Annotated in this window: 391 protein-coding genes and 21 pseudogenes (1 of these 412 cut by a window edge); 205 read left to right on the plus strand and 207 right to left on the minus strand. The window is 71.6% G+C overall.

The window, feature by feature from the left end:
* The first annotated feature begins 4 nt into the window (after window positions 1-4).
* Together ACWG52_RS03645 and ACWG52_RS03650 are read left to right on the plus strand one after the other, a co-directional pair.
* Window positions 5-379 (plus strand): SsgA family sporulation/cell division regulator, encoded by a 375-nt coding sequence (locus ACWG52_RS03645; RefSeq protein WP_390165740.1) that lies wholly within the window; start codon window positions 5-7, stop codon window positions 377-379.
* Between the two features lie 97 nt (window positions 380-476).
* On the plus strand, window positions 477-701 hold the full coding sequence (locus tag ACWG52_RS03650) for a hypothetical protein (RefSeq protein WP_390138373.1): 225 nt from the start codon (window positions 477-479) through the stop codon (window positions 699-701).
* 51 nt (window positions 702-752) lie between these two features.
* Here the strand turns inward: ACWG52_RS03650 and ACWG52_RS03655 are convergent, their stop codons facing one another.
* From ACWG52_RS03655 to ACWG52_RS03670, 4 genes are read right to left on the minus strand one after another with little or no spacing between them, the layout of a single operon-like run.
* A complete protein-coding gene (locus ACWG52_RS03655) occupies window positions 753-1019 on the minus strand; it encodes a DUF4235 domain-containing protein (RefSeq protein WP_389801549.1) in 267 nt (88 codons plus the stop codon).
* A complete protein-coding gene (locus ACWG52_RS03660) occupies window positions 1016-1369 on the minus strand; it encodes a DUF3618 domain-containing protein (protein WP_389801547.1) in 354 nt (117 codons plus the stop codon). The genes ACWG52_RS03655 and ACWG52_RS03660 overlap by 4 nt, the downstream gene beginning before the upstream one ends.
* Window positions 1366-1779 (minus strand): phage holin family protein, encoded by a 414-nt coding sequence (locus tag ACWG52_RS03665; protein ID WP_161291202.1) that lies wholly within the window; start codon window positions 1777-1779, stop codon window positions 1366-1368. The genes ACWG52_RS03660 and ACWG52_RS03665 overlap by 4 nt, the downstream gene beginning before the upstream one ends.
* On the minus strand, window positions 1742-2785 hold the full coding sequence (locus tag ACWG52_RS03670) for a YihY/virulence factor BrkB family protein (RefSeq protein ID WP_390138371.1): 1044 nt from the start codon (window positions 2783-2785) through the stop codon (window positions 1742-1744). Before ACWG52_RS03670 ends, ACWG52_RS03665 begins: the two co-directional genes overlap by 38 nt.
* A 284-nt stretch (window positions 2786-3069) precedes the next feature.
* On the opposite strand from ACWG52_RS03670, the gene ACWG52_RS03675 reads away from it, so the two are divergent.
* Window positions 3070-5199 carry a SpoIIE family protein phosphatase gene (locus ACWG52_RS03675; protein WP_389801537.1) on the plus strand — a complete coding sequence of 710 codons (2130 nt, stop codon included), beginning with the start codon at window positions 3070-3072 and terminating at the stop codon, window positions 5197-5199.
* Between the two features lie 34 nt (window positions 5200-5233).
* On the opposite strand, the pseudogene eno reads toward ACWG52_RS03675, so the two are convergent.
* Window positions 5234-6103: pseudogene (eno, locus tag ACWG52_RS03680) on the minus strand (phosphopyruvate hydratase); the annotation flags it as partial.
* Here eno and ACWG52_RS03685 point away from each other — a divergent pair.
* The 3 genes and pseudogenes from ACWG52_RS03685 to ACWG52_RS03695 all read left to right on the plus strand — a co-directional run.
* Window positions 6091-6399: pseudogene (locus ACWG52_RS03685) on the plus strand (MarR family winged helix-turn-helix transcriptional regulator); the annotation flags it as partial. The pseudogenes eno and ACWG52_RS03685 sit on opposite strands and share 13 nt — an antisense overlap.
* A gap of 231 nt (window positions 6400-6630) precedes the next feature.
* Entirely contained in the window at window positions 6631-7290 is a 660-nt protein-coding gene (locus ACWG52_RS03690; RefSeq protein WP_389801534.1) for a glyoxalase, read from the plus strand.
* Window positions 7291-8351: 1061 nt separating this feature from the next.
* Complete coding sequence (locus ACWG52_RS03695) at window positions 8352-8840, plus strand: hypothetical protein (protein ID WP_453127781.1); 489 nt, start codon at window positions 8352-8354, stop codon at window positions 8838-8840.
* A 68-nt stretch (window positions 8841-8908) separates the two neighbouring features.
* On the opposite strand, the gene ACWG52_RS03700 is transcribed toward ACWG52_RS03695, so the two are convergent.
* The 6 genes from ACWG52_RS03700 to ACWG52_RS03725 all read right to left on the minus strand — a co-directional run bounded on the left by ACWG52_RS03700 (window position 8909) and on the right by ACWG52_RS03725 (window position 13369).
* Window positions 8909-9379: a hypothetical protein gene (locus ACWG52_RS03700; protein WP_453127782.1), complete on the minus strand. Its 471-nt coding sequence runs from the start codon at window positions 9377-9379 to the stop codon at window positions 8909-8911.
* A gap of 362 nt (window positions 9380-9741) precedes the next feature.
* Window positions 9742-9936, minus strand: coding sequence for a ferredoxin (locus ACWG52_RS03705; protein ID WP_033215998.1), 195 nt, complete (start codon window positions 9934-9936; stop codon window positions 9742-9744).
* A 5-nt stretch (window positions 9937-9941) separates the two neighbouring features.
* Window positions 9942-11153: a cytochrome P450 gene (locus tag ACWG52_RS03710; protein WP_389801521.1), complete on the minus strand. Its 1212-nt coding sequence runs from the start codon at window positions 11151-11153 to the stop codon at window positions 9942-9944.
* A 228-nt stretch (window positions 11154-11381) separates the two neighbouring features.
* Window positions 11382-11960, minus strand: coding sequence for a hypothetical protein (locus ACWG52_RS03715; RefSeq protein WP_389801518.1), 579 nt, complete (start codon window positions 11958-11960; stop codon window positions 11382-11384).
* Window positions 11961-12197: 237 nt separating this feature from the next.
* Window positions 12198-12701 (minus strand): hypothetical protein, encoded by a 504-nt coding sequence (locus ACWG52_RS03720; protein ID WP_389801515.1) that lies wholly within the window; start codon window positions 12699-12701, stop codon window positions 12198-12200.
* A gap of 236 nt (window positions 12702-12937) precedes the next feature.
* Window positions 12938-13369 carry a DUF4259 domain-containing protein gene (locus tag ACWG52_RS03725; RefSeq protein WP_389801512.1) on the minus strand — a complete coding sequence of 144 codons (432 nt, stop codon included), beginning with the start codon at window positions 13367-13369 and terminating at the stop codon, window positions 12938-12940.
* Between the two features lie 192 nt (window positions 13370-13561).
* On the opposite strand from ACWG52_RS03725, the gene ACWG52_RS03730 reads away from it, so the two are divergent.
* Together ACWG52_RS03730 and ACWG52_RS03735 are read left to right on the plus strand one after the other, a co-directional pair.
* On the plus strand, window positions 13562-14209 hold the full coding sequence (locus tag ACWG52_RS03730) for a hypothetical protein (RefSeq protein WP_389801510.1): 648 nt from the start codon (window positions 13562-13564) through the stop codon (window positions 14207-14209).
* A gap of 197 nt (window positions 14210-14406) precedes the next feature.
* Window positions 14407-14898: a hypothetical protein gene (locus tag ACWG52_RS03735; protein WP_389801507.1), complete on the plus strand. Its 492-nt coding sequence runs from the start codon at window positions 14407-14409 to the stop codon at window positions 14896-14898.
* A gap of 103 nt (window positions 14899-15001) precedes the next feature.
* Here ACWG52_RS03735 and ACWG52_RS03740 read toward each other — a convergent pair whose 3' ends face one another.
* The 3 genes from ACWG52_RS03740 to ACWG52_RS03750 all read right to left on the minus strand — a co-directional run bounded on the left by ACWG52_RS03740 (window position 15002) and on the right by ACWG52_RS03750 (window position 16411).
* Window positions 15002-15406, minus strand: coding sequence for a type II toxin-antitoxin system PemK/MazF family toxin (locus ACWG52_RS03740; RefSeq protein WP_390138357.1), 405 nt, complete (start codon window positions 15404-15406; stop codon window positions 15002-15004).
* 376 nt (window positions 15407-15782) lie between these two features.
* Entirely contained in the window at window positions 15783-16049 is a 267-nt protein-coding gene (locus ACWG52_RS03745) for a hypothetical protein (protein WP_390165733.1), read from the minus strand.
* 11 nt (window positions 16050-16060) lie between these two features.
* Window positions 16061-16411 carry a hypothetical protein gene (locus tag ACWG52_RS03750; RefSeq protein ID WP_453129115.1) on the minus strand — a complete coding sequence of 117 codons (351 nt, stop codon included), beginning with the start codon at window positions 16409-16411 and terminating at the stop codon, window positions 16061-16063.
* On the opposite strand from ACWG52_RS03750, the pseudogene ACWG52_RS03755 reads away from it, so the two are divergent.
* Window positions 16314-16897, plus strand: a pseudogene (locus ACWG52_RS03755) (transposase). The gene ACWG52_RS03750 and the pseudogene ACWG52_RS03755 sit on opposite strands and share 98 nt — an antisense overlap.
* A gap of 26 nt (window positions 16898-16923) precedes the next feature.
* On the plus strand, window positions 16924-17475 hold the full coding sequence (locus tag ACWG52_RS03760) for a hypothetical protein (RefSeq protein WP_389801496.1): 552 nt from the start codon (window positions 16924-16926) through the stop codon (window positions 17473-17475).
* Between the two features lie 25 nt (window positions 17476-17500).
* Here ACWG52_RS03760 and ACWG52_RS03765 read toward each other — a convergent pair whose 3' ends face one another.
* The 6 genes from ACWG52_RS03765 to ACWG52_RS03790 all read right to left on the minus strand — a co-directional run bounded on the left by ACWG52_RS03765 (window position 17501) and on the right by ACWG52_RS03790 (window position 25610).
* Window positions 17501-18091 carry a GNAT family N-acetyltransferase gene (locus ACWG52_RS03765; RefSeq protein WP_389801493.1) on the minus strand — a complete coding sequence of 197 codons (591 nt, stop codon included), beginning with the start codon at window positions 18089-18091 and terminating at the stop codon, window positions 17501-17503.
* Window positions 18079-19812 carry an ABC transporter ATP-binding protein gene (locus tag ACWG52_RS03770; protein WP_453127788.1) on the minus strand — a complete coding sequence of 578 codons (1734 nt, stop codon included), beginning with the start codon at window positions 19810-19812 and terminating at the stop codon, window positions 18079-18081. The genes ACWG52_RS03765 and ACWG52_RS03770 overlap by 13 nt, the downstream gene beginning before the upstream one ends.
* Before the next feature lie 101 nt (window positions 19813-19913).
* Window positions 19914-20891, minus strand: a complete 978-nt coding sequence (locus ACWG52_RS03775; protein ID WP_389801487.1) for a thiopeptide-type bacteriocin biosynthesis protein — start codon at window positions 20889-20891, stop codon at window positions 19914-19916.
* A 17-nt stretch (window positions 20892-20908) separates the two neighbouring features.
* On the minus strand, window positions 20909-22231 hold the full coding sequence (locus tag ACWG52_RS03780) for a lanthionine synthetase C family protein (protein ID WP_389801484.1): 1323 nt from the start codon (window positions 22229-22231) through the stop codon (window positions 20909-20911).
* Entirely contained in the window at window positions 22228-25308 is a 3081-nt protein-coding gene (locus tag ACWG52_RS03785) for a lantibiotic dehydratase (RefSeq protein WP_453127791.1), read from the minus strand. Before ACWG52_RS03785 ends, ACWG52_RS03780 begins: the two co-directional genes overlap by 4 nt.
* A 101-nt stretch (window positions 25309-25409) precedes the next feature.
* Window positions 25410-25610, minus strand: a complete 201-nt coding sequence (locus ACWG52_RS03790) for a hypothetical protein (protein WP_389801479.1) — start codon at window positions 25608-25610, stop codon at window positions 25410-25412.
* Window positions 25611-26095: 485 nt separating this feature from the next.
* On the opposite strand from ACWG52_RS03790, the gene ACWG52_RS03795 reads away from it, so the two are divergent.
* The 10 genes from ACWG52_RS03795 (at window position 26096) to ACWG52_RS03840 (ending at window position 33059) form a co-directional block, all read left to right on the plus strand.
* Window positions 26096-26281: a hypothetical protein gene (locus tag ACWG52_RS03795; RefSeq protein WP_389801477.1), complete on the plus strand. Its 186-nt coding sequence runs from the start codon at window positions 26096-26098 to the stop codon at window positions 26279-26281.
* A gap of 91 nt (window positions 26282-26372) precedes the next feature.
* On the plus strand, window positions 26373-27236 hold the full coding sequence (locus ACWG52_RS03800; protein ID WP_389801474.1) for a hypothetical protein: 864 nt from the start codon (window positions 26373-26375) through the stop codon (window positions 27234-27236).
* Window positions 27226-28164 carry an alpha/beta hydrolase gene (locus ACWG52_RS03805; RefSeq protein ID WP_389801471.1) on the plus strand — a complete coding sequence of 313 codons (939 nt, stop codon included), beginning with the start codon at window positions 27226-27228 and terminating at the stop codon, window positions 28162-28164. The genes ACWG52_RS03800 and ACWG52_RS03805 overlap by 11 nt, the downstream gene beginning before the upstream one ends.
* Window positions 28161-28709 carry a hypothetical protein gene (locus ACWG52_RS03810; RefSeq protein ID WP_390138347.1) on the plus strand — a complete coding sequence of 183 codons (549 nt, stop codon included), beginning with the start codon at window positions 28161-28163 and terminating at the stop codon, window positions 28707-28709. Before ACWG52_RS03805 ends, ACWG52_RS03810 begins: the two co-directional genes overlap by 4 nt.
* Window positions 28706-29233, plus strand: coding sequence for a MauE/DoxX family redox-associated membrane protein (locus tag ACWG52_RS03815; RefSeq protein ID WP_390138345.1), 528 nt, complete (start codon window positions 28706-28708; stop codon window positions 29231-29233). The genes ACWG52_RS03810 and ACWG52_RS03815 overlap by 4 nt, the downstream gene beginning before the upstream one ends.
* Before the next feature lie 5 nt (window positions 29234-29238).
* The gene (locus ACWG52_RS03820; protein WP_389801463.1) at window positions 29239-29778 is read left to right on the plus strand and encodes a TlpA family protein disulfide reductase; all 540 of its coding nucleotides are present in this window, start codon (window positions 29239-29241) and stop codon (window positions 29776-29778) included.
* 48 nt (window positions 29779-29826) lie between these two features.
* Window positions 29827-30054 (plus strand): hypothetical protein, encoded by a 228-nt coding sequence (locus ACWG52_RS03825; protein WP_389801460.1) that lies wholly within the window; start codon window positions 29827-29829, stop codon window positions 30052-30054.
* Window positions 30055-30096: 42 nt separating this feature from the next.
* Window positions 30097-30306: a hypothetical protein gene (locus ACWG52_RS03830; RefSeq protein ID WP_389801457.1), complete on the plus strand. Its 210-nt coding sequence runs from the start codon at window positions 30097-30099 to the stop codon at window positions 30304-30306.
* A 420-nt stretch (window positions 30307-30726) separates the two neighbouring features.
* Window positions 30727-32589 (plus strand): ABC transporter ATP-binding protein, encoded by a 1863-nt coding sequence (locus ACWG52_RS03835; protein WP_389801454.1) that lies wholly within the window; start codon window positions 30727-30729, stop codon window positions 32587-32589.
* A complete protein-coding gene (locus tag ACWG52_RS03840; RefSeq protein WP_389801451.1) occupies window positions 32586-33059 on the plus strand; it encodes a S26 family signal peptidase in 474 nt (157 codons plus the stop codon). Before ACWG52_RS03835 ends, ACWG52_RS03840 begins: the two co-directional genes overlap by 4 nt.
* A gap of 305 nt (window positions 33060-33364) precedes the next feature.
* Here ACWG52_RS03840 and ACWG52_RS03845 read toward each other — a convergent pair.
* Window positions 33365-33788, minus strand: a pseudogene (locus ACWG52_RS03845) (IS5 family transposase); the annotation flags it as partial.
* A 210-nt stretch (window positions 33789-33998) separates the two neighbouring features.
* Here ACWG52_RS03845 and ACWG52_RS03850 point away from each other — a divergent pair.
* Both ACWG52_RS03850 and ACWG52_RS03855 read left to right on the plus strand, forming a co-directional pair.
* Window positions 33999-34343, plus strand: coding sequence for a hypothetical protein (locus ACWG52_RS03850; protein WP_390165726.1), 345 nt, complete (start codon window positions 33999-34001; stop codon window positions 34341-34343).
* A 207-nt stretch (window positions 34344-34550) separates the two neighbouring features.
* Complete coding sequence (locus ACWG52_RS03855) at window positions 34551-35282, plus strand: hypothetical protein (RefSeq protein ID WP_389801447.1); 732 nt, start codon at window positions 34551-34553, stop codon at window positions 35280-35282.
* Between the two features lie 45 nt (window positions 35283-35327).
* Here the strand turns inward: ACWG52_RS03855 and ACWG52_RS03860 are convergent, their stop codons facing one another.
* A complete protein-coding gene (locus ACWG52_RS03860) occupies window positions 35328-36749 on the minus strand; it encodes an amidohydrolase family protein (RefSeq protein WP_390138341.1) in 1422 nt (473 codons plus the stop codon).
* Window positions 36750-37050: 301 nt separating this feature from the next.
* Here ACWG52_RS03860 and ACWG52_RS03865 point away from each other — a divergent pair, with 301 nt between their 5' ends.
* A complete protein-coding gene (locus ACWG52_RS03865) occupies window positions 37051-37494 on the plus strand; it encodes an SRPBCC family protein (protein WP_390165722.1) in 444 nt (147 codons plus the stop codon).
* Here ACWG52_RS03865 and ACWG52_RS03870 read toward each other — a convergent pair.
* Window positions 37491-37868 carry a UBP-type zinc finger domain-containing protein gene (locus tag ACWG52_RS03870; RefSeq protein WP_390138337.1) on the minus strand — a complete coding sequence of 126 codons (378 nt, stop codon included), beginning with the start codon at window positions 37866-37868 and terminating at the stop codon, window positions 37491-37493. The genes ACWG52_RS03865 and ACWG52_RS03870 overlap by 4 nt on opposite strands.
* A 421-nt stretch (window positions 37869-38289) precedes the next feature.
* On the opposite strand from ACWG52_RS03870, the gene ACWG52_RS03875 reads away from it, so the two are divergent.
* The 4 genes from ACWG52_RS03875 (at window position 38290) to ACWG52_RS03890 (ending at window position 41527) form a co-directional block, all read left to right on the plus strand.
* Window positions 38290-38592 carry a polyprenyl synthetase gene (locus ACWG52_RS03875; protein ID WP_453127799.1) on the plus strand — a complete coding sequence of 101 codons (303 nt, stop codon included), beginning with the start codon at window positions 38290-38292 and terminating at the stop codon, window positions 38590-38592.
* A complete protein-coding gene (locus ACWG52_RS03880; RefSeq protein WP_453127801.1) occupies window positions 38582-39637 on the plus strand; it encodes a polyprenyl synthetase family protein in 1056 nt (351 codons plus the stop codon). The genes ACWG52_RS03875 and ACWG52_RS03880 overlap by 11 nt, the downstream gene beginning before the upstream one ends.
* A 118-nt stretch (window positions 39638-39755) precedes the next feature.
* Entirely contained in the window at window positions 39756-40916 is a 1161-nt protein-coding gene (locus ACWG52_RS03885; protein WP_389801427.1) for an oxygenase MpaB family protein, read from the plus strand.
* A 377-nt stretch (window positions 40917-41293) separates the two neighbouring features.
* Window positions 41294-41527 (plus strand): hypothetical protein, encoded by a 234-nt coding sequence (locus ACWG52_RS03890; RefSeq protein ID WP_033215969.1) that lies wholly within the window; start codon window positions 41294-41296, stop codon window positions 41525-41527.
* A 6-nt stretch (window positions 41528-41533) separates the two neighbouring features.
* Here ACWG52_RS03890 and ACWG52_RS03895 read toward each other — a convergent pair whose 3' ends face one another.
* The 4 genes from ACWG52_RS03895 to ACWG52_RS03910 all read right to left on the minus strand — a co-directional run bounded on the left by ACWG52_RS03895 (window position 41534) and on the right by ACWG52_RS03910 (window position 44675).
* Window positions 41534-41926, minus strand: a complete 393-nt coding sequence (locus ACWG52_RS03895) for a YciI family protein (RefSeq protein ID WP_389801424.1) — start codon at window positions 41924-41926, stop codon at window positions 41534-41536.
* Between the two features lie 168 nt (window positions 41927-42094).
* Window positions 42095-42616, minus strand: coding sequence for a protease inhibitor I42 family protein (locus ACWG52_RS03900; protein ID WP_453127804.1), 522 nt, complete (start codon window positions 42614-42616; stop codon window positions 42095-42097).
* A gap of 149 nt (window positions 42617-42765) precedes the next feature.
* Window positions 42766-43665 carry an NAD(+)/NADH kinase gene (locus ACWG52_RS03905; protein ID WP_389801418.1) on the minus strand — a complete coding sequence of 300 codons (900 nt, stop codon included), beginning with the start codon at window positions 43663-43665 and terminating at the stop codon, window positions 42766-42768.
* Complete coding sequence (locus ACWG52_RS03910; protein WP_030718274.1) at window positions 43662-44675, minus strand: SPFH domain-containing protein; 1014 nt, start codon at window positions 44673-44675, stop codon at window positions 43662-43664. Before ACWG52_RS03910 ends, ACWG52_RS03905 begins: the two co-directional genes overlap by 4 nt.
* A 134-nt stretch (window positions 44676-44809) precedes the next feature.
* Here ACWG52_RS03910 and ACWG52_RS03915 point away from each other — a divergent pair, with 134 nt between their 5' ends.
* Complete coding sequence (locus ACWG52_RS03915) at window positions 44810-45343, plus strand: ALF repeat-containing protein (RefSeq protein ID WP_389801415.1); 534 nt, start codon at window positions 44810-44812, stop codon at window positions 45341-45343.
* 160 nt (window positions 45344-45503) lie between these two features.
* On the opposite strand, the gene ACWG52_RS03920 is transcribed toward ACWG52_RS03915, so the two are convergent.
* Entirely contained in the window at window positions 45504-47012 is a 1509-nt protein-coding gene (locus tag ACWG52_RS03920; RefSeq protein WP_453127807.1) for a DUF4246 domain-containing protein, read from the minus strand.
* Window positions 47013-47248: 236 nt separating this feature from the next.
* Here ACWG52_RS03920 and ACWG52_RS03925 point away from each other — a divergent pair, with 236 nt between their 5' ends.
* The gene (locus tag ACWG52_RS03925; protein WP_390138331.1) at window positions 47249-48700 is read left to right on the plus strand and encodes an SDR family NAD(P)-dependent oxidoreductase; all 1452 of its coding nucleotides are present in this window, start codon (window positions 47249-47251) and stop codon (window positions 48698-48700) included.
* On the opposite strand, the gene ACWG52_RS03930 is transcribed toward ACWG52_RS03925, so the two are convergent.
* Window positions 48672-51170, minus strand: a complete 2499-nt coding sequence (locus ACWG52_RS03930) for a SpoIIE family protein phosphatase (RefSeq protein ID WP_389801409.1) — start codon at window positions 51168-51170, stop codon at window positions 48672-48674. The two genes, ACWG52_RS03925 and ACWG52_RS03930, sit on opposite strands and share 29 nt — an antisense overlap.
* 214 nt (window positions 51171-51384) lie before the next feature.
* On the opposite strand from ACWG52_RS03930, the gene ACWG52_RS03935 reads away from it, so the two are divergent.
* Window positions 51385-51693, plus strand: coding sequence for a hypothetical protein (locus ACWG52_RS03935; protein WP_033215950.1), 309 nt, complete (start codon window positions 51385-51387; stop codon window positions 51691-51693).
* Window positions 51694-51762: 69 nt separating this feature from the next.
* On the opposite strand, the gene ACWG52_RS03940 is transcribed toward ACWG52_RS03935, so the two are convergent.
* Window positions 51763-53127, minus strand: a complete 1365-nt coding sequence (locus ACWG52_RS03940) for an NAD(P)/FAD-dependent oxidoreductase (RefSeq protein WP_389801405.1) — start codon at window positions 53125-53127, stop codon at window positions 51763-51765.
* A 193-nt stretch (window positions 53128-53320) separates the two neighbouring features.
* On the opposite strand from ACWG52_RS03940, the gene ACWG52_RS03945 reads away from it, so the two are divergent.
* The 3 genes from ACWG52_RS03945 to ACWG52_RS03955 all read left to right on the plus strand — a co-directional run bounded on the left by ACWG52_RS03945 (window position 53321) and on the right by ACWG52_RS03955 (window position 55176).
* Complete coding sequence (locus tag ACWG52_RS03945) at window positions 53321-53863, plus strand: hypothetical protein (RefSeq protein WP_390165710.1); 543 nt, start codon at window positions 53321-53323, stop codon at window positions 53861-53863.
* Window positions 53864-53923: 60 nt separating this feature from the next.
* The gene (locus ACWG52_RS03950) at window positions 53924-54766 is read left to right on the plus strand and encodes a restriction endonuclease (protein ID WP_389801400.1); all 843 of its coding nucleotides are present in this window, start codon (window positions 53924-53926) and stop codon (window positions 54764-54766) included.
* Between the two features lie 146 nt (window positions 54767-54912).
* On the plus strand, window positions 54913-55176 hold the full coding sequence (locus ACWG52_RS03955) for a hypothetical protein (protein WP_389801398.1): 264 nt from the start codon (window positions 54913-54915) through the stop codon (window positions 55174-55176).
* Between the two features lie 31 nt (window positions 55177-55207).
* On the opposite strand, the gene ACWG52_RS03960 is transcribed toward ACWG52_RS03955, so the two are convergent.
* Window positions 55208-57040: a glycoside hydrolase family 15 protein gene (locus ACWG52_RS03960; RefSeq protein ID WP_389801395.1), complete on the minus strand. Its 1833-nt coding sequence runs from the start codon at window positions 57038-57040 to the stop codon at window positions 55208-55210.
* A gap of 496 nt (window positions 57041-57536) precedes the next feature.
* On the opposite strand from ACWG52_RS03960, the gene ACWG52_RS03965 reads away from it, so the two are divergent.
* Together ACWG52_RS03965 and ACWG52_RS03970 are read left to right on the plus strand one after the other, a co-directional pair.
* Window positions 57537-57803, plus strand: a complete 267-nt coding sequence (locus ACWG52_RS03965) for a protealysin inhibitor emfourin (RefSeq protein WP_389801393.1) — start codon at window positions 57537-57539, stop codon at window positions 57801-57803.
* A 259-nt stretch (window positions 57804-58062) separates the two neighbouring features.
* Window positions 58063-58341 carry a GlsB/YeaQ/YmgE family stress response membrane protein gene (locus ACWG52_RS03970; protein ID WP_390138327.1) on the plus strand — a complete coding sequence of 93 codons (279 nt, stop codon included), beginning with the start codon at window positions 58063-58065 and terminating at the stop codon, window positions 58339-58341.
* A gap of 201 nt (window positions 58342-58542) precedes the next feature.
* Here the strand turns inward: ACWG52_RS03970 and ACWG52_RS03975 are convergent.
* Together ACWG52_RS03975 and ACWG52_RS03980 are read right to left on the minus strand one after the other, a co-directional pair.
* A pseudogene (locus ACWG52_RS03975) lies at window positions 58543-58679 on the minus strand (short-chain dehydrogenase); the annotation flags it as partial.
* Between the two features lie 179 nt (window positions 58680-58858).
* Window positions 58859-59269: pseudogene (locus ACWG52_RS03980) on the minus strand (MSMEG_6728 family protein); the annotation flags it as partial.
* A gap of 247 nt (window positions 59270-59516) precedes the next feature.
* Here ACWG52_RS03980 and ACWG52_RS03985 point away from each other — a divergent pair.
* Both ACWG52_RS03985 and ACWG52_RS03990 read left to right on the plus strand, forming a co-directional pair.
* Window positions 59517-59969 (plus strand): SRPBCC family protein, encoded by a 453-nt coding sequence (locus ACWG52_RS03985; RefSeq protein ID WP_453127812.1) that lies wholly within the window; start codon window positions 59517-59519, stop codon window positions 59967-59969.
* Entirely contained in the window at window positions 59962-61551 is a 1590-nt protein-coding gene (locus tag ACWG52_RS03990) for a phytoene desaturase family protein (RefSeq protein WP_453127814.1), read from the plus strand. The genes ACWG52_RS03985 and ACWG52_RS03990 overlap by 8 nt, the downstream gene beginning before the upstream one ends.
* 14 nt (window positions 61552-61565) lie before the next feature.
* Here ACWG52_RS03990 and ACWG52_RS03995 read toward each other — a convergent pair whose 3' ends face one another.
* Together ACWG52_RS03995 and ACWG52_RS04000 are read right to left on the minus strand one after the other, a co-directional pair.
* A complete protein-coding gene (locus ACWG52_RS03995) occupies window positions 61566-62681 on the minus strand; it encodes a glutamate--cysteine ligase (protein WP_389801386.1) in 1116 nt (371 codons plus the stop codon).
* Window positions 62682-62980: 299 nt separating this feature from the next.
* Entirely contained in the window at window positions 62981-63295 is a 315-nt protein-coding gene (locus ACWG52_RS04000) for a hypothetical protein (RefSeq protein WP_389801383.1), read from the minus strand.
* Window positions 63296-63415: 120 nt separating this feature from the next.
* Between ACWG52_RS04000 and ACWG52_RS04005 the strand changes: the two are divergent.
* From ACWG52_RS04005 to ACWG52_RS04015, 3 genes and pseudogenes are all read left to right on the plus strand, one after another.
* A pseudogene (locus tag ACWG52_RS04005) lies at window positions 63416-63685 on the plus strand (PRC-barrel domain containing protein); the annotation flags it as partial.
* A gap of 231 nt (window positions 63686-63916) precedes the next feature.
* Entirely contained in the window at window positions 63917-65185 is a 1269-nt protein-coding gene (locus ACWG52_RS04010; RefSeq protein WP_453127817.1) for a serine/threonine-protein kinase, read from the plus strand.
* A gap of 80 nt (window positions 65186-65265) precedes the next feature.
* A complete protein-coding gene (locus ACWG52_RS04015) occupies window positions 65266-65994 on the plus strand; it encodes a TolB family protein (protein ID WP_453127819.1) in 729 nt (242 codons plus the stop codon).
* 48 nt (window positions 65995-66042) lie between these two features.
* Here the strand turns inward: ACWG52_RS04015 and ACWG52_RS04020 are convergent, their stop codons facing one another.
* Window positions 66043-67893, minus strand: a complete 1851-nt coding sequence (locus ACWG52_RS04020) for an FAD/NAD(P)-binding protein (RefSeq protein ID WP_453127821.1) — start codon at window positions 67891-67893, stop codon at window positions 66043-66045.
* 6 nt (window positions 67894-67899) lie between these two features.
* Window positions 67900-69201: an aminotransferase class I/II-fold pyridoxal phosphate-dependent enzyme gene (locus tag ACWG52_RS04025; RefSeq protein ID WP_389803272.1), complete on the minus strand. Its 1302-nt coding sequence runs from the start codon at window positions 69199-69201 to the stop codon at window positions 67900-67902.
* Between the two features lie 43 nt (window positions 69202-69244).
* Between ACWG52_RS04025 and ACWG52_RS04030 the strand changes: the two genes are divergently transcribed.
* On the plus strand, window positions 69245-70243 hold the full coding sequence (locus ACWG52_RS04030) for a phosphotransferase family protein (RefSeq protein WP_390138318.1): 999 nt from the start codon (window positions 69245-69247) through the stop codon (window positions 70241-70243).
* Window positions 70244-70260: 17 nt separating this feature from the next.
* On the opposite strand, the gene ACWG52_RS04035 is transcribed toward ACWG52_RS04030, so the two are convergent.
* Window positions 70261-70935, minus strand: a complete 675-nt coding sequence (locus tag ACWG52_RS04035) for an MOSC domain-containing protein (protein ID WP_390138316.1) — start codon at window positions 70933-70935, stop codon at window positions 70261-70263.
* Window positions 70936-71144: 209 nt separating this feature from the next.
* On the opposite strand from ACWG52_RS04035, the gene ACWG52_RS04040 reads away from it, so the two are divergent.
* The 3 genes from ACWG52_RS04040 to ACWG52_RS04050 all read left to right on the plus strand — a co-directional run bounded on the left by ACWG52_RS04040 (window position 71145) and on the right by ACWG52_RS04050 (window position 73549).
* Window positions 71145-71498, plus strand: coding sequence for a PCC domain-containing protein (locus ACWG52_RS04040; RefSeq protein WP_389801369.1), 354 nt, complete (start codon window positions 71145-71147; stop codon window positions 71496-71498).
* A 78-nt stretch (window positions 71499-71576) separates the two neighbouring features.
* Window positions 71577-72359 carry an aldo/keto reductase gene (locus tag ACWG52_RS04045; RefSeq protein WP_389801366.1) on the plus strand — a complete coding sequence of 261 codons (783 nt, stop codon included), beginning with the start codon at window positions 71577-71579 and terminating at the stop codon, window positions 72357-72359.
* A gap of 98 nt (window positions 72360-72457) precedes the next feature.
* Window positions 72458-73549 carry a hypothetical protein gene (locus ACWG52_RS04050; protein WP_389801363.1) on the plus strand — a complete coding sequence of 364 codons (1092 nt, stop codon included), beginning with the start codon at window positions 72458-72460 and terminating at the stop codon, window positions 73547-73549.
* 3 nt (window positions 73550-73552) lie between these two features.
* Here the strand turns inward: ACWG52_RS04050 and ACWG52_RS04055 are convergent, their stop codons facing one another.
* Window positions 73553-74785, minus strand: coding sequence for an MFS transporter (locus ACWG52_RS04055; RefSeq protein WP_389801360.1), 1233 nt, complete (start codon window positions 74783-74785; stop codon window positions 73553-73555).
* Between the two features lies 1 nt (window position 74786).
* Window positions 74787-76157, minus strand: coding sequence for an NAD(P)-binding domain-containing protein (locus ACWG52_RS04060; protein WP_389801357.1), 1371 nt, complete (start codon window positions 76155-76157; stop codon window positions 74787-74789).
* A gap of 191 nt (window positions 76158-76348) precedes the next feature.
* Between ACWG52_RS04060 and ACWG52_RS04065 the strand changes: the two genes are divergently transcribed.
* Both ACWG52_RS04065 and ACWG52_RS04070 read left to right on the plus strand, forming a co-directional pair.
* Entirely contained in the window at window positions 76349-76717 is a 369-nt protein-coding gene (locus ACWG52_RS04065) for an ArsR/SmtB family transcription factor (protein ID WP_389801355.1), read from the plus strand.
* Window positions 76714-77208 carry a GNAT family N-acetyltransferase gene (locus tag ACWG52_RS04070; protein ID WP_390138314.1) on the plus strand — a complete coding sequence of 165 codons (495 nt, stop codon included), beginning with the start codon at window positions 76714-76716 and terminating at the stop codon, window positions 77206-77208. The genes ACWG52_RS04065 and ACWG52_RS04070 overlap by 4 nt, the downstream gene beginning before the upstream one ends.
* A 142-nt stretch (window positions 77209-77350) precedes the next feature.
* On the opposite strand, the gene ACWG52_RS04075 is transcribed toward ACWG52_RS04070, so the two are convergent.
* The 4 genes and pseudogenes from ACWG52_RS04075 to ACWG52_RS04090 all read right to left on the minus strand — a co-directional run bounded on the left by ACWG52_RS04075 (window position 77351) and on the right by ACWG52_RS04090 (window position 79833).
* On the minus strand, window positions 77351-78337 hold the full coding sequence (locus tag ACWG52_RS04075) for a bile acid:sodium symporter (RefSeq protein WP_390165700.1): 987 nt from the start codon (window positions 78335-78337) through the stop codon (window positions 77351-77353).
* 149 nt (window positions 78338-78486) lie between these two features.
* Window positions 78487-78621 (minus strand): annotated as a pseudogene (locus ACWG52_RS04080) (pyridine nucleotide-disulfide oxidoreductase); the annotation flags it as partial.
* A gap of 70 nt (window positions 78622-78691) precedes the next feature.
* Window positions 78692-79477 (minus strand): aquaporin, encoded by a 786-nt coding sequence (locus ACWG52_RS04085; protein ID WP_453127827.1) that lies wholly within the window; start codon window positions 79475-79477, stop codon window positions 78692-78694.
* Between the two features lie 41 nt (window positions 79478-79518).
* The gene (locus ACWG52_RS04090; protein WP_375944350.1) at window positions 79519-79833 is read right to left on the minus strand and encodes an ArsR/SmtB family transcription factor; all 315 of its coding nucleotides are present in this window, start codon (window positions 79831-79833) and stop codon (window positions 79519-79521) included.
* Between the two features lie 182 nt (window positions 79834-80015).
* On the opposite strand from ACWG52_RS04090, the gene ACWG52_RS04095 reads away from it, so the two are divergent.
* A complete protein-coding gene (locus ACWG52_RS04095; RefSeq protein ID WP_389801343.1) occupies window positions 80016-80435 on the plus strand; it encodes an arsenate reductase ArsC in 420 nt (139 codons plus the stop codon).
* 127 nt (window positions 80436-80562) lie between these two features.
* Here the strand turns inward: ACWG52_RS04095 and ACWG52_RS04100 are convergent, their stop codons facing one another.
* The gene (locus ACWG52_RS04100) at window positions 80563-81618 is read right to left on the minus strand and encodes a magnesium and cobalt transport protein CorA (RefSeq protein WP_389801340.1); all 1056 of its coding nucleotides are present in this window, start codon (window positions 81616-81618) and stop codon (window positions 80563-80565) included.
* Window positions 81619-82078: 460 nt separating this feature from the next.
* On the opposite strand from ACWG52_RS04100, the gene ACWG52_RS04105 reads away from it, so the two are divergent.
* Together ACWG52_RS04105 and lysA are read left to right on the plus strand one after the other, a co-directional pair.
* Window positions 82079-82438 (plus strand): SAV_915 family protein, encoded by a 360-nt coding sequence (locus tag ACWG52_RS04105; RefSeq protein WP_453127829.1) that lies wholly within the window; start codon window positions 82079-82081, stop codon window positions 82436-82438.
* Window positions 82439-82451: 13 nt separating this feature from the next.
* Window positions 82452-83786, plus strand: a complete 1335-nt coding sequence (gene lysA, locus ACWG52_RS04110) for a diaminopimelate decarboxylase (protein ID WP_390138310.1) — start codon at window positions 82452-82454, stop codon at window positions 83784-83786.
* 9 nt (window positions 83787-83795) lie between these two features.
* Here lysA and ACWG52_RS04115 read toward each other — a convergent pair whose 3' ends face one another.
* From ACWG52_RS04115 to ACWG52_RS04125, 3 genes are all read right to left on the minus strand, one after another.
* Window positions 83796-83969, minus strand: a complete 174-nt coding sequence (locus ACWG52_RS04115; protein ID WP_158711746.1) for a hypothetical protein — start codon at window positions 83967-83969, stop codon at window positions 83796-83798.
* A gap of 76 nt (window positions 83970-84045) precedes the next feature.
* The gene (locus tag ACWG52_RS04120) at window positions 84046-85983 is read right to left on the minus strand and encodes an APC family permease (protein WP_390138308.1); all 1938 of its coding nucleotides are present in this window, start codon (window positions 85981-85983) and stop codon (window positions 84046-84048) included.
* A gap of 223 nt (window positions 85984-86206) precedes the next feature.
* Entirely contained in the window at window positions 86207-88117 is a 1911-nt protein-coding gene (locus ACWG52_RS04125) for an APC family permease (RefSeq protein ID WP_453127832.1), read from the minus strand.
* Between the two features lie 439 nt (window positions 88118-88556).
* Between ACWG52_RS04125 and kdpF the strand changes: the two genes are divergently transcribed.
* The 4 genes from kdpF to ACWG52_RS04145 are packed head-to-tail and all read left to right on the plus strand — an operon-like array spanning window position 88557 to window position 93160.
* Window positions 88557-88646 (plus strand): K(+)-transporting ATPase subunit F, encoded by a 90-nt coding sequence (gene kdpF / locus ACWG52_RS04130; protein ID WP_037860493.1) that lies wholly within the window; start codon window positions 88557-88559, stop codon window positions 88644-88646.
* An 8-nt stretch (window positions 88647-88654) separates the two neighbouring features.
* A complete protein-coding gene (gene kdpA / locus ACWG52_RS04135) occupies window positions 88655-90319 on the plus strand; it encodes a potassium-transporting ATPase subunit KdpA (RefSeq protein WP_453127834.1) in 1665 nt (554 codons plus the stop codon).
* Complete coding sequence (gene kdpB, locus ACWG52_RS04140) at window positions 90316-92421, plus strand: potassium-transporting ATPase subunit KdpB (protein WP_389801324.1); 2106 nt, start codon at window positions 90316-90318, stop codon at window positions 92419-92421. Before kdpA ends, kdpB begins: the two co-directional genes overlap by 4 nt.
* A 22-nt stretch (window positions 92422-92443) precedes the next feature.
* Window positions 92444-93160: a potassium-transporting ATPase subunit C gene (locus tag ACWG52_RS04145; protein WP_390138303.1), complete on the plus strand. Its 717-nt coding sequence runs from the start codon at window positions 92444-92446 to the stop codon at window positions 93158-93160.
* A gap of 180 nt (window positions 93161-93340) precedes the next feature.
* Here the strand turns inward: ACWG52_RS04145 and ACWG52_RS04150 are convergent, their stop codons facing one another.
* Both ACWG52_RS04150 and ACWG52_RS04155 read right to left on the minus strand, forming a co-directional pair.
* Window positions 93341-94471, minus strand: a complete 1131-nt coding sequence (locus ACWG52_RS04150) for a serine hydrolase domain-containing protein (RefSeq protein WP_389801318.1) — start codon at window positions 94469-94471, stop codon at window positions 93341-93343.
* Window positions 94472-94525: 54 nt separating this feature from the next.
* On the minus strand, window positions 94526-95536 hold the full coding sequence (locus tag ACWG52_RS04155; RefSeq protein WP_389801315.1) for a hypothetical protein: 1011 nt from the start codon (window positions 95534-95536) through the stop codon (window positions 94526-94528).
* A 265-nt stretch (window positions 95537-95801) separates the two neighbouring features.
* On the opposite strand from ACWG52_RS04155, the gene ACWG52_RS04160 reads away from it, so the two are divergent.
* Both ACWG52_RS04160 and ACWG52_RS04165 read left to right on the plus strand, forming a co-directional pair.
* Window positions 95802-96530 (plus strand): GbsR/MarR family transcriptional regulator, encoded by a 729-nt coding sequence (locus ACWG52_RS04160; protein ID WP_389801312.1) that lies wholly within the window; start codon window positions 95802-95804, stop codon window positions 96528-96530.
* Between the two features lie 47 nt (window positions 96531-96577).
* A complete protein-coding gene (locus ACWG52_RS04165) occupies window positions 96578-97042 on the plus strand; it encodes a DUF5990 family protein (protein ID WP_389801309.1) in 465 nt (154 codons plus the stop codon).
* A gap of 122 nt (window positions 97043-97164) precedes the next feature.
* On the opposite strand, the gene ACWG52_RS04170 is transcribed toward ACWG52_RS04165, so the two are convergent.
* Window positions 97165-97770, minus strand: coding sequence for a hypothetical protein (locus tag ACWG52_RS04170; RefSeq protein WP_389801306.1), 606 nt, complete (start codon window positions 97768-97770; stop codon window positions 97165-97167).
* A gap of 364 nt (window positions 97771-98134) precedes the next feature.
* Window positions 98135-98797, minus strand: coding sequence for a hypothetical protein (locus ACWG52_RS04175; RefSeq protein WP_389801302.1), 663 nt, complete (start codon window positions 98795-98797; stop codon window positions 98135-98137).
* Window positions 98798-99180: 383 nt separating this feature from the next.
* Between ACWG52_RS04175 and ACWG52_RS04180 the strand changes: the two genes are divergently transcribed.
* Window positions 99181-100449, plus strand: coding sequence for an ATP-binding protein (locus ACWG52_RS04180; RefSeq protein ID WP_389801300.1), 1269 nt, complete (start codon window positions 99181-99183; stop codon window positions 100447-100449).
* 282 nt (window positions 100450-100731) lie between these two features.
* On the opposite strand, the gene ACWG52_RS04185 is transcribed toward ACWG52_RS04180, so the two are convergent.
* The 5 genes from ACWG52_RS04185 to ACWG52_RS04205 form a co-directional block, all read right to left on the minus strand.
* Window positions 100732-101940: an IS701 family transposase gene (locus tag ACWG52_RS04185; protein ID WP_389818454.1), complete on the minus strand. Its 1209-nt coding sequence runs from the start codon at window positions 101938-101940 to the stop codon at window positions 100732-100734.
* A 74-nt stretch (window positions 101941-102014) separates the two neighbouring features.
* Window positions 102015-102299 carry a hypothetical protein gene (locus ACWG52_RS04190; protein WP_389801298.1) on the minus strand — a complete coding sequence of 95 codons (285 nt, stop codon included), beginning with the start codon at window positions 102297-102299 and terminating at the stop codon, window positions 102015-102017.
* A gap of 55 nt (window positions 102300-102354) precedes the next feature.
* Window positions 102355-102621, minus strand: coding sequence for a hypothetical protein (locus tag ACWG52_RS04195; RefSeq protein WP_266354436.1), 267 nt, complete (start codon window positions 102619-102621; stop codon window positions 102355-102357).
* A gap of 96 nt (window positions 102622-102717) precedes the next feature.
* The gene (locus tag ACWG52_RS04200) at window positions 102718-102906 is read right to left on the minus strand and encodes a hypothetical protein (RefSeq protein WP_158711887.1); all 189 of its coding nucleotides are present in this window, start codon (window positions 102904-102906) and stop codon (window positions 102718-102720) included.
* 5 nt (window positions 102907-102911) lie between these two features.
* Window positions 102912-103484, minus strand: a complete 573-nt coding sequence (locus tag ACWG52_RS04205) for a DUF5994 family protein (protein WP_390138297.1) — start codon at window positions 103482-103484, stop codon at window positions 102912-102914.
* Window positions 103485-103802: 318 nt separating this feature from the next.
* Here ACWG52_RS04205 and ACWG52_RS04210 point away from each other — a divergent pair, with 318 nt between their 5' ends.
* Window positions 103803-104300: a DUF5994 family protein gene (locus ACWG52_RS04210; protein WP_033215898.1), complete on the plus strand. Its 498-nt coding sequence runs from the start codon at window positions 103803-103805 to the stop codon at window positions 104298-104300.
* 34 nt (window positions 104301-104334) lie between these two features.
* On the opposite strand, the gene ACWG52_RS04215 is transcribed toward ACWG52_RS04210, so the two are convergent.
* Window positions 104335-104535 (minus strand): hypothetical protein, encoded by a 201-nt coding sequence (locus ACWG52_RS04215; protein ID WP_389801295.1) that lies wholly within the window; start codon window positions 104533-104535, stop codon window positions 104335-104337.
* Window positions 104536-104997: 462 nt separating this feature from the next.
* On the opposite strand from ACWG52_RS04215, the gene ACWG52_RS04220 reads away from it, so the two are divergent.
* The 3 genes from ACWG52_RS04220 (at window position 104998) to ACWG52_RS04230 (ending at window position 109644) form a co-directional block, all read left to right on the plus strand.
* A complete protein-coding gene (locus tag ACWG52_RS04220; protein WP_453127841.1) occupies window positions 104998-106497 on the plus strand; it encodes a YVTN family beta-propeller repeat protein in 1500 nt (499 codons plus the stop codon).
* Between the two features lie 707 nt (window positions 106498-107204).
* Window positions 107205-108965 carry a SpoIIE family protein phosphatase gene (locus tag ACWG52_RS04225; RefSeq protein ID WP_453127842.1) on the plus strand — a complete coding sequence of 587 codons (1761 nt, stop codon included), beginning with the start codon at window positions 107205-107207 and terminating at the stop codon, window positions 108963-108965.
* A gap of 70 nt (window positions 108966-109035) precedes the next feature.
* Window positions 109036-109644 (plus strand): hypothetical protein, encoded by a 609-nt coding sequence (locus tag ACWG52_RS04230; RefSeq protein WP_389801288.1) that lies wholly within the window; start codon window positions 109036-109038, stop codon window positions 109642-109644.
* A 27-nt stretch (window positions 109645-109671) separates the two neighbouring features.
* Here ACWG52_RS04230 and ACWG52_RS04235 read toward each other — a convergent pair whose 3' ends face one another.
* From ACWG52_RS04235 to ACWG52_RS04245, 3 genes are all read right to left on the minus strand, one after another.
* Window positions 109672-110025 carry a hypothetical protein gene (locus ACWG52_RS04235; RefSeq protein WP_389801285.1) on the minus strand — a complete coding sequence of 118 codons (354 nt, stop codon included), beginning with the start codon at window positions 110023-110025 and terminating at the stop codon, window positions 109672-109674.
* A gap of 99 nt (window positions 110026-110124) precedes the next feature.
* The gene (locus ACWG52_RS04240; protein WP_389801284.1) at window positions 110125-110385 is read right to left on the minus strand and encodes a CDGSH iron-sulfur domain-containing protein; all 261 of its coding nucleotides are present in this window, start codon (window positions 110383-110385) and stop codon (window positions 110125-110127) included.
* A gap of 213 nt (window positions 110386-110598) precedes the next feature.
* Window positions 110599-110829, minus strand: coding sequence for a DUF6479 family protein (locus tag ACWG52_RS04245; RefSeq protein WP_389801281.1), 231 nt, complete (start codon window positions 110827-110829; stop codon window positions 110599-110601).
* 255 nt (window positions 110830-111084) lie between these two features.
* Between ACWG52_RS04245 and ACWG52_RS04250 the strand changes: the two genes are divergently transcribed.
* Window positions 111085-111708 carry a flavodoxin family protein gene (locus tag ACWG52_RS04250; RefSeq protein ID WP_390169168.1) on the plus strand — a complete coding sequence of 208 codons (624 nt, stop codon included), beginning with the start codon at window positions 111085-111087 and terminating at the stop codon, window positions 111706-111708.
* 106 nt (window positions 111709-111814) lie between these two features.
* Window positions 111815-114055, plus strand: a complete 2241-nt coding sequence (locus ACWG52_RS04255; RefSeq protein WP_389801279.1) for a catalase — start codon at window positions 111815-111817, stop codon at window positions 114053-114055.
* 123 nt (window positions 114056-114178) lie between these two features.
* Here the strand turns inward: ACWG52_RS04255 and ACWG52_RS04260 are convergent, their stop codons facing one another.
* The 4 genes and pseudogenes from ACWG52_RS04260 to ACWG52_RS04275 all read right to left on the minus strand — a co-directional run bounded on the left by ACWG52_RS04260 (window position 114179) and on the right by ACWG52_RS04275 (window position 118024).
* A complete protein-coding gene (locus ACWG52_RS04260; RefSeq protein WP_266354443.1) occupies window positions 114179-114622 on the minus strand; it encodes a hypothetical protein in 444 nt (147 codons plus the stop codon).
* A 167-nt stretch (window positions 114623-114789) separates the two neighbouring features.
* The gene (locus ACWG52_RS04265; protein ID WP_389801274.1) at window positions 114790-115668 is read right to left on the minus strand and encodes a helix-turn-helix domain-containing protein; all 879 of its coding nucleotides are present in this window, start codon (window positions 115666-115668) and stop codon (window positions 114790-114792) included.
* A gap of 276 nt (window positions 115669-115944) precedes the next feature.
* A pseudogene (locus ACWG52_RS04270) lies at window positions 115945-116853 on the minus strand (transposase); the annotation flags it as partial.
* Between the two features lie 136 nt (window positions 116854-116989).
* The gene (locus ACWG52_RS04275) at window positions 116990-118024 is read right to left on the minus strand and encodes a hypothetical protein (RefSeq protein ID WP_390138289.1); all 1035 of its coding nucleotides are present in this window, start codon (window positions 118022-118024) and stop codon (window positions 116990-116992) included.
* 463 nt (window positions 118025-118487) lie between these two features.
* Here ACWG52_RS04275 and ACWG52_RS04280 point away from each other — a divergent pair, with 463 nt between their 5' ends.
* Together ACWG52_RS04280 and ACWG52_RS04285 are read left to right on the plus strand one after the other, a co-directional pair.
* Window positions 118488-118652 carry a hypothetical protein gene (locus tag ACWG52_RS04280; protein ID WP_167745526.1) on the plus strand — a complete coding sequence of 55 codons (165 nt, stop codon included), beginning with the start codon at window positions 118488-118490 and terminating at the stop codon, window positions 118650-118652.
* Between the two features lie 28 nt (window positions 118653-118680).
* A complete protein-coding gene (locus ACWG52_RS04285) occupies window positions 118681-118854 on the plus strand; it encodes a hypothetical protein (RefSeq protein WP_167745525.1) in 174 nt (57 codons plus the stop codon).
* 35 nt (window positions 118855-118889) lie between these two features.
* Here ACWG52_RS04285 and ACWG52_RS04290 read toward each other — a convergent pair whose 3' ends face one another.
* Together ACWG52_RS04290 and ACWG52_RS04295 are read right to left on the minus strand one after the other, a co-directional pair.
* The gene (locus tag ACWG52_RS04290) at window positions 118890-119426 is read right to left on the minus strand and encodes a transposase family protein (protein ID WP_453127847.1); all 537 of its coding nucleotides are present in this window, start codon (window positions 119424-119426) and stop codon (window positions 118890-118892) included.
* 73 nt (window positions 119427-119499) lie between these two features.
* Window positions 119500-119979 carry a GNAT family N-acetyltransferase gene (locus tag ACWG52_RS04295; protein WP_390138285.1) on the minus strand — a complete coding sequence of 160 codons (480 nt, stop codon included), beginning with the start codon at window positions 119977-119979 and terminating at the stop codon, window positions 119500-119502.
* Window positions 119980-120551: 572 nt separating this feature from the next.
* On the opposite strand from ACWG52_RS04295, the gene ACWG52_RS04300 reads away from it, so the two are divergent.
* The 3 genes from ACWG52_RS04300 (at window position 120552) to ACWG52_RS04310 (ending at window position 123912) form a co-directional block, all read left to right on the plus strand.
* On the plus strand, window positions 120552-121850 hold the full coding sequence (locus tag ACWG52_RS04300) for an ice-binding family protein (RefSeq protein ID WP_390169220.1): 1299 nt from the start codon (window positions 120552-120554) through the stop codon (window positions 121848-121850).
* A gap of 135 nt (window positions 121851-121985) precedes the next feature.
* On the plus strand, window positions 121986-122726 hold the full coding sequence (locus ACWG52_RS04305) for a DUF5819 family protein (protein WP_390138281.1): 741 nt from the start codon (window positions 121986-121988) through the stop codon (window positions 122724-122726).
* The gene (locus tag ACWG52_RS04310; RefSeq protein WP_390138279.1) at window positions 122716-123912 is read left to right on the plus strand and encodes an HTTM domain-containing protein; all 1197 of its coding nucleotides are present in this window, start codon (window positions 122716-122718) and stop codon (window positions 123910-123912) included. Before ACWG52_RS04305 ends, ACWG52_RS04310 begins: the two co-directional genes overlap by 11 nt.
* A 37-nt stretch (window positions 123913-123949) precedes the next feature.
* On the opposite strand, the gene ACWG52_RS04315 is transcribed toward ACWG52_RS04310, so the two are convergent.
* From ACWG52_RS04315 to ACWG52_RS04335, 5 genes and pseudogenes are all read right to left on the minus strand, one after another.
* The gene (locus tag ACWG52_RS04315; protein ID WP_389801269.1) at window positions 123950-124654 is read right to left on the minus strand and encodes a hypothetical protein; all 705 of its coding nucleotides are present in this window, start codon (window positions 124652-124654) and stop codon (window positions 123950-123952) included.
* On the minus strand, window positions 124651-125178 hold the full coding sequence (locus tag ACWG52_RS04320; protein WP_033215872.1) for a SigE family RNA polymerase sigma factor: 528 nt from the start codon (window positions 125176-125178) through the stop codon (window positions 124651-124653). The genes ACWG52_RS04315 and ACWG52_RS04320 overlap by 4 nt, the downstream gene beginning before the upstream one ends.
* A 125-nt stretch (window positions 125179-125303) precedes the next feature.
* Entirely contained in the window at window positions 125304-126365 is a 1062-nt protein-coding gene (locus ACWG52_RS04325) for a pectinesterase family protein (protein ID WP_453129036.1), read from the minus strand.
* Window positions 126348-127673: pseudogene (locus ACWG52_RS04330) on the minus strand (pectate lyase family protein); the annotation flags it as partial. The gene ACWG52_RS04325 and the pseudogene ACWG52_RS04330, both read right to left, overlap by 18 nt.
* 152 nt (window positions 127674-127825) lie before the next feature.
* A complete protein-coding gene (locus ACWG52_RS04335) occupies window positions 127826-128893 on the minus strand; it encodes an alpha/beta fold hydrolase (protein ID WP_453127849.1) in 1068 nt (355 codons plus the stop codon).
* A gap of 144 nt (window positions 128894-129037) precedes the next feature.
* On the opposite strand from ACWG52_RS04335, the gene ACWG52_RS04340 reads away from it, so the two are divergent.
* Window positions 129038-130639, plus strand: coding sequence for an ISL3 family transposase (locus ACWG52_RS04340; protein ID WP_389801258.1), 1602 nt, complete (start codon window positions 129038-129040; stop codon window positions 130637-130639).
* A gap of 58 nt (window positions 130640-130697) precedes the next feature.
* Complete coding sequence (locus ACWG52_RS04345) at window positions 130698-131132, plus strand: hypothetical protein (protein ID WP_389801256.1); 435 nt, start codon at window positions 130698-130700, stop codon at window positions 131130-131132.
* A 234-nt stretch (window positions 131133-131366) separates the two neighbouring features.
* Here ACWG52_RS04345 and ACWG52_RS04350 read toward each other — a convergent pair whose 3' ends face one another.
* The 4 genes from ACWG52_RS04350 to ACWG52_RS04365 form a co-directional block, all read right to left on the minus strand.
* On the minus strand, window positions 131367-131771 hold the full coding sequence (locus ACWG52_RS04350) for a CBS domain-containing protein (protein WP_161288793.1): 405 nt from the start codon (window positions 131769-131771) through the stop codon (window positions 131367-131369).
* 46 nt (window positions 131772-131817) lie between these two features.
* Window positions 131818-133353: a DEAD/DEAH box helicase gene (locus tag ACWG52_RS04355; protein ID WP_390169176.1), complete on the minus strand. Its 1536-nt coding sequence runs from the start codon at window positions 133351-133353 to the stop codon at window positions 131818-131820.
* A gap of 322 nt (window positions 133354-133675) precedes the next feature.
* Window positions 133676-133879, minus strand: a complete 204-nt coding sequence (locus ACWG52_RS04360; protein ID WP_030722003.1) for a cold-shock protein — start codon at window positions 133877-133879, stop codon at window positions 133676-133678.
* A 383-nt stretch (window positions 133880-134262) separates the two neighbouring features.
* Window positions 134263-134613 carry a MerR family transcriptional regulator gene (locus tag ACWG52_RS04365; protein WP_326749697.1) on the minus strand — a complete coding sequence of 117 codons (351 nt, stop codon included), beginning with the start codon at window positions 134611-134613 and terminating at the stop codon, window positions 134263-134265.
* A 712-nt stretch (window positions 134614-135325) separates the two neighbouring features.
* Between ACWG52_RS04365 and ACWG52_RS04370 the strand changes: the two genes are divergently transcribed.
* Window positions 135326-136306 carry a GlxA family transcriptional regulator gene (locus ACWG52_RS04370; protein WP_390169178.1) on the plus strand — a complete coding sequence of 327 codons (981 nt, stop codon included), beginning with the start codon at window positions 135326-135328 and terminating at the stop codon, window positions 136304-136306.
* A gap of 104 nt (window positions 136307-136410) precedes the next feature.
* Window positions 136411-137160: an MBL fold metallo-hydrolase gene (locus ACWG52_RS04375; protein ID WP_161293756.1), complete on the plus strand. Its 750-nt coding sequence runs from the start codon at window positions 136411-136413 to the stop codon at window positions 137158-137160.
* Window positions 137161-137253: 93 nt separating this feature from the next.
* On the opposite strand, the gene ACWG52_RS04380 is transcribed toward ACWG52_RS04375, so the two are convergent.
* Window positions 137254-137622, minus strand: coding sequence for a PRC-barrel domain-containing protein (locus tag ACWG52_RS04380; RefSeq protein ID WP_390138263.1), 369 nt, complete (start codon window positions 137620-137622; stop codon window positions 137254-137256).
* 136 nt (window positions 137623-137758) lie between these two features.
* Entirely contained in the window at window positions 137759-139486 is a 1728-nt protein-coding gene (locus tag ACWG52_RS04385; RefSeq protein ID WP_453127853.1) for a thiamine pyrophosphate-dependent enzyme, read from the minus strand.
* Between the two features lie 239 nt (window positions 139487-139725).
* On the opposite strand from ACWG52_RS04385, the gene ACWG52_RS04390 reads away from it, so the two are divergent.
* Window positions 139726-139914: a hypothetical protein gene (locus tag ACWG52_RS04390; protein ID WP_033226770.1), complete on the plus strand. Its 189-nt coding sequence runs from the start codon at window positions 139726-139728 to the stop codon at window positions 139912-139914.
* A gap of 150 nt (window positions 139915-140064) precedes the next feature.
* Here the strand turns inward: ACWG52_RS04390 and ACWG52_RS04395 are convergent, their stop codons facing one another.
* Window positions 140065-141432, minus strand: coding sequence for a mycothione reductase (locus ACWG52_RS04395; RefSeq protein WP_389817802.1), 1368 nt, complete (start codon window positions 141430-141432; stop codon window positions 140065-140067).
* Between the two features lie 64 nt (window positions 141433-141496).
* Window positions 141497-141745: a hypothetical protein gene (locus tag ACWG52_RS04400; protein WP_266448737.1), complete on the minus strand. Its 249-nt coding sequence runs from the start codon at window positions 141743-141745 to the stop codon at window positions 141497-141499.
* Between the two features lie 166 nt (window positions 141746-141911).
* Between ACWG52_RS04400 and ACWG52_RS04405 the strand changes: the two genes are divergently transcribed.
* Window positions 141912-142067: a DUF6131 family protein gene (locus tag ACWG52_RS04405; protein WP_244291040.1), complete on the plus strand. Its 156-nt coding sequence runs from the start codon at window positions 141912-141914 to the stop codon at window positions 142065-142067.
* 407 nt (window positions 142068-142474) lie between these two features.
* On the plus strand, window positions 142475-144835 hold the full coding sequence (locus tag ACWG52_RS04410) for an arylsulfatase (protein ID WP_453127855.1): 2361 nt from the start codon (window positions 142475-142477) through the stop codon (window positions 144833-144835).
* A 58-nt stretch (window positions 144836-144893) separates the two neighbouring features.
* Here the strand turns inward: ACWG52_RS04410 and ACWG52_RS04415 are convergent, their stop codons facing one another.
* The gene (locus ACWG52_RS04415; RefSeq protein WP_453127856.1) at window positions 144894-145982 is read right to left on the minus strand and encodes a hypothetical protein; all 1089 of its coding nucleotides are present in this window, start codon (window positions 145980-145982) and stop codon (window positions 144894-144896) included.
* A gap of 244 nt (window positions 145983-146226) precedes the next feature.
* Window positions 146227-146658: a cupin domain-containing protein gene (locus ACWG52_RS04420; RefSeq protein WP_033226747.1), complete on the minus strand. Its 432-nt coding sequence runs from the start codon at window positions 146656-146658 to the stop codon at window positions 146227-146229.
* Window positions 146659-146821: 163 nt separating this feature from the next.
* On the opposite strand from ACWG52_RS04420, the gene ACWG52_RS04425 reads away from it, so the two are divergent.
* Window positions 146822-148096 carry a cation:proton antiporter gene (locus tag ACWG52_RS04425; protein ID WP_453127859.1) on the plus strand — a complete coding sequence of 425 codons (1275 nt, stop codon included), beginning with the start codon at window positions 146822-146824 and terminating at the stop codon, window positions 148094-148096.
* 198 nt (window positions 148097-148294) lie between these two features.
* Here the strand turns inward: ACWG52_RS04425 and ACWG52_RS04430 are convergent, their stop codons facing one another.
* The 4 genes and pseudogenes from ACWG52_RS04430 to ACWG52_RS04445 form a co-directional block, all read right to left on the minus strand.
* Window positions 148295-148561 carry a DUF4235 domain-containing protein gene (locus tag ACWG52_RS04430; RefSeq protein ID WP_389817789.1) on the minus strand — a complete coding sequence of 89 codons (267 nt, stop codon included), beginning with the start codon at window positions 148559-148561 and terminating at the stop codon, window positions 148295-148297.
* Window positions 148558-148923: a DUF3618 domain-containing protein gene (locus tag ACWG52_RS04435; protein WP_453129037.1), complete on the minus strand. Its 366-nt coding sequence runs from the start codon at window positions 148921-148923 to the stop codon at window positions 148558-148560. Before ACWG52_RS04435 ends, ACWG52_RS04430 begins: the two co-directional genes overlap by 4 nt.
* A gap of 15 nt (window positions 148924-148938) precedes the next feature.
* Window positions 148939-149016 (minus strand): annotated as a pseudogene (locus tag ACWG52_RS04440) (phage holin family protein); the annotation flags it as partial.
* Window positions 149017-149365: 349 nt separating this feature from the next.
* Window positions 149366-150364 (minus strand): magnesium and cobalt transport protein CorA, encoded by a 999-nt coding sequence (locus ACWG52_RS04445; protein WP_389817786.1) that lies wholly within the window; start codon window positions 150362-150364, stop codon window positions 149366-149368.
* A gap of 200 nt (window positions 150365-150564) precedes the next feature.
* Here ACWG52_RS04445 and ACWG52_RS04450 point away from each other — a divergent pair, with 200 nt between their 5' ends.
* The 3 genes from ACWG52_RS04450 (at window position 150565) to ACWG52_RS04460 (ending at window position 152862) form a co-directional block, all read left to right on the plus strand.
* Complete coding sequence (locus ACWG52_RS04450; protein WP_453127861.1) at window positions 150565-151068, plus strand: hypothetical protein; 504 nt, start codon at window positions 150565-150567, stop codon at window positions 151066-151068.
* Between the two features lie 128 nt (window positions 151069-151196).
* Window positions 151197-152111: a SigB/SigF/SigG family RNA polymerase sigma factor gene (locus ACWG52_RS04455; protein ID WP_389817780.1), complete on the plus strand. Its 915-nt coding sequence runs from the start codon at window positions 151197-151199 to the stop codon at window positions 152109-152111.
* A gap of 316 nt (window positions 152112-152427) precedes the next feature.
* On the plus strand, window positions 152428-152862 hold the full coding sequence (locus ACWG52_RS04460; RefSeq protein WP_389817777.1) for an ATP-binding protein: 435 nt from the start codon (window positions 152428-152430) through the stop codon (window positions 152860-152862).
* Between the two features lie 81 nt (window positions 152863-152943).
* On the opposite strand, the gene ACWG52_RS04465 is transcribed toward ACWG52_RS04460, so the two are convergent.
* The 3 genes and pseudogenes from ACWG52_RS04465 to ACWG52_RS04475 form a co-directional block, all read right to left on the minus strand.
* Window positions 152944-153300, minus strand: a complete 357-nt coding sequence (locus ACWG52_RS04465; protein ID WP_389817774.1) for an SsgA family sporulation/cell division regulator — start codon at window positions 153298-153300, stop codon at window positions 152944-152946.
* A gap of 219 nt (window positions 153301-153519) precedes the next feature.
* A pseudogene (locus ACWG52_RS04470) lies at window positions 153520-153887 on the minus strand (NAD(P)/FAD-dependent oxidoreductase); the annotation flags it as partial.
* Window positions 153888-153900: 13 nt separating this feature from the next.
* Window positions 153901-154353 carry an SRPBCC family protein gene (locus ACWG52_RS04475; RefSeq protein ID WP_389817770.1) on the minus strand — a complete coding sequence of 151 codons (453 nt, stop codon included), beginning with the start codon at window positions 154351-154353 and terminating at the stop codon, window positions 153901-153903.
* Between ACWG52_RS04475 and ACWG52_RS04480 the strand changes: the two genes are divergently transcribed.
* Window positions 154327-154716, plus strand: coding sequence for a SpoIIE family protein phosphatase (locus ACWG52_RS04480; RefSeq protein WP_389817767.1), 390 nt, complete (start codon window positions 154327-154329; stop codon window positions 154714-154716). The genes ACWG52_RS04475 and ACWG52_RS04480 overlap by 27 nt on opposite strands.
* 16 nt (window positions 154717-154732) lie before the next feature.
* Here ACWG52_RS04480 and ACWG52_RS04485 read toward each other — a convergent pair whose 3' ends face one another.
* Genes ACWG52_RS04485 through ACWG52_RS04495 form a run of 3 tightly spaced genes read right to left on the minus strand, consistent with a single transcriptional unit; the run spans window position 154733 to window position 156682 of the window.
* Window positions 154733-155749 (minus strand): iron-containing redox enzyme family protein, encoded by a 1017-nt coding sequence (locus ACWG52_RS04485; protein ID WP_453127864.1) that lies wholly within the window; start codon window positions 155747-155749, stop codon window positions 154733-154735.
* Window positions 155746-156012 carry a CDGSH iron-sulfur domain-containing protein gene (locus tag ACWG52_RS04490; protein ID WP_390138251.1) on the minus strand — a complete coding sequence of 89 codons (267 nt, stop codon included), beginning with the start codon at window positions 156010-156012 and terminating at the stop codon, window positions 155746-155748. Before ACWG52_RS04490 ends, ACWG52_RS04485 begins: the two co-directional genes overlap by 4 nt.
* The gene (locus ACWG52_RS04495; protein ID WP_390138249.1) at window positions 155996-156682 is read right to left on the minus strand and encodes a HemK2/MTQ2 family protein methyltransferase; all 687 of its coding nucleotides are present in this window, start codon (window positions 156680-156682) and stop codon (window positions 155996-155998) included. Before ACWG52_RS04495 ends, ACWG52_RS04490 begins: the two co-directional genes overlap by 17 nt.
* Before the next feature lie 646 nt (window positions 156683-157328).
* On the opposite strand from ACWG52_RS04495, the gene ACWG52_RS04500 reads away from it, so the two are divergent.
* The 4 genes from ACWG52_RS04500 to ACWG52_RS04515 all read left to right on the plus strand — a co-directional run bounded on the left by ACWG52_RS04500 (window position 157329) and on the right by ACWG52_RS04515 (window position 160187).
* Window positions 157329-158579, plus strand: coding sequence for a PP2C family protein-serine/threonine phosphatase (locus ACWG52_RS04500; RefSeq protein ID WP_389817755.1), 1251 nt, complete (start codon window positions 157329-157331; stop codon window positions 158577-158579).
* A 132-nt stretch (window positions 158580-158711) separates the two neighbouring features.
* Window positions 158712-159107 carry an ATP-binding protein gene (locus tag ACWG52_RS04505; protein ID WP_389817752.1) on the plus strand — a complete coding sequence of 132 codons (396 nt, stop codon included), beginning with the start codon at window positions 158712-158714 and terminating at the stop codon, window positions 159105-159107.
* Between the two features lie 324 nt (window positions 159108-159431).
* The gene (locus ACWG52_RS04510; protein WP_326749677.1) at window positions 159432-159617 is read left to right on the plus strand and encodes a hydrophobic protein; all 186 of its coding nucleotides are present in this window, start codon (window positions 159432-159434) and stop codon (window positions 159615-159617) included.
* A 201-nt stretch (window positions 159618-159818) separates the two neighbouring features.
* Window positions 159819-160187, plus strand: a complete 369-nt coding sequence (locus ACWG52_RS04515) for a PRC-barrel domain-containing protein (protein WP_352164624.1) — start codon at window positions 159819-159821, stop codon at window positions 160185-160187.
* Window positions 160188-160252: 65 nt separating this feature from the next.
* Here ACWG52_RS04515 and ACWG52_RS04520 read toward each other — a convergent pair whose 3' ends face one another.
* From ACWG52_RS04520 to ACWG52_RS04535, 4 genes are all read right to left on the minus strand, one after another.
* Window positions 160253-161533 (minus strand): preATP grasp domain-containing protein, encoded by a 1281-nt coding sequence (locus ACWG52_RS04520; RefSeq protein WP_390138247.1) that lies wholly within the window; start codon window positions 161531-161533, stop codon window positions 160253-160255.
* Window positions 161534-161660: 127 nt separating this feature from the next.
* Window positions 161661-162707, minus strand: coding sequence for a fatty acid desaturase family protein (locus ACWG52_RS04525; RefSeq protein WP_389817746.1), 1047 nt, complete (start codon window positions 162705-162707; stop codon window positions 161661-161663).
* Between the two features lie 246 nt (window positions 162708-162953).
* The gene (locus ACWG52_RS04530) at window positions 162954-164219 is read right to left on the minus strand and encodes a DUF6357 family protein (protein ID WP_389817743.1); all 1266 of its coding nucleotides are present in this window, start codon (window positions 164217-164219) and stop codon (window positions 162954-162956) included.
* A gap of 72 nt (window positions 164220-164291) precedes the next feature.
* Window positions 164292-164948, minus strand: a complete 657-nt coding sequence (locus tag ACWG52_RS04535) for a hypothetical protein (protein WP_453127869.1) — start codon at window positions 164946-164948, stop codon at window positions 164292-164294.
* Between the two features lie 717 nt (window positions 164949-165665).
* On the opposite strand from ACWG52_RS04535, the gene ACWG52_RS04540 reads away from it, so the two are divergent.
* From ACWG52_RS04540 to metX, 3 genes are all read left to right on the plus strand, one after another.
* On the plus strand, window positions 165666-166307 hold the full coding sequence (locus tag ACWG52_RS04540) for a hypothetical protein (protein WP_453127870.1): 642 nt from the start codon (window positions 165666-165668) through the stop codon (window positions 166305-166307).
* 397 nt (window positions 166308-166704) lie between these two features.
* The gene (locus ACWG52_RS04545; RefSeq protein WP_389817734.1) at window positions 166705-168066 is read left to right on the plus strand and encodes a bifunctional o-acetylhomoserine/o-acetylserine sulfhydrylase; all 1362 of its coding nucleotides are present in this window, start codon (window positions 166705-166707) and stop codon (window positions 168064-168066) included.
* Window positions 168063-169250, plus strand: a complete 1188-nt coding sequence (gene metX, locus ACWG52_RS04550; protein WP_453129038.1) for a homoserine O-acetyltransferase MetX — start codon at window positions 168063-168065, stop codon at window positions 169248-169250. Before ACWG52_RS04545 ends, metX begins: the two co-directional genes overlap by 4 nt.
* 42 nt (window positions 169251-169292) lie before the next feature.
* Here metX and ACWG52_RS04555 read toward each other — a convergent pair whose 3' ends face one another.
* Window positions 169293-169832 (minus strand): winged helix-turn-helix domain-containing protein, encoded by a 540-nt coding sequence (locus ACWG52_RS04555; RefSeq protein ID WP_390138241.1) that lies wholly within the window; start codon window positions 169830-169832, stop codon window positions 169293-169295.
* A gap of 689 nt (window positions 169833-170521) precedes the next feature.
* Here ACWG52_RS04555 and ACWG52_RS04560 point away from each other — a divergent pair.
* The 4 genes and pseudogenes from ACWG52_RS04560 to ACWG52_RS04575 all read left to right on the plus strand — a co-directional run bounded on the left by ACWG52_RS04560 (window position 170522) and on the right by ACWG52_RS04575 (window position 173849).
* Window positions 170522-171700: an acyl-CoA dehydrogenase family protein gene (locus ACWG52_RS04560; protein ID WP_389817728.1), complete on the plus strand. Its 1179-nt coding sequence runs from the start codon at window positions 170522-170524 to the stop codon at window positions 171698-171700.
* A 68-nt stretch (window positions 171701-171768) separates the two neighbouring features.
* Window positions 171769-172227, plus strand: coding sequence for an RrF2 family transcriptional regulator (locus ACWG52_RS04565; RefSeq protein ID WP_389817725.1), 459 nt, complete (start codon window positions 171769-171771; stop codon window positions 172225-172227).
* Window positions 172228-172389: 162 nt separating this feature from the next.
* A complete protein-coding gene (locus tag ACWG52_RS04570) occupies window positions 172390-172488 on the plus strand; it encodes a putative leader peptide (protein WP_389817722.1) in 99 nt (32 codons plus the stop codon).
* 253 nt (window positions 172489-172741) lie between these two features.
* Window positions 172742-173849, plus strand: a pseudogene (locus tag ACWG52_RS04575) (aliphatic sulfonate ABC transporter substrate-binding protein).
* A gap of 133 nt (window positions 173850-173982) precedes the next feature.
* On the opposite strand, the gene ACWG52_RS04580 reads toward ACWG52_RS04575, so the two are convergent.
* Window positions 173983-174198 (minus strand): hypothetical protein, encoded by a 216-nt coding sequence (locus tag ACWG52_RS04580; RefSeq protein ID WP_389811330.1) that lies wholly within the window; start codon window positions 174196-174198, stop codon window positions 173983-173985.
* A complete protein-coding gene (locus tag ACWG52_RS04585) occupies window positions 174185-174775 on the minus strand; it encodes a TetR/AcrR family transcriptional regulator (protein WP_453127874.1) in 591 nt (196 codons plus the stop codon). Before ACWG52_RS04585 ends, ACWG52_RS04580 begins: the two co-directional genes overlap by 14 nt.
* 89 nt (window positions 174776-174864) lie before the next feature.
* Between ACWG52_RS04585 and ACWG52_RS04590 the strand changes: the two genes are divergently transcribed.
* Window positions 174865-175809 carry an alpha/beta fold hydrolase gene (locus ACWG52_RS04590; protein WP_453127876.1) on the plus strand — a complete coding sequence of 315 codons (945 nt, stop codon included), beginning with the start codon at window positions 174865-174867 and terminating at the stop codon, window positions 175807-175809.
* Between the two features lie 55 nt (window positions 175810-175864).
* Here the strand turns inward: ACWG52_RS04590 and ACWG52_RS04595 are convergent, their stop codons facing one another.
* Window positions 175865-177292 (minus strand): MFS transporter, encoded by a 1428-nt coding sequence (locus ACWG52_RS04595; protein WP_453127878.1) that lies wholly within the window; start codon window positions 177290-177292, stop codon window positions 175865-175867.
* 487 nt (window positions 177293-177779) lie between these two features.
* Here ACWG52_RS04595 and ACWG52_RS04600 point away from each other — a divergent pair, with 487 nt between their 5' ends.
* Together ACWG52_RS04600 and ACWG52_RS04605 are read left to right on the plus strand one after the other, a co-directional pair.
* On the plus strand, window positions 177780-178199 hold the full coding sequence (locus ACWG52_RS04600; protein WP_389811319.1) for a hypothetical protein: 420 nt from the start codon (window positions 177780-177782) through the stop codon (window positions 178197-178199).
* 89 nt (window positions 178200-178288) lie between these two features.
* The gene (locus ACWG52_RS04605) at window positions 178289-179062 is read left to right on the plus strand and encodes a 4'-phosphopantetheinyl transferase superfamily protein (RefSeq protein ID WP_453127879.1); all 774 of its coding nucleotides are present in this window, start codon (window positions 178289-178291) and stop codon (window positions 179060-179062) included.
* 162 nt (window positions 179063-179224) lie between these two features.
* Here the strand turns inward: ACWG52_RS04605 and ACWG52_RS04610 are convergent, their stop codons facing one another.
* Complete coding sequence (locus ACWG52_RS04610) at window positions 179225-180100, minus strand: SDR family oxidoreductase (RefSeq protein WP_453127881.1); 876 nt, start codon at window positions 180098-180100, stop codon at window positions 179225-179227.
* A gap of 15 nt (window positions 180101-180115) precedes the next feature.
* A complete protein-coding gene (locus ACWG52_RS04615; protein WP_453127883.1) occupies window positions 180116-180691 on the minus strand; it encodes a TetR/AcrR family transcriptional regulator in 576 nt (191 codons plus the stop codon).
* Between the two features lie 189 nt (window positions 180692-180880).
* Between ACWG52_RS04615 and ACWG52_RS04620 the strand changes: the two genes are divergently transcribed.
* Window positions 180881-182605, plus strand: coding sequence for an ABC transporter ATP-binding protein (locus ACWG52_RS04620; protein WP_453127884.1), 1725 nt, complete (start codon window positions 180881-180883; stop codon window positions 182603-182605).
* On the opposite strand, the gene ACWG52_RS04625 is transcribed toward ACWG52_RS04620, so the two are convergent.
* Window positions 182589-183140 (minus strand): beta-ketoacyl synthase N-terminal-like domain-containing protein, encoded by a 552-nt coding sequence (locus ACWG52_RS04625; RefSeq protein ID WP_453127885.1) that lies wholly within the window; start codon window positions 183138-183140, stop codon window positions 182589-182591. The two genes, ACWG52_RS04620 and ACWG52_RS04625, sit on opposite strands and share 17 nt — an antisense overlap.
* A pseudogene (locus ACWG52_RS04630) lies at window positions 183137-184317 on the minus strand (beta-ketoacyl-[acyl-carrier-protein] synthase family protein). Before ACWG52_RS04630 ends, ACWG52_RS04625 begins: the two are co-directional and overlap by 4 nt.
* A 572-nt stretch (window positions 184318-184889) precedes the next feature.
* Between ACWG52_RS04630 and ACWG52_RS04635 the strand changes: the two are divergent.
* A complete protein-coding gene (locus ACWG52_RS04635; RefSeq protein ID WP_453127887.1) occupies window positions 184890-185399 on the plus strand; it encodes a cupin domain-containing protein in 510 nt (169 codons plus the stop codon).
* Window positions 185400-185444: 45 nt separating this feature from the next.
* Here the strand turns inward: ACWG52_RS04635 and ACWG52_RS04640 are convergent, their stop codons facing one another.
* Entirely contained in the window at window positions 185445-185825 is a 381-nt protein-coding gene (locus ACWG52_RS04640) for an ArsR/SmtB family transcription factor (protein ID WP_389811300.1), read from the minus strand.
* Between the two features lie 97 nt (window positions 185826-185922).
* Here ACWG52_RS04640 and ACWG52_RS04645 point away from each other — a divergent pair, with 97 nt between their 5' ends.
* Complete coding sequence (locus tag ACWG52_RS04645) at window positions 185923-187203, plus strand: MFS transporter (protein WP_390140842.1); 1281 nt, start codon at window positions 185923-185925, stop codon at window positions 187201-187203.
* A 386-nt stretch (window positions 187204-187589) separates the two neighbouring features.
* On the opposite strand, the gene ACWG52_RS04650 is transcribed toward ACWG52_RS04645, so the two are convergent.
* Window positions 187590-188234 (minus strand): TetR/AcrR family transcriptional regulator, encoded by a 645-nt coding sequence (locus ACWG52_RS04650; RefSeq protein ID WP_389811294.1) that lies wholly within the window; start codon window positions 188232-188234, stop codon window positions 187590-187592.
* Between the two features lie 190 nt (window positions 188235-188424).
* The gene (locus ACWG52_RS04655; protein WP_453127890.1) at window positions 188425-192381 is read right to left on the minus strand and encodes a type I polyketide synthase; all 3957 of its coding nucleotides are present in this window, start codon (window positions 192379-192381) and stop codon (window positions 188425-188427) included.
* A 398-nt stretch (window positions 192382-192779) separates the two neighbouring features.
* Between ACWG52_RS04655 and ACWG52_RS04660 the strand changes: the two genes are divergently transcribed.
* From ACWG52_RS04660 to ACWG52_RS04700, 9 genes are all read left to right on the plus strand, one after another.
* Window positions 192780-193805 carry a LysR family transcriptional regulator gene (locus ACWG52_RS04660; protein WP_390140838.1) on the plus strand — a complete coding sequence of 342 codons (1026 nt, stop codon included), beginning with the start codon at window positions 192780-192782 and terminating at the stop codon, window positions 193803-193805.
* A gap of 356 nt (window positions 193806-194161) precedes the next feature.
* The gene (locus ACWG52_RS04665; RefSeq protein WP_390169212.1) at window positions 194162-195142 is read left to right on the plus strand and encodes an NAD(P)H-dependent flavin oxidoreductase; all 981 of its coding nucleotides are present in this window, start codon (window positions 194162-194164) and stop codon (window positions 195140-195142) included.
* A 69-nt stretch (window positions 195143-195211) separates the two neighbouring features.
* Complete coding sequence (locus ACWG52_RS04670) at window positions 195212-195802, plus strand: antibiotic biosynthesis monooxygenase (protein ID WP_328961261.1); 591 nt, start codon at window positions 195212-195214, stop codon at window positions 195800-195802.
* A 49-nt stretch (window positions 195803-195851) separates the two neighbouring features.
* Window positions 195852-197285, plus strand: coding sequence for an FAD-binding protein (locus tag ACWG52_RS04675; protein ID WP_389811282.1), 1434 nt, complete (start codon window positions 195852-195854; stop codon window positions 197283-197285).
* A gap of 31 nt (window positions 197286-197316) precedes the next feature.
* Window positions 197317-198249: a beta/alpha barrel domain-containing protein gene (locus tag ACWG52_RS04680; protein ID WP_389811280.1), complete on the plus strand. Its 933-nt coding sequence runs from the start codon at window positions 197317-197319 to the stop codon at window positions 198247-198249.
* Window positions 198246-199019, plus strand: a complete 774-nt coding sequence (locus ACWG52_RS04685; protein WP_453127894.1) for an alpha/beta fold hydrolase — start codon at window positions 198246-198248, stop codon at window positions 199017-199019. The genes ACWG52_RS04680 and ACWG52_RS04685 overlap by 4 nt, the downstream gene beginning before the upstream one ends.
* Window positions 199016-200839 (plus strand): isocitrate/isopropylmalate family dehydrogenase, encoded by a 1824-nt coding sequence (locus tag ACWG52_RS04690; RefSeq protein WP_390140832.1) that lies wholly within the window; start codon window positions 199016-199018, stop codon window positions 200837-200839. The genes ACWG52_RS04685 and ACWG52_RS04690 overlap by 4 nt, the downstream gene beginning before the upstream one ends.
* Window positions 200832-201689 carry a DUF6282 family protein gene (locus ACWG52_RS04695; RefSeq protein WP_389811274.1) on the plus strand — a complete coding sequence of 286 codons (858 nt, stop codon included), beginning with the start codon at window positions 200832-200834 and terminating at the stop codon, window positions 201687-201689. The genes ACWG52_RS04690 and ACWG52_RS04695 overlap by 8 nt, the downstream gene beginning before the upstream one ends.
* A gap of 166 nt (window positions 201690-201855) precedes the next feature.
* Entirely contained in the window at window positions 201856-202920 is a 1065-nt protein-coding gene (locus ACWG52_RS04700) for an MBL fold metallo-hydrolase (protein WP_389811272.1), read from the plus strand.
* A gap of 821 nt (window positions 202921-203741) precedes the next feature.
* On the opposite strand, the gene ACWG52_RS04705 is transcribed toward ACWG52_RS04700, so the two are convergent.
* Window positions 203742-205010: a beta-propeller fold lactonase family protein gene (locus ACWG52_RS04705; RefSeq protein WP_389811269.1), complete on the minus strand. Its 1269-nt coding sequence runs from the start codon at window positions 205008-205010 to the stop codon at window positions 203742-203744.
* A 277-nt stretch (window positions 205011-205287) separates the two neighbouring features.
* Here ACWG52_RS04705 and ACWG52_RS04710 point away from each other — a divergent pair.
* Window positions 205288-205691 (plus strand): annotated as a pseudogene (locus tag ACWG52_RS04710) (IS481 family transposase); the annotation flags it as partial.
* A 237-nt stretch (window positions 205692-205928) separates the two neighbouring features.
* Here ACWG52_RS04710 and ACWG52_RS04715 read toward each other — a convergent pair.
* Window positions 205929-206108, minus strand: a complete 180-nt coding sequence (locus ACWG52_RS04715) for a pirin (RefSeq protein ID WP_390140826.1) — start codon at window positions 206106-206108, stop codon at window positions 205929-205931.
* Between the two features lie 268 nt (window positions 206109-206376).
* Window positions 206377-207009 (minus strand): hypothetical protein, encoded by a 633-nt coding sequence (locus ACWG52_RS04720; RefSeq protein WP_389811266.1) that lies wholly within the window; start codon window positions 207007-207009, stop codon window positions 206377-206379.
* Between the two features lie 315 nt (window positions 207010-207324).
* Between ACWG52_RS04720 and ACWG52_RS04725 the strand changes: the two genes are divergently transcribed.
* The 4 genes from ACWG52_RS04725 to ACWG52_RS04740 all read left to right on the plus strand — a co-directional run bounded on the left by ACWG52_RS04725 (window position 207325) and on the right by ACWG52_RS04740 (window position 211578).
* Window positions 207325-207525: a hypothetical protein gene (locus ACWG52_RS04725; RefSeq protein WP_030648435.1), complete on the plus strand. Its 201-nt coding sequence runs from the start codon at window positions 207325-207327 to the stop codon at window positions 207523-207525.
* Between the two features lie 319 nt (window positions 207526-207844).
* Entirely contained in the window at window positions 207845-209437 is a 1593-nt protein-coding gene (locus ACWG52_RS04730; RefSeq protein ID WP_453127899.1) for an oleate hydratase, read from the plus strand.
* A gap of 69 nt (window positions 209438-209506) precedes the next feature.
* Window positions 209507-210397, plus strand: coding sequence for a universal stress protein (locus ACWG52_RS04735; RefSeq protein WP_453127901.1), 891 nt, complete (start codon window positions 209507-209509; stop codon window positions 210395-210397).
* 269 nt (window positions 210398-210666) lie between these two features.
* On the plus strand, window positions 210667-211578 hold the full coding sequence (locus tag ACWG52_RS04740) for a universal stress protein (protein WP_389811259.1): 912 nt from the start codon (window positions 210667-210669) through the stop codon (window positions 211576-211578).
* A 121-nt stretch (window positions 211579-211699) separates the two neighbouring features.
* Here ACWG52_RS04740 and ACWG52_RS04745 read toward each other — a convergent pair whose 3' ends face one another.
* The 3 genes from ACWG52_RS04745 to ACWG52_RS04755 all read right to left on the minus strand — a co-directional run bounded on the left by ACWG52_RS04745 (window position 211700) and on the right by ACWG52_RS04755 (window position 213605).
* Entirely contained in the window at window positions 211700-211975 is a 276-nt protein-coding gene (locus tag ACWG52_RS04745; RefSeq protein WP_266607101.1) for a hypothetical protein, read from the minus strand.
* Window positions 211972-212877 (minus strand): universal stress protein, encoded by a 906-nt coding sequence (locus ACWG52_RS04750; protein WP_390169218.1) that lies wholly within the window; start codon window positions 212875-212877, stop codon window positions 211972-211974. The genes ACWG52_RS04745 and ACWG52_RS04750 overlap by 4 nt, the downstream gene beginning before the upstream one ends.
* 176 nt (window positions 212878-213053) lie before the next feature.
* Window positions 213054-213605, minus strand: coding sequence for an EF-hand domain-containing protein (locus ACWG52_RS04755; RefSeq protein ID WP_329096461.1), 552 nt, complete (start codon window positions 213603-213605; stop codon window positions 213054-213056).
* Between the two features lie 325 nt (window positions 213606-213930).
* Between ACWG52_RS04755 and ACWG52_RS04760 the strand changes: the two genes are divergently transcribed.
* The 3 genes from ACWG52_RS04760 to ACWG52_RS04770 all read left to right on the plus strand — a co-directional run bounded on the left by ACWG52_RS04760 (window position 213931) and on the right by ACWG52_RS04770 (window position 217187).
* Window positions 213931-215787: a ThiF family adenylyltransferase gene (locus ACWG52_RS04760; RefSeq protein WP_453127905.1), complete on the plus strand. Its 1857-nt coding sequence runs from the start codon at window positions 213931-213933 to the stop codon at window positions 215785-215787.
* A 123-nt stretch (window positions 215788-215910) separates the two neighbouring features.
* Window positions 215911-216186 carry an acyl carrier protein gene (locus ACWG52_RS04765; RefSeq protein WP_329096465.1) on the plus strand — a complete coding sequence of 92 codons (276 nt, stop codon included), beginning with the start codon at window positions 215911-215913 and terminating at the stop codon, window positions 216184-216186.
* On the plus strand, window positions 216183-217187 hold the full coding sequence (locus ACWG52_RS04770) for a 3-oxoacyl-ACP synthase III family protein (RefSeq protein ID WP_389811248.1): 1005 nt from the start codon (window positions 216183-216185) through the stop codon (window positions 217185-217187). The genes ACWG52_RS04765 and ACWG52_RS04770 overlap by 4 nt, the downstream gene beginning before the upstream one ends.
* Before the next feature lie 74 nt (window positions 217188-217261).
* Here the strand turns inward: ACWG52_RS04770 and pflA are convergent, their stop codons facing one another.
* The 7 genes from pflA to gap all read right to left on the minus strand — a co-directional run bounded on the left by pflA (window position 217262) and on the right by gap (window position 229362).
* Window positions 217262-217990, minus strand: a complete 729-nt coding sequence (gene pflA / locus ACWG52_RS04775; RefSeq protein WP_389811244.1) for a pyruvate formate-lyase-activating protein — start codon at window positions 217988-217990, stop codon at window positions 217262-217264.
* On the minus strand, window positions 217987-220257 hold the full coding sequence (gene pflB, locus ACWG52_RS04780; RefSeq protein WP_453127907.1) for a formate C-acetyltransferase: 2271 nt from the start codon (window positions 220255-220257) through the stop codon (window positions 217987-217989). The genes pflA and pflB overlap by 4 nt, the downstream gene beginning before the upstream one ends.
* 277 nt (window positions 220258-220534) lie before the next feature.
* Window positions 220535-223237, minus strand: a complete 2703-nt coding sequence (ppdK, locus tag ACWG52_RS04785) for a pyruvate, phosphate dikinase (RefSeq protein WP_390140816.1) — start codon at window positions 223235-223237, stop codon at window positions 220535-220537.
* A gap of 82 nt (window positions 223238-223319) precedes the next feature.
* Window positions 223320-224192 carry a universal stress protein gene (locus ACWG52_RS04790; protein ID WP_389811235.1) on the minus strand — a complete coding sequence of 291 codons (873 nt, stop codon included), beginning with the start codon at window positions 224190-224192 and terminating at the stop codon, window positions 223320-223322.
* Between the two features lie 346 nt (window positions 224193-224538).
* Window positions 224539-225249 carry a response regulator gene (locus tag ACWG52_RS04795; protein WP_389811232.1) on the minus strand — a complete coding sequence of 237 codons (711 nt, stop codon included), beginning with the start codon at window positions 225247-225249 and terminating at the stop codon, window positions 224539-224541.
* 188 nt (window positions 225250-225437) lie between these two features.
* Window positions 225438-228095, minus strand: coding sequence for a bifunctional acetaldehyde-CoA/alcohol dehydrogenase (gene adhE, locus ACWG52_RS04800; RefSeq protein ID WP_389811229.1), 2658 nt, complete (start codon window positions 228093-228095; stop codon window positions 225438-225440).
* A gap of 238 nt (window positions 228096-228333) precedes the next feature.
* Complete coding sequence (gene gap, locus ACWG52_RS04805) at window positions 228334-229362, minus strand: type I glyceraldehyde-3-phosphate dehydrogenase (protein WP_453127910.1); 1029 nt, start codon at window positions 229360-229362, stop codon at window positions 228334-228336.
* Between the two features lie 346 nt (window positions 229363-229708).
* On the opposite strand from gap, the gene ACWG52_RS04810 reads away from it, so the two are divergent.
* The 3 genes from ACWG52_RS04810 to ACWG52_RS04820 all read left to right on the plus strand — a co-directional run bounded on the left by ACWG52_RS04810 (window position 229709) and on the right by ACWG52_RS04820 (window position 232517).
* Window positions 229709-230395, plus strand: coding sequence for a CBS domain-containing protein (locus ACWG52_RS04810; protein ID WP_326746959.1), 687 nt, complete (start codon window positions 229709-229711; stop codon window positions 230393-230395).
* A gap of 305 nt (window positions 230396-230700) precedes the next feature.
* Window positions 230701-231498: a sigma 54 modulation/S30EA ribosomal C-terminal domain-containing protein gene (locus ACWG52_RS04815; RefSeq protein WP_329096486.1), complete on the plus strand. Its 798-nt coding sequence runs from the start codon at window positions 230701-230703 to the stop codon at window positions 231496-231498.
* 86 nt (window positions 231499-231584) lie between these two features.
* The gene (locus ACWG52_RS04820; protein WP_453127913.1) at window positions 231585-232517 is read left to right on the plus strand and encodes a universal stress protein; all 933 of its coding nucleotides are present in this window, start codon (window positions 231585-231587) and stop codon (window positions 232515-232517) included.
* A 701-nt stretch (window positions 232518-233218) separates the two neighbouring features.
* Here ACWG52_RS04820 and ACWG52_RS04825 read toward each other — a convergent pair.
* The 5 genes and pseudogenes from ACWG52_RS04825 to ACWG52_RS04845 form a co-directional block, all read right to left on the minus strand.
* Window positions 233219-234751 carry a YfcC family protein gene (locus ACWG52_RS04825; protein ID WP_390140810.1) on the minus strand — a complete coding sequence of 511 codons (1533 nt, stop codon included), beginning with the start codon at window positions 234749-234751 and terminating at the stop codon, window positions 233219-233221.
* Window positions 234748-235701, minus strand: coding sequence for a carbamate kinase (gene arcC, locus ACWG52_RS04830; protein WP_389811215.1), 954 nt, complete (start codon window positions 235699-235701; stop codon window positions 234748-234750). The genes ACWG52_RS04825 and arcC overlap by 4 nt, the downstream gene beginning before the upstream one ends.
* A gap of 33 nt (window positions 235702-235734) precedes the next feature.
* Window positions 235735-236736, minus strand: coding sequence for an ornithine carbamoyltransferase (gene argF / locus ACWG52_RS04835; protein WP_329096493.1), 1002 nt, complete (start codon window positions 236734-236736; stop codon window positions 235735-235737).
* Window positions 236737-236809: 73 nt separating this feature from the next.
* Window positions 236810-238033, minus strand: coding sequence for an arginine deiminase (locus ACWG52_RS04840; protein ID WP_326746965.1), 1224 nt, complete (start codon window positions 238031-238033; stop codon window positions 236810-236812).
* Window positions 238034-238782: 749 nt separating this feature from the next.
* Window positions 238783-238959, minus strand: a pseudogene (locus tag ACWG52_RS04845) (polyphosphate kinase 2); the annotation flags it as partial.
* A gap of 180 nt (window positions 238960-239139) precedes the next feature.
* Between ACWG52_RS04845 and ACWG52_RS04850 the strand changes: the two are divergent.
* On the plus strand, window positions 239140-240822 hold the full coding sequence (locus ACWG52_RS04850; protein WP_389811363.1) for a sensor histidine kinase: 1683 nt from the start codon (window positions 239140-239142) through the stop codon (window positions 240820-240822).
* Window positions 240823-240838: 16 nt separating this feature from the next.
* Here ACWG52_RS04850 and ACWG52_RS04855 read toward each other — a convergent pair whose 3' ends face one another.
* Both ACWG52_RS04855 and ACWG52_RS04860 read right to left on the minus strand, forming a co-directional pair.
* The gene (locus ACWG52_RS04855; RefSeq protein WP_327733484.1) at window positions 240839-241333 is read right to left on the minus strand and encodes a pyridoxamine 5'-phosphate oxidase family protein; all 495 of its coding nucleotides are present in this window, start codon (window positions 241331-241333) and stop codon (window positions 240839-240841) included.
* A 126-nt stretch (window positions 241334-241459) separates the two neighbouring features.
* Window positions 241460-241786, minus strand: coding sequence for an STAS domain-containing protein (locus ACWG52_RS04860; protein WP_389811208.1), 327 nt, complete (start codon window positions 241784-241786; stop codon window positions 241460-241462).
* 261 nt (window positions 241787-242047) lie between these two features.
* Here ACWG52_RS04860 and ACWG52_RS04865 point away from each other — a divergent pair.
* Window positions 242048-242774: pseudogene (locus ACWG52_RS04865) on the plus strand (response regulator).
* A gap of 68 nt (window positions 242775-242842) precedes the next feature.
* Here ACWG52_RS04865 and ACWG52_RS04870 read toward each other — a convergent pair.
* Window positions 242843-243718 carry a universal stress protein gene (locus tag ACWG52_RS04870; protein WP_453127916.1) on the minus strand — a complete coding sequence of 292 codons (876 nt, stop codon included), beginning with the start codon at window positions 243716-243718 and terminating at the stop codon, window positions 242843-242845.
* 244 nt (window positions 243719-243962) lie between these two features.
* Between ACWG52_RS04870 and ACWG52_RS04875 the strand changes: the two genes are divergently transcribed.
* The 3 genes and pseudogenes from ACWG52_RS04875 (at window position 243963) to ACWG52_RS04885 (ending at window position 247884) form a co-directional block, all read left to right on the plus strand.
* Window positions 243963-246332 carry a phosphoketolase family protein gene (locus tag ACWG52_RS04875; protein WP_389811202.1) on the plus strand — a complete coding sequence of 790 codons (2370 nt, stop codon included), beginning with the start codon at window positions 243963-243965 and terminating at the stop codon, window positions 246330-246332.
* 147 nt (window positions 246333-246479) lie between these two features.
* A complete protein-coding gene (locus ACWG52_RS04880; RefSeq protein ID WP_389811200.1) occupies window positions 246480-247121 on the plus strand; it encodes a CBS domain-containing protein in 642 nt (213 codons plus the stop codon).
* Window positions 247122-247195: 74 nt separating this feature from the next.
* Window positions 247196-247884: pseudogene (locus ACWG52_RS04885) on the plus strand (response regulator).
* A 671-nt stretch (window positions 247885-248555) separates the two neighbouring features.
* Here ACWG52_RS04885 and ACWG52_RS04890 read toward each other — a convergent pair.
* A pseudogene (locus ACWG52_RS04890) lies at window positions 248556-248852 on the minus strand (GAF domain-containing protein); the annotation flags it as partial.
* Between the two features lie 269 nt (window positions 248853-249121).
* On the opposite strand from ACWG52_RS04890, the gene ACWG52_RS04895 reads away from it, so the two are divergent.
* The 5 genes from ACWG52_RS04895 (at window position 249122) to ACWG52_RS04915 (ending at window position 251374) form a co-directional block, all read left to right on the plus strand.
* The gene (locus ACWG52_RS04895; RefSeq protein ID WP_389811197.1) at window positions 249122-249307 is read left to right on the plus strand and encodes a hypothetical protein; all 186 of its coding nucleotides are present in this window, start codon (window positions 249122-249124) and stop codon (window positions 249305-249307) included.
* 64 nt (window positions 249308-249371) lie between these two features.
* On the plus strand, window positions 249372-249617 hold the full coding sequence (locus ACWG52_RS04900) for a hypothetical protein (RefSeq protein WP_329108299.1): 246 nt from the start codon (window positions 249372-249374) through the stop codon (window positions 249615-249617).
* A 112-nt stretch (window positions 249618-249729) separates the two neighbouring features.
* Complete coding sequence (locus ACWG52_RS04905; protein WP_453127920.1) at window positions 249730-250290, plus strand: hypothetical protein; 561 nt, start codon at window positions 249730-249732, stop codon at window positions 250288-250290.
* Window positions 250291-250688: 398 nt separating this feature from the next.
* Window positions 250689-250964 (plus strand): isoamylase early set domain-containing protein, encoded by a 276-nt coding sequence (locus ACWG52_RS04910; RefSeq protein ID WP_390167705.1) that lies wholly within the window; start codon window positions 250689-250691, stop codon window positions 250962-250964.
* Window positions 250965-251017: 53 nt separating this feature from the next.
* A complete protein-coding gene (locus ACWG52_RS04915) occupies window positions 251018-251374 on the plus strand; it encodes a hypothetical protein (protein ID WP_389811186.1) in 357 nt (118 codons plus the stop codon).
* 266 nt (window positions 251375-251640) lie between these two features.
* On the opposite strand, the gene ACWG52_RS04920 is transcribed toward ACWG52_RS04915, so the two are convergent.
* Window positions 251641-253179, minus strand: coding sequence for a pyridoxal phosphate-dependent decarboxylase family protein (locus tag ACWG52_RS04920; RefSeq protein WP_453127922.1), 1539 nt, complete (start codon window positions 253177-253179; stop codon window positions 251641-251643).
* A gap of 892 nt (window positions 253180-254071) precedes the next feature.
* On the opposite strand from ACWG52_RS04920, the gene ACWG52_RS04925 reads away from it, so the two are divergent.
* Window positions 254072-254377, plus strand: a complete 306-nt coding sequence (locus ACWG52_RS04925) for a hypothetical protein (protein WP_389811181.1) — start codon at window positions 254072-254074, stop codon at window positions 254375-254377.
* 27 nt (window positions 254378-254404) lie between these two features.
* Here the strand turns inward: ACWG52_RS04925 and ACWG52_RS04930 are convergent, their stop codons facing one another.
* Together ACWG52_RS04930 and ACWG52_RS04935 are read right to left on the minus strand one after the other, a co-directional pair.
* Window positions 254405-255037 (minus strand): hypothetical protein, encoded by a 633-nt coding sequence (locus ACWG52_RS04930; protein ID WP_453127925.1) that lies wholly within the window; start codon window positions 255035-255037, stop codon window positions 254405-254407.
* A gap of 1309 nt (window positions 255038-256346) precedes the next feature.
* Window positions 256347-258224, minus strand: coding sequence for a PAS domain S-box protein (locus ACWG52_RS04935; protein ID WP_389811172.1), 1878 nt, complete (start codon window positions 258222-258224; stop codon window positions 256347-256349).
* Between the two features lie 570 nt (window positions 258225-258794).
* Here ACWG52_RS04935 and ACWG52_RS04940 point away from each other — a divergent pair.
* The gene (locus tag ACWG52_RS04940) at window positions 258795-258980 is read left to right on the plus strand and encodes a hypothetical protein (protein ID WP_389811169.1); all 186 of its coding nucleotides are present in this window, start codon (window positions 258795-258797) and stop codon (window positions 258978-258980) included.
* Window positions 258981-259850: 870 nt separating this feature from the next.
* On the opposite strand, the gene ACWG52_RS04945 is transcribed toward ACWG52_RS04940, so the two are convergent.
* Window positions 259851-260816: a pirin family protein gene (locus tag ACWG52_RS04945; RefSeq protein ID WP_390167699.1), complete on the minus strand. Its 966-nt coding sequence runs from the start codon at window positions 260814-260816 to the stop codon at window positions 259851-259853.
* Window positions 260817-260921: 105 nt separating this feature from the next.
* On the opposite strand from ACWG52_RS04945, the gene ACWG52_RS04950 reads away from it, so the two are divergent.
* The 7 genes from ACWG52_RS04950 (at window position 260922) to ACWG52_RS04980 (ending at window position 265701) form a co-directional block, all read left to right on the plus strand.
* Complete coding sequence (locus ACWG52_RS04950) at window positions 260922-261272, plus strand: tetratricopeptide repeat protein (protein ID WP_389810047.1); 351 nt, start codon at window positions 260922-260924, stop codon at window positions 261270-261272.
* A 61-nt stretch (window positions 261273-261333) separates the two neighbouring features.
* Window positions 261334-262539: a methyltransferase gene (locus ACWG52_RS04955; RefSeq protein WP_266354564.1), complete on the plus strand. Its 1206-nt coding sequence runs from the start codon at window positions 261334-261336 to the stop codon at window positions 262537-262539.
* A gap of 28 nt (window positions 262540-262567) precedes the next feature.
* On the plus strand, window positions 262568-263380 hold the full coding sequence (locus ACWG52_RS04960; protein ID WP_453127929.1) for a MerR family transcriptional regulator: 813 nt from the start codon (window positions 262568-262570) through the stop codon (window positions 263378-263380).
* A gap of 107 nt (window positions 263381-263487) precedes the next feature.
* Entirely contained in the window at window positions 263488-264120 is a 633-nt protein-coding gene (locus tag ACWG52_RS04965; protein ID WP_389810053.1) for a DUF6230 family protein, read from the plus strand.
* Complete coding sequence (locus ACWG52_RS04970) at window positions 264111-264545, plus strand: DUF6114 domain-containing protein (RefSeq protein WP_389810056.1); 435 nt, start codon at window positions 264111-264113, stop codon at window positions 264543-264545. Before ACWG52_RS04965 ends, ACWG52_RS04970 begins: the two co-directional genes overlap by 10 nt.
* Complete coding sequence (locus ACWG52_RS04975) at window positions 264542-265192, plus strand: hypothetical protein (RefSeq protein WP_389810059.1); 651 nt, start codon at window positions 264542-264544, stop codon at window positions 265190-265192. The genes ACWG52_RS04970 and ACWG52_RS04975 overlap by 4 nt, the downstream gene beginning before the upstream one ends.
* A 194-nt stretch (window positions 265193-265386) precedes the next feature.
* Window positions 265387-265701 carry a DUF2087 domain-containing protein gene (locus tag ACWG52_RS04980; protein WP_389810062.1) on the plus strand — a complete coding sequence of 105 codons (315 nt, stop codon included), beginning with the start codon at window positions 265387-265389 and terminating at the stop codon, window positions 265699-265701.
* Here the strand turns inward: ACWG52_RS04980 and ACWG52_RS04985 are convergent.
* The 7 genes from ACWG52_RS04985 to ACWG52_RS05015 all read right to left on the minus strand — a co-directional run bounded on the left by ACWG52_RS04985 (window position 265674) and on the right by ACWG52_RS05015 (window position 273598).
* On the minus strand, window positions 265674-266438 hold the full coding sequence (locus ACWG52_RS04985; RefSeq protein ID WP_389810064.1) for a metallophosphoesterase: 765 nt from the start codon (window positions 266436-266438) through the stop codon (window positions 265674-265676). The genes ACWG52_RS04980 and ACWG52_RS04985 overlap by 28 nt on opposite strands.
* 58 nt (window positions 266439-266496) lie before the next feature.
* The gene (locus ACWG52_RS04990) at window positions 266497-267783 is read right to left on the minus strand and encodes an outer membrane protein assembly factor BamB family protein (protein ID WP_390167695.1); all 1287 of its coding nucleotides are present in this window, start codon (window positions 267781-267783) and stop codon (window positions 266497-266499) included.
* A gap of 162 nt (window positions 267784-267945) precedes the next feature.
* Window positions 267946-268752 (minus strand): hypothetical protein, encoded by an 807-nt coding sequence (locus tag ACWG52_RS04995; protein ID WP_390136601.1) that lies wholly within the window; start codon window positions 268750-268752, stop codon window positions 267946-267948.
* Window positions 268753-268833: 81 nt separating this feature from the next.
* The gene (locus tag ACWG52_RS05000) at window positions 268834-270576 is read right to left on the minus strand and encodes a hypothetical protein (protein ID WP_453127934.1); all 1743 of its coding nucleotides are present in this window, start codon (window positions 270574-270576) and stop codon (window positions 268834-268836) included.
* Window positions 270577-270625: 49 nt separating this feature from the next.
* Complete coding sequence (locus ACWG52_RS05005) at window positions 270626-271165, minus strand: hypothetical protein (protein ID WP_390167691.1); 540 nt, start codon at window positions 271163-271165, stop codon at window positions 270626-270628.
* A 242-nt stretch (window positions 271166-271407) separates the two neighbouring features.
* The gene (locus tag ACWG52_RS05010) at window positions 271408-272835 is read right to left on the minus strand and encodes a dihydrolipoyl dehydrogenase family protein (protein WP_389810705.1); all 1428 of its coding nucleotides are present in this window, start codon (window positions 272833-272835) and stop codon (window positions 271408-271410) included.
* 175 nt (window positions 272836-273010) lie between these two features.
* Window positions 273011-273598 carry a TetR/AcrR family transcriptional regulator gene (locus ACWG52_RS05015; protein ID WP_389810079.1) on the minus strand — a complete coding sequence of 196 codons (588 nt, stop codon included), beginning with the start codon at window positions 273596-273598 and terminating at the stop codon, window positions 273011-273013.
* 196 nt (window positions 273599-273794) lie between these two features.
* Here ACWG52_RS05015 and ACWG52_RS05020 point away from each other — a divergent pair, with 196 nt between their 5' ends.
* Together ACWG52_RS05020 and ACWG52_RS05025 are read left to right on the plus strand one after the other, a co-directional pair.
* Complete coding sequence (locus tag ACWG52_RS05020; RefSeq protein ID WP_453127937.1) at window positions 273795-274211, plus strand: CU044_2847 family protein; 417 nt, start codon at window positions 273795-273797, stop codon at window positions 274209-274211.
* Window positions 274212-274694: 483 nt separating this feature from the next.
* Window positions 274695-277493 carry an nSTAND1 domain-containing NTPase gene (locus ACWG52_RS05025; RefSeq protein WP_453127939.1) on the plus strand — a complete coding sequence of 933 codons (2799 nt, stop codon included), beginning with the start codon at window positions 274695-274697 and terminating at the stop codon, window positions 277491-277493.
* Window positions 277494-277567: 74 nt separating this feature from the next.
* On the opposite strand, the gene ACWG52_RS05030 is transcribed toward ACWG52_RS05025, so the two are convergent.
* From ACWG52_RS05030 to ACWG52_RS05045, 4 genes are all read right to left on the minus strand, one after another.
* Window positions 277568-277966 (minus strand): thioredoxin family protein, encoded by a 399-nt coding sequence (locus ACWG52_RS05030; protein WP_390136611.1) that lies wholly within the window; start codon window positions 277964-277966, stop codon window positions 277568-277570.
* 105 nt (window positions 277967-278071) lie between these two features.
* The gene (locus ACWG52_RS05035) at window positions 278072-279511 is read right to left on the minus strand and encodes an aldehyde dehydrogenase family protein (protein WP_453127941.1); all 1440 of its coding nucleotides are present in this window, start codon (window positions 279509-279511) and stop codon (window positions 278072-278074) included.
* A gap of 152 nt (window positions 279512-279663) precedes the next feature.
* The gene (locus tag ACWG52_RS05040) at window positions 279664-280863 is read right to left on the minus strand and encodes a thiolase family protein (RefSeq protein WP_389810090.1); all 1200 of its coding nucleotides are present in this window, start codon (window positions 280861-280863) and stop codon (window positions 279664-279666) included.
* A gap of 184 nt (window positions 280864-281047) precedes the next feature.
* Window positions 281048-282094, minus strand: coding sequence for a LacI family DNA-binding transcriptional regulator (locus tag ACWG52_RS05045; RefSeq protein WP_389810093.1), 1047 nt, complete (start codon window positions 282092-282094; stop codon window positions 281048-281050).
* Window positions 282095-282374: 280 nt separating this feature from the next.
* Between ACWG52_RS05045 and ACWG52_RS05050 the strand changes: the two genes are divergently transcribed.
* From ACWG52_RS05050 to ACWG52_RS05075, 6 genes are all read left to right on the plus strand, one after another.
* The gene (locus tag ACWG52_RS05050) at window positions 282375-283649 is read left to right on the plus strand and encodes an MFS transporter (RefSeq protein ID WP_389810096.1); all 1275 of its coding nucleotides are present in this window, start codon (window positions 282375-282377) and stop codon (window positions 283647-283649) included.
* A gap of 78 nt (window positions 283650-283727) precedes the next feature.
* Complete coding sequence (locus tag ACWG52_RS05055) at window positions 283728-284423, plus strand: alpha/beta fold hydrolase (RefSeq protein WP_453127944.1); 696 nt, start codon at window positions 283728-283730, stop codon at window positions 284421-284423.
* Window positions 284424-284483: 60 nt separating this feature from the next.
* On the plus strand, window positions 284484-285890 hold the full coding sequence (locus ACWG52_RS05060) for an amidase (protein WP_389810102.1): 1407 nt from the start codon (window positions 284484-284486) through the stop codon (window positions 285888-285890).
* Between the two features lie 77 nt (window positions 285891-285967).
* Window positions 285968-286630, plus strand: a complete 663-nt coding sequence (locus tag ACWG52_RS05065; protein ID WP_453127946.1) for an O-methyltransferase — start codon at window positions 285968-285970, stop codon at window positions 286628-286630.
* A 66-nt stretch (window positions 286631-286696) separates the two neighbouring features.
* Entirely contained in the window at window positions 286697-287161 is a 465-nt protein-coding gene (locus tag ACWG52_RS05070) for a type II toxin-antitoxin system PemK/MazF family toxin (RefSeq protein ID WP_453127948.1), read from the plus strand.
* Window positions 287162-287356: 195 nt separating this feature from the next.
* Entirely contained in the window at window positions 287357-288949 is a 1593-nt protein-coding gene (locus ACWG52_RS05075) for an immunity 49 family protein (RefSeq protein ID WP_389810112.1), read from the plus strand.
* A gap of 37 nt (window positions 288950-288986) precedes the next feature.
* Here ACWG52_RS05075 and ACWG52_RS05080 read toward each other — a convergent pair whose 3' ends face one another.
* Window positions 288987-289820, minus strand: a complete 834-nt coding sequence (locus ACWG52_RS05080) for a TIGR02452 family protein (protein ID WP_389810115.1) — start codon at window positions 289818-289820, stop codon at window positions 288987-288989.
* Window positions 289821-289926: 106 nt separating this feature from the next.
* Here ACWG52_RS05080 and egtA point away from each other — a divergent pair, with 106 nt between their 5' ends.
* The 4 genes from egtA to egtD are packed head-to-tail and all read left to right on the plus strand — an operon-like array spanning window position 289927 to window position 294306.
* The gene (egtA, locus tag ACWG52_RS05085) at window positions 289927-291240 is read left to right on the plus strand and encodes an ergothioneine biosynthesis glutamate--cysteine ligase EgtA (protein WP_453127951.1); all 1314 of its coding nucleotides are present in this window, start codon (window positions 289927-289929) and stop codon (window positions 291238-291240) included.
* A complete protein-coding gene (gene egtB, locus ACWG52_RS05090; RefSeq protein WP_390136622.1) occupies window positions 291237-292577 on the plus strand; it encodes an ergothioneine biosynthesis protein EgtB in 1341 nt (446 codons plus the stop codon). The genes egtA and egtB overlap by 4 nt, the downstream gene beginning before the upstream one ends.
* Complete coding sequence (gene egtC / locus ACWG52_RS05095) at window positions 292577-293335, plus strand: ergothioneine biosynthesis protein EgtC (protein WP_390136624.1); 759 nt, start codon at window positions 292577-292579, stop codon at window positions 293333-293335. The genes egtB and egtC overlap by 1 nt, the downstream gene beginning before the upstream one ends.
* The gene (gene egtD / locus ACWG52_RS05100) at window positions 293332-294306 is read left to right on the plus strand and encodes an L-histidine N(alpha)-methyltransferase (RefSeq protein WP_266445053.1); all 975 of its coding nucleotides are present in this window, start codon (window positions 293332-293334) and stop codon (window positions 294304-294306) included. Before egtC ends, egtD begins: the two co-directional genes overlap by 4 nt.
* On the opposite strand, the gene ACWG52_RS05105 is transcribed toward egtD, so the two are convergent.
* The 3 genes from ACWG52_RS05105 to ACWG52_RS05115 all read right to left on the minus strand — a co-directional run bounded on the left by ACWG52_RS05105 (window position 294189) and on the right by ACWG52_RS05115 (window position 297447).
* Window positions 294189-295148, minus strand: a complete 960-nt coding sequence (locus ACWG52_RS05105; RefSeq protein ID WP_453127955.1) for a lysophospholipid acyltransferase family protein — start codon at window positions 295146-295148, stop codon at window positions 294189-294191. The genes egtD and ACWG52_RS05105 overlap by 118 nt on opposite strands.
* Window positions 295145-296020: a GNAT family N-acetyltransferase gene (locus tag ACWG52_RS05110; RefSeq protein WP_390167677.1), complete on the minus strand. Its 876-nt coding sequence runs from the start codon at window positions 296018-296020 to the stop codon at window positions 295145-295147. Before ACWG52_RS05110 ends, ACWG52_RS05105 begins: the two co-directional genes overlap by 4 nt.
* 164 nt (window positions 296021-296184) lie before the next feature.
* Window positions 296185-297447, minus strand: a complete 1263-nt coding sequence (locus ACWG52_RS05115; protein WP_389810130.1) for an extracellular solute-binding protein — start codon at window positions 297445-297447, stop codon at window positions 296185-296187.
* Window positions 297448-297611: 164 nt separating this feature from the next.
* Between ACWG52_RS05115 and ACWG52_RS05120 the strand changes: the two genes are divergently transcribed.
* Entirely contained in the window at window positions 297612-297827 is a 216-nt protein-coding gene (locus tag ACWG52_RS05120) for a dodecin (protein ID WP_030012846.1), read from the plus strand.
* A 109-nt stretch (window positions 297828-297936) separates the two neighbouring features.
* Here ACWG52_RS05120 and ACWG52_RS05125 read toward each other — a convergent pair whose 3' ends face one another.
* Window positions 297937-298428: a phosphatase domain-containing protein gene (locus tag ACWG52_RS05125; protein ID WP_389810133.1), complete on the minus strand. Its 492-nt coding sequence runs from the start codon at window positions 298426-298428 to the stop codon at window positions 297937-297939.
* Between the two features lie 60 nt (window positions 298429-298488).
* Between ACWG52_RS05125 and ACWG52_RS05130 the strand changes: the two genes are divergently transcribed.
* The 4 genes from ACWG52_RS05130 to ACWG52_RS05145 all read left to right on the plus strand — a co-directional run bounded on the left by ACWG52_RS05130 (window position 298489) and on the right by ACWG52_RS05145 (window position 304868).
* Window positions 298489-299478 (plus strand): LLM class flavin-dependent oxidoreductase, encoded by a 990-nt coding sequence (locus ACWG52_RS05130; protein WP_390167675.1) that lies wholly within the window; start codon window positions 298489-298491, stop codon window positions 299476-299478.
* A gap of 24 nt (window positions 299479-299502) precedes the next feature.
* Entirely contained in the window at window positions 299503-301920 is a 2418-nt protein-coding gene (locus ACWG52_RS05135; protein ID WP_453127960.1) for an ABC transporter, read from the plus strand.
* Between the two features lie 138 nt (window positions 301921-302058).
* On the plus strand, window positions 302059-303564 hold the full coding sequence (locus tag ACWG52_RS05140; protein ID WP_389810140.1) for a cryptochrome/photolyase family protein: 1506 nt from the start codon (window positions 302059-302061) through the stop codon (window positions 303562-303564).
* A gap of 110 nt (window positions 303565-303674) precedes the next feature.
* Entirely contained in the window at window positions 303675-304868 is a 1194-nt protein-coding gene (locus ACWG52_RS05145) for a spore photoproduct lyase family protein (RefSeq protein WP_389810143.1), read from the plus strand.
* Window positions 304869-304871: 3 nt separating this feature from the next.
* Here ACWG52_RS05145 and ACWG52_RS05150 read toward each other — a convergent pair whose 3' ends face one another.
* From ACWG52_RS05150 to ACWG52_RS05165, 4 genes are all read right to left on the minus strand, one after another.
* On the minus strand, window positions 304872-305555 hold the full coding sequence (locus ACWG52_RS05150; RefSeq protein WP_453127963.1) for a hypothetical protein: 684 nt from the start codon (window positions 305553-305555) through the stop codon (window positions 304872-304874).
* 94 nt (window positions 305556-305649) lie between these two features.
* Window positions 305650-306396, minus strand: a complete 747-nt coding sequence (locus ACWG52_RS05155; protein WP_030716411.1) for a succinate dehydrogenase/fumarate reductase iron-sulfur subunit — start codon at window positions 306394-306396, stop codon at window positions 305650-305652.
* Complete coding sequence (locus ACWG52_RS05160; protein WP_389810148.1) at window positions 306393-308345, minus strand: fumarate reductase/succinate dehydrogenase flavoprotein subunit; 1953 nt, start codon at window positions 308343-308345, stop codon at window positions 306393-306395. Before ACWG52_RS05160 ends, ACWG52_RS05155 begins: the two co-directional genes overlap by 4 nt.
* 1 nt (window position 308346) lies before the next feature.
* A complete protein-coding gene (locus ACWG52_RS05165) occupies window positions 308347-309051 on the minus strand; it encodes a succinate dehydrogenase (protein WP_453127965.1) in 705 nt (234 codons plus the stop codon).
* A gap of 95 nt (window positions 309052-309146) precedes the next feature.
* On the opposite strand from ACWG52_RS05165, the gene ACWG52_RS05170 reads away from it, so the two are divergent.
* The gene (locus tag ACWG52_RS05170) at window positions 309147-310025 is read left to right on the plus strand and encodes a LysR family transcriptional regulator (RefSeq protein ID WP_389810152.1); all 879 of its coding nucleotides are present in this window, start codon (window positions 309147-309149) and stop codon (window positions 310023-310025) included.
* A gap of 37 nt (window positions 310026-310062) precedes the next feature.
* Here the strand turns inward: ACWG52_RS05170 and ACWG52_RS05175 are convergent, their stop codons facing one another.
* Complete coding sequence (locus ACWG52_RS05175; protein ID WP_389810155.1) at window positions 310063-310731, minus strand: TetR/AcrR family transcriptional regulator; 669 nt, start codon at window positions 310729-310731, stop codon at window positions 310063-310065.
* Between the two features lie 106 nt (window positions 310732-310837).
* On the opposite strand from ACWG52_RS05175, the gene ACWG52_RS05180 reads away from it, so the two are divergent.
* Complete coding sequence (locus tag ACWG52_RS05180; protein ID WP_389810158.1) at window positions 310838-311929, plus strand: FAD-dependent monooxygenase; 1092 nt, start codon at window positions 310838-310840, stop codon at window positions 311927-311929.
* A 35-nt stretch (window positions 311930-311964) separates the two neighbouring features.
* Here the strand turns inward: ACWG52_RS05180 and ACWG52_RS05185 are convergent, their stop codons facing one another.
* Both ACWG52_RS05185 and ACWG52_RS05190 read right to left on the minus strand, forming a co-directional pair.
* Window positions 311965-314202 (minus strand): putative bifunctional diguanylate cyclase/phosphodiesterase, encoded by a 2238-nt coding sequence (locus ACWG52_RS05185; RefSeq protein ID WP_389810161.1) that lies wholly within the window; start codon window positions 314200-314202, stop codon window positions 311965-311967.
* Complete coding sequence (locus ACWG52_RS05190; RefSeq protein WP_453129039.1) at window positions 314199-315029, minus strand: SAM-dependent methyltransferase; 831 nt, start codon at window positions 315027-315029, stop codon at window positions 314199-314201. Before ACWG52_RS05190 ends, ACWG52_RS05185 begins: the two co-directional genes overlap by 4 nt.
* 1081 nt (window positions 315030-316110) lie before the next feature.
* Here ACWG52_RS05190 and ACWG52_RS05195 point away from each other — a divergent pair.
* Window positions 316111-316881, plus strand: a complete 771-nt coding sequence (locus ACWG52_RS05195; RefSeq protein ID WP_389810163.1) for a bestrophin-like domain — start codon at window positions 316111-316113, stop codon at window positions 316879-316881.
* A gap of 241 nt (window positions 316882-317122) precedes the next feature.
* Window positions 317123-317701 carry a hypothetical protein gene (locus ACWG52_RS05200; RefSeq protein WP_375940059.1) on the plus strand — a complete coding sequence of 193 codons (579 nt, stop codon included), beginning with the start codon at window positions 317123-317125 and terminating at the stop codon, window positions 317699-317701.
* Between the two features lie 98 nt (window positions 317702-317799).
* Here ACWG52_RS05200 and ACWG52_RS05205 read toward each other — a convergent pair whose 3' ends face one another.
* A complete protein-coding gene (locus tag ACWG52_RS05205; protein WP_030716442.1) occupies window positions 317800-318318 on the minus strand; it encodes a hypothetical protein in 519 nt (172 codons plus the stop codon).
* A 364-nt stretch (window positions 318319-318682) separates the two neighbouring features.
* On the opposite strand from ACWG52_RS05205, the gene ACWG52_RS05210 reads away from it, so the two are divergent.
* Window positions 318683-319345: a class F sortase gene (locus ACWG52_RS05210; RefSeq protein WP_033224048.1), complete on the plus strand. Its 663-nt coding sequence runs from the start codon at window positions 318683-318685 to the stop codon at window positions 319343-319345.
* A 48-nt stretch (window positions 319346-319393) separates the two neighbouring features.
* Here the strand turns inward: ACWG52_RS05210 and ACWG52_RS05215 are convergent, their stop codons facing one another.
* Complete coding sequence (locus ACWG52_RS05215; RefSeq protein ID WP_389810166.1) at window positions 319394-320287, minus strand: polysaccharide deacetylase family protein; 894 nt, start codon at window positions 320285-320287, stop codon at window positions 319394-319396.
* Between the two features lie 141 nt (window positions 320288-320428).
* Here ACWG52_RS05215 and ACWG52_RS05220 point away from each other — a divergent pair, with 141 nt between their 5' ends.
* Entirely contained in the window at window positions 320429-320866 is a 438-nt protein-coding gene (locus ACWG52_RS05220) for a DUF6086 family protein (protein ID WP_389810168.1), read from the plus strand.
* A gap of 43 nt (window positions 320867-320909) precedes the next feature.
* Here ACWG52_RS05220 and lysX read toward each other — a convergent pair whose 3' ends face one another.
* The gene (gene lysX / locus ACWG52_RS05225; RefSeq protein ID WP_453127971.1) at window positions 320910-324221 is read right to left on the minus strand and encodes a bifunctional lysylphosphatidylglycerol synthetase/lysine--tRNA ligase LysX; all 3312 of its coding nucleotides are present in this window, start codon (window positions 324219-324221) and stop codon (window positions 320910-320912) included.
* A 126-nt stretch (window positions 324222-324347) separates the two neighbouring features.
* On the opposite strand from lysX, the gene ACWG52_RS05230 reads away from it, so the two are divergent.
* On the plus strand, window positions 324348-324809 hold the full coding sequence (locus tag ACWG52_RS05230) for a universal stress protein (RefSeq protein ID WP_030716454.1): 462 nt from the start codon (window positions 324348-324350) through the stop codon (window positions 324807-324809).
* 87 nt (window positions 324810-324896) lie between these two features.
* On the opposite strand, the gene ACWG52_RS05235 is transcribed toward ACWG52_RS05230, so the two are convergent.
* Entirely contained in the window at window positions 324897-326096 is a 1200-nt protein-coding gene (locus tag ACWG52_RS05235; protein WP_389810174.1) for a CapA family protein, read from the minus strand.
* 389 nt (window positions 326097-326485) lie between these two features.
* Here ACWG52_RS05235 and ACWG52_RS05240 point away from each other — a divergent pair, with 389 nt between their 5' ends.
* The 3 genes from ACWG52_RS05240 to ACWG52_RS05250 all read left to right on the plus strand — a co-directional run bounded on the left by ACWG52_RS05240 (window position 326486) and on the right by ACWG52_RS05250 (window position 328507).
* A complete protein-coding gene (locus ACWG52_RS05240) occupies window positions 326486-327025 on the plus strand; it encodes a sigma-70 family RNA polymerase sigma factor (RefSeq protein WP_033224053.1) in 540 nt (179 codons plus the stop codon).
* Window positions 327026-327253: 228 nt separating this feature from the next.
* On the plus strand, window positions 327254-327718 hold the full coding sequence (locus ACWG52_RS05245) for a hypothetical protein (RefSeq protein ID WP_051763604.1): 465 nt from the start codon (window positions 327254-327256) through the stop codon (window positions 327716-327718).
* Window positions 327719-327802: 84 nt separating this feature from the next.
* Window positions 327803-328507 carry a DUF4913 domain-containing protein gene (locus tag ACWG52_RS05250; protein ID WP_389810177.1) on the plus strand — a complete coding sequence of 235 codons (705 nt, stop codon included), beginning with the start codon at window positions 327803-327805 and terminating at the stop codon, window positions 328505-328507.
* On the opposite strand, the gene ACWG52_RS05255 is transcribed toward ACWG52_RS05250, so the two are convergent.
* The 7 genes from ACWG52_RS05255 to ACWG52_RS05285 all read right to left on the minus strand — a co-directional run bounded on the left by ACWG52_RS05255 (window position 328504) and on the right by ACWG52_RS05285 (window position 335893).
* Window positions 328504-328956, minus strand: coding sequence for a hypothetical protein (locus ACWG52_RS05255; protein WP_389810179.1), 453 nt, complete (start codon window positions 328954-328956; stop codon window positions 328504-328506). The two genes, ACWG52_RS05250 and ACWG52_RS05255, sit on opposite strands and share 4 nt — an antisense overlap.
* A gap of 66 nt (window positions 328957-329022) precedes the next feature.
* Complete coding sequence (locus ACWG52_RS05260) at window positions 329023-329409, minus strand: DUF485 domain-containing protein (RefSeq protein WP_389810183.1); 387 nt, start codon at window positions 329407-329409, stop codon at window positions 329023-329025.
* A 26-nt stretch (window positions 329410-329435) separates the two neighbouring features.
* A complete protein-coding gene (locus ACWG52_RS05265) occupies window positions 329436-330296 on the minus strand; it encodes an Fpg/Nei family DNA glycosylase (protein ID WP_389810185.1) in 861 nt (286 codons plus the stop codon).
* A gap of 20 nt (window positions 330297-330316) precedes the next feature.
* Window positions 330317-331570 carry a hypothetical protein gene (locus ACWG52_RS05270; protein WP_389810188.1) on the minus strand — a complete coding sequence of 418 codons (1254 nt, stop codon included), beginning with the start codon at window positions 331568-331570 and terminating at the stop codon, window positions 330317-330319.
* A gap of 147 nt (window positions 331571-331717) precedes the next feature.
* On the minus strand, window positions 331718-332389 hold the full coding sequence (locus ACWG52_RS05275) for a class I SAM-dependent methyltransferase (protein WP_389810191.1): 672 nt from the start codon (window positions 332387-332389) through the stop codon (window positions 331718-331720).
* A gap of 107 nt (window positions 332390-332496) precedes the next feature.
* Window positions 332497-334560 (minus strand): SpoIIE family protein phosphatase, encoded by a 2064-nt coding sequence (locus ACWG52_RS05280; protein WP_389810193.1) that lies wholly within the window; start codon window positions 334558-334560, stop codon window positions 332497-332499.
* A gap of 7 nt (window positions 334561-334567) precedes the next feature.
* Window positions 334568-335893, minus strand: coding sequence for a DUF6777 domain-containing protein (locus ACWG52_RS05285; RefSeq protein ID WP_389810195.1), 1326 nt, complete (start codon window positions 335891-335893; stop codon window positions 334568-334570).
* Between the two features lie 162 nt (window positions 335894-336055).
* On the opposite strand from ACWG52_RS05285, the gene ACWG52_RS05290 reads away from it, so the two are divergent.
* The 3 genes from ACWG52_RS05290 to ACWG52_RS05300 are packed head-to-tail and all read left to right on the plus strand — an operon-like array spanning window position 336056 to window position 339038.
* Window positions 336056-337048, plus strand: a complete 993-nt coding sequence (locus ACWG52_RS05290; RefSeq protein ID WP_389810198.1) for a YndJ family protein — start codon at window positions 336056-336058, stop codon at window positions 337046-337048.
* Window positions 337045-337578 carry a DUF1990 family protein gene (locus tag ACWG52_RS05295; RefSeq protein ID WP_390167665.1) on the plus strand — a complete coding sequence of 178 codons (534 nt, stop codon included), beginning with the start codon at window positions 337045-337047 and terminating at the stop codon, window positions 337576-337578. The genes ACWG52_RS05290 and ACWG52_RS05295 overlap by 4 nt, the downstream gene beginning before the upstream one ends.
* A gap of 20 nt (window positions 337579-337598) precedes the next feature.
* Entirely contained in the window at window positions 337599-339038 is a 1440-nt protein-coding gene (locus tag ACWG52_RS05300; RefSeq protein ID WP_389810204.1) for a lipase maturation factor family protein, read from the plus strand.
* On the opposite strand, the gene ACWG52_RS05305 is transcribed toward ACWG52_RS05300, so the two are convergent.
* The gene (locus ACWG52_RS05305; protein WP_390136644.1) at window positions 339024-340007 is read right to left on the minus strand and encodes an NAD-dependent epimerase/dehydratase family protein; all 984 of its coding nucleotides are present in this window, start codon (window positions 340005-340007) and stop codon (window positions 339024-339026) included. The two genes, ACWG52_RS05300 and ACWG52_RS05305, sit on opposite strands and share 15 nt — an antisense overlap.
* A gap of 179 nt (window positions 340008-340186) precedes the next feature.
* Window positions 340187-340360 carry a hypothetical protein gene (locus ACWG52_RS05310; RefSeq protein WP_158711909.1) on the minus strand — a complete coding sequence of 58 codons (174 nt, stop codon included), beginning with the start codon at window positions 340358-340360 and terminating at the stop codon, window positions 340187-340189.
* Window positions 340361-340689: 329 nt separating this feature from the next.
* Between ACWG52_RS05310 and ACWG52_RS05315 the strand changes: the two genes are divergently transcribed.
* A complete protein-coding gene (locus ACWG52_RS05315; RefSeq protein WP_389810210.1) occupies window positions 340690-341166 on the plus strand; it encodes a hypothetical protein in 477 nt (158 codons plus the stop codon).
* Between the two features lie 19 nt (window positions 341167-341185).
* Here ACWG52_RS05315 and ACWG52_RS05320 read toward each other — a convergent pair whose 3' ends face one another.
* Window positions 341186-342673, minus strand: coding sequence for an SDR family NAD(P)-dependent oxidoreductase (locus ACWG52_RS05320; protein WP_389810213.1), 1488 nt, complete (start codon window positions 342671-342673; stop codon window positions 341186-341188).
* Between the two features lie 291 nt (window positions 342674-342964).
* On the opposite strand from ACWG52_RS05320, the pseudogene ACWG52_RS05325 reads away from it, so the two are divergent.
* Window positions 342965-343696 (plus strand): annotated as a pseudogene (locus ACWG52_RS05325) (DMT family transporter); the annotation flags it as partial.
* A gap of 105 nt (window positions 343697-343801) precedes the next feature.
* On the opposite strand, the gene ACWG52_RS05330 reads toward ACWG52_RS05325, so the two are convergent.
* On the minus strand, window positions 343802-345088 hold the full coding sequence (locus tag ACWG52_RS05330; RefSeq protein ID WP_389810216.1) for a transglycosylase family protein: 1287 nt from the start codon (window positions 345086-345088) through the stop codon (window positions 343802-343804).
* Between the two features lie 196 nt (window positions 345089-345284).
* Here ACWG52_RS05330 and gndA point away from each other — a divergent pair, with 196 nt between their 5' ends.
* A complete protein-coding gene (gene gndA / locus ACWG52_RS05335; protein ID WP_389810219.1) occupies window positions 345285-346730 on the plus strand; it encodes an NADP-dependent phosphogluconate dehydrogenase in 1446 nt (481 codons plus the stop codon).
* Window positions 346731-346960: 230 nt separating this feature from the next.
* On the opposite strand, the gene ACWG52_RS05340 is transcribed toward gndA, so the two are convergent.
* The 4 genes from ACWG52_RS05340 to ACWG52_RS05355 form a co-directional block, all read right to left on the minus strand.
* Window positions 346961-347590: an aspartate/glutamate racemase family protein gene (locus tag ACWG52_RS05340; protein WP_453127979.1), complete on the minus strand. Its 630-nt coding sequence runs from the start codon at window positions 347588-347590 to the stop codon at window positions 346961-346963.
* The gene (locus ACWG52_RS05345) at window positions 347587-347928 is read right to left on the minus strand and encodes a GNAT family N-acetyltransferase (protein ID WP_390136650.1); all 342 of its coding nucleotides are present in this window, start codon (window positions 347926-347928) and stop codon (window positions 347587-347589) included. Before ACWG52_RS05345 ends, ACWG52_RS05340 begins: the two co-directional genes overlap by 4 nt.
* A 14-nt stretch (window positions 347929-347942) precedes the next feature.
* Window positions 347943-348362 carry an aspartate 1-decarboxylase gene (gene panD, locus ACWG52_RS05350; RefSeq protein WP_161288140.1) on the minus strand — a complete coding sequence of 140 codons (420 nt, stop codon included), beginning with the start codon at window positions 348360-348362 and terminating at the stop codon, window positions 347943-347945.
* A 116-nt stretch (window positions 348363-348478) separates the two neighbouring features.
* Window positions 348479-350044, minus strand: a complete 1566-nt coding sequence (locus ACWG52_RS05355) for an alpha/beta fold hydrolase (protein ID WP_453127981.1) — start codon at window positions 350042-350044, stop codon at window positions 348479-348481.
* Window positions 350045-350290: 246 nt separating this feature from the next.
* Here ACWG52_RS05355 and ACWG52_RS05360 point away from each other — a divergent pair, with 246 nt between their 5' ends.
* Window positions 350291-353080: a SpoIIE family protein phosphatase gene (locus tag ACWG52_RS05360; RefSeq protein WP_389810232.1), complete on the plus strand. Its 2790-nt coding sequence runs from the start codon at window positions 350291-350293 to the stop codon at window positions 353078-353080.
* A gap of 122 nt (window positions 353081-353202) precedes the next feature.
* The gene (locus tag ACWG52_RS05365; protein WP_389810234.1) at window positions 353203-354348 is read left to right on the plus strand and encodes an ABC transporter substrate-binding protein; all 1146 of its coding nucleotides are present in this window, start codon (window positions 353203-353205) and stop codon (window positions 354346-354348) included.
* A gap of 88 nt (window positions 354349-354436) precedes the next feature.
* On the opposite strand, the gene ACWG52_RS05370 is transcribed toward ACWG52_RS05365, so the two are convergent.
* From ACWG52_RS05370 to ACWG52_RS05395, 6 genes are all read right to left on the minus strand, one after another.
* Window positions 354437-356383 (minus strand): beta-galactosidase, encoded by a 1947-nt coding sequence (locus ACWG52_RS05370; protein ID WP_390136654.1) that lies wholly within the window; start codon window positions 356381-356383, stop codon window positions 354437-354439.
* Entirely contained in the window at window positions 356380-357417 is a 1038-nt protein-coding gene (locus ACWG52_RS05375) for a zinc-dependent alcohol dehydrogenase (RefSeq protein WP_386147661.1), read from the minus strand. The genes ACWG52_RS05370 and ACWG52_RS05375 overlap by 4 nt, the downstream gene beginning before the upstream one ends.
* Window positions 357414-358403, minus strand: coding sequence for an inositol monophosphatase family protein (locus ACWG52_RS05380; RefSeq protein WP_389810241.1), 990 nt, complete (start codon window positions 358401-358403; stop codon window positions 357414-357416). Before ACWG52_RS05380 ends, ACWG52_RS05375 begins: the two co-directional genes overlap by 4 nt.
* On the minus strand, window positions 358400-359668 hold the full coding sequence (locus tag ACWG52_RS05385) for an aspartate aminotransferase family protein (RefSeq protein ID WP_326749557.1): 1269 nt from the start codon (window positions 359666-359668) through the stop codon (window positions 358400-358402). The genes ACWG52_RS05380 and ACWG52_RS05385 overlap by 4 nt, the downstream gene beginning before the upstream one ends.
* A 222-nt stretch (window positions 359669-359890) precedes the next feature.
* Window positions 359891-360517 carry an HAD family hydrolase gene (locus tag ACWG52_RS05390; RefSeq protein ID WP_389810243.1) on the minus strand — a complete coding sequence of 209 codons (627 nt, stop codon included), beginning with the start codon at window positions 360515-360517 and terminating at the stop codon, window positions 359891-359893.
* A gap of 26 nt (window positions 360518-360543) precedes the next feature.
* On the minus strand, window positions 360544-361770 hold the full coding sequence (locus tag ACWG52_RS05395) for an MFS transporter (RefSeq protein ID WP_389810246.1): 1227 nt from the start codon (window positions 361768-361770) through the stop codon (window positions 360544-360546).
* Between the two features lie 170 nt (window positions 361771-361940).
* On the opposite strand from ACWG52_RS05395, the gene ACWG52_RS05400 reads away from it, so the two are divergent.
* The 7 genes from ACWG52_RS05400 to ACWG52_RS05430 all read left to right on the plus strand — a co-directional run bounded on the left by ACWG52_RS05400 (window position 361941) and on the right by ACWG52_RS05430 (window position 384999).
* Entirely contained in the window at window positions 361941-362708 is a 768-nt protein-coding gene (locus ACWG52_RS05400) for a DeoR/GlpR family DNA-binding transcription regulator (protein ID WP_389810249.1), read from the plus strand.
* Window positions 362709-363239: 531 nt separating this feature from the next.
* Window positions 363240-364460 carry a helix-turn-helix transcriptional regulator gene (locus ACWG52_RS05405; protein ID WP_390167645.1) on the plus strand — a complete coding sequence of 407 codons (1221 nt, stop codon included), beginning with the start codon at window positions 363240-363242 and terminating at the stop codon, window positions 364458-364460.
* Window positions 364461-364548: 88 nt separating this feature from the next.
* The gene (locus ACWG52_RS05410; RefSeq protein WP_453127986.1) at window positions 364549-372402 is read left to right on the plus strand and encodes an amino acid adenylation domain-containing protein; all 7854 of its coding nucleotides are present in this window, start codon (window positions 364549-364551) and stop codon (window positions 372400-372402) included.
* Window positions 372399-382910 (plus strand): amino acid adenylation domain-containing protein, encoded by a 10512-nt coding sequence (locus ACWG52_RS05415; protein ID WP_453127988.1) that lies wholly within the window; start codon window positions 372399-372401, stop codon window positions 382908-382910. Before ACWG52_RS05410 ends, ACWG52_RS05415 begins: the two co-directional genes overlap by 4 nt.
* 51 nt (window positions 382911-382961) lie before the next feature.
* Window positions 382962-383162 (plus strand): MbtH family protein, encoded by a 201-nt coding sequence (locus ACWG52_RS05420; RefSeq protein WP_030756641.1) that lies wholly within the window; start codon window positions 382962-382964, stop codon window positions 383160-383162.
* Between the two features lie 84 nt (window positions 383163-383246).
* Entirely contained in the window at window positions 383247-384578 is a 1332-nt protein-coding gene (locus ACWG52_RS05425) for an MFS transporter (protein ID WP_389810260.1), read from the plus strand.
* Window positions 384579-384753: 175 nt separating this feature from the next.
* On the plus strand, window positions 384754-384999 hold the full coding sequence (locus ACWG52_RS05430; protein WP_389810263.1) for a hypothetical protein: 246 nt from the start codon (window positions 384754-384756) through the stop codon (window positions 384997-384999).
* 87 nt (window positions 385000-385086) lie between these two features.
* Here the strand turns inward: ACWG52_RS05430 and ACWG52_RS05435 are convergent, their stop codons facing one another.
* On the minus strand, window positions 385087-385644 hold the full coding sequence (locus ACWG52_RS05435) for a hypothetical protein (RefSeq protein ID WP_389810266.1): 558 nt from the start codon (window positions 385642-385644) through the stop codon (window positions 385087-385089).
* A gap of 97 nt (window positions 385645-385741) precedes the next feature.
* Window positions 385742-386803 carry a LuxR C-terminal-related transcriptional regulator gene (locus ACWG52_RS05440; RefSeq protein ID WP_389810269.1) on the minus strand — a complete coding sequence of 354 codons (1062 nt, stop codon included), beginning with the start codon at window positions 386801-386803 and terminating at the stop codon, window positions 385742-385744.
* Between the two features lie 245 nt (window positions 386804-387048).
* Here ACWG52_RS05440 and ACWG52_RS05445 point away from each other — a divergent pair, with 245 nt between their 5' ends.
* Window positions 387049-387276: a response regulator transcription factor gene (locus ACWG52_RS05445; protein WP_030716619.1), complete on the plus strand. Its 228-nt coding sequence runs from the start codon at window positions 387049-387051 to the stop codon at window positions 387274-387276.
* Here ACWG52_RS05445 and ACWG52_RS05450 read toward each other — a convergent pair.
* From ACWG52_RS05450 to ACWG52_RS05495, 10 genes are all read right to left on the minus strand, one after another.
* Window positions 387270-388583, minus strand: coding sequence for an MFS transporter (locus tag ACWG52_RS05450; protein WP_389810273.1), 1314 nt, complete (start codon window positions 388581-388583; stop codon window positions 387270-387272). The two genes, ACWG52_RS05445 and ACWG52_RS05450, sit on opposite strands and share 7 nt — an antisense overlap.
* Before the next feature lie 47 nt (window positions 388584-388630).
* A complete protein-coding gene (locus ACWG52_RS05455; RefSeq protein WP_453127992.1) occupies window positions 388631-390172 on the minus strand; it encodes an amino acid adenylation domain-containing protein in 1542 nt (513 codons plus the stop codon).
* Between the two features lie 76 nt (window positions 390173-390248).
* The gene (locus tag ACWG52_RS05460) at window positions 390249-393515 is read right to left on the minus strand and encodes a non-ribosomal peptide synthetase (RefSeq protein WP_453127994.1); all 3267 of its coding nucleotides are present in this window, start codon (window positions 393513-393515) and stop codon (window positions 390249-390251) included.
* A gap of 19 nt (window positions 393516-393534) precedes the next feature.
* Complete coding sequence (locus tag ACWG52_RS05465) at window positions 393535-396744, minus strand: non-ribosomal peptide synthetase (protein ID WP_453127996.1); 3210 nt, start codon at window positions 396742-396744, stop codon at window positions 393535-393537.
* Window positions 396741-398534 (minus strand): condensation domain-containing protein, encoded by a 1794-nt coding sequence (locus ACWG52_RS05470; RefSeq protein WP_390136672.1) that lies wholly within the window; start codon window positions 398532-398534, stop codon window positions 396741-396743. The genes ACWG52_RS05465 and ACWG52_RS05470 overlap by 4 nt, the downstream gene beginning before the upstream one ends.
* Entirely contained in the window at window positions 398527-398751 is a 225-nt protein-coding gene (locus ACWG52_RS05475; RefSeq protein WP_266444920.1) for an MbtH family protein, read from the minus strand. The genes ACWG52_RS05470 and ACWG52_RS05475 overlap by 8 nt, the downstream gene beginning before the upstream one ends.
* 74 nt (window positions 398752-398825) lie before the next feature.
* Entirely contained in the window at window positions 398826-401093 is a 2268-nt protein-coding gene (locus ACWG52_RS05480) for a pyridoxal-phosphate dependent enzyme (protein ID WP_389810288.1), read from the minus strand.
* Window positions 401094-401095: 2 nt separating this feature from the next.
* Window positions 401096-402091 carry a GHMP family kinase ATP-binding protein gene (locus tag ACWG52_RS05485; protein ID WP_453127999.1) on the minus strand — a complete coding sequence of 332 codons (996 nt, stop codon included), beginning with the start codon at window positions 402089-402091 and terminating at the stop codon, window positions 401096-401098.
* Window positions 402057-403628 (minus strand): argininosuccinate lyase, encoded by a 1572-nt coding sequence (locus ACWG52_RS05490; RefSeq protein ID WP_389810294.1) that lies wholly within the window; start codon window positions 403626-403628, stop codon window positions 402057-402059. Before ACWG52_RS05490 ends, ACWG52_RS05485 begins: the two co-directional genes overlap by 35 nt.
* A 136-nt stretch (window positions 403629-403764) precedes the next feature.
* Window positions 403765-411117: an amino acid adenylation domain-containing protein gene (locus ACWG52_RS05495; protein ID WP_453128001.1), complete on the minus strand. Its 7353-nt coding sequence runs from the start codon at window positions 411115-411117 to the stop codon at window positions 403765-403767.
* Window positions 411118-411361: 244 nt separating this feature from the next.
* On the opposite strand from ACWG52_RS05495, the gene ACWG52_RS05500 reads away from it, so the two are divergent.
* The 3 genes from ACWG52_RS05500 to ACWG52_RS05510 all read left to right on the plus strand — a co-directional run bounded on the left by ACWG52_RS05500 (window position 411362) and on the right by ACWG52_RS05510 (window position 413487).
* The gene (locus ACWG52_RS05500) at window positions 411362-412195 is read left to right on the plus strand and encodes an alpha/beta fold hydrolase (RefSeq protein WP_389810301.1); all 834 of its coding nucleotides are present in this window, start codon (window positions 411362-411364) and stop codon (window positions 412193-412195) included.
* A gap of 155 nt (window positions 412196-412350) precedes the next feature.
* Window positions 412351-412800 carry a hypothetical protein gene (locus tag ACWG52_RS05505; protein ID WP_389810304.1) on the plus strand — a complete coding sequence of 150 codons (450 nt, stop codon included), beginning with the start codon at window positions 412351-412353 and terminating at the stop codon, window positions 412798-412800.
* A 114-nt stretch (window positions 412801-412914) separates the two neighbouring features.
* Window positions 412915-413487, plus strand: a complete 573-nt coding sequence (locus ACWG52_RS05510) for a TetR/AcrR family transcriptional regulator (protein WP_389810306.1) — start codon at window positions 412915-412917, stop codon at window positions 413485-413487.
* Between the two features lie 28 nt (window positions 413488-413515).
* Here ACWG52_RS05510 and ACWG52_RS05515 read toward each other — a convergent pair whose 3' ends face one another.
* Window positions 413516-414451, minus strand: coding sequence for an MBL fold metallo-hydrolase (locus tag ACWG52_RS05515; protein WP_453128004.1), 936 nt, complete (start codon window positions 414449-414451; stop codon window positions 413516-413518).
* Between the two features lie 150 nt (window positions 414452-414601).
* Here ACWG52_RS05515 and ACWG52_RS05520 point away from each other — a divergent pair, with 150 nt between their 5' ends.
* The 5 genes from ACWG52_RS05520 to ACWG52_RS05540 all read left to right on the plus strand — a co-directional run bounded on the left by ACWG52_RS05520 (window position 414602) and on the right by ACWG52_RS05540 (window position 419924).
* The gene (locus tag ACWG52_RS05520) at window positions 414602-414811 is read left to right on the plus strand and encodes a hypothetical protein (RefSeq protein ID WP_389810311.1); all 210 of its coding nucleotides are present in this window, start codon (window positions 414602-414604) and stop codon (window positions 414809-414811) included.
* The gene (locus ACWG52_RS05525) at window positions 414798-416234 is read left to right on the plus strand and encodes an amidase (protein WP_453128006.1); all 1437 of its coding nucleotides are present in this window, start codon (window positions 414798-414800) and stop codon (window positions 416232-416234) included. The genes ACWG52_RS05520 and ACWG52_RS05525 overlap by 14 nt, the downstream gene beginning before the upstream one ends.
* Window positions 416235-416370: 136 nt before the next feature.
* The gene (locus tag ACWG52_RS05530) at window positions 416371-417645 is read left to right on the plus strand and encodes a pyroglutamyl peptidase (protein WP_389810317.1); all 1275 of its coding nucleotides are present in this window, start codon (window positions 416371-416373) and stop codon (window positions 417643-417645) included.
* 200 nt (window positions 417646-417845) lie between these two features.
* A complete protein-coding gene (locus ACWG52_RS05535) occupies window positions 417846-418964 on the plus strand; it encodes a mechanosensitive ion channel family protein (RefSeq protein ID WP_389810320.1) in 1119 nt (372 codons plus the stop codon).
* A gap of 204 nt (window positions 418965-419168) precedes the next feature.
* Window positions 419169-419924 carry a DUF4118 domain-containing protein gene (locus ACWG52_RS05540; protein ID WP_389810323.1) on the plus strand — a complete coding sequence of 252 codons (756 nt, stop codon included), beginning with the start codon at window positions 419169-419171 and terminating at the stop codon, window positions 419922-419924.
* 43 nt (window positions 419925-419967) lie between these two features.
* Here the strand turns inward: ACWG52_RS05540 and ACWG52_RS05545 are convergent, their stop codons facing one another.
* Window positions 419968-422031, minus strand: a complete 2064-nt coding sequence (locus ACWG52_RS05545; protein ID WP_389810326.1) for a SpoIIE family protein phosphatase — start codon at window positions 422029-422031, stop codon at window positions 419968-419970.
* Between the two features lie 567 nt (window positions 422032-422598).
* On the opposite strand from ACWG52_RS05545, the gene ACWG52_RS05550 reads away from it, so the two are divergent.
* Window positions 422599-423048 carry a GNAT family N-acetyltransferase gene (locus tag ACWG52_RS05550; RefSeq protein ID WP_390167623.1) on the plus strand — a complete coding sequence of 150 codons (450 nt, stop codon included), beginning with the start codon at window positions 422599-422601 and terminating at the stop codon, window positions 423046-423048.
* 29 nt (window positions 423049-423077) lie between these two features.
* On the opposite strand, the gene ACWG52_RS05555 is transcribed toward ACWG52_RS05550, so the two are convergent.
* The 5 genes from ACWG52_RS05555 to ACWG52_RS05575 all read right to left on the minus strand — a co-directional run bounded on the left by ACWG52_RS05555 (window position 423078) and on the right by ACWG52_RS05575 (window position 427192).
* Window positions 423078-424448, minus strand: coding sequence for a hypothetical protein (locus ACWG52_RS05555; protein ID WP_390167621.1), 1371 nt, complete (start codon window positions 424446-424448; stop codon window positions 423078-423080).
* Between the two features lie 211 nt (window positions 424449-424659).
* Window positions 424660-425412, minus strand: coding sequence for an anti-sigma factor (locus ACWG52_RS05560; protein WP_389810335.1), 753 nt, complete (start codon window positions 425410-425412; stop codon window positions 424660-424662).
* Window positions 425409-426077, minus strand: a complete 669-nt coding sequence (gene sigK, locus ACWG52_RS05565) for an ECF RNA polymerase sigma factor SigK (protein WP_161292389.1) — start codon at window positions 426075-426077, stop codon at window positions 425409-425411. Before sigK ends, ACWG52_RS05560 begins: the two co-directional genes overlap by 4 nt.
* Before the next feature lie 175 nt (window positions 426078-426252).
* Window positions 426253-426672, minus strand: a complete 420-nt coding sequence (locus tag ACWG52_RS05570) for an ATP-binding protein (RefSeq protein WP_453128010.1) — start codon at window positions 426670-426672, stop codon at window positions 426253-426255.
* A gap of 145 nt (window positions 426673-426817) precedes the next feature.
* On the minus strand, window positions 426818-427192 hold the full coding sequence (locus tag ACWG52_RS05575; protein ID WP_389810339.1) for a hypothetical protein: 375 nt from the start codon (window positions 427190-427192) through the stop codon (window positions 426818-426820).
* Between the two features lie 181 nt (window positions 427193-427373).
* On the opposite strand from ACWG52_RS05575, the gene ACWG52_RS05580 reads away from it, so the two are divergent.
* The gene (locus ACWG52_RS05580) at window positions 427374-427772 is read left to right on the plus strand and encodes a TOBE domain-containing protein (protein ID WP_389810342.1); all 399 of its coding nucleotides are present in this window, start codon (window positions 427374-427376) and stop codon (window positions 427770-427772) included.
* Window positions 427773-427817: 45 nt separating this feature from the next.
* Here the strand turns inward: ACWG52_RS05580 and ACWG52_RS05585 are convergent, their stop codons facing one another.
* Complete coding sequence (locus ACWG52_RS05585; protein ID WP_389810345.1) at window positions 427818-429293, minus strand: PucR family transcriptional regulator; 1476 nt, start codon at window positions 429291-429293, stop codon at window positions 427818-427820.
* Between the two features lie 226 nt (window positions 429294-429519).
* Here ACWG52_RS05585 and ACWG52_RS05590 point away from each other — a divergent pair, with 226 nt between their 5' ends.
* Both ACWG52_RS05590 and ACWG52_RS05595 read left to right on the plus strand, forming a co-directional pair.
* Window positions 429520-430341, plus strand: a complete 822-nt coding sequence (locus ACWG52_RS05590) for an FAD binding domain-containing protein (protein WP_390167619.1) — start codon at window positions 429520-429522, stop codon at window positions 430339-430341.
* A pseudogene (locus ACWG52_RS05595) lies at window positions 430338-432302 on the plus strand (molybdopterin-dependent oxidoreductase); the annotation flags it as partial. The gene ACWG52_RS05590 and the pseudogene ACWG52_RS05595, both read left to right, overlap by 4 nt.
* A gap of 79 nt (window positions 432303-432381) precedes the next feature.
* Here ACWG52_RS05595 and ACWG52_RS05600 read toward each other — a convergent pair.
* Complete coding sequence (locus tag ACWG52_RS05600; RefSeq protein ID WP_389810351.1) at window positions 432382-432801, minus strand: TOBE domain-containing protein; 420 nt, start codon at window positions 432799-432801, stop codon at window positions 432382-432384.
* A 149-nt stretch (window positions 432802-432950) separates the two neighbouring features.
* Here ACWG52_RS05600 and ACWG52_RS05605 point away from each other — a divergent pair, with 149 nt between their 5' ends.
* The 5 genes from ACWG52_RS05605 (at window position 432951) to ACWG52_RS05625 (ending at window position 436532) form a co-directional block, all read left to right on the plus strand.
* A complete protein-coding gene (locus ACWG52_RS05605; protein ID WP_389810354.1) occupies window positions 432951-433607 on the plus strand; it encodes a DUF2278 family protein in 657 nt (218 codons plus the stop codon).
* Window positions 433608-433745: 138 nt separating this feature from the next.
* Entirely contained in the window at window positions 433746-434381 is a 636-nt protein-coding gene (locus tag ACWG52_RS05610; protein ID WP_390136686.1) for an ATP-binding cassette domain-containing protein, read from the plus strand.
* Window positions 434378-435244, plus strand: coding sequence for a metal ABC transporter permease (locus ACWG52_RS05615; protein ID WP_390167617.1), 867 nt, complete (start codon window positions 434378-434380; stop codon window positions 435242-435244). Before ACWG52_RS05610 ends, ACWG52_RS05615 begins: the two co-directional genes overlap by 4 nt.
* Entirely contained in the window at window positions 435202-436014 is an 813-nt protein-coding gene (locus ACWG52_RS05620) for a metal ABC transporter solute-binding protein, Zn/Mn family (protein ID WP_389810362.1), read from the plus strand. The genes ACWG52_RS05615 and ACWG52_RS05620 overlap by 43 nt, the downstream gene beginning before the upstream one ends.
* A 305-nt stretch (window positions 436015-436319) precedes the next feature.
* Window positions 436320-436532 carry a ferrous iron transport protein A gene (locus ACWG52_RS05625; protein ID WP_389810365.1) on the plus strand — a complete coding sequence of 71 codons (213 nt, stop codon included), beginning with the start codon at window positions 436320-436322 and terminating at the stop codon, window positions 436530-436532.
* A 64-nt stretch (window positions 436533-436596) separates the two neighbouring features.
* On the opposite strand, the gene ACWG52_RS05630 is transcribed toward ACWG52_RS05625, so the two are convergent.
* Complete coding sequence (locus ACWG52_RS05630; protein ID WP_453128017.1) at window positions 436597-438270, minus strand: class I adenylate-forming enzyme family protein; 1674 nt, start codon at window positions 438268-438270, stop codon at window positions 436597-436599.
* Window positions 438267-440090: a CoA transferase gene (locus ACWG52_RS05635; RefSeq protein ID WP_453128019.1), complete on the minus strand. Its 1824-nt coding sequence runs from the start codon at window positions 440088-440090 to the stop codon at window positions 438267-438269. Before ACWG52_RS05635 ends, ACWG52_RS05630 begins: the two co-directional genes overlap by 4 nt.
* Before the next feature lie 204 nt (window positions 440091-440294).
* Here ACWG52_RS05635 and ACWG52_RS05640 point away from each other — a divergent pair, with 204 nt between their 5' ends.
* Window positions 440295-441479: an acyl-CoA dehydrogenase family protein gene (locus ACWG52_RS05640; protein WP_390136695.1), complete on the plus strand. Its 1185-nt coding sequence runs from the start codon at window positions 440295-440297 to the stop codon at window positions 441477-441479.
* Window positions 441480-441483: 4 nt separating this feature from the next.
* On the opposite strand, the gene ACWG52_RS05645 is transcribed toward ACWG52_RS05640, so the two are convergent.
* Both ACWG52_RS05645 and ACWG52_RS05650 read right to left on the minus strand, forming a co-directional pair.
* On the minus strand, window positions 441484-442587 hold the full coding sequence (locus ACWG52_RS05645; RefSeq protein WP_453128021.1) for a sugar ABC transporter permease: 1104 nt from the start codon (window positions 442585-442587) through the stop codon (window positions 441484-441486).
* A complete protein-coding gene (locus ACWG52_RS05650; RefSeq protein WP_453129040.1) occupies window positions 442584-443702 on the minus strand; it encodes an MFS transporter in 1119 nt (372 codons plus the stop codon). The genes ACWG52_RS05645 and ACWG52_RS05650 overlap by 4 nt, the downstream gene beginning before the upstream one ends.
* Before the next feature lie 378 nt (window positions 443703-444080).
* Between ACWG52_RS05650 and ACWG52_RS05655 the strand changes: the two genes are divergently transcribed.
* The 4 genes from ACWG52_RS05655 to ACWG52_RS05670 all read left to right on the plus strand — a co-directional run bounded on the left by ACWG52_RS05655 (window position 444081) and on the right by ACWG52_RS05670 (window position 448199).
* A complete protein-coding gene (locus ACWG52_RS05655; protein ID WP_390136700.1) occupies window positions 444081-444779 on the plus strand; it encodes a hypothetical protein in 699 nt (232 codons plus the stop codon).
* A gap of 178 nt (window positions 444780-444957) precedes the next feature.
* Window positions 444958-445659, plus strand: coding sequence for a sigma-70 family RNA polymerase sigma factor (locus tag ACWG52_RS05660; RefSeq protein ID WP_390136702.1), 702 nt, complete (start codon window positions 444958-444960; stop codon window positions 445657-445659).
* A 518-nt stretch (window positions 445660-446177) separates the two neighbouring features.
* Window positions 446178-446816 carry a DUF4142 domain-containing protein gene (locus ACWG52_RS05665; protein ID WP_326749522.1) on the plus strand — a complete coding sequence of 213 codons (639 nt, stop codon included), beginning with the start codon at window positions 446178-446180 and terminating at the stop codon, window positions 446814-446816.
* A 9-nt stretch (window positions 446817-446825) separates the two neighbouring features.
* Window positions 446826-448199 (plus strand): DUF1996 domain-containing protein, encoded by a 1374-nt coding sequence (locus ACWG52_RS05670; protein ID WP_161292417.1) that lies wholly within the window; start codon window positions 446826-446828, stop codon window positions 448197-448199.
* A 459-nt stretch (window positions 448200-448658) separates the two neighbouring features.
* Here the strand turns inward: ACWG52_RS05670 and ACWG52_RS05675 are convergent, their stop codons facing one another.
* Window positions 448659-449822 carry a PucR family transcriptional regulator gene (locus ACWG52_RS05675; RefSeq protein WP_390136704.1) on the minus strand — a complete coding sequence of 388 codons (1164 nt, stop codon included), beginning with the start codon at window positions 449820-449822 and terminating at the stop codon, window positions 448659-448661.
* A 634-nt stretch (window positions 449823-450456) separates the two neighbouring features.
* Here ACWG52_RS05675 and ACWG52_RS05680 point away from each other — a divergent pair.
* The 5 genes from ACWG52_RS05680 to ACWG52_RS05700 all read left to right on the plus strand — a co-directional run.
* Entirely contained in the window at window positions 450457-451458 is a 1002-nt protein-coding gene (locus ACWG52_RS05680) for a hypothetical protein (protein WP_389810387.1), read from the plus strand.
* Window positions 451455-452906 carry an NADH-ubiquinone oxidoreductase-F iron-sulfur binding region domain-containing protein gene (locus ACWG52_RS05685; protein WP_389810390.1) on the plus strand — a complete coding sequence of 484 codons (1452 nt, stop codon included), beginning with the start codon at window positions 451455-451457 and terminating at the stop codon, window positions 452904-452906. Before ACWG52_RS05680 ends, ACWG52_RS05685 begins: the two co-directional genes overlap by 4 nt.
* A gap of 133 nt (window positions 452907-453039) precedes the next feature.
* Window positions 453040-454026 (plus strand): SCO0930 family lipoprotein, encoded by a 987-nt coding sequence (locus ACWG52_RS05690; RefSeq protein WP_389810713.1) that lies wholly within the window; start codon window positions 453040-453042, stop codon window positions 454024-454026.
* Window positions 454027-454128: 102 nt separating this feature from the next.
* Entirely contained in the window at window positions 454129-454740 is a 612-nt protein-coding gene (locus ACWG52_RS05695) for a hypothetical protein (protein WP_390136707.1), read from the plus strand.
* A gap of 198 nt (window positions 454741-454938) precedes the next feature.
* Window positions 454939-456330, plus strand: the 5' portion of a protein-coding gene (locus tag ACWG52_RS05700; protein ID WP_453128024.1) for an alpha/beta hydrolase. The gene runs 177 nt beyond the window's last position; only the first 1392 of its 1569 coding nucleotides appear in the window; it begins with the start codon at window positions 454939-454941; its stop codon lies beyond the right edge, outside the window.

A 456330-nucleotide genomic window follows, 5' to 3' on the forward strand; every position in this document is an offset into this window, starting at 1 on the left:
CGCCGTGGCCGACAGCCTCCTGCCGGTACCGACGCGGGCCGTCTACGACACCTCCGACCCCTACGCGGTCCGGTTCGACTTCATGCTGGACGCCGGGCGTCCCGTCCCGTGGCATTTCGAGCGGGACATGCTGGCCGAAGGGGTGCGCCGGCCCGTGGGAGAGGGCGACATCAGCCTCCGCCCCCGGTGGGCGGACGGCCATGGCACGCTGGTCATGCAGCTGTGGGGGGACACACCGGCCGGGTACGAGTCCGCGGTGCTGATCGCCGACTCGGCGCAGGTGAGCTGCTTTCTCGAACAGTCCTACGAGTTGGTGGCCCGTGGGTCCGAGTCCTGGGACATCGACGGGTTCCTGCACAGCATCCGATGCCCGGACTGAGGACCGCGGAGGCCGGCCGGGTGTGCGGGTTTCCTGTGGCAGGGTTCGGGCAGCAGCCGCTCGGGGGACCCGACGCACAGCACAGGAGGTTTCCGCCATGGAAGACCAAGGCGGCGCCGGCGGCGCCCCGCTCCACCACGATCACGACCACGACGAGCAGCGACGTCGCGGGACACCGCGCAGCGCGCCCGGCACGAAGGCGGCCCCCGAGGACGAACCGCCCGTACGGGCGGCGGACACGGACGAGGCGAGCCGCCTGGACCGGCCGGGTGCCGACGGCGAGCCCGCACGGGAACGGCGCCGCCCCGGCCGGGAGCACTGACGCCACGGCCTCACGAGGACCGCTGCCGGGCCGGTCGGCCTGGCAGCGGCGTCAGCCGGGCCAGGTGCCCGTGACGCGCCGTGTCGCCACCGCGCCGGAGCGGTCGACGGCGGCCTTGACGGCCGCGAAGATCGCGCCTTGCAGGGCCGCGGCGATCAGGATCTCCCGCCAGGTGCGGTCCTCGTCGGTCGCCGCGGGAGCCTCGTCCGCCCCTTCGATCAGCTTCCAGACCTGCTTGAACACGAGTCCGGCGAGTGCGCCGCTGACGGCGCCCAACGCCAACCCGACCGGCTTGTACGCGATCGCGGATGCCTTCACCTGTTCCTCCTCCGGTTGCCCCGCACCAGCAGGAAGACGATCAGCGCGGCGCCGACCGTGAGCAGTGCGGCCCGGCCCGCCTTGTCGAGGACGGGGTCGGGTGTCTTCTCCGCCGCCAGGTGCGCCACGTGTTCGACCCTGTCCCGGACCTGTCCTGTGACCTGGGCGACCTTCTCCGTGGCCTGCGCCTTGACGTCGGCCTTGGCGGCCAACGCTTCGACGGTACGACCGAGTTGGTCTCGGGTGTGCTCGATCCGTGCCCGCAGTTCCTCGGGAGAGGGTTCGTCGGCGGCGGGTTGTCGGGTGGCGGGTCGGCGGGGAACGGGTCCGTCGTGGGACTGGCCGGTCATCGGTGTGCCTTCTCCCTGATCGCGGCGACGTCGGCCTTGAGGCTCTCCATCGTCTGCTCGGGCGCCGGTGTGCCGGCCTTCGTGATCTGCTTCTTGCCCACCATCGCCACCACGGCGGCGCTCGCGGCCAGTACGGCGGTGACGATCAGGGCCGAGGCCCAGACGGGAAGCACCAGGGCCAGCGCGGCGATCCCCGCCACCACCAGGGCCTGGGCCGCCAGGAAGCCGAGGAGTCCGGCTCCGCCGAACAGGCCTCCGCCCGTCCCGTACCGCTTCGACTTCCGCGTCATCTCCACGCGCGCGAGCTGCATCTCCTGGTGCACCAGCTCCGAGATCTGCTGGGATGCCCGCGAGATCAGCACGCCCACCGAATCATCGGCGGGGCGACTCCTCTGTTCGATCGTGGTCACTGTTCTCCACCTCGTTCTCAGGTCGATCGGATGTCTCTTGTTCCCGGCAGCCGGAGGGGAGGGAGGACGCCTCCATCCGGCGACGGTCCTCGTCGCTCCATGCCTTGGTGTCGCGGGGCCGCACGTACGGCTCCTCGTGCGCGGGCAGCCCTTCCGCGATCGCCCGTTGGCGGGTCAGTTCCGCGTCGAACTCCAGCCCGAGGAGGATGGCGAGGTTGGTGATCCACAGCCACACCAGGAAGACGATCACGCCCGCGACCGTGCCGTACGTCTTGTTGTAGGACGCGAAGTTCGCGACGTAGACGGCGAAGCCGGCCGAGGCGATCATCCAGATCGCCAGGGCCAGGAAGCTGCCGGGGGTGACCCAGGCGAAGCCGCGTCCCTTGGCGTTCGGGGCGGCCCAGTACAACAACGCGATCATGACCGTGACGAGGAGGACCAGGACCGGCCACTTCGCGACGGACCACACGGTGAGCCCGATGTCGCCGACGCCGAGCACCTCGCCGGCCCGCCGGGCCAGGCCCCCGCTGAAGACCACGATCAGTGCGCTCGCACACGCCAGGAGCATGAGCGTGACGGTCAGCACCAGGCGAAGCGGAAGGATCTTCCACAACGACCGGCCCTCGGGCACGTCGTAGACGGCGTTCGAGGCACGGATGAACGCGGCGACGAAGCCGGACGCGGACCACAGGGCGACGACCAGGCCGACGACGGCGACCAGCGAGCCGATACCGCTGCGGCCCTGCAGTTGCGTCACGGCGTCACTGAGGACGTCCCGGACCGAGCCGGGCGCCAGTCTCCGCAGGCTGTCCAGCACCCGAGCCGTCGTCGACTCACCGGCGATGCCCAGCAGGGACACGAGGACGAGGAGGGCGGGGAAGAGCGCCAACACCCCGTAGTAGGTCAGGGCCGCCGCGCGATCGGCCAGCTCGTCGTTCTGGAACTCCCTCGCCGTGCCGCGCAGCACTGCGCGCCAGGATCGTTTCGGCAGATCGGTGGGCTTCATACCCTGCGGCTATCCGCCCTGGCGGAATGCATGCCCGTACGTCAGGTCCGATCCGCCGGTGGCCGCTCGCGGGTCGACGTCACGCATGCGCGGGAAGAAGTCGGCACATCGCATAGCAAATCGTTGTTTCATCGACTAAAGACGCCCCAGATGCGATTCTGGGTGATACGCGCCCCACCCGACGGGAGGACGGGGGAGGAGGATGAGATGAGCGCACCGGGGGACGCGTGAGGCACTGGATCGTCGGCTCCCAGGCCTGCGGCAATCGGTGAAGGAGGCCGGTCGTGGTCACATCCGAGGCGTCCCGGGTCGAGCCCGGCCAGGTGAGAGTCGCTCCCTCCGAGCCCGGCGGCCTGCTGGACGTGCTGAGCGTGGCCGCCGTGGTCCTGGACGCCGAGGGGCGGATCACCCTGTGGAGCCCCCAGGCACAGGACCTGTTCGGCTGGTCGGCCGAGGAGGCGCTCGGCAGCTACGCGGCCGAGCTGCTGGTCACGGACGAGTACGTCGACCTGGTACTCGATCTGTTCGCCAAGGTCATGGCCGGTGGCGGCGCCTGGGCAGGCGTCTTCCCCGTCCGGCACAAGGACGGCTCCGCGCGATTGGTGGAGTTCCGCAACATGCGGCTGCAGGACGAACACGGCGCCGGATACGCCCTGGGGATCGCCTGCGACGAGGCCGTCGTCCGGGGCGTGGAACGCGACCTGGCGCTGTCGGTGCCGCTGGTGGCCCAGTCCCCGCTCGGGCTGGCGGTACTGGACACCGACCTGCGCTACGTCCTGGTCAACCCGATGCTGGAGCGGATCAACGGGATACCCGCCGAGGAACATCTGGGGCGGACCCCCGGGGAGGCGCTGCCGTTCCTGGACACGGAGGTGATCGAGGCTTCCATGCGCCAGGTCCTGGAGACCGGCGCACCGCTGCTGGACCAGTACGGCATCGGGCGGACGCCCTCCGATCCCGGCCGGGAGCGCGCCTGGTCGGGCTCCTACTACCGGCTGGAGGACCCCCGCGGACGGGTGATCGGGATCGCCCTGGTGGTGGTGGACGTCACCGACAGCTACCGGGCGGCCCGGGAGGCCGCCGAGGCCCGGCGCCGCCTGGACCTGATCGCACGGGCGTCGGTGACCGTCGGGACCACCCTGGACGTGGAGCGCACGGCCCGCGAGCTCGCCGACCTCGTCGTGGCCGACCACGCGGGCCTGGCCGATCTCGCCTCGGTCGACGTCCTCGATTCCGTCCTGGAGGGCGGTGTGGCCACGACGCCCGGCCCCCGGACGGGGCGGGCGCTGTTCATGGCCCTGGCCGTGTCGGCCGCCTACGAGACGGCCTCCGTACGCGCCGCGGACCCGGTGGGCGAGCGCACCACGTATCCGGCAGAGCGCCTGGTCACCCGCTGTGTGAGTACGGGGCGTCCCGTCCTGGTGTCGCACGTCACCGGCACCGACCTGGCACACATCGCGCGCGACGGAGCCGCCGCGAACCTCCTCGCCCGGGAGGGCGCGCACTCCTACCTGGCCGTACCACTGACCGCCCGCGGTCAGGTCCTCGGCGCCCTCGGGCTGCTCCGCACCCGTAATCCGCTCCCCTTCGACCACGACGACGTCACCCTGGCCGGCGAGCTGGCCACCCGCGCCGCCATCGCCATCGACAACGCCCGCTGGTACCAGCACGCCACCGACACCGCCCTGACCCTTCAGCGCCACCTGCTCCCCCAGCCCCCGCCCCGGTCCGCCGGCCTGCGGATCGCCTACCGCTACCAGCCCGCGGCGGCGGCCAGCGGGATCGGCGGTGACTGGTTCGACGCGATCCCCCAGCCCGAGGACAAGACCGCGCTCGTGGTCGGCGACGTCATGGGACACGGTGTGCATGCCGCCGCCACCATGGGGCAACTGCGCACGGCCACCCGCACCCTGGCGGACCTCGGTCTCGATCCGGCCCGGGTCCTGCGCCACCTCGACCACATCACCGCCGAACTGGACCAGACCATCGCGACCTGCGTCTACGCCACCTGGGACCCGCACCGCTCGCGCTGCCGCGTCGCCCTCGCGGGCCACCCGCCCCCCGTCCTCATCCGATCGGGGCAGAGCCCCGAGCTGCTGACGCTTCCCGCCGGCGTGCCGCTCGGCACGGGCGGCCTCGGCGGCGCGGACTTCGAGACCACCGTCCTCGACCTCGTTCCCGGCGACCGGCTGGTCCTGTACACCGACGGCCTCGTCGAAACCCGCGACGACGCCTTGGACGACCGTCTCGACCTGCTCCTCGGCCTCCTCACCGGCCCCGGCCTCCCCCTGGAGGCGACCTGCGACCGGCTCCTGTCCGCACTACGGCACCCCGACGCGGCCGATGACGTGGCCCTCGTGATCGCCCACGTACGGCCCCACCCACCTCTCGACGCGGCGGGCGCCCCGACCTGACCGGCCCTTCAGGAGCGGTCCTCAGGGCCTGCCTTCAGGGCCGGTTCAGCGCGGCTCCGCCCGCGTAACGCGCGGACGCGCCCAGCTCCTCCTCGATCCTGATGAGCTGGTTGTACTTCGCCGTCCGGTCGGAGCGGGACAGGGAACCCGTCTTGATCTGGCCGCAGCCCGTCGCCACCGCCAGGTCCGCGATGGTGGTGTCCTCCGTCTCGCCGGAGCGGTGCGACATGACGGCGGTCCAGCCCGCCCGGTGCGCGGTGGCGACCGTGGCGAGGGCCTCGGTCAGGGTGCCGATCTGGTTGACCTTGACCAGGACCGAGTTGCCGACACCGGTACGGATGCCCTCGCGCAGCAGCTTCTCGTCGGTGCAGAACACGTCGTCGCCGGTGAGCTGGCAGCGGTCGCCGACGCGGGCGGTCAGCTCCCGCCAGCCGTCCAGGTCGTCCTCGGCCATGGGGTCCTCGATGGAGACGATCGGGTACGCGTCGATCAGCTCGGCGAGGTGGTCGGCGTGTTCGGTGGGCGTACGGCGCACACCCTCGCCCGCGTACACGTACGTACCGTCGTGGAAGAACTCCGACGAGGCCGGATCCATGACGAGGCCGATGTCCGTGCCGGGCCGGTAACCGGTGCGCTCGACGGCCGCCGTGACGAAGTCGAGCGCCTCCTCGGCGGTGCGCAGTGCGGGCGCGAAGCCGCCTTCGTCGCCGACGGCGGTGGAGTGCCCGGCGGCCAGCAGATCTCGACGGAGCGTGTGGAAGACCTCGGAGCCCATCCGGACGGCTTCCGCGAAGGTCTCCGCGCCGATCGGGGCGATCATGAACTCCTGGAAGTCCAGCGGATTGTCCGCGTGGGCACCGCCGTTGACGATGTTCATCATCGGCAGCGGGAGGGACTCTCGATCGTGACGGGGCCATGACCACCAGCGATCTGGCGGCGGATCAGCGCGTACGCCCCCAGTCCATGGCGCGCTCGGTCGGACTGCTGATGGAACAGGGGCTGGTCGTCCGCCGGGCGCACCCCACCGACGGCCGCAAGTCCCTGGTGGAGCTCTCCCCCGCGGGACGGGCCGCCTTGGAGGCGGAGCGCGGACGCAGGGCGGGCTGGCTCGCCCAGGCCATCGAGCTGGAACTCACCGACGAGGAGCGCGAGGTACGGGCCCGCAGCGCCGCCCTGATGGAACGGCTCGCCGCGCGCTGACGCGCCCGCGAGGGACGCCCGGGCGGCTCGGCCGGCGATGGCGTACCGCGGTCCGCTCAGCGACCGGCTGCCCGTCTCGGGGCACGTCCACCGCCCGACGAACCGAGCCGGTCGACATGCCGCCCCGGGCCTTCGCTGCGCCGAGCGGCCCGCCTCCCCACCGAAGCGAGTCCCAAGACCGGTCAGGAATCGAGAAGCCCCGGCCGCCGCGCGGCGCCTAGCGTGATGGTCATGGCAACCACCGCTTCCACCGCAGCCGACATGTCCCTCGCGTCCGTCACCCTTGAGGTGGCCGACCCCGATTCCGCCCACCGCTTCTACCGCGCTTTCGGGGTGGACGCGTACGTACGCCTGCGGGCGTCCGAGGCGCACTCCACCGGATTCCGCGGCTTCACCCTGGCGCTCACGGTGGCCGGGCCGGCCACCGTCGACGGCTTCGTCGGCGCCGCCGTGGACGCCGGCGCCACGGTGCTCAAGCCCGCCGCGAAGTCGCTGTGGGGCTACAGCGGCGTCGTCCAGGCCCCGGACGGGACGATCTGGAAGATCGCGACCTCGGCGAGGAAGGACACCGGCCCCGCCACCCGTGAGATCGACGAGGTCGTCCTGCTGATCGGCGTCGAGGACGTGAAGGCCACCAAGCAGCTCTACGTCGGCCGGGGCCTGGCCGTGGCCAAGAGCTTCGGCGGCAAGTACGTCGAGTTCGCCCCCGGTCAGGGCAGCCCCGTCAAGCTGGCGCTGTACAAGCGCCGCGCCCTTGCCAAGGACCTCGGCGTCCCCGCCGACGGCACCGGCTCGCACCGCATCGTCCTCGGCGGCGCCGCGGACGCCTTCACCGACCCCGACGGGTTCGTCTGGGAGACCACCGCGCCGCCCGCCCCCACGCCGTCCTGACTCCCGACAGCACGCCAGAACGCCAGGAGGAGGACCATGAGGTTCCGGGCCCACGTCGAGGCGCCCGAGCCCCTGCGGGGCCTGGAGGTTCCGCCCGAGGCGGCAGCTACGATGGGCGTACTCCGCGTAGTTCCTCGGGTGGGGCCACCCGCCCTGGTGACGTTTCGTGCTCGTCGCGCCGCAGCGGCATGCCGGAGGACCTTCGGCGGGCGGGGTTCGGACCGCTGCGGGCGGGCGAGGGCGGCGGCCCGCCCGTTCGGGCGAGTCCGACGATCCCCCGCCCGCCCGCCCTGGAACGACCGCTCCGTACGGCCGACCTAGGCGCCCCACCCCGCTCTCCACAGCTCGCGCGCCACCGGTCGCCGCTCACCGCAACGCCCGCTGTCCGCGACCCCCCGCCCAGGAGAGCCCGTCCGTGCAGAGAACCGCCCTCGTCCCGTACGCCCGTCTGCCCCGCGAGCACCACGACCGTCACGTGTCGGCCAGTACCGTCGACGTCTTCGGCGCCGCCCACTGGCTGCTCACCGAACGGGCTCCGGAGCCCGTCGGCGACGTGCAGCCCTTCGACGCGCTGGTCGTCTCCGTCGACCCCTACGGCGACGTCGAACTGACCGAGCTGAGCGCCGTACGGGCCCGGTGGCCGCGCCTGGACCGGCTGCCCGACGGCGGGTTCGTCGTAGCCGCCGCGCGCGCCCGCCGGTACGAGGACGCGGACCAGGTCCAGGTCTTCGACGCGTTCGGCGGCGAGACCACGACCTTCTCCATCGGTGACGCCGTCGAGCACATGCTCGTGGACGAGACCGGCCACGTCTGGGCCGGGCATTTCGACGAGAACCCGGCGGGAATCCGCCGCTGGAGCGCCGGCGGGTCGTCGGCAGGGGAAGCAGAATCTACGTCCAGGCCGAACCGTTCACCGCATGGGACGTGTTCGACCTCAACGGGTGACACTTCGGAGGCCCTTCACAGCGTACGAGCGGCCCCGTCCGATGTCGGCGCCGGGTCCGGTCGGGCCGTGGGTCGAAGCGGGGCCGCGTGGCCGGGGCCTCGCCCATGGCTGCAGCATGCTCTCAAGGAACCGCCGGAGCCGGTACGAGGATGTGATGAGGAGCAGGGCGTGGGGAAGTCTGTTGAAGAACGTCTCCTCGGTCCACTGGGGAGAGTTGCGCGATGCTACGGGAGCCGCGGCCGGTGGTATTCCCTCTCTGCTGTCGCGGATCGCATACGGGGATGAGGACAGTGCCTGCCTCGCCGTCGATGATCTGGGCGATGCCATCTGTGCGTTGGGGTTCGTCGTCGGCGAGGCGACGGCTCCCACGGTCCCTTTCCTTCTCGAACTGGCCGGGTCCCCACGCGTCACGTGCAAGGCCGAGTTGCTGGACCTGTTGCGAAGTATCTGCCGGACCGACCAGTGGCACTCCGCCGCGGCGGCGGCCCGGGAGAGCAAGCACGGCGCGGGCTACCGGCAGCAATGTGGCTGGGAGGCAGCCGCGAGGACAGCCGTGCACGCAGGCCGGTCGGTCATCGAGGGTGCTGAGTCTGCAGGGATGTGAGCCGGTCCCGCGTAGGGCCGGATCTGTCCACCGATGCTGGAAGCGTAGGTATGGTCCTCGCCGCTACGTCAGCCTGCGGCGCGGTAGAACTTCGATCCCACCACACCGCCGTACCGATCGATCTCGTACGACGCCGCGCCGGCAGCGGTCTGTCGGTCCCGCCCCGTCATGCCGTCCAGGACGATCGGTTCGTCGCCCACCTCCCCGTACACGGCACCGTGCCACAATCCGTTCACCTTCGGCACCTTCCTTCCGGAACCGTCGGGCAGGGCCCACCGCTTCTGAACCGACGCGGCGTCGAACACCGTGATCCCGCGCTCCGCCGTCGCGTACCCGTATCGGGAGCACAGGACCAGGGACCGTGCGTCGTGGCGGCACCGCCAGCCGCTCCCGTCGAGCGCGGCCCGCTGCTCACCGGTGACGGCATCCACGACGAAGGTCTTGTCCTTGAGGGTCGCGTTCAGCAGCCGGGGCGCGGCGGCGGCCCGCCTGCGGCGCCTCCGCCACGGTCCACCGTTGTTCGCCCGTGGCCGCGGCAAGCCCCAGCAGCCTGCCCGCGCCGAATCCCGTCCGCTCGCCGCCCGCAACGACGCCGTCGGTCAGGGTCACCGCACGGAAGTCGGGCTTCTTCCAGCGGACCGTGCCCGCGGAGGGTTCCACGGCGTACGTGGTGTCGGCCGGGGTGACCAGCGCCGCGCCGGCGTCCACTCCGATGACCTGCGGTGCGAGGATCTCGTCGGCCCCGATGGCTGTGGCGGCGAGCCCCCGGGTCCGGGTGCGGATCGCCGCCCGCCAGGGTTGACGGGGCCACGCCCCCGACGTCCGGAAGCCCGGCGTCGGAGGCCGTGGGGCGCCCCGGCCGAAGGTGCGGCGCTGCGAGCCCTGCGGTCCGGGGAGTTGCTCAGCTTTCCGCGACGGTGATGGCCGAGACCGGGCAGGCCCGGGCGGCCTCCCGTGCGAGCGGGCTGCCGTGGCCGTCCTCGCGGCCCGGGAGCACCTCGCTGAGCCCGTCGTCGTCCTGGGTGAACACCTGGGGCGCGGTCAGCGCGCACTGGCCGGCGCCGATGCAGACGTCTTGGTCGACCGAGATCCGCATGCCGCTCACCAGGCCACGGGGAGTTCGAGCATGCCCTGGATGGTGTCCCCGGGCTTGAAGGGGATCTCGTCCGGGTCGGCCGCCAGACGCAGGCCGGGCAGCCGCCGGAAGAGGGTGCCCAGGGCGATCTCCATCTCGGCGCGGGCCAGGTTCTGGCCCAGGCACTGGTGGATGCCGAAGCCGAAGGCCAGGTGGTGGCGGGTGGGCCGGTTCCAGTCGAGTGAGTCCGGCTCCTCGAAGACCGTCTCGTCGCGGTTGATGACGGAGGTGGAGAAGACCACCCCCTCGTCCGGGCGGATGGTCACACCGCCGACCTCGATCTCCTCGGTGGCCACCCGCAGCATGCCGTCGGCGATCGAGAGGAACCGCATCAGCTCCTCCACCGCCTCCGACATCAGCGCGGGATCGTCGCGGAGTTCGGAGAGCTGCTCGGGGTGGCGCAGCAGTGTGTAGGTGCCGAGCGAGATCATGTTCGCCGTGGTCTCGTGGCCCGCGATCAGCAGGATCACCGCCAGGTCGACCAGTTCCTCCACGGTGGTCTCGCCGGTCACCAGCCGGGTGGCGATCAGTTCGTCCAGCAGCCCGTCGCCCGGATCGGTGCGCTTGCGCCGGATCAGGGTCTCCAGGTACGTGTCCAGCCGGCGGCGGGCGTCCTCGACATCGGCGGGCTCGGGGCCGCGCAGCAGCCGCCGCGACTGCCCCTCGAAGAACTCGTGGTCCGCGTACGGGACCCCCAGCAGGGAGCAGATCACCATGGACGGGACGGGCAGGGCGAAGGAACTGACGAGTTCGGTCCGCGTGCCGCGCGCCACCATCGCGTCGATCAGCCGGTCCACGGTCTCCTGGATCTGTGGCCGCATGGCGGCCGTCCGCTTGACCGAGAAGCTCGGGATCAGCATCCGGCGCTGCCGGTTGTGCTCGGGGTCGTCCACTCCGAGCAGGGCGGCGCGCCGGCTCTGGATGCCCTTGAAGCGGCGGGTGGGGGCGGGGAAGGCCTCCTTGGTGCGGTCGCTGGACAGCCGCGCGTCGGCGAGCAGGGCGCGCGCCTCGGCGTGGCCGGTGACCACCCATACGGAGCGGCCGTCGAAGAGGGTGACCCGCGAGAGGGGCCGGCTCTCCCGCAGCGGCTCGTACGCGGTGGGTGGGTGGTAGGGGCAGGTGCGGTCCTGGGGGAAGGCGACGGCATCCGGCAGGGCATGGGACATGGCCTCGGTCATGGAAAACAACACCTCGCAAGCGATGGTTCCGTTCACGCCGGACTCCATTACATGCCTAAGGCACCTATCTCATCCATGCCAGTTTCGGCCAGTCCGCCCGGGTTCACCCGGGCGCGCGTTCCCGGGCCCCCGAGGGGAGCGGGCCGGACCGTCCTGGACGTCGTACGGGGCGGGTGGCGACACCTTGCCCCTCGGCCGCATCAAGCCGGATCGAGCCGAATCGAGGGGTCAGCCGATGCGGACGGTGATCTCGGGGAGGGGGATGTCGGAGAGGTTCAGGTGAAGCCCGGCCAGGGTCAGGTAGGTCTGCGAGTCGGTCAGGGCGGAGGTGGTGGACGGCGCCAGGGTCTTCCCGCGGGTGCTCACCAGCAGGTACCAGCCCCCGCGCTTGTAGCTGCGGGAGGCGTCGGGGCGGTCGCCGTTCGGGTTCGGCGTCCAGCCCTGGCGCTCCAGGTCGGCGCAGATCGCGTTCATCTCCGCCTGTGCGGCGGTCTTCTCGCGGACGGCCGTCCAGCCCGTCATGTTCGAGTTGGGGTCGGCCGCGGCGGTCGGGCGGCCCTGCGCCGGGTCGAGACCGGCCGCGCCGACCGCGGTCCGGATCGCCTCGTCCACGGCGTTCCGTGTGAGGGGTGGTGACGTGGACTCCGGTGTGGGCTCCGTGGACGGGGACGGCATGGGCGCGGGCGCGCCCAGGTGGATGCGCCCGTCGTCGTCCACCTGGATGTGATCCGGCAGGGCCACGGCGGCCAGACTCACGATCAAGGTCGTGGCCAGTCCGATCCACACCCTCTTCAACAGCGCGTTCAATGCGAAACCCCCCGAGTGATCATTCCGAGGGAGTCTCACACATACCGCTCGTGGATGCCGTCCAGTTGTTCTCGTCGGGGGGCGCAACCCGCGAAAGCCGTGGAGCCAGGCGAAGCCTCGCGAAGCCAGGCGCTCGTCCGCCCGACGACCTGCGGTGGGGTTTCGAGTCCGGACCCGCGTGGAAGGCCGTGGCGGGCCATCACGGAGTGGATGCCGGTCCTCGCCCGGACCGGTCGGTCAGCCGCGCGGCCCTCGGGTCTCCTCCTCGCGGCGGAAGGCTTCGTCGCACGGCTCGGTGGAGTGCCTGGCGACCAGGGTGGCGGTGTTCAGGAGGCCTCCGTTGTGCAGCTCCAGCCGCCAGGATCCGCTGATCAGGGCCACTTTGGGGACGGGACGACGGTTGCGGGCCATGACCTGCCAACCGTGTTCCTTCAAGGCAGTCTCCAGGGCGGCCAGCTGGGCTTCGTCAGCGGGGCCGTCGCCGGACCAATCCGCGATGCAGTCGGCCGTTCCGCCACCGTCCGACGGGTGGACGGGGCCCTGTGCGAGCCCGGCCGCCGCTGCGGCAGCGGCGAGTTCCGCCGAGACCACAGCCTGCGAGGGGTCGCCCCCGGCGCGCGGCACGGACTTCGACGCCGCTGGTTCCCGGACCCAGCCGTCGGCGGCGGGGTACTCCTCGGCCGGGGCCGCCATCACCGTTATCCCGCCGGCGACGGCAGCGCTCGCGACGACCGCAACCACAGCCCATCTCGCCCTGCGACCCCAGCCCACGTTTCCGCCCATGTGTCCTCCAGCTCCCGCACCATGCCGGAGCGGTGTCTTCCGGCGCAGGCACCAGGCTAGATGCGGCGTGTGGACGACCCCCGACCGAGGTACGCGAGCGCTCCGTGCGGCGGCTGCCACAGCGAAGTGCGGCCTCCCCTGCCCTGTTCACGTTCGGCGCGAGCGGCTCGGCATCCGTGCCGGGAGACGCTCCGTCATGGCTGGGCATCGAAGAGAGCGATGGAAGGGGGTGGCGGGGCGAGCACGGCGCGCAGGTGGGCGAGTGTGGCCCGCCACCGCTTCCGGTCGTCCTGGGCGACCCAGTTCGAGCCCGCCCTCTCCTCGTCGTCGGCGATGCGGGCGAGGGCCTCGTCAGCGAGCGCCCGAAGCTCGGAAGGGAGCACGGGCATCGGTGTTTCCGGGCCGTAGGGCGTGTCGACGGGGGTGCCTCCCGGACATTGCGCCGCGATCAGTGCGGCGGCGGCCACCGCCTCGTCCGCTTCCGTGAGCCGGCCCGTAGCCTCGATCGTCCGGATGAGAACGCCTCGGATCAGGGATTCGCCTGCCGCGGGCTCGGCGGCGTCGAGCGCGTCGGCGAAGTCCGCGGCCGTGTCGTTGTCGAAGGGGCCGGTGTTCCAGGTGCCCATATGGGTCTCCTCGCGTGCGGTCGCCCCGGATCCTCGCATCAGGTACTGACAGCATGGCCACGAGGACCCGGGCGACCGGAACTCGCCTGCGGCTTCCAGGCGTTGGTACGGCGCTCGCCACGCATCACGGCCGCGCCGCCCGGCGCCGCACATGGTCTTCCCCAACCGGTGAAGCCGCCCTAACGTCGTGTCATGGACAGCGTGCGGATCGACCGTTCCGACCCCGACGTGGTCGACGTGATGCTTCGCGAGGAAGTCGGGCCGCTCGTGTTCGCCGCCAGGCGTTGGCCCGGGGAGGTGGTCGGGTCGCTCGCAGCCGGCGCGCTGTACGGCACCCCGGTCTATGTGGTCATGGCGATGGTCCTCCAGCAGCGGCCCGGTCGGATCTGGGCCGCGGTCGGGATCGCCGCCGCGGTGGGACTCGTCGTCAACACGTTCGTGATCCTGTACGGGGCCTTTCGGAGCGTGACCCGGCTGCGGTTCTCGCCCGCGGCCGCCCCGACCACCCTGACCCTCGTCCGGGGCCCCCGCACGGACCGGCCGAGGCCGCTCACCGACGTACAGCAGATCTGGATCGACCACTCCGTCGTCGAGTCGTACAAGAGGGACCGGAAACCGGTGTCCGCCAAGATCACCCTGCATGTGCTCCTGAAGAACGGCCGCACGATCCGGCCCATGCCGATCCTCCCGTGGACGACCGACGTCGTGCCCCTCCACCAGCTACTGCAACAGACACTCGCCCCCACCGCCGTTCAGGTCGACCTGGTCGTCCAACGCCGCGTGCAGTCCCCTCCGTGGATGGCCATAGGCCACGGCGGCTCGACCGGCGGCGGAGGCTGACCGGAAAGCCCGCGGCTCGGCGCCGATCGCCTTCGGCGGGCGAAGCGACCGCTCCCGTTCCGCCTCGCCCGCGGGGACGGCGGGCCGGCGGCCGGCGATCGGACGCCGTGGTCGATGACCTGTCAGTTGCGAAGTTGTTGCCGGAGTTGTGGGCTCCGCCACAGCCCTCGCTCCCACAACCCTGCTGAAGTCGGGCGATGGCCTTCTTCCTCCTGCTTCTCGTTCCGGCCGGTCTGATCCTCCCGTTCGTCTTCGCGGGACGGGCCCTCGGTGTCCTGGCCCGGGCCGGCGGCCTGCGGCAGGCCGACAGCCACGCCTGGCTGCGCACCGCGGGCTTCGTCCAGGCGGCGATCGCGTTCGGCGTGTACACCTGGGGGCTGCTGCACGTCACCGGCGCGGTCATGTCGGCCGAGGACGGCGGGACGGACTCGGTCCCCATCCGGCCGTGCCGTACCCAGGGCTGGGAGCAGCGGGCGGAGTCGATCTCCGGCTACCGGGTGGAGTACGTGCCGCTGCGGTTCGTGTGCGAGGCCGACGACGTCGGCGACCACCCCGTCTCCGTCCCCGGCTTCGTCAACCCGGTCTTCTTCTTCCTCGGACTCGGGGCCGCCGTCTGCTTCACCGTCGCTGCGCTGGATTCCGACGACAGCCGCGAGCAGGACGACACCCGGACGCAGGGCCTGTCGTAGATCGTGATCTCGGCGGTGAGGGGCGCCGAGGCGGCAGGTGGCCGGCGTCGATCGTCTCGCCCGAGATCGCCCACGCCGTCGCGGGCATCGGCTCCTCCTCCGTCTAACCGAGTTCACCGAGACGGAGGGCATCCCTTGTCTCGCTGAGCTTCGCGGTCGTGGCCGGGGTCCGCTCCTGCGCTTGTTCAGCGAGTCGGAGGGCGTCGTCGATCTCGCTGAGCTTCACGGAGGACAGGACGGCGGCCCGCTCCATCAGGTCGTCCCGGGACACAGTGGTCAGCCACGTGCACGGGGTGAAGCCCGGACGCGGGAACGCGAGCCGCAGCACGCCTTCGAACGGCAGTCCTTCACCGGCGCCGACCGTCACTTCGATGCCCAGACCGCTGATGTCGACGCCGGCCGGAGCGACGACCTGCATCACCCGGATCCCGGACGTGTCGTCTCCCGAGAGCAGTACGACCAACCTCCGCTCGTCGAACTGGACCCACCAGACTTCGCCACGTCGCACAAGTCCTCCAGACACATGACGGCAGGCAGTCGCTGCGCGACCCTGACGTGCTGCGGAGACGGTGCGGCCGCTGTTGATCATCGGTGTGTGAAGACCGAGGATCATGCGGTGGCCGCAGGTCACAGGGTAGGCCCTGCCCGTCGGCAGGGGGCGTTCGAGGGCCTGATGGCCCGGATCGCGGGCCGGTTCGCACGGGTCGGACCCCGACCGCTCCCGGGCCGCCGGACTCGGTGACAAGGACCTGGAGTTCGGCGCGACCGGGCATCGGCCCTACCCTGAGCGCTGATTCCCTGGCCTGTGGCGCGAACCCACGACCGTGGCGGTACCGGCCGTCTACGGGCTCACGGTCCGGTTCGGCTTCCAGGTCCGGGAACGGTCAACAACCGGCGGCCTGCGCGCGTCGCCTGAGGATCCGCCGGTGTACGGGCGGTGTCAGGACGGCGCCCAGGATGAAACCGAGCACGACACTCCGGCTCGCGCACACGATGATCCCGATAACCGCGCACAGAACGATGCCGGTCGCGATCAGACCCGCGACCTTGACATGCGGGGCCCGCTGATTCAGCCATTCCACGGTCGAGAGAGTCGTGAGGTGGACGGTGGAGCCGAAAGCGGCCGATGCCAGAACGGTCAGAGCATTCATTCCGCAACCTTTCAGAATCGGAATCCGGAAAGCTTCTCGTCGGCCCGCCGCTGGAACATCCGCTTCCGGCCAGGGCTGCTGACGGGAAAACTCATGTCCGCCGACCGGCCAAGCGTCGTGTCCGGCGGATCGGACTCAACAGTAACGATCTCCATCAAATGATCAAAGGATTTGAGTACTTCGACGTCGTTTCTTATGGCGTGATCGTTCGTTGAGCCGTGCATGACGGGTCTCGTTGAGCGGCTGGTGCCGGACGAGTTGTGGATGCTGTTCCGGCGGGTGGTGCCGCCGACGGTGGTGAAGCATCCGCAAGGTGGAGGCCCACACCGGGCTGGTGACCGCGAGGCCTTGGCCGCGATCATCTTCGTGGCAACCTCGGGCTGCACCTGGCGGCAGCTCCCACCGGTGTTCGGCCCGAGCTGGCAGACGGTCTACCGGCGCTTCGCCCAGTGGAGCCAGGCCCGCGTCTGGGCTCGCCTCCATCGCGTCGTTCTCGACGAGCTTGGTGCAAGAGGACAACTGGACCGGTGTGCGTGGCATTCCACCGATCCGATCCCGCCGAGGACCTCGTCGACGGCGCCCTGGCAAGCTCCACGCGGACAAGGGCTACGACTACGACCATCTCCGCTGCTGGCTGCGCAAGCGAGGTATTCGGCACCGCATCGCCCGCAAGGGCATCGAGTCTTCACAGCGGTTGGGCCGTCACCGCTGGGTCATCGAGAGGACCGTCTCCTGGCTCGCCCGGCTGCCGTCGACTCCACCGCCGCTACGAACGCAAGGCCGAGCACTTCCTCGCCTTCGCCGGGATCGCGGCGACCCTGATCTGCTGCCGCAGGCTGACCAAGTGAGGTGATACTCACTAGCATCGCCTCTCATGATCACAGTAGTCGTCACCATCGCGCTGGCGTTCGTCGGCTATGTAGCCACCTATCTCAACGGCTTGCGCCTGTCGCAGCGCCAAGAACGCCTCGCTCGCTTGAATCGGCAGCTCAGCGATTTCTACGGACCGCTGTTCGCCCTCACGGAAGCCAACAGCCGCATCTTCGGCGCGTTCATGGAACGCAACGCTCGTCCTGACGGCAGGTCGCCCTTCGTGCATGAGATACCGCCTTCCGACGAGGAACTCGCCGAATGGCGGTTGTGGGTCAGGACCGTCTTCCTCCCGAACATTCAGGCGATGCGCGACCTCGTCATCAAGCACGCTGACCTCTTGAACGAACCAGAGATGCCGCCGATTCTGCTTCAGCTGTGCGCCCACGTTTCCGGCTATGAGATCACAGCCGCCCGGTGGGAGCAGGGGAGCTATGACCAGCACCTGTCCGTGGTGCCCTTCCCCAGTGAGGAGATAGCCGCATACGCGCGGCACCGGTTCGCGGGCCTGAAGCAGGAGCAGGGCCGTTTGCTCGGGCGCCGGCAGGACAGCTGACCAAGAGAAACGATGCCTAATACACCTAGCGCCCCGTGGCGGCCGCATACGGGATCGACGACGGACGGTTCAGGTCCTGGGGCAGCATGGCCGCTATCCAGGCGTCGCGGCGGGTCCCGTTTTGGACCGTGCGGGCACGGTGGGTTCCCTCCAGGACGTAGCCGGCCCGCAGTGCGCAGGCGAGAGAGGCCTCATTGCCCACCTCCACGACCGCCTCCAGCCGGTCGACATCGAGCGCGCCGAATGCCCAGGCGGACATCGTGCGCAGCGCCTCCGACGTGTAGCCCATGCCCCGCTGTCCGGCAGCGGCCCAATAGCCGACCCAGGCCAGCTGCTCCGACAGTGCGGCCCAGCTGAGGCCGAAGACGCCCAGGGAGGCGACGAATTCGCCAGTGCCCTTGACTTCAGCCGCGAAGATCAAGTTGGTGGCGTTCTGCCAGCCTTGGGCGCAGGTCACCTCGATGAAGGACTTGGCCTGACGGAGCGTCGGTGAGGAGGGCACCTCGGTCCACCGGCGTACGGTCTCGTCCTGCCAGCCTGCCAGTACGTGTTCGGCGTCCTCGGGACCCATCGGCCGCAGGACCAGCCGTTCGCTCGTCAGGGTCACGGTGTCCATGAGAGGGCTCCCTTGTCCTGGGCCGTGAGGAGTTCTGCGTAGCGGCCGCCCCGGGCGGCCAGTTCCTCGTGCGTGCCGCGTTCGACGATCCGGCCGTGCGCGAGGACGATGATCTGGTCGGCGTGGCGCACGGTCGACAGACGGTGGGCGATGGTGACGCGGGTGACCCTGTCGGCTGCCTTCTCCAGTCCGGCCAGGACGGCCGCCTCCGTCTCCGTGTCGAGCGCGCTGGTGGCCTCGTCGAGGACCAGCACCGGCGGCCTGCGCAACAGTGTCCTCGCCAGAGCGAGGCGCTGCCGCTCTCCGCCCGACAGCCGGTGTCCCCGCTCGCCTAGAACCGTGTCGTAGCCCTCGGGCAGACCGAGGATCACGTCGTGCACGCGTGCCGCGCGGGCCGCGGCGTACAGTTCTTCCTCGTCCGCGTCCGGTTTGGCGAAGAGCAGGTTGTGCCGTACGGATTCGTTGAAGAAGAACGGCTCCTGCGCGACGACCCCCACCGTGTCGGCGAGTGAGGTGAAGGAGAGGTCGCGTACGTCGACGCCGTCGATGCTGACCGTGCCCTCTCGGACGTCGTACATCCGTGAGACGAGGTGCCCCAGGGTCGTCTTGCCCGAGCCGGTGGCGCCCACGACCGCGAGATGGCTGCCGGCTGGGACCATCAGGTCGATCCGGGACAGGCAGGCGTCATCGGTGCCGTAGCCGAAGCCGACCCCGTCGAAACGGACCTCGCCCCGCGGCTCGTGTAGGACGACCGGCCTCTCGCTCTCGACGATGTCGTTCTCGACGTCGAGGTATTCGAAGATGCGCCGGAAGTAGGACATTGACGCCTGGAGCTGCACCCCCGTCGACAGCAGCTGGGTGGTCGGCCATGCCAGCGCCTGCTGGAGCGCGACGAAAGCCACGAGCGTACCGAGCGAAGGAAGGGAACCCTCGGCCCCCGCCATGACACCCGCACCCCAGTACAGCAGGGGCGGCGCGCTGGCCATGAGGACGCCCAGCGCCGACATGCGCCACTGCCCCGACAGCCCGACGCGCAGCGATACGAGGGCGAGCCGCTCGGACGCCTCCCGGAACGCGGCCGCAGTCGAGCGGCTGCGCCCCGTGCTGCGCCTGAGGAGCACACCGGAGACCGACAGCGATTCCTCGATCATCCCGGTCATCTCCGCGACGCGCTGCTGCCGGTCGTCCGTCAGGTCGCGCTGCTCGGCGCCCACCCACCGGCTCACAGCCACGAACGCCAGCAGGATCGGCAGGACGAACAAAGTCATGCGCCAGTCCAGCAGCAGCATGGCGGCCAGGGTCGCGAGTACGCTCGCACCGTTGGACAGGACCGAGGTCAGCGTCGAGGTGAGGGTGGTCTCCATGCCTGCGATGTCACTCGTCAGACGCGACTGCAGGTCGCCGGAGCGGGCAGCGGTGAAGAAACTCACCGGCAGCCCCTGCACATGCTCGTACGTCTTCGAGCGCAGTTCGTGCATGACCTCGTGGCCCGCCTTGTTCGACAGCATGTTCTGCAACACGCCTGAGGCGTTCGCCACGACCGCGGCCAGGACCATTCCCGCCGCGAGCAGGGTCAGCATGCCTGTGTCACCCTGCGGCAGAGCTGTGTCGAGGATCTCCCGCAGCAGGAACGGCCAACCGGCCGACGCGGCTGTGTCCACGACGACCAGCGCGACGATCAGAAGGATCTTCCTGCTGTGGGGGCGGAACAGCCGTGCCACGCGACGGGCGGGTGTCGCGGCGGCGGATGATGATGTCGCCCCTTCGGGCTTTGCCCGTCCGGTGCCGGCAGTGAGAACCATGTCCCTTTCCTGGCGCGGGCTCACCGGAGCAGCGCCTCGACGATGGCGCACTGCCAACTGAAGGGCAGTGCGGCGCGATTCCAGTGGTAGACGATGAAGAATGCGGCCGCCTCCCGCGGCCCGACATACGCCCCGGGGGAAGCGAAGTACCCGGCGAGCCAGCGCGGGCACTCCTGCCGAGCGGCGACGGCGAAGGCCTCGGGGTACGGCAGGTTCCAGGGCCGCGTGGTGGCTGCCAGGCGGCCGGGCTCGGACCATACGCGGTGGATTTTCGTGACGGTCTCGTCCCATCCCGCCGCCCTGGCGCCGTCGATGCTCCGCCCAGCCTGACGGCGCAGGCGGTCCCAGACGTCCCGGTCTTCCCAGCCGACGATGCCGAGCGCGTCGAGCAGCGCCTCGATCATGACCAGGGACACCGCCCACGCGGGCCTGCGGTCCTCGGGGCGATGTGCCCAGTGTTCGGCCCAGGCGAGCGAGTCCGCGGTGAACAAGCGGTGCACGCTCGCCATGGACACAGGCCCGCCGAAGAGGTGCTGCTCGGGCTCGTAAACAGCACGCGACCACGCCTCGACCAGGCCTTGCTGCTGCCATCCCGTGATGACCGCGCTCAGGCCGTCGACGGTCTCTTCCCGTTGGCCGATGCGGTCGCCGGGGAGCCGGAACCGGACCCTGAGACCCGGGTCTTTGTGCATGAAGAAGAAGTCCTCGGCCTGCCCTGACAGCAGTCGCCGTGCGCAGTTGCCCAGAGCCGCATACAGCTCCGGGCCGCCCATGGCACCGGTCAGCGACAGCCTGTACTCCACCCACTCCGGCGGTGGCGCGGCGTGCACTGCGTCCAGCCCGCCCGCCAGCAGAGCCTCGACCGCCCTGGCGAACTTCTCGTCCCGGCTGCCGAGACCGTCCAGTTCGTCGGCGGCCTTCCTGAGGAATTCCGGCAAGGACTCCCCGCGCGGCCCGGCCGGTACGGCGCAGGGGTCGAAACTCACGTGTGCGTTCATGGCGTGCCCTTGCCGAGTCAGGCGGTCAGGAGGGCCGCGTCCCAGGGGAACGCCGGCCTCTCCTCGTCCGCGTAGGAATCCAGTGCGAGGGCGATCCCGGCCGCTCCGTCCAGCAGCCCCGGGTAGTCCCCGCCGTGCGGGTTGTCCGCGTGGGCCGGGCGGTAGCCGAAGCGGAACGCCTCGTTGAAGCCGGCCGTGATCCGGGCGGCGATCTCATCGCGCGACGTCCTGACGGCCGTGGCGTGAGCGCCGTCCGTGAAGTACCCCAGGAGGTACAGGAGGCCTGCCCAGCCGTGGCACATGCCCATGCCCACCTCGCCCCAGGACTCGGCCGGTACGGCGACGGCCGCGGCGACCGCGTCGTCTGCGAGGGCGGGCCAGTCGTCGCGGCCCACGGCCCGCCCGGCGATCTGCAGGGCCCTCGCCACGCCGGGGGTGTCGTAACACCAGCGGAACTGGCGCGTGCGAGCGGCGGCGAGGCTGCCGGTCAGGTACTCGCTCCGGGACAGGAAGCCGGGCCAGAAGGGCCCGTACGCGTCGTACTGGGCCCAGGTGACCAGCAGGCCGGCCAGCCGCTCGACCGCCTCCAGGAGCCCCGGGCGGCGGATGCCCTGCGTGTGGGCGAGGGACAGCAGGACGAGAGGCCCGGGGACGCCGTGTGCCAGACCCAGGTTGAGGTGGCCGTGGCGCGCCACGTCGGAGTCTGCGTCGAAGAAGGGCGAGGGCGCTTCGTCCACCCAGAAGCCGGGCAGGCCTGCTCCGGCCGCGGCCGAGGCGTCCGTGGCTTCGAGGGCCATGCCGATCAGTGTGTCGAGCACGGTGTCCCTGGCTTCCGCCACCTGCTCGCCGCGCAACAGGAGGTAGCGCCCGATGCCGGCGAGGCCGCCGATGGCATCGAACCGGTCGAGCTCGCGGCGTTGCAAGCCCGCCGCCGGGTTGCACAGCGCCATCGCGGCGCGGGTCACGTGCCGGTCCAACTGCTCGAGCGCGCCGCCGTAGCCGCCGGTGGTAGAGCGGGCGGCGAGCATGGCGAAACCGAGTCCCGTGACATGGGCCTGCAGTCCGATGCCGGAATGCGGCACTGTGCGCATCAGCTGTGAGCAGCGCTGCAGATGGCCGTGGGCGGCCGTTGCGGCTTCGGGATCCCGTACCGCGCGGCTGCTGAAGAGCAGCGAGATGCCCGCATGGCCGCGGGCCAGTGTGCCGGCCTCCAGCTCCGAGATGTTCACGTGGCGGGGCTCGCCGGGACGGTCTCCGATCGGTATCGCCCCGGGGTCGGCAAGACGGCGGGCCAGGGTGTCCGCCACCGTACGCGCTGTGAGGCGTATGTCCCCGTTCATCGGTCCCCCCTGTGGTGCTTGAGCCGGTCGGTGTGTGCCCGTGCGATGTGCGCGAGCAGCGTGAGGGTGCGCAGCTCGGAGCTGCGGTCGACGCCGATGAGCCGGTTGTGCTGCATGTGGAGGAAGCTCAGGACGGTATGGCGCCGTGCGGCCTGGCTTCCGGTCCGCCGAGCGGTGTCGGCCAACGCAGTCGCCAGCGTCTCCAGGGCCGCCGTCGTGCGCCAGGCATCGGCGAGGCCCGGCATTTCCAGGACCTCCGCGAGCCGGGTGGCCGCTTCCCCCGGAACGACGAGCCGCGCGGTGTCGGAGATCAGCTTCCTGGGCAGCGATCCGTCCGTCGAGCGGGGGAACAGCCCACCGATCCACTGCGGCCACTCACCGGGCATGAGGGCGTCGAGCATGAGGCTGTAGTCGGCAACGGCCAGCTGTTCCCGGGACAGCCCCCGCCCGGCCCGCAGCAGCCGTAGCTGCGCTGCCGCCGTCTGACTGTCCAGGCAGAACACGGACTCCGTTTCGGCCATCAGCCCGGGGCCGCCGTACCGGGCGGTTTCCGGCTCGTACGGACAGACGCGGAATGCCCTGATCAGCCTGCGCGCCCGCAACTCATCCAGTTGCGCCTTGAGGCCGGCCGCGACATCCGGGTCGGTGGAGCGGACCCTCAGCCGCACGTGGGGCTCGGGATGGAAGAAGCGCACGAAGTGCCAGCTGTCCATCTGGTCGTGGCGGGGGCGGAGCATGTCGTCGAGGGCGCAGACCAGTTCGTCGTGCGTCTCCGGTACGGACGACAGCTCGGCATAGAACCACTCGCCGCCGGGGGAGTGGTGCACGGCCGGGACCGGGTCCGCGACAAGCACCGGCCGCGGGGCGGTGGCGGCCTCACGTGCCACCAGGGGGACCGTGATCTCGTTGGCCCGTCCCCCCACCCAGCCGTACGAACCGAGCGCCTGCAGGGACTCGGTGATCCTGACATGCGGAGACTTGATGAGGTCCCGACGCAGGAGCTCTTGGTGAAACGGCGCCCGCAGGTCGATCTCGTATCTGCTGTCGGCCTGGGAGACACCGACCCGGTCGGGGACCGAGAACTCCCCGCGCCATTCCTCCAGCGCGGCACCGAACGCCGCCGCGGACCGGGCGCTGTCGCGCATGGCGAGGCTGGGGCGCCAGCGGAGCGGGGATATGACGGTTTTGCCCAGGCGGACGCGGGGCAGCCAAGGTGCGGCACCGAAGCCCGACCAGTCCCAGACCTGGAGGATGGACGGGGCACCCGTGTGTTTCATCTCGGCGAGCAGCCTCACCAGGTTCGGTGATTGCATCTCCAGGTTGAGCATGTGCGGGACGACGGGGTGCACTTCCTCCCTGGTCGGCGCGTGCACCAGGCGCAGCCGCTCGCCGTCCGCGGCCACCAGGAGGTCGCGCCAGTCGAGGGAGAAGGGACTGTCCGGGTCCGGCATCGTTCCCACGGTGATCTCGTGCGGGACGAGTCGGCCCACCTGCGTGACGTTCCCGGCCCTGGAGTTCATGGGCTTGAAGGCCAGTTGCGCCGTGATGCCGTCCGGGGCCGGTGCCCGGAGCAGCGCTCCCATCTGTTCCTCGATACCCGTCATGGCAGCGAAGCGACCCATGGACGCGCCGGCCGTCGCCGATCCGATCATCGGAGCGGCGACCAGCACGAAGTCGCCACGGTCCAGGTCGCCTGTGCGGTCGGCGAGGAGCTGGAAGGTCAGCTCGAGTGCGGGTGGAGGCGTCGCGCGTTCCGTGGTCAGCGCCTCGACGTCGGCGGGGCTCAGGTCGATCTCGCGGTCCGGGCTGAGCATGCCGCGCTGGATCAGCCGGCCAAGCACTTCGAGGCGGCGGCCGTCGCGTGCCTCGTCCTCGTTCCCCTCGTAGGCGGCGAGGCGTGCGTCGCGGGAGACGGGCGGGTTGCCGTACCCGCGGGGAAAGCCGAGCCCGGTATGCGGGTCGATCAGCTCGGGCAGCCGTACGGCGCCGGCTTCGCCGTACTTGTCCGTGAAGGCTTCGCGGTACTCGCGCATGTGACTGTACACATCGGTGTGCGGGGTCATCGCCCACAGCGCGGAGGCGTATCTTTCCACTTCTTCGGTGACGGCGGGAGGGATCGCGACATCCGCGGCCATGGCCAGGTCGACATGGGCCACGGACACGTCGGGGCCGGTCGCTCCGGAGGAGAGGTGGAGCGAGCGCCACAGGCCCGAACCGCCGCCGGCAGGTTCCTTCTCGAACTCGTCCATGACGGCGCGGAGCGCGGTGAGCCGGCGCCCTTCATCGGTGTCCCCGCCGAGGATGTCGAGGATGCGGCCCACGGCCTTCTCGTCCAGGGACTGCGGGGTGAGGGAGGTGATCAGGAACTCTCTGCGCGCCAGCTGGAGCAGGAGCGCGTCGAGGCGGTCGCGGTCCACGGACGGGTGGGCGGCAGCCGCCCTGTCGAGCAGTGCCGTCCAGTTGACCGGGCGGGCGGCCTCGGCCAGTACCCAGCGGACGAATGAGGTGCAGCGGACGGTGACCTCCCGGCTGCGGTACTCGTCACGGCCGCAGGAGAGCACCAGACGGTCGCCGCGTACGAAGCAGAGGTCGTTGACCAGGACATCCGCAGCGTGGCGGAAGTGCGGCTGTTCGAGCCAGTTCCCCGCCTGCTCGGCGAACCAGCCGGCATCGATGCGGACATGCCGGCTCCCGGGACCGTCGATGACTGCGCGGGCACGGTCGGCGGTCCGCAGCGGGGACACGCCGGCGCTCAACCCGAACGGCGTGGGCCTGTCGGTGACGCGCAGCGCGTAGCGGGCCATGGACAAGGAGGCCTTCAGGAGGTGCTTGGCCTCGACCGGTGCATCCGCTTCGACCTTGCCCAGCACGGCGGCGAGGGAGCCGCTGGAGACCTCGACCGTCTCGCGGAACACGGCGTGCCCCGCCAGAGCGCGGAGGTAGGCGGCGAGGTCCCCGCCGGCGAAGGAGCCGTCGGCAGCAGGACGGGGCAACGGGGCCGAGAGGGCGCCGCGTTCCAGCGCGGAGAGCCGCAACAGCATCGGACCCGTAGCGGTGAAGTCCGGTGTCAACGCCATGGCGAGGTGCCTCCAAGGTGTGAGGGGTGGGGAAACGCCGGGGCGCCGCGACCGATTCGAGCGCGGCGCCCCGTGGTGCTGTCCCTGGTGCCGGTCGTGCGTCAGGCGCAGCAGACCGGGCCGAGCTCGTCGACGCAGGTGGTCATCGTGGAGGTCTGGGACTTCGAGGCACAGGTGATCTTGGTGAAGCCCGCCATCGGCTGCAGGGAGGCGTCCAGCTCCGCGGAGACCGCGAAGTCGAGCTCGAGGTCGAAATCGGAAAGGTCGGCAGCGGCAGCGGGGATGAGAGTGGCGACAGCCATGGAAGTTCTCCTCTTGATGATGCGGCCGGGGGTTTTCCTCCGGTCGTTCTGAGTTGGAGTCTTGGTCATCAATACAAGCCGAATCAATCCATTTGAGGAAGAGTTGAGGTGGCGAAAATTTGAATCCTTCATTCCGCACAATGATCACTCTCGGTCAGGTCCCCAGGTGGGTGAAATTGGAATTCACCATTCCCTTAATTCGTTGACCTGCACTTTTGCGGCTAGCTCAAGTAAGTCTCAGATCTAGCTCAACTTACTCTCCGGTCATTAACAACCTCCCCTGCCGACGCGTAGTGTTACTGCCGCGCCGACCCGAAGCTGTCCGAATGTGGCCAGTTTTTCGCCGAACAGGCGGCGGTGTCGGATGTGTGCGGGCCCTCGCGCGGCCAACGAATGTCCGGGTTTTCCGAAAGTGTGCGGGGGATTCTCATCCACCCCCAGTTTGCCTGTTTCTCGACCGGCAAATTCTAGAATGGAGTGCTGAAATGGACCGATCGCGCATTCTTGCCATCGCCAGCGGCGTCCTCACGGTCGGCGTCCTGGCCGCCGGACCCGCTGCGGCGGCCGAAGGGACGCAGCCCGAAGCCGCCTCCTACGCGGCGCAGGCCTCCGGCGAGCGCTCCGCCGCCGACGGCGACCTCGCCGTGAACTACTTCCCCTGCTGCGTCTGACACACCGGCGCAGCGGCTGCCCTCCCGACGCGGGCAGCCGCTGCGCCGTTTCCCAAGCCGTACCGAGGAAGACCCCGAGGACGAGGTGACCATGTTCCGAGAGCTCCGGGCCGCGTGCACCGCGGCCGTCTCCAGCCCCCACGCTGCCCTCCAACTGACGGACCGCCTGGCCGGCGCCGCAGGCGTCATCGCCTCCCTCGAGTGCCTCGCCTCGACACGTTCCTCGTTTCAGGTCGGCTCGGTCCTCAGCCGGGACCTGATGCGGCAGAGGATTCCCGCGAACTCGAAGCTGCTCACGGCGCTTGTCCGAGCCACCTCGGGGCGCCGCAGGGAACAGGCTCTGGAAGCGGTTCGCCTGGCAGCCTCCGCCACACTCCTCGCCGGAAAACCCGGCCGGACCCCGCGTGCCGCGGCGCTGGCCTTCCTCGCCGCGTCGTCGGCGGTCACTCACCGACGCCACACCGTGCAGTCGGACGGGTCGGAACAGCTGCTGTTCCAGGTCCAAGCAGCCTCCGCCCTTGCCAGCGCCGCCGGCGGCGGAAGCGTCGCGGACGCATGCCTCTGGTACATCGCCGCGCAGTCGACCCTCGCATACACCGTTTCCGGTTACTCGAAACTGGCGGGAGCCGAGTGGCGCTCCGGTCAGGCCCTCCCCCACGTGCTGCGCACCGAGACGTACGGCGACCGGAGAGCCTTCAACCTGGTGCGGGCCCACCCCCGTACCGCCCGTGCCGTCGGCGCGGCCGTGGTGCTGGGCGAGTGCGGCTTCGGGCTCCTCTACTTCCTCGGACGGGGCCGACACGCCCCGGCGTTCGTCTCGGCCGGGCTCGTCTTCCACCTGGTCAACGCACGCACCATGGGACTCGGCCGCTTCCTCTTCGCCTTTGCCGCCACTTATCCGGCGATCCTCTACACCGCGGGCCAGATCTCCGGGAGGTCCCGTCATGGGCACTGATGCCAGAGTGATCCGTCTGGCGGCAGTCGGAACGGGAGCCGCTGCGCTGGCCGCGCTCGCCGACCGGGCCGCCCGCCACCGACGGGTCCTCGCGGGGCGCGGTGACGAACGTACGATCACCGTCCGCTCCGGCAACAAACTCGCCTACCGCTTCACCGACGGCGCCTCCCGCGAGGGGGAGCCGGTGTTCGTCTTCGCGACGGGAGCCCTGGCCACCATGGAGCACTGGGCCTGGCTGACCGCCGGCCTCCGGGCCGGCCGCCGGCCGTCGCTGCTTCTCTACGACCGGCCCGGCTACGGCCCCAGCCGTCGTCACCGGGGCAGCGGCCCTCGTGCCGTCACGGCTGTCGAAGACCTCGTCGAACTCGTCGAACGGACCTGCCGCGACCGCCGCCTGGTCCTCATCGGCCACGACCTCGGGGCCGGACTCGTCATCCGTGCCGCGGAACATCTCGCCGCCCGAACGGCGGGAGTCGTCGTCCTCGAACCCTCCCTCACCCACGACGACGCTCCGCCCCCGGGCGACGGCCACGAAAACCTCCCCTCCCTCTTCCTGTGGTCGCTCCGACTGGGATGGGGCGGTCTCCTCGCGACGCCGCGCTGGCTGGCGGACCTACCCGATGACGCCCGACCCCAGTGCGAAGACCAGTACCGGGACCCCCGCATGTGGCAGACGGGGTATCAGGAGAGGACCGGAAAGCCTGCGCTGTCCACCATCACCCCATCCGCGCTGGCGCGGACCCCTGCACCAGTCTGCTTGATCTCCTCGGGCAACGAGCTGCCGCAAGCCCTTCCTGACTCGGTGGACCATCACGTCGTACGAAGCCGGCCGGGGCAACTGCTCGTTTCCCGCGAGAGCGCGCTGCAGGCGGCCTCCCTCATCACCGCGTTCACGGCGGCCCTCCTGGAGGGGAGCCCTGCGACATGACCCTTTCCCCACGCCGCAGACGCGCCATCGACCTGACCGTGGAAGCGGTCCTGGGCGCCGCCCTGGTCGCCACCGCACTGAGCCAGCACCCGCTCCGTGTCTTCGACCGGCTGCGTACGCTGGACCGCACCGGCCTGGTCCTGCCTGACTGGAGGCTGTTCGCACCCGTTCCGGTCATGCACGACCTGCACCTCCTCCACCGCCCGGTTGGCCACGCAGGCGCCTCCGACTGGGAGGTCGTCTCCCGTATCTCGGCACGCACGGCCCTTCAGACGGTCTGGTTCCCCGAACGGCGTGAGCAGAAGGCAGTGCTCGATCTCTGCCGGGAACTGGCCTTCCACTCCGCGCAAGGACTGCCCGACCTGCACGAAACCCCCTCCTACCGCATCCTCCGGGACTGGCTCCGGCACCTGACCTGCGAGCGACAGCCGGACGCGGACGGGTTCCAGTTCATGATCATGAGGACGGGAGGTCACGACTCCGAGGAGCCGCCGACCTGCACGTTCCTTTCGCCCCTTGAGAAGAGGAAGGCGGTCGGACGGTGAACTACCTGATCGCAGGGATCCAGTTGTCCCTCCTCGGCACGTTGCTGGTCTCCGGCATCGGGAAGATCCGCGCCCCGCGGGACTCCCGGTTCATGGTGGAGGCGGTGCTGGGGCGTGCGGCGCCAGGGCTACGGCGGTACGCACCGATCGCCGCGGGCGCCCTGATCGGTGCGGAGCTGGTCACGGCGATCGCCCTGACACCCGGACTCCCTTTCCGCGGGTTCGGGTTCGCCGCCGCGCTGCTCCTCTTCTCCGTCTTCACCGGGGTGGCCGTCCACTCGTCCCGGTCCCGGACGAAGATCGTCTGCGCCTGCTTCGGGCGGGCCGCCTCTCCTCTCGGTGTCCGGCACGTCATCCGAAACGCCCTGCTCACCACGATGGCAGCCGGCGGCCTCGCACTCGTATTCACCACGGGTTCCGGCACGGGAGAGCTCGCCGGCCTGGCTCTGGCCGCGGCCTTCGCCCTCGTCTTCACCGTGGTCATCGCCTTCCTCGATGACCTCGCCTCTCTCATAACGGAGTAGTAGAAATGATCTTTGTCGTCGCAGGCATGGTCCTCGTCGGTGCGCTCGGCCTTCTCAACCTGGCCCTGTCCCTCGCCATCGTGCGCCGGTTGCGGCGCCAGGAAGAGCAGCGCCGAGCCGTCGACCCCCACGCGCCCTCCGGTCCCGAGGTGGGCACGAAGCTGCCGATGTTCTCGGCCCCCGCCATCGGTGGCGAGGTGTTCGCCTCCGAATCGCTCGCGGGCGGTGCGGCGGCTCTTTCCTTCATCACCACCAGCTGCGGCGCGTGCGACGAGTTCGTCGAGGACATGCCGGAGTTCGCCGCCCGGACCGGCCTGGACGATTCCCGCATCGTGGTCGTCATCGCCGGCGAACAGGGCAAGGCCCGGCAGATGGCGGATCGCCTCGACGGCCTCGCCACGGTGGTCTTCGAGGAGGCTCCCGGCGACATCTCCTCCCTCTACTCGATCACAGCGACCCCAACGACCGTGATCGCGGATGCCGACCAGTACGTCACTGCCACGCACACCGGTTCCAAGCCGAACCTCCAAGCACTTCCGGCGTAGTCGACGCCGGATGCGTGAGCACGATACGTACCGGAAGGAAAAGCACTGGTGAAACTCCTGACCAGGATGGGCGACGCCCTCCTCGGCAGACTCGCGCCGGAGGCCACGGCGACGGCCGTTTGCGGCGACTGCTCTGCGATCGAGATGGGCTGCGGATACAAGCAGAACAAGTGCTCCGGGGCCTACCTGTACAAGCGCTGCTGCTGCACCGGCAGCTGCGCGAACTGCTCCGCAGGCGTCTGCGGGCCGTGGCAGCTCTGCGGCGCCTACTGCTGAACAACCCGCCGAAATACCGACCCAGCGAAAGGTGATCTGCCCGTGAACCGCTTCACCCGACTCGGCAACGCGATCCTCGACAGACTCGCACCGGAGGCCACGGCCGTCGCGTGGAACAACTGCTCCCAGGGGTGCCCGTCCTCGTACCCCTTCAAGGAGACGCACTGCTACGGCCCCAAGATGTACGTCCGTTGCTGCACCACCATCGACCATTGCAGCTCGTGGCAGTACTGCGGCCTTCAGTGCGCCTGATCTGAAACAGCCCGTGCTCGCCCGGGCCCGTGGCTCATGCCTGGCCTGATGCGAGGACGACAGCGCTTGCAGATCCCGACCGACCGGCAGCCGCCGTAACTGGCAGCTCGCGGTCCCTCCTGCTGACACGACTACTGAATAGGAGACGAAACCCGAATGAAACTGTTCACTCGGCTCGGCAACGCCATGCTTCACCGGTTGGCACCTGAGACATCGGCAGCGGCGTGGTCGCCGTGCACCTCTGGCTGCCCCGCCCGTCACTACTGGGATTCGAAGTGCGTCGGCGCCACCTTGTACGTCAGCTGCTGCATGTTGGGCCCAGGTTGCACTCCCTGGGTCAGCTGCGGTCCCCAGTGCGCCTGACCTGAAACGGCTCTGCTCCCGCCGATCCGTCGGCGGGAGCAGGGTGGAGGGATTCCTATGACCACCGTCGGAGGCTGGCGGGAGTACCTCTCCCGCACGGTCAGCATCGTCGCTCTCACCTGGTGCGCCAGTCCGGGCGCCTTCCTTGTCTATCTCTTCTCCACTCTCGTCCAGGGACTGATACCCGCCGGCATAGCCCTTCAGCTGAAGTGGCTCCTCAACCAGATCGGCCAGGACCCCGCTCAGTCCGATCCGGGCCGCCCCGGTCCCCTCGGCCTCGTCATCGGCATGGCCGTTCTGGGACTGCTCGCCGGTGTGCTGCCCCTGACGACCCAGTACGTACGCTCACGACTCACTCGCAGGATCGCGATGCGCGTACAAAACGACCTGTTCTCCTCGGTCAACAGGTTCGACGGCATCGAGAGGTTCGAGTCCCCCCGCTTTCTCGACAGCCTCCAGCTCGCCCAGCAGTCGGCGATCGGGGCACCGGAGGCGATCACTCAGTCCCTCTTCGGGCTGATCCAGAACACGCTCTCCGTGTCCAGTCTCCTCACGGTGCTCTACTTCATCTCCCCGACGATGACGGTCCTGACGGTGGCGGCCGCCCTTCCCGCGCTGGCCATTCAGCTCCACCTCAGCAAGCAGCGCGCGAAGATGGTGTGGTCGATCAGCCCACGCAACCGGCGCCAGATCTTCTACCAGAGCCTGATGACCAACGTCTCCGCCATCAAGGAGACCAAGCTCTTCGGGATCGGCCCGTTCCTCCTCGACCGGATGAACCGCGAGACCCACGCCATCAACGCCGCCGAGGAGCGGGTGGACCGCAGGGCGCTCCTCACCCAGGCTCCCCTCGCGGTTCTCGGCGCCGTGATTGCCGGCGCCGGCATGATCTGGATCGTCAGCGCCTCGATGTCAGGCGCCTTCAACGCCGGTGACATCACCGCCTTCATCACCACGATCGGCGGCGTCCAGGCCTCGCTCACCTCCACCGTCTCCCTGGTGACGAGCTACCACCACGCCCTGGTCCTCTACGGGCACTACGTGGAGGTGACCACGACCGCCGACGACCTGCCGGCCGCGCGCACCTCCGGCACCACCCCCGCGCTGGCCCACCGCATCACGTTCGACGACGTCTGGTTCCGCTACAGCGAGGACGGACCGTGGGTGCTGCGCGGCGTCAGCTTCACCATCGAGCGGGGGAGCTCCCTCGCCCTCGTCGGGCTCAACGGAGCCGGGAAGTCGACCCTCGTCAAGCTGCTGCTGCGCCTCTACGACCCGGAGAAGGGCTCCATCCGCTGGGACGGCACGGATCTGCGCGACCTCGACCTCCCGACCCTGCGCGACCGGATCAGCGCCGTCTTCCAGGACTTCGTCCGCTACGACCTCTCCGCCACGGAGAACATCGGCGTCGGAGACGTACAGCGGCTCGGCGACCAGTCCCGTGTCGAGGCCTCGGCGAAGGAGGCCGGCATCCACGAGTACCTCAGGGGCCTCCCTCGCGGCTACCACACCCTGCTCTCCCGGACGTTCCCCGACATGGAGGGCGACCCCGACGCCGACTTCGCGGGCGTCGCGCTCTCCGGCGGACAGTGGCAGCGTCTCGCCATGGCTCGGGCACTCATGCGAGTCGGCCGGGACCTCCTCGTCCTGGACGAACCCAGCTCGGGCATGGACCCGGCGGCGGAACAACAGTTGCACGACCGGCTGAAGGTCTACCGAGAGGGAGCCACGAGCCTTCTCGTCTCGCACCGTCTCGGTGTCCTCCGCGACGCCGACCGCATCATCGTTCTGGAGGACGGCCGCATCACGGAGTCGGGCACGCACGACGAACTCATGGGGATCGGCGGGGAGTACGCGAGGCTCTTCACCATTCAGGCGTCGAACTACACCATGACCAGTGAATCCGGAGCAATCCTGTGAACGCACGCATCCGCCCTTGGCACATCCTCGGGTTCGTCCCCGTGTCGGCGGCCGCCGTCGTGTGGTGGGTCAAGCGCACTTACGTGGCCGTCAACGTCGACGGAAGCAGCATGGAACCCACGCTCCGTCCCGGCGCCCGGGTCATCGTCCGCAGGGGCTCCCGGCATCTGAAGGCCGACGACCTGGTCGTCATCGCCCAGCCCGATCCCGTCTTCGGCTGGCCACGGGACGGTCACCCCGCGCCTCGGGGGCTGAATGAGTCACCGTGGAACATCAAGCGCGCCGTGGCGCTGCCCGGTGACCCCATGCCCGCGGGATCGTCACAGCAGGGCCAGGTGCCTCCCGGGCACATCGCCGTCAAGGGCGACGGCCCGTACAGCAGCGACTCCCGGCACTTCGGGCCGTGCCCCCGGAACCAGGTCCTGGGGCGTGTGGTGCGTGTCCTGCGGACGGGCGCGCCGACCGACTGAGACCCGTACGCGAAGAGGGTGCCCGGCCGCAACGGTCGGACACCCTCTCGCTGTTCATTGCGCCAGTGCACCGGGACGACCTGCTTCTCCCCCAGCTGATCGTCTACCCACCCGACGAACAGGGTCGGCGCCGGGTGCGCTACGTCGGCGTCGCCATCGGGTCACGCACAGACCAGCCGACATCAGGGTCTTCCTCGCGGCCACCGGGCTGGGGAACGCCGAGGAGGGGCCTCACCAACCCCGGATCCGTGGAGTGGCGAGGCGCCGGCCCCGAAGAGTGGGAGCCCTCCCGCTAAGACGTCGTTTCATTTGGTGAGGCGCCGGCGACAGATGAGGGCAGCGGCTATGCCGACGAAGGCGAGAATGTGCTCGGCCTTGCGTTCGTAACGCCGGTGAAGCCGGCGGCCGCCAGCCAGCCAGCCAGGACACGGTCCTCTCGACGACGCATCGGTGGCGGCCGAGCCGCTGTGAGGACTCGATGCCCTTGCGGGCGATGCGGTGGCGGATTCCCTGCTTACGGAGCCATCGGCGCAGGTGGTCGTAGTCGCAGCCCTTGTCGGCGTGCAGTTTCGCCGGCCGTCGCCTGCGGGGGCCGCGTCGGGAGCGGATGGGCGGGATGCCCCGCACGAGCGGTTCTAGGCCCTGGCTGTCGTGCATGTTGGCGCCCGAGATGCCCAGCGAGAGAGGTAGTCCGTTCCGGTCGGTGATCAGGTGAGACCACCCGCCGGGCGAGCGCGAAACGTTGGCGATTTCAAGCCGCAGCGGCGCAATGAGCCCCCTCGCCGGCCGATCTCCCCCACGAGTTCACGGTTCAGCCATTCACCGGATCTCGCCGCTTCAGGACGGGCGCCCGCTCACTCGCTCATGGCCTCGTACTCAGGGGCGACCGAGTAGCAGCGCCCATACGCCGGGCACGCTGTCAGGCCTACGGTGAGCAGCGTGAAGACCATCAGCACCATCAGCACCATGAGCACCGACCCGCTGTCCTGCGATCTCGACCTCGCGCCACGCGGCTCCGAGACGGGCATGACAGCCCTGGCGCTGGGATCCGGCGCGTTCCTGGCTCTCGGCGCCCTGCCGGTGCTGCCTCTCCTCGTCCTCCTCGCCCTGCCCCTCGGCATCGCCGCGATCACCTCGGGTGTCCGCGCGTTGCGCCGCGGCGTCGCGGCGACATCCGCACGGTTCGCCTCCGTCACCGGCATCACGCTCGGCTCCCTGGGGGTGTTGGGCTGGGTGGGCCTGATGGCCCTGTGGTATCTGACGGAGCAAGCCGTCAGCCGCTGATCGAACCCTGATCAGCGGGTACCGGGTGCCCTTCCGTCGGCCGGGGCTCTCGTCGCGGTCGTCGCGCTCGTTGGGCCGAACGGATGCAGTCGTCGGACACCGGGGCATCCGCGGGGATCACGGCGGGCTCATCGCGCGTTGAACGGTACGAGGGTGCGCCGCAGGCCGGCGTACGGTACCGGTGGCCCATGTGATGAGGAGGATCCGATGCACGCCGCCGAGGAGAATCGGCAGGAGCTGGACTCGGTCAGCGTCCTGAACGCCAAGAGGACGCTGCTGCAGCTGCTCGGCCGGGCGGGGGTCTTCGCCGACGACGCGGAGGGCCTGATCGCCCTGGTCGAGGCCGGCGCCCTGGCCGGCGCGTGCGAGGAGCTCGGCACGCTGGGCGGGTCCGTGCCGGGGGACAAGGACGAGCCGTACGAGTCGGGCCGGCTGGCCGGTGCCCGTGCCGTCACCGACGAGCTCGGCAAGATCGCCGAACGGGCGCTGCGGCAGGCCGTCGACCCCGACGGGCCCGGCGCCGCTTCGGCCGCCCGGTCCCCGGTCGGGCGGATCGAGGTGGAGCAGGCGAAGGCTGCCGTCACCCCGCTCCACCTCTCCTTCACCGCCGTCTCCGACCTCGACCCCGAGGTCACCGAGGAGGTACTGCGGGCCGTCCTCGGCACGATGACCCCCTGGCAGAGGGCCCGGTACGCCGGCCGGCTGGCGGACTTCGCCGCGGCGCACCGGGCTCGTCTGGAGCGTTTGTACGTGGAGTACGGGCCCGGCAGTGCCACCGCCGTTCACAGCCGCTACTCCCTGCTGCACTCGGCCACCGGCATCGCCGTGTTGGAACGGCTCGCCACCCGACCGGCCGCGCTGCGGGAGGAGTGGGAGGCCGCAGAGCTGCCACCCGCCTGGCTGGACGGCCCGATGCGGGCCTGGGACGCGGTGGGCTGAACCCGTGGCGCCCGCCGCGGCGCCCGCAAGGGGGGCCGACCGGGACTATCCGGCCGCGCGCAGTCGGTTCGCGGCCGTCTCCGCCTCCCGTACGACGCGCTCCGTGTCGACGCCGACGAGCCGGCCGTCGAACTTCAGCGGCCGCCCGTCCACGAACACGGCCTCGACGTTCTCGGGCCGCCCGTTGAAGACGGTCTGACCGACCCAGTCGAAGCGGGGCGCGAAGTTCAGGGCGGCCGGGTCGACGACCACGACGTCGGCCCGTTTCCCGGGGGTCAGGGAGCCCGTCCGGTCGCCGATCCCCAAGGCTTCGGCGCCGCCGAGGGTGGCCATCCGTAGGACGTCGTGGACCTGCGGGAAGATCGCGGCCTGTGTCGCGCGGGCGCGCTGCAGGCCGATGGCCGTCTTCATCAGCGCGTGGAAGTCCGAGCTGTCGTTGGTGCCGCCGTCCAGACCGAGGCCGACCTTGACGCCCAGCCGCCCGAATTCCCCCAGCCGCATGATGCCGGAGGCCAGCCGCATGTTGCTGAGCGGGCAGTGGGCCGCACGCACGTCGTGCGCGGCGACGGCGGCGATCTCGTCGTCGGTCAGGTGGATCGCGTGGTTGATCAGGAGGCGTGGGCCGAGGGCGCCGATGTCGGTGAGGACTCCGATGGGGTCGTCGGCGCGCTGCTCGGGGCGTTCGAGGACGTGGGAGTTGAGCATGACCCCGAGGTCCTGGGCGGCTTCCCAGTGGGCGTGGTTGAGGTGTTGGACGGCTCGCGCCGCGTGGGTGGCGACCTGGAAGTCGGCGAGCGGAACGGGATCGACGAGTTCCTTCTTCACCTTGGCGACCAGCGTCGGGTCGGCCTCGGAGGGGAACATCGCGTAGGTGAAGCGCACTCCGGTCGCGGCGAGGGCCCGTACGTAGCTCTCGATGAGGTCGTAGGAGAAGATGTCCACCCAGTCCACGAGGGTGGTCACCCCCGATTGCACGGCGTCGAGGGCGGCGAGGCGTACGAAGCTGTGCAGGGCTTCGGGGGTGAGCCGGCCCCGCTGGGGGTCGGTACATCGGGTGAACCAGCCGAACAGGTCCCCGTCGGTACAGCCCCCGCGGATCAGGGCCTGCCAGAGGTGGGTGTGGGTGTCGACGAACCCCGGCATGACCAGCTTGCCGGAAGCGTCGACGATCCGGGTACCGGGCGGGGGCCGCAGGCTCGTGCCGACGGCGGCGATGGTGCCGCCCCGCATCAGGACGTCCGCGTTGTCGAGGGCGCCGAGGGGGCCGCTGCCGAGGGCCGGGTCCATGGTGAGGACGAGGGAGGCGCCGCGCAGCAGGATCGCCGGGCCGACCGGGACGGGTGGGCGTTCGGGGCGGGGGGTGATGCCGAGGACGAGCGGGGTGGCGGCGGCCAGACCGAGGCCGGTGAGGACGTCGCGGCGACTGTGGGGCGGCCGGGCCGGTGAAGGTGTGGGGGTCGACTGCATGGCGTAGTACCTCCCGAGGGCTCAGAACGGAAGGCCCGCCCTGGCGAGCCCGTGTGAGGGGGCGTCGGACGGGGCGGGAGAACACACGCAGCATTCCCGGCGAACTGTCATTCGATAGGCGTTTCGCGGAAAACTTTTTCCGTTCCGGTGGCCCATCGGCCATCCCGTGTCCATCCGGCAGGCGTCGTACCGCCCTGCGCCGACCCGGCCGCCGGACGTGCATCCATCCGCGGCTCCCGCGGGGAAGCGATACGTCTGCGGTACATCGATGCGGCCTCACGGGGCCGGTGAGGGGTCGGCTGTGGCAATCACCGTCCGGAGGGACGTCCTCGTCGGGCTTCCTCTCGAAGATCTGGTCGCCTACCTGAAGGATTTCTCCCGAACCGAGGAGTGGGACCCCGGCACGGTCCGGTGCGTGCGGGTCGATGGAGGGCCGGTACAGGTGGGAACCGTGTGGCGGAACACGTCGCGCTTCCGTGGCCGGACCAGCGATCTGCTCTACCGGCTCGTCTCCGAGGAACCGGATCGACTGTTGTTCGTCGGTGAGAACAAGACCGTCACGGCCACCGATGACCTGAGCTTCCGGACCCGCTCGGCCACGACCACGCTCCTGACGTACACGGCGTCCTTGCGGTTCAAGGGGTGGGCTCGCCTGGCGACGCCCTTCCTGCGCCCCGAGTTCGAGAGGCTGGCCGACGCCGTGGCCGACCGGTTGCCTTCCGCGGCCACCGCCCACCACCGTTAGCGCGGCCGCCGCCGCGCCTGCCCCGATCCTCCGTCGCCGGACCGGACGAGGAAGACCTCGTCGGTGAAGCACCAGGCCCACTCCTCGTCGGCCGCAAGGGAGAGGACGACGGGGTGTCCGCTGCGCACATGGTGGTCGTGGGCGTGCCGGCCCCGCGAGCTGTCACAGCATCCGACGTGGCCACACGTCACGCACCGGCGCAGCCGCACCCAGCTCCAGCCGCGCGACAGACAGTCCGCGCAGCCGACCGGCGGGGCCGGCGACGACGGCGACGGCGACGGTTCGGGCGCCGGCAGGAGCTCGATGTGCGCGCAGGTCCGGCCCTGTGGTCGCCCGCCGTCAGGGCCGACCCGCCACCCGAGACCACCTGCCATCGCCACCACTCCTCACCCGCACCCTCACCCGGACCCGGACCCGCACCCTCACCGGCCCGTGCCCGGCGCAGCCGCGGACACGGAGGCTCTCGTACTCCGTTTCCTCGCGACCCAGGTGCACGGATGCGTCCGGAGCCGGGGAATCCGACGACCCCGGATCCCACCACCCCGGGCCACCACCCCGGTCACGCATGCGTCGGCGTGAACCCCCGTCAGGCGCGTGTACGAGTTCGGCGCCGTCGGTCAGCCGTGTGCGGCCGGTCGCTCCGCGTCCCACCCGGTGGCCGGAATCGGATCCGTACGGTCGAACGGGCCGGTCACCCGATCGCGAGTTCCGCCGTTCCCGGACCCCCGTGGCCGGGATCCTCGCAGGGCGGCGCGTGACCGGCGTCGCCGGGGTACGCGCTGAGCGGGGGATGCGATGACGCAGGACGCGGGACGTTCCGTCGGGTCCGTGGGGCCGGAGGGGCCGGAAGGGTCGGAGGGGCGGGCGGTGCTGCTGGTCGCCGGGCTGGCCGATCTGGCGGTGACCACGCTGGGTTCGGCGCTGGGTGTGGTGAGCGGTCTGTTGCGCAGGTCGGACGCGGCGGAGCTGGCGTCGGAGGCGGAGCAGGACCTGATGGCGCGCGGGCGCCTGGCCCTCGACCGGTACGCGGCCGTGCCTCCGGCCCATCTGGAGGTCCTGGCCCGACATGTGACGGCCCGTGAGAACAATGGCATCTGAGGGGTGGGCGCAGGCCGCCTTCAAGAGCCGTGTCGACGACGTGTTGCACCGGTTCGTGGCGCGGGAGGCCGACGCGTTCGCGGCGGTCGATCCCGTCCTGGAGCCGGTCGCCGAGCAGTTGGAGGCCGCCGTCGCGGACGGCAAACGGCTGCGGGCGGCGTTCTGTTACTGGGGTTGGCGGGCGGTGGGGCAGCCCGACAGTGATGCCCTGCTGCGGGCGGCGACCTCCCTGGAGTTGGTGCACGCCGCCGCCGTCGTCCACGACGACCTGATCGACGACAGTCCGCTCAGGCACGGTCGGCCCACCGCGCACGTCGCCCTGCGCGCCGCGGTCGGCGACCGGTCGGACGTCGACGACTCGGCGAGGTCGCTGGCGATGCTCGTCGGGGACCTGCTGATGGCGCTGGCCGCCCAGTTGTTCGCCACGTGCGGACTGCCCGCCGCCTACCTGGCCCGGGCGCGCCCGCTGTGGGCGGTGATGGCCCGCGAACTGATCGCGGGCGAGTGCCTGGAGATCCTGCGTACCGGAGCCGGGCCGGACACCACGGCGGCGCTGAAGGTGGTCCGCTACAAGACCGCCAAGTACACGGTCGAGCATCCCCTGCTCATCGGTGGTGCCTTGGCCGGTGCCGGGGCGCGGACGTGTGAGGGTTACTCGGCGTACGGGCTGCCGCTGGGCGAGGCGTTCCAGTTGCGGGACGACCTGATCGGCCTGTTCGGCCATCCCGGCCGGACCGGCAAGGCCAACGCCGACGACGTGCACGGCCACCGGCCCACTGCCCTGCTGGCGGAGACGTGGCGCCTGGCCGACGACGGGGAACGCGAGCTGCTGCGCTCCCTGTTGGGGCGGCGTGACCTGGATGCGGAGGGCTTGGACGCGGTGCGCGACACGATGCGCCGCCTCAAGGCTCCCGACCGGGTGGAGGACATGATCTGTGCGCGGGTCGGGGAAGCGCTCGCCGCCCTGGACGAGTTGCCCGTACCCGAGGACGCGGCGACCGCCCTGACCGCCTTGGCGCACGCGGCGTCGGCCCGCCGCTCCTGACTCCTGACCGGCGCACACCCGTCCGCACCCTCCTGCCCCTCCCCCACCCACCCCCCTCTGTCCCCCTGGCCTCTCCTCCCCTTCCCGCCTCTCCGTCCGCACGACAAGGAGCCCCGTCATGATCCACACCGAGGCATCGATGGACGCCCTGCGGCAGACCGGTGACCGGCTTGCCGATGCCACCGTCGCCACGCTCTTCGAACGCGGGGAAGTGGGCAAGTTCAACACCTTGATGCGCTACGTCTCCACCGCCGGCGCGCCGCTGCCCGACGGGCTGCCGGACGTCGCCCGCGAGTACCTCGAAGCGACGAGCGTCCCGCCCTCCTGGGTGGACTGGGGCGAGATGGAGAAGGCTCGGCTGTTCTTCATCGACAACAACGTGCACATCTCCACCGCCCTGTCCTTCGCCTCCATGCCCGCCTGCTACCTCGTGCCGCACGTGGCGAAGCTGCTGTCCACCACCCACGGGCTGGCGTACCCGTCGAAACGGATGGCGGAGACCGGCCAGTTCACCGTCCACCTGATGCGGCCCGACGCGTTCGAGGCCGGCAGCCGTTTCATCCCCGCGGCCCAGAAGGTCCGGCTGCTGCACGCGTCGATCCGCCACCATCTCGTACGCGAGGACCGGTGGGACGTCGCGGCGCTCGGGACGCCGATCTGCCAGGAGGACATGATCGGCGGGCAGATGTTCTTCTCGATGCTCGTCCTCGACAGCCTGCACCGGCTGAACATCCACATGTCGACGGAGGGCGCGGAGGCCTACTACTACGCGTGGCGGGTGGTCGGAGCCATGCTCGGTGTCGACCAGGAAGCCGTCCCCGAAACCCTCGACGAGGCCCGGGGCTTCCTCGACCGGTACATGATCCGACACATGGGACCGTCCGAGGAGGGCGCGCACCTGACCCGTCAGCTCATCGACCTCTACGAGGAGATCGTGCCCGGCACCTTCTTCGACCCCGTGGTCTCCGCGCTCATCCGCCACCTCGTGGGCGACACCTGCGCCGACTGGCTGCGGGTGCCCCGCACCGCCTGGGACACGGTGGTGAAGGCCGCGCCGCACCTTCTCGGCGTCCTGGAGACCATCGAGGACCGCTCCCCGCTCGGCGCGTGGGCCCTGGACCGCCTCGGGCAGCTCACCACCGTGCTGGAGCTGTCCTCCCTCACACGGGGCCGTGTCATGCACTACGCCATCCCCGAGCAGCTGAGGAAGGAGTACGGGGTGTCCGGCGCGGTACCCCGCACCCGCCGCTGGAGCCCACCGGCCCCCTCGATCTCATGAGGTCGGCCGCCGCGGCCCCGCTGCGCCAGGACACGACCGCCGGTACGTCGACAGGCAGGACCGAGCCATGATCAGCGGTGCCCACGTCGTTCTCCACAGCCAGAACGCCGAGGCGGGCCGCGCCTTCCTCCGGGACGTCCTCGACCTTCCCGAGGTCGACGCGGGTGGCGGCCGGCTGATCTTCACGCTGCCCCCGGCGGAGGTGGCCGTGCACCCGACGGACGGACCGCCCCGGCACGAGCTGTACCTGATGTGCGACGACCTCGACTCCCGGCTCGCCGAGTTCCGTGCCCGAGGCGCCGAGAAAACGAATGACCGGTGCACCACGACTGTGCGATTGTGGTGCGGACATGAACCGAACCGGAAGGGATCTCCCCATGGGCCAGGACCAGCTTCCCCCGCACCCCGACACGGAGCGCTACTCCGTGACCATCTGCCCGCCCGCGGTCACGATCGTCTCCGACCTCGTCGCCGCCGGCGGTGTCAGCAAGTCGGACGTCATCAACCGGGCCATCCTCCTGCTCGGCTTCGTCGAGCAGGAGCGCGCCAAGGGGCACGATCTGATGATCCGTGACACCGAAGGCGCGCTCGAACGCATCCACATCATCTGAACGGGCTCAGGCTCCCGTCGGGTCCCCGGGAATCGCGTGCACCTCGACGGGGTCGTTGCCGGGCTTCCCGCCCGGGCCGGGGCACGCCGACGCCCGTGCGGCGATCTCCAGCGCCCGGTCCTCGCTCGTGACGTCGACCAGCCAGTAGCCGGCCAGGATGTGTCCCGGCTGCGCCGGCCCGTCGCTCACCTGCGGCCTTCCGTCGCTCGCGGCCCGCACCGTCTTGACCTGTGAGGGTCCTCCGAGACCCTGCCCGTCCACCCATTCCCCGGCGGCCGTGAGCTCCGCGTTCAGAGCGTTCATGTGGGCGAACATGGCCCGCATGTCGTCCTCGGAGTAGGAGGACATGACGGCGTCCCACTGGTCGGCCGGCACGTTCATCTGGATCATGTACTTCATGGTCGTCACCCTTCCGGGGCGGCTACGAGGATTCTCGGCCTAACGGAAGGTAGACCTCGACCGACCGCGAAACTCATCGGCGCACACCCTCCCCCGCGAACTCCGCCGGTCCGGCCCATCTCCGCCTGGGCCTGCCGGCCGATGCGGGCTCGGAGCGTCCGCTGCGGCTCAGTCGACCGTGACGGTGTAGGTGATGCGCTCGGGCGCCTGGGAAGGGGTGATCACCCCGGCGGTCGGGGTGGCGGAGGGCCCGGTCGTCTCAGGGGGCCGGGTGGCGGTGTTGCCCTGGCAGGTGGTGAAGGTGCAGTGCAACAGCGTGAACCGGGTGGTCCCCTTGCCCTTGGCCTCGAAGGTGAAGGTGAGCCGGCCACCGCCACCGGGCACCGCCTCGGCGCCGGAGTCCGGCGCGTACACCTGACCGCGGCTGACCAGCACGGAGCTGTCGGGCTCGGGGGCGACGAGGTACCAGTACTCGCGGGTGGAGTCGTTCCGGTCGACGGTGAGCGTGAAACGCTCGCCCGACTCCGCGGTGATGTCGGTGTCCTTCACCGCGCGGCTCGTGGAAGCTCCGCCCGGTCCGTCGCCGCCGGAGCCACAGGCCGTGGCGAGAGCGAGCAGCACGACCACCGCGATCGCCGCACCGCCCTTGCCGCCGCGGAAGACGCACGCCGTACGCAGGGAGGAGATCACTGTTGCAAGCCTTGCCCATGGAGATGTTGATGAAGTCACCCTCGCCGACCGACCCGTGCGGCCGAGCCCCGGGAGGCACCCGAAGCATCTCACCCTCCTGGGCTGCGGCGACGGCCGGGTGGGGCGGGGCGGGGCGGGGCGGGTGATGCTCACGTCACCAGGTGCAGTGACGTCGCCGCGATGCCCAGCCGTACGCTCTGACCCCAGGTCAGCTCCAGGGCGTCGCCCTCCATCCCGTCGCCGAACACCACGATCCGGTCCGACTCCACGGTCAGCTGCAGCGCCTGCCCCCGCCCCAACTCGCCCGCGACCTTCGTCGTTCCGGTCACGGGCGAGGGCCAGGCCTCCCGTACGAACCACAGGAGCCGCCGCTCGTCGGGGGCGGGCAGCTGGGCGGGGCTGCCGCGCTCCTGCCACAGGGAGCGCAGCCAGCCGGTGGCACCCGTGCCGGTGCCCACCAGCACCCCGGAGGACGCCTGGGCCTCGTCCGGGCCGTTGTCGCCGTCGGTGCCCAGGCGGTAGCGGGCGGTCTGGTGGCCGGGCGAGCCCAGGTAGATCTCGTTCAGTGCGAGGAGGCGTTGGGTGTCGTCGGCGACGGCCTCGACCATGGTCAGCTCTTCCGCTTGGCTCCCGGCGGCGGTCGCGGCGCGCAGCAGGGCGGCCGCGTCGGCGCAGCGGTGGCGGACGAGGACCCCCGGGTTGTAGCCCGGGTCGGTGTCGATGCCCACCACCGGCTGTCCGCGCAGGTACTTGGCGGTGTTGGCGACCAGGCCGTCCTGGCCGATCACGACCACCACGTCCTCCGGGGCGAACAGGAAACGGTCCAGGTCCGCCCGCTCCACCCGGGAGCTGCGCCAGGTGAGCGGCACCGCCGCCGCCACCTGGCGCAGGGCCTGGTGGGTGCGCTCGTGGCGGCGGTGCACCTCGTCGATCGACCGGCCTCGGCTGGAGAGGAAGAACGCGGCCTGCCCGTGCGTGCCGTGTCGGGCGAGCAGTTCCTCGTACTCGGTCCTGCGGTGCACGAGGACCGCCCGTGGGGCCAGGCTCACGCGTCCGTGCCACCTTCCGGGCGTCCGAGCCTGGTGAGGAGCCCGGTGAGGACGTCGGGCGAGAGCGTGATGCTCTCGATCCGCGGCAGGTTCTCCGCCAGCCGGGTCGCCGCGAGGGCGTGCAGTGTGCCCGGGGCGGTTTCGTCGTGCACGCGGAGCCAGGCGGCCTGGACCTCGGCGCGCGCCGCGCCGGTCTCGCGGGCCGCCTCGGCGTCCGCGCGGGCCAGGCGGACCTTGCGGGCCGCCTCGGTCTCGGTCCGGATGCCGTCCGCCGCGGCCTTCTCCTCGGCCTCGCGGCGGGCGTTGGTGCCGCGCTGGTCGATCAACTGCTCTTCGCGTCGTGCGAGTTCGATCTGGCTGGCCAGTTCGTTCTCGGCGATGGCACGCTCACGTTCGACGGCGACGGCACGCCGTTCGTAGGTGGCCCGGTCGGCCTCCTGCTGGATCTGCTCGCGGGCCGGGGTGCGCAGGGCGCGCTCCACCTCGGCCTCGGGGCGGATGGCCACGACCCGTACGGCCACCACGTCGATGCCGGTGGCCGGGAGTCTGGGCTCGGCCGCGAGGCCCGCGGTGACGCTGGTCCGTACGGAGGTGACGCCGTCGACCAGGGCGACGGCCAGCGGAGTTCGCGCCAGTACGTCCAGCGCGTGCTGCTGTGCGGTCTCGGTGAGGAGCGTGGCGATCTGTTCCAAGGGGGCGCCCCGCCAGCTCCCGGTGTCCGGGTCCACGGAGAAGTCGAGTCGTTCGGCGGCTTCGGCCGGGTCGCTGATCCGGTAGGTGACGGTGGCCTGCACGGCGACGTCCTGGAAGTCGGACGTACGGGCGTGGAACGCCATGGCCAGCTCCCGGTCGTCGACCGGTACTTCGGAGAGCGCCGCCGAGAGCGACCGGTACCAGAAGCTGAGCCCCCGCCCGTCGTGGGCGAGTCGGCCGCGCTTGTGGTGGCGGATGTGCGCGGTGGGCGCGGAGCGCAGATGGCGCCAGCCGAAGCGCCGGGTGATGTCGGCCATGGCAGGACCCCCTTCATTTCGTCAGTACGACGATAAAGGGACGCGCTCATATCGTCAAGAGGACGAGAAGAGGGTGGGGTGAGGGCCTCGGACACCTCCGGGTGGTGTCGGTGCGCGCTGTTAGGGTCGCCGCCATGGCAAACCGTTCATATCTCTACGCCGCGGACTCGAAGCCGACCGAGGTCGACAACCCCCGGGCCGTCCGGTGCATATCCGAGCACAGAGGGGACATCCCGCTCGCCCACAAGCTCATGGTCGGGTACGGGACGACGATCACCCAGTCGATGATCTGGAGCCCGCAGATCGGCATCGCGGCGGACTACGCCAAGGGTGCCGAGCTGCTCGGCGGACTCCTGCGTGCGGTCGGTCAAGGACTGGAGGACGACGCCGAGTTCGCCGTGTGCGTCGACAGGACCGTCGCCCATCTGGACAAGCAGCGGTCGGAGTTCTTCATCCTGGAGACCGGGGAGATGGTCTCCGTCACGGACGACGATCCGGTGGCGGCCGTGCAGCGCCTGGTCTCCCACGAGATCCCCGCCGTCGTCGCCCGGGCCGAGGCCGCGATCGCCGGCCGGGACGACGCCTGGCTCGCCGCGCTCCGCACCGACTGGCAGGCACACTTCGCCTCCTTCTACAGCGACACGCTCTACTTCTCCTTCCCCGGCTAGCGCTCCCCGCCTCCAGGCCCGACGCCGAATCCGGCGGCGCCGAGCGGGCGTTGCCGGCCGGGGCGTCCTTCGGGTCGCCTCGCTCGCCGGACGGAGCCGGCCGGAGCCCCTCGAAAAGGGCCCCGGCCGGCTTCGTCGGTGGGTGCGTGGCTGCGTGGCTTCAGTGCTCGCAGAGGGAGAATTCCCGTTCGTAGAGCTGCTCGTTGTGTTCGTCCACGAAGAACTTGCGTTCCTGCATGAGCTGTTCGCGGTAGGCCTTCGCCTCTTCCAGCGTCATGGTCGACGTGTCGGACCACGGCTGCTGCGGTGGTACGTCGGATGTCGAGACGATCTTTTCCGACGGATCGACCAGGAAGAACGCGAGAATCTTGCGATGTCCCGGGCGGGTGGCGTCCGTGAGACGGAATTCGCCGACGCGGTGTTGCAGGACGTTCGGGAACGCCAGGCAGCGGCCCGCCGGGGTCGCCGTCGATCCCAGTGCTTGGTTCAGCGCGTCCTCGTCCTCCAGGCCGTAGACCTCGCGCAGACCGTTGTCGTCGTTCTGTTCGTAGTTCGGGTCGTCGAGCGCCGCGCGGAAACCGAGCCGGCTTTCGGTGATGTTCTCGCTGTCCCAGTAGTAGATTCCGGTCGAGACGATCCGCTCGTTCAACATCCCCTCGACGTGCCAGGATCCGCCGGGGTACTCGGGCTTGTCCGGGGTGAGGTGGATGGTGGCGAGCTTGACGATGACCTGGAGTCGGCGGCCGCGCAGGTCGACCCGGGCGGATGCGTCGGGCATCTCGGGTGCGGTGAATTCCGGGGCGTCCGGGATGACCGGGCTGCGGTTCTCCCACCAGTCGTCCTGGGCCTGTTCCCATGCGCCGAGCGCGGCCTTGTAGGCCTCGGCATCGCTGTAGGAGGACTTGTTCGGGCACTCCGGCTCCGAGTCGTACCACCCGTAGGGATCGGCCTGGATCCGCACGGGCCGCGGGTGGCGCAGATCGGTGAGGACGTTCTCCCACAGCGGGCGCATGCGCGCGAACATGTCCGGCAGGACAGCGGCCAGTTCGCGGTGATGCTCGGGGTGGACGTTGTTGACGTACGAGCGGAAGGTGACATCGCCGTCGTCGGCGACGTCGACGTCCGTGGGCAGCCACTGGAACCGCTCCGAGAACTCGTACTTCGAATAACGGTCCGTCGGATTCTGCCAAGCCCGCTCCGGTGCGCCGCTCGCCTCCCGCACCAGGCAGAACAGCGAGGGATGAACCAGATCCAACACCTGGCCGTCGGAACCGGGATGCCAGTCCTGTTCGGCTTCGGGGACCTGCTCCAGCACCCGCACCGCCTCGCGGAGCCGGTTCCTGAGCTCGTCCTCGATCAGGGTGTCCGAATGCCACACCCCGTCGGCGGCGGACACCTCTATACCGGTTCGTTCGTCCCGCAGGGCGGCGTAATGCGCGAGTTCGGCGAGGACGTAACGGACCTGCGCCTCGGTGAGGCCCTGGGCGACAGCTTCTTGCGTCCACCTGGCGACGACGGCGGCGTCGTTCATCTTCTCGAACCACCGCGGCTTGGCCCGAATGTGCGCGCTGCACTGCATCATCTGCAGTTCCCGCAGCGTTCTGGGTGTCGCGAACGCCAGGGAACGGGATGTTTGAAAGGGCAGCGGGAAAGCAGACAGGCCAGACAATTCTCTTGGTCCTCCGAGTCGGTGTGCGGTGGCCGGAAGGATACTTCAGCGGACTGACACCGCAGCCGTGATCCCGGTCCGGGCCATGCGGCGCCGCACGCGCGCCGCGCCGTGCAGTGCTGTGCTGTGCTGTGCTGTGCTCGGTCCGGTGCGACCGGACCGAAAAGGGCATTCGATTTTCCTGCCCGCGACCTATTCTGCGAGCCACGAACGACCCATCACACCTAAGGCACCCCATGGACAGCGAGCGCGTGCAGAACTGCCTGGACCTGATCCGCCAGGCACAGCGGCTACCCGTGGACGATGCTCGGCGCAGCCTGCTGGAACAGGCTGCCGGCGAACTCGTCCGCGACGGCCGACTTCGACGCCGTGCCGAGGCACGCGCGGCACGGGCCGCCGCCGACGCGAAGCTGCTCGCCGCCACCGCGATGGGCGCCCCCGACCGTGTCATGGACGCCGCCCTGTCCGCCCCGTCCGCGACGCGCCGGCTGCCGGACCGTACGCCGATGGACGACGGGCCGTCACGGCTGCTGAACCGCCCTCAACGCTGCTACGTCTGCAAGGACCATTACCGGCAGGTCCACGACTTCTACCACCTGCTCTGTCCCGCATGCGCCGACGAGAACCTCGCCCACCGCACGACCCGCACCGACCTCACCGGTCGTCGTGCGCTGCTGACCGGCGGGCGCGTCAAGATCGGCCACCAGGTCGCGCTGATGCTGCTTCGGGACGGCGCCGACCTCACCGTGACCAGCCGCTTCCCCCAGGACACGGTACGTCGGTTCGCCACCGCCCCCGACGCCGAGCAGTGGTGGCACCGGCTGCGGATCGCGGCCCTGGACCTGCGCGATCCCCGGCAGGTGCTCGCGTTCACGGACCACATGCTCTCCGAGGGGCTCCCCCTGGACGTCCTGATCAACAACGCGGCCCAAACCCTACGCCGCTCCCCTCAGGCCTACGCCGCTCTGGCCGCGGCCGAACCCACGCCCCTGCCCGCGCCGCTCACCGCGCCACGGACATGGACCGCTCCCGGCTTCTGCGTACCCGGCCCGCGCACCGCACCGCTGCCGTGGACGGCGGAACTCGCGTCACGGTCGCGCATACCCGAGGCCCTCGCCGGTGGCGCGAACACGCCTGCCGACGCGGTGGCCGTCCCCCTGCCGCGCGAGGCCGTCGACGAGGCGGGCCTGTTGCCCGAGACCGCCGCGACCAACTCATGGACGCTACGTCTGGGACAGATCGACCCGACCGAGCTGCTGGAGGTCCAGCTGGTCAACGCCGTCGCGCCGTTCCTGCTCGCCGACCGCCTGCTGCCACTTCTCGACGCCTCCCCGCACCCCGACCGCTACCTCATCAACGTCTCGGCGGTGGAAGGCCGGTTCACCGTGCGCAACAAGACCGGCGACCACCCGCACACCAACATGGCCAAGGCCGCCCTGAACATGCTCACCCGCACCAGCGCCGCCGACCTCGCCGGCCGCGGCATCCACACCTGCAGTGTCGACACCGGTTGGGTCACCGACGAGAAGCCCCTGCCCGCCCGCGAACGGCACGCCGCCACCGGCTGGCGCCCACCGCTGGACATCGTCGACGGCGCCGCCCGTGTCTACCACCCCATCGTGCGAGGGCGGGCCGGCGCGCCCGTCCACGGCGTCCTCCTCAAGGACTATCGCCAGGTCCCCTGGTGATCGCCCCGTCGGGCGCGGTGGTGGAGTGCCCCTGCGCCGCCACGGGCAGGGGGAACTCCGTCCAGACGGTCTTGCCGTCCCGGGTGTAGCGGGTACCCCATCGTTCGGTGAGTTGGGCCACCAGGAAGAGACCGCGCCCGCCCTCGTCCGTGGTGCGGGCCCGCCGTAGGTGCGGGGCGGTGTTGCTGCTGTCGGAGACCTCGCAGATCAGGCCGCGGTCGCGGATGATGCGCAGGGTCACCGGCGTGCCGCCGCCGTACCGGTAGGCGTTGGTGACCAGTTCGCTCACGACCAGTTCGGCGGTGAACGCCGCCTCCTCCAGGCCCCACCCGGTCAGTGTGGCCTGCGTCAGGTGCCGTGCCCGGGAGGCGGCGGTCGGCTCGGCGGGCAGCTCCCAGGAGGCGATCTGCTCGGGCGCCAACACGCGGGTGCGGGCGAGGAGCAGCGCGACGTCGTCCCGCGGGTGCTCCGGCAGGAGGGCGTTCTGTACCGCCGTGCAGGTCTCCTCCAGTGAGCGGCCGGGCCGGGACAGTGCTTCTCGCAGTCGCTCGATGCCCTCGTCGAGGTCGTGGCCGCGGGCCTCCACCAGGCCGTTCGTGTACAGCGCCAGCAGGCTTCCTTCGGGGAGTTCCATCTCGGCGGACTCGAACGGGAGTCCCCCGAGGCCCAGCGGCGGCCCCTGGGGAAGGTCGGGCAGGCTCACCGTGCCGTCGGCGGTGACCACGGCGGGCGGCAGGTGGCCGGCGCGGGCGAGGGTGCAGCGCCGGGAGGTGGGGTCGTAGACCGCGTAGAGGCAGGTCGCGCCGACGATCTGTCGGCCCTGCGAGCGTCCGTCGGCGGGCTCCTGCTCGTCGGCGAGGCGGTTGACCAGGTCGTCCAGGTGGGAGAGGACCTCGTCCGGGGCGTAGTCGAGGCCCGCCAAGGTGTGCACGGCGGTGCGTAGGCGGCCCATGGTGGCCGCGGCGTGCAGTCCGTGGCCGACGACATCGCCGACGACAAGGGCGACACGAGCTCCGGACAGCGGGATGACGTCGAACCAGTCGCCGCCGACGCCGGTGGCGGGATCGGCCGGCAGATAGCGGTGCGCCACCTCGACGGCGCTGTGTGCGGGCAACTCCTGCGGCAGCAGGCTACGCTGCAGGGTCAGCGCGGCTTGATGCTGCTGGGTGAAGCGGCGGGCGTTGTCGATGCACAGGGCGGCACGTGAGGCGAACTCCTCCGCGAGCGTGAGGTCGTCCTCCTCGAAGGGCTCGGGCCGCTCGGCCCGCCACAGGCTGAGGATGCCGAGGAGCAGGCCGCGGGCCGTCAGCGGGACGACGATCAGCGAGTGGGCGCCGAGGCCGAAGGCGCGCCGGGTGCGCTCCGGATCCTGGAAGTACCAGCCGGGGCTGCTCCGGAGCTCCGGTTCGAGGATGGGCTGCTGTTCGGCGAGGCACCTGGCCTGTGGGGTACGGGGGTCGAAGTGGAAGACGTCGCCGGCGGAGTACATCACTTGCAGTGCCTCCGCCACGACCGAATGGACGGCCATCCTGCGCACCGGTCCGCTCGTCTCCACGGTGGTCTCCTCGCTGCGGGCCACCGCCTCCAGCAGGTCCACCGAGACGGCGTCGGCGAGGTCGGGGACGGCGGCGTCGGCCAGCTCCCAGGTGGTCCGGCCGAGGTCCAGTGTGGTGCCGATACCGGCGCTCGCCCGGTTGAGCAGGGCGAGTCGACGTCGGGCCCGGTAGCGGTCGGTGACGTCCTCGACCAGTTGGGTGACGCCGAGGATCTCGCCGGACGGGTCCTCGATCCGGAACGCCGACACCGACACCCACCGCTCGCGGTCGGGGTCGCTCCTCGTACGACAGGGCTGCTCGGTGAAGATCAGGGGAGCACCCGTGTCCAGCACGCGGCGCAGGCGTCGCTCGATGGGCTCCACGTCCGGGCCGAAGAGGAAGTCGCCGATGCGTCGGCCCCGCATCTGGGCCGTGGGAAGGTGCGCGAAGCGGGCCAGCGCCCGGTTGACCCGCAGGATGCCCAGGTCGGGGGCGTGGACGGCCAGGCCGATCGGGGAGCGCCGGAAGAGGCCGTCCAGGACCGAGCGGTCCGTCTCCCATCGGAGCATCTCCTCCGCCGGGGCGACGACGAGGAGCCATTCCCGGGTCGATCCGGCGCGGACGACGGCGCGGGCGCGGAAGCCCAGCTCCACCCGCCGCCCGTCGCGGTGCAGGACGGGCAGGACCCCGGCCCAGCCCCGCTCGCGGGCGCACGTCGCCGCCGCGTCCAGGACCGCCTCCCGATCGCGCGCGTCGATGAGGAATCCGAGGGCCTGCCGGCCCAGCACCTCCTCGGGCGGGTAGCCGAGGTGGTCCTGTGCGCGCTCGCTCCAGCCGACGACCGTGCCGTGGTCGTCGACGACCGCCGCGGCCGAGTTGTGCAGCGCGAACGGGTCCTCCGGCACCTCGCCCGATCCCGGCGCTGGTGCGTCCATCGCTGCCACCCTTCGACCTGCCGAACGGACCGCACGCGAACATCCCCGCAACGACCACCCAGAGTGACGAGAGACCGGGCTGGGCAGTCGACCTCCCTTCAGTATCGCCGCGTCCGCGCACGTCGGCAGGGCGTCCCTGCCCGGGGAGATTCGAAGCGCGACCTCGGGGCATCCGTACAACGTCTCGGCCCCTACCCACCGACAGGAGGCAGCAGTGACCACCTACGTGATCACGGTGCCCGGCACGTTCCTGAGGGACGTGGGCGATGCAGCACGCTCCGAGCTGGAGAGGAGGCTGATCCCGCACCACACGGACCTGAGCGAGACCCAGGACGTGGAGCTGCTGACGCTCCACGAGGGCGGGACCTTCTCCGTCCGGCTAGAGGTCGAGGCCCCGGACCGGGCCACGGCCGAGGACGACGCCGTCCGCCTGGTGGCCGGCGCCCTCGAAGAGCTGGGGGTCTCCGCGAAGGACGTACCGCTGGGACCTCCGGCCGTCACCGGTGTCGACGGCGAGTCCTAGGCTCCCTCGGCTCCCGCGTCGGAGCGGGGGTGGCCCGGGCGGTCACCGTGGGTGACACCGCCCGGGCCGTCACTCTCCGACGGTCGCGGTGCGGGCCCGTACCTCCTCCGGGGTGAGGTAGTGGTCGGTGTACTCGAAGTCGCGCAGCGTCCCCGGCTTGTACGTCTGGAATCCGGTCCGGACGAAGTCGTCGCCGGCCACCGCGTTCAGGAGCCAGTTCGTCATCACCCGGGTCTTCGCGGCCCCGGTGCGCAGCGCCGCCCAGTGGTAGCCGCGGGCCACGGCCTGGGCGGGCATCCCGCGCAGGTCGATGCCGAGCGGCCGGGAGACGCCGTCGCGTCCGCCGAGGTCCACGACCAGTCCGAGGTCCTTGTGGACGTAACGACGCAGCGGTGTGCCCCGCAGCGTGGCGACGACGTTGTCGGCGGCGACCCTGCCCTGGCGCGCGGCGTGCTGCGCGGTGGGTGGGCACACCGCGTCGTCGCCGCCGGCGGCGAGGTCGGGTACGGCGGCCGCGTCACCGAGCGCGAACGCGCCGTCCGCCCCCGGCACCCGCAGGTCCGGCGTGACGACGAGCCGGCCGCTCTTGGCGGTCTCGGCGCCCAGCGTGGCGATGAGGGGGCTCGCGGCGACGCCGGCGGTCCAGATGAGGGTGCGGCAGGGCAGTACGCGCCCGTCGGTGAGCGTGACGTCCTCGGGGCCCGCCTTGGCGACGGAGGCGCCGAGCGAGACCTCGATGCCGCGGCCGCGCAGCACGTCGAGGGCTGCCCGACCCAGTCGGTCGCCGAGCTCGGGCATCAGTTTCGGGGCGACGTCCACGAGGTGCCAGCTGATCTCGCGCCGGTCCAGCCGGGGGTAGCGGCCGACGGCGTTCGTGGTGAGGCGCTGCAGGGCGGCGGCCGTCTCGGTACCCGCGTAGCCGCCGCCCACCACGACGAAGCCGAGCCGTGAGGCCCGCTCCGCCGAGCCCGGTGCGGCGGCGTCGGCCAGGTCGAGCTGGGCGATCACGTGGTCGCGCAGGTGGGCCGCCTCCGCCAGCGACTTCATGCCGCGGCCGTGTTCCGTCAGGCCGGGGATGTCGAAGGTGCGGGTCACGCTCCCGGGTGCGAGCACCAGGTGGTCGTACGGCTGGTCCACCAGCTCCCCGGTGATCTTGCGGATGACGCAGACCTTGGCCCGGGTGTCGACGCCCACGGCCCCGCCGGGCACGATCCGGGTGCGGTGGCGGCGGCTGCGGCGCAGCGAGACCGCCACGGACTGGGGGGTGAGTACCCCCGAGGCCACCTGCGGCAGCAGCGGCAGGTAGAGCTGGTAGGAGAACGGAGTGACCAGCAGGATCTCCGCCTCCCCCGGTGACAACGTCCGCTCCAGGCGGCGTACGCAGGAGACGCCGGCGAATCCCGCGCCGACGACCACGATCCTCGGTCGTGCCATGGTGTCCGTCCCTTCTCGGGTGTACGGGTCCCCGGCACGCCTTCCCCGGCAGGACGCTCCATGAACGCGAACACGCGAACATCGGTGCGGACGGCTCCACCCCGACGCGCGCGGGTACCCGCCTCGGCGCACGCCGACGGAGCCGAGCGGCGCACCGCGGCATCGTCTCGCCGCGGCCGGGCACACGGGTCGTATGTCCGGAGAGCACGCACGCCCGAGTACGTTGTTCCACTTCGCCCGCGTCTCCGAGGGCTGTCCGGCCCACGCGGCGAGGCGCCGGCACCCTTTCAGAAGGCGGCTGCGCGGCAGGATCCTCGCCTACAGGGACATCGAGTTCCTCGCCTCCGAGACCACGGGCGAGCGTGGCGCGGGCGAGGGGTTCCTGCTGCTGGTGCACGTCCGCAAGGTGGTCGGTGAGATCCGCTACCGCCGCTGCGCCGCCTGCGCGCGGGGCGTGATCACCGGGGTCGACATCGACGCCGTCTTCCGCTCGACCGGCCTGGACACGCGCGCGCTGTCGCACCTGCGGGCACGCCACCCCGGCATCGCATGGCAGAGCACACTGACCCTCCGCACCACGCGTGGCCTCCTGCGCCGCATGCGCATCCCGACGTCCGACGTCGGCGGCGACGTCGGCGCCCCGTGCCGCACGACCGGGTACGCAGCGTGCGGCCGTAGCGGTCGGCGCCCGGGCGTGCGGGAGGACGTGCGGGTGGGCGGGCGTTTGGATTCGTGATTCGTGATCAGACGAGGGACCTACGGGTCCACCGGGGGACCAACGAGGGAGGGGGTCCGGATGGCGACATCGGGAAGCCGCCGGGACGACGCGGGCGACGGCGCCGCGTCCGTGGGGCGGGACGTCGTGCTGGCGGTCGGGCTCCTGGGCATCAGCCTGGGCGGACTGGCCGTGTTCGTGCGGACGACGGTGGGGACGGGGGCCGGTGGCGGCATACCCGTGATGCCGATCGCCACGGTGATCGTCCTGGTGGCCGGAATGGCGCTGGCCCGGTGGGCCCTGGCACCCGTTCGGCGCCGCTCCCCCGCGTCCCCGGGGGAGGCCTACGCGGCGGCCGTGTATCCGAAGGGCCCGGCGTACCCGGTGCCCGCGGATCCGTCGGCCACGACGGCGGTCCTCGTGCCACCGGCCGCTGCCGAGCTCGTGGCGGATCCGGTGGACGTGCCCGAGCTGGGGCCGGACGCCCTGGACCACGCGGCGGTAGACGCCGACGGATTCGAGCACGCGATCGCCGCGCTGTGTGCCCGGGACGGCTGCCTCCAGGTGGAAGTCGTGGGCGGGGCCGGGGACTTGGGTGCCGATGTGATCGCCACGACGGCGGACGGTCTGCGCGTCGTCGTCCAGTGCAAGCACTACGGCGACGGCAACCGGGTCGGCTCGCAGGACCTGCAACGCTTCGGCGGCACCTGCTTCGTCGTCCACGAAGCCGACGTGGCCGTGGTGGTGACCACCAGCTCCTTCACCGCTCCGGCCGAGGACTACGCCGCGACCTGCGGCATCGTCTGCGTCGACGGCGACGCGCTGGCCGCGTGGACGGAGTCGCGGACGCCCCCTCCCTGGGAGACCCCCGCCACGGAACCGCCGCGGCCGGGGGCCCCGGCCGACGCCGAGGTACAGGCCTGAGCGGGTCCTCCCACGGCCGCACCGCCGCAGGGCTCCCGATCGCGGCCCGACCTGGGCGGAGGTGCCCGGCCGCTCCGTCCTCGCGGGCATATGCTTCACCTTGGCCCTGCTCATCGGTGGACGCGCGATCGACGTCAGGAGCGGAAGTGGGAACGACACTCGTCGTCGCCGCGATCGTGATCGCGGCCGTGGTCGTCAGAACCGCCGTCGCCGAGCTCAGGGAGCCCGGAAGCGGCCGCCGGCAGTGGTCGTTCCTCACCGACTCCCGCGCGCTCACGGCGGGAGCGATCACCGCCCTCGTCCTCGGCCTCCTGGCCTGGCGGCAAGCCGGCGGCGAAGGCGTCGTATGGGCGGGACTCGCCGGGATCCTCGTCGCGTTCGCCATGGGCCAGGGCCGCCGGCCCCGGTAACCGCCCCCGTCGGCCAGGGTGGTCCGGGGACTCAGCCGAGGGCGCGGTCGAGGTTGAAGGCCGCGCTGATGAGCGACAGGTGGGTGAACGCCTGCGGGAAATTGCCGAGTTGCTCGCCGCTCCGGCCGATCTCCTCCGCGTAGAGGCCGAGGTGGTTGCCGTAGGTGAGCATCTTCTCGAAGGCCAGGCGGGCATCCTCCAGGCGTCCGGCACGCGTGAGCGCCTCGACGTACCAGAAGGAGCAGATCGAGAACGTGCCCTCGGCGCCGCGCAGGCCGTCCGGGCTGGCCTGCGGGTCGTAGCGGTAGACCAGCGAGTCGGAGACGAGATCCGTGGTGAGCGCGTCCAGGGTCGAGAGCCATTTCGGGTCGGTGGGCGAGATGAATTTGGCCATCGGCATCATCAGCACGGAGGCGTCGAGCACGTCGTCACCCAGACCTTGGACGAAGGCACCACGCTTCGCCGACCAGCCCTCTCGCATGATCTGCCGGTAGATCGCGTCCCGACTCCGCTGCCAGCGCGGAAGATCGGCGGGCAGGCCTCGCCGGTTGGCCATCCGGATGGCCCGTTCGATCGCCACCCAACACATCAGGCGCGAGTAGACGAAGTTCCGCCGGCCGCCCCGGGTCTCCCAGACGCCCTCGTCGGGCTGGTCCCAGTGGTCACAGAGCCAGTCCACCACCGCGCCGACCTCGTCCCAGTGATCACTGCTGATCGGTTGCCCCCACTTGTCGTAGAGGTAGACCGAATCGATCAGCGCGCCGTAGATGTCCAGCTGGAGCTGCTTGGTGGCGGCGTTCCCGACCCGCACCGGAGCGGAGCCCAGGTGCCCTTCGAGGTGGAGCAGCTCGGATTCGGGCAGGTCGGTACGCCCGTCGATGCCGTACATGATCTGCAGCGGCCCGATGGGGCCGACGCCCCGCATGATGCCCCGGTCGGACAGGAAGCCCATGAACGCCTCGGCCTCCGTCGTGAAGCCCAGGCGGAGCATGGCGTAGATGGCGAAGGCGGCGTCGCGGACCCACACGTACCGGTAGTCCCAGTTGCGCTCACCGCCGACCCGTTCGGGCAGGCTGGTCGTGGGGGCGGCCACGATCGCACCGGTCGGCACGTAGGTGAGCAGCTTGAGCACCAGCGCGGAGCGGTGCACCATCTCCCGCCACCGGCCGCGGTAGCGCGAGCGGCCCAACCAATGGCGCCAGAACCGGACCGTCGCCTCGAACTGCTCCTCCGCCTCGGCGTGCGGACAGGCCTGCGGGCGGAGGTCATCGCCGATCTTGTCGAGGGCGAAGACCACGGACTCGCCTTCGAGGAGCTTGAAGTGCGACTCCACGTCCGTTCCGTCGCTTTCGAGCGGCACGGTGGAGGTCAGCGCCAGGGAGATCGACGGGGCCTCGAAGACGGCTTCGTGGACCTGCGTACGTACGGTGTGCGCTTCGGCGCCGTAGCCGAAGCGCGGGGCCACCCGGGTCCTGAAGGGGAGGGTGCCGCGCACGCATATCACCCGACGGATCAGCCGGTGCCGGGCCGCCTCGCGCGACTCGTCGACGACGGGCATGAAGTCCTGGATCTCCGCCACTCCGTCGGCGGCGTAGAACCGTGTGATCAGGACGTTGGTGTCGGGGAAGTAGAACTGCCGGGTACGCGCCGGCACCTCGGCGGCCAGCTCCCACGATCCGCCTTTGTCGGCGTCGAGGATGGACGCGAAGACGCTCGGCGCGTCGAAGCGCGGGCAGCAGTACCAGTCGATCGTTCCGTCGGTCCCGACGAGCGCGGCGGTACGAAGATCCCCGATCAGGCCGTGCTCGGAGATCGGCAGATAGCGCGCGTCGTCCATTCCGCCGGATCCGGTGGCGAACTCCATGCCGGCCTCCCTACCGTCTCGCCGTGAGCGGGTGCGGGTGCGGGAATGCAGAAGACTGTGCCTTTCATGGTAGAACGCCCCTGGATCGCGGCACGGCGACCCGGAGAGCACCGCCGGAGCGACAGGCGCGCATGCGGAACGACCTCCCAGGTCAGCGGCCCGCATCAGGTGCCGACAGCCGGCTCGGCGCCCTCCACACCGGATCCGCGGCCTGGCGAACGACACCGGCGCTACCGGAGACCCCTACCAGGGGGCGCGGGCGCAGACGGTCCTGCCGCCGTCGGGGGTGGGCCGAGGGCCGCGGTGGGCGGCGTGGGCGCGCGGGTGCGGCAGGACCTCTTTCGGACATTCTGCGCTCGAAGTACGCGGGGCGGAGCGCGAGCGGCTTTTGCGGGCAGGCGAAGAGCGACCACAACGATGCACCGCCTCCGAGTGCCCGGCTCCGGCCGAACGACCGCACGACCAGGCGGTGTTCTCTTCAAGGAGGTCCCACACCATGCTGATCACCGTGACCCGCACCGGCGGGTTCGCAGGCGGGGAGAAGACGGCGTCCCTCGAGACGGAGTGCCGTGCCGACGGGCCCGAGCTGGAACGGCTGGCCGAGCTCGCGCTCAGCACCGAGGGCCCCGTGGAGCAGGAACCCGTTCCCGACGGCTTTCGCTACGTCCTGCGCGTCGACGACAAGCTGGTGGAGTTGCAGGATCCGTACCTCACCGAGGAGCAGCGGCAACTGATCGACGCCGTTCTGTCCACGGCCCTCTGACCGCCCCTCAGCCGGCGAGGCTGCGGTCACAGGCGGCCGGCCGGCCCCGACGTGTCGCCTGCCCCGGCCCGTGCGTCGCATGCGCCACGGGCGGCGTCGCGAAACGGTCACCGATGGGGCGGTGACGACCGACGGGTCCCGCACTGTACGACGGCCTGCGCCAGGGCCGATCGGAACGCGCTGCGCACGTTTGAAAGCGCGGCGCGCGTGTAGAAGCGATTTTGACCCCGGTCTCATCTCACGAAGCAGGAGACGCATCATGGGCATCATCGCGTGGATTCTCATCGGTCTGTTCGCCGGCCTCATCGCCAAGGCGATCATGCCGGGGAAGGACCCGGGCGGCCTCCTCATCACGATGCTCATCGGCATCGCCGGAGGCCTCCTCGGCGGCTGGCTCGGCAAGGTCGCCTTCGGCGTCGATTCCATCGACGGCTTCTTCGACATCTCCACCTGGATCGCCGCCATCGTCGGCTCCGTCATACTCCTGGCCCTGTACCGCATGGTCACCGGAGGCCGGCGCTCTCACCGCCATGCCTGATCGCGGCCGCGGCGTGGCGACGTAGAACGCCTTTCGCCTCTTCTGGCACCGTGCGTGCGCATCCGCGCCTGCCCGCCGCCGTCAGGTGGCGGGCAGGCGCGGATGCGCACGCACTGGAGTCGCACCCGGTCTCGGGTGGACATCGCTGGTCCCCGCGACGAGGTTCGGCGGGCGCCGGTACGTCTCCCCGCCGTGTTGCGGCCAGTTGATGTGGGCGATGCCGACCGCCACTCCTCGGTGGGCGAGTTCCGCGCGCAGGGCCTGCGCGAAGGACTCGACGCGCCCGCTTCGGCGGCGCAGTAGGCGCTCACGTGCGGTGACGCCCCCATGGATGCCAGGCGGGTACTCCCGTCTCCGGCATGCGCCTGCTGAGCAGCCGTCCGTAGGCCGAGGCGGAGCCCTGGCCTGCCCGGCCGCGAGCCGCACCGACTCACTCCGTCCCCGACGGCGGGTGCGAGGACGTGGGGGCTCCCGGTGTCGGGCGTACCCCCGCCCCTGCGGCGGCTGGGCCCGGCGCTCACGGCAGCCCGTCCGCCTCCCGGTCGGACCGGGGCCAGACATACGGCAGGTCGTCCGGTACCCCCGGGAAGCGATCCCGGTAGAAGGCCGGGGGCTTGCGCACCAGCGTGGACCGATGGCTTCCATGGAAGTCCGGCGCGCCCAGCCACGGCGGCAGGTCCCCGTCGACGGCCGACTGCGCCTGCGTCCGTGGGGTGGTGCCCTCCGGCCGCCACGCCCCGAAGTCCTCGACCAGGGTGACGGCACAGGTATCGGCGTGCCCCTGCGCGGTCCACGCCCCGCAGATCTCCGGCCCGTACCGGACGAGTGCCTCCTCGTACCCCACCCACATGCGCACCGCCGGATGCCTGCGCCATCCGTAACCCGGAACGATCAGGCCACGCAGTACCTGCACGGCCTCGACCCGCTGCCCTGCGGGCCCAGGGCAAGCCTGGCAGAGGCCCCGGAGCCCGGCCTCGCGACGAGAGCCACCGGAACCAACGGCCCGAATTGCGTGAAATGCGAGGGGATCGGGGTACGCGCACCATGAAAGCTCCCGGCCACTGCCCGCGCGACGCGCCCTCGGGAGCCGCGCCGTCCCTGCCCTCCCCCGCTCGGGTACCGCTCGCACGCCGCATCCCCCGTCCATGCCGTTCCGGTTGTAGGAGGAGTCCCCCATGGCCGTCCGTCATCAGCTCATCCGGCGTCCCCCACGGAGTGTGTGGGCCGTACTCGCCGACCCGAGCCTGTACGGGGAGTGGGTGGTGGGCCCGTCCGAGTCCACACCGCTCGATCAGCTCTGGCCAGAGGTCGGATCCCGGCTCCGCTACACCGTTCGCCTCGGCCCCTGGTCAACCGAAGGTGTGACGACGGTACGTCACAGGGAGCTCGGCAAGGAGTTGGAGCTGGAGGCGTCGTTCAAGTCGCTCGGCACCGCGCGGATCTTCCTCCAGCTCAGGCCGTGGGGCGAGGAAACGCTCGTCGTCTGCGACGAGCACCCCCTGCGCGGCCTGGGAGGTTCCCTGCACAACTCCGTCGTCGAAGCGGCCCTGCAGCTGCGGCACCGGGGCATGCTGCCCCGCCTGGCCAGGGTCGTGAAGCAACAGCCCGGCGAGGTGCTCCGTGCCTGACGCGGTGGTGATCGGCGCCGGCCCCAACGGGTTGGTGGCCGCGAACCTGCTGGCCGACGCCGGGTGGAGCGTGGAGGTCCTGGAGGCGCAGGAGGAGCCCGGAGGGGCCGTACGCAGTGACCGTGGGGTGCACCCGGACTACGTCTCGGACGTCTTCAGCGCCTTCTATCCGCTGGCCGCCGCCTCCCCGGTCCTCGCCCGTCTCGACCTCGCCGCCGAGGGGCTGCGATGGAGCCACGCCCCGTCCGTACTGGCCCACCCGCTGCTGGACGGCCGGTGCGCCGTGTTGGAGCGTCGGCTGCAGGACACCTGCGCGGGCCTGGCCGGCTTCGCCGCCGCCGACGCCGACGCCTGGGAGGACTTGTACCGGACCTGGGCCCGGGTGGGGCCGGACCTCGTGCGGGCCCTGTTCACGCCCTTCCCTCCGGTCCGCTCCGGGCTGCGGCTGGCCGCGCGGCTCCGCGCCGCCGGAGGGCTGCGGATGGCCAGAACGCTGGCCCTGCCGGTGCGCCGGCTGGGCGAGGAGCGGTTCGCCGGGGACGGGGGCCGGCTCCTCCTGGCCGGCAACGCGCTGCACGCCGACCTGGCCCCCGAGGCGGCGGGCAGCGGTGGTTTCGGATGGCTCATGTCGATGCTCGGGCAGAGCCACGGCTTCCCGGTCCCCGTCGGCGGAGCCGCCGCTCTGACCGCGGCGCTCGTGAGCCGTCTGCGGAGCAAGGGAGGTGTGCTGCGCTGCGGGGAGCGCGTCGCGTCCGTCGCCGTGCGCGGGGGCGCCGCGGTCGGGGTCAGGACCGCGGGCGGGGAAACCGTCGGCGCGCGGCGGGCCGTACTGGCGGACACGTCGGCGCCGGCCCTGTACCGGGACCTCGTGGGCGAGGAACACCTCCCGTCCCGCCTCCTGCGGGACCTGGAACGCTTCCAGTGGGATTTCGCGACGTTCAAGGTCGACTGGGCACTGACCGGCCCGGTGCCGTGGACGGCGCCGCAGGCCGCCGTGGCGGGTACGGTCCACGTGGCCGACGGCGTAGACGGCCTGACCCGGTTCGCAGCCCAGATCGCCATGGGGCAGGTACCCGACGAGCCGTTCGCCCTGTTCGGCCAGATGACCACCGCGGACCCGACCCGCTCCCCGGCCGGCACGGAATCGGCGTGGGCCTACACGCACGTCCCACAGCGCGTCACCTCCGACGCCGGTCCCGACGACATCACCGGGCGCTGGGACGCCGGCGACCAGGAAGCCATGGCCGACCGCGTCGAGGCACAGGTGGAACGCTTCGCACCCGGCTTCCGCGGGCTCATCGGCGCCCGCCGCGTCCTGGCCCCCACCACGCTGCAGGCCATGGACGAGAACCTGCACAACGGCGCCATCAACAACGGCACCACCGCCCTGCACCAGCAGGCGATCTTCCGCCCCACCCCCGGCACCGGCCGCCCCGAGACCCCCGTCAAGGGCCTCTACCTCGCCTCCGCGGCCGCCCACCCCGGCGGCGGCGTCCACGGCGCACCGGGCGCGAACGCCGCCCGGGCCGCCCTACGCGCCCAGGGCCTGCACGCCCTCCTCCACCGGGCCCAACGCGTGTGACGCGTGCGCGCCCCTCATGGCTCGATCGTCAGCTCCGCACACCGAGTGACGACCGTCATGAGTTCCCGCGCTTCGGCGTACAGCCGACGCTGCGTGCGGGCGCCGTTCCCCCGTTCGTGCAGGTGCGCGATGCCTTCCCGGACCCGCTCGTCGTCGCCTTGGTCCGTCAATGCCTCGCGCACGTGCCGGTACAAGGCCTCGACCGCGTCCTCGGGAGAGGTCTGCCTCATGGTTTCGGGGTGCAGCAGGGGTCCGTCCAGGCCGGAACGTCCGGCCCGCCAGGACGCCAGTCGCAGCAGACTCGTACCGATCCTGGCCGGAGGCCGCCCGTCCTGCCAGACACGGGCCGCCGTCTCGACCAGGCCGCGGACAAGGGCGGCGAGCAGGACCGGCGTCTCGGCATCCAGGCAGACGTCGGCGACCCGGACCTCGACCGTGGGATAGGTGGCCGACAGACGGGCGTCGAAGTAGATCATTCCCTCGTCGCGCAGCACTCCGGTGTCGATCATCGTGCGGACCTGCTCGTGGTAGCGATCGGCGGAGCCGAAGATGTCGACCGGGCCGGCGGACGGCCATCGGTTCCACACCCGGCTGCGGTAGCTTCCGTACCCGCTGTCCTCGCCCTGCCAGAAGGGCGAGTTCGCGCTCATCGCCGTCAGGACAGCCGTCCAGGGCCTGATGCGGTCCAGGACCGCGACGCCCTCCACGTCCGACGCGACCGACACGTGGACGTGGCATCCACAGGTCAGCTGCTCCTGTGCGGTCAGTCCGAACTGTTCGCCCAGCCACCGGTAGCGTCGTCCGACGCTCAACGACGGCTTGACGGGCAGCGGGGACGTCGCGACCGCCGCCACCACGGCTCCGGCACTCGCCGCGTGGCGGGCCGCCTCGCGGCGGATGCGGACGATCTCCTCCTGGAGCTCGCCCATCTCGGTCACCGGTTTCGTGGCGAACTCCAGCTGTTCCTTCTGCAGTTCCTTCTCGAACTCGTGGTCCCGTCGACCGCTCGTGCCGGGGCGCTGCCAGGCCGAGCGCTCCGCGGCCGCCAGCACCGCTCCCGACACGGCGAGCGGGGCACCGCTGTCGGCGTCCACGAGCAGCAGCTCTTCTTCCACGCCTACGCTTCGCATGCCGCCGCCTGTGGATCGAACGGTCCGATGCCCCGCACCTGCCCGGTCTCCCCTCGACCATGCCACCACCGGAAGCGCGGCATCCTGATCCTTTCGACGCCCGCCTGGCTCGGGCACCCGTCCAGCATCGGGCGCCGGGAGGCGCCGCCCGCCGAACAGAATGCCGTCGCACAGCGCCGTGCGGGCTCCTGGCAGTCAGGGCGGTGCCGCCCCCTGTACGGGGCCGGCACCGCCTGCACGTCAGCCGGGCCGGGTGCCGGCCATGCGGCGTACGACCACGGCGCCCGACCGTGGAGCCTTCATCGCCGACGTCCACGGCTGCGGCGGACCAGTACGAACCCCATGACCGCGGCGCCGGCGAGCAGGAGCGCGGTGCGGTTGCCGCGTGTGACCGTGGCGGCCCGAGCGGCCTTCTCCAGCAGTGGTTCGGGGGTCTTGTCCGCCGCGTACCGGCCGGCGCGTGCCGCACCGTCCCACACCTGTGCGGCAGCCTGAACGGTCTTGTCCAGGACCGGGTCGGGGGTCCTGTCCCGCACCAGTCGGGCGGCGCGTTCCGCCTTCCCACGCATCCGGTCGGCGATCAGCGAGGCCTGCTCTGCGGTGTGCTGCTTCATGGCGGCGGTCTCCTCCTCGGTTCGGGTTCCGGTCGAAACGCGCCTACCCCGGCATCGCCTCAGCACCCGCCCCCGCACCGGTAGATGCGGGTGCGTGCGGCGGTGAAAGCGGGGAAGACGAAGGTCGCCAAGCACTCCGACGAGGTCGGTGACGCCTACCTGGTCGTGGACACCGGCGTATGGATCTTCGGCAAGGAAGTCCTGCCGCCGGCGAGCACGGTCGTCAGGATCGACCCCGACGACAAGAAGATCTTCGTCGCCGGCACGAAGGAACAGATCAAGAACGCACCCGAGTTCCACCGGGACAAGCACCTCGGCGACGCTGGATACCGGGAGGAACTGGGCACCTACTACGGCACCGGCGCCCCCTTCGGCGGCCGACCCGCCTGATCCCTTTCCGTACCACGACGTCGGTCCCGGCACCCCTGAGGGTGCCGGGACCGACGTCGTCGCGGCAGCAACCACCCGCGTGTACGCGGACTTCGGCCCCTGCGGTTTCCTGCTCCTCGACGTCCCCGTCGCTCCCGGCTGGTGGACTCCGCGAGGGCCTCGCTTGACTGGTGGACGGCGCGGCAGGTAGGGAGAGGCTGTTCATCGCGCAAGGTGTGAAACGGGGGACATATGAAGCCGCTCGAATCGGGGGATCCCACCTCGCTGGGCGAGGGCCGCTACCGACTGGTGGGACGGCTCGGTCAGGGAGGCATGGGTGTGGTCTACCTGGGCCGCTCCCGGTCCGGTCGTGCGGTCGCCATCAAGGTCGTACGTCCCGAGCTGAGCACCGAGCCCGGCTTCAAGCGCAGGTTCGCCGACGAGGTCGCCGCGGCGCGCCGGGTCGGCGGTTTCCACACCGCTCCGGTGGTGGACGCGGACCCGGACGGGGAGCCGGCTTGGCTGGTCACGGCGTTCGTGCCCGGCCCCACCCTGCAAGCGGTACTCGCGCGTGTCGGATCGCTGCCCCTGGACACGCTCACCGTCCTCGCGGCCGGCCTGGCCGAGGCGCTCGACGCGATCCACCGGGCGGGGGTCATCCACCGCGATCTGAAGCCCGCGAACATCATCGTGGCCGAGGACGGGCCGCGCGTCATCGATTTCGGCATCGCGCGCGCCCTGGACGGCACCGCGCTGACACAGACCGGCCTGCAGATCGGCACGCCGGGATTCCTGGCACCCGAGCAGCTCACCGGTGGTAGGGCGCTCTCCCCCGCGGTCGACATGTTCGCTCTGGGGGTGGTGCTCACCCAGGCGGCGGGCGGCACGCCCTTCGGCGACGGCCCGTCCGCGGCGAGGCACTACAAGGTGGTCCACGAAGAGCCGGACCTGTCCGCGGTGCCCGCCGAACTCCGCGAAGCCATCGGCGCCTGTCTGTCCAAGGACCCCGCGGCAAGGCCCACGCCGGCCGCTTTCCTCGGCACCCTCACCGTCCGCCACCGCGACGGTGACTCCTGGCTGCCGGAGGCGGCGACGCAGCTGCTCCCGGTGACGGAGCCGATGGTACGGCCCACCACGCCGGACGGCCCGTCGGAGACCCGGCAGGACGCCTCGAACGACGTCCCGGAGGACGCCTCGAAGGACGTCCCGCTCCCGGATGCCCCACCCGTCGTCGCGGAGCCCCGTACCGAACGCTCGCCCACCGTGACGGGGCCCGCGGCGCAGCCCACCCCCGCCCCCTCCCCGACCCCGCGGCCGCGCAGGTGCCGCCCATGGTCGTGGAGAAGCCCCGGCGTCGCCTCGCCGTGGTGGCCGCGGTGCTCGTGGCGTCCCTGGCGGCCGCCGGTCTGTTCGTGTGGCAGCCCTGGAACGACTCGACCAAGGACGGTTCGAAGGGCCTCGGCTCCGCACCCACCGAATCCGCACCGACCCCGGCACCGTTCCCGAGCGAACCGCTGCTGATCCGGCAGGACACCGTCCCGGGCTGGCCCGCGACGTGCCGCAGCGTCATCGCCCGCCGGGACGCCTCGGCGGAGAAGCCCGTGGCGCTCATCCCGGGCGGCGCAGGCACATGCGACGTCCTGCCCCAGTGGTCCCCCGACCGCAGGTCGTTCGCGTTCACCCGCACCACGTCCGAGGGCACGGCCGTCTGGACCGCCAACGCCGACGGTTCCAACGCGCGCCGGATCACCTCCATCGCCGGTGGCAGGGTGTCCTGGTCGCCGGACGGCAGCCGGCTCGCCGTGCTGCGCAAGAAGGACGGCGTACAGCAGCTGTTCGTGGTCGGCGTCGCCGACGGCGCGGCTCGCCAGCTCACCTCGGGCACGAGCCAGGTCGAGGATCCCGCGTGGTCGCCGGACGGCAAGAGCATCGCGGTCTGCCTGGTGACGGATCCCGAGAACTGGCAGATCCACACGGTCGATCCCGACGCCCCGGACCGCGCCCCGCAGCAGGTGACCCGCCTGCCCCACGCGGCACTCGACCCGGTGTGGTCACCCGACGGAGCCACCCTCGCCTACACGGCGGGGACCTACGGCACGGGCACCCAGGGCGACATCCGCCTCGTGAACTCCGACGGAAGCAACGATCGTGAACTGATCTCCACCGCCGCCCACGAGATGGACCCCACCTGGTCCGCCGACGGCACGTGGGTGGCCTTCGTCCGCGGCCCGTACGAGCAGCCCGTCATCTGGGCCGTGCGCGCGGACAAGACCGGCGAGCACGCGCTCACCACCGGTGCCGCCTCCGAGGGGCATCCCTCCTGGCGCTGAGCGTGTGGGACGCCGTGGTTCAGCCCTCCTGGCTCCGGCCAGGTGGGCTCAGTCACCGCCGAGGGTACGCAGCGCGTGCCGGGCCAGCGCGTCGTTCTGCCGGAAGGACAGGCCGTTGGCCCGCGGGCGGCCGAAGGTGGCGAAGTGGCGGACACTCGTGAACGGGCCCAGCGCGTGGCGCCGCGGATGGGGCCGGCCCGAGGCGTCGACCACGCGGAAGTCATCGGGTGAGACGCGCAGCAGGCCGGACCGGTGGGCGAAGCCGTCCTGGTCCGTGACGACGTGTTCGACGGCCTCGCCGCGGTCGAGCAACCCCCTCAGCAGGGTGTCCGGGCAGCGCCTCAGTTCGGATTGCGGCAGTCGTGCCTCCACGAACGACGTCGCCTCCACGGTGTGTGCCGTGTTGGCGCTGCCTGCCCGAAACACGCCGCGGCTCTCATCGGGGACCAGCCACATCCCGGACCCCAGAAAGTTCAGGACGCCGGCTTCCGACAGGGCGACCAGTTGGCGTGCCCGGGGGCCGGGAGGACCGCTGCAGACGTAGTCGTAGAACCCCTTCCACCAGCCGGCCACGTCGTTCGCCTCGGAACGCGCCGAGAGCCGACCGGCACCGAGGAGGGTGGCCAACTGCCCCGAGACCGACTTCAGTCCCCACACCGTGCCGAGGTCGGCGCTGTGCGCACCCTGGCCGCGCCGTGCGACATCGGCGGAGATATGGCCGCGCACATGGGCCTGGAGGTCGGCGAACCTCTCGTACCACACGCCGCGGAGCGGCCTGTCGAGCCGACCGAGGTCGAGCCGGTCCGACGGGTCGGGGACGCACGCCTCGATGTGCGCCTCCGATCGGCGTGAGTTCCAGTCGGAGGCGGCGTAGCGGGTCGAGAAGTCCACCCAGTCGACCGCCACGCGGTCCCGGTGGGCCGTGAACAGCTCGTGGTAGTGGGCCCAGCCGATCTCCTTGGCCATCAGCGGCCACAACTCGGTACGGAAGTCCATCTCCTGGGACGGCAGATGCTGGAGCGCGGCCCCGTCGAAGAACCGGGGCAGCGCCGCGGGAGCGCCGGACGGCCGGTACGAGATCTTGGTCCGGTACGGCACGCCGCGCCTCGAACCCACGTACAGCCGAGGCTCCTCGCCGGAGGCCAGGTAGTGCAGTCGGCCGTCGCCCCCGACGCGGTAGGCGCCGCCCCGGCCCTCGGTCAACAGGACGGCGAGGTCCACGAACGCCAGGCCGAAGCCCCGGACGATGACCTTCTCCCGTGGTCGGAGCACGGACAGGTCCACATCGGCCGAATACGCGCGCGGCACGTACGTCAGCCCGTGCCGGTCCGCGAAGGCCCCCAGCTCGGAGGCTTGTCGGTCCTGTCCGCCGTCGAGGTGCCCCAGAGCCAGGATGACGACGTCCGCCGGGAGGCACTGGTCGCGGTCGGCGAGCCGCACCTGCTGTCTGCCGTCGGGCCCGCCGGTCAACCCGGTGGCGCGGGTCGTGTGCACCGATACGCGGACGTTGTTCGGCCGCTCCGCGACGGTCCGGCCGAACACCCAGGACAGGTAGGCGCCTTGGAGCAGGCGGCCTGCGTAGATCCCCTCCTCGTCCGCGCCGCGCTCGCGGGACGTCCCCGCCCACTCGTCCAGCGACGGCCCGGGTCGGAGCGGACCGTCGCACCGGACCGTCTCGTCGGTGAACATCGTGATGTCCCGGGTCGGAACGTTGACCCACATGAGCGGCGACTGCCCGGCACGCCAGACGCGTCCGGCACCCGGTGGATACGGGTCCACGACATGCACGTGCAGTTCCCGGGCGGGGAGCATCCCGGGGACGTTGGCGAGGAGTCTCTCCAGCACACCGGTCGCCCGTGGTCCTCCCCCGACGATGACGACCTCGGCGGGGCGCGTCACCGGTGCCTACGCATTCTGCTCGATGCGCTGGAAGAGGCTCAGCAGGCCGCTGTCGACGCCCATGGCCGCGAGCTGGTCGTAGTCGTAGCAGTAACGCGGCTTCGCCAACCTCGACTTGACGTCGGCCACCTCCGCCCGGAGATCGTCGCGTCCTGCGCCCAGCAGCTCGGCGAAGATGTCGACCAGGTCGTCCACCTCGCGCTCGGTTCCGCCCCATCGGGTCATCTCGGCCATCGACATACGGAAGACCGGGCGGCTGACGCCCGGAAGGTCCGGGAAGAGATTCACCAGGAGGCCCTGTCCGTAAAGGCGCCGGGAGAGGGCGGCCGCGTCGGTCCCCGGTGGGGGCAGGACCCACACCTGATGACAGCGGGTGAAACCCTGCTCGGTCCTGACCACCGGAATCCCACGGTCGGAGAGTCCCCGCGCGAATCGCTGAGCGTTCTCCAGGACGCGCGACGCGTACTCCTTTCCGCCGCAGTCCCGCATCTCGATCAACGTGATGGCGAGGGAGACGGCCGCCGCGAGATGGTGCTGACTGACGAAGTGGTAAGCGATCGAGGCGATACGATCGCGTAGTTCGGGATCGTTCGTCGCCACGAACCCCTTGTGCGGACCGGGTAGCGTCTTATGGGTGGAACCGCCGAAGGCGTGCGCCCCCCGATCCAGCGGGCTGGGCAACGCCCCGGCCAGTATGAGGCCGTTGGTGTGGCTGGAGTCGACGTAGAGGACCGTCCGGGGCGACCGGCGGTCGATGACTTCGCGGATCGGCCGCGGGTCCGCCGGGAACAGCAGGCTCGACTGGTCGAAGTAGACAAGTGCCGGCCGCTCGGCGGCGATCAGCCGGTCGAGCCGCTCCACGTCGACGAAATGCGTGTCGCGCATGGGGACGGGCAAGGTCCTCACGCCGAGGCGGTCCGCTATGGCCGCCGTACTCGTGTGGCCACCGCCCTCCACGGGTACGGTCAGCATCGTCTGCCCGCTCCGGCACAAGCCGGCGATCGCGATCGTCGCGCAATTCATGCCCGACATCGGGCGCACGTCGACGTACTCGGCCCGGGCCATCTGTCGCAGAATCGGTTCGAGGATCTCCATCTGCACACGTCCGGCGTCGAGGCCGCTGACGAAGGATGTCCGGAAGTAGTCGAAGAAATAGCGTGCGTAGAGGTCGGAGACGAAGGGGACTCGGGCGAGCGGTGACAGGACGTTCTCACTCGGCGTGAAATTGATGGATCGGCGCGCCCTCGTGTCGTGACTGCCGATGAGAGAAAGCACGTCGGTGATACCTGGGATGTCCAACTGCATCATCTCCACTGGCTATTGGTTGCCCACAGGAGCACCATCACCCCTCATGAAGGAAAAGCCTGAGGGCGTGGACGAGGCCGAGGTGATCTCGGCGGTGGCCGATGGGTGGGCGATCGGCATCGGATCGGTGAAGTACCTCCCCCTGGGGGCCGGCAGCTACCACTGGGTCATGGTCGACGAGGCGGAACGGTCATGGTTCGTCACCGTCGACGACCTCGGTTCCGGGAGTGCCGGCGGCGATGTGAGGGAAGGCGCCCGGACCCGGCTGGAAAGCGCCTTCCGGACCGCACTCGTCCTTCGGCGCGACGCGGGTCTGCGCTTCGTGGTGGCCCCCCTCCCGACCCGGGCCGGAACGATGGTGCACCTCGTGACGCCGCGGCAGGCGGTCTCCGTGCGCCCGATGGTGGACGGTGAAGCGGGCCTCTTCGGTGTGCACCGCGCGCAGGACCTGCCGGAGGTGGTCGAACTCCTCGCCGACCTCCACGCGGCCACTGCTTTCGCCGCGGCCGGGGCTCCCCGCACGGATCTGAGCCTGCCTGGCCGAAGCGGCCTCGAAGAGGCGTTGGACGCCCTCGACGGCCCGTGGCCGGGTGGCCCGCTCTCCGAACCGGCTCGCTCGCTGCTCCTCGCGCACGCCGGGTACGTCCGTGAGCTGCTCGCCTCCATGGACGCGCTCGTCGGTCGAGTGCGGAGCACGGCGGCGGCCTGGGTCGTGACCCATGGGGAACCGCATCCGGGCAACCTGGTGCGCAGCCGCGCCGGCCTCCGGCTGATCGACTGGGACACCGTGCAACTCGCGCCGCCGGAGAGGGACCTGTGGATGGTCGCGGCCGGCTCGACCGACGTGCTCCGGAGCTACACCCGCCGGACGGGCCGGACCGTGTCCCCGGACGCGCTCGCCCTGTACGACATCGCGTGGAAGCTCAAGAACATCGCGGCCTACGTCGGCGCGTTCCGCCGGCCGCACCGCGTCACCGGTGACACCCGCAGGTCGTGGCAGTTCCTCAGGCGATATCTGTGCGACCGCGGCGCGGCTCTTCCGTGAGGACGGCCACGGGCCCGTCATATTCGCGCCCCGCCCCGGGCCCGGCGGGCGGCCTTGTCGCGCTGGTGCGCGCTCAGGGCCTCGACCTCCGCGAGCAGGGGAAGCAGTTCGGGCTCGCGCGTCATGGCGCGGAACACCACGCCGCTGGTGACGCCGTGCTCCGGGCGCGAGAGGGTGGAGATGGTGTCCCCGGCGCCGATGTCGCCGGGCACGATCACCCGTAAGTACGCACCGGGCAGAGCCTCCTGGACGAACTGTGTCATCCAGTCCTCGCTCCCGATCCACTCGGTGAAGGTCCGACAGGGGAATCGGGTCGCGCAGACCTCCAGCACCGTCTTCGGGCCGACCTGCCAACGCTCCCCGATCAGCGCGTCGGTGGTCGGCACGTCGAGGGTGGTCAGGTTCTCGCCGAAGATCCCGTTCGGCAGGGCGCGTCGGAGCTTTCTCTCCCAGAAATCCAGCTCCTCGCGGCCGTAGGCATAGAGGGCCTGATCATCGCCTCCATGGTTGCGGAGGTCGCACACCTGGTCGCCGGCCACCGCGCTTCCCGAACTCCCCGCGGTTCCGCGCTTCCCCGGGGCGGCGATGCCGACCCGGCCCTCGACCGGGCGTTTGCCGATGGCGGTCTCCTGCGTGCGTGCGTGTGCCGGTCGGTGAGCCCGGCCGACGTTGAGCGACAGTAGGGTGCCCATTCCCGGAGCATACGAGCTCGGAGCACGCTGGATGATTCTCCTGAGTGGTGATGTTGCGGGAGCGGCAGGAGTGCATCAATTTCCCTCGCACCACTCTCATATGGCCGACTCGGGTACGCCTTTTCGGTCACGGGCTTGCCAACCTATAAGGGAGCGGCAAGGATGGCGAAGCGTCCGCCATTGGAAGGAAGACGCCTCTTGACGACAGCATGGAGAAAGCAGCCGAAGTGCTACTGATACCCATAGCTCCAGGTGAAGAAGTTATCGGGACGATCGCCCGCAAGGCCGCAGAACAGGGAGTGAAGGACGGCGCCGTCGTATCGCTCATCGGGATGGTGCTGAAATGCGCTGTGAGCACCATGGAAAAGGAGGACGCGACCCATGACATCGTCGTCGAATACTCCGAGGCTCTTGAGCTGAGCGGGAACGGCGAGATCAGGGACGGAAAGGTACACATTCACGCGGTACTGGGTGCCGAGGGGAATCGGGCCGTGTCCGGGCATCTGCACTGGGCCACCACCGGAAACGAGACGACCAACGCGTACGTCGTGCCGCTGGGCTGAAGCACGGAGGGAGGGGCGGTTCACGTGACGGCGACCGGGCCGATACTTCGAGAAGCCGTTCTCAACAATGGCGTCCGCATGCCGCGAGTAGGGCTGGGGACATGGCGCTTGAAGGGGCCCGAGGGAGAGGCCGCTGTCCTTTCCGCCCTCTCGGCCGGCTACCGGAGCGTGGACACCGCGTCGCAGTACGACAACGAGGCAGCGGTCGGCCGGGCGATACGCCGATCAGGTGTCGACCGCGAGGAATTGTTCGTCACCACCAAGCTGGGGAACACGGAGCACGCCCACGACAGGGCGCTGCGGGCCTTCGATGCCAGCCTGTCCGAGCTGGGGCTGCAGTACGTCGACCTGTACCTCGTGCACTGGCCCGTATTCCGGCAGGACAGATACGTCGAGGCATGGCGGGCCCTCGAAAAGCTCTGTGCGGATGACCGGGTCCGGGCGATCGGTGTCTCCAACTTCCCGGTGCGGGCCCTGGTCAGACTCATCGACGAGACCGGCGTCGTGCCGGCCGTCAACCAGATCGAGTTGCACCCCGGCTTCCAGCAGGCCGACCTCCGTGCCTTCCACTCCGAGCACGGCATCGCCACGGAGGCGTGGAAGCCTTTGGGGCGGGGTCCGGACCTTCTGGGCGATCCGCGCCTTCGCGCGGTCGCCGACAAGCACGGGCGCACACCGGCGCAGGTCGTCCTCCGGTGGCATGTCCAGTTGGGAAACATCGTGATCCCCAAGTCGGCGACTCCGTCGCGCATCGTCGAGAACGCCGCCGTCTTCGACTTCGCGCTGGACGACGGTGACATGTCGGAACTGGGGCTGCTGAACTCCGGAGAGCGCCTCGGCGAGGATCCGGAGACCGTCTGAGAGAGGCTCGCCGGGGGGTGCGGTTCATCCGGCCGGGGCCGCCCGTGGCCTGCCTCGACAACGCCGTGCACTGATCCCGGAAGGGTGGACATGGAACTGTGAAGAGTCTGTTGCCGCCGATCGTCGTACTGCCTGAACCCTTGACGCCTTGTAAGGGCGGCCCTGCCTTCTCCGAGATCGAGGACGCGGCGGGGCTTGCCGGTCAGGCGGCCGGCGCCCTCGACCGGCTTTCGGCATTCGGCGGTCCGCAGCTGAGAGAGGCGAGCCTCTGCGCGGCGCTGGCCCCACTGGAACGACTGGAATCCCTCCTGGGCGGCCAACCGGGCAGCAGTGGCGAGGAGTTCGCGGCGAAGTCGCTCGTCCAGCAGTACTTCCGGATACGCACCGCCGATCTGGATTCCGCTCAGGCGTCCGTCCAGGCGATCGGCATTCTCGTGCGGTCGCTCGACGATCTGCGTTCGGCGCCACTGGCCGGAGCCAGTACGACGCGGGAGACGGCGGCGATCCGGCAGGTGCTCATCGACCAGGGCGCCCCGGGCGACGCGGCATCGGTGGACGGGTCCGGGTCACCGGGCGGGGAGCTTCCGGAACAGACGTCCCAGCATTGGTTCTCCCGCTGGATCAGCGCCCATCAGCTGCATGCCCTTTTCAATGTGCACGCCGCCTTGGCCATCGGCCGGGCCGTGGAGAACCTGCACGACCACGACGTGGCGACGGCCACGGCGCACATCCGTCGCGCCACTGTCTATGTGAACGGCTTCTCGGCCGCCCGCGCCCATGCCTTGGCGCTCCCCTCGTGGTTCTACAACGACGTGCTCCGACCGTCGATGGCGCCGCCGATGACCTCCGCCCCGCTCAGCGGACGGATGCACCTCGAATACAAGGCGTATCGGTCGCAGATATCGCGTCTGCTGACCGAGGTCCCGCTCGACATCCGGGAGTTGGCCGACGCCGAGCCCGATCTGGCCTTCGCCCGCGAGGCTCTGCTGGAGGCCGATCTCCTCGACTGCGAGAACCACGTCTGCCTGGTCGAACCCGTCGTGGGCCATGCCAAGTCCCTGATCCAGAACGCGAGCAGCCGCGACCACGCCCTGTCCATCCTGCGGGCCATACGGGACCGCCGGGCTGCCGGCATACGCGCCTTCGTCCGTGGCGGGCGGCTCCCCGCGGCGGAGGCCGAGGAACGCTGAAGGTCATCCGCCGCTCGGGCCGATGACCGGACGAGTACGCGTCCCGAGTGCTGTGACAGCGGCGATGATCGACAGCCCCGCGAGCAGTACGAACAGCGCGGGGTACCCGCCGAGGGGCCCGGCCAGGACCGCACCGGCGAACGGGGCGAGGGCGGCTGCGGCATGGGCCGGTGCGCCGAGAAGGCCGGAGAGTCGACCGTAGTGGGTGGCGCCCCAACGGTCGGTGACGGCGGTGGCCTGCAGCAGGGTGAGGTTGCCGCGGATCACGCCGGCGAGGACGGATACGGAGACGAGGAGCGCGTAGGGGCCGGCCACGGTGGCGAGGGCCGCGGTGGTGAGGGCGCCGAGGGCGATCAGGGTGACGGTGCGGGCGGTGACGCCGAGATGGCGGGCGAGGCTCGCGTACAGGGTGCGACCGAGGGTCTGGCCGGCGCCGCCGAGGCCGAGGGCCCACGCGGCCTGGGTGGTGGTGTAGCCGCGTTCCATCAGGAGGGGGACGAGGCCGATGACGACGGCGTACATCGCGAACGCGGACAGGGTGAAGGTGACGGCCGACATCCGGAACGCCCGGCTGCGTACGACCTGCTCGTGGCCGCCGGTGATGTGCGGCGGGCTCGGCGGGGCCGGTGGCCAGGGGGCTTTCAACGCGATCGCGTGGGCGGGGACGGTCAGGACGGCGAGGATGCCGGCGAGCACCACGTAGGTGGCGCGCCAGGACATGTGGCCCGCGAGGATCGCGGTCAGGGGGGCGAAGACGGTGGAGGCGAGTCCGCCGGCGAGGGTGACGACGGTGAGTGCGCGGATGTGGTCGGGTGCCCACCAACGGGTGAGGGCGGCGAAGGCGGGCTGGTAGAAGACGGCGGCCATGGCCGCTCCGGCGAGCAGCCATCCGGTGAAGAAGACGGCCAGGTCGGGGGCCGCGGCAATGACCAGCAGGCTCAGGGATCCGAGGACGGAGCCGGCCGTCATGACGGTGCGGGGGCCGCGGTGGTCCAGGACGCGGCCGACGTAGATCCCGGCGACGGCGGAGACGACGAGGGCGGCGGAGAACGCCGCGGTGGTCGCGCCCGCGCTCCAGCCGGTGTCGGCGGTGATGGCGGGATTGAGGACGGGGAAGGCGTAGTAGACGATGCCCCAGCTGGTGATCTGGGTGAGGCAGAGGGCGGGCAGGACGGCGCGTGGCCGCGACCGGACCTCCGTCCCGGTCGCGGCCACGCCGCTTCGGAGGTCGCTCACCTCAGCAGCCGCCTGAGGAGGCGGGAGCGGGGGCGGCACCGAGGGTGAGGGTGGCAGGTGCCGCGCAGCACCCGCCACCGGTCTCCTCCGCGGCGGCGGGCTCGTCGAAGAGGCCCGCGCCGCCGCACACCCCGGTCTCGGGAAGGGTGAGTTCGACGCGCTCGGCGGCTTCGTGGTCGCCTGCGAGGTGGGCGGCGACGGAGCGGACCTGTTCGTAGCCGGTCATGGCGAGGAAGGTGGGGGCGCGGCCGTAGGACTTCATGCCGACGAGGTAGACGTCCTTCTCGGGGTGGGACAGCTCGTTCACGCCGTGCGGGTAGACCGTGCCGCAGGAGTGCTGGTTCGGGTCGATCAGCGGGGCGAGCGCGGTCGGGGCCTGGAGGCGCTCGTCGAGACCGAGGCGCAGTTCGTCCAGGAAGGACAGGTCGGGGCGGAAGCCGGTGAGGACGATGACCTCGTCGACCGGGTCGAGGCGGCGGCCGTCCTCACCGATGAGGATCACGTGGCCGTCCTCGGTGCGCTCGACGGTGTCGGTGCGGAAGCCGGTGACCGCGTCGGCGTGGCCGCCGTCGACGGCTGCCTTGGCCGCCAGGCCGAGGGCGCCGCGGGCGGGGAGTTGGTCGGCTTCGCCGCCGCCGAAGGTGGAGCCGGAGATCCCGCGGCGCAGGATCCATGTGGCGTGGGTTCCTTGGCCGTCGTCGGACTCGGCGAGATCGGCGAGATAGGCGAGGGCGGTGAACGCGGAGGCGCCGGAGCCGATGACCGCGGTGCGCTTCCCGGCGTAGCGGGCGCGGACGGTGGGGTCCTTCAGGTCCGGGACGCGGTGGGTGATGCGGTCGGCGGCGGCCTTCTCGCCGAGGGCGGCGAGTCCGCTTGCGCCGGCGGGGCTGGGAGTGGACCAGGTTCCGGAGGCGTCGATGACGGCACGGGCGAAGAGGCGGTGCTCGTGGCCGTCAGCACTCTCGTAGTGGACGACGAAGGGCTGGGTGTCGCGGTCCGCGTCGACGATGCGGTCACGGCCGGTGCGGGAGACGCCGGTGACGCGCGCTCCGTAGCGGACCCGCTCACCGAGTACGTCGGCCAGCGGCTGGAGGTAGCGCTCGGCCCAGTCCCCGCCGGTGGGGTAGGTGTCCTCGGCGGGCTCGGTCCAGCCGGTCGGGGCGAGGAGCTTCTCGGCGGCCGGGTCGACGAGCTCGCCCCAGCGGGAGAACAGCCGTACGTGGGCCCACTCGCGCACGGCGGCCCCGGCGAGCGGACCGGCTTCCAGGACGAGGGGAGCGATGTCCCGGTCGAGGAGATGGGCGGCGGCCGCGAGTCCGGCGGGGCCGGCTCCGATGACGACTACGGGCAGCTCGGTGGTGGTCTCGCTCATGGCATGGCTCCGGGTCTTCGCGCAGGTGGGCGGGTGGACGGACAAGGACGTCGGGTCGCGCCGGCAGCAGCCGACGCATATCGAAGTTTGTCTATGCCTTACGCGATCAGCATGGCACTTGTATCGACAGCCGTCAACATAGACATACATCGAACCAACACTCTTGTTTCGACGTGTGTCAACATAGACACATGTCGAATGCGAAGGTTCTGCCGCTGCTGGAGCCCGACGTCGTCGCGGCCTGCTGCCCCCCGCTGAACGAGCGCCCCATGTCGGCCGAGGAGGCCGAGGTCGCGGCGAAGATGTTCAAGGCCCTCGGTGACCCCGTGCGCCTGCGCCTGTTCTCCGCCGTCGCCTCCCACACGGGCGGAGAGGCATGCGTGTGCGACATCTCCGACGTCGGCGTCTCGCAGCCCACCGTCTCCCACCACCTGAAGAAACTGAAAGAGGCCGGCCTGCTGTCCTCCGAGCGCCGGGGCACGTGGGTCTACTACCGGGTCGAGCCGTCCGTGCTCGCCGCCATGGGCGCGCTGCTGGCCGGCCCCGCGAAGACGGCATGACCGTGGTGCGCATCGAGGCGCTGCTTGCCGAGCACGCCGAACAGGTGCTGGGCATCTACCAGGCCGGGATCGACGAGGGCAACGCGACCTTCGAGACGCAGGCCCCGGACTGGGCCGCGTTCGACAAGGCCAAGCTGCCCGGCCACCGCTTCGTCGCCCTCGACGACGGCGCCGTGCTGGGGTGGGTGGCGGCGAGCGCGGTCTCGGACCGGTGCGCGTACGCGGGCGTGGTCGAGCACTCCGTCTACGTCCACCCCGACGCCCGCGGCCGCGGCGTCGCCCGCGCCCTCCTGGACGCGCTGATCGCTTCGACGGAGGCGGCCGGCATCTGGACCATCCAGTCCGGGATCTTCCCCGAGAACACCGCCAGCCTCGCCGTCCACGCACGGGCCGGTTTCCGCGTCATCGGCACCCGAGAGCGGATCGGCCGCCACCACGGGGCCTGGCGGGACGTGGTCCTGCTGGAACGCCGGAGCCCTCTGATCGCCTGAACACGTGCCGAGGCGTCTCGGCGCAGTCGGTCGTGACGGGCGAGGCTCCCGGTGGTCTCGATGTCCTCGCCGAAGAGCAGCACGATCGTCGGGAGCGCCGCCGACCCCGGCACCGGCTCCGAAGGCGCGATCCGGACCGTCCTCACTGCACCGTGACCGGCTCCGGAACCAGACGGGGCACCAAGCGCACGCAGGCGACCATGCCGATGACCTCGACCAGGGTCTGGGTGACCACGACGACCGCCACGACCGCGAGTTCGTCGGGGAGGGCGAGGGCCAGGGGCAGTACGACCAGGGAGTTGCGGGTCGCCCCGGTGAAGACGATCGCGCGGGCAGCGGGCGTCCCGAGGCGGAAGAGGCGCGCGACGAGGCGTCCGGCGAAGGCCATGACCACGAGGAACCCGGCGTAGAAGGGGATGACGGCCGCGACGTCGCCGAGACTTCCGCCGAGCTGGGGGACCTGGGAGGCGACCACGGTGATGAGGGTGGCGGCCATCAACGGCACCATCGTCGTCGTGGCCGCCTCCGACACCTTCTGCCCTGCCACTGCGCGGGCCGCCCACGCCTGGAGGGCCCAGGCCGGCACCAGGGGGATCACGATGAGGAAGAGGAAGGCCTGTAGGAACGGGCCGGCCTGGACGATGTCGCCCAGGTCGGGGCCCATGAACAGGTACAGCAGTCCGGGCAGGAGCAGCATCTGCGTGACGAGCAGGAGCGGGGTGGCCGCCAGGAGCCGGCGGCTGTCGCCGCCGGCCAGGCTGCTGAAGACGATCACGTAGTCCACGCACGGGCAGAGCAGGACCAGCAGGACGCCGATGCGGACGGCCTGGTCGGCGGGCAGGAACGTGAACATCGCGGCGACGACCAGAGGGACGACGACGAAGTTCACGACCAGGGCCGCGGACAGGAACCGGCCGTCGCGCAGGGAGCGGACCAGGTCGCCGGCCGGGACCTGGAGGAAGGTCACGAAGAGGAGTGCCCCGAGGACGGGGTTGATGGCGTGTTCCAGTCCCGGTCCGGCCGAGGGCGCCGCCAGGCCGAGGAGTGCGCCCAAGGCCATGGCGCCGAGGTAGATCGGGACCTGGTGGTGCTCCATGCGCGCGACCGGACCCTGCGGCTCCTGGGACACCCCGGCGGCTCCTTGCTGTACGTGCGTGCTCGATCCTGCGGCGACCCCCTGCCCGGGCCAGGGCCCGTGCCCGGCTCATTGTGGCAAGCGGCCGTGTCCGTCCGCGGGCGACGGGGGGGCAGGCCCACGTCGACGGCCCCGGCTCGGTCGACGGCGCGAGTGCCCACGGTTGCGAGGTAGCCGCGGGTGCCGCGCAGCTTGAGCGGGGCGAAGTGGGCCGGAGCCGGGCGGAATCCGGTGCACCAGATGATCGCGGCGGCCTGCGCGGCCGCACCGTCGGCCCACACCCCGCGCCGGACGGTGAGTCCGTACCGCTTCTCGTGGTCGGTCAGGTACGAGACGACGTGCGCCGTGTCATGCGGCGGGCTGGGCCTGTTCGGTCTTGTCGGTCTTGCCGTGCAGGAAGATGACCGCCACCAGAGCCAGGCCCACCACCGCACCGATGAGCTGCATGCCGATGAAGCCGGGCACCGAGGCCGGTGCGATGCCCGCGAAGGTGTCGGTGAAGGCGCGGCCGATGGTGACCGCCGGGTTGGCGAACGAGGTGGAGGAGGTGAACCAGTAGGCGGCGCCGATGTAGGAGGCGACGGCGACCGGGGCGAAGCGGAGGCGGTCGGTGCGGGCCAGGCCGAAGATCAGCAGGATCAGGCCCGCGGTGGCGACGACCTCGCTGAGGAGGAGGTTCCCGGCGGAGCGGTCGTGGGTGGACCACTTGACCAGCGGCTCGCCGAACATCGCGTCCGCCAGGACCGCGCCCGCGATCGCGCCGACGATCTGCGACGGCACGTGGACGGCGACCTCGCGGGCGGTGACGCCGGCGCCGCCACGGCGGGCGGTCCACCACTCGGCCAGCGTCACGACCGGGTTGAAGTGGGCGCCGGAGACCGGGCCGAGGAGCGCGATGAGGACACCGAGCCCGAAGACGGTGGCGGTGGAGTTGGCCAGCAGCTGCAGGGCCACGTCCTGGGTGAGCTTCGTGGCCTGGATGCCCGAGCCGACGACGACCGCGACGAGGGCCGCGGTGCCGACCAGCTCGGCGGCGGCGCGGGCGATCAGCGGGGTGCGGGTCGGGGTCGCGCCGGGCACCGGCTCGGGCGCGTCGGCAGGTATCGGGGTGCCGACGGGCGTGGTGGCGGTCAAGGCTGGTTCTCCTCGGGCAGGCGGGACTTTGCGGACAGGCCCTAAGGGCAGGACCGCTTGAGGTTCGCCTCCGCGGTGGCTCGCGCGGTGCGGGCGAGGTCGGCGAACTGGCCGGCGAGGGCTTCGATGACGTCGGGACGCAGGCGGTAGTAGACGTACCTGCCGCATGGCTCCGTATCGACGATCCCCGCCTCCCGCAGCACCTTCATGTGGTTGGAGAGGTTGGTCTGCTTGGCGCCCGTCTCTTCCACGAGGTGGGTGGTGCAGAGGGTCTCGCGGGCGAGCAGGGTCACGATCCGGAGCCTGAGTGGGTCGGCCAGAACCCGGATCAGATCAGTGTCGACTGACGTCATCATGGACTGATACTGTCACATCAGTTGAGGCTGACACCACCCTGAGTTGATATCTCATCGGCTTCTTCGGACAGGGTCGCCCTGCCCTCTCTCCGGGCGAGGTGGCCCCCACCATCTCCCCTGCCCTCACCGGGCCCGGCGGAGCCCTGGCCGACGCCTAACCCCAAGGAAGCAAGGAAGAACAGATGCCCACCGCCCCTGCCGCCTCCGTGCTGTTCGTCTGCATCCACAACGCGGGCCGCTCCCAGATGGCGGCCGGCTTCCTGCGCCACCTCGCCGGCGACCGCGTCGAGGTCCGCTCCGCCGGCTCCGTGCCCGGCGAGCGGATCAACCCCTCCGCCGTCGCCGCCATGGCCGAGCTCGGCATCGACATCTCCGACCAGAAGCCCAAGGTCCTCACGCCCGAGGCCGCCCAGGCGTCCGACTACATCATCACGATGGGCTGCGGCGACGCCTGCCCGTACTTCCCGGGGAAGACCTACCTCGACTGGCAGCTCGAGGACCCGGCCGGCCAGGGCGTCGAGGCCGTCCGCCCCATCCGCGACGAGATCAAGGGCCTCGTCGAGGGACTGATCGCCGAGATCGACGCCGCGCCGAAGGCCTGAGGCACACGCCGCACGGCCGCCGAGGCCGCCGGGCTCGGCCGCGCCGTGTTCCCCGGCCTGACCGGAAGTGGGCGCGCGCGACGGCATGGCGCGGGGTGTCACCGCCATGCCGGTCGCCGGGTCGTCCTCACCTCGTGGTGGGCGCCGGGGCGTGCCGGCCGACGTGGCTCGCCTCGGGCAGCGGTGGTGCCGGCCGGTTTCGGCGTCGGCGCAGCCAGACGTACAGCAGCAGGCACGGCAGGAGCACCCCGAGGAGGGTGAGGGTGAGGAACGCCGTGAAGCTGCTGATGTGGGTGACCAGCCAGGCGAAGTTCTGCCCGAAGAAGCCGACGACGAAGGAGAGCGGGAGGAACACGCTCGCGAGGATCGTCAGCCTCTCCATCGTGGCGCTCTGCCGGAGGTTGATCTTGTTCTGCTCGACGGAGATCACCGCGATGTTCGCTTCCAGGACGGTGGTCAGGAGGTCGCGTTGGGCGGCGACCTCCTCGTTGACGAGGAGCAGGTGGTCGTGCACGTCACGGAGGTAGGGCTGGAGCGCGGGCGGTGACTTGCCCGGCTGCAGCCGCCTGGTGACCACGGCGAGCAGCGGGTGTACGGCCCGGTAGAAATCGGTGGCCTCGCGGCGCAGGGAGTAGATCCGTTCGGTCGGGGCGACCGTCCCTGAGAACACCGTGGCCTCGATCTGCTCGATGTCGCGCTCGAGTTCGCCGACGACCGGCGCGTAGCTGTCGACGACCTGGTCGAGGATCGCCCACAGCGTGGAATCACTGCCCGTCTTGAGGAGCTCGGGGCGACTTTCGAGCCGGCTGCGGGCTTCGTGCAGCTCGCTCGCGATGCCCTGCCGGACGGTGATCACGAAGTGGTCGGCGAGGAAGACGCTGATCTCACCGGTGTCGATCTCCTCGCGCTCGTCGTCGTAGCGGGCCGTGCGCAGGATGATCAGCTCGGTGCCGTCCTCGTACAGCTCGGCCTTCGGCCTCAGGTGGTACGCCGCGGCGTCCTCGACGGCGAGCTCGTGCAGTCCGAAGATCTCGCGGACCCGGTCCAGTTCCTCGGGAGACGGTTCGAAGATGCCCAGCCAGACGAACCCGCCTTGCCGGCAGCGCGCGGCCGCCTGCTCCAGCGGCATGGCTCCCTCGTCCTGTCGACGCCCGTCGCGGTAGTGTGCGCAGTCGACGATCATGGCCTTCCTCCTCACGGCCGACCGATGTGCGCCGCCTCGTGCCCGCCGGGACGTGGCGCGCCGTACAGGCCTCACAGCAGTACCTCACAGCAATAGATGCTCCTCCGACTCGGCAGAGATGTCCTCGCAGCCGGCCGGGGTGACTGCCCTCCCAGGTCGAGGTCGCCCTGATGCCGCAGGCTCAGGGCGCCGGCTCACAAGGCGGGATCCCGTGCCGACCACGAGGGCGGGTTTGTGACCGCCTTCTCACGCGGAGGTCCACAACCGATACGGAGTCCTGAGGCCGGCCCGGTCGGGGGCCGTCAGTGATCCGTATGGACTTGGCCCGCCCCCGTAAAGGTCCCGTCATGGGGTGGCCGCAGGTGCGGGCGGGCGGGGATAGCTTCGTTGTCGTGCCCTGGACCGCCTCCCCGCATCCGGGGCCTCAACCGTCACTCGTGGTTCCTCTGGGAGGGCCCCCATGTGTTTGTTCCAGTACGAAGACGACCCGGAGCCCGAAGAACGCGTCCCGGCCGGGCCCCTGTACGTGCCGGTCCTGCCGGGAACGTCGGAGGTGGTGGTACGCCTGTTCCGCACCCCGCTGGGCGCGCGTACGGCTGTGGGCTTCACCAGTGCGGACCGGCTGGCCGCGACGCTCGGCGCCGGCCACCACTGGATCCGGCTCTCCGAATCCGCGCTCCGCGCGATGGCCGAACCGATCGGAGCATCGCCGGTGACCGTCGACCCGATCCTCACCGCTCCCGCGGTCACCGGGACGACCGCCGGGGCGGCCACCGCTCCGGTCGCGCGGGCTCCCGAGACCGTTGCCCGGATCGTCTGAAGGGAATCGCGCCATGACCATCGCTTCCCTCTCGGAGATGCCGGCCCGTGCCGGTGAACTGTCCGTGTGGCCCGCCTCCACGACCCGGCTTCCGCACGGTGACGTGGCCGTCGGCGGGGTGTCCCTGACGGAGATCGCCGACCGGTTCGACACCCCGGCCTACGTCCTGGACGAGGGCGAGGTCCGCGAGCGGTGCCGCACCTATCGCGCGGCCCTGCCCGAGGCCGACGTCCTCTACGCCGCGAAGGCCTTCCTCTCCCGCGCGATGGTGCGCTGGGTGGAGGAGGAGGGTCTGGGCCTGGACGTCTGCTCCGCCGGAGAGCTGGAGTCGGCCGTCACCGCCGGGTTCCCGCCCGAGCGGATCGTGCTGCACGGCAACGCCAAGTCGCCCCGGGACATCGGGGCGGCGCTACGGCTCGGCGTGGGGCGGATCGTCATCGACGGGCCGTCCGAGATCGCCCGGATCGCGGCCGCCGTCGGTCCGGACGGCCACCAGAAGGTGCTGGTGCGGGTGGTGCCCGGCGTCTCGGCCGGGGGCCACGAGAAGATCCGTACCGGTACGGAGGATCAGAAGTTCGGCCTCTCGCTCGCCGACGGCTCGGCGCAGGACGCCATCGCGCGCATACTCGGCCAGCCTCAGCTCGAACTGACGGGCCTGCACTGCCACATCGGCTCCCAGATCACCGAGGTGGAGCCCTACCTCGTCGCCCTGCGCCGCATGGTCGGGCTGATGGCCCGCATCCGTGACGCGCACGGCGTCGTCCTGCCCGAGCTGGACATGGGCGGCGGCCACGGCATCGCCTACCGGCCCGGCGAGTCCGCCCTCGACCTCACCGCGCTCGCCCGGGGCCTGCGTGCCGAGCTCGGCGAAAGCTGCGCCGCCGCGGGCCTGGCCGTGCCCCGGCTCGTCATCGAACCGGGACGTGCCGTCGCCGGTCCGGCAGGGGTCGCCCTGTACCGGGTGCTCGCCGTCAAGCACACCGGCGAGAAGGTGTTCGTCTCCGTGGACGGCGGCATGAGCGACAACCCTCGGCCCGCCCTGTACGGGGTGCGCTACGCGCCCCGCCTGATCGGTCGGCACTCCACCGCCGACGCCCGCACGGCCACGGTCGTAGGCCGGCACTGCGAGGCGGGGGACGTTCTCGCGGCCGATGTGGAACTGCCGGGCGACATCCACCCCGGTGACCTGCTCGCCGTACCGGTGGCGGGCGCGTACCAGCTGTCCATGGCTTCCGGTTACAACATGGTGGGCCGTCCCCCGGTGGTCGCCGTCCACGAGGGCACGTCGCGGGTGCTGGTCCGGCGCGAGACGCTGGAGGACCTGCGCAGCCGGGACATCGGCAGCTGAAGCCTGTCTTCACGGCTGGTACACGAGCTCGATCACGATCGCCGCGATCACTCCCCAGACGCCGATGCCGAGGAGCCACAGGGCGTCGAGGACGGCACCTGTGGCGATGAGGGTCAGACCGGCCGCCGTGAGGGCGAGTACGGTCCGGCGGATGGCCCGGTCGGGGCGCGAACGAGTGGTCACAGCAGTGAGAATCCCGCCCGGCTCTCGTCATGGCGAGGGTCGGGCGGGATTCCTGGCGACCTTTTGACGCGGTGGCTCAGCCGGCGTGGACGTGGGGGCGTCGGCTCCGGTCCGGTTCGGCCTCCCGGATGACCTCGCGGGTGACCGGGGCGACCTCGCCCTGGCCGAAGAGGAAGAAGCGGAAGAAGTTGGCCATCGGATTGCCCTCGGTCCACTCGAAGTAGATGTGCGGGCGCTGACCGGTCTCGTCCCGGACGTGGAGGAGCAGCGCGGCCAGGGCGTTGGGAATGCTGGAGCTCTCCAGGGTCAGGACGCGGTAGCGGTCGTGCAGCACCTCGCCGCGTACGCGCATGCCCGACTCGAACTCGGAGGCGTCCAGGACCGTGACCTCGACGAACATGACGTCATCCCCGGCCGGGATGTCGTTGTCCGCACGGATCTGTTCCTTCTTCTGCCGGTACTCCTCCAGGTCCCGGTTGTCGGGCTCGTTCGCGATGAAACGGATCGTGCGGTTCGCGGTGTCCCGGATGAACCGCTGTGCCATGTCGTCGAACTCGATGTGGGTGACGCGCAGCTCGAAGACGCGGGCGAGACGGGAGAGGAGGGACAGCGCGATGATGCCGGCGATGAAGCAGGCGCCGATCTTGACGCCGTCGGGGCGTTCCACGATGTTGACGGCGGTCGTGTAGATGAAGACGGCCGAGATGACACCGAAGCCGATCGTCCAGCCGCGCTCCCCCGCCCGGCGTGCGGCGATGGTCACGGCGACCGCGGCCGAGGTGATCAGGACGAGGACACCGGTGGCGTACGCGCCGCCCTGCGCGTCCACATCGGCGTTGAAGATCCAGGTCACGAGGAACGCGACGAGGGTGAACACGATGACCATGGGACGCAGGGCGCGGGCCCAGTGCGGGGCCATGCCGTAGCGGGGGAGGTAGCGCGGCATCAGGTTCAGCAGGCCCGCCATCGCGGAGGAGCCGGCGAACCACAGGATGAGGATCGTGGAGATGTCGTAGACCGTGCCGAAGGCGGAGCCCAGGTACTCGTGCGCCAGGTAGGCGAGCGCGCGTCCGTTGGCCTCGCCGCCCGGCTCGAACTGGGCCGCCGGGATCAGCAGGGTCGTGATGAGGCTGGAGCAGATCAGGAAGATGCTCATGATCACGGCGGCCGTGGTCAGCAGCTTCTTCGCACCGCGGATCCGGCCTGCCGGCTTCTCGGGGGTGTCGTCGGGATCGCCCTTGACGTGCGGCATGACCGCCACGCCCGTCTCGAATCCCGACAGACCGAGCGCGAGCTTGGGGAACACGACGAGCGCGATGGCGATCATCATGAAGACGTTGCCGTGCTCGGTGGTCAGTGCCGTCGTCCAGTCGGTGATGACCTGCGGCTGCGTGAAGACGTGCCACAGCCCGACGGCCACGACGACGACGTTCAGGCCGAGGTAGGTGACGACGAGAACGACGGCGACGCCGATGGCCTCGCTGAACCCCTTCAGGAACACCCCGCCCAGGAGCGCGATCAGGATCAGGGTGATCAGCACCTCGTGACCGTGCAGGGTGCTGGTGAGGTGCGGATTCTCCACCATGTGCGCGGTCGCGTCCGCCGCGGAGAGGGTGATGGTGATGAGGAAGTCGGTGGCCGCGAATCCGAGGAGGGTCAGGACGAACAGCTTCCCCTTCCAGAACGTCAGCAGCCGCTCCAGCATGGCGATGGAGCCCTCGCCGTGCGGGCTCTCCTCCGCGACCCGCCGGTAGACGGGCAGCGCGCCGAAGAGGGTGAGCAGGACGAGCACGATGGTCGCCAGCGGCGACAGCAGCCCGGCCGCGAGGAACGCGATGCCGGGCTGGTAGCCGAGGGTGGAGAAGTAGTCGAGACCCGTCAGGCACATGACCCGCCACCAGGGCCGGCCGTGTGGCTGGGCGGCCGCTTCCTTGGCGGCTGGCGAACTGTTCTCGGCGGTCAAGCCTTCCAGCATCCACGCACGCATGCGTGACGTGCGGGCAGGGGTGGCCATCGTGGGGGGCTCCTGTCGTACGGCAAGGAATCAGCCATCGACACCGACGGCTGAGCAAGCGTACGCAAACTGATCCTTTATACACGTGAGCGACCAAACCCTGACGCATCCTTAACGCGATCAGGACCACCTGTGGCGTAGCGGACGTGCTCCCCTGGCCCCGGAGACCCACCTGCCGGGCCGGTATGTGGGTGCCCTCGTGACGACGGGCGGATGGAAGGCGTCAGGACCGTGTGAAGGCGGCGTCAGGGAGCGGCGGCTCGACCTTCGCGACGATGCGGAAGCGGAGGCGGCAGATGACCGCGTCGGTGTCGCGCCGGACCGCGTGGGCGACGACGGAGCCGCGCTGGTTCTGGAGCAACCGCTGCCACAGGCGGGCGGGTTCGGTCTCCGGGATGAGGACGGTGACCTGGGCGTCCGGGTGGGTCCGCGCGAGCGTGCGGACGTACGCCGCTACGGGGCGGCCCAGCGAGCGGGTCTCCGAGGAGAGTTCGATCAGATCCACGCCCGGCTCCCACAACTCCCAGTCCCGGCGCAGGGCTTCGGCGGTCCGTCGGTCTTCGACCGTGGGGTGGGAGACGGTCACGGCGAGGACCTCGTCGCCGAGGGAGCGGGCGGCGGTGAGGGCCTGGCAGGTCAGGCGGGACAGCCCGGAAACGGGAACGACGACGAGCGAGTGGGACCGGTGCGGCGGTTGCGGGACGCGTCCCAGTTCGAGTCGCTCGCCGATCTCGCCGTAGGCCCGGTGGATCTTCTCGAAGGCGAGGACGATCAGCGGCAGGGCGAGGACGATCAGCCAGGCACCTTCGGTGAACTTGGTGGCGGTGACGACCACCGCGGAGACACCGGTCAGGAGCGCGCCGAAGCCGTTGAGGGCGGCCTTGGTCCGCCAGCCCTTGGGGCGCTCGCCGTACCAGTGCCGGACCATGCCGACCTGGCAGATGGTGAAGCCGACGAAGACGCCGATCGCGAAGAGCGGGACGAGGGTGTTGGTGTCGCCGCCGGAGAGGACGAGCAGGGCGGCGGAGACGAACGCCAGCCAGACCACGCCGTGACGGTGGACCTGCCGGTCGGCCTTGAGGGCGAAGACGTGCGGCAGGTGGTTGTCACGGGCCAGCAGGCCCATCAGCACCGGGAGACCGCCGAAGGAGGTGTTCGCAGCGAGCGCCAGCAGCACCATGGTGGCGAACTGCACGACATAGAAGGCCGCGGTGTGCCCGAAAGAGGCGTCGGCGAGCTGGGCGAGGACGGTCACGCCCTCGACCGGCTGGAGGTGGAATCGGCCGATGAGGATGGACAGGCCGATCAGCATGACGCCGAGCAGGGCGCCGAGGGCGACCTCGGTGCGCTGGGCGCGGCGGGCGGCCGGGGCCCGGAAGGACGGCACGGCGTTGGCGACGGCCTCGACGCCCGTCAGCGCCGAGCAGCCGGCGGCGAACGCCTTCAGCAGCAGAAGTGCGCCGACCCCGGTGGCCCCCTCTCCGAGGGCGGAGGCGTGCCCCGCCGCGGAGGCGGTGCTGACCGGGCCGTCGCGGAAGAGACCGACGCTGATCATCGCGAGGATCGACCCGACGAAGAGCGCGGTCGGAAGCAGGAACGCCTTGGCGGAATCGACGACCCCGCGCAGGTTCACGGCGGTGACCAGGAGCAGGACCGCGAGACAGATCCAGACCCGCTCCCCGTGCAGCCCCGGGAAGGCCGAGGTCAGGGCGGCGACTCCCGCGGTGACGGAGACGGCGACGTTCAGCACGTAGTCGAGGATCAGCGAGGCGGCCGCGACCAGGCCGGCCCGCCGGCCCAGATGCCGCTCGGCCACGGCGTAGGATCCACCGCCGTCGGGGAACGCGGCGATCACCTGCCGGTAGGAGGCCACCAGTACCGCCAGCAGGGCGGCGATCGCGAGGGTGACGGGGAGGGTGAACCCGAGGCCGTAGGCGCCCGCGGCGGCCAGGACGAGCACGATGGACTCGGGCCCGTACGCCACGGACGCCATCGCGTCGAGCGACAGCGCGGCGAGGCCCTGGAGAGCGGTCAGCCTGTGGTGGTCCCCGGCTCCGGTGGCGCTGGTGTCCGGGGGCTCCTCCTGGCCCGGTTCCTGAGCGACCGCGGTCGATTTTCCTACGTCTATGGCCATGTCGCCGGTCCCTCCGAATGAGCAAAGTGAGGACAGCGTCGAAGCCGCACGGCGCGGCGCCCAGCACCCTTGGCGCACTCCATACGTCCGGCCCGCCACTCTTCACGCATTCCATACGCGCAGGTGGGACCGCCCGCCTCGCCGAGGACGGCGCGACCGAGCCGCGGGCCGTCGGCGGCGGGCCTGCCTCACCAGGCCCGATGCCCTGCGGGCGGCCTGCACCGTCAGGGCGGCGTCAAGGGTTCCCGCGCCCCCGTATGGACCCCGTCAAAACGTCTTAACACCCGGGTGAGGACGCGGTTGTCTCGTCATCGGCCATCTGGCCGATTCATTTCTTCCACTCAACTCAGGAGCTCGCGATGGCCGATCTGGCCTTCGTCGTCACCACGGTCGCGGTGTTCGCGCTGGTGGCTCTCATCGCCCGGGGGGTGACCAAGCTGTGACTGTCGAAAACGTCGTCGGTCTCGTGGTGGCCGTCTCTCTGCTCGGCTACCTCGTCCTCGCCCTTGTGTACCCGGAGAGGTTCTGAGCACCGATATGAGCCCCGTAACCGCTGGTGTGCTCCAGATGCTCGCGCTGATCGCCGCGCTGGCTCTGGCGTACCGTCCGCTGGGCGATCACATGGCCCGGGTCTACTCCTCCGAGAAGCACTACAGGCCGGAGAAGTGGATCTACAAGGTCATCGGCGCCAACCCGTCGGCCGAGATGCGCTGGCCCGCCTACCTGCGCGCCGTCCTCGCCTTCTCCGCCGTCAGTGTCCTCTTCCTCTACCTGCTGCAGCGCGTGCAGGGCATCCTGCCGGGCTCGCTCGGCTTCGTGTCGATCGACCCGGACCAGGCCTTCAACACCGCCGCCTCCTTCGTGGCCAACACGAACTGGCAGTCGTACTACGGCGAGCAGGCCATGGGCCACGTCGTGCAGACCGGCGGCCTGGCGGTGCAGAACTTCGTCTCCGCAGCCGTCGGCATGGCCGTCGCGGTGGCTCTCGTACGGGGCTTCTCGCGCTCCCGCACCGGCGAGCTCGGCAACTTCTGGTCCGACCTGGTCCGCGGCACCGTCCGCATCCTCCTGCCGATCTCGGTGATCGGCGCGATCGTCCTGGTAGCCTGCGGCGCCATCCAGAACTTCGCCGGCATCCACGAGGTCGGCCAGTTCATGGGCGGGACCCAGCAGTGGAACGGCGGCGCGGTCGCCTCGCAGGAGGTCATCAAGGAACTGGGCACGAACGGTGGCGGCTACTTCAACGCCAACTCGGCCCACCCCTTCGAGAACCCCACCCCCTTCTCGAACCTGTTCGAGGTCTTCCTGATCCTGGTCATCCCCTTCGCGATGACCCGCACCTTCGGCCGCATGGTCGGCAACCTGCGCCAGGGCTACGCGATCCTCGCCACCATGGGCGTCATCTGGATCGGCTTCACCGCGCTGATGATGTGGACCGAGTTCGCCCACCACGGCCCGGCCTTCGAGGTCTCCGGCGGCGCGATGGAGGGCAAGGAAGCCCGGTACGGCATCGCCGCCTCCTCGATCTTCTCCGTCGCCACCACGCTCACCTCGACGGGCGCGGTCAACTCCTTCCACTCCTCCTACACGGGCCTGGGCGGCGGTATCCAGCTGCTGGGCATGCAGCTGGGCGAGATCGCGCCCGGTGGTGTCGGTTCCGGCCTCTACGGCATGCTGATCATGGCGATCATCGCGGTGTTCATCGCCGGCCTGATGGTCGGCCGGACCCCCGAGTACCTGGGCAAGAAGATCGGCACCCGCGAGATCAAGCTCGCCGCCTGCTACATCCTCATCACCCCCGCCCTGGTGCTCTGCTTCACCGCGGCCGCCATGGCCCTGCCCACCCCGGGCAACTCCATGACGAACTCCGGCGCTCACGGCTTCTCCGAGATCCTCTACGCCTACACCTCGGGCGCCAACAACAACGGCTCGGCCTTCGCCGGCCTGAACGCCGACACGCAGTGGTTCAACAGCACCATCGGCATCGCCATGCTGCTCGGCCGCTTCCTGCCCATGGTCTTCGTCCTGGCTCTGGCCGGCTCGCTCGCCGAGCAGAAGCCCGTTCCCGAGACCACGGGCACCCTCCGTACCGACAAGCCGCTCTACGCGGGCCTGCTCGTCGGCACGATCCTCATCATCACCGGTCTGACCTACTTCCCGGCCCTGGCGCTGGGTCCGCTCGCCGAAGGGCTCGCATCATGAGCACCGCCACACCCACCCGTGCTCCGCACGACGACCTACCGACCGGCCACAAGCCGCCCGCCGGCCGCGTCGGTGGGGGGCTGTTCGACCCCAAGGCACTGCTGAAGTCCTTCCCGGACGCGGTCCGCAAGCTCGACCCCCGGATCATGATCAAGTCCCCGGTCATGTTCGTGGTCCTGATCGGCTCGGTCGTCACGACCGTCCTGGCGATCGCGGACCCGACGAACTGGTTCGGCTGGGCGATCACGGTCTGGCTGTGGCTGACCACGATCTTCGCCAACCTCGCGGAGGCCGTGGCCGAAGGCCGCGGCAAGGCCCAGGCCGACACCTTGCGCAAGGCCAAGACCCACACCGTCGCCCGTCGCCTGGGCCAGGACGGCAGGCGCGAGGAGCGGGTCCCCGGTACCGACCTCAAGATCGGCGACCTGGTGGTCTGCGAGGCCGAGGACATCATCCCCGGCGACGGTGACGTCGTCGAAGGCGTCGCGTCCGTGGACGAATCCGCCATCACCGGCGAGTCCGCCCCGGTCATCCGCGAGTCGGGCGGCGACCGCTCGGCCGTCACCGGCGGTACCAAGGTCCTCTCGGACCGGATCGTCGTCAAGATCACGACCAAGCCCGGCGAGACCTTCATCGACCGGATGATCGCCCTCGTCGAGGGTGCGGCCCGGCAGAAGACGCCCAACGAGATCGCGCTGAACATCCTTCTCGCGTCCCTCACCATCGTCTTCCTGCTGGCCGTCGTCACCCTGCAGCCGTTCGCGATCTACGCGGACGCCGAGCAGTCGATGATCGTCCTCACCGCCCTGCTGGTCTGCCTGATCCCCACCACCATCGGCGCGCTCCTCTCCGCCATCGGCATCGCCGGCATGGACCGCCTCGTCCAGCGCAACGTCCTGGCGATGTCGGGACGTGCCGTCGAGGCCGCCGGGGACGTCTCCACGCTGCTGCTCGACAAGACGGGCACCATCACCCTCGGCAACCGCCAGGCCTCGGAGTTCGTTCCGGTCGAGGGAACGACGGAGGCCGAGCTGGCCGACGCCGCCCAGCTGTCGTCCCTCGCGGACGAGACCCCCGAGGGCCGCTCGATCGTGGTCCTCGCGAAGGGGAGGTACGGCCTGCGCGAGCGCCACCGGGGCGAGCTCTCCCAGGCCGAGTGGATCGCCTTCACCGCCCAGACCCGCATGTCGGGTGTCGACGTCGACGGCAGGAAGACCCGCAAGGGCGCGGCCGGTTCGGTCATCACCTGGGTGAGGGAGCGGGGCGGCCGAGTCTGCGACGACGCCGACCTCCTCGCCAACCGCGTCTCCGAGGCCGGCGGCACCCCGCTCCTGGTGGCCGTCGAGGACGAGAAGGGCGCCCGCGTCCTCGGTGTCATCCACCTCAAGGACGTGGTCAAGGAGGGCATGCGCGAGCGGTTCGACGAACTGCGCCGCATGGGCATCAAGACGGTCATGATCACGGGTGACAACCCGCTGACCGCGAAGGCCATCGCCGAGGAGGCGGGTGTCGACGACTTCCTCGCCGAGGCCACCCCCGAGGACAAGATGGCCCTCATCAAGCGGGAGCAGGCGGGCGGCAAGCTGGTCGCGATGACCGGCGACGGTACGAACGACGCCCCGGCGCTGGCCCAGGCCGACGTCGGTGTCGCGATGAACACCGGTACCTCGGCCGCCAAGGAGGCCGGGAACATGGTGGACCTCGACTCCAACCCCACCAAGCTCATCGAGATCGTCGAGATCGGCAAGCAGCTGCTGATCACGCGTGGCGCCCTGACCACGTTCTCCATCGCCAACGACGTGGCGAAGTACTTCGCGATCATCCCGGCCATGTTCGCCGTGGTCCACCCGGGCCTCGACAAGCTCAACATCATGGGACTGTCCTCGCCGAACTCCGCGATCCTGTCGGCCGTCGTCTTCAACGCGCTGATCATCATCGCGCTGGTACCGCTCGCCCTCAAGGGCGTCCGGTACCGGCCCACCAGCGCCGACAAGATGCTCCGCCGGAACCTGGGGATCTACGGACTCGGCGGCCTGATCGCCCCGTTCATCGGCATCAAGATCATCGACATGCTCATCTCCCTCATCCCCGGGCTCGCCTGAATTAGGAACGTGCTGATCCGCCATGAACAACTCTTTGAGCAACACAGCGCGCCTGATCGGCGCCGGTCTGCGGGCCCTGCTGGCTCTGACGGTGATCTGCGGCGTGCTCTACCCGCTGGCCGTCACCGGGATCGCCCAGGCCCTCTTCCACGACAAGGCCAACGGCTCCGAGATCAAGGACAAGAGCGGCACCGTCGTCGGCTCCTCCCTCATCGGGCAGACCTACAACCAGCCCGAGCGGAACCCCGACGACCCGGAGGAAGCCGCCGAGCCCGACCTCAAGTGGTTCCAGCCGCGCCCCTCGGGCGGCCTCGGCACCAACAGCGTCAACACCCAGTACTCGCTGATCCTCTCCGGCGCCACCAACCGCTCCGCCGACAACGGCGCCGTGAACGGCCGGTGCACCGAGGACGCCGAGGAGGGAACGCTCTGCGCCCAGGTCGTCGCCGCCAAGGAGGCCGTCGTCGCCGACAACTCCACCGCGGGCCACCCGATCGAACCCGAGGACGTACCGGCCGACGCCGTCACCTCCTCCGGCTCGGGCCTCGACCCGGACATCTCCCCGCAGTACGCGAAGATCCAGATCCACCGCGTCGCCGAGCGGAACGGGCTCGACGTCGAGCAGGTCGAGAAGCTCGTCGCCGATCACACCACCGGCCGCACCCTCGGCTTCATGGGTGAACCGCGCGTCAACGTGCTCGCACTCAACACCGCGCTCAAGGCACTGACCCAGCGCTGACATCCGCACGGCAAGCGTCTCGGCCTCGGCCGTATCCCGTGCGGCCCTGCGTGACGGGTCGTGCGTCCCCGATCTCGATTCCAGGGGGCCGAGGAGCTGCCGCGAGCACGGACACGGCCTGTGGAGCGCCCCCGTAGGAGCGCTCCACAGGCCGTCGGTTTCGGGCCGTCAGCTTGGCCGTCAGCTTCCGGTGGTCCCGCCGAACTCGGTGGTCAGGATGTCGTCGAGGACGCCCAGGCCGCTCCAGTCGCCGTTGACCTGGCCGGTGAGCAGGTGCTTGCCGTCACGGGAGCCCATGGCACAGGTCCACGAACCGTACGTCGCGCCCGCGTTGCCCCAGACCGTGGCACCGGACGACAGTGCCCAGGAGAACACGCCCAGGCCGTAGCGGGTGCCCGGGATCCACGGGACGGGTCCCGTGGTGTCGACGGTGGTGAACATCTCCCGCTGCTGCTCGGCCGGCAGCAGGTGGCCCTGGAGCAGCGCGCCGAAGAAGCGCTGCAGGTCACCCGTGGTCGAGATGACGCCGCCGGCCGCCCACGCGAAGGACTGGTTCATGTCGGTCGCGTCGTGGATCTCGGGCCGTGCGTCGGAGGCGAAAAGGGTGGAGTAGTGCCGGGTGTGCGGCCCTTGGATCGTCGGTTCCGTGCCGGGCAGGTAGGTCCCGGTCAGCCCCAGAGGGCGGACGATCCGCCGGTCGAGCGCGTCGGCGAACGTCCCGCCCGTGATCTTCTCGACGATCAGGGCAGCCAGGAAGTAGTTGGTGTTGGAGTACAGGAAGGCCTCTCCCGGAGCGAAGGACGGCGGCGTGGCCAGACCGATCCTGATCAGCTGCTCGGGGGCGTAGGTGTCGTAGCGGTGCCGGAACCACGCCTCGCCGATGCCCTTCGTGAAGAACTGGGCGTCGTTGCCGTAGTTGAAGATGCCGCTGGTGTGGTGGAGCAACTGCCGGATGGTGATCGCCCGGCCGTCGTAGCCGTTGCCCGCCACCATCCCGGGCAGCCACTGCTCCATCGTGTCGTCGAGGCCGAGCCGGCCTTCGGCCGCCAGCTGCAGGACCAGCGTGGCCGTGAACGCCTTCGTCGTGCTCCCGATCCGGAATCGCTCGGACGGCCGACGTTTCTCCCCGGTCCCGGTGTCGCGTACGCCTGCCGAGCCGAACCACGCGCCATGGTCGTCCCGTACGTCGACGACGACGCCGGGAGCGCCACCCGGGGCCGTGGCGCGATCCAGGACCCGCTGCAGTGCGGAGCGGTCGGGGGTGGCCGTGGCGGCCGCTGCGGTCGCCTCGGTGGTGAAGTGACTGGTCATGTCGGTGTTCCTTTCAGGAGTTCGGGTTCGGTTCGTCGGATCGGGAGAGTGGTGTCAGCGCGCCGGGCCGGCGGGCTCGGGGAGCCCGGCCCCTTCCACCACCGTGGTGCGTTCGGCCGTTGCGCGCTTGGCGGTGACGATCACTCGTGCGGTGGTCCCCACCGTGAGCAGCAGCACCGCGACGAGGGCGAGGAGGGTGGCGGTGTCGGGATGGATGAGGGACTGTCCGCGCCAGGCCTGCCAGGTCACCACCGCGACCAGCCCCGTGTAGCCGAGGGCGGCACTGCCGACCAGGCGGGCCCGTACCTTCTCGTCCCGCAGCCAGACGCGCTCGGCGGCCAGGGCGGCCAGTACCGCGGCGATCAGCAGGAGTACCTGGATGCCGTGCAGGGCGAAGAAGTGCGGCACCCGGAAGTCGCCGCCGGTCACGCTCCAGTTGGTGAGGGGCATCCCGTGGCCGTCGGGGTCGCCGATGCCGTGGCCCTGGTACATCTGTACGGAGTGGCCGTTGGCGTCCGTCACCGTACGGGAGTGGATCTCGGTGACCATCCAGAAGACCGGTACCACCATGCCGAAGGTGGCGAGCGCGAGGCCGGCGCGGATGGCGCGGTTCAGTGCCGCTCCGCCGGTGCGCTGGATCAGGACGACGACCGCGAGGACCAACTGCGCGATGACGATGACCATCACGCCGAAGGTGAGGAGAGGGACCAGGGCCACGGTGACCGGGTCGGTCCGGTCCGCGTTGAAGTGACTGAAGGTGCCGCGCGCCGCCTGGGCGGTGATGGCGCCCACCTCCACGGTGGCGGCTACCGCGAAGACGGTGCCCAGGAGGCCGGCCAGCCGCCTGCCCTTGGCCAGCTTCGTCAGGAGCCAGGCCAGCGTGGCCGCGTAGAGGCCGAAGGCGAAGCCGAACTTGAGCGGCTTCACCCACACCGACTCGTCCAGCAGGGTCCGTTCGTCGATGACGGTACCGACGCCGGAAACGAGCACCAGGCCGAACATGAGCGCGGCGCAGACCAGCAGCGGCCGGTGCAGGCCACGCACGGGTGTGGGTAAGGACGTCATGAGGGGCTCCGATCAAGGCGACGGGCAGCCCTCGTCCGGGCCGGCTCGGTTCGCATCGCTTGTTCGCGAATGACTAAAAGCTAAATTGCTTTCACTTTTTCGTCAATCAAAAAGATAACTCTGCCGGTAAAACTGCAGGTCATCGCGCAAAACTCTTGCAATGAGAATGAAATCGAATGCAAAAGTAGCCAGGGGGGATTTGCAATGACCTGGCCGCGAAAGCAATACTGGCCGCACACGCGGACCTGACACGGAGGCAATGCCGATGCCCGGAGGCAGACTGACCCACCACGAACGACAGGCGATCGCCGAGGGGTTGAGGGAAGGCCTCAGCTACACCGACATCGCCGGGCGCCTGGGCCGGCCCATCTCCACCGTCACCCGAGAGGTGGCCCGCAACGGCGGCCCCACGGCCTATCGGGCCGACGCGGCCCATCGCGCCACGACCGGACGCGCCCGCCGCCGCAAGCAGCCCGCACCCCCGGCCGCCGCGCCGACCGCGAGCGACACGCACGGACGCGACCCGCAGGCCGTCCTCGAACTGGAGGAACAGTTCACGGCGATGATGGTCGGTACGGGTCTGCCGCGGATGACCGCCCGGGTACTGACGTGCCTGTACATCACCGACGGAGGCAGCCTGACCGCCACCGAGCTCGCTCAGCGTCTCCAGGTCAGCCCCGCCTCCGTCTCCAAGGCCGTCGGCGAACTCGAACAGCAGGAACTCATCAGGCGCGAACGCGACACCGGTCGGCGACGCGACCGGTACGTCATCGACGCCGACGCCTGGTTCCGCGGCTGGATGGCCAGCGCCCGTCAGAACGCCATGCTGGCCGACTTCACCCTGCGCGGCGCCCAGGTCCTCGGCGCGACGACACCCGCCGGCACCCGGATGCAAGACATAGGCCACTTCTTCGAACACGTCGGCCGAGCCATGATCGAGGCGGCCGAGCAATGGCGGCAGGCCGACGTCGAAAGGCGGAGCACACCCGACTGAGGCGTCGGAGAACCGCTTCCCTTCGCCCGGCGGGGATACTGGCCGCCATGCGCATCCGCATCGACGCCGTCGACCTGCCCGGCCTCGTCTGCCCGCCCGACGCACAAGCCGGCGACCGGACGGCGTACCGCAACGTCCATGTCGCCGTGCAACGCCGGAACCGCCCGGCCGAGCTCCTCGATCCGCAACCCGGCAACGCCGCCACCGCGACCTGGACCCTGGAGTGCACCGCGACCGCCTCGCCGGCCGGCCTCGACGTGAAAGGGCCTTACGTACAAGGCGGTCCCGGGGGCCGGTTCATCTATCTGTCGTGGGGCGCGGTCGACGAAGCAGGCACCTTCGGCATGTTCCGCCGCGCCAAACTCATGCTCGACGCCGTACCCGCCGAGGCGCTGGATGCGGCCGGCCGCGGCGGCCTGCTGGTGGGCAGCCTCGGTCTGACCGACGCGTGTGGCGCACCGCTGTGCGCACGGGTCGTGCCCCCGACCATCACCTGGAGTGCCGCCCCGTAGAAGCGAGCCGGGACTCCGATGCGCCCTCCCTCGTCACGGTGGTGGGCCGGCACTGCGAGGTGGGCGACGTACTGGCGGCCGAGGTGCTGCTGCTCGCAGACGTACGGGCCGAACTCCCGCCTCTACTGCACCTGACGTGCGAGGGCTTCGGCCAGGGCGCCGACCCGGGCGGGCTCCAGTGAGCTGCCTCCCGACTTCCCGATGCCGATCAGCAGGGCCGCGTCCCCTTCGCCGTCGAGCTTCAGCCGGACGGTGGCGACGTTGCCGCTCCCGGTCAGGACCGGCTCACCGGCCTTGGCTTCGCCGGCCTTCTTCATGTACGCGATCAGGTCGTCGAGGGACATCCCGGCCTGCTGCTGGACGGCCGGTGCCAGCGGGGCGCTCGCCTGGGGCTTGCGCGTGGCGATCGTGTGCACCTCCACGTCCTCCGTGCCGATGTGGAACGTGCAGCTCACCAGCGCACCGGGGTTCTGGGCGAGCGGATCCTCGGGCACGGCCCGCTTGCCACCTTCGCCGGTGACGGCGGGCAGGTCCGTACCCTTCACGGACCCCGGTCCGGCCGCCGTGTCCACACCTGCGGTCTTGGCCGCCTTGGCGATGTCGTAGGACAGCGGGCACTTGTCCGTCCCGTCGGGCGCCATTCCGTCCACGGTCTTGGTCAGCCCGCTCAGGCTCAGCGGCGGCGCACCGCCACTCTGACAGGCGGCCAGGAGAGCCGCTGCTGTCATGGCGGTGATCGCCGGTCCGTACCGACGGCGGTGTATCACGTGTGTGTCCTCACTGTTCACGGGGTGCCGGCGGAGCAGCCGTAGCGTTCGCCGACGACGTCGAGGAAGGTCTTGAACAACTCGTCAGAGGTCGGCGTACCGGGGGGCCCGAGGGCAGAGGTGCAACTCCGGCCCAGCTCCGAGGAGAAGTATGTCGGGGTACCCGAGCAGTCGGTGACCACGTGCCCGGTCCCAGGTATCGCCACCACCGCGCTCGGCCGCAAGCAGGCACGGATGCCGCACGACCGAGCGCCCCAGCGGGATTCCGGTGGGTCTGCGGCCCGGGCCGGCGGTCCGACGCATGCGCGGCCGATCGCCACCGCTGTCACCAAGGGCTCCGCACCCGAACGCCGAGGGCCCGGACGCGGTCCTGGGCCTGCGGGTCGAGCTTCAGCAGCAGGTCCTCGCCGACGACTCCGTCGCGCTCCCAGATGGTGCAGAGGGTCTCCAGGCCCGCTTCGGCGACCTCCGGCTCGACGTCGGCCGAGGTCCGCACCAGGGCTTCGACGACCGGCCGGCCCCGCAGTCCCGCTACCGCCCGCGCCGTCCGGGCCCGCTGCTCCGCCGGGACGGCCGGGTCGGCGAGCGAGCGCAGCACGTCCGCCGTGTCGTGGGCGTCCTGGCAGGGCATCACCCACACCAGGTAGACGAGTTGCGCGCAGAGCACGATCAGGTACTGCAGTGGCGCGAGCAGAGCCGCGGGCAGCAGCAGAAGCAGGGGCAGCACGATCAGCCAGCCGCCCCGGATGCGCGAGGGACCGCCGGTCGGCGGCTCGAACCGCCGTCCGGCCAGCAGGATGAGTACGAACATGGTCACGATCGTCAGGAGCGGCACCACGATCAGCCCCGCTCCCAGCCCCGCGCCGAACGACGCCCAGAAGGGCTCGTCACCCAGAACGGGCAGCACCAGGGCCGCGGCCAGCCAGCCGAGAGCGGCGGTCAGGGCGTAGCGCTGCAGGCAGACCAACAACCATCTTCCCGTACTCATGGCAGCTTCCTCGTCTCAACGGCTCTTCGTACAGGCGCCCTTGGCCCATCTCCGGTCGTCACGGTACTTGCGGGAGAGGCCGTTGGGACCGTCGGGGCCGAGTCCGAGACCAGGACCCCCTTCCGGACCGGAGCGCTCCAGGGTGCCGCGGAGCCGATGTGCGCCATGAGCAGGACACTCCCGGAACGCAGCAGCAGCGGCGGGCCGGCGTCCGGCTGCAGGGGCGGCGTGGCCTCCAGGACACTCCCGGGCGACCGGGCACGCCACACGGCTCCGGCGCTCCGCCCTCAACGGCACTGCCGGGGCGCGCGTGGTCGCTGCCGCGCGCGCCCCGGCTCGCATCGGCTGATGATGGGAGTACGGCCGAACACGCGGAGCTGACCATGACGGGGTGGCGTGTCAGGGATTACACCCAGGACGATCTCGAATCGGTGCTGCGGGTCGACGCCGAGAGCGGCACGGCCGAAGAGCCGCCGCTCTTTCCACTGTCGGACGCGGTGGCGGCCCTCCAGGCACTCCACCCGGCCGTGGTGGCCACCGCCGACGACGTGGTGGTCGGCGCCGCGGTGAGCAGGGTGGAGGGCGAGCGGGCGTGGATCCTGCGCATCAGCATGGCGCCCGCCTGGCGGCACCAGGGGCTGGGCAGCGACCTGATCACGGCCTTGGAGCACCGGCTCTTCGCCGGTGGAGTCCGAACGGTGCACGCGGTCCTGCCCGACGGCGAGACCGGTGCCGCCGCCCTTTACAACTGCGGCTTCGACGCCCGTACGGGCCTGGTCCACTTCGAGAAGCGCGGGCGGGTGACCCCTCAGGCGGTGAGCATGCTCGCGTCCCTGGGAGCGGAGCTGCCCCTCGGAGGACTGTGGCGGAAGGTCGCGGGCATGCAGCGGGAGAAGGAGCTCATCGAGCGGCGCCTGGTCCTGCCACTGGCCCATCCGGAGATGGCTGCCCAGCACGGCGTGGAGCTGCCACGGGCGGTGATGCTGTTCGGGCCGCCCGGGACGGGGAAGAGCACGTTCGCGCACGCGATCGCCAGCCGTCTGGGATGGCCGTTCCTCGAACTGTTCCCCGCCCGGCTGGCCGCCGAGTACGGGCTGGCCAGCGGGCTGAACCGGCGCTTCGACGAGATCGCCCGGCTCGACCACGTCCTGGTCTTCATCGACGAGGTCGAGGAGATCGCCGGGACCCGGAGCGGCGCGGACGCGACCGCGGTCGGCGTCGTGAACGAACTGCTCAAGGCGATCGTCCGGTTCCGGGGCCAGGACGGTCGGCTGCTCGTCTGCGCCACGAACGACGTGACCACGCTCGACCCCGCGTTCCTGAGGCACGGCCGATTCGACTACGTACTACCGATCGGCCCACCCGACGAGCGCGCGCGGACCGAGCTGTGGGAGAGCTACCTGGCCCGAGCGGGAGCCGAGGCCGACAGCGCCGCGCTGGCGGACGCCAGCGAGGGGTTCACCCCTGCCGACATCGCCCATGTGGCGCGCACCGTCTCCCAGGTCCAGTTCGAGCGCACCTTCGACACCGGAGCCCGGACCCGCCCCACCACCGAGGACTACCTGCGCACGATCGGCGAGACCAGGCCCACGGTCAGCGCGGCCATGGCCCAGGAGTTCGCCCGGCAGACCGAGAAGTTCGCCCGCATCTAAGGGCTGTCCCGTAATCCCCGGCGGGCGCGCGACGCCAGCTACGGCACCTCGCCGCGTTGTCGGGATCGCCCAAATACGCCCAGTATGAGGACGACCCTCCGCCTTGCGATGCACCGCATCTGACGCCGCGCGCTGACCCACCGGGGATTACGGGACAGCCCTTAGTAGTGCTTTGTTAGGTGGTGTCGTAGGGCTGCCATGGCACGGTTTGCTGGCAGGTGGGGCAGGTGCCGGTCCAGGTGGCGATGAGGTGTTGGAGGAGGTCCAGGGCCTGGTAGAGGGTCAGGCCCTGGCAGGGGCTTTTGGGTTCCTCCGTTGTTCGGTCAGGAACAGGTGGGCGGCGGTGACGAGGGTGACGTGCCGGTGCCAGCCGGTGAACGAGCGGCCCTCGAAGTGGTCCAGGCCCAGAGCGGTCTTCAGCTCGCGGTAGTCGTGCTCGATGCGCCAGCGGGCTTTCGCCAGGCGGACGAGGTCCTTGGCGGGGATGTCGGCGGGCAGGTTCGAGACCCAGTACTTCACCGGTTCGGCCTCGCCTTCAGGCCACTGCGCGATCAGCCAGGTCAGCGGGATCGTGCCGTCCTCTGTCGGTCGGGGACGGCGGCCGGCGAGACGGATCCGCAGGAACACGAAGTGCGAGCTCATCGCCGCTTTCGAGCCCTTGCGCCAGGACAGGGTCCGGCCGCTGCCGCGGCCTGCGGCCAGCACGTGCTCGCGTAGGGAGACCGGGCGGGTGCGGTAGCGGGGCAGCGGCCGGGGGCCCAGGCCGCCGTAGGCCGGCTGGTGGGGTTCGGCGTCCTCGCCGTGGGCGGTCATCTCGGCTTTGACCTGCAGCACGTAGGCCCGGCCACGGTCCTCCAGGCCGCGGCGGAAGTCGGCGTTGGCACCGTATCCGGTGTCCGCGACCAGGACGGCGGGCCGCAGACCGGTGGCGTCGAGTTCGTCGAGCATGTCCAGGGCGAGCTGCCACTTGGCCCGGTGGTGGACGGTGTCGGGGATCCGGCAGGCCCGCCTGCGGGCCTCGGCGTCGGGGCCGTCCCAGGCGGCGGGCAGGAACAGCCGCCAGGACAACGGGCACGAGGCGGTGTCGGAGGCGGCATGGACGCTGACGCCGATCTGGCAGTTGCCGACCTTCCCCAGGGTGCCCGAGTACTGCCGGGCCACCCCCGCGGACGCCCTGCCGTCCTTGGGGAAACCGGTGTCGTCCACCACCCACACCTGCGGCCGCACCGCCGCCACCGCCCGCCATGCCAGACGGGCCCGGACGTCCTCGACCGGCCAGGTCGAGGACGTCATGAACTGCTGCAACCGCTGGTGATCGACACCGAGCCGGTCTGCCATCGGCTGCATCGACTTCCGTCGGCCCTCCAGCAACAGGCCCCGCAGATACAAGGCGCCCTTCTCACGCTGGTCCCGCCGCACCAGCGGCGCGAAGACCTCGGACGCGAACTCCTCCAACCGACCCCGCACCGCCGCAAGCTCCCCAGCCCTCATACAGCCAGCGAACTACCAGACACCCACCGCGACAAGACCAGCTAACAAAGCACTATTAGGGCATGTCTTTCGGATCAGGCCGGCCCCGTGGCCGTCCCTTCCTCCTCCGCCTCCATGCGTCGGATGCCCTCGTGGGTGAGGGTGACCATCGCAGGCGTGTTGCCGGGCTCCCAGTCGACGGTGATCAGTCCTTCGCCCGCCAGGTAGGTACAGGCGGCGGCCAGGTCCTGTTCCGGTACATGGAGGTCGCGCCGCAGCTGTGCTCCGGTGATGCCGAGGAGGCGGTTGCCTTCGACGGCTTCGTAGAGGACCTGGAGCACCTGACCGCGGTAGGTCTTGCGTTCGCGCAGTGTGGCCATGACCGCGTCCTTTCGCGTGTGGGATGGAGTGGGCTCCGAGGCCGGTAGGGGCTTCTCAGATCTCGTCGGAGTGTGCGCCGGTGCCGGCGGTGGTCGTGCTGGCGGCCAGCCACGAGCGGGCGGGGCCGGCGGGTGTGGCCGTGTCCACGGTGAGGTGGAGACGGGTGTTGCCGTCCAGGGCGGGGTAGCTGCGCTGCTCCGTGCCCGCGAAACAGCGGCGGAGCGCCTCCGCGACCGCTCGGGCGGCTTCCGGAGTGTGCGCGATGATCCGGACCTCGGCGTGCCCGATCGAGGGCAGTGTTTGGGTCTCGATGTACTTCACGTGGGCGTGGTTCCCTTCAGGGCGGGTGAGGAGGCCGGCGGAGCGGGGCGCCGAGGCGCCCCGACCGCTGCCCCCGGTCGGAGGAAGATACGTTCCTCACCGGTCGGCACCCGTGTGGTGGGCTCGACGACCGGTGTCGTCCGGCAGGCCGGGAGGCCTCGGCAGGGGGTCACTGAAGCGGTAGGCCTCGATCCGTGCGTCGTCCCGGGCGTTCAGGACGTGGATCCAACGCATCCCGATGCCGATCATCAGGATGATCACCGCGATGAGGACGACGGTCTCCACGGAGCTCACCTCCACCCGTTTTCGGGCAACGGCAGGGCGGTTCGGCCCATCGGCTCCCCGAAGGGGGACATGCAGGCCCCGCCCTCGTCCTCCCAGGTGGCTTCCCGGCGGCGGGCGTCGCGGATGCCGCGCCCTATGACGGTTTCGTTGGCCATCAGGACGCCTGCGGCCAGGACACTGCCCGGGATCGCGGCGGCGGCCATCAGCCGGGCCGCGGCCGCGGGCTCGGTCTCGGGCGGGATCACCAGGAGGTCCCAGCGGCCGACGGTGTAGGAGAGCAGGATCAGCTTGTCGGGGTCCTGTTCGGTGAACCAGCCCACATGCAGCGTCCGCCCGTCCACGGCAACCGTGCGCGGGACGACCGGCCAGCGGCTGGGGTTCACAGTGACGCGCGTGATGCGCCCCCAGGTCTCGTCCAGCGCGGCGGCGAGAACGGGAAGCTCGGCTTCGAGGTCACGGGAGTAGGGCCACCAGGCACCGTCCAACCGGCCTGCCAGAGCGGTCTTCGGCGTAAGGGACAGGCGGGCCGGGCGCAGGACAACAGCCGGCTGCGCAGCGCGGTCGAGGGTCGTGGTCATGTCGCGGACCCGTCCCCGGACCGTTCACGAACGGCCCGGTGCAGTGATCGCCGGAAACGACGTCCGCGTGGGAGCGGGTGTGCGAAATACTCCCGGTGCCTTCACCGTACTCCGGTTCGCGATCCAGAAAGCCGCTTCTGACCAGGTATTTTCCGGCGCAGGCGGCGCGAGCGGTCCGCACGGTCCGCCTCGCCGCACCGTGCGGATGGGCGGAGTACCGTGAAACAACGGAGACGTTGCCCAGCTCAACAGCCCTTTCGACGCCGCTGCCGGCCGTCGACCGGGGTGACTCCGCACCGCGAGACAGGCGGAATCACCATGGCCGCATCCGACAACCCGGCCCCTTCGAAGCTCCTCCCGAACGCGATCCACCAAGCGGTCAAGCCGGGCGCCGCCCTGCTCCGACTGGAGACCACACAGTCCCGCCAAGGGCTCCTGGACGGCGCGTGGTGGCCACGCTCCAGGAACGTCAGGGCCGAGCTGCCCGCACTGATCACGGCACTGACCGCGTACCTGGGGCCCATCACGCGGGTCGGCCTGGACACCTCCGCCTGGCAGGACGTCCCGACCCGTCTGGTGATCGACGGCCAGGTCGTACACCTCGACGCCGACCCTGTCGGCGACGACACCGTCCTCGTCACCCGCGGACACAACGACCACTTCGCCCTACTGGTGGTCCCGCCGGACACCACCGCCGACGCCGCCCGGGAAGCCATGGCCCGCGCCGTCCGCGCCGACAACATCACGCAGGCCACTCAGCTCCTCATCACCGCCACACCCGAACCTGAGGACGGCGCCGCCGAAGCGGCGGACTGACCCCGAATCCTCGGTGGCAGGGGGGTCCGCCGGGTCAGAGGCCCTCGTCGTGCAGGTCCTCTTCGCGCAGAAGATCGTCCTCGTGGCGGCGCGAGGTCTCCTTCGGGTCGGACTTCTGTCCCTTCTCGCGGGACGACCTGCCGGGCTGGGGCTGCGCGGGGTCTCCGGGGCGATGGTGTTCCTGAGCCTCGCGCCCCTTGCTCGGCTCGTGGCGCTTGTCCTGCCTACCGTCCATGACGGCGACTCCTCTGGATGCGTGGGGTACGGATTCCTCTCCGATCACGCTGACACGTGCCGCGACGGTCTGCATCATGTCGACTGCGAAGCGAGGCACACGGAGGACGCCCCCGTCGGCCTCACCAGGAAGAACGACTGACGGCAGCCACTCGACACGACGCGTGCACCTCGACTGCGAACCGAGCGGGCACGTGGTCCTGATGAACCACGATCACCTCACGAAGGCCGACCACGGCAGGTGCCGCTGAGCGTCCAGAGGCTCCGCGCACGAGCGTCCAGGCGACCGCCCATCCCATGGTCACGGCAGTCGCGTGTCCCCGACATACCGAATGTCCTGCACTGCCATAATCCGTCCCGTTCTGCCAGCCCGGCCGGGAGGATTGCTGTGACCATCTGTCAAACCGCTCAGGGGGTGGGCGCGCAGGAGGCCCTTCCACCGTCGGCGCCACCTGGTTTTCGCGTGCGTCGCTCGTGGTGGGGTGGGTCGCTGCGGGCGCTGGTCGCAGGTCTCGTCCTGGTGGCAGGCCTGGCCCTGCCCATGGTGGCCCCGCAGGCCGCCCAGGCCGTGCCGCCCGGCACTTACGCCTACGTCGCCAACTTCCACAGTGACACCGTGTCGGTGATCGACACAGCGACGAACACGGTGGCGGTCACGGTTCCCGTCGGCGATGCGCCGTGGGGAGTGGCGGTGTCGCCGAACGGCACCCGCGCCTACGTCACCAACCGGGCCGATGCCACGGTGTCCGTGATCGACACCACGACCGACACGGTCGTCGCCACCGTCCCCGTCGGCCTGGAGCCCCTGGGTGTGGCGGTGTCGCCGAACGGCACCCGCACCTACGTCACCGACTACGGCGCCGACACCGTGTCCGTGATCGACACGACCACCAACACGGTCGTCGCCACCATCCCCGTCGGCGATGCTCCCATCGGGGTGGCGGTGTCGCCGAACGGCGCCCGCGCCTACGTCACCAATTCCGAAGCCGACACGGTGTCCGTGATCACGACGCACACCAACACGGTCGTCGCCACCATCCCCGTCGGCGACTACCCGTTCGGGGTTGCCGTGTCGCGGGACAGCACTCGCGCGTACGTCACCAGTTCCCAGGCCGACACGGTGTCCGTGATCAACACGGTGACGAACACCGTCGTCGCCACCATCCACGTCGGCGATGCGCCCCAAGGGGTGGCGATCTCGCGGGACGGCACCCGCGCCTATGTCGTCAACGCCAACGCCAACACCGTCTCCGTGATCAACACGGTGACGAACACCGTCGTCGCCACCATCCACGTCGGCGAAGCGCCTCGAGAGGTGGCGGTGTCGCCGGACGGCGCGAGCGCGTACGTCAGCAACGCCAACGACGACACGGTGTCCGTGATCGACACCGCCTCCAACACCGTCGCGGAGACCGTTCCCGTGGGCGACCTCCCGTTCGGGGTGGCGATCGGGGTCGTGCCCCGGCCGGCGCCCGCACTGACGCTGATCAAGCTCGCCGCCGGCGGGACGTTCACCCAGGGCGGGCAGGGCACCTACACCCTCACCGTCACCAACACCGGCACCCTGCCCACCGACGGCAGCACCGTCACCCTCACCGACACCCTCCCCGCCGGCCTGACCCCGGTCCGCTTCTCCGGCACCGGATGGACCTGCACCCTCACCCCGCTGTCCTGCACCCGCAGCGACGTCCTCGCCCCCGGCGCCGGCTACCCGCCCCTCACCCTCGGCGTCCGGATCGCCCGCAACGCGCCGAAGCAGGTCACCAACACCGCCACCGTCACCGGCGGCGGCGCCACCGGCACGGGCATCGCCACCGCGACCACCACCATCGACCGGAAGCAGCCGCCCAAGCCGCCGCACCACAACCGCCCGGACCACGGCAAGCCCGGTCACGGCAAGCCCGGTCACGGCAAGCCGGGCCACGACCGGCCCGACCACGGCCACCGCCCCGGCCCCCGGTAACCGCACACCGTCATGACGAACGCCCCGGCGCCGGCCGCCCACCCGCGGACCACCGACGCCGGGGCCGCCGCCCATCCCTCGCAACGGGTGCTCGTCGCAGACACCAGGGTCTCCTCGCCCCACGGCCGAAGCTGGAGGAAGATCCTCGCGGTGCCCGGCGACTTGAACGACGCTTCCATCGGCTCAGCGCTGAACGCGGGCCTGCGGCCTCGGATCGCCCCAGAGCCCTCGCTGTGCCGCCCCAGGGAGAAGGGCGGGGCGGCGGCGACAGCCCGCGGTGTCAGTGGCCAAGGGCGCACATGGTCGACCGGCGCGAGGACTTGACCGCGCCCGTCCACCCGACGTGGGTGCGACAGCCGCACACCAACACGTCGTACGAGCGATCGGGGAGGGGAACCGGGCGGGCGTCCCCTCGTATCGCTCTCCCGCAGCGCCTCGCGCCCACCGTGCCGATCGGCCGCTCGGTCGCCGGTCGCCGGTCGCCGGTCGCCGCCGGGTGCCGCCCCTACGACGCCCACGCCCTTGTCACGGTCGACCGGCGAAGGAGCCCTCCGCCGGCCTACGATGCCTTCGGGGGCTTCGGGACAGCGCGGCCGGAGGAAAGATTGCCGAAACAGGGCCAGGAATTCGGAGCGGATCCGGGCAACGGCAGCGCACAGTGGCGGGCCCTGCGGCTGGCCGGGCTTTCGGCATCCTCCGATACCGGGATGGATCGGTTCGCCCGCCTGGTTTCACGACTGCTCCGTGTGCCGGTGGCCTTCGTCTCGCTGGTCGAGGAGGGGCGGCAGATCCTGCCCGGACTGTTCGGTCTGCCGGAGCCCTGGGCGGGAAGCCGTACGCTGCCGCTGTCTCACTCGCTCTGCCGGTACGTGGTGGCCTCCGGGCAGCCCCTGATCGTGCCCGATGCACGCGCCGACGAACGGCTCCGCACCGACCCGGCCATCGGGGATCTCGGGATCGTGGCGTATGCGGGGATGCCGCTGACCGATGCCGACGGGCTGGTCCTGGGCACCTTGTGCGCCATCGACCACGAGCCCCGTACCTGGGGTGAGGGCGAGCCGGCCGACCTGGAGGATCTCGCCGCCGCGTGCTCCGCCGAGCTGTGCCTGCGCATCCTGTCGGCTCGTAGCCGGTCCGCACAGAAGGTGCTGGAGACCGCACGGGCCGGCGCCGAGCGTGCCCGGAGCCGCGCGGAGCGCCTGGAGAAGGAGGCCCAGCTCGGCATGGACCATGCCGAGCTGCTGCTGAGGGCATCGGAGGAACTGGCCCAGACGTCCGGCCTGGAGGACGTACGACGCCGACTGCGCGACCTTTTCGTCGGCGCCGGGAAGCCCTCGTACGTCGGCCTGCTGGTCGCCGACAAGGACGAACTGCACCGGATCGCCGACCCGGACATCGAGCACTCGGTGGAGCGGGAGGTTCTCACGCTGCCCGTGAGCGCGGCGTTCCCGAGCACCCGCGCCATGCGGGAACGGCGGGCGGTCTTCGTACCGGACCGTGCGGCCCTCGTCGCCGAGTACAGCCCAGAGGCGGTCGGATTCTCCGACCGCATGGGCTTCACCACCGTCCTGTGCCTGCCCCTCTGGGGCAGCCGCGCCCTGCTGGGCGTACTCGCCGTCTGCTGGGCCAAGCGGCACGAGGTGGGCGTCACGGAGCGGGCCACGCTCACCGCCGCGTCCGGCTACATCGCGCAGGCGGTGGAGCGTGCGCTGCACCTCGACGAACGCATCTCCGTGGCCCGGCAACTCCAGGAAGCCATGCTCACCGACCTCCCCGTCGCCGAGGGCATCGAGATCAGCGCCCTGTACGAGCCGGCCGCGGTCGGCGACATGATCGGTGGGGACTGGTACGACGCCTACCACCTGCCGCCCGCCTCGTCCGGCGGCGCGCCCGGAGCCCTCATGGTGACGGTGGGCGACATCACCGGCCACGACATGCACGCCGCTACGATCATGGGCCAGATCCGCAGCATGCTGCGGCAGGCAACCCTCGACCACCCGCCGTACAGCCCGGCCGCCGCGCTGACCGCCCTCGACGCGGCGTGCTCGGTCCTGCCCATCGAGGCCGGCGGCACGCTGGTCCACGCACGCCTCGACCCCGCCGACGACAGCCCCGATTGGACGCTGACCTGGTCCAACGCCGGCCACCCACCGCCCCTGATCCGTACTCGCGACGGCCGGGTGGACCTCTTGGGGGAGCACGACATCCTTTTCCACAAGGACCTCGGGCCGCTCCACCGCACCGAGGCCCGGCGGCGCCTTCCCGCGGGCTCGACGCTGCTGTTCTACACCGACGGGCTCATCGAACGCCGCGACCACGACATCGATGCCTCCCTCGCGCAACTCGTCGACCTGCTCGCCCGCCATGGTGACCTTCCGCTGCCCGAACTGCTCCACCGGATCAGCGACGGTTCGGCGGACCCAGCTCGCGGAGACGACGTCGTCGTACTGGCGCTGCGCGTTCCCTGACGGCGTGACCGGCCGCTCCCTGGATCCGGCCAACGGTCCGATGAGCAGTGGAACGAGGATGGCCCGGAGGATGGATCGGCATTCCCGTCGCGCAGCGGATGACGCCGAGAATGGCGCCGCCGAGACGACCGATTTCCTCCGCTTCGGTGTGACGGTTCACAACCGGGGTAGACGCCGGCCGTGTCCGGCGGCTCGCTCGGGCGCGCATTCAAGGAGCAATTCCATGATTCTCATCCTCGGGCTCATCCTTCTGATCGCCGCCATCATCGTCGGTCTGGCCGGAGTATTCGGCAATACCGGCCCGGGGCACGATCTCGGCGTCGGCGGCGATTTCTCGATTTTCGGCTACCACGTCACCGGTTCGACCGGGTCCCTCTTTCTGAGCGGAATCATCGTCGGAGCCGTCGCCCTCCTGGGTCTGACTCTGGTCATGATGGGCGCCCGTCGTTCGGTCCGTCGTTCGGCGCAGGCCCGACGGGAACTCGACACCTCACGCCGTGAGGCCGCCGCCGTCGACCGCGAGCGCGACGATCTGATCAAGCAGCGGGACGACGCCCGTGCCGGGGCCGGGGCCGGTGCTCCGACGACAGACGTGCCCCGCGCCGAGACCGGTGCGCCGGTGACCGACGCCCCCCGCGGTCGAGGCCACTGGTTCGGCCACCGGGCGGCGCACCGCTGACGGCAACCGTTGTCCCGAACAGGGACTTCAGGTTGACGGTCGCGAGCAGCGGCGCCGGCGCGTGGTCCAGGCAAGGACCACAGGCGGGCTCCAGAGGTCCGCGAAGAGCTGCGCATGGCCCGGTCCGGTGAACCGCGGGATGACCCAGGCGTGCGACGAGGAGCGGGACGAAGGCTTCCTCGACCGTCCGGGGCGCGTCGCGTCGGGCAGCTCGGCCCGCAGGGCTTGAAGCACGCGGGTCTCCATCGACCGGCGCAGCCGTAGCAGCGCCGGGCCCCATGCGCGCACGTCGTCCACGCCGTCGAAGCCGCGATCGTGCACCTCGTACAGCAGGTAGAGGGCGAGCTGGAGGTCCTCGCCCCACGGATCCGCCTTCGACACGGACCCCGCAGCTACACCGGCGGGCCACCGGGCCGCAGGGCCTACGTCACGGCACGGGACAGCTCGCCCCGTCCTTCGACCAGGCAGGCGCCGGAACGGTCATCGTCGGTTCCTGTCCTCGGGAGGCGGGCCGCCCCTCTCGCGACAGCGGTGGCTGGTGTCGCACCAGGGGTAGGTACGGCTGCGGCGGCACGTGCATACCGCGACCACGAAGCGGTCGGACCGGGCGACCGTGCCGTCGTCCAGGACGATCTCGACCGGGCCCTCGATCAGGACCGGGCCCTGCGGGTCGACCGTCACCCGGCGAGCCGGCGTGCGGACGGGTGCCGGGGAGCTGGAGCTGTCAGAGGGACCGGGCACGGATGATCACCACTCTTTCCACTCGTCGGTTCTGCCGCCGGCCCCGGCCCCGGCTGCTCTGCTCCAGCCGGCCCCGTCGCGAACGCGGTACGGGCCCCGCACATCGCCGAGTGCTCTCTGCGATCTCCAGAGAGTCAGACGAATGTCGGCCTTTCCCGGTACTTTCACGGGCGGCCGCACGGGGCTCCGCGTCCCGGAGCGCACCGGGCCTGCTCACAGACGGGGCGCCTGGTCGTCGGCATTTCCGTCCGGCGTCTGCCACGAATCCTCGCGCCCCCGCGCCACGGGATTCTGCTCGACCGGCCGAGCAGGGGCCCGACGCCGCGCGCTGCGTCGGCTGCCGTACCAGAAAGCGCCCACCAGAAGGACGACGACCACCACGCCGGCGAACATGAGGAAAAGTGCTCCTTGGCCTTCGGCCGCGAGAATTTCGGTAGGAATCATGGCTCGCACCTACCCACGATCCACAGACTTACGGAATCACCCGCCCGGATTCTCTACCGAAGTCCCTCCACGGAATCCCGGCAGGGAACAGGCTGCGGTCGTCACCGCTCCTCGCACACCATGCATTCCATGCGCCGCACATGCGCCGGCCCGCTGTCGTCGCGCTTCCGCGACTTCCACCCGCGGGGCGGGGCCCACGGGGACGAATCACCTTGCTTACGACATCAAAGACGGATGTACGGGTAGCCGGACACCATGGACCCCAACAATCACACGCCGCTTCGCGCTGTCGCGCTCGTCTGCACCCTGTCCCCCTCCCCCGCACCGTCGAGCTCCCAGCTGCTGGCCGAGCAGACGATGGCCGCCCTCGCCGAGCACGGGGTCACCGGGAAGACCGTCCGGATCGCCGACCACGATGTGAAGCCCGGCGTGCAGACCGACATGGGCGACGGGGACGCGTGGCCGGAGATCCGGGACACCATCCTGGGCTGCGACATCCTGGTCCTCTCCACGCCCATCTGGCTCGGCCACCCGTCCAGCATCACCCAGCGGGTCCTGGAGCGGCTGAACGCGGAGATCTCCGAGACCGACGACGAAGGCCGCCCGCTCACCTACGGCAAGGCCGCCGCGGTCTGCGTCGTCGGCAACGAGGACGGCGCCCACAAGGTCGGCGCCGATCTATTCCAGGGCCTGAACGACGTCGGCTTCTCCCTCGCTCCGAACGCCGTCACCTACTGGGTCGGCGAAGCCATGCAGAAGACCGACTACCAGGACCTCGACAAGACCCCCCAGAAGACGGCGGCCACGACCAGGACCCTCGCCGCCAACACCGCCCATCTCGCCCGCCGTCTCAAGGCCGCGCCGTACCCGGCGAGCTGACCTGCGGCTGCTCCGCCCCGGCGATCCCTTCCCACCGCGCAGCCCGGAGCGGAGATGTCACGGCGCTCGCCCGTCCACCGCGTCGACGGCTCCAAGGAGAAGGATCATGAGCAAGCAGCACTCATCGACCGGCAGCGCCAGGAGCGAGCTGCCGGGCAGGCCCGGCCCCGAGTCTCCGCCGCTGATCGAGCCGACGGAGCCCACGGAACCCCTTCCGCCGAAGCCCGACCAGGACGGCCCCGAGACGGTGGGTCCGACCGGACAGCCGACGGGGGTGGACCAGGCGCGCGTGGCGCAGAGCGGCGCGTACCTGACGACGGCCCAGGGGACGCGGCTGCCCGACACCGATCACTCCTTGAAGGCCGGACCCCGCGGCCCGGTGCTGCTGCAGGACCACCATCTGCGCGAGAAGATCACGCATTTCGACCACGAGCGGATCCCGGAGCGGGTCGTCCACGCGCGTGGCGCGGCCGCTCATGGCGTCTTCCAGGGCTACGGGACGGCCGGCGAGGTGTCGAAGGCCGCGTTCCTCGCCAAGGACGTGGAGACGCCGGTGTTCGTGCGCTTCTCCACGGTCCTCGGCTCGCGCGGTTCGGCCGACACCGTGCGCGACACACGTGGCTTCGCGACGAAGTTCTACACCGACGAGGGCACCTTCGACCTGGTCGGCAACAACATTCCGGTGTTCTTCATCCAGGACGCGATCAAGTTCCCCGACGTCATCCACGCCGCCAAGCCGCATCCGGACCGCGAGATCCCGCAGGCACAGAGCGCGCACGACACCTTCTGGGACTTCGTGTCCCTGCACACCGAGGCGACCCACCACACCCTCTGGAACATGTCCGACCGCGGGATCCCGAGGTCGCTGCGGATGATGGAGGGCTTCGGCGTCCACACCTTCCGTCTGGTCAACGCGGCCGACGAGAGCGTGCTGGTGAAGTTCCACTGGAAGCCGAAGCTCGGCGTGCACTCCCTCGTCTGGGAGGAAGCGCAGATGATCAGCGGGATGGATCCCGACTTCCACCGCCGGGACCTCTTCGACGCCATCGAATCCGGCGCCTACCCCCAGTGGGAACTGGGGGTACAGGTCTTCCCCGACACCGAGGACCAGACCTTCGAGGGCATCGACCTCCTCGACCCCACCAAGATCGTTCCGGAGGAGCGCTCGCCCGTTCAGCCGATCGGGCTGATGACCCTGAACGCCAACACCAAGAACTACTTCGCCGAGACCGAGCAGGTCGCCTTCCACCCCGGCCACCTGGTCCCGGGCATCGACGTCACCGACGACCCGCTGCTCGCGGGACGACTCTTCTCCTACCTCGACACACAGATCAGCCGCCTCGGCGGCCCCAACTTCGGCCAGATCCCCATCAACAGGCCGCACGCCCCCGTCAACGACATGCTCCGCGACGGCATGCACCAGACCGCCGTCCACACCGGCGTCGCCCCCTACCGGCCCAACAGCCTCGACGGCGGCTGCCCCTTCCTCGCCGGAGCCGATACGGCGGCCTTCATCGAGGTACCCGTCACCGTCCCTGAGGCGAGCAAGGTCCGTGAGGCGCCCGCCTCCTTCTCGGACCACTTCACCCAGCCGCGCCTCTTCTGGCTGAGCATGACTCCGCCCGAGCGCGAACACATCATCGCCGCCTACACCTTCGAACTGAGCAAGTGCTACGAGCAGGCCGTCAAGGAGCGCACCTTGAAGGTGCTGGCGAACATCGATCCGCAGCTGTGCGAGCAGGTCGCCGCGGGCCTCGGGCTGCCGGTCCCGGCCGCCACCGTGCCACTCGTCGCGGCCGACCCCAGCCCCGCCCTCTCCCAGATGGGCGGGACGTGGCCGACCGAGGGCCGCGTGATCGGCATCGTCGCCGACGCCACGGCCGACCTGGACGGCGTACGGGCGGCGCGCCAGGCCGTTCTGGACGCCGACATGGTGCCCCTCGTCGTCGCCCCGACCGGCGGCACCCTAGAGGGTGATGGTGACGGCGACCCGGTCACCGTTCAGCGGACCTTCGCCACGGCCCGCTCCGTCGAATTCGATGCCGTCCTGCTGGCCGGAGTGCCCGAGGCCGGCGCGGACGCGTACGGCGCCCGCGACGCCAAGGCCGGCACCGCTCAGCCCCCCGACGCCCCCGACCCGCGCGTACTGCTGCTCCTCACCGAGGCGTACCGGCACGGCAAGGCCATCGGCGGCTGGAACGGCGCCGAGCACCTCCTCGAAACGTGCGGCATCACGGCGGACGAACCGGGCATCGCCGTCGCCGACAGCGGTGGCGCGGCCGTGGACGCCCTCGCGACGGCGTTGGGCGGGCACCGGGCCTGGGACCGGTTCCCCGCCCCCCTCTGATCCGTGCCGACCCCGGCCCCGCGCCGCGGCCGGGGTCCCCCGACGGGCTGGGAAAGCGTCGACGTTCGGCGCCGGGAAGGTCGCCCGTACGAGGCATCCCGCCCGGCCGGGCTCGGCCCTCGTTCAGGAGGCGGGCGGCGTGGCGGTGTGGTCCGGATGGCCGTGGGTGCGGCGGATCGTCTTCAGGCGGGCCTCCAAGAGATGCTCACGCCCGCCGGCCAGCTCGTCGACGATGTCGCCTTCCATCACGGTGAACGGCCGGTGGTAGGTGGAGTCGTAGGCCTCGATGATCTGGAACGTCCAGTGGCCCGGGATGACGTTGCGGCCCACGATGTCGCGCTCGAGGCGTGCGGCCTGCTCCTCGTGGCCCGCCTCGCGCAGGAGCCGGACGGCGTCCCCGAGCTCGAAGTCCGCGGTCCCGGTCAACTGGTGGAATCCGTAGAGGTGTCCGCGGGCCCGCTCCGTGGTCTCCAGAGCCTTCGAGAGGGCGCCCAGGGCGCGTAGTGTCTTCTCGTCGACGCCCTCGGGCACCTGGTGCTCCGGGTCCATCTCGCGATTGCTGTCCATGGTGATCTCCTGCCCTCAAGGCGCCCTACCGAGCCGTTGATTGCGCCGTACGGAGCAAGACACCCACACAGCCCGGGCACCACATGACGGGGGACCGCTCCGGTCCCGCGTTCTCCCGGCGCGGTGTCGTGCGTTGCCGTTTCGCCCTCGCCCGGCGGGGGCGGCGATCACGACCGGGAGGGCAGCGCTGCCGCGGCCGGCAACTCCTGGGCGGCACGGATGATGAAGCGGCGGGTGCGCTCCGGGTCGAGGGCCAGGGCCTGGAGGCGGTCGAACATGGCGCCGTAGTGCCGTACGTCGGATCGCTTCTCCAGGTAGAGGTCGCTGGTGAAGCGCTCCAGATACACCGTCCCCGTGGCGGTGTCCGGGAAGTCGAGGATGGAGAACTGCCCAGAGATTCCCGGATGGGGTCCCGCACTGTGCGGGAGGACCTGCACGGTGATGTGTGGCTGCTCGCCGAGGCGGTACAGGTACTCGAGTTGTTCGCGCATGATCTCGGGGCTGCCGACCCCGCGGCGCAGGACCGATTCGTCCAGCACCACCCCTAAGCGGAACGGCCGGGCCGGGTGGTGGGCACGGGACTGACGGCGCAGCCGTACCTCGCGGCGCACGGCGATCTGTTCCTCCGTGGCCAGAGGGATCGTTTCCGCAGTGACCGCTACCGCGTAGGCGGGCGTTTGCAGCAAGCCGGGGATCACCAGGGGTTCATAGGAACGGACGGACACGGCTGCCGTCTCCAGGCCGATGTAGACGGCGTACGGGACCTCCCCGCAGGCGACCCACCAGCCCTGCCGGTTCGACTCCCTGGCCATCTCCATCAACGAGTGGACGACTTGCTGGTCCGTGACCCCGTAGAGGCCGCACAGATCCCGCACATCGCGCGAGCTGACCCCGCGGCGGCCGGTCTCCATGTGACTGACCTTGGGCTGGGAGATCAACAGGTGCTCGGCCACCTGCGTACTGGTCAGGCCCCGCGCCAGACGGAGCCGGCGCAGCTCCGCGCCCAATCGGCGTCGTCTGACGGTCGGGTTTCCGCTCACCGCCACGGGCGGTCCACCTCCGGCTCGGGACTGTCTACCAGCCACAGGAATTGCCGCGGCCGGGCCCGGGTGAACGCATGTGCCGCGCAATGATGATCGACGGGTTTCGCTGTCGAGTGTCGCGCGGCGCGAGCACAGCCGCGTGCACAGCCCGAGCAGAATTCACCCGAATGCCACGGCCCTCCACCTGTCCGCCGGAAACGACCGCTTATCAGCTAAGCCTGTCCTTCATCTACAAGTATCTACCGGGCTTCCCGAAGGCCTTGAGGGTGCGGAGTTTCGGGTGGTCCAGCCGAGGGTTTGTTCCGCGAAGCGGAAGGTGTGCTCCAGATCGAAGCGGCGGAGGAATGCCTGCCAGAAACGGTCCACGTCGTCGGGGGTGGCGTCGGTCTTCGGGGACCATGACCACACTGGCGGAGCGTCACGTTCCTTCGATACGTGCTCGACCTACAGTCGGATCAACACACCCTTGACCAACGGTAGTTCACCGTCGCGGTCGAGCCAGGAGGAGCGGTGCGTGAGCCGGGGGGGACCCTGTCCCATGCCTGCGTTTCGGCCTTGCCGTAGTTGGTGGTGTCGGTGGCCGCGGTGATCGCGATCTCGGGCCAGGTCTCCGGCTCGGTGAGGCGGAATTCCGGTCCGTGCTTGGGCGGCCGGCCGTTGACGCCGTGCATCCTCGGTGGTTTCGGCAGACGCATCACGCGGTCGGAGCAGATCCGGCCGACCATCTCGACCGGCAGGTCTCGCAGGAACCAGGCCAGGCGGGTGACGTCGTAGCCGGCGTCGCTGACGATCACGATGTGCGGGTCCCCGGCCCGCCACTGGCCCGCTGCGATGAGCCGTTCGACGACACTCCGCAATTGGGCGGTGGTGACCGCGGTCGCGTCGTCCGCCGGGACCAGGCGCCCGCCGTCGAAACGTGGCAGCGGCAGGCCTGCCGGCATGGTCCGCAGCCGAGCGGTGTCGAGCCGGCCGTGGTTCAGGCCGCCGTACATCGCTCCGTGCCCACGACGGGGCTCGGGCAGCAGCGTCGAGTCCACCGGGGACTTCACGGCGCCGTCCGCACACAGCACCGCGTCCACGGGCTCGAACAACTCGTCGCGCCGGGAGGTCAGACACTCGTAGAACTCCCCGGAAGCGTGACACTTCCGCGAACGCCTCCCTCCGGACGTCATCGGGCAGCAGACTCACCTCACGACCCTCACCACGATCCGGTGCACCTCGGTCGGAGCACATGATCAGCCGAAGGCCTCCCCCACGTCCGGCGAACCCCTAGGCGAGCGACCCAGTTCGAGACGCTGTTCGAGGTCGGAAGACCCAGAGCAAGCTAAGACTGGGCCAGCTTCTCGAAGAGCGCGCCGATCTCCGCCCGGTCGGCGACCAGCGGGAGGGTGTCGAAGTACAACTCCCACTCACCGCCCGGGCCGAAGCGCTCCACGATCCCGAACGGGATGTCGTTGCCCTTCGGTCCGGAGACCGTGCCGTGCCATTCCACGTAGGTCGTGGTCCTGCCGAAGGCGGCCTGGCCGGCCTTGAAGCGGACGTCCGCCGTGCCGAAGAACCGCTGGAGGTAGGCCCGCTTGCCGGACTTCGTCGCCAGTGGAGCGTCCAACCCCGGCCCCGACAGCCGTGCGTTGCCCATCCGGGCGAGCAGGGCGTCGACGTCCTCCCCGTTCCATGCCGCCAGCCGGCCCGGGATCTCCGCAGCCCGCAAGCGCTCAGGCGCCGGGCCCCGGGAGGGAGCCGGGCCGGGGTCCGCGATCCCGTCGAACAGACCCTCGGGCGCCAGCTCCGGGACCGTGTCCCGGAACAGGGCGTAGCGGTCGTAGTAGCGGCGGGCCTGGAGGGTCTTGCCGTCGTCCCCCAGGACATTGCGCGCGATCTGCGGGTAGGCCACCTTGTGGCCCTTCAGCGTGACCTCGTTCCACTGGCCGAACATCATGACGCCGCCGTCGGCCACCACGTCCGTGCCCCGGTAGCGCAGGTCGGGGACCAGCCGCAGGGAGCCGGTGATGGAGGTGCCGATCACGGTGTGGCCGCGCTGGGGGGCGCTGCCGGCCTCCCAAAGGGTGGCCTCCTCGTCGAAGATGTCCAGATAGGCCTTCACCCGGGGGTGGCTCAGGTCCCCGAGGGCCGGCGGGGCGCCGGTCGGCAGCTCACCGAAGGCGATCTGGCGCCGCATGAACGCGCAGGCGTTCGGGGCGATCCGGCCCTCCAGTCGCTCGACCTTGGCGCGCGCCTCCGGGCAGTCGCCGTGGGCGGCGGCCTCCCCACCACCCGGCAGCGCCGCCGCTGAGGTCGCCACCCCTACGACGACCGCCGCCACCGCGACTCCCACCACACCACGCCGACCCGCGAACATTTTGTACCTCGTCTCGTTCCCGCCCGATGCGGCCCGTTACCGCCCGTGTGGGACCAACATGCCCGTCCGCCGAGGCAGGGGTCGATTACTCCTGAGGTAATGGCCCAGTTCAAAGGGGGTGCGAGCCTTCTCCGCAGGCGGGTCAGGCGCAGAGAGCCGCGGCCCGGGTACCGGTCGTCGCCCGACACCGGCTGATACGACGGCCGTGCGCACCAGGAGCAGCGGGATTGATCGGCACGACGGTGCCGAGGCCGGCGGTGGAGCGGCCGACGCTGACCTGCACGGAAGTAGGTGCCGGCCGTCTGCACCGGCCGGCCACGGTCGCGTGGGTCGCCGATGTCCGGGCGACCGCCCGGTGCCAAGCGGCCTCCGGCAGCCGTGGGCTGGTGCGAGCGGGCTTTGCGGGGCAGGCTGAAAAGTACAACGCCTTCCGGCCCAACGCTGCGGGAAAGGGGCGCTCGGGATGATCGAGATCGCGGATGTCCGGGAGTGGCGCACCCACGACGTTGTCGACGCCGCAGGCCGCAAGATCGGAGTGCTCGCCAAGGACGAGGCGGCGGTCTTCGCGCACCACGGCCGGCCCTATCAGCCCGGCGTGAACGGCGAGCGCCGGCTCGCCCGCCGCTGACCGGCCCTTCGAGGAGGTGCCCTACGTCATGACGCTCTTCCTGATTCTCGTCATCGTGGCGATCGTGCTGGGCCTCATCGGCGCCGTCGCCGAGGGACTGTTCTATCTGCTGCTCATCGGCATCGTGGTGTTCATCGGCGCCTTGGTGTACCTGGTCCTGCACATCCGGCGTTCCGGCCGGCATCACCGCACGCTCCGCTGAGATCTCTTCGGGGCTTCGGGTACCGCAGGGCGGTTTCACAGTCTTTTGATCTTGGATCGGTGCTGGTCAATCGATACCGAGGAGGTCCGGTGGGCGGCGGAACGGCTCGTAGGACATCTCGCGGAGGGCGGCGGCGACATGTGTGTGGCCGGAGTGTCGCCATGGCGCGAACCGCGGGCGCTCTTGCCGTCCACCGCAAGGGTGTCCGCCCCGGCCGGGTCACATCCCAGCAGGTCGGCCAGGCCGCCGGGGCAGACCTGGTTGATGATCCGGCGGATCGTCGCCGTACTCGGCGCGAGACGGACGCCGAATACCGAGACGGTGCGGGCACCGAGTCGGGCGAGGGCGGCCTGTGGGGCACTTCGCGCCCACTGCCCGATCGCCGCGAAGGACCGGGCACCAACCACCACGGCTGAGCATGCCACCAGCAGCACGCTCACGAATGGGTGACGCTTCCCCCGCCGGCATCGCGGATCCACCAGCGTCCCGAGCCGAGTCGGCAAGCCGACGAGTCTGCGGTGCTGACGCGAAGGCGACTTGTTCAGACAGACACCGGCAGACTGACGGCACATTGAAGCACCGGTTGGGCAGGGTGACTTGGGAAGGTCACCCCTTCACCTGGAGCTTCTTTGCGTGCGTGGCGGGTCACCGACACAGCGTCGTCCTGAAGGTGTCCCGCCGCGTGGTGCAGGCCGTGAGTGTCTCTGCGGGGGCCCGGTACAGCACACACTGGCGTAGCGGCCCTTCGGGCACGCTCGGATCCTCGAAGTCGTCGGCCGGGTCCCGGTTCATGCCGATCCGGCGCATCACCGCCCGGGAACGAAGGTTGTTGACGGTCGTCGACGCAACCACCTCCGCCGGCCCGAGGGCCTCGAAGCCGAAGGCAAGGCATGCCAGGGCGGCCTCGGTGGCGTAACCGTGCCCCCACCCCGAACGCATCAACCGCCATCCGATGTCCACCCCCGCGAACGGCATGTCTTCGTCCACCTCGTCCAAGCCGACGCAGCCGATGAACTCACCGGTCTCCCTTATTTCCAGCGCCCACAAGCCAAATCCTCGGTCGTCGAACTCACCCGGCGGGACGCCATCGTCGTGCTGCCGTGACCTGCACAGATTCGTGAGCACCAGGACGTTGAAACCGCCCTGTCGGGTACCGGCCCGCGGGCAGCGGTGCGGCGCTGGGGACGACGGCCTTCTTCTCCCGCTCGGCGTACGGGGTGTGGCGGCACCTGCGGATGAACTCAGGCTCGATCCGGTGGAACCGACATCGCTCACCAATTCGACAAGATCAGCGTTCGAACCCGTGCAAGAAAGGGAAACAAACGCTCCCGATCCGATTCATAGGGATGGTCGGAAGATCGATCGGCGCGCCCACCCTCCAGAAATCTCTTGGAATCACCCTCGCGGCAGAACTTCCCACGCATGACCACTTCGAGCGCATCTCCATATGAACGACTCCGCCTCGTGTGAGTTAATCCGGACCCATCCGGCGGGGGCAACATCACATGATCGGCGTGGTGAGTCTTGATATTTTCATCGCGCTTCGCGGCGCTGAATATGCTTGTAATTCTCCACCTTCCCCTCGCCTGTTTTTGACGCGTGAATGTTGCTGCGTAATATGCGACAACGACAAGGCTTCCCGGGCAATGGGTAGGAGCCCGGTACGCCACGGCCCCCATAGGAAGTGGCCCCCCTCGATGAAGCTGAAAATCCAAGCGGCTCAGCGCCGCACTTTTTCCGGCTGGCTGGCCTCGGCCGTCGCCGTAACGGTTGCCGCTGTCATGGTCGCGGGATTGCCGACGCAGGCCCTGGCCATCGCTACAGCCGTACCTCTGGGCACCACCGCCAGCTACTCGGTTCTGGCAGGCCAGGGAGTCACGAACACCGGCCCCACGGTGATCGACCACGACCTCGGGACGCACCCGAACCCGGCCATCACCGGCTTCCCGCCCGGCCTGGTCCTCGGCGCCGTGCACCCCGCGGACGCTGCGGCCCTCCAGGCCAAGAGCGATCTGATCATCGCGTACAACAACGCGGCTGGTCAGGCCGAGGACTTCGATCTTCCGGCGGCCATCGGCTCGGGAACGTCCGGCCCGACAGAGCTCATTCCGGGCGTCTACACGAGAGACCCGGCAGGCAGCGTCGGACTCACCGGCGACCTGGTCCTGAATGCCGGGGGGAACCCCAACGCGGTCTGGGTGTTCCAGATTCCTGCAGCCCTGACGACGGCGACCTCCAGCCGCATCCTCCTCACGAACGGCGCTTCGCCGTGCAACGTGTTCTGGCAGATCGGGAGTTCGGCGGAGCTCAACACCAACACCACCTTTGTGGGCACCATCATGGCGCTGACCTCGATCTTCCTGCGAACGGGGACGAACATCGAGGGCCGGGCCCTGGCTCGTAACGGCGAAGTGACGATGGACAACAACCGGATCTTCCTCGGCGGGTGCGCCACCGGCGGAACGACCACGGGCACCACCACCGGCACGACCACGGGCACCACCACCGGCACGACGACCGGCGCGACGACCGGAACCACCGGAACGCCGACCGCCGGAACGACGACCGGTACGACCGTGGGTCTGATCGGTGGCGGCCTCCTGGGCGGACCCATCGTCGACCTCGTGTCGGGCGGCACCTCGGGGAACATCGCCGGCAACACCTCCGGAAACACCGCGGGCAACACGGCCGGGAACACGACCGGCGGGAACACGACCGGTGGCAACACAACGGGCGGGACCATCACCGGGGGCAACGTCACCGGCGGGCACGGCGGTCAGCCCGGTGGCCCGGACCACGGCGGACCGGGCAATGGCGGCCCGGACCACGGCGGCCTGGAGCACCACGGGCCGGACCACGGCGGGCCGGGCAACGGGCACGAGGGGGGACCCGGTAAGCCGGACCACGGCCACAGCCACGACGGGAAGCCCGGCGACCACTTCGGCTACGGCAACAAGCCCGCGGGCCACGAGGGTCACCACGGCCACCAGGGCTAGGCGGTAGACGGCAGGCCTCACGAAGCCCGTTCATCGGATGACGGCGCGCGGCGGAATCCTCATCGAATCCGCCGCGCGCCGTAGGTGAGAGTCGCAGAGACCTCAGGCGAACGAGACCTCAGGCGAACAGCAGACATGAGAAAGACCGGGTGGGCGGTGTCGAGCGGAATTGAATCTGCGGGCGTGAAGGAACTTCATCAGTCCGATTCCGATCCGGTCCCCCAACAGCCTCATGACGAAGCGGCCGTGCCGGGCAATCGGCCCGTAGCAGCTCGCGCAGTGAAAGCAGGGCTGCGCACCGCCGTGGCCCTCTGCCTGATGATGGCTCTGGTCCACGTCGTGCTGGTGTTCCTTCATGTGGCCCCCTCCAACCCCGTATCGAAGCGGTACAGCTCGCAGGTCAACGGTTGGGTGTACCCGCTCTTCGAACAGAACTGGCGGCTCTTCGCCCCGGACCCCGACTCCTTCAACCGAAAGATCCTGGCAAGGACCGCACACACCGACTCCGAAGGTTCGGTGCAGGTGACCCCCTGGTTCGACCTGGCTGCCGTCGACCATTCCGCGGTCGACCACAATGTATTTCCGAGCCATACATCCCAGAACCTCCTGCGCCGCGCCTGGACCTCTTATGTCGAGACACACGGAGGTAGCGACACGGCACGCTCGGAACGCGCCGTGATGCTGCAGACGTACCTACGCAACATCGCCGCGGACCGCTTCGCCGCCCACAACGACGGCGGCACTTTCGAGTTCATTCAGCTCCGGGTCGTCACACTGCCCGTCGCTGCGCCCGGCACAGCGGCCGGGAACCGCCCGCCGGCACCCACCGAGGACCGGCTCCTCCCCTGGTGGAAGGTGAACTCCCATGGGAAGTGAACAGATCCCCCAGCCCCTTTCCACGGCGGCCATGCCGCACCGGCCCGCGGCCCAGGGGACCTCGGTCGCCGGCACGGCCCACCGGTGGCTCCTCGACCGAATCGGCGATCTGTGGGCGCTTCTCACCGAACGGCCGATCTCCCTGTACGCCGCGTCGGTTCTGCGGATCGGCTACGGGCTGCTCTACCTGGTCTTCCTGCTGCGCGAGTTCCCGCACCGTGACGAGATCTGGGGCCCCGGCTCCCCCTGGACGCCGGCGCTGGCACAGCAGCTCTTCGACCAGACGGGCTGGAACAGCATCCTGCTCCTGTCCGACAGCCGCGCCTACTTCGAACTCTGCTACGTGACGGCCGTCGTCACGTCCGCGCTGTTCATGCTGGGCTGGCGGACCCGCGCCATGTCCGTCCTCTTCGCCGTCGTGGTGACCTCGTTCCACGCCAGATCGATCTTCATGACGGACGGGGGCGACAACCTGATCCTGCTGATGACCCTCTACCTCGTCCTCACCGCATGCGGTCGGCGCTGGTCCCTGGACGCACGCAGGAACCGGCTCAAGGCAGCCCGTGAGGGCGACACACCGGCGCCGGTGAGGAGCCTCGTCGCACAACAACTCCGCGACGCCCGTTCCACCTTGACCACGGTGGTGCACAACTGCGGCATCCTGGTCATCGCGGCACAGGTCTGCTTCCTCTACGGATCGGCGGGCCTGTACAAGGTCCAGGGCCAGACCTGGGGCGGCGGCACCGCGCTCCACTACGCGCTGAACCTCGAACTCTTCCAGCCCTGGCCCGCGCTCTCCCACCTCGTGGACGAGTACCCGATGGTGATCGCGATCGCCGGCTACGTGACGGTGCTCTTGCAGGTCGCCTTCCCGTTCGTACTCTTCGGCAGGCTCAAGTACCCCGTTCTGACCGTGCTGCTGGGCATGCACATCGGAATCGCGGTGCTCCTGGGACTGCCTCTCTTCTCCGGCGCGATGATCATTGCGGACGCCGTGTTCCTTCCCGACCGCTTCTACGCCTTCCTGCCTCGCCTGTGGCGGGGCGCAGCACGGCGCACAGGGATGCGGCGGGCGGAACCCGGCCGAGCGGCGGGATCCGCATCAGTACCTCCGCAGGGCAGGCCCGGTGAACCCGGCTCGAAGCATCGAGCGACCGCGGCGGCACCGGGGCACGAGCGCCACTGACCCGCGGCTCCGGTGAGGCCGACCACGGGAGCGGGGCCTACGCGAACCCGCCCCACACGGCGGCTCCGCTCTCCGTGGCACCGGCGGTGGCGTCGATCCGGTACGTGTCGTCCTTCGCGTCGCGTCCGCCGGAGGCATGGTCGTACTGGCCGGCGAAGACGTGCTCCCCGGACGGAACGGTCCTGCCGGGTGCGAGGGTCCACCGGTAGACGAGGAAGCCGTCGTCCCTGCGGACGGCGAGGTCGAAGTCCGCGGCGGGGCGGGTCCGCCAGCTGCCGGTGTCCTTCACCCCCTCGGTGAGGGCGATGCGCAGTTCCACGACCAGCGCGGTGAGGGGCTGGTCCGTCTTGAGGGTGACGTTGCTCTGCGCCCAGTAGGCGTTGCTGTGGGGGTCGACGGAGCCGTCGGCCCACAGGGGACCGTCCTGGGTCCGGCTGCCCACGGCCGGGGGTGGCACCGCGCGGTCGGCGGCGGGCGGAGCGACGGCGGACGGGTTCCGAGGCGGGTCCGGGTCGTGCACGGCGGCGACCACCATGAGGGCGCTCGCCGTCAGGGTTCCGGCGGCGGCCAGGGTCGCGAGGACGATCTTCGGCCAGGACAGGGCGGTGCGCTCGTGGTCCCGCGGTCGGCGGGCGGCATCGGGACGGGCCATGCCGCGCTCGACCCGGGCCAGCATGCGGGCCCGGTCGGGACGATGGGCTCGGGTGCTCTCGCGCAGCAGGCCGCGCAGTTCGTCGGTCACCGGCTTCCCCTTCCCACCAGTTCGCCGGCCGCCCGGGTACCGAGGAGCCGCTGCAGTTCCGCCGTCCCCTTCGAGGTCTGGCTCTTCACCGTACCCACCGAGATCCCGAGCGCCGCCGCGGTGTCCTTCTCCGAGAGGTCGAAGGCGTACCGCAGTACCACGCAGGCGCGTTTACGGAACGGCAGCCTGTCCAGCGCGGCTCGTACGTCCATGACGGCGGCCAGGTCCGGGCCGTCGGTCCGCTCCGGGCGGTGCGACCAGAACAGCAGGACGCGCCGCCGCTCGCGCACCGTGCTCCGGATCCGGCTACGGGCGAGGTTGGCGACGATTCCGCGGGCGTAGGCAGCCGCGGAGTCGGCGCGCCGGGCCCTGTCCCAGCGGTGCCAGAGCGCGACCATCGCGTCCGCGGCGAGATCGTCGGCGGCGTCCGGCTCGCCGGTCAGCAGGTACGCCAGGCGGGACAGCTCGGCGTGGTGGCGTTCGAAGAACGCGTGGAACTCCGCGGCCGCCTCATCTTCGGTCATGGCCTCGGTACGGCCTCTCGGTGCGACGGCGGCGTTCTCGGGCAGCTGCCGGAGCGTAACAGTCCGTTCGAGTGTTCGTTCGGATGCCTCGGTTCCCCCGGGTCTGGTCCGCACGGTGACGCCCATCAGCCCGTCGGGTTCCATCCGTCGGTGCCGGCCAGGTAGGCGCGGGCGGTGTGGACTGCGGCCCGGTCCGCGCCGAGCTGGGGCCGGTTCGCTCCGGTTCCGGCGCCGGGGCCCGTGTTGGCGTACTCGGCGAACCGGGCGGACTTCCAGGAGAAGCCCCCCATGTCGGTCCACGGCCCCTCGGTCTTCACCGCCGCGGGCAGGCTCGTGTTACGGATGACCAGCTGACCGACCGCGCTCGCGCCGGGATGCCAGGGGCGGCCGAGGTAATAGGTCCCGGGCCGGGCGGGGCTGCTGATCGTGCTGTCGGTGATGAGGATCCCGTACGGCTTGGCCGCGTCGGTGTTCGGTGCGGCGAGGTATCCGCCGAGGCCGCCGGCGGCGGCGCCCCGGTCGCGCAGGGTGATGTTGACATGGTCGTAGACGGCGGTGGCGTTGCCGAAGACGAAGTCGACGTCACCCGCGATGAAGCAGTGGCGGAAGTACTGCCGGTACTGGCCGGTGGCGGACGGGGCCCAGTTGAGCACGGTGTCCTGGTGGCCGATGAAGCGCGAGTTGAGGTACTTCTGGCGGTCGCCGGACGCGTTGACCGCCACGGCCTGCGTGTCCTTGACGTCCGGGTGGGCCGACCTCTCCCACGTGTTCTCGACCGTCACACCGGTGACCGTGATGTCGTTCGCCGCGAAGGTCGCGGTGGCGCTGCCCGCCGTTCCGTACGTGCCTCCTCCGGGCTTGGGCGTGCCGGAAGCGTTGTCGTAGGTGATGACGACGTCCTCGGCATTGCCGGTGGCGCCCTTGAGGGTCAGTCCGCCTTTGGAGGCGGGGACGTTCACCGTTTCCCGGTAGGTGCCGCGCGCGACGAGGACGGTGTCGCCCGCGGTGGCGACGTCGACCGCGGCCTGCACGGAGCGGTGGGCCGCGGAGCCGTCGGCGGCGACCGTCAGCGTCCGGCCGCCGGCCCGACCGGACGGGGCGGGAGCGGAGGGGGCGGGACCTTTGCCGCCGCTCTCCGTGAGGACTCCGGCACCCGCTTTCCCCGGCTTCCCCGGCGTCCCCGCCAGCTTCGCCGGCAGTCCGGCGGCGGGTTCCAGTCCGGCGGTGAGGGTGGGCCGCCAGTCGACGGCCGTCTTGATCTTCTTCCCCGAGCCGGCGGCGTTGTGAGCGGCGACCAGGTCCACGGGGGCGCCGCCGACGAGGTTGCCGCTGCCCGCTATGGCTCCGGTGCCGTCGCCGGTGAGCAGTTGGGAGGTCTTCCGGTCGGAGGAGAGCTTCCAGTAGTTGTTCTGCGCGACGACCTGGGCGCCGGCACGGGAGTTGACGCTGTAGCTGTGCGCGTAGCCCTCCGACGGCGTGGTGTCGTAGTAGTTGTCGTACAGGTGGATCCGGCCCACACGGGCGAGGGGGGCGCGCTGGACGATGCCCCGGAAGACGTTGTGGTGGAGCGTCACCCGCAGTCCGGTGTCCTTGTCGCTGCTGCCGATCAGCATCGTCTTGTCGTGGTTGCTGAACGTGTTGTACCCGACGGTGACCAGGTCGGAGGCGTTGGTGATGTCGAGGGCGCCGTCGTGGACCTGGTACTCGCGGCCGAAGCGGACCGGGTTGGCGGCGTCCGGGTGCGGGGCGTCGGAGAAGCTGTTGTGGTCGACCCAGACATGGGTGGCGCCGCGCAGGCTGACGGCGTCGTAGGCGGAGTTCCAGTTGCCGGTGGAGCCGTCGGTCGGGTCCCACTGCGGGAAGCAGTCCCGGACGTCGGTGAGGGACAAGTTGCGGATGATCACGTTGTCGGCGTTCTTCACCACGAGGCTGCCGCCGGTGATGCCGGCTCCGGTGCCGGGCACGCCGATGACCGTGGTACGAGCCGGCACGGTGAAGACCATACGGGCTGCCTGCCGGGCCTGGGCCGCCCTGCGGGCGTCCTCCTGGTCGCCGGACGGCACCTTGGCACGGCCCCAGACGGCGGGATCGTATGCCTTGAGGTAGGAGTCGAGCGAGTAGCCGGTGCCCGCGGCGTGGTCGGCGCAGCTCTGCGGCTTCCCGCTGTCGTCGGCGTCGGCGTGGATCAGGCCCTTGACGCGGATGATGCGCGGGGCTCCGGCCGGGCCCGCGCTCAGGGCTCTCACCAGCTCGGCGCGGGTGGAGACGGTGAAGACGTGAGCCGCGTCCGCGGCCCGGCCGCCGGTGGTGCCCGAGCCGCTCGCGGCCCAGCCGTCCCGGGCGGGCAGCACGCCGTGCGCGAGGTCGGCGGGTGCCACGGCATCGGCCCTCACGACCAGCGGAACGGCGCCGAGACCGGCGGCGACCAGGGTGGCGGCTCCGGCCAGGGCGAGCCTTCGACGTCCGGTGGGGCGGCGGTGGGGGGAAGCGGACATGGGCGGCGGCTCCTTGGGGTGGGGTGCACTGTTCACCCCTCAGTTGCCGCCGGAGCCAGAAAGGTTGCCGGCAACCGCCGAGAACCTCCTCCGCGGCGTTGCCCGTTCGGGTCGCACCTTCCGAACGGGCACCTCCTGCGGCACCTCCGTCGTCAGGGACCGCCGGTGGCCGGTCGGTGTGTCGTGGCCGTGCCGACGTCGGGGTGGATGGTGAAGACCCGGTCGAGCCCGACGATGCGCAGGATGCGGATCGTGTTGTCGGGGACGGCTGCCAGGGTGATGTCCGCCCGGGCGGCGACGGCGTGGTTGCGAGCGACGATGAGGGCGGTGATGCCGCTGGAGTCGCAGAAGCGTATGCCGGAGAGGTCCAGCACGAGGCACTGTTCCGGCTCCAGGCTGAGGGCTGTCACAGCTTGTCGAAGGCGGGGGGCCTGGTCGTAGTCGAGGTCGCCGGCGATTTCCAGGACGGGGCCTGTGGCGGCGTCTCGGGCGGTGATCGTCAAGGTGCTCATGTCAGATCCGGGGATGGCCGCGTGGACGTAGCCGCCGACCTCGCGGGGCGCGATCACGTCCTGGGCGCATTCCAGTACCAGCGTCGGTACGTCCACCGACTTCAGGTCGGCACGGCTGTCGGAGAGGAACGTGGTGCGGGCGAAGACGCGGGCGATCGCCGGATCGGTGGCGCAGAAACTGTTGGTCAGCTCCTCCCCCAGTTCGGGACGTTCGGGGTTGGCCATGATCACCGGCGCCATGGTCGCCGACCAGCCGAGGTAGTTCGACTCCAGCGACTCCAGCAATTCGTCTATGTCTTCGGCACAGAAGCCGCCGCGGTAGGTGTCGTCGTCGATGTAGCACGGGGAGGGGCCGACCATGACCAGGGAGGAGAACCGCTCGGGGGCGGTGGCCGCCGCGCGAACCCCGATCATCGCGCTGACCGAATGCCCGACGAAGGCCACGTCCCGCAGGTCGAGAGCCGCGCACACCTCGACCACATCGCGGGCGTATCCGTCCAGCGACCCGTAGCGTTCGGCGCTCCAAGCGGATGGGTCGGAGCCGCCCGATCCGACGTAGTCGAACAGGACCACCTGGAATTCCTCGGCCAGCGCCGGCGCCACCAGGCGCCACATGTTCTGATCGCAGCCGAACCCGTGCGCCTGCATCACCACGGGGCTGCCGGGTGATCCGGTGACCTTCACGTTCTTCCTACGGAGGACATCCATGGGGTCATCCTGTTCATCGGTCTGGGTTCTGGCACAAGTTCCGTGACCTGCGCACGCTGAGTCACGGTTCGTGGTCGTGCTGAACTCCCGAAAGTCGCCCGAAAATGATCAGTGGTGACCTTGGATGCCTGACAGTTCGGGATCGTGGAAGAAGTGGTCCTCCGGCTGGAGGAGTTGCTGTTCCCGTCGATCGCGGACGTGTCGGTGGTGTCGGTGAACGTGAGCAACGAGACGATACGAGTCGAGGCCCGCAGCACAACGACTGGTTCGGCGTGTTCGGGCTGCGGGAACTGGTCGATCCGGGTTCATAGCTCCTACCTGCGGTTTCCTGCGGATGTTCCCAGCGCTGGGCGCCGGGTGGTGCTCTGTTTGCGGGTCCGCCGTTTCGCCTGCCCGGTCGCTGCGTGCGGGCGACGGACGTTCGTTGAGCAGGTGCCCGGATTGACCAGAAGGTACGGCCGGTGGACCGAGCGTCTGCGTTCGACGCTGGCGGCGGTCGGCCTCGCCCTGGCAGGCCGGGCGGGAGCTCGGATGGCTGGCGTCTTTGGGGTGTCCGTCAGCCGCAGCACGGTACTGCGGCTCGTCGAGGCGCTACCCGAACCGGATCCACCAGCCCCGAGAGTGGTCGGCGTCGATGAGTACGCGACGCGCAAAGGCGTGCACTACGGCACGGTGCTGGTCGACGTCGAAACGCGCCGGCCAGTGGACCTACTGCCAGACCGGGAGGCATCAAGCCTGGCCGCCTGGCTGGCCAAGAGGCCAGGGATCGAGGTTGTCTGCCGGGACCGCGCTCCGTTCTTCGCCGAAGGCGCCACCGTCGGGGCACCGCAGGCAGTGCAGGTCGCGGACCGCTGGCATCTGTGGCACAACCTCAGCGAAGCTGCTGAACGGTGCGTCGCCGACCATCGGGGGTGCCTGCGAGGCATTGCACCCGAGCCATCCCAACAGGTCAAGAAATCAGAAGAACCAGCTGACCCCGCTGGTTCGCCGTGGCCCACCGGCCACCGGTTCGCCGACAGGACCCGGTCCAACCATGCCGCCGTTCACGCCCTGCTGGCGGCTGGCCACAGCCGCCGCGCGATCCAACGCCAGCTCGGGATGACCTACCGCACGGTCAAGCTCCTCGCCGACGCCACCACCCCGGAGGACCTCTTCCACGGCCAGTGGCAGGGCCGCCCCTCCGTCCTTGACGAGTACCGGCCTTACCTGGACGACCGCTGGAACCAGGGCTGCACCAACGCATGGAAGGCATGGGAGGAGATCGTGCCGCTCGGCTACAAGGGCAGCTACCAGCGAGTTCGCGCCTACTTCCGCATCAAACGCCTTTCGGTCGATCCGGTCACCGCACCCCCGCCCTCACCCCGCACCGTCGCCAGCTGGATCCTGCGCCACCCCGACTCTCTCGCCGACGTCGAACAGCTCCGACTCAAGGCCGTCCTGGTCCACTGCCCGGAACTGGAAGCCCTCACCGGACATGTCCGCTCCTTCGCCCAGATCCTCACCGAGCGACAGGGCCAACGGCTGCCCGAGTGGCTCGATGCGGTCCGCCAAGACGACCTGCCCGGTCTCCACACCCTCGCCGCCGGCATCGATCGCGACCGGGCCGCCGTCATCGCAGGGCTCACGCTGCCCTGGAACTCGGGCGTAGTGGAAGGGCACGTCAACCGCATCAAGATGCTCAAACGCCAGATGTTCGGCCGAGCCGGCTTCGCACTCCTGAGGAAACGAGTGCTCCTCGCTCCATGACCGATGTAAACGCGTGACACGCTTCCGACATCGACCAACCCCACTGCAGGAGCCGCGAATGTCCAGGACCGCCGACATCGATCTCGTGTTCGCACGTCCCGTCACAGTAGACGCCGTGGTGCGAGCTCTGGCCGGTGAGGGGTGGTCGCTACAGGAGCCGCTTGGGATCTCCTACGTGGTCAACAACGACGACCTGTTCGACTGGCAGTCGACTTCAGCCGACCAGGCAGCTGAGGTCCTGACCGTGGTGGATTCACCAGACAACATCGACTACCTCGTCGGCGTCTGCATCTATCACTCCGCTGCGGGCACCGGTGGCCAGCTACTTCTTCATGCTGGCCGATCGCACTGTTCCTTCATCCCGACGATCGACCGACGAGGGCTCTCAGAAGCCCCAGCACTCACTGACATGGCGTGGTATTTGAACGCACTGGTACCGCCACTGCTTGCCATGGGGCTGGCCAGCTACGAAGCGAGGGACCTTGTCGACTGAGACTCCTTCGTCAGCAGCTCGGTCGGCATGCGGGCAGCACGCATGCTCGGACCGATCCTCGCTGCCGGCCCAGCCGGTGTCACTCACGGCTACGCGATCACGGAAATTGCGCCAGAACCTCGGTTTCTGGACGTCAGCACTGCCGACGCGATCGGGGGTGATCCCCGCCCCTGTCCCGTCGGCCGGACGGTCAGCGGGGCGCCGAGGGCACGGTCCCGACCGCGGTGAGGCGGTTCAGCGTGCGAGGGCGAGGACGCCCAGGGCACTGCCTTGTTCGTCGACGACGGGCAAGGCGTCGATGCGGCGGTAGCGCATCGCGTGCTCGGCTTCGGCCGTCGTGGTGAGGGGCGAGGTGGACGGCCCGCGGTCGGCGAGGACGTCGCGCAGCCGGATTCGGTCCGTGTACGCGTCGCCGTCTCGGACGGCCGCGAGCTGGACCGGGGTCACCAGACCGGCGCACAGGCCGTCCTCGTCACAGACCAGCAGATGTCCGGTGCGGGCACTGGCCATGACGGACAAGGCCACTTCGACCGTCATGTCGTCGCAGACCTGTGGCCAGGCGGCTTCCATGGCATCCCCCACCGCCTGGTGCGCAGGGTTGGCACGCACCGAGCGGAACTGCGTCTGGACCAGCGTCAAAAGGTGCCTCCTGCAGAGATGGGTCAGTTTCCTGATCACGTGGTTCTCAGGCCGCCGCCGCGTTGAACGCGGCCCGGCGCACGTCCAAGCGCCGGGCTGCCGAAGCGGGACCGCGTCGGCCGCGGGAGGCCGTGCCGCGCTTGGGCTTGTCGGGCGTCGGGGCGGTGATGGTGACGGGGATGCCGGAGGGGGCCTGGGCGCCGGTGATCCTGGTCAGGGCCTCTTCGCCGGAGCGGACCTGGGTGGTCTGCGGGACGATCCCGGCGGCGGCCATCAGGCGGGTCATGTCGCGGCGCTGGTTCGGGGTGACCAGCGTGACGACACTGCCGGACTCCCCAGCACGGGCGGTACGCCCACCACGGTGCAGGTAATCCTTGTGGTCGGTCGGCGGATCCACGTTGACGACCAGGTCGAGGTTGTCGACGTGGATGCCACGGGCGGCGACGTTCGTGGCGACGAGCACGCTGACGTGCCCGGTCTTGAACTGGGCCAGGGTGCGCGTGCGCTGCGGCTGCGACTTCCCCCCGTGCAGGGCGGCGGCCCGGACACCGCTGTTCAGCAGGTCCTGGGTCAGCCGGTCGACGGCGTGCTTGGTGTCCAGGAACATGATCACCCGGCCCTCCCGGGCCGCGATCTCCGTCGTCGTGCGGTGCTTGTCACCGCCGTGCACGTGCAGCACGTGGTGCTCCATCGTCGTGACGGCGCCCGCGGACGGGTCCACCGAGTGGACGACCGGGTCGCTCAGGTAGCGGCGCACCAGCAGGTCGACGTTGCGGTCGAGGGTGGCGGAGAACAGCATCCGCTGCCCCTCGGGGCGCACCTGGTCCAGCAGTGCGGTGACCTGCGGCATGAAGCCCATGTCGGCCATCTGGTCGGCCTCGTCCAGGACGGTGATCGCGACCTGGTCGAGTCGGCAGTCACCGCGGTCGATGAGGTCCTTCAGCCGGCCCGGCGTGGCGACGACGACCTCGGAGCCGCCGCGCAGCGCGCCCGCCTGCCTGCCGATCGGCATCCCGCCGACGACCGTGGCAAGCCGCAGCCTGACCGCACGGGCGTACGGGGTGAGGGCGTCGGTGACCTGCTGGGCGAGCTCGCGGGTCGGTACGAGGATCAGCGCGAGCGGCTGACGGGGCTCGGCGCGTCGGCCGACCGTACGGGCCAGCAGCGCCAGCCCGAAGGCCAGGGTCTTACCGGAGCCGGTCCGCCCGCGACCGAGCACGTCGCGGCCGGCCAGGGAGTTCGGCAGGGTCGCGCCCTGGATCGGGAACGGCACCGTCACACCCTGCACGGTGAGTGCGGCCAGCAGCTCCGCGGGCATGGCCAGATCGGCAAAAGCCTCGACGGCGGGCAGCGCGGGAGTGATCGTCTCGGGCAGGGCGAACTCGCCCTGCACCGCGGCAGGCCGACGACCGTACCCACCCGAACGGCTCGGGCCACCCGAACGGCTCGGGCCACCGGAACGGCTCGGGGCGGGGGAACCGAAGCGGCTGCCCCGGCCTGAACCGGCGGTGGAGCCGAAAGCGGGGCCACCGGTGCGGCCGCGGGTGCGAGCGGAGCGGTTGTTCGTACGTACGGGGTTCATTCAGAACCTTCCTCGATACGGCGCGCATCAAGGAATTCCGGCAGCATGAGAACAGCGCGAGGAATCGCAAGAACGGGCCGAATTGAATGCGTAAGCGGAGCCGACCGCAGGGAGTCCGTGCGGGCGCCGCCGTGAAAAGGGGTGTTGATGGACGTGAAATCCCCGAGATCGACTCGGGTGCAGGTCCGGCAGAGGTCCGCGTGCCGGAGCAGCGCCTCTGGCTGGTGAGGCGTCCCGCAGGTGAACCCACTGCGGGAGATGCCTGCAGCTGGGGCCCGCACCCCGAAGGATGCGGGCCCCAGCTACGAAATGCGCGTCAGCGTCAGGCGGGAACGATGTTCTCGGCCGTCGGACCCTTCTGGCCCTGCGCGATGTCGAAGGTGACCTTCTGGCCCTCGGCCAGCTCACGGAAGCCCTGGGCGGCGATGTTCGAGAAGTGGGCGAACACGTCGGCGCCGCCACCGTCCTGCTCGATGAAGCCGAAACCCTTTGCCGCGTTGAACCACTTCACGGTGCCAGATGCCATGTCAGATCTCCTTTGGGGCAGTACAGCGGCGTCCGCACTGCACGGACACCGTGTCGCCGCGATGATGCCCCGCCGGAAAATGACCCGGAAATATGAAGCACTCCCATAGGGCCCGGAGACCGGCCGGAGGTACTTGAAGTTTTGGGAACCACGACTGCAACTGAGATCGACAATAGCATGCCGTAGCGGTCGGCGTACGAATAGCAATTCACCGTGGTCGCCGCGCTGAAAACCCTCTCCGCATGGACGGGTAAATCCTTGCATCGCGGTGACAGATATTGACGGCTCGGGCGCGACGCTTTTTCGAGCAGAGGGGTACGAGCACCACCACGCTTCGACACGCGTGGGTGCGCGGCCCACCGGGACCGGCGGGCCCGCCCGCCTCAGACCGCGGTCGGCGGGCCGGACGACGCTGCGGCGGCGCGGTACTCGGCGTTGAGGCGCTGGGCTTCCTCGAGCTGGTCCTCGAGGATGACGATGCGACAGGCGGCCTCGACGGGGGTTCCTTGATCGACGAGCTCCCGGGCTCGGGCCGCGATGCGCAGCTGGTAGCGGGAGTAGCGGCGGTGGCCGCCCTCGGAGCGGAGCGGCGTGATCAGGCGGGCTTCGCCGATGGCGCGGAGGAAGCCCGGGGTGGTGCCGAGCATCTCCGCGGCACGACCCATGGTGTACGCGGGGTAGTCGTCGTCGTCCAGGTGGCCGCCGAGCGGGCCTGTCGGATTCTCTGCTGTCATTGCACCTCTTTCCGAAACACATGGAGGGGCCCTGGTGCCGTACGGCACCAGGGCCCCGAGGGAACTTCTACACCATCTGCCGGCACCTGTTCCGAGCCGGCCTTCTGTTTCCGCGTGCCCGACCTGAACGATGTCGGGGGTGCGGGGATCGCGGTTGCTTGACCGGAGACCACCTCACTGTCGATGTCCTGCGGTACCCGGGCTCAGGACTTCCGCCCGGGCGATCCTGATGGCGTGGTTCCTCCGTTCTTCCCTCGGTGATCAACCTGCTTGCTGCGTCAACTGCGGTACTGCTCGTGGCGGCCCCTGATCACCGCGGGCCACCCGGTCCGGTCGTCAGCCCCGTCGCCCTGCTGCGACAAACCTGGCTTCGGAGCTCCACCACCGCACCGTCCTACGAACTGCGCTCACGGGCACTGCGCTCGGCAGTTCATCTCTGCCGGGCCTTGCTGTCTCTCTGGGCTACGAGAGAAACCATAACCAGGCCAGCATCCAATGTCTACTCCGGCCAACATAGATTTTCGCGTGTTCGACAGATAGGTAATCAGTCTCGAACAGCTACGGTGGTGGGCGGGAAGGCCACACCAGCCGTGGCAGCCACAGCACTGCCATCTCCCCGCCGTGAGATTCCCGGGCGCCTCCGGGCCGGATGGCCGGATCTGAGACAACTTCGTCATTGCGGACACCGGGACAGGGGAACGAGGATCGGTGCATGCCCCCACCCCACCGCGTCGTCATCGTCGCCTTCCCCGGCGCGGAGCTCCTGGACATCACGGGTCCCGCCGAGGTGTTCTCGGTCGCGTCCCGGGTCTCCGAGAGCGACTTCCCCGGCTACTCCGTTCAGGTCGCCACGGAGGACGGCGCTCCGGTGGCCACCTCCAGCGGCCTGCGGATCCACTCCGACCTGCGGCTGGACGAGGTGACCGGCCGCGTCGACACCCTCCTGGTGTCCGGAGCGGTCACCCATCCCGAAGGGGGCGGCGTCCAGGCCGTCGTCGATCCGGTGGTCACCGACTGGCTCCGTACGGCGGCGCCACGGGCGAGTCGTACCGGATCCGTGTGCGCGGGCGCCCATCTGCTGGCCGCGGCCGGCCTGCTGGACGGCCGGACCGCCACCACCCACTGGCTCACGGCGGCTCAACTGGCCGCCGCGCATCCAGAGGTCGACGTGGACCCCGATCCGATCTTCATCCGCTCCGGCCCGGTGTGGACCTGCGCCGGGATCACCTCGGGGATGGACATGGCACTGGCGATGGTGGCTGAGGACCACGGCCAGGCCCTCGCGCTCGCCACCGCGCGCATGATGGTCATGTACGTCAAACGCTCCGGCGGCCAGAGCCAGTTCAGCGTGCCCCTTGCCGTCCGGGCACCCGCTGACGACCGCATCGGCGAGCTCCGCCGGTGGATCACCGAACACCCCGACGCGGACCTCTCCGCCGAGGCTCTCGCCCAGCGCCTGAGCCTCAGCACACGGCACTTCTCCCGGCTCTTCGCGCAGCGCACCGGTACCACGCCCGCCGCCTACGTCGAGTCGGCCCGGCTGGAGGCCGCGCGACGCCTCCTGGAGGAGGGCGACGCCGGTCTGCCTCAGGTGGCCGCCGCCAGCGGCCTCGGCTCCCTGCAGACCCTCCACCGATGCTTCCGACGACACCTGGGGACGACCCCCGCCGAGTACCGCCGCCGCTTCCGCTGAGATCGGCCCGTCCCTCACCGCCCACCCTCACCGCCCGCCGCCCCTACCCGCGGCCGGCGGAGGCCGAGGCGTGCCCACGCCCGGCCCCTCCAGGAAAGGCCATCATGTCCGGCACGAAGATCATTCCGATACCGGTGCTCGGCAAGCACGCGGTCAACGCCTATCTGCTGCTGGGCCGACGCCCCGTCCTCGTCGACGCCGGAACGCCGGGCAGCGGACGCCTCATCCACGACCGGATCGCCGCTCACGGAGTGGACCCCGCCGACCTCGCCCTGATCGTCATCACTCATGGCCACATCGACCACTTCGGCTCCGCAGCGGAACTGCACCGCCTGACGGGCGCACCCGTCGCCGGGCACGCCGCCGACCTCGAACCCTTCCGCACCGGCCGACCGCTGATGCCGTACCTTCCGACGGGACCCATGGGCCGCCTGATGAGCAGGAACAGGAAGCTCCACGTCACGGCGGACCCGTTCGAACCCGAGATCCTGATCAGCGGCGAGACCGACCTGTCGGACTTCGGGCTGGCGGGACGGATCATGCCCACCCCGGGCCACACCGCGGGCTCCGTCTCCGTTCTCACCGATGACGGGGACCTCGTCGCCGGTGACCTCGTGGCCAACTCCTTCATGGGTCTCATCCCCGGCAAGCCGGCCAACCCGCCCTTCCATGACGACCCGCTGGGCAACCTCACGAGCCTGCGCGCCATGCTCGACCTCGGCCCCAGCCGCCTCCACGTCGGCCACGGCACTGCGCTGGACCCCGAGCGCGTGCGCCGGTGGGCGCGGCGGGAGCAACGACGGCTGTCCCGCCTCGACTCCCGGGGACGCCTCCGAAGCCGTACGAAGAGCTGACCCGGACGGTGCTGCGGACAGCCACGGCACTCCGGGTCGCCGGGCACGCGGAGGGGGCCCGGACTCGTCGAGTCCGGGCCCCCTCGTGGCACATCAGGCGAACGGGCCGCCGAACGGGCCGACGGGACCGTAATAGAGGGCCAGCTGCTCGCGGTAACCGGGATCGCCGAGGTGCGTGTCCCGGTGGAACTCCGGGGAGTCCTTGATCTGTTCCTTGGTGCGCTCCACGTGGATCGTCCGCTGCTCCGGGTCGATCGAGATCACGGTACCGGCCGGCAGGAGCACTTCCTTGCCGAAGATCCACACCCCTGTATCGACCACCAGGTAGGCGTCACCGACCTCGTCGGAGTGCTTGTCGACCTTGCCGATGCTGCCGTCGACCGCCTCGACCTTGTAGCCGATGAGATCGCTACCGGCCACGTGGCCCGACGTCGACTTGTAGCTCCACACATGCTCGGTCACGTGAAAACAACTCCTCCGGTGTGAATGAAAGGATCGACCAACCTCTTGGACGGCGTCTGCCCCGGCTTTCCCGTTGTGCACGTACGGATGGTTTCTCGCGGGCGTGTCGTGGTCGGGCGGCCTCCTGCGGTGGCCGTCAGCCTTCATGGCCCGGCAGGAGCTCCTTGGCCTTGGCCACGGCGAAACCCCAGCCCTGTGCCACGGTCGGCTTGCCGGGCACGGCCACTTCCTCCGGGTTGGTGAGCACGTCCAGCAGGACCGGCCCCGGCGTCTCGAAAGCCCGGCGCACGCTCTCGTGGAGCTCGGCCGGGTCGGTGACCCGGATGCCCGTCAGGCCGAGGGCCGTGGCGACCGCGGCGAAATCGGGGTTGTCGAGTTCCGTGCCGAACTCCGGTAGGCCTGCCTGTTCCTGTTCCAGCTTGACCATGCCCAGGCGGCGGTTGTCGAAGACGACGAGCTTCACCGGCAGCCCGTACGTCTTGATGGTCATGAGGTCGCCGAGCAGCATGCTCAGCCCGCCGTCCCCGCAGAGCGCGACGATCTGCCGGTCCGGCGCCCACAGCTGGGCACCGAGGGCCTGGGGCATGGCGTTGGCCATCGAGCCGAGGTTGTACGAGCCGATCAGGCGGCGGTCGCCTCGCATGGTGACGAAGCGGGAGAGCCAGACGGTGGCCATGCCGGTGTCGGAGGTGAAGACGGCGTCGGCATCGGCGTAGGTGTCCACCGCGGCGGCCAGCGCCTCCGGGCGGATGGCGTGCTCGCGGTTGTCCAGGACGGCCCGCAGCTTCCCGGTCCAGCGGTGCTCGTGCGCGGGGTCGGCCAGCCGCTGCTGTCCCTCCTGCCAGTGGAGGAAGCGCTTGCGGGCGTCGTCGAGGTGCGCACGGTCGGGGACCGCCTTCAGCAGCGGCAGCAGGGCCCGCAGCGTGGCGCCGACGTCGCCGGCCAGGCCCACGTCCACGGGGGTGCGGCGTCCCAGGTGGTCCTCGCGGGAGTCGACCTGGATCACCTTGGCGTCCTTCGGGTACCACTCCCGGTAGGGGAAGTCGGTCCCCAGCATGAAGAGCACGTCCCCGCTGTCGAGCGCGTGGGCGGCGGCGGGGTTGCCGATGAGGCCGGTCTGGCCCACCTGGAAGGGGTTGTCGTCCTCGAACCCCTCCTTCGCCTTCAGCGTGAGCACCATCGGCGCCGCCAGCAGCTCGGCGGTCCGCAGGACCTCGGTACGGGCCTCGCGGGCGCCCTGGCCGACGAGGAGGGTCACCCGGGCCGCGTCGTTCAGCAGCTCGGCGGCCCGGGCGAGGGCGGGGTCGTCGGGCCGGGTGACGGCACGGTCCAGGGCGAACCGGGTGAGCCTGTCGTCGCTCAGCTCCTGGTCGCCCAGGTCGCCGGGGATGGTGAGGACGGCCACTCCGCCCTGGGTCACAGCAGCGCGTACGGCCGATTCGAGCAGGCGCGGCATCTGGTCCGGGGAGGTGACGGTGGCCCGGTGGACGGCGACGTCGCGGAAGAGCAGGTCGTTGTCGACCTCCTGGAAGTAGTCGCTGCCGATCTCGGCGAGGGGAACCTGGCCACAGATGGCCAGGACGGGCGTACGGCTCTTGGCGGCGTCGTAGAGACCGTTGAGCAGGTGCACGGATCCAGGTCCCACGGTGCCCATGCACACTCCGAGGGTCCCGGAGAGCTGGGACTGCGCCGAGGCGGCGAAGGCCGCGGCCTCCTCGTGCCGGCAGCCGACCCAGCTCAGGCCGACGGATGTGCGGATGGCGTCGGTCAGGGGGTTCAGGGCGTCTCCGACAACGCCGAAGACGTGCTGGACGCCGAGTTCCTCGAGTGCGTCGACGATGACGTGGGCGACGGTGCGTGCCACTGGACTGCCCTTCGTTTGCCGGTTCAGCGGATGGAGTGGGTGCAGCGGTCGGGGTCGGCCGCCTTCCCGTCGGCTGCCCAGCTTTCGAGCGGCGAAGCGATCAGTTCCCTGGGGGCGGGCCAGACGTACTGGTGGTCCCCATCGTTCCTCCGCGACCCGGCGAAATCCTGGCGGAGCAGACACTCATGATCCGGCCCGCACGGGGAACGCGGTCGTCACCGACCGAAAGGGGCATGGACATGCTCGGCATCACCGCCGCAGTGCTGTTCTTCATCGCGTTCCTGATCAATGCCGCCACCATCAGCACCAACGAAGTGTTCAGCTCGACCAACTTCATGCTGATCGGTCTCGCGGCGCTCGCGCTCCACATCGCGGGCATCGGCCACGGGTGGGCGACCCGTGAGCGGGGCCGGGGCCGGAGGCGCTGATCCCGTGGCATCGGGGTCCCCTCTCCTACGACCCCGACCGCGGCGCGGCGTGGGCCCGGGCACACGACCGGTTCCGCCGGGCGCCCGGCGGCCGGAAGGTCGACGCGGGACTCCCCGGCCCCGGCAAGCCGGGGATGTCGGCGGCCGGGCTCACAGGTCCAGGTCGAGGAGGGCGTTCTCCACGACCTCGGTGAGCGCGGGATGGATCCAGTACGGGGACTTGGCAAGGGTCGTGGCGTCGATGCCGAGGGTTGCCGCCAGGACCAGGGACTGGATGAGGGTGGGAGCCTGCGGGCCCATGATGTGGGCGCCGAGGAGACGACCGGTGCCGGGCTCGGCGAGTACCTTGCAGAATCCGGTGGTGTCCTCCATCGCCCATCCGTAGGCGACATCTCCATAGCCGGCCGTGCCCACCAGGTAGTCCAGCCCCCTGCCACGACAGTCCTGCTCGGTGGCGCCGACCGAGGCGATCTGTGGCCGGGTGAAGACCGCCGCCGGCACCAGTTCGTGGTCGGCGGCGATCAGGTCGTCCGGGTGCCGGAGATTGTGGACCACGACCTCCGCCTCGCGGTTGGCCACGTGCTTGAGGGCCACCGGCGAGCAGATGTCCCCGAGCGCGAAGACGCCTTCCGCTGTGGTGCGCTGATGCCGGTCGACGACCACTCGGCCATCGTCGTGCGTGGCGATTCCAGCGGCTCGGAGGTTGAGCCGGTCGCTGTTCGGAAGACGACCCACCGCGACGAGCAGCATGTCCGACTCGACCGTCGATCCGTCGTCCAGGGTCAGCCTCAACGCGCCCGGCCGGCCGCCGACGGCCGTGAGCTCCCGGCTGAGCCGGAGCTCGTAGCGGGAGCGGACCAGGTCGGTGAACCTCTCTCGAACTGTCTCGTCCTGCTCACCGAGCAGGTGCTCTTCCTTCTCGACGATGGTGACGGAGCTCCCGGTCTCGGCGAACACGTCGGCCAGTTCCGCGGCGATGTAGCCGCCGCCGAGGATCGCCAGGTGCCGGGGTGGAGCGTCGATCCGCATCACGGTGTCGGACGTCTCGTACGGCAGGCCCGCCTCCACAACGGGTCCGGGGACCACGGGCCGACCCCCCACCGCGACGACGATCTGCCCTGCGCTGACGTCGACGGCCCCGTCCACCCCCTCGATGCGCAGGGTCCTGGGTCCGGTGAACCGCGCGGTGCCCTCGTACACGGTGACCGCGTCCTGCTGCTCCCGGCCCGTACGGCCTTCGTCCCGTTCGGCGTCCAGCCGCGCGAAGATCCGGTCGCGCGCCTCGCGCCAGTGGACTGCCCGCAGCTCGGCGTCCACGTCGTACGTCCCCGCTTCCCGAACGGTGCGGGCGACGTGCGCGGTGTAGGCGAGCATCTTGCTCGGGATGCACCCGGCGTTCAGGCAGGTTCCTCCGAACCAGCGCTCCTCGACGATGGCCACGTCCAGATCGGCGAACGAGTCGTCGATCACGGCGTTGCCGGATCCCGCACCGATGACGACAAGGTCGTGATGACGCATCCGGCCGGCCAGGTGGACCTGGCCGGCCGTTCGCCTGTGAGCGTGGGACCGGTTCAGGCTGACGTCAGCGGTCCTCGGAGTTCTCCTGCGGCTCGTCATCGGGGTGGATCTGCTCCTCACGGCCGATGCCCGGACGTTGGCGCTTGGCACGGTGGCTACCCGCATCCGTGTCCGTGTCGTCGTCCGCCGTGCCCGAGCGCTGGACAACGGCGTCGTCCGCCTGCTGCCGGGCCTCACGGTCACCGCTCTCGCCCACGGCCTCGGACGGCGTGGTCCGCCTCGCGCGCTGCCTGGACTTTTCGTGGTCCGTCACCGTGTCCTCCCTCGATGGTGCCTATGTCCCCGCAGCTACCCCACCCCGTCGCCCGTAGTCCTCGGATGCTCCCGCCCGGCTCGCCGTGGCATCTGCCGCGCATGGCACCCCAACAGCGCCGGACGCGCCTAGGCTGAAAGGAGAGTCACAGAAATCGGAGGTGGCCATGATCATCCTCGGTGTCATTCTCCTGGTCATCGGCTTCGTCGCGGGAATCAGCATCCTGTGGACCATCGGCGCCATCCTCGTCGTCATCGGAGCCATCCTCTGGATCCTGGGCGCCCTCGGGCACTCCGTCGGCGGCCGCAAGCACTACTGGTAACCGTGGGAAATGGAGACGGGGAGGAGCAAAAGCCAAGGAACTCCTGGCCGGGAGGCGCGACGCCCGGCACCGCACGTCGCGGCGCGGCCCCGTCCCCACATCGGGGACCTACCCGGGGCCGACCCAACATCGCGCCCGAGGCGTTTCAGGGGCGCGGGCCCGCATGCGGGCCCGGTCCTCAACTTTCGAGGAGCGCCCGGCCGAGCAGGAGTACCGGACCGGCCGGCGCAGCCCGGTCGCCGAGGTGGCGGTGGCGTCCTAGCGTGGAGGAGTCCGGGCCCGCCCCGGTCCGACGGCCCGCGTCGTCCGCCCCGTCATCGCGTGCCGCGGCGCGGCTCGATCTCGGGGCCGGCCGCACCGCCGCACACACATCACCGGTGGTCGTGCCGCTGGTGGGACGGAGACAGATGGCGCAGTCGTCGTGGCGTGAGTACCGGCCCGGGCAGCGGTTCCCGGGGGTGATCGGCCGTACGGCCGAGGAGTCGACTCCGGCCTGGCCGCAACCGGTGCGCGCGGTCCCGGGTGCGCCGAACGTGCTGTTCATCGTGTTCGACGACGTCGGGTTCGGACAGTTCGGCTGCTACGGAAGTCCGATCGAGACGCCGCATCTGGACGCACTGGCCGCGGGCGGGCTGCTGTACAGCAACATGCACACCACCGCACTGTGCTCACCCTCACGCTCCTGCATCATCACCGGCCGTAACCACCACGCGAACGGCATGGCGGCGATCACGGAGCTGGCCACCGGCTATCCGGGTTACGACGGGCAGATCCCGTTCGAGAACGGGTTCCTGTCGGAGATGCTGCTGCAGCACGGTTACAACACGTACATGGTCGGCAAGTGGCACCTGATGCCTTCGGAGCAGGAGTCGGCGGCCGGGCCGTACGACCGGTGGCCGCTGGGGCGGGGCTTCGAGCGGTTCTACGGATTCCTGGGCGGGGACACGAGCCAGTGGTATCCGGAACTGGTGTACGACAACCACCAGGTCGAGCCTCCGGCCTCGCCGGAGGAGGGTTACCACCTGACGGAAGACCTGGTGGACCGGGCGATCTCGTTCATCGCCGACGCCAAGCAGGTCGCCCCGGACAAGCCGTTCTTCATGAACCTGTGCCCGGGTGCCGCGCATGCCCCGCACCATGTGCCGAAGGAGTGGGCGGACCGCTACCGAGGGCGGTTCGACGACGGCTGGGAGGTCTACCGCGAGCAGACCTTCGCCCGGCAGAAGCAGCTCGGTGTGGTGCCCGCGGACGCGCGCTTGTCCCCGCACGATCCGGACGTGCCGCCGTGGGAGTCGCTGTCGGCCGACGCGCGGCGGGTGGCCGCGCGGATGATGGAGGTCTACGCGGGATTCCTCTCCCACACCGACCACCACCTCGGCCGGCTGATGGCCTTCCTGAAGGAGACCGGCGCGTTCGACAACACGCTGATCATGGTGGTCTCCGACAACGGGGCGAGCGCCGAGGGCGGGGCGACCGGCACCACCAACGAGCTGCAGTTCTTCAACAACGCGCCCGAGACCCTGGAGGAGAGCCTGGCGCGGATCGACGAGATCGGCGGCCCGACCACCTTCAACCACTACCCGTGGGGCTGGACCTCCGCGGGCAACACCCCGTTCCGGCGGTGGAAGCGGGAGACCTACCGCGGCGGTGTCAGCGACCCCTTCCTCGTCCACTGGCCCAGCGGCATCCAGGCCCGGGGCGAGATCCGCGGCCAGTTCGCGCACGTCATCGACATGGTCCCCACCGTCCTGGACGTACTCGGCATCGAGGCACCCGCCGGCATCCGCGGTGTCACCCAGTCACCCCTGCACGGGGTCAGCTTCGCCCACACCTTCGACGACGCTGCGGCGGCGAGCCTTCACCTCACCCAGTACTACGAGATGTTCGGACACCGGGCGATCGACCACGACGGATGGCGGGCGGTCTGCCCCTGGCCCGGCCCCTCCTTCGCCGAAACCGGCCGGCAGTTCGGCACCCCCATCACCATGGCGGACCTCGACGACCTCGACGCCCACCACTGGGAGCTCTACCGCATCGACGAGGACGTCGCCGAGACCCGGAACCTCGCCCAGGAGCACCGCACCAAACTCATCGAGATGATCGCCCTGTGGTACATGGAGGCCGGCAAGTACAACGTGCTGCCGATCGACGGGAGCGCCTTCGAGCGCATGATGCAGGAACGCCCCCAGATCACGCAGGCCCGTACCAGCTATACCCTCCGCCCCCACACCCAGGTCCTCCCCGCCGCGGTCGCCCCCAAGGTCCTCAACCGCCCGCACAGCGTCACCGCCGACGTCGAGATCCCACCCGACGGCGCGGAGGGCGTCCTCCTCAGCCAGGGCACCAACGCCGGCGGCTGGTCCCTCTACATCAAGGACGGCCACCTCCACTACGCCCACAACTACGTCCAACGGGCCCTGCACCACGTGGCGTCCAGCGAGAACGTGCCCACAGGACGCCACACGCTCCGCTTCGAGTTCGAGCCCACCGGCGCCCCGGACATCGCCCACGGCAAGGGCGCGCCCGGCCGGGCCCAGCTGTACATCGACGGCCGCCTCGTCGGCCACACCGAGATGCCGGTCACCACGCCGATCGCCTTCAACCCCGGCGGCATGGCCTGCGGCCACAACCCCGGATCGGCCGTCACCCCCGACTACCAGGCACCGTTCCACTTCACCGGCACCCTGCACAGCGTCACCGTCGACCTGTCCGGCGACCTGATCGTCGACGCCGAGGGCGAGATCCGCATGCACATGGCCCGCCAATAGGTGGACCGTACCGTGGACCTGTCGGAACCACGACGGCGTCCGGCCGTTCCCTCCACTGTCAAGGGCAGGCAACGGCCGGGTCGTCGTGGACGAGGGCGCAGACCATCTGTGCGCCGCGCCGGTGATCCGGGTACTTCGCGATCAGCTCGGCCTTGAAGTCGTTCCACTGACGCGTGATCTCGGCGGTGGCTCCGGCCCTCGCGTGGCGGAAGTTGTCACCCGTCCTGGAGCGTGCCGATGCGGCGGTGTCCTTGTTCAGGGCACGGTTGTGGGTGACGCGCCCGTCACAGTCGGCCGGCTTGAGCCCGGTGGAATCGATGTCGGTGTAGCAGCCGGTGGCGAGGTCTGCAGGGACACGCTCACGCGCGTCGCGGGTCCAGTCGGCGTCCTTCATGGCGCTGTAGCGGCGGATGTCGAGGAACGGTGCGACGTCCGTACGCTCCAGGCCGGGCGGGTTGTCGAGGCCGACCGGGCCGGGCGCGGGCCGGTCGCTCCAGTTGGAGTGCGCATAGAAGTCCTCGATCTGGTGCCAGCCTCGGCCGAGATGTTCGAGAACGGCGCACTTGGCCCGTTGGGGTTTCCCGTTCCATGTGCAGTGCGAGGACAGGTCGCTCTGGTCGGCCCGCACCTTGCCGTCGGCGTCCACGAGGCCGTCGGCGGCCTCGACCGCATCGCGGAAGCGTGTGACGGAGGTACGGACGCACGCGAGGAGCTCGGTGGTGGCCTCGTCCCGGGTGCGGGGGTAGTCGGAGGCGTGGCGGGGCGCCAGATAGTCGGCGTTGTCGCAGTGCAGGGGGCCGACGTCGAAGTACGGGGGGCGGTCGTTGGCGTTGATCGCCCCGACGTGGGCGTCGGCCATCTCGGTCAGTGTGACGGGCTCCCAGGGCAGCGCGGCCCGGGTGATGTCCTCGTGATTGCCGCCGGTGAAGGCATAGGCGGAGTCCGTCGGCACGGTGGCCAGAACGGCCGTCAGGAGGGCTGCGAGAGCCGTGCAGGACGTTCGGGCCAGGCCGGGCGGCCTCGGGCGTCGACGGGTCCCGGAGCTCTCCTGGTCGGCACCCGTACGGAAGTCGCTCGACGGGGATCCCGGTCCGACACCGGACGCGGAGGCCTTCGGAAGCCTCTCCGGCCGCGGGAGTACCACCATGCCTCCATGCTGCGCGTCCGCACCCAGCTCCGCATTCGTTGTCTCTTTCATGGACCTGCGACTTCATGGCCCTGCACCGCTGCTCCTGGCCCCCGGTTCGGGCCTGGCACACCAGCGATCTTGAAGGCGCGCCCGCCGCCCGATGGCCGTCAGGCGGCGCGGACGCGTACGGGCGCCCGGCCGTGCTCGGTCGTGCGGTGTCCCACCGCCATGCCCGACCGCCCCGCCGTTCCGGTCGCCGGGCTCAGCCGACCCCGACCGCAAGCGGGCCGACACGGGACTCCAGCCAGGACGGAAGATCCAGCAGCCGGACGCCTTCTTGTTCCTCGGGGTCGGTGCGTGCGACCAGGCACACCATGTCCTCGGCTCCGGTGTTGACCGGCATGTGGGGCGTGTCCGCGGGAATGTGGATGTAGTCTCCGGCGCGCAGTACCGCGTGTTCGGCCAGGTCTTCTCCGTGCCAGACCTCGACCTGCCCGGACTGGATGAAAATGGCCGACTCGTGCCCCTCGTGCAGGTGAGGGCGCCCCCGCGTCCCCGCCGGCATCACCAGCCGGTGCAGACACAAGTGCTGCGCCCCCGCAGATTGGGCGCTGATTCCCGCCCCGAAAGTACCGCCCTGGATGCCCTCATACGTGCCGGTCCGCACCACTGTGCACTGCTTTTGATCTGCCATGCGGGCAGTACACCAGGCAGCCGACGGCGTACGACCAGTTCCCGCCACCGCGGCGGCCCGCACCTCGGCACCAGGCACAGTCGAATCGGCGGCACCGGGAGGTGTACCGGGGCCGTCCGTTGCAAGATCGAGTAGGCGACCCCCGCAAGGGATTCGTACGGGAATGGTGATCGGCTTGCTGGGTCTGACCGGGATCGACGTGGTGTACGCCTGCGCGGGGTTGGGGGCTTTGTGCGCGGCGGTGCTCCCGACCGCCCTGGCGAAGCGGCCCCTGTCCCTGCCCCTGGTGTTCCTGGCGGCGGGGTTCCTGGTGTTCCTGCTGCCGCTCGACGCGCTCCCCGCACTGGATCCCGTCCGGCACCGGAGCCTGGTGGAGCACCTCACCGAGGTCTGCGTCGTGGTCGCGTTGATGGGCGCGGGACTGGCCATCAACAGGCCTCCGGGCCGGCGTGCCTGGTCGACGACGTGGCGGCTGCTCGCCCTGGCCATGCCCCTGACGATCCTGCTCACCGCAGCGGTGGCGGGGTGGCTGGTGGAGTGGCCGCCTGCCGTCGCTCTCATGATCGCGGCTGCCCTCGCTCCTACGGACCCGGTACTGGCCGCAGAGGTCCGCGTGGGCGAGCCGACGGACGATGAGGACGACGAGGACGAAGTTCGCTTCGCGCTGACCAGCGAGGCGGGGTTGAACGACGGTCTGGCCTTTCCGTTCGTCCTGGCGGCCGTCGCGCTGACCACGGCCTCGGCGACGGGCTGGTCCACGGAGGGGCTCTGGCAATGGGTGTGGAGCGACATCCTGGTGCGCAGCGCGGTGGGACTGGTCGTGGGGTTCGGCGTCGGGCGCCTCCTCGGCCGGATGTTCTTCCAGGCTTCCTGGAAGGCGCTGCGGCTGTCCGAACACCGCGAGGGCTTTGTCGCGCTCGCCGCGACCTTCACGGCCTACGGTCTGACGGAACTCCTCCACGGCTACGGGTTCGTCGCCGTGTTCGTCGCGGCCTGCACGATCCGGAACGCCGAACGCGGCCATCGCTACCACCGCGTCATGCACGCCTTCACCGATCAGGTCGAGAGGCTTCTGACCGCCGTCATCCTCTTCCTCGTCGGTGGCTTCATCGCCGACGGTGGCCTTGCCGCGCTGACCTGGCACGGGGCCGTTCTGGGGCTGGTGCTCTTCCTGCTGATCCGGCCTGCCGTCGGCTGGGTCGTCCAGATGCGGGGCAATGCCACGGGGAAGGAACGAGTCGTCATCGCGGTGTTCGGTATCCGGGGCATCGGCTCGTTCTTCTATCTCGCGTACGCTCTGGGCGAGGCCGATTTCGCCGCGCCCGCGCGCGAGCTCTGGGCCGTGGTGACGTTCACCGTGTTGCTCTCCGTGGTCCTGCACGGCGTCGCGGCGACACCCGTTACGGCCTGGCTCGACCGCTCGGCCCGGGACGGATGAGAAGAGCCGAGCACCGATGGCTCTCCTCCCGTGGTTGGCCTGCTGGTGCCGGTCCCGGTACGCCGGACACGGACAGCGCGGGGCCGGTCGAGGTCGAGGAGGGCGGCGTGCAGACCGACCACACGCTCGGCAACCGCGCCGGCACCGCCCCAGGCGGGTACCGACAGGCTCGGGGAAGGTGGCCGGCACCGCGGCCCGTCAGCCCGGCCAGGTGCCCGTCAGACGGCGTATCGCCACAGCCCCCGAGCGTTCGACCGAGGCCTTGACCACGGCGAAGATCGCGCCCTGGATGGCCGCGGCGAGCAGGATCTGCTTCCAGGTCCGGTCCTCGTCGGTGGCGTCGGGAGCATCGCCCTCACCCTCGATGATCTTCCAAGCCTGTTTGAAGGCGGCGCCTGCCATCACGCCGCTGAGGGCGCCCAGGGCCGTGCCGACGGTCTTGTAGGCGATCTTGGATGCCTTCATCGGCGATGTCCCCGACCGCGGCGGACCAGCAGGAAGACGACCACGGCGGCTCCGACCACCAGGAGCGGGGTGCGGTTGGCCCGAGCGGCCGCCGCCGCCTGACCGGCCTTCTCCAGGAGGGGGTCGGGCGTCTGGTCCTTGACCAGCCGGGCGGCGTGGCCCGTCTTCTCGCGGATCTGTTCGGTGACCAGCGCCGCCTTCTCCTTGGCCTGGGCCTTGATGTCGGCCTTGGCGGCGAGGGCCTCGACGGTCCGGCCGAGCTCGTCGCGGGTGCGCTCGACCTGATCGCGCAGTTCGGCGGAGCCAGGGCCTGCGGGGGTGGGCGCGGGGGTGCCGATGTTGGTTCGGGCGTCGTCGTTCATCGATGTGTCATCTCCTTGTTCCTTGATCTCCGCCAGGTCGGCCTCGACGCTGTCGATGGTCTGCTCGGGTGCCGGGGTACCGGCCCGGGCGATGTCGCCCACCGAGTCGTCGGTGGCGTGCGGCTGCCGCTCCACCGTGCTCACGCTGGGGACACCTTGCCCTTCTTCGAATCGCAGGAACGGCTGGTGTTCCGGACGGGGACATCGGCGCTGCGCTTGTCCGAGTCGGGGCCGTTCCGGGTGGCGACGGTCATGTCGTCGTCTCGGCGCGACTACCCCGCAACCGCGCTGTCACCCGCGCGGCAACCAGCGTTGTGCGACGAGCCGTATTCGGGCCATGGGTCAGCGCTTCGTCCGGCGGTGAGCGCCGTCGCTCCAGCGCGTGGGTGTCGCGGGGCCCGCTCGACGGCCGGCAGGGCCGGGGCGGCTCTGGTGCGGGCTTCTACAGCCAGCCGTTGCGGCGGAAGGCACGGTGGAGGGCACCTGCCGCGATCACCATGAGACCGACGGCGAGCGGGTAGCCGTAGGTCCAGCCGAGTTCCGGCATGTGCTCGAAGTTCATGCCGTAGACGCCGGCGACCATCGTGGGGATCGCGAAGATCGCCGCCCACGCGGAGATGCGTCGCATGTCGTCGTTCTGCCAGGTGCCCACGCGGGCCTGCTGCGCGCCGAGCACCGAGTCCAGCAGTTCGTCCAGGGTCCGCACCTCGATGTCCGTGCGGTGCAGGTGATCGGCGACATCACGGATGTACGGGGCGATCCTCGGCTGGTGGTCCTTCTCCCCCGGACCACCGGACAGGAGGCCTTGAACGACCGGAACGAGCGGCTGCACGGCGTCACGGAACTCGCGTACTTCCCGCTTGAGGGAGTAGATGCTCTCGGTGTGGTCGACGCGGGAAGTCGAGAACACCTCGTCCTCCAGCCGGTCGAGCGTGGCGCGCACCCTTCGGGCCGCGTCGCTGTACGCATCGACGGCGACGTCCAGCACGGCGTGGACCACAGCCCAGGGGCCATGGCTCAGCATGTCCGCATCGGCGTCCAGTCGACGGGCGGCCTCGGTGCAGGGATCGATCGGTCCGTGGCTCACGGTGAGCACACTGCGGGGTCCTACGAAGATCATGACGTCGCCGGTCTCCACCGCCGTTTCTTCTTCGACATATCGCAGGGTCTTCAGCGCAACGGCCAGGACGTCGCCGAAGCGCTCGCGTTTCGGACGCTGCCGCCCGTGCACGGCGTCTTCGACGGCCAGCGGGTGAAGGCCCAGTTCCTCGGCCAGCTCGACCAGTTCACCTACCGAGGGACCTGCCAGCCGGACCCAGGCGAAGTCGTCCTCGCCCATGTCCCGCAGCCGCTTGAGGGCGGACTGGCAGGCATCGTCCGGCAGTTCGCACTCCACATGCTCCGACCGGCCCGAGTCCCGGTCGTATATGACACATTCCATCTCCCGCGCATGCTTCACCAGCTCCATTTCATGCGCCCGCGGGCCGGCTCTCGTCCTGGGACCGGAATCGCAGCCGGCGGTCGACGTCCTGCCGCACGGCGGTCGCCCCCCCCCCGCTCACCGAGAAGGGCCGACCGGCGGGTCCGGCCGAGGATGCGCCGCAGCGTGTATCGCTCCGCCCTCCGGGAACACGAGCCGTCATGCACGGACAACATGCGCGTCCCGCGAGCAATCCGTTCGGCCCGGCACCAGCAGCCCGGACGCCACCGTCCGGCCGCGCCGGGGCCAAATACTTCCGCCGAAACCGGATCAGCGGCCGGCTTCGACGCCGCGTCCTGGCGTACCGGGGGATCGAATTCCTGTCCGCGCACGTCCCGGACCCCACAGGCCCGGGCGAGGAATGCCTGCTCCTCGTCCACATCCGCAAGGTCGTCGGCCAGGTCCGCTACAGGATCTGCCCCGACTGCGCCGGGGGTGTCGTCACCGCGGTCGTCATCGACGAGCGCTTGCACAGCGCCGGCCTGGACACACGGGCGCTTTCGCACCTGCGTTCCCGCCACCCGACGGCTGCCAGGCGCAGCAGGGCAACCAGGCGCACCGCACGGGACCTCCTGCGCCGCATGCGTTTTCCCGTGGTCACCTCCGGCAGGTCCTGCGACCACACGCGCCGCCCACTGCTCGACCCGATGCCGGCCACCTCCTGACCATCGGTGTGCCGCTCGTACGAAAGATCCGACGACCGGAGGTGCGTTCCACGAGCAGGTGCGTACAACCGCGAAGACGGGGCAGACGGTGCGGACAGCCGTAAGCCAACTGGGAGGGAGTGGTCGTCATGTCTCGCTCGACCACCGTGATGGGCCCCGTTCGGGCAGAGGAAGCGCACGTCATAGGTACCTCGGGGGCGCCGGTGGAGGACCGGGAGCCGCTTCGAGTGGAGAACGCCCGTGAGATGGCACCCGGCGACGCGCGCGAGCTCTCGCGTGTCTTCTTCCGCAGACTGCGAACGCTGGAGGAGGGCACGCGCGAGTACCAGTACACGCGCAACACCTTGATCGAGATGAACCTCTCCCTCGTGCAGTTCGCGGCGCGGCGCTTTCGTGCCCGCGTGATGGGCGGGGGGCTGGACATGGACGACATCATCCAGGTGGGGACCATCGGCCTCATCAAGGCCATCGACCGCTACGAACTCGAGCGCGAGGTCGAATTCTCCACCCTTGCCCTCCCCTACATCATCGGTGAGATCAAGCGTCACTTCCGCGACACCACCTGGGCCGTGCACGTCCCCCGTCGTCTCCAGGAACTGCGGAGCGAGCTCGCCAAGGCCCAAGAGGCTCTGTCCGACGTCCTGGGCCGGGCCCCGACCGTCAAGGAGGTCGCGGACCACCTCGAACTGACCGAGGAACAGGTCATCGACGGACTCATCGCGGCGAACGGCTATACGAGCGGTTCCCTCGACACCGCCGCCGGGGAGAGTGACGTACCGTCCCCGACCAACCGGACCACCCGGCCGCTGGCGGAACTCGTCGGCGACGTCGACCCCGCCATGGAACTCTTCGAGGACTTCCACACCCTCGCACCGCTGCTGCGACAGCTGGACGAGCGCGACCGGCTGATCCTGCGGATGCGCTTCGGCCAGGAGAAGACCCAGGCCGAGATCGGCGCCGCACTGGGCATCTCCCAGATGCAGGTCTCCCGCCTCCTGTCCCGCACTCTCGTCCGGCTTCGCGCCGGCATGCTCGCCGGGTAAGGGGCAACCGATGACGTCCCTACCGGGGAGCGCCGTGCCGTGGTCCGAGGCCGGCCCACCATCTCGGCGAACCGGTCGAGTTCCGCACCACCGGCAGCAGCTTCACGGTGCGGCCTCACAAGGCAATGCCCTGACACGCGGGATCCCTTACGCTGTCACGACCCTGCTGAGGCTTCCCGCACCGCCCGGGGGCATGCGACCGACCGAGGGCGCCGGCAGCGACGGCGGCCTGGGTCGGGTACCGGGAGCAGTATCCAGGGCCGAACTCGGGGGTGGGGCCACAGTGGAGACCAAGGAACCGGAGGCGAGCGGTCCGATGAGCGTCGGTCTTCCCTCCGGGAGGCAGCGCCGACGGCTCACGCTCATGGGCGTCCCCGGGTCGGTCGCCAAGGGCCGCGCCTTCACGCGCCAAGCACTCCGGGACTGGGGCTGGGACAGGACCGAGACCTCCGAGGACACCCTCCTCCTCGTGTCCGAACTGCTGACCAACGCGTCGCTGCATGCGAACGGCTGCCGCGAACTCGTCCTGACCGCGGATGAGTCGGCCCTGCACATCGAGGTCCATGACGGCACGACGACCCCGCCCGTCCGCCACTCGGCGCCACAACGCGGCGTCCCGGGCGGCCGCGGCCTGTACATAGTGGAGCGCCTGTCCGACCGCTGGGGCACGCACACGTACGGGACCGGGAAGGCCGTGTGGGCCGAGATCGAGGCTTCCCGGCTGGAGTACGGCATGGCAACGGAACGCTGACCACTCCGGACCCGCACCGCTCACGTCGATCCGGAGCATGCCGTGCTCCCCGGAGTTCCGGAGCCGGCGCTCCCGGGCATGTCAGCCGGCCAAGAACTCGTCGAGGAGCTTGTCGAGGTCGAGGAACTCCTCCCCCGCGCCGGTGACGGCGTACGACTGCTGCAGGAAGCATGCGATCGCGCGGGCCTCCAGGAACAGAACCGCACCACCTTGCAACTCGGTGCCCGGGCCCCGCAAGGCGATGCGGAGCTCGTCGGTGCCTGCTGCCGTGTGCGGGCTGAAGGAGACGTGTCCCTCGCCCACCGGACGGCGAAGTCCCTCGGCGAGCATCTGCCGGTCGAAGTGCCAACGGGCCAGGACGGTGGGGCCGTCGAAGAACGTCGCTCGGACCGCGTACGGGTCCTCGGCGTCGTACGAGAATCGGGCAAGGAGCGGCACACGGCCCCTCGGCGCTTCGAGGCGGGCAACGATCAGAGCGGACGCAGACACACAGGACATCGACAGGCCTCCGAGGTGAGCTGCTTGTTGGCACTCGTCTGCCCCGCTTCACCCCTGCCACACCGGCCCGACGCAGCGAACACGTGTGAAGGCCCCACGGCCTGAAGGTCTTTCAGGGCCGGGCGACCAGGTGTCAGGCCCGTTCCACCGTGGGGCCGTTCATAGCCGTCGGGCGTGGTGGAGGAGGCCGTGCAGACCGTGGGCTCTTAGGGCGGCCCGGGCGGCGTTCGCCCCCGGGGCGCCGTGGAGGCCGCCGCCTGGGTGGGCGGCCGCGGAGGCGAGGTAGGGGCCTTCGACCGGTGTCTTGGGCCGTTTCTCGTTCATCGCCTGCAGGGTGGTGGGGGCGAGGATCCTGCGGGCGCCGATCAGTTCACGGAAGCCGGGTGCGAAGCGTTCCACCTGTGCCTCGACGCGGTCGGCCATGGCTTCCTGTTCGCGCGCGTCCCAACGCCGGTGATGCCGTCGGGACCGGCGTCGGAGGTGATGCGCAGCGGGAGGTGCGTGCAGGCCCACGCCGGGCCCGCTCCGATCACCACCGCGTCAGGCATGGCGGGCCGTTGCGTGATCCCGTTCCACGATCCTGGCCAGGCGGGCCAGCATCCCTCGGTGTCGGAGCTGGAGCAGTACTTCGACGGCGGGGTTGTGAAGGGTGCCGCCCAGGCCGCGCAGGGGGTGCTCGTCGCAGACGACGAGGGTTTCCTGACCCCACGGCCGGAGCTGAAGGAAGATCCTCGCCGTGCCCAGAACCTTGAACGACGCCTCCAGTTCCAACTCCCGGCCGGAATCCCGGTGTCGGACCGTGGTCACCCCCTCGGTCGACCAAGGGCCCAGCCGTACGGTGTAGCGCAGCCGGGATCCGACCTCCGGCCAGACCTGATCGAGCGGTGTGGACTCGGACGGGCCCACCACCCACTCCCCGTACAAGGTCGGATCGGCGAGCACCGCCCACACCGCCTGCGGGGGCCGATGGATCAGCTGGCTGCGGACGGCCATGAGAGAAGTCCTCCTGCCGGTAAACGGAACAGTGTCGGGGCCGGGTGCGCCGGCCGGCGCGCGCTCGCCCCTCGGCCGGCGGTCTTCTGGTCGTCGGCGGCGCTCGGTCCATGCGACCGCACGGAGCACCGACGTCGGCTCCCGCCGGGCTCGACGCTCCTGCTCTACACCGACGGGCTCGTCGAGCGGCGCGGTCACGACATGCACGCCACCGTCGCACAACTCGTCACCCTGCTCGCCCGCCTCGGAGACCGCCCGCTGGACGAACTGCTCCACCGGATCAGCAACCGGCTGACGGACCCGTCGCCCGAGGACGACGTCGTCCTCCTTGCCGTGCGTACCCCCGTGATCGCGCAGCGATGACGGGGTGGAGACACTTCTAGGGCAGGGGTGTGCGCAGTGCACTGCGTTCGTGGTCCCAGGCTTTGCGGATGTGGCTCGCGAGACGGTCTTCGAGCAGGACGGTCGCCGCGCACCCGAACGCGATGTCCTCTTCGAGGTCCGGTTCGTCGACGAGGAGGCCGCCGATGACTTCGTGGCGGACGACCTGCTCGTGGACGGCGTCTGCCTCGACGTGTTCGGCGTAGAAGTGCTCGGCGGCCGGCCCCGCGCCGCAGCGCCGCATGGCCTTGGCCAGGCGGCGGGAGCCGGGTGAGGAGGTGACCTCGACGCACGCGAAGTGGCCGACGAGCGCTCCGCGCATGGCTCGGTGCAGCCCGAAGTGCGACATGAGGTTCACGGTCGCGAGCAGGGGTGCCGGCGCCTGGTCCAGGTAGCGGCCGTACGTGGGGTCCAGCTGGAGGTCGGTCATGAGGTCGGCGAAGAGCTGTGCGTGGATGCGGTCGGCGCGGCCGGCGCCGAACTCGTCGTACTCGATGGCCACCATCGCGGCCTTCGCGCGGCCGGTGAGGCGGGGGACGACCCAGACGTGCGGGTCGGCCTCCTTGAGGTGGTAGAGGGAGCGCAGGGCCGCGTACTCGCGCAGCTGCCAGAGCTCACCCCGGGTTTCGAGGTGGTGGCTGAGGCTGTCGGAGAGGTCCACGGGCTCGACGAGCAGCGGGCCGAAGGCGTCCTCGACCGACCGGGGCGCGTCGGACAGCTCGATGCGCAGGGCGTGCAGGAAGCGCGCTTCCATGGCCTGGCGCAGGCGCAGCAGGTCCGGATCCCACTCCCGCGCGTCGTCCACCTCCTCGAAGCCGCGGTAGTGCAGCTCGTACAGGAGGTAGAGGGCGAGCTGCAGGTCCTCACCCCACGGGTCGGCCTTCAGTACGGCTCCCGGCGCGTGCACGGGCGGGGCTCCCCTCCGCAGGGCCCGAATGACGGCGTCGGAGAGTTCGCCCCGCCCCTCGACGAGGCGGGGGCCGGCGGCGGTGGTGGTCGGCCTGGGAGGGGTCATTCGGGGTTCCTGTTCTCGGGCGCGGGCGCGGGCCGGTCGCGGTCGCGGTCGCGATGGCTGGTGTCGCACCACGGGTACGTACGGCTGCGGCGACAGGTGCACACGGCGACCATGAAGCGGTCGGACCGGGCGACCGTCCCGTCGTCCAGGACGATCTCGACCGGGCCCTCGATCAGGACCGGGCCTTGGCGCTCCACGGCAACCCGCCGGGCGTCCCCCGCGACGGGGACCGGGCACGGGGTGGGCTCAGGGTCGCCGGGCACGGATGACCACCAGCTCTTCCCATTCTTCGGCTCCGGCCGCCAGGCCCTGCTGTTCCAGCCAGGACCGTCGCGACCGTAGGACCGGGCCCCACGGCACGGAGACGGTCGTCCTGACCTGAGCGGCCAGCCCTGCCCCCGCCAGCCGGTCCAGGGTCTCCTCGGCGCCGCACATCTCCGAGTGCACCATGAGCAGGATTCCGCCGGGCCGCAGCAGGGCCGGGGCGCCGGCGCAGATCCGGTCGATGACCGCGCGCCCGTCGAGGCCGGCGTCCCAGGCCCGTTCCGGCCCGCGCGAGGGCGGCCGGTCGTCCGGGGTGGGGACGTACGGGGGGTTCGAGAAGACGACGTCGAAGCGCCGTCCCGTGGTGCGTGCCTCGAAGTCCCCGTGCAGGACGCGCAGCGGCAGACGGCGACGCCAGGCGTTCAGCCGGGCTGTGGCGACCGCGGGCCAGGACACGTCGACCGCCGTGACCCGGGCGCCCCTGGCCGCGGCGTGCAGCGCCAGGGCGCCGGTGCCCGTGCCGATCTCCAGGACCTCGGTACGGGGTCCGAGGTCCTCATCGGCGAGTGCTGCGGCGAGCAGCCTGGTGTCCGCCTGCGGCTGGTAGACGCCCGGGAGGGCCACCAGGCCGCCGGGCAGTGTGGTCAGGGAGAGAGCAGTACTGGGCACCGTACCTCCGGTTTCGCCGCGGCTCGCAGAGCGCGTCACTGCGATGGACGACGTACTGCGCCTGCCCTGACTGAGGCGGCCCACCCGACAAGGCCTCGATCTTCGGAGGATCAGACCAAGAACGCGCCTCCGATTCCCCGATGCCTCCACGCCCCCAGCACCGTTCGGAGAATGACGAAGAATTCACAATGTGAACAGCGAACTGTCGGCTGCAGAAGCGAAGCAGGCTGACCCCCAATCGCGATTCGTCAGGTAATCAAAATGGCCCACACGCCGACGCGTCGACCCACCGGTAGAGCCACGGCGGGATGGGCGCACAAGGGCCGAGCGGCGAATCGGGCGGCTCGTAGCAGTTCGGGCGTCAGGCAGTGAAGTCGCGGTCGGCCCGCCGGCTCGACCAGCCGACCCACCCTGGGTCGTCAGCGCCGGACGGTAGGCGGGGAACGGGACGCGGCGGCAGGGTGCTGGGCTCCGGGGGCCGTGGTCCAATGTGACCTGTCGGGTGCCGCCTCGACGCGGATCCTCGTGCATCAGGGACGGAGTCCCGGCCGGCATCGAGCAGTAAGGGGTCTCTGTGACCGCAGGAGAGCCGGACGACGGGCAGGCCTCTCGCCCTCCCGTGGGCGGAAGCCGGCGGGGCAGGGCAATGACGCTGGCGGGGACCTTGGAAGCGGCCGAGGCCGCAGCACCCGTGGAGTCGCTCGACGTGGTCGCGCGCATGCTCAAGGAACACCTCGGGGCCGCCTCGGTGTCGTTCCTGATCACTGACTTCACCGGCAGTTCGGTCGTGCGGCTGGGCGCCGCGGGCACCGTCGAGACCGGTGAGCCGGCCCGGCGCATCAGGCTGCGGGGCACCCTGTACGACGACGTGATCCGCAGCCAGCGGCCGAGGGTGGAGGACAGGGGCGAGAGTGAGCTGGTTCGGGTCGTCGCGCCGGTGACCAGCCGCGGGGATGCCATCGGGCTCCTCGAACTGTTCCTGCCTGCGGCGCCGAGCTCGCAGGTGATGCGGGAGATCGGCGAGACCGCGCACGCGCTGGCGTACATCGTCATCGCGAACCGGTCCCACACCGATGTGTACCAGTGGGGGCGGCGCACCAAGCCGCTGAGCCTGGCCGCCGAGATCCAGCACCGGCTGCTCCCGGCGTCGCTGGCATGTGAGGCGGCACAGTTCGCGGTGGCCGGAGCGCTGGAACCCGCCGATCACGTCGGGGGCGACACCTTCGACTATGTGATCGACCGGGATACGGTCCAGCTCTCCGTGACCGACGCCATGGGCCACGATGTCGACGCTGCGCTGCTGGCCACCCTGGTGGTGGGCGCCCTACGCCGGGCTCGGCGGGCGGGTGAGGACCTGGCGGAACAGGCCCGCCAGGCCGACCAGGCCATGCACGATCACGGCCGCCGGGGCTACGTCACCGGTCAACTGCTGCGCATCAGCCTGCTCGACGGCAGGACCGAGTTCGTCAACGCTGGGCACCCCTGGCCGCTGCGGATGCGCGACGGAGAGGTACAAGAGATCGTTCCCGAAATCGATCTGCCGTTCGGCCTCGGCCTCCAGGCCTCCCACGCCGACACCTACCGGGTGCAGTCGCTGGACCTGCTGCCCGGTGACCGGCTGGTGATGCTGACGGACGGCATGCTGGAGCGCAACGCCGAGAGTCTCGACCTGTCGGACCTGATCGTCCGCACCCGCACGCTGCATCCCCGCGAGGCCGCCCGCACCCTCATCGGGGCCATGGTCGACGCCTGCGACGACCATCTGGACGACGACGCGACCGTCATGTGCCTGGATTGGCACGGCGTCGGCAACTCCCGGCGTGACGCCGCCACAGGCGCCGACCTCACCGACGCCTCACGGCCGTCGAGGACAGGACGACACTCTCCCGGGCCGTGACTCGGGTCGCACAGGGGGCCACGCGCCTGGCCACCGGGGCGTCGGCGGAACCGACTGCGCGGGGGACAGAGCGGGTCTTTCACCGTAGACAGGGCAGGCGCTGTGCAGGTCCGCCAACGGAAGGAGGTCTCGATGGCCGCACCCGTCCTCAATCAGCCCGTGCCCCGCACCGGTCAGCCCGCGACAGCCGCACGCGATGCCGCTCGCGCGTTCCTCCGCCGCGCCGCCCAGGTCAGACCCCCTGCCCACCCATCGAACGCTGACAGCGTCCTCCTGGTCGTCACCGAGCTCGTCACCAACGCCCTCCGCTACACCGGGGGACCCTGCGCCCTCCACCTGGAACTGCACGGAGACCACCTCGCGATCTCTGTCACCGACGCCAGCCCCTGCCGCCCCCAGCCCCGCCCGCCCCACACGGACGGAACCGGCGGCTGGGGATGGCTGCTGATCAACGACCTCACCACCCACATCCACATCGAACCCACCCCCGAGGGCGGCAAGACCATCTGTGCCCACTCCCCTTGGTAGACCCGGACCGCTCGGTACCCGCCCCTGCGTCTCCGGGTTTCTGTCCGCCGCGCGGTGATGCCGAATCTTCTGCGTGGAACTGCGGCCGGCTTCCCACGCAACCTCCGATGTCGCTGCGGTGGCCCGCTGTATCGCCACTGACGGCACGCTCCGAGGCCGCTCCACGAGGGACACTCATGTGCCCCCGCTCCGGCCCGACCACCGGCACTTTCATCTCGAACCGCCATGACGGACAACTTCGGATTTCAGGCGAGCTCTCCTGCCCGGCCACCAGGACAAGAAACGAATAAAAATCGAACGCATGCGTCGGATGCGTTCGGGCAGATGAGGTTTCGGAGGTTGATAACTATGGTTCCCCTTTTTCTCGTTCTTCTGCTGGTCCTGATCCTCTTCGGCGCGGGTTTCGCGGTGAAGATTCTCTGGTGGGCCGCGATCGCAGTCCTGATCCTGTGGCTGATCGGGTTCGTTGCCCGCCCGAAGGGCAGTAGCGGCCGCTGGTATCGCTGGTAGCCGTACGGCAACAGTGCAGTTCAGACACTGCAGGGCGAGGGCCGGTCCCGAATTCGATCCGGGTGCGTGAAGTCGAAAAGTCGGGGCAGGTGAAGTCCAGGCGGAACGCAGCACAACCGCCGAGAACGACGTAACAGAATGAGGAGGATCGGCGGATATTCCATTCCCCGTCGCCCCCGTTGACCGAGGAGTTGTTTTCGCGTGACTGAGAATGTGTGGAGTTACCAGCCGACCGCGGGCCACCTGGCCGGTACGGACCTGACCGGCTACAAGGTCGAGGCGACCGACGGCAGCATCGGCAAGGTCGACAAGCACTCCGACGAGGTCGGTGACGCCTACCTGGTCGTGGACACCGGCGTATGGATCTTCGGCAAGGAGGTCCTCCTGCCGGCCAGTACGGTCGTCAAGGTCGACCCGGACGACAAGAAGATCTTCGTCGACCGCACCAAGGAACAGATCAAGGCCGCCCCCGAGTTCCACCGGGACAAGCACCTCGGCGACACCGGCTACCGCGAAGAGCTCGGCACCTACTACGGCACCGGCGCCCCCTTCGGCGGCCGACCCGCCTGATCGCCCCCGTACGACGACGCCGGTCCCGACACCCCCTGGGTGTCGGGACCGGCGTCATGGTGGGGTCAGCCACCCTCGAATTCGAGAATCTCGGTCAAGGCGCTTTCCTGCTCCTCGACGTCCCCAGCACTCCCGGCAATCACCACATACCGCCAGGAGCGGCCGTCGGGCGGTGCGTCCGCGTAGAGGACCACGCCCTCACCTCGATCCGGGTCGAAGGCAAGGCGGGAGGCGCGCAGCCGGGCAAGCACGTCGTCGAAGTCCATGGGGGTCCGTGTCCAGCCCTTCGACACCGACCATGCCGGCTGTGCGTCGGCAGATCCCTCGGTCAGCCGAGTGACCATGGCGTGCGGTGTGGTGGTGGCCGTACGGCGGATGTTGCTCTCACTCGCGTACGCGACACCGTCGGTGTCCACCAGCGCGTCGAGCCCGAAGGGCCCGGCGTAGCCGTGGTCGGCCAGGTGGCGGCCCAGAGCCGTCCCCCACTCCTCCAGCTCGCCGGCCACGTGCGCACAGGACGGCGGCAGCGGGGAGGCGTATCCGGTGAAAGAGCCCTGAGCCGTGCGCATCGCTCCGCTGAAGAGCGCGCGCGTCCCGGAGGCGGAGACCTCCACCTGCACACTGACCGACTCGGCCACGTCGAGGTGCTCCTCCACCACCCACAGGCCTTCGGGCCCACCGACCGTGTCCAGCGGGAGGCCAACCCCACACCGCAGCTCGTCGCGGGACACGAAGCGCATCCCGTGTCCTCCGGCCGAACGGTCGGGCTTCACCACGACACGCTCGTGGTCCCGCAGGAGATCGCGCGCCACACCTTCGGCCTCCGGGCGTCGGCACGTCCGCCCCGCCGGCAGCCGCATGCGCAGTCGCTCGGCCGCCTCGCGGAAGCCGGTCTTCGTGTTGAGCAGCATGGTCGTCCTCAGGGCGGCCTCTGCGGCTTCGACCGTGGGGTACGGGTGGACATCGATGCCGATGTCCCGGGCGAACGCGATCGCGGACGCGTCCAGCGCCGTCGGCAGCAGCGCCGCACCCCGGTCACCGGCGAGCGCCCGAACGTATTCGACGAGGCCCGCCTCGCGCACCGCCCGCGCCAGCGGAACGGCCCCGGCGGGAGGCACCGCGATCACCGCCACCGATTCCGGGGGCACCCCCGTCAGGTCGTACACGTACCGCAGGAACTCCCGGCTCAACGGCACGGGAGTGACGAACACGTCCCCCGGCCGAAGCAGCCACGCCTTCCGCGGCGCCTGCTGGGCCCACGTCATCAGGATCTGCCCCTCGTCGAGATCCACCGCCAAGTCCGAGAGGAAGTTCGCGAACACGACGCTCGGGCGCTTCTCCGTCACCACTGCGCTCCTCCTATCGCCTCACGGCCGTCCACGGTCAGCCTGGGATCCCTCGCTCGGTCCGCGACGGCCTCCCGGCGATGTGGCCCTGCCCGGACACCCACCGCCGGGACGTCTGCGGCCCCACTCAGATCGTCTGCGGCGCCCTGAGTGGCGCTCCGGCCGCGTGGAGACTGGCGAGGGTCTGCCGGTAGGAGGCGACCAGGCTGGTCTCCAGATAGCTGACCCCGAGCTCCTGGCAGTACCCGCGGACGATGATCTGGGCCCTGCGCAGGTGGGGGCTGGGCATGCTCGGGAAGAGGTGGTGCTCGATCTGGTAGTTGAGACCGCCCAGGACGATGTCGGTGAACCGGCCGCCTCGTACGTCTCGGGAGGTCAGGACCTGGCGTCTCAGGAAGTCGGGCCGCTCGTCACCCCGCAGGACCGGCATGCCCTTGTGGTTCGGGGCGAAGATCGAGCCGAGGTAGACGCCGAAGAGGCACTGGTGGACGAGGAGGAATACGACCGCTTTGCCGGGCGGCAGCACCAGCAACAGCGCTGCGAGGTAGGCGGCGAAGTGCGCGGCGAGCAGGACCCCCTCCCCCACCCGGTGCTTGAGCGAGCGGTCGAACAGCGACCGCACTCCGGACACGTGCAGATTGAACCCCTCCAGCGTGAGCAGCGGGAAGAAGAGGAACGCCTGCGATCGGCCGAGCAGCCGCGGCAGTCCCCTGGCCGTGCGGGCCTGGTCCTGCGTCCAGACGAGGATGTCCGCGTCAAGATCGGGATCGAGGTCCTCGTGGTTGGGGTTGGCATGGTGCCGTGTGTGCTTGTCCTGCCACCAGCCGTACCCCATGCCGATGCCGAGGTTTCCGGCGATACGCCCGGACACCTCGCTGGCCTTGCGCAGTCGGAACACCTGCCGGTGGGCCAGGTCGTGCGCGAGCAGGGCCACCTGCCCGAACACGAAGGCGAGGAAGGCGGCTGCCGGCAGCGTCCACCAGCTGTCGCCGATCAGGAAGAAGGCCGTCCACCCGGCGGCGTACAGGGCCGTCACGACCGCGATGCGCAGTGCGTAGTACCCGGGGCGCCGGGCCATGAGGCCCGCCTCCTGGATCTTCCGGGAGAGTCGGGCGAAGTCGCTCCCCGACTCCTCCCGTACGGGAGGGGGGCGCACCGTCTGGGAGGAATTCATGATCAAGAGTCGCTTTCCGTAGTCCGCCTCGCAGGAGCGGCCGCGGCACCCGCGGAACGCCCTGTGCCGGGGCACACCCGCATCGCGGGTGAAGCTCCCCGTCGTACTGCGCATACCCGGGAAATCGGCGTTGACGTACTCCCCGCCCCGCTCCATCGTCCCTTCTTCGGGCGAGCGGACGCCGGCTCGGCTCCCGGACCTCGCCTCGCTGCCCCCTCCGCCTCCGTGCGCGGGCTCCCGCAGGGACTACCGGGCCTTGCGCCGCCGACGCGCGCGCTCGAACTCGGCGACGTCCGACATCCAGGGACCGTGCTGTTCGAGTGCGGCGCAGCCGCCACGGACGAAGGCGCTCACCAGCATCCGGTACCCGCCGATCCCGTCGACCAGGCTGTACTCGACCCGGTATTCCGGATCCGACCTGCCGTCACCCTCGCGCAGCGTCGTGATCCGGGCGATGGAGTCCGCGTAGAAGTGGAGTTGGATCCCTTCGCCCATCTTCTCGTCCTCGATGGTGAACACTTCGTTGTCCGCGGCAGAGCGATCGCCGACGAACTCCCAGAACTCCGCGGCGGCGGTGCGGGGGCTGTCCCGTCGCCACTTCTTCTCGACGTCCTTGTCGTCGGTGAACGACAGGGCCGTCTTCCGCGCACCCCCGTCGAGGTCGGCGCCGTGGTGGCCGGGAGCCTCCTCGTCCTCCTCCATGGGTGCGCTCCTGGAGCGGTCCGCGGCCTCCGAGCACATCAGGAGGCTCACGGTACGCACCGCGTCATCGACGAGGTCAGGGTGTGCGTGGCGCACGGCCGCTTCGACCGTCGCCTCCATCCGGTCCCGGTCGCGCTTGTCCGTGGCGCGCTTTCCCCGTCGCGGATCGCGGCCGATCCGCATCCCGGCGCACGCCTGCTCCGCAGTGGCGATCACCCGCATGACCTCGGGCAGCAGCGCGGGGTCGACGGCATCGGGCATCCGCCTCGGCACCGTCGCGCCGTGCAGATACCGGCCCGTGTACCTCAGAAGCGCGGCGTCGAGTGGACCGAGTACCGTTCCGCGCTCGGCGCGACGGCGGTCCGCCCGGTATTCCTGAGCTCGTTTCCCGTTCGACGTCTCTGTCGCCGTGCGCATCGCCGCGGATATCTGGCCGCGCTCAAGCAGACCGATGTCGGCTCCGTGGGCAATGAGCCGACTCCTGTCCCACCGGATGCGACGGAAGAGCGCGTCGACGTCCGCGGGCGCGGCAAGGAGGATCGGGTCCAGGAGCGCGACGGCGGCGTTCTCGTCGAGCCCGCCTCGGGTTCCGGCGGCGTCGCACAGGGGAAGGACCGCGCTCCACAGCAGCAGGTGTCTCGCCAGATCCTCCCGGATCACCGCAAGATGGGCTTCGCTGATCGAGAACGTGAACGTGCGAGGCTCGTGGTTGGCGTCGGCCCCGGCACCGAGCATCAGCTTCAGCTCGCCGTCCTCGCGGATCACCTTCGGGATCCAGCCGCTCGTGCGCGTGAAAACGATGTCTCTCATGGGCTCAGTCCTTCCCGGTACGGCACCGGCCGGCGTCACGGCGATGACACGGCCCGCCCCCGCACCATCTGTTCACGACCACCGTGCGCATTCGACGTCGAGGCGTGGGTCGGTGCGCACCCAGACTTCGCCCCCGGCGGCGTCGGCCGGAGCGTCGACTCGTTCGAGGCCGAGGAACGCGATCAACTTGAGCAGTTCGGCTCGTTCGGCTCGGTCGTCGTCGACATCATGCGAGTCGAAGAAGACGTAGTACTGGTCGCTCGGGTCCACGATGCCCGAATCCACCCAGATCCGAGCGACTTCTTCGATCGCCGCCGCTTCCGTCGTGAACGTGGCGGCGCGGGAGGCACCGCGAGTCTCCGGTGACGCGTCGAGGTCGCCGAGCTCGGAGAACCACTGGCCGAAGCGATCGAGGCCTGCATATCCGTTCTCGAAGAACAGCATGGCGCTCGGAAGGTAGCGATTGCCCCTGTCGACCTGGAGGTGTTCCGACCGGGTCCGGTCCGCGTCGTTTTTGATCCGGGAGATCACACCTCGCCCGGGCATGAGTACCAAACTCTGCCCCGACGGTTCGTCCTTGATGGTGTAGGTGTCGGAATCCCGAGCGCGGAAGAAGGCGGAGAACGCGACGTACGCTTCCTGAGGGTCACCCACGCAGACCTGCTGATCGTCGCCATCACCGACAGCGAAGACGAACTGCTTCGGTCCGGGGTGGTAGGGGCGAGCCATGTGCGTCCTTCGTTCACGTGTACCGGCTCCGCCAGCGTAGTCGAACCGGAGTGGACGAATCCGCCCGTTCATCGCCGCCGAACAGCCGGAAGAACGGGCGGATCGACCTGCTCCCGGCCGGAACGGGGCCTGGTCGGGACGCCGGTACCGGACGAGTCCGGAGTGCCGCTCCGGCGGGTCGTGCCGCAGGTGGAGGCCGTACGACGGGCAGGGTGGCGGCCCGTGTCGAGCGGGCGACCGCGAGGCCTTGGCCGCGGTCACCCTTCGCGCCGACCTCGGTGCCGCTCTCGCGAGCCCGCGCCTCACGCGGCCACTCCCCGGCCGAGGCTCGCCCCGCCCCGCCCCGGGACCATCGAAGCTCTGAATTCGGCCATATCAAGGGGTGTTGTTCCAGCCATTCCGGGCGTAGCGTGAGCCTCCCCGAAAGGGGGCGCGTCACCTCCCACCCGTTGGCGCGCCCTTCTGAAGAGCCCCGCCGCAACCCCCGTGCGGCGGGGCTCTCTCCTGGTCCACCACCGGCATCGAGCGGCCCGCGCACCGCCTTCCGGAAGCGATCGTTCGCCTGGCACTGCAGGCACAACGGCCGAGAGGCGCGTTTCCCGGCCTCACGTCCGGTGCGCCCCCGGACACCGAAGCCGCTCACCTCGCGGGACTTCGGCGCGTCACAGACCGGTCACAGCCACCACACAGGCACCCGACCCCGGCGAACATGGCGCGATGCGCACACACCACACGATCGCCCTCCTCACCACCGCCGCCGCCACCGTCCTCACCCTCACCGCCTGCAACCCCCAGACCCCCGGCAACGAGAAGCCCGCAGCGCCGAGCGCAGCGACCCCCGGCCCCACGTCCGCACCCTCCAGCGCCGCGCCGGCCACCAAGACGGCCACGCTCGCGAACTTCGTCGGCAAGGGCCTCCAGAGCGCCCAGGACGAGGCGCAGGCCGCCGGGTTCTACGCCCTCAAGTCCCACGACGCCCTCGGCCGCGACAGGCTCCAGGCCCTCGACCGGAACTGGAAGGTCTGCTCCCAGACGCCCGCCGCCGGCGCGAGCATCGACACCGGCACGAGCGTCGACTTCGGTGCGGTCAAGCTGGAGGAGACCTGTCCGGCCACCGACGCCCCCGCCCCCGAGCCCGCCGGCGACACCATGCCGAACTTCGTCGGCCAGGGCATGAAGGCGGTACGAGGCGCCCTGCCGGCCAACGCGAGCATCACGGTGAAGGACGCGGTGCAGAGCCGCATGGTGCTCCAGGAGTCGAACTGGAAGGTGTGCGGCCAGGACCCGAAGCCCGGAACCGCGCTCAGGGGCCGACCGGTCTCCTTCACGGTCGCCAAGACCGAAGAGACCTGCCCCTGACTCACCGGATCGGCTGAAAGACCTGGTGCACCCCGGCCCGCCTGTGGTTGGCTGGGTGCATGACCGTACTCGTGACCCGTCGCCACGTCGACTACGTGCGTGTCACGACCACGGGTTGTCCCGTCACCCGCTGACGCGGCGCCGCGCGGCTTCTTCCCGCGCCCTTCACCACACACCCCGCGTACCCGTCGCGTAGTACGCACTCCCGTCCCGCCCTTTCGCCGTGCCGACGGCTGCCGAAGCCGCGTCTGCCGCAACCGGCGCGGCTGCCCGGCGGGATCCGTCCGGTACCGACGTGCCGCCCGCACCGGCTCCCCCGTGCCCGTGCCCATGCCCACCCCGTAGGGCACTGCGCCGCCCTTCCGCTTACCAGTGACCCTCACCTCCGAGGAGACCCATGAGCCAGCCCATCGACGCCGTCACCGCAGGCCACACCCCCGAGAGCGAGCCCGCCGGAGTCGGCACCCCGGCCTGGTCGTTCGAGACCAAGCAGCTCCACGCCGGCACCACGCCCGACCCGGCCACCGGCGCCCGCGCGGTCCCGATCTACCAGACGACCTCGTTCGTCTTCCGCGACACCCAGCACGCGGCCGACCTCTTCTCCCTGGCCGAACCCGGCAACATCTACACCCGCATCCACAACCCCACCCAGGACGCCCTCGAACAGCGCGTCGTCGCCCTCGAAGGCGGTGTCGCCGCCGTCGCCCTCGCCTCGGGGCAGGCCGCGGAGACCCTCGCGCTCCTGAACCTCGCCTCGGCCGGCGATCACATCGTCTCCAGCGCCTCCCTCTACGGCGGCACGTACAACCTGTTCCGGCACACCCTGCCGAGGTTCGGCATCGAGGTGTCCTTCGTCGAGGACCCCGACGACCTCGACGCGTGGCGGGCCGCCGTACGGCCGAACACCAAGGCCCTGTTCGCGGAGACCCTCGGCAACCCGCGCGGCAACGTCCTCGACGTCCGGGGCGTCGCCGATGTCGCGCACGCGGCCGGCCTGCCGCTCGTCGTCGACAACACCGTGCCCACCCCGTACCTGCTGCGCCCGATCGAGCACGGGGCGGACGTCGTCGTCCACTCGGCCACCAAGTTCCTCGGCGGACACGGCACCACCATCGGCGGTGTGGTCGTCGACGCGGGCACCTTCGACTTCGGCGCGCACCCCGAGCGCTTCCCCGACTTCACCGAACCCGACCCCAGTTACCACGGACTGCGCTACTGGCCGGCCCTCGGAGCGGGCGCGTACGCCGTCAAGTTGCGTGTCCAACTGCTGCGCGACCTCGGTCCCGCCATCGCACCGCACTCGGCGTTCCTGCTGCTCCAGGGCGTGGAGACGCTCAGCCTGCGGCTGGAGCGGCACTCCTCGAACGCCCAGGCGCTGGCGGAGTGGCTCGAACAGCGCGACGAGGTGTCGGCCGTCCACTACCCCGGCCTGCCGTCGAGCCGCTGGTACGAGGCGGGGCGCCGCTACCTGCCGCGCGGTGCCGGGGCCGTGCTCTCGTTCGAGCTGCGGGGCGGGGTGGAGGCGGGCCGGCGGTTCGTGGACGGATTGGAACTGTTCAGCCACCTCGCGAACATCGGCGATGTCCGCAGCCTCGTCATCCACCCGGCCTCCACCACCCACAGTCAGCTCGACGAAGCACAGTTGGCCGCCACCGGCACCACCCCCGGGCTGGTGCGCCTGTCGGTCGGCATCGAGAACCCGGCCGACCTGAAGGCCGACCTGGAAGCCGGGTTCCGCGCCGCGAAGGAAGCGTCCTGACCTCCGTCCCGGCAGTCCCGGCCGCCACGGTTCCCCCTCCCGCCACCGGTGCGTGGCGGGAGGGGGACCCGCCCGGGCGCCGCCGCTGGCACCGGCGTTCGCAGCCGCTGGAGTTGGAGGGGGGCGGGGTGCTCCCCGGGGTGCGGCTGGCGTACGAGACCTGGGGGCGGCTCGTACCCGACCGTTCGAACGCCGTGCTCGTGCTGCACGCCCTGACCGGCGACAGTCATGTCGCGGGCGCCGCCGGATCCGGTCATCCGACCGCCGGCTGGTGGGACGCGCTGGTCGGACCGGGCCGGGCACTCGACACCAACCGCTGGTTCGTGGTGGCGCCGAACGTCCTGGGCGGCTGCCAGGGAAGTACCGGGCCCGCCTCCGCGGGGCCCGGCGGTCGGCCCTGGGGCGGTTCCTTCCCGCGTCTGACCCAGCGCGACCAGGTGCGCGCCGAGTCCGGGCTCGCGGACGCGCTCGGCGTCGAACGCTGGGCACTGGTCGTCGGGGGTTCCATGGGCGGGATGCGGGCACTGGAGTGGGCGGTCGGTGAACCCGGGCGCGTGGCCGCGCTGTTGCTGCTCGCCTGCCCCGCGGCGGCGAGCGCGGACCAGATCGCCTGGGCCACCGCGCAGATCCACGCGATCCGTGCCGACCCCCACTGGCGGGGCGGCGACTACCACGACGCCGGAGCCGGACAGGGGCCGCACACGGGGCTGGGCATCGCCCGCCGCATCGCGCACGTCACCTACCGTTCGGCCGAGGAACTCCAGGCCCGCTTCGGACACCTCGCCCAGGACGGCGAGCAGCCCCGGCTCGGCGGCAGGTACCGCGTCGAGTCCTATCTCGACCACCAGGCCGCCAAGCTGGTCCGGCGGTTCGACGCGGCCAGCTACGTCGCCCTGGCCGAGGCCATGAACGCCCATGACATCGGGCGGGGCCGCGGCGGCATCCGTACGGCACTGAGCCGGGTCACGGCCCGGACGGTGGTCGCGGGAGTGGACTCCGACCGCCTCTACCCCCTCGCCCAGCAGGAGGAACTCGCGGCCGGTATCCCCTCCGCGGGCGGGGTACGAGTCATCCGCTCCCCGTACGGGCACGACGGCTTCCTGCTGGAGGCCGAGCAGGTCGCCGTGCTGGTGCGGGAACTCCTCGACGGCGCACCGGATCCGACCGCCCGTCCTACCCGCTGACGGGCCGCTCCACCGATGCGGCGCCCCGGCCGACCCGGGGGGCTAGCGGTGGTCGGGAAGGTACCTGTAGCCGACGCGACGCACGGTGGATATGCGGTCCCGGTACGCGGGGCCGACCTTGCGGCGCAGCCTGGCCACGTGGACGTCGACGGTACGGCCGTCGCCGATGTGCCCGTAACCCCAGACGCCCGAGATGAGGGCATCGCGTGTGTGCACCGTGTACGGGTGCGCGACGAGGTGGGCCAGGAGGTCGAACTCCAGGAAGGTGAGATCGAGTGCGCGCCCGTCGACCTCGACCAGCCGCCGTGCGCGATCGACCCGGATGGCGTCATCGGAGTGGTCGGATTCCGCAGGCGTCGCGGGCGCGAGGGGATGGGTCGCGGTCTCCGGGCGTATGCCGTGCGCGCTCATCAACGCCACGGGATCGACATGCGCCGGCAGGAACACGAGGTATCCGACGCGACCGCCATCGACCCCGTCGACCGAGACGAAGGGCGGTCGGTCGCCGACCAGTTGGAGGCGCGGGGCCGGGGAACGACGACGTGCGGGAACGGGTACGGGTGCGGGGATTGCGGTGGTCATGATGAACCCCTTCGGCTGCTCGGAGTCGGATACGGATGCCGGGTGTCCGGCCACGACGGGGCAGGGGTCTCCGCGACGGATTCGAGCGGGAGCGCGGCGCGTCGTACGCCGGGCGGACCCGTACGGCTCGGCGGCCGGGGGTCACGAAGTGTGCGGCGTGCGGAGAGGGACGGCATCCGGCACACCGGTGCGCGTCGCGGGGGAACGCCCTGTCGAAGAAGCCCTAGACGGGTCGGCAGACGGCGCTGGCGACGAGACGGAAGTCAACGTGCCTGCGGCGTACGAGCAACGGCTGGGACGGGGGCATGCTCACATGGTGGGGCGTTCGCCGGGCACGCGTCAACACTTTCCTACTGATTGAATAGGAAAGACCCTCGGGCTGGCCTCCGACCTGCACCATCTTTCATTTCGAGATCGAACTGTCCACCATCCGGTCGCTCCCTTGTCGGGGACGCCTCTTCGAGCGAGTATCCCTATCACTCCGATAGGAAAGGTGGGGGATGCCGCCGGCCCGCCCCCGCCCCCCTCCCGCACGTTCAGCAACCGGCCGACGCCGCCCGACAATGTTCCGGAGTAGTCGACATGACGACCGCCCTCCCCCATGGCACCGTCCTCCCCCATGGCACCGCCGTCCACCCAGCTCGCGCGCCACACGGCGGCGCCCGGGCCTGTCGGTGACGCCGGTGCCGATGACGCCGAACACCGCCGACGCAGGGCGCCGCGCGCTCCTGCGGACCGCCCGCGACGTGGCGGACGACCTCGCGGCCGACGCCATCGTCCGCGACCAGGCGGGCAAGCCTCCGACCGACGAGACGGCCCGACTGCGCGAGGCGGGCCTACCTGCCGCCCTCACCCCGCCCGGGCCGGACCGCGGCACGGACTGGTCCACGGCATGCGCCGTCGTACGCGAGATCGCCGCGGCGGACAGCTCCGTCGGCGACGTACTCGCCCGCCACTACGTGCACACCTGGAGCGGACGCTTCTACGCGAGTCACCAGCACGCGACCGCCCTTGAGGAGGAGTCGGTGCGCGAGCGGTGGCTGTGGACCGGCGCGGTCCGCACCCCCTGGCCCGACGAGGACACCGACGGAGCCGACCTCACACTGAAGCGGCACAGCACCGGCCATCTGCTGAGCGGACGCCGGGCCGTGCACACGGCGGTGGCCACGGCCGACCAGATCGTGGTCGACGCCGTCAGCACCGCGAGCGGTGACGTCCTGGTGGTACGGATCCCACCCGGCGCGCGGGGCCTGAGCGTCGAGCCGACCCACGACCGCCTCGGGCAGCGCGTCGCCGGCGCGGGCGAGGTGGTCCTCGACCGGGTCACCATCACGCCGGAGCAGGTACTGGGCCGCCGGCCGCACGACGAGGAGTCGACCACGCCCTTCACCGCGCTCGCGGAGCCGGCGCTCCGGCTCGCCCTGTGCCACGTCGGCCTCGGCATCGCCGAGGGCGCCCTCACCGAGGCGCGCGACCTCAGCAGGGGCGGCCGCGCGCACCGGCTGCCCGGCGAGGACCCGGACCTCTTCCTGACGTACGGGGAACTCGCCTCCGCCGCCCAGACAGCCACTGCCGTGGTCGACCGGGCCACGGACGTGATGGCGCAGGCCCTCGACCTGGGGCCGCACCTCGACGCGGAGGCGGCCGCGGGCGTCGCCGCCCTGGTCGCCACGGCCGAGGCCGTGACGTCGAAGGCCGCCCTGCGCATCACCGCCCGGGTGCTGGAGCTCGCCGACGCGCCCGGCCTGGACCGGTTCTGGCGCAACGCCCGGGTCCTGACGGCCCACCGCCCTGTCGCGCACCGCCTTCGCTCCGTCGGCGAGCACTACCTGGGCGGCTCCCACAGGGCGGTGGCGGCCTTCCGCTGAGGTCCGGCACGGCGCCGGTCGCGGACCCGCGAGGTTCGCCGGCCCCGGCCATGCCGGACAATGTCCGTATGCGGATCTCAGCCAGGGCGGACTATGCGGTACGTGCCGCGCTGCAGCTTGCCGCGTCGCAGGACGACGGGCCGGTGAAGGCCGAGGCCATCGCCGACGCTCAGGACATCCCGCACAAGTTCCTTGAGGGAATCCTGAACGACATGCGCCGGGGCGGTCTCGTGCTCAGCCAGCGAGGCGGCAACGGCGGCTACCGGCTGGCCAAGCCCGCCGGGGCCATCAGCATCGCGGACGTGGTCCGCGTCGTGGACGGACCGCTCGTCTCGGTACGTGGGGTCCGCCCGCCGGACCTGTCCTACTCCGGCCCCGCCGAGGCCCTGCTCCCCCTGTGGATCGCGCTGCGGGCCAATGTGCGCGAGATCCTCGACGGTGTGACGCTCGCCGACGTGGCGTCGTCCGACCTGCCGGCCGGCGTCTCGGCACTGGCCGACACGCCCGAGGCCTGGACCAATCCCTGACCCCACCCTCCGCACACCCCTAGCACCCCCATCCCCACCTGCGCGTTCTCACATGTAGAGATTTCGACGTCCATCATTCGGACGTCCCCTTGGGCCAAGTCTGCGCCTCTGCCAATATGCCTACCAACCAGGTGGGAAAACTAGGAATCCGGGGAGGTGGCCGTGCGCACTGTGCATCACGCAGGCCGGATGCTGCCCCTGACCTCCCGCCGGCACATCGACCTGGTCCGCACGTCCAGCGCCATCTGTCAGCCCGGCTGACACACTTCGCCGGGTCCGGCCCCCTGCCCAGGTCACCCCTGGGCGTCGCCCCGGCCCGCTCTCTTCGGCCGGGTGCTGCCCGGCCGGCCTCACCGGGCGCCTGCCGTCGAGCACGGGCATCCCGATGCTCACTCCCCCGCCCGCAACCCCGCCGCCGACCGCCGGGAGTGACTTCCGTGTGCGCCGATGGCTTCGTGTCGCCCGTCTTCGTTCCCGTACCTCGCTGAACACCATCCCGTGAAAGGACACCCCCGTGTCTGCCGCAAGACCGCTCACCGCCCTGCGTGCCATCGCCGTCACGGCGACCCTTCCCCTCCTGCTCACCGCCTGCGGCTACGGCTCCGAGGCCACGAAGGACGAGCCGAAGACCGCCGACACGGCGGACGCGGGTAAGAAGCTCTCGGCTGCCGAGGTGCGGATCGGGTACTTCCCCAACCTGACGCACGCCACCGCGCTGGTCGGCCTCCAGGAAGGCCTGATCGAGAAGGAACTGGGCGGCACCAAGATCAAGCCGCAGTCCTTCAACGCCGGCCCGTCCGAGATCGAAGCCCTCAACGGTGGCTCTCTCGACATCGGCTTCATCGGCCCCTCCCCTCGATCAACGGCTACGTCAAGTCCAAGGGCTCGAACCTGCGGATCATCTCCGGCTCGGCCTCCGGCGGCGTCAGCTCGTCGTGAACCCCGACAAGATCAAGACCCTGGACGACCTCAAGGGCAAGAAGATCGCCACCCCCCAGAAGGGGAACACGCAGGACGTCGCGTTCCTCAACTGGATCTCCGAGAAGGGCTGGAAGGTCGACCCCGAGTCCGGCAAGGGCGACGTCTCCGTCCTCCGCACCGACAACAAGGTCACCCCCGACGCCTTCAAGCAGGGCTCGATCGACGGCGCCTGGGTACCCGAGCCCACGGCCTCCAAGCTCGTCTCCGACGGCGGCTCCGTCCTCCTCGACGAGACCGCCCTGTGGCCCGACAAGAAGTTCGTGATCACGAACATCATCGTGTCCCAGAAGTTCCTCAAGGAACACCCGGACGTCGTCGAGGCCGTACTGCGCGGCACCGTCAAGACCAACGAGTGGATCCACGCCAACCAGGACAAGGCCAAGGCCTCCGCCAACGCCCGCCTCGAAGCCGAGGGCGGCAAGCCGCTCGACGCGAAGGTCATCGACCCGGCGTGGCCCAGCATCGCCATCACCGACGACCCGCTCGCCGCGACCCTGAAGACCCAGTCGGATTGGGCGGTCAAGGCGGGGCTCATCGAGCAGCCCGACCTCGCCGGCATCTACGACCTGACGCTCCTCAACAAGGTGCTCAAGGCCGCCGGCAAGCCCGAGGTCTCCGACGCCGGCCTCGGCGCCAAGTAACCCCGCAACCCCGCGACCCCGGCTTGTGGTTGCGCTCCCGACGAGCCGTCCGGGGGTCCGTCCGGACCCCCGGAGGCCGTCCGAGCCTCCCCCGGCCGGGCTCGCGCAGGGCCCGCCCGCGGTGGCGTCCGGTTCAGGAATCGACGCTCAACCCGCCCTGGAGCGTGAGCCGTTCCTTGACCTGGGCCCGGTGGGTGGCCAGGTCGTTCAGGTCCGCCGTGCCAGCCGCGACGGTACCCCACTGGCGGCTCCCGGCACCCTGGAACACGTTCATGCCGGAGGCGGGGAACTCGATCCACCCGGCGTCGCTCTCGCGCCCGGGCGACACGGCGAGGTCAGCTTCGGGCACGCAGGGCGTGCGAGAGCACGCTCATGCTGATGTCGATGACCGCGCGGAGCTGCTTCCGGCTCGCCCCGGCCCTGCTCATCACGGCCAGCGACTGGTTGACCGCCGTCAGGTGAACCGCCAAGTCGTCGGCATCACCTTCGGCCAACCGCGCGGCGTTCAAGGCGGTCCGCAGCCGCGCATGCTGCAGGTCCAGGGCCGCGATCGCGCGTGCGGCGATGGTGGGGTCGAGTGCCGGCGCCGCCATCGCTGTCTGGGCGACCAGGCATCCATCGGGTACGTCAGGATCGGCGATGCGCTGCAGGGTGACCTCGAAGAACCCCCGTACCGCCTGGAGCGGCTCCTCGGACGCGCAGGAAAGCGCCTGGTCGTACCTGGTTGCGTACCGCGTGGCGTAGCGGTCCAGGCAGCGCAGGTAGAGCGAGTCCTTGTCGCCGAACGAGGAGTAGATGGAGCTGCGGTTCAACCCGGTCGCCGCGGAGAGGTCGTCGAGAGAGGTGTCGGCGTATCCGGCCCGCCAGAACCGGAGCATCGCCGCGTCGAGCGCGATGCCCACGTCGAACTGCTTCTTCCCGGCCATCACGCATGCACCTCTTCCTCGTACCAGCCGTTGTGGCCCTGCCCATCCTATCTTGAACTGATCAGTTCAAGATGCACTAGGCTCCGACCATGACCGCCGACGCCATGGCCCCGAACCGCTCCCACGACCAGAACCCCTTCCCCGGGCTGCCGTTGTACGACCTGGCGGGTTTCACCCATCGCTGGGTCGACGCGGAAGGAATCCGACTTCATGCCGTGGAAGGCGGCCGCCCGGCCGGTCCCACCGTCGTCCTGCTCGCCGGATTCCCGCAGACCTGGTGGGCCTGGCGCAAGGTGATGCCAGGTCTTGCCGAGCGTTTCCACGTGATCGCGCTCGACCTGCCGGGGCAGGGCCACTCCGACCGCCCTCGCGAGGGCTACGACACGCACACCGTCGCTTCGCGTGTCCAGGCCGCGCTGACCGCGCTCGACGTGCCGAAGTACTGGCTCGTCGCCCACGACATCGGGGCCTGGGTCGCCTTCTCGCTGGCCCTGAAGTACGAGGAGCGCCTGCACGGCGTCGCTCTGCTCGACGCCGGCATCCCCGGAATCACCCTCCCGGCCACCGTCCCGACGGATCCCGAACGGGCCTGGAAGACCTGGCACTTCGCCTTCCACCTGGTGCCCGAACTGCCCGAGACCCTGCTCACCGGACGCGAACGTGCCTACGTCGAATGGTTCTTGACGGTCAAAGCTCTCTCCCCGGACACCTTCGACGGCGCCGAGATCGACCACTACGCCGCCGCCATCGCGGCCGAGGGAGGCCTTTCGGCGTCCCTCGCCTACTACCGCGACGCCGCGGAATCAGCGCGTAGGAATCATGACGCTCTCGAACGGGGGCACTTGACCGTCCCGGTCCTGGGAATCTCCAGCTCCCACGGCTCGATCCCCGACATGGCCGCCTCCGTCGGTCCGTGGGCCGAGAACGCGACCGGCGTCGTCATCCCACACGCCGGACACTTCATTCCCGACGAGCGACCCGACGCGACCGTGGCCGTGTTGACCGCGTTCATCGATGACGAGCGCGTCGAGTAGCGCGCGACGCGCCGGCCGGCCCGCGCCGGCCGGCCGCCCGTACGTGGACCATGATCTAGCGTGACGTCCCCCGGCGTCGGTCTGCCGGTACACGGACCAGGCGGAGCAGCAGCCCTCCCCCGAGCAGGGCGAGCACGGCCGCGGCGCGCAGCACCGTCTCGATGGCCGCGCCGTCGGAGGCCGCGCTCGGCGCCGAACCGCTGAGGGCTTCCAGCACCGTCGAGGCGACGGCGACCGCCAGCGCGCCGAGCAGGACCAGGGACGTCAGGACGAAGCCGGACGCGGCGGCGAGGCGGGTCGGGGGGACGTACGACTGCGTGGCGACGTTGGTCAGGGCCCAGCCGAGGCCGAGACCGGTGCCGACCACCGCGAAGACCACCACGTACAGGGCGAGCGGCGTCGACCAGGTCAGGACGAGCACGGAAGTGCCGCTGAGGAGCATGGCGCCGGCCATGAGCACCTCGGGCCGCCATCGGCGGGCGAGGTGTCCCGAGAGGTAGCTGGCGGTACCGGCGCCCACCGAGAGCGCGAGGAAGACCAGCCCGGCGGTGAAGGGCGACAGGCCCCGCGCCTGCTGGAGGTAGAGCGCCGAGAACACGGCGACCAGACAGTAGACGACGTTGGACAGGGACCCGGCGAGCGTGATGGTGACGAACGGGCCGTTCCGCAGCAGCCCCAGATCGAGCAGGGGCTCCGCGCTGTGTCGCTCGATCCGGACGAAGAGGGTCAGCAGAGCGGCTCCCGCGACGAGGCAGCCCCACGTCGCAGGGGACGTCCAGCCCCAACCGGCTCCCTGGTCCACGCCGAGCATGATCAGCGTCAGGCCGCACGCGAGCGCGGCCGCGCCCGGCAGATCGAGCCGCCCGGAAGCGTGGGTGTCGCGGGTTTCGGGGACGTGGCGGAGCATCAGGAAGGCGGCGGCGGCGCAGATCGGCACGTTGAGGAAGAAGACGGCTCGCCAGCTGACGTGTTCGGCGAGCGTTCCGCCCACGAACGGCCCCAGCGCGGTGCCCACGGCGCTGAAGGCCAGCACCGTGCCGACGGCCCGGCCCTGCCGGTCGTCCCGGAAGTAGCCCGTGACGACGGCCACGGCGACGGGGAAGATGAACGCGGCGGTCACGCCCTGCACCACCCTCCCCGCGACGAGCCAGGCCGTGGACGGTGCCAGGCCGCAAAGGACCGAGACGGCGCCGAACCCGACCAGTCCGCAGACGAGCGTCCGCCGTCTGCCGTGGACATCGGCGACCCGACCTCCAGTGATCATGAAGGCACCCAGGGTGAGCATGTAGCCGCTGACCAGCCACTGCAGGTCGGTGGTCGGTTCGTCGAAGTCCCGGGCGATCACGGGAAGCGTGAGGTTGAGCGCGAACCAGTCCATCTGCACGAGGAGCATCGACAGTGCCGCCGCGGTGATGACCGCCCGGTCAGGGCCGCTGAACAGGCTCTCGCCACGCCCGGCCCGCCTGTCGGAAGGAGCCTTCATCGCCCACCTCGATCCGCGCCCCCGTTCATCGTTGCACCGCCCGGCTCCGGCGGCGACACGTCTCCGGGTCGTCGGCCCCGCCACCGCCCAGTGTCAGGAGCCCGCCGTTCTGGACGAGGTCGAGGCCGACCTGCCCGGTCGAATGGGGACGAGCCTGGCGTCTCTCGGCCAATCCGCGGCCGGGCATGTGCCACACGACGGACAGCGGCCCGGGCAGCGTCTCGGTGTCCCTTGCGGTCGACGTCGGTCGTTCAGCGCTTTCACGATGCGGCCGAAACGAGACGCGGCCCCTTCCGGGGGAAACGGGAGCAGCATGTGAACAGTTATGGTCTGGCCCGCCACGCCCGGCAGGAGGCACCGCGGGTGCTGTCCGGCGGTACGGGCCGATGCACGGGTGTCGTCACACCCGGTCGCCCACGCCTCCCCCGCCGCGTCCTCCCCGGGCCACGGACGGACCACGGACCGACGAACAGAGATGAGCGCACAGATGAAGACGACGATCCGGTCGGCACTGGGCACCACGGTGCTGCTCCTGGCCGCCATGACGGCCACCACCGGCTCTGCCGCCGCACAGGTACCGGCTGACGCCCCGGCCGCGGGGCAGACTCGGGTGACAGGGCAGTGGACCGAGTCCGTCGACAAGAACCGCCCGGGGATCACTTTCTACATCGAGAAGCTGACCTTCACCGCGGACGGCCGGTTCGAGCAGATCAACAACGTGATCTGCAACCTGGACAACTGCCCCGCGTTCAAGATCGGCGTCAACACCGGCACCTACCGCACCGCGGGGAAGTCCATCCACCTCGACGGCAACCTCTCGGACCTCCACGGCACCGTGCGAAGCAGCAACACCATCGTCCTCGACAACCACCTTCTCCACCGCGGGGCTGCCGACGCCTCGCGGTAGCCTGCCCGTCAGAACGACGAACCCCCGTCCGCGACAACGGCGTCGGCATACCGTTGGACAACCGGCGGCCGAACGGATAGACCTGCCGGGTGCACCCGGATGAGGCCCATGTCTGGCAGCTCGACCCCACCCGTGTCGCGGGCCGGGAGCCGACCGAGGCGGCGGCGGCTCTGCTGTCACCCGAGGAGCGTGCCCGGCCGGCCGCCCATCGCGACCCCCGGGCCGGACACACGTTCCTGGTGGCGCGCGGTCTCCTGCGGTGCGCGCTGTCCGAGCTGGTGCCCGAAGTCGCCCCGGCTGTCTGGTCGTTCACCCGTGGACCGTACGGCCGCCCGCAGATCGCGACCCCGCGGTGCCACACGTCCGTACGCTTCAACGTGTCCCACACCCGCGACCAGGTGGTGTATGTGGTGGTACGGGACGCCGACTGCGGGATCGACGTGGAGCCGGCCGGGCGAACCGCCGACGTGCCGCTCCTGGCGGGCGACGTGCCGGCCCCGGCCGAGGCCGCCGTCCTCGCCGCAGCCGCGCCGGAGCACCGCTCGGAGGTGTTCCTGCGCCACTGGACGCTCAAGGAGGCCTACGCCAAGGCACTGGGGGTCGGGATGCGGCTGCCCTTCGCCGGTCTGGTCTTCGGCCCGCCCACCACCGGTGCGCCGCGGCTGGACCCGGCCGCGCATCCGGAAGGCGCCGACTGGCAGATCGCGCAGTGGGTGACCGCTCGGGGCCCGGCCGGGCAGGGATGGGTGGTGTCGCTGGCGCTCAGTCGGCCGGGCGGGCGTGAGCTGCGGATCGTACGGCACGATCGGTGGCCCACATGTCCGCCATCGCCCTCGCGAGGGCACCTGGGCGTACAGATGTGACCGTGCCGCGAACGTCGTGAACAGGACCCGCATCCCCAACTCCTCTGCCGTGAACGTCCGTTCGCCGCTCACCGTAGGTGCGCGACGGCGGATTCGGCTCGTATCGCGCTGGAGTACCCCCGCCTTCGAGGACCAAGAGACACCTCTTGGCGGGGCACCGGGTCAGCGGAAGTCGGCTGCGTGGTCGCGGGCCCATTCCGTGTAGGGCCGCGCGGGCCGTCCGGTGACCGCGTCGGCGGTGACCGTTCCCGGGGCCTGCTCCGGTTCGGCCTCGGCGAGGTCGACGGGCTCGGCGGGTGCGGATTCGACGCCGGAGTAGTCCTCGTAGCCGAGCAGGAAGTCGGCGTTGGCCGCCGCCCAGCCGCCCTGACGGTGGTAGAAGGCGCGCGCCTCGGCCACGCCGAGCTCCTCGATGCGGATGTCCTCGCCGATGGCCGCGGCGATGGCGGCGACCTGTTCGCGCTGCGTCAGCGTCTGGGGGCCGGCCAGCGTGTACGCGGTGTTGACGTGCCGGTTCTCGACGAGCGCGGCAGCGGCGACGTCGGCGATGTCCCACTCGTGGATGGGGGTGCTGCCGCGGTCGGGGTAGGGGTCGACGACGCTACGCGTGGCCCGGATGGAAGGGCCCCACATGTGCAGGGAGTTGACCGCGAACTCGCCGGGCCGGACGTGGGTCCATTCGACGCCGGACGCCTCCACGGCCCGCTCGACCGGAAGGTGGTACTCGGTGTCGTAGCCGGCGGTGACGGTCGCGGAGGAGAGCAGCACGATCCGCCGCACCCCCGCCGCCACGGCCAGCTCCACCACCTCCTCGGCCACCTCCAGGACGGGGAAGAGGAACATCTTCTCCACCCCGACCAGCGCCCCCGGCAGGGTCTCGGGCCGGGCCAGGTCGCCGGCGACGACCCGCGCTCCGGCGGGCAGGCCGGCCGTTTCGGGCGAACGGGTCAACGCCCGTACGTCCTCACCCGCTTCCACCAGTCGGCGGACCACCCGGCGCCCCACGTTCCCGGTCGCCCCGGTCACCAAGATCGTCATAACGTCCACGTCCCCTCAAGTCTGTGCTCGGATCCCGTTCTCGAGCATGCGGATGACCGAGGCCGCGACGCCGTGCCGCGACAGTACGCCGCGGCCGGCCGAGTCGCAGCCGGTGTAGACGAGCGCCCAGAGCGCGTCCTGGATCCACTCCACCGAGACCGTGGGGTCGAAGACACCTTCGGCCTGGCCGCGCCTGATCAGATCGGTCACCATCCGTGCCACGGAGTCCGATGCGTCGCCCGCGTCGAAGCCGTCGAGGACTCGGGGATCGCCGTAGAGGAACAGCAGCCGGTCCCCCGTGCCGACCAGGGCCGCGACCAGTCGGCGCAGGCCCTCCAGCGGCGGACCGTCACCGACCGCCGCGTCCTGGACCGACTGCTGGATCACCAGATAGGCGTCGGCGATCGCGGCCTGGACCAGGACGTCCCGGTCGGGGAAGTAGCGGTGCAGCGTGCTGCGTCCCACCTGGGCGGCCTTGGCGATCTCGGCCAGCGTCGCGGCGCGGTCCTTGGCGAGCACCTCCGCGGCCGCACCCAGGATGGCGCGACGGGTACGACTGCGTGTTCCGGACTCCACATCTGCACTGCCCATGTGCCGAACATAGCAGAGGATCATCCATCTCGGTTCACTCGTCCGCTATTTTGGGACATCAATGTTCCATTTAGATGATCTGACGTTCCAGAAGTGGATCGAGAGAGGGGCGGCGACATGAGCGTGGAGGGCACGGTTTTAGGGGGTATACCCCCTGAGAGCCCCCCGGTGCGGTTCGCCAATGTGAGGGTGCTCTGGTCCTTCGTGCGGCCGCACCGCCGGCCGCTGCTCGTGGCGTTCGCCCTGACGGCCGTGACCACCGGGACCATGCTGGCCACCCCCATGGCCACCAAAGGCATCCTGGACGGTCTGGCGGACTCCGCACCTCTGGCTCGGGCCATCTGGATCCTGGTCGGCCTGCTGATCGCCGGTTCGGCCCTGGGGTGGATCCGGCTGATCATGCTCGGCCGCCTCGCGGAGCAGGTGGTCCTGGACGCCCGGGTCACCATGGTGCGACGGCTGCTGCACGTACCGGTCGGCGGACTGGGCCGGCGCTCCCCCGGTGAACTGGTCACCCGCGTCACCTCCGACACCCTGCTGCTGCGGGAGGCCGCCTCCTCCACCGCGCTGGAGTTCTTCAGCTCGATGATCATGCTGGTCGGGTCATTGGCGCTGATGGCGGCGCTCGACTGGGTGCTGCTGCTCGTCATGGTCGGCACGATCGTCCTGATCGCCGCGGTGATCGGCCTGGTCATGCGGCCGCTGGCGGCGGCCCAGCACGAGGCGCAGGCGGCGATCGGACGACTGGGCGGCGTCCTCGAGGGCGCTCTGCGGGCGATCCGTACGGTGAAGGCCAGCCGCTCCGAGACCTGGGAGAGCGACCGCATCCTGAGCGAGGCGCGTGAGTCGTTCCGGCAGCGGATGCGGGCGGTGCGGATCGAGGCGCTCAGTTGGACGCTGACCGGCGTCGGCTTCCAGGGCGCGATCCTGGTGATCCTGGGGTTGGGCGCCTGGCGGGTGAGCCTCGGCCAGCTGACCGTCTCCGGGCTTGTCGCCTTCCTGCTGTACGCGTTCCTGGTCGTCGACCCCGTCACCCAACTGAGCCAGTCGGTCTCCCTGCTCCAGTCCGGCCTCGCCGCGTCCGCGCGGATCCGCGAGATCCAGGACCTGCCGGTGGAGGACACCGCGACGGTGCCCGAGCGGACCACGGCCCCGGTCGCCGGCGTCCACTCCCCCGTACTGTCCTTCCGTCAGGTGACGGCCCGTTACACACCGGGCACCAGGAGGGCGTTGAACGGGGTCAGCATGGACGTCCCCCGCCGCGGGCACACCGCGGTGGTCGGCCCGTCCGGCGCCGGGAAGACCACGCTGTTCTCGCTCGTCCTGCGCTTCCTGGAGCCGGAGGAGGGTGCTGTCGCCCTCGACGGCGTCCCGCTCGCCCAGTACTCGCTGGACGAGCTGCGCCGGCGGATCGTCTATGTCGAACAGGACACCCCACTGGTGCCGGGCACTTTGCGGGAGAACCTGCGCTACACCAACCCCGAGGCGGACGACGAGGCCTTGTGGGCCGTACTGCGGGCCGTCCGGCTCGACGAGAAGGTCGGTTCCCTCCCGCAGGGTTTGGACACCTCGTTGGACGGCACCGTCGTCTCCGGCGGCGAGCGCCAGCGCATCGCGCTGGCCCGGGCCCTGGTGAGCGAGCCCGAGATCCTGCTGCTGGACGAGGCGACCGCCCAGCTGGACGGGCTGACCGAGTCCGCGATCCATGACGCCGTCGTCGAGATCGCCGCTCGCGGCGCCGTGATCACCATCGCCCACCGGCTCTCCACCGTCGTCGACGCCGACCAGATCCTCGTCATGGAGAACGGCTTGTGCCGGGCCATGGGCAGCCACGACGAACTGCTCGCCACCGACGCTTTGTACCGGGATCTGGTGGCGGCGCTACGGATCGCGACGATCAACCAGGGGGTCTAGGGCCACGGCCGTGGCCGCCCGGCCTCCGGACACGAGACGGCCGGGCGCCCGTTCCCGAACGGGCGTCCAGCCGTCGTCGATCAGGCTGCGAGGGCCGCCCACCACGCTTCGGGGCGAAAGGATGAGGAGAGCTGTGATGCGGGTCCTGTTCACGACCTTCGCCGCCAAGTCCCACCTGCACATCCAGATCCCGCTCGCCTGGGCGCTGCGCTCGGCCGGCCACGACGTGTGCGTCACGAGCCGGCCGGATCTCGTCGAGTACATCTCCCAGTGCCGCGTCCGCCAGCGCCCAGCCCGCCGCGGCGAGCGCGAACCGGGTCATACGGTCGGTCTGCGGCACGAGTCGGCTCGGCAGCCGGCCGGCGGCGTCGAAGTCGCGCACCTGACCGGCCAGTCGGCTGGGGAAGGCGGTGGTGTCGTATCCGTCGATCGGCGTGATGGCGGGCCGGCCTCGCAGGGTCGCGGACCAGAACTCCTCCGTCCCGAGGCCGTTGGGGGCGACGACGCCGGTTCCGGTCACTACGGCCGTGGTCACGCGGCCCTCCTGTCCCTGTGGTTGAGCACCATGGCGCTCTGGAATCCGCCGAAGCCGTTCGCTGTCGGCGGTACGACGCCGTGCTCCAGCGCCAGCGCGCAGGCGGCGATCTCGATCGCGCCGACCGCGCCGAGCGAGTGGCCGATCACGGACTTGCTGGAGGAGACGGGCACGGCGTGCGCGTGGGCACCCAGGCTGCGCTTGAAGGCGGCGGTCTCGTGCCTGTCGTTCTGCTGGGTGGCGGTGCCGTGGGCGTTGACGTAGTCGACGGCGGTCGGATCGAGCCGGGCCCGGTCCAGCGCCGAGGTGATGGCCGTGGCCATCTCCCGCCCGTCGGAGCGCAGCCCGGTCATGTGGTGGGCGTTGCCGTGCGAGGCGTACCCGGCGATCTCGGCGTAGACGTGGGCGCCGCGCGCGCGGGCACGGCCCAGCTCCTCCAGGACGAGGACCGCGGCACCTTCACCGAGCACGAAGCCGTTACGGGTCCGGTCGAAGGGGCGGGAGGCGGAGGCGGCGTCGTCGTTGCGGGGCGAGGTGGCCTTGATCGCGTCGAAGCAGGCGACGGTGATCGGGGCGATGGGTGCGTCGGCACCCCCGGTGATCATGATGTCGGCGCTGCCCTCACCGATGAGTGCGCAGGCGTGGCCGATGGCGTCGATGCCGGAGGTGCAGCCCGCGGAGACCACGGAGTTGGGGCCTTCGGCCCCGGGGAACCAGGCCACCTCCGCCGAGAGCGAGCTGGGCACGAAGTAGTCGTAGAGATGCGCGGAGGCCGCGGCCGGGTCGACGACCCACTCCCGGCCGCCGTCGCTGACGGCGAGGTACTCGCGCTCCAGCCTCAGGGTGAGGCCGACGGCGTTGCCGATGCTGACCCCGGTCCTGTGCGCCTCCTCGGGGCCGATCCGCGGCTCGCTGTCGGCCAGCGCCTCGCGAGCCGCGATCATCAGCATCTGGGCGGCCCGGTCCAGGCGCTCCGTGTCCGCCTCGGTCAGTCCTGCGGCGAGCGGATCGAAATCGCACTCGGCGGCGATCCGGGAACGGAACGGGGCCGGGTCGAAGGTGGTGATCCCCCGGTCGCCGGCCGGCCCGAGGTGATGCGCTCCCCGAACGCCTTCGTCCCGGTGCCTCCCGGCACGACCACACCGATCCCGGTGACGGCAACGCGACGCTCCCCCATGACGACCCCCTGTCTCACCAGCGGAAGTGCTGATCGGTTTCGACGATGAGCCGCTCTGGTCGCAGGGGCGTCGAGGACGACTGGACGGTCGGAGGGACGGCGTCGACCGGCCTGACGCCGAGCACAGTCGGCTGCACATCCGGTCGATCGCGGCTGGTCGCGGCTGGTCGCGGTGGCGAGGACCGACGTGGGTCGTCCCGGTCGCAGGAAGCGGCGCGGACGGTACGCGCGCACCGGTGACGGGATGGTGCTGCCTGCGGTCAGCCGGTCCCCGCGGCCGGGCCGTGGCCGAACCGCGAGGCGTCCTCGGCCGTGGTGTCCCGGCGTGGTCGTACAGTGCGCAGCGAGAGTCTCCACGCTCCCCGGCCGGTGAAGCGTCTCCGTCGGCTTCGGCCACCGGACCGGAACCGACTTGGACGGGTCCCTAGGGCTCGCGGCTCCCCCGCGCCGGAGGTGAACCGCGCCTCCCACGAGTGCCCGGGACCCATCGGGAGCAGGTACTCACCGCTGTCCCCGTCGCGGACGGCGCGCGGGCGCCAGGAAGGCCCCGTCAACGACCGTAGGAGGACAGCGTGCTCACAGCGCACCAGTGGATCGACGCCCTCGGCCTGGAAGCCCACGTGGAGGGCGGGTACTTCCGCCGGACCTTCCAGACGGACCACCGCCCCCGGGTCCGAACACCTCATGGGGACCGCTACACGCTGACCTCCATCCACTACCTGCTCACCCACTGGTCCCCGATCGGTCACTGGCACCTGAACCGGTCCGACATCCTGCACTTCCACCACCACGGCGAACCCCTCACCTACCACCTGCTGCACCCCGACGGCCGCCACTCCACCGCCGTCCTCGGGCCGGACCCCGGCCGAGGACAGCTCCTCACCCTCGCCGTGCCGGGAGGCGTCTGGAAGGCCTCCCACCTCACCGCCGGCGACCACGCCCTGATCAGCGAAGCCGTCGCGCCCGGCTTCGACTACGCCGACATGACCCTCGGCCGGGCCGACGAGCTGCTCGCGCGCTTCCCCGCGCATGCCGAACTCATCCACCGCTACTGCCGCCCCACCCGGCCGAGCGAGGGCTGAGACGACCAGGAGGACGGGGTGGTGCGGCGAGCCCGCCGCACCTCGCTACCGCGAGGCCGGCGTCCAGTCCGCGACGAGGGCGAGGAGTCCGGGGAAGCGCGCGTCGAGGTCGTCGACGCGTACGTGGCTGCGCCGTTCCAGACCGTACTGCCGCTGCCTCGTGACGCCCGCCTCGCGCAGCGCCTTGAAGTGATGGGTGAGGGAGGACTTGGGACGGTCCAGGCCGAACCACCCGCAGGAGTGGTCGAACTCCTCCGACTCCAGGAGGAGTTTGCGCACGATCCCCAGGCGCAGCGGATCGCTCAGCGCCCCCAGCACCGTTTCGAGCCGCAGTTCGTCCACCGCCGGTTCGGCAAGGGGCTCCGGGAGCCCGGCAGGCTCCGGCAGCACCTTGATCGTGGTCACCGATCGCGCCGTCTCTGACATAGGCCACTCCTTATAACCCGAATCCTATGTACGAGTTGAATCGTACAACATGCTAAGTTCGACTTAACTCGTACATACCTCGACGGAGGAAACGCTCATGTCGGAAAGTCGAACGGTGCCCACGTACGCGGCGAGCGGGGCGCGGCACACCGAAGCGGCGCGGACGGCGCAGGGCTCGGGCCCGGCCACCGCCGCCCCGGCGCCCACCTGGTGGGTCTGGCTGGCCGCCTGGCCCGTCACCGCGGTGTTCATCCTGTCCAACGCGGCCACCCCGTTGTACGTGCTGTGGCAGAAGGACATCGGGTTCTCCAAGGGCACCCTGACCGTGATCTTCGCGTTCTACATCGTCGGACTGCTCGGGTCCCTGCTCGTCTCGGGCGTGGTCTCCGACCGGCTCGGCCGCAAGCCCGTACTCCTCCCCGCCCTCGCCCTCGGCGTCGCGGCATGCGTGATCTTCGCGACCGCCTCGTCGGTGGCCGCGCTGATCGTGGCCCGCCTGTTCACCGGCATCGCCGTCGGCGCCGTCGTCTCCGCCGGCATGGCCGCGGTGACCGATGTGGCCGGGCAGGCGCGCAAGCGCCTCGCCGCCCTGCTCGCCTCGTGCGCCATGGTCTTCGGCGCGGGCCTCGGCCCGCTCCTGGCGGGCATCCTGTCCGAGACGGCGCCCGCCCCCACCGTCACCGTCTTCATCGTCGAGATCGTGCTGCTCACGACCGCGATCCTCGCCGTGCTGCGCATGCCCGTACGTCGACCCACCGCACCCCCGAAGGGCGCCTGGGTCCGCATCCCGGGCGTACCCAAGGGCAACGGCCTGCAACTCGTCCTGGGTATCGCGGTGTTCGCCCCCGGCATCACCGCCACCTCGTTCGTCCTCTCGCTCGGCCCCTCACTCCTTTCGGGCCTGCTCGGCACCACCAGCCGGGTGGTGGCCGGGGTCATGGCCTTCGCCATGTTCCTCTCGGCCACCGGCGTGCAGTTCGCCGTCCAGAAGTTGCACCGCCGCACCATCCTGATCACCGGGGCGGCCGGAACCACCCTCAGCATGGCCGCCCTCGTCGTCGCCGTGCACTCCTCGTCGGTGGCCGTCCTCATCGCCTCCGCACTGCTGGCCGGCGCCGGGCAGGGGATGGGCCAGTTGGGCGGGCTCTCGCTCCTCAACTCCACCGTGCCGCCGCAGCGGCTCGCCGAGGCCAACGCGGCCCTCAATGTGGGCGGTTACCTCCCCGCCGGCATCCTGCCGGTCTCCGCCGGGTACCTGAGCGACGCCGTGGGCCTGACCGATGGGGCGACCGTCTTCGCCGCCGTCCTGACGGCCCTCGCCGTGATCGGCGGCCTCGTGGTGATCGGCACCCGCCGCCGGGCCCCCGAGCCCGCCTGAGCCCCTCGACCGCAGACCGCAGACCGCAGACCGCCGTACGGCAGTGCACCGCAGCCCCCTGCGGCGCACTGCCGTATGCCGGTACGGGCGGACGCCCCGAGCCGGCGCCCGGCGACACCGTCCGCCGTGCGCACACCGGACAGGATCGAGGCAGCCAAGCACGCGGCCGACGTGCCCGAGGCAGCCGAACGGGCCGGACTCCCCCGGTCAGCGGCTCATTCCGCTTCCGGGGCGGGTCCGGCCCGTTCGGCCACCGCCTTGCCCCGCACGGGGCCGGCGCCGGCGTCTCCACGAAGGTTCAGGGCAGCGGCCCAGGACACCCCACGGAGCTACCCGACTCGACGCCCCGCACCCCGCGCGCTTTCACCCGCCGGGAAATCCACTCATCACCGGGCAGACTGCCGCGCCTTCGGGGCGGACTGGATTCCGTGCAGAATGATCGAGCACACGGCGTTCAACTCGGTACGCAAGTCCATTTCTCCCTCTTTCTCCTGCGACCAGCGATAGAGCGTGCCCAGGTAGACGTCCCTGAACAGCAGCCCGACACGCAGAGAGTTGGTCTCACCGGGAATCTCGCCCCGCTTTCGCGCCGACTCGATCACACGTGCGAATATCTCGCCGGCGAACGGCTCTTCCTGCATCGGACGGCCGGCCTTCACCCAGGCCATCAACATGGCCCGAGTGACCTCCCGCTCCTCCTCGTTGATCTCGCACAGGACGCCCACACATCGCTCCAGCGTGGACTGGAGACACACCGGCGGCTCACTCTCCGCGCCGCCGAGGCCGAGCGTGAGCCGGACCCGGCGCCGCTCCCCCCAGGTCGTGATGAGATCCTCCTTCCGCTGGAAGTGGTTGAAGAAGGTGCCACGGGCCACATCGGCCTCTTCGGCGATCTCGTCGACGGAGGTGTGTTCATACCCCTTCACCGTGATCAATTTGATCGCGGATTCGTAGAGGTGATTCTTGACCCTCTGCTTATTGCGCTCGCGCCGTCCGGGGAGGGCCTGGGCAGAGGTGGCTGAGTCGGTCATTTTGTCCCTGCTTGCTTTTAAATGCACGAGCCTCGTGACCACGCATCGGGGCGCGCGAAGGCACGGCGGAACTCCACGACATGAGCCCACCTGAACTACGTGTACCACGATCTATCATTGGTCGCCAGTACACGGATCGGGTAGGGCGCGAAGAGGGGCCCCGGACGGCTGATACCCCCTCTCACTCCCCTCAGGCAGCATCGTCCGGATCCTCTCGCATCTGGGCCAGCAGCGCCTCGGTCAGGAGTGCGGCGCTCTCCTCCCCCAGCAACCGGTCGACCGGCACGTCGAGTCCGTGGTCCTTCCGCAGCTGCACCCTCAGGCGCGTGGCCATGAGGGAGTCGAGACCGTACGCACTGAGCGGTCGCCGGGCATCGATCCGCTCGGGCGACGTTCCGAGGAGTCGTGCCGCGCTCCGGACGAGGACGTCACTCCCGCCCATCGGTCGCCGGGGCGCCTCCCGCCCCGACGGGGTCGCCGCTTCACCCAGGGGAGGACCGGCGGGGAGCGGCCGGGGCACGGTGGTCAGGGAGCGCAGGGCGTCCGTCAGGGAGGACGCGATCCGGCGAGGCAGCCGGCTGCCGTCCTTGACCAGGCGGACGGCGAGTTCGGGAGCCCCCAGCAGCAGGCGGACGGGGTCGGCCGACGGGCGCTGGGGCCGCTCGGCCCGGCGCAGGCGGACGCCGAGGAATTCGGCGAGAAGGCGACCCTCGTCGTCGACGGCGACGACATCGGCCTGCACGGTCCCGACCTGCGTGCCCGGGGTACGTCGGGCGTGGACCCAGAAGTTCTCGGGGAGTTCGGCGCGGAACCGGACCCGCTCGAAGCCCACCGGAAGGTACGGGTCCGTCTGCGGCAGCGCCGCCAGGAGCGGGTGCAGGCAGATCTCCCAGCTCGCCTGGTGGAAGCCGTCCGGGCGGCGCAGCTGGGCGATCGCCTCGCCGTCGCGGGACCAGATGTGTCGCACCGCACGGAACGAGGGGTCCACCTCGTAGCCCCGTGCCTCCAATGCGCCGATGAACTCCCGTTCCGAACGGTAGGTGCGGCACTGGGCCAGAGCGGCGTCCATCGCGGCACGCGCCAGGGGCGGTTCGTCCTCGGTGAGGGTGCGTACGGAGGCCGTGAGGCACAGCTCGGCTTCGCCGCCCGCCTCGTCGGGCAGGGCGTGCACGGAGGCGGGGTGACCGCCTCGCACCGGTTCGCCCAGAACGGCCCGCAGCGTGACCGTCTCGTCGCGGCGCGCGGTGAGGTCCACGAACACCTCCCCGACACGCGCGTCCTCGACGACGATGCCCGTGCCCACGTTCCCCAGCCCGGCCGAGACGGCCGCGTCGTGCAGGATGCGCAGGTGGGTGGCGGGTGGGAGCGGCGCGAGTCCGTGGAGTCGTACGCCTGCGGCCCGCCGGTCCAGGACGACCTGCTCGGAGTGCCGGCCCGGCACGGAGGCCTCCCGGCCGGCCGGGTCCCGCCGTAGGTGCTCCTCGTCCCAGGCGTACGTGGGCAGTTCGACGGCCGGGGGCTCCGCGCGGAACCAGCGCGCCCAGCGCACCTGCCCGCCGTGGGCGAAGTATCGGCCCAGCGCCTGGGCCATCAGCAGGTGTTCGTCCTGGTGGCGTCGGGTGGACATGACCGTGGCCGACTCCTCTCCCAGGGTCCGGAGGGTCTCGCGCAGGGAGGTTTCGAGGACCGGGTGGGGGCTCACCTCGACGAAGACGTGGGACCCCTGTTCCGCCACCTGCCGGACCGTCTCGTGGAAGCGGACCGGTTCGCGCAGGTTGTCCATCCAGTAGGCGGCATCGAGATCCGGCCCCTCCACCGGCGCGGCACGCACGGTGGAGTACAGGGCGGTGCGGGGCGTGGCCGGGACGAGGTCGGCCAGGGCGTCGAGGAGTTCGGGCCTGATCCCTTCCATGGCGGGCGAGTGGGAGGCGACGTTCACCTGGACCGGGCGACTGAACACCCCTTCCTCGTCGAGGTGTCGACGTATGGCGTCGAGAGCCGCGCTCTCGCCGGCGAGGACGGTCGAACTCGGTCCGTTCTCGACGGCGACACAGACCGCTCCGGCCGTGGATCCGGCCACCCGCCGTGCCCGCTCCCCCGAGAGTTCGGTGGCCAGCATGCCGCCCTGCCCGGCGAGGCGCCGCATCAGCCGGCTGCGCCGGCAGATCACGGCCGCCGCCTCGCGCAGCGTCAGCCCTCCCGAGACACAGGCCGCCGCGGCCTCTCCCATGCTGTGGCCGAGGCAGAGGTCGGGCTCCACCCCCATGTCCTTCCAGTGCGCGGCGAGGGCGACTTCCATCGCCCACAGGGCGGGCTGGACCTTCTCCACCTCCACCGGGAACTCCTGGTGCGCCGAGGTGAGCAGGTCGATCACCGACCAGCCGGTCTCCTCCGCGATCGCCTGGTCGCATCGGCGCATGGCCTCGCGGAACGCGCCGGACGACTTCAGGAGCGCGCGTCCCATGCCCGGCCACTGGGAGCCCTGTCCGGGAAAGACGAAGGCCGTACGGCGAGCCGACCCGAAGCCCGCCTCGCCGAAGCCGGCCCGGTCGCCTTCCTGTCCGTCGGCCAGGGAGCGCAGGGCCTCGGCGAGTTCCTGGTGGTCGGCGCCGACCGCCCAGAGTCGATAGGTGTGTTGTTCGCGTCGGAGTGCGGCCGAGGCGCAGAGGTCCCAGAGGGGGAGGTCCCGGCCCGGGCCGTGGGGGCCGAGGAAGTCGGCGTACTTCAGCGCCATTTCACGTAGGGAGCGGTGCGAGCGGGCGCTCAGGACGAGCAGGTGGGTGGGGCGCTCCGGAGGGAGCTGGGTCGCACCGTGCTCCGCTCCGCGCTCCCGCGGGACGTGTTCCGCCACCACGACATGGGCGTTGGTGCCGGACAGGCCGAAGGAGCTGACGCCGACCACGGCCCGCTCCCCGGCCGGGTCGAGCGGCGTGTTGCCGGTCACGAGCTCTACGGGGCAGTCGTCCTCGGCGAGCAGCGGGGTCGGCGTGGTGACGTGCAGCGAGGCGGGGATCACGCCGTTGCGGACGACGAGGATCGACTTGATCAGACCCGCGATGCCCGCGGCGGCCTCGGTGTGTCCGATGTTGCTCTTGACCGAGCCGGTCCTGGTCCGGCGCCCGCTTCGGGGGCCGCTCTGCCGGAGGGTCTGGGCCAGAGCGCGCAGCTCGACGCCGTCGCCGACCGAGGTGCCCGTTCCGTGGGCCTCGACGTAGTCCAGGTCGGCGGGGCTCAGACCGGCGCTGCGGCAGGCGGCCTCCAGCATCTCGACCTGTCCGGCCACCGCCGGCTGCAGCAGGAGTCCGCTGGCCCGGCCGTCATTGGTGACGGCGCTGCCCGGCAGGAGCGCATGGACGCGGTCGCCCGCGCGCACGTCGTCGAGCCGCTTCAGCACGACCACACCCACGCCTTCACTGCGTACAAAACCGTTCGCGTCGGCATCGCCGAACTTGCAGCGGCCGTCCGGGGAGAGCATCGCGGCCTGCGAGTAGGCGATGGCGTCCTGCGGAGACAGGATGACGTTCACGCCGCCGGCGACGGCCACGTCGCTCTCTCCGCTGAGCAGGCTCTGCCGGGCCGCGTGGACCGCGACCAGGGAGGAGGAGCAGGCCGTGTCCAGCGTGATGCTCGGCCCGCGTAGGTCAAGGGCGTATGAGATCCGACCTGCGGCCATGGCCCGCAAGTGACTTCCGGTCACTTTGCGGAGCGACTGCGCGACCGTGCCGTCCTCACGGGCGTAGTCCGAGGTCGCCTGGCCGATGAAGACGCCGCAGCGACTGCCGGCGAGGGACGAGGGAATGATGCCGGCGTCTTCCAGCGCCTCCCAGACCACCGGCAGCAGCAGGCGGTGCTGGGGGTCCACCGAGGTGGCTTCCGCGGGGGAGATGCCGAAAAAGGTCGCGTCGAAGGCGAACGGATCGTCGAGGAACCCACCGTGCCGGGAGACGGTCCGCCCGGGCACCCCCGGCGTCGGGGAGTGCACCGCTTCCACGTCGAAGCGGTCACCGGGCACGGGGACGACGGAGTCCGTGTTGGCCATGAGGTTCCGCCAGAACTCGCCGACCCCCGCGGCCTGGGGGAACCGGCACCCCAAGCCGACGACAGCGATGGATATATCGGAATTTAACGCATTCACGAGAGAGCACACCTTCGGGATGAAGTAGGCAGAACCGCTGCCGTCGCTGATGGCACGAATGACATGGATGAGGGGTCCAGTGATCGAGAGTCTGATCCAACATTGGACTCAAGGTCAATTTTTTTGCCTCCGACACCCTTGACCCCGGACTCGATGTGACGTACGCCATAGATCATGGATCAAAAATGGTTGCTGGTATAACTTTGGTCTTGCGTAGACGGAAGAGGGGGGCAGCCGCTGCGATCCAGCAGGGCGGTGAGGTGCGTCGACGCGGCGAGCACCAGGAGGCGGGCCGGCGCGGGACGAGGCGGCACCGACATGCCCCCGCGGGGCGACACATCGCGGACCCCCAGCAGCATCACGACAGCCAGTTCACCCCCGGAACAACTGCGAAAGGGCATGTGAAGCCGATGAACGTGCTGGACGAAGGGATCGCCTCGTTCCCGCTGGAACAACCGGCCGTCGAAACGGTCCCCTCGGACCCGGAGCACGACGCATTCATTCAGGCCGTCACCCACGCCGAAGACATCGACGATTTCGACATGCGCCACCTACGGTATTTCCTGACCGTGGTGCGCGCAGGCACCGTTTCCGCCGCCGCGCAGGAGCTGCACATATCCCAGCCGAGCCTCAGTCAACAGATCAGGCGGCTTGAGCGCAGAATAGGGGCGCCGCTTTTCATCAGGAGTTCTCGCGGTGTCGAATTGACGGCGGGCGGTCGGGCGTTCCTGCGGGAAATCCAGAGCATCCCGGGCCAGTTGCGGACCGCCATCGCGGCGGCCACCCCGGCCCCCCACGCCTGGCCGGTCGGCGTGTGCGGCGGAGTGCCGGCCGAGGTGCTCGCTCAGGTGCAGAACGGTCTGGTCGGCTGCGCCCGCATCCGTCAGGACCCGGCGCGGCCGCGCCTGCGGATGCGCTCGGTCGGCACGGTGGACCAGCTCGAACTGCTGCGGCACGGCGAGATCGAGTTCGGCATCGTCCGACTGCCGTGCCCGGCGCCCCACCTGGTGCGGGCCGTCGTCTGGGACGAGCCGCTCGGGATCGTCATGCGCCCGGACCACCCATTGGCCGCGCACACCGCGCTGACCTGGGCCGACCTCGCCACGCAGCGACTGCTCTGGTACGAGCGCGGGTGCGCCCCCGGTTACGCAGAAACGGTGCCGATACAGCTCGCCGGTCTCGGCTGGAACGCCCGGCTGCACCCCATCGACCACGACCAGCAGGCCTTGTTCGTCCACGCGCTCCAGACGACCGCCGACCTTGTGGCACTGCGCCCCAGACTTGCGGTCCAGGGCGACCCCCAACTCGCCTGGCGCCCCCTGCCGGCCGGCGTGGCCCCGCGCGAGCGGCTCGCGGTGACGGCTCTCGCCGGCAGTCGCGCGGCCCACGTCCTCCGCCGCGTCGCCGCCCGACACGACTGGCCCTACCTCCCCTGACACCCGCGGATTCACCACATACCGGCGGATGGCCCGGAGCTCCCCCCAGCTCCGGGCCATCCGCTTTTCGCTGTCTCCAGGCGCCCCTTTTTCATCCCGCCAGTCCGTTCTTTTCCACGGGTCGGTCAAATGCGGAGTCATAGGCTCCGAGTTATGGCAGCCACGCCCTTTCCGTCTTGGACTCGAACGACCTTCGGTATCTAGTCTTCAGAACGTGAAAGCGGCCCGGTTTCACCGCCACGACACGGACCGAAGTCCTTGCGTGAACACCACGAGAATTCGGGACGCACATCGGCTGCATCAACCGTTCATCTCCGGCCTTTCGATCCGGAGGAACCGAAAGGAATCAGGGAAAAGTGATCTCGACGAAGCTGACGGAACTCCTGGGAATCGACCATCCGGTCGTGTCCGCGCCGATGGGTTCCGTCTCCGGCGGACGCCTCGCGGCCGCCGTGACCGAGGCCGGGGGTCTCGGCCTGGTGGGCGTCAGCTACGGAGACCCGACCTTCATCGACGAGCACGTGGCCCACGCCGCCGAGCGCGGCGGTGTGTGGGGCGTCGGCTGTGTCATGTTCACCTTCGACGAGCGACCCGGCCTGTGGGACAAGGTCCTCGGGTACGCGCCGCCGGTGATCGCCCTCTCCTTCGGCGACGCGGCGCAGGTCCGTCGTTACGTCGAGTCCGCCGCCCGGAGCGGGGCGCAGGTGGTGGTGCAGGTGCACGACACCGAGCAGGCTGCGGTTGCCCTCCAGGCCGGCGCCTCGGTACTCGTCGTACAGGGGTCCGAGGCGGGCGGCCACCACAAGACGCAGTCCACGCTGCCGCTCGTCCCGGCCGTCCTCGACATCACCCGGGGCACCGTCCCGGTGGTGGCGGCCGGCGGGTTCGCGGACGGCCGGGGCCTCGCGGCCGCGCTGGCGCTGGGCGCCGACGGCGTGATGATGGGCACCCGGTTCGCCGCTACCGAGGAGTCCCTGGCCACCCCGGGCTTCAAGACGACGCTGGTGTCGGCGTCGACCACCGACACCGTCAACACCCGCGCCTTCGACGTGGTCCGCGGTATCCCCTGGGACACCGTCTACCAGGCCCGGTCGGTGGGCAACGACTTCACCCGCACATGGACCGGACGCGACGCCGAACTCGCCGCCCGGCGCGCGGACGTCGAGCCCGAGTGGGTCGCCGCCGTGGCTCGCGACGACACCAGCCAGCGCGCGATGTTCGCCGGCGAGGTGCTCGACCTCGTCCAGGACATCCAGCCGGCCGCGGCCGTGGTGCGCGGCACCGTCGCCGAGGCCGAGGCGGTGCTCGCGCGCCTCGCCACCCTCACCGCCTCCTGACCGTCCCCCACGCCCCGTCCCCCCACACCCCGTCCCCGCCTCCCCTCCTCAACTCCTCCCGGAGATCTCATGATTCACATCCTGACCCTCACCTACCTGGCCGCGCCGGACGTGGTCGCCGCGCACCTTCCGGAGCACAAGGCCTGGCTGCGCGACCACGCGGACAAGGGACGCATCCTGCTGAGCGGCCCCCGCCCGGACGGCGGCGCCGTCATCGTGACGGCCGACCTGGACGACACCCAGGTCCGCGAGCTCGTCGAGAGCGACCCGTGGCACCTCCTGGGGCTCGTGTCCTACGGGCTGACCGCCTTCGAGGCGCGCCGCACCAGCCCGGGCGTCGTGACGTCGCCCGAGCCGGACGCCGGTGTGCTGCTCATCAACGTGGCCACCACGAACAACGCGGCCGAGACCGTGGACACGCTCGCCTCCGCCGTCGAGCACGTCGCCGCCACCGCCGACGGCTTCCTCGGCTCCCGCCTGCTGACCAGCGTCGAAGGCGACGCGGTGATCAACCTCGCGGCATGGTCGGACGAGCAGCGGTTCGCCGCCATCTTCGACGACTCCGAGTTCAGTCGCCGCTACAAGGCCTTCGCCGAGACGACGACGGGGGCCAAGTTCCGGCTCTACCGCACCAGCCGGGTCATCACGCCCGCCCGCTGAGCGCCCCCCACCCCTTCCCACCCGCCCTTCCCACCGGCCAGGAGCCACTTTGTCCACCTCAGCCACCACCGGTACGTACGACCTGGTCGTCGTCGGCTTCGGCGCCGCCGGCCTCTCCGCCGCCCTGTCCTACGCCGAGGCCACCGACGGCCGCGCCACTCCCACCCGCATAGCCGTGCTCGAACGGGCCACCCAGGAGGAGCGCGGTGGTGCGACCCGCTGGACCGGCGCCTTCCTGCGGATCACCCAGGACCGGCGTCTGGACACCGACTGGGCCGAGCACATGGGCCGGGTCTCGGGCGGCCTCGCCGATCAGGAGTACTGCCGCACCGTCGAGCGGGAGACCCCTCGGACCTTGAGCTTCGTGGAGAAGCACGGCGTCGAGATCGCCTTCGAGGACTTCCCGCTCCCGCACACCTTCGACGGCGGCGCCCCGTCCATGACGCCGCCCGCAAGCCCTCGGGGCGGCGGCGCCTCGATCGTCGAGCACCTCGGTTCCGCCCTGGAGAACGACCCGCGCGTCGACATCCGGTACGAGACGGAGGCGCTGCGCCTGACCACCGGGGAGGACGGCACCGTCGACGGTGTCGTGGTGCGCGGCGCCGACGGTCGCACCCAGCGGCTGAGCGCCCGTGCGGTGGTTCTGGCGTGCGGCGGCTTCCAGGGCAACACCGAAATGCTCACCCGCTACGTCGGCGACCGCGCCTGCGACCTGCCCCTGATCGCACCCGGCATCGCGAACAACCGGGGCGACGCGCTGCGCATGGCGCTGGAGCTCGGCGCGGACACCGCCGGCCAGTTCGACGGGATCCACGCCGAGCCGGTCGACCGCCGCACCCGGCAGGCCGACGCGGTGCTGTACGGATTCAGCACCGGCATCTTCGTCAACGGCCGTATGCGGCGCTTCTTCGACGAGGGCCGCGACACCTGGGACAACACCTTCGAGCACGTCGGTTACGAGATCTGGAAGAACCAGGACCAGGAGGCGTACTGGATCGCCGACGGCAAGACCCTCACCATCCCCGGCATCATGAATTCGCTGCTCAGCGACGTGCCGCCGGAGCAGGCGGACACCCTGGAAGGTCTCGCGGGCAAGCTCGGCATCGACGCCGAGGGCCTTACGGCGACCGTCGCCGAATTCAACGCCGCTGTCGGACCTGGGGAGTTCGACCCGTTCGTCCTCGACGGCAAGAGCACCGTCGGCATCGAGCCGCGCAAGTCCAACTGGGCCACGGCCCTCGACACCCCGCCGTTCATCGGCGTCCCGGTGACCGCCGCCATCTGCTTCACCTACGGCGGCGTCCGCACCGACCTGGACGGACGCGTCGTCACCCCGTCGGGAACCGCCATCCCCGGCCTGTACGCCGCCGGTGAGGCCACCGGGCTCTTCTACCACGCCTACCCGCCGGCCACGTCCGTCCTGCGCTCGCTGATCTTCGGGCGTCTCGCGGGCACGCACGCCGCCGTCCAGCAGTCCCTCTGACCCGAACTCTCATCAGTTTCCCGGAGGATCCATGCGTACCGTCAACATCGATGTCACCCTGCGCGACGGGGGATATCGCAACGGCTTCAACTTTCCGCTCTCCTACGCCCTGCAGCACGCGAAGCTGAGCGTGGAGGCGGGCTTCGACTGGATCGAGATCGCCTACCGCAAGGGCTCGTTCCTGCCGATGCCGGACCTGGGGCTCACCGGCCGTGGCGACGACGACTACATCGCCGCGATGGCGCGGGAGGTCGGTCCCGAACGGATCGCGATGATCCTCCACCCGAAGAACATCACGGACGACGACCTGCCCGCGATGTACGCGGCGGGTGCCCGGCTCGTACGGATCATCCTGCCGGCCCAAGGGTACGAGGCGGGGCTGGCCCGCATCCGGCAGGCCGAGGAGCTCGGCTTCACCGTCGGCGTCAACTTCGCCCGGATCAGCCAGTGGCCGGGGCGGGACGTGGTCGAGGTGGCGACGGCGGCCACGGACGCGGGCGCGGAGTTCGTCTACCTCGCCGACTCCAACGGGAGCCTCTCCCCCGTCGACACCACCGACCTCACGACGCTGACCAAATCGGTCACCGGCCGGCCGGTGGGGCTGCACGCCCACAACAATCTGGGGCTCGCCCTCGCCAACGCCATCAGCGCCGTCGCGGCGGGCGCCACCTGGATGGACTCCTCGATCCAGGGCATGGGCAAGGGCCCGGGCAACCTGATCGCCGAGCAGTGGCTGGCGCACCTCGACCGGACCGACGCCGAGGCCGCGGGCCGGCTCCACCTGGGGCCCGCCCTGGAACTGGCGGAGCTGCTGCTCGACACGATCCCCGAGGGCGCCCCGTCGCTTCCGCTGCCCGACCTGGTGCTCGGCCGCTACGACCTGTCCGTGGAGCACCGCAAGAACCTGCTGGGCGACCACCGGGAGGGCATCGCCACCGCGCGCACCCTCGCAGCGGTCCGGTGACGCACACCGCACTGCCCGTGGCGACGGCGGTCTTCGGACCGGAGGCCGCCGTCGCCACGGGGCACGCCCTCGTCCTCGCCCCCGTCACGCCCAGCTGGGACGAAGGCGCGTTCTTCGCCCCCGTCATCGAGGTCCTGGCCGGTGCCGGGCTCCGGGTGACGGTGGCGGACACGCTGTCACTGTGGGACGAGACGGTGGACTCGATGGCCGCCTTCACCGCCCGCTGGCGCGAACTGTTACCGGGCTTCGGCCCCGTCGACCTGCTCTGCGGGAACGCGCTCGGCGGCGCTGTGGCCCAGGCGCTGCTCCCCGAGGCCGGTCCGGCCACCGCCGCCCTGCTCGTGTCGGGCCCCACCCACACGGACGCACCCCTGGAGGCCCGGCTCGGCGAGATCGCCGACCTGGCCGCCTCAGGCCGCCCCGGCGAGGCCCTGGCCCTGCTCAACCGGCGCGTGCTGCCCAGCGGTTCGGCCTCGGAGCGGGACCTCGGCCCGACGCCGGACGCCGATGAGGCCGCCGGCCGGAGACTGGCCGCCGGGATGCGCCTCCTGCGCGGCATCGACCTCTCGCCGGCCGTACTGGCCCACCCCGGACCGCTGCTCCAGATCGTCGGAGACCGGTCCCAACTCGTCACGCGGCGGCACGTCGCCGCCGCGCCCCACCACGAGGTGCACGTCGTCCCCGGGACGGGCATGCGCCCCCATTTCGAACAAGCCGCACATGTGTCCGCCCTGATCCGGGCGTTCCTGCGGGAGAAGGGACTCCAATGAAGAGCGTCGCGGTCCTTCCGGGCGACGGGATCGGCCCCGAGGTCGTCTCCGCCGCCCTCGACACCGTCGAACGGCTCGGCCTGCCCCTCGACCTCCGCTTCGGGGAGATCGGCTGGGAGTGCTGGCGCCAGGAGGGTGACCCGGTGCCGCAGCGCACCTGGAAGCTCCTGGAGGAGACCGACACCTGCCTGCTCGGCGCGATCACCAGCAAGCCGCTGCGCGAGGCCGAGGCCGAACTCGCGCCCTCGCTGCGGGGCCGGGGGTTGACGTTCGTATCGCCGGTCGTACAGCTGCGCCAGCGGCTCGGTCTGTACGCGAACATCCGTCCCGTCACCGACCTGGACCACGGGCGGTTCGACTTCACCGTCATCCGGGAGAACACCGAAGGGCTGTACGCCGGCCTCGACTTCCACGGGCTGGACACGGCGCTGTGGAACGCGGTCCGCCACCACCCGAACGCCGAGGCGTCCGGCGCCGAGGACACCAGTGTCACGCTGCGGCTGCAGACCCGGTTCGGCATCGACCGGCTGCTGCGCTTCGGCTTCGCCTACGCCGAGGCCCACGGGCACCGGCTGCTCACCCTCGTGGACAAGCCGAACGTCCTGCGCAACAGCAGCGACCACCTGCGCAGGCGCCTTGAGGTCATCGCGCGGGAACACCCCGGGATCGAGACCGAGATCCTCAACGTGGACGCCGTCGCCCTGTGGATGGTGCGTCGGCCGGAGCGGTTCGGCGTCCTGGTCGCCGAGAACATGTTCGGCGACATCCTCTCCGACCTCGGCGCGGGCGTCATGGGCGGGCTCGGCCTCGCGTCGAGCGGCAACATCGGCGACCACGGCAGCTACTTCGAACCGGTCCACGGCAGTGCTCCCGGCATGGCGGGCCAGGGCAGGGCGAACCCCATGGCCATGCTCCTGACCGTGTCCCAGATGCTCGACCACCTCGACATCCCCGTACCGGCCGAGGAGTTGCGCAACGCCGTACGGGCCGTCGCCCGGGCCCGTACGACGGTCACCTACGATCTGGGCGGCAGCGCCGGCACCCGACAGGTGGCCGAGGCGGTCACCCGCCAACTGAGGGCGCAGCAGGGCCGGTCGGGGACCGATGCGGCACCGGGCAAGGTGCCCGAGGTACCGGACGACATCGTGGACCGGCTGGCCCGGCTGGACACCGCGTCGGTCTCGGACGCACTCGACAGCCTCGGCGTCGGCGGCGTCCTGGCGGGGATCGCCCCGCGCGTGCCGGGAACCCGGGCGGCGGGACGCGCGTTCACCGTCACCTACCAGCCGGTGGGCGCCCGCGCCGACCAGGGGTTCCGCAACGCGGCCAACTACCTGGACGACGTACCCGAAGGTTCGTTCGTCGTGGTCGACAACGCGGGCAGCACCACCTGCACCAACTGGGGCTCGCTGCTGACGGCGCTGGCCCAGCGGCGCGGAGTGCGTGGCACCGCCGTGCACGGTTCGGCCCGCGACATCTCCGAGATCCGGGCGGCCGGCTACCCGCTGTTCAGCACGGGCACCACGATGGTCAGCGGCAAGAACCGCGTGGAACTGGCGGCGACCGGCAGGGACGTCGCCGTCGGCGATGTCACCGTGCGACCCGGCGACATCGTCGTGGCCGACGACAACGGGGCGCTGGTCGTGCCCGCCGCGCACGCCGCCGAGGTCGCGGACCGGGCGGAACGCGTCGAGCGGACCGAGGCGGCGATCGCCGAGGCCGTCGCCGGCGGGCTGCGCCTGGACGAGGCCCGTCGGCGGTTCGGGTACGCCGACCCGTGGAGCGTCCGCGCCGAGCGGCCCACCCCGTCCCATGCCTGACCTCGCGCAACGCGTGGTGGACGTCCACTATCACGCCGGGCCGGACCTCTATCGGCGCCGGCTGACCTCCACCGGGGCAGGCCTCGCGTACGCGGCGGCCGGGGGCTGGGTGGTGCTCAAGAGCCACCTCAGCTCCACGGCCGCACGCGCCTGGGAAGCCCGTCAGGACGGGCTCCCCGTCTCAGGCTCGGTCGTGCTCAACGACCTGGCCGGGGGCGTCGTGCCGCGCGTCGTGGAGCAGGCCGTCTACGCACACGGACCGGACAGCCCGGCCCGGCTGGTCGTGCACCTGCCCACGCTGGTCGGCCCCTCCCACCCCTCCAGGCTGCGGCGCGCCGCGTTCCACCCCCGGCTCGACGCCGATCAGTGGCGCGCGGAGCCGGTGGTGGACTCCGAGGGGCACCTCGCCCGGGGCGCGAGCGACGTGCTGCGCGCCGCCCGCGACCTGCCGGTCGTCGTGGCGACCGGGCACTGCGACCGGGACGCGACCCTGCGGGTGATCGACGAAGCGGTACGGATCGGTACGCCACGCCTGTTGCTCACCCACGCCACCCACCCGATGTCGGGGTTCACGCCCGCCGATCTCGCGGAGCTGGCCGATGTGCCCGGGCTGTACGTCGAACTCACCGCGTTGACGCTGCTGTTGGGTCATCGTGACGCCCGACACCTGGGCGACGTCGTGCGGGCCCACCCCCGGGTGGTGTTCAGCTCCGACCTCGGTCAGCCGGACCAGCCGGACGTGGCGGGCTGGCTGGCCGCGAGTGAGCAGTGGTTCGAAACAGCGGGCCTGACGGCACAGCAGATCACGGCGATCACTCGGTCCGGCCCTGCGGAACTGCTGACGCCCTGAGGGTGCGGGCCGACCGCACCGCGGCCCTGCTCCTCCTCACCGTCAACGGGGTCGCCGCCGGGCTGCGCCACACCGGCTGACGCACCCGCACGGCCTCGCCCGAGGCCACCACCTCGCCCGAAGCCACCGGCACGCCCCGCAGCCCCCGTTACCCAAGGAGTCCGCCGTGACAGTCGTCCACCGCACCCCCGGCCCTTCGCGCCGGGGGGTGCTGCGCACCGCGCTCGCCACCGCGGCGGCGATGTCCGCCCCCTTGGCCGGTTTCACGTCGGGCGTCGCACACGCCGCGGACGACCCCGCCACCTCGGTCCACCGTTCACGGCACATCGGCGCGCTGAGCGACCAGTCGGCCGTGCGCACGCTCGCCCTGGGCGACACCCGGCTCACCTACGTCGTCGACGCGGCCATGGAACTGGACCCCGCCGGATTCCTGCCCGCCGTCCCCGCCTCCTACTGGCGCGACCATCCCGAGGCACTGACCGGCTCCGGGCGGATCGCCGCCTCGGCGGGCGGTGTGCTCGTCGAGCGGGGCGGCCGGAGGCTGCTGATCGACGTGGGCCTGGGCGGCAACGTCCTGCCCGCGTCGCTCGGTACCTCCCGGGGCGGGGCGCTGCTGAGCACCCTCCGCGCGCTGCGGGTCCCACCGGCGTCCGTCGACACGGTGGCCTTCACCCACCTGCACACCGACCACACGGGCCTCGGGTTCGTCCGGGACCGCGACCACGTGCCGCGCAAGGCGTTCCCCCGCGCCGACTACCTGGTGGCGGGCGCCGAGTGGGTCCCGTTCTGGCGGGGTGACGTCCCTGTGGGGGCGCCGTCCTGGGACGGTTTCATGGTGCCGATGTCCCGCGCGTCGCGGCGCTTCGCCGACGGCGCCGAGGTGTGGCCCGGCGTCACCGCTCTGATCACCCCCGGCCACAGCCCCGGCCACACCACGTACGTGGTCGGGGCCTCCGCCGGGCGGCGGATCCTGGTGTTCGGCGACGCCTTCCACACTCCGGCCCAGCTGACCCACCCCGAGTGGCCCTCCGGCCCCGACACGGACGTCGCCGGCGTGCTGAAGGCCCGTACGAAGCTCCTGTCCCAGTTGCTCGCCCCCCGCACGTACGGCTTCGGCTTCCACTTCGGGGACCAGGCCTTCGGCCGTGCCGTACGGGACCGTGCCGGAGTGGTCCGGTGGCACCCGGTACCGGCCCGCGAGCTCCTACCCGCCCCGATCCGCCTCCCCTGACCACGCCCGCGACACCGGACCCCGTCCGCGGAGCGGGTGCCGGAGCACGGTGGCGGTGGCGCCGACGGCTCACGTCACGGTTGGTACGGTCGCCGCCCCCCAACTGTGCGACCGTCCGCAGCGACCGCTCCGTGTGCCTGTCGCCAAAGCCGCTCCCGCCCGTGGTTTCGTGCCGCCAGGTGCGCCGCACGGCCGGCAGCACGTGGTCGTGCCGGCCGTGCGGTGCGGCAGCCCGCGCGGGGACCGGTGCCGCTACGGGGCCGCGGGGATCAAGACGGGCCGGCCCGTGACGACGACGGTGAAAACGCTTCCGGGGGGACCGGGAGGGCCCGCAGGTCCGGCTACTCCCTGGGGTCCGGCGGGCCCGGCTGATCCCGGGGTGCCGGCCGGGCCGGGGACCCCCGGAGCGCCCTGGGCTCCCGGAGGACCGGGTGCTCCGGCCGGTCCGGGAGGTCCGGGGAGCCCAGGAGGTCCGGGAGGTCCAGGAGGAAACGGAGGCTCTCCGGGGTGGGGGTCGCACGACTCGGCCCGTGGCCGCCCCTCGGCGCATTCGTCGTGCTGCGGAGGCGGATTTACCGTCAGGTACTGCGCGTCCGACGGGTCCTGCGGGGTGGCGGCTGCTGCGGGCGCCGCGAAACCGGCACCCGTGAGGGCGAGCGATACAACGGCTCCGGCGACCCATCCGGTCCGGCGTGGCGGACCGCTCCGCCGCGTTGCTGCTGTGCTTTCAGACGGCATGCAGTTACTCCTGATCATCGTCCGCTGGAAGTGGCCCGGGGCCCGTGGGCAGTCGGCGGCTGCCTCGGGTCGTCGCGAGACCGTCATGGCGTGGCACAGACGGCATACGGGGTGAGGGTGACGTCGTCCCGCGTCCTGTTCTGCCCGTTCACCTCCCAGTCGTTGGTGCCGGGTACCGGCCTGCTGACGAGCTGATCGGGTGCGGGACCGGTGGATCCGAAGCCGCCGCCCGTCAGCACGCTGCCGGCCGGGCAGGACACCTTCGAGGTCCCCGGCACCGAGCCCAGGTCGATTCCGATGGGCGCGCCTTCGGGGCTGTCGACGGTCGCGGAGACGGAGTTGGTGGCGAGGTCGATGACGGACACCCCCTGCGTGCCGTTGGGGTGGCTGACGTACAGCCGGGCTCCGGTGGGGGAAACCGCCATTTCCGCGGGATCCCCGGTGGTGGGGATCGAAGTGACGACGCTGTTCGTGGCGGCATCGATGACCGCCACCCGGGCATTGTTCCGGTCGGCGACGTAGACGCGCTTTCCGTCCAGCGAGACCTTCACGCCGTCCAGCCCCTGGTTGACCGGAATCGGCACCACGACCGTGTTGGTGGTGGTGTCGATGACCGACACCTCGCCCGAGGTGTTCTCGGTGACGTAGACACGTGCGCCGCTCGGCGAGACGGCCACCTTTCGCGGTGCGCTCGGTCCGACGTCCACCGTCGTGATGAGCGTCATGGTGGCGGAGTCGATCACTGCCACCACACCTGCGCCCCGGTAGGCGACGTAGAGGCGTTTCCCGTCCGGGGACACCGCCAGCCCGTTCGGGAGCGTGTCCGTCCCCGTCTCGAGGGTGCCCACGACGGCATCGGTGGCGGTGTTGATCGCCACCACGCGGTTGGCCGGTCCGTTCCCCTCCACGGTGACATAGGCACGACTGTCGTCCGGCGAGATGGCCACGCTCTCCGGAGTGCCGTTCCCCGTGGGGATTTCGGCCACCACGGTATTGGTCAGGGCGTCGATCGCCGACACGGCGCCCGAGTCCCGCTCCGTCACGTAGACCTTCTTGCCGTTTCGGCCGGCGGCGACCTGCAGGGGCCCGCTGAACGCTCCGGTGTCGATGCTCGTCACGAGGGCGTTGGTGGCGGTGTCGAACACCTCGACCTTGTTCTGGCCCGTGTTGGCGACGTATGCGTACGTGCCGGGTGCGGCAGGAGCCGCCAGGGCGACGGACGGCGTCAGAACGGCTGCGGCTGCGGCTGCGGCAGCGAGTACCGTGCACGATGCTTTCCGAACGCCGTGCTTCGACACGTACCGCCGGACGCTCCCCACACGCGGATTCCCGCGGACGGCGAAGTGTTGCATGGATCCTCCTCGAACGGCCCGATCAGGGAGTGTCCCGTTCGAGCTGCGAGGAACGTTCTATATGTACTGTTATCTGATTAACAATCATGACATGTCGTCAGTACTCCAAGTATCGCAATCTGACCTACCTTCGGGTCAAGGTCAACAGCCGGGCCTCGGGGCTGTCCATCGACCTGTACAGGACTGACCGGACACGGCGCCGGACAAGGCGTCCGGCTCAGGTGTGTCGTCCGGGGATGTCGGTGACATGCGCGCTGAGTTCTCGAACGGGTGAGGGACCGCCGTCCGCTGGGCCGGCCGCTACCGACAACTGGGCGTCGCCGGAACGAGTGACCGGACCAGCCGCCGTCACCACCAGCCCCGCAGGACCGCGGCCGAGACCGAAAAGCGCGTCCTTCGGCTGCGGCGCGAACACCGCATCGGACCGCTACGGCCGGCCGACGCGGGATCGCCCCCTTCGATCGGCCACCGCATCCTCCAGCGGCACCGGCCTCGACCGGGCCACCGGCGAACCCGTCCGCCGCAACGAACGCGCCCGCCCGGGCGAACTGGTCCACACCGACATCAAGAAACTCGGACGGATCCCCGACGGCGGCGGTCACAAGGCCCTCGGCCGAACGGCCGGGCAGCCCGAACAAGGACCTCCGAAACGGCGCCGGATACGCCTACCGCCACACCGCCCCGCACCCTGCAGCCATGACCCAAGCTGACGAACTGTCACTGAAGTCGGCATCGGGTCAGCATTGGTCCTGGCAAAGCTGACCCCAGCTGGTCATACCTGGGAAACGTAGCGGGTCCGGAGAGGGCTTCTCGGAGCCCTCCGTCGCTTGCCCCGCCGCCGCGGCGATCTCCACGCGGGATGCGGCTCCTCCCCGGCCGACGTCGACCGGTCGGCCGACTCCAGCAGTAAATCTCAGGTCAGCGCACCCGTCCGCGTGCTTTCAGGGGCACCGGCGGGAGTTGCGGGGCGGGGATCGGGGGGCCGTCGTAGCCCTTCACCTCGCCGTAGCGGGTGCCATTCGTCCAAGCTTCGCGGAACTCCTCGATGTCCGCCTGGCTGCGCCCGATCCCGCCACTGCCGCCGAGGCCACGTCGCACGTCGTCGAGAACAGGTTGGCGACCAGTTGGCCGACAACAGGCGCGACCGCCGGGAGACAACGGATGCACCCGTGAGTTACACGGCAGTCCAAGCGGAGCGGCCAAACAGACAGTCGGCCGAGACGAGGCTCCTGGCAACACCGGCGGTACCGAGTGGCTCAGTGCCGCCGGGCAGACCGAGGACCGCCAGGACCGTTCGACCCTGATCGTTTGCAGCTGGCCCAGGGCCGCCACCGTCGCGGCGGCCCCGGACCGTCCTCCGGCGTCGTCAAACGAGCCAGCGCTTGCCGCGGACAAGGGGCAGGCTCTGCCAGAGGCTGCCCAGACCCCAGGTGCGTCCGGCTCCGATCGCCGCGAGGGTCACCAGGACCGCCGCGTACAGGACGTGATAGTCCACCAACGGATTCGTGGACATGCTGAGGCTGCCGTCCGATAGGTGCCTGGCAGGGGGCCACTCGGCGGCCCACATGAGCGCCATCATCGTGGTGCCCGCAGCAGCCGCGACGCGGAGGGCGACGCCGCTGGCCAAGGCGATACCGATGCCGAGCAGTCCCAGCATGAAGGTCCAGTCGGCCCAGGCCGCCCCGGCCCAGGAGTGGAACGTCGCCTCCAGCGGCCCGGCAGAGACGTGGCTCAGGAAGCCCTTGGTCGGAGACCCGCCATCGATCCATCCCCTGCCCGCCGGGGTCGCGTATCCCCAGCCGAACGTCTTGTCGCCGAAAGCCCAGAGGAACGTGAACGCGGTCAGCAGCCGGGTCGCTGCCGCGACGCGCGCGACGGTCAGAGGCGTGGTGAGTTCATCAGCCGCGGTACCGGGCGCTGTGGCCGAGGTGGCCTTGCGCCACCCGGCGAAGCGCATTCCCGGCTGACGGTGCTGGCGCTGGTGCTGGTGGAGAGCCATGTCGTAGGAACCTTTCCTCATGGGCAGGCCCTGTGCGTGCCCCCATGGCCAATGTCCCCGCACGGAGGGCGCGGGCCATGAGGGCGAACGGCCTACGCCGCGCCGCCAATGGTCCCTCAGAGCCGCGCGGTTCACCGTCGATGTCGGAAGCGGGGGCAGAGTGCCGGGGCCGGAAGGTTCGCTCTCGCCGCTGTGAGGGCCCTGTTGGCCGAGAGAGGGCCGACAGGCCCCTGTGAGCCCGCTGCACCCTTCGGAACAGTGAGGTCTGCACGGGGCAAGGAGTCTCGTGGACGACGGACAAGGGAGGTGAGTGCCATGGCCGGTCTCCTTGCCATCGGCGCCATCACATCGATCGGTCTCGGCGCCATTCTCACGTTCGCTGTGGACTGGCAATGGGCCACCGCCGACCGGCCGCTCGTCGGACTGATCATGATGGCCGTCGGCTTCATCGCTCTCGCTGCCGCCACGAGCCTGGACCGTCAGGGCAGCGGCACCGGAAGGTCGACAGGCCTGTGATCGTCCCCGCCCTGGGCCGAAGGGCCCTCGGGAGCCAGCCGGACAGCCTCTTGGCCGGGCGCTGGTCGGCAACAGGCGAGGAAGGAGGCATTGGCCAGGGAGAGCTGGCCGGAGCTGCCCCGGTGAGGGACCGGCTGCCGACACGCGACTCATCGCAAGGCGGGGCACGTGTACGTCCCCCGGATACGAGATCTCCAGCTGCACCGGAGGGACCAACGGACCTGGCGACCAGGCCCCTCGGCTCCTGTGGGGCGTGCTGGCAGGGGAGTTGGCTGGACGGAGTGGCGGGGAGGCACCTCGCCCTTCGAAGGGCATGGCCATGACGAACGAAACCCAGAACTCCCACGCCTATCTGGTCGGCGGAGGCATCGCCTCGCTGGCCGCGGCGGTCTTCCTCGTACGGGACGCGGGGATGCCCGGCGAGAACATCCGCATCCTCGAGGAACTGCCGCAGACCGGCGGCGCACTCGACGGCAGTGGCGCACCGGACACCGGCTACGTCGCCCGGGGTGGCCGGATGCTGGAGGACGAAGCCTACGTCTGCCTGTGGAACCTCCTGGCGGCGATCCCCACGCTCGGCAACGACAACGTGTCCGTCCTGCAGGAGACCGAGGAGTTCAACGCCCGCTGGCTCACCCACGCCAACGCCCGGCTCATCGACGTCTCCGGCCGAATCCTCGACGCCTCAGAGCTGGGCTTCACCACTGCCGACCGGGTGGAGATGGCCCGCCTGCTCGCCTTGCCCGAGTCCGTCATCGGCGCGCGCCGGATCGAGGACTTCTTCTCCGAGCACTTCTTCACCACCAACTTCTGGGCGATGTGGCGCACCACCTTCGCCTTCCAGAACTGGCACAGCGCCATCGAGCTCAAGCGCTACTTCCTGCGCTTCCTCCAGGAACTCCCCCGTATCCACACCCTCGCCGGAGTACGACGCACGCGGCTGAACCAGTACGACTCGATCGTTCTGCCGGTACAGGCGTGGCTGGGACGGCAGGGAGTCCGCATCGAGCACGGAATCCGAGTCACCGACGTGGAGTTCGCCGTCGGCGAGGCCGGCGAGCGCCGGGCCGAGCGCATCCTCTTCGAGCGGGACGGCACAGCGGGATCGTACGGAATCGGGCCGCAGGACTACGCGTTCATCACCATCGGCTCCATGACCGCGGACGCCCGCTACGGAGGCGACGACACCGTCCCCGAGCTGATCCGCGACAAGCGCGACGGGGCCTGGAACCTGTGGGAGACCCTGGCCCGCAAGGCTCCGGACTTCGGTCGGCCCGGGGCCTTCAACGGCAACGTCGACGAGGCCAAGTGGGAGTCGTTCACCTTGACGATGCGCAGTCCGGCGCTGCTCAAGCGGATCGAGGAGTTCTCCGGCAATGCCCCCGGCACCGGGGCGCTGATGACGTTCAAGGACTCGCGCTGGCTGATGTCGGTGGTCGTGCCCCACCAGCCGCACTTCGCCGGCCAGCCCGAGGACGTCTTCACCCTTTGGGGGTACGGGCTGTTCGTGGACGAACCGGGCGAGTTGACCGGCAAGAAGATGTCGGAGGCCACGGGACAGGAGATCCTCGTCGAACTGCTCGGGCACCTCGGCTTCGACGACATCGCCGACGAGGTGTGCGCCACCACTGCCGTCACGACGGTGATGATGCCTTACATCACCAGCCAGTTCGAGCGCCGTGACGTCCACGACCGGCCGCTGGTGGTCCCCTCCGGGTCGACAAACTTCGCCTTCCTCGGGCAGTTCACCGAGATCCCCGAAGACGTCGTCTTCACCGTCGAGTACTCCGTCCGCGGGGCGATGCGCGCGGTGTACGAACTGCTGGGCGTCGACAAGGAGGTTCCGGCCGTCTACCACGCGCTGTCCGACCCGTTGACGGCGCTGCGGGCCCTCAAGGCCGTCTTCGCCTGAGCTGTGGCTCGCCTCTCCCAACAGCACGGCTCGCCGTTTCAGACCGGAGGTCCTTCCGTGTTCCACCCCGTGCCAACCTCTCCACCCGATCTCGGGGTCCGCCGGTCCCGGGCGATCACCGTCGGGCTCGACGGATCTCGCGAGAGCCTGGCCTCCGTCGCCTGGGCCGCGGACGAAGCGCGCCGACGCGGTCTCGCCCTTCGCCTCGTGCACGTGTGGGGCCTGGAACCGGACGTCCATTCACCGCTCATCGGGTCTCGCACCAGGCAGGAGCCGTACGACGTGGACCCGCGCTCCACGGCCGAGCGGATACGGCGCACGCATCCGGGCCTGGACGTGGTCGCGCAGGAGCTGTGCGGCGAGCCGGCCACCGTTCTGTGCGGGGCCGCCGAGGAGTCCGAGCTGTTGGTGCTCGGTTCCCGCGGTCTGGGCGGGGTCGCCGGGTTCGTGTCCGGTTCGGTGGCCCTGTCCGTGGTCGCCCGTACCCGGCATCCTGTCGTCCTGGTTCCGGGCCGCGCTCCGATCCCGAACGGCGGCATCGTCCTCGGCCTGGACCTCTCGCACCCGTGCGACGAAGTTCTGGACCACGCCTTCTCCCGGGCCCACCGGCTCGGTGTACCCCTGCGAGTCGTACACAGCCCGCATACCCAGCGGGGGCTCGTCAGCGATGCGGCACTGACCGCTTCGGCCATGGCGCCCGGAGCTGCGGACGCGAGGACCGCACGAGACCTGACGCAGGTGATCGAGCAGTGGCGGCATGCGTACCCCGGCCTGCGCGTCACAGGGGAGATCCGCCCCGGCCACCCCGCGCGAAGGTTGGTGGAGGCTTCCCACACGGCCGGCCTCCTCGTCATGGGCCGCCGCAACCGCCAATCCCGGCTCGGTCCCCACACCGGAGGTGTGACCCGTGCGGTCCTGCACCACTGCCGGACGCCGGTGGCCGTCATCCCCCACGACTGACCATTCACAGCGCTCCGCATCGCCGTTGCCCGCGTTCCCTCTGTGAGGGACGCGGGCCGCTTCGCGTACCAGGTGCTCAGTGACTGGTGTGGGCACCGCGCACGTCCGTGTCCGGCACAGCCACTGTCCGGCCGGGCGACGAGGGACGTTCGGCCCGTTCCCCGGGTCTCCTGGACCATCGCTCCCCCACGGTACGGAAGGGAAGGGTGGGACACACACCGCCGACGACGGACGACGGTACTCGCCCCATAGGCTCCGGAGGAAACACCATGTCACGTACGGTCATTGCGGGAATCGACGGATCCCCTGCATCTCTTGCCGCCGCCGAGTGGGCCGCCCGGGAAGCCCGGCGGCGCCGGGTCCCCCTCAAGCTGTTGCACGCCATGGAGGAGTGGATCCCGTCCTACGGATACGCGTCGCAGACCGAGGCCACCCCGTCACCCCAGTACTGGGGTGAGCGCATCCCCCGGGAGGTCGCGCTGCAGTTGACCGAGCGGCACCCCGGCCTGGAGATCACCACGGAGCAGGTGGACGGGCGGCCGCTGACCGTCCTGGTCGCTGCCGCGCAGGAGGCCGAGGTACTGGTACTCGGCTCGCGCGGACTGGGGGCGATGACAGGATTCCTCGTCGGATCCGTCTCCCAGGCCGTGCTCGCCCAGGCCAAGCGCCCGGTCGTGGTCGTGCGGCCGGGCGCCTGGCTGGACGCCGACTGCCTGCCCGGATCTGATGGTGACGCACCACGGAAGGACAAGGACCGGCCTGTCGTGCTCGGGCTGGACCTCTCCTACCCGTCTACCGAGCTCCTCGACCACGCCTTCGACGCGGCGGCCGTACGCCGGGCCCCACTGCGTGTGATCCACCGCTGGAGCATGCCGCCCGCCTTCGCGTTCGACCCGGCGCTGCTCGCGCCCGAGGTACGGGACGGCATGGCGACCTCCATGGCGACTGCGCTCGCCGATGAACTGCTGCCCTGGCGCGACAAGTACCCCGAGGTCCGTGTCGAAGTGGACTGCTCGGTGGGGCAACCCGCCAACCAGCTCGTCGAAGCCTCGGCAGACGCCTCACTGGTCGTCGTCGGCCGGCGGATACGCCGCTCCGCCATCGGCACCCATCTCGGCCCGGTCGTCCACGCTGTCCTCCATCACGCCACAGCCCCGGTCGCGGTCGTACCCCACGCTTGAAGCGATCACGTGTGCCGGGTTGCCCTGACCGTCCGCGGCTGACCACAGACCTGGGAGCAACCCATGCGCGCCGAGCCCGGCCGGGTGATGTCCACCGGCCGGGCTCAGCGTCTGCCTGGCGCTACTGCGTTCCGCCTGTGTCTCGTTCTTCACGGCGGACGTCTTCCTCGCCCCACCGTTCCGCCTCTGAGGGGCACTGGCCGGTAGTGGCACTTCGGCTCTCGGTGGCAGGGGGCAGATCTTGTTGAGGGGCTGTGGTGAGGACGAGGCGAAGCCCCAGCCCGCGCTTCTCGGCCTCGGCTGCCGCCCGAGCCAGGCTCGCGTACCAGTTTTCCGCCGGGTCGATGCGGACGAGAATCTCGCCGGCTTCGGTGGTGGCCATCTCGGTGGTCGTCATGACGCCTCGCTCCTGGGCTCGTCGGCGTGCCGCGGGATCAGTTCGACGGGGCAGTACGCATGGTGCAGCAGGCTGTGCGTCACGCGCCCCAGGGTGCGCCCGAGGTAGCCGGGCGAGCGGCGCCCACCCATGACCAGCAGATCGGCGTGGCGGGAGGCCTCCACCAGCACCCCGGCGACGGACACACTCCTCTCCGCGTCCGCCTGGACCGTCAGCGAGGGGCACTCGGCCCGGATCTGCTCGGCTACGACCTTCAAGCTCTGCCCATGGTGGCCGGCGACCCCGTTCTGGCCATCGGCTGCTCCCGCCGCGGATACGACGGACTGCAGGACGCCCTGTACGTACAGCAGCCGCAGCGAGGCCTTGCGCAGCTCGGCTTCACGCGCGGCGTGACGGACGCAATCGAGATCGCGCTCGTCGCGCACGGCGGCCAGCACGACACCGTTCGCGGCCTCGTGCTCGTTCCCCCGCACGACGATCACGGGGGTACGAGCGTCCGCAGCGACCTTGAGGCCGACCGAGCCCAGGGTCAAGGAGCTGAATCCGCCCGGTCCCCGGTTGCCGACGACGAGGGTCCCGCGGTCGCTCGCGGCCCGGCGCAGGCTCATCGCAGGCCCGCTACGGCTGAACTCCGTCGTGACCGAGAGCGCGGGATGCCGGGCCTGCACGGCCTCGGCCGTAACGTCCAGCAGTTCACGCCCTGCGACACGGACCCGTTCCATGTCGTCGTCCGAAAGCTCGAGGACCCGGCCGTCGACGTCGGACCCGTACACGATGTGCAGGGGGCGACGGCGCCGCGCAGCCTCGTCCGAAGCCCAGAGCGCCGCCCACCGGGCAGGCTCGGACCCATCGACACCGACGATGACCGATCCGAGGTCCGGACTTCTGCTGTTGTTCTCCATAGCTCCTCCTCGCCGACCGCTATTGGGGGCAGCTCCACGCTGACACCCCAGCGCCGGACAGAAGAGGGGCCCTAGGTACCTCGTCGGGGCCGAAGGTCCCCGCCCAGGTTTCTCGGTCAGCCCATTTGGAGGCAGTCTCGGTTGTTCAGGATCGAGGGTGGAGGTGCGAGGGCCGGTCAGAACGGTCCGTAGAGCCAGTTGCCCGGGGCGTTCGGGTCGTCGCTGGTGAAGAACTCCACGACGGCGGCGTCAATTTGGGCCGGATCCAGTGTCCCGTCCCCGTCACGATCCAGGCGCTGGAACGCCTCCTTCATCTGCTGCGCGGGCACCCCGCCGATCGCCCGACTGAGCAGCAGGTACTCGTCCAGCCCGATCAGTCCGTCATCGTCCACGTCAGTGAGAGCGAGCCAAGCCGAAGCCCCCGCATGCAGGGTCTCCAGCAGGGTGACAGGACTGGCGGCGACCGAGCGTCGGATCCCCCGCTCGAAGGCCTCGGGGTCGAGGCGGCCGCCCCCGAGGTCGACGTGTGCCAGGTGGTCTTCCCACAGCCGGTGCAGGACGTCACGGAGCGTGTGGATTCGGTCCGGCCGGCCCGGGAACACCTCGGCCATCCGGTCGGCGACAGCGGTCAGGTCATCCGCCCCGAGAAGGCCGTCTCGATCGGCGTCGAGCAGCGCGAACATGTAGTGCATCTTGCGGGTCAGTACCGGGGTGGCGGTGTCGGGCATGAGAGCTCCTCCGGGTAGCGGTGCACGTCAATGCGGTCGCGGCCCATCCTTGGCGGGACCGATCGCCAGAAGCTCCGGCGGTCACCCGTCCGGACGTGGAGAACAGGCGTCCAGAAGCCACCCGTTCGATGACGACTCGGCCGCGCCGCGACCTGGGCCCGCCCGGCGCCAACTTCGGGCCGTTACCGACCGTCACGGCGATGGAGGCGCAACCGATCAACGGCGCACTCGTTGTGATCTCGGGTGCGCAGGGCGTGCGCCCCCAGAGCACAGTTGAGCATCTAGCGCTAGCCGAAGTGGGTTACCGGTTGTGAAGAGCATTCCCATGACTACAGGCGTTCCGTGGCACGTATCTGCGTTCCGGGTCGAAACCGGCGAGTCGGGCGAAGCGGAGCTGGTCGGGCGGATCCGCGAGCTGAGGGCGAGGATCCTGTTCGACCGTGGCCGCCGGCCCGCCTTCCAAACTCCGGACGGCGGCTACGCCGACGATCAGGATCTGGACTTCGGCGCCTGGCACTTCGTCGGGAGGCGCGAGGCGGGAGGGCCACCGTTGGGATACGTGCGGCTTTCGACGCCGGAGACGGGCGGCCTCTTTCAGACCCGGGCTCATTTGGGTGCCGAGCGCTATGACAATGTGCTCCGGGAGCACGGCCTCGGCGTTGCGGAAACGTTTGAGCACAGCCGTCTGGTAGTGGAGCACCAAGCGCGCAAGCTGGGTCTGGGGATCTACTTGAACGCCTTCGCCATGGGAGCCGCGCGTTTCCTGGGAGCCAAGGCGATGATCGGTACCTCGGGCACCGCAGATGGCCAGGACCGTTTCCACGAGCGATTCGGCTTCCGTCCGGTCCCAGGAACGCGCCGCTACGTCGGGCACTACACCGAAGACGTGGTGATCATGCTGTACCGCCCCGGGTTCTCGGCAGGCGAGTTCACCGGGCTCGTCGAGCAGTTGGAGGAAGCGTTTCCCTCCTCGGTCGTCCCGGCACAACATGCCGGGCTGGGCGTTGCATCGCAGGTCGGGCACACGCCGCAGGACCAGTTGCGCCTACCCTCCACCCCCCTCATGGCAGCAGCCGAGAGCAGTCACGGACATGCCGGCGCGAGCTGGCAGCCTGTGCTCTTCACCCTGGATCGCGAGCAGGACCGGATCGGCCTGCAAAGCCTGATCGATTCGGGGCAGGTCCGCGAGGTGATGGACACGATCACGGATCAGCTGACAGAGCTGGTCACCAGCCGTGAGCCGCGTCTGCGTTCCTCGCCGGACGCGGCGGAGCGGGCCGTGGCGGAACAGCTGGCCGGCACCAGTCCGCAGGAGTACGGGACCTGGGTCTGGTACCCGTGGTCGGGACGCCTGGTGCACCTGTTGCCCCGCGAGGAGTTCCGCCTCGTGCGCACCGACCGCAACCGCGGACGGATCGACCGCGCGCAGCAGCGCAGGCTGCTGGGACGCCGCGTGGGCGTCATCGGTCTTTCCGTCGGGAGCAGCGCCGCCCTGACCTTCGCGATGGAGGGCATCGGCGGATCGTTCAAGCTGGCCGACTTCGACTCCCTCAGCGTCTCGAACCTCAACCGGTTGCGTGCGGGTGTCCACCATCTTGGTCTGAACAAGTGCGTGCTCGCAGCCCGGCAGATGTTGGAGATCGACCCCTGGCTGGACATCGAGCTCTACCAGGGTGGTCTGACCGATGCCACCATGGAGGAGTTCTTCACCGGCGGCGCGGGCCCCATCGACCTTCTCGTCGAAGAGTGTGATACCCCCTACGTGAAGATCGCCGCCCGCGAGCACGCCCGGGCGCTGGGCATCCCGGTCGTCATGGACGCAAACGATCGGGGCTTGCTGGACGTGGAACGGTTCGACCTCGAACCCGACCGGCCCCTGCTGCACGGCCTTCTCGGCGAGACGACCTCCAGCGACCTGAGGGACCTCACCCACGAGGAAATGGTCGATGTCATCCTCACCATGGTCGACCGGGAGCGCATCAGCCCGGAGCTGACAGCTTCCGTCTCCCAGATCGGCATCACCCTCAGCAGCTGGCCGCAACTCGCCTCGGGAGTCGCCCTGGGCGGCGCCCTCACCGCCGACGCCGCGCGCCGCATCCTGCTGGGCCAGCCCCGCCCGTCGGGTCGCTTCTACACCGACCTGGAGATCCTCACCGCGGGCGAGCGAAGCACCGTCGCATGACACGCGCCCCGAGGATCACTGCGGGCGCGCACGCCGAGCGATGACACCCTGCCGGCACACGCTGCCGCGCCAGGTGCCCGACCGGCGCAACCATCGATAGTCCTTTCCTCGCAGTCCACCGAAATGGAATCCAAGATGCCTACAGCTGCTGACGTTCTGTACCGGGTCACGGCCATTATTGCCGCCGTCGCCGATTGCCCGGTCGATGAAATCTCCTCGGAATCCCGACTTGTCGAAGATCTCGACCTCGACTCGCTTCAGGTAGTGGAGATCGCAGTCCGAGCCGAGGAGGAATTCGGCAAGCCCATCGACGACTCGCTGCTGGCCGAGCAGGGTGTGACCGTGTCCCACTGTGCGCACGTGGTACAGGAGGCGCACGCCAAGGAGGTCCGGACGTGAGCGCCCAGGCGCCGTCCATCGCGTTCGGAATCCAGGGGCTGGGTGTGCACATCCCGGAGCGCCGAGTCAGCAATGCGGACATCGCCGACCAGTACGGGGTGGACCCGGAGTGGATCGAGCGCATGACCGGTGTCCGGCAGCGGCAGTATGCGGAACCCGGCCAGGCCACGTCCGACCTCGCAGTCTCCGCTGCCGAACACGCCCTCGCCGATGCTCACCTGTCACCCCGGGACATCGATGTCATCCTGGTAGCAACGAGCACACCGGATCAGCTCGCGGTCGCCACAGCCTGTCGGGTACAGCACCGTCTCGGTGCGGACCGGGCCTGGGCCACCGATGTCGGCGGAGCATGCGCGGGGTTCCTCTACGCCTTGAAGACGGCGCGCGACATCCTCGCCGCATCCCACCCCGATGGACGCGCGCTGGTCGTCGGAGCGGAGACGTTCTCCAAGTTCCAGAATCCCGCCGACCGGTCCACGGGCGTACTGTTCGCAGACGGTGCCGGAGCAGTGGTGGTAGGCCCTTCAGGCCCAGGAAGGGGGATCCTGTGCAGCACACAGGGGACTGATGGTGCACTGGCCGACATCGTGGGGATCCGTGCCGGGGGCAGCGCACGGCCGGCAACCGGACACACCGTGGCTGAAGGCGGGCACTACCTTCACATGAACGGGAAGAAGGTCGCAGCCTACTTCCACGATGTCTTCCCGAGGATCGTCGAAGAACTCGTCCAACTGTCCGGTCTGCCCCTGAACAAGATCGACCTCGTCGTTCCGCATCAGGCAAATCCCCGTATGCTGCGTGCCCTGAGTCTTGAACTGGGCATCTCCGCCTCACAACTCGTCGTCACCGCTGATACGTTCGGCAACACGGGCGCGGCCTCGATCCCCATGGCACTCCACGTGGCACGGGAGCAAGGCCGCCTCCACCCGGAGAGCACCGTTCTGCATGCCGCTGTCGGCGCCGGAATGAGCTGGGCCGGAACCGTACAACGCTGGTTGTGACGCGTCCCAAGCCGGATCAGGAGCCCGCGCGCGGACAGGCCGACGCTGTCTCATGTGACGCGCATTCGGCTGGTTCACCGTGCCCGCAAGCCGTGCGCCCGGAACTGGTCGCGAACGCGCTCGACCAGTGCGGCGTCCGGAACCGGATTGTCGCGGAGCGGGAAGGGTATGCCGAGCGAGTCGTACTTGTGGGTTCCGAGTTTGTGGAAAGGCAGGACGTCGACGCGGTCGACGTTGTCCAGTTCCGCGAGGACGCGGCCCAGCCCATCGATGGCAGCCGGATCGTCGGTCCAGCCGGGGACCAGGACGTAGCGGATCCAGGTCGGGACGCCGAGACGGTTCAGCCGGGTGGCGAAGTTGAGGGTGGGTGCAAGGTGGCCGCCGGTCAGGCGCCGGTAGACGCCGGCGTCGAAGGACTTGATGTCGAGCAGGACCAGGTCGGTATCGGCCAGGAGCGCGTCGTCGGCGCGAGTGCCGAGGGCACCGGAGGTGTCCAGTGCGGTGTGCAGGCCGAGCTCCTTGCAGCGCCGGAACACCTCGGCGGTGAAGGCGGACTGGAGCAGAGGCTCCCCTCCGGTCAGCGTCACGCCTCCACCGGCCAAGGTGGTGAACTGCCGGTACCGCTCAATGCGCCCCACCACTTCGTCCACGGTGACCGGCTGCCCGTCGCGCATGTGCCAGGTGTCGGGGTTGGCGCAGTACAGGCAGCGCAGCTGACAGCCGCTGAGGAAGAGAACGAACCGGGTGCCGGGCCCGTCCACGCCGGTGGACAGGTCCCAGGAGTGGATGCGGCCCGTGGTCATCGCGCACCGTGGAAGGTGCGGTTGATGACGTCGAGTTGCTGTTCGCGCGTGAGGCGGACGAAGTTGACGGCGTAGCCGGAGACGCGGATGGTCAGGTCGGGGTAGTTGTCCGGGTGTTCCATGGCGTCCTCGAGGGTGGCTCGGTCGAGGACGTTGACGTTCATGTGGAAACCGCCTGCGGCGGTGTAGGCGTCGAGGATTCCGACGAGGTGTTCCGCACGTTCGGCCGGATCGTGCCCCAGGCCCTCCGGTGTGATGGTGGACGTCAGGGAGATGCCGTCGCGGGCCTGGTCATACGGGATCTTCGCGACCGACAGCGCCGATGCCGCCATCCCGTGTCGGTCACGTCCGTTCATCGGGTTTGCGCCCGGGGCGAAAGGCGTACCCGCACGGCGGCCGTCGGGGGTGTTGCCGGTGTGCTTGCCGTAGACGACGTTGGAGGTGATGGTGAGCACCGACTGTGTGTGCTCGGCCCCCCGGTAGGCCGGGTGGCGGCGCACCTTGGCCATGAAGGAGCGGACCAGGTCGACCGCGATGCGGTCGGCGCGGTCGTCGTCGTTGCCGTAGGTCGGGTAGTCGCCCGCGACGTGGTAGTCGACGGCGAGCCCGGTGGCATCCCGAATGACTCTGACACGGGCGTGCTTGATGGCCGAGAGGCTGTCGGCCGCCACGGACAGACCAGCGATGCCACAGGCCATCGTCCGATGCACCGGGTGGTCGTGCAGGGCCATCTCGATGCGCTCGTAGGCGTACTTGTCGTGCATGTAGTGGATCACGTTGAGCGCGTTGACGTAGGTCGCGGCGAGCCAGTCCAGCGTGCGGTCGTACGCGTCGGCCACATCGGCGTAGTCGAGCTGCTCGCCGGTCAGCGGGGCCGTCGCCGGGGCGACCTGATCGCCGTTCATCTCATCGCGGCCGCCGTTGATGGCGTACAGCAGCGCCTTGGCCAGATTCACACGGGCACCGAAGAATTGCATCTGCTTGCCCACCGCCATCGCGGAGACGCAGCAGGCGATCGCGGTGTCGTCGCCGGTGCGGGGGCGAAGGAGGTCGTCGGACTCGTACTGGATGGAGCTGGTGTCGATGGATGTCTGGGCGCAGAACTGCTTGAAGCCCGCCGGCAGCCGGGGGGACCACAGCACGGTCAGGTTGGGCTCGGGGGCGGGGCCGAGGTTGTACAGGGTCTGGAGAAGGCGGAAGGACGTGCGGGTGACCAGGGAGCGGCCGTCCTCTCCGATGCCGCCGATCGACTCGGTGACCCAGGTGGGATCGCCGGAGAACAGCGCGTCGTACTCCGGTGTGCGCAGGAACCGCACGATCCGCAGCTTGATCACGAAGTCGTCGATGAGTTCCTGGGCGCGGCTCTCGTCGATTGTCCCTTCGTCGAGGTCACGCTGAAGGTAGACGTCCAGGAAGGTGGAGGTGCGGCCCAGGGACATCGCCGCGCCGTTCTGCTCCTTCACGGCGGCGAGGAAGCCGAAGTAGAGCCATTGGATGGCCTCGTGCGTGGTGGCTGCGGGACGGGACACGTCGCAGCCGTAGGAGACGGCCATCCGTTCCAGCTCGCCCAGTGCCCTGATCTGCTCGGCCAGTTCCTCGCGGTCGCGGATCACGTCGGCCGTGGACGGTGTCTCGTCCAGCCGGGTCCGCTCGGCTCGCTTGGCCTCGATCAGCCGGGCGGTTCCGTACAGGGCGACGCGGCGGTAGTCGCCGATGATGCGGCCTCGCCCGTAGGCGTCCGGCAGGCCGGTGATGATGCCGGCCCTGCGGGCGCCCAGCATTTCGGGGGTGTAGGCGTCGAAGACACCGTCGTTGTGGGTCTTGCGGTACGTGCCGAAGACCTTGGTGACGAACGGATCCGGTTCGAAGCCGTACGCGCGCAGCGCGTTGTCCACCATCCGCAGCCCGCCGTTGGGCATGATCGCCCGCTTCAGCGGCGCATCGGTCTGCAATCCGACGATCAGTTCCAGGTCGCGGTCGATGTAGCCGGGCGCGTGGGAGGTGATGGTGGACGGCATGGCGGTGTCCACGTCGAGCACACCCTTGCGGCGCTCCTCCGGGAAGAGCGCGGTGACGGTCTTCCACACGGTGCGGGTGCGCTCCGTGGGACCGGCGAGGAATGCGGCATCGCCCTCGTAGGGCGTGTAGTTGGCCTGGATGAAGGAACGGACGTCGATGTGTCGCTGCCACTCCTCGCCGGTGAAACCACGCCACGACCGGGTGACGAGGGGGCCGGGGTCGGCAGAGTGCTGGACGGTCACGGTCATGTCGTCATCTCCTGGGCCGGGGCGGAGGCGAGGTGGGCGATCGCCCTTTCTCACTGCTGATGGTTCCCGTCGGCTGTGTCGCCGGCCAGGGTCGAAGAGGCAAGGCGGAGCCCGCTGACCGGCCCCGGTGAGCGGGGCGGAGAGGGCCTGTGGTCCCGTCGGGGCGAGGGACCATGGGCCCTCCCGCAGAGCGTCACGAGCCCTACCCGGCAGCCGCGGCGGGTACGGGTGCATGACGACGCGGCTCTCCGCGCCCCCGGGCAGCACGGTGCGGGGGCTATGCGCTCGCGTCGGTGCCGTTCGCTTCCAGGGCTGCCCGGCCGGCCTCAAGGCGGGCGACCGGGACACGGAAGGGCGAGCAGGAGACGTAGTCCAGGCCGGCCCCGTGGAAGAAGTGGACCGAAGCGGGGTCTCCTCCATGCTCCCCGCACACGCCGATCTTCAGGTCCGGGCGAGCTGCCCGGCCCTCCTCGACCGCGATCTGCACCAGCCGGCCGACGCCTTCACGGTCGATCGTCTCGAACGGGGAGACGGGGAAGACGCCCTTGTCGAGGTACGCGGAGAAGAACGCGGCTTCGACGTCGTCGCGGGAGAATCCCCAGGTGGTCTGTGTCAGGTCGTTCGTGCCGAAGGAGAAGAACGCCGCCTCCTTCGCGATCCGGCCGGCGGTGAGAGCCGCCCTGGGCAGTTCGATCATGGTTCCGACCGGGCAGGTGACGTCGATGCCGGTCTCTTGCGAAACCTCTGCCAGGACCCGGTCCACTTCCTCCCGTACGAGGTGGAGCTCCTCGACCGCGTCCACCAGCGGAACCATGATCTCCGCCCGAGGGTCGCCGCCCGCACGCCTGCGCGCGACGACGGCCTCCGCGAGGGCCCGTACCTGCATGGCCACCAGCCCCGGCACCACCAGCCCCAGGCGCACGCCGCGCAGGCCGAGCATCGGGTTCTCCTCGTGCATGCGCGTGACGGCCGCCAGGAGTTCGCTGTCGTGCGGATCGGCCGGTGTGCCGAGCGCTTCGCCGCGTGCGAGACGGACGGCGAGTTCCGTGCGGTCCGGCAGGAACTCGTGAAGTGGCGGGTCGAGCAGCCGGACGGTGACCGGCAGGCCGTCCATCGCTTCGAGGATGCCGATGAAGTCGTGCCTCTGGAGCGGCAGCAGCGCCGCGAGTGCCGCCTCTCGTTCGGTGTCGCCGTGCGCGAGGATCATCGCCTCGACCAGGGGGCGCCGGTCGCCGAGGAACATGTGCTCGGTACGGCACAGGCCGATCCCCTGGGCACCGAAGCGACGGGCGCGGGCCGCGTCCTCGGGGGTGTCCGCGTTCGCCCTGACCTCCAGGCCCCGCACGGCGTCCGCCTGCCGCATGAGCCGGTGCACATCACGCACCGGCTGCCGGGCCGTGCCGTCGGCCGGCAGCACGCCGCCCTCCTCGAAGTACCGCATGACGTCGGAGTCGACCAGGGGTACGGAGCCGAGGCGCACCACGCCTTCCGACCCGTCGACGGAGACGACCGTGCCTTCGGGGACCGTCACGCCACCGGCGCTGAAGCGCCGCTCCCGGGTGTCCACGACGATGTCCTCCGCGCCGCACACGCACACCTTGCCCATGCCGCGCGCGACGACCGCGGCGTGGCTGGTCTTCCCGCCCCGGCTGGTGAGCACCGCCTGGGCGGCGACCATGCCCGGCAGGTCGTCGGGCGTCGTCTCCTGACGTACGAGAACGACCTTCTCGCCGGCGGCCGCCCTGCGGACCGCTTCCGCGGAGTCGAACACGACGGCGCCCACGGCCGCTCCCGGTGAGGCGGGCACGCCCCGCGCGATGACCTCGCTCGAGTCCGTGGTGGCGAAGCGGGGGAACATCAGCCGTGCGAGCGCCTCGCCGCCGACCCGGCCCAGCGCTTCCCGCTCGCTGATCAGTCCTTCGTCGGCTAGCTGCGAGGCGATGGCGAAGGCGGCCTGGGCCGTGCGCTTGCCGATGCGGGTCTGGAGCATCCACAGTGTGCCGCGCTCGATGGTGAACTCGATGTCGCACAGATCGCGGTAGTGGGCCTCCAGCCGGTCCATGTAGCCGCGCAGCCGCGCGAACGACGCGGGGTCGAGACCGGCCAAGTCCTGGAGGGGCGCGGTGTTGCGGATGCCGGCGACGACGTCTTCCCCCTGGGCGTTGGGCAGGTAGTCGCCGTAGACGCCCTGTCGGCCGGTCGCCGGATCCCGGGTGAAGGCGACGCCGCTGCCTGAGTCCGCACCGAGATTGCCGAAGACCATGGTCTGGATGGTGACCGCGGTACCCAGATCGTCCGGAATGTGCTCGCGCCGGCGGTACAGGCGTGCGCGGTCGCCGTTCCAAGAGGTGAAGACGGCGAGTACCGCCCGCCGGAGTTGCTCGGCCGGATCCTGCGGGAATTCCTCCCCGGTCCGCTCGTGGATCAGGTCCTTGAAGGTCTCGACGATCCGGATGAGGTCGCAGGTGTCCAACTGCGTGTCGTCGCCCCGGCTGTGTTGCTGCTTGACGGCGGCGAGCGCCGCCTCGAAGTGGGAGCCGTCGACGCCCATGACCGTACTGCCGAACATCTGCACGAGGCGCCGGTAGGAGTCCCAGGCGAAGCGTTCGCGCTCGGGGGTCTTGGCCAGGCCCAGGACCGAGAGATCGTTCAGCCCGATGTCGAGGATGGTCTCCATCATGCCCGGCATCGAGAACCTCGCCCCCGAGCGGACGGAGAGCAGGAGCGGGTCGTCCACCTGGCCGAGCCGCTTCCCGGCGGCTCGTTCCAGCGCCGCGAGATGCTCGCCGATCTGCCGGTCGAGGCCGTCCGGAGCCTGCCCCGTGGCGAGGAAGATCCGGCAGGCTTCGGTGGTGACGGTGAAGCCGGGCGGCACGGGCAGGCCCATGCGCGCCATCTCCGCGAGGTTCGCTCCCTTGCCTCCCAGGAGACCGGCCATGTCCCGGCCGCCCTCGGAGAAGTCGTACACATAGGTGGTCATGGCTGCTCGCCTGTCTCTTCGGTGGATGTCGGGTCCCGGGAAGCGGGGCGGCATGCCGCACGGTAGCGGCCGGTTCGGTCGGTCAGTCGTGCGGCACGACCGTGACGGGAGCCAGGGAGTGGTGGATGACGGCGTGGGTGACGGCCCCGATGTGCGTGCCGATCCGCGCACGCCGGTTCCGGCGACCCACCACGACCAGCCGGGCCCCTCGCGAGGCTTCCGCGAGGTCCTGCGCCGGCCGGCCCTGGCGGCATTCACGGACGACGGAAACACCGGGGTACTTCTCCGTCCACGGGGCCAGCGCCTCGTCGAGCGCCCGGCGCGCGTCCTGCGCGACTTCCGCCCACATCAGTTGCAGGGCGGCGCCCATGTCGGCTCCGTAGAGCGACGGAACGGCCCAGGTGTGCAGTACCCGCAGACCGCAGCCGTACCGGTCGGCCGCCGCGAAGCCGAAGGCGAGCACCTCGTCGCCGGGTGCGGACACGTCCAGGCCGACCACGACCTCTCCGGCCGGTCCGTCCTCCCCGGCCGCCGGGCGGTTGTGCGGGCGGACCAGGACGACCGGGCGCCGGGTGCGGGCGAGCACGGCCAGCGAGACGGATCCGGCGAGGAAGCCGGCCAGCCCGCCCAGGCCACGGGAGCCGAGCACCAACAGCTCCGCCTCGTCCGCGGCGGCACACAGCTCCTCCACCGGGTCACCGCAGACCCATTGCGTCTCGGTCCGCAGACCCGGGTGGCGTCGGCGCAGTCGCCTCCCCGCCGTACCGAGCGCCCGCTCACCCCACCCCTGAGCGGTCGCAGGCGCCACCAGGCGGGTACGCGGATCGTCGTCCTTGCTCCAGACCTGGAGAATCCGGAGCGGCGCCGCGCGGCGCACTGCCTCCCCGGCAGCCCAGTCCACGGCGGCGAGGCTCTCACGGGATCCGTCGAAGCCGACGGTGACGGTGCGGGACATGAACGGCTCCTCGGGAGAACGGGGAAGGGCCTTGCATCTCCACAGTGACCTGCCCACGACCCACCCGCCGAGGGGCCACAGGTCCCTGCTGCGGGTCCTGTAGGCCCCACACGACCGCACACCGCCGGGCGGTCGGTCGCCCATGCAGTTCTGGCACCACGCCCACTGCCCCGTAGCTGTCGTGTCGCACGCCTGACGGCCCCGCCCCGCTTCGGGGACGGCCCCGGCCGGCCTCTCCGGCAGACATGCGGAAGCGGCCCGGCCCGACGTCCGAGAAGGACGCCGGGCCGGGCCGCTCAGCCGTTTCGCGGGCGCGTGAACCTGCGCTCAGATCCCGGCACAACCGTCACACCTTGCCGAGCCGCCCGTTCTGGTCTCCCTGGGCGGCCAGAGCCTGCGTGGCGATGACGGCGGCCTGCACTCGCCGTTCGACGCCCAGTTTGGCGAGCAGCCGGGAGATGTTGTTCTTGACCGTCTTCTCCGCCAGGTAGAGCCGCTGACCGATCTCACGATTGGTCAGCCCTTCCCCGACGAGAGCGAGGATCTCACGCTCGCGCTCCGTCAGGCCGGGCAGACCCTGGGGAAGCTCCTCCTGTGGAGGTCCGCCGCGCAGCCGGGCCATCACCCGCGCCGTAGCGCCGGGGTCCAGCATGGACTGGCCGGAGGCGACCGTCCGCACGGCGTTCACCAGGTCGGTTCCGGTGATCTGCTTGAGCACGTATCCGGAAGCACCGGCCATGATCGCGTCGAGCAGCGCCTCCTCGTCGTCGAACGACGTCAGCATCAGGCAGGCGAGGTCGGGCATGCGGGAGCGCAGCTCCCGGCAGACACTCACGCCGTCCCCGTCCGGCAGGCGCACATCCAGGACGGCGACCTGCGGGCGCAGCGCGGGCACACGGACGAGCGCCTGCTCGACCGTGCCCGCCTCCCCCACCACGGTCAGGTCCGGCTCGGCGTCCAGCAGATCGTGCACACCGCGGCGCACGACCTCGTGATCGTCGAGGAGGAAGACCCTGACCGGTTCCTTCCCGGTGAGGCCGCCGCTGCTGTCCGTCATCGCACACTCCGAGTCCGCCGAATCGTCCGCCCGCCGGCGGATCCACTGCATCGTGCCGTGCGAGTGGGACCTTCAGCCAGGGCCGGATGGCCCTCATACGCGGCCGCGCCCCAGATGGCTGCCCTGGACCCCGGGTCCCACACGGCCTCGGCGGCCCGCCCGCAGAGGGGCCGCCGCCCTACGCGCGGTCAGAAGGAGGGAAGGGGCCGCGGCCCGGCATAGTAGGCCGCGCGCATGATGTCCTCCATGTCGTCCAGCATCGGCATGCGCGGGTTGGCCGGGGCGCACTGGTCCTCATAGGCGTTCAGCGCCTGCTGCGGCAGCGCGCCGATGAAGGCGGCCTCGTCAAGTCCCAGGGCGCGGAAGGACGGTTCGATGCCCACGGCGTCCCGTAGGCGTTCCACCGCGGCGGCGTACGAGGCCACGCCCTCGGCGGGGGTGGATGCGGGGAGCCCGAGGGCGCGGGCGATGTCCTGGAACCTCTCGGGCGCGCGGTAGCTCTCGTACTTGGGCCATCCCGTCAGCTTGCCGGGAACGGTGCCGTTGTAGCGGATCACGTGCGGCAGGAGGATCGCGTTGGTCCGCCCGTGGGCGATGTGGAAGGTGGCGCCCAGGGTGTGGGACATCGCGTGGACGATGCCGAGGAAGGCGTTGCCGAAGGCCATGCCGGCGATGGTGCCCGCGTTGTGCATCTTCTCCCGTGCCACGCTCCGTTGTGCCGCCTCGCCGGTGACCGCCGCCTCGAGGTGGTCGAAGACCAGCCTGATGGCGTGCAGCGCCAGACCGTCGGTGAAGTCGTTGGCATAGACGGAGACGTACGCCTCGGTGGCATGGGTGAGGGCGTCGAAGCCGCTGTCGGCGGCGAGCGACGCCGGCAGGTCGTTGGTCAGGACGGGATCGATGATCGCGACGCTGGGGGTCAGGGCGTAGTCGGCCAGCGGGTACTTCTTGCCGGTCGCAGGGTCGGAGATCACGGCGAAGGGGGTGACCTCGGCGCCGGTTCCCGAGGTGGTGGGAACGCAGACGAGACGGGCCTGCTTGCCGAGCACGGGGAATCGGAAGGCGCGCTTGCGGATGTCGGAGAACTTCTGCCGCATGTCGGCGAAGTCGACGTCCGGCTGTTCGTACAGCAGCCACATCACTTTCGCCGCGTCCATGGGGGATCCGCCGCCCAGGGCGATGATGGTGTCCGGCCGGAAGTCGCGCATGAGAGCGGCGCCACGCTGTACGGAGTCGATGCTCGGCTCCGGCTCGACGTCGTCGATGACCTGGATGGTCACGGGTTGCTGCCGCTGTTGCAGGACACGGCTGACGCGCTCCACGTAACCGAGCCGGGTCATGGTCGCGTCGGTGACCACGGTGACGCGGTGGACGTCGGGCATTGCCGCGAGGTAGCGGATGGCCTGGGGCTCGAAGTAGATCTTCGGCGGCACCTTGAACCACTGCATGTTGTTCTGCCGGGTGGTGACGCGCTTGATGTTGAGCAACTGGGCGGCCGAGACGTTGTCCGAGACCGAAGTACTGCCCCAGGAACCGCAGCCCAGGGTCAGGGACGGAACCAGACGGTTGTAGATGCCGCCGATCGCTCCCTGCGAGGACGGCGAGTTGACGATGATCCGTACGGTCTTCATGCGACGGCCGTAGCGCTCGGCGAGGGCCGGGTCCCCGGTGTGGATCACTGCGCTGTGTCCTTGCCCGTGGAAGTCGACCATGTCTGCCGCGAGGTCGAAGCCCTCCTCGGTGGACCCGGCCCGCAGCACGCTGAGGACGGGGCAGAGCTTCTCCCGCGTCAGCGGCTCGTCGGGCCCGACGTGGCTCGCCTCGGCCAGGATGAGCGAGGTGTCCGCGGGTACGGTGAACCCGGCCTGCTCGGCGATCCGGTCGGGGCTCTGTCCGACGGCTGCCGGGTTGACGCGGCCCTGCCGGCCGGCCGGGTCGGGCGGAAAGAGGTAGGTCTCCAGCTTCCGCTTCTCCTCGGCCGTGGCGACGTACGCGTGAAGGCGCCGGAATTCGGCGAGCGCCTCGTCGTACACGTCGGTGTCCAGGATGACCGCCTGCTCCGACGCGCAGATCATGCCGTTGTCGAAGGACTTGGAAAGGACGAGGTCGTGGACCGCCCGGCGCAGGTCGGCGCTGTGGTGCACGTAGGCGGGCACGTTGCCGGCGCCGACGCCGACGGCGGGCTTGCCGGCCGAGTAGGCGGCCTTGACCATGGCGTTGCCGCCGGTCGCCAGGATCATCGCGACGCCTGGGTGTCGCATGAGGAGGCTCGTGGCCTCGATGGAGGGAGCCTCGATCCACTGCACGCAGTGCTCGGGCGCTCCGGCGGCGACGGCGGCGTCCCGCACGATGCGTGCGGCTTCGGTGCTGCATGCCTGCGCGGAGGGGTGGAAGGCGAATACGACGGGGTTGCGTGTCTTCAGCGCCAGCAACGCCTTGAAGATGGTGGTGGAGGTCGGGTTGGTGACGGGCGTGACCGCGCAGAGCACACCTACGGGTTCGGCGATCTCGATGATGCCCTCGATGTCGTCACGGCCGATGACGCCGACCGTCCTCGCCCGGGACATGCTGTGGGTGACGTGCTCGCAGGCGAACATGTTCTTCGCCGCCTTGTCCTCGAAGACACCCCGCCCGGTCTCCTCCACCGCCGAGCGGGCCAGGGCGGTGTGCTGATCCAGGGCGGCCACCGAGGCCTTGGCGACGATGTGGTCGACCTGCTCCTGCGTGAAGGACTCGAAGTCGGCGAGCGCCTTGGAGGCGTTGTCGACCAGGAGGTTCACGGCGATGAGCGTGTCCGACGGGGTGCCGTCGGTGGTGGTGCGGGGGTCGCTGGTCGCCTGTGTCATGGAAAGCTCCCTGGGTATGGGTGGCGCTGTGGCCACACGTGGCCGGCCACCGGGGTGGCCACCCGTTCCGTCCTGTCACCTACAGCCTTGCCCGGGACGCGTCCTCGGCGGAGGTCCCGAAGGTCCCTGGACGGGGCCCGATGGTCTCCGGCACCTGTGGCAGCGCAGACGCAGAGGCTTGCGCCACCACCGGGCCTTCCGTGCCTCTACGGCGTCCGCCGCCCGGGCTGCCGCCGGCTCACCGGGCGTCGAGCAGCGTGGCGACGTACTGGGTCAGGTCGACGAGACGGTTCGTGTAGCCCCACTCGTTGTCGTACCAGCCGAAGACCTTGATCAGGTCGCCGTTGGTCTGCGTCAGCGGGGCGTCCACGATGCACGAGGCGGGGTCGCCGACGATGTCGCGCGAGACGATAGGGGCATCGCTCACCCTCAGGACGCCCTTCAGCGGTCCCTCGGCGGCTTCCCGGAAAGCGTCGTTGACGTCCTGTGCGGACACCTGCCGTGCCAGTACCAGGCTGAGGTCGGTCAGCGAGCCGTCCTCGACCGGCACGCGCACGGCGATGCCGTCCAGGGTGCCCGCGAGTTCGGGGAGCACCAGGCCAACGGCGCGGGCAGCGCCGGTGCTGGTCGGGATGATGTTCACTGCGGCCGTGCGGCCGCGGCGCAGGTCCTTGTGCGGGCCGTCGAGCACGACCTGGTCGTTGGTGTAGCCATGGATGGTGGTCATCAGTCCCTTGACGATGCCGAAGCGCTCGCTGAGGACTTTCATCATGGGAGCCACGCAGTTGGTGGTGCAGGACGCGTTGGAGATCACGTGGTCGACGCGCGGGTCGTACGCGGACTCGTTGACGCCCATGACGATGGTGGCGTCGACGCCCTTGCCGGGGACGGACAGCAGCACCTTGCGTGCTCCTGCCGTCAGGTGCCGGCCCGCTTCCTCCTTGGTGCGGAAGCGTCCGGTGGCCTCGATGACGACGTCCACGCCGAGCGCGTCCCACCGGAGGTCGGCGGGGTCGCGCCGGGACGTGACCGCGATGCGGTGACCGTCCACCGTAATGGATTCGCCGTCGTGATCAACGGTGCGGTGGAGTCGGCCGTAGGTGGAGTCGTAGGTGAGCAGATGGGCCAGCGCAGCCGGGGAGGTGAGGTCGTTGACGGCCACCACCTCGATGGGGGTGCCGTTGCTCGTCTCCGCGCGTTCCATGACGCAGCGCAGGTAGTTCCGGCCGATGCGTCCGAAGCCGTTGATTCCGATGCGTACGGTCATCTCCGCCGCCCCTTCCCTTGGGTGCCGATGCGAGTGGTGCCAGCCTGGGATGCATGTCGCGCCGCGGGCAGGGGTCGAACGGGGTGCACGCCAGGGCCGTTGGGCCCTCTCCCCCGGCGGGCCCCGCCCGGCCCGGCCTGTCACGGGCCGAACGGCCCGGCGTGCGGGTCCTGACCGGTTCTGTCCCCCCGGCCGTCCTCCGCCCCACTCTGGAAGCAACGGCAAGCATGAGGAGCAGACGAACCCGGGGCTTCCCGGCCCCCTGCGCGCTGAGCACAGCGGTCGGCGGGCAGTCAGAGGTCGGGGCGCCATCGGCGGTATCCGGAAATCTGCGAGACGAGTGGAGATGAGCACCGTGGTCGAAGAACGGACGGTGGGCCAAGTCATGACCAGCGAGGTGGTCCAGGCCCGCCCGGACACCTCCTTCGAAGAACTGGCTCGCATGCTCATCGCCCATCGGATCGGCGGGCTGCCGGTGGTGGATGACGACGACAAGGTCATGGGCGTCATCTCCCGGAAAGACCTTGCCAGGCAACAGGGCTGTCTCGGCCGGCACGACTCCGGGCGGCATCGGATGGCGCTCACACCACGGCGACCGGCCGACGCTCACGCCGTCGCGGGACTCGCCATGGCGGCAGGCGAGCTGATGACCAGCCCGGCTGTAACCGTGCATCCCGAACAGCGCGTCGCCGACGCCGCGCGCATCATGGAACGTCGCCACGTCGACCGGTTGCCGGTGGTGGACGAGGAAGACCGTCTGATCGGCATCACCACGCGACGTGATCTGCTGCGCGTCTTCCTGAGGACGGACGAGGAGATCCTCGCGGACGTCGCCGATGCCGTCTCCGGCCGGACGCCGGCCGCCCACCGCATCGACGGGCTCCGCATCGACGTTCGCGACGGGATGGTCACCATGGTGGGGTCATCCGAACCTGCCCTCGATACAACGGCGTTGATCAGAGTCACGTGGCGCGTGGACGGTGTGGTGGGTGTGGTGAACCGGCTGACAACCGCCCGCGAAAGCGATCACTGACAACAGGGCGAGACACCACGGGCTCTTCCGTCGGCCGAGCGGCGACGGTCACCGCGGCCGGTCGCGGCGACCCGGAGCCGCCGACCCGAGCCGTGCTGTCGGTCCGGCACGTCACGCGATATCAGGCCGGGGCTCGTCGACTTGCCCGTCTCTGGGTCTGTAGGCCGAACGGCCTTGTCCGGCCGACCGGAAGTCCCGGTTTCTCGGGTGGTGTCGGTACCAGTGGCGCCGTGGCGGGGTCCGGACGGCTCTGCCCGGGAGCGGCCGCCGGCAGACAGGCTGAAAGGGATCGAGGAGGAGTTCTCATGAGCGGTCTCAAGACCAGCCGGACAGCCGACGTCCAGGTCCGCAACCGAGGGCAGGTGCCCGATGGCGCGGACGTGTACGCCCAGGGAAAGATGCTCGCGGTGATCGGCCACGTGCGCGGACCCGTGCCGACCGTGCGGGTGAAGCTCACGCAAGCCGTCAACACTTCGGCGAACCGCCCGGCCACGGCTCAGGCCGTGGTGGACGTCAACGGCCGGATGGTTCGCGCCCACGTGGCCGCGAACAGCATGTTCGAAGCGGTCGACCTCCTGCAGGAGCGCCTGGCTGCCCGGCTCACCCGGCCACGGCGGTATGCGGCGGGCGGCCCCCACCGCAACGGCACGCCCAGCCGGACATCGCGGGACGGCGCAGCGCACGACCACCGTCCGCACCGGCATCACGTTCCCGCCGAAGAGCGCCGGATCGTGCGGCACAAGTCCTTCAGCCTGGTCCACCAGACGCCTGAGGACGCCGTGATCGACCTGGAGGCCATGGACCACGACTTCTGGCTCTTCACGGACCTGGCCTCCGGGCGCGACAGCGTCGTCTACCGCGACGTCCGTACCGGGCGGCATCGCATGGCTTCGCTGGGACCTCTGGGTCAGGAACGGGAGGTCGACGGTCTGCTCGGCGTGAGCACGGTTCCCGTGCCGACGAGCAGTGTGACCGAGGCCGTTTCACGGTTGCACCTCACCGGGCTGCCCTTCGTCTTCTTCAACGACACGGCCACCGGCCGGGGCTGCGTCCTCTACCACCGCTACGACGGCCACTACGGGCTGATCACTCCGTCCCGGTAACACGTTCCGGGCGACGCCGCACGCCCGGCCGCCGGTCCCCGGACCAGTGCCGCAAACCACCCGAAGACCCCTCACCCGGAGGAATCATGTCACGTACCGTCATCGCCGCTGTGGACGGCTCGGCCGAGTCGCTGGCCGCTGCGGACTGGGCCGCCCACGAGGCACAGATGCGCCGTCTGCCCCTGCACCTCCTGCACGTCTGGCAGGACTGGTCACGGGCCTTCGCCCACGCCCCGTTCACCGGCCTGGACACCGCGCCCTGTGAGGGGGCGACCGCCGCACAGCACTACGCCGAGCAGGTCACCCACGACGCGTCCGACCGGCTGCGGGCGGCGCACCCCGGCCTGGAGATCAGCGTCGAGCAGGTGCACGGCCGCCCCGCGGAGGTGTTGCTGTCCGCCGCAGAGAAGGCGGAAGTCCTGGTCGTGGGTTCACGAGGGCTGGGTGGCCTGGCCGGCTTCCTGACCGGATCGGTGTCCCTGCCCGTCATCGCGCACGCCGAGCGTCCGGTCGTCGCCGTACGGGCCGGGGAACGGGCCGAGTGTGAACCGCTCCCGGGGACGGGCGACCACGGGGACCGCAAGGGGCAGTGCCGCGACGTGGTGCTCGGCCTCGACCTCTCCAGGCCGTGCGACGAGCTGCTCGCGTACGCATTCGAAGCCGCCGCTGCCCGAGCGGCCACCCTGCGGGTCGTGCACGGCTGGAGCGTACCGGTGGTCGAAGGGTACGACCCTGCGGCGACCGACCCTGGCCACGGCGTCGCGCTGGGACTGCGCGAGGCGAGCGCACTCACCGACGTACTGCGGTCGTGGCGCGGCAAGTTCCCCCAGGTCGAGGTCAAGGAGCAGTGCCTGGTGGGACGGCCTGCGGGCCACCTCGTGGAAGCGTCGAAGGAAGCCTCGCTGCTGGTCGTCGGACGGCGCATACGCCGGGCGGCGGTCGGAGCACACATCGGCCCGGTCACCCACGCAGTGCTGCACCACGCCACGACGCCCGTGGCGGTCGTCCCTCATCTCTGATCGTCGCGAGCCTCACCGAGGACGGATACACCCCGGCTGCGGTCCCCCGACGGACGCCGTCGCCCTTGACACCAGGAGCCCTCGTCGCGCAGCTGCGCGACGAGGGCTCCTGGTGTGCTGCGACCGCAGTGGTCGGTGCGTTGCTTGTCGTACCGGGTGGAAAAGACGGAAGCCACTGCGGCGAGGGGCGCGATGGGGCGGTCGGTCCGCGTCCACAGGCCGGCCGGGAAGGACCGGTGCGGCAGTCCCCGCGCGTCCCCACCACCTCGACCAAAGCGTCCGTGCAGCCTTGCCCGCCCGTCTGCGCCGACGCAACTCTCAAGCCTGCCAAACCCCGATGGGCCGCCGCCCGACGCCGCGAGCGTATCCGCATCGGTAGCCGCAGCGAGACGGCCATCCGGTGGGGCGGGCGCCCCACCAGTGGCCCGTCGGCGCTGTCGCACTGCCGGTCCACAGCGAGGACGGGAATCGCGCCCGTGCAGTCGCTCCGATGGCGGGTAGTCGGGGCGTGAGGCCCCACCTCCTTGAGCGGCCACGGACACCATGCCCTGCCGGAGCTCACGGTCGCGGCTCAGAGGAGCACCCCAGGCCCAGTTGGCGCCGTCCGGCGGAGCCCACAGGTCCGCCTCGTGCTGGGCACACGACGGTGGCCGGCTGGTCGGTGTCCCGACCAGCCGGCCACTTGCCTGCTCCGCAGCGATTCAGCGCACTGCCGCACCGAGTGCGAGGAATCCGGCGACGGCCACCAGCAGAGCACCCATCAGTGGTGCCATGAAGCGCAGGTACCGGTCGTAGCGGACCTTGGCAAGGGCGAGGCCTCCCATGACGACGGCCGAGGTGGGCGTAACGAGGTTCACCCATCCGGAAGCCGACTGGTACGCGGTCACCACCAGAGCCCGGCTCACTCCGGCGAAGTCGGCCAGGGGGGCGAGGATGGGCATGGCGAGGGCCGCGTGGCCGGACGAGGAGGGGACGAAGAAGGCCAGCGGGAGGTTCACCGCGAACATCAGTACGGCGAACACTCCGGAGGACGTGTCGGCCACCGCGCTCTGCAGGACGTCGAGGATGGTGTCGGTGACACTGGCGTTGTTCATGATCACCGTGACTCCCCGGGCCAGCATGACGATCAACGCCGCTCCGATGAAGTCCCCTGCGCCGGCGGTGACGGCGTTCACCGTTCCCTTCTCGCCCAGGCCGCCGACCAGCCCCACGGCGACCGCCGCGACGATGAACAGGGCGGCGAGTTCGGGGAAGTACCAGCCGAGGGTGGGCAGGAAGGTGACGTGCAGATCGGACCAGGGGACGACGGCGAAGATCATGAAGAGGAACGTGGTCGCGAAGAGGCCCAGGACCGTGCGCTGGCGACTCGTGAGCTTCGCCGCTTCGCCACCCTCGGCCTTGATGCGGAGGTCGTCCTCGGTGAGGGGTGTCAGCGACCGGGAGGGGTCCTCGGTGACGCGGCGGGCGTAGCGCACGACGTAAGCGGCTGCCAGGGCCGTCAGGCAGACCCACATCACCAGTCGCAGGACGATGCCGTCTCCCGTGCCGATGCCGGCGCTGTCGGAAGCCACTCCGGTGGCAAAGGGGTTGACGGTCGAGGCGAGGGTGCCGACCCCGGCTCCCACCATGACGACCGTCGCAGCGACCATGCGGTCGTAGCCCAGGCTCAGCATCAGGGGGATCATCAGCCCGTAGAAGCCCAGGGTTTCCTCGGCCATGCCGTACGTGGTCCCGCCGAGGGAGAACACCGTCAGCAGGACCACCAGCAGCAGGGTCCTGCGGTGGTGCAGACGCTGCGCGAGGCGCGCCACTCCCGTCGTGAGTGCCCCGGTGCGCATCGTGACGGTGATGAACGCGCCCACGGCCAGTATGAAGAGGAACACGCCCGCCGCGCCCGCGAAGGAGCCGGTGCCGCCAGGTGCGGTGAGGCCGGTCCCGGCGTCGGTGACGCCGTACAGACCGTTGACCGGGGCGAGGAACAGGTCTTTGAGCCGCTCCCAGAATCCGGTGGTCAGTTCTACGGAGTGGTAGGTGCCCGGTACGGGGCTGCCGTCCTCGGTGTCGTAGCGGCCGGCGGGGATGACGAACGTCAGGGCCCAGACTGCGACGGTGACGACGATCAGGACGGCGAAGGCGGACGGGAACCGAAGCCGCCGCCGTGGGGCGTCGGGCGCGCTGGAGTCCGTTCTGGCTCTGGCCGGCTGTGGGGATGCGGGTGCGCTCTGCAGAGTCATGTCAGGTCCTGTGTTCCGTCGTGGCGGGCTTCGCGGTAGCTGCCGCTGGGTGTGACGACGGTGCCGGCGGCTCCGTCGAGGATGGCTCGGGCGTCTTCGAGAGCGCCGATGGCCGCCATTCCGCCGGTGAGCTCGACGAACCTGCACACGGCGTCGACCTTGGGTCCCATGGATCCGGCGGGGAACTGCTGGGCTCTCAGGGCTGCGGGTGTGGTCCGTCCGATGGGCTCGGCGCCGGGGGTGCCGTAGCCGAGCGAGACGTGGGGAACGTCCGTGAGGAGCAGGAGCGCGTCGGCGTCGAGCGCCTCGGCCAGGAGGGCGGCGGTGAGGTCCTTGTCCACCACGGCTTCGACGCCGGTCAGCTGCCCTTGTTCGTCTCGGATCACCGGTACGCCGCCGCCTCCTGCGCACACGGCCACCGCTCCCGAGTCGAGCAGCAGCCGGATGAGCCTTGTTTCCACGACGCGTTGTGGACGGGGGGACGGTACGACGCGTCGCCAGTGGGCGCCGTCCTGCTTGACCGTCCAGCCGCGTTCGGCGGCCAGTCGCTCCGCTTCGGTCCGGTCGTAGACCGGGCCCACGAATTTGGCCGGGTCGGTGAAGGCGGGGTCGGCCGCGGAGACGAGGGTCTGGTTGAGCAGGGCGCAGACCTGCCGTTCGGGCAGGGCGTTCTGCAGGGACTGGAGCAGCCAGTAGCCGATCATGCCCTGGGTCTCCGCGCCGAGGACGTCGAAGGGGTAGGGGCTGCTCAGGGAGCGGTCGGCGGCGCTCTGGAGAGCGAGCACGCCGACCTGAGGTCCGTTGCCGTGGGTGATGACGAGTTCGTGCTCGTGCGCGAGGGGGGCGAGCGCGGACACAGCAGCGCGGATGTTGGCGAGCTGTACGGCGGCGTCCGGCCGCTCCTCGCGGCGGAGCAGGGCGTTGCCGCCCAATGCGACGACTACACGCATGACGTGTTCTCCGGAGGTCGAGGGGATGCCGGTTCAGTCGCCGAGGGTGGCGACGAGGACGGCCTTGATGGTGTGGAGCCGGTTCTCGGCCTGGTCGAACACGATGGAGTGCGAGGACTCGAACACCTCGTCGGTGACCTCCAGTGCGGTCATGCCGGTCCGCGCAGCGATCTTGGCGCCGACGGTGGTGTCGCTGTTGTGGAAGGCCGGAAGGCAGTGCATGAACTTGACCGCCGGGTTGCCCGTCGCCTCCAGGGTCTTCGCCGTCACCTGGTACGGCTTGAGCAGGGCTATGCGCTCGTCCCACATCTCCGGCGGCTCTCCCATGGAGAGCCATACGTCGGTGTAGACGAAGTCGACGCCGGCCACGCCTTCGGTCACGTCCTCGGTCAGGGTGATGCGCGCACCGCTGACGGCCGCCGCCCGCCGCGCGTGGTCGACGACGTCGGAGGCGTTGTGCAGGGATCGCGGGCCGACCATGCGTACGTCCATGCCGAGCATCGCCGCGACGATCAGCAGGGAATTGCCGACGTTGTTCCTGGCGTCGCCCAGGTAGGCGAAGGACACCTGGTTCAGCGGTTTGTCGGTGTGCTCCCACATGGTGAGCACGTCGGCGAGCGACTGGGTGGGGTGCCACTGGTCCGTCAGGCCGTTCCAGACCGGAACGCCGGCGTGCTGGGCCAGCTCCTCCACCAGGCGCTGGTCGCTGCCCCGGTATTCGATCCCGTCGTAGTAGCGGCCGAGGACGCGTGCGGTGTCCTTGATGGACTCCTTGTGCCCGAGCTGGGAGCCGGCCGGGTCGAGGTAGGTCACGTGCGCGCCCTGCTGGTGCGCGGCCACTTCGAAGGCGCATCGGGTCCTCGTCGACGTCTTCTCGAAGATGACGGCGATGTTTTTGCCGCGCAGCCGCTGCTCCTCGCGTCCCTCGCGGCGGGCCGTCTTGATGGAGGCGGAGAGTTCCAGCAGGTGGCGGAACTCCTCGGGAGTGAAGTCGAGTTCCTTGACGAACGGGCGCTGGTGCAGGTCGTCGTGCATGGCGGGCTCCTTGATGTGTACGGGGTGTGTGCGGCGGGCCGATGACGGGGACGCGGGGGCGCGGGAGGGGTGGTCAGGCGGCCTCGCGCTCGATGGGACAGGTCATGCACCGCGGGCCGCCACGGCCCCGGCCGAGTTCGCTGCCTCGAACGGTGATCACCTCGATACCGCTCTTGCGCAGGTGGGTGTTGGTGGTCACGTTGCGCTCGTAGGCGACGACCACGCCGGGTTCCACGGCCAGCACGTTGCAGCCGTCGTCCCACTGCTCCCGCTCGGCGGACCGCAGGTCCTGGCTCGGGGTGAGGACGTTGATGGACGGCAGACCCAGCGCGTCGGCGATGGCCCGGTCCATGTCCTCGGGGGCGTGGTCGGTGACCCTCAGCCCCTCCCCGCCGGTCCCGGGTTCGATCGTGGAGGAAGGCAGCATGCCGAGGCCGGCGTATCGGGTGAAGGTGTCGCCGCTGACCATCGTCATGACCGTGTCGAGGTGCATGAAGCTGCGGCTCTTCGGCAGGCTGACGGCCACGACCCGCTGGGCGGAACCCGCCGCGAACATGCGCAGGGCGAGATTCTCCACGGCCTGAGGCGTGGTGCGCTCGCTCATGCCGACGAGCACCGCGCCGTTGCCGATGACCAGGACGTCGCCGCCCTCGATGGTGGCGGGATAGGCCGCCTGTCCGTCGGACCAGCGGTGGAACTCCCCCTTCGCGAAAAGGGGGTGGTGCTGGTAGAGGGCTTCGAAGTGAACCGTTTCACGGCGGCGTGCCCGTTTGTTCATCGGGTTGACGCTCACGCCGTCGTACACCCAGCACGAGGTGTCGCGGGTGAACAGATGGTTGGGCAGCGGCGCTAGGAGGAAGTCGTCGGGCGCCATGGCGTGCAGTCGTACGCTCGGTATCGGGCCCGTGCGCTCGAGCAGTTCCGCCTTGGTGACGCCGCCGATGAGGCAGGCGGTCAGGGCGGCCGGCTCCAGGGAGTCGAAGTGCGTGCGGAGCCGGTCGGTGCCGAGGATACCGAACTCGCGTTCGTCGAAGACCCGGTCCAGCACGAGCTGCCGTGCCTCGATGCCGTCCAACGTCTCGGTGAGCAGGTCGGCGAGGAGGTGCACGCGCACTCCGCGGTCCCGCAGGACATCGGCGAACGCGTCGTGCTCGTCGCGGGCGCGCTTGGCCCACAGCACGTCGTCGAAGAGGAGCTCGTCCTTGTTGGTGGGTGTGAGGCGTGTCATTTCGCGGTCGGGGCGGTGCAGGATGACCTGCCGCAGCCGGCCGGTCTCGGAGTCGACGTGAAACGTCATGGGGTCCCCCGGAGGTGAGACGGAAGGTGCGCTCGACGGGCGCCGTAATGGGATGTGCGCCCGGCCGGGCGTCCTCTGGGGGCGCCTCGGGGAGCACTTGAACTCTGTCACTTGCGCCCCCTCATGCCCGGCGGCAACAGTCCCTGGTGGCGGGCCGGTCGGCACTCTCCTGAAGGTCCCGTTCGGTCGCTGCGCAGGGCCTTTCGGCCCTGCTCAGCGACGGTCGGAACCGAACACGTCGGGGCGAACCTTCGGTCAGACGTCTGCGTGCGGTGCGACGGCCACGAGCGGCCGGCAGTGGCGCCGTGCGGCGTGCGTAACGGCGCCCAAGAACGCGCCGCCCACCAGTGACCGGCGCGTACAGCAGCCGTCCTGCGCGACCGACCCCGCGTCCCGTGAATCGGCGACCAGGTCACGGGCCGGACGTCCGAGGCCGAACCGTGCGGCCTCCTTGGTGGTCAGAGCCTGCCCCGCCGGAGTCGACTCGGCTTCGTGAAAGGGCAGTTCCCCATCGAAAGCACCCACGCCTGCAACTGGTCGACTGCAGGCGCTTCAAGGGTTCCGCGGACCTGCGTCGTCGCAACCGGGAGAAGCCCGGCTTCGAGGCCCGATCCTGAACACCAGCCTGCCGAACCCCTCTACGACGGCACAGACATCGAGAACACGCCGAGGGGCTTCGGCCCCGTCGAAGTCGGCAGCGAGATCCGGTCTTCTTGCAGTTGAGTGACCATCCAGCCGCTTCGTCGTTGGGCCATGCGTGCAGGAGCTGGTACACGCTTGATCGTGCCGCCCTTGCCCGCTGCGTCGCGGCCCTCGAAGACGACCACGAGCCGGGCGCCCTCCGCGCGCACCCACTCCTCGAGTTTGATCAGCTCCGTCTGGAGCCCTAGCAGCTCGTCCTCGTAGACCGCCTTCTTCAGGCCCATGGCGCATCCTCCCCGCCGTCGTGCGGCGCTTCGGTCACGTCAGTCTCGGCTGGCATCCGCGCGCAACGATGCCCATCGGGCCCGGGCGTGTCGATACGCTGACCGTGGATCGGGCAACCGAGCGAGCCGTCGGAGGGGAAGCACGTGGGTGTGAGGGATCCGTTGACGCAGGTACCGCGGATGCGGCTGGACGAGCTGCTGGACGAGCTCCAAGCGCGCATCGACGAGGTGCGCGGCACCCGCGACCGGGTGCACAGCCTCCTGGAAGCCGTGGTGTCGGTGGGGCGGGAGCTGGATCTCGCCCAGGTACTGCGGCGGATCGTGGAGGCGGCCGCGCTGCTCGTCGACGCCGAATACGGCGCGCTGGGAGTGATCGGCCCCGACGGCCGGACTCTCTCACAGTTCCTGACCGTGGGCCTCACGGATGCGGAGATCGCCGAGATCGGTCCCCTGCCGGCGGGCCACGGCCTGCTCGGGGAGGTCATCCACCACCCGGAACCGCTGCGCCTGACGGATCTCGGCGCGCACTCCTCGTCCTACGGCTTTCCGGCCCATCACCCGCCGATGCGTACGTTCCTGGGTGTGCCGATCCGGGTCCGCGAGGAGGTGTTCGGCAATCTCTATCTGACCGACAAGCGTGGCGGGATCGATTTCGACACCGAGGACGAGACGGTGATCTCCACCCTCTCGGTGGCGGCGGGTGTCGCGATCGACAACGCGCGGCTCTACGAGGGCTCGCAGCGCCAGCAGCGATGGCTCAAGGCCAATGCGGAAATCACCGAAAGCCTGCTGTCCGGCAGCTCCCGCCCGGCGGTGCTGGAGCTCATCGCCCGCCGCGCACAGGAGATCACCGCGGCACGTCTCGCGGACATCGCGATGCCCGTGAGCGGTATCGACGGCCTGGTCGTGGAGTTCGCGGCCGATGCGGACGGAGCCGAGCGGCAAGGTCTCGTCGTCCCCTTCGCGGGCACGCTCGCAGGAGCGGCGCACCTCGCCGGCAAACCCGTCACAGCGGTGCAAGCCTGGGCCGACGAGCGCTATCCCGCTGAGTCCCAGATTCAGGAAGGGTTGGGGCCCGCCGTGGCAGTCCCGTTGGGCACCGCGGGCGGCGAAAGCAGAGGTGTCCTGCTGCTCGCGCGCCCGGCGGGAGAGCCGGCGTTCGGCGAGGGCGAGCTGGAGCCGCTCGTCGCCTTCGCAGGTCAGGCCGCACTCGCCTTGGAGCTGGCGGAGCGGCGCCGGGACGCCGAGCAGATAGCACTGCTGGAGGAGCGCGACCGGATCGCCCGTGACCTGCACGACCTGGCGATCCAGCGGCTCTTCGCGACCGGCATGACCTTGCAGAGCGCTGCCCGGCTCGTCGAGCACGAAGGGGCGGCCGAGAGGGTCGGCCGGGCGGTCGACGACCTGGACGAAACGATCAAGATCATCCGGTCGACGATCTTCGGGCTGCGTACCAAGGACCGCGAGGGCGGCCCTGGTTTGCGGGCGCGCGCCGCCCGTGCCGTCGGCGACGCGGCCACCACCCTCGGTCACCCGCCGCGTCTGAGCATGGAGGGCCTGCTCGACACCGACGTACCTCCGCACATAGCCGACCACGTCATGGCTGTGCTGGGTGAACTCCTCAGCAACGCCGCCCGCCACGCACAGGCGACCCGGGTCGGAGTGACCCTCAAGGCGGGCCAGGGCGAGGTCGTGCTGACCGTCTCGGACAACGGGAAGGGCATTCCGGCCCAAGGCCGCAGAAGCGGCCTGCTCAACCTCGACGAGCGGGCGCGGAGCCTGGGCGGCTCCTTCACTCACGAGACTCCGGATGACGGGGGCACAAGGCTCGTCTGGCGGGCTCCCCTCCCCACCGGGGGCTGAGGACCGGGACAGGGCGTCAGCCCCGGGCCGCGGGCACGGGCTGCGTCGGGTCCGCCTCCAGCCGGAACCCGGTGACGAGATCCGGACGGATCCTCAGGGTGCTGGTCATCCGGTGCGCCACCCATGGACGCAGCAAGTGCGCGTACCGGTCCATCTCGTCGGCATCTGACACCACCCTCGCGTAACCAGTGACGACAACGCTCCAACCGAGGTGCGTGACGGAATCGATGACGTCCGCTTCGTAAGCGACCACCACGCCGGGAGCGTCGGCGGGTGCCGCCAGGGATGCCAATGCCCCGTCCTCATGTATCCGGACGATGATGGCCTCGTTCTCGACGAGATGGTTCACCGGTCGGACGGCGGGCAGCGCGTGCTGTGTGAAGACGATGCGCCCCAGGGACACCGTCGAGAGCAGCCACAGAGCCTCGGCCCTGTCCAGCTCCCGCATGTAGCGGCGGGCTGTCGTGTCACCGACCTCTCGGGCCCGTAGCGGGTTGCCTTCGTGATCCATGCTGCTTACCTTCGTCCGGCCCCGATGGGCCCTTGCGGCTTCCGCGTCCCAGCCTTCACCGCGATCCACGGGAGAACCAGGGCCGAACGGTCCCCGTCCAGGGGCGAGATTCGGACGCCCGCTCGATCACGTCACGGCGAGCGGCAGGCTGCGGTCGACACCGAGCACCTGCATGGACTTGACCAGCAGGGGTGGTACGCCGCGGAGCAGGAGCTGGGTGCCCGCGCTACGGCAGCGCTGGTGGAGCCGGAGGAAGAGTTCGATGCCTGAGCTGTCGCAGAAGGAGATCCCGGACAAGTCCAGGACCATGTTGCGGTGGCCGAATCCGGCGAGTTCGGCGAGGCGTGCTTCCACTCGTCCCGCCGTATGGAAGTCGAGCTCTCCGGCCAGGGCGATCTTCAGGCCGCGGTCGTCGCGTGCCACGGTCCTCAGGTCGATCAAGGCGGTCGTCATGGTGTTCTCCGCGCTGCGTGCGGCTCCGTCGAGTCGCGCCGTTCCCCGTGCACCCGCAGTTCATCGGGTGCTGAGTGCACTCGGGAAGGCCCGGCAGGCCCTCGGACAGGGCCGAAGGTCCCTCCTCCTCTGCCCACACCGGCCCTGCCGCGCGCAGCGGCAGGTCGATGAGGGCCAATCGGCACTGTCCGTTCCGCCCGTACGGAAGGCAGGATGCCGGTGTTCGTGCGTTCGGGACGAACCAGGCGAAGGAGTTGCGTCATGACCGGCAGCGGTGCCCACTCCCACGCGACGAGCGCGAGCGGCGCGACCGATCCCATCAGCATCTTCCTGCTCGACGACCACGAGGTCGTGCGCAGAGGGGTGCACGACCTGTTGGACGCCGAGTCCGACCTGACCGTGGCCGGTGAAGCGGGCACGGCGGAACAGGCACTGATCCGCCGTGCCCGCACTGCGCCCCCGGGTCGCGATCCTGGACGTGCGGCTCCAGGACGGCGACGGGGTGAGCGTGTGCCGGGAGTTGCGCTCGCGGATGCCCGAGCTGGCCTGCCTGATGCTCACGTCGTTCGACGACGAGGAGGCACTGCTGGACGCCGTGATGGCAGGGGCCTCCGGCTACGTCCGCAAGCAGATCACCGGCACCGACCTGGTGACCGCGGTACGGACGGTGGCCTCCGGCCAGTCGATGCTCGACCCCGGCGCCACGACGCGGCTGCTGGCCCGCATGCGCGGCGACGTGCCGAAGGAGGAACAGGTCCCGGGGCTTCCCGGCTCCACGGACCGGGAGAAGGAGATCCTCCTCATGGTCAGTGAGGGTCTTACCAACCGGGAGATCGGCAAGCGGCTGTACCTCGCGGAGAAGACCGTCAAGAACATCACCTCGCGGCTCTTCGTCAAGCTGGGCGTGGAGAGGCGCGTCCAGGCCGCGGTGATCGCCAGCCACGCGCTGACCCCACCCGGCCGGCACCCGATCCCGGCCGCGGAGTAGGAACCGCCCACGGGAAGGGCCGGGCACGCCGCACGACGGCGAGCCCGGCTTCAACCGTCGATTCGGCGTCAGTGGTGCGGGACGACGGCGACGGGGCAGGCCGCGTGGTGGAGCACGGCATGGGCCACCGAACCGATGTGTGTACCCACCGCCGACTCGCGGACCCGGCGGCCGACGACGACCAGCTGGGCGTCCGAAGCCTCCGACAGCAGCACGTGGCCGGCGCTGCCCCGCTCCACGTGCGCGACGACCTCCACCTCGGGAAACCTCAGCCGCCACGGCTCCAGCGCCTGGTCCAGCGCGGCCTTCTCGAACGGCTCCAGCCCGCCGAACTGTTCGGCGATCCACATCGAGCCGGGGCTGTATCCGTACACCGGGGGCAGGTTCCAGGCCCGGACGGCGCGGAGCGGGACCTTGCGCGCCGCGGCCGCCTCGAACGCGACGCGCAGTACCTCGGCGGAGTCCTCCACACCACCCTGCTGTCCCACGACGACCTCGCCCTCCTCCGGCACGGCCAGAGGCCTGCCGTGGGCGGAGCGGACGGAAACAACGGGGCACTCGGCGGCAGCGATCACCTGCTGACCGTAGGAGCCGAGCAGGAAGCCGAGCAGGGCTCCGTGCCCGCGGGTGCCGAGGATCAGCATCTCGGCTTCCTTGGCGGTGCGCAGCAGGGCCGGCACGGGCGTGTCGCACAGGACTTCCGCGGTGAGCGCGAGCGACGGGTACCGATGGGTAAGCTCCTGCTCGACCTCCTTCAGGATGTCATCGGCCCGGCGGGACTCGGTTTCGCGGTCCTGGACGATCGGGACGGCGAGCGGCTGCCACAGCCAGGCGTGGACCACGTGCAGGGGCAGGTCACGCCGTACGGCTTCGCGCGCGGCCCAGTCCGCGGCGGCCCGGCTTTCCCGGGATCCGTCCACTCCGACAACGAGGGTGCGCTTCACAGGTCTGTCCTCCGTACTGATGCGAGAGGCATCGGGGTCGGCCGGCGGGGATTGGGCGGCGCCGGCCGGGGGAAGGACCGGCGCCACCGGGATTCACCTTGCTCGTGCTGGGCAGGGGCGCAGAAGGGCCAACGGTCCCTCCTCGAGGGCCGGTCCTCCTCTCGCGGCCGCACCACAGCAGGGGCAGGGTGTCGGTATCGGCCCCGTCGACGAACGTCCCGGACCCTCAGAAGCAGGAGCGGACATGACCGCGTTGACCGCGCACTCGATCTCGCAGCTGGACGCCCACTGGCGCGCCGCGAACTACCTGGCCGTCGGTCAGATCTACCTCATGGGCAACCCCCTGCTGACCCAACCGCTGAGGCCGGAGCACATCAAGCCGCGGCTGCTCGGCCACTGGGGCACCTCGCCCGGCCTCAACCTGGTGCACACGCACCTCAACCGCGTGGTCAAGGAGCGTGCGCTGGAGGCCCTGTGCGTCTGGGGTCCGGGACACGGAGGTCCCGCCGTCCTGGCCAACTCCTGGCTGGAAGGGACATACAGCGAGACGTATCCGGACGTGAGCCGCGACGCCGACGGCATGGCCAAGCTGTTCCGGCAGTTCTCCTTCCCCGGCGGGGTGCCGAGCCATGTGGCGCCGGAGACCCCCGGTTCCGTCCACGAGGGTGGGGAGCTGGGTTATGCCCTGGCCCACGCCTACGGAGCCGCCTTCGACCACCCCGGCCTGCTGGTCGCGTGCGTCATCGGCGACGGCGAGGCCGAGACCGGTCCGCTCGCCGCGTCCTGGCACTCGAACAAGTTCCTCGACCCGGTCCACGACGGCGCGGTCCTGCCGATCCTGCACCTGAACGGCTACAAGATCGCCAACCCGACCGTCCTGTCCCGGATCCCCGAGGACGAGCTCGACGCGCTGCTGCGCGGCTACGGGCACGACCCGCTGTACGTGACCGGCAGTGACCCCACCCAGGTCCACCACGCCATGGCCCGCGCGATGGACCACGCCCTGGACCGCATCGCCCTCATCCAGCAAGAGGCACGGACGGCGGGCACCGACCCCGGCCGAGAGTACGCACGCTGGCCTATGATCGTGCTGCGCACGCCCAAGGGCTGGACCGGTCCGGCGAACGTCGACGGCGACCCGGTCGAGGGCACGTGGCGGGCCCACCAGGTCCCGCTCGCCGGTGTGCGCGAGAACCCGGCACACTTGCAGCAGCTGGAGGCCTGGCTGCGCTCGTACCGGCCGGAGGAGCTCTTCGACGCCGACGGTCGGCCGACGGCCCAGGTCCTGGCCTACGTGCCGGACGGCGAGCACCGCTTGGGCGCCGTGCCGTACGCGAACGGGGGCCGGCTGCTGCGGCCGCTCCCGCTGCCCGCGCTCGACCAGCACGCCGTCCCCGTCGACAAGCCCGGCCGCACCCTCCACGAACCGACCCGCGTCCTCGGCCGCTTCCTCACGCAGATCATGCGGGACACGGCTGAGCGACGGGACTTCAGGGTCGTCGGGCCGGACGAGACCGCCTCCAACCGGCTGGACGACCTGTACGAAGCCACCGGCAAGGCCTGGCAGGGCATCACGGAAGCCACGGACCGGAACCTGTCCCGCGACGGCCGGGTCATGGAGATCCTCTCCGAACACGTCTGCCAGGGCTGGCTGGAGGGCTACCTCCTCACCGGCCGCCACGGCCTCTTCTCCACCTACGAGGCCTTCGCCCACATCGTCGACTCCATGGTCGCCCAGCACATCAAGTGGCTGAAGACCTCGCGCGAACTGTCCTGGCGAGCGCCCATCGCCTCCCTCAACTACCTGCTCACCTCTCACGTCTGGCGCCAGGACAACAACGGCTTCTCGCACCAGGACCCCGGATTCGTCGACCACGTCCTCAACAAGAGCCCCGACGTCGTACGGGTCTACCTGCCGCCGGACGCCAACACCCTCCTCGCCGTGGCCGACCACGCCCTGCGCAGCCGCGACCAGGTCAACGTCATCGTCGCCGGCAAACAGCCCTGCTTCGACTGGCTGCCCATCGACGAGGCCCGCACCCACGTGACGCGCGGCGCCGGCATCTGGGAGTGGGCGGGCACCGACCACGGCTCCCGCGAACCGGACGTCGTACTCGCCTGCGCCGGCGACGTACCCACCATGGAAGTGCTGGCCGCCGCGGCCCTGCTCCGCGAGCACCTCCCCTCGCTGGCCGTCCGCGTCGTCAACGTCGTCGACATCGCCCGGCTCATGCCCCACGAGGAACACCCCCACGGCATGACGAACCCCGAGTACGACGCCCTCTTCACCACCGACAAGCCGGTGATCTTCGCCTACCACGGCTACCCGTGGCTCATCCACCGCCTCGCCTACCGCCGTACCGGCCACCCCCACCTGCACGTCCGCGGCTACAAGGAATCCGGCACCACAACCACCCCCTTCGACATGGTCGTGCGCAACGACATGGACCGCTACCGGCTCGTCATGGACGTCATCGACCGCGTCCCCGGCCTCGCGACCCGCGCCGAAGGACTGCGCCAGGCCATGGCCGACCAGCGCATCCGCCACCACGACTGGATCCGCGAACACGGCACCGACCTGCCGGAAGTCGCGGACTGGTCCTGGCCGTACTGAACACGCGCCGAACGGGGCCTACCGGACCGACCACGGGGCCGGTCGGTCCCCGTCTTGGCCCACAGGGACCCTGTCGACGCGCACGTCCGAATGCCGACACTGGAAGTGTCGGGACCCTACCGATCGACCACGGCGAAGGAGCCGGTCATGCCCGCCTCTCAGTCCACCGTCAGTGACCTCATGACGCACACCGCCATCGCCATCGGCCGTGAGGCGTCCTACAAGGAGATAGTCGAACTGTTGCACGAATGGAAGGTCAGTGCGGTCCCCGTGCTGGAAGGTGAGGGTCGCGTCGTCGGGGTCGTCTCCGAAGCAGACCTCCTCCCCAAGGAAGAGTTTCGCCGCGAGGAGCCCATCCTGCCGGACCAGCTGGACGAAGCGTCCAAGGCCGGCGCCGTGCTCGCCGAGGACCTGATGTCGAGCCCCGCGGTCACCGTCCACGCCGACGCCACTGCCGCGGAGGCTGCCCGGATCATGGCCCGCAAGGGCGTCAAGCGCCTTCCGGTGGTGAACGAGGTCGGCATGCTGGAGGGCGTCGTCAGTCGCAGCGACCTCCTGAAGGTGTTCCTGCGTCCCGACGCGGAGCTGGAGGAGGAAATCCGCCAGGCCGTGTTGGCCGAGCTCGCACCGGGCGCGCGCTTGGACTTCTCGGTGCAGGACGGAGTCGTCGTCCTCCGGGGACCGCTGCGGGATCGGGCTCTGGTCCCGCTCCTGGCCCGGGCGATCCGCAGCGTCGAGGGTGTCGTCGACGTCCGGATGGAGTTCGACGGGGCCGTCTCACCTGCTTAACAGGTGCATAGCATCCTACCCTGAGACAATCCGGGTGGAAGCGTGCGCAGCGTCATCCGGATCAGGCGGCGATCATGTCCGACGTACCGGGGGCCTCCGCGGAGGCCCCCATCAAGGTGTTCGTCCTCGACGATCACGAGGTGGTCCGGCGCGGGTTGCGGGACCTCCTCGACGCCGAGGGGGACATCACCGTGGTGGGCGAGGCGGCACGGCGGAGCAGGCCCTGGCCCGCGGGCCGGCGCTTCGCCCGGACGTCGCCGTCCTCGACGTACGGCTGCCCGACGGTGACGGAATCTCGGTCTGCCGTGAGCTGCGCTCCCGCATGCCGGATCTGGCCTGCCTGATGCTGACGTCGTTCGACGACGAGGACGCCCTGTTGGACGCGATCATGGCGGGGGCGGCCGGGTACGTGCTGAAGCAGATCAAGGGGTCCGACCTGGTCTCCGCCGTTCGTACGGTCGCTACAGGACAGTCCATGCTCGACCCGGCCACGACCGCCCGCCTGATGCACTCACTGCGCGACCCCGACGCTACCAAGGTGCCCGAGGACACCCGCCTGGCCGGCCTCTCCGAGCGGGAGCGCGCCGTCCTCGAACTGATCGGCGACGGCCTCACCAACCGCCAGATCGCCAAACGGCTCTACCTGTCGGAGAAGACCGTCAAGAACCGCATCTCCCGGCTGCTGGGCAAACTGGGGGTCGAACGGCGGGTCCAGGCGGCCGTCATCGCCGATGGAAGACTCAGAAAATGCGCGCGTTGTTGACGACGTGGGGATCCCGGGGAGATGTCGAACCGCTGGTGGGACTGGCGGTGGCACTGCGACGGCTGGGCGCGGAGACGATCGTGTGCGCGCCACCGGACGAGGAGTTCGTGACGCTGTTGGCTCGCGCCGGGGTGCCGTTGGTGCCGCTCGGCCCAACGGTGCGCTCGGTGGTCGCCGGCGAGAAGCCACCGACGTCGGAGGACGCGCTCCGGCTCGCCTCCAAGCTGGTCACCGCGGCCTTCGACACGCTCGACGCGGCCGGCAGGGGGTGTGACGTCCTGCTCGCGAACGGCATGATGGCAGCCGCCGGCGCGCGGGGAGCGGCCGACCGACTGGGCATCCCCTACGTGTACGCGTGTTACCATCCGCGCGGACTGCCGCCGCAGGACGTCCACTTGCCGACACGGTCGGGCACGCGGCCCCCGCAGAAGGGGACGGACAAGGCGAAGTGGGAGCAGGGGAAGCAGGCGCGCGACCTGTACGGCGCCGCGCTCAACAGCCATCGGGTGGAGAAGGGCCTACCCCCGGTAGACGACTTGTCCGACTACGTCTACACCAACCGGCCGTGGCTGGCGGCGGACGCGACTCTGTGTCCGGCCCCGCCGGACAGGACCGACATCGACGTCGTCCAGACCGGGGCGTGGGTCCTGCCCGACGAACGTCCGCTCCCGGCCTCGCTTCTCGGTGAGGTAGAGGTTGCCGAAGACGTCCTCGCGTACGCGGATGGGGACGCCGAGGAAGGAGTGCATCGGCGGGTGGTGGGGCGGGAACCCGTAGGAGGCGGGGTGCTCGGACAGCTCGGACAGCCGCAGGGGCTCGGGGTGCCGGATCAGCTCGCCGAGGATGCCGTGGCCGGAAGGCAGGTCGCCGATCCGCGCACGGAGGTCGTCGGTGATGCCGACGGGCAGAAACGCCGCCAGCTTGCGGTCGTCGTCGATGACACCGAGGGCGCCGTACTCGGCGTCGACGGAAGACTCCTGAGTACGCCCTACCGAGTGATGTCTGCGGGGTCCCGGTCGATCCCGCTGTCCTGGAACCTTTGCTGCTCCCGGGCGAGAAGCTGGAACAGTCGACGGTCCTTTCCCGGCCCGACGCTCCTCACTGCTTCGTGCAGGTGGACGAGGAGAGCGTCCTCGGTGTGCAGGGGGAGGTCATACCGGCAGATCAGGACCCGAGCGCGCGGAGAGAGTGGCAGATCCCCGATGCGGCAAGGATCGAAGTCGGCGACGACGCCCGTGTGAGCGACATCAATGTGGTCGCGGTAGCCGCGTGCGCCCACCAAGGCAAGGCTGACAAGTTCGTCGTCCAGGTCGAGCGTTTTCACCCCGAGCGCGATGACGCCAGGAAGCGCCGGGCGGCTCTGGCCGACTTCATGACGGTGTACTTCCCGGCCGCCAAGAAGGCGGCGGGCTGCACTTCATGACCGTATGCCCCAGCCTTCTCCGGCAGAGCGGACCACCGAGAATCTTCGACGGAGGACACAGCCTGTGCGGTACGACGACGAACCGGTCTTCAAGCGCAGCAAGTGGGGAACGAACCGCTACTACTACAACCCCGGCAACCCCGTCGGGCTCGCCCTGATCATCATCACGCTGCTCGTCGTCGGCACGATGATGATCCTCATGGCCAACCGGGCCGGACCGTTCAAGCCCGCGCCCGCCCCCGCGCCCTGGAGCCCGCCACAGTACGACTACTCGCCGCCGTCACCTTCGAGCAGCCCACCGGGCCGTTGAACGCCGATGGGGTTCCTGCCCGGCGGGAACCCCATCAAGATGGCGTAGCCATCACATCAGCGCTGTGTCAGGGTCCGGCTCCAGGGCCGCTACCAGCCCTAACGTCGCTCTCATGGGACGACGTTTCACTCAGGCGGCGGCCGGCGCACAGGGCGCCGAGGCGGCACTTCCTGGACCCTGCGCACACGACGTCCAATGGGCCGGTGAGAGGCGCTCGGCGATCGGTGTCGCGTTCCTCCTCTTCACTGCCCTGTTCACCGCGGACGCCGGTTTCGGAAGCCTCGACGTGACGCGCGGAGTCCTCTGGACCGGCCTGGCCGGCCTCATCTTCGTCATCTTGCTGCCGCCCCGGGTCTCCGTACGTCCCGGTCTCTTGAGCGCTCGCGGACTGTTGATGACGAACACGGTCCGTACCGACGCACTGGCCTCGGTCCACTGGTCCGACGGGGTGGCACAGCGGATGATCCTCCGGGACACAGACCTGAGTCAGGTCGAGATCGACCCGACGGTCCTGGTCCGCAACCCGGCGATGTGGCGCCTCCTCGACACAGACACCCGCTCGTCCCTCCGGCACGGCACCCTGGTGCACGGCGCGACTGCTCTGCGACAGCTGGCGCAGCGCATCGACCGGGAGACGGCCCACACGGTCTTCAAAGTCTCCGGCTTGTACTGACCCCCTCCCGACTCACGCTCTCACGCCGGTCACCGATCCCGCTCGGGCGCTGCTGCCAGCAGCGTAAGTACCGCCTCCTGAACCTGCCGTGACAGCCGGGCGATCAGGTGGTTCCGAAGGCGTCCTCGCGTGGCGCTGAGAGCTCGTGTGGTCAGGGGGCGATGTGATGCGACCAGCAGGCACAACCGTTGCCATGCAGAAGCAGGGCGTCACCGCGCTACCGCGGACGCTTGCCCAGGATCGTGCGCCCAGCCACTCACTTCCGAGTCCCGTACGGCCCTGGGGAGATCCGGCCGGGTGACCGGCACACCCGCTCCGGCGCGCATGCTCCGGAGCCGGCCCACGAGTGCGCGAGGATGCAGGGACCCTGCTCCCCGCCCCTTCGAAACTGGATCCTCATGCTAGAACGTAAGCAGCTCAAGGACCGTACCCAAGTCACCTTCGTCCTCCCGGAGAACACCCCGGAGGGGCCCGTGAGCGTGGTCGGGGACTTCAACCACTGGAATCCCGCCGCCCATCCGCTTGAACCGCGTGGCGACGGTACCCGCGCGGCACGCGTCTCCTTGCCGGCGCACAGCCGGCACTCCTTCCGCTACCTTGCCGCCGGTGACTACTGGTTCGACGATGAGCAGGCCGACGGCCACGACGGTGCCAACAGCCGCCTTCACACCTGACCGACACCCCCACCATCAGGTTCGGCAGAGTGACCAGGCTCTAGAGTCGCCCCATGAACGATCAGGGCGAGGGGCTGCTGGCCCGTGTCCGCGAAGTGCTTTCCGAGGCTGGATTCGAGGAGATCGCCACCGGCACTGAAGGCGTACACCTCATCAGGCACGCTCGCGGCGTCATGGTCGGCTGGCTGCCTGAAGAGATCACCCAGACGCTTCGACGGCGCGGACCGCGCCGGAGTCGTCGACCAGCGCCACGCGACCTTCACGGGCTCCGGCACGCTTTCGGCCTGGCCATGGCCGCAGCCCTCCGCGCGGCGGGACTCGTCGTCGAGACCCGAGGTGACGACTGGATCCTTGTTCTGGACCACGCGGCCGACGACGCTCCGCCTCAGACTGCCGGTCCGGCAGCCTGAGCCAGCGGCCAACACGGACGCCCTGGGGCGTGACTCGTGGGCCTGGCACGTTGTCACCGTGCCGTCACCCCCTGCCTCGAACCGGTTGCAGACCCACCTGGTCGAGCGGGGGTGGTTCCCGCCGAAGCTGATGTCCAAGTCTCGGCACCGGAAGGCTTCCGCCGTTGCTTCAAGCTCCAGCAGACATTGCCGAGGTTGTTGGTGGCCATCGGAATTCCAGGCCGGTGGCCACCAGGAGGTTCCTCGAATTGCATGACGCAGGGTGACTAAGTCTGACGTTCGATCGGGGTGCCTGAGGGGTCGGTGGTCTGGAGATGGTCGACGGCGGCCTGGACTTCCTGGAGGAGGGTGTCCACGTCGTCGGTGGTAGTGAGGTAGTTGCAGACGCAGGCGCGCAGGACCGTTTCGCCGTCGTGGCAGACGGTGGCGAGATAGGCGTGGCCGCGGGCCTGGACGCGTGCGGCCACCGCCGTGTGCAGGTCCGCTCGCGCATCCCGACGTCCTGTGTCGGGGCTGTCGGTCAGGCGGAAGCAGACCACAGGCAGTGGGCCGTCGGTACACAGTTCCAGTCCGGGGTGCTCCTGGACGCGTTGGCGCAGGTGCTGGGCGAGGTCCTGGTAGTGCTGGAGGAGGGCGATCACGCCGGAGCGGCCGAGCTGGCGAAGGGTGGCCCAGAGGGTGAGGGCGCGGGTGCCGGGACGGGTGAGCTCGATCGTGTAGTCGGACATCCAGGGCCAGTCCTGGTCGCCGTCGAGGTAAGAGGCGCGGAAGGTGAACGCGTCGCGCAGCCGGGAGGGGTCGGTGACCAGGGCGGCGCCGCAGCCGACTGGGACGGACAGGGTCTTGTGCGGGTCGACGGTGAGTGAGTCGAGGTCGGAGACGCCCCGGTAGAGGGGGGCCAGTTCGGGGACGAGGGCGCCGAGCCCGCCCCACGCGCCGTCGGCGTGGTGCCACAGACCCTGACGGCGGCACACGCCGGTGATCGCCTCGATCGGGTCGACGGCGCCGCTGGCGGTGCTGCCCAGGTTGGACACGACGCAGAACGGCAGCAGTCCGTTCACGCGGTCGGCGTCGATCATCTCCTCCAGGGCCTCGACGTCCATGCGCCGCTCCGCTGTGGTGGGCACCGCGCGCAGCCGCCACGGCGGCAGGCCGATCACGGCGGCGGCCTTCGCGACCGACATGTGGGCCTGGTCGCTGTGGTAGGCGGTCAGGCGCGCGTGGGCCTGGTCGTAGGCGGGGCCGTCGGTGGCGCCGTTCTGGCGCAGGAACCAGGTGCGGGCGGCGCCCAGGCAGAGCAGGTTGGCCATCGAGCCGCCGCTGGTCAGTACTCCGCCGGTGGTCGGTGCCATGCCCGCCAGCGAGGCCAGGTCGCGCACCACTCCGCGTTCGAGGTCCATCAGGGCGTGCTCGCCCATGCCGCAGGTCGCGTTGACCGCGGCGGCCAGCAGTTCCGCGATCACCCCGGCCGGGGACGGCGGTGAGTTGATCCAGGCGAAGAAGGCGGGATGGCCGTTCCCGGTCGGGTACGGGGCGATCGCCTGGTCGACGAACTCCAGCAGGGCGCCGAGGTCCTGGCCCTCCTGCGGCAGCGCCCCGGCTGCCAGGGCCTGCCGGTGCGCCGGCGGGATGGGTCGGGCCACCGGATGCTCGTTGATCTGCCCGAGGTAGTCGGCGACCCAGCCTGCCGCGGCTGCCAGTTCGTCGCGGAACACCTTCGGGTGCACCGCCAGCGGCCCGGTGCCGCCACCGGCCTCCAGCTGGGCCGAGGGCAGGCGGGACGGAGGGTTGGTATTCGGCGGCATCGGACAGTCGCACCTTCGCTCAGGATGTCGGCCGGACGGCCATGATCCACAACGACTGCCGCCCGGGGCGGTAACGGTCCTGGCCCACCCCCGGTCCAACGGCCCGACTCCGGAACTCGCCGGACCGGAGGCCGACGCGGCCCGAACGGTCCCCGGCGCAAGAGCCCCGACGGCGACCGGAACTCATCACACACTGTCACCTGATGACCATCCGCCTGGAGTCGTCGTGGCCACCAGCCCGCACCATGCTGGCCACCAGCCGGGAAGATCCGCTGGCCACTGACAGAGGTGACAGGGGTTGAGGAACATCGGGACCGGGTGGCCTTGGTTCCTCATCCCCCAAGACCTGGAACGTGGTAGGGGTGTGTCAGGAGGCTGAGCGGCGGTACATCATGTGCGGTTCTCCTCCGAAGTAGACCGCGACTGGTGTCTCCGTCATGGTGATATCGGAGACTTTCTGGGCGCCGGCCCATGAGCCGTTGAACTCGGCGCTCCAGAGGGAGGCGTCGCTGCTGCGGAGGAGAAGGGCCATCGCGGCGCCGTTGCCGGCGAGCGCGGGAGCGTGGGAAGCGCGCCGGTTGGGGCTGGGACCATTCGTAGTCGAGCGACGACAGACCGATACAGACTGCGGGGCGTGGGACAGTGGGGGCGCCAAAGCACCCGACCGGCCACAGAAGGGCCTGAAACGCTTGCCTGGGGACGGTCGTGATGACCATTCACCGCTGCCGTGCGTGCCACGGTGTGGGCAGTCCGAGCAGGATCTGCCCGCCGGCTTCCGCAGAATCGATCTGGCCGATCTTGGATTCGGCGGGCGCTGATCTGGAGCATACGCAGAGCGCCGTGGCTGCGGGCGGCGTCCGCGTAGCGGCTGCCACCCTCCCCGAGGGCGTCGATGTCCCACATCCCGACTGCGGCGATCATCCCGAACAGACTCCAGCGGATCGCCCCGCTCTCCTCCGCCCCGGGGCGCCTCATCGTCGCCAGCGCGGCCTGGAGGCTCGGCGCGGCTGCCGTTGGTCGGCGGCGAGCAGGCTGCTGCCGCCGGCAGGAGCAGGTCCGGCACCGTGAGGAGGAGGCGTACGGCACCGTCCCGGCCCAGCATCAGACGAGCCGGCCCGCGCAGCCTCTCGGCATGTGCGCCGAGCAGGCACCCCGCCCCAGCACCGACCAGAACGCCGAGCTGGGGCCTGAAGGGTAGCTGCGGCGTTCAGGGCCGGCGCCGCGGTCAGTTCACGCAGCCTGAAGGAATGAAGCGACTGCCCTGGCAGTTGGTCGGCGTGTTGTCAATGATCCGGGAACGTCGGGTCACCCTCTGGGTGTCGGTCCACACGCCTCCCGGAGCGACGGTGGCAGAGTTTCCGGCGATCCGCGTGTTCGACAGAGTGACGTTCCCACCCTGGTTGTAGACTCCCCCGCCCTGGGCCGCACCGCCGGTCACCGTGTTGTTGCTGACCGAAGTGTCCTCCAACCGGAGCGGACCGTAGTTGTAGATGCCTCCGCCCCCTGGCTGGGTCGAGATGACACCAGCGGTATTGCAGTCGATGGTCGAGCCGGTGATTTGCAGATCGGCGCCGCTGTAGATGCCGCCACCGCCGTCACCCGACGTCGCGGAGTTGTCATCGACATGGCTGTCTCGGACGACGGCGGTGCCTTCGCCGAACTCCAGGCCTCCTCCCTCGAAGCTCGCCACGTTGAACCGGATCGCGGACTTGTTGATCGTGGTCTTGGCTGCGCTGCCGAACTGAACCAGACCGGCCCCGAACGTGGCTTTGTTGGCCGCCAGTTCAGAGTTGTTGATGGTGGCGGTACCGAGTACGGCCACGCCTCCGCCGTTGCGCTCGGAGGAGTTCTGGCTCACCCGGCTGTGTTCCAGTTTCAGACGGCCCCCCCGGCCTGGACCAGAATTCCCCCACCGAGCTCGGGCTGCCCGGTGATGCTCCCGCCCTTGACCGTCAGTTTGCGCACTTCCAGGTTCCCGCCACTGGCCACGTCGAGGATCCGGAACGGGCCGGATGCCGACGGGTCGCGCTGAATCGTGGCGCCGTTGCCCAGGACGGTGATCCGCTTGGTGATGGCCGGCAGTCCGTCCTGGCAGATGGTAGGTGCACTGTGAAGCCAGGCTCAGCCTGCTGTCGTTGCTGCTGTTCGCGGCCTGGATTGCGGAGATCAGGGCGGCTGTGTCGCAAGGTACTTGTACGCTGCCACCTTGCCGGCCGGATGCCGGGTCTGCCGCAGCATGCGCACCGGTCAGGGAAAGGACAAGGGCAGCTCCACCGAGGCAACAAGCGGCTTGCTGGGTGAGGGCGGCTCGTTTGGGCATAGCGGTTTTCCTTCCGGCGTGGGGAGCATCGAAGCGCGGGACGCCGAGTCGCCCAGCTTCCTTGAGAGATGCCGCCCCAGGGTGCGGCCACGCCCGGCCCCGGTTGCCTATCCCCCTCCAGCAGGACGGATGTCCGGCGCGGGCTACTCCACCCAGCCGACGCCATTCCCCCACCGCGCGCTGAGAGCCACGGCGGGATCCCTTCATCCAATCGGGTGCGGCGTTCGGTATGAGGTGCCGGCAGGCGGCTGTCTCAGTCGTCACCGGATCCCTGTTCGGGCCACAGACGGCCGGACCACTGGGGCTCGACGCCCTTCCGTTCCCTTTCCCACGCCCGCCCGCTGCGGGCTTCGACGATCCGCAGGCGTGCGCGGCCCCGAGCGCGATTCGGGCCGAGGCTGCGGTGCCGAGGCAGCATCAGGCAGTAGATGGAGTTCCTCGACCACACCCTGCATGCCATCACGAGCAATCCCATCACCGCCACGCCCCTGGCGCGCATCGAACCCGAGGGATCGGGTCGGCGACTCCACTGGAGTACCGCAGGCCATATGCCACCGCTGCTGATCATCGCCCCTGACCTGCCGGTAGTCGTCACCGGGCTGGAGATCCCCGAAGTCCTCCGCTGTTCGCCACTGTCAGGTTCGACAGCCGGCGAGCCTCGGGGGTCCGGCCAGTTACGTACCGAAGACCACGAGCGGGCCACCCGCGGCTTCGGTACCGGGCCCTGGACGACCGGCGCGGGCTCCACGATGCCTGGAGCCGTGCCCCACATCACCGGCACGCACGCACGCGCTCGCGAACCGGTACCGGCCGTGCTGAGCGCACATCTGGCGGCCGCGACCCCCTGTCAACGACGTGGGGTGGGCAACGGCAGGGCAAACCAGACGGCCTTGCCCTCCGCTGTCGGGAGGGTGCCCCAGGAGCTGGCCATGGAGTCCACGAGGAGCAGGCCTCGGCCCGATTCCGCGTCCGGTGCGGCGAAGCGGGCCTGGGGAAGCACCGGGCTCCCGTCGCAGACCTCGACCCCCAGCTCCCGTCCGGCCTGCCGCAGCCGGAGTCGGAGAGGGCCGCGGCCGTGGCGCACCGCGTTGGAGAGGAGTTCGGAAACCAGCAGACAGGCCGTCTCTCGCAGCTGTTCGTCGTCCTTGCCCCACGCGGTCAGTGTGGAGCGCAGGAACCGGCGGCCTTCACCCACGCTGCTCGGATCCGCGTCCAGGACCACGGTCCGCGAAGTGGCCGGGATCTCCGGGATGCGCACGAGCAGGAGGGTGACGTCGTCCGGGTTGTCGTCGATGTCCGGCAGGAGCTCGCCCAGCAGCCGGTCGGCTGCGGCTTCCAGGGATCCGGTCGTCGCGAGGCTCTTCTCCAGCACAGCGGCAAGCCCGTCGACCTGCCCTTCGATATCGCTTCCCGGGGTCTCCACCAGTCCGTCCGTGTACATCGCCAGCACGGAGCCGGGCGCGACTCGGTGCCGGCTCTCGTGGTGGGGTACCTCGCCGACCCCGAGCGGAACGCTCACGTCCGCCGGGAGCCGGGACACCTCGCCCCCGGGGCCGGCCAGCAGGACGGGCAGGTGTCCGGCCGAACAGACGGTGACCTCGGCCGCGTCGGCGTCGACGACGAGGTAGCAGCAGGTGACGAACTGGTCCGGGAGTTCACTCACCACGGCGTCGAGGGCGCGCATCAGCTGCCAGGGTGGCATCCCGGTCTTGGCCAGGGCGTGGGAGGCGGATCGCAGCTGCCCCATGACAGCGGCGGCATCCAGGCCGCGTCCCATCACATCACCGATCATGACGCCGACGCGACCACCGCCCAGGGGGATCAGGTCGAACCAGTCACCACCCACGCCGGCACCCTGCCGGGCCGGGAAGTAGCGACTGGCCGTCGACATCCCCGGCACGTCGGGCGGTGAACCCATCAGACTGCGCTGGAGGGTGAGGGCGACATGACGCTGCTGCTCGTAGAGCTGGGCGAGCGTCTCCTCGGCGGCCTTGCGTTCGGTGACGTCGCGAATGGCCGCGGAGACCAGGGTACCGTCAGGGGTCTCCAGGGGGCTGAGACTGATCTCGACCGGAAACTCGCCCCCGTCCCGGCGCAGCCCGTGCAGTTCCAGGCCCGCACCCATCGGCCGGACCTGCCGGTCGACGAAATAGCCCTGCCGGAAGTCGGCGTGGCGGCCGCGGAACCGGTGGGGTACGAGCACCTCGACGGCTCGCCCCAGCAGGTCCTCTCGGGCGTAGCCGAAGAGCGCCTCGGTCTGGGCGTTGACCAGCTGGATGGTGCCCCTCTCGTCGACGATCACCATGGCGTCGGGCGCCGACTCCAGCAGGGCCCGGAAGCGCGCATCGGCGGCTCTGCGCTCGCTGACGTCCCGTACGGCCGCGGAGATCAGCAGGCCTTCGGTCGTCTCCAGCGGGCTCAGGCTGATCTCGACGGGGAACTCACGCCCGTCCCGGCGCAGCCCGTAGAGCTCCAGGCCCGCTCCCATCGGGCGCACCTGGCGGCTGGCTGCGTAGCCGATCCGATGGCTGGGGTGCTGGCCGCGGAAGCGCTCGGGCACCAGGACGTCGATGGAGTGTCCCAGGAGTTCCTCGCGGGGGTAGCCGAACAGGGCTTCGGTCTGTGCATTCACCAGACGGATCACCCCGGCGTCGTCCACGATGACCATCGCGTCCGGTGCCGCTTCCAGGAGAGCCCTGAAGGGCTCTTCGGTCGTCGCTGCCATGCTGCGCCTCGCACTCCCCGGATCCGGCAGAAGGGGACATCCGACCACATGGCCGGAAACAGCGCCCTGGATTGACCGGGATTCATCCACAGTTGACCGGCTGTGAGCGTGATGGCTTGCACCGGCGGGCCCTGCCCGAAGCGCATCCCACTACCGTTTTTGCTGCGAAGGGTATGGGGTCCTGTCGACGTCTCCTCCGGGCAGGCGTCAGCCGGCCCCGTACCGCGTCGCGGCGAGCCGGATCTCCTGCACGGCGGGCCCGCTGCTCCACCAGCAGCATCGCGCCGACCCCGGCCTCCCGCCCCTGACGGTGGATGCGCAGCCGCAGACCGTCGGCGAGCACGCGCAGCTCCGACCGAGGGGGCGGGGCACGACGACTTGGGGCTCGGTACTCGAAGCAGTACTCGTGGTGGGACGCCATGGACGCCATGGCCTGCGGGACCCGGTTCGAGGCGGACCTACGTCTACTCCCCGCGGATCTGATGGGGATACTGATCAGCCGCGGACGCGGGCTCCGGCCCGCAGACCGCTCGCTCTCGCTGACCGCGACATCCACACCAAGGAGCCCACGTGCGCACACACCAAATCGGCATGGCACTGACCGCGATCGGCGCGGTCGTCACCGTGGCAGGCTCCGCGATGTTCGTCCTCCCCGGCCCCGGCCTGCCCGTCCTCATGCTCGGCCTGCCGCTCCTCGTCGCAGGCATCGCCACCACCGCCCTCGGCCGCAAGCAGGCACGGATGCCGCGCGACTGAGCACGGCAACGGGATTACGACTGGCCTGCCGCCCCGGCCGCGGATCCCCCCGTTGGCCCTGTACCCACGGCGCGGGGCAGCGGTCCGGCGAATACTCGGAGGGCGAAGCCGCAGTTCACTGACCGGACTCGGTGCGTGGTGGAACGCGAGGCCACGGCCGGACAGCAGGGAGCGGAAAAGCGAACTGTCTACCCACGACGGGACGGCCCTGGACTGCTAACTGCGGGACGCCTTGCACACGGTGAGTAGTAGTCGATGTCGGTGAACTCGCCCCGGAGCGGGGAGGCGCCGCGGGGAGAGGACCCCGAGCGGACAAAGGCCGGTCAGCGTCACCATGTTGGCGAGCTTGCCGTGCATAGTGATGCGGTCCTTGGAGATGACGACGGCACGGATGTCGGGGCGCCCGACCTGGTACTACATGGCAGGCCTGGAGCAGCCAGTCACCTCGGATCCGTAGGCCTCCGGCGCACGCACGACGTTCCGTCACAGCCTGGCGGAGGGGGCTGGGACAGGCAAGGGCGTTGTCACTTGCGCACAAGTTCCGCCACTCACGCTTCATCCACGGATCGAACGCCCTGGCCGGGTCCGAGGGAACGATCGTAGGAGCCGACGGCGCAGCGGCGACGCACACTGCCCTTCGCAGGCAACCGGACTCGGCCAGCCGGCGGCCAGATCTAACTACTCGTCAGTAAAGTCAGCAAAAGGTCAGCATTCGTTCGACCAAACTTGGTGACAGCCTGCAACACATGAGACTCGACCGTCGGCGTCGAAGGCTCTCGCACCAAGTCCGGCGGCCTCCCCTGCGAAGCCAAAAGCGGAGGGCCGGGAGCAAGCACCGCACCCGACCCTCGCCCGACACAGACCAGCAGGTCAGCGCACTCTTCCCCTGGCTTTCAGGTGCGTCGGCGGGAGTTCGGGAGCCGGAATCGGAGGGCCGTCGTAGCCCTTGACCTCGCCGAAACGGGACCCGTTCATCCAGTCTTCGCGGGCCTGCGCGATATCATCGTGTGACCGTCCGATCCAGTTCCAGAACATCACGATCTCCTCCTCGAACGGCTCGCCGCCCAGGAGCATCAGGCTCGCGTCCGAGGTCGCCCGCAGGGGGAGTTCCGTGCGGCCGCAGCCGAGGTAGAGCATCGAGCCCGGGAGGACCGGGACGTCGTCCACGTGGGCCTCGCCCGACATCGACAGGACCGCGTACTCGAAGTCCGGGTCCAGCGGGAGGCGGGTTTCCGTGCCCGCCGCCAGGGTCAGGTCCGCGCCCACGATCGGGCTGTACGCCGTGCCCGGCGAGGTCGCCGTGTCCAGGGTGCCCAGGATGACCGTCGCCGTCAGCCCCGGGGCCGTGACCGTCGGCAGGTCCGCGTGGTGCTGGAAGTGCGGTTCCACGTCGCGGTGGGCGTCCGGCAGGGCCACCCACAGCTGGGCGCCGTGCAGGAAGCGGGCGTGCGGGCGGGGGCTCTCCTCCGAGTGGCTGATGCCACGGCCGGAGGTCATCAGGCCCAGTTCCCGGGGGCGGATCGTCTCCAGGCTGCCGACGCTGTCGCGGTGCAGCACCTCTCCCTCGTGCAGCCAGCTCACCGTCTGGAGCCCGGAGTGCGGGTGCGGCGCGACCTGCATGCCGGGCTCGTCGGCGATGTCGTCCGGGCCGTAGTGGTCCACGAAGCACCAGGCGCCCACCATGCGGCGGCCCAGGTTCGGCAGGAGTCGGCGGACCTCGGTGGACTCCCCGAGCTTGACCGTGCGCGGGCTGAGGAGCTCGCGCACCGGTTCGGCCACGACGAAGCCGCGGCCGCCGCAGGCGGAAAGAGCGGGCTGGCGATCGAGATTGCTCATGTGGACAACCTAGCCCCGGGGAGGTGGCGGTGGAGAGCGGAATGTTCCACGACCACGGCGTGTTGGAGGCAGCGGACAGACCACCTGAACGGCGGAAGGGACGCGATGAACGCGCCGACGACGTACTTCGAGCACGGGACGGCAGCCGAGCGCTGGGCGCGCGCCCAGCTCTTCTTCGACGCGAAGGAGTACGCGACGGCCGCCCGCATCCTGGAGACACTGGCGGCCGAGGCCCCCGAGCAACTGGCGCCCCGGCTGCTGCTGGCCCGCGCCTATTACCACTCCGCCCAACTCTCCCGCGCCGAGCGCGAGCTGCGCGCCCTCCTGGAGCGCTGGCCGGTCGAGGACTACGCACAGCTGATGCTCGGTCGCACCCTGGAGCGGCTGGGACGGGCCGCCGAGGCCCGTCCGTACCTGCGGATGGCGGCCGCCATGGCCGGCGAGTTCCCCGAGTAGCGCGCCACCCGGCCCCGCGCATGCGGGGTCGGGCCTCCGGCTCGGATAGCCTGGGGCCCATATGAACCGCCTCACCACACCCTTCGGCTCCTACGAGCTCACCCGCTTCCCCGAGGACCCGCGCGACCGGCTCCGTGCCTGGGACGCCGCGGACGAGTACCTGCTGCGCCACCTCGACTCCGGCACCGGTGAGCGGGGACCGGTGGACCTGGCCGCCGCCGCCGGCCGGATCACCGTGCTCGGGGACCGCTGGGGGACGCTGACGACGGCGCTCGCCGCGCACCGCCCGACGCAGATCACCGACTCCGCCCTCACCCGCGCCGCCACCGCCGCGAACCTGGACCGGGCCGGCATCGGAACGGCCAAGTCGACGGTGACGCTGCTCACCACCCAGGACCCGCCGCCCGAGCGGATCGACGTCCTGCTGGTGCGCGTGCCCAAGAGCCTGGCGCTGCTGGAGGACCAGCTGTACCGGCTGGCGCCGCACGTCCACGCGGGCACCGTCGTCGTCGGCACCGGCATGGTCAAGGAGATCCATACCTCCACGCTGCGCCTCTTCGAGAAGATCCTCGGCCCGACGAAGACCTCGCTCGCGGAGAAGAAGGCGCGGCTGATCTTCTGCACGCCGGGCACCCCCGGCGCGACCCGCCCCACCTCCGCCGGACCGTGGCCGCTGACGTACACGGTGGACGAGGACGCCGGATCCGCCTCCGGCCTGTCCGTCGTCAACCACGCCGGGATCTTCTGCGCCGACCGGCTCGACGTCGGCACCCGCTTCTTCCTGCAGAACCTGCCGACCAACACCGACGGTGCCCGGGTCGTGGACCTGGGCTGCGGCAACGGCGTCGTCGGCACGGCCGTCCAGGCTCACGACCCCGACGCGGAGGTCGTGTTCACCGACGAGTCCTACCAGGCGGTCGCCTCGGCGCGGGAGACCTACCGGGCGAACATCCGCGAGGGTCGGCGCACCGCCGAGTTCCACGTCGGCGACGGCGTCGCGATGCTCTCCCCCGGCTCCGTCGATCTGGTGCTGAGCAACCCGCCCTTCCACTCGCACCAGGCCACGACGGACGCGACGGCGCTGCGGATGTTCGCGCAGTCGCGCAAGGTGCTGCGCCCGGGCGGCGAACTGTGGATCGTCGCCAACCGGCACATGGGCTACCACACCCACCTGCGCCGGCTCTTCGGCAACAGCGAAGTCGTCGCGAGCGAGCCGAAGTTCGTGGTCCTGCGCGCGGTCAAGCAGGATCGCCCGCGAGCCATGTGACCTGCCGGTACGTCCTACACTCTGGCGCGTGAGCAGCCAGGTGGAGAACGGGAACGGCGGCGCGAACGGCGACACGGGCGGCGGTGACACGGGCGGCGGTGGCGGGCGCTACCGCCGCGAGGACGTGGCCCGGGCGGCCGGCGTCAAGGTGCGCAACCTGCGCTACTACCAGGAGCGCGGGCTGCTGCCGCCGCCGCGCCGGGAGGGCCGCATCGCCTGGTACTCCGACGATCACCTGACCCGGCTGCGCCTGATCAGCGACCTGCTGGGCCGCGGCTACACGGTCAACGGCATCGCCGAACTGCTGCAGGCGTGGGAGGAAGGCGGCGGCCTGTCCCAACTGCTGGGCCTGGAACGGGAGATGACCCGTGACTGGGTCCAGGAGGAGCCGGTGACGCTGTCCCGGCGCGAGTTGCGGGAGCTGTTCGGACCGACCGCGACCGCCGAGGACACCCGGCGGGCGGCCGAGCTCGGCTACGTGACGATCGACGGGGACCTGGTCACCTACCCGAACCGCCGGCTGCTGGAGGCCACGCTGACGCTGGTGCGCCAAGGCGTGCCGCTCGCGGAGATCCTGGATGCCGGGGAGTTCGTACACGCGCAGGCCGCGGCGGTCGCGGACCGGTTCGTGGGGCTCTTCCGGCGCCATGTGATCGACGCGGCGGGCCCGGAAGGTCAGGAGGGCCTGGAACGGCTTTCGGCCACGCAACTTCAACACATCACGGCGGCGGTGGCCGCCCTGCGGCCGGTGGCCGGCGAGGTGGTGACCTCGGAGTTCGCGCGGGCGATGGCCCGGCGGGTGGATGCGGAGGTCGCCGAACTCCTGCGTACGGAGCAGTAGGAGTCGGCTCAAAGGGTGCACTCGCACAACCTTGCCAACCCCCATTGGCACTCTTACATTCAACTCGTCGGTAACAACGGTGCACAGCCGAAATAAGGGACGTTCTCATGACCGGTTCTCCCCATTTATCCGACCCGTCCGACGATGCTTCCGGCCGCGTCCGCTGGCGCCGGTTCGCCGTCCTGACCGTCCCCGCCGTCGCCGTGACCGCCGGCCTCGGCATCGCCCTCGCGCAGGGCGTGCTCGCCGCCTCGTTCGCCGTGTCGGGACAGCAGTTCAAGGTGTCGGCGAGCAGTCTGGAGGGCGAGGGCTTCGCCCAGTACGGAAGCGTGGACGTCAACGCCCGCCAGGAGCTGATCCCGGTGGCCGTCACCGCCATCCGGGAGGCCAAGCTCCACAGCCTCTGCCAGTCCGTGGTCACCTCGCTCCCGGTGATCGGCGACATCTCGCTCAACCTCACCGCCGGGAAGAAGTCCCCGGTCGAGGCGACCAACCTCTTCGTCGACGCCACCCAGCTCTCGGGCGACGCCGTCTTCAGCAACATCGAGATCGGGCGCGACGCGTCCACGCTCGACAAGGGTCCGGCCGAGGCCCAGGGGATGCAGGACCTCTTCGCCCAACAGGCCGACACGGTCAGCATCACCGGCCTCCAGCAGACGGCGTGGGCGACGAACGCCGGCACCTTCAAGCTCTCCGGGCTCAGCATGAACGTCAGCAAGGGCAAGAAGGAATGCTTCTGAGCCTACGGCGGCGCTGGCAGCGGTGGCGGCGCAGCAGACCTTTCTGGGGCGGGCTGTTCGCGATCCTGGCCGGGTCATGGATCTGTGTCCTGCCGCTGGCACCGTTGAAGATCATGCTCCAGCAGGGGGTGGCGGGTATCCCGTCCGTCCTGATGGGCATCGTGATGATCGTGCTCGGGCTCACCGCCTGGTTCGCTCCCCCACAGCGTTCCCTCGCGGGTGTCCTCACCACCCTGATCGCCACCGCCGCTCTGGTCCTGTCGAACCTCGGCGGGTTCCTGATCGGCACGCTCCTCGGCATCCTCGGCGGCGGCCTGATGTTCGCCTGGCAGCCGTTCGCCCGCGGTGCCGGGAAGGCGGAGTCCGCCGTGGCCGCACCCCCTCCCCCCACCCCGCACCACGATCCGCAAGGAGCACAGCCATGAGCCGTACGCGCACCGCGCTCGCCCTCGGGACGGCCGTCGCCGGAGCCATCACGCTCGCCTCGGTCACCGCCTCCGCCGCCCCCTTACCCCTGGCCGGGTCGACCACCGTCACCCCGGCCGGGCACGCGTTCCAGGCCACCCTCAGCGGGAAGGCCACCTTCAAGGCCGGTTCGGTGACCATCACCTGTACGGCCTCCGTCGCCACCGGCAGCGTGCCGGGTGCCCCGGGCAACAGCAACCCGGCCGGGCCGGTGTCCTCGCCGATCTCGGCGCCGACGTACAGCTCCTGCACGTCCAGCATGTGGGGGGTGACGCCCACCGTCACCACCAGCGGTGCCTGGACCGTGTCGATGCAGAACGGCTCCCCGATCACCGCCACCATGGGCCTGCCGGTCGGCGGTCTGGTGGTCCAGACGAGCGGGCTCGCCTCCTGTACGGTCACCGCCGCCCCCACCGCTCCGGCGAACGCCGGCGGTACCTGGGCGAACGGCTCTCCGTCGACCCTGACCTTCACGAACGTCTCCGTACCGGTCACCGTCACCGGCGGGTTCGGCTGCCCGACGAGCGCGACCACGTCGATCTTCAACGCGGTCTACAAGGTGACCGACACCACCGACCCGGCGCAGCAGATCACCGTCGGTCCCTGACCCTCCCGATCGACCCGCGGCCCGATCGACCCCCGGCCCGATACCCCCGGCCCGTCCGTTCCCGGAGCGTTCCGGGAACGGACGGGCCGTCGCGCTCCTCCCGCAGCCGTCACTTCTCGTCGCGGGTCACGCCGTTCGCCCCGGTGCGGAAAATGCGTTGCCCTCACACGCGAGGGCGGGCGAAGCTCGCCGACATGTCTCACAACCCCGAGCATCGACCGTCATCGTCCGACGCCCCGCGTCCGCCCCACCGGGACGTCTCCGACCTCTTCTCCGGCGGCCGGCTCACCGTGATCCCGCGCAAGGTCGCCCGGCGCGAGCAGTTGCTCGCCCACCTCACGGAAACCCTCTTCGCGGCGGACCGGGAGTACACCGAGCCCGAGGTGAACGACGCCCTGCGCACCGTCCACGAGGACTGCGCGGCGTTGCGCCGGTATCTGATCACCTCGGGCCGGCTCGTGCGGACCCGTGACGGACGTGCCTATCGGCGGGCGGCGACCACCCTGTAGTGGGTCGTCAGTCGGCCGTCGTCACCGATCACGTGGAAGGCGACGGCCGGCGGCTCGTCGAGGTGCACGTGCTCGTCGGACCCGGTCCGCGGCTCCCACGGCAGCCGGAGCGTGGAGACGACCCCGGGCGCGACCAGCACGGGCCGGCCGGCGAAGGTGGTGGCCGCGGCGGTGTGCGCGTGCCCGCACAGGAATGCGGTCAGGTGTGGGTGGCGCTCGGCGAGGGCGGCGAGCCGCTCCTCCCCGAACTGGCGGATCTCGTCCACGTACGGGGTGTGCAGCGGCACCGGCGGGTGATGGAACGCGACCAGGACCGGGATCTCCCGCGGGGTGTCGGTCAGTACGCCGTCCAGCCAGGCCAGGGTGGATTCCTCCAGGAATCCGTGGTGCTCGCCGGGCACGGACGAGTCGCAGACCGCGAGTACGAAGCCCTCGCCGCGCAGCACCTGGTCGACGGGCTCGGTGGAGGGGGACGCCTCCCCCAGCAGGCCGCGGCGGAAGGCGGCCCGCTCGTCGTGGTTGCCGGGGCAGACGATCAGCGGGTGGCGCGAGCGCAGCAGCTTCGCGGCCTCCTCGTACTCGGAGTCCGCCGCGTGGTCGGCTATGTCCCCGCTCACGAGCACGGCGTCCACGTCGTACGGAAGGCCGTCGAGATACTCCATGACGGCGCGGGTGCGCTCGGCCGCGCGCCGGTCACCGTCGAGATGGACGTCGCTGAGATGGGCGATCACGATCACGTGCGGGGTCTCCTTCGTCTCCGGTCAAGAGAGGGGGGTGGACACCCCATTCAACAGGTCACGCGCGTGCGTACGCGGTGAAGGCGGGCACGGATGACGCCCCCGGGCGGGCGACGATGAGCAGGTCCTCGTATGCGAAGACCTCGCCCGCCGGAGCCACGGCGTCGTGGAAGCTGCGGGAGTCCCGCTCCTTGCCGGTGGCGGCGTCAAGGACGTAGAGGTCCTCGTCCGGTACCGCCGATGTGGCGCTGCCCTTGACGATCACCGTGACCTTGCCGTCCTGGAGGTGCAGGGCGACGCCCGGCAGGTCGTCGAGATCGGTCCTCCAGACCTGTCGACCGGTGGTCAGGTCGAAGGCGACCGCACGGTGGCGGGTGCCGCCTTTGACGTAGTAGCCGGCCAACGCGTAGAGCCGGGTGTCGTCCACCACTGCCACGCGTAGACGGTCGTTGAGGTGGCCGTGGTCGCCGGAGAAGTCGATGCGCGGACGGGGGACGCCGTCCTTGTCGAAGGAGTAGTAGGCCCCGGACGCCTTGTCCCCGGCGCCCGAGGCCGAGACGACCAGCGGATCGGCCGACACGATGGAGGACAGCTCGTCCCATCGGACCGGCTCGCGGTCGCCGAGCGGGGTGGACCACAGAAGGGCGCCGGTGGTCGGCGCGAAGGCGGCCGCGTGCAGTTCGGCCCCCTCGGGCACCTCGCCGTCGGTCCGGGGCTTGTCCGGGGCGCCGCAGGCGAGGAGGACGGCGACGTGACGCTCGGCCGGCGCGGCCTTGCCCGGGACACAGTTCCCGGGGACGGCCGCGGTCCAGCGGGACTCACCGGTGCGTACGTCGACGGCCCGCAGCCCCTGGTCCGCGACGAGGGCGAGACCGCCTCCCGCGGCGATGAGACTGCGCTCGAAGCGACGACCGGACTCGGCGGCGGTATCGGTGGGGATCGGGGTACGCCAGATCTCGCGGCCGTTCTCCATGTCGACCGCGGTGACGACGGTGCAGGTCTCGCGCCGGGACGAGGCAGGGCGGTTCTCGTCGTCCCGTACGACGAGCAGGACGGACCGGTCGACGTCTGCCTCCGCGGCGCAGATCCGGGAGCGGCCGGGCGGACGGTGGTCCCAGACCTGTTCGCCGGTTCGGGCGTCGTAGGCGGTTGCCGCGTCGAAGCGGCTGCGCACCAGGAGGTCGCCGACCAGCCAGGCACCGTTGCCCTGCTCCGACTTGTTGCCGTCGGGCGGGGTCTGCCACGCGATGTCCATGGAGTCGCCGGGGAAGCGGCCCGTGGAGGCGAGGCATCCGGCCGTGGTGGCGCCGATCAGGGCGAGGACCGCACCACCCGCGATCAGCACGCGGCCGATCCCTCTTCTCCGTGAAGGTGCGTCGGCGTTCGTTGTCCCGGCCATGTTCGATCCCCCCCGATACGACGCCGTCGGACAGGCGTCCGGCCTCCCCGGGCCTCGATGATCATAGGCAGGGGCCGGGGCGATCGGTGAGCCGCCGCGGGTCACGCGTCAGAACGGCGGGTCTTCGCTGTAGCCCCCGCCGGTCCAGGCGGCTTCCCACGACGCCCGTGCGGCTCTGAGACGGGCGTGGTGCTCGCGGACCGCGATGTCGGACGCGTTCTCCAGGCCGCTGATGTCGTGCCCCCAGGTCCTCAACCCGTCGAAGGCGCGGTCCCGGTGGCGCCGGTCGGTGCTGGTGGCCAGCAGGCGCCGGGCGTGATCGGCCAGGTCGGCCCGGTGCTCGATGAGGAGGGGGTGCTCGATGAGGGGAATGGCCGCGACCAGCGCCGCGTGGCGTACGTCGGCGCGGTCGTGGCCGAGAAGGGTACGAACGGCGGAGAAGAGGGCCGGCCGTGCGTCCCGAAACGCACGCATCTCCGGGCATTCATCGAGGAATTCCTCGACGTGATCGCCTCCGCCCAGGGCGACGCACTCGTCGTCGGCGTCATAGGCGGTGTCACCGAGCCAGTCGAGCAGCCGGACGAGGATCGGGCCCGGCCGGGGTGTCTCGCCGTCGCGACCGGGACGGTCCGTCGCGACGGCCGGATGGTCGAGGATCGCCGCGACGTAGAGCGCCACCGGAACGGTCGCCTCGTAGATGCTGTTCTGGTGGGTCACCGCCCACGGCGCATCCCGGAGTGCGGACTCCCTGACCGCCGGGTCCGGGTCGGTGAGACGTACGAGCGCCGCGGGCAGGGATTCACCGGTCCCGGACGGGGTGCCCAGCGACGCCCAGTCCGTGGTCTCCAGCAACACGTCCGGGGAAGGGAGATCGGCGGGGTGGGGGCTCTCGGTCCGGCGGCGGCTGTGGCTCACATGCGGAGGCTACGGGGCCGTCGGGCCACCGTCACGGCCGGGTGTCGTCTCCGGCGGACCGCGTAGGCCGGGCGCCGGCTCTCAGCCGGTGCCGCGCGGCCGGGTGCGGCGCAGCAGGACCCAGCCGGCCGCGGTGAGGACGACGGCGCTCCCGGCGAGGGTGGCCACCGTGGCTCCGGTGGAGGCGAGCGCACCGCCGCCGGGCGTGGTGTGGTCGCCGCCGCCGACCGTGGTGCCGGTCGAACCGCCACCGACGCTGCCGGGGGTACCCGAAGTCCCGCCGGAGCCGGCGCCGGAACCGCCATCGGCACCGCCCGTCGTACTCCCGGTGGAGCCGGTGGAGCCGCTGGAGCCGGAGCCCGTACCGTCGGTGCTTCCGGTCCCCCCGGTCGCGGAGGGGCCGCCGCCGCTGCCACCCGTGGTCGGGTCCGGAACGGTGACGGTGAGGGTGGCCGGGGCGGTTCGGCCCACACCGGCGTCGTTGCCGAACTCCGCCCTGTGGCGGCGGCCGTTGTCGGAGAGCGCCGCCGTGAAGGTGTAGGTCGGCGAGGTGGCGCCCGCCACGGCCTGCCAGGTCCGGCCCGCGTCCGTACTGACCTGCCAGACGACGGTGGGTCGGGGAACCCCCTCGGCCTCCGCCGTCAGCGAGACCTCGGTCCCGGCCGTGACCGAGCGGTCCGCCGGGCTCCGGGTGACCCTGGGGGAGGTGGCCCGCTCCAGCCGGGTGATCCGGCCGGCCACCGGGTCCGATACGAAGACGCTCGCGCCACCGGGCTCGACGGCGACGGCCGCGCCGCCCAACTGCACGTGGAGGCCCGGGAGTACGACCGGCTTCACGACCTCCTGGAGGTCACGGGTGCGGTGGACGGTGAGCGTACCGTCGTTGTCGCTGCCCGGCTGCGAGCCGTCCCCCGCGTCCTGCCACACGACGAACGCCTGGTGCGTGGTGGCGTCGAAGACGGCCGCGCGGGGCATGTCGCCGCCCGAGCCCCGGACGGTGCCCAGCCGCTTGCCCGTCGCGTCGTGCACGACGACGGAGGAGTCCAGCCCGACCCATACCGCGCCGGTCTCGGGATCCACCTCCGTGAACCCGCCGAACCCCTCCCCGGCCGGGAGTTCCACGCTCGCGGTGACCTGGAAGGAAGCCGCGTCGATCCGGTACATCCGCCGGTGGGCGAGGTCCGTGAACCACACCGTGCCGCGCGCCGCGTCGACCGCGAACCCGTCGCCGCCCTCCAGCGTGACGGAGCGCTTCACGGCCGCCGTGGCGATGTCGACCTCCGACAGCACGGGCCCTTGCGCGACCAGCACCGTCGAGGGGGTGAGCCCGGCGGTGGCGTGGGTGACGGCCGCACCCGGCACCCACGCGCCCGCCGCGGCGGCGTCGCCGTCCTTGGCGGTACCGATGCCGCGCAGCGGATAGAGGAAGACCGCCCCGTCCCCGGGCAGCGGCGCGAGGAGCTGCCGCACCGATCGCCGGCCGAGCGTGCCGGTGGGCCCGGGTGCCTGGCCGACGGTGCTGCGCACCTTGCCGTCCGCGGGGTCCAGGACGTGCAGCCCGCTCTCGTTGACGTCGGCGGTGTCGGGCAGATCGTCCGAACCGACGTACAGCTTCTTCGAGTCCGGGTGCAGCAGCAGGTCACGGGGTTTGCCCGCCGTGGTGAACTGCGCCACCGACCGGTACACGGTGCTCTGCGGTACGTCGGCCCCCTCGCCCCCGGCTGCCGATACGGGGCTTCCGGTGGCGGCCGAGGCCAGTACGAGCGCCAGCGCGGCGGACGCGGCGCCGGCGCGACCGGGGATGAGGGGGTGTCGGGGTGTCATGGCTTCCTCGTCGACGGGGCGGTCGGGTGCAAGGGCGTGCAGTGACGCTCTAGTTGAAGGTCACCGGGACGTGGACGTCGTACTTGCGGTTCGAGGAGTTGAAGTGGTCCGCGCGCGTGACGACGGCGCATTCGACGGTCTCGCCGCAGATCTGGCCGCCGCCGAGGTCGGCCTTCACGTGGATGGTCACGCTGAAGGTGCCGCCCGTACCGAACTTGGAGGTGTTGGCCAGGGTCCCGCCGAAGGTGTTGTTGACCCAGTGGGAGGCGCCGGTGGTGCCGGACTGGTCCGAACCGCCCAGACACGGGGTGGGCTTGCTCACGCCGGGTGCGCCGCTGACGGCGCACAGGCTCACGTAGATGCCCTTGGCGGTGTTGTAACCGCTGCCCGTGACCGTGACGTTCTGACCGGTCGCGGTGGCGGAGGAGGGTGCGGTGAGGCTCAGGTCGAAGGTGGTCGCGCCGTCGGTGACCGTACGCGTCGAGGTGGCGGCCGAGGCGGAGCCGGCCGCGCCGACGGCGAGTGCGACGGCGGCGGAGGCGGCGACGGCCGCGCGGGCGGCGGAACGGGGCAGGGAGGCAGCACGCATCACTGGGGCACCTTTCAGGCACGGAAAGTCACAAGAATTGAGGTAAGGCTAACCTAATTTCGATCAAGGTTGCACGCCTACTTCGCGCCATCGTCACGACCGTGCCGGCTGCTCAATTCCGTTGCGGGCAAGGCCGATCCGGAGACGGGAACGGCCCACCGGAGGACGCGGGGCAACAGAACGGCCCGGCTGCGCCGTGTGGCGCGGCCGGGCCGTGTCCCAAGCCCCTCGGGGGCTCGCGCTCACCCCCGGTAGGTCTCCAGCAGCCGCAGCCAGACCTCGCTGATGGTCGGGAACGACGGCACCGCATGCCACAGGCGCTGGATCGGTACCTCGCCGACGACCGCGACGGTGGCCGCGTGGATCAGCTCCGCGGCGCCGGGACCGACGAAGGTCACCCCGAGCAGGACCTCGCGGTCGAGGTCGACGACCATGCGGGCCCGGCCCTTGTAGCCGTCGGCGTACAGACCGGCGCCGGACACCTTGGACATGTCGTAGTCGACCGCCCGCACCCGGTGCCCGGCCCGTTCCGCCTCGGCCAGGGTCAGGCCCACGGCGGCGGCCTCGGGATCGGTGAAGACCGCCTGCGGGACGGCGCGGATGTCGGCGGTCGGCGTGTGCGCGCCCCAGGGCGCGGTGTCCAGCGGAGTTCCGGCCGCGCGGGCCGCGATCACGGCGCCCACGATCCGGGCCTGGTACTTGCCCTGGTGGGTCAGGAGCACGCGGTGATTGACGTCCCCGACGGCGTACAGCCAGTCGTGCCCCGGCACCCGGCAGGTGTCGTCCACGTCGATCCAGCGACCGGCGGGCAGCCCGACGGTGTCCAGCCCGATGTCCTCGGTCCGCGGCGCGCGACCCGTCGCCATCAGCAACTCGTCGCCCTCCAGCGTCTCGCCGCCTTCCAGGACCACGCTGACGGGACCGGTCGAGCCGTCCCGGACCACCGCCTCCACCGACGCCCCGATGCGGACGTCGGCCCCGGCCTCGCGCAGCGCCTCGGCGACCAGTTCTCCGGCGAAGGGTTCCATCCGCGGCAGCAGCCCGGGGCCGCGCGCCAGGACGGTGACCTGCGAGCCGAGGGCCTGCCAGGCGGTGGCCATCTCGACGGCCACCACCGAGCCGCCCACGATCAGCAGTCGGCCGGGGGCCTCCTGCGCGGACGTCGCCTCACGGCTGGTCCAGGGGCGGGCCCCGGCGATCCCGGGGAGGTCCGGGATCACGGCCCGGGTACCGGTCGCGACGACCACCGCGTGTCGGGCCGACAGGATGTGGTGCTCGCCCTCGGGGCTGGTGACGGCGACCTTGCGGACCCCGTAGAGCCGGCCGTGGCCCCGGTACACGTGGGCTCCGGTCGAGTCGATCCAGTCGATCTGCCCCTGGTCCTTCCAGTCACCCGTCCAGTAGTTGCGGTGCGCGAGCACCGCCGCCGCGTCCAGAGGCCCCTGGACGGCGCCGGCCAGGCCCGGCACCCGGCGGGCGTCGGCCCGGGCCAGCGCCGGGCGCAGCAGCGCCTTGCTCGGGACGCAGGCCCAGTACGAGCACTCGCCGCCCACCAGTTCGCTCTCGACGAGCGCCGTGCTCAGCCCGGCGGCGCGGGTCCGGTCGACGATGTTCTCACCGGCCGGTCCCCCACCGAGGACCACCACGTCGTACTCCACCGCTTCCGACACAGACACCTTCCAAGGGTTCCAGAGGGTCCACCAGGACCCATGGGAATCCCGGTCAGGGGCTAATGTCCCGTCACTCTACGTGCGGTCCGCGCGACATGCGCGAGATGACGGGCGACGTCGGCGTGGTGACGTCCGGCGGCAGCGGGCCCACCGACGCCGGACGGGGCGAGCCGGGTCAGGCGCCGACCGACCGCCAGATGTGGTCGGGCAGTTCACGGGCCGCTTCGTCGAGGTCGACGTCTCCCACGGTCAGCCAGCGCCGGACGACGGCGACCACCGGGCCCAGGGCGAGGGACTCGATCAAGGGGGCCGAGAGGGGGACGAGTTCGCCCGATTCCTGGTGCGCGTGGATCCAGTGGGCGATCGGCGTCAGCCGGGCCTCCTGGGAATGGCGGATCTCGCGCGCGTTCGCCATGCCCAGACGGTCCGAGGTGACGGAATGGATGAGGCGGGCCGCGTCGGGGCGGTCCCGTACGAAGTCCAGGTAGGCGAGCACGACGGCCCGGATGCCGGAGCGGGCGTCGGCCGCCTGCATCAGCGCCGGTGCGAGTTCCCTCAGGAGCTGGTCCAGGGAGCGCAGCGCGAGTGCGGCGACCACGCCGTCGAGGCTGCCGAAGTGGTGGTAGATGCTGCCGGAACTGACTCCGCTGGCGCCGGTGATGGTGCCGAGGGTGAGGCCGGCCTCACCGGACGAGGCGTAGAGGCGGAGCGCCGCGTCCAGGACCTGTTCGACAGTGGCTTCGCCGCGTTGTTGCTTCGGCATCGGGCAGGCGTCCTCGGTCTCCTCGCGGCGGCGGATCTCCTCGATCCTCGTCGGGCTCAGCCTAAAGCACCATCATTACTGGATTTTTTTCTAGAAAGACTTTTCATTCCAGGAGTGGGCGGTCCACACTGGGCCGCCCTGGGCCCGGGCAGGAGCGAGCGCTGTCGCAGGGCCGGGGACATGAGAAGGGGGAGACATGGTGTTTCACGTGGAGTTACCGATCGGCGGGACGGGCGGGCCACAGGACGTGGTGCGGGTCGAGGTCGTGGAGACAGGCGAGGACGGCCTGGTACGGGTGGCTCGGCCGGGGCAGGTGATGGCGCGCGCCTCACGGTCGCTGGCGGAGATGGTGACCGGGATCCGGCCGGTGGCGCAGAGCTTCGTCGACGGCTTCCGAGGTATGGCCCGGGCTCCCGACGAACTCAACCTCGAATTCGGGCTGTCGATCTCCGCCGATGCCGATGTCGTCATCTCGAGTACGGCGGCCGAGGCCAACTTCAAGATCTCGCTCACCTGGACCCGCGCTCCGGCCGACGGCGCCGCCGCCGTCCCGGCGTCCGGTCCGCCGCACGGTCCGACACCCGGCCCGGTCGCGGCGGAGTCGACGCCGTGACGGGGCCACTGGCATCGGAGGGCGTCGGCCCGAAGACCCTGGACGCGGGGGTGCTGCGGATCCGCGACGGGCACGGGGATGCCGTCGGCCTGGGCTTCCTGATCTCTCCCGAACTCGCCCTGACCTGCGCCCACGTGGTGTCCGCCACCCTCGGCACACCGCAGGACGAGGAGCCCCCGCCCGCCTCCCGGATCCGCGTCGACCTGCCCCTGGCATCCGCCGCCGCCCCGGACGGCGTCGGGGTGACCGCGAGCGTCGAACACTGGCTGCCGCCGCGCGAGGAGGGCGGCGGGGACATGGCGGTCCTGCGGCTGGACGCCCCGCTGCCAGGGGCCCGCCCCGTGCGACTGATCGAGGCCGAGCAGGTGTGGGGCCATCCGGTCCGGGCCTTCGGCTTCCCCACCGGGCGCCCGGGCGGAGTCTGGCACTCCGGAGTCCTGCGGGAGGCACAGGCCCACGGGTGGGTCCAGGCTGACCTGGCCGGTGGAGGCTATCCGGTCTCGCGGGGCCGAGTACGTCCCCGAAGCGGACGCGCCGGTCGCCCAGCGGCTGTTCACCCAGCTCATCCGGGTCCCCGTGGGATCACCGGCCGCGACGCGCCGGCTGGCCCTGCGCGGCGACCTGAGCGAGGAGCAGTGGCAGGTCGCCCAACGACTCGCCGCCACCCGGCTCCTGGTCACCGGCCGCAGCGCCGAAGGCGGCGAGACGGTCGAGCTCACGCACGAGGCCCTGATCGGCGGCTGGGAGAAACTGGCGCGGTGGGTCGAGAGCGACCGGTCCTTCCTCGTGTGGCGGGAGTCCCTGCGCCATGACATGGACCGCTGGGAGCGGGCGGAGCGGGCCGCCGAGCTGCTGCCGACGAAGGTGGCCCTCGCGGGTGCCGGGCGGTGGGTACCCCGACGAGCCGACGATCTGAGCCCCGCCGAACGCGCCTACCTGGAGGCCGGACGCGCCCACCAGCGCTCCCGGACCCGCCGGGTGCGCGGCGCCTGGTCCGCGGTCTCCTTCGTCGTGGTCCTGGCCGTCCTGTTGGGATCGCTGTTCCTGGTCACGCGGCGGGAGAGCCGCGACCGCGACGCGCTCGCCACCTCGCGGTCCCTGACCCAGGCGTCCCAGGACGTCGCGGCCACCGACCCCGCCCAGTCCGTGATGCTCGCGCTCGCCGCCTACCGGACCTCACCGACCCAGGAGGCCCGCAACCAGCTGCTGCGCCTGCACCTGGCGTACGCGGACAAGAGCCGGGTCGTCTCGGGCCTGCTGGGAACGGTGGGGGGACTACAGACCAGCCTCGACGGCAACGTGGTGCCGGCCACCTCCAAGAACGGCAGGGCGATGCTCTTCACGGGCGTCACCACCGGCAACGTCCGCAGCGCGCAGGTCCCCTCGGTCGGGCAGGTGAAGTACCCGATGGTCTCGACCGACGGGAAGCGGGCCGCCTACATCCAGGAGGACGGGGTCGCCGCGTGGTTCCCCGTGCACGCCGACCGTGCGGAGCCGATGGGCGAACTGCACAAGCTGGCCCCGGCTCCGGGAGCAGCCATCGGCACGGACCACTGGCAGGACCCCTCCATGTCCGTGGACGGGACGACGATCGTCCATCGGGTTCTGGACAAGCTGGTCTGGTGGGATCTGGACAGCGGCGCCATCACCCGCTCGACACGCGCGCCCACGATCCAGACCGACGGCAGCTCCGACGACGCGTCGTTCGCCGCCGACAACCGGACTCTGCTGCTGCGCAGGACCGGACTGGGCGTCAACAACTCGGCCCTGACCGCCTTCGACCCGGAGACCTGGGAACATCGCGTGGTCGCCGAAGAGGTGAGCGCCATCGAGCTCTCCGGGGACCGGACGGCAGCCGTGGTGTGCGGCAAGCAGGGGGAGGACACGGCCGTGAGGCTGCTGCGGATCTCCGACGGCTCCCCGCAGGGCAAGCCGTACAGCGAGCAGGACAAGCGCTACAAGACCGGAACGTGCCGGCCGCAGGCGGTCGGCGCGGACGGCACCCGGGTGGCGCTGTGGTCCCTGGACACGCTGCGGCTGGTCGACCTGCTCCAGGACAAGGTGCTCTCCACCGTCCCCTCGGCCTCCATGCGCTGGTCGAGCCAGTTGGCGTCGGCTGACGGCAAGCTCTACTACGTCGGGTTCTCCGAGTCCCTGATCACCTACACCGAACTCCCCACCGGAGAGTCCGTCCTCCAGGTGGGCCAGCAGATCCTCACGCACGACGGCGGTAGGACGATCAGCCTGCTCGCCGACGGATCCGCGCTACAGGTACGGCCCACGGCACCGGGGACCAACGACCAGCTCATCGCCGAGGCCCCGCGCCGAACTCCGTTCCGCAAACCCAGGAGCACCGACCTCCTGAGACTGAGCAGGGACGGACGTCTGCTCGCGGACCTGGAGGGCGCCAACGTGGTGGCCGTCCTCGATGCCTCCACCCTGCGCCGGCCGGCCACCATCACCGCGGCCGAGCCGCCCGCCCCGGACAGCACCGCGCCACCACCGATCCTGGAGGACGGCAAGGAACCGGACTTCCAGCACTTCTTCGACCTCGCCGGGAACGTCCTGACCGTATCCGGGACCCTGGTCCAGCAGTGGGACGCGCACACCGGCCGGGAACTCGCCCACTACGACGCGAAGGCCCTGCTGCCCACCGTCGGGGAGGTGCCGCACACCGCCATCGGCCCCTACCCGGCCCCGAACAAGGTGACCGTGACCGTCTGGGGAGACCCCTCGGTCCGCATCGTCGACATCACCACGGGTACGGTCACCGAGACCGTCCGCACCACCGAGGACGTCCTCGCCGTGCAGTTCGACCCCAGCGGCCGCTACTTCGGGCTGATGCGCCGGGGCTCCATCGTCGAGCTGTGGCGGCGCGACCCGCTGCGCAAGGAGATCGGTCCCCTGCGCAGCACCGCCGAAGACTCCGCCACCCCCACCGTCACGCAGTTCCTCGACGGGGACGGCCACTTTCTGATCGCCGCCAACAACGCCGTGCGGACCTACGGCATCGAGGAACGCACCCTCCTGGCGTCGTACGAATTCGGTCAGCCACCGAATGCGTTCCCCTCCGGACGTTCGTACGCCTTCATGGACATCTCGAAGGACGCCCGGACGGTGGTCTACGCCGACCCCGCGGGCCCCGGCGGTGTCCTGCCGCTCGACCCTCGCGCGTGGCAACGCGACCTGTGCCGGGCCATCGGAAACCGGACGTTCACCGCCGAGGAGCGCAGGACCCTCCCGGTCCGCATCCCGGCGCGGCCCCCGTGCGCATCGGGCTGAGGCGCCCGCGGCCCAGGCATTCCGGTCGGCCGAGGTTCCGCCGGGCTCACACGAGCCCGGCGGAACCTCGGGCGTCACGCCCGCGCCGTGCCGTCGTCCCCCTCACCCGCGCCCTGCTGCTCCGCGGCGATCTTCGCGCGGACCTCGTCCATGTCGAGGGCCCGGGCCTGGCCGATGAGGTCCGTCAAGGCCGCTTCCGGCAGCGCTCCGGGCTGCGCGAAGATGGCCACCTGGTCCCGGACGATCATCAGTGTCGGGATCGAGGTGATCTGGAAGGCCCCGGCCAGCTCCTGCTGCGCCTCGGTGTCCACCTTGGCGAACACGAGGTCGGGGTGGGCCTCGGAGGCCCGCTCGTAGACCGGGGCGAACTGCAGGCACGGCCGGCACCAGCCCGCCCAGAAGTCGATCAGCACGAACGGGTTCTCGCTGACCGTCTGGTCGAAGTTTTCCTTGGTGAGCTCGACTGTAGCCACGGTGTCCAGACCTCCTGATTGAGCCGTCTGCTCCTTGAACGAACGTCGTGCCCTCCGCATTCCGCCCGTGCGGGGGCGGAGCCGGGACCTCCCCTGGACACCGCCCTAGAACGGGTGACCGGCGGGGGTGCTGCGGAGCGTGGTCCAGCGCAGTTCCGTGAAGGCGTCCAGGTTCGCCTCGCCGCCGAAGCGGGCACCGGTGCCGGAGGCTCCGACGCCGCCGAACGGGGCGACGGCCTCGTCGTTGACCGTCTGGTCGTTGATGTGGGCGATCCCGGTCGGGATCCGATCGGCCAGGTCGAGCCCGCGCGCCGCGTCCCGGGTCACGATGCCGAGGGAGAGGCCGTAGGGGCCCGCCGAGGCCAGCGCCACCGCTTCCTCCTCCGTCGCGAAGGACCGTACGGGCGCCACCGGGCCGAAGACCTCCTCGCTGTAGGCGGGGGTGTCGTCGGCGACGCCGGCCAGGACGGTCGGTCGGTAGAACAGGTCCCGGTGCGTGCCGCCGGCCACGAGCTTGGCCCCCTGCCCGGTGCTGGCCTCCACCAGGGCGTGGACCCGGTCCAGCTGGGCGCGGTCGATCAGCGGGCCCAGGTGGACCCGCTCGCGGTACGGGTCTCCCACGGCCAGTTCCTCGGCGCGCGCGGCGAGCCGCTCGACGTACTCGTCGTAGAGCGAGGCGTGCACGAGGTGCCGACCGGCGGTCATGCAGATCTGACCCTGGTGGAAGAAGGAGCCCCAGGAGGCCTGGGCCACGGCGGACTCGATGTCGGCGTCATGGAGCACGACGAGGGCCGAGTTGCCGCCCAACTCCAGGTGGACGCGCTTGAGGTGACGGCCCGCCAGTTCTCCGACGGACCGGCCGGCGGCGGTGGAGCCGGTGAAGGACACCACCCGTACGCGCGGGTCGGCGACCACCGCGGCGCCCGTCCCGGCGCCGCCGGGCAGGACCTGCAGCAGCCCGCCCGGCAGTCCGGCGGCGGCGAAGACCGCGGCGAGCGCGAGCCCGCCGCAGACGGCGGTGCGCCGGTCCGGCTTGAGCAGCACCGCGTTGCCGAGTGCCAGCGCCGGCGCGACCGAGCGGATCGCCAGGATCAGCGGGGCGTTGAAGGGGGCCACCACCCCCACCACGCCGGCCGGCACCCGGCGGGTGAAGGACAGCCGGGGCGCCTCGCTCGGCAGCACCTGCCCCGCGGGGCGGGAGGCCAGCGCGGCGGCTTCGTAGCACTCCTGCGCGGCGACGTGCAGTTCGAAGTCGGCCTTGCCTGGTATCGAGCCGGACTCTCGGACCAGCCATTCCCGCAGCTCGTCGGCGTGGGCGGTGAACAGGTCCCCGGCGCGGCGCAGCACGGCCGCCCGCTCCGGGTGGGTGGTGCGCGCCCGGTCCCGCTGCGCGGCCAGGGCCCGTACGGCGGCCTCGGCCACGTCGGCGGGCGCGGCGAGGTCGATGGTGGCGAGGGTGCGGCCGGTGGCGGGTTCGACGACCGGGGCGGAGCCGCCGGTGAGGGTGGGTCCGTCCTGCCAGAGCGTCGGATCGAGGAGCGGCATGGCGCGGGGCCTCCGGGTGGGGATGGGCGGGGCGGGGGGCGGCAGCACGCGCCATCGTGCCAGACCGGAGGCTCCACATCTGTTCAGTTATTGGGCAGTTGACGCCGAGCGGTGACCGGAAACGATCGACGCTCGGGTGGCATCGGCCCGGGTCAGCGCTCCAGGACGAGGGCGATGCCCTGCCCGACCCCGATGCACAGGGCCGCCATGCCGGTGCCGGAGCCCGCCGCCGCCAGCTGGTGCGCGACGGAACCCGCCAGGCGGGCGCCCGAGGCGCCGAGCGGATGGCCGATCGCGATGGCGCCGCCCCGCGGGTTGACCACGCCCGGGTCCAGCTCCGGCCAGGCCGCCAGGCAGCCCAACGCCTGCGCGGCGAAGGCTTCGTTCAGTTCGAAGGTGGTCAGGTCGGCGAGTCCGCGGCCGGACTTGGCGAGCGCCCGCTGGACCGCGTCGACCGGGCCCAGACCGAAGAGCTGGGGCTCGATCCCGGTGACGGCGGACGCGCTGATCCGGGCGAGCGGCTCCCGGCCGGTGGCCGCCAGCCCCGCCTCGTCGGTCAACAGCAGTGCGGCGGCACCGTCGTTGAGCGGGGAGGCGTTGCCGGCCGTGACCGTGCCCGTGCCGTCCGTCCGGAAGGCCGGCTTCAGTCGGGCCAGCGCCTCCGGCGTGGAACCCTCCCGGATGCACTCGTCCCGCACCAGGTCCGCGCCGGGGTACGGGACGACCTCGTCGGCGTAGAGCCCGGCGGACCAGGCGGCCGCCGCCTTGCGGTGGCTCTCCAGCGCGAAGGCGTCCTGCGCCTCGCGGGTGATGCCGTGCTTGTCCGCGACGAGTTCCGCGCCCTCGCCCAGCGAGCCGGTCCACTCCTCGGGCATGCGCGGGTTGGTCATCCGCCAGCCCAGGGTGGTGGACCACATCTGCTGGTGGCCGGCCGGGAAGGCCCGCTCCGGCTTCTGCACGACCCAGGGCGCGCGGCTCATCGACTCCACGCCGCCCGCGATGGCCACGGAGGCGTCACCGAGCGCGATGGCGCGGGCGGCCTGGATCACGGCTTCGAGGCCGGAGCCGCACAGCCGGTTCACGGTGACCCCGGGGACGCTCACCGGCAGCCCGGCCAGCAGTACCGCCATGCGGGCCACGTCCCGGTTGTCCTCGCCGGCGCCGTTGGCGTCGCCGAAGACGACGTCGTCGATGCGGGCCGGGTCGAGGTCCGGCGTACGCTCCACCAGCGCGCGCACGACGTGCGCGGCCAGGTCGTCCGGTCGGACCCCGGCGAGGGCGCCGCCGAACTTGCCGATCGGGGTGCGGACGGCGTCGACGACGTAGACGTCGCGGACGGTGCGGATGCTCATGGGGGCTCTCCTGGGCGGATCCGTACGGGCGGTGGCGCGTCGGTGTCGGTGTGGACACCGGGGCACGCCGCCGGGCACGCCCGGTGGGGCGCGCCCGCAGTCTCCGTCCGTACGTCACCGCCTGTCAACGGCCCTCCGGGGGCGCCGGGCCTGCGGCCCCGCGCTCCGGGCCGTCCGGGTACCGTCAGGTCGACTCGCGGTGGATGGCGGCCGCCGCCATCAGGTCGTGCCGCTCCGTGACCTCCGACGGCTCGCGCACCGCGTGGTCCACCAGCGAGGCCAGGTGGGCGCCGGTCGGCATCTCCAGGCGGACCGTGCTCAGCCGGGGCCGCAGCAGCCGCCCTATGAGCAGGTCGTCGGCGCCGATCACTGCGACGTCCTCGGGGACGCGGAGCCCCTCGTCCTGGAGGGCGCGCATCAGGAGCATCGCGTACTCGTCGTTGTAGGCGAACGCCGCGTCCAGGCCGAGCCCGCGCCAGCGGGCGGCGAGATCCGCGGCGGATTCCTCGGAGTAGGCCATCGGGAGGGCCACGACCTCGGCGCCCGGCACCGAGCGGGCGCCCGAGAGCCGGGGGACGGAGAACAGTTCCAGGCCCTCCTCCTCCGGGACGACCACGCCGATCCGCGTGCGCCCGCGCTCGACGAGATGGGCGGCGGCCCGGACGCCGACCTCCTGCTGGTCCATGACGAGGGCGTGCGCCCCGGGCACGCCGACGGGCCCCATGGTGATCACCGCGCGGGCTCCGGCCCGCTTGAGGGTGGCGACGTTGCGCGCCGAGAGGGTGATCTCGCCGAGGGAGATCACGGCCACCGGACGCAGTTCCGCCCAGGCCCGCACGGCCTCGTCGCCGCTGAGTCCGAGGCTCCCGTACTGCACCACCGTGTAGTCGAGGCGGCGCAGCGCCCACTGGAGTTCGTTGAGGAAGGTGCTGTAGAGCGGCCCGATCGGCACGTGGGAGGTGGGCAGCAGCACGATCCTGGTGTGGCCGGCGCGCAGACTACGGGCGGCGGCGTGCGGGACGTAGCCGAGCTCCTCGGCCGCCTCACGGACCTTGCGGCGGGTCGGCTCGCTGATGCGTACCGCTTCCGCGTTGTTCAGCACGTACGAGACCGTCGCGCGCGAGACACCGGCGAGGCGGGCCACGTCCGCGCTCGTCGGAACGGGCGGCGGTGGGGTGGCCGATCCGGAGGCCGGGGCGGGGGGCTTCGGCGTTTTCGATGACTGAGACATTGCCGTGGCATCTTTCCAGACCGATTGCGCCCAAGGGCTGGCGGATGGCCGGAAACGAATGCTACACAGCGCTTACACGAGTCATTGACACGTGTAACCACGGCGTCACATCCCACAACGTCCCCTGTGTCGACGCCGTACCCCGCCGTGCCCGCCGCCCTGTCGCGCTCCGTCGCACCCCCGCCGTCGCGACAGGGCGGCGGGCACTCCCGCGTACCCCTGCGCGCCCCACCGCGCCTCCCCTCCCCTTCATCCGCCCGCATCTGCCCAGGAGGGCATCGTGGCCCTTTCCTCCCCCGGCCCCGTCACCACCGACGCGTCCCCGGAACCCGACACCGCGCCCGCGGGCGGCACCGCGCCCGGCCCCGCACGCCGTGGTCTGCTGCCCCTGCTGCTCGTCGGCAACAGCGCCATGTACGCCCTCTACATCGGCGTGGCCGGTGTCCTGCTCGCGCTCCAGGTCGAGAGCATCGATCCGGCGAACAAAGTGGCGAACTTCGGCCTGATCGCGGGGGTCTCGGCGATCTTCGCCACGGTCTTCAACCCCGTCGCCGGAGCCCTCTCCGACCGCAGCGGGCGGCGCAACCCCTGGATCCTCGGCGGTGGACTCGCCGCCGTACCGGCGATGTTCCTGCTGGGCCTCGCCGACACGATCCTGCTGCTCACGATCGCCTGGTGCCTCGGGCAGGCCGTCATGAACGTCTACCAGGCGGCCATCACCTCCGTGGTCCCCGACCGGGTGCCGATGGACGCCCGCGGCAAGGCCTCCGCGGCCGTCGGACTCGGCCTGCCCTTCGGCTCCACCCTCGGCGCGCTCATCGGGGCCGCCTTCTCCGAGGACTACCGCACCGGATACCTCGTCCTCGGCGCCCTGGTGGCGGGCGCCGCCGTGCTCCTCACCGCCTGCGGCCGCGAGCAGCGGCTCCCGGCCCGCGCCCCGATGCCCGTCAAGGCGCAGCTCGCCGCCTTCACCGGCGCGCTGCGCGACCACGACTTCCGGTGGGCCTTCATCGGGCGGGCGCTGCTCGTCCTCGGCTACTTCGCGGTGAGCGGGTACCAGCTCTACATCCTGCAGGACCACACCGTGCTGCCCGACGGTATGGAGCCGCAGGCCGCGGTCGCGGTGCTGATGCCGCTGACCAGCGTGGCGATGGTCGTCTCCACGGTCCTCGGCGGGTACCTGTCGGACCGGTTCGACCGCCGCAAGCTCTTCGTCGGCGCCTCCGCGCTGCTGTCGGCCGTCGCGCTCGTCATCCCGGCCGTGTCGACCAGTTGGACGGCGATGCTGTGCTTCGCCGCGGTCAACGGGCTCGCGTTCGGGTGCTACATGGCCGTGGACACCGCCCTGGTGACCATGGTGCTGCCCAAGGCCGAGGACGCCGCCCGCGACATGGGCGTGCTCAACATCGCCAACGCCGGCCCGCAGATCATCGCGCCGTTCGTCGCCTCGGTGATCGTCTCCTTCAGCGGCGGGTACACCGCGCTGTTCGTCGTCGCGGCCGTGCTGGCCGTGGCGGGCGCCCTTGCCGTGAAGCCGATCCGCAGCGTGCGCTGACGTACCGGCCACCGCTCCGAGCCGACGGCCCGCACCCTCCACCCCCGACCGAACATTCACCGCCGAGAAGGGCACACCGTGCAGCTGCACACCCAGACCTGGGGCGAGGGCGACCGCGTCGCCCTCCTGATCCACGGCATCATGGCCGACCACCGGACCTGGCGCCGGGTCGGCCCCGCCCTCGCCGACCACGGCTACCGCGTCATCGCCGTGGACCTGCGGGGCCACGGCGCCAGCGGCCGCGGCGCGTACGGCCCCGAATTGTTCGCGGACGACGTGGTCGAGACCCTGCCGGCCGGCGCGGAGCTCGCCATCGGCCACTCCCTGGGCGGCCTGACCCTGTCACTCGCGGTGGACCGGCTGCGGCCGGCCCGGGCCGTGTTCTCCGACCCCGCGTTCCATCTGGCCGCCCCGGTCGAGGGTTTCGGCCCGGAGCTGCTCGCGCGGTTCAAGACGGCGACCAAGGAGCAGATCCGGGCGATGAGTCCGCGCTGGGACGAGGTGGACGTCGACATCGAGCTGGAGACCCTCGCGGTGTGGGACGAGCGCACCGCGCTGAGCCTCGCGCCGCTGGTCGGCGCCGACCTGATGCCGGCCGCCCCGGTGGTCCCCTCCCTCGTCCAGCTCGCCGACCCGAGCACCCTGATCACGCGGGAGCGGGCGCAGCTGCTCACGAGCCGCGGTTTCGAGGTGCGTTCGGTCGTCGGGGCGGGACACGCCATCCACCGGGACGACTTCGACGGCTTCATGGCCTCCCTGGACGGCTGGCTCTAGAACTACCCGGCCACTCCCCGTTACGGTCACCCTACCGACCGGTAATGGGGAGTGGTTCGCATGTCCGATTCAGCTGTCACGACGGCCGCCGGCCTGGTCGACATGGTCGCCGCACTCGCCGAAGGGAGCGTGTCGGCACGGCGGTTGACCGAGGAGGCGCTGAGCCGGATCGCCGCGGCCCAGCCGGAACTCAACGCCTTCCGGACCGTCCGCGCCGAGGCCGCGCTCGCGGAGGCGGACGCGGCCGACCGGCGGCTGGCCGCGGGCGAGCGGCTGCCGCTGCTGGGCGTACCGCTGGCGGTCAAGGACGACATGGACGTCACCGGCGAGCCGACCGCCTTCGGCTGCGCGGGGGCCTTCGCCCCGAAGACCGCCGACAGCGAGGCGGTACGAAGGCTGCGCGCGGCCGGCGCCGTGATCGTCGGCAAGACGCAGACGCCCGAACTGGGCCAGTGGCCCTTCACCGAGGGCGGGGCCTTCGGCGAGACCCGCAACCCGTGGAACCGTGCCTACACCCCCGGCGGCTCCTCGGGAGGCTCGGCGGCCGCCGTGGCGGCGGGCCTGGTGCCGGCCGCCCTGGGCTCGGACGGCGCCGGCTCGGTCCGGATCCCCGCGGCCTGGACCCATCTGGTGGGGGTGAAGCCCCAGCGCGGGCGCATCTCCACCTGGCCCGAGCCGGAGTCCTTCCACGGGCTCACGGTCAACGGCGTACTGGCCCGCACCGTCGCCGATGCGGCGCTCCTGCTGGACGCGGCGAGCGGCTCGCACGCCGAGGACCTGCACCGCCCGGCGCGCATCTCCGCCGTCGAGGCGGCCCGGCGCCCGCCCCGCCGGCTGCGGATCGCCCTCTCGTTCGCGATGGCCTTCACGGCGACGCCCAAGTACCTCGACCCCGAGGTCCGTTCCGCGGTGGAGCGGCTGGCCGCGCGGTTGGAGTCGCTGGGCCACGAGGTGATCCCGGAGGACCCGCGCTACGGCCCGATCGGCCTGACCTTCGTACCCCGCGCGACCAGTGGCGTACGGGACTGGGTGGCGCGGGTGCCCGATCCCGCGCTGCTGGACCCGCGCACGCACGAGGCCGTCCGCACGGGCCGCGTCCTGGGCGGGCTCGCCCTGCGGACCTCCCGGCGGGCGGAGACGGTGCTGCGGCGGCGGGTCGGCGAGATCTTCGACCGCTTCGACGTGGTGCTGACCCCGACGACGGCCACTGGGCCGCTGCGGATCGGCGCCCTGGCCGGGCTGGGGGCCATGGCCACGGACCGGGCGATGATCGCGGCCTGCCCGTACGCCTGGACGTGGAACGTGCTGGGCTGGCCGGGGGTGAACATCCCGGCGGGCCTCACGGCCGACGGGCTCCCGGTGGGAGCCCAACTGCTGGGCCCGGCCGACTCGGAGCCGCTGCTGCTGGGGCTGGCCGCGCAGGTGGAGGCGGCGGAGGGCTGGTCGGCGCTGCGGCCGGGCCGGTAGCGGGGCCGACACCCCCTCCCTGTAAGTTCCCATGAGGAACTATCGAGTGTCACATGACCGGAAGGGGCGACACGACCATGACCGCGCAGACATGGACGGCCGTCGACGAGTACTTCGACGGATTGCTGGTCGGGGAGGACGAGGCCCTGGCCGCCGCGGCCGCCGACTCCGAGGCCGCCGGCCTGCCCGCCCACCAGGTGGCCCCCAACCAGGGCAAGCTGCTGAACCTCCTCGCCCGCGTGCGCGGCGCCCGCCGCATCCTGGAGATCGGCACCCTGGGCGGCTACAGCACCATCTGGCTGGCCCGCGCGCTCCCGAGTGACGGGCGGCTGGTCACGCTGGAGGTCGACGAGCGGTGCGCCGACGTCGCGGCCGCCAACATCGCCCGGGCCGGCCTGGACCCCGTCGTCGAGATCCGGCGCGGCCGCGCCGTCGACCTGCTGCCCGCGCTCACCGACGAAGCGCCGTTCGACCTGGTCTTCATCGACGCCGACAAGCCGTCCAATCCCGAATACCTGCGGTGGGCACTGGAGCTGACCCGGCCCGGCAGCCTCATCATCGGCGACAACGTCGTCCGCGACGGCGCCGTCGTCGACGGGGACAGCACCGACCCGCGTGTCCAGGGCGTGCGCCGGTTCACCGAACTCATCGCCGAGCACCCGCGGTTGACCGCGACCGCCCTGCAGACCGTCGGCAGCAAGGGGTACGACGGGCTCATCATGGCCCTGGTCACCGACTGAACCGCGGCGCAGGCGCGGGCGCCCGCATCCTCCACCGGGGCCACGGCACCCAGTAGCCTCACCCGGATGACGGCACTTTCCCACCACAGCAACGGCCCCATCGAGCAGCCCGGGCGCGACGGCCACACCGCGACCACGGAGGCGAATCCGCGTGCCATCGGCCCCGTGCGGACCGAGTACGCCCCGGACCCCGACGGCGATCCCGACCCCGGCGAGATCGTGTGGACCTGGGTCCCCTTCGAGGAGAACGACGGGCGCGGCAAGGACCGTCCCGTGCTGGTCGTGGCCCGGGAGGCGGGCGGGCGGACCCTGCTCGCCGTCCAACTGTCGAGCAAGCGGCACGACCACGACCGGGAGTGGGTGCCGATCGGGACGGGTCCGTGGGACGGCGCCGGGCGCGAGTCCTGGGTGGACGTGGACCGGGTGCTGCGGGTCCACGAGTCGGGGATGCGCCGCGAGGCCTGCGCGCTCGACCGCGGCCGCTTCGACCGGGTCGTGGACCGGCTTCGCGAGCGCTACGGCTGGCAATAGCGCTCGCGGGGCCCGGCGGTGGTCGCGTGCGCACCCGCGGCCACCGTCCGGGGCGGATCCTACGTCCCGGCTCCCCGCCCCGGACCCTCCTGGCGATCTCCCGGCGAGTGTTCTGCCGGTCGTGCCAGGGTCCGCCCCGATCGGCCGGACACCCCCTAGGGTGGGGCCCGTAGGCGGACACAGGGAGTAGCGAACATGCGAATAGAACGACACAGGGTGAGCGAGGCCGCCCTCGTGGGGGTGCGCGAGGACTTCGCGAACCGGATGATCTCCGACGTGTACTCCAGGTCCCGGGGCGGCCGGATCGACGCCTACGCCTGGTGGGAGATCACGCTGCAGTTCCTCGACGGCCTGGGTGCGTTGTCCGCGGTGACCCCCGACCTCGACACGCCTGAGGCCAGGGCGATCCTGGACGACGCGGCCGAAGCGGCCGCCGGCGCCGTGTCCTTCGCCGCCTACTACCCGAACGCGTACTTCCACGTCTTCCTGAACTACGTCGACCTCGGACTCGACTACGACGCCGACCCGGACGGCAGCCCGCAGCCGGTCAGCGCCGCCCGCTGGATCGACGCGTTCTGCCTGTCGGTCCTCGCCGACAAGGTCGAACGGCACGGCGAGGCCTTCCATTTCGCCCGCCGGGCACCGCAGCGGGCCGGCGGGCCCGGGCTCCCGTCGGTGGAGCTGATCAACGGCCTGTTGGCGTACGTCAGCGGGGACCTCGGGGACGACGAGCAGAAGTTCCCGCCCTCCCCGCAGCAGACGCTGGACGCGCTGGACGCCGCGCTCGGCCGGGTCGCCGACCGGCGGGCCGGAGCCCGGGCCGCGGCCGCCGAACCGGTGACCGTCGAGATCTCCGAGGCGGCCGACCCCGCCACCGGTGCGCTCCGTGCGCTGCGCGCCCTGGCCGCCCGGGACCGTGAGGCCTTCGGCGTCGAACTGACCACGCTGCTGCTTCCGCACTCCGACCTGCGGGATCCGCGGGCCGAACCGCGCACGCTGCTGCCCCTGCTGCCGCTCGCGCTGGCCGCGCTCGGCCAGCGCCGCGAGGGCTGGCGGCCGCCGGTCGAGTCGGGCTATCTGCCGCGGGCGTTGGTCACCGGCTTCGAGACGCCGGCGCCGCGCGTGGGCCCGTACGGGCGCGAGCGGCGTGCGGACGCCGTCGCGGCCCTGGCGGCGGGCCCGCTGGTCGTCGAGCGCCCTGACATGCCGGAGGCCGCCGGGCACGCCGAGTATCTGGTGCGTGAGCTGTACGAGGCCGTCCGCACGGGGGGCGAGGCCGCGGGCTCCGCCCGGTCGGACCGCCCGCTCGGCCCCGGATACTGGTACGAGGCGGTGAAGCGCGCCCTGATCACCGGCAACCGTGCGGAGCTCGCCCCGCTCGTCCTCAGCGGCCCCGGCGCCCTGGAAGCGGACCGATCCGCCTTCGCCTCGTACCGGCAGGCCCTGCACGACTACCTGCGGGGCGAGGACCCGGAGCCCGCCACGGACCGGGCCGTCGCCGACGTGAAGCAGATCCGTGAGTGGGGGTTCGCCCCGTCACCGGCCGTGCTCTTCTCGCAGCTGGTGGAGGGCGACGAGGAGAGCTTCAACCTGGCCCTGGCCGACGCCTTGGAGGCCCATCGCGACCACCACTCGGTGGGCGACCGGCTCGTCGGCGCCGGGGCGGACGCCGCGGTCGACTTCGACATCCTGGCGTTGGCCTGCCATGCCCGCCGCCGGGGCTGGCGGATCCGGGTCTCGTCGGCATATCTGCCGGAGATCCTGCTGGGAGCGGCGCAACCGTTCTGAGCGCGCCGGACCGGGCCGACCCGGCAGGATGCGCGTCCTACGCCGGGAAGGCCCGCTCGAAGGCCTCTCGGGTGGTGGGGTCGCGGTCGAGGACGCCGAAGACGACCTGCTCGAAGACTCCGGTGAACCGGTTCGCGAGCAGGCTCCGGAAGGCTTCGGCGACCTGCGCCGGGTCGTTGCGGAACACCCCGCAGCCCCACGCCCCCAGCACCAGTCGGCGGTATCCGTGCAGTGCCGCCACCTCCAGGACGAGCTCGGCGCGCCGTGCCAGCGCCGCCGGGATCTCGGCGGTCCGCTCCGGCTCCTGCCGGCGGATCGTGCCCGCGTTCGGCGCCGGCGAGGTGAGGAATCCGACCCGGAACGGGGTCTCCAGCAATCCGCCGCGGTCGTCGCGGAAGACCGGGACCCCGGGCGAGTGAATCACCCGGTCGGTGTAGAAGGTGCTGCGCTCCGCGCGGTGGATCTCGTAGTACTCCGGAGCTTCGAGCAGGGTCTCGTACAGCGCCGAGGCCCGGCACAACGCCTCCTCCTGGGCCTTGGCCCCGCGGACGTAACCACCCCCGGGGTTACGGGCCGAGGCGAAGTTCAGGACCGCGACGGGAGACGGATCCGGGTGGTCCGGGGTGGGGGTCGCGAGCCTGCGCGCGGCGACCGTGCTGCTCTCCGCGGTGACCTCGACGACCGTCGCGCCGCCACCGGAAGGGATCTTTTCATCTGGAATGACTCGGTTTGGTCCATATATCCTGGTTCCGGCCTTGGCTTCCGCCAGGGCGGCGGCCAGCGGAATCTGCCGTCCCGCCCGCGTCCGGTACCCCCCGGCCGCCAGGATCTCCGCGTTCTCCCGCGCGATCTCGCGCAATCTGCTGCTCACGTCGCCATCCTGCGCATCGCGATTCCCGGCGGCAAAGGAATTTGTGCCCCGAGGAGGGGTAGGCACGGGTGATGTCACGACCGACGACAGGAGACGAGGATCCGGTATGTCCCAGGACTCGACCGCTCCCCCACCCCCGCCCGGCCCGACCCCCGTACCCTCGCTCAGCCAGACGCAGGCCGAGGACCTGATCCACGGCATCTGCTTCAAGACCGGCCCGCCCCGCCTGCTCGGCGCCGAGCTCGAATGGCTGGTCCTGGACGCCGAGCGTCCCGATCGGCCGGTGCCGCCCGAGCGGCTACGGGCCGCCCACACCGCGGCCCGCGCACTTCCCCTGCACTCCCGGGTGACCGTCGAACCCGGCGGGCAGCTCGAACTCAGCTCGGCCCCCGCCACCTCCCTCACGGGCTGCGTGGACGACCTGCAGGCCGACCTCACGGCCGTACGCGCCGCCCTGCTGGACCAGGGTCTGGTCCTGCGGGGCCTCGGCCGCGATCCCCGCCTCCCGTACCGCCGGCTGCTGAACAGCCCCCGCTACGACGCGATGGAGGCCTACTTCGACCGGACCGGACCGGCCGGGCGCGCCATGATGTGCGCCTCCGCCTCCGTGCAGGTCTGCGTGGACGCCGGGTACGAGGAGCCGGGCGTGCTCGGCCACGGCCGGCGCTGGCGCCTCGCGCACCTGCTGGGCGCGGTCCTGGTGGCCGCCTTCGCCAACTCGCCCGCGCACGAAGGCCCGTACGCCGGCTGGCGCTGTGCCCGCCAGGGGATCTGGAGCGATCTGGACACCCGACGTGCCCTCGCCCCGCCCTTGGACGCGGAACCCCGCGGCGCGTGGACCCGACAGGCCCTGGACACCGAGGTGATGTGCGTCCGGTCCTACGAGGACGACGGTTCGTGGGAGGCCCCGGCCGGTACGACCTTCCGCGACTGGCTGCGCACGGGCGGGCACTCCGGGCTGCGGGCGCCCACCGCCGAGGACCTGGACTACCACCTGACCACCCTCTTCCCGCCGGTCCGGCCGCGCGGTCACCTGGAGCTGCGGATGATCGACGCGCAGTCCGGCGACGACGGCTGGCTGGTCCCGGTGGCCGTCGTGCACGCACTGTTCGACGATCCCGAGGCCACCGAGACCGCGTACCGGGTGACGAAGGCGCTGGCCGACTCCTACGGCGCCGCGCCGGCGCCCCGCAATCGCCTCTGGCGGTCGGCGGCCCGGCACGGTCTGGCCGATCCGGAGCTGCGGGCTTCCGCGAAGGCCTGTTTCCGGGCGGCCGCGGAGGCGCTGCCACGGCTCGGCGCGAGCACGCACCTGCGGGACACCGTCGGCGCCTTCACCGAACGCTACGTCCTGCGCGGCCGATGTCCGGCCGACGACGCGTCCACACAGGTGCTCACCGGGAAAGAGGTCCGCCGATGACCACCGGATCACCCTCCGCCCCGCTCTCCGACTCCGACTCCGCCTCCGCCTCCCGACTGCGGGAGCGGGCGGCAGCGGCCCTGACCGCGGCACGGATACGCACGGCCGGCCTCACCGACGCCGTGACCGACGAGGACCTCACCGCGCAGCATTCCCCGCTCATGTCGCCGCTGGTCTGGGACCTGGCGCACATCGGGAACCAGGAAGAGCTCTGGCTGCTCCAGCGCGTCGCCGGACGCGAGTCGATGCGCCCCGAGATCGAGCCCCTCTACGACGCCTTCCAACACCCCCGCGCCGAACGGCCCAAGCTGCCGCTGCTCGGGCCCGCCGAGGCCCGCCGGTACGCGGCCGAGGTGCGCGGCAGGGTCTTCGACCTGCTGGACAGGACGCCGTTGGAGGGCAGCACGCTCCTCGACGACGGATTCGCCTTCGGGATGATCGCCCAGCACGAGCAGCAGCACGACGAGACCATGCTGATCACCCATCAGCTGCGGCGGGGCGCTCCCGTGCTGACCGCCCCGGAGCCGGACGGCCCGTACGACTCCTCGCTCGCCGCCGAGGTCCTGGTCCCCGGGGGCCCGTTCACGATGGGCACCTCCACCGAGCCCTGGTCGTTGGACAACGAGCGTCCGTCGCACGTGCGGGACACCGCCCCCTTCTGGATCGACACCGTGCCGGTGACGAACGCCGCGTACCTGGCGTTCATCGCCGACGGCGGCTACCGCGATCCACGTTGGTGGGCGGCGCCGGGCTGGGAGCAGATCCGCGAGCACTCCGTCGAGGCCCCGTTGTTCTGGCACCGGGAAGCCGGCCAGTGGCTGCGCCGCCGCTTCGGGGTGATCGAGCCGGTACCGGCCGAAGAACCGGTTCTGCACGTCAGCTGGTACGAGGCGGACGCCTACGCCCGATGGGCGGGGCGGCGGCTGCCCACCGAGACGGAATGGGAGAAGGCCGCCCGGCACGACCCGGCGACCGGCCGCTCCACCCGCTACCCGTGGGGCGACGCCGACCCGACCCCCGCACACGCCAACCTCGGGCAGCGGCACCTGCGCCCGGCCCGCGCGGGCAGCTACCCGGCCGGGGCCTCACCGCTCGGGGTGCGCCAACTGATCGGCGACGTGTGGGAGTGGACCGCCTCGGACTTCCTGCCGTACCCGGGCTTCCGGGCCTTCCCGTACCGGGAGTACTCGGAGGTGTTCTTCGGCCCCGAGCACAAGGTGCTGCGCGGCGGTTCCTTCGCTGTGGACCCGGTGGCATGCCGGGGCACCTTCCGCAACTGGGACCTTCCGGTGCGACGGCAGATCTTCGCCGGTTTCCGGACCGCGAGGGACGTCTGATGTGCCGTCATCTCGCCTACCTGGGACCGGTGGTGGCGCTCGGGGAGGTGCTGAGCGAGCCGGGACACTCACTGGTGCGCCAGTCCTGGGAGCCGCTCCGCCAACGGTCCGGGACGGTCAACGCCGACGGCTTCGGCATCGGCTGGTACGCGGAAGGCGATCCGGTGCCCGCCCGCTACCGGCGCTCCGGTCCCATCTGGGGCGACCTGACCTTCACCGATCTCGCCCGGGTGGTCCGCAGCGGGGCCGCGCTGGCCGCCGTACGCGACGCCACTGATCCCGGGGCCGACGGGGAGGCGGCGGCCGCGCCGTTCGCGGACGGGCCGTGGCTGTTCAGCCACAACGGCGCGATACGCGGCTGGCCCGAGTCCGCCGCCCCGCTCGCCGCCGGGCTGCCGCCCGCGGCGCTGCTCCGGCTGGCCGCGCGCACCGACTCGGCGCTGGTCTGGGCGCTGGTCCTGCACCGGCTGCGGGCCGGGGACGACCTGGGCACCGCGCTCGCCGAGCCGGTCCGGGAGCTGGCCTCGGCCGCTCCCGGCTCCCGGCTGAACCTGCTGCTCACGGACGGCGTCACGATCGCCGCGACGGCCTGGGGCGATTCGCTCTGGTACCTGGCCGACGCACAGCGGCGGCGCACCGTGGTGGCCTCCGAGCCGTACGACGACGACACCCGGTGGCGCGAAGTGCCCGACCGGACCCTGCTGACCGCCACCCGCACGAGGGTCGAACTGACCCCGCTCAAGGAGAACTCCCCGTGAACGACTTTCAGTTGACCCGGACACTCGACGAGCACGCAGCGGAGACCGCGCTGCGCAAGGACGTGCTGCACGGGCTGACCCACACCCCGAAGATCCTTCCGCCCAAGTGGTTCTACGACGCCCGCGGCAGTGAGCTCTTCGAGGAGATCACCCGGTTGTCCGAGTACTATCCGACGCGCGCGGAGCGGGAGATCCTGCTGGAGCGGGCGCGGGAGATCGCCGGCGAGAGCGGCGCCCGCACCCTGGTGGAGCTGGGTTCCGGGTCCTCGGAGAAGACCCGGCACCTCATCGAGGCGATGCCCGCGCTGGACACGTACGTGCCGGTGGACGTGAGCGAGAGCGCGCTGCGGGGGGCGGCCGAGACGCTGCTGGCGGAGCATCCGGGGCTGCGGGTGCACGCCCTGCTGGCCGACTTCACGCGTGCGCTGCGGTTGCCGGACTCCCCCGGGCCCCGGCTGGTGGTGTTCCTGGGCGGCACGATCGGGAATCTGCTGCCGCCGGAGCGGGCGGTGTTCCTGGCGTCCGTCCGGGCGATGCTGTCGCCCGGGGACGCGCTGCTGATGGGGACGGACCTGGTGAAGGACGAGGCCGTGCTGGTGGCGGCGTACGACGACGCGCGGGGGGTGACCGCCGAGTTCAACAAGAACGTGCTCGCGGTCATCAACCGGGAACTGGGGGCGGACTTCCACACGGCCGACTTCGCGCACGTGGCGGTGTGGAACAAGGAGCAGGAATGGATCGAGATGCGGCTGCGGGCCCGCTCGGACCTGGTGGTGAAGATCCGGGCGCTGGATCTGGTGGTGCCGTTCGCGGCCGGCGAGGAGATCCTGACGGAGGTCTCCGCGAAGTTCCGTCAGGAGGGCGTGCGCAAGGAGCTGGCCGCGGCCGGGCTGGAGCTGACCCAGTGGTGGACGGACGCGGCGGGCCGGTTCGCGCTGTCCCTGTCGGTCGCCGACGGCCTGCCCGGCTGAGCGGGCACGCCCGGTAGCGGGTTCGGGGTGGTGGTGATCGCGGCTCCGGTCCCGGGGCCGACGATCGCCCGCTGAGCCGCTGCCGCGAGGTCCCGCCGGTGCGCGTACCGGCCCGGCGGGATCCGTGGCAGCAGCCTGACCTCGGCCCGCACCCCGCGGGCCCGGGCGATGCGCCACAGCGAGGCGGTCAGCGGGTCGTCCCCGACGAAGGCGGGCGCCCCGGCCGGACTCCCGTCGCACCGCAGATACCTCAGGCGCAGGGGCTGCACGGGGACCCGCGCGTCCAGGGCGGCCTGGAAGGCGGCCCGGCGGAAGGTGCCCTGGGCCCGCCCGCACCAGGTGGAACCCTCGGGGAAGACCGTGACCCGGTCCCCGGCCAGCAGCGCCGCGGTGACGGCCCCGACGGTGGCGGGCAGGGCGCGGATCCGGTCGCGCTCGATGAACAGGGTGCCCGCCTGTCCGGCGAGGCGCCCGAGCACGGGCCAGGCCCGGATGTCGCTCTTGGCCAGCATCCGGCAGGGCAGGGCGGCGGCCACCAGCGGGATGTCCAGCCAGGAGATGTGGTTGGCGACCAGGAGCCGGCCGCCGCCCGGCCCCTGGCTGCCGTGCACGGTGATCCGTATCCCGAAGGCCCGTACGAGCGTGGCCGACCAGGCCCGTACGACCGCGTGCCGGGGCCTTGCCGGCAGCAGCCGGGCCGGCGGGACGCCCAGGATCCCCAGCAGGATCAGGGCGACGGCGGCGGCGAGTCGGAGCACCGCCCGGGGAACGCTCGCGGTGTCCCCCTCGTGGCCGGCGCAGGCCTCGGGGGTGCAGGGCGAGGTGGGCAGCCAGACGCTCATGCGCCCGGGACGAGCGAACGGAAGTGCTTGAGGTAGCGCGGGTTGGTCCGGCGCAGGGAGAGCAGCACGTACAGGTCGGCGCAGCCGAACTCGGCGTCGAGGGCGGGCTCGCCGCACACCCAGGCGCCGAGGCGGAGGTAGCCGCGCAGCAGCGGGGGCAGCTCCATGCGGTCGGGGAAGGTGATGCCCTCGGGGCTCCACGGGAGGTGGGGGGTGACCCGGTACTCCTCGGGGGCGAGGCTGCGGGTCAGGGCGGTCTCGCGGGTGGCGGCGGCCAGGACCCCGCCGTCGGAGAGCGGTATCGAGCAGCAGCCGGCGAGCCAGTTGTGCCCGGTGCGGTCCATGTAGTGGGCGAGGCCGGCCCAGATGAGGGCGATGACGGCGCCGTTGCGGTGGTCGGGGTGGACGCAGGAACGGCCGACCTCGACGAGGTCGGGGCGGATGGGAGCGAGGGCCGAGAGGTCGAATTCCCCCTCGGAGTAGAGGCGGCCGGCGACGGCGGCGCGCTCCGGGGGCAGCAACCGGTAGGTGCCGACGACCTGCTCGGTCTCCTCGTCGACGACGAGGAGGTGGTCGCAGTACGCGTCGAAGGCGTCGGAGTCGAGGCCGGGCTCGGACCCGTCCAGGCGGGCCCCGAGCTCGCCCGCGAAGACCTGGTGACGCAGGCGCTGGGCGGCGCGCACCTCGTCCTCGTCGCGGGCGAGGCGGACGGCGTAGCGGGGTCCTTCGGACGGCGCGCCGGGCGTCGCGACGTGGGCCCTGACGGGGGCGAGGCGGGTGCCGGGCACGGCCGCGGGCGCGGCTGCGGGGGCGGCTGCGGGGGCCGGCGCCGAGGCGGGGAGGGGGGACGGGGACAGGGGTGCGATGGTCATGGCGGCTCCTGATCCGGGCACGGAGGGCCGGGCCCGCAGGTGCGTGGCCTGGCTCCTTTACTTCTTCCGTGGCCGGCTGGATTCGACATGACCGCTCAGCGGCCCTTGGATGTGCGGACGCTGAACTCGGTGGTGCCCCCGTCTCGGCGCGGCTCGGCCGCGGCTCAGCGGTCGGAGCTGAGGACCTTGCCGATCTCCGCGGAGGCGGCCTTGGCGGCCTGTTCGGGGTCCCGGCCGGTGAGCACGGCCGTCATGAAGGGCTTGATCGGGTTCTTCGCCTCGACCTCGGCCCAGCGGGCGGAGGTGGGGGTGGCCCGGCCCTGGGCGGCGCCGGGAGCCATGTTGGCCGCGCCCTCGTTGCCCTCGACGACATGGGCGAGGGTGGTCTTGTTGGGCACGTAGCTCATCGTGCGGGCGAGTTCGGTCTGCCACTTCTCGCTGACGAGGGCCGTGATCACGTCCACGGCGCCCTTCCGCTGTCCGGTGCGCGCCGGGATGATCAGGTCGGAGCCGCCGGTGAAGACGGCGCCCGCCTTGTCGGAGGTCTTGCCGGGGATCGGGAAGAAGCCGAGCTTGCCCTTCAGGGCGGGGTTGGCCGCCTCGATCTCGGCGGCCTGGCCGGGCGGGGCGATGATCTGGGCGACCTGGCCGCGGGCGAAGACCTGGGACTGCGGGGGCGTCTCCTCGTCGGCGTCCTTGGGGCCGTCTCCGAGGGCCTGGAGCTGCTTGTAGAAGTCCATGCCGGCCAAGGCCTTGCCGTCGTCCAGCGCGCCGACCCACTTGCCGTTGGTCTCGACGGCGAGTTCGCCGCCCTCGTCCCAGATGAAGCCGGCGAGGACGTACCAGTTCTGGCCCGCGAGGTAGATGCCCTGCTGGTCGCCCTTGTCGAGCTTCTGGGTGGCCTGGATCCACTCGTGGCGGTTCTTGGGCGGGGTCTTGATCCCGGCGGCCGCGAAGAGGTCCTTGTGGTAGATGACCACCCGGTTGGCGGCGTACCAGGGCACTCCGTACTGGGCTCCGTTGATGGTTCCCGGTTCGGCGAGGCCCTTGAGCCAGTCCTTGCTGCCCCATGTGCGCAGGCCTTCGAGGGTGAGTTCTTCGAGGCCGCCGGTCTCGATGTACTTGGCGACCTGGGTGTTGCCGACCTCGATGACGTCGGCGCTCTCCTTGCTCGTGCCGTCGAGGACGGCGTTGACCTTGTCGCCGATGCCCGTCCACTCCTGGATCTTGACGTCCAGGTCGATGCCCGGGTGTTCCGTCTCGAACGCCGCCGTGAACTTGCCGATGAAGTCCTCGGAGGCGCTGCCCTTCATCAGCCAGAGCGTCACCTTGTCCGACCCCGCGGCCGGGTCGGCCGACCGGCCGCAGCCCGTGAGGGCGGTCGCGGCCGCGAGGGCGGTGCACACGGCGAGGAATCGCGTCTTCAAGAGGGCCACCTTCTGGGCTCGGACTCGGATGGCTCGAAATTGGCATAGACCAATAGGCCGGTCAAGGGCCTTTCGCTCGGGACTGTTCGCCCAAAGTTCGCGTACCCGGACTTACTGGGGCACCGTAGAACCAGGCAAAAGCCACCCACTGTCGGGAGACCTCCATGTCCAATCACACGTACCGGGTGACCGAGATCGTCGGCACCTCCCACGAGGGCATCGATCAGGCCATCCGCAACGGGATCGCCCGGGCGGGCCAGACCGTACGGAATCTGGACTGGTTCGAGGTGGTTCAGGTACGCGGCCACATCGAGAACGGGGAGATCGCCCACTACCAGGTGGGGCTCAAGGTCGGCTTCCGCCTCGACGGCGAGGACTGAGCCCGAGGACCGGGCCCGAGGACCGATCCCGAGGAGCGGGCCCGAAGACCGGGCCCGGCGGTCGCCGGTGCGGCGGCCGCCGCCACCGGGCCCGACCGCTCGGGACCTGTCAGGTCCTACCGTCGACCTCCTGCGCGGACTCCAGCTCCGGCGCGTCCGTCGCCCAGTCGGCGAGCACCACGCGGAAACCGGCGGCGCGCGCGGCCTGGCAGACGAGTTCGTCGTCGTCGACGAGCATCCGCACCTCCCGGCCCCGGGAGATCCGCCGCAGCACCTCCAGCTTGGTGGTGCGGGCCGGCCGCCGGTCCTGGTTGCCGCGCATGAACAGCCGCCCCTCGGGCAGCTCGTGGCGGGCGAGCCAGTCGAGCGTGTCCGCGCGGCACCGCTCGGGGCGCCCGGTCAGGTACACCACCTCGCAGTCGGCCGCGCTCTCCACCGCCAGGGCCACCCCGCGCCCGAGCGGCGGATCGGCCGGGGCGGCGGCGAAGAAACCGTTCCAGTCCCGGGGGCGGCGCTCCAGGAAGTGCTGGCGATGGTCGGTGTCCGCCAAGGTGTTGTCGAGGTCGAAGACGGCCAGCGGCCGGGTGGTGTGCTCGCTCATCCCGCCAGCGTAGGAGAGCCGTACGGGGAATCCTCACGGCCGCCGGGCGTTGATTCCTGTGTGATCCGAAAACTCTCGATACTCGACCGGTCGCGCACCCGCCAGGGCCACCCGGCCCAGCAGGCCCTGCGCGACACCGTGGAGCTGGCCCGGACGGCCGAGGAACTCGGCTACCACCGCTTCTGGGTCTCGGAGCACCACAGCGTGCCCGGCGTCGCGGGCTCGGCGCCGACGGTGCTGGCCGCCGCCGTCGCCGCGGCCACGCACCGGATCCGGGTCGGCACGGGCGGGGTCATGCTGCCCAACCACCAGCCGATGGTGGTGGCCGAGCAGTTCGGGGTCCTGGAGGCGCTCTTCCCCGGCCGGATCGACATGGGCCTCGGCCGTTCGGTCGGCTTCACCGGCGGCATCCGGCGGGCACTGGGCCGCGACACCGGGGACGCCGACCGCTTCGAGGAGCAGCTGACCGAACTGCTGGGCTGGCTCGACGGCACCCAACGCGCCCACCCCGAGGTGCACGCCCACCCCGCCGAAGGGCTGCGGATCCCGGCCTACGTCCTGGCCACCGGCGAGGGCGCCCGGATCGCCGCCCGGGCCGGGCTGCCTCTGGTGGTGGGCGACCTGCGGTCCCGCGACCGGGTGAGCGACATCATCGAGGCGTACCGCAAGGAGTTCCGGCCCTCCGCCGCGGTCACCGAACCGTACGTCGTGGTCTCCGGAACGGTGGCGATCGCCGCCACCGAGGAGGAGGCCCGCCGCATCCTGATCCCGGAGGCCCGGGCCCTCGCGCACTCCCGCACCCGCGGCAACTTCCCACCCCTGCGCCCGGCCGAGGAGATCGAGGCCCTGGAGATGACCCCGAAGGAGCACGAGCTCTACGAGGGCGCCCTGGCCGGCCACATACACGGTACGCAGGAGCAGGTGGCGGCGCAGTTGTCCGAGGTCGCGGAACGGACCGGCGCGGACGAACTGCTGGTCACCACCTCCACCTACGACCGCACGGCGCTCCTGGACTCGTACGCGCGACTGGCCCGGATCGCCGGCCTGTGAACGCGAACCTCTAAAATAGGACGAATGCACCAGGCCGCCGGTACCGCCGCCCCTCCCCCCACGCCCGTCGACCCCTACGTACGGGTCCGGGGCGCCCGGGAGCACAATCTGCGCGGCGTCGACGTGGACATCCCGCGCGACGCGCTGACCGTGTTCACCGGGGTCTCCGGCTCCGGGAAGAGCTCGCTCGCCTTCGGCACGCTCTACGCCGAGGCCCAGCGCCGGTACTTCGAGTCCGTGGCCCCGTACGCCCGGCGCCTGATCCACCAGATCGGCGCGCCGAAGGTGGACTCCGTCACCGGGCTGCCGCCGGCCGTCTCGCTGGAACAGCGGCGCTCCTCCCCCGGTTCGCGCTCCTCGGTCGGCACGGTGACCCTGCTGTCCAACTCCCTGCGGATGCTGTACTCCCGGGCCGGTACCTACCCGCCGGGCGCGGAGCGGCTCGACTCCGACGCCTTCTCGCCCAACACGGCCGCCGGGGCCTGCCCTTCCTGTCACGGGCTCGGCCGGATCCACCGCACCAGCGAGGAACTCCTCGTCCCCGACCCGGAGCTGTCGATCCGTCAAGGTGCCGTCGCCGCCTGGCCGGGCGCCTGGCAGGGCAAGAACCTCCGGGACATCCTGGACGCGCTCGGCCACGACGTGGACCGGCCCTGGCGGGAGCTGCCCGCGAAGGACCGCGAGTGGATCCTGTTCACCGAGGAGCAGCCGGTGGTGACCGTGCACCCGGTGCGGGAGGCCGAGCGCATCCAACGGCCCTACCAGGGGACGTACATGAGCGCCCACCGCTACGTGATGCGGACCTTCGCCGACAGCAGGAGCGCCACCCTGCGGGCCCGCGCCGAGAAGTTCCTCACCGACTCGCCGTGCCCGGCGTGCGAGGGGCGGCGGTTGCGCCCGGAGGCCCTCGCCGTGACCTTCGCCGGGCGGACCATCGCGGAGGTGGCGGCGCTGGCGCTGACCGACCTGGACGACGTACTGGCCTCCGCGCCCCTGGACGGGGAGGCGGCGCGGGTGCTCGCCGAGGACCTGCGCTCCCGGATCGGTCCGATCACGGAGCTGGGGCTCGGCTATCTGAGCCTCGACCGGACCGCGCCGACCCTGTCGGCGGGCGAACTGCAGCGGCTGCGGCTGGCGACGCAGCTGCGGTCGGGGCTCTTCGGAGTCGTGTACGTCCTGGACGAACCGTCGGCGGGGCTGCACCCGGCCGACACCGAGGCGCTGCTGGGCGTACTGGACCGGCTCAAGGCGGCCGGGAACACGGTCTTCGTCGTGGAACACCATCTCGACGTGGTGCGGCACGCGGACTGGCTGGTGGACGTGGGTCCGCTGGCCGGGGAGCACGGCGGACAGGTGCTGCACAGCGGGCCGCCGGAAGACCTGGCCGAGGTGGCGGGGTCGGCGACGGCCCGGCATCTGTTCGCGGCGCGGGAGCCGGTCGGCGCGCCCAGGCAGGTGCGCACGGCGACCGGGGCGGTCCGGCTGACCGGGGTGGACCGGCACAACCTGCGGGAGCTGGAGGCGGAGTTCCCGCTCGGCGTGTTCACGGCCGTGACCGGGGTGTCGGGGTCGGGCAAGTCCACGCTCGTCGGGCAGGTGCTGGCCGGTGAGGTCGGTGACCGGCTCGCGGAGGCGGACTTCCCGGTGCGGCGGCTGGTGGAGGTGGACCAGAAGCCGATCGGCCGGACCCCGCGGTCCAACCTGGCCACGTACACCGGACTGTTCGACGTGGTGCGGAGGCTCTTCACGGCGTCGCCCGAGGCGCGGGCACGCGGCTGGAAGGCGGGCCGGTTCTCCTTCAACGTGCCGGGCGGGCGGTGCGAGACCTGCCAGGGCGAGGGCTTCGTCTCGGTGGAGCTGATGTTCCTGCCGAGTACGTACGCCCCGTGCCCCGAATGCGCGGGCGCCCGGTACAACGCCGAGACCCTGGAGGTCCGGTACGAGGGCCTGAACATCGCGGAGGTGCTGGGCCTGACGGTGGAGTCGGCGGCCGTCTTCTTCGCGGAGGTGCCGGCGGCGGCGCGCAGCCTGCGGGCACTGGAGGAGATCGGGCTGGGCTACCTGCGGCTGGGGCAGCCGGCCACCGAGCTGTCGGGCGGCGAGGCGCAGCGGATCAAGCTGGCGACGGAGCTGCAGCGGCTGCGCCGGGACCACACGCTGTACCTGCTGGACGAGCCGACGACCGGGCTGCATCCGGCGGATGTACGGGTGCTGCTGCGGCAGTTGCACGGGCTGGTGGACGCCGGGCACTCGGTGGTGGTCGTGGAGCACGACATGGCGGTGGTCGCGGGCGCGGACTGGGTCATCGACCTGGGCCCGGGCGGCGGCACGGCGGGCGGGCGGGTGGTCGCCGCGGGTACGCCGTCGCAGGTGGCCTCCGTGACCGGCAGTCGTACGGCCCCGTACCTGGCGCGGGCCCTCGGGACCGGCCGGGTGGGGTGACCACGGGCGTCGCCGACTCCGGCCGGGACGGCGCCCGGCTCGACCCACAACGGGGAGACCTATGGCACGGACGTTCGGACTCCGCAGGGCGGTCGCGTCGGGCGGCGCCGGCCCGTGCCGGGTTGGTTGGATGCGGGCATGAGTCGAGTCCACTGGCTGTTCGGCGACCAGCTCGGCCCGCATTTCACGGCCACCGCCTCCGGCGGGACACCGCGCGACACCCGGTGGCTGCTGATCGAGTCGCGGTCCGTCTTCCGCCGCCGCCGGTTCCACCGGGCCAAGGCCCATCTGGTCCTCAGCGCCATGCGCCACCGGGCGGCGGACCTCGGGGCGAGCGCGCGGTACGTCGCGGCGGAGACCTACCGGGAGGGCCTCGTACGGACCGTGGGCGACGCACCCGTATCCGTGCACCACCCGACCTCCCGCGCCGCCCTCGCCCTCGTGTCCTCGCTGCCCCAGGTCACGGTCCACCCGGCCCGCGGGTTCCTCGTGGACCACCGGGAGTTCACGGACTGGGCCGCACGGCAGAAGGGCGGCCGGCTGCTCCAGGAGAACCTCTACCAACACACCCGGCGCACCCACGACATCCTGATGGACGGCGACCGGCCGGCGGGCGGCCGCTGGAACCTGGACCACGACAACCGCGAACCTCCGCCCCGCGGCCGGGACACCCTCGGCGCGCCACCCCCGTACCGGCCCCGTGAGGACGAGATCGACGAGGGGGTCCGGCGGGACCTGGACCGCTGGGAACGCGAGGAAGGGATCACCTTCGTGGGCCGCGACGGCCCACGGCTGTTCCCGGCGAGCCGCCGGGAGGCGCTGGCCGCGCTCGACCACTTCGTCACGCACCGCCTGGCAGGCTTCGGCGCGTACGAGGACGCCATGCTGGCCGGGGACCCCGTGATGAGTCACAGCCTGCTGTCCTCCTCCCTGAACCTCGGGCTCCTCGACCCCTGGGAATGCGTGAGCCGGGCCGAGGAGGCCTGGCGGGCCGGACACGTACCGCTCAACAGCGCCGAGGGTTTCGTCCGACAGGTGTGCGGGTGGCGCGAGTACGTATGGGGCCTCTACTGGTACCTCGGGGAGGACTACCGGCACCGCAACGACCTGCGCCACACCGCTCCCGTGCCCACGTGGTTCGCGGAGCTGGACGCCGACGCGCCCGCGGCCCGCTGCCTGTCCACCGTGCTGGCGCAGGTCCGGGACACGGGGTGGACGCACCACATCCCCCGCCTGATGGTCCTCGGCAGCCATGCCCTCCAGCGGGGCTGGGAGCCGGCGCAGGTGACGGACTGGTTCCACCGGTGCTTCGTGGACGGCTACGACTGGGTGATGCTGCCCAACGTGGTGGGCATGTCCCAGTACGCGGACGGCGGCCTGATGACCACCAAGCCGTACACCTCGGGCGGCGCCTACATCCACCGGATGAGCGACCTGTGCGGAGGCTGCCGGTACCGGCCGACCGACCGCACCGGCGACCGCGCCTGCCCGTACACCGTCGGCTACTGGGCCTTCCTGGACCGGCACCGTTCACGGCTGGAGGGCAATCCGCGCATGGCCCGGGCCGTGCACGGGCTGGACCGGCTGGGCGACGTGGCGCAGGTCGCCCGGGCGCACCGCGCGGCGGGCGACTCACCACCTTGACGGCGCCCACGGGCGCGCACCGCCGGCGGGCCGCCGAGAAGCGCGGCGTCCGCCGGTCCTGCGGTCCGCCTACAGTGGACGGGCCCGACCGGAACGCACAGGAGACTCAGATGGCCGACCGGCCGCGCGGGGGCCGACCGGCCGAACAGCAGGACGCCCTGTTCGGCCTGGCCGACATCGACCACGGGCCGCCCTCCCCGCCCGCCGGTGGTAGCGCCGGCCCGCTGTTCCGCGACTCCGCGGCCGCTCGCCGTCTGCTGTCGGTACGGGCGATCCACGCCGAACCGGCGGCCGCGGCCTCCCCGCGCGGCCGGGAGATCATCGCCCGCTTCCCCGGTGCCGAGGTGGTCCCCGTGGACTCGCACTGGCGGATCCCGCACTTGCACGGCAACGAGGGCAACGTCGACCGGTGGGTCCGGATCAAGAGCGAGGTCCTGGTCCTGGGGGTGAAGAAGACGCTCACCACCCGCCCCAACGGACGGTCTGCGGACTGGATCGCCCCCGGAACCGCCAACGGCTGCGCCATGGCGTGCGCCTACTGCTACGTACCGCGCCGCAAGGGGTACGCCAACCCGATCACCGTGTTCACCAACACCGACCGCGTCATCGCCCACCTCTCGCGCCACGTCGCGCGCCTGGGCCCCAAGGCGGAGGCGAACCAGTGCGACCCGGCCGCGTGGGTCTACGACATCGGTGAGAACAGCGACTGCTCCGTCGACGCGCTGATCAGTGAGAACGTCGCCGACCTGGTCCACGCCTTCGCCGGATGGCCCTCCGCGAAGGCCTCCTTCGCCACCAAGTTCGTCAACCCCGACCTCCTCCTGTGGGAACCACGAGGCCGCACCCGGGTGCGGTTCTCCGTCATGCCCCAGGAGGACTCGAAGCTGCTGGACATCCGCACGAGCCCGGTGGAGAGCCGCATCGCCGCCGCCGGCGACTTCCTGGAAGCGGGGTACGAGGTCCACTTCAACCTCTCGCCCGTCGTCCTGCGGGCGGGCTGGCAGCGGGACTGGGCCCTCCTGCTGGAGCACCTGGACGACGTGCTGCCCGGTCCGGTGAAGGAGCAGGCGGCCGCGGAGGTCATCATGCTGACGCACAACGAGGAGCTGCACGCACTCAACCTCGGCTGGCACCCGCGCGCGGAGGAGGCGCTGTGGCGGCCGGAACTCCAACAGCCCAAGCGCTCCGAGAACGGAAGCTGGAACGTCCGCTACCGCAACGGGGTGAAGGCCGAGGCCGTCGAGACGCTGCGCGCACTCGTCGCCGCCCGTGCGCCGTGGCTGCGGATCCGGTACGCCTTCTGAGGCTCAGACGTCGCCGGGCAACAGGTGCTGGGGCAGCTCGCGGAAGCTCCACCGCCCCTGGCGGCGGGTGAACATCCAGACGAGGTCGTACCGGTCGGGCCAGGTGGACGGGGTACCGGGGACCCGGTCGGCGCCGAGGGCCTGGATCAGGCGCGGGATCCCGCTGTGCTCCCAGCAGACGAGTACGGGCATCGGCGCGGCCAGCGCGGCCTGCGCGAGGGCGGCTTCGGCGCCGACGGCGAACTCGGCACGGACGGGGGCGCGCAGGGCGGTGGCGAGGGGCGTCACCGTCTGCCGGGACCGCGCGGGGGCGGCGGTCCCCTTGCCGCCGCCCGCCGCGAAGATCGTCGCGGGGCGGGGCAGCGAGGAGCCGGGGGCCGGTGGGAAGAGGCGCGGGAGCCGCTCGGCCCGGCGCCGGCCGCGGCCAGCCAGCGAACCGGGGTCCTCCTCGCCTTCCTCGTCCCGGCCGACGCCACCGGCGTACGGCCTCTCCGCGTGGCGGATCACCATGACGAGGGCGTCCTCGGGCCCGGCGGGCGCTCCGTGCGCCGGGGTACGGGCGGCCTCCCCGACTTTCCCGGCTCCTCCGGCTCCTCCGCCCGAACAGCCGGTTCCGGCCAGCGGGGCGAGGGCGGCGGCCAGTACGGCTCGGCGACGCGGTCCGGACCCGGCGGGGGCTTCTGACATGGCGTCACTGTCCCGCACCGCCCGGGCGGCGCCGGGGCGCGGCGCGGTACGGGGCCGCGCCGGTCAGCCGATCGGCGCAGGGGGACCCCCGGGGTCAGCGCGGGCCCTTGCGTACCGCCCTCAGCCACTCCTTGTTCATCGCGGCGATCGACGGCAGCGGGATGCCCTTCGGGCAGGCCGTGGCGCACTCGCCGGTCAGGGTGCAGCCGCCGAAGCCCTCCTCGTCCATCCGGGCCACCATGTCCAGGACGCGGGTCTCGCGCTCCGGCGAGCCCTGCGGGAGGACGTTCAGGTGGTTGACCTTGGCAGAGGTGAAGAGCATCGCGGAGCCGTTGGGGCAGGCCGCCACGCAAGCCCCGCAACCGATGCACTCGGCGTGCTCGAAGGCGAAGTCGGCGTCGGCCTTGGGCACGGCGGTGGCGTGCGCCTCGGGGGCGGAGCCGGTGGGGGCGGTGATGTAGCCGCCGGCCTGGATGATGCGGTCGAAGGCGCCCCGGTCGACGACGAGGTCCTTGACCACCGGGAAGGCCGCGGCCCGCCAGGGCTCGACGTCGATCGTGTCGCCGTCGGCGAAGGACCGCATGTGGAGCTGGCAGGTGGTGGTGCGTTCCGGGCCGTGGGCATCGCCGTTGATGACGAGGCTGCAGGCGCCGCAGATGCCCTCGCGGCAGTCGTGGTCGAAGGCGACCGGGTCCTCACCGCGCAGGATGAGGTCCTCGTTGAGGGTGTCGAGCATCTCCAGGAAGGACATGTCCTTCGAGATGCCGTCGACCTCGTAGGAGACCATGTGGCCGGGGTCGTCGGCGCCGCGCTGGCGCCAGACGCGCAGGGTGAGCTTCATGCGTAGCTCCGCTGGGTGGGGTGGACGTACTCGAAGACGAGGTCTTCCTTGTGCAGGACGGGCGCGGCGCCGGTGCCCTGGTACTCCCAGGCGGCGGCGTAGGCGAACTCCTCGTCGCGGCGGGCGGCCTCGCCGTCCGAGGTCTGGGACTCCTCGCGGAAGTGGCCGCCGCAGGATTCGGCGCGGTCGAGGGCGTCGAGGCACATCAGCTCGGCGAGTTCGAGGTAGTCGACGATGCGGTTGGCCTTCTCCAGCGACTGGTTGAACTCCTCGCCGCTGCCCGGAACCTTGATCCGCCGCCAGAACTCCTCACGGATCTCGGGAATCCGCGTCAGGGCCTTGCGCAGCCCCTCCTCGGTGCGGGCCATGCCGCAGTACTCCCACATCAGCTCGCCGATCTCGCGGTGGAAGGAGTCCGGGGTGCGGTCGCCGTCGACGGCGAGCAGCTTGGCGAGGCAGTCGCGGACCTCCCGTACGGCGGCGGCCGCCTCGGGGTGGGTGTCGTCGACGGTGTCCTGGTGCGGGTGGCGGGCGAGGTAGTCGTTGATCGTGGAGGGGAGCACGAAGTAGCCGTCGGCGAGGCCCTGCATCAGGGCGGAGGCGCCGAGGCGGTTGGCTCCGTGGTCGGAGAAGTTGGCCTCGCCGATGGCGAAGAGGCCGGGGACGGTGGTCTGGAGGTCGTAGTCGACCCACAGGCCGCCCATCGTGTAGTGCACGGCGGGATAGATCCGCATGGGGACCTCGTACGGGTTCTCCGCGGTGATCCGCTCGTACATCTCGAAGAGGTTGCCGTACTGCTCGGCGACCTTGTCGCGGCCCATGCGGCGGATGGCGTCGGCGAAGTCGAGGTAGACGCCTTGGCCGCCGGGGCCGACGCCGCGGCCCTCGTCGCAGACGTTCTTCGCGGCGCGGGAGGCGATGTCACGGGGCACGAGGTTGCCGAAGGAGGGGTAGATCCGCTCCAGGTAGTAGTCGCGCTCCGCCTCGGGGATGTCGGCCGCGGCGCGGGTGTCGCCCTTGGCCTTGGGGACCCAGATGCGTCCGTCGTTGCGCAGGGACTCGCTCATGAGGGTGAGCTTGGACTGGTGGTCGCCGGTGCGCGGGATGCAGGTGGGGTGGATCTGGGTGAAGCAGGGGTTCGCGAAGTACGCGCCGCGCCGGTGCGCCCGCCAGACGGCGGTCGCGTTGGAGTTCATGGCGTTGGTGGAGAGGTAGAAGACGTTGCCGTAGCCGCCGCTGGCCAGGACCACGGCGTCGGCGTAGTACGTGGAGATCTCGCCGGTGATCAGATCGCGTGCGACGATGCCGCGGGCCACTCCGTCGACGACGATCAGGTCGAGCATCTCGGTGCGGGCGTGCATCTCGACGTTGCCGGCGGCGATCTGTCGGGAAAGTGCCTGGTAGGCGCCGAGCAGGAGCTGCTGGCCGGTCTGGCCGCGGGCGTAGAAGGTGCGGGAGACCTGGACCCCGCCGAAGGAGCGGGTGTCGAGGAGACCGCCGTACTCGCGGGCGAAGGGGACGCCTTGGGCGACGCACTGGTCGATGATCTCCACCGAGATCTGGGCGAGGCGGTGGACGTTGGACTCGCGGGCGCGGAAGTCGCCGCCCTTGACGGTGTCGTAGAAGAGGCGGTGTACCGAGTCGCCGTCGTTGCGGTAGTTCTTGGCGGCGTTGATGCCGCCCTGGGCGGCGATGGAATGGGCGCGGCGCGGGGAATCGCTGAAGCAGAACTGGACCACGTGGTAGCCCTGCTCGGCGAGAGTCGCGCCGGCGGCACCGCCCGCCAGGCCGGTGCCGACGACGATCACTGTGTGCTTGCGCCGGTTGGCCGGGTTGACCAGCTTCGCCTCGAAACGGCGGCGGTCCCAGCGTTCGGCGATGGGGCCCTCGGGGGCCTTGGTGTCGGCGAGGGGCTCGCCGGTGGTGAAGCGGGCGTAGTCGTTGCTCATGTCAGCTCACCACTCCGGTCATGACGGCGACGGGGACGGAGACGAATCCCGCGAAGAGGACGAGGGCCAGGCCGTTGGCCAGGAACTTCAGCGTCCGCTCGCGTCGGGCGCTGCCCGCACCGAGGGTCTGCGCGGCGCTCCAGAAGCCGTGGCGGACGTGCAGGCCGAGGGCGGCCATCGCCACGATGTAGATGGTGTTCCCGTACCAGGTGGAGAAGGTGGACAGGACGTTCTCGTACGGGTGGCCGGACCAGGCGCGCTCGTTGACGGTGAGCGTGGTGAGGTCGAGCAGGTGCCAGACGATGAACAGGCCGAGGATGATCCCGCCCCAGCGCATGGTGCGGGTGGCGTAGCTCGCGCGGCGGCGCTTGTGGGCGTACTTCACCGGGCGGGCCTTGGTGTCGCGACGGCTGAGCTGGTGGGCGGACACGGCGTGGGCGACGACGGCGGCGAGCAGTCCCATCCGGACGAGCCACAGGGCCCACTCGTGGTGCAGGAAGGGCGAGCCGAGGGTGCGCAGCCAGTGGGCGTAGCCGTTGAACTCGTCGGCCCCGAAGAAGATCTTCAGGTTTCCGAGCATGTGCACGACCAGGTAGCCGAGCATGATCAGGCCGGACACGGCCATCACGGACTTCTTGCCGACGGAGGAGTCCCAGATCGTGCGTGTGATGGACGGCCGTCGATCCGTCCGCGTTGCCAGAGCCATGCCTTCGACGGTAAGGACGAGGGCCCCGAAAGGGCAAAGACATGATTGAGCTGATATCGATAGCCTCTGACTATCGAGGGCGTTAGCCTGGGCGTATGCAGTTCCAGCAGCTCCTGTACTTCGTGGCCGTCGCCGAGACCCGGCACTTCACCCGCGCCGCCGAGCGCGTGCATGTGGCGCAGCCCTCGCTCTCGCAGCAGATCAAGGCGCTCGAACGGGAACTGGGGGCCGAGCTGTTCAGTCGGGCCCGGGGCAACATCACGCTCACCGACGCGGGTGAGACGCTGCTGCCGCTGGCGCGGCGGATCCTGGCGGACGCGGACACCGCGCGGCTGGAGGTGCAGGAACTGGCGCAGCTGCGGCGCGGGCGCGTGCGGCTCGGCGCCACGCCCAGCATCTGCACGGGCCTGCTGCCGGACGTGCTACGGGCCTTCCACGACGCGCATCCCGGGATCGAGCTGCTGATCGAGGAGAGCGGGTCGCTCGACCTCGTACGGGAACTCGCGCGCGGAGCCCTGGACCTGGCCCTGATCGCGCTGCCGCTGCCCCCGTCGGCCCCGGCCCTGACCACGGTGGAGCTGCTGACGGAAGACCTCGTGGTGGTTTCCTCGGCGGAACGGCCGGCGCCGGGCGGGGGCGGCGAGTTGACCATCGCGGGGTTGCGGGACGAGCCGATGGTGATGTTCCGGCACGGCTACGACCTGCGGGAGCTCACGATGGCGGCCTGCCGGGCGGAGGGCTTCGAGCCGGTCTTCACCGTGGAGGGCGGCGAGATGGACGCGGTCCTGGGCTTCGTCCGGGCGGGGCTCGGCATCGCGGTGGTCCCGGCGATGGTGGTGGACCGCGCCGGTCCGGGGCTGCGGGTGACCCGGATGGCCGGGTCGCCACTGCGCCGCACCATCGCCTTGGCCCACCGCACCGACGTGGCTCCGCCGCGAGCGGCCCGCGAGCTGAGACGCATGCTGCTCGGCTGACTCCGGTGCGGCGGAGCCGCCGCGCGCGGAGCCGCTCTCACGGCGCCGCGGGGGACATCGGCGGGGCAGGGGCTGCCGGCAGCGCCCGGTCGAGGCCGTCCGCCAGCATCGCGAAGGCCTGCTCGGCGTCGGCCACCGCGGCCGCGTAGGCCTCGTCGGCGCTCTGGCCGGAATCGATCCGCAGCCAGTTCTCCCGACCCAACTCGTGGCGGACCGCCACCAGATGCATGGCCGCCAGACGGGCGGCGAGCGGGGGCACGGCCTCCGACTCCAGCTCGGCGGCGAGCAGTTCCACCTCGCGGTCGGTGTAGTGGACCAGCCGACTCTTCAGGCTCGCGGTGCTGTAGAGCAGTCGCGTGAAGGAGACCACATTCGGGTGGTCGCAGAGTCCGGTGATCGGATCCCGCTCGGCCAGTGCCGCCAGGAAGTGCGAGCGCACCGCCCCCACGGGAGTGCGACCGGCGGGTCTCTCGCGCACGACGCGCGCGGCCTCGTCCTGGTGGTCGGCGAACCGGTCGAGCAGCAGGTCCTCCTTGCTCGGGAAGTAGCGGAAGAGGGTGGGCTTGGAGACCTCGGCCGCGGCGGCGACATCCGCCACCGACACGGCGTCGAAGCCTCGTTCCAGGAAGAGCTCCAGCGCCGTGGCCGCCAGCCGATGGCGCGTACGGAGCTTCTTGTTCTCGCGCAGACCCGTCGTGTTCTCCATACCGCACAGCGTAGCACGGAAGCATGACCGAGTTAATTTTTTAACCGGGTTGCTTTTTTCTTCGGGAGCCGCTTTCCTTGAGGCAACAACGAGGAGAGGACCTCCGATGACCGACGTACTGATCACCGGCTCCGGCCCCACCGGACTGACGCTCGCCTGCGACCTCGCCCTCCGGGGAGTCGCCGTGCGCGTCATCGACCGGCGCACCGAGCCGCACCACGAGTCCCGGGGCAAGGGCCTGCTGCCGAGCAGCCTTGAGGTCTTCCGGGGACTCGGGCTGTTGGAGACCCTGACCGCCAAGGGCGATACGAGCGTGACGCTGCGCAAGTACTTCGACGGCGAACACATCAACGACACCCCCACCGGCGCCGGCCTGCTCCTCGGTCAGTGGCAGGTCGAGGAGACCCTGCGCGAGCGGCTGGCCGAGCTGGGCGTCCAGGTGGAGTACGGATCGGAGCTCGTGGCGATCACTCAGGACGACACCGGGGTGCGCGCCGAGCTGGCGGACGGCACCGTGATCGCGGCCCGCTATCTCGCCGGGTGCGACGGCGGACGCAGCACCACCCGCAAGCTGCTCGGCATCCCCTTCGAGGGGAGCGGTCAGGAGGAGCCCGCGATGGTGATCGGCGACGTCAGGGCGCCCGGGCTCGGCCGGGACGCCTGGCACCAGTGGTTCACCTCCGAGGGCACCGGAATCCTGCTCTGCCCGATGCCGGGGACGGACAGCTTCCAACTGCAGGCCTCACCCGAGCGGGACGAGCGGGGCGAACCGGTACCGCCGTCCCTGGAGAGCTTCCAACGGATCTTCGACCGCGACGCCCGGGTGCCGGGCATCCGGCTCGTCGACGCCACCTGGGTCTCGGCCTGGCGGGTCAACGTCCGGATGGCCACCCGGATGCGGGAGGGCCGGGTCTTCCTCGCCGGGGACGCCGCGCACGTACAGCCGATAGCCGGCGGCCTGGGCATGAACACCGGAATCCAGGACGCGGCCGAGCTCGGCCGGACGCTCGTGGCCGCGCTCACCGGTCCCGGCGGTGAGGAGGTGCTCGACAGGTATGAGGCGGTGCGGCTACCGGTGGTCGCCGACGTCCTGGCCGATACGGCGGAGCGGTACGAGCGGGTCACGGAAGCCGTCCGCACCCCTGGCCGCGGGACCGAGGTCGGCATGAACCGGTCCCAGCCGCCCGCCGGAGCCTGAGGCTCCCGGCGGGGCGGATGTCGGAAGGGGCGGCCTCAGGAGGGCGCGGGCACCGCGTCCGAGAGGGAAAGGGTGTGGATGCGGTCCGGGGCCCCGGGCCGGGCGTAATACCAGCCCTGTGCGGTGTCGCAGCCGAGGGCGCGCAGTTGGGCGGCCTGGGCTCCGGTCTCCACTCCCTCGACGGTGACGGCGAGTTCGAGGCTGTGGGCGAGGGCGACGATCCCCTCCACGATCTTGACGTCGACCGGGTTGGCGGGCTGCTGCTGCATCCCCTGGGTGAAGGAGCGGTCGAGCTTGAGGACGCTGACCGGCAGGCGCCGCAGATTGGCCAGGTTCGAGTAGCCGGTGCCGAAGTCGTCGAGGGCGATGTCCACACCGAGGGCGGCGAGCCGGCGCAGCGGTTCCAGGAGCTCGTCGTCGGCCCCTATCAGGGCCGACTCGGTGACCTCCAGGCACAGCGCGCCCGGGGCGAGGCCGGACTTCTCCAGTACCGCCACGGTGTCGGCGACCAGGCCCGGGTGGTGCAGCTGGGTCGGCGAGAGGTTGACGTTGATCCGCAGGGCCGCGCCACCGTGCTCGCGCTGCCAGATACGGGCCTGACGGACGGCCTCCTCCAGGACCCAGCGACCGAGCGGCACGATCAGCCCGGTCCGTTCGGCGAGCGGGATGAAGCGGTCCGGGCCGAGTACCCCGTACTGCGGGTGCGACCAGCGCACCAGTGCCTCGGCTCCATGGACGCTGCCGTCGCGCATGTGGACCAGTGGCTGGTACTCGATGAAGAACTCGCCGCGTTCCAGTGCCGCGGGCAGGGCGTTGGTCAGTCCGTGGCGGGTGATCGCGCGGGCGTCCGCCTCGGCGTCGGCGAATTCGAAGCGGTTGCCGCCGGCCGCCTTGGCCCGGTACATGGTGATGTCGGCGCTGCGCAGCACCTCCGCCGGGGTGCGTTCCTTGGCCCGGCCCTCGACGATGCCGATGCTGCCCCGGACCGTCAGCTCCCGGCCCTCCAGCCGGATCGGCGTGGACAGAGCGGTCAGGATGCGGACCGCGAGGTCGGTCACCTTCTCCTCGGTGTCGGAGCCGGTGGTCAGGGCGACGAACTCGTCACCGCCGAGCCGGGCGACGACCTCGCCGGGGCCGGTCGCGCAGCTCTGCAGCCGGTCGGCGACCTCCACCAGCAGTCGGTCCCCCGCCGAGTGTCCGAGGCTGTCGTTGACCGCCTTGAAACCGTCGAGGTCGAGGTAGCACAGGCCGTAGCGGTCGCCTCCGGCCCCGGCGAGGGCCTTCTCCAGCCGCTCGAAGAACAGCGTCCGGTTGGGCAGGCCGGTCAGGGCGTCGTGGGTGGCCTCGTAGCGCAGGCGCAGGTTCAGCAGCCGCCGTTCGGTGGTGTCCTCCATCAGCGCCAGCTGGTACTGCGGCTTCCCGTCGGCGTCGCGCAGCAGCGACACCGTCAGGTTGGTCCAGAGCACGGTGCCGTCGTGCCGGTAGTACGGCTTCTCCACGCGGTAGCTCTCGCGCTCGCCACGGACCAGCTCGCCGTACATCCGCCAGACGTGCGGGGTGTCGTCGGGGTGTCCCCACTCGCTGACGTTGCGGCTGCGGACGTGTCCTTCCAGGCCGCCGAACATCTGCAGCAGGGTGTCGTTGACCTCCAGGACGTTCCCGTCGAGGTCGGCGATGCCGATGCCCACGGCCGCACCCTCGAAGACCGCCCGGAAGCGTTCCTCGCTCGCGTGCAGGGCCTGCTGCGCGTCGGTCCGCGCGGTGAGCGCGGAGCGCGCGATGGCCTCCTGCTCCCTGAGGGTGCGCTCGCGCAGGGCGCGCGCGTATCCCGCCGCGATGGCGTGCTGGAGCCGGGCGCAGCGGGAGCGGTACTCCTCGGTGCCTTCCACTCCGGAGCCCTCGGGTCCGTCCGGGCCGCAGTAGAGCACCAGGTACGACTCGATCACGCCGAGGGTGCCGGCCAGGGCCTCGGGGTCGGTGCAGTGCACGGCGACGAGTTCCGCCCCCACCTGCTGGGCGACCGAGGCGTCGAACGGCCTGGCGTGCAGCGCCTTGGTGAGCGTCCGGGTGAGGGGTACGAGGTGCCGTTCGAACTCGGTGCGGGTCAGCGAGGTCGCCGTGACCGGGAAGATCGCCCGGCCCCAGATCGTGGCGAAGCGGGCGATCCGGTCCTCGATGCCGCCGTGCGGGGCCGCCGAAGACCCGGTGGCCGGGGCCGCAGCGGGCGCCGCGGCGACTTTCGGCGAGCCCGCCGTCTGTGCCGGAAGTCTCACGCCTTGCGTCCCACGCCGCCGAAGCCCGAGAAGGCGTAGGGGTCTTCCGGTGTCTCGGCGTCCTCGCCGTCGTCGGGCCGGTCCGGTCGCCAGTCGGGCATGGAGACGAGGCCCGGCTCCAGCATCTCGAACCCTTCGAAGAAGCCGCTGATCTGTTCCCGGGTACGCATGACGAGAGGGTTACGCATGTCCCGGTAGACGCCCACGGTGCCGGCGGCGGTTTCCTGGGTGAGCGGAATCCCCTCGTACGAGGCGTGCGTGAGGATCAGCAGACTGCCGGGGGCCAGCGCGTCCCGCAGCTCGGCGACGGCGGCGTACGGGTCGTCCGTGTCCTCCAGGAAGTGCAGGACGGCGACGAGCAGCAGGGCGACCGGGCGGCCGAGGTCGAGCAGTCGGCCGACCTCAGGGGCGGCCAGGATCTCCTTGGGCTTGCGCAGGTCGGCGGCGACGATGCCGCTGCGGTCGTCCCCCGTGAGGACGGCGCGGCTGTGCGCGACGGCCACCGGGTCGTGGTCGACGTAGACGACGCGCGCCTGCGGGCTGGCGGCCTGGGCGATCTCGTGGACATTGCCGAAGGTGGGGATGCCGGAGCCGATGTCGAGGAACTGCGTGACGCCCTCGGCGACGGCGTGCCGGGCGGCGCGACGCATGAATGCCCGGTTGGCCTGCATGATCTTGGGCAGGCCCGGCATGAATTCCATGGCGCGGCGCGCGGTCTGGCGGTCGACCTCGAAATTGTGGGACCCGCCCAGGTAGTAATCGTAGATGCGGGACACGCTCGGCACCGATATGTCGATGCCTGGCGGGGCCCAGGCGGGGCGCTCCATCGGGGTCTCCAAGCGTTGGTCCTGCGGTCGTCCGTGTGAGGTCGGACTCCTGTCCGAGCCGAATGTACTGATCATTTCCCAACAGGGCGAGCAAAAGCGGAAATTGGCGATCCGTTCTTCGTCACACACCAAAGGCACCGCCCGGCCGGGCGAGGGAATGACCGATACCGACAAGTCCCTTATGGGAATTGGCTGAAGGTCGATCGGAGTCCCCACACTACCGACCCACGAGTGGCTCAAACCTTACCGGTCGGCAGTCCACCCGTTCAGGCGAACCGAGGCCGAGCCTCGCGTGCCCGGGCGCGCGCGGGCCCATGCTCCCGGGGTGAACAGAGCCTGTGCCAGGCGCCTGCTGGCGGTCCCGGTCCTGCTGTGGGCGGCCTTGTCCGTCACGCCGGCCGTGGCTGATAGCCGCGCCTACCCGACGACCGACTCCGGCGACGGACCGGCCGCCACCGTGGTGGCCTCCGTGGCGGCCTCGGCGGCCGGTGGCAGCGACCGCGGCCGCGACCCGCGTGGCGGACATCACGGTGACGACCAGGGCTCCGACCACGGGAAACGTCGTGGAGGCGGGCATGGCGGGGGCCATCACGGCCGCCCCCACTGCCCACCTCCGCCACCCCCTCCGCCGTGCCCGCCGAAGCCACCGCCGAAGCCCACGCCGCCACCCGAGCCCACTCCCCCGCCGCCCCCGCCCGAGCCCCCGCCGCCCCCGAAACCCGAACCGCCGAAGCCACCGCCGCCGCCCGCGCCGGCGCCGAAGCCCGCACCGAAGCCGGTCCTGCCCGCGCCACCCCCGCCGAAGCCGGCACCCCCGGCGCCCCGCGTGGTCAGGGCTCCCGCACCACCACCACCGGCACCACCCGCCCCACCGTCACCACCCGCCCCAGAGGTGAAACCCGCACCGCCGAAACCCGTGGCCCGACCCGCCTATCGCGCGGCGGCCCGCAAACCCGCCGAGCACCACATCTCGCCGGTGACTTTCACCTTGATGACCGCCGCTCCCGCGGTGCTCGCGATCGTCGCGCTGCGCCCGCGCTAGCGCTTCTTCCGCCCCACCAGTAAACGATTGGGAGTCATCTTGTCGGAATGGCTCGTCCTGTCCATCGCGATGGCCGCGGCCTGTGCCGTGGTGCTGTCCATCGCCTTCCTCAACCACAGGAGGATCGGCGACGACGACGATCCGAACGAGACCCCGGACGTCATCGAGTACATGACGATGATGATCGGGGTGATCTACGCGATCGTGCTGGGCCTCGCGATCGCCGGCGTCTGGGAGGGCCGCGGGGCCGCCCAGGAATACGTGCGCCAGGAGGCCCAGGCCCTGCACGAGATCAGTGTCCGCTCCGAGGTCTACCCGGCCGAGGTGCGGGGGCGGATCCGCGCCGACGTCGACGCGTACGTGGCCTACGTCGTGGACACGGAGTGGAAGCGCATGGCCGACCACGGCGAGCTGACCGAGCACGGCGGGGAACTGCTGGAACGTATCCGCCGGGACGTCACCGACTACGAGCCGAAGACCGACCACGAGGGGCAGGCCTACCAGCCGCTGGTCGACCAGGTCGCGATGGTGGACGACGCCCGCAGCGCACGGGGTTCGAGTGCCGGGGCCACCATGCCGGGGGTGGTGTGGTTCGGCCTGATCGTCGGCGCCCTGGTGACCGTGGGGCTGATCTTCACCCTGCAGATCAGGCGGTCGTTCCGCGAGATGCTGCTGGCCGGCCTGTTCAGCGCCCTGATCGCGTTCCTGCTGTTCCTGATCTGGGACTTCGACGCGCCGTTCGGGCGGGGCATCTCCGCCACCGCCGAACCCTTCCTCGCCCACTTCCCCCAGCTGGACCTCGGCGGCTAGGGCCTGATCCAAAAGACGGGCCCTAGGGGATCCGGAGATCCGGATCCCCTCGGAATCTCGCCGCTCGCAAACCGGGGACGGGCCTCCCGTCCCCGGTTCGGCCCTGGGCCATGCCCCATTCGCCCGTTCCTGATCGCGGGTCACCGCACCCCGACCTAGCGTGTCGGACATCGAGGCGCACGACCCCCCACGTGCGGAAAACCGTTCCGCGGCTGCTCCTCGGGGATCCGGAGAACCAACCATGGGTGCGATACGTACCTCTGCCACCGCCCTGCTGAGCGCCGGCGCCACTGGCGCCGTACTCGCGCTCGGCGCCTTCGGCGTGCCCGCCGCGACCGCGGCCGAGGCCCGGCCCACGATCACCTCGTTCGGGTTCACCCTCACACCGTCGACCGTCGCCCCCGGGGGGCAGACGGTCCTCGCCGTCAGTCGCTGCAACGCCGCCTACGCCACCGCCTCCTCCGGGGTCTTCGACACCGTGAGCATCGCGCGCGGTCAGACCGTACGGGTCACCGTGGACCGGGACGCCCGGCGCGGAGCCGTCTACTCCGTCTCCTTCACCTGCAACGGTGAGACCGGCTCGGCCGATCTGACGATCGCCGGCGGCAGTACCGTACCCACCACGAGCTCCACGCGGACCGGCACCGGAGCGACCCTCTACCCGACCCCGTCCTCGGCCCTCGGAGTCCGCGGCGGTCTGGGCGGCAGCATCGCCGGCATGGATCCCCTGGAGCTCGGCGCCGGCGCCGGACTGTTCCTCGCCGCCGCGGGCGGCGCCGTGTTCGCCCTGCGCCGCAGGGGGGCCGACCGTAGCCATTGAACGCGCCGGACATCCCCCGCTATCGCCGATCGCCCCGAGTCCTCGTCAGGACTCGGGGCGATCGGCGATAGCGGGGGATCCGCGTCCGGGGAGGCCGGTCAGGCCCGGCTGCGGAGCGGGCGGCGACGGCGCACCACGTGGGCGCCGGCGCCCAGGGCCGCGGCTCCGACGAGGCCCGCCCCGATGGCGGTCTCGGCGGTGGACGGGCCGAACGATCCGCCGATGCCGCCCTGCGAGGGGTTGCCCTCAAGGATCGTGAAGCGGTGCGTGGCGACCAGATTGCTGTCGTTGCACTTGACCGACAGCGTGTGGTGACCCGGCGAGGCGTGGTTGAAGATCCGGACGGTCGCGAAGCCGATCGAGCCGGCGGACAGGTTGGCCGGCGGAAAGTTGCCGGGCGAGGCGACGGTGCCGCCGTGCCCGCAACCCGCCGCGCTCACCTGCATCGTGGATCCCTGGTGCACGGAGTACGGGTTGACGGAGATGTTGCTGGGGCCGTTCCCACCCCCGTTCCCACCCCGGCCCCCGGGGTCCTGGTTCGCGGAGGCGAATGGGGCACTGAGGCCGATCGCGGCGCAGGCTGCCGCCGCCACGGTAAGAGCGCGCAAAACACGCATGGTGGAACCTCCAGCGGGAAGCGCCCCGGAGCGTCGGCCCCGGATGATCGACGAGAACGCCTCCCACGTCGAACCCTCGGGTCGCCCCGCAACCTCCGCATTTCCGGCTTTGGGCCGCCCGGTTGAGCGACACGCCGAAGCGCGGACGGCGCGGCTGACGGATCCGCAGGTCACGACCCGTCAGGCATTTATGTGACGATTACCTGGATGGGCGCACCCCTTCCGGCCCCCTCCGGGTGGCGGCCACCCGTTCGCCGTTCCCCCCTCGCCGTCCCACCGGCCCGGCCTTAGCGTGCGTGAAGTAGGGCGTACAGGGGCGGGACAGGAACGCGGGTCGGGACCCCCGCGTCGGGAAGGGAGAACGATGGGCGAGGACGAGACCGGGCAGAAACGCAGATACTCGCCATGGGGCGTACTCGCCCTGGTCATGCTCACCGGCCTCGCGATGGTGCGGAACGGTGTGAACATCGGCGACGGGCCGCCGCAGCCCACCGCGGCCTCGGCCGTCGCGGTGACGTCCGACCAGTTGCCGGCGAATCCGCCCACGCCCCCGGCGGACATGGAGGTGCTGGAACACTCGTCGGTCCAGCGCATCCGGATTCCCACGATCAACGTGGACGCGCCGGTGATGACGGTCGGGCTGGACGCGGAGGGCTGGATCGACGCGCCACCCCCGCAGGACCGCAATCTCGCCGGCTGGTACCTCAACGGCATCTCGCCGGGCCAGCGCGGCTCGGCGGTGATCGTGGGGCACGTGGACAACGCGCAGGGCCCCGCGGTCTTCTACGGCCTGGGCTCGGTCAAGCCGGGCAACCACATCGAGGTGGAGCGGTACGACGGGCGCACGGCGGTGTTCGAGGTCTACGGCGTGGAGGTGTTCTCCAAGGAGGCCTTCCCCGGGGCCCGGGTGTACGGGGACACCGGGCACCCGGAGCTCCGGGTGATCACCTGCGGCGGCGGATACTCCAAGGCCCGCGGCTACGACGGCAACGTGGTCGTCTTCGCCCGCATGGTGGAGGCCCGCTGAGTCCGGGCCGGCCGAGCCCGGGAGCCTCCGCCGCGGTCGGTTCCCGGGTCAGCGGGGCGGCAGCACCGGGAGGGTCATCCGGTAGCCCCGCGCAAGCAGTTGGGGAAGGTACGAGGAGATCGCCTGCACGCTCTGCGACCGGTTGCCACCGGCGTCGTGCGACAGGACGATCACGCCGGGGGCCGCGCCGCCGAGGACCCGGGAGATGATCGTCGGGGTCCCCGGTTCCTTCCAGTCCAAGGTGTCCACGGTCCAGGCGAGCGGCTCCATGCCGAGCTCCGCCCCGATCTCGAAGGCGGCCCGGTTCCAGGCTCCGTAGGGGGCCCGGAACCACAACGGCGCCTCGCCGACGGCCTGTTGCACGACCTCGCTCGTGCGGCCGATCTCGGAGGCGAGAGCGGGCCGACTGAGCTGCGGGATGAGTGGGTGGGTCCAGGTGTGGTTGCCGATGACGTGGCCCTCGTCGACCATCCGGCGCAGCAGGTTCTTGTTCTCGGCGGCCATCTCCCCGCAGACGAAGAACATGGCGCGCACGCCGTGGCGGGCGAGGGTGTCGAGGATGGCGGGGGTGTAGCGGGGATCCGGGCCGTCGTCGAAGGTGAGCACCATGCCGCCCGACGCGGCCGCCTCGGCGGGGAGTTCCAGGATGGGCCGGGTCCGCACGGCCGGCTTCGCGGCGGCCGCGCGCACCGGCGCGTCGGCGGTCATCGGTTGCAGCCGGTACGACTTCTCGGGCAGCGCCCGCGCCCGCAACCCCGGCGCACCCGCCGCGGGGGGCGCCCCCGGCCCCGCCGGTGCTCCGGATCCGCCCGGTCCCGGTCCGGGGGCTCCGCCGCCGCTCTCACCCTTGACGCTGAGCAGTCCGGAGGCGGCCGCGACCCCGAGGAAGACGGCGGTACGCAGGACCGTGCGCCGCCCTACTGTCGGCTCGTCATTTTTCATTATTACTACGTATCAACGCCATCGGTGAAGTTGTCGAGAGGCGCGGAGGCACCCTGCTCCCCTCACCCGGTCGGCTCACACCCGCAGTGTTGATCATGCTGTCTACACTGGTCCGTCGGGATGAACCGGAGGGAGCCGACGATGAGTCAGTACTTCGACATGGGCGATGTGACGCTGTGGAACCCGTCCAACGGGGCCTCCCGGATGTTCCGTCGCCAGGTGGCGGTCTTCGAGGCGGAGCTGGGGCTCGGTTCGGGCATAGGGCCGATGGAGATGGACGAGTGCCAGATCGACCCGGTCGCCTTCGCGGCCTTCGTCGACGCCCTGCTGGTACAGCACCGCAGGACGAGCCACGCCATCGTGCTCGCGCTCTCGGAGGGCTTCACCGCCACCGTGGTCGTGCTCGCGGAGCGTGCCGGGATCCGGGTGGACTGGGAGCGGCTCGGCGCCGCCCCGGACGGCCCCCGCGAGGACGTACAGGTGTCGGCCGCGGGCATGGCCGCCGCGCCGCCCGGCCCCAGTTGGTCCACGGGGCTGCGGGAGCAGGCGGCGCGGCTGGCACGCCGTATGCCGAGGTGATGAGGGCCCGCCCCGGCGACGACGGGGTCGTCCTTCGGGGCGGTCAGCCGCGGCGGACCAGGGGGAAGGGGAGGGTCTCGCGGATCGTCAGGCCCGTGAGGAACATGACGAGGCGGTCCACGCCGATGCCGAGGCCGCCGGTGGGCGGCATCGCGTATTCCAGTGCGTCCAGGAAGTCGTTGTCGAGCTCCATGGCCTCCGGGTCACCGCCCGCGGCGAGCAGGGACTGCGCGGTGAGCCGGCGCCGCTGTTCCACCGGGTCGGTCAGCTCCGAGTAGGCGGTGCCCAGTTCGGTGCCGAAGGCGACCAGGTCCCAGCGTTCGGCGAGTCGGGGATCCCGGCGGTGCTGGCGGGTGAGCGGGGAGACGTCGGTGGGAAAGTCCTTGTAGAAGGTGGGCAGCTGGGTCCGCTCCTCGACGAGGCGCTCGTACATCTCCAGCACCACGTCGCCGCGGGTGTCCTCGGGGGCGTGCGGGACCGACGCCCGGTCGCACAGCCGGCGCAGCACCTGTTCCTCGGTGTCGGCGTCGACCTCCTCGCCGAGGGCCTCGCTGATGGCCCCGTACATGGTCTTGACCGGCCAGGTTCCGGAGATGTCGTGGACGACGAGCTTCCCGTCCGGTCCCGCCTTGTGGGCGACGGGCGAGCCGAAGGCGGCGGTGGCCGCGCCCTGGATCAGTTCGCGGGTGAGGTCGAGCATCACGTCGTAGTCGGCGAAGGCCTGGTAGGCCTCCAACATCGTGAACTCGGGATTGTGCTTGTAGGAGACGCCCTCGTTGCGGAAGGTGCGGCCCATCTCGAAGACCTTCTCCATACCGCCGACGCAGAGCCGTTTGAGGTACAGCTCGGGCGCGATGCGCAGGTACAGGTCGAGGTCGTAGGCGTTGATGTGGGTGCGGAAGGGCCTGGCGTTGGCGCCGCCGTGGATCTGCTGGAGCATCGGGGTCTCGACCTCCAGGTAGCCGCGGTCGAGGAGTCCCTGGCGCAGGGCCTGGACCGCGCTGGAGCGGGCCCGTACGACGTCCCGTGCCTCGGGGCTCGCGACGAGGTCGAGGTAGCGGCGCCGGACCCGGGCCTCGGGGTCGGCGAGGCCCTTGCGCTTGTCCGGGAGGGGGCGCAGGCACTTGCCGGTGAGCTGCCAGGAGCGGACCACGAGGGAGAGTTCGCCGGCCCTGCTCGCGCCGACCTCGCCACTGACCAGCACGTGGTCGCCGAAGTCGACCTGTGAGGTGAAGCAGTCCAGCACCTCGGCCCCGGCCTCGTCGCGGGTGAGCATGAGCTGTATGTCCCCGGACCAGTCGCGCAGGACGGCGAAGACCACGCCACCGAGGTCGCGTACGACCATCACGCGTCCGGCGAGGGTGGCCTCGGCGCCGGTGCGGGCGCCGGGCGGGTGGTGGGGGTGGGCCGCCTTCAGTTCCGCGACGGTGTGGGTGCGCGCGCGGATCCCCACGGGGTAGGGGTCGGTGCCGGCGGCCCTGATGCGGTCCAGTTTGGCGTGGCGGACGCGGACCTGTTCGGGCAGCCGCTCGGCCGGGGCGCCCGCGTCCGCCTGCTCGACCGCGTCCAGGCCGAGGGAGTCGATGGCGGGCAGGCCCTCGGTGGTGACGGGGGCGGTGAGGCCCTTGGGATGGCCGTTGCCCCACAGGGTGCGCAGGCTGGGTACGGAGACGAAGCCCTCGGCGATCCCGGAGGCGAGGCTGACCCGGGCGAGCGAGCCGGCGTCCTGGTAGCAGAGGAAGCGCGGGTACCACTCGGGGCCGTACTTGACGTTCGAGCGGTACAGCGCCTCCAGCTGCCACCAGCGGGAGAAGAAGAGGAGCAGTTTGCGCCACAGCTTCAGGACGGGGCCGGCGCCGATCCGGCCGCCCTCCTCGAAGGCGGAGCGGAAGACGGCGAAGTTGAGGGAGATCCGGCGTACGCCGAGACCGGGGGCGGCGGCGCAGAGCTGGGCGACCATGAACTCCATGACCCCGTTGGGGGCCGTACGGTCGCGGCGCATCAGGTCGAGGGAGATGCCGTCCTTGCCCCACGGGACGAAGGAGAGCAGGGCGATCAGCTCGCCCTGGTCGTCGAAGGCCTCGACCAGCAGGCAGTCCCCGTCCTCGCGGTCACCGAGCCGGTCCAGGGCCATGGAGAAGCCGCGTTCGGTCTCGGTGTCGCGCCATTTGTCGGCGCTTTCCACGATCCTCTGCATCTCGTCCTGGGAGAGGGCGGAGTGGCGTCGGATGACGGTGGTGGCTCCGGTGCGCCGGACCCGGTTGACGGCCTGGCGGGTCACGCGCATGTCGCGGCCGTCGAGGTCGAAGTGGGCCACGTGCAGGATGGCCTCGTCGCCGAGCTGCAGGGCGCCGAGCCCGGAGCGGCCGTAGGCGGTGGCGCCGTCCTCGGAGGCACCCATGACGGCGGGCTGCCAACCGTAGCGGCGGGCCACGGCCAGCCAGGCGTCGATGGCGGCGGTCCAGGAGGCGGGGTCACCGACCGGGTCCCCGCTGGCCAGGCAGACGCCTGCTTCGACGCGGTAGGTGACGCCGGCCTTGCCGTTGGGGGCGAAGACGACGGCCTTGTCGCGCCGGGTGGCGAAGTAGCCGAGGGAGTCGTTGCGTCCGTAGGCGCCGAGGAGGGCGCGGATACGGGGCTCCTCGTCGCCGTGCAGGGCGGCGGTCAGGCGCTGGGAACGGAAGAGGGTCATGGCCGCGTTCAGCAGGGCCGCGGCGCCGAAGAGGCCGAGCAGGAAGGACAGCGGGCGGGGTGGGTGGCCGTCGAACTCCCGGGCCGAGAAGAGGCCGCCGAAGACCTCTTTGGCGGCCCAGTCCAGCCACTGCCCCTTGGGCAGGGTGCCGGGGAAGAGGGCGACGAGCGCCCAGCCCACGAGTACGGCGGCGAGCAGGCCGAGGCCGAGCACGAGCAGGGCGTGCCACAGGGCCCCGGGGCGCGAGGCGGCGTAGAACTCGGCGCGGGCGGCGATCAGTACGGCCATCGCGGCGACGGCGATGACCATGGAGGGGATGCCGATCCAGTACTCGCCGACGGCCATCTCCAGCACGTCGTCGACGATCAGCAGGGCCAAATAGGTGATGACGATCCACCAGGCGACCTTCTTGCGGGTGCCGAGGGCCGCGGCGAGAAGGAAGAGGAAGACGGCGTAGGCGAGGTTCGCGCTGACGGGGACGACGATCAGGTCGAGGAACCGCACGATGTGCCGGAGGAGCCGACGCAGCGTGGGAGAGAGTGCGAGCAGGGCGCACAGCAGGCCGAGCGCTCCGAAGAACGCGCCGAACCCGTCGGGTACCCGGTTCAGGAAGCGGTTCCGGGTTCCGTGCTTCTCCTCCACGGTGGCACTGGTGGCACTCATGGTTCGCACTGTAGGGAGGGCGGCGCCGGTGCGCGCGCCGAACGGAAGGACCGTTCCCCGGGTGCTCACCGGGCCGGGCCCCGACCGGAAGGACGGCTCCCTGGGGCCACGGCCTATCCTCGGCAGGTGACGGAGCACGTGAACACGGAATTCGAACGCGGTACCGACGGACCGAAGGTGATCCTGGCCGGGGTCGACGGATCGGAGTCCTCGCTGCGGGCCGCGGCCTACGCGGCGGGGCTGGCCCGACGACAGAACGCCCTGCTGGCCCTGGTGTACGTCCAGCCGGTGATCCCGGCGGGCGCCGCGCTGGGCGCGCCGGTGGCGGACACCACCGGGGAGATCGCGGAGGGGCTGGTGGCCGAGATCCGCGCGTCGGCGGAGCGACTCAAGGGGATCTACGAGGTGCGCTGGCAGTTCCACACCTTCCGCGGCGACCCGTACGCCGGGCTGGTGAGCGCGGCGGACGAGCTGATGGCGGACGCGGTGGTGGTCGGTGCCTCCGAGCAGGCCGGGCACCGCATCGTGGGGTCGGTGGCGATCCGCCTGGTCAAGGCGGGCCGCTGGCCCGTCACCGTGGTTCCGTAGGTTGCGACGGTTTCGCGGGTGTGCGGGTTTGTGGGTTTGTGGGTTTCGTAGGGTCCTGGATCGGCCCCAGGACCCTCGGGCCCCGGGCTACTTGCCCATGGTCAGGCCGTCCTTGGCGGCGCCGCGGCTGAGGACGGCCTCGCCGATGGCGTCCCGCGCGCTCTCGTAGTCCTCGCGGCCGGGGTCCTTGGCGAGGGCGTCGGGCAGGTGGACGACCCGGCCCACGGACAGGTCCATCATCTGCGGGACGAACTCGGCCTCGGTGACCTGCCAGCGTTGCCCGGCGGCGGCCGGCGGGGCGAAGGTGAAGCGGCCGATCGAGCCGTAGTTGCCGCGCATGTCGCGCGCGCCGGTGTGGTTGAACATCTCGCCGGCGACCTGGTCACCCATGCCGTAGACGATCCAGGTCCCGTTGACCTTCTCGTAGGGTTGGGGCACGTGCGCGTGCGTTCCGATGATCATGTCGATGTCGGGGCGGCCGCCGGTCTGTGAGGCGGTCAGCGCCTTGCCGAGCGAGAGCTGGGTGTCGTCCGGTTCGGTCTCCCACTCCGTGCCCCAGTGCACGCTCACCAGCACCACGTCCGCGCCCGCCTTCCGGGCCGCCCGCGCATCAGCGACGATCTTGTCCTGCTTCATCAGGTTGACCGCCCACGGCTGGCCGTCGGGCATCGGATAGCCGTTGGTGTCGTAGGTGTAGGCGAGGTGCGCCACCTTGGCGGAGCCTGCCGTGTACGTGGTGACCGTGGCGGCCTCGGCGGCCGTACGGGCCGAGCCGGCGTGCTTCAGCCCGACCTTGTCGAAGCGGTCCAGGGTGCGGCGCAGGCCCGCTCCGCCGTCGTCGAGGGAGTGGTTCGAGGCCGTGGAGCAGCCGTCGTACCCGGCGTCCTTCAGCCCGTCCGCGACCTCCGGCGGGGACTTGAAGGCGGGATAGCCGGAGAAGGGGCCGCCTTCCTCCCCGTAGATGGTCTCCATGTGGCACAGGGCGAGGTCGGCTCCGGAGACCACGGCCTTGACGCCGGAGAACATCGGCCGGAAGTCGTACCCGTCGCCGTCCGCGTCGTTCGCGGCGCGCTGGATGACGGAGGTGTGCGGCAGTACGTCGCCGCTCGCGACGAGGGTGAAGCCCTTGGCGGCGGGCGATCCGGCGGCGCTGGAGGGGGTGGCGGGCGCGCCGGAGTCCCCGAGGCGGGCCGGTGCGGAGCTCCCGCCGGCCGAGCAGCCGGCGACGGCGGACAGCAGCACGGCCGACAGGAGGGCGAGCACCTGCGGCCGGATTCGCGTGGTCATGTGCCCTGCTCTCATTAATACGATTATCTGACATGTGATCACATGCAATCCACATAACTACACGCCGTAAGTCAAGAGGCGGCGCCGCCGCGCGGACACCCGCCCACCCGAACGGCGGACACGACCGACAGCGGGTGCCGGTGCGGGTGCGGGTGCGGACGACGGCGGGCGTGCCTGTCGCAGGCCGCCGGGAGCCGACCGCGGCGGGTGCGTCGACTGCCGTTCGCCGCGCCGTTCGACCGTTCACCGACCGGCACGGCCGCCCGGCGGACGACCCGGGTGCTTGGGCGCACCACCGGGGCCGGACGGTTCCAGCTCGGCTCCGTGCAGGTCAGGGTGGACGTGTCGCCGCCTTCACGGCCCCCCACGCACCCCGGAAGGAGCCCCTCGTGCCGCTCTCCCCCACCCTCCCGCGTACGGATCCCGAGGCACTCGCCGAACTCCAGCGTGACCACGGGCGAGCCCTGTTCGGCTTCCTGCTCGGCCTGACGGCAGGGGACGCCCAGCGCGCGGAGGACCTCGTACAGGAGACCCTCGTACGGGCCTGGCAGCACCCGGAGGCCCTCTCCAGCGGGCACGACTCCATGCGGCCCTGGCTGTTCACGGTGGCCCGGCGGCTCGCGATCGACGCCCGCCGGGCCCGGCTGTCGCGGCCGCTGGAGGTGGATCCGGAGGGGCTGGAGCACGCACCCGAGCCCCAGGACGCGGTGGCCGGATCGGTCACGGCGATCGACGTCCGGCGGGCCGTGGGATCCCTGGGGCCGGAGCACCGCGAGGTGCTGATGCAGGTCTACTTCCGCGACCGCTCGGTGGCCGAGGCCGCCGCCGAGCTCGGGATCCCGGCCGGAACCGTCAAGTCCCGTACGTACTACGCGTTGCGCGCCCTGAAGAAGGGCCTCCAGGGGTACGGGTACGGCCTCGGCGCCTGAGTCGGCGACACCGCGACGGATCGTGTAACGCCGTGAATGGATGCGGACCGGACATAAAACGCGTCGATTTCGGCACCAGAGCGTGCAAGTTGAGTAAACAACCCCCGCTCCGCGAGCCGCTCGGTGAAGGCTCAGGACTGACGACGGGACGCTCGAAGCGCGGGAGAAGGTGGAACGGTGCAGCCCGAGGGTAGTAACGGCACCAGTGACGGCGGGCTCGCGGTGCCCATGGCCTGGCTGTACGCCGAGTACATCGCGGACGAACTGCTGCGTACGGGCCGGCTCATCCCGGTCAGCACCCTGGAGTTCAGGGCCGGACGGGACACGCTCGCCCTGACGATCTACCTCTCGGACGCGGCCGGCGAGCTCTCCGGCATCCGGGTGGTCTCGCAGCTCGACGAGTGGTTGTCGCTCACCGCCTACGGACACCCGTGGCGCGACTGGGTGCACACGCGGTTCCTCGCACTCGGCGAGGAGGCCCGGGAGCGCGGCGACGGCGGGGACCCCGACCTGGAACTGGCCCGGGCGGCCTGGCGGTGGCTGGACAACACCGAGCTCTTCGCCACCAATCTCGACCCCGGGCGGCCCGACCACACCGACTTCCCGCCAGGACTGGACGAGAACGCGCGCGTGTGGACCCCGGCCTGGCAACTCGGACTACCCCTGGGTCACTTGGCGATGCATCTGTTCTGACGAAGCCACGAGCACGGGCACAGGACGCTGAACTCATATGATCAGCAAACTCTTTACCTGGCTCGAAAGGCGCTCATCAGTTCCATGGACAGCAAAGCGATCGAGAACGCGCAACGGGTGGCAGCGCGGGTGACGGCCGATGCCGATGGTGACGCCTGGAAGGAACACCATTGGGCGGTGGCGCGCTTCCTGTCCGGGTCCCGGACCGCGGTCGAGGAAGAGAGCTGGAGGAAGCGGCTGAACGAGTGGCGGGAGCGGATCGTCGCGTCCCTCGCGGCGGACGCCTACGCCGAGGTCGCCGAGTCCCAGGACCTGCTCCTGGACTGGCTCCTGACGGAGCTTCGACGCGGCGACGAGGCCCTCGGCTCACTCCTCGCGCTCTACCCGTCGCCCCGGCCGGAGCCGGAGCCGCTCTCCACCTCCGGCACACCGACACAGCAAGCAGGCGCCGACGTGGCCGAGTTCTACTTCGCCGACGTCTTCACCTTCGTCACCGACTACCTGGCGGTCATGATCCGCCGCCCCCTGGACGGTACGTCCGCGACCTGGTGTCCGGCCTGGTGGGAACACCCCGAGGCGGGGGCCCGGCTCTCCGCGCTCTGGCTGGCCTGGGAGCATCTGCGGCACGATGCCGCCCTCGGCATGACGACGTGGTGGATCCAGCACGCCGATCCGCACCTCAAGGTCCTGATGGACCCCCGGCAGGGCCCGTTCGCCGCCTGCTCGCCCGAGGGCCACGCCCAGGACCCGCTCGGCCCGCTCCCGGTGGAACCGTACGAGCCGACCTAGCCCTCCTCACCCCGCCGCACGGGGTGAAGGACGGGATCGATCCGCGCCAGGTCCTCGGCCAGCCGGCGGGCCCCCTCGGCGATACGCGCGTCCGCGTCCCGCGTCAGACCCTCGCAGACGCGCAGTGCCTCGTCCCGGTCCGTGGCGTAGATGCCGAAGACGTCGAGGACGGCCGTGTGGATCCAGTCGTCGTGGCGCGCGTCGGCCACCGCCATCGCGGACGCGACGACCGACAGTCCGGCCCCGTCCATCCGCCGCAGCAAGCTCTGGACGGTGTGCCGGGTGACGAGGGTGTCCCCCGCCACGAGTCGGAGCAGCGGCCCGACGGCCTCCGGCATCTCGGCGAACGCCGCCAGGCCGTGGCCGGCATCCGCCCGGTCGCGCCGGTCGTCGCTGCGCGCGAGCGCGTCGAGAGCCCGCACCGCCGCGCGCCTCGCCTCACTGCCCATGCGCCCGCCTCCTCGTTCGATCCCGCTCCCCCAGCGTACGGGGCGTACGGGGCGCGGCGCCGAGGACTAACCGCGGTCGGCCGGGTCCATCACCAGGCCGGTGAAATCGGCCTCGTTGCGCTCCGCCCGGGTCACGTACCACCGGGCGATGAGCCACATCACCGGGTACACCAGGACGCCGAGCGCCACCCAGACCAGCGGCCCCGACGCGTCTCGCGAGAGCGCGAACACCAGTGGCAGGGTCCCGATCAGCGCCACGAGCCCGGCCAACGACCACAGAGCCACGCGCAGTTGGCTGCGCATCAGAGCCCGGACGTAGGTCGCCCCGAGGGTGGTCTGCTCGGAGATCTCCGAGCGGGCCGGGGTGTGCGCGGGCGGCCGGCGACGGGCGCCCCGGGGGACCCCGGTGACGATCTCGCGCCGGGGCGGCGATTGCTGCTGCTCCTCGGCCACGGTGCCGGAGTCTACGCGGCGACCGGCTATTTGAGGAGGCGCGAGAGCCGCCGGTCGGCAAGGGGCTTACCGCCGGTCTGGCAGGTGGGGCAGTACTCCAGCGAGGAGTCGGCGAAGGACACCGAGCGTACGGTGTCCCCGCACACCGGGCACGGTTCACCGGCCCGGCCGTGCACGCGCAGGCCGCTCTTCTTCTCCGCCTTGAGCTTTCCCGCGGCCACCCCGTGGGCCCGGGCCACTGCCTCGCCCAGGGTGCCGCGCACGGCCTCGTGGAGCTGGGTGACCTGCTCCTGCGTGAAGGAGGCGGCGAGCTTGAACGGCGAGACCTTGGCGGCGTGCAGGATCTCGTCGCTGTAGGCGTTACCGATTCCCGCGATCACGCTCTGGTCCCGCAGCACGCCCTTGATCTGGCGCCGCTCCCCCGCGAGCAGCGCGGCGAAGGCGTCCCGGTCGAAGCCCTCGGCGAGCGGGTCGGGGCCGAGGCGGGCGATGCCGGGCACTTCCTGCGGGTCGTGGACCACGTACACGGCGAGGCGCTTTTGCGTACCGGCCTCGGTGAGGTCGAAGCCTCCGCCGTCGACGAGATGGACGCGCAGGGCGAGCGGGCCCTTGCCGGGGCGCGGCGGCTGCGCGGGCAGGGTGTCCTGCCAGCGCAGCCAGCCGGCGCGGGCCAGGTGCGTGACGAGGTGGAGTTCGCCGACCGGCACGGCCAGGAACTTGCCGTACCGGGCGGCGGCGCCGGCCGGCTGCCCTTCGAGGGCGGTCGGCGGCGGGTCGTAGGTCTTGAGCACGCTCACCGCCAGCGGGAGGACGCGCTCGACCACCCGTCCGGTGAGGTGCTCGTCGAGGTACTCCCGCAGGGCCTCGACCTCGGGCAGCTCCGGCATGGTCCCAGCCTGCCGCCGCCTCAGGCGAAGCGCGAGCTGGGCACCGGGCCGGGTGAGGCGACGCGGTCGCGGGGCGAGGTGAGCCAGCCGTCGCGGACGGCGCTCACGAAGGCTCGGAAGGCCTCGTCCGGATCGGGCGGGGTGGCACCGTCGCCCCCGTCCGGGCCGGAGGCGGCCCGGACGATGTCCTGGGCGATCTCCTCCTCGGGCCTCTCGTCCTCCTTCCACGGCGGGGCCACGAACTGGCACAGCAGCGTGCTGAAGTCCGCGCTCACCGCAGGCGGATCGGTCCAGCAGGTTGCGTGCTCGGACAGGATCTGGCCGTCGGCGCGCGCGTGCAGGGTGCGCAGGAGGTCCGGGTCGGTGGCGTTCAGGTCGTAGGCGACGACGAGGGTGTCCGTGCGTGCCGGCTCGTACGGTACGGCGGACAGCCCGAGCACCTGCGCGGCGGCGAGTCCGAGGATCCGGTCGGACCGGCCGGGCAGCAGGGAGACCGTGCCGGGGAGGCGCCCGGCGGCCTCCAGGGCGAGCGCCAGGCGGGCCAGGCCGTGGCGGCACGTCTCGTGGGTGTCCCCGAGGTAGGCGAACCGGCCGGTCATCCCGGCGTCCCAGCCGTACCCGGAGAGGGTGCCGAGGAGTCCGCCGGTCAGGCCGTAGTGCCAGCCGCGCAGGTCGGTGCGGCCCAGCGGATCGGCGTGGCCGGCCGCGCTCTGGGCCCGGCGCGCCCGGTCGGTGCGGTGCAGCCGGAGCGTCTGGCGGGTGTGGGCGCCGGACCACTGCGGGTCCTCGGGGGCGGGGAGGGCGCCGCCGATGCGCGCGGCGGTGTCCAGGTCCCCGGCCAGCAGGGTGTGGTGGACGAGGAGGTACGTCTCGGGCCAGGCGGGCAACCCCGGGCCGCGGCCGGAGAGCAGGTCGACCACTTCGGCGTGCCGGTTCTCGTCCTCCAGGGCGGACACCAGCTCGGCGAGGAGTGCCCGCGAGTCGGGGAGCAGCCGCAGCCCCTCGCGCAGCGGTGCGACGGCGAGGAAGGCTATGCCGCGCTCGACGCAGGCGTAGCCGAGGTCGTAGAGGGCCTGGGGCTCGCCGGGCCGCTCGGCGGCGGCCTTGGCGGCGCCGGCCAGGTCCTTGAACCCGGCGGCGTCGGCCAAGGCCTTTGTGGCTTTGGCGAGTTCGGTGATCGATGCCGTCTCGGCGTGCGGCCGCAGCGACCGCACCGCTCCGGGCAGATCGTCCTTCTTGAGGAATCGGCGTACTTCATCCATGGCGTTGGTCATCGCCCCCGATCCTCACGGAGCGGCGCCGGGCCCGCAACGGACTTTCCCGGGCCGGTGACCGGGGGGCCGGTCCCACGGGCCCCACCGGCCCCACTGACCCCGCCGGCCCCGCGGGCCCGTTCACGCCGACCGTTCCCGGCGCCCGGGTCAGGTCCGGGCGATCAGCGCGTAGCGCTCGTCGGTGACGGGCCCGCCCCACAACTCGGCTTCGCCGCCGAGCGGTTCGACACGTAGGTCGGTCACCAGGGGCCGGACGGCCGCGGCCAGGTCCTCGGCGGTGATCCCGCCGCACCAGGGGAGCGCTTCGGCTCCGGCGACATAGGGGGCGCCGCTCTCGCCGGCTTCCCGCCACCGCCCCTCGACGAGAACCAGCCGTCCTCCCGGAGCGAGCCGCGCGACCCAGGCGCGGAGCGCGGCCCCTGGATCGGGCAGGGTCCACACCAGGTGGCGGCAGAGCAGGACGTCGTACCGCTCCTGCCCGGTCGGCGGATCCGCGGCGTCGCCGACGAGGAACCGTCCCCGTCCCGCCAGGCCCGCGGCCGCGAGTTTCGCCTCGGCCCGCTCCACCATCCGGGGCGCGAGGTCCACCCCGGTGACCCGATGCCCGGCCTCGGCCAGCAGCAGGGACAGCGAGCCGGTGCCGCAGCCGACGTCCAGGACGTCGAGGACGTCCGCGGGCCCGTCGGGCAGCCAGGATCTCAGCAGCCGGGACCACGCGGCACGGGTGTGCTCCTGGCGTAGGCCGTGGTCCGGCTCGTCGTCGAACGCGGCCGCGGCGGCGTCCCAGTACTCGGTGATGGCACGGGTGGGTTCGTACATGGCGGTGATCCTGCCGGAGGCCACCGACAACGGGCCGGGCGAGGCCGGGCGGGACGGGACGGGGCGCGGCGGGGGCGCGGCGGGGCCGGGGGCCCGGGCCGGGTGGATCAGCCCATCACGAACTCGCACCACACGCATTTGCCGCCGCCCCGCGGCTCCACGCCCCAGACGTCCGCCAGGCGGTCCACCAGCATCAGGCCCCGCCCCGAGACGCCCGACTCCCCCGCCTCGCGACGGCGCGGCAGTGCGCTGGAGCGGTCCTCGACCTCCACCCGTAGGCGGCGCTGGGGGCCCGCCAGGACCCGTAGGGTCACGATCGCCGGGCCGTCCGTGTGCATCAGGGCGTTCACGATCAGCTCGTCCGCGACCAGTTCGATCTCGTCGGCGCGTTCCCGCGCGCCCCAGGCCCGTACCGCCGCCCCGATCATGTGCCGGGCGGCCACCAGGGCCTCCGGGTCGCCCGGTGCCACGTGTTGCTGGAGGCGGCCGCCGCCTTCCTGGGCGGCCACCACGTTGCGGCGCAGCAGGAGCAGCGCCATGTCGTCGTCCCCGCCCCGTTCGTCGACGATCTCGCACAGCAGGTCCGCCAGGAGCGGCAGGTCCGCCGGCCCGCGGCGGATGTGGGAGGTCAGGAGCTGGATTCCGTCGTCGAGGTCGGCGCCCGGTTGTTCCACGAGGCCGTCGGTGCACAGCAGGATCGTTTCTCCTGGGTCCAGCTCCACCGTGGTCACCGGGTACTCCAGGCGGCCGAACTCCGCCGAGAGGCCGAGCGGCATCCCGCCCGCCACCGGGAGCCGGTGGCAGTCCCCGTCGCGGGTGCGCAGCAGGGGGTCGATGTGGCCCGCCCGGACCACCTGGAGGACGCCCGTCGCGAGGTCGGCCTCCACGTACGTGCAGGTCGCGAACCGGTCGGTGTCCAACTCGTGCAGGAAGACGGAGGCGCGGGCCATGACGGTGCCCGGCGAGTGACCCTCGGCGGCGTAGGCGCGCAGCACGATCCGCAGTTGGCCCATGACGGCCGCCGCGTGCGTGTCGTGGCCCTGGACGTCGCCGATGACGGCGCCGACCCGGCCGCCCGGCAGCGGGATGACGTCGTACCAGTCGCCGCCGATGTCCTGGCCCATCCGGGCGGAGCGGTAGCGTACGGCGATCTCCCCACCGGCCACCGAGGGGATCCGCCGCGGCAGCATGGCCTGCTGGAGGCCCTCGGCCAGGTCGTGCTCCTGCTCCAGCAGCATGGCCCGCTGGAGGCTCTGCGCGATGCTGCTGCCGAGGGCGACGAGGAGGTTGCGCTCCTCCTGGGTGAAGCCGTCCTTGTCCTGGTAGAGCAGTCCGATCGCGCCGATCGGCCGGGCCTGGGCGATGAGCGGCAGGTACGCGGCGGCCGAGATCCGCATGTACGAGATCCTCGCCCAAAGCCCGGGGTAGTCCCGGGCGAACTCCTGCGCCGAGTCGAGGAAGCGCGGCTCCAGCGAGCGGACGACCTCGCTCATCGGGTACTGCTCGTCGATACGGGTGTAGCGGGTACCGGGGACGAAGCTGTCCTCCGGCCCCTCGGCGACCAGGTGGATCCGGCCGGCTTCGACGAGGCCCATCACCATGCCCATCGAGCCGAGCCGTTCCAGTCCGTGCGCGTCGCCGATGACGTCGATGACGTCCCGCACGGTTCGGGCGTGCGCGAGGGCGGCGGTGGTGGACTCGACCACCGAGGTCTGGCGGCGCCGCTCCTCGTCCAGGCCGAGCCGCTCCGCCGAGTGGCTGAGCTCGTCGGTGGCGTCCCGGACGATGCCGATGATCCGGTACGCGCGGCCGTCCTGGTTGCGCATGACGCGGCCCTGGGTGTGGGTCCAGCGCAGCCGCCCGTCGTGGCAGCGGATACGGAAGTAGGCTCCGTAGCTGTCCTCGCCGCTCTTGAGGGCGGAGGAGACGAGGGCGTCCAGCCGGGCCGCCTCGGTGGTGGGCACGCGCGGGTCGAGCGACTCCGGCCGGCCGTCGTACTCGTCGGGAGTCGTGTCGAAGACGTCGAGGGCGGCTTCGTCCATGTGCATGAGACCGGTGACCAGGTCCCAGTCGAAACTGCCCATGCGGTTCAGCGAGAGCGACCGGTCCGGGTGTGCGGGCCAGTCGTCCGGCAGCGATACGGTGGTCGGCACCGATCCACCATGACACACGGGCCGGTCAGGCGCTCTCCAGCGGATAGCCCCCGTCCGAGGTCTGCGGCTGCGCGGCCGGGTCCGGGACCGTCCGGGAATCGCTCGCGTTCGGGTCGTAAGGAGCGTTGGGGTCGGACGGGCTGTCGGGGTCGGACGGGCTGTTCGGGTCGTACGGGGTCAGGGGGTCGCCGGGCAGCGCGGCCGATCCGTCGGGATCCAGGGGAATCGCCTGCTCGCCGGGGGCCTGCGGCATGTCGGTCGTGCCGTCCCAGGGATCGGCGGACGGCGGCCGCTGCGGCAGTTGCGGCTGCCGCGGCCTGGTGGACGGGTTCGACTGTGTGCCCGGGTTCCGGGGCCGGTTCCCGCCGGGCGAGTCCTGCGAGGCCTGCGGGTCCTGCGCGCAGTCCGTCGCCCCGGGCGTCGGCGCCGCCGGGGCGTTCGGCGAGGACGGTGCGACCGGTGCGGCCGGTGCGGCCTGGTTCGGCGGGCAGGGGTCGCCGGACGCGGCCCCGGGCGGGGTGACGGGCCCGTCCGGGATACCGGCGGACGGGTCGTACGGGGGCAGCGCCTTCGGGGGCCGGTCCTGCGCTCCGTCGTCACCGCGCTTGCGTTCGATCCAGGTGTTGTCGGCGATGTTGACGATCACCAGACTGTTGATCACGTGGGCGGTGGGTTCGATGACGACGACCTGGTTGGCCTGGTAGCCGCTCCACGGGTCGCCCTTGTGCTGCGGGGACCCCTTGGCGGTGCGCGGGGAGGCCAGCGGGTTTCCGCAGCCGCAACGGACCCGGGGCATGCCGTGCTCGTCCACGAGGACGGCGGTGCCGGCCTGGAGGACGGACTGGAAGCTGTCGGCGGCGCCGTCGCGGAAGGCGTGGTTGGTGACCCGGGTGTCGGCGCGCAGGACGACGGGCGTCAGGCCCCGCAGGAAGTCGGGGATCTTCTGCTCTTCGATGTTCGAGGCCTCGGCGAAGGCGCGGGACTTGTCCTTGTCCGCGGTCAGGAAGGCGACCTGCTGTTCCACGTCGCAGCTGCCGAGCCGCTGGGTACCTCCGTACAGGCCGGGAGTGGCCGCGTTGACGGTGCGGATGCCCTGGCCGGTCGCGTTGGGCAGCGGGGGCTGAACGGGGGCGGACTCGGCGGTGGCCGTGGAGGCGGTGAAGGGGTCGGGGCCGGCGGAGGCCACGGGCTGAAGGTAGACCTCCTGGCTCTCGGCCCCGGGTGCGCCCTTCGGCTCCTCCGCGCTGCCGCACGCCGCGGCGAGCAGGCCGAGGAGGGCGAAGAGGGCGGCTCCGGCGGGTGCATGACGACGCGACGCCTGACGCGGTGTCGGAAGTGACGATCCGTTCACTTGAATCTCCCTTTTCGCCCCGATTGCTCCCTCTTGTCTGCCGCATCCGCGCGGGAGTCGCAACCGGAGCACTCCTTGAACATGTTCAAGGAACGCCGTAGGCTCACCCCTGCGAGTTGAACGCGTTCAAGGCGTTGACCGCAGCGTTGGGGGGAGTCCAGGGTGACGGCATTGGTGAACGTGATCGTCACCCTGGGCATGCTCTACGTCGTCCCGGCCGGCCTGCGGCTCATCGACCCGGTCCACCTCCTGCGCACGGCCCGCCTCTGGCCGCTCGCGGCGGCACCCGGCGCGCTGTGCCTGTGGCTGCCCCGCGGCCTGCCCGCCACCGCGCTCGCCGCGCTGTACGCGGCGGCCTGCCTCGCGCTCGCCGCCCGGGCCCCGATCCGGCTGCTGCGCGCCCGCTCCCTCACCCCGCCCGAGATCGCCGTCGCCACCGCGCTGGTCTCGCCGTCGATCGCCGCCACCGCCCTGGTCTGCGAGCGTGCCGGACACCGGCTCTTCGGCTTCGACCTCGACATCCTGGCCCTGACCGTGCCCCACTTCCACTTCGCCGGGTTCACCGCGGCCCTGGTCGCCGGGCTGGTGTGCCGGGCCGTGGGCGGCCGCGCCGGGACCGGCGGCCTCGCCTGCTGGGCCGCCTGCAGCGTCCCCGCCGGCACCCTGCTCGTGCTGCTCGGCTACTTCGTCGACGACTGGGCCGAGCTGCTCGGCGCGGTGGTCCTGACCGGCGGAATGTGGGCCGTGGCCCTGCTGACCTGGCGGGAGATCCGCCCCGCCGGCCCGGACCGGACCACGCGGACCCTGCTCGCCACCTCGGCGGCCGTGCTCGTGGCCACCATGCTGCTCGCCCTGTGGTGGGCGGCCGGCGAGGCCACCGGGATCCCGCACCCCACCCTGACCTGGATGGCCGCCACCCACGGCCTCGGCAACGCCCTCGGGTTCGCCCTGTGCTCGGTGCTCGCCTGGCGCCGACTGACCGCCGGGGCCCGCACCGTCGAGGCCGACACCGCCGAGGCCGACACCGCTGATACCCGCACCGCCGAGGCCCGTACCGCCGAGGCCCGCACGGCGGACCGTCCGGACCGCCGGCCCGGCGACCGCCCCGCGCCCGCACCACGTACGCCCTCCGACCGAGTGGAGATCTCGTCATGACCCGCCTCATCAGCGCCGGCCGGGACACCGTCAACTACCCCGACCGGGGCTCGACGGCCCACCGGCCGCTGCCCGCCGGCTACAACCACCTGAACCACCGCACCCGACTCGGACACGGCCGGGCCGTCTTCGAGGCCGCCGGAACCGCGGTCACCACCTTCCACGCCCACCGGACCTCGGGCATGCGGGTACGGGCCGACGACGGCGCGGTCCGGCCCGGCAGCCGGGTGATCGTGGGCATCGGCCTCGGGCCGCTGCGGATCGAGGCCCCCTGCGAGGTGATCTGGACCGCGTACGAGCCCGCCCGTATCGGGTTCGCCTACGGAACCCTGGCCGGGCACCCGGAGTGCGGCGAGGAGTCCTTCGTCGTGGACATGGACCCGGACGGCACGGTGTGGTTCACGGTCACCGCCTTCAGCCGCCCGAACACCTGGTACACCCGCCTCGCCGGACCGGTCATCCCCTTCCTCCAGCTCAGCTACGCCCGTCTGCTCGGTCACCACCTGCGCAAGCTGGCCGCCACCGGCTGACCGGTCCGATACTGGAGGCGATGGACTGGTTCACGGCGCCCGGGTACTGGCTCGCCCGGCTGGTCTTCCAGCGGGCCCTGGCCGGGGTCTACCTCGTCGCCTTCCTCGGGGCCGCCCTGCAGTTCCGGGCCCTGATCGGGGCGCACGGCATGACGCCCGTACCGCGCTACGTACGGTACGTGCCCTTCCGGCGCGCCCCGAGCCTGTTCCAACTGCGCTACTCCGACCGGCTCTTCGCCGGATGCGCCTGGGTCGGCGCGGCGCTCGCCGCGGCGCTGGCCGCCGGCGCCGGCGACGAGGTGCCCCTGGCCGCGGCCATGGCGATGTGGGCCGTGCTGTGGCTGCTCTACCTCTCGATCGTGAACGTGGGGCAGACCTGGTACTCCTTCGGCTGGGAGTCACTGCTGCTGGAGGTGGGCTTCCTCGCCGTCTTCCTCGGCAACGCGCGCGCCGGTCCGCCCGTGCTGGTGCTGTGGCTGCTGCGCTGGGTCCTCTTCCGCGTGGAATTCGGGGCCGGGCTGATCAAGATGCGCGGCGACCCCTGCTGGCGCAAGCTGACCTGCCTGTACTTCCACCACGAGACGCAGCCGATGGCCGGGCCGCTGAGCTGGTTCTTCCACCATCTGCCGAAACCCCTGCACCGGGTGGAGTGCGCGGCCAACCACGTGACCCAACTGATCGTCCCCGTGCTGCTGTTCACCCCGCAGCCGGTGGCCTCGTACGCCGCCGGGATCGTCATCGCCACGCAGCTGTGGCTGGTGCTCTCGGGCAATTTCGCCTGGCTGAACTGGCTGACGATCACCCTGGCCGTGTCGGCCGTGGACTTCACCGGCCTCGTGGGCGCGCCACCGGCGGCCGCCTCGCGTACGGGACCGATGTGGTTCGTGGTGCTGGTGTGCGCGGTGACCGCCCTCGTCCTGTTCCTCAGCCGGCACCCGGTGCTCAACATGGTCTCGCGCCGCCAGGTCATGAACCGCTCCTTCGACGCGCTGCACCTGGTCAACACCTACGGGGCCTTCGGCTCGGTCGGCCGGGTCCGGATGGAGGTGGCGGTGGAGGGCACCGCGGACCGGGTGCCGCGCGCGGACGGGGACTGGCGCGAGTACGGCTTCAAGGGCAAGCCGGGCGAACCGAACCGGATCCCGCGCCAGTTCGCCCCCTACCACCTGCGGCTGGACTGGCTGATGTGGTTCGCCGCGATCTCCCCCGACTACGCGCGTGACTGGTTCGGGCCGTTCGTGGAACGGCTGCTGGCGGGTGACCGGGACACGCTGCGGCTGCTGCGCGCCAACCCCTTCCCGGACGCCCCGCCCGTGCATGTCCGCGCCCTGCTGTACCGCTACCGGTTCACCACCTGGCGGGAGCGGCGCGAGACGGGGGCGTGGTGGCACCGCACGCTCGTGCGCGAGTACCTCCCGCCGACCCGCCTCGCGGACGCGCACCGCTCAGAGCCCGAGTAGCGCGGCCTCCCGCTGCGCGGAGATGCCCTTGGCCGGTACGTCGGGACGCTGCGGGGCGACCCCGCCGAGGCTACGCAGCCAGCTCCAGGTGTCGGCCACGGTCTCCTCGACCGGCCGGCACGTCAGGCCGGCGGCCAGCGCCTTGGAGACGTCCCCGCGGTGCGTGTGGTCGTAGGCCTCTCCCTCGGGAACCCAGACGGGCAGCTCGGTCCAGGGCTCCACGCCCGCCGCCAGGAGCCGGTCCGAGTCGGTCCAGCGCAGCTCCGCGCCGCCCCCCGTGGCGGCGGCGCAGGCTTCGAGGAGCGTTCCCATCGTGGCGTGTCCGGACGGGGAGACCAGGTTGTAGGCGCCCGCGCGCCCCGCCTCGGCCGCGTCCAGGGTCCAGCGGGCGAGGTCGCGTACGTCGATGTACTGGATCGGGAGTTCACGCGGTCCCGGGGCGAGCACCGGACCGCCGCGGGCGGTGCGGTTCAGCCACCACGGCAGCCGGCCGACGTTCTCGTAGGGGCCGAGGATCAGCCCGGCGCGTGCGAGCAGGGCGCGGTCCCCGAAGGCGTCGAGCGCGGCGAGTTCGCCGCCCCGCTTGTCCTCGGCGTAGTCGGTCGACCCGGCGTCCGGCGAGCCGTCGACCAGGGTTCCGTCCTCGGCGAGGCCGGCCGGGGCGGGGTAGGCGTACACCGAGCGGCTGGAGACGTACGCGTACCGTGCGACCCGGTCGCGCAGCAGGGCGCCGCTGTCGCGCACGGCCGTGGGGGCGCCGCCCCAGGTGTCGACGACCAGGTCCCACTCCCCCGTGTCGAGGGCCGCCAGCCCACCCGGGGCGGTGCGGTCCCCGTGGAGGGCGGAGGTGCCCGGCGGGGGCGTGTGGTGTCCGCGGTGGAAGACGGTCACCTCCCAGCCCCGGGTCAGGGCGTCCTCGGTGATCGCGCGTCCGACGAATTCGGTACCACCCAGCATCAGCAGCTTCATGTGCGCCAGCCTGCCGGGGCGGGCGGGGCGGTGGAAGCGGTGATCGCCCTCGGCGATGACGCTCAGGGCGTAGCCGGGCCGGGAACCTCACCGGGGCCGGCCGCGGTGGCCTTCGTCCGGGCAGGGCAGCGCCCCCGGTGCTCGTGGGCACGAGGGGGCGCTTGGCACCGCTGTGCGGACTAGTCGATACCGGGCAGGATGTGCGCCTCGGCCAGGTCGTCCTCGTATCCGGCCAGCCGGATCGGGGCGGATCGGGCCCAGACCTCAAGGCTTCCGAGTTCGTCGGTCCGGGGCTTCGCCCGCGTTCCCGTCCGCTCCATCGCCTTCGGTTCGGGCTTCGTCTTCTCAGTCACCGCGCACTCCTTCGTGTCGCGCAACCCGGCAAGCGGACCGCGCGCCGGGCAAGGGATGAAAGGTTTCCGGACGCGGTGGCGCCTTAGTGGAGCGCGGCCCGGATGGGGGCCGTCTTGATGCCCCAGAGTACACATATGAGCGGACCTCCGCTCGATAGGAAGGCAAAATCCGCTGCGCCCTCTTACTTTCGCTCCTGGTTCAGCAAGTCGTAGGCCTACGGGTACGTGGCGGGTGATCTGCTCGACCCCGGACGCGCGGGGTGTGACGGAGGGGGTCGGCGGTGGCGAGGTCCGAAGTGCCCGAGGCTCAAGTCCCTTACGTCACAAGCGTGCTGGAGCTGATGGAGCTGTTGCGCGCCGACCCCGGCGACCGGGGTCTGCGCACCGCGGCCCTGCTGCGCCGCTCACACCCCTTCGACAAGGAACTGCAGATCGCGGGCTTGGTGCACTGCCTCGGAAGTTTGCTCCGTCTGAGTGACGGAGCGGTTACGGTCGGAGTGGCGGCGGAGTCGATCCGCCCGTTGCTGGGCGAGCGGGTGGCCCGGCTGGTACGGCTGCAGGCGCAGCACCGGCCCACCGACGCGTACGCCGGACCCCGCTCCGGCGACGACGCCGAGGCGGTGGCCACCTTGTGCCAGGCCCGGGACTCGGCCGGGGCGGCCGGCCCGGACGCGGGCGTACTGGAGGACTGGCAGCCGCTCCTGGAACTGGTCGCGGCCGGTACCCGCCGGGCCGGGTCCCCCGGGAACGCACGCGACCCCCTCGGTTCACCGAGGGGGTCGAGCGGGCCGTACCGGGCCTGGTAGGAGCCGGGCTCCGGGGTGGTTACCAGTTCGCGGGGGCGTAGTCCTTGAGGAAGACGCCGAACAGGTCCTCGCCGGCCTCGCCGCGGACGATCGGGTCGTAGACCCTGGCTGCGCCGTCGACCAGGTCGAGCGGGGCGTGGAAGCCCTCCTCGGCCAGGCGCAGCTTGTCGAAGTGCGGGCGCTCGTCGGTGATCCAGCCCGTGTCGACCGAGGTCATGAGGATGCGGTCGGTCTGGAACATCTCCTGGCCGCTGGTCCGCGTCACCATGTTCATCGCGGCCTTGGCGGCATTGGTGTTCGGGTGCCCCGCGCCCTTGTAGCCGCGGCTGAAGACGCCTTCCATCGCGGAGACGTTGACGATGTACGCGCGGCCGCCCGCCGCCTTGCGGGCGGCCTCGGCCATGGCCGGCCGAAGCGCGCTGATCAGGATGAACGGCGAGGTGTAGTTGCACAGCTGGGTCTCGAGCAGCTCCACCGGGGAGATCTGGTCGATGGTCTGCACCCAGGTGTTGCTCTCGACGACGTCGGGCAGCAGGCCGCCGGCGTCGATGGCGGTGCCGGCGAGGTGCCGCTCCAGGCTGGCGTTGCCCGCGACCAGCGCGAGGTCGGCGACCTTCTGCGCCTCCAGGCCGCTCACGCCGACGGGCAGCGCCGCCAGGCCGTCGACCGCGCCGGAGTTGAAGGCGCCGATGACGTGGTGGGCGGGGAGCTCACCGGCGGGCAGCGGGGCGCCCTCTCCCTCGACCAGCGCCGCGTAGGCGCTGGGGAGCCGGCGCACGGTCTGCGTGGCGTTGTTGATCAGGATGTCGAGCGGCCCGGCGGCCGACACCTGCTCGGCGAGGGCCACGGACTGGGCCGGGTCGCGCAGGTCGATGCCGACGACCTCCAGGCGGTGCATCCAGTCCGCGGAGTCCTCCATCGCCTTGAAGCGACGGATGGCGTCCTTGGGGAAGCGCGTGGTGATCGTGGTGTGGGCGCCGTCGCGCAGCAGCCGCAGCGCGATGTACATGCCGATCTTGGCGCGGCCGCCGGTGAGCAGCGCGCGCTTGCCGGTCAGGTCGGCGCGGGCCTCGCGCCGGGCCCGGTTCTCGGCGGCGCAGGGCGGGCAGAGCTGGTGGTAGAAGTAGTCGACCTCGACGTAGCGCGTCTTGCAGACGTAGCAGGAGCGCGGGCGCTGGAGTATCCCGGCGATCCGGCCGGCCTCCGTGACCGAGGAGGGCAGGATGCCCTCGGTCTCGTCGTCGATGCGCTCGGCGGAGCCGGTGGCGGTGGCCTCGGTGACGGCCTTGTCGTTGGCGGTCTTGGCGGCGCGGCGCTCCTGGCGACGGCGCTGCTTGACCGTGCGGTAGAGGCCGGCGGTGGCGCGGCGTACGGTGATGGCGTCGGGGTGGTCGACATCGAGCTTGTCCAGCTCGTCGAGCACGCTGAGGCAAAGGGCCAGCCGGTCGGGGTCGATCCCGGGCCCGAAGGCGTGTCCGTGGTCGTGGCTGTCTTCGGTCACCGTCATCGCCGCTGCCGTTCCTTGATCACTCGTCCGCATCCGCCTGCTGCGGAAGTCCTCAAAAGGGCAACTGTACGGATGCCACGCGCCCGGGACCAAACCCGTTCCCGTCACCCTCACGCATCGCAAGCGCGGCGTCACCGTGCGCGGTGGTTCGCCCGCGTCGGGGCACCGACGGAGGTCGCCTTCCGCTGCCCGAGGGGCCACGCTGCGTACTCCCGTACTACGCCGGGGGTATGACTGATCACCACCTGTGGGCGGAGGAATAGCGCAGGTGGGTCGGGCATTGTGGAGCTTATGAGTGCACTGGCGCTATCGGTCCTGCTCTGCCTCGTGTCCGCCTTGGCGTACGCGGGTGGCGCGATCGTCCAGGAACGGGTCGCGGCGACCACGCCGGACAGTCGATACGCCCCGCTGCGCCGGGGTGGCTGGTGGGTGGCGGTGGGGTTGAACGGCCTCGGTGCGCTGCTGCACGTGGTGGCCCTCGCGTACGGGCCGCTGAGCCTGGTCCAACCGCTGGGCGCCCTGACCATCGTCTTCGCCCTGCCGATGGCGGCCGTCTTCGTACGGCGCCGGGCGGGCGCGGCCGCCTGGCGCGGGGCGGTGCTGGCCACGGTCGGCCTGGCCGGACTGCTGGCGCTGACCGGCGGGAACGGGCGGGCCGAGCAGTCGCTCGCGCAGGACGAGCGGCGCCTGCTGCTGATCGTGACCGGGGCGCTGGTGCTGGCGCTGTTCCTGGCGGCGCACCGGATGCACCGCGCGGTGCTGCACAGTGTGCTGCTGGCCGCGGCCGCCGGTACGGCCTTCGGCATGGCGTCGGTGTTCACCAAGTCGGTGGCCGAGGACTTCGGGCCGGGCGCGCTGTCGGGCCTGTGGCCCGACCTGGCGGCGATCGCGGTCCTGGCGGCGGGCGGGCTGCTGCTGTCGCAGGCGGCCTATCGGGGGGCCGGGCTGACCGCGCCGCTGGCGACGGTGACGGTGATCAACCCGGTGGTGGCGGCGACGGTCGGCATCACGCTGTTCGGCGAGGGCTTCCGGTACGGGGCCGCGGGCGCGACGGCGGCGGTGGCCAGCGCGACGCTCGCCGCGGCCGGCCTGATCCTGCTCACCGTCGTGCCCTCGCACGTGCGCGGGTCAGATGCGGACCCCGTGGCCTCGGAGGTACTTGAGCGGGTCGATGTCGGAGCCGTATCCGGGTCCCGTGCGCATCTCGAAGTGCAGGTGCGGTCCCGTGGTGTTGCCGGTCGAACCGGAGCGGCCGATGCGCTGCCCTCCGGAGACCTGCTGGCCGGCCTTGACGCCGAGCGCGGAGAGGTGGGCGTACTGGGAGTACCGGCCGTCGGTGTGCCGGATGACGACCTGGTAGCCGTAGGCCCCGGCCCAGCCGGCGGAGACGACCGATCCGGGTCCCACCGACTTGACGGTGGTGCCGGTCGCCACCGGGAAGTCGACACCCGTGTGGTAGCCGCTGGACCAGGAGGATCCCGAAACGCGGTACGCGGTACCGAGGGCGGCGTCGACGGGGGCGGAGAAGCCGCCCGCGGCCGGCTTCTGCTGCGCTGAGGCGGGCTCCGGCGCCGGCTTCTCGACCGGCTTGGGTGCGGGCTTCTCGGCCGGCTTCTCGACCGGCTCGGGTGCGGGCTTCTCGGCCGGCTTCGCGGCGGCCGGCTCCCCGGGCGTGACCGGATCGGCCGTCCGCGGCGGCTTCTCGGGATCCTGCCGGGGCGGTGGCGGTAGGGCCGGACCCGCGGTGACCCTCAGGGTGAGCCGCTGGCCCGGGAAGATCAGGTTCGGGTTGCCGCCGATGGTGGTCCGGTTGGTCTCGTACAGCGCCTGCCAGCCGCCCTCGACGTGCTGGTCGGTGGCGATCGCGGAGAGCGAGTCGCCGGGTGCGACGACGTACGGGTTCGGCAGGACGGTGGTTCCCGTCGGCACCGGTGCGCCGGCCTGCGCCGGGGCCGTCCGCGCCACGGGCGTCGCCGCGGCCGCGGGCGTCACCGGGGACTGTCCCCGCGTCTGCGGGGTGACGGCGGGCGCCGGGCCGCTGCGGGAGAGTCCGGCCCGCTTCCCGCACTCGGGCCAGGCGCCGGGCCCCTGACCCTTCAGCACCTTCTCCGCGACCGCGATCTGCTGGTCCTTGGTGGCCAGGTCGGCGCGCGGGGCGTAGAGGGTACCGCCGAAGGCCCGCCAGGTGCTCTGGCTGAACTGGAGGCCGCCGTAGTAGCCGTTGCCGGTGTTGATGCGCCAGTTGTTCGTCGACTCGCAGGACGCGACCTTGTTCCAGGTGTCCACGGAGGCCGCGTGGGCGACTCCGGCCCCGATGAGCGGGAGCGCGATCCCGGCCCCACCGGCGGTGACGGCCAGTGAGGCCCGGTTGATGCTGCTCGGCTGATACCGGCGGTGCCGGCCCCGTACACCCATGGGAGCCCCCATCGAAGACATCAGGAACCGCACAACCTAACGGCGCGATCACAGCGTGACAAGAGGCGCAACGGGGCGCATGCCAAGGGAACTTGACTGTAGCTCGATGAGTAAAAGATCCCACGGGGCCCGTGTGGGGGTAGCTTCGGTGCTCCCCGCCCACCGAAGGCACACCGAAGCAAGCAGGAGCGCACCGATGAGCACCAGCACAGCCCAGATCGGCGTCACCGGACTCGCTGTCATGGGAAGCAACCTCGCCCGCAACTTCGCCCGCAACGGATTCACCGTGGCCGTCCACAACCGGACGGCGGCCAGGACCGTCGCGCTGGTCGAGGAGTTCGGGCACGAGGGCACCTTCGTGGCGGCCGGGTCGGCGAAGGAATTCGTCGACGCGCTGGAGCGCCCCCGGCGCATCGTCGTCATGGTGAAGGCCGGGGAGCCGACCGATGCCGTGATCCGCGAGTTCGCCCCGCTCCTGGAGGAGGGCGACGTCATCATCGACGGCGGCAACGCGCACTTCGAGGACACCCGGCGCCGCGAGCGGGAACTGCGCGAGCAGGGCCTGCACTTCGTGGGTGTGGGCATCTCCGGGGGCGAGGAGGGCGCGCTGCTCGGCCCGAGCATCATGCCGGGCGGCTCGACGACCTCCTACGCCTCCCTCGGACCGCTGCTGGAGAAGATCTCCGCGAAGGCCTCCGACGGCACGCCCTGCACCTCGCACGTGGGACCCGACGGCGCCGGACACTTCGTCAAGATGGTGCACAACGGCATCGAGTACGCCGACATGCAGCTCATAGCCGAGGCCTACCACCTGCTGCGCGAGGTCGCGGGCTACTCCCCCGCGAAGATCGCGGAGACCTTCCGGGCGTGGAACCGGGGGCGCCTGGACTCGTACCTGATCGAGATCACGGCGGAGGTCCTCGCGCACACGGACGCCGCGACCGGGCGCCCGTACGTCGACGTCGTGGCCGACGCCGCCGAGCAGAAGGGCACCGGACGCTGGACGGTGCAGATCGCCCTCGACCTCGGGGTACCGGTGTCGGGGATCGCCGAGGCGGTCTTCGCCCGCGCGGTCTCCGGCCACGCGGACCTGCGGTCGGCCGCGCGCGGGCTCGCGGGCCCGGCGGCGACCGCGCTCGCGCCGGAGGCGGCGGAGGCCTTCGCCGCCCAGGTGGAGCAGGCGCTGTACGCGTCGAAGATCGTCTCGTACACCCAGGGCTTCCACCAGATCCGGGCGGGCAGCGAGGAGTACGGCTGGAACGTGGACCTGGGCGCCGTGGCCTCCCTGTGGCGCGGTGGCTGCATCATCCGGGCGGCGTTCCTGGACCGGATCCGGGCGGCGTACGACGCCCGGCCGGAGCTGCCGAGCCTGCTGGCGGACGCGCACTTCGCCGAGGAGATCGCGGCCGCCCAGGACAGCTGGCGGTCCGTCCTGGTGGCGGCGGTGCGCCAGGGCATCCCGGTGCCCGCCTTCGCGGCCTCACTGGCCTACTACGACGCCCTGCGCACGGAGCGCCTGCCCGCGGCCCTCACCCAGGGGCAGCGGGACTTCTTCGGGGCGCACACCTACCGGCGGACGGACCGTGAGGGCTCGTTCCACACCCTCTGGAGCGGCGACCGCTCCGAGGTCCGCACCGCCTAGAGCCGGCTGAGGGGCCCGGGCTGCGGGATCGGCGCGGGCCCCGGCGGCGGTGGGATGGGGTCCGGCTCGGGCACGGGCCCGGGCACGGGTGGCACGGGCCGCGGCATGGGCTCGGGGTCGGGGAAGGGGTCCGGCCCCGGGACGGGCGGCTGTGTCTCTTCTGCGTCTCGCTCTCGCACCATATGGGCCACCTTCCCGCGATTGCGGCCGGTATGCCTGCACGACACCCTCTACGGGGCCGAACGCAGCGCCAGGCCCGCGGCCAGGCCCGGAGCCGGGCTGGAAAGCACCGGAAGCGGGGGCGTGACCAGGTCCGCGGCCCCGGCCATGGAGGCCTGGGCCAGCACGATGACGTCCGCGCCGGTGACGGAATCCGCGGCGGCGGCGATCCGGGCGAGGTAGCCGGTGGTGTCCCCGGCCTCGAAGCGCTCCCAGGCCCCGGTGACCAGGTGCGTGACGATCGACACCGGCCGGTCACCGGCCTCCTCGGCCAGCAGCTCCCCGGTCGGGGCGAGGGTGGACTCCAGGGCCGCCAGTACGGCGATCCGCGCCCCCGCCCGCACCGCGGCGTCCGCCATCGGCCGGTCCACCCGAAGCACCGGGGCACCGAGCTCCGCGGCCAGTGACTCCGCGGTCGCCCCGATGGTCGAGCAGGTGACCAGCACGGGCGGCCCCGCGTGCGCGAGCAGCAGCCCCCGAAGGGCCGGAGTCACCGACTCCGGCCCTTCGGCGCGGGCCCGGCCCAGCAGCTCCGGGGCCACGAGATGCCGCAGTACGGCCCCCGGATGGTTCCGGTCGCGCAGGGCGTCGAAGACCGGGACGTGCACGGGCGAGGTGTGCAGCAGGAGCAGATCGGTCACCAGCGGTCGGGGGCCGCGGCGAGCTGCGCCTTGGCCGCCAGGACGACCTCGGCATCCGGCTCGGGCGCCTCGTCGGGATGTTTGGCTGCCCAGCTCGCCGCGTAGGGGCAGAGCGGCACCACGGGCACCCCTTCGGCCGCGGCGATCCCGTAGAAGGTCTTCACCAGCCCGCCCGCGATACCGCGGCCCTCGTGCCCCTGCTCGACGACGGTGTGCACCGCGACCAGGGCGTGGGGCGCGTCGGCGAGCACGAAGTAGGCGATGTGGCCGACCACCGCCCCGTCCTCGACGGCGAGCAGTCGTCCGGCCCCACGGTCGTCCTGGAACTCGATCGGCATGATCCCGACTCCCCTCAGACGGCCACGGCGTGCGGGCTGCGCCGCTGGTCCGTGTTCGGCACCGGGGCGGAGGGATCCGCACCCAGCTCGACGATCCGGTTGTCGGCGTCCACGTGCACCACGCGGGGCTTCAGCACGCGGGCCTCGGCGTCCTCGACCTGCGCGTAGCTGATGAGGATGACCAGGTCCCCGGGGTGCACCAGGTGCGCGGCGGCGCCGTTGATCCCGATGACCCCGGACCCGCGCTCCCCCTCGATGACGTAGGTCTCGAGCCGCGCGCCGTTGGTGATGTCCACGATGTGGACGAGCTCCCCGGGCAACAGATCGGCCGCGTCCAGCAGGTCGGCGTCGACGGTCACGGAGCCGACGTAGTGCAGGTCGGCCTGGGTGACGGTAGCCCGGTGGATCTTGGACTTGAACATGGTACGAAGCATGGAGAAACTCCCGGATTGTCGGCTCCCTGCCTGCTTCACGCAGGTCAAGGGCAGTGCTCGGAGCCTACAACGGTTCGCTTCTCCGGTCAGCTCCCCCAAGGCCCTCCCCGGTCGGGTCACTTCGGGGTGATCGTGAACGGTTCCCATCCGAGGTCCGCCACACATCCGGTGTCGGGCGCGGTCGGACGGGCGAGGAAGGAAGCCAGCACCTTCTGGGCGCAGGGCGATTGCGGGACCACCCAGTGACCGATGCCGGGTACCTGCACGGCCGTCGAACGGGGCAGCGTACGGGCGGTCTTCTGTGCCCAGCTCGCCCCGGTCTTCATGTCGCCCGTGCCGTTGACGAAGAGCGTCGGCACCGAGCTGACGGGCGCCACCCGGACCGTGGCGGTGCGGTCCGGGACGTTCCAGACGCGGCACACCTGGTCCTGGAAGGCCAGTTGAGGTGCCTGGGCCAGGACCTGGTCCGGCCAGTCGGGGAAGGCCCGGCGGCCCGCGTTCAGCACGTCGGACGCCGAGTGGTCCGGCACCCACTCGCTGCACACCACCGAGTTCGTCAGACCGTGGGCGCTCTGGCCGACGACGGGGACCGAGCCGGCGGCGCGGGCGCGGGCGAAGCGCTCCGGACGGCCGTGGGCGAGTTCGTCGATCGCCGCCGGGACCTCGGCGAACGGGATCGCCTTGGCCACCAGCAGGTTCACCAGTGCGCCGCCGTCGAGGACGACCTTCACCGGGGCTCCGCCCTGCGGCGGCTCGCCGTTCAGCGTCAGGGGGTGGGCCTCCAGCTTGCGCACCTGCTCGTTCAGGGTGCGTTCGAGGTCCGGGTAGCGGCTCTTGCAAGCGGGCTCCGCCGCGCATGCCTTGTAGAGGTTTTCGAGGCCCTCCCGGGCTCCGGCCCAGGCGAAGGGCAGGGAGACGTCCTGCGGAGGGGCGATGGAGTCGAACGCCACCGAGCGGATCCCCTGGGGGTGCAGGCGCAGGTAGGTCAGGGCCAGGTTGCTGCCGTAGGAGTGGCCGTAGACGTTCCACTCCTTGATGCCGAGCGCGGTGCGCAGGTCGGCGAAGTCGGCGGCGTTCTCGGTGCTGTTGTAGGCACCGAGGTCGGTTCCGTCGGCCGTCAGGCGGGCCCGGCACTTCTTCACCGCGTCGAGCATGAGCTTTTCCGTCCGCGGTGCGTAGGAGGGGAGGCCGACGGACGTGGCGTAGAAGCGGTCCAGCTCCGGGCAGGCGAGGTTCGGCTCGTCGTAGAGATTGCCGCGCTGGGCCATGACGATCAGGTCGCGGTCCCGGTTCAGGCCGGAGGAGACGAGGAACGGGATGTCGTCGAAGGTCTCGCCACCGGGGCCGCCCGACATGAACACCACGGGGTCCTGGGCGGGCTTCGCCGAGGCGGCCGGGATGACCGCGACGGCCAGTCGGACGGTCCGACCGTCGGGACGGTCACGGTTCTCGGGGACCTCCAGGAATCCGCACCGGGCGGTCGCCAGCGCCTCGATCGGCTCGGGCGTCGTGGGGCAAGGACCCGGCACGAAGCGTGACGCGACGACCCCGGCGGGGCCCGTGAGGGTGCCGGTGTCGGTGTCACGTGGGGCGGCGCCCGCCGATGTCGGGCCGAATGCCGCCAGGAGGGCCAGACCGGCCCCGGCGACCGCCATCCCTTCGCGGTACCTGTGCTCTGCCATGTGATCCCGTTCCTCTGCCGATCGACGGCCGGCCACCGGGCGACGCAGCGGCGGTATGGGCGGAACGCACGTATTCGACGTTACCGGGCGGTCCGAGCGCGTGCACACGGACGGCCACCGGCCACGTGCACCGCACCCTCGCGGTGCGGACCGCCGCCCGCCCCGCTGCCGACAACCCGCAGAGGTTGGAGGATGGAGTATGAGCAAATTCCGGGAGCACTCCGGCGCCGGCTGCTCGGTTCTGTCATGAGCTCCTCCGCTCGCGCTCGGCCTCCTCGTTCAGGGCACCGCCCGGAGCGCCAGGAACACACTCCGCCCGCCAAGGGCGGGGCGGCCCGACGGCCGCAGCGCCTTTCCTCCCTCCTGAGCGTGCGCAGCGTGGCCGGCGAGGTGTTCCTCCTCCAGCTGGCCGTCGTGATCCTGCTGGTCGCCGCCGCGGTCGTGGCGCTCGTGGTGCAGGCCCGGAGCTCGGCGATGCTGGACGCGCGGCACCGTACCCTCGCCGCCGCCGGATCGTTCGCGGAGTCTCCGGGGATCGTCGCCGCCGTACGCAGCCCCCACCCCAGCGCGGAGCTCCAGCCGAGCGCCCAGGCGGCAGCGAAGATCGCCGGGGTCGACGGCATCAACGTGTACACGCTCGACGGGGTCACCCTCGCCCACAGCGACCTGCGGCAGATCGGCAAGCGCGTCGTCGGCCCCTTCTCCAAGGCGGCGGCCGGTACGTCCTTCACCGAGACGTTCGCCGGGTCCCTGGGACAGTCCGTGGTCTCGGTGGTCCCGGTCAAGGACGACGAGGGCAAGGTCGTCGCCGTCGTGTCCTCCCCCGTCACGGTCCAGAACGTCCAGAGCATGGTGAACGGGCAGCTGCCGGTCGTCCTGGGCACCGCGGCCGGGGTGCTCGCCCTGTCAGCGGGCGGGACGGCCCTGGTGAGCCGTCGGCTGCTGCGCCGGACCCACGGCCTGGGTCCGGCCGAGATGACGAGCATGTACGAGCACCACGACGCGGTGCTGCACGCCGTACGGGAAGGCGTCCTGATCATCGGTGGCGGCGGACGGCTGCTGCTGGCCAACGACGAGGCGCGGCGGCTGCTGGACCTGCCGGCGGACGCGGAGGGGCGGCCGGTCACGGACCTGGGGCTGGAGGAGGGGATCGCCGAACCGATCGCCTCGGGCCGTTCCGCGACCGACGAGCTGCACATGGCGGCCGATCGGCTGCTGGCGGTGAACATCCGGCCCACCGCCCCCTTCGGGAAGGCCGGGACGGTCGTCACGCTGCGCGACACCACGGAGCTGCGGGCGCTCGCCGGCCGGGCCGAGGTGGCCCGCGAGCGGCTGAAGCTGCTGTACGACGCGGGGGTGCAGGTCGGCACGACGCTGAACGTGGAGCGGACCGCGGAGGAACTGGCGGAGGTGGCGGTCCCGCGGTTCGCCGACGTGGTCACGGTCGACCTGCTCGACCCGGTGTTGCGCGGCGAGGAGCCGCCCGAGGTGATCACCGAGATGCGCCGCACCGCCGTCCTCGGCATGGGGGGCGACCATCCGCTCTCACCCGTCGGCGAGGTGATCCGGTTCGGGCCCACCGGCCCGATGGCCGCCGGGCTGGCCGGCGGGCGCGCGGTCCTGGAGGCGGACCTGCGGGCCTCCCACCGTTGGCGGGCCCAGCACCAGGCCAACGCCGCGCAGATCCTGGATCGCGGCATCCATTCGCTGATCGTCGTGCCCCTGCGGGCCCGGGGCGTGGTGCTGGGCATGGTCGGCTACTGGCGGGGGCAGGACTCCCCGCCGTTCGACGGGGAGGACGTGTCCTTCGTCGAGGAGCTGACCGCGCGTGCCGCGCTGTCCGTCGACAACGCCCGCCGGTACACCCGCGAGCACGACATGGCCGTGACCCTGCAGCGCAGCCTGCTGCCCCGGGGCGTGCCGGAGCAGTCCGCCGTCGAGGTCGCGCACCGCTATCTGGCCGCCCAGGCCGGGGTGGGCGGTGACTGGTTCGACGTCATCCCGCTGCCGGGCACCCGGGTGGCGCTGGTGGTCGGCGATGTCGTCGGTCACGGTCTCTACGCGGCCGCCACCATGGGCCGTCTGCGGACCGCCGTGTACAACTTCTCCACCCTCGACCTGCCCCCGGACGAGCTCCTCAGCCACCTGGACGAGCTGGTCGCCCACATCGACACCGACGAGCAGGAGTGGCAGGGGATCACCGGGGCCACCTGCCTGTGCGCCATCTACGATCCCGTCTCCGGACAGGTGACCGCGGCCAGCGCCGGGCATCCGGGCCCCGCTCTCGTCGACCCCGACGGAAACGTGTCCTTCCCCGAGGTGCCGGTCTCCCCGCCGCTGGGGCTGGGTGCGGGTCTGCCCATGGAGACCATGGCGCTCACCCTGCCCGAGGGCTCCCGGCTGGCGCTCTTCACCGACGGGCTGATCGAGGGCCGCGACCGTGATCCGGACGCCGGTCTGGCCGCGCTGCGGGCCGCCCTGTCCGGGCCCGCCCGTACCCCGGACGAGACGTGCACGGCGGTCATCGAGGCGATGCTGCCCTCCAGACCCAGCGACGACGTGGCGCTGCTGGTGGCCCGCACCCGCCTGCTGGATCCGGAGCGGATCGCCGAATGGGACGTCGAGCCCGATCCGGCGGCCGTGTCCCCGGTGCGCAACGCCTGCGCCCGCAGACTGGCGGAGTGGGGTCTGGAGGACATCTCGTTCACCACGGAGCTCATCCTCAGCGAGCTGATGACCAACGCCATCCGCTACGGCACCGAGCCCATCCGGGTGCGGCTGCTGTACGACCGCTACCTGGTCTGCGAGGTCTCCGACGGGTCCAGCACCTCCCCGCACCTGCGTCGGGCCGCGGACACCGACGAGGGCGGCCGGGGTCTGTTCCTCGTGGCGCAGTTCGCCGAGCGCTGGGGCACCCGGTACACGGCCCGCGGCAAGATCATCTGGAGCGAGCAGGCGCTGGACGCGGGGGACACTCCGGCCTCGATGGATCTCGGGGAGGCGCTCCTGGCCGGGTGGGACGACGAGGGGCTGTGAGACCGCGCCGCTACGGCAGCCGCAAGGAAGACGGCGGACACCACGGTCCGGGACTGCGCCGCCGAGGCCGGCGAACGTACGCTGGCCTCGATCGGTACGCGTTCGCCCGTTATGGAGCCTTTGTGCCCACACCCCGTCTCCGGACAGCCTTCGTCGCCGTCCTCCTGGCCCTCGCAGGCGCGCCCCTCGCCGCCTGCGGCGACAAGCCTGTCGCCGCGCCCAGTGCCCCCGCGAAGGCCACCTCCGCGGCGGACGCCGGCGGTATGGCGGCACTGACCGCGGCGGCGAAGAAGGAGGGCGTGCTCAACGCGATCGCCCTCCCGCGCGACTGGGCCAATTACGGCGCGCTGATCGACGGCTTCGAGAAGAAGTACGGGATCAAGGTCGGTGTGGAGAACCCGGACGGCACCAGCCAGGACGAGATCGACGCGCTGAAGGAGCACCGGCGCGACGGCCGCGCCCCCGACGTGATCGACGTCGGGGACTCGTTCGCCCAGTCGGCGGCCCGGCAGGGCCTGCTCGCTCCGTACGAGGTCACGGAGTTCGACCAGATCCCCGAGGAACAGAAGGACAAGCGTGCCCGCTGGGCCAACAACTACGGCGGTTACATCTCGATCGGCTGTGACGCCAAGCGGGTGAAGAACTGCCCCTCGACCTTCGCGGATCTGCGCAAGCCCGAGTACAAGGGCCAGATCTCGCTCAACGGCGACCCCACCAACTCCGGCTCCGCCTTCGCCGGCGTGTACGCGGCAGCCTTGGCGAACGGAGGGTCCTTCGGCAACATCCAACCCGGGATCGACTTCTTCGCCGAGCTCAGCAAGAACGGCAATTTCATCCCGATCGAGTCCTCACCGGAGACGATCGCGACGGGCCGGACCCCCATCAGCATCGACTGGGACTTCCTCAACCTCGGATACGCCGACCAGTTCCGGGAGAAGGGCGTGGACGTCGACTGGCGGACCGCCATCCCCTTCGACGGCAGCTTCGCCGAGTACTACGCGAGCGCGGTGAACAGGGACGCCCCGCACCCGGCGGCGGCCCGCCTGTGGCAGGAGTACCTCTTCAGCCCGGAGGGTCAGAACCTGCGGCTCGGCGCCTACGCGCGCCCCGTCCTCATGGACGCCATGGCGGAGGACGGCACCCTCGACAAGGCCGCCGCGGAGAATCTGCCGACGGTCGAGGGCACACCGACGTTCCCGACGGAGGGCCAACGGGAGAAGGCCCGCGAGACGGTCAACCGCAACTGGGCCAAGGACGTCACCGGCTGAGCCCGGACCGGGCGCGGCTGCCGCTCGGCACGAAGGGCCGGGCGGCGGGGGGCGCGCTGTCAGGTACGCTCCCCCGCCGCCCGGGTTCTCAGGCGGCTCGGACGCGGGTCGCGTCGGCCTGTTCGCCGGCCCATACGAGGGCGACGGGGGTGGCGGACGGCTCCTCGGGGGTGGCGAGCCAGCCCAGGAGTGCGCCGTCGCGGGTGACGAGGACGGCGGCGGAGCCCGCCGGCAGGTCCAGCGTCCAACCTCCGCCGGTGCCGGAGCCGGTGACCCGGTCGGCGGCGTCGGTGGGGTTGAAGGCGCCGATGACGCGGACGCCGCCCCGGCCGGACCGGCTCAGGACGCGGGCCCTGCCCCGCGCCGCGGTCGGACGCGGGCCGGCCGGGGCGGGGAGCGTGGCGGTGAACGCGGCGAGGAATGCGGTGACCGCGCCGGCCGCGGGCTCGCCGGCCGGGAGCGTCAGCTCGCCGGGCCCGTCACCGTCGGGGGGTCCGGCGCGCAGCACGGCGACGGGTACGGGGGTGCCGTCGGCGGCGGGCGCCGGCTGCTCGCCGAGCCAGCCGAGCCCGATCAGCCTTCCGGAGTCGGCCAGTTGGCCGTGCACGGCGTCGGCGAGTTCGGCGAGTGCGGTGCCGCCGGTGCGCTGCCAGGCGCCGGCTTCGGGCAGGGCCCGGTCGACGAGGACCACCGCGTCGCGGTCCAGGACGGAGTCGGACAGCAGGTCTCCGTGACGTGCGAGGAACGTGGCCAGCAGCCGTAGGCCCTGGGCGTTGGCCTGGTGGGCGCCGCCCTCGGCGAGCGGTGCGCCGGGGGTGTAGGGCGGTGCGTGCAGGGCGGGATCCACCCCTTCGGCGCGTAGTCCGTCGGGGTCCATGTCGACCTGCGGGCCCCAGTTCTCCGTGGCGCAGGCGGTGTAGACGCTGACGGTGGTGGAGCCCAGCAGGAGGGCCAGCAGGGCGTTGAAGACGGGGGTCGCCGGCCGGGCGAAGGAGTCGTCGGTCCAGGTGAACCCCCAGTTCGCCTCGACCACGTCGGTGCCTCCGAGGAGGATCCCGGCCAGGTGGGAGCCGAAGGCGGCGGTCTCCTTGGCCGGGTTGCCGATCCATTCGGTGTGGCCGACGAAGTAGCCGGAGCCTTGGACGGCGCGCTGCCGGGCGGCCCAGGCGTCGAGGGCGGCGCGTGGTGCGGTGACCTCGGTGAGGGGGACGTTGGCGAGCCGGGCCGGGCCTTCGGGGAAGAGCGCGGAGATCCGGTCCCAGAGGCCGACGACGGCGTGCCCGGACCAGCGGGCCCATTGCTGCCGCGTGGCGGCGGTCCACCGGGTGACGTCCTCGGTGGTGAGGGCGGCCTCGTTCGGGAGGCCGTGCCGGGTGAGCCATCGGGCGAAGGCCCGGCGGGCGGGCGGCGAGGCGTCCTGGGCGTCCACGGGGAGGTGGGCGTCGCCGCAGGTGCCCTCGTTGCCGAGCTGGAGGGCGACGACGGGGCCGTCGGGGGCGGCGGCCGGCGCGACGACCTCCTCGGCGACGGCCTTCAGCCAGGCCTCGGTCTCGGCCTGGACGGCCGGGTCGAGCAGGCTGGGCAGCGGCTTGCCCTGGGAGGTGAGGACGGTGCCGTCCAACCCCTGGTAGGGGGTGTGCCCGGGGCCGCAGAGGCGGTCGGGCAGCCCGCCGAGCTGGACCTCGGCGTGGATGAAGGGGCCGGGCTTGAGGAGGACGCCGAGCCCGGCGGCCGCGGCCAGTTCCAGCAGTCCGACGATGTCGCGCTGCGGGTCGGTCTTCCCGGTGAAGTCGAAGGCGCGATCGCCCGCCGCCCCGAGGAGCGGGTCGCCGATCTCGTGGAAGCGCCACGGGAGGTAGCAGGAGACGACGTCCACGCCGAGGTCACGCAGGGCGCGCAGGTCGCCGGCCCAGTGGGTGGGGGCGGCCCGGTAGTACGGGTACTCGCCGACGACGACGGGCCGGGTGGTGCCGGGCACCAGCGCTTCGGCGAGCGAGGTACCCGGGAGGCGCGGGGTGTTCGGGGCTTGGCTCATGCGACGGCCTCGTCGTGCGGGGGTACGAGGACGACCTTCAGGGCGGTGTACTCGGCGCCGGGGACGGCGGCGAGGGCCTTGAACGCCTCTTCGTGGTCGGCCAGGGCGAAGCGGTGGGTGACCACGCGTTCCAGCGGCAGCTGCCGGGCCAGTTCGACGGCCTTGGGGAAGATCATGCTGTTGTAGTCGCCGGCGCCGATGATCTGCAGGCCGCGCTGGAGCAGGGTCAGCGGCCGGACGGTGGCGGAGGCGTTGCTGTTGAAGCCCATGACGACGACGCGGCCGCGTACGGCGGCGTAGCCGATGCTCTGCTCCAGGAGGTTGCCGACGGAGTCGACGACGAGGTCGCCGCGTCCGGTGAGGGCGGGGTCGTCGGGGGTGTGGACGGTGACGCGGCCGCCGAACTCGGGGGCGTCGAATATCTCCTGGCCGAGCCGGCCGCGTACCGGATCGGGTTCGACGAGGAGCACGGTGGCGCCGTAGCGCTGGGCGGCCATGGCGGTGACCACGCCCATGGGGCCGCCACCGACGACGACCGCGGTCTCGCCGGCGGCCAGCCGGCCGGCCTCGATGTTGTTGAGCGCGCAGGCGAGGGGTTCGACGACGACGGCGCGGTCGAAGTCCATGTCGTCGGGGATCGCGTGGCAGAACAGCTCGGGGAGGCGGATGAACTCGGCGAAGGAGCCGTCGTAGTCCAGGCCGACCTCGGTCCCGGCCTTGCGGCCGCAGAAGTTCCAGTGGCCTTCGAGGCAGGTGGGGCAGGTGCCGCAGTACAGGGTGGGGTTGACGATGACCCGGTCTCCGACGGCGAAGCGGGTGACGCCCGGGCCCGTGGAGTCGACGACGCCGACGGCCTCGTGGCCCATGACGACACCGGTCTCGGCCGGGAACTTGCCGACGAGGACGCTGCGGTCGGTGCCGCAGATGCCGCTCTGGGTGACGCGGATGACGAGGTCGTCCGCGGCCCGCGGTTCCGGCTTGGGGTGGTCGACGAGGGTGAGCGTGCGGTCGGCGGTGAGCGTCAGGGCCTTCATGATTCCTCCCTCGCGGGCGCGGCGGCGGCGCGGCCCAGGTCCCAGCGGATGGTGTCGAGCAGCTGCTTGTGGAGTTCGGGGGTGGCGGCGGCGATGCAGGACTTCTGGTTCATCGGGCCGAGGTCCACCAGGGAGGTGCTGCCGAGGTCGTCGCCGTAGGCGTCGGTGATGACGACGCCGGCGTGCCGGGCGAGGTGGACGACGGCGGCGATGTCGTAGGGGAAGAGGTGCAGGATCGAGCCGCGGCCGGCCCGCAGGAACGCATCGATGGTGTCCGGGTGGTCGCGCAGCACGCGGTTGCCGATGTCGACGTAGGCGTCGAGCTGGCCGGTGATGATGCGGGAGATGGAGAAGGTGCTGCTGTTGAAGACGAAGATGCCGCCGGTGTTGGCCGAGCTGTCCACGAGGTGGCCGTACGCCTGGGTCATCAGGTCCATCGGGTGGCCGTTGAACTCGATCGACCAGAACATGTGGGTCGGGTCGGTGTTGCGGCTCAGGCGTGGGACCGGGGTGGTGAAGCCGCCGCTGTCGAGGCCGTCGGTGTCGTCGCCGTAGAGCCAGGCGCCGCTCTTGATCTCGACGAGGCAGGCGGCGTCGACGTCGGCGAGGGTGGGTGCGCCGTCGCCGTAGGGGGCGGCGGCGATGGACACCATGCCCATTTCGAGACCGGCCGAGGTGGGGCGGGTGCCGTCGATGGGGTCGACGACGAGGAGGATCTGCGGCTCGGGGGCGAGCTCCACGTAGGAGCCGTCCTCGGTGTAGAGGGCCGCGGGGACGTGGGCGTGGGCGCGCAGGAAGTCCAGTACGGCCTTCTCGGCCACCTCGTCGACGTCGAACTGGGCGTCGCCGCCGGGCGAGTCGCCGTGGACGCTGCGGGCGCGGCCGGTGGCCTCGTAGGCGAGGAGTTCGGCGCGCACGTGCTGTCCGAGGGAGATGAGCAGCCGCTTCATCGGGTTGCCGGCGGTCATGGGGTCGGCTGCGGTCATCGGGCCAGCTCCGTGAGGAAGAGGTTCTCCAGGTTGTCGCAGATCTCCTCGGCCTGGTCCATGGTGAGGATCAGCGGCGGGCGGATCTTGAGGACGTTGCCGTAGCCGTAGCGCGAGGTGCGCAGGATCAGGCCGTGGTCCATGGCCTTGGTGGCCAGGTGGTTGGTGAGCTTCACGGCGGGCTTGCCGTCGGCTTCGGCGATCTCGAAGCCGATCATCAGTCCGACGCCGCGGACGTCGACGATCTGCGGGTAGCGACGCTTCATGTCGTTCAGGCGTTCCATGATGTATCCGCCCGTGCGGGTGACGTTCGCCAGGAACGCGGGCTGCCGCACGATGTCGAGGGTGACATTGGCAGCGGCTGCGGCCAGCAGGTTGGCGCCGTAGGTGAAGGAGTGGTGGTTCGCGGGGAGGCCGGCGAGCCGCTCGTTGGTGAGGATGGCGGCGACCTGCGCGCCCGATCCGCCGAGGCCCTTGGCGGTGGTGATGGCGTCGGGTTCGACGTCGAAGTACTGGGCCGCGAACATGTGGCCGGTACGGCCTATGCCCGTCTGGATCTCGTCGAATATGAGGGCGATGTTCTGCTCGTCACAGAAGGCGCGTAATTTCTGCATGTAGCCGTCCGGCGGGACGATGTTGCCGCCGTTACCGGAGATCGGCTCGATGAGGACTGCGGCGACCCGGCCGGAACTGGCGTAGTCGACGAAATCCTCCAGCCGGTCCACGCACATCATTCCGCAGGAGCCCTGCTTCTGCCCGTAGAAGCAGCGGAAGCAGTACGGGTCGGGAACCTGGAGGCTACCGGGAAAGAGGTTGGGGAACGGCTCGCGGCGGAATGCGTTGCCGGACATCGACGTCATCATCATCGTCTGTCCCACGTGACTGCGGAACAGTGTGATGACCTCGGACTTTCCGGTGGCCATCTGGGCCATCTTGATGGCGCCCTCGTTGGCGGCGGAGCCGCCCGAGACCTTGGGGTGCACCTTCGTCAGATTGTCCGGGGAGACCTCGACCAGGCGCCGGACCAGGCCGTTGACCGGGTCGCTCTGGTAGGACGAGGTGATGTGGACCACCTTGTCGAGCTGGTCCTTCATGGCGGCGACGACGGCCGGGTGGGAGTATCCCAGGCTCAGGTTGAAGGTCGCCGACGCGCAGTCGAGGTACCTCTTGCCGTCCTCGTCGTAGAGGTAGACACCCTCACCCCGCGCCATCTTGTGGTCGCTGACGGGGTAATAGATGTGCTCGGTGACGTCCTTGGTTTCCATCGGTCCCTCTCACACGGGTCGTTCGAAAGGTCAGGATCTGGACGGAGGAAAACAACTCACGCCCGAAGGAAAAGAAGTGGGAATCGGCGAATTGATGCCGGTGGGGGGCGGCCCGGATACTTCACCCGTTTCAGACAGGGATCTCACGGAAGCGCCTTCTCTTTCATATGATCACATTCCAACTCGGCCTGACAAGTGGCGATTCGGAGATGTAGATCTCTTTCACTCCCCTCGCGGCCCGTTTCGGTCACCTCGACGCCGCCCCAGCGTGTCCCGCAGCCGTTCGGGCGAGGTGAAGACATGCCCCTGGAGGCCGAGTCGCAGCGCCGCGTGCACGTTCTCGGCGCGGTCGTCGACGAAGAGGATCTCCTCGGGCGGCAGTCCGAGCTCGCGGACGCACCACTCGTAGGCGGCGGGTTCGGGCTTGGCGCTGCCGATCCGACAGGAGAGGCCGCGGACCGCGAACCGCTGCAGCCATGGCTGGGTGGCCTCGTAGCGGGCGGCCAGGTCCTCGGGGATGTTGGAGAGCAGGCCGAGCACGACGCCTTGGTCCGCGAGGAGGCCGAGCAGGTCCACGGCCTCCTGGTCGATCTCGCTCCAGCTCGCGAGGTCGGCGGCGATCAGCTCCTCGGTCAGTCGCCGGTCGAGCGGGCTGCCGAGCCGCGCGAACACCGCCTGCCAGTAGCCGGGGCCGGTGACCTCGCCGCGGTCGTAGGGGGGGCGCTCGGACCAGTACGCCACCCAGAAGCGGTCGGGGTCGGCGCCGGCCGTGCGTTCCAGGAGGCGCGTGGACTCGGGTGATTGGACACGCGCGATGACACCGAACATGTCGAAGAGGACGGCTTTCATCCTTCGGTTCCTCACGTTCTACGGGTTCACAGAGGGGTGACGGCGTCCGTGCGCCCGGAGTCGCGCGCACCGGACACACCACCGGGGTCGGGGGCGTTGCGGCGCAGCCACAGGCTCAGCACGCCGCAGACGACGGCGAGCAGGAACAGCAGCAACGGCACCGTCTTCACGTCCATCGTGTCGATGACGGCACCCAGCAGGGGCGGGAACGCCACGCCGCCGATCATCGAGGCGGCGATCACGTAGGCACCGGCGGCGCCCACGCCGGGCACGGCGCGATTCAGCCAGGGCAGGCAGGTCGGGAAGATCGGCGCGATCATCAGGCCGACGCCGAAGTACGCGTACGGGGCGAGGGCCGGGACCGTGGCCAGGAGGAGGAAGCCGGCCATGCCGACGCAGCAGACGAGGAGGATCGACGGCGCGGACCAGCGCAGGCTGATGGGCGCGGCGACGAACCGGCCGACGGTCATGGCGGCCCAGTAGGCGGAGGTGGCGGTCGCGGCGGTGGCGGCGCCGTATCCGACGGCTTCGAGGTGGGTGGGCTCCCAGCCGCCGACACCGGTCTCGATGGCGACGTGCAGGACGTAGACGCCGATGAACACCCCGATGATCGGAAGCACCCGGGCGCCGCCGGCCGGGGCGCCTTCCGCGGGGGCGGGGGCGGGCTCCCGGGCGGCGACCCCGCCCAGGGTGACGAGGATCAGCAGGCTGATCACGCCGGTGCCGATGAAGATCTCCGGATAGTTGTCCGCCCCGAGCCAGCCGATCAGGGCGGGGCCGGCGATCGCGCCGATGCCGAAGTGCCCGTTCAGCAGGTTGAGCATGGCGGTGCTGCGGTGGCCGAAGCCGACGGCGAAGAGCTGGTTGAGGCCGTAGTCGATGCCGCCGAATCCCAGGCCGATGACGAAGGTGCCGGCGAGGGCGAGTACCCAGCTCGGGGAGAAGGCGAAGGCGGCCGCACCGGCGGCCATGAGGACGTAGGAGGCGCCGAGCAGCACCCGGTTGTTCAGGCGACCCCGCAGGAGGTGGTAGATCAGCACGCCGAGGAGGGCGCCGACGAAGTGGGCGCTGAGGCTGAGCCCGGCCACGGCCGGACTGATGCCGAACTCGTCGCGCAGGGCCGGGATCGCCGGGCCGTAGAGCGCCTGGAGGGCGCCGATCACGACGAACGCCAGGCAGGAGGCGCCGATGGCGAGGGGGGTGAGGAGGGGCTTTCCCCCTTCCGGCAGTTCGGCCTCATGGGTGGCGGTCATGGCTCTCCTCATCGATCACGGCCGAATGAACACGATCAATGTTCATCGCGGCAGGAAGTTCCCACCGTTCCGCACAAGCTACACATGCTGAATGTTCGTTTCAACAAACCGAATGTTCGAAACGCACATCCCAGCCATCCGTCACCGCCATCTGTGCTAAAAGCAGACACATGAACGTGATGGAGAGGCACAAGTTCGTCGTGGAGCTGCTCATGCGGCAGAACCGCGCGACGGTGGCCGAGCTGGCGCAGGCCACCGGGGCGTCCGAGATGACCGTCCGCCGGGACCTGGAGGTACTGGAGTCCCGGGGAGCCCTGCGCCGCGTGCGCGGCGGCGCGGTGAGCAGCCTGCCCGGCGGCGTCGAGCCCCCCTACGCGATCCGGGCCATGTCCGGATCGCAGGCCAAGGAGCGGCTGGCGCGCGCCGTGGTCGACCTGCTCACCGACGGGGAGACCGTGGCGCTGGACACCGGCACCACCGCCGTGGCCGTCGCCAAGGCCATGGCGCACCGCCAACTCACCGTCGCTCCCCTCTCACTGCACGCGGCCTTCACCCTGTCCGCGCACCCCGGCATCCACCTGGTGATGCCCGGCGGACAGGTGCGCCCCGAGGAGCTGTCCTTCTACGGCTCCACACCCGTACAGACCTTCAAGGACCTGTGCTTCGACACGTTCGTCCTGGGGTGCTGCGGGGTCGATCCCGTCCAGGGCGCCACCGCCTACAACCTCGACGACGTCCAGGTGAAGCGGGCGGCGGTCGCCGCGGCGCAACGCGTGATCCTCGTCGCGACCGCCGACAAGATCGGCCGGGCGGCGCTGGGCCGCATCTGCGCCATGGAGGAGATCGCCCTCGTGGTCACGGACGCCCCCGCGGACTCCCCCGTGATCGAGGTGCTGCGCGACCAAGGGGTCGAGGTGGTCCATCCGGCGGACGACTGAGCCCGGCGGGCGGCCCGAGCGGTCCGGGCGGCCCGATCGGTCCAAGCGGCCCGATCGGTCCAAGCGGCCCGATCGGTCCAAGCGGCCCGATCGGCCCGAGCGGTCCGGCCGGCCTCGGTGCGCGGGCTCGGTCGGTCGTCTGGGTTCCATGCGTGGGCACCTTTCCGGGCGGTGCGCATCCCCGATCGGCGCGCCCCGATCAGCATCGAGGGGCGTACGGCCGCCCGCCAATGGGCTGCGACCGTCGTCTTACCGCCTGTCAGGAAGACGACGGCGAAGAACGTGCCGCGATGTCCAGGTGGGCCCCTACGCGTTCCGGCCATCCCCATCGGGGTCCGCCGTCCGGCGTCGTCCGGCCGCCCGGTTCGCCCCGTCCGGCGAATTCCGCACCGGATCAAGGCTCTTGCCCCACCCTCCCCCTCGGATCCCGCCCACAAGAAGCGTGTCCGATACACGTTCCTGGGGCCGCGGGGCCGCCACGGAGTCTCCTAGCATCGCGATCGCGACGGATGCGAACGAGAGGGCAGCGAAATGAAATCAGGCGCGCCGAAACGCCCGCAGGACCGTGACCGACCCCGCGAGCTCACGTCCGAGGAGATGGCCCTCTACCGGGAGTTCGCGGAACACGGGCCCCTCCAGGGAAGCCAGGTGCGCGCACGGGCCGAACCGGGCGCCATGGCCCGGACCCTCGACGCCCTCGTCTCCAGCGGCCTGGTGCGACAGATCGGCCCCGACCGCTTCGCGGCCACCGACCCCACCGAGGTCTCCGCGCGCCTGCTCAAGCGCTGGGAGGAACGCGTCCAGGGCGCCCAGCTCGACCTGCTGCGCATGCGGGGACAGCTCGCCGAGCTGGCCATCGTGCACGCCGCACGCCAACGCACCCTGGAGGGGCCACCGCTGGAGCGGATCGAGTCGGCGGCCGAGCTGCGGCGGGTCCTCGACCGGCAGTCCGCGGCCTGCACGCGGGAGGTGCTCTGCGCGCAACCGGGCGGCCCGCTGCCCGAGGACGAACTGCGCCGTGCCCGCCTGCGGCACCGGGACCTGCTCGCCCGTGGAGTCCCCGTGCGCACGCTGTACCAGCACTCGGCCCGCTTCGACCCGCCGACCGTGCGGTACGAGACGGAGCTGGCGGCTCTCGGGGCCGAGGCGAGGACGGTGTCGGGCGGCCTGACCCGGTGCCTGGTCTTCGACCGCTCCCTGCTCGCCCTCCCGCTCCCGGAAACGGCGGGCGGGGCCCTGCTCGTCCGTAGCCCCGACCTGGTCGCGTTCGTCGCCGAGATGTTCGACCTGCTGTGGGCGACGGGCGAGCCCATCGGCAGACCGCGCGAGAAGGCCTTCATCCAGGACGTCGCCGACCAGGCGAGGCGTTCCGTCCTGCAGCATCTGATGCAGGGCGACGACGACCGCGCCACGGCCCGCGCCCTCGGCATCTCCGTGCGTACCTGCCAGCGCCACGTCTCCGCCGTCATGCGTCAACTCGGCGCGACGAGCCGCTTCCAGCTCGGCTACCTGGCCCACCGTCACGGGCTGCTCGCACCCGACGGGGCGGAGAGCTCCGGCGACGGTGCCCACGCCCGCCCCCATGCCCGCGTCGACGCCTCGACATCGATGTCAGCACCCGTGCCCGTACCGCCTGCCCCGCCCGGATTCCCGGGGTACGCAGGGGACCGGAGCACCTGGATCCACCTGTCACGGGATCGCGGTACCGAGGATTTCTCCGATCGGATCGGGCGTCGTCAAGAGGCGTATTAGTGGGACTTTCGGGACCGTCCGGCCGTCGCGGACAGTGGCCTCACGTCGTCGTTGATCGACCGATCCGACTGAGGAGACTGACCACCGCATGGCCACTCACGACCGCGGGCCGCTGCCCCTGACCCCGCCGCAGAACGGCGTCTGGTTCGCACAGCAGCTCGACCCCACCCGTCTCGACTACACCATCGCCGAGTACCTGGAGATCCGCGGGGCGGTGGATCCGGAGCTGCTCGCCGAGGCGGTGCGCACGACGGTGGCCGGAACCGAGACGCTGTGCGTCCGCTTCGCCGAGGTGGACGGCGTGGTGCACCAGATACCCGCCGGCACGCCTCCGCTGCGGATGGAGACGGTCGACGTCAGTGACCACCCGGACCCGGACGCCGAGTCCGAGCGGCTGATGCGCGCCGAGCTGGCCCGGCCGACGGACCTGGCGTCCGGGGACGTGTGCCGGCACCTCCTGGTGCGGACCGGTCCGGCGACGTACCGCTGGATGCAGGGCTACCACCACCTCGTCGCGGACGGGGTCACGGGCTCGATCCTGGCGCGGCGGACCGCGCGGGTGTACTCGGCGCTGGCCGCGGGCGAGCCCGTGCCGGTCGCCGACAGCGAGCCGTGGCAGCGGATCGTGGCCGAGGAGGAGGAGTACGCGAACTCCGAACGGAGCGCGGCCGACCGGGAGTTCTGGCAGGCCCGGCTGGACGGCGCCCCCGAGCCCGTCTCCTTCACCGGCAGCGTCCCGGCGCCCGCCTCGGGCACCACGGTGCGGGTGAGCGGCGACCTCGACCCCGCCGACGCCCGCACCCTGCGCGAGTCCGCGCGCCGGCACGGCACGCGCTGGTCGGCGCTGGTGATGGCCGCGGCGGCCGCCCACCTGCACCGTGCGGGCGGCACCGAGGACGTGGTCCTGGGGCTGCCGGTCACCGGCCGCACCACCCCGGACGCCCGCCGGACCCCCGGCATGTTCTCCAAGGTGCTGCCGCTGCGGCTGACGGTCACCGCGGACACCAAGGTCGGCGAACTGCTGCGGAGCACCTCGGCCGGCATCAAGGAGGCCCTGCGTCACCAGCGGTACCGGATCGAGGAGTTCACCGGAACCGGACCCCGGCTGTGGGACGCCGCCGTCAACCTCATGTCCTTCGACTACGAGCTGTCCTTCGCCGGGGCGCCCGCCTCCGCGCACAACCTCTCGGTCGGTCCCGTCGAGCACGTCTCCCTGAACGTCTACGACCGGGGCGGCGACAGTCCGCTGACCGTGCAGGCCGAGGGTGACGCCGCCGACGTCGACCGGGCCGAACTCGACGCGCTGCGCGTACGGTTCACCCGCTTCCTGGTCGCGCTCGCCTCGGCCGAGGACGAGGCCCCCGTCGGCTCGCTGCCCTTCCTGACCGCCGAGGACGAGGAGCGGCTCGCCGCCTTCGCCGAGGGCGGCGTCGACCCCGTACCCGGGGACGTCCTGCTGCACACGTTCTTCGAGCGGGCGGCGGTGCTCACCCCCGGCAAGACCGCCGTGATCTGCGCCGGCGAGGAGGTCACCTACGGGGAACTCGACGCCTGGGCCGAGGACATCGCGGCCCGGCTGCGGCCGGACGTCGCACCGGGCACGCCGGTCGGCGTGTGCGTGGAGCGCTCGCCGTCTATGGTCGCGGCCCTGCTCGGCGTCCTGAAGGCGGGCGGCTGCTACGTCCCGCTCGACCCCGGCCTGCCGCCCGAGCGCATCGCGTACATCGTGCGCGACGCGGGGCTGCGCACGGTCGTCGCCGGGCCGGGCGGCCGTGACCGGCTGCCGCACGACCTGCCGTCCGTGGTCGACGCGGCCGCGCCGACCGGCGCGGTCCGCGACGGCCGGACGTCCGTACCGGTGCCGGCGGCGTCCGCCGCGTACCTGCTGTACACCTCGGGCAGTACGGGTGAGCCGAAGGGCGTCGTCGTCCCGCACGCGGCGGCCGTCGACTTCGTCCGCGGCCACCTCGCGCTGTGCGGCGCGGGCGACGGCATCGGGTCCGACGGGAGCGGATCCTGGTCCGGATCCGGGCGCACGGAGCGGTTCCTCGGGTTCGCCTCGCTGTCCTTCGACGTGTCGGTCCTGGACGTGTTCGGCGCCCTGCTGAGCGGTTCCACCCTGGTCCTCGCCACCGACGCCGAGCGGGTCGACGTCGACCGGCTCCAGTCGCTGCTCGCCGAGCAGGCGGTCACGGTCGCCGACCTGCCGCCGGCGCTCCTGCCCCTGCTGGACCCGGCCGGGCTGCCCGCGCTGCGGTTCCTGTCCACGGGCGGCGAGGCCCCTTCGGGGGACGCCGTCGACCGCTGGGCGACGGAGGGCCGCGAGGTCTGGAACGCGTACGGGCCCACCGAGGCGGCCGTGTCCGTGACCATGCACCGGGTGGTTCCGCCCTCGCACGGCCGGATCCCGCCGATCGGGCGTCCGATGGTCAACCACCGGGCGTACGTGGTCGACCGGGGGCTGCGGCTGCTGCCACCGGGCGCGACCGGCGAACTGTGCGTTGCCGGTGCGGGTCTGGCCCAGGGGTACGCGGGGCGCGCGGCCATGACGGCCGACCGCTTCGTACCGGACCCCTTCTCCGGGGTGCCCGGTGCCCGGATGTACCGGACGGGTGACCTCGTGCGCTGGTCGGCGCGGGGCGAACTGGAGTTCCTCGGGCGGGTGGACCGCCAGGTCAAGATCAACGGCCACCGGATCGAACTGGGCGAGATCGAGGCGGTGCTCGGCCGGCAGCCCTCGGTGGGACAGGCCGCGGTCGTGGTGCACGCCCCCGCGGGCGGCGCCCGCCGGCTCGTCGCCTTCGTGGCGCCGCCGGGCGACGGCGGCCCGGCTCCCGAACCGGCGCTTCTGGCAGCCGAGTTGGGCCGGGTCCTGCCGGGCTACATGGTGCCGCGTAGCTTCGTGGCGGTGGACCGGCTGCCCCTGACCCCGGGCGGCAAGGTCGACCGCGCGCGACTCCACGTACCCGAGACCGCGACCGGTCCGCGGCACCCCGAGCGGGCGTACGGCGCCACCGAACAGGCCTTGGCGGAGCTGTTCTCCGAGGCCCTCGGCGTCCCGGCGACCCCGGACGACAACTTCTTCGAGCTCGGCGGCGACAGCATCGCCGCCCTCAGCCTCACCAGCCGGGCGCGGGCGCGGGGCTTCTCCTTCACCCTGCGCGAGGTGTTCGCGCACAAGACGGCGGCCGCCCTCGCCACGGCCGTCGGCGAGCCCGGCCACGGCACTTCCCCGGCCGCCGCCGGTCCGGCCGTCCCGGAGTGCGGTCCGCTCCCGGCGACGCCGGTCATGCGCTGGCTGTTGGACGGGCCGGGCCCCATCGGCCGGTTCAGCCAGTCCATGGTGCTGTCCCTGCCCGACGGCGCGGACGACGCGACGCTCGTACGGGTCCTGCAGTCGGTCGTGGACCGGCACGGGGCGCTGCGGCTCGGCGTGACCGCCGGCCCGGAGGGTCGACCGTGCGCGGTCGGCGAGCCCGGTTCGGTCGACGTGTCCCGGCTCTACCGCACCGTCGACGTGGCCGGCTCGGACGGGCCCGCCCGTGCCGCGATCATGGCGGAGGCGGCCCGGGAGGCGGCCGGCCTGCTGGACCCCGCGACCTCGATGATGCTGCGGGCGGTCCGCTTCGATGCCGGTGGGACGGCGCCGGACCGGCTGCTGCTGTGCGTGCACCACCTCGCCGTGGACGGGGTGTCCTGGCGGATCCTGACGGCCGACCTGGCCGCCGCCTGGGAGGCCGCCGTCACCGGGCGTCCGCTGCCGGCCTCCGACGGGGAGGTCTCGTTCCGCGCGTGGGCCCACCACCTCGAACTCCAGGCGCGTTCCCCGCAGGTGCTGGCCGAGCTCCCCTTCTGGCGCTCGACGCTGGATGCCCCCGGGGACGTCCCGGAGGCGCGGGAGCCGTGGCAGCGGATCCCCGACCCTGTGCGGGACACCGCCGGTACCACACGCACGCTGACGCTCGCCCTGCCCGCCGAGGTCGCCGGCCCGCTGCTGGCCGGGGTGCCCGGCGCGCTGCGCACCGGCCCGGCCGAGGTGCTGCTCGCGGGGCTGGTCCTCGCGGCGCACCGGCTGCGCTCCCCCGGCGAGGTCCCGGGGTCGCTGCTGGTCGACCTGGAGGGCCACGGTCGCGTCGACCGCACCGGCCGTCACGACCTGGCGCGCACCGTGGGCTGGTTCACCACCCAGTACCCGGTCCGGTTCGACCTGGACGGCCTCGACCTGGACGCGGCCGCCCGGGGCGGCGACGCCCTCGCCGAGCTGGTCGGGCGGATCCACACGACGATCGCCTCCGTACCGGACCACGGCACGGGCTTCGGCCTGCTGAGCCGGCTCGACCCGCGGACCGCCGCGGAACTGTCCGGGCTCCCGCGCCCCCGGATCCTGTTCAACTACCTGGGCAGGTTCGCGGGCGGCTCCGAGGCGCCGTGGCAGCCCGCCCCCGAGGCGGGCGGACTGCGGGCCGACGTGGATCCGGCGATGCCCGTCGAACACGCCCTGCAGATCGACGCCATGGCCGTGGACGGCGCCGACGGCCCGGCCTTCACCGCGGTCGTCACCCACCCCGCGGCCCTGCTGACCGACGCCGAGGCGGACGCCCTGGTGGCGGCCTGGGACGAGGCGCTGCGGCTGCTGGCCGCGTGGACGGGCACCCCTCGCCCGCGCCGCCTCACCCCCCGTGACCTGCCGCTGGTCCGGCTGACGCAGCCGGAGACGGACGCCCTGGCCGCGCGTCACGCCGGACTCTGCGACGTGCTGCCGCTCTCGCCGCTCCAGGAGGGGCTCTTCTTCCACTCCGCCTTCGACACGGGCGCGATGGACGCCTACACCGGTCAGATCGTCCTCACCCTGGACGGCCCCCTGGACGAGGACACCCTGCGGATGTCCTGCGACCGGCTGCTGCGCCGCCACACCGCGCTGCGCTCCGCCTTCACCGACCAGGGTCTGGACCGGCCCGTCCAGATCGTCGTCGAGTCCGTCGCCGCGCCGTGGGAAGCCGTGGACCTCGGCGGGCTCGATTCCGCCGAACGCCTGCGGGAGTGGGAGCGGCTGCTCGCGGCCGACCGGGCCCGCCGCTTCGACCTGGAGCGGCCGCCGCTGGTGCGCTTCACCCTGGTCCGGTTCGGTGCGGGCGAGCACCGGCTGGTCATGACCAACCACCACATCGTCTGGGACGGCTGGTCCTCGGCCGTGCTGCTGCGCGAACTGCTGAGCGGGTACGCCGAGTACGCCGGGCCCCACGGGGCCGGGGACGCCGGCGCCGTCCCGGAAGGGGTCCCGTACCGCTCGCACCTGGACTGGCTGGCCCGCCAGGACGACGGCGCCGCCGAGGCCGCGTGGAGCGGTGCGCTGGCCGGGCTGGAGGAACCGACCCTGCTGGGCGCGGCCGACCCGAACCGGATCGACGCGCTGCCCGAGCGGGCCCCGGTGGAGCTGTCGGCGGAGCTGACGTCCCGGCTCACCGCGCGGGCCCGTACCGCGGGCGTGACCCTCAACAGCGTGGTCCAGGGCGTCTGGGCGATCCTGCTGGGTCGGGTGACCGGGCGGGACGACGTGGTGTTCGGCGGGACCGTCTCCGGGCGGACCGCCGACGTCGCGGGCATCGAGGAGATGGTCGGCCTGCTGATCAACACCCTGCCCGTGCGGTTCCGGATCCGGGAGGACGAGCCGCTGCTGACCGCGCTCGCCCGGTTCCAGGACGAGCAGGCGGAACTGATGGACCACCAGCACGTCGGGCTCGCCGGCATCCAGCGGGCAGCCGGGCTGGGCGCCCTCTTCGACACCACGGTCGTCGTCGAGAACTATCCGCTCGACCTGGAGTCGATGCGGGACCTGGCCGGCGGCCCGCGACTGACCGGGGTGGAGGGCTCGGACGCCACCCACTACACCGTCAACCTCATCGTGCTGCCCGGGGAGCGGCTGCGGCTGCACCTCGACCACCGTACGGACGTCCTCGACACGCGGACGGCACGCAGCCTGGGCGAGGCGCTGGAGCGGCTGCTGACGGCCGTCGCCGACGCCCCCGCCACCCCGGTCGGGGAGGTGGACCTGCTGTCCGCGGAGCAACACCGGCTGATCCGGGAGTGGAACGGCACCGCCGTACCCGTCCCCGACACCACGCTGGTGGAGCTGTTCGAACGGCAGGTGGCCCGGACGCCGGACGCGCCGGCGACCGTCTTCCGGGGCGAGCGCCTCTCGTACGCCGAACTCGACGCCCGTGCCGAGCGACTGGCCGGGACCCTGCGCGCCCGGGGCGCCGGTCCGGAGGAGATCGTCGCGGTCGCCCTGCACCGCTCCACCGAGATGGTGGTCTCGCTGCTGGCCGTGCTGAAGTCGGGGGCGGCCTACCTTCCGGTGGACCCCTCGCTTCCGGCGGACCGGATCGCGTACCTGCTGTCGGACGCCGCACCGGTCCTGCTGCTCGCGGACGACGAGGTGGCGGGGGCGCTGCCCGCCGCCGCGGACCTGCCCCGGCTGGATCCGGGGGCCCTCCACGACGGGGACACCGCTGTGGCGGGGCCGGCGGCACTGCCCGGGCACCCCGCGTACGTGATCTACACGTCCGGGTCGACGGGGCGGCCCAAGGCCGTGGTCGTGGAGCACTCGGCCATCGTCAACCGGCTGCTGTGGATGCAGGACCGGTACCGGCTGGGTGCGGACGACCGGGTGCTCCAGAAGACCCCGTTCGGCTTCGACGTGTCGGTGTGGGAGTTCTTCTGGCCGCTGATCACCGGCGCGGCCCTGGTGGTCGCCGAGCCCGGCGGGCACAAGGATCCCGCCTACCTCACCCGGGTGATCCAGGAGGAGGCGATCACCACCGTCCACTTCGTCCCGTCCATGCTGGCGGCGTTCGTGGAGGACCCCGAGGCGGACCGCTGCCGGTCGTTGCGGCGGGTCGTGTGCAGTGGCGAGGCCCTGCCCGAGGAGCTGAAGAACCGGTTCCTCGCTGTGCTCGACGTGCCCCTGCACAACCTGTACGGGCCCACGGAGGCGGCCGTGGACGTCACGCACTGGGACTGCCGCCGCGAGGACACCGGCCCCGTGCCGATCGGCCGACCCATCTGGAACACCTCGCTGTACGTGCTCGACCCGCGGGGCCGGCCCGTCCCGGTGGGGGTCGCGGGTGAGCTGTTCCTGGCGGGCGCGGGCCTGGCCCGCGGGTACCTGCGGCGCCCGGCGCTGACCGCGGAACGCTTCCCGCTCGACCCGTTCGGCCCGCCGGGCTCGCGCATGTACCGCACCGGTGACCTGGCCCGCCATCGGGCCGACGGCTCGGTGGAGTACCTGGGCCGCACCGACGACCAGGTCAAGATCCACGGTTTCCGGATCGAGCTCGGCGAGATCGAGACGGCGCTGGGCCGCCTCGACGGCGTCGGCCGGGCCGCGGTCGTCGTCCGCGAGGACGTCCCGGGCGAGCGCAGGCTCGTCGGGTACGTCGTCCCGGAGGCCGGGGCCGACCCGGCGCCGGACACCGAGCCGATGCGCGCCGAACTGGCCCGCTCCCTGCCCGAGTACATGGTGCCGGTGCTGGTCGTCGTGGACGGGCTGCCCGTCACGCCGAACGGCAAGCTCGACCGCAGGGCGCTTCCGGCGCCCGCCGCGGCGGCCGCCGCCACCGTGTACGAGCCGCCGGCCGGGGAGACCGAGGAACTGGTCGCCATGGTGTGGGCCTCCGTGCTGGACGCGCCGCGGATCGGCCGCCACGACGACTTCTTCGCCCTCGGGGGGCACTCGCTGAGCGCCACCCGGGTGGCGGCCCGGCTGCGCCAGTCCCTCGGCCTGGACCTGCCCCTGCACACCCTCTTCGAACAGCGGACCGTCGCCGCGCTCGCCATCGCCGTCGAGACGGTGCTGCTGGCCGAACTGGAGGCCGAACCGGCCCCGTTCGCCGCCGCCGACGACGCCGTTCCTTCACTCGTACTTCAGGGAGAGACCTCGTGACCACCCAGGAGAGCCTGCCGGCCGCCGGCGTCGACAGCCGACTGGCCGCCGCCCGCGAGCTGCTGCGCCGCCGTGTGCGCGCCGCGTTGGACGACTCGGCGGCCGGTCCGGCCACCGCGACGGCGCCCACCGCGGCCCCGGCCGCCGACGGGCCGGACCTCGAACCCGTCGCCTCGTTCGCCCAGGAGCGGATGTGGCTGGTGGACCGGATGGCGGACGGCACCCCCGGCTACGCGATCCCCGAGGTCGTGCGGCTGCGCGGCCCGGTCCACCCGGAGCCGCTGCGCCGCGCCCTGACCGCCGTCGTGGCCCGCCACGCACCGCTGCGCACCGTCTTCGAGGAACGCGACGGCGCCCCGCACCCGGTGGTCCTGCCCGCCCCGGCGGCCGTGCCGCTGCCGCTGCTGGACCTGGGCAGCGCCCCCCTCGCCGACCTGGAGGAGCGGGCCCACGCCCTGGCCCGGGAGGAGGTCCGCAGACCCTTCGACCTCGCGTCCGGCCCGCTGCTGCGCGCCCTGCTGATCCGACTCGGCGCCGAGGACCACCTGCTGGTGCTGGTGGTCCACCACATCGCCACCGACGGCTGGTCCATGGGCCTGCTCTGGCAGGAACTGTCCGAGGGCTACGCGGCCCTGCTCGCTCAGCGGCCCCTGCCCCGGGCGCCGCTCACCCTGGACTACCAGACGTACGCCCGTACCCAGCGCGACCGGTTCGCGAGCGGCGCGATGAACGGCCGACTGCGCTGGTGGGAGGAGCGCCTCGCGGGGCTGGAGCCCCTCGAACTGCCCGCGGACCGGCCCCGGCCGACCCGCCGCAGCGGCGACGGCGCGAGCCTGGAGTTCACCCTCGACGCGCAGCTCACCACGCGGCTGCGCCGGATCGCCGAGGGCGCGGGCGCCACCCTCTTCATGACGCTCCTGGCCGGCTTCCAGGCCGCCCTGGCCCGCTACGCCGGCACCACGGACATCGCCGTCGGCACCCCGGTCGCCGGGCGCGACCGGGTGGAACTGGAGCCCCTCATCGGGTTCTTCGTCAACACGGTGGTGCTGCGTGCCGACCTGTCGGGCGAGGTCGGCTTCCGTGAGCTGCTCGGCCGGGTCCGCCGGGCGACGGTGGACGCCTACGACCACCAGGAGGTGCCCTTCGACCGGCTGGTGGAGCATCTGAGCCCCGAGCGGGTCGGCGACCGCAACCCCCTCGTGCAGGTGATGTTCGCGTCGGCCCCGGACGAGACGGCCGGGCTGCGGCTGCCGGGCCTGGACGCGCAGGTCGTGCGGACCGACTTCGGCGGCTCGCTCTTCGACCTGAGCGTCTTCGTGTCCGAGGGCGCCGAGACCTGCTCCGGCTCCCTCGTCTTCGACACCGACCTGTTCGACCGGGCCACGGCCGAACTCGTCCTCGGCCACTACCTGGAGCTGCTGGCCTCCGCCGCGCAGGAGCCCGACCGTCCCGTGGCCGAGCTGCTGCCCTCCGCCCCGACCGCGGCCCGGCTCGCGGCCGAGGGCCACGGCACGGTCCGCCTCGACCTGGCCCCGGCCTCCCTGGTGGAGCTGTTCGCCGAGCAGGTCCGCCGCACCCCCGGCGCCGAGGCCGTGGTCTGCGGCGACGACCGCCTCGACTTCGCCGAGCTCGACGCCCGCTCCGACCTGCTGGCGGCCCGACTGATCGCCGCCGGGGTGGGGCGCGAGACCCCGGTCGCCCTGCTGATGGAGCGCTCGGTCCACCTCCCCGTGGCGATCCTGGCCGTCCTGAAGGCCGGCGGACTCTACGTCCCGCTCGGCGAGGGTTTCCCCGTCGCCCGGCTGCACTGGATGCTGGAGCGGACCGGCGCCCGCCTGCTCCTCGCCGATCCGGCGACGGCCGGCCACGAGGCGGCCCGTACCTCGCCCGTACCGGTGCTCGACGTGACGGCCCCGGCGGACGGGGCTCCGGCCGCCGCGCCGGTCCCGTACCCGCCGTGCTCGCCGGACCAGTTGGCGTACGTGATGTACACCTCCGGTTCCACCGGGGAGCCGAAGGGCATCGGCGTCACCCACGCCAATGTCGCCGCGCTCGCCCGGGACACCGCCTTCGGCGCCGCCCACCGGCGGGTGCTGGCCCATTCCCCGCTGTCGTTCGACGCCTCGACGTACGAGCTGTGGGCGCCGCTGCTGTCCGGCGGCGCGGTGGTCATGGCGCCGCCCGGCCGGGTGGACACCGCCGCCCTGGCCCGGCTGGTGGAGGAGCACCGGATCACCTCGATGTTCCTCACGGCCGCCCTGTTCAACCTGGTCGTCGAGGAGTGCGTGGAGCTGCTGACGCGGGTGCGGGAGGTGTGGACGGGCGGTGAGGCCGCCTCCCCGCACTCCTTCGCCCGGGCCCTGGAGCAGGCCCCGGACACCGTCCTGGTCAACGTCTACGGGCCCACCGAGACCACCACCTTCGCCACGCGACACCGGCTGGACCCGCGCGCCGGCGCCGTCGTGGACGGCCGGATCCCCATCGGTACCGCCCTGGACGACACCCGCCTCTACGTGCTGGACGAGCGCGGCCGCCCGGTGCCGCAGGGCGCCGTCGGTGAACTGTGCGTCGGCGGTACCGGCGTGGCCCGCGGCTACCTGGGCCGGCCCGGCCTGACCGCGCGGCAGTTCACCCCCGACCCGTACGGAGCGCCGGGTGCCCGGATGTACCGGACGGGCGACCTGGCCCGGCGGCGCCCCGACGGCACCGTCGACTACCTGGGCCGCGGCGACCAGCAGGTCAAGATCCGCGGCCACCGGATCGAGCCGGGCGAGATCGAGGCCGAGCTGGCTCGCTGCCCGCAGGTCGGGCACGCCGCCGTGGTGGTCCGCGAGGACACCCCCGGTGAGCAGCGCCTGGTCGCCTACGTGGTGCCCGCGGAGGGCCGGGTGGCGGAGCCGGCCGAGCTGCGAGCGGCGCTCGCCGCACGGTTGCCCGCGTACATGCTGCCCTCGGCGATCGTCTCGCTCGTGGCGCTGCCGGTGACGCCGAACGGCAAGCTGGATCGGCGCGCGCTGCCCGCGCCCCCCGAGGAGGGGGTGCTCCGGGCGGAGTTCGCGGCGCCGGCGACCGCGACCGAGGAGCTCGCCGCGGCCGTGTGGGGCGAGGTGCTGGGCACCGGGCGGATCGGCCGCCACGCCGACTTCTTCGCCCTCGGCGGCCACTCCCTGCGGGCCACCCGCGTCGTGTCGCGGCTCGGCGCCCGCCTGGGTGCGGGCGTGCCGCTGCGGCTGCTGTTCGAGCACCCGACGCTGGAGCGGTTCGCGTCGGCGCTGGACGCCCTGCGCGGCGACGGCCCCGGCACCACCGCGCCGGCGGCCCCCGTCACCGTGATCGGCGCCCGGCCGGCCGGGGAGCCCGCGCCGCTGTCGTTCGCGCAGCAGCGGCTGTGGTTCCTGGACCAGCTCCAGCCCGGCCGACCCGACTACAACATCCCCGTCGCGGCCCGGCTGCGGGGCGCGCTGGACGCGGACGCGTTGGCCGCGGCGCTGTGCGCGGTGGTGACCCGCCACGAGGTGCTGCGCTCGCGGATCACCGAGGGCCCGCAAGGACCCGTACAGGTCGTGGAGGCGCCGGAGGTCTTCGTGCCCGTCCGCACCGACCTGGGTGACCTGCCTCGTGAGGAGGCCCGTTCGCGGGCGCTGGGCCTGGCCCACGCGGACGCCGCCGCCCCCTTCGACCTGGGATCGGCGCCCCTGTTGCGGGCCCGTGTGGTGCGGGTCGCCGACGACGAGCACCTCCTCGTCCTGGTCCTGCACCACACCGTCGGCGACGGCTGGTCGATGCCGGTGCTGTGGCGGGAGCTGTCCGGGGCCTACGCGGCCCTGCGCCGCGGCGAGCGTCCCGTCCTGCCCGAACTGCCCGTCCAGTACGGGGACTTCGCGTACTGGCAGCAGCGCCGGCTGGCGGACGGCGAGGCCGACACGGGCATCGCCCACTGGCGGGCGGCCCTCGGCGGGCTCCCGGCCCTGGAGCTGCCCACCGACCGGCCGCGGCCGCAGGTGCGGTCCGGCGCGGGCGACGCCTTCGCCTTCGAGGTCCCGGCCGAGCTGGCGGAGCGGCTCGGCGCGCTGGCCCGGGAGCGCGGCGCCACCCTGTTCATGGTGCTGCTGGCCGGTTTCCAGGCACTGCTGGCCCGCTACACGGGCCAGGTCGACATCACGGTGGGCTCGCCCATCGCGGGTCGCGACCGCACCGAACTGGAGCCGCTCGTCGGCTTCTTCGTCAACACCCTCGTGCTGCGCACCGATCTGTCCGGCGACCCGGCCTTCGGCGAGCTGCTGGGCCGGGTGCGCCGGACCGCGCTGGCCGCGTACGAGCACCAGGACGTGCCCTTCGACCGGCTGGTGGAGGAGCTGCGGCCGGAACGCGACCTCAGCCGCAACCCGCTCTTCGACGTGCTGTTCCAGCTCCATCCGGAGCAGCTCGCCGCCCTGCCGCTGGACGGGGTGGAGGTCGAGAGCCTCGACACCTCCAACGGGACGGCCAAGTTCGACCTCAGTCTCGCGATGACCGAGCACCCCGACGGTCTGACCGGCACCGTCCAGTACGCGACGGACCTCTTCGACCGGGCCACCGTCGAACGGTTCGGCGCGCACTACCTGCGGCTGCTGGCCGGCGCCGCCGAGACGCCCGACGCGCCGCTGTCCCGGCTGGACGTCCTGTCCCCGCAGGAGCACGCCGCCCTGCTCGGGGAGGAGTCGGGCCCCCGGACGGACGGGCCGGCGGCTCGGACCCTGCCTTCCCTGGTGGCGGAGCAGGCCCGGCTGCGGCCGGACGCCCCGGCCGTGACCTGCGAGAACCGCACCATCGGTTATGGGGAGCTGGACGCGGCCGCCAACCGGCTGGCCCATCGCCTGCGCGCGCTCGGCACCGGCCCGGAGACCCGGGTGGCCGTGCTGGCCGGCCGCGACCCGCGCATGCTGGTGTGCGTCCTCGCGGTGCTGAAGGCCGGCGGCGCCTATGTGCCGCTCGACGCGGGACACCCGGCCGAGCGGGTCCGTACGGTCCTCACCGACAGCGGCGCCCACCTGGTGCTGACCGCGGGTCTGCCCGCCGGGTCGGCCGCGGACCTGGCCGGCGACGTACCGGTCCTGGACCTGGACGCCGAACAGCACCTGGTCGACGCGCTGCCCGCGACGGAACCGGACGCGCCCGCCGCCCCCGAGCACCTCGCCTATCTCCTGTACACCTCCGGCTCCACCGGGCGGCCCAAGGGCGTGGCCGTCACGCACGCGGCGATCACCGGCTACCTGGCGGCGCTGACCGCCACCTTCGGGCTCGGCCCCGAGGACGTGGTGCTCGCCCGTACCGCGCTGACCTTCGACCCGTCGGTACGCGACCTGTTCGCCCCGCTGACCACGGGCGGGCGGATCGTGCTGGCCTCGCAGGACGAGGCCGGGGACCCGGACGCGCTGGCCCGACTGCTGCACGGCGAAGGGGTGACGGCGCTGCTGTCGATCGTCCCGTCGATGCTGGAGCCGCTGGTCGCCGCCGTCACCGAACCCTCGGCGGCGCTGCGGCTGGTGATGACCACCGGTGAGGCGCTGACACCCGGACTGGCCCGCGCCGCGCACACCCTGGGCGTCCCCGGCCGGCTGCGGCTGGTCAACCAGTACGGTCCGACGGAGTGCACCAACACCACCACGTACCACGTCGTGACGGACGCCGACATCGAGGCGGGCCGCATCCCCATCGGGCGGCCGCTGCCCGGCGCCCGGGTCCTCGTGCTCGGCGAGCACCTCGAACCGCTGCCCCGGGGTGCGATCGGTGAGCTGTTCATCGCCGGACGCGGGGTGGCCCGCGGCTATCTCGGGGACCCGGCCCGCACCGCCGAGGCCTATCCGCCGGACCCGTACGGGCCGCCCGGCGCGCGCATGTACCGCACCGGTGACCTGGCGCGGCTGCGGGCCGACGGGGTGCTGGAGTTCCACGGCCGGCGCGACAACCAGGTCAAGGTCCGGGGACATCGGATCGAACTCGGCGAGGTCGAGGCCGCGTTGCTGCGTCACCCCGACGTGGCCCGGGCGGTGGCCGCCGCGCACGGCGAGGGCGCCGACCGGCTGCTCGCCGGGTACGTGGTGTGGCGGGACGGCGGCGGCGATCCGGCCGCGGTGCTGGACTTCGTCCGCGCGTCCCTGCCGGCCGCGATGGTGCCGTCCGCGCTGGTGGTGCTGGACGCGCTGCCGCTGACCCCGAACGGGAAGACCGACCGCAGGGCGCTGCCCGCGCCGGAGCCCGGCTCGGGCGGCGGGCACCGGGCGCACGTCGCCCCGCGCACCCCGATGGAGCGGACGGTCGTCGAGGTCTGGGAGGAGGTGCTCGGCGAGGGCCCGATCGGGGTCCGTGACCACTTCTTCGAGCGCGGCGGGCACTCCCTGCGCGCCACCCGCGTCATCTCCCGGCTGCGCGCCCTGCTGGACCGGGACATCCCCATGCAGCTGATCTTCCGCCACCCGGTGGCCGAGGACCTGGCCCGGGCGCTGGCCTCCCCCGCAACGGCGGACACGACGGGAGCGGCGATCCCCGCGCTGCCCGAGGGGCCCGGCCCGCTGTCCTTCGGACAGCAGCGGCTGTGGCTGCTGGACCGGCTCCAGCCGGGGCGACCCGACTACAACATGCCCGGTGCCGTACGGCTGACCGGCGAGCTCGACACCGCGGCCGCCCTGGGGGCGCTGACGGACGTCGTCGCCCGGCACGAGGTGCTGCGCTCCCGGATCGAGGAGACCGGGGAGGACGGCGCCGAGGGGACCTTCGGGGCCCGCGTCGTGCCCGGTCCGGTCTCGATGTTCACCCCCCACCTCACCGACCTGTCGGAGCTGGGCGCGGCGGCGGCCGAGGAACGGGCGCGGGAGCTGGCGGGGCACGACGCCACGCTGCCCTTCGACCTGACGGCCGCGGGTCCGCTGCGGGCCCGGCTGGTGCGGATCACTGCGCGGGAGCACCTGCTGGTGATCGTCGCGCACCACATCGCCTTCGACGGCTGGTCGGTGGGGGTGTTCTGGCGGGAGTTCTTCGCCGCCTACCGGGCCCGCACCGTCGCAGGGGCCGAGCCGTTGCCGGAACTCGTCGTCTCCTACCGGGACTTCGCCTCCTGGCAGCGCGACCGGCTCGGCGACGACGCACTGGCGGACACCCTGGACTACTGGCGCGGGCGGCTCGGCGGGCTCACCCCGCTGGACCTGCCCACGGACCGGCCCCGGCCGGCCGGCCCGTCCGGGCGCGGCGAGCAGATCCCCTTCGTCCTGCCCGCGCCGCTGCTGCGGGGGCTGCGCGACCTGGGGCGGCGGCACGACGCCACCCTGTTCATGGTGTTGTTGGCGGGCTTCCAGGCCCTGCTGGCCCGCTGGTCGGGCGGTGCGGACGTGGCGGTGGGCTCCCCCATCGCCGGCCGTGACCGCACCGAACTGGAGCCGCTCATCGGCTTCTTCGTCAACAACCTGGTGCTGCGCACCGACCTGTCCGGCGACCCGGCGTTCGGCGAGCTGCTGGACCGGGCCCGGGAGACGGCCCTGGGGGCGTACGCCCACCAGGAGGTGCCGTTCGAGCGTCTGGTGGAGGAGCTGCGGCCGGAGCGCGACCTGAGCCGCAACCCGTTGTTCCAGGTGATGCTGGTGCTCGACGAGGAGGCCGCCGTGCCGCCCGCGCCGGCCGGTCTGGACGTCGAGCCGCTCTCGCTGGCCAGCGGTGCCTCGAAGTTCGACCTGTCCCTGTACTTCGTCGAGGAGGAGGGTGTGCTGCGCGGCGAGGCCGTGTTCGCCACCGACCTCTTCGACCGGGCGACCGTCGAGCGCATGACCGCGGCGCTGACCGAGCTGCTCACGGCGGCGGTGGCCGATCCCACCCTTCCCCTGGGCGCCCTGCCCCTGATGGGTCCGGCCGAGGAGCGCCGGATCCTGGGTGAGGGCATCGGCTCCGCCGAGCCGGCCGCCGACCGGCCGCTGCCCGTGCTCGTCGGCGAGCAGGCCTCCCGTACGCCGGAGGCCGTCGCCGTGGACGACGGCGAACGGAGCCTGACGTACGCCGGGTTGTGGGAGGTCTCGGGCCGGCTGGCCCGGGAGCTGGCCCGCCTCGGTGTCGGTGCGGAGGCCGCGGTGGCGGTCTGCGCGGAGCGCTCCGTACTGCTGCCCGCGGCGCTGCTGGGCGTGCTGCGCTCCGGCGGCATGTACGTGCCCGTGGACCCCGGCTATCCGGCCGACCGGATCGGCTACATGCTCGCGGACAGCGGCGCCCGGGTGCTGGTGGTGTCGGGGCTGTCGGACGCCGCCCAGGCCCCGGACGGGGTCGTGGTGGTGGATCTCGACGCCCTGGCCGGGGACGGGAACGCGCGGTCCGACTTCGCACCCGTGCGACCGGAGCCGGAGCCGGAGCAGTCGGCGTACGCCCTGTACACCTCGGGCTCGACGGGACGCCCGAAGGGGGTCACCGTCCCGCACCGGGCGCTGGCCAACTTCACCCGGGACATGGTGCGCAGGCTGGAGCTGACGGCCGAGGACACCGTCGCGGCCGTCACCACGGCGTCCTTCGACATCGCCGTGCTGGAGCTGCTGGTCCCGCTGGTGTGCGGGGCGACCGTACGGGTCGTGGACCGGGACACCGCCCGGGACGGCATCCTGCTCGCGAAGGAGCTGGACGCGGCGCCGGTCACGGTCGTCCAGGCCACGCCGGCCACCTGGCACCAGCTGATGGAGTCGGGCTGGCAGGCGCCGCGCGTACGGGCGCTGTGCGGCGGCGAGGCGCTGCCGTCGGCCCTGGCCGAGCGGATGCGGACGGCGCTGGGCACCGTCTGGAACGTCTACGGGCCGACGGAGACCACCGTCTGGTCCACGGCGCACCGGCTGTCCGGTCCCGTCGGCGAGCGGCCGGTGCCGATCGGCACGGCGCTCGCCAACACCCGGCTGCACGTGCTGGACGCGACCCTGCGCCCGGTGCCGGTGGGCGTGTTCGGCGAGCTCTACATCGGCGGTGACGGGGTGGCCCGCGGCTACCACGGCCGGCCGGGGCTCACGGCGGACCGGTTCGTGCCCGATCCGTACGCGGCGGGCGGTCGGCTGTACCGCACCGGTGACCTCGTACGCCGGCTCGCGGACGGCACCCTGGAGTACCGGGGCCGGGCGGACGGCCAGGTGAAGGTGCGCGGCCACCGGATGGAGCTGGGTGAGATCGAGTCCGCGCTGGCCCGCCACCCGCGGGTGCTGGCGGCCGCGGTGGCCGTCCACGGCACGGGGGTGGACGCCGTCCTGGCCGGCTACGTGACCTGGCGGGACGAGGCGGGCGACGTGCGGGAGCTCGGCGACTTCCTGCGCCAGGACCTCCCCGAGTACATGGTCCCGGCGGTGCTCACCGCGCTGGACCGACTGCCCCTCACACCGAACGGCAAGCTCGACCGCAAGGCGCTGCCCGCGCCCTCGGCGGACGCGGCACGCGGCGACGACGCGGGGCGGATCGCCCCGCGCGACACGACCGAGCTGCGGATGGCACGGCTGTGGGAGCAGACCCTGGGGACGGCCCCGATCGGCGTGCGCGACGACTTCTTCGCGCTCGGCGGCCACTCGCTCAAGGCCTTCGCCCTGATGGCGGCCGTGCGCCGGGAGTTCGGGGTGGAGCTGCCGCTGAACCTGGTGTTCCGTCGGCGCACCGTGGAGCTGCTCTGCGAGGCGCTGCCCGAGGCGGGGGCGGCCGCGGCCAACCTGCTGGTCCCGCTGGCCGACGGGGACCCGTCCCGACCGCCGCTCGTCCTCGTCCACCCGCGGGGCGGTGACGTCGTCTGCTACCGGGACCTGGTACGGGACCTGTCCGCCCGACCCGGGGGCGACCGGCGGATCCTCGGCCTGGAGTCGGTGGGCTACAACACCGGTGAGACGCCGCTGGAGCGCGTGCCCGAGATGGCCGAGCGCTACCTGGCCGCCCTGCGCGAGGAGCAGCCGCACGGCCCGTACCTGCTGGCCGGCTGGTCGTTCGGCGGGACGGTGGCCTACGAGATGGCCGCCCGGCTGGAGGCCGCCGGCGAGGAGGTCGCCTTCCTCGGCCTGATCGACGCGGCCGCGCCGGGGACGGCCCCCGGGAGCCGGTCCGCCACGGCGGCCGGGCCGGGCGATCCGGACCTGCTGCGGTACGGCATCGCCGCCGGGATCGACGCCGGCTCGGCGCGCGAACTGGACGAGGAGGAACTGCTCGACGTCCTGGTGCGCCGGGGCCGCGAGGAGGGCACCCTCCCCCGTACCTCTCCCACGGAGGCCCTGCGCAGACTGCTGCGGGTCGCCGAGGCGAACGGAGCGGCTTCCGCCGCCTACCGCACCGACGCCGTCGTCACCGTCGGCCTGCACCTCTTCACGGTCGACGAGCGGCACCCGGAACTCGCGACCCCGCTGGTGGACCCGGCGGCCTGGCGGCCGCGCACCGCGGGCGGCGTCCTGCGGGCCGCGGTCCCGGGCAACCACCACGACCTGGTGGACCCCCCGCACTGCGCCGCCCTGGCGGAGCTGCTGGCCGCGGCCCTGCCTTCCTGACCCGCTCCGCCCCCACCCCTTGCACGTCCCTGATCCATCGAGGAGAACACCGTGAACGACGCGTCCCCGCAGCAGTACCTGGTCGTGGCCAACGACGAGGAGCAGTACTCCCTCTGGGAGGCCGGCCGGCCCGTCCCGCTCGGCTGGCACGACCAGGACGTCCGCGGAACCAAGGAGGAGTGCCTCGCGCACATCGAGCGGGTGTGGACGGACATGCGCCCGCTCAGCCTCCGCGTGAGCATGGCCGGCTGACCCGACGATCACCGGGCACCACGCCGCCCGGCAGACCCCACCGCGGGCTGCCGGGCGGCGCGGCGGTGCCGGAAGGAACCCCGTATGACCAGCTCGTATCCCGGCGGCTCCGCGTCATCGCGCCGCCGCAGCCCGCTGGCCGCCCTGGTGGCGGCCTCCGGGATCTCCTCGCTCGGCATGGCGGCGACCCTGGTCGCCGTGCCCTGGTTCGTCCTGCACAGCACCGGCAGCGGCACCCGGACGGGGCTCGTCGCCACCGCGGAGGTGTTGGGCCTGCTGTGTTCCGCCGTGCTGGCGGGTCCGGTGGTCGACCGACTGCCCGTCCGCGCGACCGGCATCGGCGCGGACCTGCTGACGGCCGCGGCGATCAGCCTGATCCCGCTCCTGCACGCCTGGGGAGCCCTGCCGCTGCCCGTCCTGATCGTCCTGGTCTTCCTGGTGGGGGCCGCCCGCGGGCCGTCCGACACCGCCAAGCAGCTGCTCCTGCCCGGCGCGATGGAACGCGCGGGCGTCACGGCGGAGCGGGCCACCGGAGCGGTCGAGGGAGCCCGCCGCATCGGCATGATGGCGGGTGCGCCGCTGGCCGGTCTGCTCATCGCGACCGTCGGCCCCGTGCGCACCCTGTACGCGGACATGGCGGCGATGGCGGCGTGCGCCCTCCTCGTGGCGACCCTGGTGCCGGCGGTGACCCGCCCGCGCCCGTCCGACGGCGGGCAGTCGCACGGTTCGTACGCCCAGGAACTGCGCTTCGGGCTGGGTCAGTTGCGCAGGGATCGACTCCTGGGCGCGATGGTGGGGGTGCTGATGCTGACCAACGCCCTGGACGGGGCGTTGAACGGGGTGCTCTACCCGGCGTACGGGGCCCAGGTGCTCCGCAACAGCGCCCTGTTCGGGGCGATGGTGACGGCCATGGGGGCCGGTGCGCTGCTCGGGGCGGCCCTCTACGGCTGGGCGGGGCACCGGATGCCGCGGCGCGCGGTCTTCGTCGGGGCCTTCGTCCTGGTCGGGGCGGTGCGGTGTGCCGCGCTGGCCGCCGAGCCCCGGGTGCCGGTGCTGTTGGCGGTGCTGGCCCTGTCCGGCATCGGGTCGGGGATCGTCGGCCCGCTGATGATGTCGGTCGCCTACGAGCGGGTGCCCGAGGCGGTACGGGGGCGGGTGTTCGGCCTGCTGGTCGCCGCGGCGCTGGCGGCGACGCCGCTGGGCATGCTGGGTGCGGGGCTGGCCCTGGACGCGGCGGGGTTGGTGCCGGCGCTGCTGGGTACGGGGGCCCTGTACCTCGCGGTCACCCTGGCCCCGCTGGTCTTCCCGGTGTGGCGGGAGTTGGACACCCGGGGCCCGGCGCGGCCCGCGACGACACCGGTCGGACGTGAGTACGACTCTCCGGTCGCCGCAGGAGCGGGAATCCTGTCCGAATAAGTGAGATTCGCTGTGATTTGCGACCCCTCACCATCGCGCCAGGCAGCTTGATGAACAGTCTGATCGATCACCGAAGCACCCTGTGCACGGCAAGGTTGGTCCTGCACCGACCGGCGCGGACGGCCCACGAAGCGGACCGCGGCGGGACCAGACCGCTCGTACTCCTGGGGATCCCATGCTCAAGCGTTACGCCATCGCCCTGTCCGTGACCGCCGCCGCGCTGCTGTCCGCCGCCGGCGCCGCTCAGGCCGCCGACGGCGACACGGCCGCGACCACCGTGACGACCACCACCACCGGGGGCGAGGCCACCACCACCCAGACGCCGCGTCAGATCGTGACGCCCAGCGGCCAGGTGGTGACGGTCGGCACCACGACGAACGGCCGACTGCGCGACATCAACGACAGCTCCTGGGGCGGCTGATCACACCGGCCCGTGAGGGCCGGACGAAAAAAGGGGGAGGGAGGATCGCGGCGCGATCCTCCCTCCCCCTTTTCGCGCACCGGGCCGTCAGTCACCCGCACCGCTCAGGGAGATGACGGCGTACCGCGCCTGCGGCGCGCCGACACACCTGCGCGCCCATCGGGCCGGTACGTACAGCACCTCGCCGGGCAGCAGCCGGCACTGGAAGGACGCCGGCCGACCGCCCTCGCCGGTCCCGGTCAGTTGCCAGGTCACGGCGCCGGCGATCTGGTGGATCAGCAGGTGCTCCCGGTCCCCGGGACGCCCGGTCCAGACCGCGTCCACGCCGACGCCCGGCGCGGCCCCGGCCGTCTCCACACGGTCCAGCCGGACGGACAGCCCGGTCAGGGACGCCAGTTCGGCGGTGAACCGGTCCACCTGGGCCGGGCACACGGCATCACCCGCCGGGCCCGCCGCGGATCCGTCGGCGCCGTAGGCACCGACGTCCCCATCGTCGTCACCGGCGTCGGCGGGATCGCCGAACGCCGGGTTGTCGTACTCGGGCCACAGCACACCCGGCGCCCGGTCCAGGTGGACCGAGAGGAACAGGGCGATCTCCCGCAGGTGCGGGGCCTCCCGTTCCCAGGCTTCCTCCGGCATGTCCATCACGTGCCCCTCTTGTTCGGCGGCTCCACAGCTCCCATCCCAGCAGCATGCGACACGCCCGCCGACCGCGACAGACACGAGAACACGTGACACCAGGTCAGGAAGGCTGTACGGGCGAGCCGGCCGACCCCTCCGATGCGTCCGACCCCTCCGACCCGTCCTCCAGGTCGAGCAGCCCGCGCGCGGCGGCGGCCACACCGGCCTGGAAGCGGCTGCCCGCACCCAGCTCCTGCATGATGTCGGCGATGTGACGCCGGGCGGTGCGCAGCGACATGCCCAGGCGTCGGGCGATGGCCTCGTCCTTCAGCCCTGCCGCGAGCAGCCGGATGATCGTCTCGTGGATCTCGCGGGCGACCTCCTCAAGTCCCTGACCCGCGGCGGCCGAGAACGGTGAGGCCAGGTCCCAGGTCTGGTCGAAGATGTTGCACAGGTACGCGACGGTCGACGGCTCGCGGATCACCACGGCACCCCAACTGCCGTCGGAGACCGGTATGAAGGCCAGTTCCCGGTCGAAGGCGATGAGCCGGCCGAACAGTTCGTGCGCGGTGCGGTACTGCGCCCCCAGTACGGAGGTGGCCGCGACGTAGGCCTGGCTCGGCCCGTTGAAGCGGGCCGTGTGGTGGTAGAGGGTCCGGATCGAGATCCCCCGCTGGAGCATCGTCTCGTCCCGCCGCAGCGCCTCCTGCATCGCCTCCGGCACCCGGCTGCCGCCCCCCGGCTGCGAACTGAGCATTTCCGTGGTGCAGTTGAGGGAGGCCCGGTTGAGTGCCCCGCGCACGTCCTCCAGGCTCTCCAGGACCTCCAGCGACTCCCCCGTGGAGCGGCGGCCCAGATAGTGGGGCAGGAAGCGTCCCAGGTCCTCGCGGATCCCGCTGATCGCCCGCTGCTGCTCGCGGATCTGCGCCTCCAGGGGCGCCACGAGCTGCTCGGCGGCGGTGTCCGGGGCCACCGCGAAGGCGACCGTCGGGTCGATCGGGCTCACGTGCAGCAGACGGGAGGCCCGCAGGCGTGCCACGCTCCCCCGGACCTCGTCCGCGTCCCGCCCCGTTCCGGCGGCCACCGCGTCCACGTCCACCGTGCGGTGTTCGAGCACCCAGCCGTAGACATCGATGTCAAGATCGGCATTGTTCGGATCCGGCACCACGTCAGATGTTTGCATTGCCCCACTTTGCCTTTTTCGCCCCTGGTCGCTTTACTGCCAGGCACTTTGGTGAGGTGCCCGCCCCCTGGCGCCAGGATAAGCAGGACGAAAGGCTGGGCCCCACGAACAGCAGCGGGTGTCCGGCCACTTCAGGCCCCGGACGTCCGAAACGGTGCGATCACACCCAAAGTGATCGCACCGTCACCGGGGGTGCCGAGCCCCGCCGCTCCCCTTCACCTTCGATCCGGAATCCGGAGCCCCACATGCTGCACACCACGCTCACCGCCCGCGCACCGGAGCTGCCCGCACTGACCCCCCGCGAGCAGGAGGTGCTCGCCTACCTCGCGCAGGGGGACACCTACCGGATGATCGCGTGCCGGATGGGGCTGAGCCCGCACACGGTCGACACCTACCTGCGCCGGCTGCGCAGCAAGACCGGCGCGGTGAACCGGACCCAGCTCACCCACATCGCCTTCCGGATGGGCTACTGAGCCGACCGCGCGGGCGAGGCGCCGGACTCGGCCCCGGCCACCGGGGCGTCGTCCTCGAACGTGCGCATCCGCCGCAGCGGGGAACAGAGCAGGACCAGCGGGGCCGCCGACAGGGCTGCGGCGCACGCCCACAGCGCGTCCCGCACACCCAGGAGTTCACCGAGGAGTCCCGCGAGCAGGCCGCTCAGCGGCAGCACGCCCCACACCAGGAAGCGCATGGTGGCGGTCATCCGGCCGAGCAGGTGCGGCGGGCAGACCGTCTGCCGGTAGGTGACCTGGCAGATGTTGTACAGGGTGACCCCGGCCGACTGGACGAGCGATCCGAGCACGAACAGGCCGATCCGCCAGTCCTTGTCGGCCAGCGGGAGCAGCAGCCCGAAGGGCATGGTCACCAGCAGGGACAGCCACGTGAGCCGGGCCGCGCCGACGGCCCGGGTCACCCGGTCCGCGACGGTGGCCGCCAGCACCGACCCGATCGTGGCCGTCGTCAGCACCCAGCCGAGGGCCGCGGGCGGCAGCCCGACGGTCCGGGTCAGGAAGAGCACCTCGATGGCCATCACCGCGCTGAGGAACAGGTTCACGGCAGCCGTGTTCAGGGCGATCAGCCGCAGGATCCGGTGGCTCAGGACATAGCTCAAGCCCTCGCGGATGTCGCGCAGCAGGTGCCGGCGCGGGGCCGGTTCCGGCTTCTCCTCGCGGGCCCCGATCCGCCCCAGCAGGACCACGGAGACCAGTGAGGTGACGGCCTGGCCGGCCAGCGTCCCGGCCGCGCCCAGCAGTTGCACCAGGAAGCCGGCGATGCCGGGGCCGGCGAACTCGGCCCCGGAACGCACCGTCTCCAGCTTCGAGTTGCCCGCGATCAGGGTGTCCTTGCCGATGAGGGTCGGCAGGTAGCTCTGATCGGCGACGTCACCGAACAACCGGGCGCAGCCCAGCAGCAGGGCGACCGCGTACAGCAGCGGCATCGAGTGCAGGTCCAGCAGGTAGGCCACCGGCAGCGCCGTCAGCAGGACGGCGCGCGCCAGGTCGGCGGCCATCATCACGCGACGCTTGCGCATCCGGTCCACCCAGGCGCCGGCGGGCAGACCCAACAGCAGGAACGCCGCGTGTTCCGCGGCGGACAGCAGGCCCGCCTGCATCGCCGAGGCGTCGAGGGTGAGCACCGCCATCAGCGGCAGGGCCACGTACGTGATGCTGCCGCCCAGCTCGTTGCAGATGTGCGAGGACATGAAGAGACGGAAGTCCCTGCGCTGCCGGCGCTCCACGGCCTGACCGGTCTCGGTGGACTCGTCGGTGGTGACGGACACGGGTGCGTTCCTTGTCTGGTCGCGGACGGGGTCCACGGGGTGCGGGTTCATCGGGGGGCGGGCGCGGGGAGCGCCTTGGGGTCGAGCTTGCCGCCCGGGGTGCGGGGCAGCCGCTCCATCAGTGTCACCACGGCCGGTACGAGGTACCCGGGCATCTTGGCCAGAAGGTGACGCCGCAGTTCGTCGGGGGTGAGGGGGCTGCCGACCGTGACGGCGGCCCAGGCGGCGAGTTGTGGTCCGTCGGCCGCCGCGACGGCGCGCACGACCACGTCGACGACATCGGGGTGGGCGGCCACGGCCGCCTCCACCTCCTTGAGTTCGACGCGGTGGCCGCGGATCTTGACCTGGTCGTCGGCGCGCCCTAGGAAGACGAGCGGGCCGCTGTCGGGGGTGCGGGTGACGCGGTCGCCCGTGCGGTACATGCGCTCGCCCGGGGCGTCGGCGAAGGGGTCGGCGACGAACCGTTCGGAGGTCAGGCCCGGCCGGCCGTGGTAGCCGCGCGCCAGGCAGGAGCCCGCCAGGTACAGCTCGCCCGCGGTGCCGGGGGGTACCTCGCGCAGCTCCTCGTCGAGGACGTACGCCCGTACGCCGGCCAGGGGTTCGCCGAGCGGGATCAGCTCGGCGCCCGTGAACCCGGCCGGTTCCGCCGGTCCCGGCTCGTAGGAGGTGGCGGTGATGGTGGACTCGGTGAGGCCGTAGCAGCTGATCACCGGAGGATGGCCGGCCGTCGTCCAGCGCGTCAGGTCCGCGGTGCGGCCCGCGTCGCTGCCGATCACCACGCGGCGCAGTGCGGACGGCAGCGGCCGGGGGGCGCGCTCCACGTCCTTGGCCCACTGCGACCAGTACGGGGTGGGGAGGTTGACGACGCTGATCCGCTCCTCCTCCAGGAACGGCTCCAGTTCGGCGGGCGAGAGGACGTTGTCCTGGACGAAGACGGCGGCCCCGCCCGTGCACCAGGTGGGCAGGGCCTCCTCCAGGCTGACGTCGAAGGCGGGGGCCGCGAACTGCAGGACCCGGTCCCGCTCGGTCAGTTCGTAGCGTTCGGCCAGGGTGGCGACCTGGGCGGCGAGTCCGGGGTGGGCGACCGCCACGGGCTTGGGCAGGCCGGTGGATCCGGAGGTGAAGAGCACGTAGGCGAGGGACCCGGGTGCGATGTCGACGGGCCGGAACGCCGAGGTGGGGGCCGCGGTCGTGGTGGACGCCCAGAACAGCTCGCTCCCGAGGCGGCGTTGCAGCATCGCGGCGGCGTAGGTGTCCTGGGTGACCGCGTGTCGGGTGCCGGCTTCCCGCAGCAGGGTACGCAGCCGCTCGTCGGGGGCGTCGAGGTCCACCAGGAGGGGGGCCGCGCCGGCGTACCAGATGCCGAGCAGCCCCACCGCCCAGTGGACGCCCCGGCGCACCCCCAGGAGCACGGTGTCCTCCGGCCCGGCGCCCGCCTCGCGCAGCTCCTCGGCCACCGCGCGAGCCCGCCGGTCGAACTGGCGGTACGTCAGCTCCCCTTCGGGGGCGCGGACCGCGGTGGCCTCGGGTGTGAGCTCGGCCCGGTGCGCGATGCGCAGGGGCACGGGGGTGGTCTCGGTCGGACTCATGGTGGTGGTGTCTCCTGGGGTGCGGTCGGGGCTCTTCGCGGCGCGGTCGGGCGTGATCGGGCCTGGTCAGGCGTGATCAGGCCTGGTCGCGGGAGCGGGGGCGCAGCGCCGGGCGGGCGGGGGCGCCGGCGGCCTCGGTGAGGCGGGCGGCGATGCCCGCGGGGGTGGGCGTCTCGAAGAGGTCGCGGATGTTCAGCCGTACGCCGAGTTCGGCGCCGATGCGGCCGGCCAGGCGGGTGGCGAGGAGCGAGTGGCCGCCGTGGGCGAAGAAGTCGTCGTCCATGCCGGCGTCCTGGAGGCCGAGGACGGAGGCGAAGATCTCGCAGACCGTCTTCTCGGCGGGCGTGACCGGCAGCCGTCCGGCCGGGCGGTGCACGGTGGCCGGGTCGGGGAGCGCCTTGCGGTCGAGCTTGCCGTTGACGGTGAGCGGGAACCGCGGCAGGTGCAGGAACAGCGACGGGACCATGTAGTTGGGGAGGGTGCGGCCCAACTCCGTGCGGACCTCCTCGGCGCCGGGCGTCCCGGTGAAGTAGCAGATGAGGCGCTGCTGTCCGGCGTGGTCCCGGTCGACGGCGACGACGGCCTCACCGACGCCGGGCACGGCGCGCAGCGCGGTCTCCACCTCGCCGAGTTCGATGCGGTTGCCGCGGACCTTGACCTGGTGGTCCTGGCGGCCGAGGAAGTCGAGCTGGCCGTCGGCCCGCATCCGGGCGAGGTCGCCGGTGCGGTACATCCGGCTGCCGGGGACGGCGGAGAACGGGTCGGGGACGTAGCGCTCGCTGGAGCGGCGCGGGTCGCGCAGGTAGCCGGGGCCCACGCCGGTGCCGCCGATGAAGAGTTCGCCGGGCACGCCGGGCGGTACGGGGGCGAGCGCGGCGTCCAGCAGGTAGAGGGTGTTGTTGCGCAGCGGGCGTCCGACGGGCAGTCGGCCGTGTTCCAGCTGGGCGTTCACGTCGGGGCCGATGAAGGCGTGGGTGTTGTCGTCGGAGCACTCGGTGAGGCCGTAGGCGTTGACGATCGCGGCCTGCGGGTGGCGGGCGTACCAGCGGGTGCACAGTTCGGGCGGCAGGACCTCGCCGTTGACGATGAACCAGCGCAGCTCGGGCAGGGCCGGCGGGAGCACGCCCGTGTCCCAGAGGTCGACGGCCGCGCGGACGAAGGAGGGCACGGTCTCCAGGACGGTGATCCCCCGGCGGGCGGCGTCGTCGAAGAGGGCGGCCGGGTCGCGGGCGGTGTCGCGGGTGACCAGGTGGACCTGTCCGCCGGTGATCAGCGGGGCGAGCATCTGCCACACGGAGATGTCGAAGGTGAGCGGGGCGTTCATCACCACGCGGTCGCCGTCGCCGAGGCCGAGGTCCTCGACCTTGGACAGCAGGTGGTTGTTCATGCCCCGGCGGTGGACCATGGCGCCCTTGGGCTTGCCGGTGGAGCCCGAGGTGAAGCAGACGTAGGCGAGGGCGTCGGGTGCGCCGGACGGCGCGGGGCGCTCGCCCGGGGCCGCGGCGGCCGCGTCGTCGATCACGAGGACGGGCAGGCCGCCGGGGACGGCGGCGGCGATCTCCTCGGCGCGGGCGCGCTGTTCGGGGGCGGCCAGCAGCCGAGCGATCCCGCCGTTCGCCAGGAGGTCGGCGGTACGGGTGACGGGGCCCTCGGGGTCCAGGGGGACGTAGGCCGCGCCGGAGCCCAGGATGCCGAGCATCGCGACGGGGACGCGGGTGGTGGGCTCGCTCAGCACCGCGACCAGGTCGCCGGGGCGTACGCCGTCGGCGAGCAGGGCCAGGGAGAGGGCGTCGGCGCGGGCCATGAGGTCCGCGTAGCTCGACGTACGGCCGGTGTCGTCGGTGGTGGCGACGGCGTCGGGGCGGCGCTCGGCCTGCTGTCGTACGCGCTCGACGACCTCCGCGTAGTCCTCGTCGCGGGCGGTGTCGTTCCATTCGACCAGGACGCGGTGGCGTTCGGCCGGGGAGAGCAGGTCCACGGTGCCCACCGGGCACGCGGGGTCGTCGGCGACGGCTTCCAGGAGTCGGGTGAGGCGTTCCAGCAGGGCCTGGGCGGTGTCGCGGTCGAAGACGTCGGGCCGGTGGTCGATCTGCAGCCGCAGCCGGTCGCCGGGGATGGCGGTCAGGCAGAGCGGGTAGTGGGCGGCGTCGTACGGGTCCACGCCGGTGACCTGGAGCCCGCCCGCGCCGAGGGCGGCGAGGCCGGCCGCGTCGACCGGATAGTTCTGGAAGGCGACGCAGGAGTCGAAGAGTTCACCGGCGCCCGCGAGTCGCTGGATCTCGACCAGACCGAGGTGGTGGTGGTCGATCAGGCGCGCCTGCTCGTCCTGGAGCCGCTCGAACAGCGCGACGAGGGACTCCGTCGGGTCGATGCGGACCCGGACCGGCACGGTGTTGATGCACAGGCCCACGATGTCGGCGACGCCGGGCAGTTCGGGGTCGCGACCGCTGACGATGGCGCCGAAGACCACGTCCTCGGAGCGGATCTGCCGGCCGAGCAGGAGGGCCCACGCGCCCTGGAGCAGGGTTCCGGAGGTGATCCGGTGGGCGCGGGCGAGGGCGCCGAGCCGTTCGGTCAGTGCCTCCGGGAGGTACGTCTCCACGCGGTCGGGCAGGACCGAGCCGGGCGGCGGGGACACCGGCGCGGTGCGGGTTCCGCCCGGCAGGCCGTCCAGCGCGCGGGTCCAGGCGTCCTGCGCGGCGACCGTGTCGCGGCTGCGGAGCCGGCTCAGGAAGGCGGAGTAGGGGGTGACGGGGCCCAGCGGGGCGTCGTCGGCGTGGTGCAGGGCGAGGAGTTCGCGGACCAGGACCGGCCAGGACCAGCCGTCCATCACGATGTGGTGGTAGGTCAGCAGCAGCCGGTGGGAGAGGGGGCCGGTGCGGACGAGGGTGAAGCGCAGCAGGGGCGGCCGGGCGAGGTCGAAGCGGGTGGCGCGGTCCTCGGCGAGGAGGGTGTCGACGGCCGCGGTGCGCTCGCTCTCGCCGAGCCCGGAGAGGTCCACCTCCTGCCAGGGGGCCCTTACGCCGCGCTGGACGACCTGGGCGGGCTCGCCCGTGGCGCGGCGCAGGAAGCCGGCGCGGAGGTTGGCGTGCCGTTCCAGGACGGTGTCGGCGGCGGCGCGCAGCCGGTCCGCGTCGAGGGGGCCGTCGAGGTCGAGGAGCAACTGGGCGACGTAGACGTCGTGTTCTTCCTCGTCGAAGAGGGCGTGGAAGAGGATGCCGTCCTGGAGCGGGGAGAGCGGCAGGACGTCCTCGACCAGGGAGCGGGCGGCCGGGGCGGCGGCAGGGGTGGCGGCGGAAGTGCCGGGGGTGGAAGGGGCGGGGGTGGACGGCGGGTGGTTCACGGTGGTGTTCCTTCGGTGGTCAGGCGGTCTGGGTGCGGCGGGCCCGGCGGACGATCGGCGGGTCCTCGGCGCCGGCGTCGGCGGCCGCGGCGGCGGTCAGGGCGGCGGCCAGTTCGGCGACGGTGGGGCCGGTGAAGAACTGGCGGATGCCGACGGCGCCGCCGAAGCGGTCCCGGACCTCGGCGAGCAGCTGCGTGGCGAGCAGGGAGTGCCCGCCGAGATCGAAGAAGCTGTCGTGGACGCCGATGTCCGGCACGCCCAGGACCTGCTCCCAGATCGCGCACAGGGCGCGTTCGTCGTCGGTGCGGGGTTCCTGGCGGGCCGTCGCGCCGCCGGCCGTCGCCGGGCCGGGTACGGGCAGGGCCGTCAGGTCGGTCTTGCCGTTGGCGGTCACGGGGAAGGCGTCCAGCAGGGTGAGGGTGGCGGGCACCATGTAGTCGGGCAGCCGGGCGCGCAGGTGCTCGCGCAGCTCCCGCGGATCGGGTGCGGGGGTTCCCTCGGCGGGGACGGCGTAGCCCGCGAGCGCGGGACCGGCGGGGGTGTCCACGACGGTGACGGCGGCCTGCCCCACGGCCGGGTGGCCGGCCAGGACGTGCTCGATCTCGGCGGGTTCGATGCGCAGTCCGCGGATCTTGACCTGCCGGTCGGCGCGGCCGAGGTACTCGACCTGCCCGTCGGCGCTCCAGCGGGCCAGGTCGCCGGTGCGGTACATACGGGTGCCCGGGGGGCCGTACGGGCAGGCGACGAAGCGTTCGGCGGTCAGCGCGGCCCGGCCGAGGTAGCCCTGGGCGAGTCCGGCGCCCGCGATGTACAGCTCGCCGATGACGCCGGGCGCCACGAGGCCGAGCCGCTCGTCCAGGACGTGCAGCTGCGTACCGTCGAGGGGGCGGCCGATGGGGACCTGCCCGTCGGGGGCCTCCTGGCCCGGGCCGACGGCGAAGGTCGCGGCGAAGGTGGTGGTCTCGGTGGGGCCGTAGGCGTTGGTGACGGTGGTGCCGGGGCAGGCCTCGCGGACCCGGCGGACCATGGACGGCGAGGCGGCCTCACCGCCGGTCATCACCTCGTGCAGGGTGCCGAGCGCGGGCAGGCAGCGGTCGGCGAGGACGTTGAAGAGGGTGGCGGTGAGGAAGGTCCCGGTGATTTTCTCCTCGACCATCAGCCGGGCCAGTGCGTCGACGTCGAGTTCGCCGGGCGGCGCGACGACGACGAGGCCGCCGTTCAGGAGCGGCACCCACAGTTCGTAGGTGGAGGCGTCGAAGGCGTGCGGGGAGCGGAAGAGGACCCGCTCGTGCGCGCCGCCGCGCCAGCGCCCGTCGGTCGCGAGGGCGACGACCTCGCGGTGGGCGACGGCCACACCCTTGGGGGTGCCGGTGGAGCCGGAGGTGTACATCAGGTAGGCGAGGGCGTCGGCGTGCCCGCCCGGCACACCCGTCCCGGTCGTCCCGGTCTCCGCGTCGGGCAGCCCGTCCGGACGCAGTACGTGGCGCGGGCCGGCCGGTAGGGGTCCGCCGTCCGGGACGTCGGTGACGAGGACGGCGACCCCGGACGCGGTGAGCACGGCCTCGGTCCGGGCGCGCGGGGCCCGGGCGTCCAGCGGCAGGTAGGCGGCGCCCGCCTTGAGGATGCCCAGGCAGGCGGCGACGAGGTCGGCCGAGCGGTCCATCAGGACGGCCACGGCTTCGCCCGGCCGGACACCGAGGGCGCGCAGCCGGCCGGCGATCCGGTCGGCCCGCGCGTCGAGTTCGCCGTAGGTGGTCTCCCGGCCGGCGCAGCGCACGGCGGGGCGGTCGGGGTGGGCGGCGGCCCGCTCCTCGAAGGCCCCGTGGACGGTGCGGGCGTCGGGGACCACGGGGGCGCCCTGCCAGCGCTCCAGGAGGTCGGCGCGCTCCCCGGGCAGCAGGAGGTCGAGTGCGGAGAGCGGGACCGCGGGGTCGCGGACGACGGCGTCGACGAGGTGGACGAGGCGGTCCAGCAGGCGCCGGGCCGTGGCCTCGTCGAACAGGTCGCTCGCGTACTCCAGGCCGAGGGCCAGGCCGAGGGGTCGCCCGGTGGCCGGGTCGTGGAGCTCCTCGACCTCCAGGGTGAGATCGAACTTGGCGGTGTCGGTGCGTACGGCCTCCATCCGTGCCCGCAGGCCCGCGAAGACGGGGGGCTGCGACTCGGTTCGCTGGGCGGCGACGGCGACCTGGAAGAGCGGGTGCCGGGCGGGCGAGCGGGCCGGGTTGAGGCGTTCGACCAGCGACTCGAAGGGCAGTTCCTGGTGGGCGTACGTCTCCAGGGCGGCGGTGCGCACCCGGCCCAACACCTCGGTGAAGGTGGGGTCGCCGGAGGTGTCGGCGCGCACGATCAGGGTGTTGACGAACAGACCCACGAGGTCGGTGAGGGCTTCGTCCTCCCGGCCGTCGACGGGGCAGCCGAGCGGCAGGTCGGTGCCGGCGCCGAGGCGGGTGAGCAGGACCGCGAAGGCGGCCTGGACGGCCATGAACGGGGTGGCCCGGGCCTCCCGGGCCAGCGCGGCCAGTCCCGCGTGGGCGGCGGCGTCGGTCCGTGCCTCGACCAGTGCGCCCCGGTGGCTGGCCACGGCCGGGCGGGGGCGGTCGGCGGGCAGGGCCAGTTCCTCGGGCAGGCCGTCGAGGACGGCCGCCCAGTGGGTCAGCAGTCGGCCGTGCAGCGAGTCGGGGTCCTGGGCCGGGCCGAGGAGTTCGCGCTGCCACAGCGCGTAGTCCGGGTACTGGACGGGCAGTTCGGGCCATGCGGCCGGCCGACCGGCGCACCGGGCGGTGTAGGCGGCGGCGAGGTCGCGGACGAGGATGTTCACGGAGTGGCCGTCGCCCGCGATGTGGTGCAGGACCAGCAGCAGGTAGTGGTCCTCGGCGCCGTCGGTGAACAGGTCGGCGCGCAGCGGTGGTTCGGCGGCGAGGTCGAAGGGCCGGGACGAGGCCTCCTCGGCCTTCCGGGCGCGTTCGGTGGGCGGGCAGTCGGTGACGGTGAGCACCGGGGCGGCGTCGACGGGGTCCAGGATCCGCTGGTGGGGGCGGCCCGCGTCGTCGGGGAAGACGGTGCGCAGCGCCTCGTGGCGGCCGCTCACGTCCGCGAGCGCGGCCCGCAGGGCCGGGAGGTCGAGGGTGCCGCGCAGCCACAGCCCGACGGGGATGTGGTACAGCGCGCCGTCGGCGCCGTCCCGGGCGTGGAACCACAGCCGCTGCTGGGCGTGGGAGAGAGGGATCACAGCAGGGCTCCGAGCTGGGATTCGAAGGTGTCGAGGTCGGCCTGGCTGACCTGGGCGAGGGATACGTCGGAGGGGGTCAGCCCGCCGGCGTCGGGGCGGGCGGCGTGGGTGACGACGGCGCGCAGCATGGTGAACCACTCGTGTGCGAGGTCGTGGACCCGACTCCCGGGGAAGGCGTTGCCCGCCCAGGTCCAGGTGGCGCTGAGGGTGAGGCCGTCCGGGCCCTCGTGGGCGGCCGCGTTGACCTCCACGGCATGGGCCATCGGAAGGCCTTCGTCGGCGTCGTCGAGGGCGAAGTCGTGCCCGGGCGCGGCGTCCCACGGGGCGTCGCCGCCCATCGGGAACCGGCCGAGGTAGTTGAAGCCGATCTCGGGGATGCCGCGCGCGGCGAGATCCGGCCCGGTACGGGAGTTGAGGTGGCGCAGCAGCCCGAAGCCGATGCCCTTGTCGGGTACGGCGCGCAGTTCCTCCTTGACCAGACGCAGGGCGGCGCCGACCGCGGGTCCGCCCGCGCGGGCCTCGTCGAGGTCCGGGCGGCCGAGGGCGAGGCGGACGGGGAACACGGTCGTGAACCAGCCGACGGTGCGGGACAGGTCGGTGCCGTCGGCCACGTCCTCCCGGCCGTGGCCCTCGACGTCGACGAGGACGGCGCCCTCCTCGTCGCCCGTGTCCTGGCCGTCGGCGTCGCGCCGGCCGAGCACGGCGAGGGCCAGGGCGGTCAGCAGCACGTCGTTGACGGTGCCGTTGACGAGGCCGGGCGCGGTGGTGAGCAGGGGGCCCGTCACGTCCGGCCCGAGGGTCAGCGTGAGGGTGTTCTCGGGGCTCTCGGGGTCGAGGCCGCCGGGCGCGCGGACCCCGGCCAGGGGCTGCGGGGCCTCGCGCAGGGCGGCGGCCCAGCGGTCGGCCTCGGTGGTCCGACGGCCGGAGGTGGCCTCCGCGCGCAGCAGGTCGGCCCAGTGCGCGAACGGGGTCGCCGCCGGTTCCAGGGCGGGCTCGCGACCCTCGGCGAGGGCCGTCCAGCAGCTGCGCAGGTCGTCCTGGAGGATGCGCCAGGAGACTCCGTCGACCACGAGGTGGTGGACGACGAGCGCGAGCCGTCCCTGCTGTCCGGCTCCCCGGTCCAGGAGTACGGCGCGCAGCATGTGGCCCTCGCGGGGCGACAGCAGCCGCCGCGCGGCCCGCATCCGCTCCCGGGTCAGGGCGGGGAGTTCCGCCTCGCCCGTCCCGCGGGCGTCCACCAGTTCCAGCAGGTCCGCCGCGGCGACGGAGCCCGCGGGCGGTACGACGGGCTCGGCGCCGGTGGCCCCGATCCCTTCGGGCAGCCGCAGGCGGAGCATCTCGTGCGTGTCCAGGAGTGCTTGGACGGTGCGTTCGGCGGCGGCCGCCCCGAAGCCGGGCGGGGTGCGCAGCACCAGGGACTGGTTGTACGTGTCGACGGGACCGCCGAGTTCGGCGAGCCAGCCCATGATGGGGGTGGGTGCCAGCGGGCCCAGTCGGCGCGGGGGCACGGCCGGTCCGGCGTCCTCGCCCGCCCGGCTCCGGGCGCGGGCGGTGGCGGCGAGCGCGCTCACGCTCTCGGCGCGGAGCACGTCGCGGGTGCTGACGACCAGGCCGGCCGCGCGGGCCCGGCTGACGACCTGGATCGCCTGGATGCTGTCCCCGCCCAGCCCGGTGAAGCTGTGGCCGGCGTCGACCTCGGCGCGGCCGAGGACCTCGGCGAAGAGCGTGCGCAGGGTCCGTACGGGGTCGGGCTCGGACGGGTGCTCGGTGCGGTGGACGGGCTCAGCCACGGGCCGCGGTCCCGGCGAGGGCGGCCACCAGGGAGGCGGGGCGCATGTCGGTCCAGACCCGCTCGACGTGGTCCAGGCAGGCCTGCCGGCCGTCGGGGCCGTGCACCACGGTCCAGCCGGCCGGGACGGGGTTGGTGGCGGGCCACAGGGAGTGCTGGAGCTCGTCGTTGCGGACCACGACGTAGGAGGCGTTGTCGTTCTCGAAGGGGTTGCTCATGGCGGTTCGCCTTTCGGGTCGGGTGCGGCCGTACGGGTCGTACGGCACGTCGTCGGTGCGAATGTGACGGAAAATCAGGAGTTCGGCGTGGCTTCGATGTCCAGGCGGAGCTGGGCGCGGGCCGCGTCGAGGACGGCGTGCACGCCTTCGGGCTCCCCGTGGCGGGCGATGACGTGCCCGATCCGGTCCGAGGCGCTACGGGGCCTGCGGACGGGGGTGCCGGGGGCGGCGGTGACCAGCACCGACTCGACCCCCTCGACCGCTGCCGCGGCGTCGGCGCCGTGGACGGCGGTCAGGGTGCCGTCGGTGTCGGCGAGGAGGAACTGGATCCCGGCGTGGCCGGCTTCTTCCGCCTTGAGGTGCGGGGGCAGGCCGAGGGCGGCGCGGAGCTGTGCGTCGAGGAGGTCGACGCCGGTGGCGAGCCGGATCAGTTCGGGGATCATGCCGCCGGCCGGGCGGGGGTTGATCTCGATGAGGGCGGGCCCGTCGGCGGTCAGTTTGACCTCGGTGTGGGTGGCGCCCAGCCGGATCCCGGCCGCGTCCAGGGCCGCCGTCACCGTCTCGATCACGAGCTGGGCGGTGCCGGCGGGCAGTGGGGCGGGGAAGAGGTGGCGGTGCTCGACGAAGTGGGGGCCTGCGGTCACGGACTTGGCGGTGATGCCGACGCACACGGCCTGCCCGTCGCCGCCGAACATCTCGACGCTGTACTCCGGCGCGTCCAGGTACTCCTCGACGAGGACGGTGCGGGCGGTGGGCATGCCCCGCACGTTGGTGTCGATCGCGAGGATCTTCCCGATCTGGGCACGGACCGCCGCCTCGTCGGCGCAGAGCAGGACGTTGGTGGAGCCCGAGTCGTCGGCCGGCTTGACCACGCAGGGCAGTCCGGTGCGGGCGACGGCCGCCGCGGCCCCGGCCGGCTCCCGGACCAGGGCGTAGCGGGGCTGGCGGACGCCCGCCGCCCGCAGGCGCTCGCGCAGGGCGGACTTGTCCCGGCAGACGGCCACCGCCTCGGGCGCGTTGCCGGGCAGGCCGAGCCACTGGGCGATCCGGGCGGCGGCCGGTACGTAGAAGTCGCTGGTGGTGGTGACCCCGGCGATCTCCTCGCGGCGGAACCGTTCCTGTACGGCGGCTCGCAGGGCGGCGTCGGAGTTGGTGTCGCAGCGCAGCACCTCGGCGCCGGTCTCCGCGAGGCCCCGGTAGCGGTCGGGGTCGCCGGTCAGCAGGACGGGTACGGTGCCCAGTTCGCGCGCCCGGTCCAGCGCGAGCATGCCGGTGCCGGTGGTGTTGGACTCCACGAACAGCAGGTGCCGGCCGATCCCGGCGGGCGGGCTGTAGGCGAGGGTGGACCAGGTGCGGGCGGTCCCGTCGGGTCCGAGCGGAGCGGGCGCGGTGGCGGTGGGCACCTCGCGCAGCCGGTTCGCGTCCCAGTGGGCGTCGTCGTAGACGGTGTCGGCGTAGCGGTCGCCACGGTCGGGCAGGATGCCGACGATCCGGGTCCCGGGCTCGGCGCGGTCGGCGAGGCCGGTGAGGACCCGGTAGACGGAGCCCGAGGTGTTGCCGCCGAAGATCTGCTGCTCGCGGGCGAGGTCCCAGGTCGCGGCGAAGGCCTCGTGGTCGTTGAGCCAGTGGACCTCGTCGATGAGGGTGCGGTCCAGGTTCTTCGGCAGCAGGCTGTTGCCGAGCCCGCTCTGCAGCCGCTGCGGCACGTCGGGCTGTCCGAAGAGGGCGCTGCCCACGCAGTCGACGCCGACGACGTGCAGGGCGGGCAGTTCCTCGCGCAGCGCCCGTGCGGTGCCGCACAGGGAGCCGCCGCTGCCGACGGCTCCGACGAGGGTGTCGAACCGTCCCAGGTCGGCGAGGAGTTCACCGGCGAGGGTGCGGTAGGCGCCGGGGTTGTCGGGGTTGGTGTACTGCTGCGGCCAGAAGGCGCCGGGCAGTTCCTCCAGCAGCTCCGCGAGCCGCTCCAGGCGGGCGCTCTGCCAGCCGTGGCTGGTCATGGCCTCGACGATGTGCACCCGACAGCCCAGGGCGCGGAGTTTGGCGAGGGTGACGGGGTCGATGCGCGGGTCGGTGACGATGTGCACCTCGTGGCCCAGGGAGCGGCCGACGAGGGCGACGCCGAGGGCCATGGTGCCCGAGGAGCTCTCGATGACGGGCGCGCCCGGCTTCAGGGTGCCCAGCCGCCGGGCCTCCAGCAGGATGTTGCGGGCGACGCGGTCCTTCATCGCGAAGAGGTTCTGCAGTTCCAGCTTGGCGTAGACCTCCACGCCGCGGGCCTCGCCCAGGCGCAGCCGGATCAGCGGGGTCCCGCCGATCGCGTCCGTCACGGTGTCGAACAGCATGCTCAGATCTCCAGCTCGGTGGGGTGGGCGGGCGCGGCCTGCGGGCTCCAGCTGTCGTCGGCGCCGAGGGAGCGGTGTACGGACACCTCTCCGCCGAGGGCGGCGCAGCCGGCCCGGATGTGCTCGGTCTTGCCGGCGAGGGCGGGGTCGTTCGCCTCCAGGAGGACGCCGAGCATGGTGCCGCTGTGGGCGAGGACCAGGCCCAGCCCGTCGACCTCGCGGCACAGGGCGTGCAGTTCCGCGAATCCGGCGCGCCGGCGGCGATGGGCGTTCATCTCGGCGCTGCGGGTGGCGACGGCGCCGACCTCGGCGAGGTCGCCGCGGGCCACGGCGTCGGTGAGCCGGTCCAGCAGGCGGGCGTATTCCTCCCGGTCGGCGGCGTCGATGGCCCGGGCGCCCCGGTTGTGGGCGACGGTGTCGACCTGGCCGCCCTCGTCGTGGGCGACGACGGTGAGCGGGGGCAGCACGCCGAGGCGGCGGCCCAGGCGCACCTCCCGGTGGTGGAAGGCGACGATCTCGTCGTACATCACCCCGTCGGCCGGTTCGATGCCGCGCAGGAAGTCCTCCGTCTCCGCCGGGGTGAAGGCGCGCCCGTGGGCGGACCCGACGGCCCGTACGGTGGCCACCAGGTCGGCGGAGGAACTGGCGAGGCCCTTGCCCTCGGGCAGGTCCCCGGCGACCTCCAGCAGGCCGCCGTCCGCCGTGCCGAGTGCGGCCAGGACCGCCTCGGCGACACGACGGGACTTGGCCTTGTGGGCCGGGCGGACCTGGACGTCGCGGCGGCCGGGCCGGGGGTGGAACACGGCGGTGGCCCAGCGGGCGAGGGGGAAGGTGACCAGGAAGTCTCCCTGCGGGTGGGGCAGGGCGCCCTGGAGCAGTTCGCCGAACGTGCCGAAGGCGCTGCCGGAGCCGGGTCCGACGGGGGCGGCTCCGACGGGAGCGGCGGCCGCGCCGGTGACGGTGTCAGTGGGCGTGCTGTACGCGGGCGCGGGTGCCATCGCCGTCCTCCCCCTGGATCTCGTCGCCGGTCGTGCCGGACAGGAAGCGGTCGCCTTCCTCGGCGCCCGCGCGGATCGCGGCGGCGCGCGACCGCCAGTCGGCGCCGAGCCGTTCGTACGTCTCCCGCTGGGTGCGCAGGACGGCGCGGACGGCGTCGGGGCGGGCCGAGCCGGCGGACACCATGCGCTCCAGGCCCCGGTCGACGTCGAAGGCCTCGGCGAGGAGCCGGGCGGGGTCGCTGAGGGTGATGCCGTGTCCGGCGGCCGCCTCCGCGAGCAGGGCGGGCTCGCCCGGGGCGGGGGCGGCGCCCGCCGTCGCGGCGAGCACGACGTACTTCCCGGCGACGACCTGGGCGGTGCGCCAGGGCACCCCTTCGGTGAGGCAGAGGGCGTTGGCGAGGCTGAAGCCGCCGAGGAACTCGCGCTCGCACACCTGGCGCATCCGGTCGGCGCGGAAGGTCAGCCTGCGCAGCACCTCGGTGAGGAGGCGGACGGTGCCGTGGGCCGAGTCGAAGGCGTTCGACAGGTGGGTGCCGGCCTCCTTGGACACCTCGACGAGGTTGCAGAAGGGGGTGTTGCGCTGGCCCAGGAGCACGTCGAAGTGGAAGGCGGTCAGGTGGGCGGTGCGCCCGCGGATGCGCTCCAGGACCGGGTAGTTCTTCTTCTGCGGCATGGCGGAGGAGATGCCGGACAGTTCGTCGGGCAGTTCGATGAAGCCGTACTCGCTGCCGCCCCAGGTGAGCAGGTCGGTGGCGAAGCGGCTCAGCGCGGTGCCCAGCAGGCTCAGCTCCGCGGTCAGTTCGGCGCTCCAGCGGCGCGAGGCCACCGCGGTCAGGGCATGGGGCTGCGGCCGGGAGAAGCCGAGCAGCCGTGCCATCCGGTCGCGGTCCCAGGGCAGTTCCTGTCCCGCCATGGCGCCGGCGCCCAGCGGGCAGGCGTCGATGCCGTCGTACGCGGTCAACAGCCTGGCGTGGGTGTGCAGCAGGTGCTCGGAGAGCGCGGCGAGGTGGAAGCCGGGGGTGATGATCTGGGCGGCCTGGAAGTGGGTGTACCCCGGCATGGGCAGGTCGCAGGTCTCCAGGGCAGCCCGGTGCACGACCGAACCGAGTTCGAGGAGGGCGTCCGCGAAGCGGGCGAGCTGGTCGCGGCCGTACATCACCTGGGCGCAGGCCTGGAGGTCGTTGCGGCTGCGGTCGGCGTGCCAGCGCACGACCGGGGCGGGCAGGCCCGCCTCGACGTGCCGTTCGAGGGCGAAGGCGATGTCCGACATGTTGGCGCCGGGCTGCGCGCTGAGGGTGTCCGGCCCGACGGCGTCGAGCAGGACGGCGATCCGGTGGGCCTCCTCGGCGGTGATCAGGTCCATGCGGACGTACTCGGCGGCCAGGGTCTTCTCGATGGCGACGTAGTGGCGCAGCAGGTGGCGCGACTCGAACCCGAACTGCGGGGCGAGCACTTCGTCGTGGAGGAGTTCGGCGGGGCCGCCGCGGATCCGACCGCTCAGCTCGGGGGCGGCGGGCCCCGGGGTGTCACTCGTCACGTGGTGTGTTCCGTTTCCTGTTCTGGTGCGGGGCGCGGGGGCGTGCCGGGGCACGCCTCGTCGGCGCACGGCGCGCGAAGGGCGGGGCGGTGGGGTGGAGGAGGCACGGGCGCCCCGGGCGAGCCGGGGCGCCCGTTCAGCGGTGGTCGGCCTCGGCGAGGGCGGTGCGCAGGAGCGCGGCGGCCCCGGTGCTGTGCGGCGGCCGCATCAGCCCGTAGTGGTCGGTGGCGGCGTCCTGGCGGGTGAAGCCGGCCTCGGCCCGGTCCGCCCATCGGTCGGCGGCGTGCTCCTGGGCGCCGGTCGTGCTCTGGAGGAACAGGACCGGGCAGGGGGCGGCCGGGGGCTCGTACGCGGCGGCGGCGCGGAGGCCGGTGCGGAAGACCGCGTAGTGCCGGGCGAGGTCCCGCGGGTCCAGGCCGGGGGCGAAGCCCTCGCGTTCCACCTGCTCGGCGAGGACGGCGAGCCGGGTGGGGGTGTCGGTGACGCTCCGCAGGGCGCTGCGCAGCGCGGACCGGCTCTCGTCGGTGGGGTCGAAGCCGGCGGAGCGGGCCAGGTCCTCGTGGAACCACTCCAGCAGTTCGTTCTCGTCGTCGGGGACGTGGCCGGGCTCCGGATAGCCGGTGTCCAGCAGCGCCAGGGTCGCCACCCGCGCTCCGGCGGCGTGCAGTTGGACGGCCATCTCGTAGGCGAGGAGCCCGCCGAAGGACCAGCCGGCCAGGTGGTAGGGGCCGGTGGGACGGATCCGGCGCAGGGCCTCCACATGGGCGGCTGCCAGTTCCTCGACCGTGGCGTCGGACGTCGGGGCGGGCGTGGCGTCGGACGCCTGGTCGGAGTCGGTCAGGCCGGGTGCGGTCAGCCCGAACACCGGTCGATCGGGACCCAGTTCTGCGGCCAGGGCGCGGTAGCAGAAGACGTTCCCGCCGATCGGGTGGACGAGGAGGAGCGGGTCGAGCGTGCCCTCGGTCCGCAGGCGGACCACCGGGTCCGGGACCGCCTCGACGTGGCGGCCGCGCAGCAAGGCGGCCTGCCGGGCGACGGTCGGGTGCTCCAGGACGGCCGAGACGCCGAGGCGTTCGCCGAAGGCCTGGTTGATCCGGCCGATCAGGCGCAGGGCGTCGATGGAGTGCCCGCCGGCCTCGAAGAAGTCGTCGTGGACGCCGACCGGGCCGGTGGTCAGCAGTCCCTCCCAGATCTCGGCGAGGCGGGCTTCGAGGGCGTCGCGGGGCGGGGTCGGTTCGACACCGCCGCGCAGGTCGGTCGGGTCCGGGTCGGGCAGGGCGGCGCGGTCCAGTTTGCCGTTGGCGGTCAGCGGGAGGGCCGTCAGGCACACCCAGGCGGAGGGGACCATGTACTCGGGGAGCCGCTCCCGGGCGTGCCGGGCCAGTTCGGCCGGCTCGGGGGCGGAGGCGGAATCGGAGGCGGCGGCGTCCAGGCCGGGCGCGTCGGGGACGTAGTAGCCGACGAGGCGTTCGCCTCGGGGCAGGACCGCGCAGTCGCGCACGCCGGGGTGTTCGGCGAGGACGGCCTCGATCTCCCCCGGCTCGACGCGGAAGCCGCGGATCTTGAGCTGGTGGTCGGTGCGACCCGCGTACTCCAGGGCTCCGTCGGGGCGGTGCCGGGCCAGGTCACCGGTCCGGTACAGGCGGCGGGTGACGCCGTCGGAGCCGGTGTGCTCGATGAACCGCTCGGCGGTCAGCTCGGGGCGTCCGTGGTAGCCGTCGGCGAGGCCGATGCCTTCGAGGAAGAGCTCCCCGGTGACGCCGAGGGGGACCTCGGCCAGACGCCGGTCCAGGACGTGGGTGCGCATGTTGGCGATGGGCCGGCCGATGGGCACGGTGTCGCCGCCGTCCGGCCGGCACTGCCAGTACGTGACGTCGACGGCCGCCTCGGTGGGCCCGTAGAGGTTGTGCAGTTCGACGCCGGGCAGCCGCTCGAAGAACCTGCGCTGGACCTCGTACGGCAGGGCCTCGCCGCTGCAGACCACCCGGGTGAGGCCGACCGAGCCGGCCACGGCAGCGGGATCGTCGAGGAACACGCTGAGCATCGACGGGACGAAGTGCACCGTGGTGACGGCCTCGTCGTGGATCAGGCCGGCGAGGTAGCCGGGGTCTCGCTGGCCGCCCGGGCGGGCGAGGACCAGGGTGGCGCCGGTCAGCAGGGGCCAGAACAGCTCCCACACGGAGACGTCGAAGGTGTACGGCGTCTTGTGCAGCACGCGCTCCCCCGGGGTCAGCGCGTACTCGTCCTGCATCCACAGCAGCCGGTTGGCGATGGCGCCGTGGGAGACGACGACTCCCTTGGGCTTGCCGGTGGATCCCGAGGTGAAGATCATGTACGCCGGGTCGGCCGGCTCGGGCGCCCGGGCGGGACGCGCGGGACCCGCGGTGCCCACGGTGCCCGTCGCGGCCTCGTCCGGCCGCAGGACGGTGACCCCGGAACCCTCCAGCCGCTCCGCCCACGCGCCCTCGGTGACCACCAGGCCGATACCGGACTCGGCCAGCAGTGACCGTACGCGCGGCGCCGGGTGCTCCGGGTCCAGCGGGACGTAGGCGGCGCCGGACTTGAGGACGGCGAGGAGGACGACGGGCAGCGCCAGGGAGCGTTCCAGCAGCAGGCCGACGAAGGTGCCGGGGCCCGCGCCGTGTTCCCGCAGCGCCGCGCACAGCCGCTCGGCCTCGATGTCGAGGGCGCGGTAGGTCAGCTCCGCGCCCTCGAAGCGGACGGCCGGGGCGTCGGGCGTCAGGTCCCGCTGCTCGTCGATGAGCCGGGTCAGGACGTGCGGCCGCGGATACTCGACGGCGGTCCGGTTCCACTCGGCGTAGCGGCGGTGTTCCACCTCCGGCAGCAGGTCGGCGGCGGTGCAGTCACGGTCCGGGGACTCGGCGAGGTCGCGCAGGGCGGCCGTGTAGGACGCGTGCGCGCTCGCCATCTGCTCCTCGGAGAACTGGGCCGCGTCGAAGCGCAGTCCGAGTTCCAGCAGGGAGCCGTCGGGGCTGCGGGAGAACTCCGCGCCGAAGGCGAAGTCGGTGCCGGCCTCTCCGATCTCCTCCAGCACGGTGAACGCGCCGTCGGCCGGACCGTCCCGCTCCACGTGGAAGTGGGTGTAGTTGAAGAAGGTCTCGAAGAGCGGGCCGCCCCCGGACAGGCGCTGGATCTCGGCGAGCGGGAAGCGGCGGTGCGTGTGCAGTTCCGCCTCGACGGCGGCGATGCGCGCGACGAGGCCGCGCCAGCTGAGCCCGGTGACGTCGACGCTCAGCGGCAGGGTGTTCAGGAAGACGCCGACGACCTTGTCACCGTCGGTCTCCTCGGCGCGGCCGTTGTGGACCACCCCGGTGGTGACCGCGTCGCCGCCGCCCAGCAGGGCCATGGCCCTGAAGTGGGCGGCGAGCAGGACGGTGCGCAGCGGTACCCCGCATGCGGCGGCCAGGGCGGTGAGCCGGGCGTGCAGCCCTTCGGGCAGGGGCGCGAGGTACCAGGACATGCGGGCGGGTCCGCCGGTCGGCGCCGGGCGGGGCAGCCGGGTCGCGGGCGCGTCGGCGACCTTGCCGGTCCAGAAGGCGTGCTGCCCGGGGTCGGCCAGCGCGGCCCGTTCGAGGGCGACGAAGGAGGCGAACCGGGAGCGGGGGCCCGCCTGCGGGGAGGGGCCGTCCGCGGGGGTACGGGCGGCGAGCGCCTCGGTGTAGCAGGAGGCCAGTTCGGTGAGGAGCGAACGTTCGCTCCAGCCGTCGAGGACGGCGTGGTGCTCGGCGACGAACAGTTGGAGCCGGGTGTCGGAGAGCCGCTGGACGTGGAAGCGGATCAGCGGGGGCCGGTCCCAGGTGAACGGCCTGTCGCGTTCGGCGGCGTAGCGGGCGGCGACCGCGGTCCGCTGTGCGTCGGCGTCGAGCCCGTACAGGTCCTCGAAGGTGATCTCCGGGCGGGCGCCCCGGTGGACGAGCTGGAGGGGCGCGGTGAATCCGTGCGGGTCGAAGGAGGTGCGCAGCATCTCGTGCCGGGCCGCGAGGACGTCGACGGTGGTCCGCCAGGCGTCCTCGGAGAAGGGCGCCTCGATCAGGTAGGAGGCCACGTTGTGGTAGACGCGTCCACCGGCCGACGGCAGGTCGCTGTGGTAGAGCATGCCGGCCTGGAGCCGGGTCATCGGGTAGGCGTCCTCCAGACCTTCGGGCAGGGCGGCGCGGTCCTCGGGGGTCAGGAGCGAGAACGGCTCGTACGGGGCAACGGCTGCGGCCGGGGCCCGGTGCAGCGGGGTGACGTGCGGGGCGAGGGCGCGGGCCGTCGAGGAGCTCATGAGGTCGGTGACGGTGAGGTCGAGGCCTCGTTCGCGGATCCGGGCGAGCACCTGGAGGGAGCGGATGGAGTCCCCGCCGAGGGCGAACCAGTTGTCCAGGGCGCCGACCCGTTCGTGTCCGAGGACCTGGGCGAAGACCTCGGTGAGCGCGGTCTCGACCGGCCCCCGGGGTGCCTCGTAGCCGGCGGTGGGGGTGCGGGCGGCCGAGCCGGGGGCGGGCAGCCGGCGCCGGTCGGTCTTGCCGTTGGCGGTCAGCGGGAAGGCGGGCAGGGTGACGAACGCGCCGGGGATCATGTAGCCGGGCAGCCGCCGCGCGAGGTGCTCGCGCATGTCCTCGACGGTGGGGCCCGCCCCGTCCTCGGCGCCGGTCACGGCCAGGTAGCCGACCAGGACGTCGCTGCCCGCGGGATCCGGTGCGACGAGCGCGACGGCGGCGTCGACGAGGGGGTGGGCGGCCAGGGCGGCCTCGACCTCGCCGAGTTCTATCCGGAAGCCGCGCAGTTTGACCTGGTGGTCGATGCGGCCGAGGTACTCCAGGTCCCCGTCGGGCAAGGCCCGCGCCAGGTCGCCGGTGCGGTACAGCCGCGCGCCGCCGAGGTGCCCGGCGGGTGCGTCGGCGACACCGTCGCCGAGGCCGGTGGGGAAGCGCTCGGCGGTGAGTTCGGGCCGGCGCAGGTAGCCGCGGGCCAGGCCCGCCCCGGCGACGTACAGCTCCCCGACGGCGCCGCGCGGGACGCTGCGGCCGCGCGCGTCGAGCAGGTGCAGGCGCAGGTCGGGGATGGGCACGCCGATGACGCTGCCGCGGCCCTCCTCGGCGTCGCGGGCGGTCAGCGGCCGGTAGGTGACGTGCACGGTCGTCTCGGTGATGCCGTACATGTTGACCAGGCGGGGTGCGGTGTCGCCGTGCCGGGCGAACCACCCGGCGAGGGCGGCGACGTCGAGGGCCTCACCGCCGAAGACGACGTGGCGCAGGGCGAGCCCGGAGGGGGCCGGGGCGGCGGTGCGGTGGTGTTCCTCGTCGGCCCGGGCCAGCTGGTAGAAGGCGGAGGGGGTCTGGTTGAGGACGGTGACCCGCTCTTCGCGCAGCAGCCGGTGGAACTCCTCGGGCGAGCGGCTGGTCCCGTACGGGACCACGACGAGGCGGCCGCCGTGGGCGAGAGCGCCCCACAGCTCCCAGACGGAGAAGTCGAAGGCGATGGAGTGGAAGAGGGTCCACACGTCCTCGGGGCCGAAGCCGAACCAGTGGTCGGTGGCGGAGAACAGCCGGGTGACGTTGGCGTGGGGCACCAGGGTGCCCTTGGGGAGCCCGGTGGAGCCGGAGGTGTAGATGACGTAGGCCAGGTGGTCCGGGGTCACGCCGGTGTCGGGGGCGGTGTCCGGTTCGGCGGCCAGGAGCGGGGCGTCGGCGAGCAGGTCGACGGAGGCCAGGCCGGGGGCGTCCCACAGGGCCCGGGTGTCGGTGGTGCCGACGACGTGCTCCAGGCGGGCGTCCTGGACGATGTGGCGCAGCCGCTCGGGCGGGTTGTCGGGGTCGAGCGGCAGGTAGGCGCCGCCGGCCTTGAGGATGCCGAGCAGGGCGACGACGAGGTCGGTGGAGCGGGGCAGGCACAGTCCGACGAGGGTGTCGGGTCCGACGCCGAGGGCGCGCAGCCGGTGCGCGAGTCGGTTGGCGCGGGTGTCGAGCTCGCGGTAGGTGAGGGACGTGCCCTCGTGGACGAGGGCGACCGCGTCGGGGGTGCGGGCGGCGTGTCCGGCGAAGATCTCGTGGACGCACGCCGGCTCGTCGGGGGTGTGCGGGAGGCCGGCGGGGGCCGGGAGCGGCGAACCGATGCCGGTCCGCTCGTCGGCCGACAGCATCGGAAGTCCGCTGAGGGGCAGTTCGGGATGCTCGGTGACGACGTCCAGGAGGCGGGCGAAGTGTCGGCCGAACTGCCGGACGGTGGCGGCCTCGAACAGGTCGGCCCGGTACTCCAGCCGGCAGCTCAGCGCACCGCCGCTGCGTACGACGTCGAAGGTCAGGTCGAACTTGGCGGTCCCGGCGGGGCCTTCGAGCAGCGTGGCCTTCGGGCCGGGCAGGCCGCCGGTCATGCCGTCCTCGTCGTGCAGGCCGAACATGACCCGGAAGGGGGACGCCTCCTCGCCGGTGCGTCCGGGGGCGATCCGGTCGACGACGCGTTCGAAGGGCAGGTCCTGGTGGTCCTGGGCGTCGAGCACGGTGTCCCGTACGCGCTCCAGGTGGGTCCGGAAGGCGGGGTCGTCGGACAGGTCGGCGCGGATCACCAGCGTGTTGACGAACAGGCCGACGGTGTCCTGGAACTCCTTGCGGCCCCGGCCCGCCACCGGCGTCCCGACCAGGACGTCGTCGGTGCCCGTGTAGCGGCCCAGCACGATCTGGAAGGCCGCCAGCATCAGCGTGTAGGGGGTGCTGCGGGTGTCACGGCACAGGCGCTCCATCCGGGCGAGCACCGGGGCCGGTACCTCGAAGGAGTGCAGCGCCGCCGCGCCTCGGGCCGGGCCGGCGGCGGGCCGGCCGTCGCGGGGCAGGGGCGCGTCGGGCAGCTCGCCGCCCAGCTGCTTCTCCCAGTAGCCGAGCTGGCGCCGGGCGGTGGGTCCTCGCAGCCATTCCTCCTGCCAGTCGGAGAAGTCGGCGTACTGGTAGTCCGGGGCCCGCAGGACCTCCGCGGCCGCGTCGGATCCGTCGCCGTGTCGGGCGTACGCGGTGAGGAGCTCGCGGGCGAGGATCCCGACGGACCAGCCGTCGGCGACGATGTGGTGCATGGCGAGCGCGAGGACCGCGCCCTCGGGGGTGTGCAGCAGGGCCGCCCGGAAGAGCGGTCCGGACTCCAGGTCGAACGGCCGGTGGTGTTCGGCGGCCATCCACTCCTCGATGTCCTGGGGTCCGCGGGCCGCGGCGGAGGACCAGACGAGCGCGGCCTCGGTGTCGATGTGCTGCCACAGCTCGCCGTCCCGCAGGACGAACCGGGTGCGCAGCGCCTCGTGCCGGTCGACCAGACCCTGGGCGCAGGTGCGGAGCGCTGCCTCGTCCACCGGGCCTTCGAGGCCGTAGAAGACGGGCATGTGGTAGGTCGGCCTGCCCTCCTCCAGCTGCTGGAGGAAGTACATCCGCTGCTGCGCTCCGGACGCGCGGAACGCGCTGAACGACGGCTCCGCAGGGCGTTCGATCGGATCGTGACTGGCCAAGACAACTCCCTCGGCGCCGCACCGGTGACCGGCCCGCGACGCATGCTCCGCTTGCTTGCCCGTCCAGCCTAGGAACGGCATCGATTCGGGTGAAGTCGCCTGTTTCCGGTCCCCTGTTCACGTGACAGGAGCTGTGGACGACCTGGGTGAGTACCGGCCGAAGGCCGTGTTCCGGCAGCGTTCGGGGACCCCGGGGCGGGAGACTGCCGGCACGGACCGAACCGAGATCGCCACAGGAGGCGCCATGCCCTTCATCACCGTCGGCCAGGAGAACAGCACCGACATCGACCTCTACTACGAGGACCACGGCAGCGGGCAGCCCGTGGTCCTCATCCACGGCTATCCGCTGGACGGGCACTCCTGGGAGAAGCAGCTTCCCGCCCTGCTCGACGCCGGCCACCGCGTCATCACCTACGACCGGCGCGGCTTCGGGCAGTCCTCCCAGCCCACCACCGGCTACGACTACGACACCTTCACCGACGACCTGCACACGCTGATGGAGACCCTCGACCTCACCGACACGATCCTCGTCGGCTTCTCCATGGGCACCGGCGAGGTCGGCCACTACCTCGGCACCCGCGGTTCCGGACGCGTGGCCAAGGCCGCCTTCCTCGCCGGCCTGGAGCCCTACCTCCTCAAGACCGACGACAACCCCACCGGCGTCGACGGCAGTATCTTCGAGGGCATCCTCGCCGCCGTCACGAAGGACCGCTACGCCTACTTCACCGACTTCTACCAGGCCTTCTACAACCTCGACGAGAATCTCGGCACCCGCATCAGCGAGGAGGTCGTGCGCGCGAGCTGGGCCACCGCCGCCGGCGCGTCCGCGTACGCCTCCCGCGCCGCCGTCCTCACCTGGACCACCGACTTCCGGGCCGACATCCCCAAGATCGACGTACCCACCCTGATCCTCCACGGCACCGCGGACCGGATCCTCCCGATCGGCGCCACCGCGGAGCCCTTCCACAAGGCCCTCCCGCACGCCGACTACGTGGTCCTCGATGGCGCCCCGCACGGCCTCCTGTGGACCCACGCCGAAGAGGTCAACGACGCCCTCCTCGCCTTCATCGGGGGATAGCGCCGGGGCACGACCGTCCCCCTCGCCCCGGACTCCGCGACCGGCACCGCCGCGGAGTCCGGAGCGAGGGCGTCCCTTGCGGACCTTGCCCACCCCCGGAAGGGTGATCGCGAGCAGGGTTCTTCGGCATCGCGCCCTGCCGTACTGTCCAGCGCATGCTGATCGTCAAAGTCGTACTCGTTCTCCTCGGCGGCGTCTGCTTCTATCTCGCCTACATGTACGTCTCCACCGTGCCCGGTGAACGCGCCAAGGCTCGCAGGCTCCGGGGCCTGGAGGACGCCGGCATAGCGGCCGAGGCACTCATCGTGTCTCTGAGGCCGTTCGAAGGTGACACCCGCGCCGATGCCGTGTTCGAGCTCGCGATGCCGGGTGGTGAGACCGTCCGGGAGAAGAAGTACGTGCGCCTCACCCCTGAGATGGCGGTGGGCGTCGCCTATCCGATCGTCCGCCACAGTCGGTTCCCGGACCGATTCGAGGTCGGCGTCAAGGAGGACGTGTCCCGCTCACGCCTGCACCACGAGCGCATGCCGAGATGGCTGTGGCGGAGCACGATCATTGCACTCGTGCTCGGCGTGGCCCTGGCCCTGACCGGCATCTTCATCTAGAGGCGAGGGACTTGCCCGGCGCGGCCGACCGGGCGAGCGACCCGGCGAAGGTTCCCGGTCGCAGCACCGACCACCACCGAGCCTGATGCAAGAAATTTGCTTTAAGCTGGCCGCATGAGCCGAAAAGCGATGGTCCGCCCGGGAGGCCGCAGCGCGCGGGTCCAGGAGGCGGTCCACACCGCCGTGCGCGAACTGCAGGCCGAGCTGGGGCGGCCGGAGCTGACGATCCCGCTGGTCGCGGCGCGGGCGGGCGTCACCCCGTCGACGATCTACCGTCGCTGGGGCGACCTGCAGGAACTGCTCTCGGACGTGGCGGTCGAGCACCTGCGCCCGGAGGCTCCGCCGGCGGACCACGGGAACCTGACGGCCGACCTGCGGGGCTGGGCCGAGCAGTTCCTGGAGGAGATGGCCTCCCCCACGGGACGCGCGTACATCCGTGACGCGCTGCTGGGGGATCCCGCCGGCGACAACGCGGGACAGTGTTCGGCGTACGCGGCGGAGCAGGTCGCCGTCGTCCTCGCGCGCGCCGCGGCGCGCGGCGAGGACGTCCCCGACGTCGAGACGGTGCTCGACCGGGTCGTGGCGCCGATGATGTACCGCATCCTGTTCCGCCCCGACGGTCTCACCGACGCGTACGCGCGGCGCCTGGTCCGCGAGGCCGTGGAGGGCTTCGGCGCCTCCGACTGACCCGACCCGGGGCGCACGGTGTCGCTGGTCAGCGGCCCGCGGGTACGGCGGCCACGGGTTCGAGCCGGTAGCCGTCCCCCTCGGCGACGACGCGGCCGGCGGTCGGCGCGGGGAAGTGCGTGCCGAGGAGCAGGGCGCCGGTGTCGGCGAGCCGGGCGAGCAACGCGCGCCGCGTGGCCTCGGCCCGTACGGGGTCGATGTCCACGCAGCTGCCGATCTCCGGACGCGCCAGCTGCACGGGGTGGTGGACGGCGTCCCCGGTGACGAGGGCGGTCGCGCCGGCGCTGCTCACCTGTACGGCGACCTGACCCGGGGTGTGCCCCGGCGTGGGCAGCAGGCGCAGCCCGTCGGCCACGTCGACGCCTTCGGCCGGTACGTCGACCAGGTCGAGCAGACCCGCCTCCTCGACCGGCACGACGGAGTCGCGGAACATGCCGCGCCGCGCCTCGTCCATGTCGTAGGCGGCCCAGAACGCGTGCTCCACCCTCGACGTCAGGTAGCGGGCGTTCGGGAAGGTCGGCACCCACGCGCCGTCGGCCTTCCGGGTGTTCCATCCGACGTGGTCGGTGTGCAGATGGGTGAGGACCACCAGGTCGACGCTCTCGGGGGTGAATCCGATGTCGGCGAGGCGGTCGAGGTAGTCGGTGCGCATGTCGTGCCAGGCCGGGTCGGCCCTCGTCTTGCCGTTGCCGATGCCGGTGTCCACGAGGACCCGCAGACCGTTCACGACCAGCGCGAAGCTGTGGCTGTCGAGGTGCAGGGCACCGTCCGGGCCGGCGAATTCGGGGCGCAGCCAGTCGTGTCGGGCGACCAGCTCCGGGGTGGCGGCCGGCAGCAGCCACGGCCCGGTCGCGGGCGGCAGCGCCACCTCGTCGACCCGGTGGACCGTGATCTCCCCGACGGGCCAGTGGGCGGCGGCCCGGGACGGGGTCGAGGCCGGCTCGGTGAACTGTGCGGTGCGCATGCGCGTGTTCCTTCGTCTGCAGTGGACCGACCAACAGCAAAAGCGATTCATTCGCTTTAAGCGACCGTAGGCCCTACGGTGGACTAACGCAAGACGTTAGCTTTAAGGCGTCGGCGATCATTCCACCGTCCCTCGGAAGGAAGGCAGCACATGTCCGCCCCGGACCTCGATCCACACCTCACTCCGCCTCCGGTCACACCGTCAGGACTTCCACCGGCGCAGGACCTCCAGGCGGACGTCGCGGCCGCCGCCGACCATGTCCACGCCGTCGTATCGCTCCTGCGGGAGCTGGACTTCGGCGAGACACCGCCCTCCGCGGTGTACCGGGCGGGAGGGGGGCGGCACGATGCGGCCGTATGAACTGACCGTGGCCGAAGCGGCCGAGGCCGTACGCACCCGCCGGCTCTCGCCGGTGGAACTGGTGGACTCCGCACTGGAGCGCATCGCGCGGGTGGAACCGCACCTGAACGCCTTCACCACCGTCACGGCCGACCGTGCGCGCGACGCGGCCCGCCGGGCGGAGACCGAGATCGCCCGCGGCACGCACCGGGGGCCCCTGCACGCCGTACCCGTGGGCCTGAAGGACCTCATCGACGTGGCCGGACTGGCGACCACGGCGAGCTCCCGGGTCCGGGCCGGCCATCGCGCGCGGAGCGACAGCACCGTCACGGCGCGGCTCGCCTCGGCCGGAGCGGCCCTGGTGGGCAAGACCCACACCCACGAGTTCGCCTACGGGCTGACCACCCCTCAGACGGCCAACGCCTGGCACCCGGACCGGGTGGCCGGCGGCTCCAGCGGCGGGTCGGCCGTGGCCGTCGCCGCCGGGGGGGCCGCCTTCGCCCTCGGGACCGACACCGGCGGCTCCATCCGGGTGCCCGCCGCCCTGAACGGGGTCGTCGGACTGAAGCCGACGTACGGGCTGGTGCCGCGCCACGGCGTGACCTCGCTGTCCTGGTCGCTCGACCACGTGGGCCCCCTCACCCGCACCGTCCAGGACGCGGGGCTGGTCCTGGCGGCGCTCGCCGGACACGACCCGCGCGACCCGGCGTCCGTCGCGGCCCCGGCCGCGGAGCACCGGCCGGGACCCGACACGGATCCGACAGATCGGTCGGATCCGACGGATCTGAGGGGGCTGCGGGTCGGCGTACCGGGCAACTACTACTTCGACCGGGTGGATCCGGAGGTGGAGGCGGCCGTCCGACGGGCCATCGGGCGGCTGGAGGAGCTCGGCGCCCGGCTCGTCGACGTCGAGATCCCGATGACGCGCTACATCCGGGCGACCCACTGGGGCCTGATGGTGCCGGAGGCCTCCGCCTACCACGAACGGACGCTGCGGACGGTGCCGGACCGGTACGGGGCGGACGTACGGGTCCTCCTGGCGGCGGGTGAACTCATCACCGCGGGCGACCACCTGCGGGCCCAGCGCGCCCGCACCCTCATGGGCCGGGCCTGGCGGGAGATGATGGAAGCGGTCGACCTGATCGCCGCGCCGACCGTGCCGCTCACCGCCGTGGAGTCCGGTCGGACCGACGTGACCTGGGCCGACGGCAGCGTGGAAAGCGTCGCCGACGCGTACGTACGGCTCTCGGCCCCGGCCAACCTCACGGGCGTTCCCGCGCTGACCCTGCCCGTCGGCCTGGACTCGGCGGGGCTGCCGATCGGCATGCAACTGATGGGCAGGCCCTTCGACGAGGCCACGGTGCTGCGCGCGGGCCACGCCTACGAACAGACGCGCACCGCACGGGGGTTGGCCCCGGAACGGGCGTCGTGGCGGGAGCCGTGACGAACGTCGCCGCGGGACCGCCGGGATCGCCGACAGCCGGTGAACCGGCCCGGAAACGGCGGAGTCGAGCCAGTCGCGGGCGGCCGCGGCCGATGCGTCTGGTGGGGGTGAAGGGCTCTATGTAATGTCACACCGCATGATGCTCTTACGCCGTGCGGCGTCGGCCGCTGCCCTTCTCGCCACTGTCGTTCCCCTGGCGGTCGCCTCGCCCGCGCACGCGGCCGACGGTCCGTCCGCCTGCCGCACCTCGCTCTCCGTCCCCCTGGACGCCGAACAGGCGCGACTCTCGGACGCCCGCACCACGGCCCTCGTCGAGCGCGGCGGGCTCGCGGACTTCGTCCGCCGGTTCCCCGCCGCGCTGTGCTCGACCCGCGGCCCCGCCGAGGCCGACCGGCTGGTCGACGCCTGGGGCGAGGCCTTGTGGCAGGCCTCCGTACGGCGGGCCCAGACCCAGCGGCCCGGCGGCGACCTCGCCCCCGGCGACGACCGGCCGCTGTACTGGGCTCGGCTCGGCATGACCGCCGCACTCGCCCGCTGGCAGCCGGAGTTCACCGCCGACCGGGCCGCGCTCCGCGCCCGCTTCGAGGACGCCTCCCGGGGCCTGACGAACAACGCCTTCCGGACCGCGCCGGGCGTACGGCGCGTCTTCATCAGCGGGTTCGACCCCTTCGGGCTCGACGCCGAGATACGCCGCGCCAACCCGTCGGGATCGGCGGCCCTCCAGCTCAACGGGCGACGTGTGACCCTCGCCGACGGCAGCCCGGCCGAGATCCGCGCCGTCGTCCTCCCCGTGCGGTACGCCGACTTCGACGCCGGCATGGTGGAGCGGGCGTTCGCCCCGCGCATGGCCGGCGGCCCCGCCTCCGCCGACATCATCACCACCGTCAGCCAGGGCTACCCCGGCATCTTCACCCTGGAGGACTGGGCGGGGCGGGCACGGTCCGCCGACCCCTACCCCGACAACGTGCGGGCCCTCTCGGGCGGCACCCGCGAACACCCGGTGACCGCCCCCGGCCTCGGTCCGGGCCCGGAGTTCATCCGCACCACGCTCCCCGCGGGCGCCGTCACCGCCGCCGTGCAGAGCCCGTACCCGGTCCTCCTCAACAGCGACGTCACCGAGATCCCGGCGGGCGGCACCACCCCCGTCGACCGGACCGACGGCCCGACCCCGGGCTCACGCGCCGTGGCGGGCGGCGGAGGCGGCTACCTCTCCAACGAGGTGGCCTACCGCTCCAACCGGCTGCGCTCCGAACTCGCCCCGCACCTCCCGGGCGGCCATCTCCACACCCCGGTGCTCACCGGCCTGCCGGCCGACCCCCAGCAGCTGACCGGCACCGAGTTCGAACGCAACGAGAGCGCGATCGCCGCGGAGGTCCGCGCGGTCCTCGAACACGCCGCCGTGCGTCGCTAGGGCCTGCCCCGCCTGCGGTGCGTCCTGCTGCCATGGGGCAGGATGGCAGCCCGTTCCGGATGCGTACACACGCCCGAACGCGGCTTCAGGCACGACGAACTGACAGGTGACAAGGTGACGACACACCCACACCCCATACGACGGCCGGCAGCGCCCGTCGCCACTCCCCCGAGCCGGCGCGGCGCACCGGAGGGGGTCCGTTGACCCGGGATCTCGTCCTGCACGACTGGCTGGTCGCCGGAATCGCCCTGGCGGCCGGCGCCGCCGCCGGGCTGCTGCTGCGGGCCCTGCTGCGGTGGCTGGGCCGGCACGCCGCGCGGACCCGGTGGCAGGGGGACGACATCATCGTCGACGCCCTGCGCACCATCGCGCCCGGGGCCGCCCTGATCGCCGGGGCGGCCGTGGCCGGCACCACCCTGCCGCTCACCGCGCGCGTCTCCGGGTTCGTGAACCAGTCGCTGACCGCACTGCTCATCCTCATCGCCACGCTGAGCGCGGCGCGGGTCGTCGCGGGCCTCGTCCAGTCCGTGGCGGGGGCGCGCACCGGGGTGGCCGGGTCGGCGACCATCTTCGTCAACATCACGCGGATCGTGGTCCTCGTGATGGGCGTCCTCGTCGCCCTGGAGACCCTGGGCGTGTCCATCGCGCCGCTGGTCACCGCCCTCGGTGTGGGTGGTCTGGCGGTGGCCCTGGCCCTCCAGGACACCCTCGCCAACCTCTTCGCCGGCGTGCACATCCTCGCCTCGAAGACCGTGCAGCCCGGTGACTACATCCGCCTCACGAGCGGCGAGGAGGGCTACGTCGTCGACATCAACTGGCGCAACACCGTGGTCCGCAACCTGTCGAACAACCTGGTCATCATCCCCAACGGGCGTCTCGCACGGACCAACATGACCAACTTCACCCAGCCGGAGGCGCAGTTCTCGATCCTGGTCCAGGTGGGTGTGGGCTACGAGAGCGACCTCGAACACGTCGAGCGGGTGACCCTCGACGTGGTCGGCAAGGTGATGGCGCACGTGGACGGCGCCGACCCGGCGCACGAGGGGGCGGTCCGCTTCCACACGTTCGCGGACTCCCGGATCAACTTCACGGTGATCCTGGGCGTCGGCGAGTTCAGCGACCAGTACCGGATCAAGCACGAGTTCATCAAGCGCCTGCACGAGCGGTTCCGGGCGGAGGGCATCTCGATCCCCGCACCGACGCGTACGGTCGCGCTGCACCAGGACGAGGTCCCGGGCGCGCCGTCACCGCACCCGTCGGCGCCGCCGGTCCCGCACCAGCGCCAGGCGCCGCCGATGCCGGCGGCCGGCGGCCGGTAGCGCGCGGAACCCGTACCCGAGCCCCCGCGCGCATGCCGTCCGTCGTGCGTGCGGGGGCGACGGCCGTATCCGGGTGCGGAATCCGTATGCGGTACGTCAAGACCTCACCAGGGCGGGTGGCTCCTGCTCCCACCGTGGGAAGGCTGCACGTGGCGACAGCCGATCGGCCGGCTGCCCGCGCCACGTCCGGACTGGAGGCAGCACATGCCCGGGTACCGACTCCACGACCGTGCCGCGCTGTTCGGGGCCCTGGTGGTTCCCCTGCTCGTGGCCCTCGCGCTCGTCCCCTTCCGCGCCCACCTCTCACCGGCGAACGAGGCCTTGGTCCTGGTCGTCGCCGTGGTCGCGATCGCCGCCTCGGGCACGCGGACCGCCGCCGCCCTGGCCGCACTCTCCGCGGCGACCTGGTTCGGCCTCCTTCTCCTCTCCCGGCCCTACCGGAGGTTCGCCCTCGCCGACCGGGACGAGATCCAGACGGCCGTCCTGCTGCTGGCCGTCGGGCTGATCGTCGCTCAACTGGCCGTCCGTGCGCGCAGGCTGGAGGCGGTCGTGGTCACCGGGGCCGCGCACCTGTCCAGCCTCCAGGGCACGGCCCGGTTGACCGAGCGCGGCGATTCTCCGGACGCGGTGGTCGAGTTCGTCCGCCAGGAGCTCATCGGCCTGCTGGGGCTGCGTGGTTGCCGCTTCGAGTACGGAACCCTGATCGGCCACCGGCCTCGGCTGGAGCACGACGGCGGCCTGTGGCTGCGCCGCGGCGGCGAGGTCACCGGGTACGCCGACTGGCCGGACGGCGAGACCGAGTTGCGGGTCGTCGGGGGCGGCCACTACTACGGCCGTTTCCTCCTCGACCCGCTCCCCGGCCACCCCCTGCCGCCCGAGGACGCCCGCTCGGTGGCACTCGCCCTGGCGGCACTGGCGGGCGCCGCACTGGACACGGCGGGAGTGTGCCACCGCGGCTGATCCCGCGACATCCCGGCGAGTGCCTCGGGCTCCGAGCCCCGGCTCACGGGGCGTGGCGGTGGACGCGGGCGAGGACCAGGACCGTGTCGTCGGTCGGCGGTTCGGGCAGCAGGCCGGCCAGAATCCGGTCCGCCATGTCCTCCAACGGCTGTCCTTGGGTGCCCAGTTGTGTACGCAGGGCGTCCAGTCCGACCTCGATGTCCCGTCCCCGTGCCTCGATGAGGCCGTCCGTGTACAGGGCGAGCGTCGCGTTCTCGGGCAGTTCGATCTCGGCGGTCCGGAACGGGCAGCCGCCGACGCCCAGCGGGACGCCGAGGACCTCGTCGACGGTCTGCACCGTGCCGTCCGGCCGGAGCACCAGGGGCGGGGGGTGGCCCGCGCTGGCGATACGGGCGCGTCCACTGCGCGGGTCGTAGACGAGGTACACGCAGGTCGCGAGCTCGATACCGGCCTCCTGGGCGCAGGCGTCGAGTTCGGTGAGCAGGTCGGCGGGTTCACCGTCGTGGCGGGCCAGCGCCTTGGTGGTGATGCGGAGGTATCCCATGGCGGCGGCCGCGGACACCCCGTGCCCCATCACGTCGCCCACGACGAGGACGACCCGACCGTCGGGCAGGTTGATCACGTCGTACCAGTCACCGCCGACCTCGGTGATCCTGCTACCGGGTACGTACCGGTGGGCCACGTCCACGTACGGGCTGGCCGCCAGCTCGGTGGGCAGCAGGGCCCGCTGCAGGGTGAGCGCGATGTCCTGGACCCGGCTGTAGAGACGGGCGTTGTCCAGGCAGATCGCGGCGCGCGAGGCGAGTTCGCCGGCCAGGCTGACGTCCTCCTCGGAGAAGGGCGGACGGGCGGCGGACCGGCCGAACATGGCGATGCCCTGGACGGTGCCCCGGGCGATGAGCGGGGCGACGAGGATGCAGGCCACCCCGCTCTCGCCCATGATCTTCGTGCGTGACTCGGTGACGACGGTGCGGGCCAGGAACTCCTCGTCCACCACGGCCGAGATGGCGCGGCCGGTGCTCAGCATGTCGTGGATGACGGAGCCCGGCGGGTAGCGCACCTTCTCGACCCCGCTCACGAGTTCGACGGCCGGAGCGGGCAGGGTCGTCCCGGAGGCGATGCGGCGGGTGAACAGGGGCCGCCCGGGATCAAAGTCCTCGGTCTCGTCCATCCATTCCACGATCTCGACGACGGAGCCGTCGCAGAAGTCGGGCATCGACGCGTCGACGAGTTCCTGGGCGGTGAGGTTGACGTCCAGGGTGGTCCCGATCCGGGTGGAGGCCCCGTCGAGGAGTGCCAGCCTGCGACGGGCGGCGGTGGCTTCCAGGATGGCCCGTTCCCGGTCGGTCACGTCGATCATCAGTCCGCCCACGCCGGCGTGCGTCCCGACGGCCCGGCTCAGCGGGAAGAAACTCACGGACCGGACCTGGTCCCGGTCCGGATGCCCGCGGGGGCGCACGCCGACCAGGGTCCCGACGACGGGCGCTCCGCCCCGGGCGACGGCGCGCACCATGCGCTCGTACTCGCCGCCGTCGGACGTGATCATGATCTCGTCCATACGTCGTCCGAGGTGGGACCGGATCGGCAGGCCGTCCATGTCGGCGAGGGCCTGGTTGAGGTGGAGGTAGCGCAGGTCCTCGTCGACCATGACGAGGCCGATGGGGCAGGTCTCGAAGAGGGCGTCGAGGAAGGCGAGGTTGGTCTTGACCCGGTCGAGTTCGTCGCTGCGGCTCGTCAGGATCATCACCACCGAGGGGCCGGACCCGGTCACGGAGAAGGACCGGAAGCCGCAGTCGAAGGCCGTGCCGTCGCGGTGCCGGGCCGTCAGCCTGCCCCGCCAGTAGCCCTGCGTACGGCCTTGTTCCGTCAGCCGGGCGCACGACGCGGAGGCGCCGTTGGCGGCGTCGGCGAAGAGGAGGGCGCCGGGCCGGGTGAGGACGGCGCCCGGTTCGTACCCGAAGAGGTCGCGGGCGCCGGGCCCCCAGTAGCAGACCCGGTCGTGTTCGTCGATGCCGAGGACGGCCACGGGCACGCGCTCCAGCAGCGACCCCGGCTCGGACCAGATCGGGCCGTGGGTCTCCTCGCCCCCCGGCCGAGCCGATGGCACGAGACGTCCCCTTCCGCACGCCGTTCTCTCCACATCATCATGCGGACACGTCGTGCGGGCACGCCGGGCGCCGCGAGGGGCCCCTCGTCCTCGCACGGCCGACTCCGGGAGGGGTGCTGCCGACACCGGCAAGGCCGATTCGCGTTCTGCCTGGCAGATGCGAGCGTCCGCGGCGTCTTCACCTCTTGGATGATCAACCGTGACGGGATACGGTCGAGCGGCCCGATTCCGTGCCCTGAACCAGGTGCCGCCCCGGGTGCGCCCCTGCTCGACTGGCCGTGGCCACCACCCTCCGGACCGCTTGGCGGCTCTCGCGGTCACGGAGTGACCTGGTCCAGGAAGCCCTCGCGCGCCGACAGCGGTGTTCGGCGCGCGGGGCTTCGCCGACCGCAGCCCGTCGCCCGTCGCCCGTCGCCCGTCGCCCGGACCCGTACCCGGACCCGGACCCGGACCCGTACATCGCGGAGCTGCGACGGCCCGCGTTTCGACACCCCGGCACCTGCCGAGCCCGCCGGACTCCCGGATGATCGAAGTTCCGCCTTCCTTCGATCACGGGAGTCCAGCCCCATGTCCACCATCAGCGTGCGTTCCGTGCGGGACGGCGACTTCGCCCAGTGGCGCGTCCTCTACCGTGGCTACGCCGACTTCTACGGCGTGGAGCAGACCGAGGAGGCGGCCACCACGGTGTGGTCCTGGGTGACCGACCCCGGCCACGAGGTCGACGCCCTGGTGGCCGAGGACACCGAGGGCCGGCTGTTGGGCCTCGCCCACTACCGTCCGTTCGCGCGCCCGCTCTCCGCGACGGTCGGCTGCTTCCTCGACGACCTGTTCGTGGCACCCGAGCATCGCGGCTCGGGCGCCGCCGACCTGCTGCTCGGCGCCCTGCTCGAGCTCGCGGCCGAGCGGGGCTGGAGCGTGGTCCGCTGGATCACCGCGGACGACAACCACCGCGCCCGCGCCAAGTACGACCAGGTCGCCCGGCGCACCATGTGGGTCACCTACGACATGACCCCCTGAGCCCCGACGGTCGGCCGGCCCCGCACGCGTCAGTCCAGTGCGAACCAGGCCGCCCGGGCCTTCTTCCACTCCGCGTGGGTCAGGTCCTTGGCCTCGGTGCCGTCCCCGTACAGGTCCGCGGACCCGCTGTCCGTGATCAGCTGCACCCGGGCGCCCGCAACCGTCAGGTCCGGCACCTCCACGATGGCCTCCCAGCCGCCGGGGTCGGTGGTCGGCAGGTCCGCCCGCTTGACCGGCGCGTGGCCGGGGACGCCGTCCCACTGGTAGAGCGCGTACGGGTCGGAGTTGTCGTCGGCGGCCCAGGAGCCGGCCAGGATCAGGTACTGCCCGGCCGCGTTCTTGCGGATGTCCCGGACGGAGAGGCCGCCGAGGTCCAGCTCGATGCCCGGCCCGAAGGTGGCCTTGACCCCGCTCGCCAGGACCTGCTCGAAGTTGGTGACCGGCACGATCAGGGCCTTGCCACCGGGCACGACCGGCGCGAGCGGGGCCCGGAAGCCCAGGTAGGCGGTGCTGGTCGAGCCCGGGGCGAACTCCAGGCCCTCGACGTTGAACCCGTCGATCTGCTTCGGCGCCTCACCCTCCGCGGTGCCCGCCGCGAAGCCGTACGTGTTCCCGTTGGCCTTGTCCCAGGCCACCAGGTCGTCGCGGAGCTTCTTGTACGAGCGCCCGTAGGTCAGCTGCGCGCTCGCGCCGGAGCCGCTCACCGTGGTGGTGAAGACCGTGTTGCGGGGCGCCTTGTACTCGCCGTCCTTGTTGTTGCCGAGCGAGCCGGTCCAGTAGATGATGTTGCCGATCCGGGTCGCGCCCTCGATGTCCACCTCCTTGCTCACGCCGAGCTGCGAGGAGAAGTCCCAGGTCCGCACCGGTGCGCCCGAGCGGGAGCGGTCGTACAGGCGCAGCACGTTGGACTCGTCGTCGGCCACCACCGCGTACCCGCCGCCCACATCCACGGCGGCCGAGGCGTCCGCGGACCCGGTGAGGTACCGCGCGTCGGCCGGGTTCTGCACGGCGGCCGAGGCCGCGTAGGACAGCGTCTTGGTGGCGGTCTTGCCGCCCAGCCCGGTGACCTTGACGGTGAGGTTGGTGTAGCCGCGGCCACGCGCGGCGACGGCCAGCTGCCGCACCGCCCCGGCACCCGTGAAGGTCACGTCCCCGGTACCGGCGACCGAGGCCTTGCTCGACGCGGACACACTGACGGTGAGCGCGGACGCGTCGGCCCCGCTCTGGCCCACGGTGACGTTCACGACCGGGTCACCGGTCGCGCCGACGGCCCCGGACAGGTAGGAGGCGGACAGCGCGATCGTCGGCGTCCCGTACGTCACGGCCTGCGCGGGCACGGTCAGCGCGGCGACCAGCAGGGCGGCGGCGCCGGCGGTCCCGGCGGCGAAGCGAACGGTCACGGAAGGTCCTCTCGTCTACGGCGTCACGTCGTGACGGCCGTCGAGAAGATTCGGCCACGGTGGACAATTCCCGGTGCACACCACCCGTCCACCCGGAGAACAGCGTTCCGGAAATCCGCCGCGCCCGCCATCCGAGCACCCCCGCGGTCCGAGCGCCCCACCGGCCGAGCGCCCCGCCGGCCGAGCGTGCGTAGGCCGAGCGCGGCGGTCGTCAGGCCGGCAGGTCCATCAGGAGGAGCGGGGCCGTCGTGGGCTGGGCGGAGCCTCCGGTGGGTTCGAGGGTGAGGCCGATCGCGGCGGCGCCGGCCGTGTCGCCGTCGATGAGGACGGTGCCGTCCTGGTGGATGAAACCGGCCGGGCGCATGGTGCCGTCGTGGTCCAGCCAGAGTTGGTAGGTCGTGCCGGCGGCGGGCGCGGGCAGTCCGCCGGCGGTGAAGACGGCCTTGTCGCGCACCGCCGAGGAGACGACGGTGGCGGAGGCTCCGTTGCTGGTGCGGCCGTGGACGGCGCGGGCATCGGGAGCGGCCAGGACCGTCCCGACGTCGTCGAGGCGCTGCTCGATCTGCCGGGCCTGCTGTGCGTAGTGGCGGCTCTCCTGGTGCTGCCAGGCGGCCAGGCCCGCGAACAGGGCCGCGGCGGCCACGCTCGCGGCCACGACGAACCGTCCGACCTTGCGGCGCAGCGCGCCGCGCGGCACGACCGGGGCCACGGCGGTGGAGCCGCGGGGCGGGAGTTGGCGCACGCCGTCGACGGCCGCCAGGGTCCGCCGCTTCATGGAAGGGGGCGGCGGCACGGCCACGGCGGCGGCCAGCCGGGCGGCGGTGGCCTGGAACTCGGCCACTTCCTGGCGGCACTCCTCGCACCGGGAGAGGTGGTCGGTGAACGGCTCGTGCTCGCCGGGGTCCAGGGCGTTCAGCGCGTAGGCGGCGGTGAGGGTGTGGCTGTCGGACCGGTGCTGGTTCATGTGGTCACCCCCATGCAGTCGCGGAGCCGGATCAGCCCGTCGCGCATGCGCGTCTTGACGGTGGGAAGCGGCGTGTGGAGGACTTCGGCGACCTCCCGGTAGGTCAGGCCCTGGTAGTAGGCCATGGTCACGACCTGGCGCTGGAGTTCGGTCAGGCCGCGCAGGCAGCGGCGGACCTGTTCGCTGTCCAGGCGGGTCTCGACCTGTTCGGCGACCTCGTCGAATGCCGTGCGGTGCTCGCGGGCGGCCTGTGCGTGTTCCCGGTCGGAGGATGCCTGGGCGGAGCGGACCCGGTCCACGGCCCGCCGGTGGGCGATGGTCGCGACCCAGGTGGTGACGCTGCCGGAGTCGGGCCGGTAGCGGGCGGCCTGCCGCCACAGGTCGATCATGACCTCTTGGGCGACCTCCTCGGACTGGGCCCGGTCGCGCACGACTTTGATCACGATCCCGAGGACCAGGGGGGCGAGGGCGTCGTACAGGACGGAGAACGCCTCCTTGTCGCCGTGGGCCACCTGCCGCATGACCTGGGCGAGGTCGGTGCGGTCGGCGGGGCCTTCGGCGGGTTCGGGGGCGAAGGGGCTCGGCCGGTTCACGGGGTGGGCTCCGACCGTGGGGACCGGACGCGGGGTCGGCCGGGGGCGTCCGGTCGGGGGCGGGCTGTCCATCGCATGGCGGTCCTTGTCCGGAGAGCAGCGGCCGGACCGCCGCGCGAAAGGCGGTGTCGACCACGGGTCCAGGGGGCGGGGTCTGATGGTTCTTCGTAGCGGAGGCGCGTGCGGATGGGAGGGCGTTCACGCTCCGGACCGGCGCACGGTTCGCTCGTTCGAGGGAACCGGCGGGTCAGGGGTCCCGCCAGGTGATCACGGCGATGACCTGCTTGCCGCGCGGTGAGCGGCTGACGAAGAGGTCCGCGCCGAGCGCCCGGACGATCTGCAGTCCGCGCCCGCGGGTGGCGTCGGGCCCGTGGCCGTCGCCCCGCCGGGGCAGGGAGAGCGAGCCGTCGCTGACGCAGATGCCCGCCCGGCCGCGGTCCAGGCTGATCGTGAGCGCGTACGGGGGCAGGGCGTGCCGGACCGCGTTGGTGGCGAGCTCGGAGGCGATCAGCAGGATGTCGCAGGCGGTCTCCTGCGGGCAGCGCACGGGGTGCAGGGCGAGGGTGCGCGCGGCGCTGCCGCGGGCTTCCCCGGCGGCCCGCGGCCCTGACGGCAGTGGGTGGTGCACGGTCCTCGGCCGCGCGGTGGATGCGATTGCGGTGTCCATGACTGTTCCTCGCTGTGCGAGCGACCCCAAGGGGCCGGGTGGCTACCGAAAGCTGCGGGAGCTGCGGGAGCCGGGAACGGACGGGGTTCCGGGGCGGTGACCCCGGAACCCCTGTGTGCCAGGTCGGCGCTACGGTGCGGCGGAGCTACCACTTGCTGTGGCAGTTCCAGTGGCCGGGTGTCCAGTGCTTCGAGTGGCCTTTGCCCCACCAGCCGTCGTGCCAGTTGCCGTGGTGGTCGCGGTAGCCCTGATGCCAGGTGCCGTGCTTCCCCTTGTATTCCCAATGGCCCTTCACCCAGGTGCACCGCTCGTGGCGGTCCCACCGGTTGTGGCGGTCATGGCGGTCCTGACGGTGATCACGATCACGGTCGCGGTCACCGGTGAGTGTCGAGCTCACCGTGGCGGACGCCGCAGGGGCGGCGTTCGCCGTGCCGGAGAGGCCCAGCAGCGACCCGCCGGCCAGCAGCCCGACGGACGTGGCCCCCACGAGCAGACGCCGCGTGCGCAGCGAACCGGTCATCGCACTCACCTCCTTCCCTTCGTCGGACGGTCGGTTCGACGGCCCCTTCGACCTCAGGAGCCTCATCAGGGATTCGCCGCGAGCGGGGCGAGGGATTGGAAAAACCTCATGTGCGGACAAAAAGGCTCGACCCCGGCGCCGCGCCGTTCGCGGCCGGAGCGGCACCGCCTATGCTGCGGGCGTGCCGACGTACTCCGTGAGCCTCGCCGCCCGACCGCTGCGCGTGAGCCCGGAAACCGTCCGCCGGTGGACGGATACGGGCCGGCTGCCGGCCGACCGTGCTCCGGACGGTTCACGATCCGTCGACGGCGTGGCCCTGGCCGCCTTCGCCCAGGAACGGGCCGCCGGAACGCACCCGTTGCCGCCCGGCCTCGCGCCGACCTCCGTACGGAACTCCTTCGCCGGGATCGTCACCGCCGTACGGCTCGACGAGGTGGCGGCCCGGTTGGAGATCCAGTCGGGGCCGCACCACGTGGTGTCCGTGGTGACCCGGGAGTCGGTCGAGCAGCTCGGCATCGTGGTCGGCTCCACCGTGACGGCCCGGGTGAAGTCCACCGAGGTCCACATCGAAGCACCGTAGGCCCCGTCCCGGCGCCCGCCCCTACCCACGTCCCGGCGCCCGAGGTCATCCGCAGCGCAGCGCCGCGTACAGGTCCAGCTTGTGGTCGAGGCGCGACAGGTCACGGCCCGTCAGGACCTCCACCCGCTCGATCCGGTAGTGCACCGTGTTCACGTGCAGGTGGAGCGCCTCGGCCGTGCGGGCCCAGGAGCAGTTGTTGGCCAGGAAGGCCTCCAGGGTGTCCCGCAGCATCCCGTCGCCGAGCGCCCCCAGGGTCCGCGCCCCGTACACGGATCGCACCTCCGGCGGGATCCCCGCCATCAGCTCCCCGAGGGTGTCCAGGTGCTCGACCCCGCGCACCGGGACCGTCCCGTCGGCCGAGGTGAGCGCGAACCGGGCCTGGGCGAGCGAGGCACGCAGCCCTTCCAGGCCCTCGGCCCGCGCGCCGATGCCCAACCGGAGGTCAGCCTGCGGTTCCCCGCACTGCTGGAGCAGCGGCCACACCGCGCGGAGCGCGCCGGCCGCGTCGGTCTGCGAGGCCGGGTCCTCGTGGAGCACCGCCACCGACCGACCCACCACGTACACGGCGCCCTCCAGGTGGCGCAGGCCCTCCGCGAGGGCGTCGCCCGAGGTCGAGGCCATGACGCGGTACGCCCCTCCGACGGGCAGCCCGGCGCCCGCGAGCGCCTCCTCCAGCGCTCCGGTGTCGGCGGGGGCGGGGGCGGGGCCCGCGAGGGTTCCCTCCAGTACGCCGATCAGCTCCTGCCCGGCCGGCCGCTCCGCCGCGAGCCGGCGGGTCTGCCCGCCTCTGCTCTGGGCGAGCACCTCGGCGATCTCGTGGAGCACCCCCGGGGGCGCCGCGTCCGGGTCGGGCACGTGCAGCTGCCAGGCGTCGTACGGGGAGCTCTCGGTCTCGATGCGCAGCCGGACCCCGCCGCGCGCGGAGGCGGCGGACGCCTGCCGGGCGGACAGCTCGGGGGCGGACGGGGTACGGGCCACCGTGCGGCCGGCGGCGGTGAGCAGGTAGCAGGACACCCGGCCGAGGTGTGCGCACGCCCGGTCCAGGAGTTCGTCCGGGCCCGCCCCCGCCTCGACGAGCCGGCTCAGCTCGCCACGCACGTTCTCGGGGAGGGCGAAGAGCCGGGTCGGGCGGCGGCTCAGGTCGCCCCACTGGCGCAGGTACACGGCCTCGGTGACCGCCCGGAAGCTGGTGCGCGCGGGAACGGCCACGAGCGGCACCCGGTGGCTCCGGCAGGCGTCGACGACCTCGTCGGGGATGCGTCCGTGGGTCTCCTCCCCGGCCATCAGCGCCGTGGCGCCGGCGTCGGCGAGCGCGCCGACGAAACGGTCCGCCTTGGCCACGTCGCCCTCGGCCCACCACACGAGTCCGCTCAGCACGAGTTCCCCGGGCCCCAGGAAGCGGCCGGGCTCCTCCAGGTCGGTGGCGGTGACACCGGCGACCTCCTGGCCGAGAAGGGTTTCCTCGCCCCAGAGCAGGTGGAGGCCGAGGCTGTCGAGCCGGAGCAGGTCGAGGACGTGCATGGCGGGGACTCCTTGCGATGGGCGGGCGCCCACATTCGCGAGGCGAACAGAGGCTTAGCCATCGTGAATGCTAGGTGAAGTGCCCGGTATGCCTCTTGGTTGATCCTCCAGGAGGGATGGCTGCGGGCTCGTCCGATTCCGTGGCCGGGACCAGTCGTTTCGCACCGTCTCCCGTTGCTTCACTGGCTGAAACCCCCTGTCAGGCCGGAAAGGCTGGTGGCGCGAATTGGATCTCAACACGGTGCTCGACGTGCGCGACGCGCGCCGCCGCGAACCCTGGCGTCCCGGTGACGCCTGGCTCGGCGGCGGCACGTACCTCTTCTCCGAGCCCCAGCCGCACATCCGCCGCCTGGTCGACCTCTCCCGCATGGGCTGGCCGCCCCTGTCCTGGCAGCCCGACGGCTCGCTGGACATCGCCGCGACCTGCACGATCACCGAGCTCTCGCGGTTCGCCCGGACCCTGCCGACGACCGCCCCGCTCTTCGAGCAGTGCTGTCGGGCCTTCCTCGCCAGCTTCAAGATCTGGAACATGGCGACCGTCGGCGGGAACCTGTGCAACGGCCTGCCCGCGGGCCCCATGGTCTCCCTCACGGCCGGCCTCGACGGCACGGTCTTCCTCCAGGGCCAGGACGGCGCCACCCGCCGGATGCCCGTCACCGAGTTCGTCCTCGGTGCCGGCGTGAAGAACCTGCGGGAGGGCGAGCTGCTGCGGTCCGTGCGCCTGCCCCCGAACGCGCTGGACTCCCGTACGGCCTTCCGCCAGGCGTCCTTGTACGGACTCGGACGCTCCGGCGCGCTGGTCATCGGCGCGTGCGACCCCGCCGACGGCTCCCTCGCCGTGACGGTGTCCGCCGCCACCATCCGCCCCTTCCGCTTCTGGTTCGCGTTGCCGCCCACGGCCGCCGAACTGCGTGGGGCGATCGTCGCCGCCGTCCGGCCGGACGAGTGGTACGACGACATCCACGGACTGCCCGCATGGCGGCGCCACATGGCCCTGCGCCTGGCCGAGGAGATCCGCCGCGAGCTCACCACCGAGGACCACCGATGACGTACGAGATCGAGATCAACGAGCGGCGTTTCGACACCGAGCCGCGGGCCGGCCGGTGCCTGCGCACCTACCTGCGCGAACGCGGCTGGTTCGGCGTGAAGAAGGGCTGCGACCAGGGCGACTGCGGGGCCTGCACGGTCCACGTCGACGGACAGCCCGTGCACAGCTGTCTCTACCCGGCCGTCCGCGCCGAGGGGCGCCGCGTCACCACGGTGGAGGGTCTGGCCTGCTCCGGCGACGAGCTCCACCCGGCGCAGCGGCAGTTCCTGGACGCCCAGGGCTTCCAGTGCGGCTTCTGCACCGCCGGTTTCCTGATGACCACCGCCGCCCTCCAGGCGGAGGAGGGCACCGTCCACGACGACGGCAAGCTCCAGGACCTGCCGCGCGCCTTCAAGGGGAACATCTGCCGCTGTACGGGCTACCGCGCCATCGAGGACGCGGTGCGCGGGGTCAAGCACACCGAGAGCCCCGAGACCGGGCAGGCCGTGGGCCGGTCCCTGGGCGCCCCGGCCGGGCCGCTCGTCGTCACCGGCACCGCCCGCTACACGTTCGACGTGGAGGTGCCCGGGCTGCTGCACATGAAGCTGCTGCGCTCGCCGCACCCGCACGCGCGGATCGTCGACATCGACATCAGGGACGCCCTTCAGGTCCCGGGGGGTCCACGCGGTCCTCACCCACCACGACTCCCCCGACCGGCTGTACTCGTCGGCCCGCCACGAGCACCCGACCGAGGACCCGATGGACACCCGCGTCCTGGACGACGTGGTCCGCTTCGTCGGCCAGCGCGTGGCCGCCGTCGTCGCCGACAGCGAGCAGGCCGCGGAGGAGGGCTGCCGCCGGGTGGTCGTCACGTACGAGGAACTCCCTTACGTCATCGACCCGGAGGAGGCCATGCTGCCGGGTGCGCCGGTCCTCCACCCCAAGGCCCCGAATCGGGGATCTTCCGCGCCGAGAACAACGTGTGCGGCGAGGTCCACAACACGCTCGGCGACATGGCGAAGGGGTACGCGGAGGCGGACGTCGTCTACGAGGAGACGTATCTGACGCAGCGCGTGCAGCACGCCAGCCTGGAGACCCACGGCAGCGTCGCGTACTTCGAGCCCAAGGAAGAGGGTGACGGCGAGCGCATCACCGTCCGGTCCTCCACCCAGGCGCCGTTCCTGACCCGGCGGGCGCTGTGCGCCCTCTACGACCTGAACGAGGACGAGGTCCGCGTCGTCGCGGGCCGCGTGGGCGGCGGGTTCGGTGGCAAGCAGGAGATGCTCACCGAGGACATCGTCGTCCTCGCCGCCCTGAAGCTGCGCCGGCCGGTGAAACTCGAATTCACCCGGGCCGAGCAGTTCTACGGGGCCACCACCCGCCACCCCTTCAAGATCACCATCAAGATCGGTGCCAAGGCCGACGGCACCCTGACCGCGCTGCGCATCCGCGTGCTCTCCAACACCGGCGCCTACGGGAACCACGGCCCGGCCGGCGCCTTCCGCGGCTACGGCCTGGGCCAGGTGCTCTTCGCCCTCGAATCGGCGATGGACGAACTCGCCCTCCGGCTCGACATGGATCCGCTCGCACTGCGCGAGAAGAACGTCATCGGCGCCGGCGACCACCTGGTGACCCCGATCGGCCACGAGGAGGACCTGTTCATCGCCTCGTACGGGATGAAGCAGTGCATGGACGTGGTGCGCAAGGCCATCGCTGAGGACCGCAGCCACGAGGACGTCCCGGAGGGCTGGCTCACCGGCACGGGATCGGCCGTCGCGATGATCGCGACCGGTCCGCCGGGCGGTCACTTCGCCGATGCCCGGGTGAGCCTGCTGCGGGACGGTACGTACGACATCGCGGTCGGCACGGCGGAGTTCGGCAACGGCACGACCACCGTCCACAAGCAGCTCACGGCCGGCGCCCTGAACACGACGGTGGACCGGATCACGGTCCGCCAGTCGGACACGGACGTGGCCCGTTACGTCAGCGCGGTCACGCACGTGTGGTTCGGCGCCCTGGCGGCGCCGGACCTCTGAGCACGGCCGGGACGGCGCGCACGGTTCAGGCGCCCGCGAGGGAGATCTCGGTCGACTTGATCAGCGCGACGACGGCGGAGCCGGGCACCAGACCCAGCGCCTGGACGCCGTCGGCGGTGACCGCCGCGGTCAGCCCGCCCCCGTTCACGTTGATCTTCACGGCGGCCATGGCCAGCCCGACGGCCACCTCGGACACCGTGCCCGTGATCTGGTTGCGGATGGAGATGTTCTCGACCGGGCCGGTGGCCAGGGCCACCTCGGTGGACTTGACGAGCGCCTTCACCGCGGATCCCGAGGTGATGCCGAGGTCCTTGACGGCTTCGGCGGTGATGGCGGCGGTGATCTCCTGACCACCGTCCAGCCGGACCTTGACCGTCGCCATGGCCTCGCCGACGGTGACGGCGGTGACGGTGCCCGCGAGCTGGTTGCGGATGCTCAGACTCATGGTTCGACCTCTTGCGTAGGCGCCTCGCGCGGTCCGGGAGGGCCGCACGGGACCGACCGTAGGGCCACCCGGTCCGGCCCGCCCCGATCCTCCTCGCGCCCGCGCGCCAGAACCACCCGACCGGTCGGCCCGGTGCTTCACTGGGGAGCATGCCCTTCGACCGCTACGGCGTGCTGGCCGGGACCCTGCACCAACACTTCCGCGACACCCCCGACACGGAGGGCGCCTGGTTCCACGTCAACCTCCGGGTCGACGCCCCGGACGGACGGTACAAGTGCGCCGTCGACGTGGACAGCCACGACTCGGACACCGGCGTGCAGTGGAAGGTCTTCACCGTGGACGCTGCGGCCCTCGGCCCGGTGGCCGCCCTGGCGCCGGGCTTCCACGATCTCGCCCGCACGCCCGGGTCCGGCGCCCTCGACTACATCCGCCATCCGGCCCTGCGCAGGCGCCGGGACCGGCCCGGATGGCTGCCCGGCCCGCTGCGCGAACTCCTCGACCGGCTCGTCAAGTCGTCCCCGCCGTGGACCTCGGGCTCCAATTTCGAAGCGGCCACCGCCTTCGAACCGATCCTCACGGTCGGACGGCGGATCCTGGTCTTCGGCGAACCTTTCGACACCGGGCTGGGCGTACACAACATCCACCAGAACCAGGGCGATCCGTACGGCAGCCCGTGGTGGCCCGAGAACGGCATCTGGCAGGACGGCGCGACCATGACCCGGCGCCCCGACGGCCGTTACGACGTGTTCCTGAACAAGTTCTCCGGCCAGAAGGACCACACGGACGCCGACGGCCACCCCGTCTGAGTCCCGCCCTGTCCGCTCCGGCGGCCCGGCCCGCACGAAATCGGCCCCGGACCGCCGGGAACTTCGGACGCGCCCCGTCCGACTACTCCCCCGTGGGAGGCGGATCCTCGCCTTCCCGCGTGGCGGAGGAGGCATGTGATGGGCGGGCTTGATGTGCGCATGCGGGAGGTCGTGTGCCGGCACGGCCGGGTGGAGGCCGTCTCCGCCGTCGACCTGGAGATCGCCGCCGGTGAGCGCGTGGCCCTGACCGGTACCAACGGCTCGGGCAAGACCACGCTGCTGCGCGCCGTCCTCGGCCTGCACCGCCAGACGACGGGATCGATCCGGGTCGGCGGGCGCGAGGGCCGATCCCCCGCCGAATGGGCCTGGCGGCGCCGGGCCTGTGCCTGGATCCCGCAGAAGCCGGCCGCCGGCCGCTTCCCGCTGCTCGGCGCCGAACTGCTGGCCGCCAGCAACGCACCGGCGGAGGCGGCCGAGGCCGCCGAGCGGCTCGGTGTGGGCGAACTCGTCGGGCGGCCCCTGCACACCCTCTCCGGCGGCCAGCTGCAGCGGATGTACCTCGCCCGCGCGATCGGATGCATCGCGGCGGGAGCCGAGTTGCTCCTGGCGGACGAGCCGACCGCCGCCCTCGACTTCGACGGGCAGTCGGAGGCCGCGGACGTCCTCACCTCCCTACCGGTGACCCTCATCGTGGTGACGCACGACCGGGCGCTCGCCGACCGGTGCGACCGCGTCCTGGAGATGGCCGCGGGCCACCTGCGGGAGGTCCGGTGAACCTGGCCACCGCCGACCTCGGCGAACTGCTCCGACTGCTGCCCGTACAACGGGCCGGAGTGGCGCTGCTGCTGGCCGCGATCGGGCTGCCGGTCATCGGTGTGGTCATCGTCGGGCTCGACATCATGCCGGTGCGGTTCGCGATGATGCACGTGGCCCTGCTGGGCATCGCCGTCGGCCTCCTCACCGGACTCGACCCGATGCTGTGCGCCCTGGTGGCCTGCGCGCTGGCCGGCGCGGGCGTCGCCCCGCTCGCCCGCACCCCGGACGGCCTGTCGGGGGCGATGGGCCTGCTGATGAGCCTGGCCATCGCCGCGGCGCTGCTGCTTCTGGCCGTGTCAGGGGTGAACGCCTCCGGCGCCTTCGCCCTGTTGTGGGGATCGATCCTGTCGGTGGGCTCCGCCGACCTCGTCGTCCTCGGCGTCCTGGCCGTCGTCGTACCGGGCCTGTTCTGGTGGCGGCGGCGCGAGATCGGCCTCCTGCTCTACGACCGCGAGCTCGCCCAGTGTTCCGGCGTACCCGTGCGGGCGCTGACGGCCGCACTGCTGGTCCTGGTCGCCGTCGCGGTCGCCGGGGCGATCAAACTGACCGGCGCCCTGCTCGTCGACGCCCTGACCCTGCTGCCCGCACTCGCCGCCCGCCGCCTGGGCAGCTCACTGAAGTCGATCACCCTCTGGGCGGTCGGCATCGGCGTGGCGGTGAACCTGACGGGGTTCCTGCTGGCCCTGTGGCTGGACTGGCCGCCCGGCCCGGTCCTCGTCCTGACCGCGGGGGCACTGGTCCTCGCGGTGCATTTCATACCCGAACGGAGAATCAGCGCATGGCGCGCACCCGCGTCCGTATCACTTCCCTCCTCGCACTGAGCGCGGCGCTCTTCCTGACCGCCGCCTGCGGGAACGACCCCTCGCCCCAGGACACGAAGTCCGAGGCCGGCCCGCAGCCGCAGGCCAAGAAGCCGGTCGTGGTCGTCACCACCACCTGGGAGGGCGCCTTCGCGAAGGCGGCGGGAGCCGAGGACGTCAAGGTCATCGTGCCGCAGTCCGTCCACCACGCCCCGGACTACGACCCCAAGCCGTCGGACCTCGCCGCCGTGGCCAAGGCCGACTTCGTGCTGTACGCGCCCTTCGAGCCGTACGCCGCGAAGATCAAGGAGGCCGCCGGCTCGAAGGCGAAGCTGGTCGAGGTGAACCTCGACAACGACCCCGACAAGGTCAAGGCCGAGGTCGACAAGCTGGGCGCGCTCTTCGGCACGGCGGACGCGGCCACGCGCTGGAAGGGCGGCTTCGACACCGAGTACGCGAAGTTGAACAAGGAGGTCCAGGCCGGGTGGCCCGGCGGCCGCAGCCCCTCCGTCGTGACCCAGGTCTTCACGGCGTGGTCGGCGAAGCTCGCGGGCGCCACCCCCGTGGGCACCTACGGGCCCGAGGCCGTGACCCCGGCGCAGCTGGCCGAACTCGCGGCGAAGAAGCCGGAACTGGTGCTGGACAACGCGCACATGTCCACCGGCACGGTGCTCCCCGACTCCGGCGCCAAGCAGGTGAAAATCGTCAACTACCCCGGTGAGGACCTGGACCTGCTGACGGTCTACCGAAACGCCGCGACCGAGCTGAAAAAGGCCATGGGCGCTTCGTGATCAGCCGTTGACGAGCGCGCCCGCGGCCCGCGCGAGACCAGACGAGAACCGGCCATTTCCCGGTCCGCCGGTTCGCCGTTCCGCGGGACGCTCGGCCACCATGAACCACGCCGGAGGCCGTGATCATCATCGACCCGAGCCACTGCCTCCGGCCCACGGACCCGCGCTGCCCCGATCCGCCCCGCCCGCTGACGCGCGCCCTTCGGAGGGGAGCGGCGTGCGCTACGACTCCACGGGCAGGTGGCGCGGCGCGCAGCCGATCGGTTCCGGGCGCCGCACTGCCCGCGGGATCTCGGGTCGTCGTGGTGCGTGATCCGAGTGGGGACGGGCCCTGGCGGGAGGAGTTCCCGGGAACGATCGACGGCATGGGCGCGCCGGAGCCCGTCGAGCACCCTCGTGCCCGGGCGGGCGAACTGGCGTACTGGGTCACCTTCGACGAGCCGCCGTACGACGGTGACGGGGACGGCCCGTACCGCAAGGCCTGGATCTGGGACCGGTACCTGCGGCCCGGCACGTGAGGCGGGCTTCGTCCGGCCGGTGGGGGCCCGGCGGCAGGACCCTGCCGCCGCCGGGCCTCGTTCCTCAGCCCGCCTGGGCGAGAGGCGGGGCCGCCGCGCCGGCCTGCGCGAGGCGCTCGCGCAGGGCCGCGCGGTCCGGTTTGCCGGCCGCCGTCAGCGGCAGTTCGGCGATCAGGAGCAGCCGCTCGGGGTGCTTGTACCGTTCGAGCCCGCGCCGGGTGAGGTGTTCGCCGAGCGAGGCGAGGGTGAGGGGCTGCCCGCCGCGCGGCACCACGCAGGCCGCCAACCTCTCCCCCATCAACGGGTCCGGGACGCCGACGCAGGCCACGTCGCGGACCTGTGGGTGCGCGGTGAGTTCGCGTTCCACCTCCGCCGGGCTGATGTTGGCGCCGCCGCGGATGACGATGTCCTTGAGGCGGCCGACGATGTGCAGGACGCTGTCGGAGTCGAGGTAGCCGAGGTCACCGGTGCGGACCCAGCCGTCGGGCGTGCGGTAGCGGGCGTCCAGGTCGGGCGCGCCCACGTAGCACAGCGGGGTCATCGGGCCGCGCGAGATGATCTCGCCGACGGCGCCGTCGGGCAGCGGTTCGTGCGTGTCCGGGTCGGCGATGCGGATCTCGGCGACGCGGGGGTCGGGATGGCCCGCGACGACCCCGGATCCGTCGGTGGGCGGCACCGTGTGGGCGAGCCCGGTGTGGCAGTTGACGCCGTCGGCGGAGCCGTAGAGGTTCACCACGGGGCAGCCGAAGGCCTTGGCCGCGGCGGCCGCGGTGGTCTCGTCGAGCGGCGCGCCGCCGAGGACCAGTGCGGTGGGGGCGGGCAGTTCCTCGTCCGTCCCGTCGAGGTGTTCGAGCATCATGCGGACCATCGTGGGCACGCCGAGGATGTGCGTCGGCCGGTGCGCGCGCACCGATTCGATCGCCGCTTGCGGGGTGAAGTGGTCGAGCAGCACGAGGGTGCCGCCGTGCCGGGCCAGGGTGACGGCGGTGCCGTTGGACCCGAAGGCGGAGGCCAGCGGTACGAGGAACAGGCAGCTCGGCGGGGTGCGGTCCGGGATGAGGGAGGCGAGGAAGTTCCCGCGTCCGCCGGCCAGCGCGTTGTGCGAGTAGGCGATCATCTTCGGTTCGGCCTCGGAGCCCGAGGAGACGAGGATGCGTGCGGCACTGTCGGGGTCGGGCCGGGCGGGGACGAATCCACTGGGGTCGGAACGCAGCAGCGCCGACAGGTGAATCGTTCCTTCGGGCGCGACCGGCCCCGCCGCGATGACGTGGCGCAGTGTCGGGAGCGCCCCGGCGAGCGTGCTCAGGTCCGCCGCGTGTCGGAACTCCCGGTGCTCGGTGGCCGCGATGACGGCGACGGCCTCGGCGCGGCGCAGCAGGCACTCGGCTTCGAGGACGCCCCGGCCCACCGGGAACGGGAGCGCGACCGCGCCGAGCGCGGCGAGCGCCAGATCGGCGATGACGGCGAAGCGGTTGTTGGGGAGTTGCACGCCGACCACGTCGCCCGGGCCGATCCCGAGTTCCCGCAAGCCGGTGGCCAGACATCGGACCTTGCGGTCCAGCGCGGTGTAGCAGAGCTTGCCCTTGGAATCGAGGACGGCCGTGCGGTGCAGGTCGGCGATCTGTCGGGCCCGGAAGAGGCTGTAGAGGTCGAGGTCGGGGCAGGTCCCGTCGACCACCCAGGACCGGCGGAGTTCGGCGGGCAGCAGGTCGTGCAGGACGAGCCTGTCGGCGGTCATACGAAGCTCCAGGGGTCGGGGACGACGGGTGCGCCGTGCGCGTCGCGGCTGATCGAGCCGGTGAAGCGCGGATCGTGGTGCAGGTCGGACAGCTCGGTGGTGACCGCGGTCGCGCTCAGTCCGTGCTCGCGCAGCCGGGCCAGGGCCTCGGTCGTGGACAGGCCGCCCAGGTCGTGGAGGGCGACGGCGTGGGCGTCGGCGTCGGCCGCCGCGAGCAGGCCGTCCGCCGTCGGCACCGGGTGCCGGAATCCGGCCGGCCGCCGGGGGTTCTCGCCACGGGCCGCCCGGCGCAGGGCGGGGGCGGTCAGGGTGTCGGCGGCGCCGAGCAGCGAGGAGTCCACGCGTACGCCGTGGCCGGTGCGTTCGCGCAGCAGCAGCCCGGCGAGGACGGCCTCGGCGCCGAGCAGTCCGCCCAGTACGTCGAGCAGGGTCATCAGCGAGGGCGCCGGGGCCTCGCCCTCGGGGCGGACGGCCTCGCCGACGCCCGTACGGGCCTGGACCATGAAGTCGGTGCCCATGGGGGCGTCCTGGATCCGGTCGGCCCAGCCGCTGGTGTACGCGTAGACGAGCGCGGGATTGGCCCGTGCGAGGTCCGCGCAGTCGAGGCCGAGCTCGGCGGCCTTGCCCGGTGCCCAGTTGTGCAGGAAGACGTCGGCCCCGGCAACCAGTTCCCGCAGCCGCCGACGGTCGCCCTCCCGCTTGATGTCGATCTCGACGGCCCGCTTGCTCCGGTTGAGGGCGAGCCAACGCGCCGAGATTCCGGAGCAGGCTGGGGGCATGCCGCGCAGCGGGTCACCGCCCGGCGGTTCGATCCGGATCACGTCGGCGCCGAGGAGCCCGAGCAGATGCGCGGCGAGCGGTGCCTGGATGCGGCGGCCGGCCTCCAGCACGGTCAACCCGGCCAGCGGCCCGCCGGAATGTGCCGCGCCGGGCAGCCGGTGCGACCGGGCGGTGAGACGTCCGGGGGCCGACGGGGCCAGGGACCAGGGGGCGGCGCCGTCGTGTTCCGCCGCCCGTTCGGCGAGCGGGCGCAGGGCGCACACCTCGGTGCCGTAGGCGGCCGCGGCCCGGCGGATCCGTTCCCAGGAGTGGGACCGGGCCGTGAGGTGGAGGGCCGCCGGGAAGGGGGCGCAGGCGGTGGCGTAGCGGAACTGGAAGGGCCGCCAGCCCGCCCGCAGGGCGTCCGCGGGCGCCTCCAGTGCCTTCCAGAAGGCCGCCCAGGCTCCCGGGTCGAGCGTCTCCAGTTCGAAGAGGACACCGTCCGACGAGGTGAACGGCGGTCCTCCGGGAGCGAGTTCGGCGGCCTCGCCCTCGTCGGCCCCGGCGGCGGCGAGGTACTGGGAGACCGCGAGCAGGCCCGCCCGGTCGGCACCGGTGGTGACCGCGCGGGCGGCGCCGCCGCGGGCCTGGCCCACGAGGGCCGCGAGCAGCCCTTGCACGGCCAGGACCCCGGTGGCGGTGGCCGCGTAGTCGACGGCGAGGCCGCGCGGGCCGCCGTCGCGCCGGCCGTGCACGGCCATGATGCCGGTGGCGGCCTGCACCGTGGCCTCGTCGGTGAGCCCGCTCGCCGGATCCGCCCAGGTGGCGGTCGCGTGCGCCGGGTCGAAACCGCCGCCCGTGAGCGTGGTGCCGCCGGTGGGCGGGCCATCGGTGCCGGCGGCGATGCCGGTGGACGCGCCGTCCTGGGCGGGGCGGTCCGTCCGTGCGCCGAGCAGCCTCAGGTGGTCGGCGATGACGCTCGTGATCTGCGGGGGCCCCGAGGTGTCGAAGCGCAGTGTGTCGAGCGGCCGGACCGTCTGCGTGGTTGCTGGTGACGCCATGCCTCTCCTCTCCTGGCGCGGCGGTGGCCTGCGCCCGGGTCTTGCCGAATGTGGGGAACCCGGGAGCGTCCGCGCCCGACCAGTTCCACGGACAGGGAGTCGGTCGGCCGTTCCCGCGAGTTCCCGGGAATGAGGAGGAAAGAAGTGACGGATCCAGGCACGGACCACGGCGCGGACGCACAACGGACCGCTGGAGCAGCGGAGATGAGAGGACGCGTCGACCGGTTCGTCCGCTCCCGGGTGATCCCCCGGGAGGCGCTGCTGGACGGCGGCGGGCCCGCCGCGGCCGAGGCCTTGGCCGAACTGCGCGGCCAGGCGCGGGAGGAGGGCCTGTGGGCGCTGCCGCTCCCGGAGGAACTGGGCGGCGGCGGGCTCGGGTTCCGCGCGTACGCCGAACTGGCCGAGGTGGAGGGGGCCAGTGACCACGGTCCGGCCGCGCTGGGCTCCGCCCCGCTGCTCGACGTGACGATGCTGGCGCGGCACGGGGGGACCACGGTCCGCGAGGCGTACCTGAAGCGGCTGGTCGCCGGGGACATACGGACCTGTTACGCCATGACCGAGCCGGACGTCCCCGGCACCGATCCCTTCCGGACCGCCACCCGGGCGGAGCGCGGGCCGGACGGCGGTTGGGTGGTCACCGGCCGCAAGTGGTTCACCTCGGGCGTAGCGGGCGCCGACCTGGTCACGGTCATGGCCCGCACCGGCGGGGGCTCCGGCGATCGCGAGGGGCTGTCGCTGCTGCTCGTGCCCACGGCGTCGGCCGGCTTCCGCGTCGTACGTGAACTGCCCGTCCTCGGTACGGGCGGCCAGTACGAGATCGCGCTCGACCGGGTGCGGATCCCGGCCGACCATCTCCTCGGCGAGCCCGGGGACGCGCTCGCCATCGCCGGCGAGCGGCTGCAGCTCGGCCGTACGCTGCGCTGCCTGCGCTGGCTCGGCCAGGCCCGGCGTGCCTTCGACCTCATGTGCGAGCGGGCCGCCACCCGCCACGGGTCCCGTGGACCGCTCGCCGACCAGCAACTGGTCCAAAGTCACGTCTTCGACGCCCTGCTCGCCCTGCGCACCACCCGCCCCTTGGTGCACGAGGCGGTGGCGTTGATCGACGCCGGGCGGGACGCGCGCACGGAGGTGGGGCTCGCCAAGGTCGCCGCCGCGCGCATGCTCCAGCAGGTCGTGGACTCCGCCATCCAGGTCCACGGCGCCGCCGGGCTCGGCCCGGACACCCCGTTGCCCGGACTCTTCCGGACGGGCCGGGCCGCCCGCGTCCTCGACGGCCCGGACGAGCTGCACATCACCTCGGTGGCCCGCCGGGTCCTGCGCGGATACGGGCGGGACAGCAGTGACAGAGGTAGCGGCAGCGACAGGGGCACCGGCACCGGCCCTGAGTGAGCCCCTACACGCGGGTGATGTCGACGATCCCGTGCACGGCGGCGAGGCCGAGCGCCAGGAAGAAGTCGCCCCAGACGAGCTCGTGCCGCACGGCCAACCCCTTCCCGGCGTCGTAGCAGCCGTCGAGCAGCATCCCGGTCGGTCGCCCGGAGCCCGGTCCGGTGACGTGGTCCTCCGTGAGCCGGCGGAGGATCGCCTCGGCCCGGTACGCGTACCCGGCCGCCCGGGGACCGGGCACCCGGGCGAGTTTCAGCAGGGCGACGGCGGTGATCGCGGCGGCCGAGGTGTCGAGCGGCCCGTCCGGACGGCCGGCGTCGGCCGCCGGGACCGGGCCACCGCCCGGGAACTCATCTCCTGCAAAGCCGAGTTGGGTCACCAGTCGCTCCGCCGCCTCGCCGAGGCGGGCGGCCGGGCCGGGTAGGGCCAGGTCCGGGCGCAGCAGGGCGTCGGCCACCGCCAGGAGCAACCAGGCGCGGCCCCGGCTCCAGCCCGGCGGCGGGTCCGGGCAGGGCTGCCAGCCCGCGACCGCGTCGAAGGTCAGGGCCGGAATCAGCCCCCCGGGGTTCGCGCCGAGGCAGAGGTCGAGGTGGCGGGAGAGGTGGGCCGCGGCGGCGCCCTGCCCTCCGGCTCCGGCTCCGGCCAGCAGGGGTACGGTCCCCGGCACGCCGTCCACGCGGGCGAGCAGACGGGGCCCGCCGAGCGCGTCCCCCCAGGGCACCAGCCCGAGTTCGCGGTCGTAGGCCGACAGCATCGCTCGGGCGCCGAGGCCCTGGAGCTCGGCGGCCTCGGCGTCGTCCCCGGCCGGAGCGGTCCCGTACCAGAGGACCAGGCCACGGGTGGCGGTGTCGGCGCCCACCCACGGTGCGAGCCGGGCCGTGCACGCGGCGGCGGCGCGCCGGTCGGCGGCGTCGCCGGTGTATCGGGCCCGCAGCCACAGCAGCCCGGCCCAGAACCCGCCGGTCCACGAACCGCGGCCGGTGGTCGCCCACCGGCCGTCGGCCGGCTCGGCGTACAGCGGGAAGCGCGGGCCGACCGCCTCGGCGGTCACCGCCACCCGTGCCATCACGGCGTCGAAGGCCGGGCCGAGCCCGGCGCCGTCCGCGCTCACGCCCCGCCCTCCCGTCGGTCCCGTACGGCCCACAGGACCGCGACGGCCGCCGCCGCCGCGAACTCCGCCGCGACCAGCAGCCAGCCCGACCCGTACCGGCCGCTCTGCGCGAGCAGGCCGAAGAGGGGCGGGCCCACCGCGAATCCGCCGAAGAACCCGGCCGCGACCAGCGCCGAGTCCTGTCCGGCGCGGCCGGGGGCGGCCCGCTGCATGACCAGCACCATGGAGACGGCGTTGCCGGAGACGGCGAAGACGCCGACGGCGATCGCGCCGATCCACACCAGCGGGCCGACCAGCAGGGCGGCCGCCAGCAGGACCGCCGCGCCCAGCGCCCCGCAGGCCAGCCATCCCGGGAGCCACTCGGCCCGCCCGGGACGGGCCGCCTTCGACCATCCGACCCGGCCCACGATCCCCGCCACACCGAGTACGGCGACCAGGGCGGCCGCCGCCGTCGGGCCCATGCCCAGGCGCTGTGCTCCGAAGAGGGCGAGGTAGGTGTTGACCGAGGCGATGCCGGCGCCGAGGAACAGCGAGAACACCGCCAGCCAGGCCACCATCCCGCGCGGGACGAGAGCCGTACGGGGCCCTGCGGGCGGCGGGGCGGGGTCGGCGGGCAGGACGCGCAGCGCCCACAGCCCGGCGAGCAGTGCGGCGCCGGCGCCGGTCCAGACGGCGGCCCGCCAGCCGATGCCGCCCGCGAGCAGGGCGAGCGGCAGTCCGGCCGCGAAGGCGCCGAGCTGGACCCCGGACTGCTTGAGCCCGGTCACCGCGCCCCGCCGGGCGGGCGGAACGGCCCGCAGCACGGCCTTGTTGGTGGCCGGGTTGGCCAGCGCCTGGGGTACGCCGCCCAGGGCGACGGCGCCGAGCAGCAGACCGGCGCCGGGTGCGGAGCCGATCAGGCAGAGGGCCGCGGCGGAGAGGATCAGCAGGGCCACCAGGGAGCGTCGCGGTCCGATCCGGTCGACGATCCGGCCGCCGGCCGGGGACAGGACGGCAGCGGTCCCGAAGCCGATCGTGGTCGTCAGCCCCAGTACGGCCGGGGACACTCCGAGTTCGGTGACCAGGCGCGGTCCCAACGCACCGAGGAGGAACAGCTGCAGCATCGAGAACGCCATGGCGCAGGTGAGCAGCGCGGTCAACTGCCGCCCGGCGCCCGCGTCCTGCTCCGTCGGGGGTGCCGTCGCCTCGCTCGCCGTCGTCCCCTTCGGCGTTGCTCTCTCCGGCCGCCGCGCCGCCCCTTCCGCCGCCACGAAGTCTCCCCTCCCAGGACGTTGAACTCTTCGACCGAGCGGGTAGGCAGTCGGATGGAGCGGCGGGCAGGTTCCCTCACTCCGTTGTGCCCTGCACCACACGAGGCGGGCGACCCGGCCCTGACAGGCCGGGACGCGGGAACTTGTCCGGAAGTGCGCACCCTGATGTGCGGCTCGGGAGGCCGGTGCGAGGATGAGCCCTCCATGAACCCGGTCCGCTGTTTGCGAGCGCTACGGGCTGCGATGTTCGCAGCCCTCTGTGTGCTGCTCGCGGCGACCGGACACCTGCTCATGTCCGGTGTGCCGGTGCCCTGGTGGGCCTTGGCCGTCGCTTTCCCGGGCACGGCGGCGACGGCCTGGGCCCTGGCCGGACGTGAACGCGGGCTGCTCGCCGTGACGACGGCGGCCGTAGCCGTCCAGGCGGTGCTGCACGCCGGTTTCACCCTGTCCCAGTCGCTCGTCGGGCCGGCCGCACCGACCGGATCAGGGCTGATGGCCCCGATGGCGCCGATGGCGGGGATGACGCGGCCGCCCGGCGTCGGGATGCCGGCGGCCACCGCCCACTCGCACCACGCCATGCACGGGGCGACGGACACCGCGGCCGCCCTGACCAGCGCCACCGGCGCCGCCGGCGGGCCGTTGCCGGTCGGCGTGCACGAGGCGGGCGCCATGTCTGCGACCGGCATGCTGGCCGCGCACCTACTGGCCGCCGTGCTGTGCGGGCTGTGGCTCGCGCACGGCGAGCGGGCGGCCTTCCGCGTGGTGCGCGCCGTCGCCGGGCGCCTGTGGACTCCGATGCGGCTGCTGCTCCGTACGGCGGTGCCCGCGCACCGGCCACCCGTCCGCGTCCGCCGCCGGCGGCGGAACCGCGCGCCGCGCCGGCTGTTCCTCGTCCACGCCATCACCTCACGGGGTCCGCCGACGGGAACCGCTGTCCTTTGACAGCTGGTTCCCCGAGCCGCGTCCGCGACCGCGACCGCTTTCACCCGTGCTTCGCACCCGCTTTCGCACCCGCACACCGCGCCTCGGGCCTCGGCCATGCCTTCCGGCAGGCCGCACCCCTCACCGGCACCGCCGCTCGTGGCGCCGGACTCCCTTTGCCCGTAAGGACCTTGTGGCGATGACTGCTGCCCTGACGACCCCTTCCGCCCCTTCTTCCTGTACCGCCGGCGACCGGCCGGCCCGGCGCACGCCCGACTCCGACGCGGCGGTGACCCGGCTGGCGTTGGACGCCCGCGACGGCGATCCGGTGAAGACCGACCGGTTCGTGCGCGCGCTCCACCGCGACGTCTGGCGCTACGTCGCCTATCTCAGCGCCGACACCCAGGCGGCCGACGACCTCACCCAGGACGTCTTCCTCCGTGCGCTGGCGAGCCTGCCCCGGTTCGAGGGCCGTTCCTCCGCGCGGACCTGGCTGCTGTCGATAGCCCGTCGCACGGTCGTGGACAGCCTGCGCCACGCGGCCGCCCGGCCCAGACTCTCGGACCGCTGCGACTGGCAGACGGCGGCCGAGCAGACCCAGCCGTACGACGTGCCGGGCTTCGAGGACGGCATCGCCCTGGCGGAACTGCTCGCCGTCATCCCGTCCGAGCGGCGGGAGGCCCTGGTGCTGACGCAGTTGCTGGGCCTGTCGTACGCCGAGGCGGCCACGGCCGTCGGCTGCCCCATCGGTACGGTGCGCTCCCGGGTCGCCCGCGCCCGCACCTCGCTGATCGCGCTCCTGACGGACACCCGGACGGCCGAGCCGGCGCCGGAGCCCCCGGCGCAGCGGCACGATCGGGCCGGAGAACGGACGCTCACGGCGGCCGCGGCCCTCGCCTGAGCCGCCGGCGCGCGAGCGGACGTACGACATAGGAGGGGAGGGCTGCGGGCGCCGTGAGCGCCCGCAGCCCTCCCCTGCCACGCCCACGCCACCTCTGTGACACGAACAGGCATGCTCTGTAGGGGAGTTGCCGCGCAGGGTCGGAAGCCGACGAGGGATCCACCAAGGCCTTCCGGTGGTCCGTGCGGGGCATGACGGGCACGCGGGAAGGCCGTGACGGCATGCGGGCAGGGCCGGACGGCACACGGGCATGACGGGGTACGACGGCACCACGCGGCCGAATGTGCGGGCGCGCCGCAAGATATCAGCCTTCCGCTCGGTCGCCGGGATGTTTGTCCGATGGTGATGTCCTACGGCCTCGGCGCCGCGCCCGGCACTAGCGTCCCGTGACACCCCGGGAATGCGGGTGCGCACCGCACAGTTCGTGCGGACCCTCCTGCCCCGCCACCCCCTCCCGGCCCTTGGAGCGAGGAGGCACAGTGCCGTCATTGCGGCGGAGATCCATCAGCAGTTTGTCGGTGGCCACGCGATACACGATCGGAAGCGGCCTGGTCATCACCGCCCTTGCCCTCACCCTGATCGCCCTTCTGATACCCGTGGACAGCTTCGGCAGCCGGCCCGCGGCCGCTGTCGCGGGCCCGGCGGGCGACGACGACGGCGGCGGAACGTTGAGCACGGCCTACGGACCGCTGACCGCCGCGGACCGTGACTTCATCCGCAAGGTCCGGCTCGCCGGGCTCTGGGAGCTGCCCGCGGGCCGCCAGGCCCAGCAGCGCGGGTCGAAGCCCGCGATCAAGACGGCCGGCCAGCACCTCATCGACGGCCACACCGAGCTCGACCGGCAGGTCATCCAGGTCGGCCAGGCCCTCGGCGTCGATCTGCCCAACCAGCCGTCCGCGCAGCAGCAGGACTGGCTGGGCCAGATGAACCGTGCACGCGGAGAGGAGTACGAGCGGCTGTTCGTACAGCTGCTGCGCCGAGCCCACGGAAAGGTGTTCGCGCTGCTGGCCGGGATTCGGGCCCAGACCAAGAACTCCATGGTCCGAGCCCTCGCCTCGTCCGCCAACGCCACGGTTCTGGACCACATCACGGTCCTCGAAGACACCGGACTCGTCGACTTCGACGCGCTCTCTGACAATGCCCAACCGACGAAGTGAAGTGATCGCATGAGTAAAAAGGGACACAAACGCCCACGGCTGTCGAACAAGGTCCTGGGCGTGATCTCGGCGCTCGTCCTGGGCGGCGGCGGGGTCGCCGTCGTCGCCGGGAACGCGTCCGCCGGTCAGAACGATCGGGCGATACAGACGATCGACTGCCCCGACGTGGGAGAGAAACTCACCGCGGTCCCCGAACAGGCCAAACCCGAGGTCGACGCGAACCTCGCCAAACTGGACGACCAGGTCGCCGACGCGTACAAGAAGCTCGCGGCCGGCCAGGCGAAGGGCAACGCCCTCCTCGGCGACCTGAAGCAGAAGCGCGACCAGACCATCAAGGGCATGAGCGACGCGATGGGCCGGGCGGGCCAGGCTCCCGCGGACATCAAGTCGTTGAGCGCCTGCACGATGAAGGACGCACCCGCCGCGGACGCGGCCGACGCCAAGGTGGACGCCGCGAGCAAGGGCGAGCAGGGCGCGGTCGCCCAGGCCGCCGCCCAGAAGGGTGGTCCGTCCAAGAACGACTTCGTCAACATCACCAAGATCAAGCCGAACGTCCGCAATCCCCAGCAGGCGGGGAACGCCTCGAAGGGCTCCTTCACCTCGCAGTGCGGCCGCAACGAGAACGGCCACTTCAACCCCGACAACGTGATCGTCGCCCCCGGCGTCTCCAACGGCGCCCACCACATGCACGACTACGTGGGCAACCTGACCGCCGACGCCTTCTCCACGAACAACAGCCTCGCCGCGTCCGGCACCACCTGCAGCAACGGGGACCAGTCCACGTACTACTGGCCCGTGCTGCGGTTGCGCGACGGCAAGGTGGAGAAGGACGCCAAGGCGCCCGGCGGCGGCCAGGACGGCAACGTCGGCACCATCCTCAAGCCGAAGCAGGTGTCGCTCACCTTCAAGGGCAGCCCCGTCGGCAAGGTCACGGCGATGCCCCGCTTCATGCGCGTCATCACCGGTGACGCCAAGGCCTTCACCAACGGCAACGCCAACGCCAACGCCTCGTGGAGCTGCACGGGCTTCGAGAACCGTCAGCTGAAGGACAAGTACCCGGTCTGCCCGAAGGGCAGTGACGTGGTGCGCACCTTCAACTTCCAGAGTTGCTTTGACGGCAAGAACGTCGACAGCGCGAACCACCGCACGCACGTGGCCTTCGCGGACAAGAACGGCAAGTGCCCGAACGGCTTCAAGGCCATGCCGCAGCTGGTGATGCGCCTCACCTACGGGGTGGCGCCGGGTGCCCGGTTCGCCGTGGACAGCTTCCCCGAGCAGCTCCACAAGCCGGTGACCGACCACGGCGACTTCATCAACGTGATGTCGAACGGCCTGATGAACAAGGCCGTGAACTGCATCAACAACGGGCAGAACTGCCGCTGACCCCCGCAGCGGGAGCTTCCCCCCTCCACTCCCGGGCCGGACGCCCACTCCCCCATCCCCGGCGTCCGGCCCGGGACAGGTGTTGGCCCGAAGCCGACTTCGGGCCAACACCGCACGTATATGTACGCCGCCGCCGAGTCCCGGCGGCGTACGCATGACACGAGACCGGCCGGACGGCGTGCCCCCCACGGGCACGGCGCCGGCCGCACGGCGTGGCGCACGACTCGACACCGGCCGCACCGCGGGCCACCGGCCACCGGCCACGGTTCACGCACGACACGGCGTCCGTAAGAAGACGCACCGCACGAAAAGGCGCCCGTACCCGACGGCGTACCGAACGAACCGAACGAGACGGCGCCCGACCCGACGGCGCAGACAGGACATGACGGTCCAGTGACAGACACACGAAACAGCCCGGCCCGGCCCCGTGACAGGGGGCCGGGCCGGGCTGTTCGTGACTCAGAGGCCGTTGACGCGGGCCATTCGTCCGACGACCACGGGGGTGAAGTCGGCTTGGATGACGCGGGCGGCCCTGCGGCCCACCCGGGAGTGCTGACGTCGGACCTGGGCCATCAGCCGGCGGCTGCGCAGCGCCATTTCGAGCTCGAAGCGGGTACGGGGGTCACGCAGGCCGGTCCCGAAGAGCTTCTCCAGCTGACGCATGCGGTACCGCACGGTCTGCGGGTGCACACTCAGCGCCTTGGCGGCCTCGGGGGCTCCGCCGCCCTCCAACCAGGCGAGCAGCGTCACCTCCAACCGTTCGCTCTGGCGGGGGGTCAGGTCGGCCAACGGTCGAAGCCACCGGGCGGCCAGCGCGTGGGCCAGGGGCTCGTCCTGAAGGAGCAACAGGGTCGAGAGGTGGTCGTCCACGAAGACGGGCCGGGCCTCCACACCGGGACGGGCCGGTGTCAGTGCGGCCAGGCGCAGGGCCCAGCGCAGCGAGGAGGCCGTGTCGCGGAGCGGTACGGCGTGGCCCACGGCAGCGAAGCGGCCGCGGAGCAGGTTTTCCAGCGGGGCGCGGGTGTCCGGTTCGGGACTGGGGACGAGCAGGCACGGACGGCCCGCGAACATGCCGACGAGGCAGTGGTCCAGTGCGGCGGCGAGCTGCTGGGTCTCGCCGGGCGTGGCGGGCACGATGGCCCGGACGGCGAGCGGGAGAGGCCAACCGGCCGCCTCCGCGAGCTCGCTGAGGGACATCTCGGAAGCGTCCCTGTCATCGGTGAGGGTCTTGAAGAGGTCGTGCCGCGCCCGATCGATCTCGCGGACGCCTTCGTGTCGGGTCTCGTGCCGGCTCTCCTGCCGGGCTTCGCGCAGGCCTTCGTTGCGCACTTCGCGCAGACCCTGGCGATGTCCGTCCCGGAGGCCCTCGGTGCGGGACTCGTTCCGGGCCTCGGTGCGGGCCTCACGAAGTCCCTCGTGCCGGCCCTCGTGTGTGACCTCGCACTCGTGCCTGGCCGCGATCCCGACTTCGATCTCGTGCTCGACCTTGCTGTCGAACTGGCTCTCGATCTTGACCTGGTTCTCGATCTCGTCCTCGCTCTCGGCCTGTTCATCATGCGCGTCCGGTGCTTGTTCCCGGGGCTGTTCCTGGTAGCCGAGGACGGTGAGGAGAGCCTCTTCCACCCGCTGCCGGAACAACTCGTCATCAATGGCATCGTTGTCATCGATAAGTGCGGAAAATTCCGGAATTCCATGCAGAAGCTCCTCCACTATCTCGGCGGCCAGCGAGGGCAGTTCCCTACGCAGGACGCGCGTCCACTCGCCACGTGGGCGGGACCAGATGCGGTTCAGAAGTTCACACATCGTTTTCCTCGTTCGTGCCGGGGTGAGGCTTGTCCGGGGAAGAGGCGACAAGCCCGCCGAGGTTGCCTCCGACGTCAACATCCTTGTCTGACGTAGAAGTTGCGGCCCTCGTACTCCCTCCTTGAGAGGTCCGACCACTTACGGTCCCGCCGTTTTACCTTGTTTTTACCGTCCGGGACGCGTAAGTGACGGTCAGCGCGGTGGCCTGTCGCAACCTCCGCTGGAGGGGAATCTTCCGGTGTTGTTCGATGCACCGGAGACGCGGTGCGAGAAATTATCACGTTTCGATAAATCCTGTGGAGCTGCTGTGCAGCTCCACGATGCTGCTGCACTCCGGCCCCAAGTTCCCTCGGCCGGCGCGGAGTTTCACAGCGCTGCCGGGCACGACGACAACGACCCCCGGGTACCGAGCGCCAGGTGGAGCGCTCGGAGCCCAGGCGCACAGGAGAACTGGATGCCCCTGCCCCAGCCTCAACTGCCCAGCTCACACAGGGCCCGCCGTAAGAGCCGCCACGCCGTGGCCGCGGCTTCGGCAGCCGGACGGAGGGCCGTCCGGCGGCCCTCCCTCCTCCCCCGGGACGGCAGGCTGAGCCCCGGCGTGCTCTGCGCCGTCGGCGCGGCCGTCGTGGCCGTCACCGTGGCCGCCCGAGCGGGCGCATTTACCCAACTATGGGCGTTCCTCGACTTCGGGGCGGGCGTGCTCTCGCTCGTCTCGCTCACGGCCACCGTCCTATGGGGACTGGCCGCGACCGACCGGGTCATCCTCGGCTCGGGCCACCGGCTGCTCGCCCAGGGCGCGCACCGCGGCCTCGCCGTGTCCGGGCTCGGTTTCCTCGCCCTGCACATCTGGGTCAAGGTCGCGGGCCAGCGCACGACCGCGACGTCCGCGCTCGTGCCGTTCACGGACGCCACGCGGCCCGTCCTGGTCGGGCTCGGCAGCCTGGCCGGATACCTCTTCATCTCGGTGGCCATCTCCGGTGCGGTGCGCAGTGTGTTCAACACCCGGCGCGGCTCCGCGTGGTGGCGAGCTCTGCACTTCGGCGCGTATCCGGCCTGGGGTGCCTCACTGGTGCACGGCCTGAAGTCGGGTCGCGCCGCCGACACCTGGGTCACGGTCGCCTACGGGCTGTGCCTGCTCGGCATCGTCGGCGTGCTCGTGTTCCGGGTCAGGACGCGGGTCCTGGACGCGGCCTCGCTTCCGCCCGTCCCGCAGCCCGTGGCCCAGACGCCGATCAAGGGCGGTGTGCCCCGGCAGCGGCGATCCTCGCGTCCGGCGGCTGCCGCCGTGACCGCGAATTCGGCGCAACCGCCCCGGCCCGACCAACCGCCCCGGTTCGACCGACCGCCCCAGCTCGACCAACCGCCGCGCACCGCCGTCTACGCGCCGAGCCGCGCCGGCCGAGCCGGCGCGGCCGCGGACGCCGAGACGCTCATCAGCCGGGATCAGTGGCTGTGAGCGGCCTCCCACGCCCCAGCCTCGGCTGTGTGGGGGCGCCCCGGCTGCTGGCCGGGCTCGACCAGGCCGCGCGGCTCGACCGCGTGGCCCATTTGACGACGCACGGCCAGATGCCCCGCTACCGGCCGGAGGAGCTCGTCGACCTCGCCGACAACATCGACCTCCGCGGCCGCGGCGGCGCGGGCTTCCCCTTCGCCAAGAAGCTGCGCTCCGTCATGCGCTCGGCACGCGCCGGGGACGGACAGACCGCCGTCGTCGTCAACGGCAGTGAGGGCGAGCCGAGTTGCCTCAAGGACACCGCACTCCTGCTGCACACCCCCCATCTGGTGCTCGACGGGGCCCTGCTGGCCGCGGCCGCGTTGAACTCCGAGGACGTCGTGGTGGGCGTCACCCGGGGGGACGTGGAGCAGTCGCTGCGGGAGGCCGTCGCGGAACGCGGCCCGGCGGGCCGCCGGGTGCAGATCACCCGGCTCCCCGAACGGTTCGTCACCGGCGAGAGCACGGCGCACGTGAACGGTCTGAACGGCGGCCCGACGCTGCCTTCCGGACAGAAGGTGCGCACCAGCGACCGAGGCCTGAACGGGGTACCCACCCTGTTCTCCAACACCGAGACCTTCGCCCAGCTGGCCGTCGCCGCCCGGCTCGGCGCACTCGACTTCCGCGCGACCGGCCTGCCCAGCGAGCCGGGCACCATCATGCTGACCATCGCGGGCACCACGGCCGTCGAGACACCGAGCGGGGCCGCGCTGTCCTACATCCTGGAACTGTGCGGAACCGATCCGGGCCAGGGCGTGCTGGTCGGCGGCTATCACGGCAAATGGCTCGATCCGGCGTCCGCGCGCGCCGCCGAGATCTCCCGCGAGTCCCTCGACCGGCTCGGCGCGCGACTGGGCGCGGGGGCGGTGCTGCCGCTGCCCATGGACACCTGCCCGGCCGGCGAAGTGGCACGCGTGACCCGCTGGATGGCGAAGGAGTCGGCCGGCCAGTGCGGCCCCTGCGTACGCGGGCTGCCCGCCATCGCCGACGTACTGGACGACGCCATTCGGGGTGGGGGAAGACCCGCCCTGGAGATGCTGGAGCTCCGTATGAAGGCGGTGCTCAAACGCGGCGCGTGCAGCCATCCTGACGGCACCTCGGCCTTCGTCGCCTCCGCGCTGCGCACCTTCCCCGACGAGTTCCGGGACCACGCGCTCGGCAGCGGCTGCGGCCGGCGGGTGCTGGGCGCCCTTCCGCTGCCCGAGGACGAGGAGAGTCCGGAGCGACTGTTGGTCGACTGGACCCTGTGCAAGGGCCACGGGCTGTGCGTGGACGTCCTGCCCGATGTGGTCCGCCTCGACCTGGACGGCTTCCCCGCGGAGGCCTCCATGGCCGTACCCCGCCAGTTGCGGCAGAAGGCGCAGCGCGCCGTGCGCCGCTGCCCGGCCCTCGCGCTGCGCATCCAGGACTGAACCAATGCGCCGGGTTCAATGTTGGCGCGATCTGACAAATTCCCGGTGATATCTGCTTCCGCCGCTCCGGGCCCCGTATCAATTACCGGGGGCAAGAAAACGCGGAACCGAACCTGAAGGAGAGATCGTGAAGATGCGTCGTGAGATATTCGCCGGGTCGGCGGTCGCGGTACTGATGTTGACAACAGCCGCATGCGGAAGCTCCGACAATTACGGGGGAAAGGCCCCTGCGGTACAGCCGGTGGGCGACAGCAAACAGGTCGGATCCCCTTACGGCGACCCGTACGGAAGCGGTTCGGGAGCCGCCCCGGCGGGCGCCGCCGACAAGAGCGGCCCGGCCGGCGAGCTGAAGGTGAGCGAGATCCAGGGCCTGGGATCCGGGGTCACCGACAGCGCGGGCATCACGCTCTACCGGTTCGACAAGGACACGCCGAAGCCGCCCAAGTCCAACTGTGAGGGTGACTGCGCGGCGGCTTGGCCGGCGGTCGCCGCGAACGACGCCTCGGTCAGCGCGGGCATCGACGCGGCGCTCCTCGGCTCCGTCGAACGCTCCGACGGCACCAAGCAACTCACCCTCGCCGGATGGCCCGTGTACCGCTACGCGAAGGACGTCAAGGCGGGCGACGCGCTCGGTGAAGGCGTCGGCGGAACCTGGCACGTCCTGGGCCCGGGCGGGAAGCCGGCCGGGGCGGGCAAGGGCGCGGCGGCCGGGGCCGAGAAGGAGGAGAAGGAGGAGAAGCCGGCCGCCGAGGCCAAGGGCGACGAGCTCACCGCCGTGCAGAACCCGGAGCTCGGAACCCTCGTCGAGGACGCGGAGGGCAAGACGCTCTACCGCTTCGACAAGGACAGCGCCTGGCCCATGAAGATCGGCTGTGTCGACGCCTGCACGGACACCTGGAAGCCGGCCAAGCCTGTCGACAAGAACAAGGTAAGCGGAATCGCACCTGAATTGATTGGAAAGGTGAAGCGGCCCGACGGGACCGAGCAATTGACGATCGACTGCTGGCCCGTTTACTCCTTCACCGGCGACAAGGAGCCCGGAGACACCACGGGGCACAACAACAAGGGTCTCTGGTTCGCCATCACCGACAAGGGCAAGAAAGCGAAGGTCGTCGGCTAACTCCTGTTCGCGGCCCGCCGATCCGCCCCCGAAACGCGTGGTGCCCGGGTACCTCCCCACCCGGGCGCCACGGACCCTTCCCGATCAGCCAGAGAGGTCGCCATGCCGTCCACCGACCGCCGCACCCGCCGGATCCGGCGGATCCGCCCGTCGCTTCCGGCCCTCGCGGCGGTGTGCGTCGCAGCGCTGCTGTGCGGGGGCTGTTCCTCGAAGGCGGCGGCGCAGCACACCTCGACGAAGGCCTCGGCCTCGCAGACCCCGGCGGCGGCCCCCGGGACCTCCCTCGAACAGATCGCCACGGCTATCGGCTGTACCGCCGAAGTGAACGTGGAGGTCGAGGAGTTGCGCCAGGGTGGCTGCCAGGCCGGACAGGTCGTCTACCGTATGGTCACCTTCGCCGCGGAGAAGGGTCTGCACTCCTGGCTGACCGAGGCCCGGATGTACGGCGGCCTCTATCTGGTCGGCGACCGATGGGTCGTCACCGCGCCGACGGAGGAGTCCCTGACGGCACTCCGCGGGCGTCTCGGCGGCACCCTGGAGACCGGTGACACGCACGGTGGGGCGCACGGCGGTGCGTCCGGCCAGACCCCCGGTCAGACCCCCGGTCAGGCAGCCGGACAGACGCCCGGCGGTACGCCCGGTGAAACCCCCGGCGCGACCCACGGCGGCGAGCACGAGGGCGGGCACGACGGCGGCCAGGGTGGCGGCAACTGAGGCCGCTCCCCCGCACCGCGCACACGTCGGCCCCCGGCACACGCCCGGGGGCCGACTGCGGCGTGTCGGCCACCTGTCCGGTTGTGGGCTCGTTCGTGAGGCGCACAGGGTACGGACCTTCGGGATGATTCGGCCGGGCTCCGCGTGCAACAGGGTGTACGCGTAAGCGACTTCACCGAAAGGAACGGCTCCGTGCGCATGAAACGCTTCGCACCGCTGCTCGCCGCCGCCGGACTCATCGCGACCACCGTGCCCCTGCTGTCCGCGACGCAGGCCTCCGCCGCCCCGACCGCGGACCACCTTCGGCAGAAACCCGCCTGGCACCGCTGCAGCCCCGAGCAGCCGGCCTCGTACGAGTGCGCGACGCTCAAGGTCCCGCTCGACTACCGGCGTCCCGACGGGCGCACGATCGACCTCGCCATATCCCGGATCAAGAGCGAGAACCCGGCCAAGCGGCACGGCGCCATGCTGCTGAATCCCGGCGGCCCGGGCGGTTCCGGCCTCGACCTGCCGTTGCTGATGAGCGGGGCGATGCCGAAGGACGTACGGGAGAGCTACGATCTCATCGGCTTCGACCCCCGCGGTGTGGGCGCCAGCAGTCCGATCACCTGCGGACTGAACGACGCCGAGCAGAGCTTCGACCGGGCCTACCGACCGGAGAGCTACGGCTCCGACGTGACCTGGGCGCGTACCGTCGCCGACAAGTGCCGGGAGAAGGCCGGTTCGGTGCTTCCGTACATCACCACCCGCAACACGGCCCGGGACATGGACACCATCCGTGCGGTCCTCGGCGAGCGCAAGCTCTCCTACCTGGGCTACTCGTACGGGACCTACCTCGGCGCGGTGTACTCCCAGATGTTCCCGGACCGCACGGACCGCTTCGTGCTCGACAGCGGCGTGGACCCGCAGCGGATCTGGCGCGGCATGATCCAGGTCTGGGCCACCGAGGCCGAACCCGCCTTCGCGCGGTGGACGGGGTGGGCGGCACAGCGGTCGGCCGAGTACGGGCTGGGCGACACCCCGAAGGCCGTGTCCGAGACCTTCTGGGACCTGGTGGCGCGGGCCGACAAGGAGCCGTTCGAGTTCGAGGGCATGAAGGTCGACGGGGACCTGATCCGCACCACGCGCGCGGTGTTCTTCTACCCGGCGCAGGCCACCCCGATGGTCGTGGCCCTGAAGGCCGCGTCCGAGGGCAAGCCGTTGCCCGGGGGGACGACCGCGACGGAACTCGAGCGGCTGCTGACCGGCGGTTCGGCGGCCGAGCCCGCCTCGGACAACGGCACCGCCGTGTTCTGGGCCGTGGCGTGCGGGGACACCGGCAGTTGGCCCCGCTACACCGAGCAGTACGAGCGGGACGCGGTGAAGGACAAGGCCAGGTACCCGCTGTACGGGGACTTCGCGTCCAACATCAAGCCGTGCGCCTTCTGGGACCGGCCGGTCGAGGCGGCCACGCCGATGCACAAGAAGGCGAACGTGCTGACGGTGCAGAACGAGTGGGACTCCCAGACCCCGCTGGTGAGCGGCCAGGGCCTGCACAAGGCCCTCAAGGGCTCGCGGATGGTGCTGGCGGTGGGCGGTGAGGGCCACGGC

This window comes from Streptomyces sp. CLCI03 (assembly GCF_053615355.1).

Bases quoted from the DNA above. Each gene is read 5' to 3' on its own strand.
- ACWG52_RS03650 (WP_390138373.1), top strand. From the start codon at position 477: ATGGAAGACCAAGGCGGCGCCGGCGGCGCCCCGCTCCACCACGATCAC.
- ACWG52_RS03660 (WP_389801547.1), bottom strand. From the start codon at position 1,369: ATGACCGGCCAGTCCCACGACGGACCCGTTCCCCGCCGACCCGCCACC.
- ACWG52_RS03670 (WP_390138371.1), bottom strand. From the start codon at position 2,785: ATGAAGCCCACCGATCTGCCGAAACGATCCTGGCGCGCAGTGCTGCGC.
- ACWG52_RS03690 (WP_389801534.1), top strand. From the start codon at position 6,631: ATGGCAACCACCGCTTCCACCGCAGCCGACATGTCCCTCGCGTCCGTC.
- ACWG52_RS03695 (WP_453127781.1), top strand. From the start codon at position 8,352: ATGCTCTCAAGGAACCGCCGGAGCCGGTACGAGGATGTGATGAGGAGC.
- ACWG52_RS03705 (WP_033215998.1), bottom strand. From the start codon at position 9,936: ATGCGGATCTCGGTCGACCAAGACGTCTGCATCGGCGCCGGCCAGTGC.
- ACWG52_RS03710 (WP_389801521.1), bottom strand. From the start codon at position 11,153: ATGACCGAGGCCATGTCCCATGCCCTGCCGGATGCCGTCGCCTTCCCC.
- ACWG52_RS03725 (WP_389801512.1), bottom strand. From the start codon at position 13,369: ATGGGCACCTGGAACACCGGCCCCTTCGACAACGACACGGCCGCGGAC.
- ACWG52_RS03730 (WP_389801510.1), top strand. From the start codon at position 13,562: ATGGACAGCGTGCGGATCGACCGTTCCGACCCCGACGTGGTCGACGTG.
- ACWG52_RS03735 (WP_389801507.1), top strand. From the start codon at position 14,407: ATGGCCTTCTTCCTCCTGCTTCTCGTTCCGGCCGGTCTGATCCTCCCG.
- ACWG52_RS03745 (WP_390165733.1), bottom strand. From the start codon at position 16,049: ATGAATGCTCTGACCGTTCTGGCATCGGCCGCTTTCGGCTCCACCGTC.
- ACWG52_RS03750 (WP_453129115.1), bottom strand. From the start codon at position 16,411: ATGATCGCGGCCAAGGCCTCGCGGTCACCAGCCCGGTGTGGGCCTCCA.
- ACWG52_RS03760 (WP_389801496.1), top strand. From the start codon at position 16,924: ATGATCACAGTAGTCGTCACCATCGCGCTGGCGTTCGTCGGCTATGTA.
- ACWG52_RS03765 (WP_389801493.1), bottom strand. From the start codon at position 18,091: ATGGACACCGTGACCCTGACGAGCGAACGGCTGGTCCTGCGGCCGATG.
- ACWG52_RS03775 (WP_389801487.1), bottom strand. From the start codon at position 20,891: ATGAACGCACACGTGAGTTTCGACCCCTGCGCCGTACCGGCCGGGCCG.
- ACWG52_RS03780 (WP_389801484.1), bottom strand. From the start codon at position 22,231: ATGAACGGGGACATACGCCTCACAGCGCGTACGGTGGCGGACACCCTG.
- ACWG52_RS03785 (WP_453127791.1), bottom strand. From the start codon at position 25,308: ATGGCGTTGACACCGGACTTCACCGCTACGGGTCCGATGCTGTTGCGG.
- ACWG52_RS03790 (WP_389801479.1), bottom strand. From the start codon at position 25,610: ATGGCTGTCGCCACTCTCATCCCCGCTGCCGCTGCCGACCTTTCCGAT.
- ACWG52_RS03795 (WP_389801477.1), top strand. From the start codon at position 26,096: ATGGACCGATCGCGCATTCTTGCCATCGCCAGCGGCGTCCTCACGGTC.
- ACWG52_RS03800 (WP_389801474.1), top strand. From the start codon at position 26,373: ATGTTCCGAGAGCTCCGGGCCGCGTGCACCGCGGCCGTCTCCAGCCCC.
- ACWG52_RS03805 (WP_389801471.1), top strand. From the start codon at position 27,226: ATGGGCACTGATGCCAGAGTGATCCGTCTGGCGGCAGTCGGAACGGGA.
- ACWG52_RS03810 (WP_390138347.1), top strand. From the start codon at position 28,161: ATGACCCTTTCCCCACGCCGCAGACGCGCCATCGACCTGACCGTGGAA.
- ACWG52_RS03820 (WP_389801463.1), top strand. From the start codon at position 29,239: ATGATCTTTGTCGTCGCAGGCATGGTCCTCGTCGGTGCGCTCGGCCTT.
- ACWG52_RS03835 (WP_389801454.1), top strand. From the start codon at position 30,727: ATGACCACCGTCGGAGGCTGGCGGGAGTACCTCTCCCGCACGGTCAGC.
- ACWG52_RS03855 (WP_389801447.1), top strand. From the start codon at position 34,551: ATGCACGCCGCCGAGGAGAATCGGCAGGAGCTGGACTCGGTCAGCGTC.
- ACWG52_RS03860 (WP_390138341.1), bottom strand. From the start codon at position 36,749: ATGCAGTCGACCCCCACACCTTCACCGGCCCGGCCGCCCCACAGTCGC.
- ACWG52_RS03870 (WP_390138337.1), bottom strand. From the start codon at position 37,868: ATGGCAGGTGGTCTCGGGTGGCGGGTCGGCCCTGACGGCGGGCGACCA.
- ACWG52_RS03875 (WP_453127799.1), top strand. From the start codon at position 38,290: ATGACGCAGGACGCGGGACGTTCCGTCGGGTCCGTGGGGCCGGAGGGG.
- ACWG52_RS03880 (WP_453127801.1), top strand. From the start codon at position 38,582: ATGGCATCTGAGGGGTGGGCGCAGGCCGCCTTCAAGAGCCGTGTCGAC.
- ACWG52_RS03885 (WP_389801427.1), top strand. From the start codon at position 39,756: ATGATCCACACCGAGGCATCGATGGACGCCCTGCGGCAGACCGGTGAC.
- ACWG52_RS03890 (WP_033215969.1), top strand. From the start codon at position 41,294: ATGGGCCAGGACCAGCTTCCCCCGCACCCCGACACGGAGCGCTACTCC.
- ACWG52_RS03895 (WP_389801424.1), bottom strand. From the start codon at position 41,926: ATGAAGTACATGATCCAGATGAACGTGCCGGCCGACCAGTGGGACGCC.
- ACWG52_RS03910 (WP_030718274.1), bottom strand. From the start codon at position 44,675: ATGGCCGACATCACCCGGCGCTTCGGCTGGCGCCATCTGCGCTCCGCG.
- ACWG52_RS03915 (WP_389801415.1), top strand. From the start codon at position 44,810: ATGGCAAACCGTTCATATCTCTACGCCGCGGACTCGAAGCCGACCGAG.
- ACWG52_RS03925 (WP_390138331.1), top strand. From the start codon at position 47,249: ATGGACAGCGAGCGCGTGCAGAACTGCCTGGACCTGATCCGCCAGGCA.
- ACWG52_RS03930 (WP_389801409.1), bottom strand. From the start codon at position 51,170: ATGGACGCACCAGCGCCGGGATCGGGCGAGGTGCCGGAGGACCCGTTC.
- ACWG52_RS03940 (WP_389801405.1), bottom strand. From the start codon at position 53,127: ATGGCACGACCGAGGATCGTGGTCGTCGGCGCGGGATTCGCCGGCGTC.
- ACWG52_RS03945 (WP_390165710.1), top strand. From the start codon at position 53,321: ATGTCCGGAGAGCACGCACGCCCGAGTACGTTGTTCCACTTCGCCCGC.
- ACWG52_RS03950 (WP_389801400.1), top strand. From the start codon at position 53,924: ATGGCGACATCGGGAAGCCGCCGGGACGACGCGGGCGACGGCGCCGCG.
- ACWG52_RS03960 (WP_389801395.1), bottom strand. From the start codon at position 57,040: ATGGAGTTCGCCACCGGATCCGGCGGAATGGACGACGCGCGCTATCTG.
- ACWG52_RS03965 (WP_389801393.1), top strand. From the start codon at position 57,537: ATGCTGATCACCGTGACCCGCACCGGCGGGTTCGCAGGCGGGGAGAAG.
- ACWG52_RS03970 (WP_390138327.1), top strand. From the start codon at position 58,063: ATGGGCATCATCGCGTGGATTCTCATCGGTCTGTTCGCCGGCCTCATC.
- ACWG52_RS03985 (WP_453127812.1), top strand. From the start codon at position 59,517: ATGGCCGTCCGTCATCAGCTCATCCGGCGTCCCCCACGGAGTGTGTGG.
- ACWG52_RS03995 (WP_389801386.1), bottom strand. From the start codon at position 62,681: ATGCGAAGCGTAGGCGTGGAAGAAGAGCTGCTGCTCGTGGACGCCGAC.
- ACWG52_RS04000 (WP_389801383.1), bottom strand. From the start codon at position 63,295: ATGAAGCAGCACACCGCAGAGCAGGCCTCGCTGATCGCCGACCGGATG.
- ACWG52_RS04010 (WP_453127817.1), top strand. From the start codon at position 63,917: ATGAAGCCGCTCGAATCGGGGGATCCCACCTCGCTGGGCGAGGGCCGC.
- ACWG52_RS04025 (WP_389803272.1), bottom strand. From the start codon at position 69,201: ATGATGCAGTTGGACATCCCAGGTATCACCGACGTGCTTTCTCTCATC.
- ACWG52_RS04030 (WP_390138318.1), top strand. From the start codon at position 69,245: ATGAAGGAAAAGCCTGAGGGCGTGGACGAGGCCGAGGTGATCTCGGCG.
- ACWG52_RS04035 (WP_390138316.1), bottom strand. From the start codon at position 70,935: ATGGGCACCCTACTGTCGCTCAACGTCGGCCGGGCTCACCGACCGGCA.
- ACWG52_RS04040 (WP_389801369.1), top strand. From the start codon at position 71,145: ATGGAGAAAGCAGCCGAAGTGCTACTGATACCCATAGCTCCAGGTGAA.
- ACWG52_RS04045 (WP_389801366.1), top strand. From the start codon at position 71,577: ATGCCGCGAGTAGGGCTGGGGACATGGCGCTTGAAGGGGCCCGAGGGA.
- ACWG52_RS04060 (WP_389801357.1), bottom strand. From the start codon at position 76,157: ATGAGCGAGACCACCACCGAGCTGCCCGTAGTCGTCATCGGAGCCGGC.
- ACWG52_RS04065 (WP_389801355.1), top strand. From the start codon at position 76,349: ATGTCGAATGCGAAGGTTCTGCCGCTGCTGGAGCCCGACGTCGTCGCG.
- ACWG52_RS04070 (WP_390138314.1), top strand. From the start codon at position 76,714: ATGACCGTGGTGCGCATCGAGGCGCTGCTTGCCGAGCACGCCGAACAG.
- ACWG52_RS04090 (WP_375944350.1), bottom strand. From the start codon at position 79,833: ATGATGACGTCAGTCGACACTGATCTGATCCGGGTTCTGGCCGACCCA.
- ACWG52_RS04095 (WP_389801343.1), top strand. From the start codon at position 80,016: ATGCCCACCGCCCCTGCCGCCTCCGTGCTGTTCGTCTGCATCCACAAC.
- ACWG52_RS04100 (WP_389801340.1), bottom strand. From the start codon at position 81,618: ATGATCGTCGACTGCGCACACTACCGCGACGGGCGTCGACAGGACGAG.
- ACWG52_RS04105 (WP_453127829.1), top strand. From the start codon at position 82,079: ATGTGTTTGTTCCAGTACGAAGACGACCCGGAGCCCGAAGAACGCGTC.
- lysA (WP_390138310.1), top strand. From the start codon at position 82,452: ATGACCATCGCTTCCCTCTCGGAGATGCCGGCCCGTGCCGGTGAACTG.
- ACWG52_RS04120 (WP_390138308.1), bottom strand. From the start codon at position 85,983: ATGGCCACCCCTGCCCGCACGTCACGCATGCGTGCGTGGATGCTGGAA.
- ACWG52_RS04125 (WP_453127832.1), bottom strand. From the start codon at position 88,117: ATGGCCATAGACGTAGGAAAATCGACCGCGGTCGCTCAGGAACCGGGC.
- kdpA (WP_453127834.1), top strand. From the start codon at position 88,655: ATGAGCCCCGTAACCGCTGGTGTGCTCCAGATGCTCGCGCTGATCGCC.
- kdpB (WP_389801324.1), top strand. From the start codon at position 90,316: ATGAGCACCGCCACACCCACCCGTGCTCCGCACGACGACCTACCGACC.
- ACWG52_RS04145 (WP_390138303.1), top strand. From the start codon at position 92,444: ATGAACAACTCTTTGAGCAACACAGCGCGCCTGATCGGCGCCGGTCTG.
- ACWG52_RS04150 (WP_389801318.1), bottom strand. From the start codon at position 94,471: ATGACCAGTCACTTCACCACCGAGGCGACCGCAGCGGCCGCCACGGCC.
- ACWG52_RS04155 (WP_389801315.1), bottom strand. From the start codon at position 95,536: ATGACGTCCTTACCCACACCCGTGCGTGGCCTGCACCGGCCGCTGCTG.
- ACWG52_RS04160 (WP_389801312.1), top strand. From the start codon at position 95,802: ATGCCCGGAGGCAGACTGACCCACCACGAACGACAGGCGATCGCCGAG.
- ACWG52_RS04165 (WP_389801309.1), top strand. From the start codon at position 96,578: ATGCGCATCCGCATCGACGCCGTCGACCTGCCCGGCCTCGTCTGCCCG.
- ACWG52_RS04170 (WP_389801306.1), bottom strand. From the start codon at position 97,770: ATGACAGCAGCGGCTCTCCTGGCCGCCTGTCAGAGTGGCGGTGCGCCG.
- ACWG52_RS04175 (WP_389801302.1), bottom strand. From the start codon at position 98,797: ATGAGTACGGGAAGATGGTTGTTGGTCTGCCTGCAGCGCTACGCCCTG.
- ACWG52_RS04180 (WP_389801300.1), top strand. From the start codon at position 99,181: ATGACGGGGTGGCGTGTCAGGGATTACACCCAGGACGATCTCGAATCG.
- ACWG52_RS04185 (WP_389818454.1), bottom strand. From the start codon at position 101,940: ATGAGGGCTGGGGAGCTTGCGGCGGTGCGGGGTCGGTTGGAGGAGTTC.
- ACWG52_RS04190 (WP_389801298.1), bottom strand. From the start codon at position 102,299: ATGGCCACACTGCGCGAACGCAAGACCTACCGCGGTCAGGTGCTCCAG.
- ACWG52_RS04205 (WP_390138297.1), bottom strand. From the start codon at position 103,484: ATGACCACGACCCTCGACCGCGCTGCGCAGCCGGCTGTTGTCCTGCGC.
- ACWG52_RS04210 (WP_033215898.1), top strand. From the start codon at position 103,803: ATGGCCGCATCCGACAACCCGGCCCCTTCGAAGCTCCTCCCGAACGCG.
- ACWG52_RS04215 (WP_389801295.1), bottom strand. From the start codon at position 104,535: ATGGACGGTAGGCAGGACAAGCGCCACGAGCCGAGCAAGGGGCGCGAG.
- ACWG52_RS04225 (WP_453127842.1), top strand. From the start codon at position 107,205: ATGGATCGGTTCGCCCGCCTGGTTTCACGACTGCTCCGTGTGCCGGTG.
- ACWG52_RS04230 (WP_389801288.1), top strand. From the start codon at position 109,036: ATGGATCGGCATTCCCGTCGCGCAGCGGATGACGCCGAGAATGGCGCC.
- ACWG52_RS04245 (WP_389801281.1), bottom strand. From the start codon at position 110,829: ATGATTCCTACCGAAATTCTCGCGGCCGAAGGCCAAGGAGCACTTTTC.
- ACWG52_RS04250 (WP_390169168.1), top strand. From the start codon at position 111,085: ATGGACCCCAACAATCACACGCCGCTTCGCGCTGTCGCGCTCGTCTGC.
- ACWG52_RS04255 (WP_389801279.1), top strand. From the start codon at position 111,815: ATGAGCAAGCAGCACTCATCGACCGGCAGCGCCAGGAGCGAGCTGCCG.
- ACWG52_RS04260 (WP_266354443.1), bottom strand. From the start codon at position 114,622: ATGGACAGCAATCGCGAGATGGACCCGGAGCACCAGGTGCCCGAGGGC.
- ACWG52_RS04275 (WP_390138289.1), bottom strand. From the start codon at position 118,024: ATGTTCGCGGGTCGGCGTGGTGTGGTGGGAGTCGCGGTGGCGGCGGTC.
- ACWG52_RS04280 (WP_167745526.1), top strand. From the start codon at position 118,488: ATGATCGAGATCGCGGATGTCCGGGAGTGGCGCACCCACGACGTTGTC.
- ACWG52_RS04285 (WP_167745525.1), top strand. From the start codon at position 118,681: ATGACGCTCTTCCTGATTCTCGTCATCGTGGCGATCGTGCTGGGCCTC.
- ACWG52_RS04290 (WP_453127847.1), bottom strand. From the start codon at position 119,426: ATGTGCCGTCAGTCTGCCGGTGTCTGTCTGAACAAGTCGCCTTCGCGT.
- ACWG52_RS04300 (WP_390169220.1), top strand. From the start codon at position 120,552: ATGAAGCTGAAAATCCAAGCGGCTCAGCGCCGCACTTTTTCCGGCTGG.
- ACWG52_RS04305 (WP_390138281.1), top strand. From the start codon at position 121,986: ATGAGAAAGACCGGGTGGGCGGTGTCGAGCGGAATTGAATCTGCGGGC.
- ACWG52_RS04310 (WP_390138279.1), top strand. From the start codon at position 122,716: ATGGGAAGTGAACAGATCCCCCAGCCCCTTTCCACGGCGGCCATGCCG.
- ACWG52_RS04320 (WP_033215872.1), bottom strand. From the start codon at position 125,178: ATGACCGAAGATGAGGCGGCCGCGGAGTTCCACGCGTTCTTCGAACGC.
- ACWG52_RS04335 (WP_453127849.1), bottom strand. From the start codon at position 128,893: ATGGATGTCCTCCGTAGGAAGAACGTGAAGGTCACCGGATCACCCGGC.
- ACWG52_RS04345 (WP_389801256.1), top strand. From the start codon at position 130,698: ATGTCCAGGACCGCCGACATCGATCTCGTGTTCGCACGTCCCGTCACA.
- ACWG52_RS04355 (WP_390169176.1), bottom strand. From the start codon at position 133,353: ATGAACCCCGTACGTACGAACAACCGCTCCGCTCGCACCCGCGGCCGC.
- ACWG52_RS04360 (WP_030722003.1), bottom strand. From the start codon at position 133,879: ATGGCATCTGGCACCGTGAAGTGGTTCAACGCGGCAAAGGGTTTCGGC.
- ACWG52_RS04365 (WP_326749697.1), bottom strand. From the start codon at position 134,613: ATGACAGCAGAGAATCCGACAGGCCCGCTCGGCGGCCACCTGGACGAC.
- ACWG52_RS04370 (WP_390169178.1), top strand. From the start codon at position 135,326: ATGCCCCCACCCCACCGCGTCGTCATCGTCGCCTTCCCCGGCGCGGAG.
- ACWG52_RS04375 (WP_161293756.1), top strand. From the start codon at position 136,411: ATGTCCGGCACGAAGATCATTCCGATACCGGTGCTCGGCAAGCACGCG.
- ACWG52_RS04390 (WP_033226770.1), top strand. From the start codon at position 139,726: ATGCTCGGCATCACCGCCGCAGTGCTGTTCTTCATCGCGTTCCTGATC.
- ACWG52_RS04395 (WP_389817802.1), bottom strand. From the start codon at position 141,432: ATGCGTCATCACGACCTTGTCGTCATCGGTGCGGGATCCGGCAACGCC.
- ACWG52_RS04405 (WP_244291040.1), top strand. From the start codon at position 141,912: ATGATCATCCTCGGTGTCATTCTCCTGGTCATCGGCTTCGTCGCGGGA.
- ACWG52_RS04410 (WP_453127855.1), top strand. From the start codon at position 142,475: ATGGCGCAGTCGTCGTGGCGTGAGTACCGGCCCGGGCAGCGGTTCCCG.
- ACWG52_RS04415 (WP_453127856.1), bottom strand. From the start codon at position 145,982: ATGGTGGTACTCCCGCGGCCGGAGAGGCTTCCGAAGGCCTCCGCGTCC.
- ACWG52_RS04420 (WP_033226747.1), bottom strand. From the start codon at position 146,658: ATGGCAGATCAAAAGCAGTGCACAGTGGTGCGGACCGGCACGTATGAG.
- ACWG52_RS04425 (WP_453127859.1), top strand. From the start codon at position 146,822: ATGGTGATCGGCTTGCTGGGTCTGACCGGGATCGACGTGGTGTACGCC.
- ACWG52_RS04430 (WP_389817789.1), bottom strand. From the start codon at position 148,561: ATGAAGGCATCCAAGATCGCCTACAAGACCGTCGGCACGGCCCTGGGC.
- ACWG52_RS04435 (WP_453129037.1), bottom strand. From the start codon at position 148,923: ATGAACGACGACGCCCGAACCAACATCGGCACCCCCGCGCCCACCCCC.
- ACWG52_RS04445 (WP_389817786.1), bottom strand. From the start codon at position 150,364: ATGGAATGTGTCATATACGACCGGGACTCGGGCCGGTCGGAGCATGTG.
- ACWG52_RS04450 (WP_453127861.1), top strand. From the start codon at position 150,565: ATGCACGGACAACATGCGCGTCCCGCGAGCAATCCGTTCGGCCCGGCA.
- ACWG52_RS04455 (WP_389817780.1), top strand. From the start codon at position 151,197: ATGTCTCGCTCGACCACCGTGATGGGCCCCGTTCGGGCAGAGGAAGCG.
- ACWG52_RS04460 (WP_389817777.1), top strand. From the start codon at position 152,428: ATGAGCGTCGGTCTTCCCTCCGGGAGGCAGCGCCGACGGCTCACGCTC.
- ACWG52_RS04480 (WP_389817767.1), top strand. From the start codon at position 154,327: ATGGATCAGCTGGCTGCGGACGGCCATGAGAGAAGTCCTCCTGCCGGT.
- ACWG52_RS04475 (WP_389817770.1), bottom strand. From the start codon at position 154,353: ATGGCCGTCCGCAGCCAGCTGATCCATCGGCCCCCGCAGGCGGTGTGG.
- ACWG52_RS04485 (WP_453127864.1), bottom strand. From the start codon at position 155,749: ATGACCCCTCCCAGGCCGACCACCACCGCCGCCGGCCCCCGCCTCGTC.
- ACWG52_RS04500 (WP_389817755.1), top strand. From the start codon at position 157,329: ATGACGCTGGCGGGGACCTTGGAAGCGGCCGAGGCCGCAGCACCCGTG.
- ACWG52_RS04505 (WP_389817752.1), top strand. From the start codon at position 158,712: ATGGCCGCACCCGTCCTCAATCAGCCCGTGCCCCGCACCGGTCAGCCC.
- ACWG52_RS04510 (WP_326749677.1), top strand. From the start codon at position 159,432: ATGAGGTTTCGGAGGTTGATAACTATGGTTCCCCTTTTTCTCGTTCTT.
- ACWG52_RS04525 (WP_389817746.1), bottom strand. From the start codon at position 162,707: ATGAATTCCTCCCAGACGGTGCGCCCCCCTCCCGTACGGGAGGAGTCG.
- ACWG52_RS04530 (WP_389817743.1), bottom strand. From the start codon at position 164,219: ATGAGAGACATCGTTTTCACGCGCACGAGCGGCTGGATCCCGAAGGTG.
- ACWG52_RS04535 (WP_453127869.1), bottom strand. From the start codon at position 164,948: ATGGCTCGCCCCTACCACCCCGGACCGAAGCAGTTCGTCTTCGCTGTC.
- ACWG52_RS04540 (WP_453127870.1), top strand. From the start codon at position 165,666: ATGCGCACACACCACACGATCGCCCTCCTCACCACCGCCGCCGCCACC.
- ACWG52_RS04545 (WP_389817734.1), top strand. From the start codon at position 166,705: ATGAGCCAGCCCATCGACGCCGTCACCGCAGGCCACACCCCCGAGAGC.
- ACWG52_RS04555 (WP_390138241.1), bottom strand. From the start codon at position 169,832: ATGACCACCGCAATCCCCGCACCCGTACCCGTTCCCGCACGTCGTCGT.
- ACWG52_RS04560 (WP_389817728.1), top strand. From the start codon at position 170,522: ATGACGCCGAACACCGCCGACGCAGGGCGCCGCGCGCTCCTGCGGACC.
- ACWG52_RS04565 (WP_389817725.1), top strand. From the start codon at position 171,769: ATGCGGATCTCAGCCAGGGCGGACTATGCGGTACGTGCCGCGCTGCAG.
- ACWG52_RS04585 (WP_453127874.1), bottom strand. From the start codon at position 174,775: ATGGCCGGGAAGAAGCAGTTCGACGTGGGCATCGCGCTCGACGCGGCG.
- ACWG52_RS04590 (WP_453127876.1), top strand. From the start codon at position 174,865: ATGACCGCCGACGCCATGGCCCCGAACCGCTCCCACGACCAGAACCCC.
- ACWG52_RS04595 (WP_453127878.1), bottom strand. From the start codon at position 177,292: ATGAAGGCTCCTTCCGACAGGCGGGCCGGGCGTGGCGAGAGCCTGTTC.
- ACWG52_RS04600 (WP_389811319.1), top strand. From the start codon at position 177,780: ATGAAGACGACGATCCGGTCGGCACTGGGCACCACGGTGCTGCTCCTG.
- ACWG52_RS04610 (WP_453127881.1), bottom strand. From the start codon at position 180,100: ATGACGATCTTGGTGACCGGGGCGACCGGGAACGTGGGGCGCCGGGTG.
- ACWG52_RS04615 (WP_453127883.1), bottom strand. From the start codon at position 180,691: ATGGGCAGTGCAGATGTGGAGTCCGGAACACGCAGTCGTACCCGTCGC.
- ACWG52_RS04640 (WP_389811300.1), bottom strand. From the start codon at position 185,825: ATGTCAGAGACGGCGCGATCGGTGACCACGATCAAGGTGCTGCCGGAG.
- ACWG52_RS04645 (WP_390140842.1), top strand. From the start codon at position 185,923: ATGTCGGAAAGTCGAACGGTGCCCACGTACGCGGCGAGCGGGGCGCGG.
- ACWG52_RS04650 (WP_389811294.1), bottom strand. From the start codon at position 188,234: ATGACCGACTCAGCCACCTCTGCCCAGGCCCTCCCCGGACGGCGCGAG.
- ACWG52_RS04660 (WP_390140838.1), top strand. From the start codon at position 192,780: ATGAACGTGCTGGACGAAGGGATCGCCTCGTTCCCGCTGGAACAACCG.
- ACWG52_RS04670 (WP_328961261.1), top strand. From the start codon at position 195,212: ATGATTCACATCCTGACCCTCACCTACCTGGCCGCGCCGGACGTGGTC.
- ACWG52_RS04680 (WP_389811280.1), top strand. From the start codon at position 197,317: ATGCGTACCGTCAACATCGATGTCACCCTGCGCGACGGGGGATATCGC.
- ACWG52_RS04690 (WP_390140832.1), top strand. From the start codon at position 199,016: ATGAAGAGCGTCGCGGTCCTTCCGGGCGACGGGATCGGCCCCGAGGTC.
- ACWG52_RS04695 (WP_389811274.1), top strand. From the start codon at position 200,832: ATGCCTGACCTCGCGCAACGCGTGGTGGACGTCCACTATCACGCCGGG.
- ACWG52_RS04705 (WP_389811269.1), bottom strand. From the start codon at position 205,010: ATGCAACACTTCGCCGTCCGCGGGAATCCGCGTGTGGGGAGCGTCCGG.
- ACWG52_RS04720 (WP_389811266.1), bottom strand. From the start codon at position 207,009: ATGGCTCTCCACCAGCACCAGCGCCAGCACCGTCAGCCGGGAATGCGC.
- ACWG52_RS04725 (WP_030648435.1), top strand. From the start codon at position 207,325: ATGGCCGGTCTCCTTGCCATCGGCGCCATCACATCGATCGGTCTCGGC.
- ACWG52_RS04730 (WP_453127899.1), top strand. From the start codon at position 207,845: ATGACGAACGAAACCCAGAACTCCCACGCCTATCTGGTCGGCGGAGGC.
- ACWG52_RS04740 (WP_389811259.1), top strand. From the start codon at position 210,667: ATGTCACGTACGGTCATTGCGGGAATCGACGGATCCCCTGCATCTCTT.
- ACWG52_RS04745 (WP_266607101.1), bottom strand. From the start codon at position 211,975: ATGACGACCACCGAGATGGCCACCACCGAAGCCGGCGAGATTCTCGTC.
- ACWG52_RS04750 (WP_390169218.1), bottom strand. From the start codon at position 212,877: ATGGAGAACAACAGCAGAAGTCCGGACCTCGGATCGGTCATCGTCGGT.
- ACWG52_RS04755 (WP_329096461.1), bottom strand. From the start codon at position 213,605: ATGCCCGACACCGCCACCCCGGTACTGACCCGCAAGATGCACTACATG.
- ACWG52_RS04760 (WP_453127905.1), top strand. From the start codon at position 213,931: ATGACTACAGGCGTTCCGTGGCACGTATCTGCGTTCCGGGTCGAAACC.
- ACWG52_RS04765 (WP_329096465.1), top strand. From the start codon at position 215,911: ATGGAATCCAAGATGCCTACAGCTGCTGACGTTCTGTACCGGGTCACG.
- pflA (WP_389811244.1), bottom strand. From the start codon at position 217,990: ATGACCACGGGCCGCATCCACTCCTGGGACCTGTCCACCGGCGTGGAC.
- pflB (WP_453127907.1), bottom strand. From the start codon at position 220,257: ATGACCGTGACCGTCCAGCACTCTGCCGACCCCGGCCCCCTCGTCACC.
- ppdK (WP_390140816.1), bottom strand. From the start codon at position 223,237: ATGACCACCTATGTGTACGACTTCTCCGAGGGCGGCCGGGACATGGCC.
- ACWG52_RS04790 (WP_389811235.1), bottom strand. From the start codon at position 224,192: ATGTCCCGCACCGTCACCGTCGGCTTCGACGGATCCCGTGAGAGCCTC.
- ACWG52_RS04795 (WP_389811232.1), bottom strand. From the start codon at position 225,249: ATGACGGACAGCAGCGGCGGCCTCACCGGGAAGGAACCGGTCAGGGTC.
- adhE (WP_389811229.1), bottom strand. From the start codon at position 228,095: ATGACACAGGCGACCAGCGACCCCCGCACCACCACCGACGGCACCCCG.
- gap (WP_453127910.1), bottom strand. From the start codon at position 229,362: ATGACCGTACGCATCGGAATCAACGGCTTCGGACGCATCGGCCGGAAC.
- ACWG52_RS04810 (WP_326746959.1), top strand. From the start codon at position 229,709: ATGAGCACCGTGGTCGAAGAACGGACGGTGGGCCAAGTCATGACCAGC.
- ACWG52_RS04815 (WP_329096486.1), top strand. From the start codon at position 230,701: ATGAGCGGTCTCAAGACCAGCCGGACAGCCGACGTCCAGGTCCGCAAC.
- ACWG52_RS04820 (WP_453127913.1), top strand. From the start codon at position 231,585: ATGTCACGTACCGTCATCGCCGCTGTGGACGGCTCGGCCGAGTCGCTG.
- ACWG52_RS04825 (WP_390140810.1), bottom strand. From the start codon at position 234,751: ATGACTCTGCAGAGCGCACCCGCATCCCCACAGCCGGCCAGAGCCAGA.
- arcC (WP_389811215.1), bottom strand. From the start codon at position 235,701: ATGCGTGTAGTCGTCGCATTGGGCGGCAACGCCCTGCTCCGCCGCGAG.
- argF (WP_329096493.1), bottom strand. From the start codon at position 236,736: ATGCACGACGACCTGCACCAGCGCCCGTTCGTCAAGGAACTCGACTTC.
- ACWG52_RS04840 (WP_326746965.1), bottom strand. From the start codon at position 238,033: ATGACGTTTCACGTCGACTCCGAGACCGGCCGGCTGCGGCAGGTCATC.
- ACWG52_RS04850 (WP_389811363.1), top strand. From the start codon at position 239,140: ATGCGGCTGGACGAGCTGCTGGACGAGCTCCAAGCGCGCATCGACGAG.
- ACWG52_RS04855 (WP_327733484.1), bottom strand. From the start codon at position 241,333: ATGGATCACGAAGGCAACCCGCTACGGGCCCGAGAGGTCGGTGACACG.
- ACWG52_RS04860 (WP_389811208.1), bottom strand. From the start codon at position 241,786: ATGACGACCGCCTTGATCGACCTGAGGACCGTGGCACGCGACGACCGC.
- ACWG52_RS04875 (WP_389811202.1), top strand. From the start codon at position 243,963: ATGACCGCGTTGACCGCGCACTCGATCTCGCAGCTGGACGCCCACTGG.
- ACWG52_RS04880 (WP_389811200.1), top strand. From the start codon at position 246,480: ATGCCCGCCTCTCAGTCCACCGTCAGTGACCTCATGACGCACACCGCC.
- ACWG52_RS04905 (WP_453127920.1), top strand. From the start codon at position 249,730: ATGGGACGACGTTTCACTCAGGCGGCGGCCGGCGCACAGGGCGCCGAG.
- ACWG52_RS04910 (WP_390167705.1), top strand. From the start codon at position 250,689: ATGCTAGAACGTAAGCAGCTCAAGGACCGTACCCAAGTCACCTTCGTC.
- ACWG52_RS04915 (WP_389811186.1), top strand. From the start codon at position 251,018: ATGAACGATCAGGGCGAGGGGCTGCTGGCCCGTGTCCGCGAAGTGCTT.
- ACWG52_RS04920 (WP_453127922.1), bottom strand. From the start codon at position 253,179: ATGCCGCCGAATACCAACCCTCCGTCCCGCCTGCCCTCGGCCCAGCTG.
- ACWG52_RS04925 (WP_389811181.1), top strand. From the start codon at position 254,072: ATGTCCCACATCCCGACTGCGGCGATCATCCCGAACAGACTCCAGCGG.
- ACWG52_RS04935 (WP_389811172.1), bottom strand. From the start codon at position 258,224: ATGGCAGCGACGACCGAAGAGCCCTTCAGGGCTCTCCTGGAAGCGGCA.
- ACWG52_RS04945 (WP_390167699.1), bottom strand. From the start codon at position 260,816: ATGAGCAATCTCGATCGCCAGCCCGCTCTTTCCGCCTGCGGCGGCCGC.
- ACWG52_RS04950 (WP_389810047.1), top strand. From the start codon at position 260,922: ATGAACGCGCCGACGACGTACTTCGAGCACGGGACGGCAGCCGAGCGC.
- ACWG52_RS04955 (WP_266354564.1), top strand. From the start codon at position 261,334: ATGAACCGCCTCACCACACCCTTCGGCTCCTACGAGCTCACCCGCTTC.
- ACWG52_RS04965 (WP_389810053.1), top strand. From the start codon at position 263,488: ATGACCGGTTCTCCCCATTTATCCGACCCGTCCGACGATGCTTCCGGC.
- ACWG52_RS04970 (WP_389810056.1), top strand. From the start codon at position 264,111: ATGCTTCTGAGCCTACGGCGGCGCTGGCAGCGGTGGCGGCGCAGCAGA.
- ACWG52_RS04975 (WP_389810059.1), top strand. From the start codon at position 264,542: ATGAGCCGTACGCGCACCGCGCTCGCCCTCGGGACGGCCGTCGCCGGA.
- ACWG52_RS04980 (WP_389810062.1), top strand. From the start codon at position 265,387: ATGTCTCACAACCCCGAGCATCGACCGTCATCGTCCGACGCCCCGCGT.
- ACWG52_RS05000 (WP_453127934.1), bottom strand. From the start codon at position 270,576: ATGACACCCCGACACCCCCTCATCCCCGGTCGCGCCGGCGCCGCGTCC.
- ACWG52_RS05005 (WP_390167691.1), bottom strand. From the start codon at position 271,165: ATGCGTGCTGCCTCCCTGCCCCGTTCCGCCGCCCGCGCGGCCGTCGCC.
- ACWG52_RS05015 (WP_389810079.1), bottom strand. From the start codon at position 273,598: ATGCCGAAGCAACAACGCGGCGAAGCCACTGTCGAACAGGTCCTGGAC.
- ACWG52_RS05020 (WP_453127937.1), top strand. From the start codon at position 273,795: ATGGTGTTTCACGTGGAGTTACCGATCGGCGGGACGGGCGGGCCACAG.
- ACWG52_RS05035 (WP_453127941.1), bottom strand. From the start codon at position 279,511: ATGCCGCTCCTCGATCCGACGCTCTGGCAGGACGGACCCACCCTCACC.
- ACWG52_RS05040 (WP_389810090.1), bottom strand. From the start codon at position 280,863: ATGAGCATCCGCACCGTCCGCGACGTCTACGTCGTCGACGCCGTCCGC.
- ACWG52_RS05045 (WP_389810093.1), bottom strand. From the start codon at position 282,094: ATGTCTCAGTCATCGAAAACGCCGAAGCCCCCCGCCCCGGCCTCCGGA.
- ACWG52_RS05060 (WP_389810102.1), top strand. From the start codon at position 284,484: ATGTCCGATTCAGCTGTCACGACGGCCGCCGGCCTGGTCGACATGGTC.
- ACWG52_RS05065 (WP_453127946.1), top strand. From the start codon at position 285,968: ATGACCGCGCAGACATGGACGGCCGTCGACGAGTACTTCGACGGATTG.
- ACWG52_RS05070 (WP_453127948.1), top strand. From the start codon at position 286,697: ATGACGGCACTTTCCCACCACAGCAACGGCCCCATCGAGCAGCCCGGG.
- ACWG52_RS05075 (WP_389810112.1), top strand. From the start codon at position 287,357: ATGCGAATAGAACGACACAGGGTGAGCGAGGCCGCCCTCGTGGGGGTG.
- egtA (WP_453127951.1), top strand. From the start codon at position 289,927: ATGTCCCAGGACTCGACCGCTCCCCCACCCCCGCCCGGCCCGACCCCC.
- egtB (WP_390136622.1), top strand. From the start codon at position 291,237: ATGACCACCGGATCACCCTCCGCCCCGCTCTCCGACTCCGACTCCGCC.
- egtC (WP_390136624.1), top strand. From the start codon at position 292,577: ATGTGCCGTCATCTCGCCTACCTGGGACCGGTGGTGGCGCTCGGGGAG.
- ACWG52_RS05105 (WP_453127955.1), bottom strand. From the start codon at position 295,148: ATGAGCGTCTGGCTGCCCACCTCGCCCTGCACCCCCGAGGCCTGCGCC.
- ACWG52_RS05110 (WP_390167677.1), bottom strand. From the start codon at position 296,020: ATGACCATCGCACCCCTGTCCCCGTCCCCCCTCCCCGCCTCGGCGCCG.
- ACWG52_RS05120 (WP_030012846.1), top strand. From the start codon at position 297,612: ATGTCCAATCACACGTACCGGGTGACCGAGATCGTCGGCACCTCCCAC.
- ACWG52_RS05125 (WP_389810133.1), bottom strand. From the start codon at position 298,428: ATGAGCGAGCACACCACCCGGCCGCTGGCCGTCTTCGACCTCGACAAC.
- ACWG52_RS05135 (WP_453127960.1), top strand. From the start codon at position 299,503: ATGCACCAGGCCGCCGGTACCGCCGCCCCTCCCCCCACGCCCGTCGAC.
- ACWG52_RS05140 (WP_389810140.1), top strand. From the start codon at position 302,059: ATGAGTCGAGTCCACTGGCTGTTCGGCGACCAGCTCGGCCCGCATTTC.
- ACWG52_RS05145 (WP_389810143.1), top strand. From the start codon at position 303,675: ATGGCCGACCGGCCGCGCGGGGGCCGACCGGCCGAACAGCAGGACGCC.
- ACWG52_RS05150 (WP_453127963.1), bottom strand. From the start codon at position 305,555: ATGTCAGAAGCCCCCGCCGGGTCCGGACCGCGTCGCCGAGCCGTACTG.
- ACWG52_RS05155 (WP_030716411.1), bottom strand. From the start codon at position 306,396: ATGAAGCTCACCCTGCGCGTCTGGCGCCAGCGCGGCGCCGACGACCCC.
- ACWG52_RS05160 (WP_389810148.1), bottom strand. From the start codon at position 308,345: ATGAGCAACGACTACGCCCGCTTCACCACCGGCGAGCCCCTCGCCGAC.
- ACWG52_RS05165 (WP_453127965.1), bottom strand. From the start codon at position 309,051: ATGGCTCTGGCAACGCGGACGGATCGACGGCCGTCCATCACACGCACG.
- ACWG52_RS05170 (WP_389810152.1), top strand. From the start codon at position 309,147: ATGCAGTTCCAGCAGCTCCTGTACTTCGTGGCCGTCGCCGAGACCCGG.
- ACWG52_RS05175 (WP_389810155.1), bottom strand. From the start codon at position 310,731: ATGGAGAACACGACGGGTCTGCGCGAGAACAAGAAGCTCCGTACGCGC.
- ACWG52_RS05180 (WP_389810158.1), top strand. From the start codon at position 310,838: ATGACCGACGTACTGATCACCGGCTCCGGCCCCACCGGACTGACGCTC.
- ACWG52_RS05190 (WP_453129039.1), bottom strand. From the start codon at position 315,029: ATGGAGCGCCCCGCCTGGGCCCCGCCAGGCATCGACATATCGGTGCCG.
- ACWG52_RS05200 (WP_375940059.1), top strand. From the start codon at position 317,123: ATGGGTGCGATACGTACCTCTGCCACCGCCCTGCTGAGCGCCGGCGCC.
- ACWG52_RS05205 (WP_030716442.1), bottom strand. From the start codon at position 318,318: ATGCGTGTTTTGCGCGCTCTTACCGTGGCGGCGGCAGCCTGCGCCGCG.
- ACWG52_RS05210 (WP_033224048.1), top strand. From the start codon at position 318,683: ATGGGCGAGGACGAGACCGGGCAGAAACGCAGATACTCGCCATGGGGC.
- ACWG52_RS05215 (WP_389810166.1), bottom strand. From the start codon at position 320,287: ATGAAAAATGACGAGCCGACAGTAGGGCGGCGCACGGTCCTGCGTACC.
- ACWG52_RS05220 (WP_389810168.1), top strand. From the start codon at position 320,429: ATGAGTCAGTACTTCGACATGGGCGATGTGACGCTGTGGAACCCGTCC.
- lysX (WP_453127971.1), bottom strand. From the start codon at position 324,221: ATGAGTGCCACCAGTGCCACCGTGGAGGAGAAGCACGGAACCCGGAAC.
- ACWG52_RS05235 (WP_389810174.1), bottom strand. From the start codon at position 326,096: ATGACCACGCGAATCCGGCCGCAGGTGCTCGCCCTCCTGTCGGCCGTG.
- ACWG52_RS05245 (WP_051763604.1), top strand. From the start codon at position 327,254: ATGGCCTGGCTGTACGCCGAGTACATCGCGGACGAACTGCTGCGTACG.
- ACWG52_RS05250 (WP_389810177.1), top strand. From the start codon at position 327,803: ATGGACAGCAAAGCGATCGAGAACGCGCAACGGGTGGCAGCGCGGGTG.
- ACWG52_RS05255 (WP_389810179.1), bottom strand. From the start codon at position 328,956: ATGGGCAGTGAGGCGAGGCGCGCGGCGGTGCGGGCTCTCGACGCGCTC.
- ACWG52_RS05265 (WP_389810185.1), bottom strand. From the start codon at position 330,296: ATGCCGGAGCTGCCCGAGGTCGAGGCCCTGCGGGAGTACCTCGACGAG.
- ACWG52_RS05270 (WP_389810188.1), bottom strand. From the start codon at position 331,570: ATGACCAACGCCATGGATGAAGTACGCCGATTCCTCAAGAAGGACGAT.
- ACWG52_RS05275 (WP_389810191.1), bottom strand. From the start codon at position 332,389: ATGTACGAACCCACCCGTGCCATCACCGAGTACTGGGACGCCGCCGCG.
- ACWG52_RS05295 (WP_390167665.1), top strand. From the start codon at position 337,045: ATGACCCGCCTCATCAGCGCCGGCCGGGACACCGTCAACTACCCCGAC.
- ACWG52_RS05300 (WP_389810204.1), top strand. From the start codon at position 337,599: ATGGACTGGTTCACGGCGCCCGGGTACTGGCTCGCCCGGCTGGTCTTC.
- ACWG52_RS05305 (WP_390136644.1), bottom strand. From the start codon at position 340,007: ATGAAGCTGCTGATGCTGGGTGGTACCGAATTCGTCGGACGCGCGATC.
- ACWG52_RS05320 (WP_389810213.1), bottom strand. From the start codon at position 342,673: ATGACGGTGACCGAAGACAGCCACGACCACGGACACGCCTTCGGGCCC.
- ACWG52_RS05330 (WP_389810216.1), bottom strand. From the start codon at position 345,088: ATGGGTGTACGGGGCCGGCACCGCCGGTATCAGCCGAGCAGCATCAAC.
- gndA (WP_389810219.1), top strand. From the start codon at position 345,285: ATGAGCACCAGCACAGCCCAGATCGGCGTCACCGGACTCGCTGTCATG.
- ACWG52_RS05345 (WP_390136650.1), bottom strand. From the start codon at position 347,928: ATGCCGATCGAGTTCCAGGACGACCGTGGGGCCGGACGACTGCTCGCC.
- panD (WP_161288140.1), bottom strand. From the start codon at position 348,362: ATGCTTCGTACCATGTTCAAGTCCAAGATCCACCGGGCTACCGTCACC.
- ACWG52_RS05355 (WP_453127981.1), bottom strand. From the start codon at position 350,044: ATGGCAGAGCACAGGTACCGCGAAGGGATGGCGGTCGCCGGGGCCGGT.
- ACWG52_RS05360 (WP_389810232.1), top strand. From the start codon at position 350,291: ATGAGCTCCTCCGCTCGCGCTCGGCCTCCTCGTTCAGGGCACCGCCCG.
- ACWG52_RS05370 (WP_390136654.1), bottom strand. From the start codon at position 356,383: ATGAGCCAAGCCCCGAACACCCCGCGCCTCCCGGGTACCTCGCTCGCC.
- ACWG52_RS05375 (WP_386147661.1), bottom strand. From the start codon at position 357,417: ATGAAGGCCCTGACGCTCACCGCCGACCGCACGCTCACCCTCGTCGAC.
- ACWG52_RS05380 (WP_389810241.1), bottom strand. From the start codon at position 358,403: ATGACCGCAGCCGACCCCATGACCGCCGGCAACCCGATGAAGCGGCTG.
- ACWG52_RS05385 (WP_326749557.1), bottom strand. From the start codon at position 359,668: ATGGAAACCAAGGACGTCACCGAGCACATCTATTACCCCGTCAGCGAC.
- ACWG52_RS05390 (WP_389810243.1), bottom strand. From the start codon at position 360,517: ATGAAAGCCGTCCTCTTCGACATGTTCGGTGTCATCGCGCGTGTCCAA.
- ACWG52_RS05395 (WP_389810246.1), bottom strand. From the start codon at position 361,770: ATGACCGCCACCCATGAGGCCGAACTGCCGGAAGGGGGAAAGCCCCTC.
- ACWG52_RS05400 (WP_389810249.1), top strand. From the start codon at position 361,941: ATGAACGTGATGGAGAGGCACAAGTTCGTCGTGGAGCTGCTCATGCGG.
- ACWG52_RS05405 (WP_390167645.1), top strand. From the start codon at position 363,240: ATGAAATCAGGCGCGCCGAAACGCCCGCAGGACCGTGACCGACCCCGC.
- ACWG52_RS05410 (WP_453127986.1), top strand. From the start codon at position 364,549: ATGGCCACTCACGACCGCGGGCCGCTGCCCCTGACCCCGCCGCAGAAC.
- ACWG52_RS05425 (WP_389810260.1), top strand. From the start codon at position 383,247: ATGACCAGCTCGTATCCCGGCGGCTCCGCGTCATCGCGCCGCCGCAGC.
- ACWG52_RS05430 (WP_389810263.1), top strand. From the start codon at position 384,754: ATGCTCAAGCGTTACGCCATCGCCCTGTCCGTGACCGCCGCCGCGCTG.
- ACWG52_RS05435 (WP_389810266.1), bottom strand. From the start codon at position 385,644: ATGGACATGCCGGAGGAAGCCTGGGAACGGGAGGCCCCGCACCTGCGG.
- ACWG52_RS05440 (WP_389810269.1), bottom strand. From the start codon at position 386,803: ATGCAAACATCTGACGTGGTGCCGGATCCGAACAATGCCGATCTTGAC.
- ACWG52_RS05445 (WP_030716619.1), top strand. From the start codon at position 387,049: ATGCTGCACACCACGCTCACCGCCCGCGCACCGGAGCTGCCCGCACTG.
- ACWG52_RS05455 (WP_453127992.1), bottom strand. From the start codon at position 390,172: ATGAGTCCGACCGAGACCACCCCCGTGCCCCTGCGCATCGCGCACCGG.
- ACWG52_RS05475 (WP_266444920.1), bottom strand. From the start codon at position 398,751: ATGAGCAACCCCTTCGAGAACGACAACGCCTCCTACGTCGTGGTCCGC.
- ACWG52_RS05480 (WP_389810288.1), bottom strand. From the start codon at position 401,093: ATGCTGTTCGACACCGTGACGGACGCGATCGGCGGGACCCCGCTGATC.
- ACWG52_RS05485 (WP_453127999.1), bottom strand. From the start codon at position 402,091: ATGGCACCCGCGCCCGCGTACAGCACGCCCACTGACACCGTCACCGGC.
- ACWG52_RS05500 (WP_389810301.1), top strand. From the start codon at position 411,362: ATGCCCTTCATCACCGTCGGCCAGGAGAACAGCACCGACATCGACCTC.
- ACWG52_RS05505 (WP_389810304.1), top strand. From the start codon at position 412,351: ATGCTGATCGTCAAAGTCGTACTCGTTCTCCTCGGCGGCGTCTGCTTC.
- ACWG52_RS05510 (WP_389810306.1), top strand. From the start codon at position 412,915: ATGAGCCGAAAAGCGATGGTCCGCCCGGGAGGCCGCAGCGCGCGGGTC.
- ACWG52_RS05515 (WP_453128004.1), bottom strand. From the start codon at position 414,451: ATGCGCACCGCACAGTTCACCGAGCCGGCCTCGACCCCGTCCCGGGCC.
- ACWG52_RS05520 (WP_389810311.1), top strand. From the start codon at position 414,602: ATGTCCGCCCCGGACCTCGATCCACACCTCACTCCGCCTCCGGTCACA.
- ACWG52_RS05525 (WP_453128006.1), top strand. From the start codon at position 414,798: ATGCGGCCGTATGAACTGACCGTGGCCGAAGCGGCCGAGGCCGTACGC.
- ACWG52_RS05530 (WP_389810317.1), top strand. From the start codon at position 416,371: ATGATGCTCTTACGCCGTGCGGCGTCGGCCGCTGCCCTTCTCGCCACT.
- ACWG52_RS05540 (WP_389810323.1), top strand. From the start codon at position 419,169: ATGCCCGGGTACCGACTCCACGACCGTGCCGCGCTGTTCGGGGCCCTG.
- ACWG52_RS05550 (WP_390167623.1), top strand. From the start codon at position 422,599: ATGTCCACCATCAGCGTGCGTTCCGTGCGGGACGGCGACTTCGCCCAG.
- ACWG52_RS05560 (WP_389810335.1), bottom strand. From the start codon at position 425,412: ATGAACCAGCACCGGTCCGACAGCCACACCCTCACCGCCGCCTACGCG.
- sigK (WP_161292389.1), bottom strand. From the start codon at position 426,077: ATGGACAGCCCGCCCCCGACCGGACGCCCCCGGCCGACCCCGCGTCCG.
- ACWG52_RS05570 (WP_453128010.1), bottom strand. From the start codon at position 426,672: ATGGACACCGCAATCGCATCCACCGCGCGGCCGAGGACCGTGCACCAC.
- ACWG52_RS05575 (WP_389810339.1), bottom strand. From the start codon at position 427,192: ATGACCGGTTCGCTGCGCACGCGGCGTCTGCTCGTGGGGGCCACGTCC.
- ACWG52_RS05585 (WP_389810345.1), bottom strand. From the start codon at position 429,293: ATGCACGTCCTCGACCTGCTCCGGCTCGACAGCCTCGGCCTCCACCTG.
- ACWG52_RS05600 (WP_389810351.1), bottom strand. From the start codon at position 432,801: ATGAGTCTGAGCATCCGCAACCAGCTCGCGGGCACCGTCACCGCCGTC.
- ACWG52_RS05605 (WP_389810354.1), top strand. From the start codon at position 432,951: ATGCCCTTCGACCGCTACGGCGTGCTGGCCGGGACCCTGCACCAACAC.
- ACWG52_RS05610 (WP_390136686.1), top strand. From the start codon at position 433,746: ATGGGCGGGCTTGATGTGCGCATGCGGGAGGTCGTGTGCCGGCACGGC.
- ACWG52_RS05620 (WP_389810362.1), top strand. From the start codon at position 435,202: ATGGCGCGCACCCGCGTCCGTATCACTTCCCTCCTCGCACTGAGCGCG.
- ACWG52_RS05630 (WP_453128017.1), bottom strand. From the start codon at position 438,270: ATGACCGCCGACAGGCTCGTCCTGCACGACCTGCTGCCCGCCGAACTC.
- ACWG52_RS05635 (WP_453128019.1), bottom strand. From the start codon at position 440,090: ATGGCGTCACCAGCAACCACGCAGACGGTCCGGCCGCTCGACACACTG.
- ACWG52_RS05640 (WP_390136695.1), top strand. From the start codon at position 440,295: ATGAGAGGACGCGTCGACCGGTTCGTCCGCTCCCGGGTGATCCCCCGG.
- ACWG52_RS05650 (WP_453129040.1), bottom strand. From the start codon at position 443,702: ATGGCGTTCTCGATGCTGCAGCTGTTCCTCCTCGGTGCGTTGGGACCG.
- ACWG52_RS05655 (WP_390136700.1), top strand. From the start codon at position 444,081: ATGTTCGCAGCCCTCTGTGTGCTGCTCGCGGCGACCGGACACCTGCTC.
- ACWG52_RS05660 (WP_390136702.1), top strand. From the start codon at position 444,958: ATGACTGCTGCCCTGACGACCCCTTCCGCCCCTTCTTCCTGTACCGCC.
- ACWG52_RS05670 (WP_161292417.1), top strand. From the start codon at position 446,826: ATGAGTAAAAAGGGACACAAACGCCCACGGCTGTCGAACAAGGTCCTG.
- ACWG52_RS05680 (WP_389810387.1), top strand. From the start codon at position 450,457: ATGCCCCTGCCCCAGCCTCAACTGCCCAGCTCACACAGGGCCCGCCGT.
- ACWG52_RS05690 (WP_389810713.1), top strand. From the start codon at position 453,040: ATGCGTCGTGAGATATTCGCCGGGTCGGCGGTCGCGGTACTGATGTTG.
- ACWG52_RS05695 (WP_390136707.1), top strand. From the start codon at position 454,129: ATGCCGTCCACCGACCGCCGCACCCGCCGGATCCGGCGGATCCGCCCG.